The 453,656-nt window shown below is 66.2% G+C and carries 420 protein-coding genes, 3 tRNA genes, 1 other RNA gene, 6 pseudogenes and 1 riboswitch (2 of these 431 only partly in view); of the genes and pseudogenes, 228 read left to right on the top strand and 202 right to left on the bottom strand.

The annotated features are described in order from the left end of the window. Together htpX and P4826_RS09640 are read left to right on the top strand one after the other, a co-directional pair. Positions 1-576 carry the 3' portion of a protease HtpX gene (gene htpX / locus P4826_RS09645; RefSeq protein ID WP_317703626.1) on the top strand. It extends 294 nt beyond the left edge of the window, so the window shows 576 of its 870 coding nt (coding positions 295-870); the start codon falls outside the window, past its left edge; its stop codon occupies positions 574-576. 95 nt (positions 577-671) lie between these two features. Next, complete coding sequence (locus P4826_RS09640) at positions 672-1,028, top strand: hypothetical protein (RefSeq protein WP_317703625.1); 357 nt, start codon at positions 672-674, stop codon at positions 1,026-1,028. 2 nt (positions 1,029-1,030) lie between these two features. Here the strand turns inward: P4826_RS09640 and P4826_RS09635 are convergent, their stop codons facing one another. Next, complete coding sequence (locus P4826_RS09635; protein WP_317703624.1) at positions 1,031-1,948, bottom strand: LysR family transcriptional regulator; 918 nt, start codon at positions 1,946-1,948, stop codon at positions 1,031-1,033. A gap of 128 nt (positions 1,949-2,076) precedes the next feature. On the opposite strand from P4826_RS09635, the gene P4826_RS09630 reads away from it, so the two are divergent. The 13 genes from P4826_RS09630 to P4826_RS09570 all read left to right on the top strand — a co-directional run bounded on the left by P4826_RS09630 (position 2,077) and on the right by P4826_RS09570 (position 16,834). After that, positions 2,077-4,182, top strand: coding sequence for a 3-hydroxyacyl-CoA dehydrogenase NAD-binding domain-containing protein (locus P4826_RS09630; RefSeq protein WP_317703623.1), 2,106 nt, complete (start codon positions 2,077-2,079; stop codon positions 4,180-4,182). A gap of 117 nt (positions 4,183-4,299) precedes the next feature. After that, positions 4,300-5,496: an acetyl-CoA C-acyltransferase gene (locus tag P4826_RS09625; protein ID WP_317703622.1), complete on the top strand. Its 1,197-nt coding sequence runs from the start codon at positions 4,300-4,302 to the stop codon at positions 5,494-5,496. A gap of 77 nt (positions 5,497-5,573) precedes the next feature. Continuing rightward, positions 5,574-6,770, top strand: a complete 1,197-nt coding sequence (locus P4826_RS09620; protein WP_317703621.1) for an acyl-CoA dehydrogenase family protein — start codon at positions 5,574-5,576, stop codon at positions 6,768-6,770. Between the two features lie 10 nt (positions 6,771-6,780). Beyond that, the gene (locus P4826_RS09615) at positions 6,781-7,905 is read left to right on the top strand and encodes an acyl-CoA dehydrogenase family protein (RefSeq protein WP_317703620.1); all 1,125 of its coding nucleotides are present in this window, start codon (positions 6,781-6,783) and stop codon (positions 7,903-7,905) included. A gap of 189 nt (positions 7,906-8,094) precedes the next feature. After that, positions 8,095-8,901, top strand: a complete 807-nt coding sequence (locus P4826_RS09610) for an oxepin-CoA hydrolase, alternative type (RefSeq protein ID WP_317703619.1) — start codon at positions 8,095-8,097, stop codon at positions 8,899-8,901. Between the two features lie 35 nt (positions 8,902-8,936). Beyond that, positions 8,937-9,359 carry a PaaI family thioesterase gene (locus P4826_RS09605; RefSeq protein ID WP_317703618.1) on the top strand — a complete coding sequence of 141 codons (423 nt, stop codon included), beginning with the start codon at positions 8,937-8,939 and terminating at the stop codon, positions 9,357-9,359. 25 nt (positions 9,360-9,384) lie between these two features. Then, positions 9,385-10,617 carry a CaiB/BaiF CoA transferase family protein gene (locus tag P4826_RS09600; RefSeq protein ID WP_317703617.1) on the top strand — a complete coding sequence of 411 codons (1,233 nt, stop codon included), beginning with the start codon at positions 9,385-9,387 and terminating at the stop codon, positions 10,615-10,617. Between the two features lie 298 nt (positions 10,618-10,915). Then, positions 10,916-11,911, top strand: a complete 996-nt coding sequence (locus P4826_RS09595) for a Bug family tripartite tricarboxylate transporter substrate binding protein (protein ID WP_317703616.1) — start codon at positions 10,916-10,918, stop codon at positions 11,909-11,911. Positions 11,912-11,918: 7 nt separating this feature from the next. Beyond that, positions 11,919-12,893, top strand: coding sequence for an NAD(P)H-dependent flavin oxidoreductase (locus tag P4826_RS09590; protein ID WP_317703615.1), 975 nt, complete (start codon positions 11,919-11,921; stop codon positions 12,891-12,893). A gap of 23 nt (positions 12,894-12,916) precedes the next feature. Further along, the gene (locus tag P4826_RS09585; RefSeq protein WP_317703614.1) at positions 12,917-13,666 is read left to right on the top strand and encodes an electron transfer flavoprotein subunit beta/FixA family protein; all 750 of its coding nucleotides are present in this window, start codon (positions 12,917-12,919) and stop codon (positions 13,664-13,666) included. Positions 13,667-13,737: 71 nt separating this feature from the next. After that, entirely contained in the window at positions 13,738-14,670 is a 933-nt protein-coding gene (locus P4826_RS09580; RefSeq protein WP_317703613.1) for an electron transfer flavoprotein subunit alpha/FixB family protein, read from the top strand. 63 nt (positions 14,671-14,733) lie between these two features. After that, a complete protein-coding gene (locus P4826_RS09575; RefSeq protein WP_317703612.1) occupies positions 14,734-15,714 on the top strand; it encodes a tripartite tricarboxylate transporter substrate binding protein in 981 nt (326 codons plus the stop codon). Positions 15,715-15,859: 145 nt separating this feature from the next. Beyond that, entirely contained in the window at positions 15,860-16,834 is a 975-nt protein-coding gene (locus tag P4826_RS09570) for a Bug family tripartite tricarboxylate transporter substrate binding protein (protein ID WP_317703611.1), read from the top strand. Between the two features lie 87 nt (positions 16,835-16,921). Here the strand turns inward: P4826_RS09570 and P4826_RS09565 are convergent, their stop codons facing one another. The 5 genes from P4826_RS09565 to P4826_RS09545 all read right to left on the bottom strand — a co-directional run bounded on the left by P4826_RS09565 (position 16,922) and on the right by P4826_RS09545 (position 22,034). Beyond that, positions 16,922-17,878 carry a tripartite tricarboxylate transporter substrate binding protein gene (locus tag P4826_RS09565; protein WP_317703610.1) on the bottom strand — a complete coding sequence of 319 codons (957 nt, stop codon included), beginning with the start codon at positions 17,876-17,878 and terminating at the stop codon, positions 16,922-16,924. A 25-nt stretch (positions 17,879-17,903) separates the two neighbouring features. Then, the gene (locus P4826_RS09560) at positions 17,904-18,743 is read right to left on the bottom strand and encodes an amidohydrolase family protein (RefSeq protein WP_317703609.1); all 840 of its coding nucleotides are present in this window, start codon (positions 18,741-18,743) and stop codon (positions 17,904-17,906) included. Further along, positions 18,740-19,912, bottom strand: coding sequence for a CoA transferase (locus P4826_RS09555; RefSeq protein ID WP_317703608.1), 1,173 nt, complete (start codon positions 19,910-19,912; stop codon positions 18,740-18,742). The genes P4826_RS09560 and P4826_RS09555 overlap by 4 nt, the downstream gene beginning before the upstream one ends. Positions 19,913-20,135: 223 nt before the next feature. Next, a complete protein-coding gene (locus tag P4826_RS09550) occupies positions 20,136-21,125 on the bottom strand; it encodes a tripartite tricarboxylate transporter substrate binding protein (RefSeq protein WP_317703607.1) in 990 nt (329 codons plus the stop codon). 39 nt (positions 21,126-21,164) lie between these two features. After that, positions 21,165-22,034, bottom strand: a complete 870-nt coding sequence (locus tag P4826_RS09545) for an HpcH/HpaI aldolase/citrate lyase family protein (protein ID WP_317703606.1) — start codon at positions 22,032-22,034, stop codon at positions 21,165-21,167. 69 nt (positions 22,035-22,103) lie between these two features. On the opposite strand from P4826_RS09545, the gene P4826_RS09540 reads away from it, so the two are divergent. After that, entirely contained in the window at positions 22,104-23,006 is a 903-nt protein-coding gene (locus tag P4826_RS09540) for a LysR family transcriptional regulator (RefSeq protein ID WP_317703605.1), read from the top strand. A gap of 39 nt (positions 23,007-23,045) precedes the next feature. Here P4826_RS09540 and P4826_RS09535 read toward each other — a convergent pair whose 3' ends face one another. The 4 genes from P4826_RS09535 to cysK all read right to left on the bottom strand — a co-directional run bounded on the left by P4826_RS09535 (position 23,046) and on the right by cysK (position 27,603). Further along, positions 23,046-23,498, bottom strand: coding sequence for a carboxymuconolactone decarboxylase family protein (locus tag P4826_RS09535; RefSeq protein WP_317703604.1), 453 nt, complete (start codon positions 23,496-23,498; stop codon positions 23,046-23,048). Positions 23,499-23,590: 92 nt separating this feature from the next. After that, positions 23,591-25,360, bottom strand: a complete 1,770-nt coding sequence (locus tag P4826_RS09530; RefSeq protein ID WP_317703603.1) for an NAD(P)/FAD-dependent oxidoreductase — start codon at positions 25,358-25,360, stop codon at positions 23,591-23,593. Positions 25,361-25,491: 131 nt separating this feature from the next. Then, the gene (locus P4826_RS09525; RefSeq protein WP_317703602.1) at positions 25,492-26,634 is read right to left on the bottom strand and encodes a J domain-containing protein; all 1,143 of its coding nucleotides are present in this window, start codon (positions 26,632-26,634) and stop codon (positions 25,492-25,494) included. Between the two features lie 48 nt (positions 26,635-26,682). Then, positions 26,683-27,603 (bottom strand): cysteine synthase A, encoded by a 921-nt coding sequence (gene cysK, locus P4826_RS09520; RefSeq protein WP_317703601.1) that lies wholly within the window; start codon positions 27,601-27,603, stop codon positions 26,683-26,685. A 165-nt stretch (positions 27,604-27,768) separates the two neighbouring features. Between cysK and P4826_RS09515 the strand changes: the two genes are divergently transcribed. The 3 genes from P4826_RS09515 to P4826_RS09505 all read left to right on the top strand — a co-directional run bounded on the left by P4826_RS09515 (position 27,769) and on the right by P4826_RS09505 (position 29,595). Next, on the top strand, positions 27,769-27,939 hold the full coding sequence (locus P4826_RS09515; RefSeq protein WP_317703600.1) for a hypothetical protein: 171 nt from the start codon (positions 27,769-27,771) through the stop codon (positions 27,937-27,939). 15 nt (positions 27,940-27,954) lie between these two features. Continuing rightward, an RNA gene (gene rnpB, locus P4826_RS09510) (RNase P RNA component class A) lies at positions 27,955-28,389 on the top strand. A 501-nt stretch (positions 28,390-28,890) separates the two neighbouring features. Next, on the top strand, positions 28,891-29,595 hold the full coding sequence (locus tag P4826_RS09505; RefSeq protein ID WP_317703599.1) for a helix-turn-helix transcriptional regulator: 705 nt from the start codon (positions 28,891-28,893) through the stop codon (positions 29,593-29,595). 7 nt (positions 29,596-29,602) lie between these two features. On the opposite strand, the gene P4826_RS09500 is transcribed toward P4826_RS09505, so the two are convergent. Next, a complete protein-coding gene (locus P4826_RS09500; protein WP_317703598.1) occupies positions 29,603-30,364 on the bottom strand; it encodes an rRNA pseudouridine synthase in 762 nt (253 codons plus the stop codon). Then, positions 30,357-32,048 (bottom strand): MBL fold metallo-hydrolase, encoded by a 1,692-nt coding sequence (locus tag P4826_RS09495; protein ID WP_317703597.1) that lies wholly within the window; start codon positions 32,046-32,048, stop codon positions 30,357-30,359. Before P4826_RS09495 ends, P4826_RS09500 begins: the two co-directional genes overlap by 8 nt. A 59-nt stretch (positions 32,049-32,107) precedes the next feature. On the opposite strand from P4826_RS09495, the gene dapF reads away from it, so the two are divergent. The 24 genes from dapF (at position 32,108) to ftsZ (ending at position 58,761) form a co-directional block, all read left to right on the top strand. After that, positions 32,108-32,986, top strand: coding sequence for a diaminopimelate epimerase (gene dapF / locus P4826_RS09490; RefSeq protein ID WP_317703596.1), 879 nt, complete (start codon positions 32,108-32,110; stop codon positions 32,984-32,986). Beyond that, positions 32,983-33,672 carry a DUF484 family protein gene (locus P4826_RS09485; protein WP_317703595.1) on the top strand — a complete coding sequence of 230 codons (690 nt, stop codon included), beginning with the start codon at positions 32,983-32,985 and terminating at the stop codon, positions 33,670-33,672. Before dapF ends, P4826_RS09485 begins: the two co-directional genes overlap by 4 nt. 83 nt (positions 33,673-33,755) lie before the next feature. Beyond that, on the top strand, positions 33,756-34,739 hold the full coding sequence (locus P4826_RS09480; protein WP_317703594.1) for a tyrosine recombinase XerC: 984 nt from the start codon (positions 33,756-33,758) through the stop codon (positions 34,737-34,739). 67 nt (positions 34,740-34,806) lie between these two features. Next, on the top strand, positions 34,807-35,037 hold the full coding sequence (locus P4826_RS09475; RefSeq protein ID WP_317703593.1) for a hexameric tyrosine-coordinated heme protein: 231 nt from the start codon (positions 34,807-34,809) through the stop codon (positions 35,035-35,037). An 89-nt stretch (positions 35,038-35,126) separates the two neighbouring features. Continuing rightward, positions 35,127-36,191, top strand: a complete 1,065-nt coding sequence (locus tag P4826_RS09470; RefSeq protein WP_317703592.1) for a CobW family GTP-binding protein — start codon at positions 35,127-35,129, stop codon at positions 36,189-36,191. A 293-nt stretch (positions 36,192-36,484) separates the two neighbouring features. After that, on the top strand, positions 36,485-36,976 hold the full coding sequence (dksA, locus tag P4826_RS09465) for an RNA polymerase-binding protein DksA (RefSeq protein ID WP_317703591.1): 492 nt from the start codon (positions 36,485-36,487) through the stop codon (positions 36,974-36,976). Between the two features lie 200 nt (positions 36,977-37,176). Then, a complete protein-coding gene (locus P4826_RS09460; RefSeq protein ID WP_317703590.1) occupies positions 37,177-38,889 on the top strand; it encodes an STAS domain-containing protein in 1,713 nt (570 codons plus the stop codon). A 66-nt stretch (positions 38,890-38,955) separates the two neighbouring features. Beyond that, entirely contained in the window at positions 38,956-39,501 is a 546-nt protein-coding gene (gene hslV, locus P4826_RS09455; RefSeq protein ID WP_317703589.1) for an ATP-dependent protease subunit HslV, read from the top strand. 70 nt (positions 39,502-39,571) lie between these two features. Continuing rightward, a complete protein-coding gene (gene hslU / locus P4826_RS09450) occupies positions 39,572-40,888 on the top strand; it encodes an ATP-dependent protease ATPase subunit HslU (RefSeq protein WP_317703588.1) in 1,317 nt (438 codons plus the stop codon). A gap of 262 nt (positions 40,889-41,150) precedes the next feature. After that, complete coding sequence (mraZ, locus tag P4826_RS09445; protein WP_317703587.1) at positions 41,151-41,579, top strand: division/cell wall cluster transcriptional repressor MraZ; 429 nt, start codon at positions 41,151-41,153, stop codon at positions 41,577-41,579. Positions 41,580-41,588: 9 nt separating this feature from the next. Next, complete coding sequence (gene rsmH / locus P4826_RS09440) at positions 41,589-42,521, top strand: 16S rRNA (cytosine(1402)-N(4))-methyltransferase RsmH (RefSeq protein WP_317703586.1); 933 nt, start codon at positions 41,589-41,591, stop codon at positions 42,519-42,521. After that, entirely contained in the window at positions 42,518-42,835 is a 318-nt protein-coding gene (ftsL, locus tag P4826_RS09435; protein ID WP_317703585.1) for a cell division protein FtsL, read from the top strand. The genes rsmH and ftsL overlap by 4 nt, the downstream gene beginning before the upstream one ends. Further along, positions 42,832-44,580, top strand: a complete 1,749-nt coding sequence (locus P4826_RS09430) for a peptidoglycan D,D-transpeptidase FtsI family protein (RefSeq protein WP_317703584.1) — start codon at positions 42,832-42,834, stop codon at positions 44,578-44,580. Before ftsL ends, P4826_RS09430 begins: the two co-directional genes overlap by 4 nt. Continuing rightward, a complete protein-coding gene (locus P4826_RS09425; protein ID WP_317703583.1) occupies positions 44,577-46,082 on the top strand; it encodes a UDP-N-acetylmuramoyl-L-alanyl-D-glutamate--2,6-diaminopimelate ligase in 1,506 nt (501 codons plus the stop codon). Before P4826_RS09430 ends, P4826_RS09425 begins: the two co-directional genes overlap by 4 nt. Next, a complete protein-coding gene (locus P4826_RS09420) occupies positions 46,079-47,476 on the top strand; it encodes a UDP-N-acetylmuramoyl-tripeptide--D-alanyl-D-alanine ligase (protein ID WP_317703582.1) in 1,398 nt (465 codons plus the stop codon). The genes P4826_RS09425 and P4826_RS09420 overlap by 4 nt, the downstream gene beginning before the upstream one ends. After that, on the top strand, positions 47,467-48,645 hold the full coding sequence (gene mraY, locus P4826_RS09415; RefSeq protein WP_317703581.1) for a phospho-N-acetylmuramoyl-pentapeptide-transferase: 1,179 nt from the start codon (positions 47,467-47,469) through the stop codon (positions 48,643-48,645). The genes P4826_RS09420 and mraY overlap by 10 nt, the downstream gene beginning before the upstream one ends. Next, positions 48,642-50,453: a UDP-N-acetylmuramoyl-L-alanine--D-glutamate ligase gene (gene murD / locus P4826_RS09410; RefSeq protein ID WP_317703580.1), complete on the top strand. Its 1,812-nt coding sequence runs from the start codon at positions 48,642-48,644 to the stop codon at positions 50,451-50,453. The genes mraY and murD overlap by 4 nt, the downstream gene beginning before the upstream one ends. Further along, the gene (gene ftsW / locus P4826_RS09405) at positions 50,450-51,733 is read left to right on the top strand and encodes a putative lipid II flippase FtsW (RefSeq protein WP_317703579.1); all 1,284 of its coding nucleotides are present in this window, start codon (positions 50,450-50,452) and stop codon (positions 51,731-51,733) included. Before murD ends, ftsW begins: the two co-directional genes overlap by 4 nt. Further along, the gene (gene murG, locus P4826_RS09400) at positions 51,730-52,806 is read left to right on the top strand and encodes an undecaprenyldiphospho-muramoylpentapeptide beta-N-acetylglucosaminyltransferase (protein ID WP_317703578.1); all 1,077 of its coding nucleotides are present in this window, start codon (positions 51,730-51,732) and stop codon (positions 52,804-52,806) included. The genes ftsW and murG overlap by 4 nt, the downstream gene beginning before the upstream one ends. Then, a complete protein-coding gene (gene murC / locus P4826_RS09395) occupies positions 52,803-54,236 on the top strand; it encodes a UDP-N-acetylmuramate--L-alanine ligase (protein ID WP_317703577.1) in 1,434 nt (477 codons plus the stop codon). Before murG ends, murC begins: the two co-directional genes overlap by 4 nt. Then, a complete protein-coding gene (locus P4826_RS09390; RefSeq protein WP_317703576.1) occupies positions 54,233-55,231 on the top strand; it encodes a D-alanine--D-alanine ligase in 999 nt (332 codons plus the stop codon). The genes murC and P4826_RS09390 overlap by 4 nt, the downstream gene beginning before the upstream one ends. Continuing rightward, positions 55,228-56,118: a cell division protein FtsQ/DivIB gene (locus P4826_RS09385; RefSeq protein ID WP_317703575.1), complete on the top strand. Its 891-nt coding sequence runs from the start codon at positions 55,228-55,230 to the stop codon at positions 56,116-56,118. Before P4826_RS09390 ends, P4826_RS09385 begins: the two co-directional genes overlap by 4 nt. An 18-nt stretch (positions 56,119-56,136) precedes the next feature. Beyond that, on the top strand, positions 56,137-57,366 hold the full coding sequence (ftsA, locus tag P4826_RS09380; RefSeq protein ID WP_317703574.1) for a cell division protein FtsA: 1,230 nt from the start codon (positions 56,137-56,139) through the stop codon (positions 57,364-57,366). A gap of 162 nt (positions 57,367-57,528) precedes the next feature. Further along, on the top strand, positions 57,529-58,761 hold the full coding sequence (gene ftsZ, locus P4826_RS09375; RefSeq protein WP_317703573.1) for a cell division protein FtsZ: 1,233 nt from the start codon (positions 57,529-57,531) through the stop codon (positions 58,759-58,761). A 79-nt stretch (positions 58,762-58,840) separates the two neighbouring features. Here the strand turns inward: ftsZ and P4826_RS09370 are convergent, their stop codons facing one another. From P4826_RS09370 to P4826_RS09345, 6 genes are all read right to left on the bottom strand, one after another. Further along, positions 58,841-60,046: an acyl-CoA dehydrogenase family protein gene (locus P4826_RS09370; protein ID WP_317703572.1), complete on the bottom strand. Its 1,206-nt coding sequence runs from the start codon at positions 60,044-60,046 to the stop codon at positions 58,841-58,843. A 4-nt stretch (positions 60,047-60,050) separates the two neighbouring features. Beyond that, entirely contained in the window at positions 60,051-61,013 is a 963-nt protein-coding gene (locus tag P4826_RS09365) for a tripartite tricarboxylate transporter substrate binding protein (RefSeq protein ID WP_317703571.1), read from the bottom strand. 76 nt (positions 61,014-61,089) lie between these two features. After that, entirely contained in the window at positions 61,090-62,295 is a 1,206-nt protein-coding gene (locus P4826_RS09360) for an ABC transporter substrate-binding protein (RefSeq protein WP_317703570.1), read from the bottom strand. A gap of 67 nt (positions 62,296-62,362) precedes the next feature. After that, positions 62,363-63,100, bottom strand: a complete 738-nt coding sequence (locus tag P4826_RS09355) for an SDR family oxidoreductase (RefSeq protein WP_317703569.1) — start codon at positions 63,098-63,100, stop codon at positions 62,363-62,365. A gap of 102 nt (positions 63,101-63,202) precedes the next feature. Continuing rightward, complete coding sequence (locus P4826_RS09350; RefSeq protein ID WP_317703568.1) at positions 63,203-64,918, bottom strand: AMP-binding protein; 1,716 nt, start codon at positions 64,916-64,918, stop codon at positions 63,203-63,205. A gap of 11 nt (positions 64,919-64,929) precedes the next feature. After that, the gene (locus P4826_RS09345; protein ID WP_317703567.1) at positions 64,930-66,012 is read right to left on the bottom strand and encodes a cyclase family protein; all 1,083 of its coding nucleotides are present in this window, start codon (positions 66,010-66,012) and stop codon (positions 64,930-64,932) included. Positions 66,013-66,130: 118 nt separating this feature from the next. On the opposite strand from P4826_RS09345, the gene P4826_RS09340 reads away from it, so the two are divergent. The 4 genes from P4826_RS09340 (at position 66,131) to thiC (ending at position 70,209) form a co-directional block, all read left to right on the top strand. Beyond that, on the top strand, positions 66,131-66,928 hold the full coding sequence (locus P4826_RS09340) for an IclR family transcriptional regulator (RefSeq protein WP_317703566.1): 798 nt from the start codon (positions 66,131-66,133) through the stop codon (positions 66,926-66,928). A gap of 84 nt (positions 66,929-67,012) precedes the next feature. Further along, entirely contained in the window at positions 67,013-67,936 is a 924-nt protein-coding gene (gene lpxC, locus P4826_RS09335; RefSeq protein ID WP_317703565.1) for a UDP-3-O-acyl-N-acetylglucosamine deacetylase, read from the top strand. A 10-nt stretch (positions 67,937-67,946) separates the two neighbouring features. Next, positions 67,947-68,120 carry a hypothetical protein gene (locus tag P4826_RS09330; RefSeq protein WP_317703564.1) on the top strand — a complete coding sequence of 58 codons (174 nt, stop codon included), beginning with the start codon at positions 67,947-67,949 and terminating at the stop codon, positions 68,118-68,120. Positions 68,121-68,146: 26 nt separating this feature from the next. Further along, positions 68,147-68,256: riboswitch (TPP riboswitch) on the top strand. A 78-nt stretch (positions 68,257-68,334) separates the two neighbouring features. Continuing rightward, the gene (thiC, locus tag P4826_RS09325) at positions 68,335-70,209 is read left to right on the top strand and encodes a phosphomethylpyrimidine synthase ThiC (protein ID WP_317703563.1); all 1,875 of its coding nucleotides are present in this window, start codon (positions 68,335-68,337) and stop codon (positions 70,207-70,209) included. A gap of 163 nt (positions 70,210-70,372) precedes the next feature. Here thiC and P4826_RS09320 read toward each other — a convergent pair whose 3' ends face one another. From P4826_RS09320 to P4826_RS09285, 8 genes are all read right to left on the bottom strand, one after another. Next, the gene (locus tag P4826_RS09320) at positions 70,373-70,693 is read right to left on the bottom strand and encodes a monooxygenase (protein ID WP_317703562.1); all 321 of its coding nucleotides are present in this window, start codon (positions 70,691-70,693) and stop codon (positions 70,373-70,375) included. Between the two features lie 124 nt (positions 70,694-70,817). Continuing rightward, positions 70,818-71,366, bottom strand: a complete 549-nt coding sequence (ruvC, locus tag P4826_RS09315) for a crossover junction endodeoxyribonuclease RuvC (protein ID WP_317703561.1) — start codon at positions 71,364-71,366, stop codon at positions 70,818-70,820. A 41-nt stretch (positions 71,367-71,407) separates the two neighbouring features. After that, complete coding sequence (locus P4826_RS09310; RefSeq protein ID WP_317703560.1) at positions 71,408-72,268, bottom strand: hypothetical protein; 861 nt, start codon at positions 72,266-72,268, stop codon at positions 71,408-71,410. Continuing rightward, entirely contained in the window at positions 72,265-72,981 is a 717-nt protein-coding gene (mtgA, locus tag P4826_RS09305; protein ID WP_317703559.1) for a monofunctional biosynthetic peptidoglycan transglycosylase, read from the bottom strand. The genes P4826_RS09310 and mtgA overlap by 4 nt, the downstream gene beginning before the upstream one ends. A gap of 171 nt (positions 72,982-73,152) precedes the next feature. Next, positions 73,153-73,995 carry a shikimate dehydrogenase gene (gene aroE / locus P4826_RS09300; protein ID WP_317703558.1) on the bottom strand — a complete coding sequence of 281 codons (843 nt, stop codon included), beginning with the start codon at positions 73,993-73,995 and terminating at the stop codon, positions 73,153-73,155. A 255-nt stretch (positions 73,996-74,250) separates the two neighbouring features. After that, positions 74,251-75,111 carry an energy transducer TonB gene (locus tag P4826_RS09295; RefSeq protein WP_317703557.1) on the bottom strand — a complete coding sequence of 287 codons (861 nt, stop codon included), beginning with the start codon at positions 75,109-75,111 and terminating at the stop codon, positions 74,251-74,253. Between the two features lie 92 nt (positions 75,112-75,203). After that, positions 75,204-77,366: a ribonuclease catalytic domain-containing protein gene (locus tag P4826_RS09290; RefSeq protein WP_317703556.1), complete on the bottom strand. Its 2,163-nt coding sequence runs from the start codon at positions 77,364-77,366 to the stop codon at positions 75,204-75,206. Positions 77,367-77,438: 72 nt separating this feature from the next. Further along, positions 77,439-78,029 carry a YqiA/YcfP family alpha/beta fold hydrolase gene (locus tag P4826_RS09285; RefSeq protein WP_317703555.1) on the bottom strand — a complete coding sequence of 197 codons (591 nt, stop codon included), beginning with the start codon at positions 78,027-78,029 and terminating at the stop codon, positions 77,439-77,441. Between the two features lie 33 nt (positions 78,030-78,062). On the opposite strand from P4826_RS09285, the gene rodA reads away from it, so the two are divergent. From rodA to P4826_RS09265, 4 genes are all read left to right on the top strand, one after another. After that, complete coding sequence (rodA, locus tag P4826_RS09280) at positions 78,063-79,250, top strand: rod shape-determining protein RodA (protein WP_317703554.1); 1,188 nt, start codon at positions 78,063-78,065, stop codon at positions 79,248-79,250. Positions 79,251-79,302: 52 nt separating this feature from the next. Further along, the gene (tldD, locus tag P4826_RS09275; protein WP_317703553.1) at positions 79,303-80,763 is read left to right on the top strand and encodes a metalloprotease TldD; all 1,461 of its coding nucleotides are present in this window, start codon (positions 79,303-79,305) and stop codon (positions 80,761-80,763) included. Positions 80,764-81,021: 258 nt separating this feature from the next. Further along, complete coding sequence (locus tag P4826_RS09270; RefSeq protein ID WP_317703552.1) at positions 81,022-82,140, top strand: 3-deoxy-7-phosphoheptulonate synthase; 1,119 nt, start codon at positions 81,022-81,024, stop codon at positions 82,138-82,140. Between the two features lie 42 nt (positions 82,141-82,182). Then, positions 82,183-82,491: a hypothetical protein gene (locus tag P4826_RS09265; protein WP_317703551.1), complete on the top strand. Its 309-nt coding sequence runs from the start codon at positions 82,183-82,185 to the stop codon at positions 82,489-82,491. A gap of 60 nt (positions 82,492-82,551) precedes the next feature. Here the strand turns inward: P4826_RS09265 and mpl are convergent, their stop codons facing one another. Beyond that, positions 82,552-83,940, bottom strand: a complete 1,389-nt coding sequence (gene mpl / locus P4826_RS09260; protein WP_317703550.1) for a UDP-N-acetylmuramate:L-alanyl-gamma-D-glutamyl-meso-diaminopimelate ligase — start codon at positions 83,938-83,940, stop codon at positions 82,552-82,554. A 207-nt stretch (positions 83,941-84,147) separates the two neighbouring features. On the opposite strand from mpl, the gene P4826_RS09255 reads away from it, so the two are divergent. The 7 genes from P4826_RS09255 (at position 84,148) to P4826_RS09225 (ending at position 90,566) form a co-directional block, all read left to right on the top strand. Beyond that, complete coding sequence (locus tag P4826_RS09255; RefSeq protein WP_317703549.1) at positions 84,148-84,759, top strand: hypothetical protein; 612 nt, start codon at positions 84,148-84,150, stop codon at positions 84,757-84,759. Further along, entirely contained in the window at positions 84,756-85,328 is a 573-nt protein-coding gene (locus tag P4826_RS09250; protein WP_317703548.1) for a TlpA family protein disulfide reductase, read from the top strand. Before P4826_RS09255 ends, P4826_RS09250 begins: the two co-directional genes overlap by 4 nt. A gap of 108 nt (positions 85,329-85,436) precedes the next feature. Next, positions 85,437-85,901, top strand: a complete 465-nt coding sequence (accB, locus tag P4826_RS09245) for an acetyl-CoA carboxylase biotin carboxyl carrier protein (protein WP_317703547.1) — start codon at positions 85,437-85,439, stop codon at positions 85,899-85,901. Positions 85,902-85,916: 15 nt separating this feature from the next. Next, positions 85,917-87,266: an acetyl-CoA carboxylase biotin carboxylase subunit gene (gene accC, locus P4826_RS09240; RefSeq protein WP_317703546.1), complete on the top strand. Its 1,350-nt coding sequence runs from the start codon at positions 85,917-85,919 to the stop codon at positions 87,264-87,266. Between the two features lie 87 nt (positions 87,267-87,353). Further along, the gene (gene prmA / locus P4826_RS09235; RefSeq protein ID WP_317703545.1) at positions 87,354-88,250 is read left to right on the top strand and encodes a 50S ribosomal protein L11 methyltransferase; all 897 of its coding nucleotides are present in this window, start codon (positions 87,354-87,356) and stop codon (positions 88,248-88,250) included. Positions 88,251-88,307: 57 nt separating this feature from the next. Further along, positions 88,308-89,642, top strand: coding sequence for a DUF3426 domain-containing protein (locus tag P4826_RS09230; RefSeq protein WP_317703544.1), 1,335 nt, complete (start codon positions 88,308-88,310; stop codon positions 89,640-89,642). Between the two features lie 27 nt (positions 89,643-89,669). Then, on the top strand, positions 89,670-90,566 hold the full coding sequence (locus P4826_RS09225) for a carbohydrate kinase family protein (RefSeq protein WP_317703543.1): 897 nt from the start codon (positions 89,670-89,672) through the stop codon (positions 90,564-90,566). A gap of 51 nt (positions 90,567-90,617) precedes the next feature. On the opposite strand, the gene P4826_RS09220 is transcribed toward P4826_RS09225, so the two are convergent. From P4826_RS09220 to P4826_RS09185, 8 genes are all read right to left on the bottom strand, one after another. After that, positions 90,618-91,193, bottom strand: a complete 576-nt coding sequence (locus tag P4826_RS09220) for a histone (protein ID WP_425605249.1) — start codon at positions 91,191-91,193, stop codon at positions 90,618-90,620. Between the two features lie 175 nt (positions 91,194-91,368). After that, positions 91,369-92,553 carry a ribonucleotide-diphosphate reductase subunit beta gene (locus P4826_RS09215; protein WP_317703541.1) on the bottom strand — a complete coding sequence of 395 codons (1,185 nt, stop codon included), beginning with the start codon at positions 92,551-92,553 and terminating at the stop codon, positions 91,369-91,371. A gap of 127 nt (positions 92,554-92,680) precedes the next feature. Further along, positions 92,681-95,479, bottom strand: coding sequence for a ribonucleoside-diphosphate reductase subunit alpha (locus tag P4826_RS09210; protein WP_425605261.1), 2,799 nt, complete (start codon positions 95,477-95,479; stop codon positions 92,681-92,683). A gap of 367 nt (positions 95,480-95,846) precedes the next feature. Beyond that, positions 95,847-96,437: a 1,6-anhydro-N-acetylmuramyl-L-alanine amidase AmpD gene (gene ampD, locus P4826_RS09205; RefSeq protein WP_317703539.1), complete on the bottom strand. Its 591-nt coding sequence runs from the start codon at positions 96,435-96,437 to the stop codon at positions 95,847-95,849. Next, positions 96,421-97,905, bottom strand: a complete 1,485-nt coding sequence (locus tag P4826_RS09200) for a sigma-54-dependent transcriptional regulator (RefSeq protein ID WP_317703538.1) — start codon at positions 97,903-97,905, stop codon at positions 96,421-96,423. Before P4826_RS09200 ends, ampD begins: the two co-directional genes overlap by 17 nt. Before the next feature lie 13 nt (positions 97,906-97,918). Further along, positions 97,919-99,607 (bottom strand): sensor histidine kinase, encoded by a 1,689-nt coding sequence (locus P4826_RS09195; protein ID WP_317703537.1) that lies wholly within the window; start codon positions 99,605-99,607, stop codon positions 97,919-97,921. Positions 99,608-99,628: 21 nt separating this feature from the next. Next, entirely contained in the window at positions 99,629-99,856 is a 228-nt protein-coding gene (locus P4826_RS09190) for a PP0621 family protein (RefSeq protein WP_317703536.1), read from the bottom strand. After that, entirely contained in the window at positions 99,853-100,650 is a 798-nt protein-coding gene (locus tag P4826_RS09185) for a cytochrome C assembly family protein (protein WP_317703535.1), read from the bottom strand. The genes P4826_RS09190 and P4826_RS09185 overlap by 4 nt, the downstream gene beginning before the upstream one ends. A 94-nt stretch (positions 100,651-100,744) precedes the next feature. On the opposite strand from P4826_RS09185, the gene ffh reads away from it, so the two are divergent. Beyond that, the gene (gene ffh, locus P4826_RS09180) at positions 100,745-102,118 is read left to right on the top strand and encodes a signal recognition particle protein (RefSeq protein ID WP_317703534.1); all 1,374 of its coding nucleotides are present in this window, start codon (positions 100,745-100,747) and stop codon (positions 102,116-102,118) included. A gap of 118 nt (positions 102,119-102,236) precedes the next feature. Here the strand turns inward: ffh and P4826_RS09175 are convergent, their stop codons facing one another. The 3 genes from P4826_RS09175 to P4826_RS09165 form a co-directional block, all read right to left on the bottom strand. Then, the gene (locus P4826_RS09175) at positions 102,237-102,539 is read right to left on the bottom strand and encodes an addiction module antidote protein (RefSeq protein ID WP_317703533.1); all 303 of its coding nucleotides are present in this window, start codon (positions 102,537-102,539) and stop codon (positions 102,237-102,239) included. 12 nt (positions 102,540-102,551) lie between these two features. After that, positions 102,552-102,842: a type II toxin-antitoxin system RelE/ParE family toxin gene (locus P4826_RS09170; RefSeq protein ID WP_317703532.1), complete on the bottom strand. Its 291-nt coding sequence runs from the start codon at positions 102,840-102,842 to the stop codon at positions 102,552-102,554. Positions 102,843-103,065: 223 nt separating this feature from the next. Further along, positions 103,066-103,593 (bottom strand): SEL1-like repeat protein, encoded by a 528-nt coding sequence (locus tag P4826_RS09165; RefSeq protein ID WP_317703531.1) that lies wholly within the window; start codon positions 103,591-103,593, stop codon positions 103,066-103,068. Positions 103,594-103,819: 226 nt separating this feature from the next. On the opposite strand from P4826_RS09165, the gene P4826_RS09160 reads away from it, so the two are divergent. Together P4826_RS09160 and tfpZ are read left to right on the top strand one after the other, a co-directional pair. Beyond that, positions 103,820-104,332 (top strand): pilin, encoded by a 513-nt coding sequence (locus P4826_RS09160; RefSeq protein WP_317703530.1) that lies wholly within the window; start codon positions 103,820-103,822, stop codon positions 104,330-104,332. 95 nt (positions 104,333-104,427) lie between these two features. Continuing rightward, the gene (gene tfpZ / locus P4826_RS09155; RefSeq protein WP_317703529.1) at positions 104,428-105,189 is read left to right on the top strand and encodes a TfpX/TfpZ family type IV pilin accessory protein; all 762 of its coding nucleotides are present in this window, start codon (positions 104,428-104,430) and stop codon (positions 105,187-105,189) included. A gap of 42 nt (positions 105,190-105,231) precedes the next feature. On the opposite strand, the gene P4826_RS09150 is transcribed toward tfpZ, so the two are convergent. After that, positions 105,232-105,396, bottom strand: a complete 165-nt coding sequence (locus tag P4826_RS09150) for a hypothetical protein (protein WP_317703528.1) — start codon at positions 105,394-105,396, stop codon at positions 105,232-105,234. Between the two features lie 353 nt (positions 105,397-105,749). Here P4826_RS09150 and P4826_RS09145 point away from each other — a divergent pair, with 353 nt between their 5' ends. Then, positions 105,750-106,304 (top strand): Uma2 family endonuclease, encoded by a 555-nt coding sequence (locus P4826_RS09145; protein ID WP_317703527.1) that lies wholly within the window; start codon positions 105,750-105,752, stop codon positions 106,302-106,304. 172 nt (positions 106,305-106,476) lie between these two features. On the opposite strand, the gene miaB is transcribed toward P4826_RS09145, so the two are convergent. From miaB to P4826_RS09100, 9 genes are all read right to left on the bottom strand, one after another. Then, on the bottom strand, positions 106,477-107,820 hold the full coding sequence (gene miaB / locus P4826_RS09140) for a tRNA (N6-isopentenyl adenosine(37)-C2)-methylthiotransferase MiaB (RefSeq protein ID WP_317703526.1): 1,344 nt from the start codon (positions 107,818-107,820) through the stop codon (positions 106,477-106,479). A gap of 10 nt (positions 107,821-107,830) precedes the next feature. Then, the gene (locus tag P4826_RS09135) at positions 107,831-108,229 is read right to left on the bottom strand and encodes a hypothetical protein (protein ID WP_317703525.1); all 399 of its coding nucleotides are present in this window, start codon (positions 108,227-108,229) and stop codon (positions 107,831-107,833) included. A gap of 74 nt (positions 108,230-108,303) precedes the next feature. Continuing rightward, a tRNA-Met gene (locus P4826_RS09130) sits at positions 108,304-108,380 on the bottom strand. Between the two features lie 37 nt (positions 108,381-108,417). Further along, positions 108,418-109,197 (bottom strand): enoyl-CoA hydratase, encoded by a 780-nt coding sequence (locus P4826_RS09125; RefSeq protein WP_317703524.1) that lies wholly within the window; start codon positions 109,195-109,197, stop codon positions 108,418-108,420. Between the two features lie 148 nt (positions 109,198-109,345). Then, positions 109,346-109,780: a peptidase dimerization domain-containing protein gene (locus P4826_RS09120; protein WP_317703523.1), complete on the bottom strand. Its 435-nt coding sequence runs from the start codon at positions 109,778-109,780 to the stop codon at positions 109,346-109,348. Beyond that, positions 109,777-111,540 (bottom strand): zinc-binding metallopeptidase family protein, encoded by a 1,764-nt coding sequence (locus P4826_RS09115; protein ID WP_317703522.1) that lies wholly within the window; start codon positions 111,538-111,540, stop codon positions 109,777-109,779. Before P4826_RS09115 ends, P4826_RS09120 begins: the two co-directional genes overlap by 4 nt. Positions 111,541-111,712: 172 nt before the next feature. After that, complete coding sequence (locus P4826_RS09110; protein WP_317703521.1) at positions 111,713-113,506, bottom strand: M61 family metallopeptidase; 1,794 nt, start codon at positions 113,504-113,506, stop codon at positions 111,713-111,715. Between the two features lie 136 nt (positions 113,507-113,642). Continuing rightward, a complete protein-coding gene (locus tag P4826_RS09105) occupies positions 113,643-114,362 on the bottom strand; it encodes a DsbC family protein (protein WP_317703520.1) in 720 nt (239 codons plus the stop codon). Positions 114,363-114,391: 29 nt separating this feature from the next. Next, positions 114,392-115,519 carry an FAD-dependent monooxygenase gene (locus P4826_RS09100; protein ID WP_317703519.1) on the bottom strand — a complete coding sequence of 376 codons (1,128 nt, stop codon included), beginning with the start codon at positions 115,517-115,519 and terminating at the stop codon, positions 114,392-114,394. A 144-nt stretch (positions 115,520-115,663) separates the two neighbouring features. Here P4826_RS09100 and ychF point away from each other — a divergent pair, with 144 nt between their 5' ends. Together ychF and rarD are read left to right on the top strand one after the other, a co-directional pair. Then, a complete protein-coding gene (gene ychF, locus P4826_RS09095) occupies positions 115,664-116,758 on the top strand; it encodes a redox-regulated ATPase YchF (protein WP_317703518.1) in 1,095 nt (364 codons plus the stop codon). A gap of 35 nt (positions 116,759-116,793) precedes the next feature. Further along, on the top strand, positions 116,794-117,675 hold the full coding sequence (gene rarD, locus P4826_RS09090) for an EamA family transporter RarD (protein WP_317703517.1): 882 nt from the start codon (positions 116,794-116,796) through the stop codon (positions 117,673-117,675). 47 nt (positions 117,676-117,722) lie between these two features. Here the strand turns inward: rarD and P4826_RS09085 are convergent, their stop codons facing one another. After that, complete coding sequence (locus tag P4826_RS09085; protein ID WP_317703516.1) at positions 117,723-119,141, bottom strand: M20 family metallopeptidase; 1,419 nt, start codon at positions 119,139-119,141, stop codon at positions 117,723-117,725. An 11-nt stretch (positions 119,142-119,152) separates the two neighbouring features. Continuing rightward, a complete protein-coding gene (locus tag P4826_RS09080; RefSeq protein ID WP_317703515.1) occupies positions 119,153-120,181 on the bottom strand; it encodes a tripartite tricarboxylate transporter substrate-binding protein in 1,029 nt (342 codons plus the stop codon). Positions 120,182-120,366: 185 nt separating this feature from the next. Here P4826_RS09080 and P4826_RS09075 point away from each other — a divergent pair, with 185 nt between their 5' ends. Next, positions 120,367-121,338: a LysR family transcriptional regulator gene (locus P4826_RS09075; RefSeq protein ID WP_317703514.1), complete on the top strand. Its 972-nt coding sequence runs from the start codon at positions 120,367-120,369 to the stop codon at positions 121,336-121,338. A gap of 7 nt (positions 121,339-121,345) precedes the next feature. Here P4826_RS09075 and P4826_RS09070 read toward each other — a convergent pair whose 3' ends face one another. Then, positions 121,346-121,855 (bottom strand): YqaA family protein, encoded by a 510-nt coding sequence (locus tag P4826_RS09070; protein WP_317703513.1) that lies wholly within the window; start codon positions 121,853-121,855, stop codon positions 121,346-121,348. A gap of 129 nt (positions 121,856-121,984) precedes the next feature. On the opposite strand from P4826_RS09070, the gene dusB reads away from it, so the two are divergent. From dusB to purH, 3 genes are all read left to right on the top strand, one after another. Next, on the top strand, positions 121,985-123,040 hold the full coding sequence (gene dusB / locus P4826_RS09065; protein WP_317703512.1) for a tRNA dihydrouridine synthase DusB: 1,056 nt from the start codon (positions 121,985-121,987) through the stop codon (positions 123,038-123,040). Beyond that, complete coding sequence (locus tag P4826_RS09060) at positions 123,021-123,254, top strand: Fis family transcriptional regulator (protein WP_317703511.1); 234 nt, start codon at positions 123,021-123,023, stop codon at positions 123,252-123,254. Before dusB ends, P4826_RS09060 begins: the two co-directional genes overlap by 20 nt. A gap of 78 nt (positions 123,255-123,332) precedes the next feature. After that, positions 123,333-124,934 (top strand): bifunctional phosphoribosylaminoimidazolecarboxamide formyltransferase/IMP cyclohydrolase, encoded by a 1,602-nt coding sequence (gene purH, locus P4826_RS09055; RefSeq protein ID WP_425605248.1) that lies wholly within the window; start codon positions 123,333-123,335, stop codon positions 124,932-124,934. 239 nt (positions 124,935-125,173) lie between these two features. Here purH and hemL read toward each other — a convergent pair whose 3' ends face one another. After that, the gene (hemL, locus tag P4826_RS09050; protein WP_317703510.1) at positions 125,174-126,478 is read right to left on the bottom strand and encodes a glutamate-1-semialdehyde 2,1-aminomutase; all 1,305 of its coding nucleotides are present in this window, start codon (positions 126,476-126,478) and stop codon (positions 125,174-125,176) included. After that, complete coding sequence (thiD, locus tag P4826_RS09045; RefSeq protein ID WP_317703509.1) at positions 126,462-127,394, bottom strand: bifunctional hydroxymethylpyrimidine kinase/phosphomethylpyrimidine kinase; 933 nt, start codon at positions 127,392-127,394, stop codon at positions 126,462-126,464. Before thiD ends, hemL begins: the two co-directional genes overlap by 17 nt. Before the next feature lie 115 nt (positions 127,395-127,509). On the opposite strand from thiD, the gene P4826_RS09040 reads away from it, so the two are divergent. The 12 genes from P4826_RS09040 (at position 127,510) to P4826_RS08985 (ending at position 141,966) form a co-directional block, all read left to right on the top strand. Further along, positions 127,510-127,662: a rubredoxin gene (locus P4826_RS09040; RefSeq protein WP_317703746.1), complete on the top strand. Its 153-nt coding sequence runs from the start codon at positions 127,510-127,512 to the stop codon at positions 127,660-127,662. Between the two features lie 67 nt (positions 127,663-127,729). Next, positions 127,730-128,128, top strand: a complete 399-nt coding sequence (locus P4826_RS09035; RefSeq protein WP_317703508.1) for a response regulator — start codon at positions 127,730-127,732, stop codon at positions 128,126-128,128. After that, positions 128,128-128,493, top strand: a complete 366-nt coding sequence (locus tag P4826_RS09030; protein ID WP_317703507.1) for a response regulator — start codon at positions 128,128-128,130, stop codon at positions 128,491-128,493. Before P4826_RS09035 ends, P4826_RS09030 begins: the two co-directional genes overlap by 1 nt. 4 nt (positions 128,494-128,497) lie before the next feature. Beyond that, positions 128,498-129,025, top strand: a complete 528-nt coding sequence (locus tag P4826_RS09025) for a chemotaxis protein CheW (RefSeq protein WP_317703506.1) — start codon at positions 128,498-128,500, stop codon at positions 129,023-129,025. Between the two features lie 18 nt (positions 129,026-129,043). Beyond that, positions 129,044-131,287: a methyl-accepting chemotaxis protein gene (locus tag P4826_RS09020; RefSeq protein ID WP_317703505.1), complete on the top strand. Its 2,244-nt coding sequence runs from the start codon at positions 129,044-129,046 to the stop codon at positions 131,285-131,287. Between the two features lie 45 nt (positions 131,288-131,332). Beyond that, on the top strand, positions 131,333-137,266 hold the full coding sequence (locus tag P4826_RS09015) for a FimL-related protein (protein ID WP_317703504.1): 5,934 nt from the start codon (positions 131,333-131,335) through the stop codon (positions 137,264-137,266). 76 nt (positions 137,267-137,342) lie between these two features. Next, complete coding sequence (locus P4826_RS09010; protein WP_317703503.1) at positions 137,343-137,963, top strand: YqgE/AlgH family protein; 621 nt, start codon at positions 137,343-137,345, stop codon at positions 137,961-137,963. Beyond that, positions 137,960-138,379, top strand: a complete 420-nt coding sequence (gene ruvX, locus P4826_RS09005; RefSeq protein ID WP_317703502.1) for a Holliday junction resolvase RuvX — start codon at positions 137,960-137,962, stop codon at positions 138,377-138,379. The genes P4826_RS09010 and ruvX overlap by 4 nt, the downstream gene beginning before the upstream one ends. Next, entirely contained in the window at positions 138,376-138,888 is a 513-nt protein-coding gene (gene pyrR, locus P4826_RS09000) for a bifunctional pyr operon transcriptional regulator/uracil phosphoribosyltransferase PyrR (RefSeq protein ID WP_317703501.1), read from the top strand. Before ruvX ends, pyrR begins: the two co-directional genes overlap by 4 nt. Before the next feature lie 3 nt (positions 138,889-138,891). Continuing rightward, positions 138,892-139,854 carry an aspartate carbamoyltransferase catalytic subunit gene (locus P4826_RS08995; RefSeq protein ID WP_317703500.1) on the top strand — a complete coding sequence of 321 codons (963 nt, stop codon included), beginning with the start codon at positions 138,892-138,894 and terminating at the stop codon, positions 139,852-139,854. 67 nt (positions 139,855-139,921) lie between these two features. After that, positions 139,922-141,217, top strand: a complete 1,296-nt coding sequence (locus P4826_RS08990) for a dihydroorotase (protein ID WP_317703499.1) — start codon at positions 139,922-139,924, stop codon at positions 141,215-141,217. An 8-nt stretch (positions 141,218-141,225) separates the two neighbouring features. Then, complete coding sequence (locus P4826_RS08985) at positions 141,226-141,966, top strand: lysophospholipid acyltransferase family protein (RefSeq protein WP_317703498.1); 741 nt, start codon at positions 141,226-141,228, stop codon at positions 141,964-141,966. A gap of 28 nt (positions 141,967-141,994) precedes the next feature. On the opposite strand, the gene P4826_RS08980 is transcribed toward P4826_RS08985, so the two are convergent. Next, the gene (locus tag P4826_RS08980) at positions 141,995-143,059 is read right to left on the bottom strand and encodes an ABC transporter ATP-binding protein (protein WP_317703497.1); all 1,065 of its coding nucleotides are present in this window, start codon (positions 143,057-143,059) and stop codon (positions 141,995-141,997) included. A 125-nt stretch (positions 143,060-143,184) separates the two neighbouring features. On the opposite strand from P4826_RS08980, the gene P4826_RS08975 reads away from it, so the two are divergent. The 6 genes from P4826_RS08975 to P4826_RS08950 all read left to right on the top strand — a co-directional run bounded on the left by P4826_RS08975 (position 143,185) and on the right by P4826_RS08950 (position 150,209). After that, a complete protein-coding gene (locus P4826_RS08975; RefSeq protein WP_317703745.1) occupies positions 143,185-144,774 on the top strand; it encodes an ABC transporter permease in 1,590 nt (529 codons plus the stop codon). Positions 144,775-144,790: 16 nt separating this feature from the next. Then, positions 144,791-145,144 carry an arsenate reductase (glutaredoxin) gene (gene arsC, locus P4826_RS08970; protein WP_317703496.1) on the top strand — a complete coding sequence of 118 codons (354 nt, stop codon included), beginning with the start codon at positions 144,791-144,793 and terminating at the stop codon, positions 145,142-145,144. Between the two features lie 67 nt (positions 145,145-145,211). Then, positions 145,212-146,732, top strand: coding sequence for a DegQ family serine endoprotease (locus tag P4826_RS08965; protein ID WP_317703495.1), 1,521 nt, complete (start codon positions 145,212-145,214; stop codon positions 146,730-146,732). Between the two features lie 50 nt (positions 146,733-146,782). Then, positions 146,783-147,439, top strand: a complete 657-nt coding sequence (locus tag P4826_RS08960; RefSeq protein WP_317703494.1) for a response regulator transcription factor — start codon at positions 146,783-146,785, stop codon at positions 147,437-147,439. Then, entirely contained in the window at positions 147,436-148,815 is a 1,380-nt protein-coding gene (locus P4826_RS08955) for an ATP-binding protein (RefSeq protein ID WP_317703493.1), read from the top strand. The genes P4826_RS08960 and P4826_RS08955 overlap by 4 nt, the downstream gene beginning before the upstream one ends. Continuing rightward, positions 148,812-150,209, top strand: coding sequence for a phospholipase D-like domain-containing protein (locus P4826_RS08950; RefSeq protein ID WP_317703492.1), 1,398 nt, complete (start codon positions 148,812-148,814; stop codon positions 150,207-150,209). Before P4826_RS08955 ends, P4826_RS08950 begins: the two co-directional genes overlap by 4 nt. Before the next feature lie 60 nt (positions 150,210-150,269). Here the strand turns inward: P4826_RS08950 and P4826_RS08945 are convergent, their stop codons facing one another. The 3 genes from P4826_RS08945 to P4826_RS08935 all read right to left on the bottom strand — a co-directional run bounded on the left by P4826_RS08945 (position 150,270) and on the right by P4826_RS08935 (position 151,152). Continuing rightward, positions 150,270-150,668 carry a type II toxin-antitoxin system VapC family toxin gene (locus P4826_RS08945; RefSeq protein ID WP_317703491.1) on the bottom strand — a complete coding sequence of 133 codons (399 nt, stop codon included), beginning with the start codon at positions 150,666-150,668 and terminating at the stop codon, positions 150,270-150,272. Beyond that, positions 150,665-150,937: an antitoxin gene (locus tag P4826_RS08940; RefSeq protein WP_317703490.1), complete on the bottom strand. Its 273-nt coding sequence runs from the start codon at positions 150,935-150,937 to the stop codon at positions 150,665-150,667. The genes P4826_RS08945 and P4826_RS08940 overlap by 4 nt, the downstream gene beginning before the upstream one ends. Positions 150,938-150,999: 62 nt before the next feature. Beyond that, a complete protein-coding gene (locus tag P4826_RS08935) occupies positions 151,000-151,152 on the bottom strand; it encodes a hypothetical protein (RefSeq protein WP_317703489.1) in 153 nt (50 codons plus the stop codon). 343 nt (positions 151,153-151,495) lie between these two features. Between P4826_RS08935 and P4826_RS08930 the strand changes: the two genes are divergently transcribed. Further along, positions 151,496-152,461: a COX15/CtaA family protein gene (locus P4826_RS08930; protein ID WP_317703488.1), complete on the top strand. Its 966-nt coding sequence runs from the start codon at positions 151,496-151,498 to the stop codon at positions 152,459-152,461. Here the strand turns inward: P4826_RS08930 and P4826_RS08925 are convergent. From P4826_RS08925 to P4826_RS08895, 7 genes are all read right to left on the bottom strand, one after another. Next, positions 152,428-152,502, bottom strand: a tRNA-Arg gene (locus tag P4826_RS08925). The two genes, P4826_RS08930 and P4826_RS08925, sit on opposite strands and share 34 nt — an antisense overlap. 113 nt (positions 152,503-152,615) lie before the next feature. Then, entirely contained in the window at positions 152,616-156,656 is a 4,041-nt protein-coding gene (locus tag P4826_RS08920; protein ID WP_317703487.1) for a translocation/assembly module TamB domain-containing protein, read from the bottom strand. A 2-nt stretch (positions 156,657-156,658) separates the two neighbouring features. Beyond that, positions 156,659-158,524 (bottom strand): autotransporter assembly complex protein TamA, encoded by a 1,866-nt coding sequence (locus P4826_RS08915; RefSeq protein WP_317703486.1) that lies wholly within the window; start codon positions 158,522-158,524, stop codon positions 156,659-156,661. A 4-nt stretch (positions 158,525-158,528) separates the two neighbouring features. Continuing rightward, the gene (locus P4826_RS08910; RefSeq protein ID WP_317703485.1) at positions 158,529-159,716 is read right to left on the bottom strand and encodes a vWA domain-containing protein; all 1,188 of its coding nucleotides are present in this window, start codon (positions 159,714-159,716) and stop codon (positions 158,529-158,531) included. 18 nt (positions 159,717-159,734) lie between these two features. Further along, entirely contained in the window at positions 159,735-160,337 is a 603-nt protein-coding gene (locus tag P4826_RS08905; RefSeq protein WP_317703484.1) for a GNAT family N-acetyltransferase, read from the bottom strand. Further along, a complete protein-coding gene (locus tag P4826_RS08900; protein ID WP_317703483.1) occupies positions 160,334-160,573 on the bottom strand; it encodes a hypothetical protein in 240 nt (79 codons plus the stop codon). Before P4826_RS08900 ends, P4826_RS08905 begins: the two co-directional genes overlap by 4 nt. 13 nt (positions 160,574-160,586) lie before the next feature. Further along, positions 160,587-161,429 carry an AAA family ATPase gene (locus P4826_RS08895; protein ID WP_317703482.1) on the bottom strand — a complete coding sequence of 281 codons (843 nt, stop codon included), beginning with the start codon at positions 161,427-161,429 and terminating at the stop codon, positions 160,587-160,589. Positions 161,430-161,536: 107 nt separating this feature from the next. On the opposite strand from P4826_RS08895, the gene P4826_RS08890 reads away from it, so the two are divergent. Together P4826_RS08890 and P4826_RS08885 are read left to right on the top strand one after the other, a co-directional pair. Further along, the gene (locus tag P4826_RS08890) at positions 161,537-162,196 is read left to right on the top strand and encodes a c-type cytochrome (RefSeq protein WP_317703481.1); all 660 of its coding nucleotides are present in this window, start codon (positions 161,537-161,539) and stop codon (positions 162,194-162,196) included. A gap of 452 nt (positions 162,197-162,648) precedes the next feature. Then, complete coding sequence (locus tag P4826_RS08885) at positions 162,649-163,545, top strand: universal stress protein (RefSeq protein ID WP_317703480.1); 897 nt, start codon at positions 162,649-162,651, stop codon at positions 163,543-163,545. Here the strand turns inward: P4826_RS08885 and P4826_RS08880 are convergent. Both P4826_RS08880 and P4826_RS08875 read right to left on the bottom strand, forming a co-directional pair. Continuing rightward, positions 163,506-163,940, bottom strand: a complete 435-nt coding sequence (locus tag P4826_RS08880) for a DUF1841 family protein (protein ID WP_317703479.1) — start codon at positions 163,938-163,940, stop codon at positions 163,506-163,508. The genes P4826_RS08885 and P4826_RS08880 overlap by 40 nt on opposite strands. Before the next feature lie 26 nt (positions 163,941-163,966). Next, positions 163,967-164,770: an IclR family transcriptional regulator domain-containing protein gene (locus tag P4826_RS08875; protein WP_317703478.1), complete on the bottom strand. Its 804-nt coding sequence runs from the start codon at positions 164,768-164,770 to the stop codon at positions 163,967-163,969. 102 nt (positions 164,771-164,872) lie between these two features. Between P4826_RS08875 and P4826_RS08870 the strand changes: the two genes are divergently transcribed. The 4 genes from P4826_RS08870 to P4826_RS08855 all read left to right on the top strand — a co-directional run bounded on the left by P4826_RS08870 (position 164,873) and on the right by P4826_RS08855 (position 168,534). Then, positions 164,873-165,568, top strand: coding sequence for a 3-oxoacid CoA-transferase subunit A (locus P4826_RS08870; RefSeq protein WP_317703477.1), 696 nt, complete (start codon positions 164,873-164,875; stop codon positions 165,566-165,568). Between the two features lie 27 nt (positions 165,569-165,595). After that, positions 165,596-166,240 carry a 3-oxoacid CoA-transferase subunit B gene (locus P4826_RS08865; protein WP_317703476.1) on the top strand — a complete coding sequence of 215 codons (645 nt, stop codon included), beginning with the start codon at positions 165,596-165,598 and terminating at the stop codon, positions 166,238-166,240. Between the two features lie 76 nt (positions 166,241-166,316). Then, positions 166,317-167,519, top strand: coding sequence for a 3-oxoadipyl-CoA thiolase (gene pcaF, locus P4826_RS08860; protein ID WP_317703475.1), 1,203 nt, complete (start codon positions 166,317-166,319; stop codon positions 167,517-167,519). Positions 167,520-167,553: 34 nt separating this feature from the next. Further along, a complete protein-coding gene (locus tag P4826_RS08855; protein ID WP_317703474.1) occupies positions 167,554-168,534 on the top strand; it encodes a Bug family tripartite tricarboxylate transporter substrate binding protein in 981 nt (326 codons plus the stop codon). 62 nt (positions 168,535-168,596) lie between these two features. On the opposite strand, the gene kefC is transcribed toward P4826_RS08855, so the two are convergent. After that, complete coding sequence (gene kefC / locus P4826_RS08850) at positions 168,597-170,465, bottom strand: glutathione-regulated potassium-efflux system protein KefC (protein ID WP_317703473.1); 1,869 nt, start codon at positions 170,463-170,465, stop codon at positions 168,597-168,599. Positions 170,466-170,582: 117 nt separating this feature from the next. Continuing rightward, positions 170,583-171,275: a hypothetical protein gene (locus tag P4826_RS08845; RefSeq protein ID WP_317703472.1), complete on the bottom strand. Its 693-nt coding sequence runs from the start codon at positions 171,273-171,275 to the stop codon at positions 170,583-170,585. Positions 171,276-171,446: 171 nt separating this feature from the next. On the opposite strand from P4826_RS08845, the gene P4826_RS08840 reads away from it, so the two are divergent. After that, positions 171,447-172,085: a LysE family transporter gene (locus P4826_RS08840; RefSeq protein WP_317703471.1), complete on the top strand. Its 639-nt coding sequence runs from the start codon at positions 171,447-171,449 to the stop codon at positions 172,083-172,085. A gap of 80 nt (positions 172,086-172,165) precedes the next feature. Continuing rightward, positions 172,166-172,786, top strand: coding sequence for a ParA family protein (locus P4826_RS08835; RefSeq protein ID WP_317703470.1), 621 nt, complete (start codon positions 172,166-172,168; stop codon positions 172,784-172,786). Between the two features lie 4 nt (positions 172,787-172,790). On the opposite strand, the gene P4826_RS08830 is transcribed toward P4826_RS08835, so the two are convergent. Then, complete coding sequence (locus tag P4826_RS08830) at positions 172,791-173,264, bottom strand: tRNA (cytidine(34)-2'-O)-methyltransferase (RefSeq protein WP_317703469.1); 474 nt, start codon at positions 173,262-173,264, stop codon at positions 172,791-172,793. Between the two features lie 46 nt (positions 173,265-173,310). After that, positions 173,311-174,039, bottom strand: coding sequence for a ComF family protein (locus P4826_RS08825; protein ID WP_317703468.1), 729 nt, complete (start codon positions 174,037-174,039; stop codon positions 173,311-173,313). 35 nt (positions 174,040-174,074) lie between these two features. On the opposite strand from P4826_RS08825, the gene P4826_RS08820 reads away from it, so the two are divergent. From P4826_RS08820 to P4826_RS08790, 7 genes are all read left to right on the top strand, one after another. Beyond that, positions 174,075-174,983, top strand: a complete 909-nt coding sequence (locus P4826_RS08820) for a class I SAM-dependent methyltransferase (RefSeq protein WP_317703467.1) — start codon at positions 174,075-174,077, stop codon at positions 174,981-174,983. A gap of 471 nt (positions 174,984-175,454) precedes the next feature. Next, positions 175,455-176,618 (top strand): cytochrome c oxidase subunit II, encoded by a 1,164-nt coding sequence (gene coxB / locus P4826_RS08815; protein ID WP_317703466.1) that lies wholly within the window; start codon positions 175,455-175,457, stop codon positions 176,616-176,618. 37 nt (positions 176,619-176,655) lie between these two features. Continuing rightward, positions 176,656-178,281, top strand: a complete 1,626-nt coding sequence (gene ctaD, locus P4826_RS08810) for a cytochrome c oxidase subunit I (protein WP_317703465.1) — start codon at positions 176,656-176,658, stop codon at positions 178,279-178,281. 27 nt (positions 178,282-178,308) lie between these two features. Further along, positions 178,309-178,425 carry a cytochrome oxidase small assembly protein gene (locus tag P4826_RS08805; RefSeq protein WP_317703464.1) on the top strand — a complete coding sequence of 39 codons (117 nt, stop codon included), beginning with the start codon at positions 178,309-178,311 and terminating at the stop codon, positions 178,423-178,425. Positions 178,426-178,439: 14 nt separating this feature from the next. Next, positions 178,440-179,060, top strand: a complete 621-nt coding sequence (locus tag P4826_RS08800; protein WP_317703463.1) for a cytochrome c oxidase assembly protein — start codon at positions 178,440-178,442, stop codon at positions 179,058-179,060. Beyond that, positions 179,057-179,272 (top strand): DUF2970 domain-containing protein, encoded by a 216-nt coding sequence (locus tag P4826_RS08795; protein ID WP_317703462.1) that lies wholly within the window; start codon positions 179,057-179,059, stop codon positions 179,270-179,272. Before P4826_RS08800 ends, P4826_RS08795 begins: the two co-directional genes overlap by 4 nt. A 53-nt stretch (positions 179,273-179,325) precedes the next feature. Further along, positions 179,326-180,210, top strand: a complete 885-nt coding sequence (locus P4826_RS08790) for a cytochrome c oxidase subunit 3 (protein ID WP_317703461.1) — start codon at positions 179,326-179,328, stop codon at positions 180,208-180,210. Positions 180,211-180,256: 46 nt separating this feature from the next. On the opposite strand, the gene P4826_RS08785 is transcribed toward P4826_RS08790, so the two are convergent. Further along, positions 180,257-180,490 (bottom strand): twin transmembrane helix small protein, encoded by a 234-nt coding sequence (locus P4826_RS08785; RefSeq protein ID WP_317703460.1) that lies wholly within the window; start codon positions 180,488-180,490, stop codon positions 180,257-180,259. Between P4826_RS08785 and P4826_RS08780 the strand changes: the two genes are divergently transcribed. The 5 genes from P4826_RS08780 to P4826_RS08760 are packed head-to-tail and all read left to right on the top strand — an operon-like array spanning position 180,480 to position 184,627. Continuing rightward, entirely contained in the window at positions 180,480-181,256 is a 777-nt protein-coding gene (locus P4826_RS08780) for an SURF1 family protein (protein WP_317703744.1), read from the top strand. The genes P4826_RS08785 and P4826_RS08780 overlap by 11 nt on opposite strands. Further along, positions 181,198-181,896 carry an SCO family protein gene (locus P4826_RS08775; RefSeq protein ID WP_317703459.1) on the top strand — a complete coding sequence of 233 codons (699 nt, stop codon included), beginning with the start codon at positions 181,198-181,200 and terminating at the stop codon, positions 181,894-181,896. The genes P4826_RS08780 and P4826_RS08775 overlap by 59 nt, the downstream gene beginning before the upstream one ends. After that, a complete protein-coding gene (locus P4826_RS08770; RefSeq protein WP_317703458.1) occupies positions 181,893-183,065 on the top strand; it encodes a COX15/CtaA family protein in 1,173 nt (390 codons plus the stop codon). Before P4826_RS08775 ends, P4826_RS08770 begins: the two co-directional genes overlap by 4 nt. After that, the gene (gene cyoE / locus P4826_RS08765; protein ID WP_425605247.1) at positions 183,062-184,006 is read left to right on the top strand and encodes a heme o synthase; all 945 of its coding nucleotides are present in this window, start codon (positions 183,062-183,064) and stop codon (positions 184,004-184,006) included. Before P4826_RS08770 ends, cyoE (P4826_RS08765) begins: the two co-directional genes overlap by 4 nt. A gap of 9 nt (positions 184,007-184,015) precedes the next feature. After that, positions 184,016-184,627 carry an SCO family protein gene (locus P4826_RS08760; protein ID WP_317703457.1) on the top strand — a complete coding sequence of 204 codons (612 nt, stop codon included), beginning with the start codon at positions 184,016-184,018 and terminating at the stop codon, positions 184,625-184,627. A gap of 7 nt (positions 184,628-184,634) precedes the next feature. Here the strand turns inward: P4826_RS08760 and P4826_RS08755 are convergent, their stop codons facing one another. After that, on the bottom strand, positions 184,635-185,642 hold the full coding sequence (locus P4826_RS08755) for a Bug family tripartite tricarboxylate transporter substrate binding protein (RefSeq protein WP_317703456.1): 1,008 nt from the start codon (positions 185,640-185,642) through the stop codon (positions 184,635-184,637). A 79-nt stretch (positions 185,643-185,721) separates the two neighbouring features. Then, a complete protein-coding gene (gene rpoH, locus P4826_RS08750) occupies positions 185,722-186,657 on the bottom strand; it encodes an RNA polymerase sigma factor RpoH (protein WP_317703455.1) in 936 nt (311 codons plus the stop codon). 209 nt (positions 186,658-186,866) lie between these two features. Between rpoH and P4826_RS08745 the strand changes: the two genes are divergently transcribed. Genes P4826_RS08745 through cutA form a run of 3 tightly spaced genes read left to right on the top strand, consistent with a single transcriptional unit; the run spans position 186,867 to position 189,524 of the window. After that, positions 186,867-187,931 carry an alcohol dehydrogenase gene (locus P4826_RS08745; RefSeq protein WP_317703454.1) on the top strand — a complete coding sequence of 355 codons (1,065 nt, stop codon included), beginning with the start codon at positions 186,867-186,869 and terminating at the stop codon, positions 187,929-187,931. 42 nt (positions 187,932-187,973) lie between these two features. After that, entirely contained in the window at positions 187,974-189,185 is a 1,212-nt protein-coding gene (locus P4826_RS08740; RefSeq protein WP_425605246.1) for an ABC transporter substrate-binding protein, read from the top strand. Positions 189,186-189,197: 12 nt separating this feature from the next. After that, positions 189,198-189,524: a divalent-cation tolerance protein CutA gene (gene cutA, locus P4826_RS08735; RefSeq protein ID WP_317703452.1), complete on the top strand. Its 327-nt coding sequence runs from the start codon at positions 189,198-189,200 to the stop codon at positions 189,522-189,524. 1 nt (position 189,525) lies between these two features. Here the strand turns inward: cutA and ftsY are convergent, their stop codons facing one another. Beyond that, on the bottom strand, positions 189,526-190,668 hold the full coding sequence (gene ftsY / locus P4826_RS08730) for a signal recognition particle-docking protein FtsY (protein ID WP_317703451.1): 1,143 nt from the start codon (positions 190,666-190,668) through the stop codon (positions 189,526-189,528). 30 nt (positions 190,669-190,698) lie between these two features. Between ftsY and P4826_RS08725 the strand changes: the two genes are divergently transcribed. The 4 genes from P4826_RS08725 to coaD all read left to right on the top strand — a co-directional run bounded on the left by P4826_RS08725 (position 190,699) and on the right by coaD (position 194,774). Continuing rightward, positions 190,699-192,150, top strand: coding sequence for a M16 family metallopeptidase (locus P4826_RS08725; RefSeq protein ID WP_317703450.1), 1,452 nt, complete (start codon positions 190,699-190,701; stop codon positions 192,148-192,150). Between the two features lie 15 nt (positions 192,151-192,165). Further along, on the top strand, positions 192,166-193,524 hold the full coding sequence (locus P4826_RS08720) for a M16 family metallopeptidase (RefSeq protein WP_317703449.1): 1,359 nt from the start codon (positions 192,166-192,168) through the stop codon (positions 193,522-193,524). Beyond that, complete coding sequence (gene rsmD / locus P4826_RS08715) at positions 193,521-194,138, top strand: 16S rRNA (guanine(966)-N(2))-methyltransferase RsmD (RefSeq protein ID WP_317703448.1); 618 nt, start codon at positions 193,521-193,523, stop codon at positions 194,136-194,138. The genes P4826_RS08720 and rsmD overlap by 4 nt, the downstream gene beginning before the upstream one ends. A 147-nt stretch (positions 194,139-194,285) precedes the next feature. After that, positions 194,286-194,774: a pantetheine-phosphate adenylyltransferase gene (coaD, locus tag P4826_RS08710; RefSeq protein ID WP_317703447.1), complete on the top strand. Its 489-nt coding sequence runs from the start codon at positions 194,286-194,288 to the stop codon at positions 194,772-194,774. A 196-nt stretch (positions 194,775-194,970) separates the two neighbouring features. Here coaD and P4826_RS08705 read toward each other — a convergent pair whose 3' ends face one another. From P4826_RS08705 to P4826_RS08690, 4 genes are all read right to left on the bottom strand, one after another. Then, positions 194,971-195,285, bottom strand: a complete 315-nt coding sequence (locus tag P4826_RS08705; RefSeq protein WP_317703446.1) for a BON domain-containing protein — start codon at positions 195,283-195,285, stop codon at positions 194,971-194,973. Between the two features lie 138 nt (positions 195,286-195,423). Then, positions 195,424-195,816, bottom strand: coding sequence for a hypothetical protein (locus P4826_RS08700; RefSeq protein WP_317703445.1), 393 nt, complete (start codon positions 195,814-195,816; stop codon positions 195,424-195,426). A gap of 65 nt (positions 195,817-195,881) precedes the next feature. Beyond that, positions 195,882-196,046: a DUF1328 domain-containing protein gene (locus P4826_RS08695; RefSeq protein WP_013520244.1), complete on the bottom strand. Its 165-nt coding sequence runs from the start codon at positions 196,044-196,046 to the stop codon at positions 195,882-195,884. Positions 196,047-196,188: 142 nt separating this feature from the next. After that, complete coding sequence (locus P4826_RS08690; RefSeq protein ID WP_317703444.1) at positions 196,189-197,532, bottom strand: sensor histidine kinase; 1,344 nt, start codon at positions 197,530-197,532, stop codon at positions 196,189-196,191. 109 nt (positions 197,533-197,641) lie between these two features. On the opposite strand from P4826_RS08690, the gene P4826_RS08685 reads away from it, so the two are divergent. After that, on the top strand, positions 197,642-198,274 hold the full coding sequence (locus P4826_RS08685; protein WP_013520242.1) for a response regulator: 633 nt from the start codon (positions 197,642-197,644) through the stop codon (positions 198,272-198,274). Here P4826_RS08685 and P4826_RS08680 read toward each other — a convergent pair. The 4 genes from P4826_RS08680 to gpmA form a co-directional block, all read right to left on the bottom strand. Next, complete coding sequence (locus P4826_RS08680; protein ID WP_317703443.1) at positions 198,252-198,671, bottom strand: response regulator; 420 nt, start codon at positions 198,669-198,671, stop codon at positions 198,252-198,254. The two genes, P4826_RS08685 and P4826_RS08680, sit on opposite strands and share 23 nt — an antisense overlap. A gap of 106 nt (positions 198,672-198,777) precedes the next feature. After that, positions 198,778-199,536, bottom strand: coding sequence for a HesA/MoeB/ThiF family protein (locus tag P4826_RS08675; RefSeq protein ID WP_317703442.1), 759 nt, complete (start codon positions 199,534-199,536; stop codon positions 198,778-198,780). Positions 199,537-199,596: 60 nt separating this feature from the next. Then, positions 199,597-201,033, bottom strand: coding sequence for a S41 family peptidase (locus P4826_RS08670; protein ID WP_317703441.1), 1,437 nt, complete (start codon positions 201,031-201,033; stop codon positions 199,597-199,599). A 98-nt stretch (positions 201,034-201,131) separates the two neighbouring features. Beyond that, positions 201,132-201,875 (bottom strand): 2,3-diphosphoglycerate-dependent phosphoglycerate mutase, encoded by a 744-nt coding sequence (gene gpmA, locus P4826_RS08665; protein ID WP_317703440.1) that lies wholly within the window; start codon positions 201,873-201,875, stop codon positions 201,132-201,134. A 71-nt stretch (positions 201,876-201,946) separates the two neighbouring features. Here gpmA and P4826_RS08660 point away from each other — a divergent pair, with 71 nt between their 5' ends. The 4 genes from P4826_RS08660 to P4826_RS08645 all read left to right on the top strand — a co-directional run bounded on the left by P4826_RS08660 (position 201,947) and on the right by P4826_RS08645 (position 204,256). Further along, positions 201,947-202,351: a rhodanese-like domain-containing protein gene (locus tag P4826_RS08660; RefSeq protein WP_317703439.1), complete on the top strand. Its 405-nt coding sequence runs from the start codon at positions 201,947-201,949 to the stop codon at positions 202,349-202,351. A 53-nt stretch (positions 202,352-202,404) separates the two neighbouring features. Further along, on the top strand, positions 202,405-202,662 hold the full coding sequence (grxC, locus tag P4826_RS08655) for a glutaredoxin 3 (protein ID WP_317703438.1): 258 nt from the start codon (positions 202,405-202,407) through the stop codon (positions 202,660-202,662). A gap of 93 nt (positions 202,663-202,755) precedes the next feature. Beyond that, a complete protein-coding gene (gene secB / locus P4826_RS08650; protein ID WP_317703437.1) occupies positions 202,756-203,214 on the top strand; it encodes a protein-export chaperone SecB in 459 nt (152 codons plus the stop codon). Between the two features lie 49 nt (positions 203,215-203,263). Continuing rightward, positions 203,264-204,256 (top strand): NAD(P)H-dependent glycerol-3-phosphate dehydrogenase, encoded by a 993-nt coding sequence (locus P4826_RS08645; protein WP_317703436.1) that lies wholly within the window; start codon positions 203,264-203,266, stop codon positions 204,254-204,256. A gap of 60 nt (positions 204,257-204,316) precedes the next feature. Here P4826_RS08645 and P4826_RS08640 read toward each other — a convergent pair whose 3' ends face one another. The 4 genes from P4826_RS08640 to P4826_RS08625 all read right to left on the bottom strand — a co-directional run bounded on the left by P4826_RS08640 (position 204,317) and on the right by P4826_RS08625 (position 208,703). Continuing rightward, positions 204,317-205,300, bottom strand: coding sequence for a tripartite tricarboxylate transporter substrate-binding protein (locus P4826_RS08640; protein WP_317703435.1), 984 nt, complete (start codon positions 205,298-205,300; stop codon positions 204,317-204,319). Between the two features lie 106 nt (positions 205,301-205,406). Beyond that, complete coding sequence (locus tag P4826_RS08635) at positions 205,407-206,144, bottom strand: sulfite exporter TauE/SafE family protein (RefSeq protein ID WP_317703434.1); 738 nt, start codon at positions 206,142-206,144, stop codon at positions 205,407-205,409. 20 nt (positions 206,145-206,164) lie between these two features. Further along, positions 206,165-207,691 (bottom strand): M81 family metallopeptidase, encoded by a 1,527-nt coding sequence (locus P4826_RS08630; protein WP_317703433.1) that lies wholly within the window; start codon positions 207,689-207,691, stop codon positions 206,165-206,167. Positions 207,692-207,704: 13 nt separating this feature from the next. After that, the gene (locus P4826_RS08625; protein ID WP_317703432.1) at positions 207,705-208,703 is read right to left on the bottom strand and encodes a Bug family tripartite tricarboxylate transporter substrate binding protein; all 999 of its coding nucleotides are present in this window, start codon (positions 208,701-208,703) and stop codon (positions 207,705-207,707) included. Between the two features lie 110 nt (positions 208,704-208,813). Here P4826_RS08625 and P4826_RS08620 point away from each other — a divergent pair, with 110 nt between their 5' ends. Continuing rightward, positions 208,814-209,728, top strand: a complete 915-nt coding sequence (locus P4826_RS08620; protein ID WP_317703431.1) for a LysR family transcriptional regulator — start codon at positions 208,814-208,816, stop codon at positions 209,726-209,728. Between the two features lie 117 nt (positions 209,729-209,845). Here P4826_RS08620 and groL read toward each other — a convergent pair whose 3' ends face one another. Together groL and groES are read right to left on the bottom strand one after the other, a co-directional pair. Next, positions 209,846-211,489 carry a chaperonin GroEL gene (gene groL / locus P4826_RS08615; RefSeq protein WP_317703430.1) on the bottom strand — a complete coding sequence of 548 codons (1,644 nt, stop codon included), beginning with the start codon at positions 211,487-211,489 and terminating at the stop codon, positions 209,846-209,848. A gap of 165 nt (positions 211,490-211,654) precedes the next feature. Next, positions 211,655-211,945 (bottom strand): co-chaperone GroES, encoded by a 291-nt coding sequence (gene groES / locus P4826_RS08610; protein ID WP_317703429.1) that lies wholly within the window; start codon positions 211,943-211,945, stop codon positions 211,655-211,657. Positions 211,946-212,276: 331 nt separating this feature from the next. Between groES and P4826_RS08605 the strand changes: the two genes are divergently transcribed. The 8 genes from P4826_RS08605 (at position 212,277) to P4826_RS08570 (ending at position 222,710) form a co-directional block, all read left to right on the top strand. After that, positions 212,277-213,461, top strand: coding sequence for an ATP-binding protein (locus tag P4826_RS08605; protein ID WP_317703428.1), 1,185 nt, complete (start codon positions 212,277-212,279; stop codon positions 213,459-213,461). A 393-nt stretch (positions 213,462-213,854) separates the two neighbouring features. After that, on the top strand, positions 213,855-214,226 hold the full coding sequence (locus tag P4826_RS08600) for a DUF2304 domain-containing protein (protein WP_317703427.1): 372 nt from the start codon (positions 213,855-213,857) through the stop codon (positions 214,224-214,226). 160 nt (positions 214,227-214,386) lie between these two features. Next, positions 214,387-215,205: an ABC transporter permease gene (locus P4826_RS08595; RefSeq protein WP_317703742.1), complete on the top strand. Its 819-nt coding sequence runs from the start codon at positions 214,387-214,389 to the stop codon at positions 215,203-215,205. Next, complete coding sequence (locus tag P4826_RS08590; protein ID WP_317703426.1) at positions 215,195-216,502, top strand: ABC transporter ATP-binding protein; 1,308 nt, start codon at positions 215,195-215,197, stop codon at positions 216,500-216,502. Before P4826_RS08595 ends, P4826_RS08590 begins: the two co-directional genes overlap by 11 nt. Further along, a complete protein-coding gene (locus tag P4826_RS08585) occupies positions 216,499-219,165 on the top strand; it encodes a glycosyltransferase family 4 protein (protein ID WP_317703425.1) in 2,667 nt (888 codons plus the stop codon). Before P4826_RS08590 ends, P4826_RS08585 begins: the two co-directional genes overlap by 4 nt. Positions 219,166-219,319: 154 nt before the next feature. Further along, positions 219,320-220,210: a glycosyltransferase family 4 protein gene (locus P4826_RS08580; RefSeq protein WP_317703424.1), complete on the top strand. Its 891-nt coding sequence runs from the start codon at positions 219,320-219,322 to the stop codon at positions 220,208-220,210. Between the two features lie 49 nt (positions 220,211-220,259). After that, positions 220,260-221,531 (top strand): glycosyltransferase, encoded by a 1,272-nt coding sequence (locus tag P4826_RS08575; RefSeq protein WP_317703423.1) that lies wholly within the window; start codon positions 220,260-220,262, stop codon positions 221,529-221,531. A 42-nt stretch (positions 221,532-221,573) separates the two neighbouring features. Next, complete coding sequence (locus P4826_RS08570) at positions 221,574-222,710, top strand: glycosyltransferase (protein ID WP_317703422.1); 1,137 nt, start codon at positions 221,574-221,576, stop codon at positions 222,708-222,710. A 129-nt stretch (positions 222,711-222,839) separates the two neighbouring features. On the opposite strand, the gene P4826_RS08565 is transcribed toward P4826_RS08570, so the two are convergent. The 5 genes from P4826_RS08565 to metK all read right to left on the bottom strand — a co-directional run bounded on the left by P4826_RS08565 (position 222,840) and on the right by metK (position 231,211). Then, positions 222,840-224,393 carry an ATP-binding protein gene (locus P4826_RS08565; protein ID WP_317703421.1) on the bottom strand — a complete coding sequence of 518 codons (1,554 nt, stop codon included), beginning with the start codon at positions 224,391-224,393 and terminating at the stop codon, positions 222,840-222,842. A 385-nt stretch (positions 224,394-224,778) separates the two neighbouring features. Continuing rightward, positions 224,779-226,575 (bottom strand): glycosyltransferase, encoded by a 1,797-nt coding sequence (locus tag P4826_RS08560; RefSeq protein ID WP_317703741.1) that lies wholly within the window; start codon positions 226,573-226,575, stop codon positions 224,779-224,781. Between the two features lie 61 nt (positions 226,576-226,636). Beyond that, positions 226,637-228,607, bottom strand: coding sequence for a tetratricopeptide repeat protein (locus P4826_RS08555; protein ID WP_317703420.1), 1,971 nt, complete (start codon positions 228,605-228,607; stop codon positions 226,637-226,639). A 147-nt stretch (positions 228,608-228,754) separates the two neighbouring features. Further along, a complete protein-coding gene (locus tag P4826_RS08550) occupies positions 228,755-229,801 on the bottom strand; it encodes a bifunctional nicotinamide-nucleotide adenylyltransferase/Nudix hydroxylase (RefSeq protein ID WP_317703419.1) in 1,047 nt (348 codons plus the stop codon). 228 nt (positions 229,802-230,029) lie between these two features. Further along, complete coding sequence (gene metK, locus P4826_RS08545) at positions 230,030-231,211, bottom strand: methionine adenosyltransferase (protein ID WP_317703418.1); 1,182 nt, start codon at positions 231,209-231,211, stop codon at positions 230,030-230,032. Positions 231,212-231,346: 135 nt separating this feature from the next. On the opposite strand from metK, the gene P4826_RS08540 reads away from it, so the two are divergent. Next, positions 231,347-232,213, top strand: coding sequence for a lysophospholipid acyltransferase family protein (locus P4826_RS08540; RefSeq protein WP_317703417.1), 867 nt, complete (start codon positions 231,347-231,349; stop codon positions 232,211-232,213). Beyond that, complete coding sequence (locus P4826_RS08535) at positions 232,210-233,082, top strand: lysophospholipid acyltransferase family protein (protein WP_317703416.1); 873 nt, start codon at positions 232,210-232,212, stop codon at positions 233,080-233,082. Before P4826_RS08540 ends, P4826_RS08535 begins: the two co-directional genes overlap by 4 nt. A 75-nt stretch (positions 233,083-233,157) precedes the next feature. On the opposite strand, the gene yihA is transcribed toward P4826_RS08535, so the two are convergent. After that, positions 233,158-233,835: a ribosome biogenesis GTP-binding protein YihA/YsxC gene (gene yihA / locus P4826_RS08530; RefSeq protein ID WP_317703415.1), complete on the bottom strand. Its 678-nt coding sequence runs from the start codon at positions 233,833-233,835 to the stop codon at positions 233,158-233,160. An 82-nt stretch (positions 233,836-233,917) separates the two neighbouring features. On the opposite strand from yihA, the gene P4826_RS08525 reads away from it, so the two are divergent. From P4826_RS08525 to P4826_RS08505, 5 genes are all read left to right on the top strand, one after another. After that, a complete protein-coding gene (locus P4826_RS08525) occupies positions 233,918-234,550 on the top strand; it encodes a c-type cytochrome (RefSeq protein WP_317703414.1) in 633 nt (210 codons plus the stop codon). A gap of 129 nt (positions 234,551-234,679) precedes the next feature. Further along, positions 234,680-236,860 carry a cytochrome c biogenesis protein ResB gene (locus tag P4826_RS08520; RefSeq protein WP_317703413.1) on the top strand — a complete coding sequence of 727 codons (2,181 nt, stop codon included), beginning with the start codon at positions 234,680-234,682 and terminating at the stop codon, positions 236,858-236,860. Next, positions 236,857-238,194 (top strand): c-type cytochrome biogenesis protein CcsB, encoded by a 1,338-nt coding sequence (ccsB, locus tag P4826_RS08515; RefSeq protein WP_317703412.1) that lies wholly within the window; start codon positions 236,857-236,859, stop codon positions 238,192-238,194. The genes P4826_RS08520 and ccsB overlap by 4 nt, the downstream gene beginning before the upstream one ends. Before the next feature lie 116 nt (positions 238,195-238,310). After that, the gene (gene msrP / locus P4826_RS08510) at positions 238,311-239,303 is read left to right on the top strand and encodes a protein-methionine-sulfoxide reductase catalytic subunit MsrP (RefSeq protein WP_317703411.1); all 993 of its coding nucleotides are present in this window, start codon (positions 238,311-238,313) and stop codon (positions 239,301-239,303) included. Then, entirely contained in the window at positions 239,303-239,905 is a 603-nt protein-coding gene (locus P4826_RS08505; protein ID WP_317703410.1) for a protein-methionine-sulfoxide reductase heme-binding subunit MsrQ, read from the top strand. Before msrP ends, P4826_RS08505 begins: the two co-directional genes overlap by 1 nt. A 51-nt stretch (positions 239,906-239,956) precedes the next feature. Here P4826_RS08505 and lysA read toward each other — a convergent pair whose 3' ends face one another. Together lysA and lptM are read right to left on the bottom strand one after the other, a co-directional pair. After that, entirely contained in the window at positions 239,957-241,249 is a 1,293-nt protein-coding gene (gene lysA / locus P4826_RS08500; RefSeq protein ID WP_317703409.1) for a diaminopimelate decarboxylase, read from the bottom strand. Then, positions 241,246-241,446 (bottom strand): LPS translocon maturation chaperone LptM, encoded by a 201-nt coding sequence (lptM, locus tag P4826_RS08495; RefSeq protein WP_317703408.1) that lies wholly within the window; start codon positions 241,444-241,446, stop codon positions 241,246-241,248. Before lptM ends, lysA begins: the two co-directional genes overlap by 4 nt. 12 nt (positions 241,447-241,458) lie before the next feature. On the opposite strand from lptM, the gene cyaY reads away from it, so the two are divergent. Further along, positions 241,459-241,788, top strand: coding sequence for an iron donor protein CyaY (cyaY, locus tag P4826_RS08490; protein ID WP_317703407.1), 330 nt, complete (start codon positions 241,459-241,461; stop codon positions 241,786-241,788). 16 nt (positions 241,789-241,804) lie between these two features. Here cyaY and P4826_RS08485 read toward each other — a convergent pair whose 3' ends face one another. Further along, positions 241,805-244,186, bottom strand: a complete 2,382-nt coding sequence (locus tag P4826_RS08485) for a penicillin-binding protein 1A (protein ID WP_317703406.1) — start codon at positions 244,184-244,186, stop codon at positions 241,805-241,807. A 262-nt stretch (positions 244,187-244,448) separates the two neighbouring features. On the opposite strand from P4826_RS08485, the gene P4826_RS08480 reads away from it, so the two are divergent. Together P4826_RS08480 and P4826_RS08475 are read left to right on the top strand one after the other, a co-directional pair. Continuing rightward, positions 244,449-245,528, top strand: a complete 1,080-nt coding sequence (locus P4826_RS08480) for a pilus assembly protein PilM (RefSeq protein WP_317703405.1) — start codon at positions 244,449-244,451, stop codon at positions 245,526-245,528. Then, a pseudogene (locus P4826_RS08475) lies at positions 245,525-245,944 on the top strand (PilN domain-containing protein); the annotation flags it as partial. The gene P4826_RS08480 and the pseudogene P4826_RS08475, both read left to right, overlap by 4 nt. A 60-nt stretch (positions 245,945-246,004) precedes the next feature. Here P4826_RS08475 and P4826_RS08470 read toward each other — a convergent pair. Then, a pseudogene (locus P4826_RS08470) lies at positions 246,005-247,274 on the bottom strand (IS256 family transposase). Positions 247,275-247,326: 52 nt separating this feature from the next. Between P4826_RS08470 and P4826_RS08465 the strand changes: the two are divergent. From P4826_RS08465 to P4826_RS08445, 5 genes and pseudogenes are all read left to right on the top strand, one after another. Then, a pseudogene (locus P4826_RS08465) lies at positions 247,327-247,533 on the top strand (PilN domain-containing protein); the annotation flags it as partial. A gap of 2 nt (positions 247,534-247,535) precedes the next feature. Next, positions 247,536-248,213, top strand: coding sequence for a type IV pilus inner membrane component PilO (locus P4826_RS08460; RefSeq protein ID WP_317703404.1), 678 nt, complete (start codon positions 247,536-247,538; stop codon positions 248,211-248,213). Beyond that, positions 248,210-248,767, top strand: a complete 558-nt coding sequence (locus P4826_RS08455; protein WP_317703403.1) for a pilus assembly protein PilP — start codon at positions 248,210-248,212, stop codon at positions 248,765-248,767. Before P4826_RS08460 ends, P4826_RS08455 begins: the two co-directional genes overlap by 4 nt. Then, complete coding sequence (locus P4826_RS08450; RefSeq protein WP_317703402.1) at positions 248,764-250,917, top strand: type IV pilus secretin PilQ; 2,154 nt, start codon at positions 248,764-248,766, stop codon at positions 250,915-250,917. Before P4826_RS08455 ends, P4826_RS08450 begins: the two co-directional genes overlap by 4 nt. A 26-nt stretch (positions 250,918-250,943) precedes the next feature. Further along, positions 250,944-252,446 carry an Ig domain-containing protein gene (locus P4826_RS08445; protein ID WP_317703401.1) on the top strand — a complete coding sequence of 501 codons (1,503 nt, stop codon included), beginning with the start codon at positions 250,944-250,946 and terminating at the stop codon, positions 252,444-252,446. A gap of 321 nt (positions 252,447-252,767) precedes the next feature. Here the strand turns inward: P4826_RS08445 and panC are convergent, their stop codons facing one another. Both panC and panB read right to left on the bottom strand, forming a co-directional pair. Then, entirely contained in the window at positions 252,768-253,613 is an 846-nt protein-coding gene (gene panC, locus P4826_RS08440) for a pantoate--beta-alanine ligase (RefSeq protein ID WP_317703400.1), read from the bottom strand. A 16-nt stretch (positions 253,614-253,629) separates the two neighbouring features. Further along, positions 253,630-254,511, bottom strand: a complete 882-nt coding sequence (gene panB / locus P4826_RS08435) for a 3-methyl-2-oxobutanoate hydroxymethyltransferase (RefSeq protein ID WP_317703399.1) — start codon at positions 254,509-254,511, stop codon at positions 253,630-253,632. A gap of 299 nt (positions 254,512-254,810) precedes the next feature. Between panB and nadC the strand changes: the two genes are divergently transcribed. The 5 genes from nadC to P4826_RS08410 all read left to right on the top strand — a co-directional run bounded on the left by nadC (position 254,811) and on the right by P4826_RS08410 (position 259,226). Next, positions 254,811-255,659, top strand: coding sequence for a carboxylating nicotinate-nucleotide diphosphorylase (nadC, locus tag P4826_RS08430; protein ID WP_317703398.1), 849 nt, complete (start codon positions 254,811-254,813; stop codon positions 255,657-255,659). Continuing rightward, positions 255,656-256,771, top strand: coding sequence for a quinolinate synthase NadA (gene nadA, locus P4826_RS08425; RefSeq protein WP_317703397.1), 1,116 nt, complete (start codon positions 255,656-255,658; stop codon positions 256,769-256,771). Before nadC ends, nadA begins: the two co-directional genes overlap by 4 nt. A 233-nt stretch (positions 256,772-257,004) precedes the next feature. Then, positions 257,005-257,316 carry a DUF4148 domain-containing protein gene (locus tag P4826_RS08420; protein ID WP_317703396.1) on the top strand — a complete coding sequence of 104 codons (312 nt, stop codon included), beginning with the start codon at positions 257,005-257,007 and terminating at the stop codon, positions 257,314-257,316. Positions 257,317-257,451: 135 nt separating this feature from the next. Further along, positions 257,452-258,606, top strand: a complete 1,155-nt coding sequence (pabB, locus tag P4826_RS08415; RefSeq protein WP_317703395.1) for an aminodeoxychorismate synthase component I — start codon at positions 257,452-257,454, stop codon at positions 258,604-258,606. Next, positions 258,603-259,226, top strand: a complete 624-nt coding sequence (locus P4826_RS08410; RefSeq protein WP_317703394.1) for an aminotransferase class IV — start codon at positions 258,603-258,605, stop codon at positions 259,224-259,226. The genes pabB and P4826_RS08410 overlap by 4 nt, the downstream gene beginning before the upstream one ends. 62 nt (positions 259,227-259,288) lie before the next feature. Here P4826_RS08410 and P4826_RS08405 read toward each other — a convergent pair whose 3' ends face one another. From P4826_RS08405 to P4826_RS08395, 3 genes are all read right to left on the bottom strand, one after another. Next, positions 259,289-259,648 carry a 5-carboxymethyl-2-hydroxymuconate Delta-isomerase gene (locus P4826_RS08405; protein WP_317703393.1) on the bottom strand — a complete coding sequence of 120 codons (360 nt, stop codon included), beginning with the start codon at positions 259,646-259,648 and terminating at the stop codon, positions 259,289-259,291. A 124-nt stretch (positions 259,649-259,772) separates the two neighbouring features. Beyond that, positions 259,773-261,353: an L-aspartate oxidase gene (nadB, locus tag P4826_RS08400; RefSeq protein ID WP_317703392.1), complete on the bottom strand. Its 1,581-nt coding sequence runs from the start codon at positions 261,351-261,353 to the stop codon at positions 259,773-259,775. A 66-nt stretch (positions 261,354-261,419) separates the two neighbouring features. Then, on the bottom strand, positions 261,420-262,289 hold the full coding sequence (locus P4826_RS08395; RefSeq protein WP_317703391.1) for an AraC family transcriptional regulator: 870 nt from the start codon (positions 262,287-262,289) through the stop codon (positions 261,420-261,422). Between the two features lie 101 nt (positions 262,290-262,390). Between P4826_RS08395 and P4826_RS08390 the strand changes: the two genes are divergently transcribed. Beyond that, complete coding sequence (locus P4826_RS08390) at positions 262,391-262,933, top strand: carboxymuconolactone decarboxylase family protein (RefSeq protein WP_317703390.1); 543 nt, start codon at positions 262,391-262,393, stop codon at positions 262,931-262,933. Positions 262,934-262,939: 6 nt separating this feature from the next. Here P4826_RS08390 and P4826_RS08385 read toward each other — a convergent pair whose 3' ends face one another. Beyond that, the gene (locus P4826_RS08385; protein ID WP_317703389.1) at positions 262,940-263,788 is read right to left on the bottom strand and encodes a segregation and condensation protein A; all 849 of its coding nucleotides are present in this window, start codon (positions 263,786-263,788) and stop codon (positions 262,940-262,942) included. 69 nt (positions 263,789-263,857) lie between these two features. Next, complete coding sequence (locus tag P4826_RS08380) at positions 263,858-264,079, bottom strand: DUF3460 family protein (protein WP_317703388.1); 222 nt, start codon at positions 264,077-264,079, stop codon at positions 263,858-263,860. Positions 264,080-264,125: 46 nt separating this feature from the next. Between P4826_RS08380 and P4826_RS08375 the strand changes: the two genes are divergently transcribed. Next, on the top strand, positions 264,126-264,626 hold the full coding sequence (locus tag P4826_RS08375; protein ID WP_317703387.1) for an outer membrane protein assembly factor BamE: 501 nt from the start codon (positions 264,126-264,128) through the stop codon (positions 264,624-264,626). A gap of 3 nt (positions 264,627-264,629) precedes the next feature. Here P4826_RS08375 and P4826_RS08370 read toward each other — a convergent pair whose 3' ends face one another. The 9 genes from P4826_RS08370 to P4826_RS08330 form a co-directional block, all read right to left on the bottom strand. Then, complete coding sequence (locus P4826_RS08370; protein ID WP_317703386.1) at positions 264,630-264,878, bottom strand: hypothetical protein; 249 nt, start codon at positions 264,876-264,878, stop codon at positions 264,630-264,632. Continuing rightward, entirely contained in the window at positions 264,879-266,945 is a 2,067-nt protein-coding gene (gene metG, locus P4826_RS08365) for a methionine--tRNA ligase (RefSeq protein WP_317703385.1), read from the bottom strand. It lies immediately after the preceding gene. A gap of 62 nt (positions 266,946-267,007) precedes the next feature. Beyond that, positions 267,008-267,925 carry a GGDEF domain-containing response regulator gene (locus P4826_RS08360; RefSeq protein ID WP_317703384.1) on the bottom strand — a complete coding sequence of 306 codons (918 nt, stop codon included), beginning with the start codon at positions 267,923-267,925 and terminating at the stop codon, positions 267,008-267,010. Further along, complete coding sequence (locus P4826_RS08355) at positions 267,922-270,537, bottom strand: ATP-binding protein (RefSeq protein ID WP_317703383.1); 2,616 nt, start codon at positions 270,535-270,537, stop codon at positions 267,922-267,924. Before P4826_RS08355 ends, P4826_RS08360 begins: the two co-directional genes overlap by 4 nt. After that, positions 270,534-271,067, bottom strand: coding sequence for a YfiR family protein (locus P4826_RS08350; RefSeq protein ID WP_317703382.1), 534 nt, complete (start codon positions 271,065-271,067; stop codon positions 270,534-270,536). Before P4826_RS08350 ends, P4826_RS08355 begins: the two co-directional genes overlap by 4 nt. Before the next feature lie 281 nt (positions 271,068-271,348). Next, positions 271,349-273,601, bottom strand: coding sequence for a TonB-dependent receptor plug domain-containing protein (locus P4826_RS08345; RefSeq protein WP_317703381.1), 2,253 nt, complete (start codon positions 273,599-273,601; stop codon positions 271,349-271,351). Between the two features lie 240 nt (positions 273,602-273,841). After that, a complete protein-coding gene (locus P4826_RS08340) occupies positions 273,842-275,095 on the bottom strand; it encodes a patatin-like phospholipase family protein (RefSeq protein WP_317703380.1) in 1,254 nt (417 codons plus the stop codon). Between the two features lie 11 nt (positions 275,096-275,106). Continuing rightward, on the bottom strand, positions 275,107-275,682 hold the full coding sequence (locus tag P4826_RS08335) for a restriction endonuclease (protein WP_317703740.1): 576 nt from the start codon (positions 275,680-275,682) through the stop codon (positions 275,107-275,109). Between the two features lie 283 nt (positions 275,683-275,965). Further along, the gene (locus P4826_RS08330; protein ID WP_317703379.1) at positions 275,966-276,439 is read right to left on the bottom strand and encodes an SEL1-like repeat protein; all 474 of its coding nucleotides are present in this window, start codon (positions 276,437-276,439) and stop codon (positions 275,966-275,968) included. Between P4826_RS08330 and P4826_RS08325 the strand changes: the two genes are divergently transcribed. Continuing rightward, positions 276,438-277,205, top strand: coding sequence for a pilin (locus P4826_RS08325; protein ID WP_317703378.1), 768 nt, complete (start codon positions 276,438-276,440; stop codon positions 277,203-277,205). The genes P4826_RS08330 and P4826_RS08325 overlap by 2 nt on opposite strands. 575 nt (positions 277,206-277,780) lie before the next feature. On the opposite strand, the gene P4826_RS08320 is transcribed toward P4826_RS08325, so the two are convergent. The 9 genes from P4826_RS08320 to P4826_RS08280 all read right to left on the bottom strand — a co-directional run bounded on the left by P4826_RS08320 (position 277,781) and on the right by P4826_RS08280 (position 283,973). Beyond that, a complete protein-coding gene (locus P4826_RS08320) occupies positions 277,781-278,209 on the bottom strand; it encodes a PIN domain-containing protein (RefSeq protein WP_317703377.1) in 429 nt (142 codons plus the stop codon). Then, complete coding sequence (locus P4826_RS08315) at positions 278,206-278,475, bottom strand: DUF6364 family protein (protein ID WP_317703376.1); 270 nt, start codon at positions 278,473-278,475, stop codon at positions 278,206-278,208. Before P4826_RS08315 ends, P4826_RS08320 begins: the two co-directional genes overlap by 4 nt. Before the next feature lie 389 nt (positions 278,476-278,864). After that, on the bottom strand, positions 278,865-279,299 hold the full coding sequence (locus P4826_RS08310) for a TA system VapC family ribonuclease toxin (RefSeq protein ID WP_317703375.1): 435 nt from the start codon (positions 279,297-279,299) through the stop codon (positions 278,865-278,867). Positions 279,300-279,302: 3 nt separating this feature from the next. Beyond that, positions 279,303-279,548, bottom strand: coding sequence for a ribbon-helix-helix domain-containing protein (locus P4826_RS08305; RefSeq protein ID WP_317703374.1), 246 nt, complete (start codon positions 279,546-279,548; stop codon positions 279,303-279,305). 95 nt (positions 279,549-279,643) lie between these two features. Next, on the bottom strand, positions 279,644-280,693 hold the full coding sequence (gene mnmH / locus P4826_RS08300; RefSeq protein ID WP_317703373.1) for a tRNA 2-selenouridine(34) synthase MnmH: 1,050 nt from the start codon (positions 280,691-280,693) through the stop codon (positions 279,644-279,646). Between the two features lie 48 nt (positions 280,694-280,741). Next, a complete protein-coding gene (locus P4826_RS08295; protein WP_317703372.1) occupies positions 280,742-281,068 on the bottom strand; it encodes a thiosulfate oxidation carrier complex protein SoxZ in 327 nt (108 codons plus the stop codon). A gap of 21 nt (positions 281,069-281,089) precedes the next feature. Continuing rightward, complete coding sequence (locus P4826_RS08290) at positions 281,090-281,569, bottom strand: thiosulfate oxidation carrier protein SoxY (RefSeq protein ID WP_317703371.1); 480 nt, start codon at positions 281,567-281,569, stop codon at positions 281,090-281,092. A gap of 1 nt (position 281,570) precedes the next feature. Then, positions 281,571-282,908 (bottom strand): FAD-dependent oxidoreductase, encoded by a 1,338-nt coding sequence (locus tag P4826_RS08285; RefSeq protein WP_317703370.1) that lies wholly within the window; start codon positions 282,906-282,908, stop codon positions 281,571-281,573. A gap of 18 nt (positions 282,909-282,926) precedes the next feature. Further along, the gene (locus tag P4826_RS08280; RefSeq protein ID WP_317703369.1) at positions 282,927-283,973 is read right to left on the bottom strand and encodes a YeeE/YedE thiosulfate transporter family protein; all 1,047 of its coding nucleotides are present in this window, start codon (positions 283,971-283,973) and stop codon (positions 282,927-282,929) included. A gap of 339 nt (positions 283,974-284,312) precedes the next feature. Between P4826_RS08280 and selD the strand changes: the two genes are divergently transcribed. From selD to P4826_RS08245, 7 genes are all read left to right on the top strand, one after another. After that, positions 284,313-285,380, top strand: a complete 1,068-nt coding sequence (gene selD, locus P4826_RS08275; protein WP_317703368.1) for a selenide, water dikinase SelD — start codon at positions 284,313-284,315, stop codon at positions 285,378-285,380. Between the two features lie 32 nt (positions 285,381-285,412). Beyond that, positions 285,413-286,447, top strand: coding sequence for a tellurite resistance/C4-dicarboxylate transporter family protein (locus tag P4826_RS08270; RefSeq protein WP_425605260.1), 1,035 nt, complete (start codon positions 285,413-285,415; stop codon positions 286,445-286,447). A gap of 82 nt (positions 286,448-286,529) precedes the next feature. Beyond that, complete coding sequence (gene apbC, locus P4826_RS08265; protein WP_317703366.1) at positions 286,530-287,621, top strand: iron-sulfur cluster carrier protein ApbC; 1,092 nt, start codon at positions 286,530-286,532, stop codon at positions 287,619-287,621. 37 nt (positions 287,622-287,658) lie between these two features. Next, complete coding sequence (locus tag P4826_RS08260; RefSeq protein WP_317703365.1) at positions 287,659-290,307, top strand: ABC transporter permease; 2,649 nt, start codon at positions 287,659-287,661, stop codon at positions 290,305-290,307. A gap of 9 nt (positions 290,308-290,316) precedes the next feature. After that, positions 290,317-290,538, top strand: a complete 222-nt coding sequence (locus P4826_RS08255; RefSeq protein WP_317703364.1) for a hypothetical protein — start codon at positions 290,317-290,319, stop codon at positions 290,536-290,538. A 46-nt stretch (positions 290,539-290,584) separates the two neighbouring features. Next, a complete protein-coding gene (locus P4826_RS08250; RefSeq protein ID WP_317703363.1) occupies positions 290,585-292,129 on the top strand; it encodes a bifunctional aminoglycoside phosphotransferase/ATP-binding protein in 1,545 nt (514 codons plus the stop codon). A gap of 43 nt (positions 292,130-292,172) precedes the next feature. After that, positions 292,173-292,565, top strand: coding sequence for a TraR/DksA family transcriptional regulator (locus P4826_RS08245; RefSeq protein ID WP_317703362.1), 393 nt, complete (start codon positions 292,173-292,175; stop codon positions 292,563-292,565). Between the two features lie 158 nt (positions 292,566-292,723). On the opposite strand, the gene P4826_RS08240 is transcribed toward P4826_RS08245, so the two are convergent. Genes P4826_RS08240 through radC form a run of 3 tightly spaced genes read right to left on the bottom strand, consistent with a single transcriptional unit; the run spans position 292,724 to position 295,262 of the window. Beyond that, complete coding sequence (locus P4826_RS08240; RefSeq protein WP_317703361.1) at positions 292,724-293,386, bottom strand: Smr/MutS family protein; 663 nt, start codon at positions 293,384-293,386, stop codon at positions 292,724-292,726. Further along, positions 293,383-294,552: an esterase-like activity of phytase family protein gene (locus P4826_RS08235; protein ID WP_317703360.1), complete on the bottom strand. Its 1,170-nt coding sequence runs from the start codon at positions 294,550-294,552 to the stop codon at positions 293,383-293,385. The genes P4826_RS08240 and P4826_RS08235 overlap by 4 nt, the downstream gene beginning before the upstream one ends. Further along, entirely contained in the window at positions 294,549-295,262 is a 714-nt protein-coding gene (gene radC / locus P4826_RS08230; protein ID WP_317703359.1) for a RadC family protein, read from the bottom strand. Before radC ends, P4826_RS08235 begins: the two co-directional genes overlap by 4 nt. A 64-nt stretch (positions 295,263-295,326) precedes the next feature. Here radC and P4826_RS08225 point away from each other — a divergent pair, with 64 nt between their 5' ends. From P4826_RS08225 to P4826_RS08215, 3 genes are all read left to right on the top strand, one after another. After that, a complete protein-coding gene (locus P4826_RS08225) occupies positions 295,327-295,803 on the top strand; it encodes an FKBP-type peptidyl-prolyl cis-trans isomerase (RefSeq protein ID WP_317703358.1) in 477 nt (158 codons plus the stop codon). Beyond that, complete coding sequence (ispH, locus tag P4826_RS08220) at positions 295,804-296,799, top strand: 4-hydroxy-3-methylbut-2-enyl diphosphate reductase (protein WP_317703357.1); 996 nt, start codon at positions 295,804-295,806, stop codon at positions 296,797-296,799. A gap of 229 nt (positions 296,800-297,028) precedes the next feature. Beyond that, a complete protein-coding gene (locus P4826_RS08215; protein WP_317703356.1) occupies positions 297,029-298,357 on the top strand; it encodes a hemolysin family protein in 1,329 nt (442 codons plus the stop codon). Between the two features lie 6 nt (positions 298,358-298,363). On the opposite strand, the gene P4826_RS08210 is transcribed toward P4826_RS08215, so the two are convergent. Continuing rightward, positions 298,364-299,032: a CBS domain-containing protein gene (locus tag P4826_RS08210; RefSeq protein ID WP_317703355.1), complete on the bottom strand. Its 669-nt coding sequence runs from the start codon at positions 299,030-299,032 to the stop codon at positions 298,364-298,366. 98 nt (positions 299,033-299,130) lie between these two features. On the opposite strand from P4826_RS08210, the gene P4826_RS08205 reads away from it, so the two are divergent. The 9 genes from P4826_RS08205 (at position 299,131) to P4826_RS08165 (ending at position 310,147) form a co-directional block, all read left to right on the top strand. Then, positions 299,131-300,072, top strand: coding sequence for a threonine/serine dehydratase (locus P4826_RS08205; protein WP_317703354.1), 942 nt, complete (start codon positions 299,131-299,133; stop codon positions 300,070-300,072). Between the two features lie 31 nt (positions 300,073-300,103). After that, on the top strand, positions 300,104-301,420 hold the full coding sequence (gene serS / locus P4826_RS08200) for a serine--tRNA ligase (protein WP_317703353.1): 1,317 nt from the start codon (positions 300,104-300,106) through the stop codon (positions 301,418-301,420). Between the two features lie 33 nt (positions 301,421-301,453). Beyond that, positions 301,454-301,543, top strand: a tRNA-Ser gene (locus P4826_RS08195). A 128-nt stretch (positions 301,544-301,671) separates the two neighbouring features. Beyond that, the gene (locus P4826_RS08190) at positions 301,672-302,634 is read left to right on the top strand and encodes a DUF6538 domain-containing protein (RefSeq protein WP_317703352.1); all 963 of its coding nucleotides are present in this window, start codon (positions 301,672-301,674) and stop codon (positions 302,632-302,634) included. Between the two features lie 339 nt (positions 302,635-302,973). Continuing rightward, complete coding sequence (locus P4826_RS08185) at positions 302,974-304,998, top strand: DEAD/DEAH box helicase family protein (protein ID WP_317703351.1); 2,025 nt, start codon at positions 302,974-302,976, stop codon at positions 304,996-304,998. After that, on the top strand, positions 304,988-305,197 hold the full coding sequence (locus tag P4826_RS08180) for a hypothetical protein (RefSeq protein ID WP_317703350.1): 210 nt from the start codon (positions 304,988-304,990) through the stop codon (positions 305,195-305,197). The genes P4826_RS08185 and P4826_RS08180 overlap by 11 nt, the downstream gene beginning before the upstream one ends. Next, positions 305,194-307,179, top strand: coding sequence for an AAA family ATPase (locus tag P4826_RS08175; RefSeq protein ID WP_317703349.1), 1,986 nt, complete (start codon positions 305,194-305,196; stop codon positions 307,177-307,179). Before P4826_RS08180 ends, P4826_RS08175 begins: the two co-directional genes overlap by 4 nt. Then, positions 307,176-307,535, top strand: coding sequence for a hypothetical protein (locus P4826_RS08170; protein WP_317703348.1), 360 nt, complete (start codon positions 307,176-307,178; stop codon positions 307,533-307,535). The genes P4826_RS08175 and P4826_RS08170 overlap by 4 nt, the downstream gene beginning before the upstream one ends. A gap of 116 nt (positions 307,536-307,651) precedes the next feature. Continuing rightward, positions 307,652-310,147 carry a sigma factor-like helix-turn-helix DNA-binding protein gene (locus P4826_RS08165; protein WP_317703347.1) on the top strand — a complete coding sequence of 832 codons (2,496 nt, stop codon included), beginning with the start codon at positions 307,652-307,654 and terminating at the stop codon, positions 310,145-310,147. Positions 310,148-310,155: 8 nt separating this feature from the next. Here P4826_RS08165 and P4826_RS08160 read toward each other — a convergent pair whose 3' ends face one another. Then, complete coding sequence (locus P4826_RS08160) at positions 310,156-311,340, bottom strand: DNA-methyltransferase (protein WP_317703346.1); 1,185 nt, start codon at positions 311,338-311,340, stop codon at positions 310,156-310,158. A gap of 613 nt (positions 311,341-311,953) precedes the next feature. Here P4826_RS08160 and P4826_RS08155 point away from each other — a divergent pair. Together P4826_RS08155 and P4826_RS08150 are read left to right on the top strand one after the other, a co-directional pair. Then, a complete protein-coding gene (locus tag P4826_RS08155) occupies positions 311,954-312,196 on the top strand; it encodes a hypothetical protein (RefSeq protein ID WP_317703345.1) in 243 nt (80 codons plus the stop codon). 81 nt (positions 312,197-312,277) lie between these two features. Continuing rightward, a pseudogene (locus P4826_RS08150) lies at positions 312,278-312,688 on the top strand (transposase); the annotation flags it as partial. A gap of 14 nt (positions 312,689-312,702) precedes the next feature. On the opposite strand, the gene P4826_RS08145 reads toward P4826_RS08150, so the two are convergent. Next, complete coding sequence (locus P4826_RS08145; protein WP_317703112.1) at positions 312,703-314,181, bottom strand: IS5 family transposase; 1,479 nt, start codon at positions 314,179-314,181, stop codon at positions 312,703-312,705. A 107-nt stretch (positions 314,182-314,288) separates the two neighbouring features. On the opposite strand from P4826_RS08145, the pseudogene P4826_RS08140 reads away from it, so the two are divergent. After that, a pseudogene (locus P4826_RS08140) lies at positions 314,289-315,371 on the top strand (IS5 family transposase); the annotation flags it as partial. Positions 315,372-315,485: 114 nt separating this feature from the next. On the opposite strand, the pseudogene istB reads toward P4826_RS08140, so the two are convergent. Both istB and istA read right to left on the bottom strand, forming a co-directional pair. After that, positions 315,486-316,270: pseudogene (istB, locus tag P4826_RS08135) on the bottom strand (IS21-like element helper ATPase IstB). After that, positions 316,263-317,789, bottom strand: a complete 1,527-nt coding sequence (gene istA / locus P4826_RS08130; RefSeq protein WP_317703696.1) for an IS21 family transposase — start codon at positions 317,787-317,789, stop codon at positions 316,263-316,265. Before istA ends, istB begins: the two are co-directional and overlap by 8 nt. A gap of 211 nt (positions 317,790-318,000) precedes the next feature. On the opposite strand from istA, the gene P4826_RS08120 reads away from it, so the two are divergent. The 3 genes from P4826_RS08120 (at position 318,001) to P4826_RS08110 (ending at position 321,805) form a co-directional block, all read left to right on the top strand. Next, positions 318,001-318,234, top strand: coding sequence for a hypothetical protein (locus P4826_RS08120; RefSeq protein ID WP_317703343.1), 234 nt, complete (start codon positions 318,001-318,003; stop codon positions 318,232-318,234). Between the two features lie 122 nt (positions 318,235-318,356). After that, complete coding sequence (locus P4826_RS08115; protein WP_425605244.1) at positions 318,357-320,255, top strand: O-antigen ligase family protein; 1,899 nt, start codon at positions 318,357-318,359, stop codon at positions 320,253-320,255. A 155-nt stretch (positions 320,256-320,410) separates the two neighbouring features. Continuing rightward, a complete protein-coding gene (locus P4826_RS08110) occupies positions 320,411-321,805 on the top strand; it encodes a TIGR03013 family XrtA/PEP-CTERM system glycosyltransferase (RefSeq protein ID WP_317703341.1) in 1,395 nt (464 codons plus the stop codon). 12 nt (positions 321,806-321,817) lie between these two features. Here the strand turns inward: P4826_RS08110 and P4826_RS08105 are convergent, their stop codons facing one another. From P4826_RS08105 to P4826_RS08075, 7 genes are all read right to left on the bottom strand, one after another. Beyond that, complete coding sequence (locus P4826_RS08105; protein ID WP_317703340.1) at positions 321,818-324,127, bottom strand: CHASE2 domain-containing protein; 2,310 nt, start codon at positions 324,125-324,127, stop codon at positions 321,818-321,820. 40 nt (positions 324,128-324,167) lie between these two features. After that, positions 324,168-325,859: a FecR family protein gene (locus P4826_RS08100; RefSeq protein WP_317703339.1), complete on the bottom strand. Its 1,692-nt coding sequence runs from the start codon at positions 325,857-325,859 to the stop codon at positions 324,168-324,170. Between the two features lie 70 nt (positions 325,860-325,929). Continuing rightward, positions 325,930-326,658 carry a response regulator transcription factor gene (locus tag P4826_RS08095; RefSeq protein ID WP_317703338.1) on the bottom strand — a complete coding sequence of 243 codons (729 nt, stop codon included), beginning with the start codon at positions 326,656-326,658 and terminating at the stop codon, positions 325,930-325,932. A 183-nt stretch (positions 326,659-326,841) separates the two neighbouring features. Beyond that, on the bottom strand, positions 326,842-328,146 hold the full coding sequence (locus P4826_RS08090; RefSeq protein WP_317703337.1) for a tryptophan--tRNA ligase: 1,305 nt from the start codon (positions 328,144-328,146) through the stop codon (positions 326,842-326,844). Between the two features lie 4 nt (positions 328,147-328,150). Beyond that, complete coding sequence (locus P4826_RS08085) at positions 328,151-328,819, bottom strand: site-2 protease family protein (protein ID WP_317703336.1); 669 nt, start codon at positions 328,817-328,819, stop codon at positions 328,151-328,153. A gap of 169 nt (positions 328,820-328,988) precedes the next feature. Next, entirely contained in the window at positions 328,989-329,624 is a 636-nt protein-coding gene (locus tag P4826_RS08080; protein WP_317703335.1) for an L-threonylcarbamoyladenylate synthase, read from the bottom strand. A gap of 10 nt (positions 329,625-329,634) precedes the next feature. Beyond that, a complete protein-coding gene (locus P4826_RS08075; RefSeq protein WP_317703334.1) occupies positions 329,635-330,501 on the bottom strand; it encodes a 3',5'-nucleoside bisphosphate phosphatase in 867 nt (288 codons plus the stop codon). 211 nt (positions 330,502-330,712) lie between these two features. On the opposite strand from P4826_RS08075, the gene P4826_RS08070 reads away from it, so the two are divergent. Both P4826_RS08070 and P4826_RS08065 read left to right on the top strand, forming a co-directional pair. Next, complete coding sequence (locus P4826_RS08070) at positions 330,713-332,449, top strand: methyl-accepting chemotaxis protein (RefSeq protein ID WP_317703333.1); 1,737 nt, start codon at positions 330,713-330,715, stop codon at positions 332,447-332,449. A 112-nt stretch (positions 332,450-332,561) separates the two neighbouring features. Continuing rightward, a complete protein-coding gene (locus tag P4826_RS08065; protein ID WP_317703332.1) occupies positions 332,562-333,164 on the top strand; it encodes a TIGR00645 family protein in 603 nt (200 codons plus the stop codon). Between the two features lie 76 nt (positions 333,165-333,240). On the opposite strand, the gene P4826_RS08060 is transcribed toward P4826_RS08065, so the two are convergent. The 4 genes from P4826_RS08060 to P4826_RS08045 all read right to left on the bottom strand — a co-directional run bounded on the left by P4826_RS08060 (position 333,241) and on the right by P4826_RS08045 (position 336,608). Continuing rightward, a complete protein-coding gene (locus tag P4826_RS08060) occupies positions 333,241-333,675 on the bottom strand; it encodes a GNA1162 family protein (RefSeq protein WP_317703331.1) in 435 nt (144 codons plus the stop codon). Beyond that, positions 333,672-333,845, bottom strand: a complete 174-nt coding sequence (locus P4826_RS08055; RefSeq protein ID WP_317703330.1) for a hypothetical protein — start codon at positions 333,843-333,845, stop codon at positions 333,672-333,674. The genes P4826_RS08060 and P4826_RS08055 overlap by 4 nt, the downstream gene beginning before the upstream one ends. 85 nt (positions 333,846-333,930) lie before the next feature. After that, a complete protein-coding gene (gene recJ, locus P4826_RS08050) occupies positions 333,931-335,652 on the bottom strand; it encodes a single-stranded-DNA-specific exonuclease RecJ (RefSeq protein WP_317703329.1) in 1,722 nt (573 codons plus the stop codon). Beyond that, a complete protein-coding gene (locus P4826_RS08045) occupies positions 335,649-336,608 on the bottom strand; it encodes a phosphoglycerate mutase (RefSeq protein WP_317703739.1) in 960 nt (319 codons plus the stop codon). The genes recJ and P4826_RS08045 overlap by 4 nt, the downstream gene beginning before the upstream one ends. An 89-nt stretch (positions 336,609-336,697) precedes the next feature. Here P4826_RS08045 and P4826_RS08040 point away from each other — a divergent pair, with 89 nt between their 5' ends. Next, a complete protein-coding gene (locus tag P4826_RS08040; protein WP_317703328.1) occupies positions 336,698-337,951 on the top strand; it encodes a lipoprotein-releasing ABC transporter permease subunit in 1,254 nt (417 codons plus the stop codon). Next, a complete protein-coding gene (lolD, locus tag P4826_RS08035) occupies positions 337,944-338,624 on the top strand; it encodes a lipoprotein-releasing ABC transporter ATP-binding protein LolD (RefSeq protein WP_317703327.1) in 681 nt (226 codons plus the stop codon). Before P4826_RS08040 ends, lolD begins: the two co-directional genes overlap by 8 nt. 54 nt (positions 338,625-338,678) lie before the next feature. On the opposite strand, the gene P4826_RS08030 is transcribed toward lolD, so the two are convergent. The 5 genes from P4826_RS08030 to P4826_RS08010 all read right to left on the bottom strand — a co-directional run bounded on the left by P4826_RS08030 (position 338,679) and on the right by P4826_RS08010 (position 343,057). Next, positions 338,679-339,725 (bottom strand): VWA domain-containing protein, encoded by a 1,047-nt coding sequence (locus P4826_RS08030; RefSeq protein ID WP_317703326.1) that lies wholly within the window; start codon positions 339,723-339,725, stop codon positions 338,679-338,681. Between the two features lie 16 nt (positions 339,726-339,741). Further along, positions 339,742-340,677 carry a DUF58 domain-containing protein gene (locus P4826_RS08025; protein WP_317703325.1) on the bottom strand — a complete coding sequence of 312 codons (936 nt, stop codon included), beginning with the start codon at positions 340,675-340,677 and terminating at the stop codon, positions 339,742-339,744. Next, positions 340,670-341,689, bottom strand: a complete 1,020-nt coding sequence (locus P4826_RS08020) for an AAA family ATPase (RefSeq protein ID WP_317703324.1) — start codon at positions 341,687-341,689, stop codon at positions 340,670-340,672. The genes P4826_RS08025 and P4826_RS08020 overlap by 8 nt, the downstream gene beginning before the upstream one ends. A 17-nt stretch (positions 341,690-341,706) precedes the next feature. After that, the gene (locus P4826_RS08015; RefSeq protein ID WP_317703323.1) at positions 341,707-342,609 is read right to left on the bottom strand and encodes a S1C family serine protease; all 903 of its coding nucleotides are present in this window, start codon (positions 342,607-342,609) and stop codon (positions 341,707-341,709) included. A gap of 76 nt (positions 342,610-342,685) precedes the next feature. Further along, positions 342,686-343,057, bottom strand: coding sequence for a carboxymuconolactone decarboxylase family protein (locus tag P4826_RS08010; RefSeq protein WP_317703322.1), 372 nt, complete (start codon positions 343,055-343,057; stop codon positions 342,686-342,688). A gap of 150 nt (positions 343,058-343,207) precedes the next feature. Here P4826_RS08010 and P4826_RS08005 point away from each other — a divergent pair, with 150 nt between their 5' ends. From P4826_RS08005 to P4826_RS07950, 12 genes are all read left to right on the top strand, one after another. Beyond that, positions 343,208-343,489 (top strand): ArsR/SmtB family transcription factor, encoded by a 282-nt coding sequence (locus tag P4826_RS08005; RefSeq protein ID WP_317703738.1) that lies wholly within the window; start codon positions 343,208-343,210, stop codon positions 343,487-343,489. 57 nt (positions 343,490-343,546) lie between these two features. Further along, on the top strand, positions 343,547-343,741 hold the full coding sequence (locus P4826_RS08000) for a YgaP family membrane protein (protein ID WP_317703321.1): 195 nt from the start codon (positions 343,547-343,549) through the stop codon (positions 343,739-343,741). A 27-nt stretch (positions 343,742-343,768) separates the two neighbouring features. Next, complete coding sequence (locus P4826_RS07995) at positions 343,769-344,602, top strand: TatD family hydrolase (RefSeq protein WP_317703320.1); 834 nt, start codon at positions 343,769-343,771, stop codon at positions 344,600-344,602. A 71-nt stretch (positions 344,603-344,673) separates the two neighbouring features. Beyond that, positions 344,674-345,219 carry a DNA-deoxyinosine glycosylase gene (locus P4826_RS07990; protein WP_317703319.1) on the top strand — a complete coding sequence of 182 codons (546 nt, stop codon included), beginning with the start codon at positions 344,674-344,676 and terminating at the stop codon, positions 345,217-345,219. Continuing rightward, positions 345,216-345,977: a class I SAM-dependent methyltransferase gene (locus P4826_RS07985; protein WP_317703318.1), complete on the top strand. Its 762-nt coding sequence runs from the start codon at positions 345,216-345,218 to the stop codon at positions 345,975-345,977. The genes P4826_RS07990 and P4826_RS07985 overlap by 4 nt, the downstream gene beginning before the upstream one ends. 23 nt (positions 345,978-346,000) lie before the next feature. Next, a complete protein-coding gene (gene tfpB / locus P4826_RS07980; protein ID WP_317703317.1) occupies positions 346,001-347,794 on the top strand; it encodes a type IV pilus assembly ATPase TfpB in 1,794 nt (597 codons plus the stop codon). Positions 347,795-347,926: 132 nt separating this feature from the next. Beyond that, complete coding sequence (locus P4826_RS07975) at positions 347,927-348,415, top strand: tripartite tricarboxylate transporter TctB family protein (RefSeq protein WP_317703316.1); 489 nt, start codon at positions 347,927-347,929, stop codon at positions 348,413-348,415. 16 nt (positions 348,416-348,431) lie between these two features. Next, entirely contained in the window at positions 348,432-349,946 is a 1,515-nt protein-coding gene (locus P4826_RS07970) for a tripartite tricarboxylate transporter permease (RefSeq protein WP_317703315.1), read from the top strand. A gap of 90 nt (positions 349,947-350,036) precedes the next feature. Further along, the gene (locus P4826_RS07965) at positions 350,037-351,329 is read left to right on the top strand and encodes a DUF3422 family protein (RefSeq protein ID WP_317703314.1); all 1,293 of its coding nucleotides are present in this window, start codon (positions 350,037-350,039) and stop codon (positions 351,327-351,329) included. Positions 351,330-351,343: 14 nt separating this feature from the next. Beyond that, complete coding sequence (locus P4826_RS07960; RefSeq protein ID WP_317703313.1) at positions 351,344-352,174, top strand: SDR family oxidoreductase; 831 nt, start codon at positions 351,344-351,346, stop codon at positions 352,172-352,174. 145 nt (positions 352,175-352,319) lie between these two features. Then, positions 352,320-353,375 (top strand): TRAP transporter substrate-binding protein, encoded by a 1,056-nt coding sequence (locus P4826_RS07955; RefSeq protein WP_317703312.1) that lies wholly within the window; start codon positions 352,320-352,322, stop codon positions 353,373-353,375. Between the two features lie 19 nt (positions 353,376-353,394). Then, complete coding sequence (locus tag P4826_RS07950) at positions 353,395-356,025, top strand: putative bifunctional diguanylate cyclase/phosphodiesterase (RefSeq protein ID WP_317703311.1); 2,631 nt, start codon at positions 353,395-353,397, stop codon at positions 356,023-356,025. Here P4826_RS07950 and P4826_RS07945 read toward each other — a convergent pair. Continuing rightward, positions 356,014-356,913: a DMT family transporter gene (locus tag P4826_RS07945; protein ID WP_317703310.1), complete on the bottom strand. Its 900-nt coding sequence runs from the start codon at positions 356,911-356,913 to the stop codon at positions 356,014-356,016. The genes P4826_RS07950 and P4826_RS07945 overlap by 12 nt on opposite strands. 104 nt (positions 356,914-357,017) lie before the next feature. Between P4826_RS07945 and P4826_RS07940 the strand changes: the two genes are divergently transcribed. Further along, on the top strand, positions 357,018-358,004 hold the full coding sequence (locus tag P4826_RS07940; protein WP_317703309.1) for a quinone oxidoreductase family protein: 987 nt from the start codon (positions 357,018-357,020) through the stop codon (positions 358,002-358,004). After that, entirely contained in the window at positions 358,004-358,822 is an 819-nt protein-coding gene (locus tag P4826_RS07935) for an NUDIX hydrolase (RefSeq protein ID WP_317703308.1), read from the top strand. The genes P4826_RS07940 and P4826_RS07935 overlap by 1 nt, the downstream gene beginning before the upstream one ends. Positions 358,823-358,829: 7 nt before the next feature. Here the strand turns inward: P4826_RS07935 and P4826_RS07930 are convergent, their stop codons facing one another. The 4 genes from P4826_RS07930 to P4826_RS07910 form a co-directional block, all read right to left on the bottom strand. After that, positions 358,830-360,497, bottom strand: coding sequence for a Na/Pi cotransporter family protein (locus P4826_RS07930; RefSeq protein WP_317703307.1), 1,668 nt, complete (start codon positions 360,495-360,497; stop codon positions 358,830-358,832). Between the two features lie 267 nt (positions 360,498-360,764). Beyond that, entirely contained in the window at positions 360,765-361,262 is a 498-nt protein-coding gene (gene lspA, locus P4826_RS07920; RefSeq protein WP_317703306.1) for a signal peptidase II, read from the bottom strand. Then, a complete protein-coding gene (gene ileS / locus P4826_RS07915; RefSeq protein WP_317703305.1) occupies positions 361,262-364,117 on the bottom strand; it encodes an isoleucine--tRNA ligase in 2,856 nt (951 codons plus the stop codon). Before ileS ends, lspA begins: the two co-directional genes overlap by 1 nt. 94 nt (positions 364,118-364,211) lie before the next feature. Beyond that, positions 364,212-365,255 (bottom strand): bifunctional riboflavin kinase/FAD synthetase, encoded by a 1,044-nt coding sequence (locus tag P4826_RS07910; RefSeq protein ID WP_317703304.1) that lies wholly within the window; start codon positions 365,253-365,255, stop codon positions 364,212-364,214. Between the two features lie 165 nt (positions 365,256-365,420). On the opposite strand from P4826_RS07910, the gene P4826_RS07905 reads away from it, so the two are divergent. The 3 genes from P4826_RS07905 (at position 365,421) to P4826_RS07895 (ending at position 367,157) form a co-directional block, all read left to right on the top strand. Next, positions 365,421-365,978, top strand: coding sequence for an HNH endonuclease (locus tag P4826_RS07905; RefSeq protein WP_317703303.1), 558 nt, complete (start codon positions 365,421-365,423; stop codon positions 365,976-365,978). A gap of 77 nt (positions 365,979-366,055) precedes the next feature. Beyond that, a complete protein-coding gene (xrtH, locus tag P4826_RS07900; RefSeq protein ID WP_317703302.1) occupies positions 366,056-366,571 on the top strand; it encodes an exosortase H in 516 nt (171 codons plus the stop codon). Further along, positions 366,561-367,157: an exosortase H-associated membrane protein gene (locus P4826_RS07895; protein WP_317703301.1), complete on the top strand. Its 597-nt coding sequence runs from the start codon at positions 366,561-366,563 to the stop codon at positions 367,155-367,157. The genes xrtH and P4826_RS07895 overlap by 11 nt, the downstream gene beginning before the upstream one ends. 114 nt (positions 367,158-367,271) lie before the next feature. Here P4826_RS07895 and P4826_RS07890 read toward each other — a convergent pair whose 3' ends face one another. Genes P4826_RS07890 through P4826_RS07880 form a run of 3 tightly spaced genes read right to left on the bottom strand, consistent with a single transcriptional unit; the run spans position 367,272 to position 370,322 of the window. Further along, a complete protein-coding gene (locus tag P4826_RS07890) occupies positions 367,272-368,387 on the bottom strand; it encodes an acyl-CoA dehydrogenase family protein (protein WP_317703300.1) in 1,116 nt (371 codons plus the stop codon). A gap of 14 nt (positions 368,388-368,401) precedes the next feature. Beyond that, positions 368,402-369,583 (bottom strand): acyl-CoA dehydrogenase family protein, encoded by a 1,182-nt coding sequence (locus P4826_RS07885; RefSeq protein ID WP_317703299.1) that lies wholly within the window; start codon positions 369,581-369,583, stop codon positions 368,402-368,404. A 46-nt stretch (positions 369,584-369,629) separates the two neighbouring features. Further along, positions 369,630-370,322, bottom strand: coding sequence for a YceH family protein (locus P4826_RS07880; RefSeq protein ID WP_317703298.1), 693 nt, complete (start codon positions 370,320-370,322; stop codon positions 369,630-369,632). 23 nt (positions 370,323-370,345) lie between these two features. Between P4826_RS07880 and purN the strand changes: the two genes are divergently transcribed. Together purN and P4826_RS07870 are read left to right on the top strand one after the other, a co-directional pair. Beyond that, positions 370,346-370,930 (top strand): phosphoribosylglycinamide formyltransferase, encoded by a 585-nt coding sequence (gene purN, locus P4826_RS07875; RefSeq protein ID WP_317703297.1) that lies wholly within the window; start codon positions 370,346-370,348, stop codon positions 370,928-370,930. A gap of 93 nt (positions 370,931-371,023) precedes the next feature. Continuing rightward, positions 371,024-372,295: an RsmB/NOP family class I SAM-dependent RNA methyltransferase gene (locus P4826_RS07870; RefSeq protein WP_317703296.1), complete on the top strand. Its 1,272-nt coding sequence runs from the start codon at positions 371,024-371,026 to the stop codon at positions 372,293-372,295. A 58-nt stretch (positions 372,296-372,353) separates the two neighbouring features. Here P4826_RS07870 and rpmG read toward each other — a convergent pair whose 3' ends face one another. From rpmG to trxB, 3 genes are all read right to left on the bottom strand, one after another. Further along, positions 372,354-372,524 (bottom strand): 50S ribosomal protein L33, encoded by a 171-nt coding sequence (gene rpmG, locus P4826_RS07865; RefSeq protein ID WP_013518066.1) that lies wholly within the window; start codon positions 372,522-372,524, stop codon positions 372,354-372,356. A gap of 20 nt (positions 372,525-372,544) precedes the next feature. Beyond that, positions 372,545-372,778, bottom strand: coding sequence for a 50S ribosomal protein L28 (gene rpmB, locus P4826_RS07860; protein ID WP_293219891.1), 234 nt, complete (start codon positions 372,776-372,778; stop codon positions 372,545-372,547). Positions 372,779-372,928: 150 nt separating this feature from the next. Beyond that, on the bottom strand, positions 372,929-373,882 hold the full coding sequence (trxB, locus tag P4826_RS07855) for a thioredoxin-disulfide reductase (protein WP_317703295.1): 954 nt from the start codon (positions 373,880-373,882) through the stop codon (positions 372,929-372,931). Positions 373,883-374,117: 235 nt separating this feature from the next. Here trxB and P4826_RS07850 point away from each other — a divergent pair, with 235 nt between their 5' ends. Continuing rightward, on the top strand, positions 374,118-376,454 hold the full coding sequence (locus tag P4826_RS07850; RefSeq protein ID WP_317703294.1) for a DNA translocase FtsK: 2,337 nt from the start codon (positions 374,118-374,120) through the stop codon (positions 376,452-376,454). 11 nt (positions 376,455-376,465) lie between these two features. Continuing rightward, on the top strand, positions 376,466-377,098 hold the full coding sequence (gene lolA / locus P4826_RS07845) for an outer membrane lipoprotein periplasmic chaperone LolA (protein WP_317703293.1): 633 nt from the start codon (positions 376,466-376,468) through the stop codon (positions 377,096-377,098). Here lolA and P4826_RS07840 read toward each other — a convergent pair. From P4826_RS07840 to P4826_RS07795, 10 genes are all read right to left on the bottom strand, one after another. Further along, positions 377,088-379,034 (bottom strand): FAD-binding oxidoreductase, encoded by a 1,947-nt coding sequence (locus tag P4826_RS07840; protein ID WP_317703292.1) that lies wholly within the window; start codon positions 379,032-379,034, stop codon positions 377,088-377,090. The two genes, lolA and P4826_RS07840, sit on opposite strands and share 11 nt — an antisense overlap. Positions 379,035-379,046: 12 nt before the next feature. Then, positions 379,047-380,486 carry a cbb3-type cytochrome c oxidase subunit I gene (locus P4826_RS07835; RefSeq protein ID WP_317703291.1) on the bottom strand — a complete coding sequence of 480 codons (1,440 nt, stop codon included), beginning with the start codon at positions 380,484-380,486 and terminating at the stop codon, positions 379,047-379,049. After that, the gene (locus P4826_RS07830; RefSeq protein ID WP_317703290.1) at positions 380,483-380,986 is read right to left on the bottom strand and encodes a hypothetical protein; all 504 of its coding nucleotides are present in this window, start codon (positions 380,984-380,986) and stop codon (positions 380,483-380,485) included. Before P4826_RS07830 ends, P4826_RS07835 begins: the two co-directional genes overlap by 4 nt. Further along, the gene (locus P4826_RS07825) at positions 380,986-382,566 is read right to left on the bottom strand and encodes a hydrogenase iron-sulfur subunit (protein ID WP_317703289.1); all 1,581 of its coding nucleotides are present in this window, start codon (positions 382,564-382,566) and stop codon (positions 380,986-380,988) included. The genes P4826_RS07830 and P4826_RS07825 overlap by 1 nt, the downstream gene beginning before the upstream one ends. A gap of 17 nt (positions 382,567-382,583) precedes the next feature. Beyond that, complete coding sequence (locus tag P4826_RS07820; RefSeq protein ID WP_317703288.1) at positions 382,584-383,363, bottom strand: SCO family protein; 780 nt, start codon at positions 383,361-383,363, stop codon at positions 382,584-382,586. A gap of 94 nt (positions 383,364-383,457) precedes the next feature. Next, a complete protein-coding gene (gene cyoE, locus P4826_RS07815; protein WP_317703287.1) occupies positions 383,458-384,357 on the bottom strand; it encodes a heme o synthase in 900 nt (299 codons plus the stop codon). A gap of 16 nt (positions 384,358-384,373) precedes the next feature. Then, complete coding sequence (locus tag P4826_RS07810) at positions 384,374-386,068, bottom strand: cbb3-type cytochrome c oxidase subunit I (protein ID WP_317703286.1); 1,695 nt, start codon at positions 386,066-386,068, stop codon at positions 384,374-384,376. Between the two features lie 13 nt (positions 386,069-386,081). Further along, a complete protein-coding gene (locus P4826_RS07805) occupies positions 386,082-386,621 on the bottom strand; it encodes a cupredoxin domain-containing protein (RefSeq protein ID WP_317703285.1) in 540 nt (179 codons plus the stop codon). Between the two features lie 14 nt (positions 386,622-386,635). Continuing rightward, positions 386,636-386,791: a hypothetical protein gene (locus P4826_RS07800; protein ID WP_317703284.1), complete on the bottom strand. Its 156-nt coding sequence runs from the start codon at positions 386,789-386,791 to the stop codon at positions 386,636-386,638. 244 nt (positions 386,792-387,035) lie between these two features. Next, the gene (locus P4826_RS07795) at positions 387,036-387,650 is read right to left on the bottom strand and encodes a uracil-DNA glycosylase family protein (RefSeq protein WP_317703283.1); all 615 of its coding nucleotides are present in this window, start codon (positions 387,648-387,650) and stop codon (positions 387,036-387,038) included. An 80-nt stretch (positions 387,651-387,730) separates the two neighbouring features. On the opposite strand from P4826_RS07795, the gene P4826_RS07790 reads away from it, so the two are divergent. The 6 genes from P4826_RS07790 to P4826_RS07765 all read left to right on the top strand — a co-directional run bounded on the left by P4826_RS07790 (position 387,731) and on the right by P4826_RS07765 (position 393,269). Continuing rightward, on the top strand, positions 387,731-389,038 hold the full coding sequence (locus P4826_RS07790) for a replication-associated recombination protein A (RefSeq protein WP_317703282.1): 1,308 nt from the start codon (positions 387,731-387,733) through the stop codon (positions 389,036-389,038). A 196-nt stretch (positions 389,039-389,234) separates the two neighbouring features. Further along, positions 389,235-390,164 carry a branched-chain amino acid ABC transporter permease gene (locus P4826_RS07785; protein ID WP_317703281.1) on the top strand — a complete coding sequence of 310 codons (930 nt, stop codon included), beginning with the start codon at positions 389,235-389,237 and terminating at the stop codon, positions 390,162-390,164. Positions 390,165-390,178: 14 nt separating this feature from the next. Continuing rightward, a complete protein-coding gene (locus P4826_RS07780; protein ID WP_317703280.1) occupies positions 390,179-391,255 on the top strand; it encodes an ABC transporter permease subunit in 1,077 nt (358 codons plus the stop codon). Positions 391,256-391,276: 21 nt separating this feature from the next. Next, positions 391,277-392,059, top strand: coding sequence for an ABC transporter ATP-binding protein (locus tag P4826_RS07775; RefSeq protein ID WP_317703279.1), 783 nt, complete (start codon positions 391,277-391,279; stop codon positions 392,057-392,059). A 1-nt stretch (position 392,060) separates the two neighbouring features. Further along, positions 392,061-392,792, top strand: coding sequence for an ABC transporter ATP-binding protein (locus P4826_RS07770; protein ID WP_317703278.1), 732 nt, complete (start codon positions 392,061-392,063; stop codon positions 392,790-392,792). 114 nt (positions 392,793-392,906) lie between these two features. Next, on the top strand, positions 392,907-393,269 hold the full coding sequence (locus tag P4826_RS07765) for a DMT family protein (protein ID WP_317703277.1): 363 nt from the start codon (positions 392,907-392,909) through the stop codon (positions 393,267-393,269). A gap of 22 nt (positions 393,270-393,291) precedes the next feature. On the opposite strand, the gene P4826_RS07760 is transcribed toward P4826_RS07765, so the two are convergent. Further along, positions 393,292-393,873, bottom strand: a complete 582-nt coding sequence (locus P4826_RS07760; protein WP_317703276.1) for an outer membrane beta-barrel protein — start codon at positions 393,871-393,873, stop codon at positions 393,292-393,294. 230 nt (positions 393,874-394,103) lie between these two features. On the opposite strand from P4826_RS07760, the gene P4826_RS07755 reads away from it, so the two are divergent. Both P4826_RS07755 and P4826_RS07750 read left to right on the top strand, forming a co-directional pair. Continuing rightward, a complete protein-coding gene (locus tag P4826_RS07755; RefSeq protein ID WP_317703275.1) occupies positions 394,104-394,751 on the top strand; it encodes a DUF47 domain-containing protein in 648 nt (215 codons plus the stop codon). A gap of 25 nt (positions 394,752-394,776) precedes the next feature. Then, complete coding sequence (locus tag P4826_RS07750; protein WP_317703274.1) at positions 394,777-395,787, top strand: inorganic phosphate transporter; 1,011 nt, start codon at positions 394,777-394,779, stop codon at positions 395,785-395,787. A 55-nt stretch (positions 395,788-395,842) separates the two neighbouring features. Here the strand turns inward: P4826_RS07750 and P4826_RS07745 are convergent, their stop codons facing one another. Together P4826_RS07745 and P4826_RS07740 are read right to left on the bottom strand one after the other, a co-directional pair. Further along, the gene (locus P4826_RS07745; RefSeq protein ID WP_317703273.1) at positions 395,843-396,289 is read right to left on the bottom strand and encodes a TM2 domain-containing protein; all 447 of its coding nucleotides are present in this window, start codon (positions 396,287-396,289) and stop codon (positions 395,843-395,845) included. A gap of 22 nt (positions 396,290-396,311) precedes the next feature. Continuing rightward, on the bottom strand, positions 396,312-396,833 hold the full coding sequence (locus tag P4826_RS07740; protein ID WP_317703272.1) for a GNAT family N-acetyltransferase: 522 nt from the start codon (positions 396,831-396,833) through the stop codon (positions 396,312-396,314). Between the two features lie 123 nt (positions 396,834-396,956). Between P4826_RS07740 and rpsP the strand changes: the two genes are divergently transcribed. The 6 genes from rpsP to P4826_RS07710 all read left to right on the top strand — a co-directional run bounded on the left by rpsP (position 396,957) and on the right by P4826_RS07710 (position 400,994). Next, a complete protein-coding gene (gene rpsP / locus P4826_RS07735; RefSeq protein ID WP_317703271.1) occupies positions 396,957-397,208 on the top strand; it encodes a 30S ribosomal protein S16 in 252 nt (83 codons plus the stop codon). Between the two features lie 93 nt (positions 397,209-397,301). Then, positions 397,302-397,874 (top strand): ribosome maturation factor RimM, encoded by a 573-nt coding sequence (gene rimM / locus P4826_RS07730; protein WP_317703270.1) that lies wholly within the window; start codon positions 397,302-397,304, stop codon positions 397,872-397,874. A 7-nt stretch (positions 397,875-397,881) separates the two neighbouring features. Continuing rightward, a complete protein-coding gene (gene trmD, locus P4826_RS07725; protein WP_317703269.1) occupies positions 397,882-398,637 on the top strand; it encodes a tRNA (guanosine(37)-N1)-methyltransferase TrmD in 756 nt (251 codons plus the stop codon). 130 nt (positions 398,638-398,767) lie between these two features. Further along, the gene (rplS, locus tag P4826_RS07720; RefSeq protein WP_317703268.1) at positions 398,768-399,151 is read left to right on the top strand and encodes a 50S ribosomal protein L19; all 384 of its coding nucleotides are present in this window, start codon (positions 398,768-398,770) and stop codon (positions 399,149-399,151) included. A gap of 123 nt (positions 399,152-399,274) precedes the next feature. Next, a complete protein-coding gene (locus P4826_RS07715) occupies positions 399,275-399,958 on the top strand; it encodes a CoA pyrophosphatase (RefSeq protein WP_317703737.1) in 684 nt (227 codons plus the stop codon). A gap of 46 nt (positions 399,959-400,004) precedes the next feature. Further along, positions 400,005-400,994, top strand: a complete 990-nt coding sequence (locus P4826_RS07710) for a CobD/CbiB family protein (RefSeq protein ID WP_317703267.1) — start codon at positions 400,005-400,007, stop codon at positions 400,992-400,994. A gap of 67 nt (positions 400,995-401,061) precedes the next feature. Here the strand turns inward: P4826_RS07710 and rsgA are convergent, their stop codons facing one another. Genes rsgA through P4826_RS07695 form a run of 3 tightly spaced genes read right to left on the bottom strand, consistent with a single transcriptional unit; the run spans position 401,062 to position 403,669 of the window. Continuing rightward, entirely contained in the window at positions 401,062-402,018 is a 957-nt protein-coding gene (rsgA, locus tag P4826_RS07705) for a ribosome small subunit-dependent GTPase A (RefSeq protein WP_317703266.1), read from the bottom strand. Beyond that, positions 402,015-402,356 carry a 4a-hydroxytetrahydrobiopterin dehydratase gene (locus tag P4826_RS07700; protein WP_317703265.1) on the bottom strand — a complete coding sequence of 114 codons (342 nt, stop codon included), beginning with the start codon at positions 402,354-402,356 and terminating at the stop codon, positions 402,015-402,017. The genes rsgA and P4826_RS07700 overlap by 4 nt, the downstream gene beginning before the upstream one ends. Beyond that, positions 402,353-403,669 carry a M48 family metallopeptidase gene (locus tag P4826_RS07695; RefSeq protein WP_317703264.1) on the bottom strand — a complete coding sequence of 439 codons (1,317 nt, stop codon included), beginning with the start codon at positions 403,667-403,669 and terminating at the stop codon, positions 402,353-402,355. Before P4826_RS07695 ends, P4826_RS07700 begins: the two co-directional genes overlap by 4 nt. A 32-nt stretch (positions 403,670-403,701) precedes the next feature. Between P4826_RS07695 and orn the strand changes: the two genes are divergently transcribed. From orn to ccmI, 6 genes are all read left to right on the top strand, one after another. Further along, on the top strand, positions 403,702-404,280 hold the full coding sequence (gene orn, locus P4826_RS07690; RefSeq protein WP_317703263.1) for an oligoribonuclease: 579 nt from the start codon (positions 403,702-403,704) through the stop codon (positions 404,278-404,280). Between the two features lie 123 nt (positions 404,281-404,403). Continuing rightward, a complete protein-coding gene (locus P4826_RS07685) occupies positions 404,404-405,537 on the top strand; it encodes a branched-chain amino acid ABC transporter substrate-binding protein (protein ID WP_425605243.1) in 1,134 nt (377 codons plus the stop codon). A 394-nt stretch (positions 405,538-405,931) separates the two neighbouring features. Next, positions 405,932-407,689 (top strand): multiheme c-type cytochrome, encoded by a 1,758-nt coding sequence (locus P4826_RS07680; protein WP_317703261.1) that lies wholly within the window; start codon positions 405,932-405,934, stop codon positions 407,687-407,689. Positions 407,690-407,829: 140 nt separating this feature from the next. Next, the gene (gene haoB, locus P4826_RS07675) at positions 407,830-408,732 is read left to right on the top strand and encodes a hydroxylamine oxidation protein HaoB (RefSeq protein ID WP_317703260.1); all 903 of its coding nucleotides are present in this window, start codon (positions 407,830-407,832) and stop codon (positions 408,730-408,732) included. After that, positions 408,729-410,756 carry a heme lyase CcmF/NrfE family subunit gene (locus P4826_RS07670; RefSeq protein ID WP_317703259.1) on the top strand — a complete coding sequence of 676 codons (2,028 nt, stop codon included), beginning with the start codon at positions 408,729-408,731 and terminating at the stop codon, positions 410,754-410,756. Before haoB ends, P4826_RS07670 begins: the two co-directional genes overlap by 4 nt. A 16-nt stretch (positions 410,757-410,772) precedes the next feature. Continuing rightward, positions 410,773-412,074 (top strand): c-type cytochrome biogenesis protein CcmI, encoded by a 1,302-nt coding sequence (gene ccmI / locus P4826_RS07665; RefSeq protein WP_317703258.1) that lies wholly within the window; start codon positions 410,773-410,775, stop codon positions 412,072-412,074. Here the strand turns inward: ccmI and pdxR are convergent. After that, on the bottom strand, positions 412,028-413,536 hold the full coding sequence (gene pdxR / locus P4826_RS07660; protein WP_317703257.1) for a MocR-like pyridoxine biosynthesis transcription factor PdxR: 1,509 nt from the start codon (positions 413,534-413,536) through the stop codon (positions 412,028-412,030). The two genes, ccmI and pdxR, sit on opposite strands and share 47 nt — an antisense overlap. A 320-nt stretch (positions 413,537-413,856) precedes the next feature. Between pdxR and P4826_RS07655 the strand changes: the two genes are divergently transcribed. Further along, entirely contained in the window at positions 413,857-415,740 is a 1,884-nt protein-coding gene (locus P4826_RS07655; protein WP_317703256.1) for a DEAD/DEAH box helicase, read from the top strand. Positions 415,741-415,860: 120 nt separating this feature from the next. Then, positions 415,861-417,318: a sensor domain-containing diguanylate cyclase gene (locus P4826_RS07650; protein WP_317703255.1), complete on the top strand. Its 1,458-nt coding sequence runs from the start codon at positions 415,861-415,863 to the stop codon at positions 417,316-417,318. Between the two features lie 7 nt (positions 417,319-417,325). On the opposite strand, the gene P4826_RS07645 is transcribed toward P4826_RS07650, so the two are convergent. The 3 genes from P4826_RS07645 to P4826_RS07635 all read right to left on the bottom strand — a co-directional run bounded on the left by P4826_RS07645 (position 417,326) and on the right by P4826_RS07635 (position 419,688). Beyond that, entirely contained in the window at positions 417,326-418,558 is a 1,233-nt protein-coding gene (locus tag P4826_RS07645; protein ID WP_317703254.1) for a multidrug effflux MFS transporter, read from the bottom strand. Between the two features lie 163 nt (positions 418,559-418,721). Continuing rightward, positions 418,722-419,207 carry a copper chaperone PCu(A)C gene (locus P4826_RS07640; RefSeq protein ID WP_317703253.1) on the bottom strand — a complete coding sequence of 162 codons (486 nt, stop codon included), beginning with the start codon at positions 419,205-419,207 and terminating at the stop codon, positions 418,722-418,724. A 43-nt stretch (positions 419,208-419,250) separates the two neighbouring features. Beyond that, positions 419,251-419,688, bottom strand: a complete 438-nt coding sequence (locus P4826_RS07635; RefSeq protein WP_317703252.1) for a hypothetical protein — start codon at positions 419,686-419,688, stop codon at positions 419,251-419,253. 317 nt (positions 419,689-420,005) lie between these two features. On the opposite strand from P4826_RS07635, the gene P4826_RS07630 reads away from it, so the two are divergent. The 4 genes from P4826_RS07630 (at position 420,006) to P4826_RS07615 (ending at position 427,110) form a co-directional block, all read left to right on the top strand. After that, positions 420,006-421,958, top strand: coding sequence for a TonB-dependent receptor plug domain-containing protein (locus P4826_RS07630; RefSeq protein WP_317703251.1), 1,953 nt, complete (start codon positions 420,006-420,008; stop codon positions 421,956-421,958). Positions 421,959-422,017: 59 nt separating this feature from the next. Then, complete coding sequence (gene cobN, locus P4826_RS07625) at positions 422,018-426,094, top strand: cobaltochelatase subunit CobN (RefSeq protein WP_317703250.1); 4,077 nt, start codon at positions 422,018-422,020, stop codon at positions 426,092-426,094. A gap of 153 nt (positions 426,095-426,247) precedes the next feature. Continuing rightward, a complete protein-coding gene (locus tag P4826_RS07620; protein WP_317703249.1) occupies positions 426,248-426,784 on the top strand; it encodes a MotA/TolQ/ExbB proton channel family protein in 537 nt (178 codons plus the stop codon). Next, positions 426,781-427,110 (top strand): DUF2149 domain-containing protein, encoded by a 330-nt coding sequence (locus P4826_RS07615; protein WP_317703248.1) that lies wholly within the window; start codon positions 426,781-426,783, stop codon positions 427,108-427,110. Before P4826_RS07620 ends, P4826_RS07615 begins: the two co-directional genes overlap by 4 nt. A 227-nt stretch (positions 427,111-427,337) precedes the next feature. On the opposite strand, the gene P4826_RS07610 is transcribed toward P4826_RS07615, so the two are convergent. From P4826_RS07610 to P4826_RS07575, 8 genes are all read right to left on the bottom strand, one after another. After that, entirely contained in the window at positions 427,338-428,048 is a 711-nt protein-coding gene (locus P4826_RS07610) for an ABC transporter ATP-binding protein (protein ID WP_425605259.1), read from the bottom strand. After that, complete coding sequence (gene livG / locus P4826_RS07605; RefSeq protein WP_317703246.1) at positions 428,048-428,827, bottom strand: high-affinity branched-chain amino acid ABC transporter ATP-binding protein LivG; 780 nt, start codon at positions 428,825-428,827, stop codon at positions 428,048-428,050. The genes P4826_RS07610 and livG overlap by 1 nt, the downstream gene beginning before the upstream one ends. After that, positions 428,827-430,086, bottom strand: a complete 1,260-nt coding sequence (locus P4826_RS07600) for a high-affinity branched-chain amino acid ABC transporter permease LivM (protein ID WP_317703245.1) — start codon at positions 430,084-430,086, stop codon at positions 428,827-428,829. Before P4826_RS07600 ends, livG begins: the two co-directional genes overlap by 1 nt. Beyond that, complete coding sequence (gene livH / locus P4826_RS07595) at positions 430,086-431,012, bottom strand: high-affinity branched-chain amino acid ABC transporter permease LivH (RefSeq protein WP_317703244.1); 927 nt, start codon at positions 431,010-431,012, stop codon at positions 430,086-430,088. Before livH ends, P4826_RS07600 begins: the two co-directional genes overlap by 1 nt. 177 nt (positions 431,013-431,189) lie before the next feature. Then, entirely contained in the window at positions 431,190-432,308 is a 1,119-nt protein-coding gene (locus P4826_RS07590; RefSeq protein ID WP_317703243.1) for a branched-chain amino acid ABC transporter substrate-binding protein, read from the bottom strand. Between the two features lie 196 nt (positions 432,309-432,504). Further along, a complete protein-coding gene (locus tag P4826_RS07585) occupies positions 432,505-433,161 on the bottom strand; it encodes a mechanosensitive ion channel domain-containing protein (RefSeq protein ID WP_317703242.1) in 657 nt (218 codons plus the stop codon). A gap of 10 nt (positions 433,162-433,171) precedes the next feature. Then, positions 433,172-434,719 (bottom strand): lysine--tRNA ligase, encoded by a 1,548-nt coding sequence (gene lysS, locus P4826_RS07580; RefSeq protein WP_317703241.1) that lies wholly within the window; start codon positions 434,717-434,719, stop codon positions 433,172-433,174. A 142-nt stretch (positions 434,720-434,861) separates the two neighbouring features. Beyond that, the gene (locus tag P4826_RS07575) at positions 434,862-435,497 is read right to left on the bottom strand and encodes an LON peptidase substrate-binding domain-containing protein (protein ID WP_317703240.1); all 636 of its coding nucleotides are present in this window, start codon (positions 435,495-435,497) and stop codon (positions 434,862-434,864) included. Positions 435,498-435,588: 91 nt separating this feature from the next. On the opposite strand from P4826_RS07575, the gene P4826_RS07570 reads away from it, so the two are divergent. After that, positions 435,589-436,143 (top strand): YggT family protein, encoded by a 555-nt coding sequence (locus P4826_RS07570; RefSeq protein WP_317703736.1) that lies wholly within the window; start codon positions 435,589-435,591, stop codon positions 436,141-436,143. A 60-nt stretch (positions 436,144-436,203) separates the two neighbouring features. Here P4826_RS07570 and accD read toward each other — a convergent pair whose 3' ends face one another. The 16 genes from accD to P4826_RS07490 form a co-directional block, all read right to left on the bottom strand. After that, the gene (gene accD / locus P4826_RS07565) at positions 436,204-437,076 is read right to left on the bottom strand and encodes an acetyl-CoA carboxylase, carboxyltransferase subunit beta (RefSeq protein WP_317703239.1); all 873 of its coding nucleotides are present in this window, start codon (positions 437,074-437,076) and stop codon (positions 436,204-436,206) included. A gap of 198 nt (positions 437,077-437,274) precedes the next feature. Beyond that, entirely contained in the window at positions 437,275-438,093 is an 819-nt protein-coding gene (gene trpA, locus P4826_RS07560; protein WP_317703238.1) for a tryptophan synthase subunit alpha, read from the bottom strand. Next, positions 438,090-439,358, bottom strand: a complete 1,269-nt coding sequence (trpB, locus tag P4826_RS07555) for a tryptophan synthase subunit beta (protein WP_317703237.1) — start codon at positions 439,356-439,358, stop codon at positions 438,090-438,092. The genes trpA and trpB overlap by 4 nt, the downstream gene beginning before the upstream one ends. A 6-nt stretch (positions 439,359-439,364) precedes the next feature. Further along, complete coding sequence (locus P4826_RS07550) at positions 439,365-440,087, bottom strand: phosphoribosylanthranilate isomerase (RefSeq protein ID WP_317703236.1); 723 nt, start codon at positions 440,085-440,087, stop codon at positions 439,365-439,367. Next, positions 440,084-440,908, bottom strand: coding sequence for a tRNA pseudouridine(38-40) synthase TruA (truA, locus tag P4826_RS07545; RefSeq protein ID WP_317703235.1), 825 nt, complete (start codon positions 440,906-440,908; stop codon positions 440,084-440,086). Before truA ends, P4826_RS07550 begins: the two co-directional genes overlap by 4 nt. Before the next feature lie 67 nt (positions 440,909-440,975). Next, complete coding sequence (locus P4826_RS07540) at positions 440,976-443,633, bottom strand: motility hub landmark protein FimV (protein WP_317703234.1); 2,658 nt, start codon at positions 443,631-443,633, stop codon at positions 440,976-440,978. 273 nt (positions 443,634-443,906) lie between these two features. Beyond that, positions 443,907-445,019 carry an aspartate-semialdehyde dehydrogenase gene (gene asd / locus P4826_RS07535; protein WP_317703233.1) on the bottom strand — a complete coding sequence of 371 codons (1,113 nt, stop codon included), beginning with the start codon at positions 445,017-445,019 and terminating at the stop codon, positions 443,907-443,909. A gap of 266 nt (positions 445,020-445,285) precedes the next feature. Next, positions 445,286-446,356: a 3-isopropylmalate dehydrogenase gene (gene leuB / locus P4826_RS07530; RefSeq protein WP_317703232.1), complete on the bottom strand. Its 1,071-nt coding sequence runs from the start codon at positions 446,354-446,356 to the stop codon at positions 445,286-445,288. A 73-nt stretch (positions 446,357-446,429) separates the two neighbouring features. Continuing rightward, on the bottom strand, positions 446,430-447,083 hold the full coding sequence (gene leuD, locus P4826_RS07525; RefSeq protein WP_317703231.1) for a 3-isopropylmalate dehydratase small subunit: 654 nt from the start codon (positions 447,081-447,083) through the stop codon (positions 446,430-446,432). 24 nt (positions 447,084-447,107) lie between these two features. Then, positions 447,108-447,233: an entericidin A/B family lipoprotein gene (locus P4826_RS07520; protein ID WP_317703230.1), complete on the bottom strand. Its 126-nt coding sequence runs from the start codon at positions 447,231-447,233 to the stop codon at positions 447,108-447,110. A gap of 23 nt (positions 447,234-447,256) precedes the next feature. Next, positions 447,257-448,678: a 3-isopropylmalate dehydratase large subunit gene (gene leuC, locus P4826_RS07515; RefSeq protein ID WP_317703229.1), complete on the bottom strand. Its 1,422-nt coding sequence runs from the start codon at positions 448,676-448,678 to the stop codon at positions 447,257-447,259. A gap of 29 nt (positions 448,679-448,707) precedes the next feature. Beyond that, positions 448,708-449,649: a LysR family transcriptional regulator gene (locus P4826_RS07510; protein ID WP_317703228.1), complete on the bottom strand. Its 942-nt coding sequence runs from the start codon at positions 449,647-449,649 to the stop codon at positions 448,708-448,710. A gap of 182 nt (positions 449,650-449,831) precedes the next feature. Beyond that, on the bottom strand, positions 449,832-451,196 hold the full coding sequence (locus P4826_RS07505; RefSeq protein WP_317703227.1) for an MBL fold metallo-hydrolase: 1,365 nt from the start codon (positions 451,194-451,196) through the stop codon (positions 449,832-449,834). 105 nt (positions 451,197-451,301) lie between these two features. Beyond that, on the bottom strand, positions 451,302-452,159 hold the full coding sequence (locus tag P4826_RS07500; RefSeq protein ID WP_317703226.1) for an arsenite methyltransferase: 858 nt from the start codon (positions 452,157-452,159) through the stop codon (positions 451,302-451,304). After that, positions 452,156-453,253: an ACR3 family arsenite efflux transporter gene (gene arsB / locus P4826_RS07495; protein ID WP_317703225.1), complete on the bottom strand. Its 1,098-nt coding sequence runs from the start codon at positions 453,251-453,253 to the stop codon at positions 452,156-452,158. The genes P4826_RS07500 and arsB overlap by 4 nt, the downstream gene beginning before the upstream one ends. A gap of 17 nt (positions 453,254-453,270) precedes the next feature. Next, a protein-coding gene (locus P4826_RS07490; protein ID WP_317703224.1) for an arsenate reductase ArsC crosses the window boundary here: on the bottom strand, positions 453,271-453,656 show its 3' portion. It continues 100 nt past the right edge of the window; 386 of the gene's 486 nt are visible here — the last part of the coding sequence; its start codon lies beyond the right edge, outside the window — the gene reads right to left on this strand; it ends in the stop codon at positions 453,271-453,273.

The raw sequence follows: 453,656 nt of genomic DNA, 5'->3' as shown, positions 1-453,656 counted from the left end.
ATGCCCGAGGTCGGCATCTACGAGGGCGACCCGAACGCCTTTGCCACCGGCGCCTTCAAGAACTCGGCCCTGGTGGCCGTGTCCACCGGCCTCTTGCAGGGCATGACGCGCGAGGAGGTCGAGGCCGTCATCGGCCACGAGGTGGCCCACGTGGCCAATGGCGACATGGTCACCATGGCGCTTATCCAGGGGGTGATGAATACCTTCGTCGTTTTCCTGTCGCGGGTCATCGGCTACGCGGTGGACAGCTTTCTGCGCAAGAACGATGAGCAAAGCTCGGGCCCGGGCATCGGCTATATGGTCACCACCATCGTGCTGGACATCCTGCTGGGCTTTCTGGCGGCCATCATCGTGGCCTGGTTCTCGCGCCAGCGCGAGTTCCGCGCCGACGCCGGCGCCGCCCAGCTCATGGGCCGCAAGCAGCCCATGATCAACGCCCTGTACCGCCTGGGCGGCATGCACCCCGGCGAGATGCCCAAGAGCCTGCAGGCCATGGGCATCGCCGGCGGCATTGGCAAGCTGTTCTCCTCGCACCCGCCCATCGAGGAGCGCGTGGCCGCGCTGCAGCAGGGCTGATCTTTACCTCGGCTTCACAAGCCCCTGTCAACAAGCGACAGGGGCTTTTTCGTTGTGGGAGCATGTGCATGTGCATTGCATGCCAGGAGAGCAACATGATCCTCACGTCCACTTTCACCACCGGCCTGCGCCGCACGCTGCCGGCCCTGGCGCTGGCCGCATCGGGCCTGGCGCTGACCGGCTGCGTGGTGGCGCCGGCCTATCCGGGCGACGTGGTGTATGCGCCCAGCGCGCCGCCGCCGCTGCAGACCGAGGTGATTCCCGTGGCGCCGTCGCCGGTGCATGTGTGGATCAACCGCTACTGGGGCTGGGGTGGTGCCAGCTATGCCTGGCGCCCCGGCCACTGGGCCATGCCGCCGCGGCCGGGCTATATGTGGCACCAGCCCCGCTGGAACCATGGGCCGCGCGGCTGGAGCCAGCATGGCGGGGGCTGGGGGCCACGCCGCCATTGATGTCACTGTGGCGCCTCCTCCGGGACGGGCGCCATGCCATGCCCGGCCTTGGCCAGCAGAAAGTCTATGCAGGTGCGCACGGCGCGGGTCTGGTGGCGGCCGGGCAGGTACATCAGGTACATGTGGCTGCCAAAGATGCTGAGCCGGTATTCCTGCAGCGCCAGCAGCACCTCGCCGCGGGCCACCTCGGGCTGCACCACGTAGTCGGGCACCAGGCCCAGGCCCAGGCCGGCCAGGATGCCCTGGCGCAGGAACGGAAAGTGGTCCGAGATCAGCGTCGGCTCCAGCATCACCTCCTGGCGCTCCTCGCCCTGGTAGGCCGCCAGGCGCAGCTGGCGCCCCTGCACGCCCGAGGTGATGATGGCGCTGTTGCGCAGCTCGTACAGCGTGGCCGGCAGACCGTGCTGCTGCACATAGGCGCGTGAGGCGCAGGCCACGTAGTGCACCGGGCCCAGGCTGCGCGCGATCACCGACAGCGGCGGCTCGGAGATCACGCGGATGGCGATGTCCACCTCGTCGCGCAGGTGGTCGGTGCGGTTCTCGAACAGCACGTCGAGCACGATGCCGGGGTAGAGCCGCTTGAACTCGATCAGCCAGTCGCTCATCACGATCTGCCCGTAGCCGCTGGGCACGCTGATGCCCACGCGCCCCAGCAGCTCCTGGCCCAGGCTGGTGATGGTCTCGCGCGCGGCGGCCAGCTCGTTGCGTATGTTGCGGCCATGCTCGTACAGGCGCAGGCCCACCTCGGTGGGCTCGGCGCGGCGCGTGGTGCGCTTGATGAGCTGCACGCCCAGCGACTTTTCCAGCTGCGTAAGGTGGTAGCTGACGTTGGCGCGGGTCATCTTCAGCTTGCGCGCGGCCTGGCTCAGGTTGCCGGTGTCCACGATCTCGACCAGCAGGCTTAGCGCATTGGTGTCCATGGATCCTCCTTAATCCTTGGTAATTGTCTAAAATGATTTGACAGTCTGTCAATGCTTCATGGGATTGTCAAACCGCGCTCGCGTTCCCACAATGCCAATCTTCACCAGACCCTCGGAGACACAAGCGCATGAACGCACAAGCATTGGTACAGACCCAGCAACAAGGCCCGGTGCTGGTTGTCAGCATCAACAACCCTCCCGTCAACGCCCTGGGCCAGGGCGTGCGTGCCGGCCTGCTGGCGGCTGTGGAGCAGCTGGAGCAGGACGCGGCGCTCAAGGCCATGCTCATCGTCGGCCAGGGCAAGGCCTTCATCGCCGGCGCCGACATCCGCGAGTTCGGCAAGCCGCCCATGGCGCCCGCGCTGCCCGATGTGCTCAATCGCATGGAGACGGGCTCCAAGCTGGTGGTCGCCGCCATCCACGGCCCGGCCCTGGGCGGTGGGCTCGAAGTCGCCATGGCCACGCATTTCCGTGTCGCCCTGGCCGGTGCCAAACTGGGCCTGCCCGAGGTGAATCTGGGCCTGCTGCCCGGCGCCGGCGGCACGCAGCGCTCGCCGCGCCTGATGGGCGTGAAGGCCGCGACCGAGCTGATGCTCAGCGGCCAGCACCTGTCGGCCAAGGCAGCCCTGGCCGCCGGCCTGGTGGACAAGCTGGCCGAGGGCGACGACCCGCTGGTCGCCGGCCTGGCCTATGTGAACGAGCTGCTGGCGCGCGGCGTGCCGCCCCGGCGCACGCGCGACCTTGCCATTGCCGACAAGGCCGCGGCCCTGGCCGAGCTGGACGCCATCGCTCTTGAAAGCGTCAAGAAGACGCGCGGCCTGTTCTCGCCCGCCAAGATCATCGAATGCGTGCGCGCGGCCGTCGAGCTGCCTTTCGAGCAGGGCCTCAAGCGTGAGCGCGAACTGTTTCTGGAATGCCTGAACAGCCCGCAGCGCCAGGGCCTGGTGCATGCCTTCTTCGCCGAGCGCGAGACCGCCAAGATTCCCGAAGCCAAGGCCGCTGCGCCGCGTGCGCTGGCCAGCATCGCCGTGATCGGCGGCGGCACCATGGGCGCGGGCATCACCGTCTCGGCGCTGGATGCCGGCCTGTCCGTGGTGATGGTGGAGCGCGATGCCGAGTCCATCGCACGCGGCCAGAAAAACGTGGAGAAGGTCTACGACGGCCTGATCGCCAGGGGCCGCATGACGGCGGAGGCCAAGGCCGCCACCATGGCGCGCTACACGCCCAGCACCAGCTACGACGCCATCAAGCATGTGGACTTGGTGATCGAGGCTGTGTTCGAGGACATCGAGGTGAAGAAGGCGGTGTTCAAGGAACTCGACCGCGTCTGCAAGAGCGGCGCCGTGCTGGCCACCAACACCTCGTACCTGGACATAGACGCCATCGCCGCGGTGACCAGTCGCCCGCAGGACGTGATCGGCCTGCATTTCTTCAGCCCGGCCAACATCATGAAGCTGCTGGAGATCGTCGTGCCATCGAAGGTGGCGCCCGACGTGGTGGTGACCTCGTTCGAGCTGGCCAAGCGCATGAAGAAGGTGCCGGTGCGCGCCGGCGTGTGCGACGGCTTCATCGGCAACCGCATCCTGTCGGTCTACCGCGAGGCGGCCAACTACGTGCTGGAGGACGGCGCCAGCCCCTACGACATCGACGCCGCGGTGCGCGGCTTTGGCTACCCCATGGGGCCGTTCCAGGTGAGCGATCTGGCCGGCGGCGACATTGGCTGGGCCACGCGCAAGCGCAAGGCCGCCACGCGCGACCCCAAGGCGCGCTACGTCGAGGTGGCCGACCGCATCGCCGAGCGCGGCTGGTATGGCCAGAAGACCGGGCGCGGCTGGTACCTGTACCCTGAAGGAGCACGCACCGGCCAGGACGACCCCGAGGTGCTGGCCATCGTCGATGCCGAGCGGAAAAAGAAGGGCATCACGCCGCGCGCCTTCAGCCATGACGAAATCATGCGCCGCTATATGGCGGCCATGGTCAACGAGGGCGCCAAGGTGCTGGAGGAGGGCATTGCCCTGCGCCCGCTGGATATCGACGTGACCTTTTTGTTTGGCTACGGCTTCCCGCGCTGGCGCGGCGGCCCGATGAAATGGGCCGACATGCAGGGCCTGGACAAGGTTTTGGCCGACATCCAGGAATTTGCCAAGGAAGACGCGCTGTTCTGGCAACCGGCCGCACTGCTGCAAAAGCTGGTGGCCGAGGGCAAGAACTTCGACAGCCTGAACCAGCGCTGACCCTCGCCAACTCCCTCTCCCCCTTGGGGGAGAGGGAGAAAAAGCCTCAAGCGCCCGTACACACTGCGCAAGCAGCTATTGATTCCATAAAGACAAACCGTTCCAAAGGAGCACCCCATGCGTGAAGCCGTCATTGTTTCCACAGCCCGCACGCCTATGACCAAGTCGCACCGCGGCGAATTCAACGTGACCCCTGCCGCCCAGCTGGCGGCCTTCTCGGTCAGGGCCGCGGTCGAGCGCTCGGGCGTCGATCCGGCCATGATCGAGGACTTGATCCTGGGCTGCGGCAACCCCGACGGTTTCCAGGGCCGCAACCTGGGCCGCCAGGCCGTGCTGCGCGCCGAGCTGCCCCTCACCATCGCCGGCACCACCATCACCCGCTACTGCGCCTCGGGCCTGCAGGCGATTGCCGCCGCCACCGGCCGCATCGTGGCCGAGGGCGTGGACGCCATGATCGCCGGCGGGGTGGAGACCATCTCGGGCCTGCGCCCGGGCAACAACCTGCCCACCGACATGGACCCCTGGCTGGTCGAGCACAAGCCTGCGCTGTACATGGCCATGATTGACACGGCGGACATCGTGGCCAAGCGCTATGCCATCAGCCGCGAGGATCAGGATGCGTTTGCGCTGCAAAGCCAGCAGCGCACCGCCGCCGCCCAGGCCGCCGACCTGTTCAAGGACGAGATCATCCCCTGCGCCACGCGCATGGCCGAGAAGAACAAGGACACCGGCGAGGTCACCCACCGCGACGTGGTGGCCACGCACGACAACTGCAACCGCGCCTCGACCACGCTCGAAGGCCTGGCCAAGCTGGAGCCGGTCAAGGGCGCGGGCAACTTCATCACCGCGGGCAATGCCTCGCAGCTGTCCGATGGCTCCTCGTCCTGCGTGCTGGTCGAGGCCCGGCAGGCCGAGCGCCTGGGCCTGCAGGCCCTGGGCGCGTTGCGCGGCTTTGCCGTGGCCGGGTGCGAGCCGGATGAAATGGGCATAGGCCCGGTGTTCGCCGTGCCCAAGCTGCTCAAGCGCCATGGTCTGACCGTGGACGACATAGACCTGTGGGAGCTGAACGAGGCCTTTGCCTCGCAGGCCCTGTACTGCCAGCGCCAGCTGGGTATTCCGAACGAACGCCTGAATGTCAATGGCGGCGCCATCTCCATCGGCCACCCCTTCGGCATGACGGGTGCGCGCCTGGCCGGCCACATCCTGCTGGAAGGCCAGCGCCGCAAGGCCAAGGACCCGTCCGTGAAGTGGGGCGTGGTGACCATGTGCATCGGCGGCGGCCAGGGCGCGGCCGGACTGTTCGAGATTTTCTGAAAACCGAAACCTTGTGCGACAGGCCCAAAAATTGCAGCGCAATTTTTGCCCTGTCCCCAACTGACTAGAGGCAAGACATGGATTTGCAATTCACCCCTGAGGAGCAGGCCTTCCGCGAGGAAGTGCGTGCGTTTCTGAAGGACTACCTGCCCGCGGCGCTCTCCGCCAAGGTCAAGGCCGGGCAGCGCCTGACGCGCCAGGACCAAGAGGGCTGGCACGCCATCCTGAACCGCAAGGGCTGGCTGGCCTATCACTGGCCCAAGGAGCATGGCGGCACCGGCTGGAGCGCCATCCAGAAATTCATCTTCGACGACGAGTGCGCCATGGCCGGCGGCCCGCGTCTGGTGCCGTTCGGCCTGTCCATGCTCGGCCCGGTGCTGATCAAGTACGGCGACGAGGCGCAGAAAAAACACTGGCTGCCGCGCATCCTCAATGGCGACGACTGGTGGTGCCAGGGCTATTCCGAGCCGGGCGCCGGCTCTGACCTGGCCAGCCTCAAGACCACCGCCGTGCGCCAGGGTGACCACTACATCGTCAACGGCCAGAAGACCTGGACCACCCAGGGCCAGCACGCCAACATGATGTTCTGTCTGGTGCGCACCGACCGCCAGGCCAAGGCGCAGTCGGGCATCAGCTTCCTGCTCATCGACATGAACCAGCCCGGCGTCGAGGTGCGCCCGATCCGCACGCTGGACGGCGACAAGGAGGTCAACGAGGTCTTCCTCACCGACGTGAAGGTGCCGTTGGAGAACCTGGTCGGCGAGGAGAACAAGGGCTGGACCTACGCCAAGTACCTGCTGACCTACGAGCGCACCGGCATCGCCGGCGTGGGCTTCTCGATGGCCGCGCTGGAAAAGCTCAAGGTGATTGCCAGCCGCGTGCAAAGGAACGGCAAGCCTTTGAGCCAGGACCCGCAGTTCGCCACCCGCATGGCGCAGGTGGAGATCGACCTGAACAACATGGCCACGACCAACCTGCGCGTCATTGCGTCGGTGCAGGGCGGGGGCGTGCCGGGCGCCGAGAGCTCCATGCTCAAGATCCGCGGCACGGTGATCCGCCAGGAGCTGTTGTCGCTGATCCGCCGCGCCATGGGGCCGTACGCGCTGCCCTACATCGAGGAGGCGCAGTTCGCCGAATACCAGGAGGCGCCGGTGGGCCCGCCCGAGGCCGCCACGGCCGCGGCCGCCTATTTCAACTACCGCAAGCTGTCGATCTTCGGCGGCTCCAACGAGATCCAGCGCAACATCATCTCCAAGATGATCCTGGGGCTGTAAGGGAATCGCCATGAACTTTGAGCACAACGAAGACCGCCGCATGCTGGCGGACGCGCTGAACCGCTACTTGGGCGAGCAGTACCCCGCCGAATACCGCAACAAGGTGGCCTACGACCAGGCCGGCTACAGCGCCGAGACCTACGCCAAACTGGCCGAGATCGGCGCCATCGGCGCGCTGTTCAAGGAGGCCGATGGCGGCTTCGGCGGCCAGGGTCCCGACATCGCCCTGGTGTTCGAGGCCCTGGGCAATCACCTGGTGACCGAGCCCCTGCTGGGCGCGCTGCTGGTGGGCCGGGCGCTGAGCGAGGCCGGCACCGACGCGCAGAAGGCGCAGCTCGAAGGCATCATCGCCGGCACCCTGCTTGCGGCCCTGGCGCATGACGAGCCGGCCAGCCATTACGAGCTGAACCGCGTCGCCACCACCGCAACGAGAGACGGCGCAGGCTGGGTGCTGAACGGCGCCAAGGCTGTCGTGCTGTTTGGCGACCAGGCGCAGCTGCTGCTGGTGAGCGCGCGCACTTCGGGCGCGGTGGGCGACGAGGCCGGCATTTCGCTGTTCCTGGTGCCGGGCGACGCGGCCGGCGTCTCGGCGCGCGGCTATGGCCGCATCGACGGCGGCCATGCGGCCGAGCTGACCCTGTCCAACGTCAAGGTCGGTGCCGACGCGCTGCTGGGCGCCGAGGGCGCCGGCCATGCGCTGCTGGAGCGCGTGGTGGGCTTCGGCCTGCTGGCGCTGTCGGCGGAGAGCCTGGGCGCCATGGACAAGGCCAAGGACGACACGCTGGAATACCTGCGCACGCGCAAGCAGTTCGGCGTGGTGATCGGCAGCTTCCAGGCCCTGCAGCACCGCATGGCCGACATGCTGCTGGAGGTGGAGCAGGCGCGCTCGGCAGTGATCAACGCCGCTGCCGCCATTGATGATGGTGACCGCGTGGCGCGCGAGAAGGCCCTGAGCGCCGGCAAGTACAGCGTGGGCAAGATCGGTGCGCTGATCGCCGAGGAGGCGATCCAGATGCACGGCGGCATCGGCGTGACCTGGGAGCTGCCGCTGGCCCACTACGCCAAGCGCCTGGTGATGATCGACCACCAGCTCGGCGACATGGACCACCACCTTGCGCGCTGGATGGCGTTGTAACTCCCTCGCCCCCTTGGGGGAGAGGGCAGGGGTGAGGGGGTAGTTGGGGCGCTGTGCTTGCACGGCAAGCACCCTCACCCCCACCCTCTCCCGCACGCGGGAGAGGGAGTTAAAGCAAAAACAGGCCTTGGCGCTTATCCATCAAGCGCCACCAGCTATCAAAACAAAAGCACACAGCAGGAGACATAAATGACCGACACCGCCCTGATCACCCGCCGCGAAGGCGCGGTGCTCATCCTGTCCAACAACAACCCGGCCGCGCGCAACGCGCTCACGCCGGGCTTCTATAACGGCCTGACGGCGGCCCTGGGCGCCGCGGCCTGCGACCCGACCGTGGGCGCCGTGGTGCTCACCGGCGAGGGCGGGCATTTCTGCTCCGGCGGCGACCTGCGCCAGCTCATCCACAGGCGCGAGCTGCCCCTGGCCGAGCGGCGCCTGAAGCTCGAAAGCCTGCACAACCTGGTGCGCGCGCTGCGCGACTGCCCCAAGCCCGTGATCATGGCGGTGGAGGGCGCGGCCGCCGGTGCCGGCCTGTCGCTGGCGCTGGCCGGCGACCTGCTGGTGGCCGCGAAGAACGCGCAGTTCTCGGTGGCCTACGTCAAGGTGGGCCTCACGCCCGACGGCGGCGCCACGGCGCTGCTGTCCGAATTCGTCTCGCGCCAGGTCTTGACCGAGCTGTGCCTGACCGGCGAACGCGTGAGCGGCGAGCGCATGCACCAACTGGGCGTGGTGAATCGCCTCGTCGAGCCCGGCCAGGCGCTGGCCGCGGCTTTGGCGCTGGCGCAGCAGGTGGCCGCCGGCCCCGAGCTGGCCACCGCGCGCATCAAGCACCTGTGCCGCGTGGCGCCGCGCAACACGCTGGAGCAGCAGCTGGAGCTGGAGGCGCTGTACATGCCGCTGTCGCAAGAGACCGAGGAGTCGCGCGAGGGCATCAACGCCTTCCTGGAAAAGCGCGCGCCCGATTTTGCCAAGCTGCGCAGCAGCAAGCCGGGCTGAGCGCCGGTGCGCCTTGCATAAGGAGGGATGGACGTATGAGCCGATCCATTGAAGACGCGCGACGGGTTCTGGACGCGCAGCCGTTCAGTCGCCTGGTCCGGGCAGAAATGACGCAGTACACGACGCAGGTGGTGGAGCTGCGTGTGCCCATCACCGAACAGATCCAGCAGCAACACGGCTTTGTGCATGGCGGTGTGGTCTCGTACCTGGCGGATAACGCGCTCACCTTTGCAGGAGGCATGGCACTGGGGCCTGGTGTGGTGACCTCGGAATACAAGATCAACTATGTGCGTCCCGCCGTCGGCGATTGGCTTGCCGCACGCGCCACGGCGGTGCATGCAGGCCGTACACAGGCTGTCTGCCGTTGCGATGTCTATGTGCTCGCTGGCGGCACTGAAAAGCTGTGCGCTGTCGCACAGGGAACGATTGCCCTGATGGGCGCGAAGAAAACCGACTGACTTGAGCAACAAAGGAATGCGAGCCATGGCATCGACCCATCCGTCCGACCAAGACTTACCCCTGCAAGGCGTGCGCGTGCTGGATCTCTCGCGCGTGTTTGCCGGCCCCATGTGCGCCATGGTGCTGGCCGACTTCGGCGCCGAGGTCATCAAGGTGGAGCACCCCGGCCGCGGCGACGACACGCGCGACTGGGGCCTGCGCATCGGCCAGACCGAGACCACCTACTACAACAGCATGAACCGCAACAAGCGGTCCATCACCATCGACCTGCAGACGCCCGAGGGGCTGAAGATCATCCACGACCTGGTGCCCCAGTGCGACGTGGTTATCCACAACTTCAAGACCGGCGGCCCCGAGAAGCTGGGCCTGGGCTACGAGCAGCTCAAGGCCATCAAGCCAGACCTGATCTACTGCGCCGTGGCCGGCTACGACGTGACCGGCCCCGAGGCCAGCCGCCCCGGCTACGACCTGGTGATCCAGGGCGAGGCCGGGCTGATGGCGCTCAATGGCGAGGCCAACACCCCGCCGCTGAAGTTCGGCGTGGCCGTGGTCGATCTGATGACCGGCATGTATGCCGCCCAGGCGGTGTTGGCGGCGCTGTTCAGAAAGGAGCGCACCGGCCAGGGCCAGCTGATTCAGATGGCGCTGTACGACTGCGGCCTGACGGTGACGGGCTACTACGGGCTGGATGCGCTCAAGCTCGGCCACGACCCCGAGCGCTACGGCAACGCCCACCCCTCCATCGTGCCCTACGGCATGTACGAGGCCAGCGACGGCCCCTTGATCATCGCCGTGGGCAACAACGCCCAGTTCGACAAGTTCTGCCGCCAGGTGATAGAGCGCCCCGACATCGTCGAAGACCCGCGCTTTGCCACCAACGTCGAGCGCGCCAAGAATCGGCTGGAGCTGGGCCCGCTGCTCAAGGAGCTGATCCGCGGCTTCCCGCGCGATCTGCTGCTCGAACGCCTGACCAGCGCCGGCATCCCCTGCGGCCGCGTCGCCGGCCTGCACGAGGCATTGAGCAGCGAGCGCACGCGCCGTGGTCGCATGGTGCAGGACATGCCGCACCCGGTCGTCGGCACCACGCCGGTGTTTGCCCCGCCGTACCGCCTGGACGGCGAGCGCCTGCCGATCCGCATGGCCCCGCCCACGCTGGGCGAAGGCACGCGCGCCGTGCTGCAGCAGCTGCTGGCGCTGAGCGACGACGAACTGCAGGCCCTGCAGGCGCAGGGCGTGCTCACGCTGCCGCAGCAGTGAATATCAAAAACGATAGCTGCTTGCGCTTTGCAGATAAGCGGTACAGCCATATTTGACTATGTATATGTCGCAGATGCCCCTCACCCCTCCCGGGGGCGACAGCGAGACACTGTCGCTCTTCAGGCTGTCCAGTTCCGCGCAGGCGGAACTGGAGCCGCAGCCTTCAGCCCCAAAGGGGCGAGGGCGACCGGTTGCGCCGGTTTTACTCCCTCTCCCTTTGGGAGAGGGCGGGTGTGAGGGCTCGCGGCCTGGCCTGAGGCATGTCGCTCATCAGGCTTATTTGCTCCAGGAGATCCATATGAAACCCAACGCCATCCATCGCCGCGCCGCCCTGGCCCTGGCCGCCGCGCCGCTGCTCGCCGGCATTTGCGGCGGCGCCCTGGCCCAGGCTGCCTGGCCCGACAAGATGATCAAGCTCATCGTGCCCTTCCCCGCCGGCGGCCCCACCGACACGGCCTCGCGCATCGTGGGTCAGAAGCTCGCCGAGCGCCTGAAGCAGCCCGTGGTGGTGGAAAATCGCCCCGGAGCCTCGGGCTCCATCGCCGCCGTGCAGGTAGCCAAGAGCGCGCCCGACGGCTACACGCTGATGATGCTGGCCACGCCCACGCTGCTGGCGCCGCACCTGTACAAGAAGGCCGGCTACGACACGGTGAAGGACTTCGCGCCCGTGGCCACGGTGTACGACCTGCCCATCGTCATCGTGGTGAACCCCAGGCTGCTGCCCGATGTGACCGACCTCAAGGGCTTGATAGCCCACGCCAAGGCGCAAAAGACGCCGATCAACTACACCAGCTCGGGTGCCGGCAGCTTCGGCCACCTGAGCATGGAGCTGCTCAAGCAGATGGCGGGTTTTGACATGCAGCACATCCCCTACAAGGGCGGCGTGCCGGCCATCACCGACACCATAGGCGGCCAGGTGCCCATCATGTATGCCGACCTGGTGGCGGCCTTGCCGCACATCAAGGCCGGCAAGCTGCGCGCCATCGCCGTGGGCTCGCCCCAGCGCGTGGTGATGCTGCCCGAGGTGAAGACCATCGCCGAGCAGGGTGTGAAGGGCTACGACGCCGTTTCCTGGGGCGGCCTGCTGGCGCCGCAGGGCACGCCCAAGGCAGTGGTGGATCGCATCGCCACCGAGGTGCAGCAGATCCTGGCCGACAAGGAGGTGCAGGAGCGCCTGTTGGGCGCGGGCGCCATCGCCCGCTTCGAAGATCCCGCGCAAATGGGCCAGCGCATCGCGCAGGACTACCAGCGCTGGGGCCAGATCATCCGCGACAAGGGCATTTCGCCGGAGTAAACAGCATATGAAGACCCGCATCACAGAGCTCTTCGGCATAGAGCACCCCATCATCCAGGGCGGCATGCATTACGTGGGCTACGCCGAGCTGGCATCGGCCGTGTCCAACGCCGGCGGCCTGGGCCTGATCACGGCGCTGACGCAAAAGACGCCCGCGCTGCTGGCGCAGGAAATCGCGCGCTGCCGCGAGATGACCGACAAGCCCTTTGGCGTGAATCTGACCTTTCTGCCAGCGGTGAACGCGCCGGACTATCCGGGCTATGTCAAGGCCATCATCGAAGGCGGCGTGAAGATCGTCGAGACGGCCGGCAACAACCCGCAAAAGTGGCTGCCGACATTGAAGGATGCCGGCATCAAGGTGATCCACAAATGCACCTCGGTGCGCCATGCGCTCAAGGCCGAATCGATTGGTTGCGACGCCATCAGCGTGGACGGCTTTGAATGCGCCGGCCACCCGGGCGAGGACGATATCCCCAACTTCATCCTGCTGCCGCGCGCGGCCGAGGAGCTGAAGATTCCCTTCGTCGCCTCCGGCGGCATGGCCGACGGCCGCAGCCTGGTGGCCGCGCTGGCCCTGGGGGCCGAGGGCATCAACATGGGCACGCGCTTCATCGCCACGAAAGAGGCGCCGGTGCACCAGAACGTCAAGGACACCATCGTCGCCGCCAGCGAGCTGGACACGCGCCTGATCATGCGCGGCCTGCGCAACACCGAGCGCGTGCTGATCAGCCATGCCACCGAGCGTGTGATGGCCAAGGAGCGCGAGCTGGGCAGCGCCATCACCTTTGCCGACATCGCCCCCGAGCTCGCCGGCGTCTATCCGCGCATCATGCAGCAGGGCGACATGGAGGCGGGCGTGTGGTCCTGCGGCATGGTGGCCGGCCTGATCCGCGACGTGCCCAGCGTGCAGGAGCTCATCACCCGCATCATGGCCGAGGCCGAATCCATCATTGCCAGCCGCCTCGCCGGCCTGCTGCGCTGACCTTTTTTTGTTAGGAGCAACTTATGAAAATCCTCGTCCCCGTCAAACGCGTGGTGGACTACAACGTGAAGGTCCGCGTGAAATCGGACGGCACGGGTGTGGACATCGCCAACGTCAAGATGAGCATGAACCCCTTTGACGAAATCGCCGTCGAAGAGGCCGTGCGCCTGAAAGAAAAGGGCGTCGTCACCGAAGTCATCGCGGTGAGCTGCGGCGTGGCCCAATGCCAGGAAACCCTGCGCACCGCCATGGCCATCGGCGCCGACCGCGCCATCCTGGTCGAAACCAACGAAGAACTGCAGCCCCTGGCCGTGGCCAAGCTGCTCAAGGCCCTGGTGGACAAGGAACAGCCCGGCCTCGTCATCCTGGGCAAGCAGGCCATCGACGACGACGCCAACCAGACCGGCCAGATGCTCGCCGCGCTGGCCGACCTGCCCCAGGCCACGTTCGCCAGCAAGGTCGAAGTGGCCGGCGACAAGGTGAACGTCACGCGCGAGGTCGACGGCGGCCTGGAAACCCTGCAGCTGTCCACCCCGGCGGTCATCACCACCGACCTGCGCCTCAATGAGCCGCGCTACGTCACGCTGCCCAACATCATGAAGGCCAAGAAAAAGCCGCTCGATACGCTCAAGCCCGAGGACCTGGGCGTCGATGTGGCCCCGCGCCTGAAGACCCTCAAGGTGGTCGAACCCGCCAAACGCGGCGCCGGCATCAAGGTGCCAGACGTGGCGACCCTGGTCGCCAAACTCAAGAACGAAGCCAAAGTAATCTGAATGTTTTGCGGGACAGCCCAAGATTTGCGAAGCAAATTTGCTCTGTCCCCAACCGATAAGGAACTGATTTCATGACCGCACTCGTTATTGCAGAACACGACAACGCCTCCATCAAGGCCGCCACGCTCAACACCGTCACGGCCGCCGCTGCCTGCGGTGGCGACGTGCATGTGCTGGTCGCCGGCGAAGGCGCAGCCGCCGCCGCAGCCGCCGCCGCACAGATCACCGGCGTCGCCAAGGTACTCCACGCCGACGGCGCGTCCCTGAAGGACGGCCTGGCCGAGAACCTGGCCGCGCAAGTCCTGGCGATTGCATCCAGCTACAGCCACATCCTGTTCCCCGCCACCGCATCGGGCAAGAACGTCGCCCCGCGCGTGGCCGCCAAGCTCGACGTGGCGCAGATCAGCGACATCACCAAGGTGGTGGCCGCCGACAGCTTCGAGCGCCCGATCTACGCCGGCAACGCCATCGCCACCGTGCAGTCCGCCGACGCGGTGAAGGTGATCACCGTGCGCGGCACCGGCTTTGACGCCGCCGCCGCCAGCGGTGGCAGCGCCGCCGTGGACAGCGTGGCCGCCGTGCAGGATGCCGGCAAGAGCAGCTTCGTCGGCCGCGAGGTCACCAAGAGCGACCGGCCCGAGCTCACGGCCGCCAAGATCATCGTCTCGGGCGGCCGCGCGCTGGGCAGCGCCGAGAAGTTCAACGAGGTCATCACCCCGCTGGCCGACAAGCTGGGCGCGGCCATCGGAGCCAGCCGCGCCGCGGTGGACGCGGGCTACGCCCCGAACGACCTGCAGGTGGGCCAGACGGGCAAGATCGTCGCGCCCCAGCTGTACATCGCCTGCGGCATCTCCGGGGCCATCCAGCACCTGGCCGGCATGAAGGACAGCAAGGTCATCGTGGCCATCAACAAGGACCCCGAGGCGCCTATCTTCTCCGTGGCCGACTACGGGCTGGAGGCCGATCTGTTCACGGCGGTGCCGGAGCTGGTCAACGCGCTCTGACCACTCGCCACCGTACCGGGGTATCGCGTGCGATGCCCTTTTTTCAGCTTCAAGGAGGAACGCATGAGCCGTACATTCCACCGTCGCCACTGGCTGGCCCTGGCCGCTGCCACGCTGGCTGCCACCGGCATGCCCGCCTGGACCCAGGCGCAGAACTTTCCAGCCAAGCCCATCACGCTGATCGTGCCCTTCCCGGCGGGTGGCTCCACCGACCGCCACATGCGCCTGCTGGCCGAGCTGGCCGGCAAGCAGCTGGGCCAGCCCATCATCGTGGACAACAAGCCCGGCGCGGGCGGAACGCTGGCGCCCGGCGCCATGGCGCGCACGGCCAAGGCCGACGGCTACACCATCACGCAGTTCCCCATGTCCATGCTGCGCATGGCGCATATGCAGAAGACGGCCTGGAACCCGCTCACCGACTTCAGCTACATCATCGGTGTGTCGGGCTACACCTTTGGCTTCACGGTGCGCAGCGACTCGCCCTACAAGAGCTTCAACGACTACATCGCCGCCGCGCGCAAAAGCCCCGGCGCGGTGGACTATGGCTCCACGGGCGCGGGCACTTCGCCACACCTCTTGATGGAGGAACTGGCCGAGAACGCCAAGGTCCAGCTCAACCATGTGCCCTTCAAGGGCAACGCCGACCTGCAGCAGGCGCTGCTGGGCGGCCATGTGTCGGCGCAAAGCGATGCCACGGGCTGGGACAAATATGTGGACGGCGGCCAGATGCGATTGCTGCTGACCTTTGGCGAGAAGCGCACCCAGCGCTGGCCCGAGGTGCCCACCGCCAAGGAGCTGGGCTATGGCGTTGTCTCCACCTCGCCCTATGGCCTGGCCGGCCCCAAGGGCATGGACCCGGCCGTGGTGCAGAAGCTGCACGACGCCTTCAAGAAGGCCATGGACGACCCGCGCCACGCCGAGCTGATGCTGCAGCTGAACCAGGACGCCTGGTACCGCTCGGGCGCGGACTTTGCGCAATGGGCCCGCGAGGCCTTTGCCAAGGACAGGCTGCTGATCGAGCGCCTGGGCCTGGCAGCCAAGTAGCCCTGGAGGCGGGCGGGGTTGCTGAACTGCGACGCACAGACATACACAAAAGCAATCGTTGCAGTCGATTTGGGTATTGGACGTGGCCGCCGACCCCGTCCCACAATGGCAGGCACAACTATTCATTCCAAGGAGACAAAAGCACATGACCAACCTTTCCCGCCGTCAATGGATGAGCCACGGCCTGGCCGTGGCTGGCGCGCTGGCAGCGCCGCAATGGGCGCTGGCACAGGCCAAGTACCCGGCCAAGCCGGTGCGCGTCATCGTGCCCTTTGCGGCCGGCGGCACGACCGACGTGGTGGCGCGCCTGGTGCTGCAAAAGCTCGGCGAGCTGATGGGCCAGTCCTTCATCGTGGACAACAAGGGGGGTGCCAACGGCATGATCGGCACGGCCGAGGTGGCGCGCGCCGCGCCCGACGGCTACACCCTGCTGCTGAACACCGCCGGCGCCCAGACCCTGAGCCCGGTGATCTACAAGGCCGGCTACGAGGCCCTGGCCAGCTTCGAGCCCATCACGCATATCTGCGATGTGAGCTTCGTGGTGATTGCGCGCAAGGATCTGCCGGTGAACAACATGCAAGAGCTGATCAAGCTGGCGCAGGGCAAGCCTCTGTCCATGTCCTCGGGCAGCGCCATGATCAACCTGATGAGCGAGGAGTTCAAGCGCCTGATCAAGGCGCCGCAGACCATCAACGCCCAGTACAAGGGCACGGCGCCGCAGATGCAGGCCGTGGTGGCCGGCGAGGTGGATTTCTCGCTGGACTCGTTTGCCTCTGTGGAGATGATCCGCGCCGGCCGCGTGAAGGCGCTGGGCGTGCTGTCGTCGCAGCGCGCGGCCTCATTCCCCGACGTGCCCACACTCAAGGAGCAGGGCGTGGACGGCATGGAGTTCGCGTCCTGGGCCGGCCTGCTGGCGCCCAAGGGCACACCCAAGGACATCGTCGATCAGCTGGCCCAGCAGATGGACAAGGTCATGCAGATGCCCGATGTGATCGCCAAGCTCAAGTCCTACGACTACATCCCGCGCCACACCACGCGCGAGGAGTTCGCCCGGCTGATCGACGCGGACAACAAGCGCTGGAAGCGCATCGTGGCCGAGACCGGGTTCAAGATCAATTGATGTCGGGCTGGGTCGGGCCCGCCCGAGGACGGCCGCGCCAGGCCCGGCATGGCGCGGGCCTTGATGCCATTGCCAGCGTCCGAGCGCTCAGTCGACGGTGATGTGGTTGGTCTTCACCACCTGCGCCCAGCGCGCGCGCTCGGCCGCCACAAAGGCGGAGAACTGCGCCGCGCCGCTGCCCACGGGCGTGAGCCCGAGTTTTTCCAGGCCGCTCTTGGTGTCGGGCAGCGCCAGGGCCTTCTGCACCAGCTCCTGCAGCCGGGCGACGGTGGCGGCAGGCGTGCCCGCGGGCACGAAGAAGCCGTTCCATTCCTCGACCTCGAAGTCTTTGATGCCCGATTCGCGCACCGTGGGCACGCTGGGCAGCTCGGGCATTCTTGCGCGGGAGGACACGGCCAGGGCCTTGAGCTTGCCGGCCTTGACGTAGCCCAGGCTCGATGCCGCGTTGGCGAAATACACGTCCACCTGGCCGCCCATCACATCGACGATGGCCGGCGCGCCGCCCTTGTAGGGCACATGGACTGCGTCGATCTTGGCGCCGATCTTGAGCAGCTCTCCCGCCATCTGTGCCAGGCTGCCCGGCCCGTACGAGGCATAGGTGTGCCTGCCGGGCTGGGCCTGGGCGGCGCGCACGAAGTCCGACAGGTTGTTGTAGGGCGCGGCCGGCGCGGCCACCAGGATGTTGGGCACGCGTATGGCCTGGGATACCGGGATGAAGTCCTTCGCCGGGTCGTAGGGCAGCTTGCGCAGCGCCGGGTTGATGGCGAACGAGGATGCGTCGTACAGCACGGTGTAGCCGTCGGGCTTGGCGCGGGCCACGGCGGTCGCGCCTATGGAGCCGCTGGCGCCGGCCCGGTTGTCGATCACCACGCTTTGGCCCGACACCTGGCTGATGCCCTGGGCAATGATGCGGGCCGCATTGTCCGCGCCGCCGCCGGCGGCAAACGGCACCACCACGGTGATGGTCTGTTCGGGGTAGCCGGCGGCATGCGCGCCGCCATGCGCCAGGGCCAGGGCGGCCAGCAGCAAACCAGTCTTTTTCATCTTCCTCACCTTTTCCTTTGCAAGATCAATCATCGAATCCATAGAGTGCGGCCGCATTCGCGGCCAGCACGCGCGCGCGCGTGGCGGTGTCGGGTATCCAGCGGCCCAGCAGGACCAGCAGCATCGCGGTGTCGGGCGGATTGGCCGTTTCGGTCACATGCGGCCAGTCGCTGCCCCAGACCAGGCGCTCGGGCGCCTCGCTCACCCAGGCGTGGGCCAGTGCGTCGCTGTCGGCGTAGCCGGTGGCCAGACCCGTGGCGCTGTTCAGGTAGGGGCCCGAGAGCTTGACCCAGGCGCGGCCCCGCTGCACCAGGCCGCGCACCACGTCGAAGGCCGGGTGGCCCGTGCCTTCGCGCAGTGGCAGCCGCGCCATGTGGTCGAAGACCAGGGTGCAGGGCAGGCGCTGCAGCAGCTCGCGCTGGTCCGCGATCTGGTCGGCGCGCCAGTGCAGCTGCACATGCCAGCCCAGCGCGGCCACGCGCCGCGCCAGCGGCTCCAGCATGTCCAGGCGCACCATGGCGTCGCGCTCGGTGTAGAGGGAGAAGCGGATGCCGCGAATGCCGCCGTCGTGCAGCGACTGCAGCATGGCGTCGTCCACATCGGGCCGCAGCACCGCGATGCCGCGCGTCTGCCGTGGCCCGAGCACGCGGATGGCGTCCAGCGTGACGCGGTTGTCCGTGCCATGGGCGCGCGGCTGCACGATCACCGCGCGCTCAAGCCCCAGGCGCTGGCGCAGCGCCAGGTAGTCGGCCGCGGTGGCACCCGTGCGCATGGCGTGCGGCGCCGCGGCCGGAAAGCGCGGGTCGAAGACGTGCAGGTGCGCGTCGCAGGCGCCGGCCGGCAGCCGGGGCGGGGCCGGGGTCACGAGGCTGCACCCGAGGCGGTGGGTTCCTTCAATGCCGCCGTGTGCTGCCCCAGCGTGGGCGCCGCAAAGGGCGCGGGGCCGGGCGTGCGGCTGAAGTCCAGCGGGCCGGCAAAGCCGCGGTAGCTGCCAAGCGTGGGGTGCTCGAAGCGCGCTATCAGGCCCTCGGCCAGCACCTGCGGGTGCTCGAACATGTCTTCGACGGCGCGCGCCGCGGCGCAGGGCACTTCCTCGCCGAACAGGGCCTCCCATTCGAGCGCCGTGCGCGCGGCCAGCGCCTGGCGCAGCAGCGGCACCAGTTCGGCATGGTGCTGGGCGCGCTTGCGCACGCTGTCGTAGCGCTCGTTGCCGGCCAGCTCGGGCAGGCCCACCTTGTGGCACAGCGCGGACCAGAAATGCTGGGTGTTGGCCGACAGGTAGATGTGGCCCTGCCGGGTGGGGTGGATGCCGGTGATGCCGCCCGAGCGCATGTCGCGCCCGCCGACGTCGCGCGGCTCGCCCTCGGCCCAGACCAGGCGGGCCGACTGCATGGTGAGCGCGGCGCGCAGCAGCGACACGCCCACATGCTGGCCCAGGCCGCTTTTCTCGCGCTCGTACAGGGCCGAGGCCACGCCGCCGGCCACGAGGGCGGCGGCGTAGTAATCGACCACCGAGCCGTAGAGGATCTCGGGCGGGCCGCCGGCCTTGCCCTGCATGGCGCACATGCCGGTCATGGTCTGCAGCACCTGGTCGTAGCCGGCCTTGGCCTTCAGCGGGCCCTTCTGGCCGTAGCCGGTCACGCTGCAGTAGATGAGGCGCGGGTGCAGCGCGATGAGCTGCTCGAAGCCTATGCCCAGCCGCTCGGGCACGCCGGGGCGGAAGTTGTGCACCAGCACGTCGGCCTCGCGCACCAGGCGCATCAGCGCGGCGTGGTCGGCCTCCTGCTTGAGGTCCAGCACCATGCCCCATTTGCTGCGGTTCACGCCGACGAAGGCGCGGCTTTCGGCCTCCAGCGTCGAGGGGTACTTGCGCAGGTTGTCGCCCACGGGCGGCTCGATCTTGATGACCTCGGCCCCCTGGTCGGCGAGCAGCGAGCAGCCGTAGGGTCCGGCGATATAGGCGCTGAGGTCTAGCACGCGCACGCCGCTCAAGGGGCCGCGCGGGCCCTGGCGCTGGATGGTTGATGGATTCATTTTTCAGTCAAATTCCCTGGTTAGCTATATGCCTCAGACCGATCCGCAAGCCCTCACCCCTGCCCTCTCCCAGAGGGAGAGGGAGTAAAACCGGCGCAACCAGTCGCCCTCGCCCCTCTGGGGAGAGGGAGGGGTGAGGGGCGTCTGCGACATGTGCATAGTCAGGTCAGATTGGCATATAACGTAGGCGCAGAAAGCGCGGGTAGCTATGGTTTTTAAGTCATCAATCGGCGGTGATATTGCGTTCCTTGGCCAGCGCCTGCCAGCGCTTCACGTCCTGCTGGATGGTGTCGGCAAACTGCGCGGGCGTGACGGGGTTGGCGATGGCGCCTTCGCGCAGGAAGCCGGCCTTGATCTCGGGCTTGGCCAGCACCTGGTTCACGGCCTGGTTGAGCTGGTTCACGATGGCCGGCGGCGTGCCCGCGGGCGCCAGCAGCCCCCACCACAGGCCGAATTCGTAGCCCGGCACGGCCGTGGCCATGGGCGTGAGGTCCGGCGCGATGGGGCTGGGCGTGAGGCTGGTGATGCCTATGGCGCGCAGCTTGCCGCCGCGCACCATGGGCAGGATCGACGGGCCGCTGGAGATCATCATCTGCACCTGGTTGCCGATCACGTCCGTCACCGCCGGGCCCTGGCCCTTGTAGGGCACATGGGTGATGTCCAGGCCCGGCACCATGGAGCGCAGCAGCTCGGTGGCGAAATGGTTCACGCTGCCGGTGCCCGAGCTGGCGTAGTTGTACTGGCCGGGGTGGGCCTTGATCTCGCGCACCAGCTCGGCGGGCGTTTTGGCCGGAAAGTCCTTGTTCACCGCCACCACGAACGGCCCCTTGGCGAACATGGCCACGGGGGCGAAGCTCTTCACCGGGTCGAACGGCAGCCTGGTCTGCACGGCGGCGTTGGTGGTCATGCTCGACGACACGGCGACCAGGGTGTAGCCGTCCGGCGCGGCCTTGGCGACATAGCCGGTGCCGGTGTTGCCGCTGGCGCCGGGGCGGTTGTCCACCACGATGGGCTGCTTGAGCAGGTCGCCCAGCTCCTTGGCCACCTGGCGCGCGAACACGTCGTTGGAGCCGCCGGGCGGGTAGGGCACGACCATGGTGATGGGCCTGGCGGGGTAGGACACGTCGGCGGCGTGGGCCAGGCCCGAGAGCGCGGCGAGCGCGGCGGTGGCGGCGAGGGCGGCAACGGCGAATTGGCGGCGCGATGGCGTCATGGGTGTGTCTCCTGGAGTTGCTTGAGGGTCGGTCGGAAATCAGTCGGCAATCAGTCCGGCGGCGCGTGCGCTGGCCACGATGGCTTCGGCGCGCAGCACGAAGGGGCGGTCCACCATCTTGCCGTCCACCATGTAGGCGCCCACGGCGTTGGCGTCGGCCTCCCGCGCGGCCTGCAGCACGCGCTGGGCCTGGGTGATTTCGGCCTCGGTGGGCTGGTAGACGCCGTTGGCCAGCGCGATCTGGCTGGGGTGGATGCAGCTCTTGCCGATGAAGCCCAGGCGGCGCGAGAGCTCGGCCTCGGCGCGGAAGCCCTCGGCATCGCGGACGTCGGCAAAGGCGCCGTCGTAGGCGAACACGCCGGCCTCGGCGGCCGCCATGCGCACGGCGAACAGGGCCTGCTGCACGGCACTGGGCTCGCGCCGGTGCACGCCATAGGGCTCGAACAGGTCGCCCAGGCCCAGCTGCAGGCCGGCCACGGACGGGTGGGCGCAGGCCAGCGCGGCGGCGCGGCGCAGGGCCTTGGGGGTTTCGATGTTCAGCAGCAGGCGCGGTGGCTCCTGCACGCCGTTGGCCCGGGCCGCCTCGGCGATGCGGGCGGCGGCCTCGGCCACGGCCTCGGGGCCGTCGGGCTTGGGCAGGTTCAGCAGGTGCAGGCCGGGCCGGACCACTGCGGCGACGTCGGCGGCGAAGTGCGGCGTGTCCATGGCGTTCACGCGCACGATCAGCGTCTTGCGCGTGGCCAGGGCCTCGGGGCTTTGCAGGAAGGCGCCGAGCAGCGCGCGGGCCTCGGCCTTGCGCGGCTCGGCCACGGCGTCTTCCAGGTCGAACGACAGCGCGTCGGCCGCGCCGGCCAGGGCCTTGGCGAACAGCTCGGGGCGGGAGGCGGGAACGAACAATTTGCTTCTCATGCGGCCATTGTGGGGCACAAGTAAGCAAAGAAAAACACGGTTAATATTGCTTCAAACGATAGAAAAACTATGGAAACGGCATATCTGGAGAGCTTTTTGCTGGTGGTGGAGACCGGCTCCATGGCCGAGGCGGCGCGGCGCCTGAACATCACCGCGGCGGCGGTGGCGCAGCAGATCCACGGCCTGGAGCGCGAATTCCACGCTCCGCTGCTGGCGCGCGCCGGCCGTACGGTGCAGCCCACGCCGGCGGGCCACCGCCTGGCGCACAGCGCCCCGGCGCTGCTGCGCGAACTGGCCAACGCCAAGACCCAGGTGAACGCGGCCGGCGCGGCGGGCGAGCTGCTGATAGGCACCATCAACACCGCGCTGCACAGCCTGCTGCCGGACATCCTGTCGGGCTTCGTCGCCCGCTGCCCGGACGCCAAGGTATTCCTCGAATCGGGCACCACGCGCCAGCTCTACCAGGCGGTGCAGCAGGGCCGGCTCGATGCCGCCGTGTGCCTGTATCCCTCGTTCGCGCTGGCCAAGACCTTCGACTGGGCGCTGCTGCGCGAGGAGCCGCTGGTGCTGCTGGCGCCGCGCAGCCTGGCGCACCTGGAGCCACACGCGCTGCTGCGCGGCCAGCCTTTGATCCGCTATGACCGCCAGCTGGGCGGCGGCCAGATGGTGGAACGCTACCTGCGCGCGGCGCAGATCGCCCCGCGCGAGCGCTTCGAGCTCAGCTCGCTGGTGGCGATTGCGATGATGGTGGACAAGGGCCTGGGCGTGGCCCTGGTGCCCGACACCGCGCTGGCCTGGCCCGACGGCCAGGGCGTGGTGCGGCTGGCCTTGCCCATGCAGCAGGCGGAGGTACGGCGCTTTGGCGTGCTCTGGCTGCGCGCATCGGCGCGGCTGCCGCTGATCCATCACCTGGTGGACTGCGCCCGCGCCGTGGTCGCCGAGCGCGGCGGGCCGCAGGCACCTCCCAGATGAAAAGGGAGCAGGCGTGTGGCCCGCCGTTCGATGGGGATGTCACGGCTTCGCCTGCTCCATGCCGAAGGCTGCCGGCGGCGGCGTGCGGCCCAGTTCCTTGAGCACCTTCAGCGCAATGGCCATGCCGGTATTGCCCGCAGGCACACCGGCGTAAACCGCCGTTTGCAGCAGCACTTCCTTGATGGTGTCCACGTCCAGCGGCGCGGCCTCGGGATCGTCCGGGTCGGCCAGCAGGCCGGTGCGGATATGCAGTTCGAACTCCTCCCAGCGGCCCATGGCGGCGGTGATGGCCAGCACCATGATGCGGCGGGTGCGCCTGTCCAGCCCCGGACGGCTCCAGATGCCGTCCCAGGCATAGCTGGTGATCATGCGCTGGAACTCCGCGTTCAGCGCATTCGCGCGGGCGATGGATTGCTCCACCCACTCGTCGCCCAGTACGCGGCGGCGATTGTCCAGGCCACGTCGCAGGCTGTCCTCAGGGGTATCGGTCATGGGCTTGGTGCTCCTTGGTTGTCCTATCTTGCAACAGCGTCTCGCAGATGCCTCGGCGTCCGTAGCCCCGTCAAACGTTCTGCATGCGTGTCTTATGCCGCGCCGCCCGAGCCGCGCGTGCCCGAGGATGGAATCGGCAGCCCCAGCATGGCGCAGGCGACGGCCTCGCCGACCTTGATGCCGTCCACGCCGGCCGAGAGGATGCCTCCGGCGTAGCCCGCGCCCTCGCCTGCGGGGTACAGGCCCTCCGTGTTCAGGCTTTGAAAGTCGTCGCCGCGGTCGATGCGAAGCGGGGCCGAGGTGCGCGTCTCCACGCCCGTGAGCACGGCATCCGCCATGTCGTAGCCGCGGATCTTGCGCGCGAACGCCGGCAGGGCCTCGCGCATGGCGGCGGTGGCGTAGGCGGGCAGGGCGTCGTGCATGTCGATCAGGGTCACGCCGGGCTGGTACGAGGGCTGCACCTCGCCCAGCGCCGTGGACGCGCGCCGCGCGAGGAAGTCGCCCACGCGCTGGGCCGGGGCGTTGTAGTCGCCGCCGCCGAGCACGAAGGCGCGCGATTCGAGTTGGCGCTGCAGCACGATGCCGGCCAGTGGGTGCGTCTGGCCTGCTGCCAGGGCCTCCACGCCATGGGTGGCGCCCAGGGCGGCCTCGAAGGCAGCGGGGTCGCGCGGGTAGTCGGCCGGCTCCACGCCCACCACCATGCCGGCGTTGGCGTTGCGCTCGGCGCGCGAATACTGGCTCATGCCGTTGGTCACCACGCGGCCGGGCTCGCTGGTGGCGGCGACCACCGTGCCGCCGGGGCACATGCAGAAGCTGTAGACGGTGCGGCCGCTTGCCAGTCCGTTCTTCGCGTGGTGCACCAGCTTGTAGTCGGCCGCGCCCAGCAGCGGGTGGCCCGCGTGCCTGCCCCAGCGCGCGCGGTCGATCACGCCTTGCGGGTGTTCTATGCGCACGCCGATGGAGAACGGCTTGGCCTGCATGGCCACGCCGCGTTGGTGCAGCATGGCGAAGCTGTCGCGCGCGCTGTGGCCCAGGGCGATGACGGCGTGCGACGTGGCCAGCTCGTACTCCTGCCCCGTGTCCAGGTCGAGCACGCGCAGGGCGCGCAGGCGCCGGTCCTGCAACACCACGTCCCTCACGCGCTGCTGAAAGCGCACCTCGCCGCCCAGGGCGATGATCTGCGCGCGCAGCTCCTGCACCATCTTCACCAGGCGGAAGGTGCCGATATGCGGGTGGGCGGTGTACAGGATTTCGGGCGGGGCGCCGGCGGCGACGAACTCCTGCAGCACCTTGCGCCCCAGGTGGCGCGGGTCCTTGATCTGGCTGTAGAGCTTGCCGTCGGAAAACGTGCCGGCGCCGCCCTCGCCAAACTGCACGTTGGACTCGGGATTGAGCTCGCGCCTGCGCCACAGGCCCCAGGTGTCCTGGGTGCGCTCGCGCACGGCCTTGCCGCGCTCCAGGACTATGGGTTTGAAGCCCATCTGCGCCAGCACCAGCGCGGCAAAGATGCCGCAGGGGCCAAAGCCCACCACCACCGGGCGTTCTTGAAAGCCTGCCGGCGCCTGGCCCACGGGGCGCCAGGCCATGTCGGGCGTGGGCTGGATATGCGGGTGGCCGGCGTGCTGCGCCAGCAGGGCGGATTCCTGCGCGGCATCGGCCAGGGCTACATCGACGATGTACACGGCCAGCAGCTCGGCCTTGCGCGCGTCAAAGCTGCGCTTGTGCACCCGCAGCGTGGCGATGGCCTCGGGCGCCAGGCCCAGGGTCTGGGCGGCCAGGGCGTGCAGGGCGGTGTCGGGGTGCTGCTCGGGATCGAGCGGCAGGGCGGCCAGGGGCAGGCGCAGTTCGGACAGGCGGATCATGGCTTGGGTCTATCAAGCAAAAGGGGGCGCCATGGTAGCACCATGGCCCCGATAAATTTGAATCAAATATGGCTGTAGCGCTTTGTGGGTAAGCGTAAACAGCTATCAAATAAATAGTAAAACGGATGCTGTCAAAACCACGGGTCGAAATCGTCCTGCTGCTTTTGCAGCTGTCGCTCGGCCTTGATCCAGTCCTTGATGGCGGCCGGGTCGGCGCGCAGCCCGTTCAGCTCCCTGGTCAGGCGCAGGTTTTCGCGCTCCAGCACCTGCAGATCGGCGCGCAGATCGCGCATCAGGCCCGCGGGCTTGAGGCGCTGGTAGGGGTCGAGCCCGAACTCCATCATGAAATGGCCCTCCACCTCGTTCACCTCCTGCTGCAGCTCCTTGAGCTGCTCGGCCAGCACGCGGTTGTAGTGTTTCAGGCGCTCCTCGCTCAGGCCGGCGATGTGCTCGGGGTCGATCTGCTCTATCTCCAGCTGCAGTTGCAGCAGGTCGAGCAGCTTGTTGTTGGCGTAGGCCTGGTTGACGCGCTGCATTAGTGCCGTCTTGCGCTCGCGCTCGGCGGGGTCGGTTTCGCGGTCCGGGTGCAGGCTGCTGGCGAGCTTGCGGTAGATCTCGCGCACCGACTGCGTGGCCTGGGCGGCCTCTTCCTGCGCCTTGCGCTCGCGTGCGTTGGGCTTGGCACGGCGCTTGGCCTGGTGTGCCTCGCGCTGCTGCTCGGCCTGGGCGCGCTGGGCCTGCATCTGTTGTTCTATGCGGCGCAGCAGGTCCTCGGGCGACTCCGTGTCCTTGCCCTGCAGATCCAGATCCACGCCAAACAGGTCGCGCACCATGGCCTGGGCCATCTCCTTGGCCACCTCGTTGTCCTCGGCCTCTTCGGCGTCGTAGTCGCCGCCGCTGTGGCGGTTGTAGATGTCCTTGAGGCCGGCGCGCGTGGCCTCGTCGGGCACGGCGTCGATCAGATCGGCGACACGGTCGGTGATGCCCTCGCTCAGCGTGCGGCGCGCGGCCTTGCTGAGCTTTTTGTCATCGCTGGCCGCGTCCAGGTGCTGCACCAGCTCGACCAGCAGGGCGATATGCGAGCCCCGCAGCGGCACGACTTCGCGCGCATGGCGCTCGCGGTAGGCCGCGATGGCCTCCTGCCAGGCGCTGAGCAGCGCACGCTCCTCGTTGATGCGCTCGATATGGCGATTGAACTTCTTTTGCTGCGCCGAGAGTGGCGCTGCACTGGGAGTTTGCGGGATGCGGACAGGGGTGTGGCGTGGCGCGGTCATGGTGGGGCGATTGTGCCTATGCGCCATCGCCCCGGCGCCATCGCGACCTCATGCGGTGGGCAAAAAGCCCTCCACCGACAGGTAACGCTCGCCGGTGTCGTAGTTGAAGCCCAGCACGCGGCTGCCGGCGGGCAGCTCGGGCAGTTTTTGCGCAATCGCCGCCAGCGTGGCGCCGCTGGAGATGCCCACCAGCAGCCCTTCCTCGCGTGCGGCGCGGCGGGCGTATTCGCGCGCCGGCTCGGCGTCCATCTGGATCACGCCGTCCAGCAGGCTGGTGTCCAGGTTCTTGGGGATGAAGCCCGCGCCCAGGCCCTGGATGGGGTGGGGGCCGGGCTGGCCGCCGGAGATCACGGGCGACAGCGCGGGCTCCACGGCAAACACTTTGAGCTGTGGGAAGCGCTCTTTCAGCACGCGCGCGCAGCCCGTCAGGTGCCCACCCGTGCCGACGCCGGTGATGAGCACGTCCAGCCCATCGGGGAAGTCGGCCAGGATCTCCTGCGCTGTGGTACGTGCATGGATGTCGGCGTTCGCCGGGTTGTCGAACTGCTGCGGAATCCAGGCGCCGGGCGTCTGCGCCTTGAGCTCCTCGGCGCGGGCGATGGCGCCCTTCATGCCTTTCTCTTTGGGCGTCAGATCAAACTGCGCGCCGTAGGCCAGCATCAGGCGGCGGCGCTCGATGCTCATGCTGTCGGGCATCACCAGGATCAGCTGGTAGCCCTTGACGGCGGCCACCAGCGCCAGGCCGATGCCGGTGTTGCCGCTGGTGGGTTCGATGATGGTGCCGCCGGGTTGCAGGGCGCCGGACTTTTCGGCGTCCTCCACCATGGCCAGCGCGATGCGATCCTTGATCGAGCCGCCGGGGTTGGCGCGCTCGGACTTGATCCACACGTTGGCCCCGGGGCCGAACAGGCGGTTGATGCGGATATGGGGCGTGTTGCCAATGGTTTGCAGGACGTTGTCGGCGCGCATGGGGTCTCCGATGGGTGAGGGGCGGAATGCCTGGCCGCTGATTGTGAAGCAGTTGTTGCGACGCGTCGCGATAACGATATGCCCTGGCCGCCATATGCCGCCGGTGCGCCCTTGCGCGCGGCAGCGCTGGGCAATGGACGCGTCGCCCCTGGTAGGCTATGCCCCATGACCCTATTGCAGTCCACCATGCTCATGCTCACCATCAGCTGCGCGCTGATGCTCGTTGGCTTTTCGGCACGCGAGTCGCGCTGGGGCCCGGCGCTGATGATGCTGGGCATAGTCGGCGCGCTGCTGCTCATTGCCTACAACATCTATGAGGTGTTGCACGGAGGGTGAGACAATCACCCCCGTGAAGCCCACCAGACCGCCGCTGGTGCAATCTGGGAAACCAGGCACTGGAGGAACGTCCGGACTGCACAGGGCAGCGTAGCAGCTAACGGCTGTCCACCGTGAGGTGAGGATCAGAGCAACAGAGACGAGTCCGATCGGGCATGGCCACCGGAGGTGTTCTGTGAGGCGCCAGCGCAAGCTGGCGAGAGGACAGCGCAAGCTGTCCGAACCCGGCGCAAGCCGGGTCCGAACAGCCACCCCGAGCGGGCACGCCCGCTCGGGGTGAAACGGGCAATCTCTACGCGCAGCAACACCAAGTAGGCACATGTTGACGGGGCCCCCGGAGTGTGCGGGTAGGTGGCATCGAGCCGGTGGGGCGACCCCCGGCCCAGAGTAATGGCGGTCACATGCGGGCAACCGTATGCACAGAATCCGGCTTATCGGTGGGCTTCACACTTTTCATCTGGCGGCGCCGCCTGCCGGTAGAAGGCGTCGATCGCCTCCACCATTTGCGTCAGGCCCGGCTGCTCCAGCGGGTAGTGGCCGGCGCCCTCCAGCATCACGGTGCTGACCGGCACGCGGGTGATGCGCCGCAGGAATGGCTGGCTCAGGTGCAGCGGCGTCCAGCGGTCGGCCGCGGGCTGGGTCAGCAGCACCGGGCAGCAGTCGAAATCCTCGGGCGCGGTTTCGGGCCCGAAGTTCAGGTAGGAGCTCAGAAACGCCAGCGTCATGGCGTTGCCGGCCGAGCGCCTGTCGCGCAGCCAGACCCTGAGCGCCGCCGGGTCGTTGACCAGGGCGTGCATCTTGCTCGCCAGCCTCATCGGCAGGCGCAGGCGCTTGAGTGGGCTGCGTGCGCCCCGCTGCACCAGCGCGCCGCCGACGCGGCTCATCAGCACATTGAGCGCCGTCTCGTCGCGCACCTGCTGCGATTGCTGGTCCAGAAAGGTCATGCCGACGATGGCCCGCACCTGCTTGCTGCGCTGGGCGATATGCCAGGCCAGCATGCGCCAGCGCGGCGACGGCGCGCACGATGAGCTGGTGTTCGAGCCGCCCGATGATCTGGAGCCCGCTTTGCAGCGCTTTGTCGTCGAGCGCGCCATGGGCGCCTGCGCGCGCCTGTTGCGCGACGTGCTGGGCAGCGGCCTGGAGCTGGCCGGCTGCACGCTGCGCTACGGCGCGCCGCCGCCGGGCGCGGCACCCGCGCGACTGCTGGGCGCGCCGGTGCGCTACCACGCACAAGACAATATCCTGCGCCTGGCGCATGCCCATCTGCTGCAGCCCCTGCCGCAGGCGAATGCGGTGACCGCCGCCATGTGCGAGCGCCTGTGCGCGCAGCTGCTGCAGCGCCGGCGCACCCGCATCGACACCACCGCGCTGGTGCGCGAACACCTGGCGGGCCTGCCGCCCGGCCAGGCGCCCGACCTGGCGGCGCTGGCGCGGCTGCTGGGCGTGAGCGACCGCACCCTCAAACGCCGGCTGCAGCAAGAGGGCAGCTCGTTTCGTGCCCTGGCCCAGGCGGCGCGTCATGCCCGCGCGCAGGCGCTGCTGGAGGCCGGGCACCTGAGCCTGACCGAGATCGCCGCCGAGTTGGGGTTTGCCGACCTGTCCTCGTTCTCGCAGGCGTTCAAGCGCTGGAGCGGGGCGGCGCCCAGCGCGCGTTGAGACTGGACTAAAACCGCTCCCAGGGCTGCAGGTAGCGCCACTGCCCCTCGGGCAGCTTGGCCAGCGGCAGGCGGCCTATGCGTATGCGCTTGAGGGCCACGACGCGCAGGCCGACGGCCTCGCACATGGACGGCACTTGCCCCGGGCGTATGCCCTTCAGGGCAAAGCGCAGCCGGTTCTCGTTCTGCCAGCTGACCTTGATGGGCGGCAGCGGCCGGCCGTTGAAGGACAGGCCATGGCACAGCAGGGGCAGCCCGCCCTCGGCGATCTGGCCCGCCACCTCGACAATGCATTCCTGCTCCAGCGTCTCGATGTCCTCGTGCAGCTTGCGCGCGATGCGCCGGTCCTGCGTGTAGACCACCAGCCCGCTGGCCTCGGTGGGCAGGGGCGTGAAGCATTCCAGCTGTTTGAAGTGGCGCTGCAGCACGCGGATGCCCGATGCATCATCTGGCAGGTGTGATGCGGTGTTCAGCAGCGTGGCGGCCTGTGGCGCGCCCTGGCTGCGACTGCCCTGCGGGCCAGCGCCGCCGCCCAGGCCGGCCTCGAAGCCCGGCGGCTTGTGCAGCAGCAGCGTGACGGGTGTCAGTGCCAGCGGGCTGGCATCGGGCGCCACGGCGACGTCCTGATCCGGGCGCACGCGGGCGCCAGGGGCCTCCACGACCTGGCCGCCGACGCTGACAAAGCCGCCTTCGATGTACTGCTCCGCCGTGCTGCGTGAGCAATGCAGCTGCTCGGCCACGCGCTTGGCAAGACGAATGTGCTCAGTCATTGCCGGGTTCGAGCATGCGTATGCGCTCCACATGCGCCAGCAGCGAGCGCTGCGCCACCGGCCACATGCGCTCGGGCACGTCGTCGTAGGCCAGGCGCACCCAGTCTTCCATGCTGCCATCGGGCTGGGCCTGCATGGCGGCCAGCACCTTGGCCTCGCGCGCCAGGCGGTGGGCCTTCAGGCGGGCGATGGCGGCGCGCGCCTCGCCCAGCACATAGCCGTGGGCCGGGGCGATGAAGTCCACGTCATGCTCGGCGCACAGCGCATCCAGGCGGTCGAGCGAATCCAGGTAGTCGGCCATGTTGCCGTCCGGCGGGTCTATGACCGTGGTGCTGCCGTTGAGGATGTGGTCGCCCGAGAACAGCAGGCCGTCCTCGACCAGCAGCAGGCACACGTGGTTGGCCGCGTGGCCGGGCGTGTGCACCACCTGCAGGGTATGGGTAATTTTGCCATCTGGCCCTTGTCCTTCAAGCGTGAGCAGCTCATCATTTTGTAGTGAACGGTCGGGTGTGAACTGGCTGGCGGCGCGCGCCGTGGGGGCTGACGGCAGGCCCAGCACGGGCGGCTGCGGGCGCCCGGCGGCCGCCACCATGGTTTGCAGCGGCGCGGCGCCCGGGGAATGGTCGGGGTGCGAATGCGTGCAGACGATCATGCGAATGTCGCCGCCCGCGGCGCGCCACAGCCGCTCCAGATGCGCCTTGTCGGCCGGGCCGGGGTCGATGGCGATGTAGCCCGTGCCGGGGTCGCCCACCAGGTAGCTGTTGGTGCCCGGGCCGGTCATCACGCCGGGGTTGGCGGCGGTCAGGCGCTGCAGGTTTTTCAGGAGCTGCACCGGGGTTTCGCTCTGCCAGTCCAGCACATGCTCGCCGCGGCCGTTGGGTGTGACCAGGGCCAGCTCGCCATAGGGCGCCTCATGCTCCATGAAGCGCGCCTCCTTGCCCGCCAGCAGGCCCGAGCGCGGGCTGCTGGCCCACAGCGGCTGCTCGCCCGCGACGGCGGCCAGCACGGCATCCACGTCGGCAAACTGCGCCAGGCGCTGCAGCGTGCGTATGGTCGGGAAGATCATGAAGAACTGCCCGGCCTCGTGCCGCGCCAGGGCGTCTGCTGGGCGCACCCAGACGGGCTCGAACTGCTCGGACTCGTCGGCCACCGGCTCCTGCCCTTCGGGCATGCGCGCCACCAGAAAGGGCACGGCGAAGCGCTTCGGTAAATTGCGGTCGGCAGTCCAATGCGCCAGCTGGTAGACCTTGTCGGCCGCCAGGCGCAGGCCGCGCGCGGCGCATGCGGCGGCAAACGTCGTCTCCGGCGGCAGCTTGCGCGCAATGGCGGCAATGTCGGCGGCGTCGGCCCAGCTGCCATCGGCGCGGCGCGCCAGCAGCACGCCCAGCTCTTCAAAGCTCTCGCGGATGGCGGCCATGGCGTCGGTCAGGCGCGCGTCGGTCTGCGTGGGGCGGCGGTCGGCCAGCGCGTGGCTGGCGCCGTCGCCGTCCTGGGCCTCGATGCCGCCGCCGGGAAAGACATAGGCGCCGGGGACAAAGCTGGCCTTGTCCGATCGGCGCGTCATCAAGACCTCCAGCACCGTGCCGCCGGCGACGGGGGCATCGCGCAGCAGCAGCACGGTGGCGGCATTCAGGGGCGTGACGGGTTCACGGTGGGGGTGGAGTTGTTGGCTGAGGCGTGGCATCGGCGCATTATGGGCAAGCCAGGGTGATCGCGCCGATGCGGCGCGGATAATCGCGCCCCATGCACATCCGCTTTACCAAGATGCAAGGCGCGGGCAACGACTTTGTGGTGCTCGACGAGACGCAGGAAATCCTGGGTCTGACGCGCGCGCAATACCGCTTTCTGGCGGACCGCCATTTCGGCGTGGGCGCCGACCAGATCCTCAGCGTGCGCCCCTCGCCCGCCCAGGGCATCGATTTTGAATACCTGATCCACAACGCCGACGGCGGCCAGGTGGAGCAGTGCGGCAACGGTGCGCGCTGCTTTGCGCGCTTTGTGCGCGACAAGGGGCTGACCCACAAGGACGAGATCCGCGTGCAGACCATGGCCGGCGTGATCGCGCCCAGGCTGGAGGCCGACGGCCGCGTGACAGTGGACATGGGGCGCCCGGTGCTGGAGCCGGAGCGGGTGCCTTTCGATGCCACCGGTCTGCAGCCCGTGACCCAGGGTTTCACACAAAAATGGCCTCTGACGTTTGATGGTCAAGCGCATGAAGCTACTGTTTTTATAGTGCCGATATCCATGGGCAACCCGCATGCCGTGCAGCTGGTGGATGACGTGGACACCGCCCCTGTGGCCCAGACCGGCCCGCTGATCGAAAACCACCCGCGCTTTGCGCAGCGCGTGAACGCGGGTTACTTGCAGATCATCAGCCGCGCCGAGGTGCGCCTGCGCGTGTACGAGCGCGGCGCCGGCGAGACCCTGGCCTGCGGCACCGGCGCCTGCGCTGCGGTGGTGGCCGGCATTGGCCTGGGCCTGCTGGACGGACGCGTTGACGTGCACACACGCGGCGGCCTCTTGAGCATTGCCTGGGCCGGCGGCGTGCAAGACCCGGTGCTGATGACCGGCCCCGCCGTGACTGTTTTTGAAGGCCAGATAGCCATTCCAGACCTACCATGAACCATTCTTCCGTCACCCCCATCACCGAAGACGACATTGCCGATTTCCTGGTCAACACGCCGGGTTTTTTCGAGCGCCACGCCGAGCTGCTGTCGGCCGTCACCATCTCCAGCCCGCATGGCCAGCGCGCCGTGAGCCTGCACGAGCGCCAGGCCGAGATGCTGCGCGAGAAGATCAAGGGGCTGGAGCACCGCGTCATGGACATGGTGCGCCACGGCCACGAGAACACCGCCATCACGCACAAGATCCACCAATGGTCACGCGAGCTGCTGGCGGTGCAGGACGTGGCCGAGTTGCCGCAGGCCGTGGAGCAGGGTATTCACCGGCTGTTCGACGTGCCGCAGGTTGCGCTGCGCCTGTGGGGCACGGCTGGCATGCATGCCGATGCGCCTTTCACCCACGGCGCGAGCGAGGATGTGCGCTCCTTCGCCTCGTCGCTGACCATGCCGTTCTGCGGCCCCAACCTGGGCTTCGAGGCCACGGCCTGGCTGCCCCAGGCGGGCCAGGCGCAGTCGCTGGCGCTGCTGCCGCTGCGCCGCGGCGCCATCGACAGCGCCGATGAGCCGGCCTTTGGCCTGCTGGTGCTGGGCTCGCCCGACCCGCACCGCTTTGAGGCCACCATGGGCACGGACTACCTGGCGCGCATTGCCGAGCTGGCGAGTGCCGGGTTGACACGCCTGCTCTGAAAAAGAGAGTTGTCAGCGCTGATGTAGAGCGGGTTATCAGGGGTTTTGTATCTGAAATCATTGCATGAAAAGCGCAACAAGCTATGAAACCCATAGTGGTTGAACCCGGCCCGCAGCTGCCGCCCGAGGCGCTGCGCTACCTGGAGCATGCGCGCGTCGAAAAGCGCCTGGCCGCGCGCACCCTCACGCTCTACACCCTGGACCTGCAGCGCCTGGTGGCCTTTGCCGCGGGTGTGGATCTGCCGCTGTTGCGCCTGCAAAGCGCGCATATCCGCCGCTTTGTCGCGCAAATGCACGCCGGCGGGCGCAGCGGGCGCGGCATCGCGCTCATCCTCTCGGGCTGGCGTGGCTTTTTCACCTGGGCCGCGCGCCAGGGCCTGGTGCCGCACAACCCGGTGCAGGACGTGCGCGCGCCCAAGGCGCCCAAGCCGTTGCCCAAGGCCCTGGGCGTGGACGACGCCGTGCGCCTGGCCGAGCATGCGGCGACCCGCGCCGACCCCTGGCTGGAGGCGCGTGACGCGGCCATGGTGGAGCTGCTCTACGGCTGCGGCCTGCGCGTGGGCGAGCTGGTCGGCCTGGACCTCGTGCCCAGCCCGGCGGCGCACAGCCAGGGGCGCGGCTGGATCGATCTGCAGGCGCGTGAGGCCCATGTCTTCGGCAAGGGTTCCAAGCGCCGCAGCCTGCCCGTGGGCCAGGCGGCAGCCCGGGCGCTGGCGCACTGGCTGGCACTGCGCGAGCAGCCCTTTGGCCCAGCCGGCGCGGCGCGGCTGGATGGCGCGCTGTTCCTGGGCCGGCGCGGCGCACGCATCACGGCGCAGACCGTCTGGCTGCGGCTGCGCCAGCGCAGCCAGGGCGCGGGGCTGACCACGCCCGTGCACCCGCACATGCTGCGCCACTCGTTCGCCAGCCATCTGCTGCAGTCCAGCGGCGACCTGCGCGCCGTGCAGGAGCTGCTGGGCCACGCCAGCATCACCACCACCCAGGTCTATACGCGGCTCGACTTCCAGCACCTGGCCAAGGTGTATGACCAGGCGCATCCGCGGGCGCGCAAAAAGCCCGAGTCTTGACCAGGGTTTGCGCATGCCGGGCGCCGCCGTGGGATAGTGCCCGTTTTTCAACAAGGAGAACCCCACCATGGCAGACGCTTGGCTTACCACCTTGATCACCGACACGCCCCAGCAGGGTTTCGAGCTGGCCATCGCCCTGAGCCGGCGCGGCGTGAAATACACCCAGCCCGACGCCGAGGTGCTGCACAAGCTGCGCCCCGAGTACTCCACCAGTTCGCACGAGCTGACGGCCGCCTCGCAGGTGATCGCCATCAACTTCCAGACCGTGGCCGCGGCCAACAATTACTGGCGCAAGTAATGGCTTGACAGGCTGGCTACACTGAAGACCTGGTTTGTTTCGCGGCGGCCATCCGGTCGCCGTTTGCTTTTGTCGACGGAAATACCTGTATGTCTTTAATCCCCGCCACCATCCTCACCGGCTTTCTTGGCTCGGGCAAGACCACGCTGCTCAAGCGCGTGCTCACCGAGGCCCATGGCCAGAAGATCGCCGTCATCGAAAACGAGTTTGGCGAGGAAAACATCGACAACGACATCCTGGTCACCGACAGCCAGGAGCAGATCGTGCAGATGAGCAACGGCTGCATCTGCTGCACCATCCGCGAAGACCTGCGCGAGACCCTGCAGCTGCTGGCCGCCAAGCGCCGCAAGGGCCTGCTGCAGTTCGACCGCATCGTCATCGAGACCACCGGCCTGGCCGACCCCGGCCCCGTGGCCCAGACCTTCTTCATGGACGATGAGATCGCCGAAACCTATCTCATCGACTCCATCATCACCCTGGTGGACGCCAAGCATGCCCAGCAGCAACTGGACGAGCGCCAGGAGGCGCGCCGCCAGGTGGGCTTTGCCGACCAGATCTTCCTGTCCAAGACCGACCTGGTGAGCGAGGGCGAGAAGGACGCGCTGATTCACCGCATCAAGCACATGAACCCGCGCGCGCCGATACGCGCCGTGCACTTTGGCGAGGTGCCCCTGAGCGAGGTGCTGGATCTGCGTGGTTTCAACCTCAATGCCAAGCTCGACATCGACCCCGACTTCCTCAAGGAGGACGACGAGCACGGCCACGAGCATGTGCACGACGAGCATTGCGGCCATGAGCACCATGACCATGACCATGGCGAGCATTGCAGCCACCCGCACCACCACCGCCATGACGACGATGTGAAGAGCTTCGTCTACCGTGCCGAGCGCGCCTTCGATCCGGCCAAGCTGGAGGACTTCCTGGGCGCCATCGTCAACATCTACGGCCCGCGCATGCTGCGCTACAAGGGTGTGCTGCACATGAAGGGGACGGAGCGCAAGGTCATCTTCCAGGGTGTGCATCAGCTCATGGGCAGCGACCTGGGGCCGCAGTGGGCCGATGGCGAAAAGCGCCTGAGCAAGATGGTGTTCATCGGCATCGACCTGCCCCAGGACATCTTCCTGCAGGGGCTGGAGCAATGCCTGGTGCCTTGAAACGCAATTTTTGTAGGGGATCTGCAACGGTTTGGCCACGGGCGGCCCGGCTCTATACAATCGCGCCCCGGCAAAAATGCCATGCCATCCGCGCCGTGCCGCTTCAGGGGTTGGGCCCCATGAGCAGCCGGATCCGTACGAATTGCCAGGAGCGAGCCAGTGACCATCGACTCCAGCCAGACCAGGGGCGCGACTTGCTATAGTCCCCAGGTTTGGGCTTGCCCGCAATTGACCGTACCATCACCGGCCCGTACGCAGGTGCCGATACCTGCATAGCCAGCTTTATTTAGACCATGACTACGACCCTGCAAACCTCTGTGGCGGCCGCCAAGAAAGATCCCAAGCTGGCCAACAACTGGAAGACCAAGTCCGCCGAAGAGCTGTCGGACGCGGAAGTGCTGTCCATGCCCGACAGCGAGTACATGAACGACAAGCAGATGGCGTTCTTCCGCCACAAGCTGGTGCTGCTCAAGCGGGACATGCATGCCAATGCCGGCGAGACCACCGAGCATCTGCGCGAGGACACCGTGGTCGTGCCCGATCCGGCCGACCGCGCCACCATCGAGGAAGAGCATGCCCTGGAGCTGCGCACGCGCGACCGCGAACGCAAGCTGCTCAAGAAGATCGAGCAATCCATCGCCCGCATCGACGCCGGCGACTATGGCTACTGCGACGAGACCGGCGAGGCCATAGGCGTGGGCCGCCTGATCGCCCGGCCCACGGCCACGCTGTCGCTGGAGGCGCAGCAGCGCCGCGAGCTCAAGCAAAAGATGTTTGGCGATTGATGTGAATCACACCCCCCTGAGGCGCTGCGCGCCTTCCCCCCGCTCTCGCGGCGCTGCGCGCCGCGGGCAGGGGGACGCCGCCCGTGCGGCGGGGCGGCCCTTGCACGGCGGCCCTGGCCTGGGGCACGCCAGTTTCATGCCGGCCTGCACCATGGAGCAGCGCGCGCTTGAGGGCGCATAAAGGCGCACCACTTCAAACCATGAGCAAGGACGACACCCCGGCACCTGGTGGACTGCTGTCCAAGATGGTGAAGTTCGTGCGCAACCCCACGGTCAACTGGTCTGACCTGGACTCGCTCGAAACCGACCGCGACAGCCAGTACAGCAAGCAGATGCTCAAGGAGATGATCGAGCGCAAGCGGCGCAACGACTTCGTGCGCAAGCGCGAGTTCGATCAGCTGCGCAAGCTGCGCCAGCGCGAGGCCCAGGGCGGCCGGCGCCTGGACGATGCCTTGGCGCGCGCCTCGTTCTTCTCGACCAGCATGACCTCGCCCGACGAGCGTGCCGGCACGCTCAAGAAGATCGATGAGATCGAAGCCCAGATGTCGCAGCAATGGTGGAAGGGCAAGGAGCAGGGCGCTCCCGCCCCCCAGACGGCCAGCCAGCAGGGCGCGGCACCCGAGTCGCAGCGCATGGTCGTCGCGCCGCCCATCGTGCCGCCAAGGCCAGCCGTGGTGTTGGCAGCGCAAGCGGCGCTTGGAGACCAGGTGCACGCCTTTGCGCCCACCGCCCCGATGAGCATGCCCGCATCCCTGGGGCAGGGGGCTTTGCAGGTTCCGCCAGCGGCCGACGCCGCGATGGCAGCCGCGGTGCCCTCGCTCGTGGCCGATGCCGAGCCGTTCGAGCATGACCTCGACCTCGAAGAGGCCGCCATCCGTTTCGCCAGCGGCGACTTCGAGGGTGCCGAGGCCGGGCTCAGGGAGATCCTGACGCAGCCCCCGCAGGACGGAGCGCGGCCGGACGAGGTCTGGCTGGCGCTGTTCGACCTGTACCGCGCCACCGGTCAGCAGGATCCGTTCGACATGCTGGCCATTGAGTTTGCCGCGCGCTTTGGGCGCTCGGCGCCGCTGTGGTTCTCGCTGCCCGAGCAGCTGGGCATGCAGGCAGCCGTGGATCCGGCAACGCCCGCCGCGGCACAGTTCGAGCATGGCTGGAGCGCGCCGACCCTGCTGACGCAGCAGTCGGTGGCCGCGCTGCAGGCCTCGCTGGCGCGCGCCGCGCCACCCTGGACGCTGAGCTGGACGCGCCTGACCGAGATCGAGCCGCCGGCCATCGCCGCGCTGGCCCAGCAGTTCGAGGACTGGGCCGGGCGCGCGGTGCAGATCCGGTTTGCCGGCGTGCAGGCGCTGCAGGGCCTGCTGCAGGCAAATACCCCATCGGGCGACCGCAGCCGCGAGCCTGCCTGGTGGCGCCTGCGCATGGCGGCGCTGCGCCTGATGGGCCAGCATGACGAGTTCGAGCTGGTGGCCCTGGACTATTGCGTGACCTATGAGGTCTCGCCACCGTCCTGGCTGTCGCCGCATTGCGCCTTTAGCGGCGACGATGGCGCCGCGCCTGCGGCGCTGGAGGGCGCGCCGGACAGCGATCTGTTCATGTCGGGTTTTGCCCTGTCCCAGCCGGCGCGCACGGACGATGGCCCGGTGGCGGCATTGCAGGGCCAGATCGATGGCGATGCCACGCCGCTGCTGCAGCCGCTGGAGGCCATGGCGCCTGCGGGTGCGCCGCTGGTCGTGTCCTGCGAGCGGCTGATCCGCATCGACTTTGCCGCCGTGGGCTCGGTGCTCAACTGGGCGGCCGAGCAACAGGCCCAGGGCCGGGCGGTGCATTTCACGCAGCTGCACCGGCTGGTGGCCGTGCTGTTCAACGTGATCGGCATCAACGAGCACGCGCGCGTCGTGCTGCGCAAAAACTGATTTTTGTCCCCCACGGGCGTGGGTGCGGCTTGCAAACGGGCGCCTGCGCCCTCATATGGCATTCCCATGGAACAGTACCACGGCACCACCATTCTCAGCGTCCGGCGCCAGACGGCGAACGGCATCCAGGTTGCTCTTGGCGGCGACGGCCAGGTCACCCTGGGCAACATCGTCGTCAAGGGCACGGCGCGCAAGGTGCGCAAGCTCTACCAGGGGCGTGTGCTGGCCGGCTTTGCCGGCGCCACGGCGGACGCCTTCACGCTGTTTGAGCGCTTCGAGGCCAAGCTGGAGAAGCACCAGGGCCAGCTGACGCGCGCGGCCATCGAGCTCACCAAGGACTGGCGCACCGACCGCGTGCTACGTCGCCTGGAGGCCATGCTGGCCGTGGCCGATCATTCGGCCTCGCTCATCATCACCGGCAACGGCGACGTGCTCGAGCCCGAGGAGGGCATAGTCGCCATCGGTTCGGGCGGCGCCTACGCGCATTCGGCCGCCAAGGCGCTGCTGCACAACACCGATCTGCCGGCCGTGGACATCGTGAAGAAGTCGCTCGCGATCGCCGGTGAGCTGTGCATCTATACCAACATGCACCACACCATAGAGACGCTGTAGGCGTTTCGCTATTGTATTAATAGCTTCTGGCGCTTATCTGTAAAGCGCTGGAGCCAGAAATGGTCTAAAAATGTCCTCCATGACCCCCCAGGAAATCGTCTCCGAGCTCGACCGCCACATCGTCGGCCAGCAGGGGGCCAAGCGTGCCGTGGCCATCGCCCTGCGTAACCGCTGGCGCCGCCAGCAGGTCGATAGCAGCCTGCGCCAGGAGATCACGCCCAAGAACATCCTGATGATCGGCCCCACGGGCGTCGGCAAGACCGAGATTGCGCGTCGCCTGGCGCGCCTGGCCGATGCGCCCTTCATCAAGGTCGAGGCCACCAAGTTCACCGAGGTGGGCTATGTCGGCAAGGATGTGGACTCCATCGTGCGCGACCTGGTCGAGGTGGCCGTGAAGCAGACGCGCGAGCAGGACATGAAGAAGGTGCGCGTGCGCGCCGAAGACGCGGCCGAGGAGCGCATTCTCGATGTGTTGATCCCCCCGGCACGCACCGGCGAAGCGGCACCCGACAGCACGGCGCGCCAGGTGTTCCGCAAGAAGCTGCGCCAGGGCGAACTGGACGACAAGGAGATAGAGATCGACCTGGCGGACGCGCGCCCGCAGCTGGAGATCATGGGCCCGCAGGGCATGGAAGAGATGGCCGAGCAACTGCGTGGCATGTTCAGCCAGATGGGCCAGGAGCGGCGCAAGACGCGCAAGCTGAAGATCGCCGAGGCGCTCAAGCTGCTGACCGACGAGGAGGCTGCCAAGCTGGTGAACGAGGAAGAGGTCAAGGCCCATGCCCTGCATAACGCCGAGCAGAACGGCATCGTCTTCATCGACGAGATCGACAAGGTGGCCTCGCGCCAGGAGAGCGGCGGCGCCGAGGTCTCGCGCCAGGGCGTGCAGCGCGACCTGCTGCCGCTGGTGGAGGGCACGACGGTGTCCACCAAGTACGGCATGGTCAAGACCGACCATATCCTGTTCATCGCCTCGGGCGCCTTCCACTTGGCCAAGCCCAGCGACCTGATCCCCGAGCTGCAGGGGCGCTTTCCGATCCGCGTGGAGCTCACCTCGCTGTCGGTGCAGGACTTCGAGGCCATCCTGACGCAGACCCATGCCAGCCTGGTCAAGCAGTACCAGGCGTTGCTGGCCACCGAGGGCGTGGCGCTGGAATTCACCCCCGAGGGCATCACGCGCCTGGCGCATATTGCCTATGACGTGAACGAGCGCACCGAGAACATCGGCGCACGCCGGCTGTCCACGGTGATGGAGCGGCTGCTCGACGAGGTCAGCTTCGACGCCGCCCGCCTGTCGGGCCAGACGGTGGTAGTGGACGCCGACTACGTGAACGCGCGTCTGCAGGCGCTGAGCCAGGACGAAGACCTGTCGCGCTACATCCTGTGAGGGTCGGGGTGACATCGCCCCGGGCTTCATAAAGCACTTGCATACCCGCATCTAAGTGCTTAATCAATAAAGGGTTTTGCCTGATTTTTGCATGCAAATCGGGTTCTAAGCCCTTGATTTCATTACAAATTTTTGACGACTCCCCTGTTGTTGGGTGTGCTTTTCCTGCTACAGTGCAAAAAAGTGCAATTAAGTGGTGAAAAGTGCCTTTCGAGCCCAAAACGGCGCCGAAAGGTGGGTGGATCAAGCAGGGGTTCGATTCGTGTTCCAAGGGGCGTCATCGCTGAGTCTCGATGCCAAGGGGCGGCTATCTGTGCCGACCCGGCATCGTGACGCCCTGACGGAGCAGGCCGGCGGCCAGCTGACCATCACCAAGCACCCCGACGGCTGCCTGATGGTGTTTCCGCGCCCGGAGTGGGAGAAGTTCCGCGAGCGCATCGCCCAACTGCCCATGTCGGCGCAGTGGTGGAAGCGCATCTTCCTGGGCAACGCCATGGACGTGGAGATGGATGGCACGGGGCGCGTGCTCGTCTCGCCCGAGTTGCGCGAGGCCGCGGGCCTGACCAGGGAGGCCGTGCTGCTTGGCATGGGCAGCCACTTCGAGCTCTGGGACAAGGCGACGCACGACGCCAAGGAGGCCGCCGCCATGCAGGCCGGCATGCCCGATGTCCTCAAGGACTTTTCTTTCTAGGGGCCGCGTGTGAACCAGCCCCTGCAACACACCACGGTCTTGCTCGACGAGGCGGTCAATGCCCTGCTGGGCGGCGGCGGTGACGCCGCGCCGGCGGGCTGCTTCGTCGACGGCACCTTTGGCCGCGGAGGGCATTCGCGGCTCATATTGCAGCGGCTGGGCGCTGCGGGGCGGCTGCTGGCCTTCGACAAGGACCCGGCAGCCATCCAGGAAGCGGCGCGCATCGAGGATGCGCGCTTTGCCATTCGGCACCAGGGCTTTTCGCTGCTGGGCGAGCTGCCTGCGGCCAGCGTGGCCGGTGTGTTGCTGGACCTGGGCGTGAGCTCGCCGCAGATCGACGACCCCGGGCGCGGTTTCAGTTTTCGATTCGACGGCCCGCTGGACATGCGCATGGACACCACGCGCGGCCAGAGCGTGGCCGATTGGCTGGCAGATGCCGAGGTGGCACAGATTGCGGAGGTGATACGTGACTACGGCGAAGAACGGTTTGCTGGCCCCATTGCAAAGGCGATTGTTGCTTGGCGCACGCAGCGCGGCCCCATTGGCAGCACTGCCGAGCTGGCCGACATCGTGGCTGGCGCGGTCAAGACCCGCGAGCCGGGCCAGAACCCTGCGACGCGCACATTTCAGGCGCTCCGGATTTTCATCAACGCCGAGCTTGAGGAGCTGCAGCGCGCGCTAGGGGCCAGCCTGCGCGTGCTGGCACCGGGCGGCCGCCTGGTGGTGATCAGTTTTCACTCGCTGGAAGATCGCATCGTCAAGCAGTTCATCGCCCAGCATTCGAAAGAGGTGTTCGACCGCCGCGCGCCGTTCGCCGCGCCCCAGCCCATGCGCCTGAAGGCCGTCGCCCGCATCAAGCCGGGCGCCGCCGAGGTGGCCGCCAACCCGCGTGCGCGCAGCGCCGTGATGCGCGTGGCCGAGCGCACGGAGGTGCCAGGATGACCCGTATCAGCCTGGTGCTGCTGCTGGCGGTGATGGCCAGCGCCATGTATCTGGTGCACACGCAGTACCAGTCACGCCGGCTGTACACCGAGCTCGACCGCGCGGTGGCCGAATCGCGCCGCCTGGAAACCGAGCACCAGCGCCTGCAGGTGGAAAAGCGTGCCCAGGCCACGCCGCTGCGCGTGGAGCGCCTGGCGCGCGACAAGCTGCACATGCGCACGGCCACGCCGGCCATCACCCACTACGTGACGGCCGACGGCAAGCCCGTTGCCGCGCCACTGGCCGCACCCGCGGCAGCAGGGGGCAGGCGATGAGCCGGCGCAGCGTCAACTACACCTCCAGCCCCTTGCTGGCCAGCAAGACGCCGCTGTGGCGCAGCCAGTTCATCGTGGCCCTGGTGGCCCTGGGCTTTCTGGCCCTGATCGGGCGCGCGGCCTATGTGCAGGTGTTCGGCAACGCCTTCTTCCAGCGCCAGGGCGAGGTGCGCTTTGCACGCACGCTGGAGCTGCCGGCCAACCGTGGCCGCATTCTGGACCGCAACGGCCTGATCCTCGCGTCCAGCGTGCCGGCGGCCAGCATCTGGGCCATTCCCGAGGACGTGGAGACCGACAACCCGGAGGTGAAGCCCAAACTCAAGCAGCTGGCGCGCCTGATGGGCATGCCCCTGCCGGCACTCATGGCCAAGCTGGCGGATGAAGACAAGACCTTCGTCTGGATCAAGCGCCAGCTCGACTGGGATGTGGGCCAGCAGATCCAGGCCCTGGGCATCAAGGGCATCTACCAGCGCAAGGAATACAAGCGCCAGTACCCCGAGGGCGAGGCGGCCGCCCATGTGGTCGGCTTCACCAACGTGGAAGACCATGGCCAGGAGGGCATGGAGCTGGCGTTTGACAAGGAGCTGGCCGGCAAGCCCGGTTCGCGCCGCGTGATCAAGGACCGCCTGGGCCGTGTGGTCGAGGGCGTGGGCGCCGAGGTGCCGCCCGTCGATGGGCGCGACATGCAGCTGTCCATCGACAGCAAGGTGCAGTTCTTCGCATACCAGAAGCTGCGCGACACCGTGGCCGAGCACAAGGCCAAGGCCGGCAGCGTGGTCGTGCTGGACGCCCATACTGGCGAGGTGCTGGCCCTGGCCAACTACCCCAGCTACGACCCCGGCAGCCGCGGCAGGCTGACCGGCGAGCAGCTGCGCAACCGCGCCATCACCGACACCTTCGAGCCCGGCTCGACCATGAAGCCCATCACCATAGGCCTGGCGCTCAACAGCGGCCGCGTGCGGCCCGAGACCGTGATCGACACCAGCCCCGGGCGACTGACCATTACCGGCTCCACCATCAGCGACACGCACAGCTACGGTGCGTTGACCGTCGAGGGCGTGGTGCAGAAGTCGAGCAACGTGGGTACGACAAAAATCGCCATGCAGATGCCGGCGCGCGAGATGTGGGAGACCTTCTCCGCCGTCGGCTTCGGGCAGAAGCCGCAGATCGCCTTCCCCGGTGCGGTCAGCGGGCGGCTGCGCCCCTACAAGAGCTGGCGCCCCATCGAGCAGGCCACCATGTCCTACGGCTATGGCCTGTCGGCCAGCCTGTTCCAGATGGCGCGCTCCTACACCGTGTTCGCCAATGGCGGCAAGGTCATCCCGGCCACCATGCTCAAGACCGATGAGCCCGCCGTGGGCGTGCCGGTGTTCTCCGAGCGCACGGCGAACCAGGTGCGCAAGATGCTGCAGATGGCCGCCGGCCCCGGCGGCACGGGCCAGAAGGCGCAGACCGTGGGTTACTCGGTGGGTGGCAAGTCGGGCACGGCGCGTAAGCAGGTGGGCAAGAGCTATGCCACGGGCAAGTACCGCGCCTGGTTCACCGGCCTGGCGCCGGTGGACAAGCCGCGCATCATCGTCGCCGTGATGATCGACGAGCCGAGCAACGGCGTGATCTACGGCGGTGCCGTGGCCGCCCCGGTGTTCAGCGAGGTGGTGCAGCAGACGCTGCGCATGATGAGCGTGGCGCCCGACATGGCCGTGCAGCCGCTGATCGTCACCAACGCCGTGGAGGAGTCGCTGTGAGCCGGCCGCGCCCCCTGGCATCCGTAGCCGAGGCTGTTGCCTGGCTGCGCGCGCGCGTCACCGGAACCTTGCAGACCGACAGCCGCCTGATCCAGAGTGGCGACGCCTTCATCGCCTGGCCCGGCGCCGCCACCGACGGCCGCGCCCATGTGGCCGACGCCCTGGCGCGCGGCGCCGTCGCCTGCCTGGTGGAGCAGCAGGGGGTGGAGGCCTTCGCCCTGGCCGGTGTGCATGTCGCGGCGCTGCCGGGCCTCAAGGCCGCCACCGGCCTGATCGCCGCCGAATGGTTTGGCCGGCCCAGCGAGCGCCTGCAGGTGCTGGCCGTGACCGGCACCAATGGCAAGACCAGCACCGCCTGGTGGCTGGCAGATGCGCTCAATCAACTATCAGCACAAGAGCTGCCTGCGCTTGATGGGTGCGCCTTGGTAGGTACTTTGGGTATTGGTGTGCCGCCGGAGCTGAACAGCACCGGCATGACCACGCCCGACCCCGTGCGCCTGCAGCGTGCGTTTGCGCAGTTTGCCGATGCGGGGCTCTCGGCCTGCGCCATCGAAGCCTCGTCCATAGGTCTGGCCGAACACCGGCTGGATGGAACGCAGGTGCGCGTGGCGCTGTTCACCAACTTCACCCAGGACCACCTGGACTACCACCACGACATGGCCGCCTACTGGCAGGCCAAGCGCGTGCTGTTCGACTGGCCGGGGCTGCGCGCTGCCGTCATCAACATCGACGACGCCCAGGGCGCCGCCCTGCATGCCGAGCTGCAGGGCCGCGCGCTGGACCTGTGGAGCGTGTCCATCCAGGGTCCGGCGCGGCTGGCCGCACAGGACATCGTGCATCGCGGCGCGGGCCTGGCCTTCGCCGTGGTCGAGGGCGGGCAGGCGCTGCCGCTGCAGACCCAGCTGATCGGCCTGTACAACGTGTCGAACGTGCTGGGCGTGATCGCCTGCATGCGCGCGCTGGGCGTGCCTTTGGCGCAGGCCCTGGCCGCCTGCGCGCGCCTGGCACCCGTGCCGGGGCGCATGCAGCAGCTGGCCTTTGCCGGCCAACCCCTGGTTGCCGTGGACTATGCCCACACGCCGGACGCGCTGCACCAGGCGCTGACGGCGCTGCGTCCCATGGCGGCGCAGCGCGGTGGCCGGCTGTGGTGCGTGTTCGGCTGTGGCGGCAACCGCGACGCCACCAAGCGCCCGCTGATGGGCGCCGTGGCGCAGCGCGAGGCCGACCGCGTCATCGTCACCAGCGACAACCCGCGTGGCGAGGAGCCGCGCGCCATCATTCACCAGATCCTGCAGGGCATGATTGCCTCCACCCATGTGGGCGCAGAAGGTGACCGTGCCGCAGCCATAGCCCGGGCCGTGGCCGAGGCCGGCGCCAACGACGTGGTGCTGATCGCCGGCAAGGGTCACGAGGATTACCAGGAGACGGCCGGCCAGCGCCAGCCGTTCTCCGACATGGCGCAGGCGCGTGACGCGCTGGCGCGTCGAGGAGCCGTGGCATGAGCCACACCAACCACCCCCCCATGATGACGCTGCAGCAGGCCTTCGAGCTGCTGCGCGCCCGCATCCCGGCCGCGGGCCTGGTGGGCGACGGCGCCACGCCGCTGGCGCGCGTGCACACCGACACCCGCACGCTGCAGGCCGGCGACCTGTTCGTGGCCCTGAAGGGCGAGCGTTTCGACGCCAACACCTTTCTGCCCCAGGCCGGCGCGGCCGGCGCCGCCGCCGCCATTGCCCATGGCGGGTTGCAGGCGGCGGGCCTGCCCGGCATCGAGGTGCCCGACACCCTGGCGGCCCTGGGCGCGCTGGCGGCCGGCTGGCGCGCTCAGTTTGATCTGCCGCTGATAGCCGTGACCGGCAGCAACGGCAAGACCACCGTCACGCAGATGCTGGCCGCCGTGCTGCGCGCCTACAAGGGCGATGCGGCCCTGGCCACGCAGGGCAACTTCAACAACGACGTGGGCCTGCCGCTGACGCTGCTGCGCCTCGCCGCCACGCATCAGGCGGCGGTGGTCGAGCTGGGCATGAACCACCCGGGCGAGATCGCCTACCTGGCCGACATCACCCGCCCCAGCGTGGCCCTGGTGAACAACGCCCAGCGCGAGCATCTGGAATTCATGCACACGGTGGACGCGGTGGCGCGCGAGAACGGCAGCGTCATCAGCGCCCTGGCGCAGGACGGTGTGGCGGTGTTTCCGGCCGGCGACGAGTACACGCCGCTGTGGCGCGCGCTGGCGGGTGAGCGCTGCTGCCTGTGCTTTGGCGCGCAGGGCGATGTGCGCTGCGAGACCGCGCAGTGGAACGAGGGCGCCTGGACCGTGCGCATTGCCACGCCCCTGGGCGCATTCGACACGCGCCTGCATATCGCCGGCTTGCACAACGTCACCAACGCCATGGCGGCCACTGCCTGCGCCGTGGCCGCGGGCGTGCCGCTGGCCGCCATTGCCGCCGGCCTGGCGGCGTTCGAGCCGGTCAAGGGCCGCTCGCGCGCGCTGGCCCTGCATTGCCAGGGCCGGGCCATTACCGTGGTGGACGACAGCTACAACGCCAACCCCGACTCGGTGCGCGCCGCCATAGCCGTGCTGGCCGATCTGCCCGGCCCGCGCCTGCTGGTGCTGGGCGACATGGGCGAGGTGGGCAACCAGGGGCCGCAGTTCCATGCCGAGGCCGGCGCGCATGCGCACCAAAGCGGCATAGAGCAGCTGTTTGCCTTGGGCGCCTTGAGCGTCCATGCCGCCCAGGCCTGCGGGCCGGCGGCGCGGCATTTCGAGGACATGGCATCGCTGCTGGCAGCGGTGCAGGAGGCCCTGCCCGGCGTGGGCAGCGTGCTGGTGAAGGGGTCGCGCTTCATGAAGATGGAACAGGTGGTGCAGGCCATGGAGGGCGCATGCTCCTGATCCTGTCGCAATGGCTGCAAGGCCTGTCGCCGGACTTCGGCTTTCTGCGCGTGTTCCAGTACATCACCTTCCGTGCGGTGATGGCGGCGCTGACGGCGCTGCTCATCGGCCTGGCGGCCGGCCCCAAGGTGATACGCATACTCACGGCGCTGAAGATCGGCCAGCCTATCCGCGGCTACGCCATGCAGTCGCACCTGTCCAAGAGCGGCACGCCCACCATGGGCGGGGTGCTGATCCTGCTGTGCATCGCCATCTCCACGCTGCTGTGGTTCGACCTGTCCAACCGCTTTGTCTGGATCGTGCTCATCGTCACGCTGGGCTTTGGCGCAATCGGCTGGGCCGACGACTGGCGCAAGGTGGTGAACAAGGATCCCGAGGGCATGCGCTCGCGCGAGAAATACCTCTGGCAATCGGTGATCGGCCTGGCCGCAGCGCTGTACCTGGTGTTCTGCATCTCCGAGAACTCGAACGCACGCGTGTTCGAGCTGTTTGTCGCCTGGATCAAGTCGGGCTTTACGCTCGATCTGCCGCCGCAGGCCGGCCTGCTGGTGCCCTTCTTCAAGGAGGTCAGCTACCCGCTGGGCGTGCTGGGCTTCGTGATCCTGACCTACCTGGTGATCGTGGGCGCGAGCAACGCCGTGAACCTGACCGATGGCCTGGACGGCCTGGCCATCATGCCGGTGATCATGGTGGGCGCGTCGCTGGGCATCTTTGCCTATGTGACGGGCAATGCCGGCTTTGCCAAGTACCTGCTGTTTCCCTACATCGCCGGCTCGGGCGAACTGCTGATCTTCTGCGCCGCCATGGCCGGTGCCGGCCTGGCCTTTCTGTGGTTCAACGCCCATCCGGCCCAGGTGTTCATGGGCGACGTGGGCGCGCTGGCGCTGGGTGGCGCCCTGGGCACCATCGCCGTCATCGTGCGCCAGGAGATCGTGCTGGCCATCATGGGCGGCATCTTCGTCGTCGAGGCGCTGTCGGTGATGCTGCAGGTGAGCTGGTTCAAGTTCACCAAGCGCCGCTACGGCGAGGGCCGGCGCCTGCTGAAGATGGCGCCGCTGCACCACCATTTCGAAAAGAGCGGCTGGAAGGAGACGCAGGTCGTCGTGCGCTTCTGGATCATCACCATGCTGCTGTGCCTGATGGGCCTGTCCACGCTGAAACTGCGATGAACCCAGAGCACCACGATCCCCTGCTGCCGGCCGAGGCCTCCATGCCCGAAGCCGCGCCAGGCGCCGCGCCGGTTGCTGCACCGGCCCCGGCGGCCGCGCCCGCTCTCGACTGGCAGGCGCCGCCCGTTTCTGCCGCCGAGCAGGCCCGGGAGTTCGTCGCGCGCATCTTTGCCGACGTGGGCGCCGCCGACGAACCCGAGGCCGCCGCGCCCGTGGCCGAGACCGAGCCCGCCGCGGCTGCAGAACTACCCGCCGCCGCACCCACCACCCGCCCCGGCGAGGGCCTGGCGCCGCTGGCCGACCAGCGCGTGCTGGTGCTGGGCCTGGGCGCCTCCGGCCTGGCCATGGCGCGCTGGTGTGTGCGCTGCGGTGCCCAGGTCATCGTGGCCGACACGCGCGAAGCCCCGCCGCAACTCGCCCTGCTGCAGGCCGAGCTGCCCCAGGTGGAGTTCATCGCCGGGCCCTTGGCCGCTAGCCTGGTCGAGGGCCGCGCGTTGCATGCCGTGTACCGCTCGCCGGGCCTGAGTCCGGCTGATATTGCTCCCGTTACAGTAGCTGCTGGCGCTTGCCAGATAAGAGTTGCAGGCGAATTGGACCTGTATGCCATGGCGCTGCGCGAACTGCGCGCCAGCCATGGCTATGCGCCGGCCGTGCTCGCCGTCACCGGCACCAACGGCAAGACGACGGTGACATCGCTGACCACCCTGCTGGTGCAGCAGGCGGGCAAGAGCGTGGCCGTGGCCGGCAATATCGGCCCGACGCTGCTCGACACCCTGGGCCAGCGCCTGGACGCGGCCGATCTGCCTGAGGTCTGGGTGCTGGAGCTGTCGAGCTTTCAACTGGATGGCGTGCAGGGTTTCGAGCCCACGGCCGCCGCCGTGCTCAACATCAGCCAGGACCACCTGGACTGGCATGGCAGCCTGCAGGCCTACGCCGAGGCCAAGGCGCGCATCTTTGGCAACAGCGCGCTGATGGTGCTCAACCGCGAGGACGCCGCCGTCATGGCCATGCTGCCGCCGCCGGTGCGCGTCAAGCTGCAAAAGCCCCAGCCGCGCGCCCATGTGACCTTTGGCGCCGACATGCCGCAGCGCCCCGGCGACTTCGGCATCGAGGTGGTCAGCGGCATGGCCTGGCTGGTGCGCGCGCATGAGGCTGACGAGACCGCCAGGCGCGGCCGCAATGCCCAGGAGGCCGAGCTCTACGTCCAGCGCCTGATGCCCGCCGACGCCCTGCGCATACGCGGCCGCCACAACGCCTGCAACGCCCTGGCCGCGCTGGCCCTGGCCCAGGCCGCAGGCTGCCCGCTGGCGCCCATGCTCTACGCCCTGCGCGAATACCGCGGCGAGCCGCACCGCGTCGAGCCTGTCGGCATGCTGCGCGAGGTGGAGTACTTCGACGACAGCAAGGGCACCAACGTCGGCGCCACCGTGGCCGCCCTCACCGGCCTGGGCGCGGACAGGCGCCTGGTGGTCATCCTGGGCGGCGACGGCAAGGGCCAGGACTTCTCGCCGCTGGCCGCGCCGATTGCGCGCTATGCGCGTGCGGTGCTGCTGATAGGGCGTGACGCGCCGCAGATCCGCGCCGCTTTGGCTGGCAGCGGTGTGCCGCTGCTGGATGCCGCCACCCTGCCCGAGGCCGTGCAGCTGGCCAGCCAGCGCGCCCATGCGGGCGACGCCGTGCTGCTGTCGCCGGCCTGCGCCAGCCTGGACATGTTCGACAACTACGCCCACCGCGCGCGCGTGTTCGTGGATGCGGTGCACGCCCTGGCCGAAGATGCGGGCCAGAGCCTGGATGGAGGTCTGGCATGAGCGCCGCCGCACGTCCCAATGCCGGCCCCGGCCTGTGGCAGCGCCTGCGCGCGCTGGCGGGTGCGCGCCCGCCAGAGTCCGCCGACGTGCTGCCGGTGCGCGTGGGCGGCACCGAATACCGCCGCACCACGGCCACGCCGGCGCATGTGCTGGGTTTTGACCAGGCGCTGTGCTGGGTGGTGGTGCTGCTGCTGGCCTTCAGCGTGGTGATGGTGTATTCGGCCTCGATTGCCATGCCGGACAACCCACGCTTTGGCAACATCGCGCCCCACCATTTCGTGCTGCGCCATGCGATCGCCATCGGTGTGGGCTTTGTCGGCGCGCTGCTGGCCTTCCAGGTGTCCATGAACACCTGGGAGCGCATGGCGCCCTGGCTCTTCGTAGTCTCCATCCTGCTGCTGATCGCGGTGCTGATCCCGCATGTGGGCGTGGTGGTCAATGGCGCGCGGCGCTGGCTGTCCCTGGGCATCATGAACTTCCAGCCGTCGGAGCTCGCCAAGTTCGCCGTGCTGATCTACGCCGCCGACTACATGGTGCGCAAGATGGAGGTCAAGGAGCGGTTCTTTCGCGCCGTGCTGCCCATGGTCGTGGCCGTGGGCGTGGTGGGCGCGCTGCTGCTGGCCGAGCCCGACATGGGCGCCTTCATGGTGATCGCCGTGATCGCCATGGGCATTTTGTTTCTGGGCGGGGTGAACGCGCGCATGTTCTTCCTGATCGCCGCCGTGCTGGTGGCGGCGTTTGCCATGATGGTCATGACCAGCCCCTGGCGGCGCGAGCGCATCTTTGCCTACCTGGATCCATTCAGCGAGGCGCATGCGCTGGGCAAGGGCTACCAGCTGTCACATTCGCTGATCGCCATCGGGCGCGGCGAGATCTTCGGCGTGGGCCTGGGGGGCAGCGTGGAAAAGCTGCACTGGCTGCCCGAGGCGCACACCGACTTCCTGCTGGCGGTGATCGGCGAGGAGTTCGGCCTGGTGGGCGTGCTGGTGCTCATCCTGCTGTTCCTGTGGCTCACGCGCCGCATCATGCAGATCGGCCGCCAGGCCATCGCGCTGGACCGCGTGTTCTCGGGCCTGGTGGCCCAGGGCGTGGGCGTGTGGATGGGCTTTCAGGCCTTCATCAACATGGGCGTGAACCTGGGCGCGTTGCCCACCAAGGGGCTGACGCTGCCTTTGATGAGCTTTGGCGGATCGGCCATTCTGATGAACCTGGTGGCCATTGCCGTTGTTTTGCGTGTTGACTATGAGAACAAACTCTTGATGCGAGGTGGCAGGGTATGAGCAGCCCCAAGACCGCCCTCATCATGGCCGGCGGCACCGGCGGCCATATCTTCCCCGGCCTGGCCGTGGCCGAGGAGCTCACGGCACGGGGCTGGCGCGTGCACTGGCTGGGTACGCCCGGCAGCATGGAATCGCGCATCGTGCCGCAGCATGGCCTGCCGCTGGAGACCATCGACTTTTCCGGCGTGCGCGGCAAGGGCGTGATCACGCTGGCACTGCTGCCGCTGAATTTGCTGCGCGCCTTCTGGCAGGCGCTGGCCGTGGTGCGGCGCGTGCGGCCCGATGTCGTCATCGGCATGGGCGGCTATGTCACCTTCCCCGGCGGCGTGATGGCCGTGGCGGCGGGCAAACCGCTGCTGCTGCACGAGCAGAACTCGGTGGCCGGCATGGCCAACCGGGTGCTGGCCAGCATGGCGGATCGCATCTTCACGGCCTTCCCCGGCGTGTTCAAAAAAGGCCACTGGGTGGGCAACCCGCTGCGCGCGGCCTTCACGCGGCAGGCCGGCCCGGCCGAGCGCTTTGCCGGCCGCACCGGGCCACTCAAACTGCTGGTGGTGGGCGGCAGCCTGGGCGCGCGCGCGCTCAACGACATCGTGCCCCAGGCGCTGGCGCTGCTGCCCGAGGCGCAGCGCCCCCAGGTCATACACCAGAGCGGCCAAGGTGTGAATGGAGGGCAGATCGAGCAGCTGCGCGCCAATTACCAGGCCGCCGGCGTGCAGGCCGAGCTGACGCCCTTCATCGACGACACGGCCGCGGCGTTCGCCGAGGCCGACGTCATCGTCTGCCGCGCCGGCGCCAGCACCGTCACCGAGATCGCGGCCGTGGGCGCGGCCGCGGTGTTCGTGCCGTTTCCGCATGCGGTGGACGACCACCAGAGCACGAACGCCCGCTTTCTCGTCGATGCGGGCGGCGGCTGGCTGGTGCAGCAGGCCGACCTGACGCCGCGCGGCTTGGCTGATATGCTATTAAATATGGAGCGTTCCGCGCTTTTGGAGCGGGCGCTGAAGGCAAAAAACATGCAAAAAACCCAGGCCACCCGCGAGGTGGTGTCCGCCTGCGAGGAGTTGGCATGAAACACGCCATTCATCACATCCACTTCGTCGGCATCGGCGGCTCGGGCATGTGCGGCATTGCCGAGGTGCTGCACAACCTGGGCTACAAGGTGTCGGGCTCGGATCTGGCCGACAGCGCCACGCTGGCGCGCCTGCGCACGCTGGGCGTGGCCACCCATGTGGGCCACGCGGCCGCGCATATCGCGGGCGCGGACGCCGTGGTTACCTCCACGGCGGTGCAGCAGGACAACCCCGAGGTGCTGGCCGCGCGCGAGCGCAAGATCCCCATCGTGCCGCGCGCCGTGATGCTGGCCGAGCTGATGCGCCTGCGCCGCGGCATCGCCATTGCCGGCGCCCATGGCAAGACCACCACCACCAGCCTGGTGGCCAGCGTGCTGGCCGAGGGCGGGCTCGATCCCACCTTCGTCATCGGCGGGCGCCTGAACAGCGCCGGCACGAATGCCAAGCTGGGCGGGGGCGAGTACATCGTGGTCGAGGCGGATGAATCCGACGCCTCGTTCCTGAACCTGCTGCCGGTGATGGCGGTCGTCACCAACATCGATGCCGACCATATGGAGACCTATGGCCATGACTTTGGCCGGCTCAAGCAGGCCTTCGTGGACTTTCTTCACCGCATGCCGTTCTACGGCACGGCCATCCTGTGCGTGGACAACCCGGCCATACGCGACATCCTGCCGCGCGTGACCTGTCCGGTGACCAGCTACGGCCTGGCCGAGGATGCCGAGGTGCGCGCCGTCGACGTGCGCGCCGTGGGCACGCAGATGCAATTCACCGTGCTGCGGCGCAACGGCGTCACGCTGCCCGACCTGCAGGTAGAGCTGAACCTGCCCGGCGAGCACAACGTGCTCAACGCCCTGGCGACGATCGCCGTGGCCACCGAACTCAACGTGCCCGACGAGGCCGTGCTGCGCGCCCTGGCCGGCTTCACCGGCGTGGGCCGGCGCTTTCAAAGCCATGGCGAGCAGCGCACCCAGGACGGCGGGCGCTTCACCCTCATCGAGGACTATGGCCACCATCCCGTGGAGATGGCCGCCACCATGGCCGCCGCGCGCGGCGCCTACCCGGGCCGGCGCCTGGTGCTGGCCTTCCAGCCGCACCGCTACAGCCGCACGCGCGACTGCTTCGAGGACTTCGTCAAGGTGCTGGGTGGCGCCGACGCCGTGCTGCTGACCGAGGTCTATGCCGCCGGCGAGGCGCCCATCGTCGCCGCCGACGGCCGCGCCCTGGCGCGCGCGCTGCGCGTGGCCGGCAGCGTGGAGCCGGTGTTCATCGACGACATCGCCGATCTGCCCCAGCGCATCGCCAGCGCCGCCAGGGATGGCGACGTGGTGCTGTGCATGGGCGCGGGCTCGATCGGCGGCGTACCCGCGAAGATCGTTGAATTACTACAAAAAAGCGAGCTGTCAGCGCAGGAAGGACGGGCGCAATGAGCCAAAAAAACTTGGAGATCAACCCGCCCGCGCTGGGCAAGGTCGCGGTGCTCATGGGCGGCACCTCGGCCGAGCGCGAGGTCTCGCTGATGTCCGGCGGTGGCGTGCTGCAGGCGCTGCGCGCGCGCGGTGTCGATGCCCATGCCTTCGATCCGGCGCATGCCGACCTGTCCGAGCTGAAAACCCACGGCTACAACCGCTGCTTCATCGCCCTGCATGGCCGCCACGGCGAGGACGGCACGGTGCAGGGCGCGCTGGAGCTCCTGGGCATTCCCTACACCGGCCCCGGCGTCATGGCCTCGGCCATTGCCATGGACAAGATCATGACCAAGCGCATCTGGCGCTTCGAGGGTCTGCCCACGCCCGACTGGCGCCTGGTGGCCAGCAGTGCCGAGACGGCACAGGCCTTTGCCGAGCTGGGTGCGCCCATGATCGTCAAGCCCTCGCGCGAGGGCTCGACCATTGGCCTGACCAAGGTCACGTCCCTCGGCCAGTGCGAGCAGGCCTATCTGCTGGCCGCCCAGCATGACCCCGAGGTGCTGTGCGAGCAGTTCATAGACGGCGACGAAACCACCTGCCCGGTGCTGGGCCAGGGCGACGCCGCGCGCGCGCTGCCGGTGATCCGCATCGTGGCCCCCGATGGCAACTACGACTACCAGAACAAGTACTTCACCGACGTCACGCAATACCACTGCCCCAGCGGATTGAGCGAGGCCGAGGAGCGCGAGATCCAGCGCATCGTGGTGCAGGCCTACCGCACTCTGGGTTGCCGTGGCTGGGCGCGCGCCGACATCATGATCCGCAAGGGCGACCGCAAGCCCTTCCTGCTGGAGATCAACACCTCGCCCGGCATGACCGGCCATTCGCTGGTGCCCATGTCGGCCAAGGCCAGCGGCATCAGCTATCCCGACCTGTGCCTGCGCATTCTGGCCAGCGCCTCGCTGGATGCGCTGCAGGGCCGTGCTGGCGCGCCGGGAGCCCAGGAGCACGCATGAACGCCACGCTGCCCGTACCGCTGGACGTCAAGCTCATGAACATGACCGCCACGGTCATGTTCCTGGGCTGCGCCGCCGGCGTGCTGGCGGCGGGCGGGGCCTGGCTGCTGCGCCAGCCAGCGTTTTCCATAGCGCATATCGCCGTCGAGGGCGATGTGGCGCACACCAGCGCCATGAGCCTGCGCGCCAACGTGGCGCCGCAACTCAAGGGCAACTTCTTCACCGTCGATCTGGAGGCTGCGCGCCGCGCCTTCGAGCAGGTGCCCTGGGTGCAAAGCGCCCAGGTGCGGCGCGAATTCCCCAGCGGCCTGCGCGTGCATCTGCAGGAGCATGACGTGGCCGCCTACTGGGGCGCCGAGGGCAGCGCCACGCTGGTCAACAGCCAGGGCCAGGTCTTCGAGGCCGATGCCGACGAGGTGGAAGAGGACGGCCTGCCGCGCCTGCTGGCAGCGACGCCCGAGCGCGCGGCCGAAATGCTGGACATGGCGCGGCGCCTGGCGCCGCTGCTGGCGCCGCTGGGAGCCGGCCTGGAGACGCTGGAGCTCACCGGCAACAGCGGCTGGCGCGTGCTGCTGGCCAGCGGCGCCGTGCTGCAGCTGGGCGGCGGCAAGCCCGATGAGGTGCTGGAGCGCGTGCGTCGCCTGGCCGGCACGCTGGCCGGCGTGGCGCAGCAGCAGGGGCGCGGTGTGGAGGCTCTGGAATACGCCGACCTGCGCCACGACGGTGGTTACGCGCTGCGCCTGCGCGGCGTGACCACGGTGGCCAACGAGGCGCAGCGTGTTGCCGCGCAGCGCGCGGCCGAGCGTGCGGCGGCAGCGGCGGCGCGTGCCGCGCAAGCGGCGCAGCGGGCAGAGGCCAAGGCGCGTGCGGCGGCAAAGAACAACTGAGGGCAGGACGAAAGAACTATGGCAAGAGAGTACAAAGACGTGGTCGTGGGGCTGGACATCGGCACCGCCAAGGTCATGGCCGTGGTGGCCGAGGTGTTGCCCGGTGGCGAGCTCAAGCTCGCCGGTCTTGGTGTGGCGCCTTCCAATGGCTTGAAGCGCGGCGTGGTGGTGAACATCGACGCCACGGTGCAGAGCATCCAGCAGGCGCTGAAGGAGGCCGAGCTGATGGCCGACTGCAAGATCCAGCGCGTCTACACCGGCATCACCGGCAGCCATATCCGCGGGCTCAACTCCAGCGGCATGGTGGCGGTGAAGGACAAGGAGGTCACGCCGGCCGACGTGGCGCGCGTGGTCGAGACGGCCAAGGCCATCAACATCTCCAGCGACCAGCGCCTGCTGCTGGTCGAGCCGCAGGAGTTCATCATCGACGGCCAGGACGTGCGCGAGCCCATCGGCATGAGCGGCATGCGCCTGGAGGCCAAGATCCACATCGTCACCGGCGCGCAGAGCGCGGCCGAGAACATCATCAAATGCGTGCGCCGCTGCGGCCTGGAGGTCGAGCAGCTGATGCTCAACCCCCTGGCCAGCAGCCAGGCCGTGCTGACCGATGATGAACGCGAGCTGGGCGTGGCCGTGGTCGATATCGGCGCCGGCACCACCGACGTGGCCATCTTCACCGGCGGCGCCATTCGCCACACGGCCGTGCTGCCGATTGCTGGCGACCTGATCACCAGCGACATCGCCATGGCGCTGCGCACACCGACCAAGGACGCCGAGGACATCAAGGTGGAGAGCGGCTTTGCCAAGCAGCTGCTGGCCGACCCCGAGGCCCAGGTGGAGGTGCCGGGCCTGGGCGACCGCAGCCCGCGCATGCTCAGCAAGCAGGCGCTGGCCGGCGTCATCGAGCCGCGCGTGGAGGAGATTTTCTCGCTGGTGCAGCAGGTGATACGCGAGTCGGGCTACGAGGAAGTGCTGTCGTCGGGCATCGTGCTCACCGGCGGCAGCTGCGTCATGCCCGGCATGGTGGAGCTGGGCGAGGACATCTTTTTGAAGCCCGTGCGCCGCGGCCTGCCGAAGTATTCCAGCTCGCTGGCCGACATGATTGCCCAGCCGCGCGCGGCCACCGTCATGGGCCTGTTGGAAGAAGCGCGCCTGGCGCGCCTGCGCGGCTTCAAGGTGGCGGCCAAGAGCGGCTCGGTGAAGACGGCGTTTGGCCGCTTCAAGGACTTCATCGTGGGGAACTTCTGACATGACGGCCGCATTGCTTTGGCTGGCCCGCGCCGGGCCGCCGCGTCGAAAGCGGGGCCGATGGCGAAGTACGGCCCCGCCCCCTGACGGCATCACGCGTCACAACAACAAGTATCGATTTTTGGCAATTGCACATCACAACGTAGTTACAGGAGCAGCATCATGACCATCGAAATGATCGAGTCCGAAGAGTTCAACCAGGGCACGCAGATCAAGGTGATCGGTGTCGGCGGCGGCGGCGGCAACGCCGTGCAGCACATGATCTCGCGCAACGTGCAGGGCGTGGAGTTCATCAGCGCCAACACGGATGCACAGGCGCTGACGCGCAGCACCGCGCACCGCACCATCCAGCTGGGCACCAACGGCCTGGGCGCGGGCAGCAAGCCCGAGAAGGCACGCGAGGCCGCCGAGGCCGCCGAGGAAGATATCCGCCAGGCGATTGCCGGCGCGCACATGCTGTTCATCACCGCCGGCATGGGCGGCGGAACCGGCACGGGCGCGGCGCCGGTGATCGCCAAGGTGGCCAAGGAGATGGGCATTCTCACCGTCGGCGTGGTCACCAAGCCCTTCGACTGGGAGGGTGGCCGCCGCATGAAGAATGCCGACGAAGGCCTGGCCGAACTGGAGGCGAACGTCGATTCGCTGATCGTGGTGCTGAACGAAAAGCTGCTCGACGTGCTGGGCGACGACATCACCCAGGACGAGGCCTTTGCCCACGCCAACGATGTGCTGAAGAACGCCGTCGGCGGCATCGCCGAAATCATCAACGAGTACGGCCAGGTCAACGTGGACTTTGAAGACGTGCGCACCGTGATGGGTGAGCCCGGCAAGGCCATGATGGGCACGGCCACCGCCAACGGCCCGGATCGCGCCCGCATCGCCGCCGAGCAGGCCGTGGCCTGCCCGCTGCTGGAGGGCATAGACCTGTCTGGCGCCAAGGGCGTGCTGGTGCTGGTGACGGCCAGCAAGGGCAGCCTGAAGCTGTCCGAATCGCGCCTGGCGATGAACACCATCAACGCCTACGCCTCGCCCGATGCGCATGTCATCTTCGGCGCCGCGTATGACGACAGCCTGGGCGACGATATCCGCGTCACCGTGGTCGCCACCGGCCTGTCGCGCGCCAACGCGCGCCGCCAGACCATGCAGGTGGTGCAGGGCTCCTTGCGCACCGGCACCGACAACGTGGCCTACCAGATGCCCATGGCCGGCGCCGCCCTGGGCGTGCCCGGCGGCGTGCTCGGCGGCGCAGCGGTCCAGGCCGAATACGGCAACATGCAGGTGCCTAGCGTCTGGCGCACCAACCGCACGGCTGCCACGGCGCGCGTGGATGCGCTGTCCTCGGGCGGCATGGACGAGCTGGAGATCCCGGCTTTTCTGCGCAAGCAGGCGGATTGACCGCAAGACGCACCTGCGTCTGAGACTCAAAAAAACCGGTGCATGGCACCGGTTTTTTGTTGGGCAGTAGCTTCGAAGCTCAGGCCTTGGGCTGGGGTGCAAAGGCTTTCAACAACTCCCGGCTGATGATGAGCTTTTGCACTTCCGTCGCGCCTTCATAGATCCGCAGTGAGCGTATGTCTCTATACAGCCGCTCCAGCGGGTTGCCTACTGTCACGCCCTTGCCACCGAACATTTGCAGTGTGCGGTCTATCACCTGTTGAGCAGATTCAGTGGCCGCCATCTTGGCCATTGCCGTCTCTGCGGTGGCGGGACGCTTTTGCACATCCCGCACCCAGGCTGCTCGGTAGGTGAGTAAAGCGCTTTGGTCTATGGCGGTGGCCATGTCTCCGAACGCCGCCTGGGTGAGTTGGAAGTCGGCTAGCGTCTGGCCAAACATCTTGCGCTGCGTGGCGTGTTGCAAGCCCTCCTGCAAGGCCTGGCGTGCAAAACCAATGGCTGCGGCTGCGACCGAGGATCGGAAAATATCCAGCGATCGCATGGCCAGCTTGAATCCCTGGTTTGGGGCGCCCAGCATGCAACTCTGTGGAACTCTGCAGTTCTCGAATAGAAGCGTGGCCAGTGGATGGGGTGACATGACGTTGATCGTTTCCTCTACCTTAAGTCCCGGTGTGTCAGCCTCTACTATGAAGGCAGAAATGCCGCGTGAACCTGCATTGGCATCGGTGCGCGCAAACACGCAGTAAAAATCCGCAAGCCCCCCGTTGGAAACCCAGGTCTTGCGGCCATTTAGGACATAGTTGTCGCCATCGGCCTCGGCCTTGCACGACAGTGCCGCCACGTCCGATCCGGCGTCGGGTTCAGACAACGCGAAGGCGCCGATTTTCGCGCCCTTGGCAACTGCGGGTAGGTAGGCTGCCTTTTGCCCGTCATTGCCAGCCAGGGAGATGGATCCACTGCCCAGCCCTTGCATGGCGAACGCGAAGTCCGCCAGGGCATGGTGACGCGCCAGGGTTTCCCGGATGATGCACAGGCTGCGGGAGTCTAGTTCGGCAGCCTGGCCGCCAAATTGACCTTTGTCGCCCGCAATGACGCTGTACCGCAGCCAGCCACCTTGTCCGAGTGCGAAGACCAAATCACGGCATGCAGTGTGCAGATTGGCTTCGTCAATGTGCTGCAAGTGTTGCTGGCACCAGGTGTCCAGTTCCACGGCGAGTTGGCGGTGACTATCGTCGAAAAATGGCCACTCCAGCCAGGTTGAGCTGTGGGGGTGTTGAGCGCTCATCGACTCATTCCTTGTTGGCAAATTGTTTGAGCAGTGGTGTCCAACTGCTTAGGGTGTCTTTCAAGAAGACTCCAAAGGTCGAGGCGTCCTTGAAGTCGGGCTTCAGGCCGAACTGGTCGGCACAGCTTTGAAATTCAGCCGTCTGGCTCGCCTTGTGAAACGCGTCTTGCAATTTCTTGACGATGGCGGCATCCATCTTCGCCGGGCCAGCGATACCCAGGATGCTGGGAGCAACAAGGTCGTAACCCAATTCTTTGAGGGTCGGCGCATCAAAGCCCTTGATGCGTTCGTCGGTAAACACAGACAGCAGGCGCAGGCGCCCGTCGCGCACATATGGCACCCATTCAGCGGTCTGTGCCATGAAATCGACGTCGCCGCGTATGAGCGCGGTAATCGCTTCCGGGCCGCTCTTATACGGTGCATGCACCCATTGCGCAGCGATCTTTTGCGCGAGCCGCTCTGCTGTCAGATGTTGCGGTGTTCCTATACCTGCCGTGCTGTAGGTCAGTTGCTTCTTGGCACTTTGGGACGCGCCGATCAGGTCGGCCATAGTTTTATATGGTGAATCTGCGCGAACCAAGACACCCACCTGATATTGGGCGACCATGGCGATGGGGGTGAGGTCTTTCGTGACGTCGTACTTGATATTCGGCGAAAGCACCTGGTTGAGTACGGCGCCCGTGGATAGTGATGCGATGCTGTAGCCGTCTGGTCGCTGTCGAATGATGAAGCTGATCGACAGGGAGGAGCCAGCTCCTGGTTTGTTATCAACCACCACAGGCTGGCCCAACTGCTTGCCAACGTCCAGCGCTAACACACGATTGCAGACGTCTGTGCTGCCACCGGCACCGTAACCTACGACGAGTGTGATGGGGCTCTTGGGGTAGTCCTCGGCCGCGAAAGCCGGTACCGCCAAGGCAGAGATGCACGCCAGGGTGGCTGTGTGTTTGAGTTTAGAAGGCTGCATGGATGTTTGTCTCCTGTGTTCAGGGAGGAACGGGTGCATCAAGCGCTGTCGGTGCCAGCCGGCAGGTTGCGAAGGGTCAGTTTTTTTTCACCAACGGACAGGCAGATTCACTCAATGGAATGAAGGCCTTGTCGGCAGGTACCGAGCCCAGAACCTTGTAGTAATCCCATGCATACTTGGACTCCGCTGGAGACTTGACCTGGAAGAGATACATGTCATGCACCATCATTCCATCGGAGCGCAGTTTTCCGTTCTTGACGAAAACGTCATTGATCGGCATTTCTTGCATCTTGGTCATCACCGCGTTGGAGTCAGTGGAGCCGGCAGCCTCCATGGCTTTGAGGTAATGCTTGACCGAGGAATACACCCCCATCTGGCTCATGTTGGGCATGGCGTTCATCTTGGAAAAGAATTTCTTGGCAAACGCCCTGGTCTCATCGTTCATGTCCCAGTAGAACGCTTCTGACAGCAGCATGCCTTGCGCGGTCTTGAGGCCCAGCGAGTGCACATCGGTGATGTACATCAGCAGGCTGGCCAGTTTTTGTTTGCCGTCGGGTTTGATGCCGAACTCGCGCGCTGCCTTGATGGAGTTCACTAGATCATTGCCGAAATTGGCCAAACCAATGACGTCGGCTTTAGTGGACTGCGCCTGCACTACGGCTGAGGAAAAATCGGATGCGTTCAGCGGGTGTTTGGCCTCGCCTATGACCTTGCCGCCGACGGTGGCGATGGCCTGGGTCGTGGCCTTGACCACATCCTGGCCGCCAGAGTAATCGGCGGCAATAAAGAACCAGTTCTTGCCAAAACGCTCGGCCGCCGCCTTGCCAACGGTGTTCGCCAGCGCATAGGAGTTGTAGGCCCAATGCGCGACGGTGGGTGCGCACATGTCACCCGTGATGCGGTCGCTGGCTGGGCCGCTCATCACCAGCACCTTGTTCTTTTCTTTGGCTACGGTCAGCACCGCCAGTGCCGCGGCAGAGCCGCTCGCCTCGTGGATGGCATCGATGCCGTTGTCATACCACTCCCTGGCTTTCGATGCGGCGGAGTCGGCCTTGCTTTGGTGATCGAAGTTCAGTAGCTCAATGGGGCGCCCGAGCACCTTGCCACCATGTTCTTCGATCGCCATCTGGGCACCGGTGATGCTGCCCTTGCCCGTCGCGGCGGAGTAGACGCTGGACTGATCGACGATCAGGCCGATGCGCACGGGTTGATTGCCTTGGGCCTGTACGGCCGTGCACAGCAGTGTTGCAATGGCCAGTGCGCAATGGTGTTTGATAAACATGATGTCGTCTCCTTTGGTGGGTTGTAATGAATGGCTGTCGCGAGAGGATTGGGTGCGCTTTCGGGCCTTACAGCCTGGTGGTGCTGATGGTCAGGCCACCGTCGATATGCAAGGTCTGTCCGGTCATATATCCACTGAGTGGATGCAGCAAAAAACCGATGGCATGGGCGATTTCTTCCGGCTCCGATACACGTTGCAGCGGCACTGCAGCCAGCAGGGCGCGGGTTTGCTCAGCGTCTGGAGGGCTGGCTTGTTTGAACAGCTCCGTAGCTACTGGTCCGGGGGCGATCACGTTGACCGTGATGTTGTGCGGCGCCAGCTCTAGTGCCCAGGTGCGGCTCATGCCAATCAGGGCTGCCTTGGTTGCGCTATATGCCGTGCGATTTGGTTTGCCCAACGCGGCACGTGAAGAGATATTCACCACCCGGCCGATGCCCGCCTGCTGCATGCCGGGCATCAAGGCCTGCAGGCAGACCAGTGCTGCATTCACGTTCAAGGTCATGGCCTGGTTCATGTCGGCTATGCGTGTGTCGGCGATGCTCGTGGTGTGGGCAATGGCAGCGTTGTTGACCAGCCCATAGAAAGCTCCCTCCCGGGCCAGGCTTTCGACTATCCGACGTGCGGACTCCAGATCCGCCAGATCGCACTGCACAAAGCACTCGCCTGACTGGGCATCACTAGGTGCGTGGCGTGCCAAGCCTACGACCTGGTAGCCCGCATGGGCAAGATAGCGCATGGCGGCTCGGCCAATGCCACGGCTGGCGCCCGTGATGAGAATGCGCTGGTTGGCGTTGGTGGTCGTCATGCCATGCCTTTCAGCTAATCCGGGGCGCCAATAGGTCTGCACACTGAAGGCACAGAGCTGCCGGGCATGACACAGGGTGTTGGCAAAGGATCCAACTCGGCTTCACTTTGAAGCCTCCTGTGCAAGCAGTGTCTGTGCGAGATCCCGCAACTCATTGCGTTTCACCTTCATGCCGTTGGGTCCCATGGTGTAGGGAAAGCTCTCTACGGTGAGGATGCGAATCGGCACCTTGTAGCGCGCTATCTGTTGCTGCAGTTGGGTCTTGATGGCGTCTTCGTCAATGGCACTGCCCGTATCAAGAACGACAAACGCTACCGGCCGTGAACTGCCTGCCGCATTTACTGCAACCACTTGGCAGGCATTGGCACCACTGGCGCTGAGCACGGCCTCTTCAATCTCCGCAGGGTCAACCAAAAAACCCCCGATGCGCAGCACATCGCCCAGGCGCGAGACATGGGTGAATCCGCCATCGCCATTGACATAACCCAGATCGCCAGAGCGCAGAAAACCGTCGTCAGTGAATGCCTTGGCTGTGGCCTCGGCGTTGCCCAGGTAGCCCTGCATCATGTAGGGTCCGCGAAATTCCAGCTCCCCCGGCTCCATAGGGGCAGCCAGCTCACCTGTCTCAACCAGGCGGGCGCGCACCTGGGCTGTGGCTGTGACGGGAATACCGCCAGCCTGGGCACGGCGTTCCAGGGGGGCGGCCGGATCCTGGTGGGCGAACAGCGCCAGGATTTCGCTCATACCAAAGCAACCCACCATGGGTATGCCCAGGCGCTGGGCTTGTGCGGGCAGCTCATCGAGACCAGGCACGAAGTTGGCATGGCCGAAAAATCGCAGAGCTTTGGGCTGCCAGCCTGCGGTCAGAGGGGCGATCATTTTGTCCACCATGTCGTTGGTACCGAACATGTGTGTGATGGCGAGTTGCTGCAGGGTGACCGCTGCCTGCGCGGGCTGGAAGACTTCATGCAGCACCAGCGTGGCACCGGCTGCCAGCGTCATCATCGCCGCGGTGTAGCCAAAGGCGCCGCATATGGGCAACGCCAGCAAGGTGCTGCAACTGGCATCGGCCCCGAAGGCAGGCGCTGCATCCTGCGCATGCAGGGCGACATTGGACTGGCTGTGAACAATCAGCTTGGGCATGCTGGTTGTCCCGGACGATGACAGGATGATGCAGGGCCTTTGTGCAAGAGTTGCCGAATCGTCCGCTACCGTAGCAACGGGTGTTGTCTCCAAGGATGTCCAAGCGGCCCACATGGGCGTGCAGTGCGTGACACTGGGAATCTGCTCGGCCAATGCCGGCCAACCAGGAGCATTAACAGCCGCCGTGTTCACCGTCGCATCAACCAACCAGCGTAACGAGCCAGCATGTTGTTGCCACACCTGCGCCAGGCTGTTACCAGCCAAAAAGGCAGCGTTGTGCGCAGCTTGTGCATCATTGACTGGTGCGTGCGCGTTCACGATGTCGCGGTCAAACGCCAAGGCTTTGCATTGGGAGCGGTCTATGAAGCTGACAAGCTCCTTCACTCCGAGTTTGAGATTCAGGCTGAGGCTGGCCACGCCCAGTGAGGCGCAGGCCAGGTGCAGGATCAGCCAACGTGGTGTGTTGGGCAGCCAGATACCCAACACGTCGCCGGCTTGCAACCCTTGTTGGCGCAGGCCACTGGCCATGTGCGCCACCTGATCGCGCAACTCGTCGTAGGTAAGCGTTTGACCTTCAAAGGTCAGTGCAATCGCATCGCCGGGGGCCGAGGCCAGCATGCCGCTCAGGGTGGCGGGGCGCGTAGCCATGGGGGTTGTTGCTGCGCTCTTGGTCATGGATGCCATCCTCATACCGTGGCGACCGGCGTCACTGGAGATCCCACCGCGCCGGGCAAGCGCAAGGCGGGAGCGGTAAGCATGAAACGGTAGCGCCCTTTATTTTCAAGCCATCGCGCCAGCTCGTGTAGGTACCACAACTCCCCAAACGGCATGCCCAGCTTGAACAGGCACAGTTCATGCAGAGGCAGGAAGGCGCAGGAACCGTCCATGGGGCGGCCGGGAACGGCTTCGATGCCATAGTTGTCTGCCACCAGGCAAGCGATGTGGCTGTCGATGATCCATTGCTGCAGCTCCGGGTCGCGGCCGTCGAGTACCGCGCAGACAGTCTCGGCCATGTCGGCGCGGGGCTGCCCGTTGCAGGCTATGAGCAGCTCGGAAAAGCCGGTGTACAGCGCCACGATGTCACCCTTACTGATCTCAATGCCGTCACGCTCCAGTACCTGCTTGAGCATCTTGCCGGTGACCAGGGTGTGACCATCACCAAAATGCTTGCGCAGATTGACCAATACCCCGCGGCCCTGGATGGCCTGCTCGGCCAGGCGCTCCACGCCCAGCGCCTTGGCACGTGACTGGCCATCCATGCCGGGCAAGTCCTTGGGCGCCAGAATGTCGATGCCCGCCTGAAAGCCGTTGTAATAGACCAGTTCGTCGATGCCGTCGCTATTGATATCGAAATGGCTGCCGACATGCGACAGAGCATCCCATTGGGTCGAGTACTGCAGGTAAATTTGTGCGTAGTCGTCACTTACCACGTCGGTGTAGTTTGGGTTTTCTTGTGACAACGCAAAATTCATTCCGGGGCCCAGCGGGCGCATGGAGGGCTTGATGACGGGGGGGTGGCGGCGTGGATTGAGGGCATTGCCGCCGGGCAGGTTCAACGGTAGGCTCAGACAGAAACGCTGCCCGGTCTGGATTTCTTGCGCGGCTTGCTTCACCTTTTCCGCGTCCAGGTAGTTCAGGCGGCCATATTGATCTTCCGGGCCAAAGTCTCCCCAGTTCGACTGCGGGGGGCGCCGTGTCCAGCGGGGCGCTTTCCCATCGTCAACGACGGGTGGTATGTGGGGGGTGTGTACGGGCCGGTAAGTGCTCATCTCATACTCCTGCTGACGGGTGCCATGTTTTCTGAAGCTGTATTGACGCCCCGGGGACAACGGGGCTGACCAATGCACTATGGGCCGGGACAATGCACTATGGGCCGGGAGCGCTGGGATGACAAAGGTAGACGGGCAGCTTGTTCACGATATGAACTCAGGTTTTCCCGGAGCGCAAAGCCCCGCGCGCCTGGTTGCTGTCTTGCGCTTGATTGCCTGCCACCACGTCCAAGGCTTGGCCATCAATGAATTGGCGCAGCTGTCCGGTCTCAATAGAACGACAGCAAGGCGGCTGCTGATGGTGTTGACCGAGTCAGGGTTTGCCGCGAGGGATGAACACAGCGGCCGCTATCGGCTAGGTGTGGAGGCCATGTTCACCGGCATGGCGGCCATGACAAAACCACCCATCTTCGAGGCGTGCCGCCCGGCGATGAAACGTATAGCCAGTCGCACTGGAGATTCGGTATTTCTCATCGTCCGCATCGGCGATTTTGCGCATTGCCTGCATGTGGAAGTAGGCGACCACCCATTGCACGCACATAGTCTGATGACGGGCCAGATCCGCCTGTTGGGGCAGGGCACGGCCAGCCTGGCGCTTGCCGCCACCCTGCGCGACAAAGAACTCGAGCAGATATACCAACGCCGCAGTCTTGACTACGAGGCGGCAGGAATCTCAGAGGAGCGCTTGCGGCAGATGGTGGTGCATACGCGGAGACTGCGCCGCTCCGAGACCGTGAACCTGCTTACGACAGGTGCGATCGGCGTTGGTGTCGCCATCTGTGTGCAAGCCAACCATGTTGCAGCCATCAGCGTGGCGAGCCATGCCTCCAAGATGACGGCCCAGCACAAAGCGGCCGTGCTCAAGCTGCTGGAAGAAGAGCTGGTGAGTCCGCAGGTGGTTTTATTCAAGTACTGAAATTCAAGCACTCAAGTCAAGCATCGAGGGGAAAGCCCCAAGGCGGCAGCAAGACTGAGGAGCGCCGACTAAAATCGCAAGGTTATGCTCCAGCAACGCACCATCAAGACCCTGACCCGTGCCGTCGGCGTGGGTCTGCACAGCGGCCAGCGGGTCGAGCTGACGTTGCGCCCGGCTCAAGCAGACACGGGCATCGTGTTCCGCCGCGTCGATCTGCCCGAGCCGGTGGACATTGCCATCAACGCCCAGGCGGTGGTGGATACGCGCATGGCTTCCACCATCGGCGCGGGCGGGGCCAAGGTGCATACCGTGGAGCATTTGATGTCGGCCTGCGCCGGCCTGGGGCTGGACAACCTGTACATCGACATCACGGCCGAGGAGGTGCCCATCCTCGATGGCTCCTCGGCCTCGTTCGTGTTCCTGCTGCAAAGCGCCGGCGTGGAGCTGCAGAACGCGCCCAAGCGCTTCATCCGCGTCAAGCGCGCGGTGGAGGTGCGCGAGGGCCAGGGCGACCAGCTGAAATGGGCTCGCCTGGAGCCCTACCACGGCTTCAAGCTGCGCTTCGAGATCGACTTTGCCCATCCGGCGGTCGATTCCACCGGGCAGTGCGTGGAGTTTGATCTGGGTAGCGGCAACTACGCCCGCGACATCGCGCGCGCGCGCACCTTCGGCTTCACCAAGGACGTGGAGATGCTGCGCTCCAGTGGCCTGGCGCTGGGCGGTGGGCTGGACAACGCCATCGTCATGGACGACTACAAGGTGCTGAACGCCGACGGCCTGCGCTACGACGCCGAGTTCGCCCGGCACAAGATCCTGGACGCAATGGGCGACCTGTACCTGGTGGGTAAGCCGCTGCTGGCGGCCTACAGCGCGTTTCGCAGCGGCCACGGCATGAACAATCAGCTGCTGCGCGCGCTGCTGGCGCAGGAAGACGCCTGGGAGATCGTCAGCTTTGACAGCGAGCGCCAGGCACCCGCGGGCTTTGCCCAGCCGGCGCGCGCCTGGTGAGTCGCCGGCCATGCTGATCATGCGCTGGGCCGTGATGCTGCTGCTGCTCGCGGCTGGCGTCGCATTCGCTTATTTCGCCGCCACGGGCCAGCAGCGCTACAAGCGCTTCGGGCTGGTGATCATCAAGTGGATCGCCATCGCGGCGGCCATGTTCTTCCTGGTGTTGATACTGGAACGCATATAGTGCGCGGCGCGCCAGGCCGTATACTGCGCCTTGCTCCGGGGTGCACGTTTGGGCGTGCTGAGATGGTGGGCCAACCCGCCAAAACCGCGAACTTGATCTGGTTAGTACCAGCGTAAGAAGAGCTGCAGTGGGATGGGGGAGTGCGCCGTAGAGCGCGCCTTCGTCCCGCCGATTGCGGAGCATTCCATCCCCCAGCCTTTGAGGAATGCCCGCCATGAACGCCCCTGACAGCTTCGCCACCTTGCTCGCCCGCACGCGCGAGTCCTTTCCCGCCTCCACCAAGTCCTTCATCACCGGCAGCCGCGCGGATCTGCGTGTGCCGGTGCGCGACATTGCCCTCACCAACGGCGAGGTCGTCAGCGTCTATGACACCTCCGGCCCCTACACCGACCCCGCCGCCATCATCGACGTGAAGCAGGGCCTGCAAAGCGTGCGCGGCGCCTGGATTGCCGAGCGCGGCGACACCGAGCGGTATGAGGGCCGCAAACCCGTGGCGCTGGACGATGGCAGCAAGAGCGAGGACGCCGCCCGCCTGGCCCAGCTGCGCCAAGAGGCCGCGGCCCTGCAACGCCAGCCCCTGCGCGCCAAGGCCGGCGCCAACGTCACGCAGATGCACTACGCGAAGAAGGGCATCATCACTCCCGAGATGGAATACGTGGCGCTGCGCGAAAACGGCAAGCGCGAGTGGATGGCGCAGTACATGGCAGACGCCGCGCGCGAAAAGCGCCTGGCCGGCAACCCCATGGGCGCGCTGATCCCGAAGATCATCACCCCCGAATTCGTGCGCGACGAGGTGGCGCGGGGCCGCGCCATCATCCCGGCCAACATCAACCACCCCGAGGTGGAGCCGATGGCCATTGGCCGCAACTTCCTCGTCAAGATCAACGCCAACATCGGCAATTCCGCCGTCACGTCCAGCATCGAGGAAGAGGTGGAAAAACTGGTCTGGGCCATTCGCTGGGGCGCAGACAACGTGATGGATCTCTCGACCGGCAAGAACATCCACACCACGCGCGACTGGATCGTGCGCAACTCGCCCGTGCCGATCGGCACCGTGCCCATCTACCAGGCGCTGGAAAAGGTGGGCGGCATTGCCGAAGACCTGAGCTGGGAAATCTTCCGCGACACGCTGATCGAGCAGGCCGAGCAGGGCGTGGACTACTTCACCATCCACGCGGGCGTGCGCCTGGCCTATATCCACCTGACGGCGCAGCGGCGCACCGGCATCGTCTCGCGCGGCGGCTCCATCATGGCCAAGTGGTGCATGGCGCACCACCGCGAGAGCTTCCTCTACACGCACTTCGAGGACATCTGCGACATCATGAAGGCGTACGACGTGTCGTTCAGCCTGGGCGACGGCCTGCGCCCCGGCTGCGCCAGCGACGCCAATGACGAGGCGCAGTTTGCCGAGCTGCACACCCTGGGCGAGCTGACGCAAATCGCCTGGAAGCACGACGTGCAGACCATGATCGAAGGCCCCGGCCATGTGCCCATGCACATGATCCAGGCCAACATGACGGAGCAGCTGAAAACCTGCCACGAGGCGCCGTTCTACACCCTCGGCCCCTTGACCATCGACATCGCCCCCGGCTACGACCACATCGCCAGTGCCATTGGTGCCGCCATGATCGGCTGGATGGGCACGGCCATGCTGTGCTACGTGACGCCCAAGGAGCACCTGGGCCTGCCCGACCGCGACGACGTCAAGCAGGGCATCATCGCCTACAAGATCGCCGCGCATGCCGCCGACGTTGCCAAGGGCCACCCGGGGGCGCGCGCGCGTGACGATGCGCTTAGCCAGGCGCGCTTCGACTTCCGCTGGCAAGACCAGTTCAACCTGGGTCTGGACCCTGAAACCGCGCAGGAATACCACGACGAAACATTACCGAAGGACGCCGCCAAGGTGGCGCATTTCTGCAGCATGTGCGGGCCCAAGTTCTGCTCCATGAAGATCACGCAAGAGGTGCGCGAATTTGCCGCCGCCAAGGGCGTGGCCGAGGGCGACGCGCTGGCCCAGGGCATGGCGCAAAAGGCCGAGGAATTCAACCGCGCGGGCGGGGAGTTCTACATTCCTATCCAGCCGGTGTGATACCGACACTTCCCCTCTGGGTATGGGTGCCTACATATTTCAGTAGCGCAAAACGCTGATTTGACGCGGGTCTCAACTCCCTCTCCCCCTTGGGGGAGAGGGTAGGGGTGAGGGAGAAGCAGCCTCGAGGCTGCGCACATCCTCAGGGGGGAGGGAGAGCTCGTCAACCCTCGGCCACCGGCTGGCCGTTGACCCGCGTCTGCCCGGCCTTGTTGTACACCGTCAGGTTGGCCTCGTACCAGGTCAGCGTGGGGCGCGCGCCGAACAGGGTGGTGTACTCCTGCAGCTTGGCCTCGGTAAACCAGGCCTCGGCTGCGGCGCGGCTTTCCCATACGTACAGGCCGCCGGCGCCATGCTCGTTGCGCACGTAGTCCTTGCTGATCAGGCCTATTGAGCCGAGCTTGCGGAACTTGGGCGCCGACTGTTTGGCGATCTGATCTGGATGAACTGCTCTTCGGTGGGAGCGGGCAGGGCGAAGTGCCACAGGACGACGCAGGGGGCCATGGCGTGGGACTCCAAAAAGGCTAAGGGGAAATCATTGTAGGCAGCGCCAGCACTCCCCGGACAAGGGCCCAAGCCGCCAGGCGAAGGTGGCAACTGACGCGGTTTCAGTAACTGCGCCCGCCCTTGTACATGGCGTGCTGGCGCCGCGAGAGTTGCGTCACCTGCCCCACGCGCGCCATGGCCGTGCCGGCGTGGGCATGGGTAATGGCCAGCCCCAGCGCATCGGCCGCGTCGGTGCCCGGCAGGCCGGGCAGGGTGAGCAGGCGGCGCACCATCTCCTGCACCTGCGACTTCGCCGCGCGGCCGTGGCCGACCACGGCCTTCTTCATCTGCAGGGCCGTGTATTCGGCCACGGGCAGGTCGGCGTTGACCAGCGCAGTGAGCGCCGCGCCGCGCGCCTGGCCCAGCAGCAGGGTGGACTGGGGGTTGACGTTGACGAACACGATCTCCACCGCCGCCACATCGGGCCGGTAGCGCGCGGCGACCTCGGTGATGCCGTCGAACAGCAGCTTGAGCCGCCCCGGCAGGTCGCCCAGCGCGAGGCCCGTGGTGCGTATGGTGCCGCTGGCCACGTAGGCCAGGCGCTGGCCCTCGACGTCCACCACGCCGAAGCCGGTGGTCTGCAGGCCGGGGTCGATGCCGAGGATTCTCATTGCTATTAAAAATAGAGCTGTTGGGGCTTTATGTACAAACGTCAGGAGGCAAATTGAATCAAAGTAACCTGCCCTGGGCCATAGACCCGCGCAGGCCAAGGTTGGGCATCGGCGTCGAGCATGAGCAGTCGGACAGGGTGGTGGTATTCCGCCTTTGCCGCAGCCAGAGTCTGCAGCGTCTGCGCCAGACTGTCGCCCCGCAGCGTGCTGGCGATGATCAGCGTAGGCCGGCGCGGCCTGAAGCGTGCCAGCCGATCTGGTGCCGCGGGGTCTGGCGCGAGGTAGCCGCAGTCCCAGGGCTGGCGCGGGTGCCGCTTGCGCCACCACCTTAGCTCGTGCCACTTCACGGCGAGTTTGAGCTGCCAGCCCTTGAGCCTTGAAGCCGCGGACAGCGCGGCGAGTTCATCGTCTCGGTCGAGATGCCGCGCAAAGGCCGCGGCCAGGTGGGATGCGCCATCACAGTCCCGTCCCGCCATGACGGCCAGGCCGAGGCGCTCGGGTATATCGGGCAGCCGCCAGGGGTGCCAGAACGGCTTGCGCCCGTCCCCTGTGCCTGCCTGGCACCAGGATTCAAGGGCCGCCCACGCGCGCTGCTGTGCCGCATCCAGCGTTGGTGCCTGCCGCAATCCCGGTTCCGCGGCAGGGGGCGGCTGCAGCGCTTGGTCGTCATAACGGGCGATCAGGGTGGGGCCGATGCGTGCGCCCGCCCAAAGACATGGAACGAAAAGCAGGGATGCGTACACGGCCGCATTGCGCCAAGGGGCGGGCAATATGGCGGCCAGTAGCGCGCCCAGTAGCAGCGCGGGCGGCAGCGCCACGGCGAGGGCGGCCACCCAGTTGCGCAGGCGAGCGTCGCCGTGGCGGGTTTCGATGGCCAGGGGCATCTTTGGACCCGTGCTCATGGCAATTCGGCGCTTGCCATGCGCGCCATGATGGTGCGCGTGCGCCCCGCCAGATACGCCGAATTCGGCGTTTTCTCAAAGCGCTTGGGTGCCGGCAGCATCACGGCCAGGCGGGCGGCCTCGGGGGCGGTGAGCTGGCGCGCGCTCTTTCGGTAGTAATGCTGGGCGGCGGCCTCGGCGCCGAAGATGCCGGCGCCCCATTCCACGTTGTTCAGGTAGATCTCCAGGATGCGCTGCTTGGATAGAAATTGCTCCAGCGCCAGCGTGAGCACGAATTCCTGGCCCTTGCGCACCAGGTTGCGTTCGCCCGACAGCAACAAGTTCTTGGCCAGCTGCTGGGTGATGGTGGAGCCGCCACGGATTTTGGGTGCGCGGGCGTTGGGCCGGGCGGCGGCCTGGGCCTCGGCGCGGGCGTTGCGCTCCCAGGCCTTTTCTATGGCGTCCCATTCCACACCGTCGTGGTTGACGAAGTTGTCGTCCTCGGAGGCGATCACGGCGCGCTTCAGGTGGTCGGAGATCTGCGCGTAGGGCAGCCATTGCTGGCGCCAGTGCAGGCCGCCGTCCTGGCGCAGCTGCGCCCAGGCCTCGGAGCGCTGGAAGCTGGTGGATTCGGGGTCAAGCCAGGCCATGGCGGCGATGCGCGCCACGAAGAACAGCTGCAGCGCCACAAAGGCCAGCAGCACCAGGGCGATCCAGCGCAGCACGCCCCGCATTTCAGTAATCCACGGCGCTGCGCAGTACCCGCTGCCCATGCAACTGGCGCAACCCAGGCTGGGGCAGCCGAGCAAGGGCCGCCCCGCAGCGAGGGCTGCGTCCCCCTTCCCGCAGCGCGCAGCGGTGCGAGAGAAGGGGGAAGCGGCGCAGCCGCACAGGGGGTTGTTGCTTCATTTTGCGATGGCCGCGCGCAGCTCTTGCAGCACCTGGGCGGCGGGCGGGCGCTGGCCGCGCCAGAGCTGGAAGGCCTCGGCCGCCTGTTCCACCAGCATTCCCAGGCCGTCGCGCGCCTGGGCGCCGTGCTGGGTCGCCCAGTCCAGAAAGCCCTGGGCGGCGGGGCCATACATCATGTCGTAGGCCAGGCTGCCGGCGCGCAGCACGCTGGCGGGCACGGGCACGGCGCCGCCGGCCAGGCTGCTGGCCGTGGCGTTGATGATGACATCAAAATCGGCCTCCGGCGCTTGTATATCAAGCGCAAGTAGCTCTGTTTTGTGCAGCACTGCCAGCGCCGTGTGGCTGGCCACCAGGGCCTGGGCGCGCGCGCTCGTGCGGTTCACGACGGCAATGCGCCGGGGCTGGCGTTCGATCAGCGGCGCCAGCGCGCCGGCGGCGGCGCCGCCCGCGCCGACCAGCAGCAGGTCGCGCCCGGCCAGCGCCACGCCGGCATTGCGCTCTATGTCGGCCACCAGGCCCAGGCCATCGGTGTTGTCGGCGTGGATCTGGCCGTTGGCAAAGACCAGGGTGTTGGCCGCGCCGGCCAGTTGCACGCGCGCGCTGCGCGTGTCGGCAAGGTCTGCGGCCTGCAGCTTGAAGGGCACGGTGATGTTGCAGCCGCGCCCGCCGGCGGCGGCAAAGTCGCGCAGCGCCTGGGCAAAGCCGTCCAGCGCCACCAGGCGGCGTTCGTAGTGCAGCTGCTGGCCCGTCAGCTCGGCAAAGCGCGCGTGTATCCAGGGCGAGCGGCTGTGGGCGATGGGGTTGCCCATCACGCAGTACAGGTCGGGGGTGGTGCTCATCGGTATTAGTTTCTCATCGCACTTTGCGTAACCCGCTACGCATGAAACTGGCGCCACCCAAGCCAGGGCCGCCGCGCAAGGGCCACCCCGCCGCGCTGGCGGCGTCCCCCTGCCCGCATTGCGCAGCAATGCGAGAGCGGGGGCTGAGGGCCGCGGCTCCAAGCCTGCCTGCGCAGGCTTGGACGGCCCCGAAGGGCTGCCGCCTCTGGCGGCTGCACGGAGCGGCGTAGCCGCACAGGGGGGTGTTGTTTCACTTTAGCGCACGGCGGTTTCCAGGGTCTGGTCGTGCGTGAACTTGAAGCGCGAGACCACGGCGATCTGGTCGGCCTTGGCGCGCATGGCCGGGCCGAAGTGACCAAACGGCCCGGCTGCGCGGGCAATGGCCTCGGCGCGGCGATCGAGCAGGCGATTGCCCGAGCCCTGCACGACCTCGGTCTCCAGCACGCGACCGTCGTGGTTCACGGTCAGGATCATGATCAGCTCGCCGTAGAGCTTCTTGCCGCCCTGCTCGGGAAAGTTCTGCGTGCCCTTGTCCTCGACCTTGCGGCGCAGCCCGTCGTAGTACACGGCGTACACCTCCTCGCGCGTGGCGGGGCTGATGTAGCGCTTGCGCGGGCGGGCGTTTTCGTCGTTGATGCGCTTTTCTATCTCGGCCAGCAGCTTGACCAGCTGGCGGCGCCGTTCTTCCTGCTGTTCCTGGGCGCTGCTTTCGCTGGCCTTGCGCGGGTCGGGCTGGGGCAATATGGCCAGCTGCTGGCGCACCTGGGCCAGCAGCTGGGTTTGCTGCTCCAGCATCTGATCCATCTTGCGCTGGGCTTCCTCCAGGTCGTCGCCAATGGAGGTCAGGGCCGAGTAGGGCAGGGGGCTGGTGGCGCGGCCCTTGGCCGCCTCGCCCCCGCCGGCCAGCGAGGCCTGGGCGATGGCCTGGGCCTTGTCCGGGCGTTCGCTGGTCTTGGCGTTGACCAGGATGACCTCGAGCGGCGTGTCCTCGAACACGCGGTTGAAGCGCTCCGGGTCGATGAAGCGCACCGAGAGCAGCAGCGCGTGCAGGGCGATCGATACGCCCAGCGCGATCTGCAGCGTGGAGAGGCGCAGGAGGAAGGGGGGGACTTTCATCGCCGGGCCGCCCCAAGATGAAAGAGCGGCCCCCTCGGGGGGCAGCGACCCGCGAAGCGGTGGAGCGTGGGGGTGAGGTTCACGGGGGGCGATTATCCCGGCTGGCCGGTGCCAGGCTCGCTGCCCGCCCCATCGGTTTCGTTGATGTCCACGGCAATGGCGATAGGGCCGGCCACGGTGTCTTCCTCGTCCTCGTCCACGGGGCCGTCGTCGCTGGCATCCAGCGGGTCGTCCAGGCGCGCGATCAGCGTGCCGTTCACGTCCAGCGTGATCTCGTCGATCTCGCCCAGCTTCACGCGCACGCGCGCGCCGCGCGCCAGGCCCTGGGCGCCGAGCACCGGCAGCACCAGCGGCAGGCTGTCGGCGCGCACCAGAAAGCCGCCGTGCATGCCCTCCTTGATGACGGTGGCGTCCAGCTCGGTGATGGCGTTTTGCTGCAGGTATTTCAGCGTCCAGAAGCGCTCCATGCCGGCCTGGTAGCCGTTGTAGGCGCCGTAGGTGGCGTCAAAGCTGCTGATGATGGAGAACAGCTCGGCGTCCTTCGGCTTGAACGGCGCGGCCAGTGCGGCCGTCTTGCCATGGCGCGCGCAGGCAATGATCTGCCACTGGTTCACCAGATCCACATAGCGGCGCAGCGGTGATGTGGCCCAGGCGTAGCTCTTGACGCCAATGCCGGCGTGCGGCAGCGCCTTGGTCCCCATGCGTACCTTGATGCCGGGGGCCAGGCTGGCCTGGCTGCGGTAGATGCCGGGCACGCCATGCTCGGCCAGCATCTGGCCCCAATGGCTGTTGGCGACGATGGCGGCCTCGGCCACGATCAAATCGAGCGGCGCGCCGCGCTGGCGCGTGCTGATCTGCACCGTCTCGCTGCCCTGGGGCTCGGCCTTGCCGTTGCAAGGCTGGACGCCCCCCACGCTTGCCGCTGCGCTGGCTGCGCTGCCCCCCTGGGGGGCGTTCGCGCCTTCGGGCGGCCGTGCGGCGCTCAAGCGGAAGTTGTAGTCCGGCCGGTTGAAGGTCTCGGGCTTGCCGCGCACCTGTTCGCGCCCGGCCTTGAGCTGTTTTGCCAGACGATATAAAAAAGATAGCTGTTCACGCAGTTCCAGCAAGGCCTGCGGCGTATTTTCATGCTGAATGCTTGCATCGCCCAGCCATGCTTCGGTGACGATGTGGTCGAGCTGGTCGTGGCGCAGGTTCACGGTGACCGGCACGCGCTCCAGGCGCGTCTCGGTGGCGGTGATGGCCAGCGTCGCCTCGTCGATGGTCGCGTACAGCGACACGGCCGGGTTGGCGCGGCCCTCGTCCAGGGTGTAGATCTGCACCACCTCGTCGGGCAGCATGGTGATCTTGTAGCCCGGCATGTAGACCGTGGACAGGCGCTGGCGGCCCAGCTTGTCCAGGTCGCCGCCGGGCTGTATCGCCAGGCCGGGCGCGGCAATGTGTATGCCCACGGTGACCTGCCCCGTGCCCAGGCCGCGCACCGACAGGGCGTCGTCGATCTCGGTGGTTTGCGAGTCGTCGATGGAATAGGCCTGCACATCGGCCAGCGGCAGGTCCTGTGGCGGCTGCGGCGCGGCAAGTGGTGGGAAGGCCGTGCCCTTGGGGAAGTTCTCGAACAGAAAGCGCTTCCAGTGGAACTGGTAGGGCGAGTCGATGGCGCCCGCGGCCTGCAGCAGATCGAGCGGCGCCCTGTGCGCGGCGCGGCTGGCCTCGACCACGGCCTTGTACTCGGGCGTGTTCTTGTCCGGGCGGAACAGGATCTTGTAGAGCTGCTCGCGTATCGGCTGCGGGCAGCTGCCGGCCGCAAGTTCTGCGGCCCAGCCGTCGATCTGCGCCTGGAGCTGCTTCTTCTTCTCGATGCCCGCCAGCGCCTGGGCCAGGATGTCGGCCGGGGCCTTCTTGAAGCGGCCCTTGCCCGCGCGCCTGAAGTAATGCGGCGCATCAAACAGAGCCAGCAGCATGCCGGCCTGCTCGGTCACCGGGCAGTTGGCAGAGAAGTACTCGCGCGCCAGATCCGCAAAGCCGAACTCGTCCTCGGGGGCGAATTCCCAGGCCAGTGGCAGCTCGATGCCGGCGGCGATGTCGCGCGCCTGCGCCAGCAGCTCGGCGGGGGCCGGCTTGTCGAACTTCAAAAGGATGTTGGCGCCCTTGGCCTTGACGCGTTTGCCGGAGTCCAGCTCGATCTGCGCCGAGCTGTCGGTTTCGGAGAGGATGCGGCCGGCGAGGAATTTGCCGGCGTCGTCGAACAGTGCATGCATAGCCGGCGATTTTCCCATGCCGGCGTGCCGGCCCCGGGGACTGTCACCGCCGGCGGGTCGATCCTGCAGGGTCTACGGGGCCAGGTCGCAGAAGCGCAGCACCTCGGCCAGCTGCTGGGGGAAGCTGCTCAGCGCATGGTCGCCACCCTCCAGCACGCGCTGCTGCGCCTGCGGGTAGCGCGCCACCATCTCGCGCCAGTCCAGCAGTTCGTCGCCCTGGGCGGCGATCAGCAGCTCGGGCGCGGCCGGGGGCAGGTGGCTCACGTCCAGCGCCTGCAACTCGTCCACGAATTCGGGGCGGAAGAAAAAGCGTTCCTCCGGGTCATGCCAGCTGGTCTGCTCGCCAATATGGCGCGCCAGGTCGCGCGCCGGCTGCACGGCGGGGTTGAGCAGCACGCTCTTGCAGCGTGCCTGGCTTGCCACCCAGCTGGCGTAGTAGCCGCCCAGCGACGAGCCGATCACCGCCATGCCCGTGCCCTGGGGCCAATGGGCGATGCTGGCCGCCACCAGCGCCATGGCCGCGCGCGGCGAAGGCGGCAGCTGCGGGCACCAGAAGAACACGCCTGGGTGTTGGGCGGCCACGCGCTCGGCCGTCAGGCGGGCCTTGGCGGACTGGGGTGAGGAGCGAAAGCCGTGCAGGTAGAGCAGATGGGTGGTGGTCATGGGGGATTATGTGGCCGCCGATAATTGCGCCCCATGTCCACTTCCGCCTTCGACACGCCGTCCCTGCCGCAGCGCATCCTGCCCCTGTTCCGTGGCTTCGACTGGCCGCTGATCGGGCTGCTGCTGCTGCTGTCGGGCATAGGCCTGGTGGCCATGTACTCCTCGGGTTTTGACCATGGCACGCGCTTTTATGACCATGGGCGCAACATGCTGCTGGCGGCGGGCATTCTGTTCGTGGTGGCGCAGGTGCCGCCGCAGCGCCTGATGGTGCTGGCCGTGCCGCTGTATGCGCTGGGCGTGGCGCTGCTGGTGGCGGTGGCGCTGTTCGGCATCACCAAGAAGGGCGCCACGCGCTGGATCAACGTGGGCGTGGTGATACAGCCGAGTGAAATCATGAAGATCGCCATGCCGCTGATGCTGGCCTGGTGGTTCCAGAAGCGCGAGGGGCAGCTGCGCGCGGCGGAGTTCATCGTCGCCGGCGTGCTGCTGCTGATACCCGTGGGGCTGATCATGAAGCAGCCGGATCTGGGCACCTCGCTGCTGGTCATGGCCGCCGGCCTGTCGGTGATCTTCTTTGCCGGCCTGCCCTGGAAGCTGGTGGCGCCGCCGGTGCTGCTGGGCGCGCTGGGCATTGCGCTCATCGTCTGGTATGAACCCCAGCTGTGCGCCGACGGCGTGCGCTGGTCGGTGCTGCGCGACTACCAGCAGCAACGCATCTGCACCCTGCTGGACCCCACGCGCGACCCGCTGGGCAAGGGCTTTCACATCATCCAGGGCATGATCGCCATAGGCTCGGGCGGGGTCTGGGGCAAGGGCTTCATGTCGGGCACGCAGACGCATCTGGAGTTCATACCCGAGCGCACCACCGACTTCATCTTCGCCGCCTTCTCCGAAGAGTTCGGCCTGGCGGGCAACCTGGTGCTGATCTGCTGCTTCATCCTGCTGGTGTGGCGCGCCCTGGTGATCGCCGCCCACGCCGGCACGCTGTTTGGCCGCCTGATGGCCGGCGCCGTGGCGGTGATCTTCTTTGTCTACTCGTTCGTGAACATGGGCATGGTCAGCGGCATCCTGCCCGTGGTTGGTGTGCCATTGCCGTTTGTCAGCTATGGCGGCACGGCCATGGTCACGCTGGGGCTGGCGCTAGGGGTGCTGATGTCGGTGGCGCGCGCCCAGCACCAGCCCGACGAGGATCCGCCAGACACCTTCCAGGGCGGGCTGTAGCCGCCGGCCCAGACCGGGCGTAGGGTTGGCGGCGCCTGCCTACAATCGCCCCATGATCTCCCGCGAACCCACCATAGAACGCCTGGCCCTGGCCCGCGAGCTGCTGCTCACGCCCTTCGGCCTGGATGAATCCCACCTCTCCCGCGCGCTGGCGGAAATCCGCGCGCACCAGGTTGACGACGCCGACCTGTACTTTCAGTACACGCGCGCCGAGGGCTGGAGCCTGGAGGAGGGCATCGTCAAGACCGGGTCGTTTTCCATCGACCAGGGCGTGGGCGTACGCGCCGTCAGCGGCGAGAAGACGGCCTTTGCGTATTCCGACGACATCTCCCAGGCCTCGCTGCTCGATGCTGCCCGCACCGTGCGGTCAATTTCGGCTGCAGCCAAGGGTGGGAGAGCGCGAGTAGCTTCTAAAAAAATAGCTAAAAGCCGCTCCCTCTATCCGCATCTCGACCCCATCGCCAGCATGGACAGCACGGCCAAGGTGCAGTTGCTGGAGCGCGCCGAGCAGCGCGCCCGCGCCAAGGATCCGCGCGTGGTGCAGGTCATGGCGGGCCTGGCCAGCGAGTACGACGTGGTGCTGGTGGCGCGCGCCGACGGCCTGCTGGCGGCGGACGTGCGCCCGCTGGTGCGCCTGTCGATCACCGTGATCGCCGAGCAGGGCGGTCGGCGCGAGGTGGGCTCGGCCGGCGGCGGCGGGCGCTTCGGCCTGGCCTATTTCAGCGACGAGCAGATCGGCAAATATGTGGATGAGGCCGTCAACGCCGCCCTGGTGAACCTGGAATCGCGCCCCGCGCCGGCCGGCGAGATGACCGTGGTGCTGGGCCCGGGCTGGCCCGGCGTGCTGCTGCACGAGGCCGTGGGCCATGGGCTGGAGGGCGACTTCAACCGCAAGGGTTCGTCGGCGTTTTCCGGCCGCATTGGCCAGCGCGTGGCGGCCAAGGGCGTCACGGTGCTGGACGACGGCACCATTGCCGACCGGCGCGGCTCGCTCAACGTGGACGACGAAGGCCACGCCACGCAGCGCAATGTGTTGATCGAGGATGGCATCCTGAAGGGCTATATCCAGGACGCAATGAACGCGCGCCTGATGGGCGCCCAGCCCACCGGCAACGGCCGGCGCGAGAGCTATGCCCACATTCCCATGCCGCGCATGACCAACACCTACATGCTGGCCGGCGACAAGGATCCGCAGGAAATCGTCGCCAGCATCAAGAAGGGGCTGTACGCCACCAATTTTGGCGGCGGCCAGGTGGACATCACCAGCGGCAAGTTCGTGTTCTCGGCCAGCGAGGCCTATTGGGTGGAAAACGGCAAGATTCTCTACCCCGTCAAGGGCGCCACAATAGTCGGCAGCGGCCCCGAGTCGCTGAAAAAAGTGAGCATGATCGGCAACGACATGCGCCTTGACAGCGGCGTTGGCACCTGCGGCAAGGAGGGGCAGAGCGTGCCCGTGGGCGTGGGCCAGCCCACGCTGCGCATCGACGGCATCACCGTCGGGGGCACGGCCTGATGCCAAAACCTGTGGCGCCATGGCTACACCATGGTTTTGTTGCAGTGCCGCAAATCATGCTACATTGAAAGCCATGCCAGTCAACAGCGCGTTTTACTTTTACTTTTGGTTCTCTGTCCATGGCGGATGAGAGAGGTAGACGCGCACCCTGACCGAGCCCCCTTCTCACAAGAACCGCCGAAGCTGCAAAGCCCGGCGGTTTTTTTTGTTTTCAAACCTGTCCCGACCTACGCCCTATCCACCCACAAGGATCGCCCCATGACCGCATCTGCCTCGAGCCACGAAGCCTGGTATCCCAACGTCGAGAAAACCAGCCAGACCGACGACCAACGCATCGAGGACATCACCGTGCTCCCCCCTCCCGAACATCTGATCCGCTTCTTCCCCATTCGCGGCACCGAGGTCGAATCGCTGATTGGCGACACGCGCCGCAACATCCAGCGCATCATGAGCGGCGAGGACGACCGCCTGCTGGTCATCCTCGGCCCCTGCTCCATCCACAACCCCCAGGCGGCGCTGGAATACGCGCAAAAGCTCAAGGCGGTGCGCGCGCAGTACAAGGATCAGCTCGAGGTGGTGATGCGCGTCTACTTCGAGAAGCCGCGCACCACTGTGGGCTGGAAGGGCCTGATCAACGACCCCTACCTGGATGGCAGCTACCGCATCGACGAGGGCCTGCGCATCGCGCGCCAGCTGCTGATCGACATCAACCGCATGGGCGTGCCGGCAGCGAGCGAGTTTCTGGACGTGATCAGTCCGCAGTACATCGGCGACCTGATCAGCTGGGGCGCCATCGGCGCGCGCACCACCGAAAGCCAGGTGCATCGCGAGCTGGCCTCCGGCATCTCGGCGCCCATCGGCTTCAAGAATGGCACCGACGGCAACATCCGCATCGCCACCGACGCCATCCAGTCCGCCAGCCGCGGCCACCATTTCCTGTCGGTGCACAAGAACGGCCAGGTGGCCATCGTGCGCACCGCCGGCAACAAGGATTGCCATGTCATCCTGCGCGGTGGCAAGGCGCCCAACTACGACGCCGAGAGCGTGGCCATCGCCTGCAAGGATCTGGCGGCTGCCGGCCTGCCGGCTTCGCTGATGGTGGACTGCAGCCACGCCAACAGCAGCAAGCAGCATGAGCGCCAGCGCGACGTGGCGCATGACATCGCCGGCCAGATCGCCGGCGGCTCGCGTAGCGTGTTCGGCGTCATGATCGAGGGCCATCTGCAGGCCGGCGCGCAGAAGTTCACACCGGGCAAGGACGACCCTGCAAAGCTGGAGTACGGCAAGAGCATCACCGATGCCTGCCTGGGTTGGGACGATTCCGTGGCCTGCCTGGCCGAGCTGGCGTCCGCCGTGCAGGCGCGCCGTTCGGTGTAAGCTGCACTGGCACATCACCACCCATCTCAAGAAAGACGAGCTATGCAGAGCGAAGTATTGGTCACCCTCTCGCCCGGACAGGAATTCCGCCTGAGTACCGAAGGCCCAACCCTCAGCAACGAGCAAGCCCGCCGCTGGCTGGATGACGAGTTCACGCGCCTGGACTGCGAACCCCTGCGCGCCAGCGGCAAGGTGTTGCTGGCCGACAAGGTGCTCACCGTGGCCCAGGCCGCGGGCGCCACGCTGCTGGCCGACCGCCAGTGGTCCAGCCAGTTTGCCCGCGCCACCGTCGCGGCGCTGACCCGTCCCGTGGTGCGGGTGGACGTGGCGGCCATGGCCGTCACGTTCTGACACTCTGAAAATTCGGATGAAATAGGCTGTTTGCGCTTGATGGATAAGCGCCAACAGCTATTAATTTGATAGTTTATTGAGCAGCTTGGCGTGTATGCCGCCAAAGCTGCCATTGCTCATGCAGACGATGTGGTCGCCCGGTCGCGCCTGCGCCACCAGGTCGGTCGCCAGTTGGTCAACGTCTGCCGCCGTGCTGGCCCGCGCGCCCATCGGCGCCAGGGCTTCGGCGGCATCCCAGTCCAGCCCGGCGGTGTGGCAAAAGGCCAGGTCGGCCGAGGCCAAGGCCCAGGGCAGCTGCGCCTTCATGGTGCCCAGCTTCATGGTGTTGCTGCGCGGCTCGAAGGCCGCGAGGATGCGCGCCTCGGGGCCCACGCGCCGGCGCAGGCCATCGAGCGTGGTGCGCAGGGCCGTGGGGTGATGGGCAAAGTCGTCATAGACGCTGATACCGCGCACCTGGCCGCGCAGCTCCATGCGGCGCTTCACGTTCTCGAAGCGCGCCAGCGCCTGGGCCGCCTGGTCGGGGGCCACGCCCACATGCTCGGCGGCAGCAATCGCCGCCAGGGCATTGAGCTGGTTGTGTGTGCCGCTCAACCCCCACCGCACACGCGCCACCGGTTCGCCGCGCTGCAGCACCTCGAAATCATGCGGCTCGCCGCGTGCGCTGAAGTCGCTCACGGCCGCCCCAAAGCTGGCTACCGCGCTCCAGCAGCCGGCGTGCAGCACGCGCGCCAGGCTTTCCTCCAGCCCGTTGAACACCACCCGGCCCGAGGGCGGCACGGTGCGCACCAGATGGTGGAATTGCCGCTCGATCGCCGCCAGATCGTCAAAGATGTCGGCGTGATCGAACTCCAGGTTGTTCAGCACGGCGGTGCGCGGGCGGTAGTGCACGAACTTGCTGCGTTTGTCGAAGAAGGCGGTGTCGTACTCGTCGGCCTCAATCACGAACAGTGGCCGCTCCTGTCCCGCCGCCAGCGACCCCAGGCGCGCCGAGATGCCGAAGTTCATGGGCACGCCGCCGACCAGAAAGCCGGGCGCCAGGCCCGCGCATTCCAGAATCCAGGCCAGCATCGAGGTGGTGGTGGTCTTGCCATGCGTGCCGGCCACGGCCAGCACATGGCGGCCGGTCAGCACCTGCTCGGCCAGCCATTGCGGGCCGCTGGTATAGGGCGCGCCCGCGTCCAGAATGGCCTCCATCAGCGGGAATTTCGGGCTGCCATCGGCCAGCCGGGCGCGGCTGACCACGTTGCCGACGACGAACATGTCGGGCGCCAGCGCCAGCTGCTCGGCGCCATAGCCCTCGATCAGCTCTATGCCCAGCGCGCGCAGCTGGTCGCTCATCGGCGGGTAGACGCCGCTGTCGCAGCCGGTGACGCGGTGACCCGCCTCGCGCGCCAGGGCGGCCAGGCCGCCCATGAAAGTGCCGCAAATGCCTAGGATATGTATGTGCATGGGGCGTGATTCTAGGGAGCTGGCGTCTGGTTATGGATTTTGAACAAAAATGGCCATTGATGCTTGTGCAATCAGCGCAAATAGCTATCGAATTAGGAGTATTCTTTGGGGGTGTCAGCAAACCCGGTGTGTCGTGCACGGGGTATTCCCTGTCTTGGCCTGGGCTTGACGCCACAATGGAGGCCCGTGTCCGGGATTGTCGCCACCATGGAAAACGCCCTCGCTACCGAAATTGCCAACTCCGCAGCCCGCCTGGTGGTCGAGGAGGGGTTGGACTGGGGGCCGGCCAAGCGCCGCGCCGTCAAGGTGCTGGGCCTGCCCGCGCGCACGCCCTTGCCCGACAACGAGCAGGTCGAGGATGCGGTGCGCGCCTACATAGAGCTGTTCTGTGCCGACACCCAGCCGCGCGAGTTGCGCGCTCTGCGCGAGCTGGCCCTGTTGTGGATGGAGCGCATGCAGGCCTTTCGCCCCTATCTGGGCGGCGCGGTCTGGCATGGCACGGCCACGCGCCTGTCCGACATTTTCATTGCGCTGTTCTGCGACGATCCCAAGTCTGCGGAAATCGCGCTGATAGACCACCGTGTGAACTATGAGCCGGGCAGCACCAAGGGCATGCGCGGCGAGCAGGTCGAGGTGCTCAGCCTGAGCAGCCACAGCCGCGAGCTGAACGAGGAGATCGGTGTGCACTTGTTGATCTATGACCTGGACGATCTGCGCGGCGCGTTGCGTCCCGATGGGCGTGGCCGCACGCCGCGGGGCGACATCGATGCTGTTCGCCGGTTGCTGCAGCAATCCCCTACTTCCTTGGTGCATCCATGAGCCATTCATCCGTCGAGCCTGGTGTTGATTCGTCGCAGGCGCTGCAGGCCTCGCGTCGTCGCTTGTTCCTGTGGGGGGCCGGCGCGGCGGCCGGCCTGGCCGGGGCGGGCCTGGCCGCGTGGCGCTTGCGGGTCGCCGACGCGCAGGCGGATCAGCCGCAGGCCCTGTGGGACGCCAGCTTCGAGGGGGTTGGCGGCGAGACGTTGCAGATGGCCTCCATGCGTGGCCGCCCCTTGCTGTTGAACTTCTGGGCCACCTGGTGCCCGCCCTGCGTGCAGGAGCTGCCCCTGCTGAACGCCTTTTACGGCGAACACCGCGCCAAAGGCTGGCAGGTGCTTGGCCTGGCTATCGATCAGCCGGCCAATGTGCAAAAATTCCTGCAACGCATGCCGCTGGACTTTCCCGTGGTGTTGGGCGGCCTCGGCGGAGCCGAGCTGTCGCGTGGCTTGGGCAACGACAAGGGAGGGCTGCCATTTACGGTGATGTTTGCCGCAGATGGCAGCATATCGAAGCGTAAAATAGGCCAGTTGACGGAGAAAGATCTGGAAAGCTGGTTCAAGAGCGTGTAACCCCGGTCCTCTGCATGAGAAAGTGGATTTTTGGGGTTGTTTCGGTGAAATAGACCGAAATTAGGGTAAATTCGCCCCCCCATTCCGTTTCTAGCCGTTGGAGCTCCCATGGATTTGCGAAAACTCAAAACCCTCATTGATCTGGTCTCCGAGTCGAATGTTTCCGAACTCGAGATCACCGAAGCCGAGGGCAAGGTGCGTATCGTCAAGAGCGGTACGGCCGTGGTGCAGCAGTTTGTCGCCGCTCCCGTGCAACAGGCGCCGGTGGCTGCCGCCGCGGCAGCTGTCGCGGCGCCCGTGGCCGAATTGCCGGCCCCGGCTGCTGCGGCCATGCCCGCGGGCCACACGGTCAAGTCGCCCATGGTAGGCACGTTCTACCGTGCCTCCAGCCCTGGTGCCAAGCCTTTTGTCGAGGTAGGCAGCCAGGTCAAGGAAGGCGAAACCATCTGCATCATCGAGGCCATGAAGATCCTCAACGAGATCGAGGCCGACAAGTCGGGCACCGTCACGCGCATCCTGGGCGAGAACGGCCAGGCGGTCGAATACGGTCAACCGCTGTTCATCATCGAATAAAGCGGGTCTGCGCTTATGTTCAAAAAAATCCTCGTCGCCAATCGTGGTGAGATAGCGCTTCGGATTCAGCGCGCCTGCCGCGAGCTGGGCATCAAGGCGGTGATGGTCTATTCCGAGGCCGACCGGGATGCCAAGTACGTCAAGCTGGCCGATGAGGCGGTGTGCATTGGCCCGGCGCCTTCGCCGCTGTCCTACCTGAACATGCCGGCCATCATTTCGGCGGCCGAGGTCACCGATGCCGAGGCCATCCATCCCGGCTATGGTTTTCTGTCGGAGAACGCCGACTTTGCCGAGCGGGTCGAAAAAAGCGGTTTCCAGTTCATTGGCCCGACGCCCGAGAACATCCGCACCATGGGCGACAAGGTGTCGGCCAAACAGGCCATGATCAAGGCCGGCGTACCCTGCGTGCCGGGCTCGGACGGCGAGCTGCCCGAGGATCCGGTGCAGATCCGCCGCATCGCCAAGAGCATCGGCTATCCGGTGATCATCAAGGCCGCCGGCGGCGGCGGCGGGCGCGGCATGCGCGTGGTGCACACCGAGGCGGCGCTGGTGAACGCGGTGCAGATGACCAAGGCGGAAGCGGGCGCGGCCTTTGGCAACCCGGCCGTGTACATGGAAAAGTTCCTGCAGAACCCGCGCCACATCGAGATCCAGGTGCTGGCCGACAAGCACCGTAACGCCGTCTACCTGGGCGAGCGTGACTGCTCCATGCAGCGGCGCCACCAGAAGGTCATCGAAGAGGCGCCGGCCCCGGGCATTCCGCGCAAGCTCATCGAACGCATCGGCGATCGTTGCGTCGCGGCCTGCAAGAAGATCGGCTACCGCGGCGCGGGCACCTTCGAGTTCCTGTACGAAAACGGCGAGTTCTACTTCATCGAGATGAACACCCGCGTGCAGGTCGAGCACCCGGTCACCGAGTGGATCACCGGCGTGGACATCGTGCGCACCCAGATCATGGTGGCGGCCGGCGAGAAGCTGCCCTTCACCCAGCGCCAGATCCAGATCCAGGGCCACGCCATCGAATGCCGCGTGAATGCCGAGGATCCATACCGGTTCATTCCCTCGCCGGGCCGCATCACCATGTGGCATGCACCGGGTGGCCCGGGTGTGCGCGTGGACTCGCATGCCTACACCAACTACTACGTGCCGCCGAATTACGACTCCATGATCGGCAAGATCATCGTGCATGGCGACACGCGGGAGCAGGCCCTGGCGCGCATGCGCACGGCGCTGTCCGAGACGGTGATCGAGGGCATCAACACCAATGTGGATCTGCACCGCGAGCTGCTGGTGGACGCCAAGTTCGTCGCCGGCGGCACCAACATCCACTACCTTGAGGAGTGGCTGGCGCAGCGCAAGCGCTGATGGCCCGCCCCATTCACGGCAATGCCGGCTTCTGGCGACAGATGCCGGCATTTTTTTTCTTGATTGCACGACGCGAAGGTGTGCCCCATGTTTGAACTGAGCCTGCTATGCCCCGAAGACCGGGTGGAGACCCTGAGCGAGGCCTTTGATGCGCTGGAGGCGCTGAGCGTGTCGGTGGAGGACGCCGACGCCCAGACCGATGCCGAGCAGGCGCTGTTCGGCGAGCCCGGCATGCCCGCGCCGCGCGAGGGCTGGCAGCGCAGCCGCATCACGGCGTTGTTTGCCACCCGGCAGGCGGCCGATGAGGCCGTGCAGCTGCTGCAGGTGCAGGATTTCTTCGCCGGCTGCAGCGTGCTGGGTATCGCAGCCGTGCAGGAGCAGGACTGGGTGCGGCTGACGCAGTCGCAGTTCGAGCCGGTGGAGATCACGCCGGACTTCTGGATCGTCCCGACCTGGCACGAGCTGCCCGCAGCCGCACTGCGCAGCATTCGGCTGGATCCGGGCTTGGCCTTCGGCACCGGCACCCATCCCACGACACGCATGTGCCTGCGCTGGATTGCGCGCCAGGGTGGTGCTGATGGAGTTCGGGCGCTCGGGCGCGTGCTCGACTATGGCTGTGGCTCCGGCATTCTGGCCATGGGTGCTGCCAAGTTTGGCGCCTCCGACATCGATGCCGTGGACATTGATGCCGCGGCCGTGGAAGCCACGCGCCAGAACGCCCAGGCCAATGGCGTGCAGCTGAACGCCGGCCTGCCGGATCAGGCGCGGGGCGAATATCAAACGGTACTGGCCAATATTCTTGCCACGCCGCTGAAGGTGCTGGCGCCCTTGTTGTGCGCGCATGTGGCGCGTGGCGGGCATTTGGTGCTGGCTGGCATTCTGGAACGCCAGGCCGAGGAGCTGCAGCAGGCTTACGCACCATGGCTGCCGCTGCAGGTGGCAGACAGCGAGGACGGCTGGATTCTGATGACCGCGCGGCGCTGAGCGGCAGGCGCGCGCGCCTCGCGTGGGCCTCTGGTCGCCACCTACAATCCACAGCCGATGAGCCAGATCACCCGCTGCCCCCACTGCGCAACAGCCTTCAAGGTGGTTGCCGATCAGCTGCGGATATCTGACGGCTGGGTGCGCTGCGGGCAATGCAAGGAGGTGTTCGACGCGTCCGAGCATTTGCTGATGGACGAATCCGAACCCCTGTTGCCCGAGATGCCGCTGCACGGCCTGCATGCACCCCAGCAGAGCGGCGCCCTAACGCCGGACAGCGTTCATGTCTGGGGCAGTGCCCGAGGGACTGAACCATCGGCCACGCCCGAAGGGCCGCCCGCGGATCTGGCGCCACCGCAGGCAGCGGAAGGGCAGGAACTTAATCAACCGTCTGTCATGACAGGCGCCGTACCGGAGGGTGCGGACACGCCGCGGTACGCCGAGGTGCGGGCCCATGCCGGTACGCCCGCCCATGCTGACGACACACATGAACCCATTGTGCTGTCGTCCCTGCTCAGGCAGGAATCGTCGGCGCAAGCTCTGATGGCACCTGCAGCACCGCTGCAGGAGATCCAGGGTTATGAACTGCCCGGTGCGCAGCAGAGTGATTCCGGGTGGCCGGAGGACACCGTCGCTGAGGCACCCGTGGCGCCCGAGGCCGGTGCAGAGGGCGCGCCCACGCCGTTGCCGCAGGAGCCCACCGCAGCGGCTTCCGAGAACAGTGATGAGCAGCCTGCACAAGCTGAACAGCCCGATCTGCAGGTGCTGGAGCCTGTGCAGCCCGAGCCCCTGCTGGCCGAAGAGGCGGCGCTGATGCCGACCGTCGCTCTTGCCGACCCCGACCCCGCGCACGCCGAGACAGCAGCATTGCCCGAAGAACCCGGCTTTGTTGCGACGGCGCGGCGCAAGGCGTTCTGGCGCCAGCCCGTGGTGCGAGCTGCCTTGGTGATGCTGGGATTGGTATTTTTGCTGGCGCTGAGCCTGCAGATGACGCTGCAAGAGCGCGAACTGATCGCTGCACGCAACCCGGCAATGCGCACCTTGCTCGAGCAGCTGTGCCAGCCCCTGGGGTGCACCCTGGACGCGCCACAGCGCATCGAGGCCGTGGTGATCGACAGCTCGTCCTTTCTGAAGCCGCGCCACGACGATGCGAGCTACGAGTTGCAAATGGCCATCAAGAACAATGCGACGTTTGCAGTGGCCATGCCCGCACTGGAGCTGACATTGACCGATGCACAGGATCAGACCTTGCTGCGTCGTGTGTTGCTGCGTGACGAATTGGGCGCTCCAGCCCAGTTGGCGCCCGGCGCCACATGGAGCGCCTCTGTGCCCATGCAGGTCATGCAGGGTGCGGCGCAGGTGGCCGGTTATCGCTTGCTGGCCTTTTACCCCTGAGTTTTTTTACTTCCCACCCCTGACCCTATGGCTGCCCTGATCTGCGGTTCCCTGGCATTTGACAGCATCATGACCTTCGAGGGGCGCTTTGCCGAGCAAATATTGCCCGCGCAATTGCATATCCTGAACGTGTCCTTCCTTGTGCCCACACTGCGCCGTGACTTTGGTGGCTGTGCCGGCAATATTGCCTACAGCCTTAAGCTGCTGGGCGGAGATCCCCAGCCCATGGCCATGTTGGGCGCCGATGGCGGCGAGTATCTGGCGCGCCTGCAACAGCTGGGCATAGATACCCGCTACGTTGGCCAGGCAGGCGACACCTATACGGCGCAGGCCATGATCATGACCGACCGTGACAACAACCAGATCACCGCCTTCCATCCGGGCGCCATGATGCAGGCGCACGCCAACCGCATCGGGCCGGATGCCGGCGCACGAATCGGCATCATCGCCCCCGATGGACGCGATGCCATGCTCCAGCATGCGGCGCAGTTTGTCGAGGCGGGCATCCCCTTCGTGTTCGATCCGGGCCAGGGTCTGCCCATGTTCGATGGCGACGAGCTGCGCCGTTTCGTTGCGCAGGCCGGGTGGATTGCCGTCAACGACTACGAGGGCAAGATGTTGTGCGACCGCACGGGCTGGTCTCTGGCAGAACTGTCGCAGCAGGTGACCGGGCTCGTCGTCACGCTGGGCGCCGAGGGTTGCGAGGTCTGGGAGCAAGGCGCCAGAACCAAGGTCGATCCCGTGACACCCGCGCAGGTCGTGGACCCTACGGGTTGCGGGGACGCCTGGCGCGGTGGCCTGCTGTATGGCCTGGAAAAGGGCTGGCCCCTGGTGCGCTGCGCCGAGCTGGGCAATCGCCTTGGGGCGCTGAAGATTGCGCAGCGCGGCCCACAGAACTATCAGCTCGACTTCACGCCGGATTGACGTAAAAAAACCCGGTGCAGGCACCGGGTCGTGGCGTGGGCCGGCCGTGGCTTACGGCTTGCCGCCCGTGGGGAAGGGCCATGCCGCCTGAGGGCTCAGCGTGGTCTGCGCTGCGGGCGCAGGTGCTGCCGCGGGTGCCTTGGCGGCAGCCTTCTTCGCGGCGGGGGCCTTCTTCACGGCAGGAGCCTTCTTGGCGGGTGCCGCAGCCTTCTTTGCGGGCGCGGCTGCTTTCTTGGCCACTACGGCCTTCTTGGCGGGCGCTGCGGCTTTCTTGGCCGGCGCAGCGGCCTTCTTCGCCGGCGCGGCAGCCTTCTTGGCCACTACGGCCTTCTTGGCGGGTGCTGCGGCTTTCTTGGCCGGCGCAGCAACCTTCTTCGCCGGCGCGGCTGCCTTCTTGGCCGGCGCAGCAGCCTTCTTCGCCGGTGCGGCTGCCTTCTTGGCCACTACGGCCTTCTTGGCCGGTGCTGCGGCTTTCTTGGCCGGCGCAGCAGCCTTCTTCGCCGGTGCGGCTGCCTTCTTGGCCACTACGGCCTTCTTGGCGGGCGCTGCGGCTTTCTTGGCTGGTGCAGCGGCTTTCTTCGCGGGAGCTGCCTTCTTGGCGGCGGGTTTCTTCGCAGTTGCCATCATTTTCTCCTTGGGTCGATTTGCAAAGAGCACTGAGCGCCTGCATTGGGCGCGCAGCGATCCATGGCAACGACACATTGCTCGTCACCACGAATGCGGGGACGCACCGGCGCCGCAACGCTGGAGCGCGCTGGGTGCGAGGAGCGTGATTGAAAAATCATGGCCTGGACAATGGGGTTCAATCCCAGGACAGGGCCCCGCCGGTCTGGTACTCGATGACGCGCGTCTCGAAGAAGTTGCGTTCCTTCTTCAGGTCGATCATCTCGCTCATCCAGGGGAAGGGGTTTTCTTCGTTGGGGAACAGCGCCTCCAGCCCGATCTGTGTGGCGCGGCGGTTGGCGATGTAGCGCAGGTAGCCCTTGAACATGGAGGCATTCATGCCCAGCACGCCGCGCGGCATGGTGTCCTCGGCATAGCGGTATTCCAGATCCACGGCCTTGTGGAACAGGGCGGTGATTTCTTCCTTGAATGCGGCCGTCCACAGCTGCGGGTTCTCGAGCTTGAGCTGGTTGATCAGGTCGATGCCGAAGTTGCAGTGCATGGACTCGTCCCGCAGGATGTACTGGTACTGCTCGGCGGCGCCGGTCATCTTGTTCTGGCGGCCCAGGGCCAGGATCTGCGTGAAACCCACGTAGAAGAACAGGCCCTCCATCAGGCAGGCGAACACGATCAGGCTTTTCAGCAGCGTCTGGTCGTTCTCAGGAGAGCCGGTCTTGAAGCCCGGATCCATGATCGCCTCGATGAAGGGGATCAGGAACTCGTCCTTCTCACGGATGGACTGGATCTCGTTGTAGGCGTTGAAGATCTCGCCCTCGTCCAGGCCCAGCGACTCGACGATGTACTGGTAGGCGTGGGTGTGGATGGCTTCCTCAAAGGCCTGGCGCAGCAGAAACTGGCGGCACTCGGGCGCCGTGATGTGGCGGTAGGTGCCGAGCACGATGTTGTTGGCCGCCAGCGAGTCGGCGGTGACGAAGAAGCCCAGGTTGCGCTTGACGATGCGGCGCTCGTCCTCGGTCAGGCCGTTCGGGTCTTTCCAGAGCGCGATGTCGCGCGTCATGTTGATCTCCTGCGGCATCCAGTGGTTGGCGCAGGTGGCCAGGTATTTCTCCCAGGCCCATTTGTACTTGAACGGCACCAGCTGATTGACATCGGTCTGGCCGTTGATGATGCGCTTGTCCACAGCGGACACGCGGCGGTGCTGTGCCGCGGCGGCAGTGGGCACGTGTGCCATGGTGCCAGTGGCGCGTTGCAGTGTCTGGGCCGCCAAGGCGGTTGGCGACGGCTCTGCGGCGCGGCTGCTTGCGAGAGCGCCGTCGAAGAGGTTTTGCGATGAGGGCTTGACTTCGTCGTCCCAGGTGAGCATAGGATTTCCCGTGTGTGGATTATGAAAGCAGTGCTCCAAAATGAAAAGCACTGAAGCGTTGCTGCGCCGTGTTTTGTTGCTTCACTGCACTCGGAATGCGCCTGCGCGCATCCGCTGGCGGTTGATGTCACTGGCAGGCTTCGCAGCCCGGGTCGTCGATGGCGCAGAACTTCACGTCGGTGGCTGGTATTGCAGCATCCGCATCGAGAGTGCGTGATGGATGATCGGCGCCCGATGAAACCGCATTGAGCTGGCGCGTGTTCACGGTGCTCATCTCCACATGCGTGGCGCTTTGCGTGCGCAGGTAATAGGTGGTCTTCAGGCCGCGCAGCCAGGCCAACTTATAGGTCTCATCGAGTTTCTTGCCCGATGCGCCCGCCATGTAGATGTTCAGGCTCTGCGCCTGGTCTATCCATTTCTGGCGCCGCGCGGCCGCCTCCACCAGCCAGGTGGGGGCGACCTCGAAGGCTGTCGAATACAAGGCTTTCACGTCTGCAGGTACGCGGTCTATGGCATGCAGCGAGCCCTTGAAATGCTTCAGATCCATGAGCATCACGTCGTCCCACAGGCCCAGTGTTTTCAGATCCCGCACCAGGTATTGGTTGATGACGGTGAACTCGCCCGACAGGTTGGACTTGACCGAGAGGTTGCCGAACGAGGGCTCGATGGAGGCGTCCACGCCCACGATGTTGGAGATGGTGGCCGTGGGCGCTATGGCCACGCAGTTGGAATTGCGCATGCCATCGCGCGCGATCTTCTGGCGCAGGGCATCCCAGTCCAGACGCGTGCTGGTGTCCACCTCAACATGGCCGCCGCGTTCCTGCGCCAGCAGCCCGAGCGAATCCAGCGGCAGCACGCCCCGGTCCCACAGCGAGCCCTGGAAGGTGGAGTAGCTACCGCGCTCGCGCGCCAGCTCGGTCGAGGCCCAGTAGGCGTAGTAACAGATGGCCTCCATGGAAGCGTCGGCAAATTCCATGGCGGCGTCGCTGGCGTAGGGCATGCGCAGCTCATACAGCGCGTCCTGAAAGCCCATCAGCCCCAAGCCCACGGGGCGGTGGCGCAGGTTGGAGTCGCGCGCCTTGTCAACGGCGTAGTAGTTGATGTCGATGACGTTGTCCAGCATGCGCATGGCCGTGGTCACGGTTCTGCGGAGCTTGTCATGATCGATCGCGCCATCCTTGAGGTGCTGCGCCAGGTTCACCGAGCCCAGGTTGCACACGGCCGTCTCGCTATCGCTGGTGTTGAGCGTGATCTCGGTGCACAGGTTGCTGGAATGCACCACGCCCACATGCTGCTGCGGCGAGCGGATGTTGCATGGGTCCTTGAAGGTGATCCAGGGATGGCCGGTCTCGAACAGCATGGAGAGCATCTTGCGCCACAGATCCACGGCGGGCAGGCGCTTGAAGAGCTTGAGTTCACCGCTCTCGGTTTTGGCCTCGTAGGCGGCATAGGCGCTCTCGAAGGCCTGGCCGTACAGGTCGTGCAGATCGGGTACGTCCGACGGTGAGAACAGCGTCCACTGACCCTTTCCCATGACGCGTTTCATGAACAGGTCGGGAATCCAGTTGGCGGTGTTCATGTCATGCGTGCGCCTGCGGTCGTCGCCGGTGTTCTTGCGCAGTTCCAGGAACTCCTCGATGTCCAGGTGCCAGCTCTCCAGGTAGGTGCAGACCGCGCCCTTGCGCTTGCCGCCCTGGTTCACGGCCACGGCCGTGTCGTTGACTACCTTCAGGAAGGGCACCACCCCCTGCGATTCGCCATTCGTGCCCTTGATGTGCGCGCCCAGGGCGCGCACGCGTGTCCAGTCATTGCCCAGGCCGCCGGCAAACTTGGACAGCAGGGCGTTTTCCTTGATCGACTCGTAGATCCCGCCCAGCTCGTCGGGCACCGTGGTCAGGTAGCAGCTGGACAGCTGTGAGCGCAGCGTGCCGCTGTTGAACAGCGTGGGTGTGCTGCTCATGAAGTCAAAAGACGACAGCAGCTCGTAAAACTCGATGGCGCGCGCGTTGCGGTCATCTTCGCGCAGCGCCAGGCCCATGGCCACGCGCATGAAGAAGCTCTGGGGCAACTCGATGCGTGCCTTGTTCACATGTAGGAAGTAGCGGTCGTACAGCGTTTGCAGGCCCAGATAGTCGAACTGCTGGTCGCGCTCGGCCCGCAAAGCGGCGGCCAGGCGCGGCAGGTCGAAGCTCAGCAGGTCGGGGTTGAGTAGTTCGTTGTCCACCCCTTTTTGGACAAAGGCTGGGAAGTGGTCCATGTATGCGGCCTGCATCTCGCCGGGCTGCACGCCACGCCCCAGCACCTCGCGCACGATGGTGTGCAGCAGCAGGCGCGCCGTGGCGTAGCTGTAGCCAGGGTCTTTTTCGATCAGTGTGCGCGCGGCCAGGATGGAGGCCTTGTAGACCTCCTCCATGGGTACGCCGTCATACAGGTTGCGAAGAGTCTCGGCGGCAATCGGCGCGGCCTTTACATCGGTGCCCAGGTTGGCGCAGGCAGACTCGATCAGAGCCTGTAGGCGCAGCAGATCCAGCTCCACGCGCTGGCCCCGATCCTGCACGTACAGCGCGGGAATCTGAGGGTGCAGCTGCTCCTTCTTGCGCGCGCGCTCCTGGGCGCGGCGCTCGCGGTACAGCACATAGGCGCGCGCGACTTCGTGGTGGCTGCCGCGCATCAGGCCCAGCTCCACCTGATCCTGCACGTCCTCGATATGGAAGGTGCCGCCACTGGGGCGCGAGCGCATCAGGGCGCGCACCACCGTCTGTGTCAGCTCATCCACCACCTGGCGCACGCTGGCCGAGGCCGCGCCCTGCGTGCCGTGCACGGCCAGGAAGGCCTTCATCATGGCGACGGCAATCTTTTGCGGCTCGAAGTGCACTACGGCGCCGTTGCGTCGGATGATCTGGTAATGGCTCAATGTGTCGGCCATGCTGGCCGGGGTGGATGTGTCCGCGGCATCGATTTGGAGCTGCGAAAAGCTGTCGGCGTGAACGGATGCGGTTTGCATGGCTTGCCCTTGGGAGTGATGTTGGGGGAGAAGTTGGGAAGTGAGGTCGGCCCGGAAAAAGCGCTTGCGGGTCGGCATGAAAAATCAGCGGCATATCGATACCGTGCACTATATATATGGTGTGCTTTCAATTCAACACGCTACATATAGTGTATATCCGGACTTTCGGGTGTTGTCGAAAACGCTGTCAGAAAGCGCACGAGCGGTGCCACGCCAGGCGGTTGGGGTTTGCGGGCGTGGGGTGCAGCAGAGATGTGCGCAGGCAGGGCTTCTGGCCTGCAGAGGCCCGTCAGGCTGGCTGTGCCGCAGGCGGAAACAGGATGCCCGACCCCGCAAAGGCCGAGCGCAGGTGGCGCCAGTCAAAGCCCGGTCCGGGATCGTTCTTGCGCCCGGGGGCGATATGTTCGTGGCCGGCGACATAGCCGATGGGGTGGTGCCGCACCAGCGCCGCGCACAGCCGGGTCAAGGCGGCGTACTGTGCCTCTTCGAAGGTGTGGCCCTCCAGCCCCTCGAGCTCAATGCCGATCGAGTCGTCATTGCAGCCATCGCGCCCACGGTAGTGGGATCGGCCCGCATGCCAGGCGCGCCGGTCCGTGGCCACGAACTGCCAGAGCTGGCCCAGGCGGGTGATGAAGAAATGGCTCGACACCTCCAGCCCGTGGATCTGCTGAAAGTAGGGGTGGGCGTCCCAGTCAAGGCGGTTGGTGAACAGTTCCTGCACCTGGTTGCCACCATATTCGCCGGGCGGCAGGCTGATGGAGTGCACCACGATCAGATCCACCACGGCGCCAGCCGGCCGCGCCCCATGGTTGGGCGATGGCAGGCGCCGCGCCGGCAGGTACCAGCCGGCGCGCCACTGTGGCCTATTGCCCGGCGCCATGGCTGTCGCCAGGGTTGGGTATGGCGATGTTCAGCCGCTCGATGCGGTAGCGCATCTGGCGCTGGCTGACTCCCAGGCGGGCGGCCGTGGCCACCGGGTCGAAGCTCGTTTCGTGCAGGGTTTGCATGAGCAGGCCGCGCTCACGCTGATCCAGCCAGGCCTGCAGGTCGCCGGCTGGTGGGGCCGTGGTGGGTTCAGGCGTTGGCGCTTGGGCGACAAGCTTGGCGGCCGGCGGCGGCGGCGGCGGCGGGGGGGGAGGCGGCGCCGCATCGCCAGCGCTGCTGGCTTGCGTCGGGCCATCGACATGCAGCTCATGCCCGTCGCTCAGGGCCACGGCGCGGTGCAGCAGGTTTTCCAGCTCGCGCACATTGCCCGTCAGCGGGTGCTGGGCAATGCGCTGCAGCGCCGCCTCGCTCAGCTGCGGCACGGGGATGCCGGACTCTTGCTGGATACGCTCCAGCAGCGCGTGGCACAGCGCCGGCAGATCTTCGCGCCGCTCGCGCAGCGGCGGTATCAACAGCTCGATCACGTTCAGGCGGTAGTACAGATCCTGGCGGAAGCGCCCGGCCTGCACATCGGCCGCCAGGTCGCGGTGCGTGGCGCTGACGATGCGCACGTCCACCGTCTCTTCCTGTGTGGAGCCCAGCGGGCGCACGCTGCGCTCCTGTATGGCGCGCAGCAGTTTGGACTGCATGGCCAGCGGCAGATCACCGATCTCGTCGAGGAACAGCGTGCCGCCGCGCGCGGCCTGAAAGTAGCCCTCGCGGTCGCTGGCGGCGCCGGTGTAGGAGCCCTTGCGCGCGCCGAAGAACTCGGCCTCGAGCAGGTTCTCGGGAATGGCGCCGCAGTTCACCGCCACCAGCGGGCCGCCCGCGCGCTGGCTGCTGGCGTGCAGGGCGCGTGCCACCAGCTCCTTGCCCGTGCCCGACTCGCCATGGATCAGCACCGGGGCCATGCTGCGCGCCACCTTGGCAATGCGCTGCTTGACGCCGCGCATGGCTTCGGACTCGCCTATCAGGCGCGCCAGAACCGGGTTGTCATCACCTTTGCCGGGCGCGGTGCTGCGGCCGGGTTTTGCGGATGCCAGCACCCCTGCCGCCCCCTGGATGGCAGAGGCCACGACAGAGCGGAACTGTTTCAGATCCACTGGCTTGGTCAGGTAGTCGAAGGCGCCCGAGCGCAGCGCCTCTACGGCGTTCTCGGCCGAGCCGTAGGCCGTCATCACCACGCAACGCTCGCCGCGCTGCTGCGCACGCAGCTCGTGCAGCAGCTCCATGCCCAGCCCATCGGGCAGGCGCATGTCGGTGATCACGGCATCGAAGGTCTGGTTTTGCAGTTGCTCGCGTGCCTCGCCCACGCTGCCGGCGGTCTGCACGCGATAGCCCTCGCGCAGCAAGGTCAGCTCGTAGAGCGTGCGCAGGTCGGGCTCATCGTCTACGACAAGAATGGTGGCGGCGGTGGCGTTCATGGATGTCGGTCGCTTAGACCACGATGATGTCGAACAGTGAGTCGGTTTCAAAGGGGCGGGTGGCGCTGCGGAAACTGACGGTAAAGGCATTGCCCATCACCGTGCCGCGGTCGAGCATGCGTGTGCTGCGCTGGTAGCTGATGGCCGCGCCATGGCGCTGGCACAGCTGGCGGCAAATGTACAGGCCCAGGCCGCTGGAGCGGCTCTCGGACGAGAAAAACGGCTCGAACAAATGCCGCTCCACCGATTTGTCCAGTGGCGCACCATCGCTCCAGACCTGTATGCCGATTTGCCCGCTGGCTGTGGCACGTGTGCTCAGTTGCAGTGAGTCGGCGTACGGACCCTTGTAGCGCTGGGCGTTGTCCAGCAGGTTCACCAGCACGCGGCGCAGGTGCTCGGGGTCGAACTCCACCGGTACCTCGCCCGCCCCCAGCAACAGCTGCCCCTGGCGACCCGCGGGGTCATGGGCCTGCCAGTCATGCCAGGTCTGTGCCACCGTGGCATTCAGCGCCAGCGTGGAGGACGGGGTCTGGCCTATCTGGTGCTGTACCCGGGCGATGTCCAGCACATCTTCGGTGATGCGCACCAGGCGATCCGCGTTCTGCCCGATCATGTGGCTCAGGCGCTTCTGCCCGGGTTCTTGCAGATCCTCGGCCAGCAGCTCGTTGGCCTGCACGATGGCCGCCAGCGGGTTGCGTATCTCATGCGCCACCGCGGCCGACATGCGGCCCATCGAGGCCAGCTTCTCGGTGCGCAGGCGCGCCTCCATCTCGCGCAGGTCGTGCAGAAACATCACGCACAGGGGCTCCTCATCCACTGCCCCCAAGGCGCCGGGCGCGTGCGTCAGCCAGGTGCGTATGCGCAGGCCCATGGGGCTATGCCCCTCGTGCAGGATGTTCACGTCGGCATGCTGGGGCTGTGCCTGCTCGAACGATGCCTGCGCCAGTTCCATCAGCGGACTCCAGGCCTGCGTATGGGTCAGCATGAACGGGGTGCTGGTTCTGGCGTCCGGGCCCAGCAGCAGCAGGGCGGCCGGGTTGGCCAGGCGCACCTGGCCCTGGCGGTTGAGCACCAGCACGCCGTCGGCCACATGCTGCATCACCAGTGCGCTCACGGCCTTTTGCGTGCGCGCATTCATCTGGCTGCGCCGCGCCACCAGTTGCTCGCGGCTCAGGCGGACGGCCAGCTGATGCACCAGATAGGCAATGAAGAAATAGCCCGTGCCAGTCAGCGCCGTTTGCAGGTAGCGCTGCGCGGCGTCGCCCCCGCCCTGGTCGCCCAGCCACCAGGCCCAGGCCAGCAGCAGCAGGGTGGCCCCCGCCGTGGTGCCCAGGGCCAGCGTCAGCGTGCCCAGCACCGCGGCCATGAGGATGGGCAGGCCAAACAGCGGCGTGAAGTTCATGCTGCCCGACTGGTGCAGCATCTGCAGCAAGGCAATGAGGACGAGATCCACGCCAATGGAGGGCAGCCAGTGCAGGCCCGGTCGCGGATCCGGTGGCATGCGTGCGCCAAATACCAGCAGCAATGACGTGGCCAGCAAGTAGCCCAGTGCCACGCCCAGCGGCGCCAGCACACCCGTCTGGTTCAGCGCCATGGCCAGCAGCTGCAGCAACAGCAGCGCCAGCGCCACCATCAGGCGGGCCGTCAGGAACGCCTTCCACAGGCGCTGGAAGGAGGGGTGGCTGGCCTGGAGTGCGGGCATGGGGGATCGCCTCTCACCCTCTTAGGGGGGGCCCAGATCCTGGTGCGCGCGGCTGCAATAGCTGTGCCCGCCCTGGTGCAAGGCCTCACCCTTGGGCAGGTGCACGCCACAATGCGCGCAGCACACCATGTCCTGGGGCTGCGCAGGGTTCTGGCGCGGTGCGCTCCCCCGGTTGGGCGGTACCTGGCGCTGGCTGCGCCACAGGGCGTAGACCACGGCAATCACCGCCAGCACGATGAGGTACTTCATGTCGTGCGCCCCAGCACCACTTCAAGCACGAAGCGCGAGCCCACATAGGCCAGCAGCAGCAGCATGGCGCCCGCATACAGCACGCGCACGGCGTTGCGGCCGCGCCAGCCAAAGCGTGCGCGCCCCAGCAGCAGCACGGCAAAGGTGACCCAGGCCAGCACCGAGAACACCGCCTTGTGATCCCACAGCCAGGCGCGGCCGTAGAGCTGCTCGCTGAACAGCCAGCCCGCCACCAGCGTGGCCGACAGCAGCGCAAAGCCCCAGCGCACGAAGCGAAAGGTCAGGCGCTCCAGCGTGAGCAGCGGCAGGCTGCTGTGCAGTTGGGTGGCCTGGCGCATCTGCCGCTCCGCGCGGCTCATCAGCCAGGCATGGGCCACGGCGGCGGCAAACAGGCCATAGCAGGCAATGCCCAGGGTCAGGTGCAGCGGCATCCAGGGTGATGCCGTGGCCTGCAGTGGCCGGCCCGGAAACAGCGCCGCCAGCAGCACGGCCACGCCGCCCAGCGCGCCCAGCGCCCAGCGCGTGCGCATCTGCGGAAACAGCTCGCGCTCCAGCGCGTAGATGGTCAGCACCAGCCAGGCCGTCATCGACAGCGCGGCGGCAAATCCGAAGTGGGGCGCACCGCCCAGCTGGCTCCAGCCAATGGCGCCGGCATGCAACGCCCAGGCCGGCGCCATCGCCAGGTGGCTGCGGCTGGCCTGGCTGCGCGAGGCCACGGCCGCGCCAATCGCATAGGCGGCGGCCGTCACCAGGGCCAGCAGCCATGTTGACGGGGAAGCACTGGGTAAAATCATGGGATTGAAGTTTAGCCCCTTGCCCCTGGTTCCCAGGGCCGGGCCACCGGCAGCCGGCAAGCCCAGCGCCGATACCACTGGAGCACTTGGCGCAATGGCCTCCGCACTCACCGACAAACTCACCCGTCTCGTCAAGGAGATGCGCGGCCAGGCCCGCATCACCGAATCCAACGTCCAGGACATGCTGCGCGAGGTGCGCATGGCGCTGCTGGAGGCCGACGTGGCCCTGCCCGTGGTGCGCGACTTCATCGCCCGCGTCAAGGACAAGGCCCTGGGTCAGGAGGTGCTGGGCAGCCTCAAGCCCGGCCAGGCGCTGGTGGGCATAGTCAACAAGGAACTGGCCGCCACCATGGGCGACGGCGTGGCCGACATCAATCTGGCCGCCCAGCCCCCCGCCGTCATCCTGATGGCCGGCCTGCAGGGCGCGGGCAAGACCACCACCACGGCAAAACTGGCCAAGCACCTGATAGAGAAGCGCAAGAAGAAGGTGCTCACCGTCTCGGGCGACGTGTACCGCCCGGCGGCCATAGAGCAGCTCAAGACCGTCAGCAAGCAGGCCGGCGCCGAGTGGTTTGCCAGCACGCCCGACCAGAAGCCGCGCGACATCGCCCTGGCCGCGCTGGACTACGCCAAAAAGCATTACTTCGACGTGCTGCTGGTCGATACCGCCGGCCGCCTGGCCATCGATGAACTGTTGATGCAGGAGATCAAGGACCTGCATGCCGTGCTGAACCCGGTCGAGACCCTGTTCGTGGTGGATGCCATGCAGGGCCAGGACGCGGTGAATACCGCCCGCGCCTTCAAAGAGGCGCTGCCGCTCACCGGCATCGTGCTGACAAAACTGGACGGCGACTCGCGCGGCGGCGCGGCGCTGTCGGTGCGCCAGGTGACGGGCGCGCCCATCAAGTTCGCCGGCGTGTCCGAGAAGATCGACGGCCTGGAGGTCTTCGACGCCGAGCGCCACGCCGGCCGCATCCTGGGCATGGGCGACATCGTGGCCCTGGTCGAGCAGGTGACGGCCGGGGTGGACATGGAGGCGGCGCAAAAGCTCGCCGCCAAGGTCAAGAGCGGCGACGGCTTCGACCTAAACGACTTTCTGGCCCAGCTGCAGCAGATGAAGCAGATGGGCGGGCTGTCGAGCCTGATGGACAAGCTGCCCGCCCAGCTGACTGCCAAGGCCGGCCAGGTGGACATGGACAAGGCCGAGCGCGACATCCGCCGCAAGGAGGGCATCATCTGCAGCATGACCGCCCAGGAGCGCCGCAAGCCCGAACTCATCAAGGCCACGCGCAAGAAGCGCATCGCCATGGGCGCCGGCGTGCAGGTGCAGGAGGTCAACCGCCTGCTCAATGAGTTCGATCAGATGCAGGGCATGATGAAGAAGATGAAGGGCGGCGGCCTGATGAAGCTGATGAAGAAGATGGGCGGCATGAAGGGCATGAAAGGCATGCCCGGCATGCCTTTCTAGCCGGTGGCCAGCCGGCATCAATGCAAAAACAATAGCTGCTTGCGCTTGCTGGTAAAGCGCTAGAGCTATTTTTTTGTTTTTTTGACTAGAACGCGGTGCAAGCTGGCGCCACCGCGTTTCAGGCCTGGCCCATGGCCTGGGGCTGCAGCTTCAAGCCCAGTGCGTGCATCACCTTCAGGATGGTGCCAAAACTCGGGTTGCCCTCGCCCGACAGTGCCTTGTACAGGCTCTCGCGCCCCAGGCCCGTTTCCTTCGCGAGCTGGCTCATGCCCTTGGCGCGGGCAATGTCGCCCAGGGCAGCCGCGATGAAGGCGGCGTCATCGCCGGCTTCCTCCATGCAGGCTTGCAGGTACAGCACCATGTCCTCCTCAGTCTTGAGATGCTCGGCACTGTCCCATTTACGCAGTTTCAGGGTTCCCATGGTGGCTTCTCCTTACAGTTGCCGCGCCAGCCCCAGCGCGGTCTTGATGTCCTTGGTCTGGGTGGACTTGTCGCCACCGGCCAGCAGGATCACGATCTCCATGCCGCGCTGTGTGAAATACACGCGATAGCCCGGCCCGTAGTGAATCCGCATTTCCGATATGCCTTCGCCAACCGGTGCGTAATCACCGAAGTTGCCCAACTCCGCCCGGCGAATTCGTGCCTGTATGCGTTTTTCGGCGTGCTTGTCCCGCAGTCCCGCAAACCAGTCACCGAATGTCTCGGTGGTGTGGATGGTTCGCATGCGTCAATTGTATAAAACAAGATACAAATAATCCAGCATCCGGCTAAACCATCATGGAAACATGGAAGGCCTGCACCATTGCGCTGAGCGGTTGCGCCGGTTTTACCCCCTCTCCCTCTGGGAGAGGGCAGGGGTGAGGGCAGGCAACCGTATTTGATGCGTATTGCAAATCGGACAAAAACCGCCTCAACCCATGCAGATTAAGCGCAACCAGCTATCGTTTTTAAACCGCTGCCGCTGCCGGCAGCAAACCCGCCAGCTGCCGCGCCGCAATCGCATGCCCGTGCGCTGCGGCCCGGGCCACCCACATCAGCGCCAGGGCGTCGCCGTCGCCGGACTCGCCCAACCCGGCGGCGTGCAGCAGGCCCAGCCAGTGCATGGCGTCCGCCTCGCCCTGCTCGGCGGCCCGCGTGAGAAAGTGCAGCGCGGGCATGGCGCTGCCCCCTCCCAGATTGGAGGGCGCGGCTGCCTTGGCGTCGCGCAGGGCCGCCAGTGCGAATAGCGCGCCCACCTCGGCCTGGGCCCGGGCGTCGCCCTGGTCGGCGCGCACCAGCAGCTCCACCTCGGCCTCGTCCAGCCGCAGCGCCAGCGCCGGCCGCACCGCATCCCACGCCACCAGCGCCCGCCCGCGCTCGTCTCCCAGGCGCGGCACCAGCCCCTCCTCTATGCGCCGCTGCCAGGTGCGCACGCTGCGCCCGGAGAGCACGGCGGCGGTGTTCAGGCTGATGCAGGGGGCGGGAAGTACGGACATGCGCCGATTCTATGGGGCGTTCCCCATGGGTCGTGTCGCGCAAAATTTGCGACAAAAAGTGTGCAGGTGTCGCTGGATGGCGGCGACGTAACTTTACGTGTCTATGTGTTACGGCGACAGGGCGCCGCTTTTTGCCGTTTTTGCCCCGTTTTCAGGCTGGCACGCCGCTTGCGCTAGGTACTTCGCCCAGGCCTGGTGCCTGTTTTTTCTGAATGAGGGACTTGTGATGAAAGCAACTTTGCAAAAGGGTTTCACCCTGATCGAACTGATGATCGTGGTGGCGATCATTGGCATTTTGGCGGCCGTGGCGCTGCCGGCTTATCAGGATTACACGGTGCGTGCCCGTGTGTCGGAAGCATTGACCCTTGTAACACCAGCAAAGATCAACGTGGCCGACTTCTTGGGCGGTGGAAACCCCGGAGCTTTGGGCACTGGTTACAACACCGGCTACACCGCACCCACCGCGGCGACGAAAGGGGTGGCCGCTAACTCTCCCACGATTGTGCCTGCCACCGGAATCATCACCATTACTACGACCGCAGCCGCTGGTAACGGAACGCTGACCTTTACACCGAACGCACCTATTGGTACAGCTTTGCCCACTGGTACCGCTGCCTTCACGCCGCCCAGTCAGCCCGTATCTTGGCGTTGTGCAGCGGTTGGTGCAGCTGCAGGCGGATTTGTCGGTGTGGTTGCTGGTACTTTGCCCGCTCGTTACGCACCCTCCGAGTGCCGTTGATTCCGTTTGTGGAGTCGTGCTGTAGTTGAAAAGACCGCTGCAGCGGTCTTTTCCTTTGTGCTGGAAAGTCGTGATTTATGTCGATTCGAGGGCGCATGGGGCCGGCACTGGGTGCGGCGGCCAAGCATCTGGGTGCAAGTGCCGTCGTGGCGGCGGTGGTGGCATGGTTGGTGTTCGGACTCTGGTACCCCGCTCCGTATGCCGCGCTTGCAGGGGGCTTTGCCCTGTTTGGGCTAGTGGTGATGGTGGACGCGGTGTGCGGGCCGTTGATGACACTTGTGGTGTTTGATCGGCGCAAGCCGTGTTCCGAACTGGCGCGCGACATCGGCATCATCGTCACGCTGCAATTTGCAGCGCTGGCCTACGGCCTGTACAGCTTGGCCGCGGCGCGACCGATCTTCCTGTCGTATGAGGGCAACCGCTTTCGCGTTGTTAGCATGTCCGATGTGGATGTGGACAAGTGGCCCGAAACCCGGCCTGAATTCCGCTCGCCGGGTTACGGCGGACCGCGCATGGTGGGCGCCAAGCTGACAGAAGCGACCGATCCGAACTTTCCGCAAAGCGTGACAGCGTCGCTGCAGGGCCTGCACCCGTCCTTCCGCCCCGATCGCTGGGTGCCCTATGAGTCGCAGAAGACCACCTTGCAAGCAGAGCTGAAACCCATGGCCACACTCAAGGCCAAGCACCCGCAGGCTGCGGCATCGATTGATGCGACGCTCACGCTCAAGGGCTTGACCGACGACAGCGCCGGCTACCTGCCGCTGGACGCCGAAAAGGCCAGCCCGGCGGACTGGGTGGTGATCGTGGAGCGGGCATCAGGCCAGCCGCGCGCATTCTTGCCGCTGGATGGGTGGTGATGAGCGTTGCCTGCGGAAGATTGAGAGCGGAAAATCGGGGGGTCAGATTCCCATTGAATCAATTCCGTGGCTGCGCAGCTTGTCCTCGGCCAGTCGGCAAAGAGTATCGGCTTGCTGCAGGCATTCTTGCAGGGCTTGCCCCGTCACCGTCTCCCCCTCGTAGTCACTGAGGTTGCGTTGCTTGCGCAGGGCGTCGAGTACGCGCACGACGGTGGGGATACGTCCAGGGTGTGCACCAGTCATTGAATGGTGGTCTGGTGGTGGCCGGGCTTGCCGGTGGAGGAGCGCCAGCCTTTGGCGTGCAGGGCGGCATCGGTTACGGCGCGGATGGCGGGGGTAATTGGGGTCAGACTCCAATTGTTTGCTGAAAACTGGCCATAAGGCTTGCTGTTTGGGCGGTAGTAGCTCTTCTTTTTGATGTGATTGGCCGTGTTTTGCTCCAGCGGGCGAGGTGGCGTTAGACCTCGCCAAGATCAGACGCCACCCATGCGGTTGGGTTTCGGGACTGCATGGCGGCCGATCGGGCGTAGACTGCAGCGCATGCGAGGAAAGGGGTTCCCATGACGGTATCGAGCCCACCCAGGCATTTCATTGGCGAGCAGGAGTATCTGGATGGCGAGCGGCACAGCGAGCTGCGCCATGAGTACATCGACGGGCAGGTGTATGCGATGACCGGGGCCAGCGACCGGCATGGCCTGATCCTGAATGCCCTGGCCTACTCGATGACGCCGGCGGCGCGGCGCAAGGGCTGCCAGCTGTTCACGTCCGACATGAAGCTGCGGCTGGAGATTGGCGGCAAGACCTGTTTTTATTACCCGGATCTGCTGCTGTCCTGCGACCCGCAGGATCGGGATCCGTATTTCAGGCGCTCGCCCTGCCTGATCGTCGAGGTGCTGTCGGAATCTACCGCGCGCATCGATCGGCGCGAAAAGCTGCTGGCCTACCAGAGCCTGCCCAGCCTGCAGGCGTATCTGCTGGTGGAGCAGGAGGCGCGGCGCGTGGAGCTGTACCGCCGCGCCACCGACTGGCGCGTGGAGTACCACGACGCGGGCGAGATCTGGCTGGACTGCCTGGAGCTGGCGCTGCCACTGGCCGAGGTGTATGCGGATGTGTGATGTTTTTGGGGTCAGTACCTCTCAGTTAACAGGTTTGTAGGAGCGGCTTCAGCCGCGAATGACGCCGTTCGCGGCTGAAGCCGCTCCTACACACAGATGGCATCGGTTGCTGTCTGAAAAGTATTGTTTAGTGCGCAAGCACAGACAGTGCAATCGCCTAATGCTGCGTCTTTTATAGTGCCTGACCCGACTCCTGCATCACCACCTCGCCGCGCAGGGTGTAGGTGCGTGCCTCGGTGATCTTCACGTCTATCAGTTGGCCTATCAGGCGTTCGTGGCCGGGGAAGTTGACCACGCGGTTGCATTCGGTGCGGCCCATGAGCTCGTTGCCGTCGCGTTTGGAGAGGCCCTCGACCAGCAGGCGCTGCACCGTGCCCACGCGTTCCTGGCTGATTTCCAGGATGTTGCGGTTGATGACGGCCTGCAGTTCTTGCAGGCGGCGCAGTTTCACGTCGTGCGGCGTGTCGTCGGCCAGGTTGGCGGCGGGGGTGCCGGGGCGGGGGCTGAAGATGAAGCTGAAGGAGTTGTCGAAGCGCACGTCGTGAATGAGCTTCATCATTTTCTGGAAGTCTTCCTCGGTCTCGCCGGGAAAGCCGACGATGAAGTCGCTGCTCATGGCCATGTCGGGGCGTATGGCCTTGAGCTTTCTCACCGTGCTCTTGTACTCCATAGCGGTGTAGCCGCGCTTCATGGCCATCAGGATGCGGTCGCTGCCATGCTGCACGGGCAGGTGCAGGTGGCTGACCAGCTTCGGGATTTTGGCGTAGGCCTCGATCAGGCGCGGCGTGAACTCGTTGGGGTGGCTGGTGGTGTAGCGGATGCGCTCTATGCCGGGTATCTCGGCCACGTATTCCAGCAGCAGGGCAAAGTCGGCTGTGTCTTGCGTGTCGCCCATCTTGCCCAGGTAGGCGTTGACGTTCTGGCCCAGGAGTGTGACCTCCTTTACGCCCTGGTCGGCAAGACCCGCGACCTCGACCAGCAGGTCCTCGAACGGGCGGCTGACCTCCTCGCCGCGCGTGTAGGGCACCACGCAGTAGCTGCAGTATTTGGAGCAGCCCTCCATGATGGAGACGAAGGCGCTTGCGCCCTCGACGCGCGCGGGCGGCAGGTGGTCGAACTTCTCGATCTCGGGGAAGCTGATGTCCACCTGGGGTTTGTGTTGCTTCTGGCGCGCGTTCAGCAGGTCGGGCAGGCGGTGAAGGGTCTGCGGGCCGAAGACCACGTCCACGAAGGGTGCGCGCTTGATGATCTCCTCGCCCTCCTGGCTGGCGACGCAGCCGCCCACGCCGATGAGCACGCCTTTTTCCTTGAGGTGCTTGACGCGGCCCAGGTCGCTGAAGACTTTTTCTTGCGCCTTCTCGCGGACCGAGCAGGTGTTGAAGAGGATCAGGTCGGCCTCTTCGGGGTTGCTGGTTTCCACATAGTCCTGCGCTGCGCCCAGAACGTCGGCCATCTTGGCCGAGTCGTACTCGTTCATCTGGCAGCCAAAGGTTTTGATGAAGACTTTTTTGCGCATGATCCGACCTTCAGCGTGCGGTTTGCGGGGTGTGGGACTCGGTGCGGATGTTGTTCTGCACGCCGTCGCTGCCCTTGCGCGGCTGCCTGGCTTCGTCCTCGGTCAGGATCCAGGCCGTGAGCAGCATGCCGGTGCTGGCCTCGATCACGTAATTCACCTTGAGCGGCTGGTTGATCAGGCTGTGCGCAAACACCAGCGCGTTGCTGGTGTTGAAGATGCGCAGGCCTGGCGCCAGGCGCACTGACTGGTTGTTCAGGCGCGCCTCGGCGCTGCTGTGAATGGTCAGCTGACCGCGCAGCGCGGCCTCGGGAAAGTGGCGCTGGCCGGCGGGCGTGGGCTGCGCGTGGACGGCCACGGGCAGGGCCAGCATGGCGGCGATGGCCAATGCGGGGAGGGTGCAGCGTTGCATGGTGTGTATCCAGGGGCTGTTGCTATCAATGCAAAAAACCCACAGCACCTGAGGCACTGCGGGTTTTTCTTGTGTGGTGGTGGTACCGGGACTTGAACCTGGGACATCAGCATTATGAATGCTGCGCTCTAACCAACTGAGCTATACCACCGAAGCCATGAATTATAGAACGAAAATTTGGCGTGCCATCACTGGTGCGTGAAATTTGCCGCGCGCTTGTTCACGAAGGCGTCCATGCCTTCCTTCTGGTCTTGTGTGGCGAACAGCGCGTGGAACAGGCGGCGCTCAAACATCACGCCGTCGGCCAGCGTGCCTTCGAACGCGCGGTTCACTGACTCCTTGGCGGCCATGACGGCGATCTGCGAGAAGCCGCTGATGATCAGGGCGGCGCCCAGGGCCTCGTCCATCATCTTGTCCAGCGGCACGACGCGGCTGACCAGGCCGGCGCGTTCGGCCTCTTGGGCGTCCATCATGCGGGCGGTCAGGCACATGTCCATGGCCTTGGATTTGCCCACGGCGCGCGGCAGGCGCTGCGTGCCGCCCGCGCCGGGGATGACGCCCAGCTTGATCTCGGGCTGGCCGAACTTGGCGTTGTCGGCGGCGATGATGAAGTCGCACATCATGGCCAGCTCGCAACCGCCGCCCAGGGCAAAGCCGCTGACGGCGGCGATCACCGGCTTCCTGATGCTGCGGATGGCCTCCCAGTTGCGCGTGATGTAGTCGCCCTTGTAGGCGTCGGCAAAGCTGTACTTGGCCATGGCGCCGATGTCGGCGCCGGCGGCGAAGGCCTTCTCGCTGCCGGTGAGGATGATGCAGCCGATGGACTCGTCGGCATCAAAGGCCTGCAGGGCCTGGCCCAGCTCGTTCATGAGCTGGTCGTTCAGGGCGTTGAGCTGCTTGGGGCGGTTCAGCGTGATGACGCCGACCTTCTCGCCCTCGGTGCGGACGGTGATGCATTCGTAGGCCATGGGGATCTCCGGTATGGGTGGGTTGAACCGGTTGACTATAACCAAGCTACCAAGCTGCCAAGATCAATTGCTGTTGTCCCCGGCCCGTGAAAGCAAAGGCACAGACCCGGGGTCGGGTCCGTGCCTCCATGGGAGACGCGCCTTGCGCTTACTGTTGCTTGACGCTGTAGCGGATGTCCGCCGGCGCGCCCGCCGTCAGGTCACCGGGCTTGACATTGCGGAAGGCGTTCTCGGCATCGGCGCCGCTTTTCGCGGCCAAGGCGACCTTGGCCAGGAAGTCTGCCGCCGTCATGCCGGCGCTGGCGCTGAGCCTGACCGCGAAGCTGCCATCCGAGGCAATGCTGTTGACCGAATTGCCGCCGCTCAGGTAGGCCACCGAATAGGAGCCCGTGGGCATGCTTTTCTGTAGCTCGATCACGGCGCGGGCGGCGGCATGCAGGGCGCTGGTACGCCCGTAGTTGCCGCTGCTGTGCCCGCCCGGGCCCTGGAATTCGACCAGGAGGACGGAGGTGCTTTGCGCCTGGGCCAGGCCGCCCATCAGGCAGGAGGCGGCGAACAGGGTGATTGCGAAGGTCTTGGTCATGGTGTCACCTCGTACTTGAGTTCGCGGCTGCGCTTGCCGATGGGGGCCACCGAGGGGGCGACCACCGTGCTGTCGGACAGGTGGTAGCCGGAGGTGGTCAGGATGGCGGTCATGGCGCGCTTCAGGCGCTGCACCTCCAGCTTGGGGTCGCCCTTGGTGCCCCATTCCCAGAAGGCATGGCCACCGCCGCCGGCTGCATTAGAAGCCAGGGTCCAGTTGTAGGTGGGCACGCCGGTGTTGGCCGGAACGTTGTCGTTCAGGCTGCTGGAGCCCGTGGGCACCTTGGCCTGCTTGTCCACGTCGACGATCTGCGCCGTGACCCAGCCCGCCTGCAGCGCGATGTTGGCCTGGTCACCATTGACGAACGCCGGGCGCAGGCCGTACCAGACCTGCTCCAGCGTCGCGGCGTCGACGGCGTTCTCGGCCTTGCCGTAGCGTGCGTTTTCGGCATTCAGGCCGGCCTTGAACAGGGGTTCTATGCTGGCACGCACCTCGTTGAGGGTGTCGGTGCGCTCCGAGCGCATGTCCACCAGCAGGGTGCAGCTGGGCACCACATCGCTGCCCGCTGCGGGTGCTTTGCAGCTGGCCTGGCCCACGGTGTAGGTGGTCTTGACCACGCCCGGGCGCAGCTCGGACGGCGTCTTGACATCGGCAATCCTGGCAATGGTGGCGGCCATGGCCTCGACCGCGCTGGGCTGGCCCGCCGCGGGGTGGGTGGGCGCCTTGAACTTCATCTCGAAGCGGTGGCTGCCGGTCAGGTTGACGGCGCCGCCGCCCTCGGAGCCAAAGTTGGCCACGAAGTTGAGCGGGTTGGAGCCCGTCCCCAGGTTCTGGTCAAAGCCGAACAGCTGCTTCATGCCGGCCAGGTTGCCCTTGCCTTCTTCGCCGGCCGTGCCGCAGATCCACAGGTCGTACACCGGCTTGATGTTGTTCTTCTTGAACAGGCGTGCCAGCGTGAACAGGCTGGAGGTGTTGCCCATGGCGTCCGAATAGCCCGGCACGTAGATGCGCACGCCACCGCCGTCCTTGGCCGTGGCCTCGGTGGCAAACCAGCGGCTGGCCAGCGCGTAGTTGGCGTCTTCGATGATGCGGCCGGAGCCGTCAAACGCCAGCTCGGTGCCGATGGCGGCCAGCTGCTCGGGTGAGGTCACCACGGCATCCTTCAGCGACTGCAGCTTGATCGGCTGGTAGGGGGCGCTGTCGGGGGGCAGCACCTCGGGGTTGACCACGTCGATGTGCGATTCGACCAGCACCTTGGGGAACTGGCCCTTGTAGGACTGGGCGTTGGGCGAGCTGGAGTAGCTGCCCTTGATCTCCACGCAGGCGTTGTAGACCGGCAGGCCGTCGACGATTTGCACGTCCGAGCCTGACAGGTTGCCGTCGGCGCGGGTCTTGACCTCGGATGCCAGATAGCCCCATTCATTGACCATGCGCCGGTGCACCTCGGCGGCCATGCGGCTTTCGTAGCGCGAGGGCGAGGCAATGCGCACCAGTTCCATGTGCTGGTTGAAGCGCGCCTTCTCGCTGGCAGCGGTGCTCAGCTCGGCCACGATGTCTTGCAGCTTTTTGTCTGCCATGACCTTTTTGGCCGACTCGGCGATCGCGGGGTCGATCTCGGGCACGCCGTTGACGATGGCCGTGGGCTTGGGCAGCGGTGCTTCGGCGTCGCCATCACTGTTGCCGCCGCAGGCGGCCAGCAGCACGGCGGCCGACACGGTCGCCAGCAGCGGTGCGGAACTCGGGACATGGTGGGGTTTCATCGTGCACTGCCTCCTGGATCATGGTTCAAATTGAAACGGACACGGGGAGATGCTTGATGTGTGGCACCCGCGTAACAAGGCCACCGCATGAAGCGGGTGCAAACTTACAATGACTGCCGCAGTCTGTCGCGCCAGCTGGCGCCGCCACGCGGCGGTGGCTTGTGGCCTGGCGCTATGCGGTGGCCGCCTGGGCGGCGCCCAGCCAGCGCTGTGCCGCGGCGGCGTCCTGCACGTCCAGGCGCACGGTGTCTGCCGATGGGCCGGCGGCAGGCAGGGCCAGCGGCAGGCGCAGCAGGCGCCGGTCGCGGGCGACGATGGCCGTGACCTCGGTGGCGCCGTCGGCATAGAGCGCCAGTTCGTCCAGCCGGTGCAGGCGCCAGGCCTGGCCCTGGGCCTCCAGCGCCAGCCATTCGTCGCCGGCCATGAAGCCCGCCGCCTCGGCCGCTCCGCCGTGGAGCACGGTCTTGACCTGTATGCCGCCGTTTTCTGCCACGCGCAGGCCCAGGCGCTGGGCGGTCTGCGCGGGCTCGGCCTGCAGCGTGATGCCGTGGGCGCCGAGCAGCTCGGCCAGCGGCAGCTCTTCGGTGCCATGCACCCATTGCGCGATCTCGCCCGCCCAGTCACGGCCCGAGAGCTGCTGCAGCACGGCCAGCAGATCGGCCTCGGCCATGGGGCCGCCATCGCAGCGTTGCCACAGCGCGCGCATCACCTCGTCCAGCTGGGTGCGGCCGTCCCGGCGCAGCGCCAGATCCAGGCACAGGGCGACGAGCGCGCCCTTGGTGTAGTAGCTGACCGTGGCGTTGGGCGTGTTCTCGTCCTGGCGGTAGTACTTGACCCAGGCGTCAAAACTGGCCTGGGCCACGGACTGCACCCGGCGCCCGGGGGTCTGCAGCACCTGGTTGATGGTCTTGGTCAGCAGCTTCAGGTAGCCGGCGTGGTCCAGCAGGCCGGCGCGGCGCAGCAGCAGGTCGTCGTAGTAGCTGGTGAAGCCCTCGAAGAACCAGAGCAGCTCGGTGTAGTTCTCGCGCGCATAGTCGTAGCGCGCGAACTCGGCCGGGCGCAGGCGCTTGACGTTCCAGGTGTGAAAGTACTCGTGGCTGATCAGGCCCAGCAGGGTGGTGTATCCCTCGCTGGCCTGGATCTCCTTGTCGCTCTGACCCAGGCGCGGCAGGTCGCGCCGGGCGCAGATCAGCGCCGTGCTGTTGCGGTGCTCCAGGCCGCCGTAGCCGTCGTGCACGGCGTTGAGCATGAACAGGTAGCCGTCGAATGGCGGGCGCTCCTCGCCATGCCAGAAGCGGATGGCCTCTTCGCAGATGCGCTGCGCGTCGCGCACCAGCCGCGCGCCGTCGAACGAGGGCGCGGCGCCGGCGACGATGAAGCGATGTGGCACGCCGCCGGCGCTGAAGCTGGCGCTCCAGAACGCGCCCATTTCCACCGGGCAGTCGGCCAGCTCGTCGTAGTCACGCGCGCGGTAGCGGCCAAAGCCGGCGGCGTTGACCTGCTCGGGCGCCAGGCCCGTAGCCAGCGACCAGTGGGCCAGGGCGGGTGGTTGCAGCACCTCCAGCACATGCGCCTCATCCTCCTGGCCCAGCACGCGCAGGCACAGGCTGGTGGCGTTGAAGAAGCCGCGCGCTCCGTCCAGCCAGGCGGTGCGCACCGAGTTGTCGTAGGCGGCGACCTCATAGGTCAGCACCAGGGGCGTGCCGCTCTGGCATTGCGCCAGCCAGCGGTGTTTGTCGAGCTGAGCGAGCGCGACCGCCTTGTCGCCCTGGCTGGCGCGCAGCGACTGCAGGTTCTTGGAGAACTCGCGCATCAGGTAGCTGCCGGCTATCCACACGGGCAGCGACAGCTCCTGGCCGGCGGCCGGCGCGGCCACGGTCAGCGTGACCTGGTACAGGCGCGCATGGGTTTGCGCGGGGTCGATGCGGTAGTGGATGGCGGCTGTGGCGGTGGCGGCGGAGGGCATTGCGGAATCTATAAAAAAGATAGCTGTTTGCGCTTGGTATTCATCGTTTTCAGTTTAATAACTTATGAAAGCGACCTGAATACAAGCGCAAACAGCTCATGTATCAATAGCAAACCCGGCGCATTGCCGGTAGCGCTTACTTGGTGCCGTTGCCGGCCTCGGCCAGGCGCTTTTCCACCTCTTGCGCACCCACGGCGCCGGGCACGCGCGAACCGTCGGCAAAGATCAGCGTGGGCGTGCCGGTGATCTTGTGCTTGCGTCCCAGCGCCAGGTTGCGCTGCAGCGCGGCCGTGTCGCAGCTGGCGGCGGCCGGGGTCTTGTCGCGCAGCATGAAGTCCTGCCAGGCGCCGGCCCGGTCCTTGGCGCACCAGATGTTGCGCGACTTCTCGGCCGAGTCGGGGCTGAGGATGGGGTAGAGGAACAGGTAGACGGTGACGTTGTCCACGTTCTGCATGTCTTTCTCGAAGCGCTTGCAGTAGCCGCAGTTGGGGTCTTCAAACACCGCCAGCTTGCGCTCGCCCTTGCCATGCACGATGGTGAAGGCGTCCTGCAGCGGCAGGGCCTGGAAGTCCACGGCGGTGAGTTTGTTCAGGCGATCCTCGGTCAGGTTGCGCCGCGCCTTGGTGTCGATCAGCTCGCCCTGGATCAGGTAGTTGCCCTGGGCGTCGGTGTAGAACAGGTCCGTGCCTATGCGCACCTCGTACAGCCCCTTCATGGGCGTGGGGCGCACCTCGTCGATCTGCTGCAGCTGCGGAATGCGCTCGGCCAGGGTCTTGCGTATCGTGCTGTCCTGCGCCAATGCGTTCAAGCCCAGGCACAGGGCGCTGGCGCCCAGCAGGGTGGGGACAAGTTTCATTGCGTCGTTCCGTTCTTTCATCTCATTGTTCAATCGGTGCCCATGGCGCGGCGCGCCACCCAGGCTTTCAGCGGGCCGCTGTGCTCAAAGCCCTTCATGCCCCAGTTGCGCAGCGCGGCCAGCGCGCTCTCGCGCCGGGCAAACAGTTGCTGCAGGCCATCCATGGCCATGCCCATGGGCAGCAGCGCGGCCTTGCGTTCGCGTTCGTAGCGGCGCAGCAGGCGCAGATCGCCCACACCGCGCCACGGGGCGCGCTGGTGCAGCACCCGCGCCAGCGCGCCGGCATCGCCCAGCCCCAGGTTCAAGCCCTGGCCCGCCAGCGGATGCACGTTGTGCGCCGCGTCACCGGCCAGCGCCCACCCCCGGCCGGGCTGGCCGGGCAGGGCGCCGCACCAGTGGCGTGCCTGCGCCTGCTGCAGCGGCCAGCTGGCGCGCGGCCCGCTTTGTTGCAGCGCGCCCAGGGCGCCGCGGCTGGCCTCGTGCAGATGCTGCGTGAACTCTTGCTCGTCGGCCTGCAGCCAATGCGCCACGTGCTCCTGTGGAACAGACCAGACCACAGCCACGGAGTTCCCCTGCGCTCCGCCCAGCGGCAAAAACGCCAGGATGGAGCCATCGGGCGCAAACCACTGGCGTGCCACCTGGCCATGCGGGCGCTCGCACGCCAGGCGCGTGGCGATGGCGTGCTGGGCGTAGGGGGTGATGTCGAACTCCACGCCGAACTCGGCGCGCGTGCGGCTGGCGCGGCCCTCGCAGACCACGGTCAGCGCCGCGGCCACGGGTTCGGTGACCTGCTCGACCAGCGGCTGGTAGCGGATGGCCTCTTGCAGCCGCTCCTGCAGCGCCGGCACGTCCACGATCCAGGTCAGCGCGTCGCAGCCCTGCTGCGCGGCGTCAAAGCGCACCATGCCGTCCTGGTCGGCCTGCACCTGCATTTGCAGCACGGCCGTGGCATGTGCCTCGTCGGGCCACGCGCGCACCGATTCGAGCAGCGCGCGCGAGGCGGCGTTGAGCGCGTAGGCACGCACATCGGCCACCTGCGGTGCGCCCGCTGGTGGCGTGACCAGGGCCACGCGCAGGCGCTCGCGCGCCAGCAAAAGAGCCAGGGTGCGGCCCACCACGCCCGCACCACGGATACATACGTCAAAAGTCTGCGCCATGTGCGAATTGTAGGGATGCGCCCGCCGCCCCTGGCGCCGCGATGGTCGGCCCGGCCGTGGCGGCGGCGAAAACCCTTGGCGCGCGGGATTTGTCCGCGCTCTTAAAATGGCGGGTTTGTCTCGCTACCTTACGAAAGCCCTGCCATGAGCCTGCAATGCGGCATCGTGGGCCTGCCCAATGTGGGCAAGTCCACCCTCTTCAACGCCCTCACCAAGGCCGGCATCGCCGCCGAGAACTACCCCTTCTGCACCATAGAGCCGAACACCGGCGTGGTCGAGGTGCCCGATCCGCGCCTGGCCCAGCTGGCCGACATCATCACGCCCGAGCGCGTGGTGCCGGCCATCGTCGAGTTTGTGGACATCGCCGGCCTGGTGGCCGGCGCCAGCAAGGGCGAGGGCCTGGGCAACCAGTTCCTGGCCCATATCCGCGAGACCGACGCCATCGTCAACGTGGTGCGCTGCTTTGAAGACCCGAACGTGATCCACGTGGCGGGCAAGGTCGATCCCATCTCCGACATCGAGGTCATCCAGACCGAACTCTGTCTGGCCGACCTGGCCACGGTGGAGAAGGCTTTGAACCGCTACAGCAAGGCCGCCAAGAGCGGCAACGACAAGGAGGCGGCCAAGCTGGTGTCGTTGCTGACGCCCATCCAGGCCGCGCTCAACGAGGGCAAGCCGGCGCGCGCCATAGCGGTCAGCAAGGAAGACGCGCCGCTCTTGAAGCAGTTCTGCCTGATCACCGCCAAGCCGGCGATGTTTGTCGGCAACGTGGCCGAGGACGGCTTCGAGAACAACCCGCTGCTGGACAAGCTGAAGGAATACGCGGCCGCGCAGAACGCGCCCGTGGTCGCCATTTGCGCAAAAATAGAGGCCGAAATGGCCGAGATGAGCGACGAAGACCGCGACATGTTCCTCGCCGAGATGGGCCAGGACGAGCCCGGCCTGAACCGCCTGATCCGCGCCGGCTTCAAGCTCTTGGGCCTGCAGACCTATTTCACCGCCGGCGTGAAGGAGGTGCGTGCCTGGACCATCCACGTCGGCGACACCGCGCCCCAGGCGGCCGGCGTGATCCACGGCGACTTCGAGCGCGGCTTCATTCGCGCCCAGACCATCGCCTTCGACGACTTCATCCAGTTCAAGGGCGAGCAAGGCGCCAAGGACGCCGGCAAGATGCGCGCCGAGGGCAAGGAATATGTCGTCAAGGATGGCGATGTGATGAACTTCCTGTTCAACGTCTAACCTCAACGGGCGGCCCTAACCGCCCGTTTTGCCCTATGCATCGCGGCATCGTCTATGCCAGCCTGGCCTACGTGGTCTGGGGGCTGTTCCCGCTGTATTTCCAGCTGCTCACCGCCGTGTCGCCGGTGGAGATCATTGCGCACCGCACGCTGTGGTCCTTGCTGTTCCTGCTGGGTCTGCTGGTCGTGCGGCGGCAGCTGGCCTGGGTGCGGCAGGTGGTGCGCCAGCCGCGCGTGCTGAGGGTGTTCGCGCTCTCGGCGCTGCTGCTGGCCGGCAACTGGCTGGTCTATGTCTGGGCCGTGACGAATGGCCAGGTGCTCGAGTCCAGCCTGGGCTATTTCATGCTGCCCCTGGTCAGCGTGGCGCTGGGCACGGTGTTTTTGCACGAGCGGCCCCGGCCCGGCCAGTGGCTGGCCGTGGGCATTGCCGCGGCGGGCGTGGCCTGGCTCACCTGGCAGACCGGGCGCCTGCCCTGGGCGGCGCTGGCGTTGGCGCTGAGCTTTGGCTTCTACGGCCTGCTGCGCAAGACGGCCACGCTGGGCGCGCTGGAGGGTCTGTCGCTAGAGACAGCGTTGCTGGTGCCGCTGGCGCTCGCCTATCTGGCCTGGACGGGGCAGGGCGGCCAGGCGGCCTGGACGCATGCCGGCCCCGGCTTGCTGGCCAGCCTGCTGGCCGTGGGGCCGATCACGGCCGTGCCGCTGCTGCTGTTCGCCGCCGGCGCGCGGCGCATTCCGCTGGCCACGCTGGGGCTGCTGCAGTACATCTCGCCCATGCTGCAGTTTCTGCTGGGTGTGTGGCTGCTGGGCGAGACGGCCTCGCCCGCGCGGCTGGTGGGTTTTGGTCTGATCTGGGCGGCGCTGCTGTGCTACTCGGTGGAAGGCCTGTGGTGGCAGCGCATGGCCAAGGCCACATATTGATCAAAATGGCCTGTAGCGCCCGCCAATAGGGCGCAGCAGCTATCAAATCAGGTGCGCAAGAATGGCAGGGGTACATCCCCCGGTATCGGGCACTCATAGGGCTTGCCCTGGCGGCGCTCCAGCAGCTCCGCCTGGGCCTGGGCGATGAGTTCGGGCCGGTTCACCAGTTCGATGGCCGTGGCCGTGAGCACGCGCGCGGCGCGCACCATGCCGGCATGGGCCAGGGCGGATTGGCCCTGCGACACCATCTGCCAGGAGTGCATGGGCGTGCCGAAGGCGTAGCAGGCCACCCAGGCCTGGACTGTGGGCGTGATCCAGCTCACGTCGGCCACGTCGGTGGAGCCGAACAGGATCTCGTTGACCGCCGGGTCGTAGGGTGCCACGCCCTCGAACACGGCGGGCACCTGACCGCGCAGCACGCTGGCCAGCGGCCGGCTTACCGCATCCAGGTCGTTCTTGCTCAGCGTGGCCTGGAAGCGCCCGGCCTGGCCCTGCTCGCCGGCGTCCACGGTGAGCGCGCCCTCGGCCAGCAGCTTGGCGTACAGCACCTGGTTCAGCGTGCGGTTCTGCAGCAGGTTGGAGCAGGCCTTGTCGAAGACGATGTCCACCTTGCAGTCGGTCATCAGCGCCGCGCCGCGGGCCACGTTCTGCACGCGCTCGTACAGCTCGGCGGCCTCGTGGTTCTGCGCCGCGCGTATCAGGTACAGCACCTCGGCGCGCGCCTGCACCACGTTGGGCGACAGGCCGCCCGAGTCGGTCACGGCGTAGTGCACGCGCGCGTCGGACGGCATGTGCTCGCGCAGGTAGTTCACGCCCACGTTCATCAGCTCCACCGCGTCCAGCGCGCTGCGCCCCAGGTGCGGCGAATGCGCGGCGTGCGAGGCCTTGCCGTGGAAGATGAACTTGGCCTGGATGTTGGCCAGCGTGGTCTGGCTGAACACGCTGGTGAAGCTGCCCGGGTGCCAGGTCAGGGCCACATCCACGTCGTCGAACACGCCGGCGCGCGCCATGAAGGTCTTGCCCGAGCCGCCCTCCTCGGCCGGGCAGCCGTAGTAGCGCACGCGCGCCTTTTGGCCGCTGGCCAGCAGATGCGCCTGCAGCGCGACCGCCGCAAAGTGCGCCGAGGTGCCCAGCAGGTGGTGGCCGCAGCCGTGGCCCGCCAGGCCCGGGCTGTCCACGGATGGCGTGCACACCAGGGCGCCGCTTTGCTGGTTCAGCCCCGACAGGGCGTCGTACTCGCCCAGAAAGGCGATCACCGGGCCCGAGTCGCCCCACTCGGCCATGAAGGCCGTGGGAATGCCGGCCACATCCGGCGTGACGCGAAAGCCCGAGGCGGCCAGCGCGTCCATGTGCAGCCGGGCCGATGCCGTCTCGGCATAGCGCAGCTCGGCCAGCGACCAGATCTGGTCGGCCAGCGCGGCCATGCGCGGCGTCTCGCGCGTGAAGAATTCCTGCAGTTGTTCCATGCTTGCCTCGCTCACTCGGGCTTCACGCCGATCTTCTCGAGCAGCGCCTTGTTGCGCTGCGACTCGCGCGCGATCTGGGCCGGGAACTGGCCCTGATCCATGTCGCTGGCATTGGCGCCCACGGTCTTCAGGCGCTGTTGCACCTCGGGCAGATGCGTGGCCTTGACGGCCGCCTCCTGCAGGCGCTTGACGATGGGCGCGGGCGTGTTCTTGGGCACGACGATGCCAAACCAGCTGATGCCCAGCTGGTTCAGGCCCTCATAGCCCAGCTCCTTGAAGGTGGGCACGTTGGGCAGGTCGGGCGAGCGGCCGTCGGAGGCCTGGACAAAAGGAATCAGCTTGCCGCTCTTGATGTGCGGCATGGCGGACGGCAGCTGGTCGGGCATGAGCTGCACCTGGCCGGCCAGCGCGTCGTTCAGCGCCGGGCCGGCGCCGCGGTAGGGCACGATCTGGATCTCGGTCTTCAGCGTGTCGTTGAACGAGGCCAGCAGCAGATGGCCCAGCGTGCCCAGGCCGGGCACGGCGCCGCTGATCTTGCCGGGCTCGGCCCGGGCCTTGGCGACGAAGGCGTCAAAGGTCTTCACGCCCAGGCTGGGGTGCACCATGTAGACGGCCGGTATGGTGACCAGATTCGCCACCGGCGTCAGCTTGGCCGGCAGGCCCTCGGCGCGCGTGAACAGGAAGGGGTTGATGGTCATGGTGCTCACCGTGGCCATGCCCACGGTGTAGCCGTCCGGCGCGGCCTGGGCCACGGCCTCGGTGCCGATCACGCCGCCCGCGCCGGCCTTGTTGTCCACCACGATGGCCTGGCCCAGGGTGCTGCGCAGCCCCTCGGCCACGATGCGCGCCACGATGTCGGTGGAGCCGCCGGCGGCAAAGGGCACGATGAGCTTGATGGGCTTGTTCGGGTAGCCGTCACCGCCCTGGGCCCAGGCCTGGGGCAGGGCGGCGCAGGCGGCCAGCACGGCGATGGCCACCGCCTTCAGGCCCAGGCGGCTGGTATAGGTGGTCTCTTGCGGGTTGGCTTGCAGGGTGGGCATGGTTTGTCTCCTTGAATGGGTTGTCTTGGGCGACCGCCTGGCGTTGGGCGGCGCCGCCCGGGTGTGTGGCGCCACTGTAGGCAAAAGTTGTCCGGCCGGGTTGCCGATTTTTCCCTTAGGTATAAGCAATGCCGATGGCATCATGCGCGTCGCCCTGGTAAACAACTGCATAGATAGGGAGAGTAATGAACAAACCCAATACCTTGCCGGAGAGCCGGGTGCTCTTCTCACGACTGCTGCGCCATGGCCGCCTGCGCCAGCTGCAGCTGCTGGTGACGCTGCAGCACAGCGGCTCGCTGATGAAGGCCGCGCAGCACCTGGACATGAGCCAGTCCGCGGCCACGCAGGCGCTGGCCGAGCTCGAGCGCGTGCTGGATCTGCGCCTGTTCGAGCGCCATGCGCGCGGCATGCGCGCCACGCCCGCCGGTCAGGCCCTGACAGATGCGGCGCGCGGCGTGATGAGCGAGCTGGAGGATGTTGCCGAGACGCTGGCCGCCATCCGCCTGGGTGCCAGCGCCGCACTGCGCCTGGGCTCGATTCCGGCAGCGGCGCACGTCATCCTGGGGCCGCTGCTGGCGCGCTTTTATGTCCGGCACCCGCAGGTGCATGTGGACGTGCAGGAGGGCGAGGGCGCGCGCCTGTTGCCGCTGCTCATCGCCGGCGCGCTGGATGCGGTGTTCTGCCGCCGCCCCGCGCTGTTGCCTGACAGCCATAGCTTCGCGCCGCTGCTGGCCGATGAGGCGGTGTTCATCGCCGCGCCGTCCCACCCGCTGGCCCGGGTGCGGCAGCTGCGTCTGGCGCAGCTGGCACAGGCGCGCTGGGTGCTGCCAGCCTCCAGCATTGCCGTGCGCGACATTTTCGAGCGCGTGGTGCTGGCCGCGCTGCCCCAGGCCCAGTGGTTTCCGGTCGCCACCGTCTCGCTGCCGGTGCTCGAAGGCCTGCTGTCCCAGCCCGGCGCCGTGACGGTGGTGCCGCGCAGCATCTTGCCGGCGCTGCACCATGGCGGATCGTCGCCCGGCGTGTGCCTGCTGGACATCGCCCTGGCGCCAGAGACCCTGGCGCTGGCGCCCCTGGGTGTGGCGTACCGCAGCGAGGCCACGCCCGCGCTGTTGCGCGAGATGCTGGCGCTGTGGCCTGCGCCGGGTGCCGTGCGGTGAGGGGGTGTCAGGGCACCAGGTACAGCAGGCCGGCGGTCATGGTCGTATAGCGCGCCAGCTTGCCGATGGCCATGTAGATCAGGCAGGGCCAGAACGGCATGCGCAGCCAGCCGGCCACGGCGCACAGCGGGTCGCCCACCACGGGCAGCCAGGAGAGCAGGCAGGTCTTGGGCCCCCATTTGCGCAGCCAGACGCGCGCGCGGCGCTCGTGGCGCGTGAGCGCGCGCGGCGGTTTGGCGTTGGCGTCGATGGGCTGGCCGGCGCGCCGGCGCCGTCTGGCCGCGTCCCAGGCCTGGTGCGCGCCCAGGCCCATCCACCAGCTCACGGCACCGCCCAGGGTGTTACCGGCCGTGGCCACGAGGATGGCCGGCCAGAACAGTTCCGGGTTCAGCTTGACCAGGCCGAACACCGCCGGTTCCGAGCCCAGGGGCAGCAGGGTGGCCGAGACAAAGGCCACGACGAATACCGTGCTGAGGCCGAACTGCGGCAGCGCCAGCAGGTTCAGCAGATGTTGCATCCAGGCTTCCATAGCAGGGCTGGGAGTGTAGAGGCATGGGCGCGGCGGCCCTGCCGCCATTTCATTTGCTGAAATTTTGAGCAGGTAAAATACCGCCCCTCACCCGTGCTCCCATCCCCAACGCCTGACATGCATATCGGCCATATTCCCCTGGCGAATCGGTTGTTCGTCGCCCCCATGGCGGGGGTGACGGACAGGCCGTTTCGCCAGCTGTGCAAGCGGCTGGGCGCGGGCTATGCGGTGAGCGAGATGGTCACCTCGCGCAGGGACCTGTGGGCCAGCCTCAAGACCAGCCGGCGCGCCAACCTCGAGGGTGAACCCGGCCCGATCGCCGTGCAGATCGCCGGCACCGACGCGGCCATGATGGCCGAGGCTGCGGTCTACAACGTGGAGCGCGGGGCCCAGATCATCGACATCAACATGGGCTGCCCGGCCAAGAAGGTGTGCAACAAATGGGCCGGCTCGGCGCTGATGCAGAACGAGGCGCTGGCGGTGGAGATCGCCGCGGCCGTCGTCGCCGCCTGCGCCCCGCACCAGGTGCCGGTGACGCTGAAGATGCGCACCGGCTGGTGCCAGCAGCAGAAGAACGCCGTGCAGTTGGCGCGCCAGTTCGAGGCCGTAGGCGTGCAGATGCTCACCGTGCACGGCCGCACGCGCGAGCAGGGGTACAAGGGCCAGGCCGAATACGAAACGATTGCCGCCGTGAAGGCCGCGGTGCGCGTGCCGGTGGTGGCCAATGGCGACATCACCTCGCCCGAAAAGGCGCGCTCCGTGCTGGCGCAGACCGGCGCCGACGCCATCATGGTCGGCCGTGCGGCCCAGGGCCGGCCCTGGATCTTCCGCGAGATAGCGCATTACCTGGCCACCGGCGAGCAGCTGGCGCCGCCCCTGGTGGCCGAGGTGCGGCGCCTGCTGCTGGAGCACCTGCAGGATCACTACGGCCTGTACGGCGTGGCCAGCGGCGTGCGCAGCGCGCGCAAGCACATTGCCTGGTATGTGCGCGCGCTGCCGGGCGGCGAGGCCTTCAGGCAACGCATCAACACCATGGAGGACTGCGCGGAGCAGTGGCAGGCCGTGGCCGATTATTTCGACGCCCTGGGCGATTCGATGGACCGGCTGCCGCCCGCGCGCGACGACGCAGGCCCGCAGACGAGGGAATCAATGCATGAGCAAACACAATATTGAAGAATGTGTGCGCGAAAGCCTGCAAAGCTACTTTCGCGACCTGGGCGGCGAGGCGCCCGACGGCGTCTACGACATGGTCGTGCGCCTGGTGGAAAGGCCGCTGCTGGAGGTGGTGATGCACCACGCCGAGAACAATCAGTCCCGCGCCGCCGAATGGCTGGGGCTGAACCGCAACACGCTGCGCAAGAAGCTGCTGGATCACAAGCTGCTCTGATGCTAACAAAACCATAGCTTCTTGCGCTTTATAGGCGAGGGCTAGAGTCAAATTTCAATCCAAACCTTTGCAATCCCCATGAACGCACTTCTTTCCGTCTCTGACAAAACCGGCATCGTCGAATTTGCCCGTGCCCTGCATGCCCTGGGCATCAGGCTGCTGTCCACCGGCGGCACCGCCCAGCTGCTGGCCAGGGAGGGCCTGCCCGTCACCGAGGTGGCCGAGGTCACGCAGTTCCCCGAGATGCTGGACGGCCGCGTCAAGACCCTGCACCCCAAGGTACACGGCGGCCTGCTGGCGCGGCGCAGCCTGCCGGCGCACATGGCGGCTTTGCAGCAGCACGGCATTGACACCATAGACCTGCTGGTGGTCAACCTCTACCCCTTCGAGGCCACCGTGGCCAAGGCCGGCTGCACGCTGGCCGACGCCATCGAGAATATCGACATCGGCGGCCCGGCCATGGTGCGCAGCGCCGCCAAGAACTGGCAGGACGTGGGCGTGGTCACCGCCGCCGACCAGTACGCCGGCGTGCTGGCCGAGCTGCAGGCCCACGGTAAGCTCAGCGACAAGCTGCGTTTTGCCCTGTCGGTGGCGGCATTCAACCGCATCGCTCAGTACGACGGCGCCATCAGCGACTACCTGTCGTCGGTGCAGTTCGAGGAAGAAAAGCTGAACGATGCCTATGTGCCCGAGCGCAGCGCCTTCCCCGGCCAGAGCAACGGCCATTTCATCAAGGTTCAGGATCTGCGCTACGGCGAGAACAGCCACCAGAGCGCCGCCTGGTACCGCGACCTGCACCCCGCGCCCGGCTCCATCGCTACGGGCGTGCAACTGCAGGGCAAGGAACTGTCCTACAACAACATCGCCGACGCCGACGCAGCCTGGGAATGCGTGAAGAGCTTCAAGCTTCCGGCCTGCGTCATCGTCAAGCACGCCAACCCCTGCGGCGTGGCCGTGGGCACCAGCGCGCTGGAGGCCTACAGCAAGGCCTTCCAGACCGACCCCACCAGCGCCTTCGGCGGCATCATCGCGCTCAACCGCGCCGTCGATGGCGCCGCGGCGCAGAAGATTGCGCAGCAGTTCGTAGAGGTGCTGATGGCGCCCGACTTCACGCCCGAGGCGCTCGAAGTCTTCAAGGCCAAGGCCAATGTGCGCCTGATGAAGATCGCCATTCCCGCCCCCGGCGGCGCCACGGCCTGGGAGCAGGGCCGCAACGCCATGGATGCCAAGCGCATCGGCTCGGGCCTGCTGCTGCAGACGGCAGACAACCACGAGCTGCAGCTGCCCGACGTCAAGGTCGTCACCCTCAAGCAGCCGACGCAGGAGGAAATGCAGGATCTGATGTTCGCCTGGAAGGTCGCCAAGTACGTCAAGAGCAACGCCATCGTGTTCTGTAAGGGTGGCATGACCATGGGCGTGGGTGCGGGGCAGATGTCGCGCCTGGATTCGGCGCGCATTGCCAGCATCAAGGCCCAGGCGGCTGGTTTGAGCCTGCAGAACACCGTGGTGGCGAGCGACGCCTTCTTCCCCTTCCGCGACGGCCTGGACGTGGTGGTGGACGCGGGCGCGACCTGCGTGGCCCAGCCGGGCGGCTCGATGCGCGACCAGGAGGTCATAGCCGCGGCGAACGAGCGCGGCGTGGCCATGGTCTTCACCGGCGTGCGCCACTTCCGTCATTGAATTCGGTACACCCCCCTGAGCGGCTGCGCCGCTTCCCCCCGCTCTCGCATTGCGTTGCAATGCGGGCAGGGGGACGCAGCCGGCGCGGCGGGGCGGCCCTTGCGCGGCTGCCCGCGCGCTCAGCGCCCATGGCGCATGTTGCTGCCCTGCGTAGCCAATAAGCAAAAAGGCCCGCAAGGGCCTTTTTTAATGAAATAAGGCTGCAGCGCTTATCCATCAAGCGCAAGTAGCTATTATTTTTATAGTTTGGCAAACACCTCGCGCGCCAGTGCCACGGTGTCTTCTATGTCTTGCGCGCTGTGCGCGCTGCTCACAAAGCCGGCCTCGTACAGCGCCGGGGCGATGTATACACCGCCGTCCAGCAGGCCGTGGAATAGCTGGTTGAATTTGGCGCCGTCGGTCTTCAGCACCTCGGGGTAGTTCTGCGGCAGCTCGGGGAGGAGGAAGAAGCCGAACATGCCGCCCTGGCTGTCGGCGCAAAACGGCACGCCGGCGGCCTTGGCAGCACCCGCCAGCCCATCGACGAGCGAACGCGTGCGCGTGGCCAGCGCCTCGTAAAAACCGGGCTTGGCGATCTCGCGCAGCGTCGCCAGGCCGCAGGCCGTGGCCACCGGGTTGCCGCTCAAGGTGCCCGCCTGGTACACCGGGCCCAGCGGCGCCAGCTGCTCCATGATGGCGCGCGGCCCGCCAAAGGCCGCCAGCGGCATGCCGCCGCCAATCACCTTGCCCAGCACCGTGAGGTCGGGTTTGAAGCCGGGAATCTGCTGCGCATACAGGCCCTGCGCACTGCCCAGGGCCACGCGAAATCCGGTCATGACCTCGTCGATGACCAGCAGGGCGCCGTTCTGCGTGCAGAGTTCGCGTGCGCGGCGCATGAAGGCGGTGGAAGCGCGCACGAAGTTCATGTTGCCGGCAATCGGCTCCATGATCACGCAGGCGACATCCTTGCCGTGCAGCGCGAAGGCCTCTTCGAGCTGGGCCACGTCGTTGTATTCGAGCACCAGGGTGTGCTGCACCACCTCGGGCGGCACGCCGGCGCTGGTGGCGTGGCCAAAGGTGGCCAGGCCCGAGCCGGCCTTGACCAGGAGTGAATCGGCGTGGCCGTGGTAGCAGCCGTTGAACTTGATGATTTTGCTGCGCCCGGTGGCGCCGCGCGCCAGGCGGATGGCGCTCATGCCGGCTTCGGTGCCCGAGCTGACCAGGCGGATCATCTCCATCGATGGCACATGGCGGATGATTTCTTCCGCCAGTTCGACCTCGCGCTCGGTGGGGGCGCCAAAACTGAAGCCTTCCAGGGCGGCCTTCTGCACGGCCTCCAGCACGGCCGGGTGGCCGTGGCCCAGGATCATCGGGCCCCAGGAGCCGATGTAGTCGATGTACTTCTTGCCGTCGGCGTCCCACATGTAGGGCCCTTGGGCGCGGGCGATGAAGCGCGGCGTGCCGCCTACGGCGCGAAAGGCGCGCACGGGCGAGTTCACGCCGCCGGGGATCAGCGCCTTGGCGCGTTCGAATAGGGTTTGGTTGTGGTCAGTGCTGTGTGTCATGGGGTGGAAAATCAAAATCCGCCGCGGTGGGCGCGGGCTCTTCACTATTGTCGTCCTCATCGGGCTCGGCCCAGAACATCCGGTCGGGCAGCACATGGCCCATGCCGGGCCTGAAGCCATGCTCCAGGCAGCCGTCGAGGTAGGTCAGGGCCTCGCTCGTGGCCTCGCCCAGGTCGTTGCCGCTGGCCACCAGTGCGGCCAGCGTGGCCGACAGGGTGTCGCCGGCGCCGACGAAGGTGGCCTCGAAGCGCTCGAAGCGCCCGCTGCCCAGCACGGTCTGGGCCGAGGTGAGGGTGTTCTCGATATGCTGCTCGGCCGCGGGAATGCCGGTCACCAGCAGGTAGGGCACGCCGCTGTCGGCGACCGCCATGGCCAGGTCGCGCGCCGTGGGGGCGCGCTCGCTGCTCCAGTCCGGCAGCAGCCAGCGCCACAGCGTGCTGTGGTTGCCCACCAACACCGAGGTCTGGGGCAGCAGCAACTCCAGGAAGGCGTCCTGGTATTGGTCTATCAGGTCGTCGTGCCACCAGGACAGGTCGGGCATGTAGGCGACTACCGGGATTTCGGGATAGTCGGTGGCAATCTCGGCGATGGCGCTCAGGTTCTCCGGGCTGCCGACAAAACCCACCTTGATGGCCTGCACGGCCATGTCCTCGAGAACGGCGCGCGCCTGGTCGGCCACGGCATCGTCGTCAAAGGCGCAGTGGTCGTGGATCTCGGCGCTGTCGCGGATATAGGCACCGGTCACCACCGGTGCCGGGTGCCCGCCCACCGAGGCCACCGCCGCGATGTCGGCCGCCAGGCCGCCCGCGCCGCAGGGGTCGTTGGCATTGAAGGCCAGCACGCAGATGGCGGGCAGCATGGCATCGTCATCGGCGGGGGCTGGATTGTCTTGGGGGGTGAAAGTCATCGTGCTCATGGTCGGGTGCCAGCGTAACCGGTGGCGTGAAAACAGCATCCCGCAGTCATGACTAGATACAATCGTTGCATTCTATGTAAGTGCCCCTTAAGCTGTGACCGACCTGAAGACCTGGATGTGCGTGGTGTGCGGCTGGATCTATGACGAGGCAGAGGGTTGCCCCGAGGACGGCATAGCGCCAGGCACCCGTTGGGCGGACATCCCGGCGAGCTGGACATGCCCGGAATGTGGGGCCGGCAAGCAGGATTTCGAGATGGTCGAAATATGAGATGGCGGGCGCGGCGATGGCCGGCCTGGTGTTTTGACCGCCTAAGAGGAGCAATGGGAAATTGGCTATGACGACAAGCGATACCACTTTCAGAGTACTCGTGGTGGACGACAGCAACACCATTCGGCGCAGTGCCGAGATTTTTTTGAAGCAGGGCGGTCACGAGGTGTTGCTGGCCGACGATGGCTTCGACGCCTTGTCCAAGGTCAATGATTACCAGCCCCAGCTGATCTTCTGCGACATCCTGATGCCCAAGCTCGATGGCTACCAGACCTGCGCCATCATCAAGCGCAACGCGCGCTTTTCCGATACGCCGGTGGTCATGCTGTCCTCCAAGGACGGGGTGTTCGACAAGGCGCGCGGGCGCATGGTCGGCTGCCAGGAATACCTCACCAAACCCTTCACCAAAGACCAGCTGCTGCTGGCCGTGCAGCAATTTGCCAATGCGCAACAAGGAGTGATGTGATGGCTATCCGCAAAGTGCTGGTCGTGGACGACTCGAAGACCGAGTTGCTGTACCTGACCGACCTGCTGCAAAAAAAGGGTATGCAGGTGCGCACCGCCGAAAACGGCGAAGAGGCCTTGCGCCGCCTGGCCGAGGACAAGCCGGATCTGATCCTGATGGACGTGGTCATGCCCGGCCAGAACGGCTTCCAGCTCACGCGCTCCATCACGCGCGACCCGCTGTATGCCGATGTGCCGGTGATCATGTGCACCAGCAAGAACCAGGAAACAGACCGCGTCTGGGGCATGCGCCAGGGCGCGCGTGGCTACATCACCAAGCCGGTCGATCCTGCGGAGCTGCAGGCCAAGATCGACGCGCTGAACTGACACCATGGCCAATCGCGAAGCCCTGAAGGAGCTGCAGACCAGGCTGGCCGCGCGCCTGCAGGCCGCCAAGGCCGAGGGCGTGGCCGTCGCCTCCTGGCTGGCCGTGGAGTCTGGCGCGCAGCATTTCCTGTTGCCCCTGGCGCAGTCGGGCGAGATCTTTTCCTGGACCGGCGTGCAGCCCGTCCCCTATACCCAACCGTGGTTTTTGGGCGTGGCCAATTTGCGCGGCACGCTCACCGGGGTGGTGGATCTGGCGGGCCTGTTGGGCGGCTCGCCTGCGCGCCCGGAGCAGGCGCTGTTCGAATCCAGCCTGCTGGCCTTGAACGCCGCCCTGGAGGTGAATGCCGCGCTGTTGGTGGACAGGCTGGTGGGGCTGCGCGGCGCTCAGGCGTTTGTCGCCTCCGAGCCGCCGGCCGCCGAGGCCGCCGCTTATTGGGGCAACACCTATGTCGATGCACAGGGCACGCGCTGGCAGGAGCTGAGCCTGCAGGCCTTGGCGCAGCACCCGACGTTTCTCAGCATCAGCGCATGAATTTTTGTGAGGCAGAACATGTCCGTCGTCAATCCACTGGAAAAACTGTTTTTGCGCAAGCCTGTCCAAGGCGATGCTGATTTGGGCCAGCCGGACATCATCCAGGACTCGATCTCCGCCGGTGTTCTGTCACAGGCCTACCAGGCCGACGGCATGCCCAGCGTCCTCGGCGACTATGGCGACACCGTGCGCAAGCCCGAGCCCGGCGTGGCTGAACAAGAGCAGATCAGCCTGCCCCTGCTCGGCAGTGCCAGCACCGGGACGCACCAGCGGCGCCTGCTGATCCTGCTGGGCGTGGGCCTGGTGCTGCTGGCGCTGATTGCCGGCTGGGCGCTGCAGCAGTCAAGTCGGTCTGCCAAGCAGCTGGCCGCCATGGGGCAGTCGCTGATGCAGTCGCAACGCTTGGCCAAGTCGGTGTCGCAGGCACTGGCAGGGCAGCCGCAGGCCATTGCCGACATGAAGGACAGTGCCGACGTGCTGGCGCGCAATCTGCGTGCGCTCAACGCCGGCGATGCCGAACTGGGTGTGCAGGCGCTGGGCGAATCCTTCAAGCCCGAGCTCGAAGCGATGAACCCGCTGGTGGAGCGGGCCGAACGCAATGCCGGCCTGCTGTTGGGGCAAAAGGCCATCCTGACCCAGGTGGGTGAGGCCTTGCGCGCCATCAACCAGCAGTCTCCGGCCCTGCTGGAGAGCGCCGAGGGCATTGCCGCGCTGAAGCTGCAGAACGCCGCGCCGGCGGCCGACATTTCGGCCGCCGGCCAGCTGGTGATGTTGACGCAGCGCATCGGCAAGTCAGCCAACGAGTTCCAGGCCGCCGAGGGTGTGAACCCCGAGTCGGTGTTCCTGCTCGGCAAGGACTTGAATTCCTTCAAGGAGATCGCCCAGAGCCTGCTGGCCGGCACGCGCGACGCGCAGACGCGCGAGCAGCTGCAGGCATTGATCACGCTCTTTGACCAGACACGCACGCAGGCCGGCGCCATCCTGGGCAACCTGCAAGGCCTGGCGGCGGCACGCCAGGCGCAGGCGGCCATCGTGGCCGACAGCGAGCCGCTGCGCCGCCAGCTCGAAACCCTGCAGGACAAGCTGTCCGCGCAGTCCGGCGTGGGGCCGGGGCAGATTGCCGCCCTGGTCGTGGCGGGCCTGTTCGTGCTGCTGTGCGGCGTGGGCGTCTCGCGCGTGCAGCTGCTCGACAGCCGCGGCCGCCAGGTGGCCGCCGAGGCGCTGCAGATCGATGCCAAGCGCCAGGAGCAGGAGGCCAAGCGCGTCAACGACGCCAACCAGGCCGCCATCCTGCGCCTAATGAACGAGCTGCAGTCGGTGGCCGAGGGCGATTTGACGCAGGAGGCCACGGTGACCGAGGACATCACCGGCGCCATTGCAGACTCGGTGAACTACACCGTGGAGGAGCTGCGCCTGCTGGTGGGCAGCGTGCAGAACACGGCGGCGCGCGTGGCGCAGACCACGGCGCAGGTGGACAGCACTTCGACCGAGCTGCTGGCGGCTTCGACCGAGCAGCTGCGCGAGATCCGCGAGACCGGCCGCTCGGTGCTGGACATGGCTTCGCGCATCAACCAGGTGTCGTCGCAGGCGCAGGAATCGGCCGCCGTGGCGCGCCAGTCGCTGCAGGCGGCTGACCAGGGCCTGCGCGCGGTGCAGAACACCATCGGCGGCATGAACGCCATCCGTGACCAGATCCAGGACACCTCCAAGCGCATCAAGCGCCTGGGCGAATCGTCGCAGGAGATCGGCGAGATCACCGAGCTGATTTCCGACATTACCGAGCAGACCAACGTGCTGGCGCTGAATGCAGCCATCCAGGCCGCGTCGGCGGGCGAGGCCGGCCGCGGCTTCTCGGTGGTGGCCGAGGAAGTGCAGCGCCTGGCCGAGCGCTCGGCCGACGCCACGCGCCAGATCTCGGCGCTGGTGAAGGCCATTCAGACCGACACCCAGGATGCCGTGGCCGCGATGGAGCGCTCCACCCAGGGCGTGGTCGAGGGCGCGCGACTGTCCGACAGCGCCGGCACCGCACTCAGCGAAATTGATAGCGTCTCGCGCAGGCTGGCTGAGCTGATTGAGCAGATTTCATCCTCTGCTTCTAAAGAAGCGGAGCTGGCCAACGGCGTGGCCGACAACATCCAGCACATCTTTGCCGTGACCGAGCAGACGGGTGAGGGCACGCGCGCCACGGCGCAGCAGGTGCGCGAGCTCTCGCGCATGGCCGACGAGCTGCGCCAGTCCGTGGCCCGATTCAAGATCGCTTGACGCCATCTCATCAACGCATTGGCTCAAGCAGCCGGGGACGCATCCATGTCATCTCTTGACGCCGCAACCGCAACGGGCGCCGACGGGACTCAGAACGAGCAGGATCTCGGGCCGCTGGCATGGGTGCTCGACGAGCTGCGCAAATCCCTGGAGGGTGTTGCCAAGTCCATGCGCCGCTTTGTGCGCGACGCCGAGATGGCGCGCCAGTCAGACCTTGCGGCGCTCGATGCCGCTGCACTGCGCATTGCGCGCCAGCAGCTGCACCAGGCCGGTGGCGCGCTGACGATGGTGGGCATGGAGTCGCCGGCACTGCTGCTGCGCGCGATGGAGGCCGCCGTGCAGCGCTTCGTGCACCGCCCCGAGTTGTGCAGCGACGATGCCGCCCGCACCATAGAGCGCGCCAGCTTTGCGCTGATCGAATACCTGGAATGCGTGCTGGCGGGTCAGCGCATTTCACCGGTCGCCTTGTTTCCGCAGTACCGCGACGTGCAGGCCCTGGCTGGCGTCGATCGCGTGCACCCGGCCGATCTGTGGCCCATGAACGCGCCCGTGCAGGCCCCGGCCTTGCCCGTGGGCGTGGCCCCGCTGCCCTATGGCGCCGAGGCGCGCTCGCGCCTGGACAGCGCCGTGCTGCGCATCGTCAAGAACGCCGACCCGGATGCGGCCGCAGACATGCGGGCCATCTCCCAGGGTTTTGCCGCGGCCCAGGCAGAGCCCCAGGTGCGCATGTTCTGGACGGTCTGCGCCGGCTTCTTCGAGGCCCTGGCGCAGCAGGCGCTCAAGCCCGATCTGTACGCCAAGCGCGTCGCATCGCGCGTGCTCATGCAGTACGCCACGCTGGCCAAGGGCGAGCACGGCATCACTGAGCGTCTGTTGCAGGATCTGCTGTTTTTCTGTGCGCAGGCGGCGCCCGAGCCGACGGCCGCGGCCGCCACGCCGGCACTGCAGGCCGTGCGCCAGAGCTTTGGTCTGCAGCGCCACCCGCCGGTGGACTACGAACGGCCACGCTTTGGCCTGTTCGACCCGGCCCTGCTGGCACAGGCACGCAAGCGCATTGCCGCGGCCACCGAAACCTGGTCGGGCCTGGCCGGCGGAGATCGCAACAAACTCAAGCCGGCGGTGGATCAGTTCAGCCTGGTGTGCGATTCGCTGCGCAAGCTGTGCCCCGAAAGCGAGCGCCTGGCGCAGGCATTGACGCATGTGCTGGACGTCACGCTGCGCAGCGGTGAACCCCCGCCAGCGGCCCTGGCCATGGAGGTGGCCACTGCCGTGCTGTACCTGCAGGCCTCGTTCGAGGAGCTCGACGCCTCCCGTGACGCCATGGGCCAGCGCGCCGAGCGCCTGGCCGAGCGCCTGGACAGCGTTGTCGCGGGCGGCCAGTCGCAACCGCTGGAGTCCTGGATGGAGGAGCTGTACCGCCGTGTCAGCGACCAGCAGACCATGGGCAGCGTGGTCGGTGAGCTGCGCGCCACCATGGCCGAGGCCGAAAAGTCCATGGATCAGTTCTTCCGCCAGCCCGACGATCTGGCGCCCCTGGCCGGCGTGCCTGGCGGCCTGCAGCAAATGCGCGGCGTGCTGTCGCTGCTGGGCCTGGACCAGGCATCGCTGGCCGTGGTGCGCATGCGCGACATGGTGGAGCGGCTGCTGGTGGGCGAGGTGGCGCCCGAGGAGCGACAGCAGGTATTCGAGAAGCTGGGTAACAGCCTGGGCGCCCTGGGTTTTCTCATCGACATGCTGAGCTATCAGCGTGCCATGGCGCGCAAGCTGTTTGTCTATGACCAGGAGCTGGGAGAGCTGCGCATCGTCATGGGACGCGCGCCCGTGGGGCAGCCGGAGCCGAGCGCAGCCGCGCCAGCCCAGGCGCAGTCGCCCGCGCCTGAGTCAGAGCCAGAACCCGCGCCGCAAGCAGTGGTGCCGCAGCCTGCCGAGCCAGCCCCGTTGGATCTTGCCGTCCATGCTGCGCCGGTGTTGCCGCAGCCCGAGGTCGCGCCGACCCCGCTGGTCCCTGTGGCCGCGGTGACACTGCCCGATGCGGGCGCCGATGACGATGCCGACGACGATGCAGAGCTCCTGGATATCTTCCTGGAGGAGGCGCGCGAAGTCGTGGCCACCGGCCTGGCGGCCGTGCAGGCATTGCACGCCGCCCCGGGCGACTTGAGCGAGCAGACCACGCTGCGCCGCGCCTTCCACACCCTCAAGGGCAGCGCGCGCATGGTGGGCCTGGCCGAGTTCGGTGAGGCAGCCTGGGCCATGGAGCAAACGCTCAATGCCTGGCTGGCCGAGGAAAAGCCCATGTCGGCGCCGCTGCTGCAGCTGTCCGACGAGGCGCTGCAGGCCTTTGGCCGCTGGGCCGATGACATCGAGGCCGGCGTCGCCGGTCACTGGCAGGCGCTGCCCTTTGGCACCGCCGCCACGGCCATGCGCGAGCAGGGCACCCTGCTGCCGCTGACAGCCGCCAGCGAATTCCTGATGGAGGTCGAACCCAGTCCGGAGCCGGCGCTGCCGCCGGTCGTGGCCGATGAGGCCGAGTCGGCACCGTCGGCCAATGCCGAGCCCGGCCTGGAGGACCATGGCGATGGGCCGCAGCAGGATTTTGCCGACACCTGCATCGAGCTGCCAGACTTTGCGGCGTCGGTGCCGCCCGCCGTCGATGTGACCGAAACCGTACTGCTGGACGAACTGGATTTCGCTGTCTTCGAGCAGGCGCTGCAGGCCCAGGCCGACGATGTGACCGAGCCGCAGTCCGAGCCCACGGGGTTGGCTGTTGCCGACACGGCCGCCGAAGAGGTGTTGCACCAGCCCAGTCCGTTGGACGATGGCTTTGCTCTTGACATTCCGGTGGATGCGGTCGAAGGCGTGGGCCAGCCAGGCGAGGCCGAGCCGCCCGAGGCCGTGGCCGCTGGCGATGAGGCCGATGAATCCGAGGCGCTTGAAGTCTTGCCCTCCACGGACGAGGCGATCAAGGTGATTGAGCACCTGCGCATCGGCATCCCGCTGTACAACGTCTATCTGAACGAGGCCGACGAATGGTCGCGCCGCCTGGCCACCGAGCTGCAGGAATGGTCTCTGGAATTGCACCGGCCCGTGCCGGAGGCGGCCGTGGCGCTGGCGCATTCGCTGGCCGGCAGCTCGGCCACCGTGGGCTTTGCCGCCCTGTCGGATCTGGCGCGCCAGCTGGAGCATGCGCTGCAGCATGTGCAGCTGCTGCCGCATGGCCTGGCCGAGCATGCCCAGGCCTGCAATGCAGCGGCCGACGACATTCGTCGCCTGCTGCACCAGTTTGCCGCCGGTTTTCTCAAGGAGCCGAATCCTTCGGTGCGCGAGCGCCTGGCGGCCGTCTTGCGCATCGAGGTCAGCAGCGGCGCGGCGCCGCTGGAGGCCATGGCGCAGAGTCCCGATACGCTGGAGCTGGAGTTTGGCGACCTGGCCATGCAGGACGAGGTGGCCGACCTGCCGACCGAACCGTCCGGGCAGACCAGCGAGCCAGCGGATGACCAGCCAGATGCCGCAGGGCAGGACTTGGAGGCCGGCTTCGAGCATGACCGCGCCATCGATGAAGCGATTGCGCGTGCGGTCGCCGCCGTTGACGATATCGACGATGACATCGACGCACTCGACGTCATCGACCCGGACCTGTTCCCCATCTTCGAGGAAGAGGCGGCCGAGTTGCTGCCGGCCCTGGGCTCGGCGCTGCGCCAATGGGCGGCCCGCCCGGAAAACCTGAGTGCCCGCAACGAGCTGCTGCGCGCGTTGCACACCTTGAAAGGCAGTGCCCGCCTGGCCGGCGCCATGCGCCTGGGCGAGATGGCGCACCGCATGGAAACCGCCGTCGAGCAGATCGGCACCAACGGCGTCACCACGGCGGCGGTGGAGCCCCTGCTGGCCAGCCTTGATGTCCTGCAGGCGGATCTTGACGTCCTGCGCACGATTGGCGCGCAACCGCTGTCCGAACCCATGGTGGTGTCCGCGCCCGAGGCCGCCACGCCGGCGTCTGCTGCGGCTGTGCCGCAGCTGCCGGCGGCCGCCACCCCCGTCGCCTCGCCGTTGTCCTGGCGCGTGCCGGCTAGCGCCAGTGCCACCGTGCCGGCACAGCGCGCCGCCACGCAGTCGGTGCGTGTGCGTGCGCAGCTGCTCGACCGCCTGGTGAACCAGGCCGGCGAGGTGATGATCTCGCGCTCGCGCCTGGACGCGCGCCTGGGGCAGATGCGCGCGTCGCTCGCCGACCTGACGGGCAATCTGGAGCGCCTGCGCCAGCAGCTGCGCGACATCGAGGTGCAGGCCGAGACGCAGATGCAGTCGCGGCTGGCCCTGTCCAAGGATGTGGCGGCCGGGTTCGACCCGCTGGAATTCGACCGCTTTACCCGCGTGCAGGAACTCACGCGCATGATGGCCGAGTCGGTGAACGACGTGGCCACGGTGCAGCGCAACCTGCAGCGCAGCATGGAAGGGGCGGAGGACGACCTGATCGCCCAGGGCCGCCAGGCGCGCGAGCTGCAGCGCGACCTGCTACGCACGCGCATGGTGGAGTTCGAGAGCATTGCCGAGCGCCTGTACGCCGTGGTGCGCCAGGCATCCAAGGAAACCGGCAAGCAGATCAAGCTGGACATTTCCGGCGGGTCGATCGAGATGGATCGCGGCGTGCTCGATCGCATGGCGCCGGCGTTCGAGCACCTGCTGCGCAATTGCGCCGGCCATGGCATAGAGGCGCCCGAGACGCGCGTGGCCGCGGGCAAGCCGGCCGTGGGCACCATCACCATCGCCCTGCGCCACGAGGGCAACGACGTTTCGGTCGAGTTCAGTGACGATGGCGCCGGCCTCGACCTGGAGCGCATCCGCGCCCGGGCCGTGGCCCAGGGGCTGATTGCGCCGGACGAACCCATCACCGCCACGCAGGCCGCGAACCTGATCTTCAGGCCCGGCTTCACCACCGCCAGCGAAGTCACCGGCCTGTCTGGCCGCGGCATAGGCATGGATGTGGTGCGCGCCGAGCTCAATGCCCTGGGCGGGCGTATCGAGACGCAGACCGAGGCCGGCAAGGGTTCGTCGTTCCGCATGCTGCTGCCGTTGACCACGGCTGTGACCCAGGTGGTCATGCTGCGCGCCGGCGGGCTGACCCTGGGCGTGCCGGCCAACCTGGTGGAGGTGGTGCGCCGCAGCCCGGTGGCCCAGGTGGACGCCGCCTATGCCAGCCAGTGGTTTGCCGAAGGATCCGAGTCGCTGCCGTTCTACTGGGCCGGCGCCTTGATGCAATCGGCACCGCGCAGCACCGAAGTGGCGGGCAAGACCCGGCCGGTGATCATTCTGCGCAGCGCCTCGCAGCGCCTGGCCCTGCATGTGGACGAGGTGCTGGGCAATCAGGAAGTGGTGGTGAAGAACCTGGGGCCGCAGCTGTCGCGCCTGCCGGGGGTGGCGGGCATGTCGGTGCTGGCCTCGGGGGCGGTGGTGCTGATCTACAACCCCGTGGCCCTGGCCACGGTGTATGGCGAGCAGGCGCGCGCGGCCATGCTGGCGCCCGCGGCGCAGGATGCGGGCATGGTGGCGGACATCACGCGTGCCGGCATGTCGGCGCCAGCGTCCGTGGCGCAGCTCGATCAGGTGCCGCTGGTGCTGGTGGTGGACGATTCCATCACCGTGCGCCGCGTCACGCAGCGCCTGCTGCAGCGCGAGGGTTACCGCGTGGCGCTGGCGACCGACGGCCTGCAGGCGCTGGCGCGGCTGCAGCAGGAGCGCCCGGCGGTGGTGCTGTCGGACATCGAAATGCCGCGCATGGACGGCTTCGACCTGGCGCGCAACATCCGCGCGGACGCGGCGCTGGCCGATCTGCCCATCATCATGATCACCTCGCGCATCGCGCAAAAGCACCGCGACCATGCCGCGCAGCTGGGCGTCAACCATTACCTGGGCAAACCCTATTCCGACGAGGAACTGCTGAGCCTCGTGGGCCACTATGCCCAGCTGACGGTCGCGCAAGGCGGTTGACCGGAGGGGGCGGTGCCCCCAGGGTCCGGCCCGGCTTTGCGCCGGCCTGGCCCTGGCTCTGGCCTAAAATTGGCCCATGTCTGCCACTTCCGCGCCCATGAACCTGACGCACCATTTCCTGATTGCCATGCCGGGCATGGAGGATGCGTCCTTTGCGCGCAGCGTGGTCTATCTGTGCGAGCACAGCGAGCGCGGCGCCCTCGGCCTGATCATCAACAAGCCGACCGACATCAGCCTGGAGGGCCTGTTCGAGAAGGTGGATCTGACGCTGGGGCGCGCAGACCTCACGCACCAGCCGGTGTTCCTGGGCGGCCCGGTGCAGACCGAGCGCGGTTTCGTGCTGCACGACCCGATGCGCGGCACGCCCCAGGGAGCATCGACACCAGACGCGGACGAAGACGATTCGCCCTATGCCTCCACCATGAGCATTCCCGGTGGCCTGGAGATGACCACCTCCAAGGATGTGCTGGAGGCGCTGTCGCACGGTGCCGGCCCGCGGCGCGTGCTGGTCACGCTGGGCTACTCGGCCTGGGGCGAGGGGCAGCTGGAATCCGAGCTGGCCGAGAACAGCTGGCTCACCGTGGATGCCGACGCTGCCATCATCTTCGACACCCCCGTGGGCGAGCGCTACGAGCGCGCCCTGGGCCTGCTGGGCCTGCAGTCCTGGATGCTGTCGCGCGACGCGGGGCACGCATGAGCGGCGCGCCTGCCCCGGCCGCCGTTCCCGCGCATTTCCAATCCTTTCTGGCCTTTGATTTCGGACTCAAGCGCACCGGAGTGGCGGTGGGCACGCGCATGCTGCGCACGGCGACGCCGCAGGGCACGATTCGCGCCGAGGGCGATGCCCGCTTTGCACCCATAGCGCAGCGCATCGCCGAATGGCAGCCCGACGCGCTGGTGGTGGGCGTGCCGTTTCATCCGGACGGCGCGCCGCACGAGAACACGGCGCGCGCGCAGAAGTTTGCACGCCAGCTGCGCGGGCGCTTTGGCCTGCAGGTGTTTGAGGTGGACGAGCGCTACAGCACCACCGAGGCGCAGGCCGCCGGCGCGCTTGACGCGGACGCGGCCTCGGCCTGCATCATCCTGGAACAATTCTTGAGGAGTCTTGCATGAACACCACCACAGGCAGTGCGCTGCTGTTGGACGCCGAGGCCTTGTATGGCGAGCTGCTGCGCGGCGTGCGCGCCCTGCTGCAGCCGGACACGCGCCTGGCGGGCATCACTTCGGGCGGCGCCTGGCTGGTCGAGCGCCTGCAGCGCGACCTGGGCCTGGCGGGCAAGCCCGGCGTGCTGTCCTCTGCCCTGCACCGCGACGACTTCGCCCAGCGCGGCATGGCCGCCAGTGCGCAGACGCAGCTTGATTTCGATGTCAACGGCGCCGACATCCTGGTGCTTGACGACGTGCTCTACACCGGGCGCACCGTGCGCGCCGTGCTCAACGAGCTGTTCGACTATGGCCGCCCGGCGCGCGTGCGCCTGGCCGTGCTGGTCGATCGCGGCGGGCGCCAGCTGCCGATCGCCGCCGATTTTGCCGCCGCCCGCGTGGCCCTGCCCGCCAGCCAGATCCTGGCGCTGGCGCGCGGCGCGGACGGCAGTTTCCAATTCGCAGTCAAAGAGGCCTGAACCGTGCTGTACAAGCGCAACCCCCAACTCAACAAGAATGGCGAGCTGATCCATCTGCTGTCCATCGAGGGCCTGCCCAGGGACATCGTCACGCATATCCTGGACACGGCCGCCAACTTCACCAGCGTCAACGACCGCGAGGTGAAGAAGGTGCCGCTCCTGCGCGGCAAGAGCGTGTTCAACCTGTTCTTCGAGAACAGCACGCGCACGCGCACCACCTTCGACATCGCCGCCAAGCGCCTGTCGGCCGACGTGTTCAACCTGGACATCGCGCGCAGCTCCACCGCCAAGGGCGAGACCCTGCTGGACACCATAGACAACCTGACGGCCATGGCCGCCGACATCTTCGTCGTGCGCCACAGCGAGTCGGGCGCGCCCTACCTGATCGCCCAGCATGTGGGCCCGCATGTGCATGTGGTGAACGCCGGCGACGGCCGCCATTCGCACCCTACGCAGGGCCTGCTGGACATGTACACCATACGCCACTACAAGAAGGATTTTTCCAACCTGACGGTGGCCATCGTGGGCGATGTGCTGCATTCGCGCGTGGCGCGCTCGGACATCCACGCCCTGACCACGCTGGGTGCGGCCGAGGTGCGCGTGGTCGGCCCGCGCACCCTGGTTCCGTCGGACCTGTCACACATGGGCGTGCGCGTGTTCCACAGCCTGGAGGAGGGCATCAAGGGCTGCGACGTGGTGATCACGCTGCGCCTGCAGAACGAGCGCATGAGCGGTGCGTTGCTGCCCTCCAGTCAGGAGTATTTCAAGAGCTTCGGCCTCACGCCCGAAAAGCTGCGGCTGGCCAAGCCCGACGCCATCGTCATGCACCCTGGCCCCATCAACCGCGGGGTGGAGATAGCGTCCGCCGTGGTCGATGGGCCGCAGGCGGTGATCCTGCCGCAGGTCACCTTCGGCATCGCGGTGCGCATGGCGGTGATGTCCATCGTCGCTGGAAACGACGCTTGATCACTATCATATTAATAGCTGTTAGCGCTTGATGGATGGGCGCTAGAGCCTTTTTTGGCTTGAAACCATGAAAATACTCCTACAGAACGGCCGTGTGCTCGACCCCGCCAGCGGGTTGGACAAGGTCTGCCACCTGGCGCTGGCCGCGGGCCGCATCGTGGGCGTGGATCGCCAGCCGGCGGACTTCACGCCCAACCGCGTCATCGACGCCAGCGGCTGCCTGGTGCTGCCCGGCCTGGTGGATCTGGCGGCGCGCCTGCGCGAGCCGGGCCACGAGCACGAGGGCATGCTCGAATCCGAAATGGCCGCGGCCGTGGCCGGCGGCGTGACCAGCCTGGTCTGCCCGCCCGACACCGACCCGGTGCTCGACGAGCCTGGCCTGGTGGAGATGCTCAAGTTCCGCGCCGAGAAGCTGCACCAGGCGCGATTGTTCCCGCTGGGCGCGCTCACGCGCGGCCTGGCCGGCGAGGTGCTGACCGAGATGGCCGAGCTCACCGAATCGGGCTGCGTGGGCTTCAGCCAGGCCGATGTGGCCCTGACCAGCACCCAGGTGCTGCAGCGCGCGCTGCAGTACGCCGCCACCTACGGCTACACCGTCTGGCTGCGCCCGCAGGAGCTGTATCTGGGCAAGGGCGTGGCCGCCAGCGGGGCGCTGGCCACGCGCATGGGCCTGTCGGGCGTGCCGGTGGCGGCCGAGACGATTGCGCTGCACACCATCTTCGAGCTGCAAAAGACCACCGGCGCGCGCGTACACCTGTGCCGCCTGTCGAGTAGCGCCGGGGTGGAGCTGGTGCGCCAAGCCAAGGCCGCCGGCCTGCCCGTGACCTGCGACGTGAGCATCAACTCCCTCATGCTGACCGACATGGACATAGGCTACTTCGACAGCCGCGCGCGCCTCACGCCGCCGCTGCGCCAGCAACGCGATCGCGACGCGCTGGCCGCGGCCCTGGCCGACGGCACCGTGGACGCCCTGGTCTCCGACCACACCCCGGTGGACGAGGACGCCAAGGCCGTGCCCTTTGCCGAGGCCGAGCCCGGCGCCACGGGCCTGGAGCTGCTGCTGTCCGTGGCCCTGAAATGGTCGCGTGACGCCGGCGTGCCCCTGGCGCGCGCCGTGGCCGTGGTCACCAGCGAGCCCGCGCGCGTGCTGGGCAGCGCCCTGGGCACGCTGCAGGCCAGCGTCGGCCGCATCGTGGAGGGCGGCGTGGCTGATCTGTGCGTGCTCGATCCGAGCGCTGACTGGACGGTGCAGCCCAAGGCCCTGGTCAGCCAGGGCAAGCACACGCCGTTTTCGTCCTACGAGCTGCCGGGCCGCGTGCGCTGGACGCTGGTCGGGGGCCAGGTCGCCTTCGACCGCGGCTGAACCACGGCGTGCCGCGTCACCTGCGCGCCGGCTGGCGCCTGCTGCGCCTGCTGGTGCATGCGCTGTGGGGGCTGTGGCTGGTGGCCTGGCGCTTTCCACGCCTGTCGTCCGACCAGCAGCAGGCGCGCGTGCAGGCCTGGTCGCTGGGCCTGCTGACCTGCGCCGGCATCACGCTGCAGCTGCGCGGCCGGCCGCAGCGCGCGGGGCCGGTGCTGCTGGTGGCCAACCACCATTCCTGGCTGGACATTCCCGTACTACATGCGGCGCGCTACTGCCGCTTCATCTCCAAGTCCGACCTGCAGGACTGGCCCATCGTCGGCACCCTGGCCACGGCCGCGGGCACGCTCTACATCCGGCGCGAGTCCCGCCGTGACGCGCTGCGCATGGTGACCAGCATGCGCGACGCGCTGCTCGCAGGCGAGGTGCTGGCGGTGTTCCCCGAGGGCCAGACCGGCGACGGGCGCGCGTTGCTGCCCTTTCACGCCAATCTGCTGCAGGCCGCGCTGGACGCGGGCGCCCCGGTGCAGCCCGTGGGCCTGCGTTTTCTCGATGGCATTGGCGGCGCCACCAGCGATGCGCCCAGCTTTGTCGGCGACGAGAGCTTTCTGGGCTCGGTCTGGCGCACCTTGAAGGCGCCGGGTATCACCGCCGTGGTGCACTTTGGTGCGCCCGAGCGGGCCCTGGGGCGCGATCGGCGTGCCTGGAGCCAGGCGCTGCATGCAGCGGTCGATGCGCTGCGGCACGGCTGAAGCCGCTCCTACCGGCATGTCATCGCGTTCAGGCGCGGGCGAAGGTCACCACATGATCGACCTGGGCACGTATGCCAATCCATTCGCCCATGGCATGGTCATGGTGGCTGGGCACATGGGCCACCACGGTGAGGCCGCCCTCCAGCTCCAGTGTGTAGAGAAACTCCGAGCCGCGAAACGCCTTGCGCACGATGCGCGCGCGCACCGGGGCGGCGTCGTCGTGCACCACGTCGTCGGCGCGCAGCAGCACGTCGCATTCGCCGTGCGGGTAGCTCGACGGCAGCAGGCAGCCGTCGATGTCCGTCAGGTCGCCCAGCGCGGTGCGCGCCACCACCTGGCCGCCGTGCCGCACCAGGGTGGCGGGGGCGAACACGCCATGGCCAATGAAGTCGGCTACGAAGCGCGTGGCCGGGCGGTGGTAGAGCGCATAGGCATCGTCCCACTGGTGCAGGTGACCGCCGTCCATCACGCCGATGCGATCGCCGATGGCAAAGGCCTCCAGCTGGTCGTGCGTGACGAACAGGGCCGTGGCGTTGGCGGTTTTCAGAATGCCGCGCACCTCATGCGCCAGGCGCTCGCGCAGATCGACGTCGAGGTTGGAAAACGGCTCGTCCAGCAGCATCAGGCGTGGGCGCGGCGCCAGTGCCCGCGCCAGGGCCACGCGCTGCTGCTGGCCGCCCGAGAGTTCATGCGGAAAGCGCGCCTCGCTGCCTTCCAGGCCCACCAGGGCCAGGCATTCGCGCACGCGCTGCTGCCGCTCGCCGCGCGGCAGCTCGTGGATGCCGAAGGCCACGTTGCGCCCTACGGAAAGGTGCGGGAACAGGGCATAGTCCTGGAACACCATGCCGATGCGCCGCTGCTCGGGCGCCACGCTGCGCCCCGGGGCACCCACCAGCTCACCGCTTAAGCGGATGCTGCCGGCAGCGACGGCCTCCAGGCCGGCCACGGCGCGCAGCAGCGTGGTCTTGCCGCAGCCCGAGGGGCCGATCAGCACGCCGATCTCGCCCGCGGCCAGGCCCAGGGTCACGCCATGCACGGCGGGGGTCTGGCGGCTGCCATAGCGCACATCCAGCTGAGAGACTTCGAGAAACATGTGCCGATTGTAAAAGTCGCTTGCGTAGAATCGTTCCCATTTGCATCTCAACCGCCGAGCCCTCTGCGGCCGCGCGCCCTCACTTGCCACCCGTCCCACGCGCCCTGCGCGCCATCGCTCCCCTCATGCTGGCCCTGCTGCTGGCCCTGCCCGTGCTGGCGGTGCTGGGCGCCTGGCTGCCGCTGGGGCAGGGCGATGCGCAGTCCGGCGCCATCCTGCGCGAGATGGCCGCCACCGTGCTGCCGGACTACCTGTGGACCACGCTGTGGCTGAGCCTGGCCGTGGCCATTGGGGCCGCCCTGGTGGGCACGGCCAGCGCTGCGGCGGTCACGCTGTTCGACTTTGCCGGCCGGCGCCAGCTGGAATGGCTGCTGCTGCTGCCCCTGGCCATGCCGGCCTATGTCACGGCCTATGCCTATACCGACTTTCTGCAGTTCAGTGGCCCGCTGCAGGTCTGGCTGCGTGAGGCTTTCGGCCTGCAGGGGCGGTTGTTGCCCGAGGTGCGCAGCCTGGGCGGCGCGATCTGGGTGTTCATCTTCTCGCTCTATCCCTATGTCTACCTGCTGGCGCGCACGGCCCTGGGCGAGCGCGCCGCGCACCTGATGGAGGCGGCGCGCCTGCTCGGCGCCGCGCCCGCGCGGCGCCTGCGCAGCGTGGCCCTGCCGCTGGCACGCCCGGCCGTGGCCGCGGGCGTGGCCCTGGTGCTGATGGAGACGCTGGCCGACTTTGGCGTGGCCTCCTACTTCGGCATACAGACCTTCACCACCGGCATCTACAAGGCCTGGCTGTCCATGGACAACCGCCTGGCCGCGGCGCAGCTGGCCACCTTCCTGCTCGCGCTGGTGGTGCTGCTCTTGCAACTGGAGCTGCGCGCCCAGCGCCGCATGCGCTTTGCCACCGGCGGCGTGGGTCGCGCCGGCTCCAGCGAGGCCCAGCCCACGCGGCTGCACGGCGCGTATGCCGTGCTGGCCTGGCTGGTGTGCGCCCTGCCGGTGCTGATGGGTTTTGCGCTGCCGGTGCTGTTCATGCTGCGGCCGCTGCTGGCCGACTGGTCGTTGCTGCCCTGGGATCGCTTCGTGCAATGGGCCGGCAACAGCGTGCGTCTGGGCGCCATCACCGCCGTGCTGGCGGTGGGCATCGCGCTGGCTCTGGCCTTTGCCGTGCGCCGCCGGCGCGGGCCGCTGATGCGTGCCGTGGTGCAGCTGGTCAGCCTGGGCTACGCCGTGCCGGGCGCGGTCATCGTCGTCGGCCTGCTGCTGCCCGTGGGCTGGCTGCAGGCCGCGGCCCCCACCTGGGGCCTGAGCGCGCTGGTGACCACCACCGCCGTGGGCATCGTCTGGGCGTACCTGGTGCGCTTTTGCGCAGTGGCCCTGCAGTCGGTGCAAAGCGGCTATGCGCGCGTGCCGGCCAGCCTGGACGATTCGGCGCGCATGCTGGGCGTGGGCGGCATGGGACTGCTCATGCGCGTGCACTGGCCGCTGCTCAAGCGATCGACGGCCGCCGCCACGTTGCTGGTGTTCGTGGACGTGATGAAGGAGCTGCCCGCAACCATCGTGCTGCGGCCCTTTGACAGCGATACCCTGGCCGTGGTGGCCTACCAGCTGGCGCGCGACGAACGCCTGGGCGAGGCCGCGCTGCCCTCGCTGGCGCTCGTCGCCGTGGGCCTGGTGCCGGTGATCTTGCTCAGCCGCACGCTGCGCGGGTCTTCGCGCTGATGCCTACACTGCGGCCATGAACGACATCACCATCTACCACAATGCCCGCTGCAGCAACTCGCGCGGCGCACTGGAAATCCTGCGCGAACGCGGCATCGAGCCCGTCATCGTGGACTACATCAAGGAACCGCTGGACGCGGCCCGGCTCACCGCCCTGGTGGCACGCCTGGGGGTGCCCGTACGCGAGCTGATGCGCAGCAAGGAGGCCCTCTACCAGGAGCTGGGCCTGGCCGCGCCAGAGCGCAGCGACGCCGAGCTGATCGCCGCCATTGCAGAGCACCCGGTGCTGCTCAATCGCCCCATCGTCGTTACGCCCAAGGGCGCGCGCCTGTGCCGGCCGCCGGAGCTGGTGCTCGATTTGATCGCTTAAGAATCACCTAAGCCAGCGCCACCACACTGCCTTCCATCAGCACTACAAGCTTTTGGAAAGGCAGACCATGAACACCCTTCTCACCTCTCCCCGCCGTTTGGTACTGGCCCTGGTGGCCGCGGGCGCCCTGGGCGCCACGGGTGCCGGCCTGATCACGGCGCATGAGGCGCGCGCGCAGCTGGCCATGCCCGTGGCGGCCGCAGTGGCGCCGGCCACGCCTGCCGCAGCCGTGGCGCTGCCCGATTTTTCCAGCATCACCGCGCGCTATGGCCCGGCGGTGGTCAACATCAGCGTCAGCGGCATGCGCAAGACCGGGGGCGACGATGGCGACAACAGCCCCGCGGCGCGCCAACGCGGATCGCAGGGCATGGATCCGAACGATCCGTTCAACGAGTTCTTCCGCCGTTTCGGCATTCCCATGCCCGAGCGCGGTGGCCAGGGCCAGCGGGGCATGCCCATGCGTGGCGAGGGTTCGGGCTTCATCATCGATGCCAATGGCATCGTCCTGACCAACGCCCATGTGGTCAAGGGCGCGAGCGACGTGACGGTGAAGCTGACCGACCGGCGCGAGTTTCGTGCCAAGGTGCTGGGTGCCGACCCCAAGACCGACATCGCCGTGCTGAAGATCGACGCCAAGAACCTGCCCACGGTGAAGCTGGGCAATTCGCGTGACCTGAAGGTGGGCGACTGGGTGCTGGCCATAGGTTCGCCCTTCGGCTTCGAGAACACGGTCACCGCCGGGGTGGTCAGCGCCAAGGGCCGCTCGCTGCCCGAGGACAGCTATGTGCCCTTCATCCAGACCGATGCCGCCGTGAACCCCGGCAACTCCGGCGGCCCGCTGTTCAATGCCGCCGGCGAGGTGGTGGGCATCAACTCGCAGATCTACAGCCGCTCCGGCGGCTTCCAGGGCCTGTCGTTTGCCATCCCCATCGAGGTGGCGACGCGCGTGGAGCAGCAGATCGTGGCCACCGGCCATGTCGAGCATGCGCGCCTGGGCGTGGCCGTGCAGGAGGTGAACCAGACCTTTGCCGACTCGTTCAAGCTGCCCCGGCCCGAGGGCGCCCTGGTGGCCAGCGTCGATGCCAGCGGCCCGGCTGCCAAGGCGGGCCTGAAGGTGGGCGACGTGATCCTCAAGGTCAATGGCCAGCCCATCGTGGCCTCCGGTGATCTGCCGGCCTATATCGGCCAGCGTGATCCGGGCGACAAGGTGCAGATGGAGGTCTGGCGCCAGGGTCATGCCGAAACCCTGGCCGCCACCCTGGGCAATGCCAACGACAAGGCCGCCAAGCTGGCCAGCAACGACCAGGCCGTGGGCAAGGGCCAGCTGGGTCTGACGCTGCGCCCGCTGCAGCCCGATGAAGCCAAGGCCGCCGGCGTGCCCAAGGGCCAGGGCCTGCTGATCGAGGATGTGCGCGGCCCCGCCGCCATGGCCGGCGTGCAGGGCGGCGACGTGCTGCTGGCCGTCAACGGCACCCCCGTCAAGGACGTGGAGCAGGTGCGTGCCGCGATGGCTCACGCGGGCAAGTCGGTGGCCCTGTTGATCGAGCGCGACGGCGACAAGATCTTCGTGCCGGTACGCCTCGGCTAGGTGCTTCACGACTTGTAGCAGGCGCAGGGGTTTGGCTTATGCTGCCACCCATGCGCCTGTTGCTTGTTGAGGACGACACCATGATCGGCGAGGCCGTGCGTGACCTGCTGCGTGCCGAGCATTACGCGGTGGACTGGGCCACGGACGGCGACATGGCCGACGCTGCCCTGGCGGCCCAGTCCTACGACCTGGTGCTGCTGGACCTGGGCCTGCCGCGCCGTGATGGCCTGGCCGTGCTGCGCTCCCTGCGCGCGCGCAAGGACCGCACGCCGGTGCTGATCGCCACGGCGCGCGACGGCGTGGCCCAGCGCGTCGAGGGACTGGACGCCGGCGCCGACGACTATGTGCTCAAGCCCTATGACCTGGACGAACTGCTGGCGCGCATACGCGCGCTCTTGCGCCGCGCCAGCGGGCGCGCCGAGCCGGTGTACGAGCACCAGGGCGTGGCGCTGAACCCCGGCACGCGCGAGGCCACGATCCAGGGCCAGCCGGTGGTGCTGTCGGCGCGCGAATGGGCGGTGCTCGAACCCCTGCTGGCGCGCCCCGGCATGGTGCTGTCGCGCCAGCAGCTCGAGGACAAGCTCTACGGCTGGGGCGACGAGGTCAGCAGCAACGCGGTCGAGGTCTACATCCACGGCCTGCGCAAGAAGCTCGGCGCCGCCCTGATTCTGAACGTGCGCGGCCTCGGCTACATGGTGCCCAAATGAACCGGCTGCGCCACCCCGCCTCGCTGCGCGTGCGGCTGCTGGTGTTCCTGCTGGCGGCCATTGCGCTGACCGCCGCCGTGCAGGGCCTGCTGGCCTACCGCAGCGCGTTGGTGGAGGCAGATGCCCTGTTTGATTACCAGATGCAGCAGACCGCCTACGCGCTGCGTGCTGGCCTGCCCCCGGATGCACGCGCCAGCGGCAACGCCTTGCCGGAGTACCAGAACGACGAGCTCATCGTCCAGGTCTGGACCAACGAGGGGCTGCGCATCTTTGAATCCGCCGTCGGCGCGGCCCTGCCGCAGAAGGCGGTGCTGGGCTTTACCGAGCTGCAGGCACGCGGCATCAGCTACCGCGTGTTTTCGCTGCAGACACGCTCGCAGGTGATACAGGTGGCACAGGACATGTCCGCGCGCCGCGCCATGGCGCGTGCTCTGGCGCTGCGCTCCTTGCTGCCGCTGGCGGTGATGGCGCCACTGCTGGCGCTGGCCGTGTGGTGGGCCGTGAGCCGCCTGCTGGCCCCCGTACAGCGCGTGCGTGGCCAGCTGGCGCAGCGCCGGCCGGACGACCTGACGCCCGTCAGCGGCGCCGGCCTGCCCAGTGAGCTGCAACCCCTGGTGCATGAATTCAACGCGCTGCTGGCGCGCGTGCAGCAGGCCTTCGACGCGCAGCAGCATTTCGTGGCCGACGCCGCCCACGAACTGCGCTCGCCCCTGGCGGCGCTGAAACTGCAGCTGCAGGGTCTGCAGCGCGCGCCCGACACGGCCACGCGCGAGCGCGCCGTGGAACGCCTGGGCAGCGGCATAGACCGTGCCACGCGCCTGGTCGAGCAGCTGCTGGCCCTGGCGCGCCAGGAGGCGCAGATAGCGGCCGGCGCGCCACCCCAGCCGGTGCCGCTGGCCGAACTGGCGCGCCAGGCCGTGCTCGATGCCACACCCGCCGCCCAGCAGCGCGGCATAGACCTGGGCCTGGCGCCGGTGCCGCCCGAGGCCGAGGGCGCCAGCGTGCCCGGCCATGCGCAGGCCCTGGCCATCCTGCTGCGCAACCTGCTGGACAACGCCATCAAGTACACGCCCCGTGGCGGCCGGGTGGACGTGGCGCTGCAGGCCGACGACGGCCATATCACGCTGCTGGTGGACGACAGCGGCCCCGGCATCGCGCCCGCTGAGCGCGCGCAGGTGCTGCAGCGCTTTCACCGCGGTGCGCAGCCCGAGGGCGCGCCGGCGTCTGGCAGCGGCCTGGGCCTGGCGATTGCCGACAGCATCGCCCGCCTGCATGGCGCGCGGCTGCAGCTGGCGGATGCGCCGCAGCTGGGCGGCCTGCGCGTCAGCCTGCGCCTGGCGCGCCACACGCCGCCACGGGAGAGTCCGCACACATGATCAGCGTGACCATGCTCTCCGGCCTGGGCCACGCCGTCTTCGTGGCTGCGGGCCTGCTGATCTACATGATGGGCACGCGCATCGGCCACCAGCACCGCCATCCCTCGGCCGCCATGGCCTGGGTGCTGGGCCTGATCACCTTCCCCTACCTGACGCTGCCGCTGTTCCTGTTCTTTGGCACGCGCAAGTTTGCCCGGCCGGCGCGCCGCGAGCGCCACCAGGTGCTGGCCATTCCCCAGGGTGGCCCGAGCTGGGCCACGCGGCTGCTGGCCGGCATGGAGTTGGCGCCCGCCGTGCACAACGAACGGGTGCAGCTGCACGCCAATGGCGACGAGGCGTTGCGCAGCCTGCTGGCCATCATGGCATCGGCGCGCCAGCGCCTCGATGTCTGCACCTACCTGTTCGCCAACGACGACACCGGCCGCCAGATTGCGCAGCAGCTCGCGGCCAGCGCGGGCCGTGGCGTCAGCGTGCGCCTGCTGGTGGACGCCATGGGCAGCATGGGCAAGGCCCCCGCCATGCTGCGCGCGCTGCAGCGGCAGGGCGTGCAGGTGCGCCGCTTCATGCCGCTGCTGCACAACCCGCTGCACGGCCGCATCAACCTGCGCAATCACCGCAAGCTGGTGCTGGCCGACGGACAGCGCCTGTGGAGTGGTGGGCGCAACCTGGCCAGCGAGTACTTTGTCGATCGCCCCGGCCAGCCCGCCTGGATAGACCTGAGCTACGAGGTGCAGGGCCTGCTGGCCGCCCAGGCCCAGGCCCAGTTCAACACCGACTGGCGCGTGGCACACGGCCTGGCGCTGCGCAAGGCGCGCCGGCCGCACGGCACGCCCGGCGTGCACCAGCAGCCCGTGGGCGGCCCGCTGGCCCAATGGCTGCCCAGCGGGCCCGACCATGCCGACGACACCGTGCATGCGCTGCTGCTGGCCGCGGCCTACCACGCCCAGCGGCGCATCGTCGCCGTCACGCCGTACTTCGTGCCCGACGACGCCCTACTGGACGCCTGGTGCCTGGCCTGCCGGCGCGGCGTGCGCGTGAGCCTGCTGGTGCCGGCGCGCTCCAACCACCGCCTGGCCGACATCGCGCGCGAGCGCGCCCTGCGCCAGCTCGCTGCCGCCGGCGCCCAGGTCTGGCTGGCACCGGCCATGGTGCATGCCAAGGCCGTGCTCATCGACGACGACCTGGCCCTGGCGGGCTCGCTGAACCTGGACGCGCGCAGCCTGTTTTTGAACTACGAGGCCATGGCCGCCTTCTATGGCGAGCAGGAGCTGCGCTGGCTCTCGCAGTGGTGCGCCCGGCTCATCGCCACGGCTCGCCCCTACCACGCGCGCCAGCCGTCCTGGGCGCGCGACATTGTCGAAGGGGTGGTGCGGTCGGTGGGTTTTCAGCTGTAGGCCGGGCCTGTCGGGCCGCCAGGGGCAGTGGGTCGGTCATGCGCTGCGCGTCTCCATCGCTCAAAGCCAGTTTTCCACTTTGAGGCCGCGAATGCGGGCGAACTCCCGGGTGTTGTTGGTGACCAGCGTCAGCCTTAGGGTGCAGGCGTGCGCGGCAATCAGCAGGTCGTTGCCGCCGATGGGCTGCCCCGCCGCTTCCAACTCGGCGCGGATGCGGCCGTAGTCGCCATCGGCAGGCAAATCCAGCGCCAGTACGGGAATCGTTTCCAGCAGCGCCTGCACCTTGGCCAGCAGACGGGGCGATCCCTTCTTGGCGCAACCATAGCGCAGCTCCGCGGCCACCACGATGCTGGTGCAAATGCCCTTGGCGCCCAGTTGCGCGATGCGCTGCGCAGCCGCCCCCGACGGGTTGCGTATCAGGTCGCTGATGATGTTGGTGTCCAGCAGGTAGCCGCTCACGGCAGGTCCTCGGGCTGAACCGGGGCATCGTCGATGGCCGGGAACTGATCCTCGGGCGCCAGCGGCGGCTCCTGGCGCCACTCGGCCAGTAGCTCCAGGATATTGGTGGGGCGCAACACCGGCTCGATGATCAGCTTGCTGCCTTCGCGGTGAATCAGCACGCGATCGCCCGGCAATTCGAACTCGACCGGAATGCGCACCGCCTGGCTGCGGTTGTTGCGAAACAGCTTGGCCTCTTTGGGCCGGGAAGACAGGATTGGAGCAGTCATGACACCTCCGTTAGCATATGCAAAATTGTATATGCCAACGGGGCTCGATCAACCGCCTTGGGTCAACCCGCTGGCAGCTTGACCACCTTCAGCCACTCTATCCCCCGGTCGTCCACGATCTTCACCGCCGCCTGCTGGTTCGCTCCGCCGGCAAAGGGCAGCGACAGCCTGCCGGTGAATTGCTGCAAAAACCCCTCATCCAGCTTGGCGCGCATGTCTTTTTTGACTTCACCCAGCCCTCGTCCTTGCCCGCCATCAGGAAGAACACCTGGCGCGGGAACAGGCCGCGCCCGTCGTAATCGGTGTCGAGCTGCCAGGCCGCAATCTTGCCCTTGCCGCGAGAGGCCGGTTCGCCCCTGGCGGTGTCGAAGCAGTCAAAGCCGTTCACCTGCCACAGCCCACCCGCAGCCCTGATGCCACAATCGCCTGGCCCGGCATGTCAGGTTCTTGATATGGAATGGGGCAAACCCTTGATTTGAATAATCCACGGTCTTGACGGCGTTGGCGCTGGACTTGCGTCAACCTGCGCGCCTTTGGGGCTTTCCTTCTGTCTGTTTCATGCTCTCTTTTGCTTCCCCAACCCGTCGGCGCCTGTTATTGCAACGCCTGGCCTGGCTGTGCGCGGCCCTGATGCTGGTGGTCGCCAGCCTGAGTGCCTTCATCCGTCAGTCCCGCTCGGAACAGGGCTGTGAACCCTGGCCACAGTGCCAGGGCATCGCCGCCGTGCAGGTCGGCGCGACGCTGCCAGAGGCTGGCGCGGGGGTGGCCATGGCGCGCATGGGTCACAGGGTGGTGGCCTCGGCGACCCTGCTGCTGGTGCTGGCGATGGTGGGGCTGGCCCTGTCTGCGGGCGTGGCAACGCGCGCCGAGGCGCGTCTGGCGCTGGGCTTGCTGGGGCTGGTGCTGTTTCTGGCACTGCTGGGCGTCCTGGCCGGGCCGTCGCGCCTGCCCGCGGTCACGCTGGGCAACCTGCTGGCGGGCTTTGCCATGTGCGCGCTCAGCGTGCGCCTGGCCTTGATGGCGGGGCATGCCGACGCAGCCCGATCAAGGCCCCTGCCATCCGCATGGCTTGCCGTGGCCACGGCCCTGGCCTGGGCGCAGGTGGCGCTTGGCGGCATGGTCAGTGCCGGCGAGGCGGGCCTGAGCTGCCCCGCCCTCGGGGCCTGCGATTGGCGTGCCGGCTCCTGGCAGGCACTCGATCCCTGGGCGCTGCCCGCCGGCGACCTGCTGCCTGGCCATGCCGCAGGCGCACTGGTACACATGCTGCACCGCTGGAGCGGCATGGCCCTGACCCTGGTGCTGCTGGTGCTGGCCTGGCAGGCATGGCGCCTGGGGCGCCGCGCAGTGGCTGCCTGGCTGGTTGCGTTGCCGTTGCTGCTGGTGGTGTTGGGGCTGGTGCAGGTCTGGCTGCGCCTGCCGCTGCCCCTGGTACTGGTGCACAACACGGCGGCCGCGCTGCTGCTGGCGCTGTTGTCTGGCGTGGGGCTGGATGGTCCCCCCGACAGGAATCGAACCTGTATCTAGCGCTTAGGAGGCGCTCGTTCTATCCATTGAACTACGGGGAGGACGGGCCGCATTGTAAGGGCGCGGCGCGGGTGTTCCGGTGGGATGTGACTGCTGCGTTTTTTATAGCTGCTTGCGCTTGTCTGTTGTGCGCTGCGGGCCGATTTCATCAAAATCAGTCATAGCGCACGGTGTAGATCAGATCCACCGCGCTTTGCATGCCCGTCTGCCCGCGCAGCTGCAGGCGCCGGGACAGGTCGTAGAAGATGTACAGCGTGCCCAGAACGCCCGAGAGGCTGCGCTCGTAGGTCACGTACAAGTCCTTGGTGAGGCGCTTGCCCAGGGTCAGGGCGGCTTCGCTGGCGTCGGCGCCGGCGCCGGCCTGCGGGCCTTTCACGCCGATCTCGTCCAGGCCCAGCTGGCGCGCGATGTCGCCGGTCAGGTCGCCGCCGCCGCGGCCCAGCAGGGCCAGGGCGGCCTGCTGCAGCACGGCGGCCTCGGCGCCGCCGGCGCTGGCGCTGCGGCCCAGCACCACCCAGGAGAGCTTTTCGGCGTCGGGCAGCGCGGGGTCGGAGTACAGCCGCACGCGCGGCGCCTGGGCCGTGCCGCTGACCTGCACGCCGGCGCGCACGCTGATGTGGGGGCGCAGCGCCAGCACGTCCAGCGCCGGGTTGTCGTAGGGGCCATTGAAGCGCAGCAGGCCGCTTTCCACGTCCAGCATCTGGCCCCAGGCGCGGTAGCGACCGGCCACGGTGCGCACCTCGCCGGTCACGCGCGGCTGGCCGCCGGTGGCGGCGCTGCTGCGAATGTCCAGCTCGCCCGCCAGGCGCGTGGTGATGCCATGGCCTTGCAGCGCAAAGTCGTCGCCCAGGTTGAGGGTGATGGCGATGTCGGGCGGCCGGGCGGCCTCCACCTTGGTGCCGGCCTGGCCTGCCTGTTTCGCCTGTTCCGCCTGCGCGGCGCGCTGCCTGTCCAGCGCCGCGGAATGCACGACCACGTCGCTGCCCAGCCGGGGCGCGCTGGAATCGGGCAGGAGGATGGTGGCACGGTCGGTCGTCAGCTTGCCGCGCAGCCTGAATTGCCCGCCCTGCAGCGTGGCCTGCACATCGCCCGAGAGGCTGAGCTGCCGGTCGGCGCGCACCAGCAGCTGCAGGGCCTGGGCCTTGGCGCGCAGGTCCATGGCCAGGCCGGCCGCACCCCAGCTGATGCTGCCGCTGGCGCTGAGCTGGCCGCCGTCCTGCGGCGCGGCCGTGCGGTTGCCGCTGTAGCCGGCGATGCGCGCGCGGCTGCCGCGCCCGCCATGCAGCAGCAGTTCAGTGATCGTGAGCCGCTCGCCCTGCAGCGTGGCGCGCAGGCGGCCATCACGCAGATCCACGCCGTCGAGCAGCGAGCGCACGCCAAACTGGTCGGCCGCGAGCTGCCCGCTCCAACGCGGCGCGGCGCGCGTGCCGGACAGGCGCGCGTCGGCGCTCAAGCTGCCGCGCACGCGCCAGCCGGGCGGCGCCAGCGTGGACCACAGGCCCAGGTCGGGCAGCTCGGCGCGCACGCTGGCGGCCAGCGGGGCGTCCTCGGGCCAGGCCCAGCCGCCCGCGCCGTGGCTCAGGCGGGTCTGGCCTTCGGCCTGCACGCGGCCGGCGCGTTCGCTGTCCCAGGCCAGCTGGGCGCGCAGCGCGTCGCCGTCGGCGCTCAGCGTGAGCTCGGCCTGGCGCAGGCCGGCGGGTGTGCCGCCCGGCGCCTGTACCGTGCTGGTTCCCTGGCCGCTGCTGTGCACCAGGGTGGGCGCGTCCAGGTCGCCGGCGAGGATGCTCAGGTCGCCGCTGGCGCGCTGCAGGCGGGCGCTGGCGCGCAGCTGGTCGCCGGCGTCCACGTCCCAGGCGGCGTTCAGCACCAGGTTGCCGGCCAGGCCCAGGCGCGTGAGGGCCGGCTGGCCATCGACGCGCCAGGCATTGACCCAGGCCAGGGGCAGGCCGGTCAGCTCGCCCTGGCTGCGCAGCCGGGACGGGCCCTGGGCGCCCTGTGCGTAGCTCAGCGGTTGCCAGTGCAGCTGTACCGCGCCAGCGGCCGGGCCTTGGATGCTGGCCTGGCCGGCGCTGGCCTGCAGCGCCAGCTGGGGCGACTGGCGCAGCTCCAGGCTCAGGGCGTTGGCCAGGCGCAGCGTCCAGGGCCCGGGCTGGCCGCTGGCGCCCGCCTGCAGCTGCAGGCTGGTGATCTGCGCCTGCCAGCGGCCGGCGCCGCTGCTGCCGGCCTGGGCCTGCAGCTGCAGCTGGGCGCGCAGCTCGGGCTGGGCGGCGTCGCTGCGCTGGCGCAGCTCGCCGTCCCACTGCAGCCGGGCCTGGGCGAGCTGGCCGCCCAGGCTGGCGCTGGTGCGCAGCAGTTCCAGCGTGAGGGGCGCGGCGCCTGCCTGCGCGGCGCGCGTGGCCTGCAGGCGTGGCGCGCTCAAGCGGGCCTGCAGCTCAAAGCCGTCTGCGGTGTTTGCGCCCTTGGCTGGCGCGCCGGCCAGCAGGCCGGCCGCCTGTAGCTGCTGCTGCAGCGTTTGCCAGCCGCCGCGCCAGTCGGCCTGCAGCTCGGCGTTGCCATGAAGGCTCCAGCCCTCGGTCACGGCGCCCAGGCCAGGCAGGGCCTGCAGCCAGCGTTGGGTACGCTGCGCGTCGGCCAGGCGCAGGCTGATCCGGCCCTGGCCGCCGTGCGGCGCAAGCTGGCCGTCGAACTGCGCCGTGGCGCCGGGCAGCTGGGCCTGCAGCCGGCCCTGCAGCGCGGGGGCGGCCGTGTGGATGCGCAGCTGCTGGCCCGTGACCTGGGCCTGCAGGGCGTTCAGCTGCAGGCGCGTCAGCTCGATCTGCTCGCCCTGCCAGCGGCCTTGCAGCGTCAGTTGCTCCAGGCGCAGCGTGGCGGTGCTCTTGGCCTGCGCGCGTTTGGCTGTGGCGCCGCGCAGGTCCGCGGCAAAGCGCACCGCGCCGTCCGGGTTGCCGTCGGCGCTGGCCTGGCCGCTCAACGGGGCGGCGTCCAGCAGGGTGTGCAGGGCGGCTGGGTTCAGCGCGCGCAGCTCGGCGCGGCCCTGCAGGGCGTGCGTGGCCGGTTGGTAGCTGCCTTGCAGGCTGACGCTGCCCTGGCCGATGTGCAGCTGGGCCTCGGGAAGCGTCCATTGTTCGCCGTCATAGCCGGCGCGCGCCTGCAGCCGGTCAAAGGGCAGGCGCTGGCGATCCCAGGGGCCGGGCTCGGCGTTCTGCAGCGCGGCGTGCAGCCGCCAGCCGTTGTCTGCGGGCTCCAGGCCGGCGCTGCCGGTGAGCCGCGTGCGCGGCGCCTGGGGCCACAGCGCGGCCAGGTCCAGCGCCTGCAGTTCGGCGGTGGCCTGCAGCAGCGGCTGGCCGGCCCAGGGCGCCAGGCTGGCCTGCAGGTCGGCGTGCAGTGGCGGGCGGCCTTCGGTGCCTGTGCCGCGCAGCTGCGCCGTGACGTTCAGGCGCCCGGCGGCGCTTGCCAGGCTGCCCTGCAGCTGTGCCCTGGCCTGCGCCTGCAGCTGCGTTGTGCTGCCGGGCAAGGCGGTGTGCACGCTGCCGTCCAGCTGGGCCGTCAGGGCCATGGGGGCGCGTGCCTGCAGCTGGGCCTGCAGCGCATAGCGGCCCTGGGCCAGGTTGAGTTGCTGCACCTCCAGCCGGTGCTGCGTGCCGTCGTAGCGGTAGTTGCCGGCCAGGCCTTCGATGGTGACGGGGCTGGCGCCGGCCCAGGTGATGCGCTCAAAGGCAAAGGGCAGCTCCACCTGCAGCGGCAGCAGCAGTTGCTGCAGCGGCTCGGGCGGTTCGCTGCTGGCCTCGCCCTGGGGTGTGAGGGTGAGCTGTGTGGCCTGAAGCTCTGAAAATTGTAGCTGCCTACGCAGCAACGGAGACAGGCGCCAGGCGATTCGTGCATCCTGCACCTCGACGGTCAGCGTGGGGCTGCTCCAGCGCAGCCAGCCGATGCGCCCGCCCGCGCGCAGTGAGCCCGTCACCTCGCGGGTTTCGAGGCTCTGCCCCTCGGGCAGGTAGTGCGTGGCGCGCGACAGCGTGCTGGCCAGCGAGCCGCTGCTGCCGGCCCACCACCACAGCGCCAGCAGCAAGGCCAGGGCCGTGGCCAGCAGCAGCTCCAGCGCCAGCAGCACCCGGTGGCTGCGGCGCGGCGGTGTGGGCTGCGGGCGTGGCGCAGCAGCTGCGGCGAAGGGGTTGGGGTGGTGGCCGGGGCTCATTGTCAAAAGGTATAGCCCAGGCGCAGGTGCAGGCGCAGCTCGTGCGACTGCAGGCCGTAGCCCAGGTCGGCCTGCAGCGGGCCCACGGGGCTGCGCCAGCGCAGGCCGGCGCCCAGGCCGACGCGGGCGCTCAGCTCTCCGGGCTTGTCGGCCACGGCGCCGGCGTCGATGAACACGGCGCTTTCAAAGTCGGTGCGGTTGCCGCGCAGCACGATGGGGCGCTGCCATTCGGCGCTGGCCACCGTCATGTAGCGGCCGCCATAGGTCTGGCCGTTGTTGATGCCGGCGCCTATGCTGCGGTAGCCATAGCCGCGCACGGTGGTGTCGCCGCCGGTCAGGAACAGCTGGGTCACGGGAATGTCGGCATCGGCGCGCGCCAGCACGGCGCCGCCCTCCACGCGCAGCGACAGGCGGCTGGCGCGGCGCACCTTGTTGCCCAGATCCACGCGCCCCAGGTCAATGAAGGACTGCCAGCGCAGCTGCGTGCGCACAAACGGGTCGCGCGCCGGCCGCAGCGTGCTGCCCAGTCCGATCTCGCCGGCCAGGCCCCAGCCGCGCGTGGGGGCGTTATTGTTGTTGAAGTAGCGCCCCGTCCAGCCGAAGTTGGCGCTGATGGCGCTGCTGGAGGCCGGCGCCCCTATGCCCTGGCTGTCGGCGGTGTCGTGCTGCAGGTAATAGCTGCGGTCGATGTGGTCGGTGTTTTGCGTGCGCCCGGCGCGCAGGCGTGTGCTGTTCACCTCGAAGCTGCCGGTGCTCTCGCGCTGCAGCTGTGCGCCGCTGAACCAGCGCCAGCCGCTGGCCGAGGGCAGGGCCGTCCAGTCGCTGGCGACGAGCCGGCGCTTGTTGTCCAGTGCCAGCTTGCTGACGGCGCGCCAGCTTAAGGCCGGCAACCGGTTGTGGCTATGGTCCATGGACAGGCGCGGGCCGCTGTCGGTGGAGATGCCGACGCCGAACACCAGTTTTTGCAGCGGCGCATCGCGCACCTGGGCGATGACGGGTGCGGCCTGTGGGTCGCCGGCGTCGCTGTCCAGCGTCAGGAACACGGCGTCGTAGTAGCCACTGGCGGCCAGGCGCTGCTGGGCGTCGAGCAGCTGGCTTTCGCGGTAGTCCTGGCCCGTGGGCAGCAGGGCGACGCGGGCCAGGCCCACGCTGTCGTAACGCTCGCCGCCGCGGATCTGCAGCGGCCCGAAGCGGTAGGCGGGGCCGCTGTCGTACTGCACCGACAGGCGCGCCTGGGCGCTGTCGGCGGCTATGTCGGCGCGGCTCTCGGCAAGGCGCGCCTGGGGGTAGCGGCGCGCCTGCAGGCTGCGCAGGCCCTGGGCCTTGGCCTCGTCCCAGGCCTGCTGGGTGAAGGGCTCGCCCTCGGGCAGGCCCCAGTTGCGCTGCAGCTGGGCCTGGCGGCGCTTGAGGTCGGGGGTGTCGGCATGGGCGATGGCGATGTCCACGCTCTCGACTTGCGTGCGTGGGCCGGGTTGTACCGCCAGGCGCACGGTTTGCGCGGGTTCATCTTTGGCCGGCGTGGGCTTGTCCTGCAGCTGCAGCGTGATCTCAGGGCTGAAGTAGCCCAGCGTGGCCAGCAGCTCGCGCGCGTTGGCGTCGGCCACCTGCAGCAGGCGCGCCAGTTCCTGGGCCTGCAGGTCGGGCAGCTGGCGAAAGCGCTGCAGCTCCAGGTGCCGGCCAAGATAGTCGCGGATGGCGTCATCCTCGGCCTGGATGTCGAGCGTGAAGGCGTCGCGCTCGGCCTGGGGTTCGGAGGGGTCGGCGCCAGGCGCGCCCTGCAGCGTGCCGCAGGCCGGCAGTACGGCCAGGGCCAGGGTCAGAAAAAGCAACGCCGGCCACCGGGCCGGCGTTGTGCGCATGTGGAACATGGGGCTATTTTGACAAAAGCCGCATGGTGTCTTCCAGGCCCTTGAGCGACAGCGGATACATCCTGCTCCCCATCAGCTGCTGGATGATGGAAATGCTTTGCCGGTACTGCCATACGCCCTGGGGCTCGGGGTTGATCCAGGCGAACTTGGGGAAGGCATGCGTCAGGCGCTGCAGCCATTCGGCGCCCGGCTCCTCGTTGTTGTATTCCACGCTGCCGCCGGGCTGCAGGATCTCGTAGGGGCTCATGGTGGCATCCCCCACGAAGATCAGTTTGTAGTCCTTGTTGTACTTGCGGATGATGTCCCAGGTCGGAAACTTCTCGGCAAAGCGGCGGCGGTTGTTCTTCCACATGAAGTCGTAGACGCAGTTGTGGAAGTAATAGAACTCCAGGTGCTTGAACTCGCTTTTCACCGCTGAAAAGAGCTCTTCCACGCGCTGGATATGCTCGTCCATGGTGCCGCCCACGTCCATCAAGAGCAGCACCTTCACGTTGTTGTGGCGCTCGGGCACCATCTTGATGTCCAGGTAGCCGGCGTTGGCGGCCGTGGCGCGAATGGTGTCGGGCAGGTCGAGCTCCAGCTCATGGCCCTCGCGCGCGAACTTGCGCAGGCGGCGCAGCGCCACCTTGATGTTGCGCGTGCCCAGCTCCTGCTGGTCGTCGTAGTCGCGGTAGGCGCGCTGCTCCCAGACCTTGACGGCGCTCTTGTTCTTGCCGGCGCCGCCTATGCGTATGCCCTGCGGGTTGTAGCCGCCATGGCCGAAGGGGCTGGTGCCGCCCGTTCCTATCCACTTGTTGCCGCCCTCGTGCCGGCCCTTTTGTTCCTCCAGGCGTTTCTTCAGCGTCTCCATCAGCTCGTCCCAGCCCATCTTCTCGATGGCGGCCTTTTGCTCGGGCGTCAGCTCGCGCTCGAGCATTTTGCGCAGCCAGTCGGCGGGGATTTCCTTGGTGAAATCGGCCAGCATCTCCACGCCCTTGAAGTAGGCCGCAAAGGCGCGGTCGAACTTGTCGAAATGCTTCTCGTCCTTGACCAGCGCGGTGCGCGCCAGGTAGTAGAAGTCGTCCAGGCTCCAGGCATCGTCGGAGTGGGGGCCGACCACGCCGGCCTGAAGCGCCTCGAGCAGGCCCATGAACTCCTTGACGGACACGGGCAGCTTGGCCGCGCGCAGGGTGTAGAAGAAGTCGATCAGCATTAAATTGGCCTCTATCGCTTACGTGGTGCGCGCATGCTGCTTCAAAAAATAGAGCAACTGCGCGCGTGCCTCGGGCCATTCACCCGCACGCATGCTGTACATCACCGTGTCGCGAATGGTGCCGTCGCGGCGCAGCGCATGGCCGCGGATCACGCCGTCTTTCCTGGCGCCCAGGCGTTCTATGGCGCGTTGCGAGGCGAAGTTGAAATTGTCCGTGCGCCACCCCACGACATGGCATTGCAGCTGCTCGAAGGCATGGCCCATCATCAAGAGCTTGGCCGTGGTGTTGACATGGCTGCGCTGCACGCTCTTGGCGTACCAGGTGTAGCCAATCTCCACGCGGCGCACGGCGGGCAATATGTCGTGGTAGCTGGTGCTGCCCAGCACGCGGCCGCTGGCCTCGTCGATCACGGCGAAGGCGAAGCGCTGGCCCTCGGCGCGGCCCTGCAGCGCGGCCTCGATATAGGTGCGCGTGTCCTGCGGCTCGGGCACGCTGGTCACGCGTATGCGCCACAGCTCGCCGTCGGCAGCGGCCTGGCGCAGACCTTCCTCGTGCGACAGCGCCAGCGGCTCCAGCAACAGGCCGCCCCGGCGCAGGGTGACGGGCTCGACAAAGCTCATGGCTGCGCCCCCTGCCTTGCCGTCATGCGCGCCGCGCGCCAGCGCCGCGCCAGGCGCAGGCCCAGCCCGCCGCCCAGACCCACCAGGGCAATGCCCAGGATGCTGGCCGAGCCATAGCCCTGGTCAAAGATGTCCATGCCCAGCAGCAGGCCCAGGCCATAGCCGGCGAGCGCGCCGCCGACGAAGCCCACGGCGTCGGACAGACCTTCCAGCAGCAAGCGTTGTGTGGCACTCATGTCGCGGCCCCGGTCAGCGGTTGCGCTGGTTCATGAAGACCAGCTTTTCGAACAGGCTCACGTCCTGTTCGTTCTTCAGCAGCGCGCCCACCAGCGGCGGCACGCTGACCTTGTTGTCCGCGCTTTGCAGGGCTTCGAGCGGGATCTCCTCGGCCACCAGCAGTTTGAGCCAGTCGATGAGCTCGCTGGTCGAGGGCTTTTTCTTCAGCCCCGGCAGGCCGCGCACGTCGTAGAAGGTCTTCATGGCCGCCGTGAGCAGCTCGCTCTTGAGCGTGGGAAAGTGCACATCGACGATCTTCTTCATCGTCTCGGCCTCGGGGAACTTGATGTAGTGGAAGAAGCAGCGGCGCAAGAAGGCGTCGGGCAGCTCTTTTTCGTTGTTCGAGGTGATGAACACCAGCGGCCGGTGCTTGGCACGCACCATCTCGCGCGTCTCGTAGCAGTAGAACTCCATGCGGTCGAGCTCGCGCAGCAGGTCGTTGGGAAACTCGATGTCGGCCTTGTCGATCTCGTCGATGAGCAGCGCCACCGGCTGCTCGGCCGTGAAGGCCTGCCACAGCACGCCCTTGACGATGTAGTTGTGGATGTCCTTGACGCGCTCGTCGCCCAGCTGCGAATCGCGCAGGCGGCTCACCGCGTCATACTCGTACAGGCCCTGTTGCGCCTTGGTGGTGCTCTTGATGTGCCACTGCAGCAGGGGCATGTTCAGCGCCTGCGCCACCTCCTCGGCCAGCATGGTCTTGCCCGTGCCGGGCTCGCCCTTGACGAGCAGCGGGCGCTGCAGTTTGATGGCGGCGTTGACGGCCAGCATCAGGTCTTGCGTGGCGACGTAGTTTTCAGAGCCTTGGAATTTCATGGGCCGGTAATAGGGAAATCGTTGATGAAAAGGCTTGACAGCCGCTGCCTATAATCGTTTGCGATAGAGATCGCGGAGACAACCAATCGTTTGATTGTGCGCGCAAAATGAAAAAACTACTGACCACCGTATTCGGCCTGTCCGTCGCTTGTGCGACCGGTTTGCTCCATGCCGAGGAGCCCAAGGGTGACGCCAAGGCCGGTGCCGGCAAGGTGGCCATGTGCATAGGCTGCCATGGCATATCGGGCTACCAGGCGAATTTTCCAGAGGTCTACAAGGTGCCCAAGATCGGCGGGCAGGACGCGAAGTACATCACCGCGGCGCTGGAGGCCTATAAAAAGGGCGAGCGCAAGTTCCCCTCCATGCGCGCCATCGCCGACAGCCTGACCGAGCAGGACATGGCAGATGTTGCCGCCTACTATTCCGGCCATGGCAGGGCGACAGAGCTGCAAGCCCAGCCCGCGCGTGAGCCCAATGCCCAGGTGGCGCAGCTGCTGCAAAAGGGCGCCTGCGTGTCCTGCCATGGCGAGAACTTCGCCAAGCCCATCGACCCCTCCTACCCCCAAATAGCCGGGCAGTACGCCGACTATCTGTACGTGGCCCTCAGGCAGTACAAGGACGGTTCGGGTGCCTACTTTGGTCGTTCCAACGCCATCATGGCGGGCATTGCCAAGCAATTCACGAATGCCGAGTTGAAGGCGCTGGCGGGCTATGTTGGCTCGCTCGACACCAACTTGCAATTCGTCCCGGAGGCGCGTTTTCGTTGACGCCGGCCGGCGCCGCAAACCAGCCCGCCACTGGCGGGCTTTTTTGTATCTGCAAGCCAGCGATGGCGACATTTACGGGTTTGTCAAATGCCGGCTTTAATCTGGCAGGGATAGTAGTGAAATCCTTGTCGATAAAGTGGTTATTTTCTATAATGACGCCCATGCGTTTTCTGGTTTCCTCTTCCTGTGTGCGAATCGCGCGGCATGCCTCGGCAGTCGCCGCGATGGCGCGCGCCATGCACAGGCAAGTCATGTTGAAACCCGCCGCGCCGGCCCCGCATCTGCAGGCCCGGCGGCTCCCCTCCTGATCAGCGTCTCGCAGACCGCCGGGCTCACCACATGGGTGTGCCGTGCAGCCTTGTGCTGGCGCCACATCCCTATCAGTCGATGACGCCCCGCCGGCGGCCCTGGCTTGGCCGCTGCCCTCCATGACCAGACAGGAGACATGCACCATGCGCCTTCAGACCCTTGTAGCCCTCACCGATTTTTCCCCCAGCGCCGAGCAGGCCGTCGCGCGCGCGGCCCTGCTGGCTGCCGAGCACAAGGCCGAGCTGCACCTGCTGCATGGCAGCGCCGGGCCTGATGTGAAGCATGTGGATCCGCAGGCGCGGCTGGAGCAGTTGGCACGCCAGCTGGCGCGCCGCCATGGCATCGTGGTCAAGGCCCTGGCCCATGGCGGTGCTGGCCTGGTGCAGCGCATCCTGCACGCGGCAGCTGGTGCCGACCTGCTGGTGCTTGGCCACTCCTTGGCGGCGGGCGTGGCGGCCATGTGGCGCGGCGACATGCTGTCGCAGGTGCTGCGCGCCAGCCCTTGTCCGGTGCTGGTGGTGCAACGGGCCACGCGCGGTGCCTATCGCCATGTGCTGGTGAAGATGGATGCCTGGCCTCAGTCCCAGGCCCTGGTGCACTTTGCGGGCGCGCTGGACGAGGCCGCAGCCGTGGAGCTGTTTCACCGCGCCCGCCTGGGCGATCGAAGCGGGCCCTGCGTGGCCGAGCTGGCGCATGGCCTGCGCGACGAGCTGCGCCGGCGCATGCACGGGCGACGCGTGCGCCTGTCCGATGTGTTCGATGCGCGGCGCAACCGCGTCGGACTGAAGCTGGGCCAGGGTGTGGACGACAAGGCGCGGCAACTGGCGGTGCAGCAGCACCGCTCGGGGGCGGATCTGGTGGCGCTGACGCAGCAGCGCCGCCGCTGGCTGGGCGACTGGCTGCAGGGCGGCATGCTGCGGCATTTGCTCGGTCACGCGGACTGCGACCTGCTGGTCTACCCGCATGACCGGCCCCAGGCCACGCCGGGCGGGCGGGCGCTTCAGTCGCGCGTGGCTCGGCGCTGGACGCAGGCGATATAGGCCTGGCCATCAGGTGAGCGGCCGGCGCGCTGGGCATCCGACAGCATTTGTCCCAGGCATTCCATGGCCGCATGGTGGGCGTCGTGCAGCGAACCCAGGCGGCGGCTGAGCAACTCAACGGCCTGGCGTATGCCGCGCGGCTGGTCGATGCTGCATTGCTCGCTGATCGACAGGTGCATGGACAGGTGCAAAAACGGATTCGTGCGCGTGGGCGTCTCGTCGTAGTTGCGCGCCACGGCGGCGTCGGCATCGGCCAGATCGGCGTGGTACTCGGGGTGCTCGGCGATCCACAGGCCGGCCAGGGTCTCTATGGCCTCCATGGGCCCGCCGGCCTGCTGCTTGGCGTGGGCGGCGCAGAAAAAGCGCCGCACATCGGCTTGGGTGGGGTTGAACATGGGCGTCAGCCTAGCACGCTGGCCCGCTATGCGCGGCGCAGGCCCACGGTGCGCGAGATGGCCTGCGCCGTGGCCAGCAGCTCGGGCAGCAGCTGCTCGCGCAGCATCTCGGTGCTGGTGCGGTTTGCCTGGCCGCTGATGTTGAGGGCCGCCACCACCTGGCCGGCGCGGTTCTTGAGCGGCGCGGCGACGGAGATCAGGCCTTCCTCCAGCTCCTGGTCGACCAGGCACCAGCCCTGCTGGCGCGCCTGGGTGATGCGCGCCAGCAGCACCTGGTCGTCCAGCGCCGTGTGGCGCGTGAAGGCCTGGCGCGGCAGGGCGGCCAGGCGTGCGTGCAGGTCTTCCTCGGGCAGGGCCGCCAGCAGCACCCGGCCCATCGACGTCCAGAAGGCCGGCAGGCGCGAGCCCACGGCCAGGTTGGTGCTCATGATCTTGTGCGTGTGTATGCGCAGCACATAGACGATGTCCAGCCCGTCGAGCACGGCGGCCGAGCAGGACTCGTGCACGCGCTCGGTCAGCGCTTCCATCATGGGTTCGGCCAGATCCCAGATGGGGGTGGAGCTGAGGTAGGCAAACCCGAGATCCAGGATGCGCGGCGTGAGGCGGAACAGGCGCCCGTCGCTCTCCAGATAGCCCAGGGTTTGCAGAGTCAGCAGGATGCGCCGGGCGCCGGCGCGTGTCAGGCCGGTGCGCGCCGCCACCTCGCTGAGCGTCTGCTGCGGCGCGCTGGCGTTGAAGGAGCGGATCACCTCCAGGCCGCGCGCAAACGACTGCACATAGCTGTCGCCAGGTTTGTGGGTAGTACTTACGGAAAGGGGGGTGTCAAGCATGGCCATTTGTCCTAGAATTCATTATACGAACAAAAGTTCGATATTCGAACATATTGTGTCGGACTCGGGCCGGCCTTTCTTTTTTCTTCACCACGGCAAGACATGATCAACAAGATTGCGGACTCGGTTGCCCAGGCGCTCTCTGGCGTCAAGGACGGCGCTACGGTACTCATAGGCGGCTTTGGCACCTCGGGCAACCCGATCGAGCTGATAGACGGCCTGATCGCCCACGGCGCGCGCGAGCTCACGGTGGTCAACAACAACGCCGGCAATGGCGATGCGGGACTGGCGGCGCTTTTGAAGAGTGGCCAGGTGCGCAAGATCATCTGCAGCTTTCCGCGCCAGGCCGACAGCTGGGTGTTTGACGAGCTCTACCGCGCCGGCAAGATCGAGCTGGAACTCGTGCCCCAGGGCAACCTGGCCGAGCGCATGCGCGCCGCTGGCGCCGGCATAGGCGCCTTCTTCTGCCCCACGGCCTATGGCACCGAGCTGGCCAAGGGCAAGGAGACGCGCGAGATCAACGGCAAGCACTATGTGCTGGAGTACCCGATCTACGGCGACGTGGCCCTGGTCAAGGCGGAGAAGGGCGACCGCTGGGGCAACCTGACCTACCGCATGTCGGCGCGCAACTTCGGCCCGGTGTGCGCCATGGCCGCCCAATTCACCGTGGCCACGGTGCATGAGATCGTGGAGCTGGGTGAGCTGGACCCCGAGGCCGTGGTCACGCCCGGCATCTTCGTCAGCCAGGTGGTCAAGGTGCCTCGCGTCGCCACCAAGGCCGGTGGTATCAAGGAATAAGACCAGTAGAGCGCAGGAGATACAAGCGTGAGCAACTATCAAAAACGAAGCAAAACCGAGCTGGCCCAGCGCGTGGCCCAGGACATTTTCGACGGCGCCTATGTGAACCTGGGCATAGGCCAGCCCACCCTGGTGGCCAACCACCTGCCGGCCGGGCGCGAGGTGGTGCTGCATTCCGAGAACGGCATCCTGGGCATGGGCCCGGCCCCGGCAGCGGGCCAGGAGGACTACGACCTGACCAACGCCGGCAAGCAGCCCGTCACGCTGCTGCCCGGTGGCAGCTTTTTTCACCATGCCGACAGCTTCGCCATGATGCGCGGCGGCCATCTGGACATCTGCGTGCTCGGCGCGTTTCAGGTGAGCAGCACGGGCGACCTGGCCAACTGGAGCACGGGCGAGCCGGGCGCCATCCCCGCCGTAGGCGGCGCCATGGACCTGGCCGTGGGCGCCAAGGCTACCTGGGTGATGATGGATTTGCTCACCAAGACCGGCGAGTGCAAGGTGGTTGAGGAGTGCAGCTACCCCCTCACCGGCCTGGCCTGCGTGAAGCGCATCTACACCGATTTATGCACGCTGGAATGCACACCCGATGGTCTGCGGCTGATCGACACCGTGCCGGGCCTGACGCATGCCGAGCTGGAAAGCATCGTCGGCCTGCCGATACGGCAATAAGCATTAAATATGGCTGTAACGCTTGCTGGATAAGCGCAAGCAGCTCTCTTTTTTAAATCACCTCACAGGAGACAACATGACCCAAGCCTTTATCTGCGACGCCATCCGCACCCCCTTCGGCCGCTACGGCGGCGCCCTTGCCGGCGTGCGCACCGACGACCTGGGGGCCATACCCATCAAGGCGCTGATGGAGCGCAACCCCGGCGTGGACTGGAAGGCGGTGAACGACGTGCTCTACGGCTGCGCCAACCAGGCCGGCGAGGACAACCGCAACGTGGCGCGCATGGCGGCCCTGCTGGCGGGCCTGCCGATCGCGGTGCCTGGCGGCACCATCAACCGCCTGTGCGGCTCGGGCCTGGACGCCGTGGGCACGGCGGCGCGCGCCATCAAGGCGGGCGAGGCACGGCTGATGATCGCCGGCGGCGTGGAGAGCATGAGCCGCGCGCCCTTCGTCATGCCCAAGGCCGAGAGCGCCTTCAGCCGCAGCAACGCCGTGTACGACACGACGATTGGCTGGCGCTTCATCAACAAGCTGATGAAGCAGCACTACGGCGTCGATTCCATGCCCGAGACGGCCGAGAACGTGGCCGACGACTTCCAGATTGAGCGCGAGGCCCAGGACCGCATGGCCCTGGCCAGCCAGCAAAAGGCCGCCGCGGCGATTGCTGCCGGCCACCTGGCGCAGGAGATCGTGCCCGTGCATATCCCGCAGAAAAAGGGCGACCCCATCATCGTCAGCCAGGACGAGCACCCGCGTGCCACCACCATGGAGGCGCTGGCCAAGCTCAAGGGCGTGGTGCGGCCTGACGGCACGGTGACGGCCGGCAACGCATCTGGCGTGAACGACGGCGCCTGCGCCCTGCTGCTGGCCAACGAAGAGGCCGCCAAGGCCTACGGCCTGACGCCGCGCGCCCGCGTGGTCGGCATGGCCGTGGCCGGCGTGGCGCCACGCATCATGGGCTTTGGCCCGGCGCCGGCCGTGCGCAAGGTGCTCGAGCTCACCGGATTGAGCCTGGCGCAGATGGACGTGATCGAGCTCAACGAGGCTTTTGCAGCCCAGGGCCTGGCCGTGCTGCGCGACCTGGATCTTGCCGACGACGACCGGCGCGTCAACCAGTGGGGCGGCGCCATCGCCCTGGGCCACCCGCTGGGTGCATCGGGCGCGCGCCTGGCGACCACCGCCGTGAGCCAGCTGCACACGCTGGGCGGCAAATACGCGCTGTGCACCATGTGCATAGGCGTGGGCCAGGGCATCGCCGTGATCCTTGAACGCGTTTGACGCCCGACCATTGCCGACAGAAAAAGGACACAGGATGACCCCGATACGCATCACCCGCCGCAGCCTGCTGGCCGGCCTGGCCGCCGCCGCCTTGCCCCTGGGCGCGCTGGCGCAGAACTACCCGGCCAAGCCGGTGACCATCGTCGTGCCGTTCGCCCCCGGCGGCACCACCGACATCCTGGCGCGGATCGTCGGCCAGGGCCTTGGCACCGAGCTGGGCCAGCCCTTCGTGGTGGACAACCGCGCCGGCGCCGGTGGCAACATCGGCGCCTCGCTGGCGGCCAAGGCGCCGGCGGACGGCTACACGCTGTTCATGGGCACGGTGGGCACGCACGCCATCAACCAGGCGCTGTACAAGAAGATGCCCTTTGACCCGGTGAAGGACTTCGCGCCCATCTCGCGCGTGGCCACGGTGCCGAATCTGCTGGTGGCCCACCCCAGCCAGCCCTACAAGACCGTCAAGGAGCTGATCGCCTACGCCAAGGCCAACCCGGGCAAGGTGACCTACGGCTCGCCGGGCAGCGGAGCCTCGCCCCATGTGTCGGGCGAGCTGTTCAAGAGCATGACCGGCACCGACCTGCTGCATGTGCCCTACAAGGGCAGCGCCCCGGCCATGACCGACCTGCTGGGTGGGCAGATCGCCATCATGTTCGACAACATGCCGTCAGCCATCCAGCATGTGCGCTCGGGCAAGCTGCGCCCCATCGCCGTGACCACGGCCAAGCGCTCGCCCGAGCTGCCTGACATACCCACCATCGCCGAGGCCGGCGTGCCCGGCTACGAGGCCATGTCCTGGTTCGGCCTGTTCGCCCCCGCGGCAACTCCGAAGCCCGTGCTGGACAGGCTCAATGCCGCCCTGGTCAAGGTGCTGAACCAGCCCGACGTGAAGAAGAAGATCGCCGAGCAGGGCGGCGACGTGGTGGCCGAGACGCCCGAGCAGTTTGCCGCCTTCATCAAGGCCGAGACGGCCAAATGGGGCAAGGTGGTGAAGGATTCGGGTGCCACGGTCGATTGATCATGTCACTATAAATATAAGAGCTTATAGCGCACGTTTAATGGGCGCTACAGCCGTTTTTCTTATGAAGATTTGCCGGGCTGCGGCTTGTCCGGCGTCAGCCCGCTGCCGGCCTCGGCCGCGGCCATGCGCTCCTGGCGCTCCTTGGCCAGCTGCTCCACCAGCTGCTGGCGCCCCTGCCTGGCGACGGCGATCATGGCCTCGCGGTCGTTGTGGTGCTCGTACATGCGCTCGGACAGGGCGATGTTGTGGGCGCGAAAGCGCTCGGCCAGGGCGTCGGCGTCGGCCTGCGACAGGCCGGTGAGCTCCAGCACCGTGCGCGCCGTGCGCAGGCTGGACTCGAACAGCTCGCGCTCCACATGCTGCACGCCCAGGTCGCGCAGCGCGTGCCAATGCGTCACGTCGCGCGCGCGGGCCACGATGTGCAGGTGCGGGAAATGCTTTTTCGCCAGCTGCACGATCTTGAGGGACTGCTCCGGCGCATCCACCGCCACCACCAGGATGCGGGCCTGCTGCGCACCCGCCATGCGCAGCAGGTTCACGCGCGTCGCGTCGCCGTAGAACACGCGGTAGCCAAAGGTGTGGGCCACCTCCAGCATCTCCACGCTGTGGTCCAGCACCGTGGCCGGCACGCCCTGGGCCAGCATCATGCGCGCCACGATCTGGCCGTAGCGCCCGAAGCCCGCAATGATCACCGGCGCGCTCTGCGGCTCGGAAATCTCCTGGGCCTGCGGCGCGCTTTGGAGCGTGGCGTGGCGCTGCAGCAGCACGCGGTCAAGCCACACCAGCAGCAACGGGCCCATCAGCATGGACAGCGCCACCGCGCCTATCAGCAGCGAGGCGTGGTCCGGCGCAATGGCGCCGAACGTGGCGCCGGACTGGAACACCACGAAGGCGAACTCGCCGCCCTGGGCCAGCAGCAGCGTGAACAGCGGGCGCTCCTGGTAGGCCATGGCGGTCACGCGTGCCAGCAGCCAGATCACCGCCGCCTTGATGGCCAGAAAGCCCAGCAGCAGGCCCAGCATGGCGAAGGGGTGGTGCGCGATCACGCCAAAGTCGATGCTCATGCCCACGGCAATGAAGAACAGGCCCAGCAGCAGGCCCTTGAAGGGCTCGATGTCGGTCTCCAGCTCGCGCCGGTACTCGCTGTCGGCCAGCAGCACGCCGGCCAGAAAGGCGCCCAGCGCCATCGACAGGCCCACGGTCAGCATCAGCATGGCAATGCCCACCACCAGGAACAGCGAGGCGGCGGTGAAGATCTCGGGCGTCTTGCTTTTTGCAATCCAGCGCAAGAGCGGCCGCAGCACCCAGCGCCCGCCAAACACGATGGCGGCCACCACGGCGATGATCTTCAGCGCCTCGGGCAGCAGGTCCAGCGGCGCATGCGGCTGCAGCGCCTCGGCCCGCGCCGCCACGCCCAATAGCGGCAGCAGGGCCAGGATGGGGATCGCCGCCACGTCCTGGAACAGCAGGATGGAGAACGCCTTCTGCCCGCTGTCGGTGCGCAGCAGGTTGCGCTCGTTCAGCACCTGCAGCGCGATCGCCGTAGATGACAGCGCCAGCCCCAGCGCCCCCACCAGTGCCACGCGCCAGGGCAGGCCCAGGGCCCAGGCGCAGCCCCACAGCAGTAGCGCGCAGCCGGCCATCTGCGCCATGCCCAGGCCGAGGATGGGCCGGCGCAGGCTCCACAGCCGGCTGGGCTGCAGCTCCAGGCCGACCAGAAACAACATCAGCACCACACCAAACTCGGCAAAGTGCAGTATGTCCTGCACATTGCTCACCAGGGCCAGGCCCCAGGGCCCTATGGCAATGCCCGCCGCCAGGTAGCCGATGATGGCGCCCAGGCCGAGCGCGCGGGCGATGGGCACGGCAATCACGGCCGCGGCCAGGTAGGTGAATCCGTAGGTGAGCCAGACGGGGGCTTGGGCCATGGTGGGGGAAGCGAAAACTGAAAGCCAAGGGCGGAATTCTGACAGTCCGGGGTGCCCTTGATTGCGCAGGCTGGCGCTCGGCCAGAGTGGCAAGTGGCGGCTGTTGGCCTCTATGCTTCAGATGTGGTTTGGCAGGGGCCGAGGGGGCTCGGTTGCGGAAGGTTGGAAATCATAGCGGGGGATGCCACGCGTTTGTGCCGTGTGGGTGAGGCTCATACGGTCGATGTCGTCGATGGACATGATCGGTGAGTACATGAGGTCGGCGGGATCCGTCGTCCGCTGCCAGCCAAACTTCATTTCGCCAACGATGCGCATCAGCATTTTCTGTATGCGCAGCCTGATGACATCCCCCGAGGCCGGATTGCCGTCCCTGGTGAAGAGCAGCCTGGCGACGGACAGCACCGAGGTGCGCGCCATGGGACTGTGCATCGAGTACTGGAACCGGAAGTTGCGGGAGCGTGAGTTGATGTCCTTGTCCGTGAGCACGATGAAATACGTTCTTGGCCCCGCGTCTGGCAGCCGCTTCGCGAAGGTGGCGCCAAGTGGCAGGTAGTCTTCGGCGGGGTACTGGTTCGTGCCAGCGAATGGCTCGGTCACACCCGAAGGCACCTGGAGCGCGGACTTGACCCACATGCCGGTGTCCTCCGTCAATGCCCGGGCGACGGTGGCCGCAACCTGCTCCGGAATTCCATCGGTGGGAATGACGTACAGCACTACGCTATCCACCGGGCTTGAGGGAACCAGGCGTTCCGGCTGGGCATGAGCCAGGGGTGACAGCAGCAGCGAGAGCACAATGATTCGGCGGTTCATGGGATACCTCGCGAATGAGAGGGGGGCAACGGCGTCTCGGGCGCGCCGCGTATCGGTGGTCAACGGCGACCGGGCACCATCATGCAGCATCAAGGCCAAGCCCGCGGCCAGCAGCTGCGCGGCCGATAAAATGCGTTCTCCCTTGCAACACTTTTCCCAGCACGACGTGATATGGACTGGCACACCTGGATGGCTTTTTTTGCGGCGTCGTGGGTGATCGCCATTTCGCCGGGCTCGGGTGCCGTGCTGTCCATGAGCCATGGTCTGTCTTACGGCGTGCGCAAGACGGGCGCCACCATCCTGGGGCTGGAGCTGGGCCTGCTGTTCATCCTCATCGTCGCGGGCGCCGGGGTGGGTTCGCTGTTGATTGCCTCCGAGCTGGCCTTCACCGTGGTCAAGGTGCTGGGCGCCTGCTACCTCATCTACCTGGGTTTCAGCCAGTGGCGCGCGGGCTCGGCCGGTACGCTGGGCGGCGACCTGCTGGCCGCGCCGGCCAGCTGGCGCCGGCGTGTGCTGACCGGTGCGCTGACCAATGCCACCAACCCCAAGGGCATTTTGTTCATGGTGGCGGTGCTGCCGCAGTTCATGAGTGAAGCGCGCCCGCTCTGGAGCCAGCTGCTAGTGATGGCCCTGACCCTGGTGTCGGTGGATCTGATCGTGATGAACGGCTATGCCGCCAGCGCCAGCGTGCTGCGCCGCTGGATGCAGAACGCCAGCGCCATGCGTGCGCAAAACCGCGTGTTTGGCGGCCTGTTGATGCTGGTGGGCGCCGGGCTGTTCTTCGTCAAGCGTGGTACGCAGCACCAGTAATGCTTCTAAATTAATAGCTATATGCGTTTTATGGATGGGCGCTAGAGGCTTGTTTTATTCAAACCAGAGAGGGATTTCAGATGCCAGTCATTGCTGTAGCCAGTCCCAAGGGAGGCGTGGGCAAGTCCACGCTGTCCACCAACATCGCGGGTTACTTTGCCAGCCGCGGCCATACGGTGGTGCTGGGCGATGCCGATCGCCAGCAGTCCGCGCGCCTGTGGCTGCAGCAGCGCCCGGCCACGGCTCGGCCCATTGGGGCCTGGGAGGTGGATGCCGACTGGATCAGCGCTCCGCCGAAGCAGGCCACCCATGCCGTGTTGGACACGCCGGCCGGCCTGGGCGGCTGGCGCCTGAAGGACGCGCTGAAGCTGGCCGACCGCATTATCGTGCCGCTGCAGCCCAGCCTGTTCGACATCTACGCCACCGGCCAGTACCTGGACGAGCTGGCGGCCCAGCGCCCCGGCGGGCTGGAGCGCGTGGCCATCGTCGGCATGCGCGTCGATCCGCGCACCATCGTCGCCGAAAAGCTGCGCAACTTTGTGGACAGCCTGGGCCTGCCGGTGCTGGGCTATCTGCGTAACACGCAAAACTATGTGCAGCTGGCGGCCCAGGGGCAGTCGGTGTTCGACGTGGCCGGCACGCGCGTGGCGCGCGATGTCGAGCAGTGGCAGGGCATTTGCGACTGGCTGGACGCTGTTTGATTTCTTAAGCCTGCGGCGCTAGAAAGCTGTTCTGCCGCCAGGCCTCGAACACCGTCACCGCCACTGCGTTGGACAGATTCAGGCTGCGCTGCCCGGCCAGCATGGGCAGGCGCAGGCGTTGCGCGGGCGCAAAGCTCTCGCGCAACTCGGGCGGCAGGCCGCGCGATTCGGCGCCAAACAAGAACCAGTCGCCGGGCAGAAAGCCCGTGTCGTGCACCAGGCGCGTGCCATGGGTGGTCAGGGCGAACATGCGCGCCGGGTCGGGCTGCATCTCGCGCAGCAGCGCCGTCCAGCCCTTGTGCAGGCGCAGCTTGGCGTATTCGTGATAGTCCAGGCCGGCGCGGCGCATGAGCCGATCTTCCATCGAAAACCCCAGCGGCTCCACCAGGTGCAGCGTGCAGCCGGTATTGGCCGCCAGGCGGATCACGTTGCCCGTGTTGGGCGGGATTTCGGGCTCGACGAGGACGATGTGAAACATGGCGCTATTGTCACCGCCAGCCGCTGTCGCGCGGGCGCTGCGGTGGTCACGGCGTGCGCGCCAGCACCAGGGCGCCGACATGCGCCACGCCAGCCTCGCGCAGGGGCGCGGCGGCGGCGTGCAGCGTGGCTCCGGTGGTCATCACGTCGTCCACCAGCAGCACGCGGCGACCGGCCAGCTGCTGCGCGCGCAGCGGCTCGAGCACAAAGGCACCGCGCAGGTTGCGCAGGCGCTGCGCGCGCGTGAGCTGCGCTTGTGCCTCGGCCTCGCGCGTGCGCAGCAGCAGGTCGGGCCGCACATGCGCGCCGGCCAGCCGGCGTGCCAGCAGCAGCGCCTGGTTGTAGCCGCGATGACGCAGCCGCCCGGGCGCCAGCGGCACGGGCAGCACCCAATCGGCCTGCTCCAGCAGCTCTTGCGCACCCGGCGTCTGGCGAATCAGCGCGGCGAGTGCCGTGGCCCAGCCCGGATCGTCCTGGAATTTGAATTGCGCCAGCAACTGTGACCACGGGTAGCCGTAGTCCACGGCGGCCAGGCAGGCGTCCAGCGGCGGCGGGTGCAGCAGGCACTGCCCGCATTGCGCCACGCCGCCATGCACCACGCAGGCGCAGGTGGCGCAGCGCGCCAGCCGCGGCGCAAAGCGCGCGCAGCAGGCCGCGCACAGGCGTTGCGCCGGCCAGGCATGGCAGACGGCGCATTGGCTGGGCAGCCGGGCGCCGAGGGCCGCCAGGGTCGCCAGGCCCCGGCGCCATATCCCTGCGGGGCGCGTGTCAAGCATAGGCTCAATATACTCGCCGCCATTTGCGTCCCGCCATGTCAGAACAACGTCCGCCCACCATAGACCCGGTTGCCGCCGCGCGCTGGCATGCCATGGTCTCTGACGAATCGCCATGGCTGCACGAGGAGGTGGCGCGGCGCATGCAGGACAGGCTGCAGTGGATGGTGAATGCGCCCACCGCCTGGTGCGACTGGGATCCGTTGCGCGGTGGCATGCAGGGCCATGCGCTGGTGAGCGAGCGCTTTGCACAGGCCGCGTGCCAGATCCACGAAACCTCTTCGCCCCAGGGTGAGGCGCTGGCGCGCGAACGCCTTGCCAGGCGCTGGTGGAGCCCGGCGCGCTGGATCGCCAACGCGCCGCGCTTTGGCCAGCCCGAAGCCGCCAGCGTGCAGATGTTGTGGTCCAACATGGCGCTGCACATGACCGCGGATCCGCAGGCCCTGGTGACGCAATGGCACCGGGCGCTGGCGGTGGACGGCTACCTGATGTTCTCCTGCCTGGGGCCGGACACGCTGCGCGAGCTGCGCGCCCTGTATGCCGAGCTGGACTGGCCCGCGCCCGGCCATGCGCTGACCGACATGCACGACTGGGGCGACATGCTGGTGCATGCCGGCTTTGCCGAGCCCATCATGGACATGGAGCGCATCACCTTGACCTTTGCCACGCCCCAGCGCCTGCTGCAGGAGCTGCGCGGCCTGGGGCGCAACCTGCACCCGCAGCGCTTTGCGGCGTTGCGTGGGCGCAACTGGCGTGCGCGGCTGGAGCAGGCCCTGGCGCAGCGCCTGGCCGACGCAGGCGCGGACGGGCAGCTGGCCCTGACCTTTGAGATCATCTACGGCCACGCCTTCAAACCCGCGCCCCGTGTGCGCTTGGAGGGCAGCAGCGCCGTGTCGTTGCAGGACATGCGCGCCATGCTGCACGCGGGCCGTTCAGCCACGCGCTGAGTGCTCTGCGGCGCTGTTTGCGCCGTCAATGACCTCCATCAATGCGCGCTAGAATGAATTGTGATTGCAGAGTCGGAACTCTCCTGACGTGGTGAAGCCTGGGTGTTGCCAGGCGCATCTTGTCGCATCTTTTGAAGTTCTGAGGGCGCCATGCGTTGTCAGAACCTTTCTTGTGCGTCACTTCTTCACGCTGCTTCCCTGGGGCTAACGCGTATTGCGGGTGCTTTGCTGGCTGGGCATGCTGAAAGCGAACGAGAGAGTCCGTGCACTGGATCGTGGAGACAACAGGCTGCCTGGAAAGTGGTCTGGACTGATTGAAAAAATGCGGCAGTCGTGCACTGCCCCGTCGCTGGCGAATGCAGGTTCCATGCGGCAGGGGTGGCAGGTGGTCGCAAGGCTTTGCGCAGCGTCTGGCAACAGTGCACGCCGCAGGGGATTGGTCAACCGGAGCTAGAAAGACAAGAGAGAACCATGACAAGCATTTCCAACAAGCTGGCCTCCCCGTTGCTGGTAGCGCTCGCCTCCTGGGGCACGCTGGCCCATGCCGTGCAAGACCTGCCCGGCGGCCCGGCGGTAAACCAGCTGAACCTGCACCCACCCGTGACAAAGATCGCCGAGGCGCAGCATGAGCTGCACTGGATGCTGATGATCATCTGCACGGTCATCTTCATCGGCGTCTTCGGCGTCATGTTCTATTCGATCTGGCACCACCGCAAATCACGTGGTGCCAAGGCGGCGAATTTCCATGAATCCACCGCTGTCGAAATCACCTGGACGGTGATTCCCTTCCTGATCGTGATCGCCATGGCCGCGCCCGCCACCAAGGTCATCGTGGCGCAGAAGGACACGACCAACGCCGAGCTGACGATCAAGGTCACCGGCTACCAATGGAAATGGGGTTACGACTACCTGACTGGCGAGGGCGAGGGCATAGGCTTTCTCTCCACCCTGGATTCATCGCAGCGCGCCCTGTCCAGCGCCGGCACACCCCAGGGCGACAACTATCTGCTCAAGGTGGACAACCCGCTGGTGGTCCCGGTGAACAAGAAGGTGCGCATCATCACCACCGCCAACGACGTGATCCATTCGTGGATGGTGCCCTCCTTTGGGGTCAAGCAGGATGCCATCCCCGGTTTTGTGCGCGACACCTGGTTTCGCGCCGAGCAGGTGGGCGACTATTACGGCCAGTGCGTGGAGCTGTGCGGCAAGGAGCACGCCTACATGCCGATCCACGTGAAGGTGCTGCCGCAGGTGGAGTACACGGCCTGGGTGGCGGATCAGCAAAACAAGGCCGCCGCCAGGCGCGATGATCCGAACAAGGTCTGGGCGCTGGCAGATCTGCAGGCGCGGGGCGCCAAGGTCTATGCCGCCAACTGCGCGGCCTGCCACCAGGCCAACGGCAAGGGGGCCGGGCCCATCAAGGCGCTCGATGGCTCGGCCATCGTCAAGAACGCCAACCATGCGCCGCAGATTCAGGTTGTGCTCAAGGGCGCCGGCAATGGTGCCATGCCCTCCTGGGCCGCCTTGAGCGATACCGACCTGGCGGCCGTGGTCACCTATACCAAGAACGCCTGGTCGAACAAGACCGGCCAGCTGGTGCAGCCCGCCGAGATCGTGGCCCTGCGCGCCAAGTGAAACCCAAGGCCCAACGCAACGTATTGAGGATTCGACCATGAGCGCAGTTTTGGACAACCATGGGCATGCCGCCGGCCATGACGACCACCATCACCACCAGCCCACGGGCTGGCGGCGCTGGGTGTACGCCACCAACCACAAGGACATAGGCACGCTGTATCTGCTGTTCTCGTTCACCATGCTGATGATCGGCGGCGTGCTGGCGATGCTGATCCGCGCCGAGCTGTTCCAGCCCGGCCTGCAGATCGTGAACCCGGAGATGTTCAACCAGTTCACCACCATGCACGGTCTGATCATGGTGTTCGGCGCCATCATGCCGGCCTTCGTGGGCTTTGCGAACTGGATGATCCCGCTGCAGATCGGCGCCTCGGACATGGCGTTTGCGCGCATGAACAACCTCAGCTTCTGGCTGCTGGTACCAGCGGGCATCATGCTGGCGGCATCGTTCTTCATGGCCGGTGGCGCACCCGCCGGCGGCTGGACGCTGTATGCGCCACTGTCGGCGCAAATGCCCATGTCGCTGGACGCGGCCATTTTTGCGCTGCACATCATGGGCGCCTCGTCCATCATGGGTGCCATCAACATCATCGTCACCATCCTGAACATGCGCGCGCCGGGCATGACGCTGATGAAGATGCCCATCTTCTGCTGGGCCTGGCTGATCACCGCCTACCTGCTGATCGCCGTGATGCCGGTGTTTGCCGGCGCCATCACCATGACGCTAACCGACCGCCACTTCGGCACCAGTTTCTTCAACCCGGCCGGCGGCGGCGACCCGGTGATGTACCAGCATATCTTCTGGTTCTTTGGCCACCCCGAGGTCTACATCATGATCCTGCCGGCCTTCGGCATGATCAGCCAGATCGTGCCCACCTTCGCGCGCAAGAAGTTGTTTGGCTACACCTCCATGGTGTACGCCATTGCCGCCATCGCCACGCTGTCGATGATCGTCTGGGCGCACCACATGTTCACCACCGGCATGCCGGTCACCGGACAGCTGTTTTTCATGTACGGCACCATGCTGATCGCCATCCCCACGGGCGTGAAGGTGTTCAACTGGACGGCGACCATGTGGCGTGGCTCGATGACGTTTGAAACGCCCATGCTGTGGGCCGTGGGCTTCATCTTCGTGTTCACCATCGGGGGCTTCACCGGCGTGATTCCGGCCGTGGTGCCGGTGGACACGCAGATCCAGGACACCTACTACATCATTGCCCATTTCCACTATGTGCTGGTGGCCGGTTCGCTGTTCGCCATCTATGGCGCGTACTACTACTGGTCGCCCAAATGGTGCGGCGTGATGTACAACGAGACGCGCGGCAAGATCCATTTCTGGTGGTCGATGATCTCTTTCAACGTCACCTTCTTTCCCATGCACTTTCTGGGGCTGGCAGGCATGCCGCGACGCTATGCCGACTACCCGATGCAGTTTGCCGACTTCAACATGATTGCCTCCATCGGCGGCTTCTTCTTCGGTGCCGCACAGGTGTATTTTTTCTTCGCCGTGGTGCTGCCCATGCTGCGCGGCAAGGGCGACAAGGCGCCGCAGCGGCCCTGGGAGGGCGCCGAGGGCCTGGAGTGGGAAGTGCCTTCGCCGGCGCCGTTCCATACCTTTGAGGAGCCGCCCAAGCTGGACGCCACGGCGACCCGGGTGATTGGCTGAGCGCGGGCCGACAGGAGCAGTAGCGAGATGACGTCACAAGAGCAACGCAAGCGCAATGCCCGGCTCGGGCTGATGCTGGCTGCGGTGGCGCTGGCATTGTTTGTCGGCTTCATTGTCCAGCGGTATTTCGTGCTGGGCCATTGACGGCGGAGGCAGGCATGGCACGGCGCAGCGACAACCTCAGGATGCTCGGCAAGCTGCTGGTCGTGACCCTGGGCATGTTCGCCTTTGGCTATCTGCTGATTCCCGCCTACAAGGCGATCTGCGAGGCCACGGGCGTGAACATCCTCTCGCTCACCGAGCGCCAGGTCCCCGGCAATGGTGTCGCCGCGGACGAGGCACGTGCGCTGGTGAAGAACACTCAGGTGGACACCACCCGCACCATCACCGTCGAGTTCGATGCCAATGCCCGCGGCCCCTGGCAGTTCAAGCCGGCCAAGCGCAGCATGCAGGTGCACCCCGGCGAGATGGCGACCGTGCTCTACGAGTTCGAGAACGTGCAGGACAGGCGCATGTCGGCTCAGGCCATTCCCAGCTACGCGCCACGCCAGGCCGCGCCGCATTTCAATAAGCTCGAATGCTTTTGCTTCAGCCAGTACACGCTCGACCCCGGCGAGAAGAAGGAATGGCCGGTGGTGTTTGTGATCGACCCGCGCCTGCCCAAGGATGTGACGACGATCACGCTGTCCTACACCTTCTTTGAAGTGGGCGGCAAGATTCCGTCGGCGCCGCAATCGACGGCCGGGGCAGTGCAGACACCAGGGGCTGGGGCGTCATGACGGAAGCAGGAGATCGTCCGCCGGCGCGCCCCAGCGCATCTCTGTGGCGCACCATGCGCACCATTGCCTGGGCCTTGTTCGGGGTGCGCAATGCCGATCGGCATCGCCAGGATCAGGAATCGCTGCGGCCACTGCAGGTATTGGGCATGGGGCTGCTGGCCCTGGTTCTGCTGGTGCTGCTGCTCATGGCATTGGTCAATTGGCTGGTTTGACCGCGCCATCCGCAACGACAGAAGTTGGATAAACCGGAGACAGAGGAGCTGACATGAGTGCATCGATCCAGGGCGCCAAGCCGCCGTACTATTTTGTTCCCGCGCAGTCCAGCCATCCGGTGCTGGTCGCGGTGGGGCTGTTCTTCGTCATCCTGGGCGCCGCCATGTGGATCAACGGCCACGACTGGGGCAAGTATTCGTTCGCGGCGGGGCTGCTCTGGTGGCTGGTCGTGTTGTTCCGGTGGTTTCGCGAGGCGGCGCACGAAAGCGAGTCCGGCCTGTACGGGCGCAAGGTCGATGTGTCCTTTCGCTGGAGCATGAGCTGGTTCATCTTCTCCGAGGTGATGTTCTTCGGCGCCTTCTTCACGGCGCTTTGGTGGGCGCGTGCGCACTCGGTCCCGGCACTGGGCAGCCTGGAGAATGCCCTGCTGTGGCCGGACTTCAAGGCCGCCTGGCCCAGCGTGGTGGCCGGCGCCACGGCCTCGCCGGCCAACGTGGTGGATCCTTTCCAGACCGTGGGGCCGTTCTGGCTGCCGACCATCAATACGGCCCTGCTGCTGAGCTCTGGCGTGACACTGACCATCGCCCACCACGCCTTGCGCGAGGATCAGCGCAGCAAGGCCATAGGCTTCATGTGGATCACCGTGCTGCTGGGATTTACCTTCCTGTGTGTGCAGGCGTATGAGTACTTCCACCTCTATACCGACCTCAACCTCAAGCTCAGCTCGGGCATTTACGGCTCCACCTTTTTCATGCTCACCGGCTTTCATGGCTTTCACGTGTTCGTGGGCATGTTGATGCTGTTCTTCATCACGCTGCGCCTGCAAAACGGACATTTCACGGCCGAGCGGCATTTCGGTTTCGAGGGTGCCGCCTGGTACTGGCATTTCGTGGACGTGGTCTGGCTCGGGCTGTACATATTGGTGTACTGGATGTGAGCCATGCAAGCGCCGCAAAAAAAGCGCCTCAGGGCGCTTTTTTGCTTCAACGCATGACCGCTGGCAAACCCGTGGGCTGGATGTAGCCCAGCTTCCACGCCAGCAGCAGGCATAAAAACAGCACAATCGACAGGCCCACGCGCAGCGCCAGCGCGCGCGCCATGTGTTTGCTGCGCTGGCGGTCGTTGCCATCTCCGCGCATCATGAAAAACAGCGCCGATCCCAGGCTTGCGATGATGGCGAGAAACGCCAAGGCCACCAAAATTTTCATGGATCCCATTATCAGTCCCGCACAGGCTCGTTTCGGTTGGCGCTTCTGGCTGCTCACGCTGGCTGCGCTGGTGGCGATGGCGGTGACGGCCACGCTCGGGGCCTGGCAGTTATCGCGTGCCGCGCAGAAGCAGGCCTTGCAGGCCATGCTGGTCGCGCGCGAGCAAATGCCGGTATTGGTGGGCCGCGACCTGGAGCGGGCCCGGGTCGGTGGCGTGGCTGCCTTGCTGCAGCGCAACGTGCAACTGCAAGGGCAGTGGGTGCCTCAGGCCACGGTGTTTCTGGACAACCGCCAGATGCAGGGGCGGCCGGGTTTCTGGGTGCTGACGCCGCTGCGCCTGCCGGGCGAACAAGGCGTGGTACTGGTGCAGCGCGGCTGGGCGCCGCGCGATTTTCAGGAGCGTACCCGTCTGCCCGACGTTGTCACACCTGCCGGCAATGTGCAGATTCATGGTCATGTGGCCGCCGCAGTTGCGCGGCTGTATGAGTTTGCTCCGGCCGGCGAGGGCGAGGGGGCTTCGCGCATCCGGCAAAATCTGACCTTGGCTGCCTATGGCGCGGAGACCGGCCTGCCGCTGCTGCCCCTGGTGGTGGTGCAGACTGGCGGCGCCAGTGATGGGCTGCAGCGCGACTGGGCGCCTGCCGACAGCGGTGTCGACAAGCATTACGGCTACGCGTTTCAATGGTTCGGGCTTTCCGGCCTGGTGTTCATTCTTTATGTCTGGTTCCAATTTGTCCGACGTTTACCCTCCCTTGGCGGCAAGTCAGACGCCTGAGCCCACGGGGCAGCGGCCGCAGCGCGCGCGCCGCATAGGGCGCTGGCAGTTGCTGGGTGTGTTGCTGGTGTGCGCCGCGCCGGTGATTGCCTCGTATTTCACCTACTACGTGATCCGCCCGGAAGGACGGCGCAACTTTGGCGAGCTGGTCGAACCCCAGCGCCCCATGCCGGCCGAGGCCCTGGTGGTGGCGCTCGATGGCCAGCCGCGCAAACTGGGCGAACTGCGCGACCAGTGGTTGCTGGTCAGCGTGGGCGCTGCCGCTTGCGACGCAGACTGCCGCAACAACCTGTACCTGCAGCGTCAGATGCGCGAGGCCATGGGCCGCGAGAAGGAGCGCCTGGACTGGGTCTGGCTGGTCAGCGACGATGCCGCGCTGCCCGCGGACATCGCCCCGGCGCTGGAGCAGGCGACGGTACTGCGCGCCGATGACGCCATGCTGGCGCAGTGGCTGGCGCCGCAGGCGGGCCATGGGCTGTCCGAGCACCTGTATGTGGTCGATCCGCAGGGTCAGTGGATGATGCGCTTTCCGGCGCGCATGGACGGCGCCGGCGCGACCCAGGCCAGGCGTGACCTGGAGCGCCTGCTGCGCGCCTCCGCGTCGTGGGATCAGCCGGGCCGTGCCAAGGAGCAACCATGAACGACACACAAGCGCTCTACGATCTGGCGCCCATGCTTGAGGTCATGGCCCTGGGCCTGGTGATCGCCCTCGGCCCCCTGGCCTGGGTGTGGTGGAGGAGCCGCGGCAGCACGCCGGTGCGGCGCCTGCAGGCGCTCACGGTTCTCACTCTGTTCCTGACCTTTGACCTGGTCATGTTCGGCGCCTTCACGCGCCTGACGGACTCGGGCCTGGGCTGCCCCGACTGGCCGGGCTGCTACGGCAGCGCCAGCCCGGTGGGTGCGCATACCGAGATCTCCGCCGCACAGCAGGCCATGCCCACCGGCCCGGTCACGCATGGCAAGGCCTGGGTGGAGATGATCCACCGCTACCTGGCCACCGGCGTGGGCGTGCTCATTATTGCGCTCACCGTGGGCGCCTGGCGCCAGCGCGGCGCCAACCGCGTGCTCAGTCCCTGGTGGCCCACGGCGACGCTGGTCTGGGTCTGTCTGCAGGGGGCGTTTGGCGCGCTCACCGTGACCATGAAGCTGTTTCCGGCCATCGTCACGCTGCACCTGATTGGCGGCCTGGTGCTGCTGGCCCTGCTGTGCCTGCAGGCCGTGCGCCAGACGCAGCACACCAAGGGCGTGGCCCCCGTGGCGCTGCCAGGCGGCCTGCGCTGGTTGCTGGCTGGCGCGATGGCGCTGGTGGCGCTGCAAAGCGTGCTTGGCGGCTGGGTCAGTACCAACTATGCGGTGCTGGCCTGCACCACCTTTCCGCAGTGCCAGGGCAGCTGGTGGCCCGAGATGGCCTTCAGCGAGGGCTTCCAGATCTGGCGCGAACTGGGCCATCTGCAGGACGGCAGCCTGATCGGCTTTGCCGCCCTGACCGCCATCCACTACGTGCACCGCCTGGCGGCCTATGGCGTGCTGCTGGTGCTGGCGCTCCTGGTGTGGCGTCTGCTGCGCGCGCAATTGCTGCGCGACCAGGCGCGCTGGCTGGCGGGCCTGGGAGCGCTGCAGTTGCTCACCGGCCTGTCCAACGTGATCCTGGACTGGCCGCTGGTGGCGGCGGTGCTGCATACGGGCGGGGCGGCGGCGCTGGTGGTGGTGCTGACCTGGGCGCTGGTTGCCAGCCGCAGCGCCACGGCCGAGGCCAGGGCAGCCCATGTGCAGGCAAGGCAGCCGGCCGCAAAGAGGGTTTCTGCATGAGCCTGGCGCCCACCCCATCCCCCGCGCCGGCGCCCGCCGGCCCATTCGGCATGGCCGGTGCCGGGGCGCTGCCGTCGCGCCTGGCGCAGTTCTATGCGCTGACCAAGCCGCGCGTGGTGCAGCTCATCGTGTTCTGCGCCTTCATCGGCATGGTGCTGGCCGTGCCCGGCCTGCCCAGCCGCGCGCAGTGGGGGCTGATGGCCATCGCCAGTGCGGGCATCTGGCTCGTGGCCGGCGCGGCCGCGGCCTTCAACTGCCTGGTGGAGCGGCATATCGACGCCCGGATGAAACGCACCGCCTGGCGCCCCACGGCCAGGGGCGAGCTGTCCAACCGGCAGGCGCTGGCGTTCTCGGCCCTGTTGTGCACGGCCGGCTCGGCGCTGCTGTACTGGTGGGTGAATGCGCTGACCATGTGGCTCACCTTTGCCACCTTTGTCGGCTACGCGGTGGTCTACACCGTGATCCTGAAGCCGCGCACGCCGCAGAACATCGTCATCGGCGGCGCCTCGGGCGCCATGCCGCCGGTGCTGGGCTGGGCCGCCATGACGGGGGATGTGGGCGCCGAGGCGCTGATCCTGTTCCTGATCATCTTTCTATGGACGCCGCCGCATTTCTGGGCCCTGGCCCTGTACCGCGTGGAGGACTACCGCAAGTCCGGCCTGCCCATGCTGCCGGTCACGCATGGCAGCGAATACACGCGGCTGCAGGTGTTCTTGTACACGCTGATCCTGTTTGCCGGCTGCCTCATGCCCTTTGTCTATGGCATGAGCTCCTGGATCTACCTGGCCGCCGCCGTGCTGCTGGGCACGGGCTTTTGCCTGTACGGCTACTGGCTGTGGCGCGACTATTCGGATGCGCTGGCGCGCAAGACCTTCCGCTTCTCCCTGGTCCACCTGAGCCTGCTGTTTGCAGCGCTGCTGGTGGATCACTATGTGTTTTGATTTCCAACCATGTTGAAACGTAATACTCTTAAAAAGATAGCTATCGGCGCTTTATGGGTGGGCGCCGCAGGCATTTTTTCTGCTTGTTCTCCAAAGGGCCCCAAGTTCCAGGGCGTGGATCTGACGGGCGCCGAGTACGGGCGCGACCTGCCGCTGACCGATCAGTTCGGCAAGGAGCGCAGCATCAAGGACTTTGCCGGCAAGGTGGTGGTGGTGTTCTTTGGCTACACCCAATGTCCGGATGTGTGCCCGACCTCGATGTCGGAGCTCGCCGAGGTCAAGCGCTCGCTGGGCGCCGACGGCGACAAGCTGCAGGGCATCTTCGTCACCGTCGATCCCGAGCGCGACACGCCCGAGATGCTCAAGGGTTACATGGCCAGTTTCGACCCCAGCTTCATCGCCCTGCGTGGCACGCCCGAGCAGCTGGTGGCCGTGGCCAAGGACTTCAAGATCTACTTCAAGCGCGTGGATGGCCAGACACCGACGAGCTACACCATGGACCATTCGGCTGGCAGCTATGTCTACGACACCAAGGGCCGCTTGCGTGTCTACCACCGCTACGGCGCAGGTGCGCAAAGCCTGGCCGCGGACGTGCGCGCGCTGCTCGATGAAGGGCGCTGACCCGCGCCTATTCCGCCCGGATGGCCTGCTCGCGGATCACGCGGCCCATGGCGGCCGTGTCGGCACGCATGCGGTTGGCCAGCCCTTCGCTGGATGAACCCACGGCCTGCCAGCCCTGCTGGAACAGCTTGGCCCGCACCTCGGGGCTGCGCGCGATCTCGCTGATCAAGGCGGACAGCCGTGCGCGCACCGGCGCCGGCATGGCGGCCGGAGCGGCAAAGGCGTTCCAGATTTCCAGCTGAAAGTCGCGCACCCCGGCCTCGGCCAGGCTGGGCACATGGGGCACCAGCGCGCTGCGCCCGGCCGAGGTCACGCCCAGCAGGCGCAGCTTGCCGGCGCGCTCCTGGGCCTGCGCCAGGGCCGGTGGCAGCAGTGCCATCTGCAACTGACCGCCCAGCATGGCGGTCGCCACCTGCGGGTAGCCGGGGTAGGGGATATGCACCGGCGCCATGCCGGTGCGCGCCTTGAGCAGCTCGGTGCCCAGATGGCCCACCGTGCCCACGCCCGGCGTGCCATAGCTCCAGCGGTTGCCGGCCTGGCGCGCGGCCTGCAGGAACGCGCGCGCGTCGCTGGTCGCATCCCCCAGGCCCACGGGCGCCGCCAGCACCAGCGGCGACACGCCAACCAGCGACAGCGGCGCCAGATCCTTGTCGGGGTCGTAGGGCAGGCGCGGGTTGAGCAGCCTGGCAATCGTTAGGTTGCCGTTGATGAACAGGCCTATGGTGTGGCCATCGCGCGCCCTGGCCACGGCGTCTGCCCCAATGTTGCCGCCCGCGCCCACCTTGTTCTCCACGATCACCGGCTGGCCCAGGGCCTGGGCCAGCGGCTCGGCGAAGGTGCGCGCCGTCAGGTCGGGCGAGGAGCCCGGCGGAAAGCCCACGACGATGCGCAGGGGCTTGGTAGGCCAGGAGGGCATTTCCGGCGCAGCGCCCTTGTCGGCGGCCCCGGCGGAGCCGCAGACCGTCGCCAGAGCCAGTGCCAGCAGGTTGCGGCGGGTGGAGTAGTAGCGAAACATGGGAATACTCCTGGAACAACAAAAGCGCGCGGCCCGTGTGGGCCGCGCGCCTGGATTATCTGCCGTGGCGGCAAGTTGCTCAGGCGTATTCGACCAGCGCCTGCTTCATCTTCTTCATCGCCGCCACCTCGATCTGGCGGATGCGCTCGGCGCTCACGCCGTATTCGGCGGCCAGTTCGTGCAGCGTCATGCCGCCAGAGCCATCGTCGTTCACCTGCAGCCAGCGCTGCTCGACGATGCGGCGGCTGCGCGCGTCCAGGCTTGCAAGCGCAGTGGCAATGCCGTCGGTGGCCAGCTGGTCGCGCTGGCGCGACTCGATCATGGCCGTGGGTTCATGGGCCGCGTCGGCCAGGTAGGCAATGGGGCCAAAGGCCTGCTCGCCGTCGTCACTGGGTGCGGGATCGAGCAGCACATCGCCGCCGGCCATGCGCGTTTCCATCTCGATCACCTCTTCGCGCTTGACGTTGAGCTGCTCGGCCACCAGATCAATCTCGTGCTCGGACAGGGTCTCGCGGTGCGTGTCGGCGTCAATGGCGTCGGCCTTGAAGCCATGCTTCATGGAGCGCAGGTTGAAGAACAGCTTGCGCTGGGCCTTGGTGGTCGCCACCTTGACCATGCGCCAGTTCTTCAGGATGTACTCGTGGATCTCGGCCTTGATCCAGTGCATGGCGTAGCTCACCAGGCGCACGCCCTGGTCGGGGTCGAAGCGCTTGACGGCCTTCATCAGGCCCACGTTGCCCTCCTGGATCAGGTCGCCATGCGGCAGGCCATAGCCCAGGTACTGGCGCGAGATAGATACCACCAGCCGCAGGTGCGACATCACCAGGCGCCCGGCAGCCTCGACATCGTTGTCGTCCTTGAGCTGGCGTGTAAAGCGCTGCTCTTCTTCGAGCGTCAACAGCGGCAGGCGGTTGACGGCGGAGATATACGCATCCAGATTGCCCAGCGGTGGCACCAGCGCCCACGGGTTCGCGGGTGCCAGGGTCGTCACGGCGGATGCAGACTGGAGAGCCATATCAGAAGTCCTTTCTTGCATGGGGTTCATGTTAGCACTCTCTGTGATCGAGTGCTAAAGCCAAAGTTCCACGGCCTGTATGGGAAAGATCTCGCGTCGCTTGTCATGGGGGAATGTCCCGTGTCGCGGACGTGACTGGTGGCGGTGCAACCTGCTTTCACGGCCATAAACTGTGCCGTTAGCCCCTTATGACAACCAAAGGAGACAAGATGATCAGCTATGACGTGATCGAGTGCGGCCAGCCCCTGGTCAAGAGCGAGCGTGCCACGCCCCGGCCGGTGGGCGACCAGGTGCTGGTGCGCATCGAGGCCGCGGGTGTGTGCCATTCCGACCTGCACATCTGGCATGGCTCCTACGACCTGGGCCATGGCAAGAAGCTGTCCATGGCCGACCGTGGCCTGAAGCTGCCGCTGACCATGGGCCACGAGATCGCTGGCGAGGTCATCGCCGTGGGCGACGCCGTGCAGGGGGTCACCGTCGGCAAGCGCTACGTGGTCTTCCCCTGGCATGGCTGCGGCGAGTGCAGCGTATGCAAGCGTGGCGACGAAAACCTGTGCCTGGCCGGCAAGTCCATGGGAGTGTTCCAGCCCGGCGGCTATGCCGACCATGTGCTGGTGTCGCACGCGCGCTACCTGGTGGACATTGGCGACATGCCGCCGGTGCAGGCCGCGCCCTATGCGTGCTCGGGCCTGACCACCTACAGCGCGTTGAAGAAAATCCCGCCCCAGGTGCTGCGCGATGAAAAGCTCGTCCTCATTGGCGCTGGCGGCCTGGGCTTGATGGCCATCGGCCTTGCCAAGGCCATGGGCAGTACCGGCGTGATCGTTATCGAGCCCGACGAGACCAAGCATGCCGCAGCCATGCAGGCCGGCGCCCTGGCCGTGTTCAACCCCCGGCAGGACGGCTATCTGGCCCAGGTGCGCCAGGCCGCCGGTGGCGCCGTCTGGGCCGTCATCGACTGTGTGGGCTCCAGCCAGACGGTGCAGGCCGGCATCGACATGCTGACCAAGGGGGGGCAGCTGGTACAGATCGGCCTGTTTGGCGGTCATATCGACCTGCCCACGCCGTCGATGGCCCTGCGCGCCATCACCTACCAGGGCACCTACGTGGGCAACCTGCGCGAGCTGCAGGAGCTGATGCAGCTGGTCAAGGACAAGCAATTGCAGAGCGTGCCCACCACCTGCATGCACTTCAGCAAGGCCTTCACGGCCCTGGTGGCGCTGGAAGAGGGCAAGGCCGTGGGGCGGCAGATTCTGACGCCAGAGGGCGCCTGAAACCTTGCCTGGCCATTGCAAACGACAACAAAGGAGACCTGGATGATTTCAAAAAATATAGCTGTAGCCGCAACAACTACCTGGATTTTGATGGTATTTGGCGCAAATGCCGCTGGTATTTCCGACGACAGGGTCAGGATTGGCGTGCTGAGCGACATGTCGGGCCAGTACTCCGACTCGGGCGGCCGCGGTTCGGTGGAGGCCGCGCGGATGGCCGTGGAGGACTTTGGCGCCAAGGTGCTCGGCAAGCCGGTGGAGGTGGTGTTTGCCGACCACCAGAACAAGGCCGACATCGGCGGCGCCAAGGCGCGCCAATGGTGGGACGCCGAGGGCGTGGACATGATCATCGACCTGAACAACTCGGCCATCGCCTCGGCCGTGAACGTTCTGGCCAAGGAGCGCAACAAGATCGCCATTGCCACGGGAGCCCTGTCGAACGCGCTGACGAACGAGTTTTGCGCCCCCACGGCGATCCACTACACGGTGGATTCGTACTCGATTGCCAGCGCCGCCGTGGACGCGGTGCTCAAGCAGGGCAAGAAGGACTGGTTCATCATCGCGGTGGACTACTCCTACGGCAAGGTGACCTCGGAGATCATCACCAACTTCGTCAAGGAGGGCGGGGGCCGTGTGCTGGGCACGGTCTACCACCCGTTCAACGCCGGTGATTTCTCGTCCTTTCTGATGCAGGCCCAGGCATCGAAGGCCCAGGTGGTGGCCCTGGCCAATGCCACGAACGATTCCATCAACACCATCAAGGGCGCGCGCGAGTTCGGCATGAACAAGACGACCACCATCGTGCCGCAACTGATGTACATCAACGACGTCCATGGCCTGGGGCTGGAGCAGGGCCAGGGCCTGGTGTTTGCCACGGCGTATTACTGGGATCGCAATGATGAGTCACGCGCCTGGGCGCAAAAATACCAGGCGCGCATGAAGAAAATGCCCTCCATGAACCAGGCCAGCATCTACTCGGCCGTGACCACCTACCTGAAGGCCGTGGAGCAGGCCCAGACCGACGACGGCCTGGCGGTGGCCGGCCAGATGAAGAAGATGAAGATCAACGACGTCTTCTCGCAAAACGGCTATGTGCGCGAAGACGGCCGCATGGTGCACGACATGTTCCTGGTGCAGGTCAAGTCGCCCAAGGAGTCCAAGGGCCCATGGGACTACTACAAGGTGCTGGACACCATTGCCGGCGAAAAGGCCTTCCAGCCGCTGGCCAAGAGCAGCTGCTACCTGGTCAAGAAATAAGCCGGTGAACCCATGCCAGGCGCCGCACACCCGCTTGCCGTCGTGACCACCACCGTGGCCAGCGCGGCCGACGCGCAGCGCCTGGCGGCCGGCGCGGTGCGCTCGCGCCTGGCGGCCTGCGTGCAGGTCGAGGCCATCGCCTCGCACTATGTCTGGCAGGGCGCCCAGCAGGAGGACGCCGAATGGCGCCTGGTGTGCAAGACCCTGCCCGCCGCGGCAGGCGCGCTGTGCGACTGGCTGCGCGCGCAGCACCCGTATCAGGTGCCGCAGCTGCTGACCCACACCGTAGAGGCCGAGGCCGACTACGCAGGCTGGGTGGCGCAGCAGGTGGACGGGTGAGTCAGGCCAGCAGCGCCTGCGCAAACTCGCGTGCGTTGAAGGTTTCCAGGTCTTCCACCTTCTCGCCCACGCCGATGAAATAGACCGGCACCGGCCGCTCCTGGGCGATGGCCGCGAGCACGCCGCCCTTGGCCGTGCCATCCAGTTTGGTGACGATCAGGCCGGTGAGTTGCAGTGCGTCGTCAAAGGTGCGCACCTGGGTCAGGGCGTTCTGGCCGGTGTTCCCGTCGATTACCAACAGCACCTCGTGCGGGGCGCTGGCCTCGGCCTTGGTGACCACGCGGCGGATTTTTTTAAGCTCCTCCATCAGGTGCAGCTGTGTGGGCAGGCGCCCGGCGGTGTCCACCAGCACCACGTCCTTGCCGCGTGCGCGGCCGGCTGTGACGGCGTCAAAACTCACGGCGGCGGGGTCGCCGCCCTCCTGGCTGATGATTTCCACGGTGTTGCGCGTGGCCCATACGCCCAGCTGCTCGCGCGCTGCCGCGCGGAAGGTGTCGGCCGCGGCCAGCAGCACCGTCTCGCCATGGTCGGCCAGATGCTTGGTGAGCTTGCCTATCGACGTAGTCTTGCCCGCGCCGTTCACGCCCGCCACCATGATCACCGTGGGCTGGTGTTCGCCTATGACCAGCGGCTTTTCCAGCGGCTTGAGCAGGTCTGCCAGGGCATCGGCCAGCAGCGCCTTGACGGCGGCGGGCTCTGTCGTCTTGCTGTCCTTCACGCGGCGCTTCAGGTCATCGAGCAGGTGCTGCGTGGCCTTGACGCCGGTGTCGGCCATCAGCAGCGCATCCTCCAGCTCCTCGTACAGCGCGTCGTTGATCTGCGTGCCGGTGAAGACCGTGGCAATCGAGCTGCCGGTCTTGCGCAGGCCGGATTTGAGGCGCTCCATCCAGCCCTGGCGCTCGCCCTCGGGCTTGGGGGTGGGCAGGGCGACGGTGGGCGGCGTGCTGTCGGTGGTGGCCGGCAGGGCCGGTGCTTCCTGGTCGGCGGGCGCCTCACGGTCAGCGGGCGCTGCGCCAAAGGACTTGCGCAGCCAGCCCATGGCGCCGCCGCTGGCGCTGGTCTCGGTGTCTGGCGGCGGCGCGGCGGGCGTCTCGATGGGCGCCTCGGCGGGCGCAGTGGATTTTTTCTTGAAAAAACTGAACATTGGCTGGGTTCTTAGAATCGCAGCCATTCTATGAAACGCGCTATCCCCCTTTTGGGCCTGCTGGCCTGCCTGTATGCCGGGGCGCAAAGCCCCGCGCAAGATGTTCCATCCGCGGCCGTCGCAGCGGCCGCGCGCGCCCAGGCCGCCACGGCCAGCGGCGCGCAGCTGTTCACGCTGAAAAACGGCATGCAGCTCATCGTGCAGCCGGACCGGCGCGCGCCCACGGCGATGCACATGGTGTGGCTGCGCGTGGGCTCCATGGACGAGGTCGATGGCCGCTCGGGCGTGGCCCATGTGCTCGAGCACATGATGTTCAAGGGCACGAAGAAGCTGGCGCCCGGCGAGTTCTCGCGCCGTGTCGCGGCTCTGGGCGGCCAGGAGAACGCCTTCACCAGCCGCGACTACACCGGCTACTACCAGCAGATTCCGGCCAATCGGCTGGCCGACGTGATGCGGCTGGAGTCCGACCGCTTTGCCCACAACCAGTGGCCGGACGCCGAGTTCACCAAGGAGCTGGCGGTGGTCAAGGAGGAGCGCCGCATGCGCACCGAGGATCAGCCGCGCGCCGCGCTGATCGAGCAGCTGTACGCCGCCACCTTCATCGCTTCGCCCTACCGCCGCCCGGTGGTGGGCTGGATGAGCGACCTGGACTCTCTGACCGCCAACGACGCGCGCCAGTTCTACCGCCAGTGGTACGCGCCGGGCAATGCCGCCGTGGTGGTCGCGGGCGACGTGGACCCGCAGCAGGTGCTGGCGCTGGCGCAAAAGACCTATGGCGCCATTCCCGCGCGCGCGCTGCCGGCGCGCAAGCCCCGCACCGAGCCCGAGCAAAAGGGCCTGCGCCGCATCGACTTCAAGGCGCCGGCCGAGCAGGCCTATGTGGCCCTGGCCTTCCATGTGCCGGGCGTGGAGCGCATCGAGGACATGCAGGACGGCGACCGCGACGGCCTGGCCCTGATGGTGCTGTCGGCCGTGCTCAGCGGCTACGACGGCGCGCGCCTGGAGCGGGCGCTGACGCAAGGCGCCGAGCGCGTGGCCGACAGCGCTGACAGCCATGCCTCGGTGTTCGGCCGCGGGCCGGCGCTGTTCATGCTGACCGGCGTGCCGGCAGCCGGCAAGACGGCAGCCCAAGTCGAGGCCGCGCTGCGTGCGCAGCTCGAGCGCGTGGCACGCGAAGGCGTGAGCGAGGCCGAACTCTCGCGCGTGAAGACGCAGTGGGCGGCCTCCACCATCTACGCGCGCGACTCGCTCTACAGCCAGGCCAGCGATCTGGGCAGCAACTGGGTGCAGGGCCTGCCGCTGGACGCCGACGAACGCCTTTTGAGGCTGCTGCGTGCCGTCACGCCCGAGCAGGTGCAGGCCGTCGCCGCGCGCTACTTTGGCGACGACCAGCTCACCGTGGCCACGCTCTTGCCCCAGCCGCTGGCGGCAGGCGCCAAGCGCGCCGCACCCAAGCCCGCCGATGGCACACGCATGCACTGACCGGGGCGGCGAATCATGAATATTTCTATGAAAAAGATAGCTGCTCGCGCTTTACTGGTAAGCGCTGGAGCCTTGTTTGGCTTGCAAAACGCCTGGGCGCTGCTGCCGATACAGCACTGGACGGACGCCAGCGGCGCGCGCGTCTGGCTGGTGCACAGCCCGGCCATTCCCATGGTCGATGTGCAGATCGACTTTGATGCCGGCTCGCGCCGCGACCCCGCGCCCCAGGCCGGCCTGGCCGCCGCCGCCGCGCTGATGAGCGCCAAGGGCGTGGCGGCCGGCGCGGCCAACGAGGCCGCCATGGACGAAAACGACCTGGGCGAGGCCTGGGCCGATCTGGGCGCGAGCTTTGGCGCCCAGGCCGGGCGCGACAGCTTCCAGTACGCGCTGCGCTCGCTCACCGAGCCCGACCTGCTGGAGCGCGCCGCCCAGCTGGCCGCGCGCCAGATCGCCCAGCCCAGCTTTCCGCCCGCCGTGTGGGCCAGCGAGCGCGCGCGCTGGAGCGCGGCCATCAAGGAGTCCTACACCCGCCCCGGCCCGGTGGCGGCCAAGGCCTTTGGCAGCGCCATTTATGGCGACCACCCCTATGGCCAGAAGCCCAGCGAAGAGACATTGGCGCGCATTGAAGTGCCAGACCTGCAGGCCTTCCATGAGCGCAACGTGGCCGCCTGCCGCGCGCGCGTGAGCATCGTCGGCGCGCTCGACCGCGTCCAGGCCCAGGCCCTGGTGCAGCGGCTGCTGGCGCGCCTACCCGCGCGCGGCGCTGCCGACTGCGCGCCGCTGCCCGCCGTGCCCGATGCCCAGCCGCTGCAAAAGGCCGTGCGCGAGGACATCCCCTTCGCCGCCGCCCAGGCCCAGGTGCTGATCGGCCAGCTGGGCATTGCGCGGCGCGACCCGGACTTTCTGGCCCTGCTGGTGGGCAACCATATCCTGGGCGGCGGGGGTTTTACCTCGCGCCTGACGCAGGAGGTGCGCGAAAAGCGCGGCCTGTCCTACAGCGTATACAGCGACTTCTCGCCGGGGCTGAACCGGGGCGGCTTCGTCATCGGCCTGCAGACGCGCCCGGACCAGGCGGCCGAAGCCGTGCAGGTGGCGCATGACACGCTGGCGCGCTACGTGGCCGACGGCCCCACCGAGGCCGAGCTGCGCGCCGCCAAGGACAACCTGATAGGCGGCTTTGCGCTGCGCATAGACAGCAACCGCAAGCTGCTGGCCAACGTGGCCAATATCGCCTGGAACGACCTGCCGCTGGACTATCTGGAGCATTGGACGGCGCGCGTCAACGCCCTCAGCCTGGCCGAGGTGCGCGCCGCCATGCAGCGCCACCTGCAGCCCGCGCGCATGGCCACGGTGATCGTCGGGGGCCAGCCTTGAGCGGCCCGGCCAGGCGCGCCAAGCCCGCCCCCAAGGCCGCCGCCAAGCCCGGGGCCGCGCGCGGCGCGGGCGAGGTGCGCATCATCGGCGGCCAATGGAAGCGCACGCGCCTGCCCGTGGCCGAGCGCCCCGGCCTGCGTCCCACGCCGGACCGCGTGCGCGAGACCCTGTTCAACTGGCTGGGCCAGGACCTGACCGGCTGGCGCTGCCTGGACGCCTTTGCCGGCACCGGCGCGCTGGGCTTTGAATGCGCCTCGCGCGGCGCGGCCAGTGTGTTGCTGGTGGAGGGTGACGCGGGACTTGTTCGGCAACTGGAGCTGCTGCGCCAACGCCTGCAGGCCACGGCCGTGCGCGTGCAGCGCGACGACGGCGTGGCCGCGCTGCGCCAGTGCGCGCCGGCCAGCATGCAGCTGCTGCTGATCGACCCGCCGTTCGACGGCGCGCTGTTTGCCCCGGCGCTGCAGGCCGCAGCCCAGGCCGTGGCGCCCGACGGCTTCATTTACCTGGAGGCGCCCAGCGCCTGGACGGATGCCGAGCTGAACCCCCTGGGCCTGGTGCTGCACCGCCACCTGAAGGCCGGCGCCGTGCATGCGCACCTGCTGCGGCGGCAGTGAATGCTATTAATAAATGAGCTGTTGGCGCTTGCGTATAAAGCGCCAGAGACCGATTTGGCTTGTTAATTCTGCCCGCCTCGCGGCGCTGCATAATCCGCCCCATCGGGGCCCGCACCGGGCGCCAGTCACTGCAAGGAAGCCCACGCCATGGCGCAGATCACCGCCGTCTATCCCGGAACCTTCGACCCCATCACCCTGGGCCATGAAGACCTGCTGCGGCGCGCGGCGCGGATGTTCGACCGCGTCATCGTGGCCGTGGCCATTGCCCACCATAAAAAAACCATGTTCAGCCTGGACGAGCGCATGGACATGGCGCGCGAGGCGCTGGCCGACTGCCCGCAGGTGCAGGTCGAGCCCTTCGAGGGCCTGGTGACCGAATTCACCGCCGCGCGCGGCGGCACGGCCATGGTGCGCGGCCTGCGCTCGGGCACCGACTTCGACTACGAGTTCCAGCTCGCCGGCATGAACCGCGCCCTGGTGCCGCAGATCGAGACGGTGTTCCTCAGCCCCGCCAGCCAGTACCAGTTCATCAGCAGCACCCTGGTGCGCGAGATCGCCCAGCTGGGCGGCGACGTGGCGCAGTTTGTCTCGCCCGCCGTGCTGCGGCGCCTGCAGGCCCGGGTGGCCAAGGCATAAAAAAGCGCCACCTGTAATCGGTGTATAGGGTTCTCACCGCGTGTCGTGTGATACGCACCCTATGAAACCGGCGCAACCCAAGCCAGAGCCACCGCGCAAGGGCCGCCCCGCCGCGCTGGTGGCGTCCCCCTTCCCGCAGCGCGCAGCGATGCGAGAGAAGGGGGAAGCGGCGCAGCCGCTCAGGGGGTTGTTTACATCAAGGCCGCACGACGATGCTGTTGCGCACGTCGCGCACATGCTTGGTGTTGCGCGCGATGGACTCGGCGCGGTCCTTCTCGGCTTGCGACTTGGCGAAGCCCGACAGCTGGACGGTGCCGTTGAGCGTCTCGACGCTGATGGCGGCGGCTGAAACGCCCTTGTCCTCGGCCATCTTGGCCTTCACGGCCGTGGTGATGGCGGCGTCGTCCACATAGGAGCCCACCGTCTGCTGGTCCCGGGCCACTGAGCAGCCGGTGGAGACGATGGTGGCACCCGTCAGCAGGGCGAAGGCGATGGCGCTGGCGTATTTCATGTTGTGTCCTTTCGGGTTATGGAGTGATGACTCGGGTGCTTGGAGGAATCCCTCGCGGCCTGTTGCACCCTCCTGGCCGCGTGGGGTTGTGATCTGCCCGATCGGCTGGCGCCTGTTGCGCCGTGATGGCGGGCCCGTTCAGTGCCGCTCGCCGCTGCGGCGCGCCAGCATGACGGCGGTGGCGAAGGCTGCGCCAGCGGCAGCGGCGATCAGCAGCGAGGTGCCGGGCTTCTCGGACACGTAGCGGGTGGTGGTGTCGGCCGCCTGCCGGAGCTGGCGGCGGGCCCGGTCGCTCGTGTTGGCGCAGTAGGCGATGCCGCGGCTGGCGAGGTCCTGGGCCTTGGCCGCGATGTCGTCTATCCGCGGGTCCATGTCCTGGCGCAGGTGGTGTATGCGGCTGTCGGCCTTGTCCAGCGAGTGGTTGGCCATGTCGCGTGCGGACTGCACGGTATCGCTGGCGCCGTCGAGGATGTCGTCTGCGGCCTGGTGCGCCGTCTCCAATGCTTTCTTGGTCGTGGTCTGAACTGTCACGAATGCGTCCTTTCAGGGAAGATGCGAGGCACAGGCGTCTGCCTGCGAGTGATGCGGGTTCGGTCCTAGTTCTTCTTCAGCAGGCCGATGATGAAGCTCACCACGGCCATGATCACGAAGACGAAGAACAGGACCTTGGCGATGCCCACGGCGCCTGCGGCGATGCCGCCGAAGCCGAAGACTGCGGCCACCAGGGCGATGACCAGGAATACCACTGCGTAGTGCAACATGAGCAACTCCTTTTGTGCACGGGCGCATGGCGCCCCGCGGTTTGTGCATGCGCCGGAGCGCATACCTGAACTCTAAGTGTGGGAGTCGCCGCGCGGGGGCAGGTGGCGGGCGTGCACTGGTGTAGGACGCCGCCGAACCGGCTCAGGCGATCCGGTGGGGCAGCACGGCGCTGACCAGGGTGCCCTCGCCGGGGGTGGAGCTCACGGTGAGACTCCCGCCCGCGGCCTCGACCCGGTGGCGCATGCCCAGCAGGCCATGGGCGTCGGCGCGGATGCGCGTGGTGTCGAAGCCCGCGCCGTCGTCGCGTACCTGCACCGAGACGTGGTTGGTGTGGTTGTGCACGCACACCAGCACCTTGCGGGCGTTGGCGTACTTGCCGATGTTGGTGAGCGACTCCTGCACCAGGCGGTAGACGGTGAGCTGCGCCGTGTCGGACAGGTGAGCCTCCTCCAGGCTGATCTCCACCTGCACGTTGCTGCTCTGGGCGAAGTCGCGCGTCAGGATTTCCAGCGAGGCCGTCAGGCCCAGGTTGGACAGCGAGGACGGGCGCAGGTTCTCGATGATGCGGCGCTTGAGGGCGATGCCGTTGTTGAGCGTTTCCGTGAGGTGCTGGATGCGCTCGGCATGCTCGGGCACCTGCATGTCGATCCTGGACTTGAGCCGGGCCACGTCCAGCTTGGCGGCCGTGAGCAGCGCGCCGAGCTCGTCGTGCAGTTCGCGCGCGAGGTGCGCGCGTTCGTCCTCGCGCACCTGCTGCAGGTGGTTGGCCAGTGCCGACAGCGAGGCCGTGCGCTCGCGCACCAGCTGCTCCAGGCGGTCGCGCTCGTGCGCCAGCACCTCTTGTTCGCGCTCGTTGGCCTCCTGCAGCGCATTGGTCTGGCGCAGGTACATGTAGAAGGCCAGCAGGCCAATCACGGCCACGGTGGCGATGCCGATGCGCGAGAGCATCAGGGAGTGCAGGATTTCCTGCGTGCTGCCCTGCGCCTGTTGCGCGCTGCGCTCGACCAGGCGGGCGGCAATGGCGCGTATGGCGTCCATGTTGTCCTTGCCCACGTCGGTGGACAGAACGAACTTCCAGGCGTCGTCGTTGTTCTGGCGCCGCAGGTTCAGGGTCAGGTCCAGCTCGGACAGCTTGCGCGCGATCTGCTGCGACAGCTGCGCGAAGTCGGCCTGGTCCTGCGGCAGCCGCTGGTAGGTCTGGCGCAGCTCGTCGAGGTTGGAGTTGATCGTGGCCACGGCCTCGTTGTAGGGCTGCAGGTAGCGGTCGTCTCCGGTCAGGAGGTAGCCGCGCAGGCCGGTCTCGGCGTTCAGCATGTTCTGCAGCAGCCGGTCCAGCGCGGTGCGTGTGGCGTGCGAGCGGGCCAAGTCCCCGACGGCATCGTGCGAGCGCATGTACCCGGTCTCGTTGATGCCGACCAGCAGGACCACCGCCAGCAGGGCTGCCGGCAGGCTGATGGCCATCTTGCGCAAGCGGGACCAGATCATGTTCGAGCTTCTCCAGGGTGGTGGTGGGCCGAATTGCATATCATCACCCTGTAACGTTACTGAGGTGTCATGGTTGGCACCGCGTCCGGCAATCCTGAAAGAGGGTTAGATGATCAAGATCGGCATTGTGGATGACCACGCGATAGTGCGTTCCGGTCTGCGGCAGTTTTTCTCCGAGCACGTGGACCTGCGCGTGGTGGGCGAGGCCGCGAATGGCCGCGAGGCCATCGACCTGGTGCGCGCGCAGGAGATCGACGTGCTGGTGATGGACCTGTCCATGCCCGGGCAAAGCGGCCTGGATGCGCTGGCCATGCTGCGCGCCAAGGCGCCGGACATGGGCATCCTGATCCTGAGCGGCTACCCGGAGGAGCATTACGCCATCAACTTGATCCGCCAGGGCGCGAGCGGCTACCTCAACAAGGAATGCGACCCCAAGGAGATCGTCGAGGCCATCCGTGCCATTGCCCTGGGGCGCCGTTATTTGACGCCGGCCGTGGCCGAGCTGCTGGCGCAGCAGCTCAACCGCAAGGGCGACGCGCCGCCGCACGAGCAGCTGTCAGAGCGCGAGTTCCAGGTGTTCCTCAAGCTCGCCCGGGGCGAGACGGCCGGGGACATCGCCAAGTCCCTGTCGCTCAGCGTCAAGACCGTGAGCACCTACCGCACGCGGCTCATGGAGAAGATGGGGCTGTCGTCCAACAGCGACCTCACCTATTACGCGCTCAAGAACAGGCTGATCGATTGACCGGCGCCCCGGCGGCGGCCGCGCGCTGCGTGCCATGCACGATGCAGTAGTCCACCAGCGCATCGATCTCGTTGGACTTGTCGAACACCGCGTCCACGCCGAGCTGCGCGCAGCGCATGCGCACGTCGGGCGTGGCGTAGTTGCTGAGCACCACCATCTTCTGCTCGCTTGCGCGGTCGCGGCATGCGGCCAGCACGCCCAGGCCGCTGCCCTGGCGCAGAAACAGGTCGACGATGGCCAGGTCCCACTGCGCGGCGTGCGCGGTGAGCCACGCCTTGCCCTCATCCTCGGTCTCGGCGCAGCCTATGGCCTGCACCTCGGCCAGCTCCTCCAGCGTGCCAATCAGGTTCTCGCGGATGGTGGCGTTGTCTTCGACGATGTAGGTGCGCAGTTTCACGGGGTTTTCCTGCCTGGCGCAGGAGCGAATAGGCCAGGGCGCTACTGTAGAAGCACTCGGGCTGCGTGCTTGCCGGCAGTTGCGGGCGGTGGCCGTAGGTGCGTTCCTACCTGTGCGCTGGTGTCGCGCAGACGGGGCAATCCGGGTCGCGCTGGGTGCGCATCTCGGTCCATTGCATGTCGCGCCCGTCCAGCATCAGCAGACGCCCGGCCAGCGAGCGGCCGACGCCAGTGATGAGTTTCAGGGCCTCGGCCGCCTGCATGCTGCCAATGATGCCGACCATGGGGGCGAACACGCCCATGGTGGAGCAGGCCACCTCTTCGAATTGGGCGTCGGGCGGGAACAGGCAGGCGTAGCAGGGCTGGTCCGCGCCGCGCGGATCGTAGACCGAGATCTGGCCGTCAAAGCGGATGGCAGCGCCCGCCACCAGCGGCCGGCGCTGGCGCACGCAGGCCGCATTGATGGCCTGGCGCGTGCGGTAGTTGTCGCTGCAATCGAGCACCACGTCGGCATGCGCCACCAGCGCATCCAGCGCTGCGGCGTCCACGCGCTGGCATACCGTGTCTATCGCCACCAGCGGGTTGATGGCGTGCACCGCCTGGGCGATGGAGTCCACCTTGGGGCTGCCCACGCGTTCCGTGGTGTGGGCGATCTGGCGCTGCAGGTTGGTCAGATCGACCACGTCGTCGTCGACCAGCGTGAGGCGCCCCACGCCGGCCGAGCCCAGGAACAGCGCCGCCGGTGAGCCCAGACCGCCGGCGCCCACGATCAGCACATGCGCGGCCAGGATGCGTTCCTGCCCCTCGATGCCGATCTCGTCGAGCAGTATGTGGCGCGAGTAGCGCAGGAGTTGGTCGTCGTTCATGGCGTGGCGGGCGTGAAAAAGGCCGGGCTGGCCCGGCCTTTGGGGTAGGGCAGAGGGCCCTTATTCGTCCTTCTTTTCTTCCTTGCGCTCGGTCAGCGTCTTGCTGGCCACCACGGTGTGGCCCTTCAGGCGGTTCAGCGCCTGGGTGAGCTGGAAGTCCTTGTCTGAGCCGAACTCGGGCAGTCGGCGCTCGGCGACCGGCTTCTTGGCCTCTTCCTCCAGGCGCTTGCGGGCCTCCTCGCGGGCCTTTTCGCGTGCGGCGTCCTTGACCTCCTCGCCCTGGCCGCTGGTCAGGTGCTTTTCCAGGTCAGACTCGCGCATGCGCAGCGATGCGTAGATATCACCCTCGGCCGTCTCGTCCAACATCACGTCGGGCACGATGCCCTTGGCCTGGATGGACTTGCCGCTGGGCGTGTAGTAGCGCGCCGTGGTCAGCTTGATGCCGGTGTCCGGGCCCAGTGGGCGCACGGTCTGCACCGAGCCCTTGCCAAAGGTCTGGCTGCCCATGATGGTGGCGCGCTTGTGGTCCTGCAGCGCGCCGGCGACGATCTCGCTGGCCGAGGCCGAGCCCTCGTTGACCAGCACCACCAGGGGCACGTTTTTGAGGGCCGCGGGCAGGCGCTTGAGCGGGTCGCCGCTGCCGCGGCGCTGGTAGAACTCGGGCGAGGCCTTGAAGGTGGCCTTGCTCTCGGCCAGCTGGCCGTTGGTGGAGACCACGGTGACGTTCTCGGGCAGGAAGGCGGCGGATACGGCCACGGCGGCGTCCAGCAGGCCGCCCGGGTCGTTGCGCAGATCCAGCACCAGGCCCTTCAGGCGCGGCTCCTGCTTGTAGATCTCTTCGAGCTTGCGCACAAAGTCGTCCACCGTGCGCTCCTGGAACTGCGACAGGCGGATCCACGCATAGCCGGGCTCTATCACCTTGGCCTTGACCGACTGGGTCTTGATCTCCTCGCGCGTGATGGTCACGGGGAAGCTGCGGCTTTCGTCCTTGCGCAGAATGGTCAGCGTGACCTTGGTGTTGGGCTCGCCGCGCATGCGCTTGACGGCCTCGTTGAGGGTCAGGCCCTTGACGGCCGTGTCGTCAATCTTCGTGATCAGGTCGTTGGTCTTGAGCCCGGCGCGGTCGGCGGGCGAACCCTCGATGGGTGAGACGATCTTGATCAGCCCGTCTTCCTGTGTGATTTCTATGCCCACGCCGACGAAGCGGCCGGTCGTGCCCTCGCGAAATTCCTTGAAGGACTTCTTGTCAAAGTATTGCGAGTGCGGATCCAGGCTGGAGACCATGCCGCCAATGGCGTCGGTGATGAGCTTTTTGTCATCGACCGGCTCCACATAGTCGGTCTTGATCAGGCCGAACACCGCCGACAGCTGCTGTATCTCTTCCAGTGGCAGCGGCGTCATGGCGCCGCGCGCCACGGTCTGCAGCGACACCGTGGTCAGTGCGCCAGCCACGATGCCGACCGATACCCATCCCGCAATTTTCAGTTTGTGGCCCATATGCACCTCTACCGCGTCTTTAGCGATTCAATATACACCTTGGAAGGGTGCAAGCCCGGGCAGTTCCCTGGCCAGGCATGTTTTTTGCCCTGTCGGATTCAGGCCTTGCCTTGCGCGGCCACCGCGGCTGCGGCCTTGGCCGCGGCCTCGGCGTCGCCCAGGTAGTAATGGCGCAGGGGCTTCAGGTCGGCGTCCAGCTCATACACCAGAGGGATGCCGTTGGGGATGTTCAGGCCGACGATGTCCGCGTCGGAGATGTTGTCCAGGTACTTCACCAGCGCGCGTATCGAGTTGCCATGGGCGGCGATCACCACGCGCTTGCCCGAGCGGATGGTCGGGGCGACGGTGTCGTTCCAGAATGGCAGCACGCGTTCCACCGTGTCCTTCAGGCATTCGGTCAGCGGCACCTGCTCGGGGGCCAGGCCGGCGTAGCGCAGGTCGCCGCGCTCGCAGCGCGGGTCGCTGGCTTCCAGGGCCGGCGGCGGGGTGTCGTAGCTGCGGCGCCAGACCAGCACCTGCTCGTCGCCGTACTGTTTGGCCGTCTCCGCCTTGTTCAGGCCCTGCAGCGCGCCATAGTGGCGCTCGTTCAGGCGCCAGCTGTGCTGCACCGGCAGCCAGGTGCGGTCCATCTCGTCCAGGCAATGCCACAGCGTGCGCGTGGCGCGTTTCAGGACGCTGGTGTAGGCCAGGTCAAACTCGTAGCCCTCGGCCTTGAGCAGGCGGCCGGAGTTCTTGGCCTGCTCGATGCCGGTGGTGGTCAGATCCACGTCGGTCCAGCCGGTGAAGCGGTTTTCGAGATTCCACGTGGATTCGCCGTGGCGAATCAGAACGAGTTTGTGCATGGTGTCCCTGGGTCGTGCAAGTCAAAACCCGGTATTTTAGAATGAGCGGTTTTTTCGCCCTAAGGACCCTCGTGAACTTCATCCTCGACAACTGGTATTTGATCGTCCTCGCGCTGGCTTCGGGCGCCATGCTGCTGCTGCCTGCTGTCAAGGGCGCGGCCGGGGGCCTGAGCGCGGCGCAGGCCGTGCAGCTCATCAACCGCGAGAAGGCGGTGGTCATCGACGTGTGCGAACCCGCCGAGTTCGCCGCCGGCCATGTGGGCGGCGCCAAGAACATTCCGTTGGCGCAACTGCAGGAGCGTCTGCCGCAGGTGGCCAAGAACAAGGCCGTGCCGGTGATCATGGTCTGCGCCAAGGGCGGCCGGGCGGCGCGCGCCGTGGGCATTGCCAAGGGTCTGGGCTACGACAAGGCGCAGACCCTGGCCGGTGGCCTGGCCGCCTGGCGCGAAGCCAGCATGCCGGTCGAGAAGGCCTGATCTGGTCTTATCTGCATTCATATTTCTGCATTTTTCTGAAAGATTGCCCTGTCATGCAAGCCGTGAAGATGTACACCACCGCCGTCTGCCCCTACTGCACCCGTGCCAAGCAGCTGCTCAAGGCGCGCGGCGTGGAGCAGATCGAGGAGGTGCGCATAGACACCGACCCGGCGGCGCGCCAGCAGATGATGGACATCACCGGCCGGCGCACCGTGCCGCAGATCTTCATTGGTGACACCCATGTGGGCGGCTTTGACGACCTGGCCGCGCTCGACCAGCGCGGCGGCCTGATGCCCCTGCTGGGCGCATGACCCCCTGATCGAGGTTGCATAATGCGGCCCCAAGTGCCCGCTGCGGGAGCGTCTCCCGGGCGGGCTTTGTTTTGACCAACGGAACCCAAAACCATGTCCACCGAAGAAGCCACCCCCGTATTCCAGATCCAGCGCGTCTACCTGAAGGATTTGTCGCTGGAGCAGCCCAATTCCCCCGCCATCCTGCTGGAGCAGGCGCAGCCCAGCGTCGATATCCAGCTGGGCGTGCAGGCCACGCCCGTGGCCGAAGGCATTTTTGAGGTTGCCGTGACGGCCACCGTGCAGACCAAGATCGAGGACAAGACCGTGTTCCTGGTCGAGGCCAAGCAGGCCGGCATCTTCGAGATCCGCAACGTGCCCGAGGAGCAAATGGGCGCCATCGTCGGCATCGCCTGCCCGCAGATCATCTACCCCTACCTGCGCGGCAATGTGGCCGACACCATTACGCGCGCCGGCTTCCCGCCCGTGCACCTGGCCGAGATCAACTTCCAGGCCATGTACGAGCAGCAGCAGGCCGCCGCCGCCGAGGCCGGCAACGGCACGGTTCAGTAATTTTTCATCTTTTAGGGTTGTAACGTCCGTCCAGTAAGCGCTGCAAGCTATGAAAATAGTAGTACTTGGGGCGGGCGCCTGGGGCACGGCCCTGGCTGTGAGCGCGGCCGCCCATGCCGGCGGCAACGCGGTCACGCTGTGGGCGCGCGACGAGCAACAGGCGGCTGCCATGCAGGCCGCGCGCTGCAATCAGCGCTACCTGCCCGGCCTGGCATTTGCGCCGGCGCTGCAGGTGGTGGCCGGCGATGCCCGCGCGCTGGCGGCCAGCGCCGAGCTGATCGTCATCGGCACGCCGATGGCGGCCTTGCGCGGCATGCTGCAACTGCTCAAGGACAGCCAGGCCCCCATCGCCTGGCTGTGCAAGGGTTTTGAGGCCGGCACCGGCCTGATGGCCCATGAGGTCTGCGCCGAGGTGGCGCCGCAACTGGCCAGCGGTGTGCTCAGTGGCCCCAGCTTTGCCCAGGAGGTGGCGCGCGCCCAGCCCACGGCCCTGGTGGCGGCCAGCCGCCATGCCCCCGTGCGCGAAGCGCTGGTGCAGGCGTTCCATGGCCCGTCGCTGCGCGTCTATGCCAGCGAGGACATCGTCGGCGTGGAGGTGGGCGGCGCGGTGAAAAACGTGCTGGCCATCGCCACCGGCCTGTGCGACGGTCTGCAGCTGGGCCTGAACGCGCGCGCCGCGCTGATCACGCGCGGCCTGGCCGAGATGACGCGCCTGGGCCTGGCCCTGGGCGCGCGCACCGACACCTTCATGGGCCTGTCCGGCCTGGGCGACCTGGTCCTCACCGCCACCGGTGACCTGTCGCGCAACCGCCGCGTGGGCCTGCTGCTGGCGGATGGCAAGAGCCTGCAACAGGCGGTGGACTCGCTGGGCCATGTGGCCGAGGGCGTGTACAGCGCACGCACGGTGGTGCAGCGCGCGCGCGCTGCCGGCGTGGAGATGCCGATCGCCGAATGCGTGGTGGCGCTGCTCGACGGCCGGCTGCACGCTGCCGACGCCGTGGCGCGCCTGATGGAGCGCGAGCCGACGGTGGAGCGGCGCTGAAGCTGCCCCTGTGCATCGGGCATTTGTCGCTATGTAGCCGACATCTGCGCTCAAACGTGGTTATTGCGTCGCGCGATAGCCCGATTTTTCGACGATCGGGCGCGATGCCTCGCGCTGTGACTTGATCAGGCTGGTGACCTCCGCGCCCGGCCGGCCCGTGGTCACCATGCCGCCCTGGGCCATCTTGGCGGCAAAGGCCGATTCTTGCACGATGTGGATCATGGCCTTTTCAAGCTGGCTCACGACCGCCGCGGGCGTGCCCGTGGGCACATAGGCGGCGTACCAGCTCGATGCCTGTTCAAACCCCGGCACGCCCTGCTCCTTGAAGGTGGGCACGTTGGGCAGCAGCTTGGTGCGCTCCATGCCCGGAACGCCCAGGTACTTGATCTTTCCGGCCTTCTCCAGTTCGCTGGCCGAGGCCACCGTGTCCATGCCCACGGGCAGCACGCCGCCGATCTCATCGGTCAGCATGGGCGGGGCGCCCTTGTAGGCCACGGGCATCAGGCTCAGGCCGCGCTCCTGGTTCAGCTGCAGCACGCCGAAATGCAGCACACCGCCCATGGACACCATGCCGATGCCGGTGTCCTTGGGGTTTTTCTTCACCCACTCCAGGTATTCGCGCATCGACGAATACGGGCTGGCGGCCGAGGTGGTGGCCACCAGCGGCGTATCCGCCAGATGCGCCACCGGGATCAGATCCTTGTCCGGGTCGAACTGCAGCTTGTCGTAGGTCAGCGGGTGGGTGACGAAGGGCGGCGCCGGGCTGATGAGAATGGTGGCGCCGTCGGCCGGCGCGCGCTTGACGGTCATCAGCGCGATATGGGTGCTGGCGCCGGGCTTGTTGTCCACGATGACGGTGCGGCCCAGTTCGGTACGCAGCTTCTCGGCCATGGCGCGTGCCAGGTTGTCCAGGGCGCCGCCGGCAGGAAAGCCGATGATGATCTTGACGGGTGTATGGGCCTGGTTCTGTGCGCTGGCGCCCTGGGCGAGCAGCGCGGCACCGAAGGCGACGGCGGCAAACTTGGTGATGGATGAATGGAACATGTCTCCTGACTCCTTCGGGAACGGGTTTTTACGTGATTTTGTTGAAGGTTATGGGGTGAAACGCGGGTATTGGGGTGGCAAAGGCATCTCCTTCGAAATAACAGGTTCAGCGCAGCTGCACGGCGTGCGCCACCAGGCTCAGCCCGCTGATGACCAAGAGGCCGCAGATCAGCTTGCGCAGGCTGGCCGCGGACACGCGGCGCGCCCAGTGGTGGCCCAGCAGCACACCCAGGGCGGCCAGCACGATCAGCATCAGCCAGCGCCACCACAGCTCGGCGTGCGACAGCCGCCCGGCCGCGCCCATGGTCAGCAGCACGGCGCAGGCGCTCATGGTGATGACGATGGGCGTGTTGGCCCGCAGCGCCAGCACGTCGGGCAGGCGCCGACTCAGCCAGGCCACCACCAGCGGGCCGGCGGTGCCGAACAGCATTTCCACCAGGCCAATCGCGCCACCGGCCGCATGGCCCCAGGGCGCCGCCAGCGGCCGCGGTTGCGGCGGCGCGCTGCGCAGCGCGCGCGCCCCCACGGCCGCCACATACAGGCCCAGGGCCAGCAGTGGCCAGCGGCTGGGCAGCTGGCCCGACAGCCACAAGCCCGCCAGTGCGCCGGCCACCATGCCCGGCAGCAGGCGGCGCAGCTCGGCCAGGTTCACATGGCGCAGGTTCAGCCCACCCAGCAGCAGCGATGCCGGCACATCCAGCAGCAGCACCAGGGGCACGACCTCGGTCAGGGGCCAGCGCCAGGCCAGCAGCGGCACGATGACCAGGGCCGAGCCAAAGCCCGTGATGCCGAGCACCACATAGCCCAGCAGTACCACGGCGGCGGGGTAGAGCATTTCCTGCATGGTGGCGCACGCGGCGTGGGTCAGGCAGCGGCGGGTATCCAGCTCTCGCCATCCGCCATGGTGGCGTCGGCATCCAGCGGGTACATGGGGCGGTTCAGCTGCTTGAACGGGAACAGGCCGTAGTCCGAGCTGCATACGCCCGGCCCGCTGACCAGCACCACATGCCTGGCAAAAGGCCCGAAGCCGGCGCGGAAATGCTGGCGCGACTTGAGCAGCACATAGTGGGCCTTGGCCGGATCGACACCCGCATGGGTGAACACGCCCACGTCATACGGCTCCTGCGGGCGCTCGCAGATGAAGATGCGCACGCTGCCGACGCGCAGCACGGCGGTGCGGCCCAGGCTCTGGCGCACGCCCGTGAACATGGGGCCGGTGACGGTGTATTCGCCGTCCGTCAGGCGCTCCACCACGCCCGACAGGCGCAGCGGCCGGCCCTTCAGTTCCAGCGCCGGCATGTCGGTCTTGCCGCCCACGTCCACGGTCACCTCGGCGCCCACGCCGCGCTCGAACAGCGTGGCCACCGTGGCCGGATCCCAGAACGGGCCGGCGACCACGTCCTGCAGGCCCTGCTTCAAGACCTCTTCGAGCACGTCCATGACGTCGGTCACGCCGCCCGCGCCGCAGTTGTCGCCATGGTCGATGAGCAGCACCGGGCCGTCCTTGAGGGTCTTGGCATGGGCAATGGACTCCGGCACCGAGCCCGACTCGAAGACGAAGTCGGCGCGGCGCGACCAGGCCAGGTCGCACAGGTCGCCCAGCAGCTTCTGGCCCTGCTGCAGTCGATCACGTTCGGCGACGATGACGACAGAAAGACCAGCGCAGGGGATGTCCGACAGCGGAAAACCGCCGAAGATGGAGGCGTTGCATACCTCATCACTCTGCTCGGCCTGCATGGCGCGGTCCATGATGTCCTTCATGGGCTGGCTGGCGGGCGTCTGGCGCAGCATGTGCGTCAGCATGGGCAGGCGGCGCCACAGCAGCACCGGGTCGCTGCGGCCCTCCAGCTTGGCGCGGATGCTGCGCGCCACGCGCTCGCCGGTTTCGTAGATATCCACATGCGGATAGGTGCAGTAGCCGGCAATTACCGTCGCGTTGCGTATCAATTCGCTGCTGAAGTTGGCATGAAAGTCCAGCGACACACCTATTGGCAGGCCGGCCGGGGTGCACTCGCGCAGGCGGCGCAGCAGCTCGCCCTCGGCGTCCGGGTAGCCATCGACCACCATGGCGCCATGCAGATCCAGCAGCACCGCATCACAGCCCTGCGAGGCGCTGCGCACCACCGCGTCGCACAGGTGCTCGAAGGCCTCGCGCGTGACCACGCCGCTGGGCACGGCGCTGGCGTAGACGGCAAAGTCGACCTCGGCGCCCATCTCGCGCGCCATGTCCAGGTAGGCCGTGGCTGCGTTCTTTGTGCCCTCGCAGGCCAGGCGCGCGGCCTCGCCATAGGCCGGCCCCTCGCCCGTGCCACGGCGAAAGTCGCTGAGCACGGTGGGGATGGGCGAGAAGGTATTGGTCTCGTGGCGGATCAGGGCGATGACGAATTTCATGGCAATGCCTTTTTTACTGTTTTTCCAGGCCGGACTTCTCGACCAAGGCCCCGTAGCGCTGGGTCTCCTGCTGCAAAAAGGTCTTGGCCTGGGCGGGTTCCAGCAGCACCGGGTCGAGGTTCAGCGTGTCCAGGGTCTTGGCGAAATCGCTGTCCTTCACACCCGCCTGCAAGATGGCGTAGATCCGGCTCACCACGTCCTGCGGCGTGCCGCTGCGCATGACCACCGAGAGGTTGGACTGCACGACCAGGGTCTTTGGATCCTTTGGATCCTGCGTCGGCACCTTGGGGAATTCGTGAATGGGCGTGCCCTGCAGCACGGCCACCGGCAGCACTCGCGCACTGCGGGCGAAGGCTGCCGAGGATCCCACCACGTCCATATGCGCGTCGGTGTGGCCGCCGATCAAGTCGGTAACGGCCGGTGGCGAGCCGCGGTAGGGCACGATCGCGAAATCCAGGCCGTTTTCGCGGCGCCAGTTGTCCAGTGCCAGATGGGCGCTGCCGCCTATGGTGTTGATGCTGATGGAGACCTTGCCGGGCTTGGCGCGTATGGCCTTGACCAGGTCGTCCAGGCTCTTGTAGGGCCCCTGGGGATTGACGATCAGCCAGTGCGGGTAGCTGTTGAGCACGGTCACGGGCGTGAAGTCGCGGTCGGCGTCGTAGCGCACATCCTTGAGCAGCCAGCGGTTGATGTTCAGCGTGCCATCGCTGGCCATGAACAGCGTGTGGCCGTCCGCCGCGTCGCGCAGCACGGCCAGCGCACCGGGCACGGTGGCGCCGCCGGGAATGTTCTCCACCACCACGCTGACCTTGGGGAAGGCCTTGGCCAGCTTGTTGGCCACCATGCGCCCCATCGCATCGGCGGAGCCGCCGGCCGGGTAGGGCACGACGACCTTCATGTTGCGCTTGGGCCAGTCGGTCTGCGCCTGGGCGGCTGTCATGCCCAGCATGGGTGCGATGCAGGTCAGCAGGGCCAGGGCGGCGATGTGGCGGCGAATGCGTTGCATATTCATGTCTCCTATCGGTCTGTGGTTCGCGGTTCATTACCGTGATGCAAGCCAGTGTAGGAAGACAAGAAGCCACTGTCTAATATATATAACGTCTGTTTTTATTCGATAAGTATATGGATGAGCACCGCCTGAAATGCTTTGTCGCCGTCTACGAGCAGGGCAGCGTGTCTGCTGCCGCGACGCGATTGCACATGACCCAGCCGCCGCTGAGCATGCTGCTGCGCAAGCTGGAGGACGAACTGGGCGTGGGCCTGTTCGACCGCAGCGGGCACCGCCTGGCTCCCACGGCCACCGGCGAGCTGTTCTACCTGCGCGCCAAGGCGCTGCTGGCGCAGCTGCAGACCATGCGCCGCGAACTGCGCGAGGCCGAGCAGGGTGCGCGCGGCACGGTGCACATCGGCTGTGCCACGGCGGCCAGCCTGTTCGTCATGCCGGCGGTGATGGAGGACCTGGCTGCCTGTGGGCTGGACATCACGGTGGACGTGCAGGAGGGCGAGGCCGGCCACATGCTGCAGCGCCTGCGCGAGCGCGGCCTGGATCTGATCATCTCGCGCAGCGAGTACCGGGCGCCCGAGCTGGAGACGCACGCCATCATGGACGAGCCCCTGCATGTGGCCCTGCCCCCTGCCCACCCCCTGGCGGGCGGCGCGCGGGTGCGCCTGGCCGACCTGCGCCACGAGCGCTTTCTGCTGCACCGCTCGCCCCTGGGCACGGGCATTTCCGACATGGTGCTGCGTGCCTGCCAGCAGGCGGGCTTTGTGCCCAACGTGGTGTATTGGGGCGGCGAGACCCTGCCCATGCTCTTGATGGCGCAACGCGGCCTGGGCGTGGCGTTTGCGCCGCAGAGCTTCGGGCAACTGGCGGGCCAGGGGCTGCCGCGCCTGCTGCCGCTCGATGGCACCGAGCTGCGCACCCACTTGAACGTCGCCTGGCCACGCCAGCTTGGGCTGACGCCGGTGGCGGGCCGGGTGCGGGATCTGATCCTGGCGCGCTTTGCTGCCCGAGATCCCGATCCTGGAGCGGATTGACGCCGCAACAACCGGATCGGCCAAGGCCAAAAAAAAGCCCGCAGGCAAAACCTGCGGGCCTTGGTCGTGGTGCATGGCACCCCGCCGGTGAAGGGGGGCGCCAGCGGCCGGGGCTGCTTACATGCCCATGCCGCCCATGCCACCCATGCCGCCCATGTCGGGCATGCCGGCGGGGGCATCGTCCTTCGGAGCCTCGGCCACCATGGCCTCGGTCGTCAGCAGCAGCGAGGCCACGGAGGCGGCGTTCTGCAGCGCCGTGCGCGTCACCTTGGTGGGGTCCAGAATGCCCATCTCCAGCATGTCGCCGTAGCTGTCGTTGGCGGCGTTGAAGCCGTAGTTGCCCTTGCCGGCCAGCACGGCGTTGACCACCACCGAGGCTTCGCCGCCGGCGTTGTTGACGATCTCGCGCAGGGGGGCCTCGATGGCCTTCATGATCAGCTTCACGCCGGCGTCCTGGTCGGCGTTCTCACCCTTGACCTCGCCCACCGCTTGGCGGGCGCGCAGCAGGGCCACGCCGCCACCGGCCACGATGCCTTCTTCCACCGCAGCGCGCGTGGCGTGCAGGGCGTCTTCGACGCGGGCCTTCTTTTCCTTCATCTCGACCTCGGTGGCAGCGCCAACCTTGATCACGGCCACGCCGCCGGCCAGCTTGGCCACGCGCTCTTGCAGCTTCTCGCGGTCGTAGTCGCTGGTGGCTTCTTCGATCTGGATGCGGATCTGCTTGACGCGGGCCTGGATGTCGTCGGCATTGCCGGCGCCGTCGATGATGGTGGTGTTTTCCTTGCCCACTTCGATGGTCTTGGCCTGGCCCAGGTCGGCCAGCGTCACCTTCTCCAGGCTCAGGCCCACTTCTTCAGCGATGACCTTGCCGCCCGTCAGGATGGCGATGTCTTCGAGCATGGCCTTGCGGCGGTCGCCAAAGCCAGGCGCCTTGACGGCCACAACCTTCAGAATGCCGCGGATGGTGTTCACCACCAGCGTTGCCAGGGCTTCGCCCTCGACTTCTTCGGCAATGATGAGCAGCGGACGGCCGGCCTTGGCCACCGCTTCCAGCGTGGGCAGCAGGTCGCGGATGTTGCTGATCTTCTTGTCGAACAGCAGCACGAAGGGGTTGTCCAGCAGGGCAACTTGCTTCTCGGGGTTGTTGATGAAGTAGGGCGACAGGTAGCCGCGGTCAAACTGCATACCTTCAACCACGTCCAGCTCGTTGTTCAGGCTCTTGCCGTCTTCGACGGTGATCACGCCTTCCTTGCCGACCTTGTCCATGGCGTTGGCGATGATTTCACCGATGCTGGAGTCAGAGTTGGCCGAGATGGAGCCGACCTGGGCGATTTCCTTGCTGGTCGTGGTGGCCTTGGAGGCCTTCTTCAGCTCTTCCACCAGGGCGGCCACGGCCTTGTCGATGCCGCGCTTCAGATCCATGGGGTTCAGGCCGGCGGCCACGTACTTGCTGCCTTCGCGCACGATGGCCTGGGCCAGCACGGTGGCGGTGGTGGTGCCGTCACCGGCGTTGTCGCTGGTCTTGGAAGCCACTTCCTTGACGAGCTGGGCGCCCATGTTCTGGATCTTGTCCTTGAGCTCGATCTCCTTGGCCACGGACACGCCGTCCTTGGTCACGGTGGGGGCGCCGAAGGAGCGCTCCAGCACCACGTTGCGGCCCTTGGGGCCCAGGGTGACCTTGACCGCGTTGGCCAGGATGTTCACGCCTTCAACCATGCGGGCGCGGGCTTCGCCGCCGAAAACTACGTCTTTTGCTGCCATGTTTGGCTCCTACAAATATGAGTGAAAAATGCTGCTAGCGCTTACCCATCAAGCGCTGACAGCTATCAAAAGTAATCCAACTGTTTCTGTCTACGGCCGGGCCTTTGGCCCTTGACTTGGCTGCGCCAAGTCAGCCTGCGACGAAAGTGCTTGCCCGTTGGGCAATCACTTTTCGATGACCGCAAACAGGTCGTCTTCCTTCATGACCAGCAGCTCGTCGCCATCGACCTTCACGGTCTGGCCGCTGTACTTGCCGAACAGCACGCGGTCGCCCACCTTCACGCTCATGGCAATGCGGTCGCCGTCCTCGTCATGCTTGCCCGGGCCCACGGCTAGCACCTCGCCCTGGTCGGGCTTCTCGGCGGCGTTGTCGGGAATGACGATGCCCGAGGCAGTCTTGGTTTCGTTTTCAAGGCGCTTGACGATCACGCGATCGTTCAGAGGACGAAGGTTCATAGCATCTCCTGGAGATTCACAGACAGGTTGAAAGGCAAAGGCAGCCTGAAACCGGCTGCCCTGGGGAACAGGTGGGGTGTTGTTAGCACTCAACCCCAACGAGTGCTAATAATAAGGGCGATTGGCCCGGTTTCAAGAGGCCGGGCCCAGAAAGTGCAGGGGTTTTTGCTGCTGTGGCGCCAGGTACTTGGTTCGATGGGTTACATCGGCATGCCGATGTCAGGCTGGCGCGCCAAACAAACTCTTCAGGGCTGCACCAAGGCAGGAAATTATCGTAATTTATCCAAAATTAGATAAACTATCTTTTGAAAGATAATTTTGGATAGTCCCCATGATCGCCTTCAAACGCACCGCCCTGGCGCAAGAACTGGTGGCCGCTCTTCAAGGCAAGGCCTTGCTGGGCGATGCCCACAACGGGCTGTTTCTGGCCGCGCCGCGTCGCACCGGCAAATCCACCTTCCTTCAAGGAGACCTGAGCCCGGCTTTGCAGGCCGCTGGCGTGGTGGTGGTCTATGTGGATCTTTGGGCCGATGTGCGGCGCGACCCGGGCGGTCTGATAGCCGGTGCCATTGCCCGCGCGCTGGAACCTCACTTGGGCCTTGTGGCCCGCGCCGCAAAAAATGCAGGGCTGGACAAGGTGAAGTTGGGCGGACTGGAGGTGGACGCCAGCAAAATCGGCAAGGTGGACGGCCTGACCCTGAACGAAGCGCTGCGCCTGCTGCACGAAAGTGCCGGAAAACCCGTGGCGCTGATCATCGACGAAGCACAGCATGCGCTGATCAGCGAAGCCGGTGAGACCGCCATGACGGCGCTGAAATCGGCGCGCGACCAACTCAATCGGCCGGGGGAGGTGAACCTCATGCTCGTCATGTCGGGCTCTGACCGCGACAAGTTGCTGCGCCTGGTCAACACGGCGGCGGCGCCGTTTTATGGTTCCCAAATCCAGCGCATGCCGCCGCTAGGCCCTGACTTCATCGGCCATGTCGCCGGCTTGATCGAAGCGCAGCGCCCGTCATTGCAGCCAGTCGATCTAGCCCTGCTGCTGCAGGCCTTTGAAATCTTTGGCTACCGCCCGCAGTTTTTCATGGCAGCGCTGGGGCAGGTGCTGAGCCCCTTGGCCGACGTGGCCGGACGCTTTGAACCCGCCCTTCTGGAAGCAGCATGGCGGCAACAAGCGCAAGACGAGGCGCAGATGGCATCTGACTACCTGGGTCTTAAGCCCACCGAACAGGCGGTTCTGTGGCGCATGCTGGAACAGGGCCCGCGCTACCGCCCCTACGACGCCGAGGCACTGCACTTCTACCGAGACAAAACCGGTCGCCCGGTGAGCGTGACGCAGGCGCAAAAGGCGCTGGAGGCACTTCGCCAGCGCATGCCAGCCCTGGTGTGGAAGTCGGCGCGTGGTGAGTACGCGTTGGAAGATGCAGCCATGCATCGCTGGTTCGATCACCTGGCAGCCGCCGGCAAATGGCCTCCAAGTGCGCCACAGGGGCAACTTCCATTTGATGACGATTGAGCCAGAGGCTGAAGTGAAACTGTCTTTCGTCACCCCCACCTTTGCATCGTGATCCCGCGCAGGCGGGAATCCAGTGCTCCTCGCTGCCATTCTGGATTTCGGCCTGCGCGGGAATGACAGCGGTCGTGCAGTCGTAGCGCCCAGGTTTCGTGCGATGCAGGTAGTGCACAGCGCTATGGAAAATTGAGAGGGACGGGTCGTGCTCCAAAGCCCCACCAAACCGCCACCCATCGCAACGCAACCTGCGCAATAGCCCCACCCTAGGGCATTCCCTTACAATCCCCGCACCATGCGCGACCGCCCCAGGCGCCAGCGCAAGGCAATGACCACAGGCCAGGCACGCGCCCGTCTTCCATTGCCCCTCACCCTCCAAACCCCAAAGGAACCACCTCCATGGCTCCCATGCAGGTCACAACTGCATTCATGGGGATCAGCCTGGCAGTGCTGATCCTGTACCTGATACGCCGCGATCACCTGTACCTGATGCACGGCCTGTTCTGGGTGCTGGTAGCCGCCGCCGCCGCCGCGCTGGGCGCCTGGCCCGGCCTGATTGACCGGCTGGCACGTTGGGCAGGCATCAGTTATCCGCCAGCACTTCTGTTGTTGCTGGCCTGCATGGTGCTGCTGATCAAGGCGCTGCATGCAGACATGGTCAACACCCGTATAGAGCGAGACGTGCGCCGTCTGAACCAGCGGCTGGCCTTGTTTGAAGCTGATCTGGAGACTCTGCGCCAGACCAGCGAAACGGACTCTGCGACGTCGTGACTGCCCCCCTGGCTCCCCATCATGCTACTCCCCTGCATGGGTGCGTGGTCACAGTCGAGATACTGCGTCAATGCAATGCAGCTTCCTTTTTCACCTCCATCTCGCGCTGCAGCTTGAAAATGAGGTGTTTCACACGAAACGACGAAGAGCCGGTTGTTTGATGCACATATTTTCAATTTCACCACGTGAGGTGATGGTCAGTCTTTGGCGTAATCGAAATCTTATTGCAGTATCAGTAAGACGCGAAGTACTGGGGCGTTATCGTGGTTCAGTTTTTGGTATTTTTTGGTCATTCTTCAATCCGTTGTTGATGCTTGCGATTTATACCGTTGTTTTTAGCGTGGTGTTCCAGGCTCGGTGGGGTGCTGGGAGTAGTTCGAAAACCGAGTTTGCGATGGTGCTCTTTGCCGGATTGATAATTTTTAATCTGTTCACAGAATGCATCAATCGATCTCCAGGATTGATTATTTCAAACGTCAATCTTGTTAAAAAAGTAGTATTTCCGTTGGAGATATTACCGGCTGTAGGTGTGCTGACGGCCATGTTTCATGCTTTGATTAGTTTTGGTGTATGGTTTTTGGCTTACGGGCTGTTTTTTGGTATTCCGCATGTGACAGTATTGCTTCTGCCAATTGTTGTTTGGCCATTATTGATGTTTATCATGGGGTTGAGTTGGTGTCTGGCCTCGTTGGGTGTGTATCTTCGTGATGTGTCGCAGATCATTAGTGTGGTGACTTCGGTATTGATGTTTATGAGTCCCATTTTTTATCCGGTCAGCGCATTGCCAGAAAGTTATCGTCAATTCCTCTATCTAAATCCACTGACTCCAGTAATTGAGATGACACGTGATGTCCTCTACTGGGGAAGGGTGCCAAGTTTTGAGTTGCTGGTAATTTACTGGGTTGCAACTGCTTTTGTCGCATGGGTTGGATTTGTTTGGTTTCAGAAGACAAGGAAGGGTTTTGCCGATGTCCTCTGATGTGGCGATTTCCATTGCAAGTATTTCGAAACGCTATGAGATGTATGCGCAGCCCAAGGATCGACTGCTGCAGTTCTTTTCATTCGGTCGGCGTCAGTTTTTTCAGGAGTTCTGGGCATTGCGGGACGTGTCGTTTTCGGTAGGCAAGGGCGAAACTATCGGCATTCTGGGGCGCAATGGTAGCGGCAAGAGTACTTTGCTGCAGATCATTGCCGGCACACTGACGCCGACGGTAGGAGAGGTGCGCACGACGGGCGTGCTGGCGGCTTTGCTCGAGTTGGGATCTGGCTTTAATCCGGAATTCACCGGGCGTGAGAATGTCTACCTGAATGGCTCCATCCTGGGCTTGTCGAAAGAGGCGATGGATCGCAGTTTCGACGACATTGCTGCCTTTGCTGACATCGGGCAGCACCTGGATCAGCCGGTGAGAACATATTCGAGTGGGATGGCAGTGCGGCTCGCGTTTGCGGTGCAGGCCTGTGTTAAACCCGATATTTTGATCGTGGATGAGGCGCTGTCGGTGGGCGACGAAAAGTTCCAACGCAAATGTTTCGACTACATCGAGGGGTTGCGGGAAAACGGCTGTTCCGTCTTGCTGGTGACCCATTCAACGGCCACGGTGGAGAAGTTCTGCCAACGCGGCGTGCTGCTGCACCAGGGGCGGATGCATGGTGTAGGGCCGGCCAAGGAGATCGTCGACCAGTACCATGCGCTCCTGTACTCGGACGAGCGTTCCTATCTGCGCTATCTTAACCAGACGGCTCGCCAGAGCGGGGAAACCACGGTGCCCGTGCCCGGTGTGGCGGATGCTGGCCAAGCCGGTGGGCATGACGAGCCGTCGGGGCAGGGACAGCTTCGTGCTGTCATCAAGGGATGGGAAGTCTGCAATGCAGACGGTGAAACGAGCGAGGTCTTCCACAGCGGTGGCAAGGCCACGATCCGGTTCGATGTAGATGTTCTGCAGCCGGTTAAGGAGATGCAGGCCGGCATCCTGATCCGCACGATTGAAGGCGTGAGCGTCTTCGGCACCAGCACGCTCTACCATGGTTTGAACCACCAGGATGCGCAGCCGCGCACCACAGTGCGTTTCGAGTTCGCGCTGGAATTGCGTCTGTGCCAGGGAGCGTATTTCGTGACGCTGTCCATCGCAGAGGCGATCTCACATGGAGACATGAGCTATCTGGATCGCAAGACCGATGTCATCCTCTTGAAGATCAACCAGATGCGCCTGACCGGCAGCGGGATTGCAATGCTGGATGTCTGCGTCTCGGCGCAACTGGTGGAGCAGGCGCAATGAAGCGTGTGCTGGTGGTGGTGGAGCAGTTCACGGTGGGTGGTCTGGAGACGCATATTCGCGGCGAGTTGGTGCAGTTGCACGGCCACGGCTGCGAAGTGCACTTACTGGCGGGCACTCCATTCCAGCGCACGCTGCTCCCGGATTGCGTGTCGTCGGTGACGGGCGGGGTTGCCATGGGTGTGGACTGCTCTGCCGCAGCGATGGTTGAGATGGTCGACCGCATACGTGAGGTTATCCGGTCGCGGCGGATCGATTTGATCCATGCTCACCCCTTTGTGTCTCTGGTGCCTGCCATGGTGGCGGCGCAGGCTGAAAGGATTTCATTGGTGGTCTCGCTGCACGGTCCGGCTTCGCTGGGTGGATATGCGGGGCCAGTTTATGACTTCATGATCAAGGCTATCGTGCTGCCCCAGGCCTCGCTGGTCGCCGCGGTATCCGGCGAGGTGGCTGAAATAGCGCGACCCTATGTGGCCGATGCGTCGCTGATAGTCGTTCCCAATGGCGTCGAGTTTCCAACGCAGGTATCGGGTTCAGTAGAGGATGAGGCGCGCGAGCCGCGCTGGCTGGTGGTGGGGCGCCTTGATGCGGCCAAGATCGGTGGAATGCTGGATTTTGTGAGAAAGGCTCGGAGTGCCGGGATGGCCGGGGTGCGGATCGCGGGCGATGGCGATGCCAGAGCGGCCCTGCAGCAGATGCTCTCCGACGAGGGGTTGATTAATGGTGTCGAGTTTCTCGGCGCACGTTCCGACATCCCGCAGCTGATGCGTGGCAGCGCTGGCGTAGCGGGCATGGGGCGGGTGGTGCTGGAGGGGCTAGCCGCACAAAGGCCGGTGGTACTGGTGGGCTACGATGGCGTCAAGGGTGTCATGGACGCCGGGCTGCTGCAGTTGGCACGGCATACCAATTTTTCCGGCAGGAACCTGGACACTGTAGATGCGGATCGCCTAGGCGCTCAACTCGCTGCATTGGGCGAAATGGGTCTGGCTGCTGTGGTTGAAGCTGCGGCTGAGGGTTTCGGTGAGGCAAGTATCTGGGGGCAATTTCTCGACCAGACCGGGGTGCTGCAGCCGCCGCAGCCAGGGATCTTGCTGGAGCTCTACCAATCTTTGCAGCGGGATCCGCTGCCGGAAAGCTCCTTATTTTTCCATTCCGAGGCCATCGTGACCCGGATGGAGGCGTTGGCATGCAGCAGCCGGTATTTTTCGGCCAGGATGCATGCGGCTCTGCAGGTTTGCCGCCAGACGCTGGCGGCCCAGGGCGAGATTACGATGTTGCGCCGAAGCCTAGACGCAGCTCATCAAACCATTGATGCGCGTGATGTGATGATTGCGGAGTTCCTTAAGTCCGCCTCGTGGCGGGTAACCCACCCGCTGCGGGCTGCGGCGCGAGCATTGCGAGCGCTTGCAGATCCTGCGGCGCGCTATGGCTACGCGCTGCTGAGGTCTGTGTACTGGCGTCTACCAGAGTCCTGGCGGTATTGGTTGCATGTACAGCGCACACGATATGTGGCTCTCCATTGGGGTGTAGGCAGGGAGGTTGTGGAGCCGCTGGCCTTGCCCGCGTGGGTGGCAAAGGTTCGATCCGTCGACAAGGTGGTTGTGATCACCTGCGGCTTCGAATTCGACGAACTGGTCAACCAGCGGCCTATCAATGCAGCAAAGTATTTTGCAAACCAGGGGTATTTTGTCCTGTTCGTCGCCTGGCAGTGGGGGCGCAAGGACGAACTAAACAAAGGTTGCAGCCCTGTGTGGCCCGGGGTGCACCAAGTGCCTTTGTTCGAGTTTGTTGACATGCATGGCCTGCTGCCGCCGAAGCAGGCGAATGCTCTGTATCTACTGACTATGCCTGCCAGGGTGCTGGTGGATTGCGTTTCCGGCCTACGCGGCAAGGGCTATACGATCACATATGACGTGATGGATGAGTGGCAGGAGTTCTTCAAGTCCGGCCAAGCACCCTGGTACGACCGGCAGGTGGAGGAGCAGTTAGTTTTGCAAAGCGATGTGGTGTGTTGTGTGGCGCCAGCATTGATCGAGAAGTTTTCCGGTATTCGCAATGACATCCTGCTGATCGGCAATGGCTATTCGGAGGACGTGATTGGGCGAAACCATCGTGGAATTGTCCAGACCTCTGGGACGGCGCAGTCTGTGGTGGGTTATTTCGGGCACCTGACCGATGCGTGGTTCGACTGGAAACTGGTTTTCGACCTCGCGGTGCGGCATGGCGACGTGCGGTTCGAGATCATTGGCTACGGTGAGCCACAGTGGGTGCGGGATAGGGCTCGCAGTTTGGATAATCTGGTGCTCGTCGGGAAAGTGCATCCGTCCGAGTTGAATACGTATGTTCGACATTGGAGCGCGAGCATCATCCCCTTTGTAGAGGGGCAACTGTCGCGGGCGGTGGATCCGATCAAGATCTACGAGTACATATATTTTGGATTGCCTGTGTTCGTGACGGGTATCCAGCACCTGCAGTCCTATCCAGGCGTCGTGTGGGCTGCACGGGCGAATGCACAAACCTTGTTTGCATCTTTCCTCGCCCAGAAGCCGGTTGATCCCGGGAAGGTCGAGTCATTTCTGGCTGCGACCACGTGGGACGCGCGCTTTAATGGTTTGGTGCACCATCTACGACAGCACAAGAATATAGGTGATCTGTATGGTCTCTAGAGTGTGCTTCGTCTATCCGTGGGCGACACTTGGCGGTGTGGAGCGCGTGTTTTTAAATCGTCTGCTTGCATTCCACCAAGCTGCGCCGCACTTGCACGCGGATCTACTGTTTTTGCGCGACTCCGGCGGAGCCGAACCTCTGCGCTCAGCACTAATGCGTCAGGGCATTGACGCGCGGGTGTTAGTGTCGCCGGATTTCTCCGAGGATGCAGTATACGACTTAGTGTTCTGCGTAGATTGCCCGCAGGTGTTTGCCATGTGCGAGCTGCGTGGGTTCCGGTATGTGGCGGAATGCCATACATCGTATCTAGAAAATCGAAAATACTTGCGCCAGTTGCCTGCTGCTTGCGAGCGGATCGTCGTTCCCTCGACGCTGTTTGGAGAGCGTTTGCGTGCGGAACTGTCAGAACGTGCTGCGCGAAACATTGTGACGCTTCGGAATTTCATCCCCTGGGATATGGAGCGGGTGCGCGAGGATTTCCGGAGGCCGGGATGGGTGCGCACGCCTCTGCTCTTTTTTGGACGTATGGACAGGCACAAAAATCCATTGATGTTGCTTGATGCGCTGGCGTTGCTGGAGCGGCGAGGTGATCACCGATTCTTTGCACTTCTATGTGGTCCGCAGTCGCCAGAAATCGATATGCAAAAGGCCATAGACAGGCGGGATCTGCAGGCGCAGGTAATAGTGGTGCCGCCGGTGCCATTTTCTGCTACGGACGAGTGGTTGAGGCTGGTGCGGGACAGCGGTGGTATCTATGTTTCCCCGTCCCGGGGGGAGTCGTTCGGGTTGGCCGCTGCAGAAGCGATCTGTGTGGGAATGCCAGTGCTCTTGTCGGATATCGCGGAGCATCGCTTTCTTGTGGATGGTTTTGGTGACGACTTTGTGTTCACGCTTGATAGTGTCTCTGCGCTGGCGGAAAAAATTGTGCGAATCAAGGACGGTTACCAAGAATTTTCTGCGCATATGGAGCGAGCACGTGATCGTTTTTCGTCCAGCGCGTTTATGGAAGATTGGCGAACTATGTTGGATGGCTTGAAAAAATGAGCGATCGAAGGTTTCTTGTATTCATTTTTCGGGATAAAGGCAGTAGCTAGTGCGTGTTTTGTTGTTGGCCTACGAGTGGCCTCCTCTAACCGCCGCACAGGCATTACGTTGGTATTACCTAGCCAACGGCTTGGCTCAGCGTGGGATGTCAGTGCATGTGCTGTGCCTTGATATCACCTCGTTGCCACCATATGCTGCCCCTAGCCATCCTGGCATCACTGAGCATAGAGTATGGCCGGGGCCTTTTATTGGGCTGGCGCAAAAGCTGGCAGGGGCGCCGCGTCCGGCCGACAGCGCTGCGCAGATGATTACCCCGAGGGTGTCGCCATCGTGGTTGACGCGTGCGTATAAAGGAGCTCGACATTTTTTGGATCGAATGCTTTACCCTGATGTGCGCACCGAGTGGTATCCGTTTGCCCGGCGCAGGCTTGCACAGTTGCTGCGCCAGCATTCCTTTGATGTGGTGATTAGTTCCCACGAGCCTGGGGTAGATTTGTTGCTGGGTTTGTGGGTGCAAAAACATACGAATTTACCCTGGGTGGTGGATTTGGCTGACCCGCTGTGCGCGCCTTATGCACCACGCTGGCGGCGGTGGCTGGATGCGTGGTTTGAGGGGCTGATACTGCGTCGCGCCGATAAGGTGATTTTGACTACGGGTGTGCTGCGTGATGTTTTGATGCAGCGGCATGCGAGGTTATCGGTTGAAAAATTTGCCACTATTGCGCAGGGCGCGCCTGATGAAGTTGCTACGGTGACTGGGCAGAATTGGGCGTGGCCTGGAAAGCTGCATATTGTTTTTACTGGTAATTTTTACGAGGCATTCCGTAATCCGGCAGAATTTGCGAAGGCGCTTCTATTGTTGGATAGTCAATATATTGTATTGACAATTGCAGGGGATAATCTACGATTCGCTGGTTTGTTTGAAGGTATCAAGAATGTTAGATTCCTTGGGCGTGTTGATCATTTTGAATGTTTGGCGCTGCAAGGAATGGCGGATGTGTTGCTGAATATTGGCAACAGCCAGAGTTATCAATTGCCGGGTAAGATTTATGAATATTTGGTAACGGGTAAAGCTATTTTACACTTGCGTGGCTCAGCACTAGATCCTACCGAGGATATTTTGAAAGATGTAGAGTCATCATATGTCGTGGACAATGAGCGTAAACCAATTTCTGCAGCTTTGAGAAATATCATTGAATGCTGGCAGCAGGGGCGGTTGGGCATGAGTGATGGCAGTATTGAAGATTTGAAGGCTTTGCATGGCTGGTCTGCCCGTGCAGAGGCGTTGCAGCGTCTGTTAGCAGGCCTGGTAAAGCATTGATAAGTCTGATCGCAGTTGGCGATATGCTGAAGGTACCAACGCATGGGTAATTCGCCATCAGAGCAATATGGCAGCGACAAAGCAGAAGCCAAACATTTTTTGTTGTATGACTTCATGCAGGTCGCGGGCGGGGCGGAGCGTGTCACGCTGACTCTGGCTCAAGCACTGCCTAACTTTCAGACCGTGGTAAGCCGCTGCTATGCGCAGGCCCAGCCTCTTCTTGATGGTTCGCCGGTCAGCGTGCGTGAGTTGCGCGGCGGCTGGTCTACGTACCTGCCGCGCATTCTTGAGAGCATGTGGTGCTTTCGATTCCGGTCGCAGTGCCTGCATGATGCACAGCAGGTGGTGTACAGCGGTTTCTATGCACCTTTGGCCGTTTACCAGCAGCGTGGAGGGCAGCGGATTTACTACTGCCACACCATTCCCCGCTATGCCTACGATCTTTACGAGAGCACGCTGGCCCAGTTTCCGCTGCCGCTGCGGCCGCTGTATGCGTTGTTTGTGCATTGGTTTCGCAAGCGTTACGAGTCGGCTATCGGGCGGATGGATCGCATCTTGGTGAACTCGGAAAATGTGCGCCAGCGCCTTAAGCGCTACACCGGGCTGGATGCTGAAGTGGTGTATCCGCCTGTGGCAACGCAGCATTTTGAACAACTGGGCGATGGCGGCTACTACCTGTCAACAGCCCGCCTGGTTGCCAACAAACGGGTCGATGTGATTATTCAAGCCTTTGCGCACATGCCTCGGCACAGGTTGGTGGTGTTGTCTGGTGGCCCTGAATTGGAGCGACTGCAGGCATTGGCTGCAGGGGCGAGCCATATTGAATTCACCGGATGGCAAACAGATGAGCAATTACGGCGCTGGGTTGGCCGCGCGCGTGCTGTGATTTATGTGCCGGTGGATGAGGATTTCGGCATGTCCCCGGTGGAGGCCATGGCGGCTGGCAAGCCGGTGATTGGTGTGGCGCAGGGTGGGTTGCTGGAAACCGTTGTCGATGGGGTGACTGGCTTTCTGGTGCAGGATCCGCCCACTGCTGAGGCTGTAATGAATGCAGTCGCGAAAACAGAGGCGACAAGGGGCGATGCGATGTCTGCCGCCTGCATAGCCCAAGCCTTGCAGTTCACACAGGAGCGGTTTGTGGAGCGCATGCGCTCAATCCTGTTCGAGGCCGGAGAGTGATGTGTTTTCCTCCTGTTTTGATAGCTAATGATGCCTTCTAGTTATGAGGTTTAGCCATTTTTTGCTGATTATTTTGGGGCGAGAAAACCCCGGTGACTGGCTTTGAGGTTGCACTGCTGCAACCCGGCCCTACACAACGGCAAGCGTTTGCGTTTCAAACCCCACGATATTCCGCGTGTCTTTGCTGAACTCCACGCCGATCAGGTGTACCGGCCCGCTGGTGCGGTATTTGTCGGCGTAGCCTTTGTCCAGTAGCTGCTGCAGTGCGCGGCCCTCTGGGGTCAGTTCGACCACCTTGAACTCGAACAGCCAGGTCTGCCCCAGCCAGCGCACGGCCATGTCGATGCGGCCGTGGTTGGTGGCGTCTTCCAGCATGGTGTCCAGCCCCAAGGCGGCAAAGTGGCTGTAGAAGACGCTGGCCCAGTAGCCTTCGTATTGGGCGATGGGGTTATTTCTGTACCAGTCGTGCGGAATGCTGGCAAAGAAGGCGTGCATGACGTCTTTCAGGCCTGCCAGGTCGTTGGCCTGAAGCAGGTCATACAGCCGGCTGATATTGCGCGCGGGCACCATGGGGTCGCCGCCGCACAGCGCGCCCAGCAGGCTGTTGTTCAGGCTGGCCTTGACTTCCTGGTTGGGGTAGCGCAGGCGCAATTCCAGGTGCCCGGGAAAGTAGCGCGTGTCGGCAATGGTGAGGTAGCCGGCCTGGAACATCAGCGCTTCGGTGGGGATGGTGTCCACGTCGAAGGTGGACAGCAGCGTCTCGGGCGCGATGATGGTTTCCAGCGCGGGCGTGAACTGGCGGCGCTCGGTCAGCAGCTTGACGAGGAAGGTGGGGGTGCCGGTCTCGAACCACCAGGGGCGGAACATGCGGTTGCGAAACAGCAGCAGCAGGTCAAACGGGTTGTAGACGGAGGTGCCCAGCCAGTTGTAGCCGTTGTACCAGCGGCGGATTTCTTCCCGGTCCAGTCCGGGCAGCTCGGGGGCGAAGACGGTATCGACGTCCGCATCGGTGTAGCCGCAGATGCTGCTGTAGGCGGGCACGAGGGTGATGTCTTCGAGGTTGTTCAGGCCCGAGAACAGGCTGACCTTGCTGAACTTGGACACCCCGGTCAAGAAGGCAAAGCGCACATGGGCGTCGCTGTCCTTGATGATGGAATAGAAGTCCTTCAGCACCTCGCGGATTTGCAGCGCCGTGTCGCGCTCTTCGATGCGGTCGAGGATGGGTTTGTCGTATTCGTCGATGAGCACGACCACGCGCTGGCCGGTGGCTTCGGCCAGGCGCAGGATCAGGCGCTTGAAGCGGCTGCGCGCATCGGGGTATTCGGCGGGTAGTTGGTGGCGCGCCTCCAGCGTGCCCAGCTGCTCGTCCAGGCTGGCGCGCAGGTCTTGTACGTTGCCCAGCACGCCACCGCCAAAGCTGAAGCGCAGCACGGGGTATTGCACGGACCAGTCCCAGTGCTGCTCGGCGTGCAAGCCTTTGAACAGGGCGGCGTTGCCCTCGAACAGCTCTTTGAGGGTGTCGAGGAACAGGCTTTTGCCGAAGCGGCGCGGGCGTGACAGGAAGAAGTATTTGCCCTGGTCGATGAGTTGCAGCGCCAGCGGGGTCTTGTCCACGTAGTAGTGGCCTTCTTCGCGGATCTCGCGCAAGGTCTGGATGCCGATGGGGAGCTTCTTGCGGGTCATGGCGGGCATTGTAGGAGCGGGGTATTGGCCGATGCAGTGGCGCGCATTTCGGGCTCCCACCCCTTTCGGGCTTGTGTAATGACACACGGTCCAAGGCTGGGTGCGGTTTTGCTCCCTCCCCCAATGGGGCTACCGTATGCACAGATCTTTTGAGAGCGGGATACGCAGTATGGGCAGGGCTTGGGGCTGTTTTTCCCTCCCCTCCCGGGGGAGGGCTGGGGTGGGGGCCAGCGACGCTCGCGCCCCGGTGCTGGCGAGATGCCGACGCTGCTGGCCCCCATTCCCACCTTCCCCCGGTGGGGGAAGGAGTAACCGCCACGCCTACTCTGATCGCATGGCTGCCGAAAAAGATACTCGCGTGGGCCAGCCAGAAGGTGCGCTGCGGCTACTGCTGTCGCCCCAGCTTGCGGGCCTGCCGCCCGTGCGCAATGCTAAGCAACGAGGACACGACGACGTACCGTGCTGCATTGGCCCACGACCGGAAGATCCTGGATCTGTCCACCTTCGGGGTGTGCATCGCCAATGCCACTTCGGTAATGCGCAGGCCCTGGCGGCGCATCAGCAGCAGGGTGCCAATGTCCTGGTAGTCCAGCAGTGTGGCCTCGGCCGATGTGGCGACCGCCATGGCGGCCCGGCTGTACAGGCGAAAGCCCGAGACAAAGTCGCGCAGACCCAGTCCGGTCACCCAGCGGAACCACTGCCATGCAGCGCGCCGCGGCAGGCTGTTGCGGGCGGCGAAGTAGGCCACCGTCATGTCGGCCTGGCCGTGCGTGGCCAGCAGCGCGGGCAGTTCTTCCACTTCGTAGCGGCCTTCGGCGTCGATGGTGATGGCGGATTCGTAGCCTTGGGCCAGGGCGTAGCGCAGGCCGGTTTGCAGGCTGCCCCAGGTGGTCATGGCCAGCAGGGGGCGCAGTACGCGGGCGCCCTGCTGTTCGGCCAGGTGGCAGGTGGCGTCGGTGCTGCGGTTGTCCACCACCAGCACCGGGGCGTTGACCAGGGCGCGCACGCGTTGCAGCAACGTGGCAATGTCGGCGGCGTTGTTGTGGGTGCAGACGATCACCATCAGGCCCCGCGTGGGCGCTGCGGGCTGCATGCCGGGGGCCAGGCCGCGGTAATGGCGGGCGGTGGCGCGTTCACAGGGGCCGATGCTGAAGTGCTGGTGCAAGGCCTTGTGCCCGGCCTGGCCCAGGCGGGCGCGCAGGGCCGGGTCGTGTTGCAGCCGGGCGATGGTGCTGCGCCAGGCGTCCACGTCTTCAAACGGCACATGCAGGCCGCAGTGTGCGTGCGACACCACCCAGGGCATGCCGGAGCCGGGCAGGTCGGTCACCAGGCAGGGGCGGGCGTGCTGCATGGCCTCCAGCAGCACGATGCCGAAGGCCTCGGTGCGCTCGCGCGATGCCAGGCAGAACAGGTCGCACTGTGTCAGCAGGGCATGCTTTTGGGCGTCGTCCACGGCACCCAGCAGGCGCGTCGCGGGCGGCATGCCTGCCGGGGTGGTACTGGCTATCAAGGCCTGCAGCGTGTCGCGCAGCTCGCCGTCGCCGGCGATCAGCAATTCCACTCCGGGCAAGGTGGATACGGCGCGGATCAGTGTCTCAAAGCCCTTGTAGTAGGTCAGCCGCCCGATGGACAGCAGCCGCAACCGCGTGCCGGGGCGCCATTGCAGGGGTGCCGCCAGGGCTGCGGCTGGGGGTGCGCTGCGTAGGTCCAGGCCCAGCGGGACTACCTCGCATTTGCCGCGCCAGCGGCGCAGTGCGGTGCTGGCCTGCAGGTAGGGAGGCGATGTGGCAAACACTTGCTGCGCGCGCTCCAGCAATGCTTGCTCGAATGGGCGGTACACCATGTATGCCAGCGCCACGGACCATTTGATGTTGGAGACCACCACGTCCGAATGCCAGTGCACCACCCATGGCACCTTGCGCGCGCCGGGCAGCGTCAACGCCCACAGTGCGGAGTTGTTGGGCATGTGCAGGTGCAGCACGTCGGGCTGGATGCGGTCGATAGCGTTGCGCAAGGCGCGCCTGAAGCTCAGCGCAATGGGGGCATAGACCAGGTTGAACTGCACGGGCACGCGCTGCACCCACGGTGGGTCGTCAGGCAGTGGCTCGCCATGCACCAGCGCGTGGGCGTCCATGCCCTGGCGGCGCTGTTCGTTGATCAGGTCGGCCAGAAAGACTTCCATGCCCCCACGGTAGGGGGGGTAGAACTTGCCGACGTGCAGGATGCGCAATGCCACGGCGGGGCTACTTGCTGGATCCAGCGATGCTCGCGCGCATGCTTGCGTAGAGCGGGTTCCTGGGTTCGAGCCGGATGGCCTGGTCTATGTCGCGCAGGCTGGCGTCGCGCTGTCCCAGCAGTTGATAAGCCATGGCTCGACCATAGAAGGCGGGGCCGTTGGGGTTGCGGGCAACCAGCGGATTGAAGAGCTCCAGGGCGGTCTGTGCCTGGCCTTTGCCGATATAAGCCATGCCCAGACCAGACAAGAAGCGCGGGTCGTTGGGCCGGTCTTGCAACAGCGTTTGGAGATCATTGATGGCAAGGTCGAATTGCTGGGCGGCAATGGCCACTTCGACGCGGCGCACGCGCATCAATGTCAGCGTGTCTTTGTTCTGCAGCGGGTCGTTGGCGGCTTTTTCCAGTGCGATGCCGAAGCTTTCCAGTGCGGGCCCCATCTGGCCCAACGCCGACTGGGATTCCCCGCGGTGGTAATACAGGGCAAAGCTGCTGAAACCCATGGTTTGGGCGGTCGCAAATGCGTCAAGTGCTTGTGAATCCTTGCCGGTGCGTTGCAGCACCACGCCCGTGTTGAACACGGCGCTGCCGCCTAGTTCACCCTTGTCTCCCAGCGATCGGGCTGTGACCAAGTAACGTGCGGCCAGATCCCAGTTGCGTTGGCGTACGTAGTAGGCGCCCAGGTTCAGGAATGGGCGGCTACGCCCCACGGCGTTGGCTGGGGCCTTGAGGTCGATTTTTTCGGCCGCGTCTGTCCAGACCGTCAATTCGTCACGCAGGCTCACCTGGCGCTCGAATGCCAGCGCGCCCAATAACAGGCCTGCTACCACCCCGAGGGCGTAAATGGTGCGCGGCTGAAAGCCCGTCAGCACAATGGCCATCAGGCCGGGCAGGGCAGCAGCCCAGAGATAGCTGCGGTAGAGAACGAAAGGGTCTTGTATCCACACGGTGGCAAATTCCGTGGTGAACCACAGCAGCGGAAATAGCAGCAGCAGGCCCGCCAGGCTGAGTACGCCGCGGCGCCGTAGCAACAGCCACGCGGCCGATGCGAACAACGCGATGTAAGCGATGGTGCCCGCGATATGCCACGAACTGGCAAAGCCGAGGGGGAAGGCAGGACGCAGGTCGATCGACATCCAGCCCATGTAGGGCAGCACCCACAGCAGGCCGTAGGCAAAAAACAATGCCGCCTGGTTAAGAATGCTCAAGGGGAAAACGTGCTGCGTAACGCCGGGGCGCAGGGTTTCCAACTGTTGGGCAAAGGCGATGGACTGGGGGTCGAAGAGTTTGCCAAGCAAGCCGCCATAGAAATGCAGCAGTGCGGCAACGGCCAGGGCCAGCACCAACGCCATGGCGCCCACCACCGGTGCCGCGGCCTTCCAGCTGGGGCGCCGCACGTACACGTAAAGGGGCACGGCAATGGCAGCGGTCATGATGGCGTGCTCTTTGGACAGCACCGCCAGCACGTAGCACAGCAGCGCGCATCCAGACCATGCCGGGCGCCGGGTTTGCAAGGCGCGCACCCAGGCCCAGCATGCCAGCAAGGCAAAAAGCGTGGCCATGAGAATTGAGCGCTGTATGAGGTAGCCCACGGCATATACGGCCACCGGATTGAGGGCGAACAACCCCACAGCTACGCGCAGCGCTGCGAGGCGCGAGGCGGCGAAGTGCGCTTGGTCTTCGATGTCTTCTGGGAAACGTGTCGGTACAAAAAGTGCTTTAAGCAACGCGTACAGCGCCGCAACGACGCCCAAATGCACGGTGACGTTGACCAGGCGCTGCTTCCACCACCCGTCACCCAGCAGATCGTGCACCCAAACGAAGCTGCCGTACGACAGCATGCGTTGTTTGAAGCGCAGCAGGCTACCGTACTCGCCAAAGATGGTGCCGTCGCCCAGGCGCAGGTCGTCAAAAACCAATCCGTTGTTCAAGCCGGGGAGGTAAACGCCCAGTACTGCCAGGGCGAGTACGGCGGCAAACACATAGGGGGTTTTGGGTGATTCGGTCATTGAACGATGGCTGTCTGGCCTGCGTTGCACAGGCGCTTCGCGGCGCGCTAGAAATGTGGCCGGGCAAGTCTAAGCGATAACCCTTGGACGGCCCTGCATTCAGGCGCAGCGCAGTGGGGTTTACGGGGGGAGGGGCCGTGCGAGCAGCCCCAGAAACTGATCCAGGATATGCCAGTGGTCGTCATGGAACTGGTCTTCCATGCCCGTCAGCCGGTCCTGCGGCACCCATTCGGCATGGGCCGCGTCGTCGCCGCCGCGCACCGGCGGCAGGGTGTCGTCGCTCAGGTCGATGAAATACGCCTGGGTGATGACGCGCCCGCGCTGGCTGCGCTGGGGGTGGTCGAAGACCTGCTGGCCGCGCAGCGCGGCGCGCAGGCGTGCCTCGGGCAGGGGGCAGTGGGTTTCCTCGGCCAATTCACGCAGGCAGGATTGCCACAGCGTGTCGTTGGGCTCGACGAAGCCGCCGGGCAGGGCCCACAGGCCCTTGCCGGGGGCGTGGCCGCGGCGGATCAGCAGTACCTGGCCCTGGCAGCGCAGCAGTGCGTCCACCGTGACGAACACGGGGGGATACGGCGCGCCGGCCCAGCTGGCGCGGTATTGGCGCAGTACGCGCCATTCTTCCTGCAGGGCCGGGTAGTGCGCTGTGTGCGCAAATTGCTGCAGCCAGCTGCGTGTGGCGGCGGGCAGGTATTGGGCCAGGGGGGCGAGCGCGGTGTCCAGCGTGGTGGGCGTGGCGCCAAAGTAGGCGTCGCGTATCGGGGTGGCGTCGATGGCGCCCTGGCGTGGCATGCGGATCAAGTCCCAGCCGGGAAAGGCGCGCAGGTAGCCGCTGGTGTCGTCCTTGAAATGGCCGACCAGGGCGATGTGTGCCTGTGCTGGTGTGTTTTGTGCAACGGCCTGGCGTATTGCCTGCGCCCAGCGCGGCTCGTCGTAAAAGTCGCGCATGGGCAGCACGATGAGGCGCGCGCGCTCTGCTTGTGGCAGCGCATCACGCAGCATTTGTGCGCGCTCTTGCCAGGTGAAGGGGTTCTTGGGTGTGCGTGCCTGGTGCGCCGAGCCCAGCACGACGATGGCCCGATCGGCGCGTGCCAGTGCCTCGTGCAGCAGGGCCAGGTGGCCCTGGTGTAGCGGCTGGAGGCGGCCTATGAGAACGGCGGCGTCGTACATGGCTTTGATCGCTCCTGAAATAATAGCTTTTAGCGCTTATCTATCGGGCGATAGAGCCGAATTTCTTCAAAAACCGTCAGCGGCCTGCATGGGCTTGCAGACCCGCTGCAGCACGCAATGCGGCAGCCTTGTCGGTACGTTGGCTTCGGCCGGGCCTGCGGCCCTTCACATCGCTGACGCGATGCGAGCCTGCGCCGAAGATCCGCCAAGTTCGCTGTGCTCAAGGTCTTACAGGCCTGCCGCCGCACGCAATGCGGCAGCCTTGTCGGTTCTTTCCCAGGTGAACTCGGGCTCCTCGCGGCCGAAGTGGCCGTAGGCGGCGGTCTTGGCGTAGATGGGGCGCAGCAGGTCCAGCATCTGGATGATGCCTTTGGGGCGCAGGTCGAATTCCCGGGCGACGATGGCGGCGATCTTCTCGTCGGGGATCACGCCCGTGCCCTCGGTATAGACGGTGATGTTCATCGGCTGGGCCACGCCGATGGCGTAGGCCACCTGCACCTGGCACTGGCGCGCCAGGCCGGCGGCGACGATGTTCTTGGCCACGTATCGCGCGGCGTAGGCGGCGCTGCGGTCCACCTTGGTGGGGTCCTTGCCGCTGAAGGCTCCGCCGCCATGCGGGCAGGCGCCGCCGTAGGTGTCCACGATGATCTTGCGCCCGGTCAGGCCGCAGTCGCCCTGCGGCCCGCCGACGACGAAGCGGCCGGTGGGGTTGATCAAATACTTGGTGTCCTTGAGCCACTCGGCCGGCAGCACGGGCTTGATGATCTCTTCGATGATGGCCTCGATGAAGCTGCCCTTCATCTTGTGCGCGTTCTCGCTCTGGTCTGGACTGTGCTGGGTGGACAGCACCACGGTGTCGATGCTGTGCGGCTTGCCGTCCACATAGCGCATGGTCACCTGGCTCTTGGCGTCGGGGCGCAGGAAGGGCAGGCGGCCGTCCTTGCGCAGCTGCGCCTGGCGCTCGACCAGGCGGTGCGCGTAGTGGATGGGCGCGGGCATCAGCTCGGGCGTCTCGTCGCAGGCGTAGCCAAACATCAGGCCCTGGTCACCGGCGCCGGTGTTCAGGTGGTCGTCCGACGCGTGATCCACGCCCTGGGCGATGTCGTTGCTCTGCTTGTCGTAGGCCACCAGCACGGCGCAGCCCTTGTAGTCGATGCCGTACTCGGTGTTGTCGTAGCCGATGCGCTGGATGGTGTCGCGCGCCACCTGGATGTAGTCCACATGGGCGTTGGTGGTGATCTCGCCGGCCAGCACGACCAGGCCGGTGTTGGTCAGCGTCTCGGCGGCCACGCGCGAGAGCGGGTCTTGCGCCAGGGCGGCGTCGAGGATGGCATCCGAGATCTGATCCGCCACCTTGTCGGGGTGGCCTTCAGAGACCGATTCGGACGTGAAGAGGAAATCGTTCGCCATTTGAATAAACTCCAGTATTTGCAGCATTTGGGCGTTGCCCACAGCTTTCAGGAGCCTTGTGGCGAACGCTTTAGCAGTTGTGTTTAACGTCGCCCTGCAAGTTGCTCATTTAACTCGGCGACACCCGCCATTCTAATGCCTAGCGTTTTTCGCCTTTTTTCTGTGTTGCCGTTGTGGTTGCTCCACGCCATTGGCGCGGCCCTGGGTTGGCTGGCGTTTCTGGCATCGCCCACCTATCGGCGCCGTTTTCTGGACAACGCCGCGTGCGCCGGCTACGCGCTGGCCGATGTGCGCGCCGCCGTGGCCCATGCCGGGCGCATGGTGGCCGAGGCGCCGCGCCTGTGGCTGGCGCCCGAGTCTCCCGCCTGCGAGATCCGCAACCCCGAATGCGTCGAACGCGCCTGGAGCCGGGGCCGCGGCATCGTGTTCCTGACGCCGCATATTGGCTGCTTCGAGTTGTCGGTGCAGGCCGTCTCGCAGCGCTGGTCGCCGGTGCATGGGCCGATCACCATCCTGTACCGCCCGGCGCGCCAGCGCTGGCTGGCCGAGGTGATGCAAACCGCGCGCAACCGCCCAGGCATAGCGGCGGTGCCGACCACGCTGCAGGGCGTGCGCCAGATGCTCAAGGCGCTGCGCCGCGGCGAGGCCGTGGGCCTGCTGCCCGACCAGGTGCCGCCCCAGGGCCTGGGCCTGTGGTCGCCGTTCTTTGGCCGCGAGGCCTACACCATGACCCTGGCCGCGCGCCTGGTGCAGCAGACCGGCGCCAGCGTGATCCTGGCGCGCTGCGAGCGTCTGACGTTCGGGCGTGGCTATGTGCTGCACCTGCAGGATCTGGCCGCGCCGCTGGCGCCAGAGCTCGAAGCGGCCGTGCTGCAGATCAACCAGGCCATGGAACAGCTCATTCGCCAGAGCCCCGAGCAATACCTGTGGGGCTATGCGCGCTACAAGCAGCCGCGTGCAGAGATGCATGGCAGCCGTGACGCTGCCGAGGGCGGCGCATGAAGACGCGCCTGGCCGTGGCCCTGATGGGCCTGCTGGCGCACCTGCCCCTGCCGCTGCTGCGCGGCCTGGGCTGGCTGCTGGGCCGGCTGCTGTTCGTGCTGGCCGCGCCACGGCGCAAGGTGGCGCTGCGCAATCTTGCGCTGTGCTTTCCCGAGGTGCCCGAGGCCCAGCGCCGCGCCTGGGCGCGCGCGACCTTCGTGGTGTTCTGCCAGACCTTTCTGGATCGCAGCTGGCTCTGGGCCGGCTCCGAGGCCCTGGTGCGCCGCCGTGTGAAGCTGGTGGGCGCCGTGCATGAGCTCGATGGCGACACGCCCACCATCGTTTTCGCCCCGCATTTCTACAGCATGGACGCGGGTGGCCTGGCGCTGCCGCTGAACACGGCGCGCGAGTTCACCTCCATCTTTGCCACCAACCCCGACCCGGCGCTGGACGCCTGGTTCATGGGTGGACGCCAGCGCTTTGGCAATGTGCGCATGCTCAACCGCGCGGACGGCGTCAAGCCCATCATCTCCTGCCTGCGCAAGGGCGGGCTTTTGTACCTGCTGCCGGACATGGACTATGGGCCGGGCGACTCGGTCTTCGTGCCCTTCTTCGCCATGCCGGACGCGGCCACCATTCCCTCGCTGTCACGCTTTGCGCGCCTGGGCCGGGCCAAGGTGGTGGCCTTGTACAGCCGCATGACGCCCGATGGCTACGTGGCCGAGCTGACGCCCGCCTGGGAGAACTTCCCCACCGAGGACCATGTGCAGGACACCGCGCGCATGAACCGCGAGCTGGAGGCGGCCATCCGCACCATGCCCGCGCAGTACTACTGGGTGCACAAGCGGTTCAAGACCAGGCCCGAGGGCCAGGCTTCGGTCTATGGGTGAATGGTTCTGTGGTGAGTAGTAAACGGTAAATGGTGAGTGGTGAATGGTTACGACTTTCCATTCACCACTTACCACTTACGACTCACCATCAACCGCCGGATGCGCCCACTGCCACAGCAGCTGCGCCACCTCGTCCACGCCCTGTTTTTTCAGCGCCGAGAACATGCGCACCTCGCCGCCGCCGGCGTTCAGGCGGGTGATGGACAGGGCCTTGGCCTGCTCCGAGCGTGTGAGCTTGTCGGCCTTGGTCAGCAGCACCAGGAACTTGAGCCCCTGCTCGACACGCGGGCGCACCACCTCCAGCAGCGCCTCGTCGAGTTCGGTCAACCCCAGGCGCGGGTCGCACAGCAGGACGATGCCCGACAGGCTCTTGCGGCTGACCAGGTAGTTGGCCATCACCTGTTGCCAGCGCTGCTTGTCGCTGCGCGAGACGGCGGCGTAGCCGTAGCCGGGCAGGTCGGCCAGCACCGCGTCCATCACGCCCTGCTTGCCCAGCGCGAACAGGTTGATGTGCTGCGTGCGCCCCGGCTTCTTCGAGGCAAAGGCCAGCTGGCGCTGCTGCGCCAGGGTGTTGATGCAGGTGGACTTGCCGGCGTTGGAGCGGCCGACAAAGGCGATCTCGGGTACCTCGATGGCGGGCAGCTGGTGCAGCTGCGCGGCGGTGGTCAGAAAGCGTGCGGTGTGCATCCATCCCATGGCCACCTTGGCGTCGGGCAGGGCGCCGGGCGCGGGTGCTTGTGGCGTGGTTGACATAGATTGGCCTCAAGGGCTGGAACAAATCAGGGTGCATTGTAGAATCGCCGGGTTTTGCGCTCATAAGACAAGAACCCTCGATATGAAGTTGCTCGCCTCTTTGCTCATGGCCGCCGCCCTGGCTGCCCCCGCCATTCCAGCTTTTGCGCAGGGCTCAGCCCCGGCGCAGCCCGCCAAGCCTGACCTGGCCAAGGGCGAGGCCAGCTACGCCGCGGTGTGCGCCGCCTGCCACGCGGCCGATGGCAACTCCACCATCGCCGTCAACCCCATGCTGGCGCAGCAGCACCCCGAATACCTGGTCAAGCAGCTCAAGGAATTCAAGTCCGGCAAGCGCGCCGACCCGGTGATGCAGGGCATGGCCGCCATGCTGAGCGACGACGACATGCGCAACGTGGCCGCCTGGCTGGCCTCGCAAAAGGCCAAGGAAGGCTTTGCCAAGGACAAGGATCTGGTCTCCCTGGGCGAGCGCATCTACCGCGGCGGTATCCAGGATCGCCACATCGCCGCCTGCGCCGGCTGCCACAGCCCCAACGGCGCCGGCATTCCGGCCCAGTACCCGCGCCTGTCGGGCCAGCATGGCGACTACACCGTCAAGCAGCTGACCGACTTCCGCGACGGCAAGCGCGGCAACAACAACCAGATGCGCGACGTGGCCGCCAAGCTCAACGACCGCGAGATCAAGGCCGTGGCCGACTACATCGCCGGTCTGCGTTGATTCACATCAATTCTCTGGGGGTGATTCGCGGCATTCAGGGAACCTTGCGCCGATAATCGCACCCAAGGGCGGGCGGGCACATCTGAACGGATGGCCCGCCTTTTTCACATTCGGGCTCCCGCGTTTCTCATGTCTGACCACTCTTTGGGCCACGGCCGCGCGCCGCGCTCACCGGCCACGCGCTCCATCACCGAGCTGCTGTCGTCGATGCGCTTTGCGATTGCGCTGCTGACGGTGATCTGCATCGCCTCGGTGATCGGCACCGTGATGAAGCAGCATGAGCCGGTGAATAACTACGTGAACCAGTTCGGGCCGTTCTGGGCCGACCTGTTTCTGGCGCTCAAGCTCAATGCCGTCTACAGCGCCTGGTGGTTTTTGCTGATCCTGGCCTTTCTGGTGATCAGTACCTCGCTGTGCATTGCGCGCCACACACCCAAGTACCTGGCCGACCTGCGCAACTACAAGGAAAACATCCGCGCGCAAAGCCTGCAGGCCTTTCACCACAAGGCCGGCGCCACGCTGGCGGGCGAGGACACCGGGGCCGCCGCCCAGCGCATCGGCAAGCTGCTGGTCAGCGGCGGCTGGAAGGTGCGCCTGCAGCAGCGCCAGACGCCCGAGGGCGATGGCTGGATGGTCGCCGCCAAGGCCGGCGCGGCGAACAAGCTGGGCTATATCGCGGCGCACAGCGCCATCGTGCTGGTGTGCCTGGGTGGGCTGCTGGATGGCGACCTGATCGTGCGCGCGCAGATGTGGTTTGGTGGCAAGACGCCTTACCCGGGCGGCGGCTTTATCGCCGACGTGAAGCCCGAGCACCGCCTGCCCGCCACCAACCCGACCTTTCGCGGCAACCTGCTGGTCACCGAGGGCCGGCATTCCAGCACCGCCATCCTGAGCCAGTCCGACGGCATGCTGCTGCAGGAGCTGCCGTTTTCCATCGAGCTGAAGAAGTTCGTCGTCGAGCATTACTCCACCGGCATGCCCAAGCTGTTCGCCAGCGACATCGTGATCCACGACCTGGCGACGGGCGAGGCCAAGGCGGCGCGCGTGGAGGTGAACCACCCGGTGCGCCATCGCGGCGTGGAGATCTACCAGTCGAGCTTTGACGATGGCGGCTCCGAGCTCAAGCTGCGCGCCCGTCCGCTGGTGCCGGGGGCCGAGCCGTTTGACGTGGCGGGCGTGGTCGGCGGCTCCACCCAGCTCATCAACACCGGCACGGGCGAGGCGCTGACGCTGGAGTTCACCGGCCTGCGCGTGCTCAACGTAGAAAACTTTGGCGACAACGGCGCCAGCGCCTCGGGGGCCGATGTGCGCAAGGTGGACTTGCGCGAGTCCATAGAGTCGCGCCTGGGCGCGGGCAACAAGACGGTAGCCAAGCGCGAGTTGCGCAACGTGGGCCCGAGCGTGAGCTACAAGCTGCGCGACGCCGCCGGCCAGGCGCGCGAGTTCAACAATTTCATGCTGCCCGTGGACACCGGCGACGGCCAGGCCGTGTTTCTGCTGGGCGTGCGCGAAACCCAGGCCGACCCCATGCGCTATTTGCGCGTGCCGGTGGACGCCGAGGGCCGCATGGATGGCTTTGTGCGCCTGCGCCTGGCGCTGGCCGACCCGGCGCTGCGCGAGAAGGCGGTGCGCCGCTACGCGGCCGCGGCCGTGGATGCCAAGCGCCCCGAGCTGGCCGAGCAGCTGGCACAGTCCGCCGCCCGTGCGCTGGCGCTGTTTGCCGGCGACACCCTGGGCGACGGAACCATGGAGAAGTTGGCCGCAGTCAACGGCAGGCCGCTTGCCGGCCTGCCGGCGATCTCGGAATTCATGGAGGCCAACGTGCCCGAGGGCGAGCGCGAGCGCGCCGCCGAGGTGCTGATGCGCATCATGAACGGCGCGCTGTTCGAGCTGGCGCAGATCACGCGCGAGCAGGCCGGGCTGGGGCCGCTGGAGCCGGGTGAGAAGACCCAGTCCTTCATGACCCAGGCGGTGCTTAGCTTGAGCGACTCCCAGGCCTACCCGGCGCCGCTGGTGTTCGAGCTCACCGATTTCAAGCAGATCCAGGCCAGCGTCTTCGAGGTGGCCCGAGCCCCTGGCAAGAACGTGGTGTATCTGGGCTGCGCACTGCTGATCATCGGCATCTTTGCCATGCTCTATGTGCGCGACCGCCGCCTGTGGGTCTGGCTGGCGCCGGGCAGCGGCGGCGCGCAGGCGACGATGGCGCTGTCGGCCAACCGCAAGACGCTGGACACGGATCGCGAATTCGCGCAGTTGCGCACCCAGTTGCTGGGCACCGACGAAACCCTTCCCCACGGAGGCAAGACATGAACACCGCCACGACGACGCTGACCCTGAACGAAGGCTACTTCGCGCGCCGCAACTGGCTGGACTGGCTGTTTGCCGCGTTGGTGCTGGCAGGCGGCCTGTTTGCGCTGCAGCGCTACGGCGCCCACATGGATGTGTATGAAAAGGGCATCCTGCTCGGCTCCATCCCCGGCGCCATCTGGCTGGGCTGGTTCTGGCGCCCGTTGCGCCTGCTGATGCTGGCCGTGGCCGGCTGCTCGCTGCTGGCCATAGGGCTGTACCAGAACAATGGCGCGGGCGACCTGGCGCGCGCCGAGACGGTGTTCGGCCTCAAATATTTCCTCTCCAGCCAGTCCGCCATCCTGTGGATGAGCATGCTGTTCTTCATGAGCACGGCCTTCTACTGGATAGGCATGTTCTCGCGCGGCCAGGGCCCGGCCATGATGCGCATAGGCTCGCGCATCGCCTGGGTGGCGGTGGCGCTGGCGCTGATAGGCACCATGGTGCGCTGGTACGAGAGCTACCAGATCGGCCCCGACATCGGCCATATCCCGGTGAGCAACCTCTACGAGGTGTTCGTCATGTTCTGTTGGATGACGGCCGTGTTCTACCTGTACTACGAGGAGCAGTACGCCACGCGTGCGCTCGGCGGCTTCGTGATGCTGGTGGTCAGCGCCGCCGTGGGCTTTCTGCTCTGGTACACGGTGGTGCGCGAGGCGCACGAGATCCAGCCCCTGGTGCCGGCGCTCAACAGCTGGTGGATGAAGCTGCATGTGCCGGCCAACTTCATCGGCTATGGCACCTTCGCGCTGTCGGCCATGGTGGCCTTTGCCTACCTGATCAAGCAGCAGGCGCAGGAGACGCGCTGGTACAAGCTGGCGCCGCTGTGGCTGCTGGGCGTGGTGCTGTGCTTCGAGCCCATCGTCTTCCGCCAGGGCGCGACGGCCGAGGCCGGCAGCAGCTACTGGATGGTGTACTTTGGCGTCTCGGCGCTGATCGTCGCCGGCATATTGCTGGGCCGCCGGCGTATCGCCGAGGGGCTGCCGGCGCTGCAGGTGCTGGACGACGTGATGTACAAGTCCATCGCCGTGGGCTTTGCCTTCTTCACCATCGCCACCGTGCTCGGCGCGCTGTGGGCGGCCGAGGCCTGGGGCGGCTACTGGAGCTGGGACCCCAAGGAGACCTGGGCGCTGATCGTCTGGCTCAACTACGCCGCTTGGCTGCACATGCGCCTGATGAAGGGCCTGCGCGGCACCATGTCCGCCTGGTGGGCCCTGGTGGGCCTGGCGGTCACCACCTTCGCCTTCCTGGGCGTGAACATGTTCCTGAGCGGACTGCACAGCTACGGGACGCTGTAAAAACAGGAGCTCTCAGCGCTTATTGGTGAAGGTTTTAAGTGAATTTATTGACTGAAAACCATGAATAGAGTGCGCCACCAGCTATTCTTTTGATGACAGCCGATGGAGGACACACCATGCGCATCCATAGCAAGCATAGTGGTTTCGACCACCCGCGCGCCAGCGAGATCACGCCGCGCGCCAAATACGAACAGCGCCGCGCCCTGTTGCGCCTGCTGGCGGCGGGCGCCGGCGGGGCGGCGCTGGCCTCATGGGCTGGGCGCGAGGCGCTGGCCGCCACGCGGCCGGGCAAGCTGGCGGCCCTGGAGGGCCAGCGCTCGGCGGTGGCCGGCGCGGTGACCATGGAGAAACCCACCGAGTACCAGGACGCCACGGGCTACAACAACTTCTACGAGTTCGGCACCGACAAGGCCGACCCCGCGCGCCACGCCCACACCCTGAAGACCCGGCCCTGGACGGTGGAGGTGGAGGGTCTGGTGGCCAGGCCAAGGCGTTTTGACATCGACGAGCTGCTGAAACTCAGCCCGCAGGAGGAGCGCATCTACCGCCTGCGCTGCGTGGAGGGATGGTCCATGGTCATTCCCTGGGTGGGCTATTCGCTGGCCGAACTCATCAAGCGGGTGCAGCCGCTGGGCAGCGCCAAATACGTGGAGTTCGTCACCCTGGCCGACAAGGCCGTCATGCCCGGGGTGAACGGCCGCATCCTCGACTGGCCCTACACCGAGGGCCTGCGCCTGGATGAGGCCATGCACCCGCTCACCCTTCTGGCCTTCGGCATGTATGGCGAGCTGCTGCCCAACCAGAATGGCGCGCCGGTGCGCATCGTCGTGCCCTGGAAGTACGGCTTCAAGAGCGCCAAGAGCATCGTCAAAATCCGCTTCACCGAGAAAGAACCCGCCACTGCCTGGAACAAGGCCGCGCGCAACGAGTACGGCTTTTATTCCAACGTCAATCCCGACGTGGACCACCCGCGCTGGAGCCAGGCGACCGAGCGGCGCATCGGCGAGGGCGGCCTGTTCGCCAAGAAGCGCAAGACGGAGCTGTTCAACGGCTACGCGGCCCAGGTGGGCCAGCTCTACGCGGGAATGGATTTGCGCAAGAACTATTGATGGCGCGCGTCCTGCTGCACCCGGCGGCCAAGCCGCTGCTGCATGGGCTGTGCCTGCTGCCGCTGGCCTGGCTGGTGTATGCGGCGGCTTTCGACCACCTGGGCGCCAACCCGGCCGAGGCGCTGATCCGCTCCCTGGGCGGCTGGACGCTGCGCCTGCTGTGCCTGACCCTGGCCGTGACCCCCCTGCGCCAGATGCTGGGGCTGCCCGCGCTGGCGCGCTTTCGGCGCATGCTGGGCGTCTACACCTTCTGCTATGCCCTGCTGCACCTGCTGTGCTACAGCGTATTCGACATGGGGCTGGACTGGGGCGAAATAGCGCGCGACGTGGCCAAGCGGCCCTTCATCCTGGTGGGCATGTGCGCGTTTGCCCTGCTGCTGCTGCTGGCCGCCACCTCGTTCAACCGCGCCATACGCTGGCTGGGCGCGCGCCGCTGGCAGCAGCTGCACCGCAGCGTGTATCTGATTGCGCTGCTGGCGCTGCTGCATTTCTTCTGGATGCGCGCCGGCAAGAACGACTTTGCCGAGGTGGCTGTGTATGCAGCCATCGTCGCCGTGCTGCTGCTGGCGCGGATAGGGCGTAAACTACTATTAAAAAAATAGCTGTCAGCGCTTATTGTATAAGCGCTGACAGCCGTTTTGTGTCAATGTCGTTCAGGCCTTGGTGGGCACCAGCCTCTCGCTGCGGTAGATGTCGCTGACACTCTCGCGCGCGCGGATCAGGTGCGCCGCCGCGCCATCGACCAGCAGCTCGGCCGGGCGCGGCCGGGTGTTGTAGGTGCTGCCCATGGAGCTGCAATAGGCCCCGGTGGAGAGCACGGCCAGCAGGTCGCCTGCGGCCACGGCCAGGCTGCGCTCGCGCCCAAGCCAGTCGCCGCTCTCGCAGATCGGTCCGACCACGTCGTAGACCTGCGGCTCTTGCTGGGCGCCGGCGGCCTCCAGCGGCACGATGGCGTGGTAGGCCTGGTACATCGCCGGGCGCGGCAGGTCGTTCATGGCGGCGTCGACGATGCAGAAATTCTTCTGCTCGCCGGGCTTGAGGTACAGCACCTCGGTCAGGCACACGCCGGCATTGCCCACCAGGGAACGGCCCGGCTCGATCATCAGCTGGCGCTGGCCATAGCCGCGCGCATCCAGCTTGGCCAGCAGCTTGGCCCACAGGACATCGGCCGCGGGCGGCTGGTCGCCGTTGTAGTTGATGCCCAGGCCGCCGCCGAAGTCGATGTGCTGGATGGCGATGCCCGCCGCCTCCACCGCCTGCACCAGGTCCAGCATGCGATCCATGGCGTCCAGGTAGGGCGTCTCTTCGGTGATCTGCGAGCCGATGTGGCAGTCGATGCCGACCACGCGCAGGCCGGGCAACTGCGCGGCGCGCTGGTAGGTGGCCACGGTGCGCTCGTGGGCGATGCCGAACTTGTTGCCCTTCAGGCCCGTGGAGATGTAGGGGTGGGTCTTGGCGTCCACGTTCGGGTTGACGCGGATGCTGACCGGTGCGCGCAGGCCCATGGCCTGGGCCACTTCGCTCAGCACCCCCAGCTCGGCCTCGCTCTCCACGTTGAAGCAGCCAATGCCGGCCTCAAGCGCCTGGCGCATCTCGGCGCGGGTCTTGCCCACGCCCGAGAAGATGACCTTGGCCGGGTCGCCGCCGGCGGCCATCACGCGTTCAAGCTCGCCACCCGAGACGATGTCGAAGCCGCAGCCATGGCGCGCAAACAGCTGCAGCACGGCCAGTGATGAATTGGCCTTCATGGCGTAGCAGATCTGCACCTTGCGCCCGGCAAAGCCGCGCTGGTAGGCGGCCAGGGCCTGCAGCATGGCGGCCTGCGAATAGACGTACAGCGGCGTGCCATGCTCGCGCGCCAGATCCGACAGGCGCCGGTCTTCGAGGTACAGGGATGCGTCGCGGTAATGCAGCTGGGGCTGGCCGGGCAGGGGGCTGGGGATCATGGTTTGGAGGTTGGTGCGGGTGCGGACGATGGCGTGGCCGGCGTGGCCGCCGGGTTGAGTGTCTGTGGCAGGGTGGCACGCTCGGCTGCCGCCGGTTCGGTCGGCAGGTACAGCGGGCCGCGCTGGCCGCAGCCCAGGGCCGCCGCGCCAAGCGCAAGGGCAATCGTCCTGACTAGAATTTGGCGAGCTCTCAACATTCGCAAATTGTAATGACCGACCTTGAATTCCTGGATCGTGCCGAACAACTTCTGTTGGCGGTCGAGCAGGGCTGCGACCGCATCAACGACGCCACCGATGCCGACCTGGACAGCCAGCGCTCGGGCGGCATGGTCAGCATCAGCTTTGCCAACGGCAGCCAGATCATCATCAACCTGCAAAAACCGTTGCACGAGGTCTGGCTGGCCGCGCAGTCGGGCGGCTACCACTACCGCTTCGATGGCCAGCATTGGATGGACACCAAGGGCGATGGCGAGTTCTTTGCGGCCTTGAGCCGCGATGCCAGCGCCCAGTCGGGCCAGGCGCTGCGCTTCACGGCCTGATGGCCGGGCCGCAGCATCAATTGCGGAACAGATCCAGGATGCGGTTGCGCTCCTCGGGCGCGGGGCTGGGGCCGGGGGCGGTGGCGCCCGGGGCCTGGCCATCCAGGCCCAGGTTGGCAACGCCGCTGTTGTGGGCATATTCCTCGTAGAGCCATTCGCCACTGACGTTGACCACGCCCGGGGGTACGGTGGGCTCGGCTACCGGCACGCCCTTGAGCGCCTTGTCCATGAAGGCTATCCAAATCGGCAGCGCCAGGCCGCCGCCCGTCTCGCGGCTGCCCAGGTTGCGTGGCTGGTCATAGCCAATCCAGGTGACGGCGGTCATCGTGGGCTGGAAGCCCGCGAACCAGGCGTCCACCGAATCGTTGGTGGTGCCGGTCTTGCCGTACAGGTCAGGGCGCTTGAGCGTGGCCTGCGCGCGTGCCGCCGTGCCGCTGCGTGTCACCGTTTGCAGCAGGCTGTCCATGACGAAGGCGTTGCGTGCGTCGATGGCACGCGGATTGTTGCTGGTGGCGGGCGGCTCGAACTGCGACAGGATGCGCCCCTTCTGATCGACCACGCGCGTGATCAGATACGGGTTGACGCGATAGCCGCCGTTGGCAAACACCGCATAGGCCGTGGCCATCTGCATTGGTGTAACCGAGCCCGCGCCCAGGGCCATGGTCAGGTAGGCGGGGTGCTTGTCGGCCTCAAAGCCAAACCGGCTGACCCATTCCTGCGCCGTCTTCGGGCCCACGGCCTGCAGCACGCGGATCGAGATCATGTTCTTCGAGCGCGCCAGGCCGGTGCGCATGGTCATCGGGCCGTCGTACTTGCCGTCGTAGTTCTTGGGCTCCCAGGGCTGGGCGCCGGTGGCGCCGGCGCTGAAGAACAGCGGCGCGTCGTTGATCACCGTGGCCGGCGTGAAGCCCTTTTCGAGGGCGGCGGAATAGATGAAGGGCTTGAAGGCCGAGCCCGGCTGGCGCCAGGCCTGGGTGACATGGTTGAACTTGTTCTTGTCGAAGTCGAAGCCGCCGACCAGCGCGCGGATCGCGCCGGTTCGCGGGTCAATGGCCACGAAGGCGCCTTCGACCTCGGGCAGCTGGGTGATCTCCCAGGTTTTCTTCGGCGTCTGCACCACGCGGATGATGGCGCCGCGGCGCAGCTTGATGTTGGGCGGCGCCTTGTCCGAGAGGCCGGACTGCGCGGGCTTCAGACCCTCGCCGGTGATCTCGATGGGCTCGCCGTCGGCACGAGCCGCCAGAATCCGCTTCGGGATGGCCTCCAGCACCACGGCCGCCAGCACATCGCCGTTGTCGGGGTGGTTGGCCAGGGCGTCGTCGATGGCGTCCTCGACCTCGGCGGCCGAAGTCGGCAGGGTCACGAAGCGCTCCGGGCCGCGGTAATGCTGGCGCCGCTCGTAGTCCATGATGCCCTTGCGCAGGGCGGAGTAGGCCGCATCCTGCTCACCCGCATTCAGCGTGGTGTAGACGTTCAGGCCGCGTGTATAGGCCTCGGCGCCGTACTGGGCAAAGATCAGCTGACGCGCCATCTCGGCCACATATTCGGCATGTACGCGCGTGTTGTTGGTGGACGAGCGCAGTTTCAGGTCTTCCTGCTTGGCCGCGGCGGCCTGCTCGGCGGTGATGAAACCGTTGTCCTGCATGCGCTCGATGATGTAGAGCTGGCGTATGCGCGCGCGCTTGGGGTTGCTGATCGGGTTGTAGGCCGACGGCGCCTTGGGCAGGCCGGCCAGCATGGCCGCCTCGGCAATGGAGATGGATTTCAGCGGCTTGCCAAAATAGGCCTCGGAGGCGGCGGCGAAGCCGTAGGCGCGATTACCCAGATAAATCTGGTTCATGTAGATCTCGAGAATCTGGTTTTTGCTCAGCAGATGCTCGAGTTTGAACGTTAACAATATTTCATAGATTTTTCGGGTCAACGTCTTTTCCGACGACAGATAGACGTTGCGCGCCACCTGCATGGTGATAGTGGACGCGCCCTGGCTCTTGGCGCGCCCCAGGTTGGCCAGGGCGGCGCGCAGCACGCCCTTGTAGTCCACGCCGCCATGCTCGAAGAAGCGCGCGTCCTCGATGGCCAGCACGGCATTGGTCATCACCGGCGGAATGTCTTCTATCGGCGTGAGGTTGCGCCGCTCCTCGCCAAACTCGCCCAGCAGCGCGCCCTCGGTGGAATACACGCGTAGCGGCAGCTTGGGGCGGTAGTCCGCCAGATCGGATACGTCGGGCAGGTTGGGGTAGGCCATGGCCAGCCCGACCCCAACCACCAGCACGGCGGCCAGGGCCGCAGCTGCCCCCAGGCCTATGAGCCAGGCCAGCACGCGCAGCGGCCAGCGCAGCCAACCCGGTGAATGGGTGGCGGGCTTGGGGGCGGGGGACTTGTCTCGTGAAGGCGGCATAGGGCTCAATCGGCAGGTAACCCGCCATTATAAAAATTCAGCAACCGCTCCCTGTTACGGAACAGTGTTGGCTGGCACTCACTTGAGCAGACTGGCAAGCCGTCAGGAAATTCCCTCTGTTGCTAGAGGCATCGTCGGCTTTTGACAACGGGTCAGATGTATCAATCGGGTGAAACTCTTTCCTGGTGTAGGAACATGCTGATAGGATTCATGTGAAGTGTTAAGTTTTGTTGCGTCATAACGGTCAGTTTCGGGGGGAGCCGTGGTCTCAATGGGGTCGTTGTTCAGTCGCCAGCAGGCCCCATTGCTTGGGGTCGACATCAGCTCATCCAGCGTCAAGCTGGTGGAGTTGGGGCGTGATAAGAGTGGTGCTCTGGTGCTTGAATGCTGCGCCATCGAGCAACTGGAGCGTGGCTGGATCACCGACGGCAACATCGAAAAATTCGATGAAGTCGCCGAGGCCTTGCGTCGTGTGGTGAAAAAAAGCGGTACCCGCACGCGCAACGTGGCGCTGGCGCTGCCGCCGTCCGCGGTGATCACCAAGCGCATCAGCCTGCCCGGCGGTATGACCGAGCAGGAGCTGGAGGTGCAGGTCGAGTCCGAGGCCAACCAGTACATCCCGTTCTCGCTCGATGAAGTGAGCCTGGACTTCTGCGTCGTCGGCCCGAGCAAGAACGCCTCCGGCGACGTGGATGTGCTGATCGCCGCTTCGCGCAAGGAAAAGGTGCAGGATCGCCAGGGCCTGGCCGAGGCTGCCGGCCTCAAGCCCGTCATCGTGGACATCGAATCCCATGCCGCCCGCCTGGCCGCCGGCCGCCTGATTGAGGCCTTGCCCAACCGCGGCGTGGATTCTGTGGTGGCCTTGTTCGAGGTCGGGGCGCTGACCACCAGTATGCAGGTCATTCGCAACGACGATGTGCTCTACGAGCGCGACCAGGCCTTCGGCGGCGCGCAGCTGACGCAGCTGATCGTGCGCCAGTACGGCTTTTCGCAGGAAGAGGCCGAGGGCAAAAAGCGCAACGGCGATCTGCCCGAGGACTATGAATCGGCCGTGCTGCGCCCCTTCGTGGACAGCCTGGCGCAGGAAATCGGCCGCGCCCTGCAGTTCTTCTTCACCAGCACGCCCTACCACCGTGTCGATCACATCATGCTGGCGGGTGGCTCGGCACCGCTGCACGGGCTGACCCAGGCCGTGACCGAGAACACCGGCTTTGCCTGCAGCATCATCAATCCGTTTGAGGGCATGGACGTGGGCGGCGCGGTGCGCCTGAGAAAAATGGCGCGCGAGGCGCCGTCGTATCTGACGTCCTGCGGCCTGGCGATGCGGAGGTTCCTGCAGTGATTTTGATCAACCTGCTCCCGCACCGGGAGGCTGCGCGCAAACGCCGGCGCGAGACGTTCCAGGCCATCATGGTGGCCTCTGCCCTGGCGGGCCTGGCCATTGCCGGGCTGATCTACTGGTGGTTCCAGATGCAGATCACCGATCAGCAGGACAAGAACAACTTCCTGCGCGGTGAGATCCAGGTTCTGGAGAAGCAGATCAAGGAAATCGCCACCATTGAAGAGGAGATCGCGGCCCTGCAGGCGCGCCAGAAGGCCGTGGAAGACCTGCAGTCCGACCGCAACCTGCCGGTTCACCTGCTCAACGAGCTGGTCAAGCAGCTGCCCGATGGCGTCTATGTGACCAGCCTCAAGCAGGCCGATCAGGTGGTCACCATGCAGGGCATGGCGCAGTCCAACGAGCGGGTCGGGAGTGTCAGGATTTCTGTGTGTGAGGCTGTTGAATCCGTCACTCAATCGTGAGGCGGTTTGGTGATCTTACTGGCCCGATCTGGTAAATCGGTCCTCGTAGAGGATCGCAAATTGGTTCATCGCTGATTTCCAGTGGTTGGCCGCCCGCCCCCAGTCCGCGGTGATGTTGCGCAGCGCCAGCCAGATCAGCTTGGTGGCCGCCTCGTCGCTGGGGAAGTGGCCGCGCGTTTTGATGATCTTGCGCAGCCGTGCGTTCACGCTCTCGATGGCGTTGGTGGTGTAGATCACGCGCCGCACCTCGGGCGGGAAGGCGAAGAACGGGATGACCTTGTCCCAGGCCCGGCGCCAGGCGCTGACCACGGTCGGGAACCGCTGCCCCCAGGGGCCGGCCGCAAACGCATCCAACTCGGCCTCGGCCGCCTCGGCGCTCACCGCGGTGTAGATGGGTTTGATGGCTGCGGCCAGCGCCTTGCGGTCTTTCCATGACGCAAAGTCCAGGCCACCCCGGATCAGGTGCACGATGCAGGTCTGCAGCGTCGTCGCCGGGAACACTGCGCCCAGCGCCTCTGGCATGCCCTTGAGGCCGTCGGTGACGGCAATCAGGATGTCCTGCACCCCGCGCGTCTTCAGATCGTTGAAGACCTTCATCCAGAACTTCGCCCCCTCGGTGTTCTCGATCCAGATTCCCAGGATGTCGCGCGAGCCGTCAGGCAGTACGCCCAGCGCCAGGTAGACGGCCTTGGAGCGCACCACCGCATCCTCGCGAATCTTGACCCGCAGCGCATCGAAGAACACCACCGGGTACATCGCCTCCAGCGGCCGTGTCTGCCAGGCCGTGACCTCGCCCATCACCTCATCGGTGACACGGCTGATGAGCTCGGGCGAGACGTCCACCGAGTACATCTCAGCCAGGAAACCCTGGATCGCGCACCGTCATGCCGCGTGCGTACATGGCGATGATCTTGTCGTCGAAACCCGTAAAGCGCCGCTCGTGCTTGCCAATGAGCTGCGGCTCGAAGCTGCCTTCGCGATCGCGTGGGACATCGATGCGCAGCGCCCCCACATCGGTCAGTACGGTCTTGGTGCTCTTGCCGTTGCGGTGGTTGGCTGATCCGCCTGTGGGCTTGGCTTGGCCGGGCGCATAGCCTAGGTGATGACTCATCTCGGCGCCCAGCGCCCGCTCAAGAATTGACTTCTTGAACTGATCGAACAGCCCTTGGACTTGGCCCGGCGTCATGGGCCCGGTCACCAGCTGGTCAAGCAGCTCGGCCGGGATGTGAAATTGCGGCTGTGCCGCCTGGTCCGCCAAAGCGGTGGGTTTGGTCTTGCGTGGCATTCATGCTCCTTGTCGACATGCTATGCCTCACACACAAAATTTCTGACAAGCTCAGCGGGTCTCGGAGATGCTGCGCAACCTGACCAACAACACCCCCTGGTTCTCCAAGCCCGAGCTGGTGGAAATCATTGCCGCCAATGTGTCCTTGTCGCCCAAGGATCAGCGTCGCGTCGCGTCCTTCAATCTGCGCTTCCGCCTGGTGCGCAGTTCCGAGGCGCAAAAGGCGGACGCTGCGAATGAAGTCGTCGCAGGGAAATAGCCATGGCCAAGAAAAAAGCGCCGAAGTACGACTTCGCCAAGCTGCAAGGCGACTTGCAGCGCCAGTTCCAGAACCTCGATCCCAAAGATCCATCGCTGTGGCCAGCCTTGCCGCGCACGCTGCTGTGCCTGCTGATCGCCGGGGGTGTGGCAACGTTTCTGTGGTTCTTCAAGCTCTCTGAATATGAGGCCGAGCTGACCACCGAGCGCGGCACCGAGCAAACCTTGCGTGCCGACTATCAAAAGAAGCTCATCAAGGCCGTGAGCCTGGATGCCCTGAAGAAGCAGCGCGAACAGGTTCAGCAATACGTCATCCAGCTCGAGAAGCAGCTGCCCAGCAAGGCCGAGATGTCGGCGCTGCTGTCCGACATCAACCAGGCCGGCCTGGGCCGCAGCCTGCAGTTCGAGCTGTTCCGCCCGGGGCAGGTGGTGGTCAAGGATTACTACGCCGAGCTTCCCATCGCCATCCGCGTGGTCGGCAAGTACCACGACGTGGGCGCATTCGCGTCTGACGTGGCCAACCTCTCGCGCATCGTCACCTTGAACAATGTCTCGCTGGCACCGGCCAGCAAGGACGCGCAGGGCACCCTGACCATGGAGGCCACGGCCAGAACCTTCCGCTATCTCGACCCCGAAGAGATCCAGGCCCAGAAGGCCGCGGCCAAAGGAGCGAAGAAATGAAGCGCCTTGGCTGCAAACCCCTGATCGCGCTGCTGGGCGCCTTGCTGCTGGCGGGCTGTGGCGGCAATGACGAGGACGAGCTGCGCCAGTGGATGAGCGACCTGCGCGCGACGACCAAGCCGCGCGTCACGCCGCTCACCGAGCCCAAGCAGTTCCATCCGCAGGACTACACCGGCGACGGCAACATGGAGCCGTTCAACCCGCAGAAACTGACGCAGGCCCTGCGCCGCGAGTCGTCCGAGACCGTCGCCAACGCGTCGCTGATCGCCCCCGAGATGGCCAGACGCAAGGAGCCGCTGGAGGCCCACCCGCTCGATACCGTGAAGATGGTCGGCAGCCTGAACAAGACTGGCGTTCCGACCGCGCTGGTGAGCGTGGACAAGCTGTTGTACCAGGTGCGCATGGGCAATTACCTGGGCCAGAACTACGGAAAAATCATCGGCATTTCGGAAACGAATATCCGTTTACGCGAAATAGTCCAGGACTCCACGGGCGATTGGGTGGAGCGCATGACAACACTGGACCTGCAAGAGGGAAATGAGGTGAGGAAATGATTCAACAGCAATCGCGCTTGCGCCGCCATCTGTGGCTGGCCGGCATCGCCATAGCGGCGGCCCTGAGCGCCACGGTATCGCATGCCCGGGGCTCCATCGAGTCGGTAACCGGCTTCCTGCAGGGCGGCGCCGAGGTGCTGCGCATCGAGTTTTCCGAGCCCCAGACCGAGCTGCCCACCGGCTTTGCCGTCCAGACCCCCGCGCGCATCGCCCTGGACTTCCCCGGCGTCACCAATGCATCGGGCCGTTCGCTGGTGGAGATCAACCAGGGCAATGTCAAGTCGGCCCATATCGTCGAGGCCGGCGAGCGCTCGCGCATCGTCCTGAACCTGAAGCAGGCCACGACCTACCGCGCAGAACTGCACGGCAAGGCGGTGCTGGTGCTGCTCGACAGCGTCACCAGTGCCGCCCGCGTCCCCGCCGGGCCGTCGGCCGTGTTTGCCGAAGGCCACAACGCCGACGTGCTGCCGCTGAAGGATCTGGACTTCCGCCGCGGCTCGGATGGCGCCGGCCGCATCGTGGTCGGCCTGGCGAACAACCAGGTGGGCGTCGATTTGAAGACCCAGGGCAAGGGCCTGGTGGTTGAATTCCAGCGCTCATCCCTGCCCGAAGGGCTGCGCAGGCGCCTGGACGTGTCGGACTTTGGCACGCCCGTGCAGACCATCACCGCCTCCCAGCAGGGCGAGCGCGTGCGCCTGAGCATTGACCCTGTGGGTGACTGGGAGCACAGCGCCTACCAGAGCGACAACCAGTTCGTCGTCGAAGTGCGCCCGAAGAAGGTGGACCTGTCCAAGCTGACCCAGGGCCCCAACTACAGCGGCGAAAAGCTGTCGCTGAACTTCCAGAACATCGAGGTGCGCTCGCTGCTGCAGGTGATCGCCGACTTCACCAACTTCAACATCGTCACCTCCGACACCGTCACCGGCGCGCTGACCCTGCGCCTGAAGGACGTGCCGTGGGATCAAGCCTTGCAGATCATCATGGACGCCAAGGGCCTGGGCATGCGCAAATCCGGCACCGTGCTGTGGATCGCCCCCAAGGACGAAATCGATGAACGCACGCGCAAGGATTTCGAGGCCGCCCAGGCCATCGCCAAGCTCGAACCCCTGCGCACCCAGGCCTACCAGCTGAACTACGCCAAGGCCGCCGACATGGTGGTGCAGCTGACCACCAACAGCTCCTCGGGTGGCGGCAGCGGCAGCGGCAGCAGTCAGAACACGCGATTCCTGTCCGAACGCGGCAGCGCCATTGCCGAGCCGCGTACCAACCAGCTGTTCGTTACCGACACCCCCGCCAAGCTGGAGGACGTGCGCCAGCTGCTGCTGACGCTGGATGTGCCGGTCCGCCAGGTGATGATAGAGGCGCGCATCGTCGAGGCACGCGACACCTTTGGCCGATCGCTGGGCGTGCGCCTGGGCGGTGGCGACCTGCGCGCCAACCGCGGGGGCGATGGCGGCTTCAACATCGGTGGCGGCAACCGCGCCACCTGGGGTACCAACTATTCCAACGCCACCAACTCCAGCGGCTTTGGCGGCCCGGTGAATGTCGGCGGCAATTTCGTGAACCTGCCGGCATCGCTGTCCAGCGGCCAGGCCGTGGGCTCGTTCGCGTTGTCCATCTTCAACTCCGCCGCCAACCGCTTCCTGACGCTGGAGCTGTCGGCCATGGAGGCGGATGGCCAGGGCAAGGTGGTCTCCAGCCCGCGCCTGATCACGGCCGACCAGACCAAGGCGCTGATCGAGCAGGGTACCGAGTACCCCTACACCGTCACCGCCCCCAACGGCGCCACCACCATCGCCTTCAAGAAGGCCGTGCTGAAGCTGGAAGTGGTGCCGCAGATCACGCCCGAGGGCAACATCATCCTGGACCTGGACGTCAACAAGGACAGCCGCGGCGAGAGCACCACCCAGGGCGTGGCCATAGACACCAAGCACATCAAGACCCAGGTGCTGGTGGAAAACGGCGGCACCGTGGTGATCGGCGGCATCTTCGAGATGGAAGAAACCAATCAGGAAAACAAGATCCCCGTGCTGGGTGACGTGCCCGTGGTGGGCAATCTGTTCAAAAACCGCACCAAGGAGTCCATGAAGCGGGAAATGCTGGTGTTTATTACGCCCAAGGTCATTACGGATCGTGGGCCTGTACGTTGACTTGAATATTTCCAAGAGAATTGAACATGAGAAATTTGAATGCGAGTGTCCTGACAGTAGTTTGTGCCGCGGCCTTGAGTGCCTGCGGTGGCGGTGGTGGCAGCGGTGGTGAATCTCACGCACCCTATCAAATCAGCCTGCGTGCCGATAAAACCTTGCTGCCTTTGAATGTGTCTGGTCAGCTCCCAGGGATAGGCGCCTATGCGCCATTCACCACCACCTTGTACGTGAATGCTTTAGAAGCCGGACGCCCAATACCGGGCGCTGAAAAAGATGTCTTCTCTTGCAACGTCAATGGTGGGTTGGACTCTGGTTCTTTGTATTACCTTGACGGTGACGATGAGCACGAAGACGATGACGGCAGGCCCAATTCGTACCGCAGTATTACCCTGGGCTCCAACTCTGGCGGAAATTCCTTCCATTTCCATGCTGGCACGAAGGCTGGAACTTCCACAATTACCTGCTCAGTGCAGGATCCGCGCGACAAAAAAATCCATACTGCCTCTGTTAACATCACCGTGGGTCAGGCCACGGCCAACCCGGCGCGGGTGGATGCGTTTGCACAGGCCTTGGGTTATCTGGGGACACGTAATAATTTGGAGCGCCTGCCGACCAGTGTTGCCATCCAAACCCGCATTTGGGACGACGCCAATCAACCCGTGCCCAACCCCGGCGCTGCCAACCTGCAAGTGCGTATTCGTCCCATGGGCGACGCGGCACAAGGCGCGCTCTTGCAAGAAGGCGGCCGTCCTGGCAATGGTGTGCTGCAAATGCGTACTGTTGGCGGTGTAGGCCAGTTCTCGTTGGCCAGCGGTGCTGCCAGTGGCCCAATTGTTTTGGAGTTCACCACCGATCGCGCTGACAACAATGTCAGCAACGGTATTCAGGATCCGGTCAGCTCGCTGATGCAAGTGTATGCAGTTGACGAGGTGGCTAGCGTACCCCTGTCGCTGTCTGCCGCAGCTTTTGGAACGGTGACCAACGGAGTGGAGTTCACCTATGCCCTGGAGGCGATGGGTGGCGTGCCGCCATACAAATGGCAGGTTTCCGGCCTGCCTGCAGGGTTGACGGCTGACGGTTCGGGCATCATCAGTGGAACACCCAAGGCGCCGGCGGGTACCTACCGCATCAAGGTAAAGGTGACGGATAAAAACGGATCCCCTGCCGATGCGGACATGACGCTGACATTGGTGGGTGACCATCGCGAGGTCAAGCCGGAGGACTTCGTCATCAACGGCTGCCCCGCAAACCAAAATATCAATACGCCCTGCGCAATCTCCCCGGCTACCTCCGGCGTGCAGTACGCGTACGCCTTTACGGCCTCGGTTCCCGGCGTAACCTGGGAGTTCTCGGGCCTGCCAGGATGGTTGAAGGCGGGTTCGACCGGTGCCAGTGGCTTCGTGAGCGGGACGCCGGCACTTGCGACTCCGCCCGATCCCAGCCCGGATGCGGGTACGCATCAGTTCTTGGTGACTGCCAAGCGCGGCGTGACTTCTGTAACGCGGAAGGTTTCGGTGACTGTTAATTGATCGCGTCACGACGCATGGCGCATTGAAGCCTTGCGCCTTGCCCCAGTTTTTGCAAATCATGGCTCTCCCCGGCTTGTCTGGGGAGAGCATATGTGCCTCAGGTGGTTAACCTCAGACCACTCGGGTTCGATACTTGCCGCGCTAAGTCATTGAGTTCTCTAAGACCGGCTTCCAAATTTCCGCTGTGACCTGATACATGAAACCCACTGCCCTCCTTGCTGCAGTAGTTTCTTGGTTTCAGCGCTGCAATGATGGTGCGTCGCTCGTCATTGATGCTCGAAACGCCCTGACGACGTACCCGTTCTTCAGCGGGCCAGCCCACTAAAACTCCAGGTTGTCAATCAGCCGCGTGCCCCCCAGCCGCGCCGCGCCCAGGGTCACCAGGGTGCCGGTTGCGGTGCCGGACTGCGGCGGCTGCAGGTCGTGCCGCTGGCGCACGGTCAGGTAGTCGGGGGCCCAGCCCTGGGCCTGCAGGGCCTGCATGGCCCGCTCTTCCAACTGGGGCAGCGGTGCGCTGCCCGCCAGCGCGGCCTGGGCCAGAGCCTGCAGGGCTTGGGACAGCTGCACGGCCTGGGTGCGCTGCCCGGCGTCCAGGTAGCCGTTGCGCGAGCTCAGCGCCAGGCCGTCGCTGGCGCGGCTGGTGTCGCCGGCGACTATGTCGACCGGCAGCGCAAACTGCTCCACCATGCGGCGTATCACCATCAGTTGCTGGTAGTCCTTCTTGCCGAACACGGCCGTGCCGCCGCCGCAGGGCAGCAGCACGGCGGCAAACAGCTTCATGACCACGGTGCAGACGCCGGTGAAGAAGCCGGGGCGGAACTGGCCTTCCAGGATGTCCGCCAGGGCTGGGTCGGGCTGGATCTTGAAGGTCTGTGGCTCGGGGTACAGGTCGCGTTCGCGCGGTGCAAAGACGATGTCGCAGTCGGCGGCCTCCAGCCGGGCGCAATCGGCGTCCCATGTGCGCGGGTAGCTATCAAAATCTTCGTGTGGCAGGAACTGCAGGCGGTTCACGAAGATGCTGGCAACGAGCGTGTCGGCCAGTGGCCTGGCCTGGCGCACCAGGGCAATGTGGCCGTCGTGCAGGTTGCCCATGGTGGGGACGAAGGCGGGGCGCTCGCGCCCGGCGAGGGCGGCGCGCAGTTCGGGGAGGGTGCGGGCGATTTGCATGGGGGAGTGGTGATGTTTACCAGGCGTGCAGGCTGTCGTCCGGGAAGCTGCCGTTCTTGACGGCCTGCACATAGGCCTCGATGGCGCCGCGCACGCTGGCGGCGCCCTGCATGAAGTCGCGCACGAATTTCGGGTTCTTGCCCAGGTTCACGCCCAGCATGTCGTGCATTACCAGCACCTGGCCGGCCGTGCCCTTGCCCGCGCCTATGCCTATGGTGTGGCAGTGCGGCAGCTCGGCCGTCAGGCTGGTCGATAGCTGCGCGGGCACCATTTCCAGCACCAGCATGGCGGCGCCGGCGTCCTGCAGCTCCAGTGCGTGGCGGCGCAGCTCGGCGGCGGCCGCGTCGCCCTTGCCCTGCACGCGGTAGCCGCCCAGGGCGTGCACGGTCTGCGGTGTCAGGCCCAGGTGAGCGCAGACGGGGATGCCGCGCTCGACCAGAAACCGTACCGTGGGCGCGGTCCAGCCGCCGCCCTCCAGCTTGACCATGTGCGCGCCGGCCTGCATCAGGCGGCTGGCGCTGCGCAAGGCCTGCTCGCGGCTTTCGTGGTAGCTGCCAAAGGGCAGGTCGGCCACCACCCAGGCCGTGCCCTGCACGCGGTGCAGGCCGCGCGTCACGCTCTCGGTGTGGTAGGCCATGGTGTCGAGCTGCACGCCCACGGTGCTGGGCAGGCCCTGGCAGACCATGCCCAGCGAGTCGCCGACCAGGATGCATTCCACACCCGCGGCGTCGGCCACGGCGGCAAAGGTGGCGTCATAGGCCGTCAGCATGGCGATCTTCTCGCCGGCCTCGCGCATCTGCGCCAGGCGGGGCAGGCTGATGGGGCGGCGCTGGGGCAGGGGCGAGGCCGGGGGCAGGGTGCCGTAGGGCGTGCCGGTGGCGGTGGTGGTCTGGCTCATGGTGCGGTGGCGGATGGGCTGAGAATCCGGCGAGTCTAGGCGCATTGGCGGGGGTGGGTGGTGCGATGTGGATTCCGGCAGGTCGGGATTGGGTCTTGCTTGCTTCTATATTAATAGCTTTATGCGCATTGTGGATGGGCGTTATACCCAATTTTCATTCAATGATTGTCACCATTCCAGGGCTGTTGCATCAACCCCGGCCGCCCTGGCCCGCGCCAGGCGACAGCCTCCTTGGCCTTGCCAGCTTTGCGCTGCGGCTATCCTTATGCCCCCCATGACCCTAGCCCTGTGATTTTGTGATGACTCCTGAATCTATTGCCGCCCTCGCCCGCGCCGATGTGGCCCGCGCCCTGCAGGAAGACCTGGGCAGTGGCGACCTGACCGCTGCCCTGGTGCCCGAGGGCCGGCGCTGCCGGGCGCGCATCCTGGCGCGCGAGGCCGCCGTGATCTGCGGTGCCCCTTGGGCCGAGGCCGCGCTGCGTGCGCTCGACCCCACCGTCAGCCTGACCTGGCTGGTGGCCGAGGGTCAGCGCTGCGCCACCGACCAGGTGGTGCTGGAGATAGCGGGCGATGCGCGCGCGCTGCTCTCGGCCGAGCGCACGGCGCTCAACTTTCTGCAGCTGCTGTCCGCCGTGGCGACCAAGACCGCCATCTATGTCGAGGCCGTCAAGGGCACGCGCGCGGCCATCGTGGACACGCGCAAGACCATTCCCGGCCTGCGCCTGGCGCAAAAGTACGCCGTGCGCGTGGGCGGTGGGGTGAACCACCGCATCGGCCTGCACGACGCGGTGCTGATCAAGGAAAACCACATTGCCGCCGCCGGTGGCGTGACGGCGGTACTGCGCGCGGCCGAGGCCGTGGCGGCGCGCGCCGCCTTCATCGAGATCGAGGTGGAGACCCTGGCGCAGCTGGCCGAGGCGCTGGACGCCGGCGCGAAGATGGTGCTGCTGGACAACATGGATCTGCCCACGCTGCGCCAGGCGGTTGAAATCAACGCCGGGCGCGCCATCTTGGAGATATCCGGCGGCGTCACGCAAGATGGCCTGCGCGCGCTGGCGGAGACCGGCGTGGATCGCATCTCCATAGGCGCGCTGACCAAGGATGTGAAGGCCACGGATTTCTCGATGCGCCTGCAGGAGCTGGCATGAACACCACGACCTTGAAAGAAGTCGAGTACGAGCAGCCCGAGGGCGGCGCAGTCTGTTCCACCAAGTACGCCTGGGCGCGCGTGCCGCCCGAGCCCGCGCCCGATGAGCGTGAGCGGCTCAAGGCCAGGATCCGCCGCCTGCTGAAGGAGAAGAACGCCGTCATGGTGTCGCACTACTACGTGCACCCAGACCTGCAGGATCTGGCCGAGGAGACCGGCGGCATCGTCAGCGACTCGCTGGAGATGGCGCGCTTCGGCCGCGACCATGCGGCGCAGACCCTGGTGGTCAGCGGTGTGCGCTTCATGGGCGAGACGGCGAAGATCCTGAGCCCCGAGAAGACCGTGCTCATGCCCGACCTGGACGCCACCTGCTCGCTGGATCTGGGCTGCCCCATCGACGAATTCAGCGCCTTTTGCGACCAGCACCCGGATCGCACGGTGGTGGTCTACGCCAACACCAGCGCGGCGGTGAAGGCGCGCTCGGACTGGCTGGTCACGTCCAGCTGCGCGCTGGACATCGTGCGCGCGCTGAAGGACAAGGGCCACAAGATCCTGTGGGCGCCGGATCGGCACCTGGGCGACTACATCCGCCGCGAGACGGGCGCCGACATGCTGTTCTGGAACGGCGCCTGCATCGTGCATGACGAGTTCAAGGCGCTGGAGCTGGAGCTTTTGATCAAGGAGCACCCGCAAGCCAAGGTGCTGGTGCACCCCGAGAGCCCGGCCGAGGTCATCGCCCTGGCCGACGCCGTGGGCTCGACCAGCGCCATCCTGAAGGCCGCCAGCGAGATGGATGCGACCGAGTTCATCGTCGCCACCGATAAGGGCATGATGCACAAGCTGCGCCAGCTCAACCCGGGCAAGCAGTTTTATGAGGCACCGACGGCCGGCAACAGCGCCACCTGCAAGAGCTGCGCCCATTGCCCCTGGATGGCGATGAATGGCCTGGCCGACGTGGCCCGGGTGCTGGAGACCGGCGCCAACGCCGTGCATGTGGATCCGGCCATCATCCCGCGTGCGCGCATGCCTATCGACCGCATGCTGGCCTTTACCGCCGCCCTCAAGAACGGCCAGCCCGCTGGCGCGCTGGTGCCGCACTTTGGTGCTGCATGATGCTATTGATAGTATAGCTGTTGGCGCTTGATGGATATGTGCTAGCAGGCATTTCCCCTGTATTTTTCACGGACTCAGTCTTGACTTGAGTCATGATTGCTTACGTCCGTTGCAGTGGTGTGCGCATTCCGCACGACGACGCCCGGCAGCCAGGCGCATAGTCGCCTGTTGAAATGCTGGGGCAGAAATGTCAATCGGCATTTCCTGTGTCGTGTGAAAAGAAAGGATGTGATATGCGCAATCGATCTGCACTTTTGACGGCTGCGCTGCTTGGACTGGCTGGCTCCGCGTTGGCCCAGAGTGGCGACTCCACGGTAAACCGCTCGGCGCAGGTCGCCAGCCCTGGCCTGAGCCGTGCCGAGGTGCTGGCCGACCTCGAACTCTGGCAACGCGCCGGCATGACCTATTGGCCGCACCCGCCGGCCGAGATGGACATGCAGTTCACGGCCGAATACCAGGCCGGCCTGGCGCGCTACCGGCAACTGCGCGGCGGCCAGGCCATGCAGCAGACCGCGGCCAGGTACCCGGACATGCCCGGCAAGTGATCGGGCAACAGCTTGGCTTCAACCATAGGCGCCCGCGGTTGCGGGCGCTTTTTTGACGGTGATGCCCGCCGTTGATTTACTATTGAATTAGAAGCGTCTTGCGCAATACCGGTAAGCGATCAACGCTATTTTCAATTGAACTCCATCATCGACTTCCCCGACCCACACGACACGGCAGCCGCGCGGCTGTGCCATGCGTTCGGCCAGCCGCTGCGCACGCTGGCGGCCTGGGGTCCCGGCGAGGTGCGCGGCCTGCTGGACGCGGTGCAGCAGGCGGCCCAGGCAGGGCTGTGGTGCCTGGGCTGGCTGCGCTACGAGGCCGCTGCGGCCTTTGACACGGCCTATGCCGATGCGCTGCATGCCACGCCCGAGGGGCGGCCGCTGGCCTGGTTTGCCGTACATGAGCCACCCGCAGGCGCCGCGCAGAGCAGCTTCGCCGCACAGGCCGGGGAGGCGCCGCGGGTGTTCTGGCAGCCGGGCCTGGAGCGCGCGGCCTTCGATGCCGCCATCGCGCGCATCCATGCGGCGATCGCGGCCGGCGACTGTTACCAGATCAACTACACGGCGCAGCTTGCCGGGCGGCTGCTGGGGGACGCCCAGGCGCTGTTTGCCGCGCTGCGGCGCGCCCAGCCCGGCGGCTATGTGGCCTGCCTGGACGATGGCGTGGAGCAGGTGCTGTCGGTCTCGCCCGAGCTGTTCTTCGACTGGGACGGCGAGCGCATCCTGACGCGCCCGATGAAGGGCACGGCCGCGCGCGGCGCCACGCCGGCGCAGGACGCGGCGCTGGCACAGGCCATGCGTGCCTCGCCCAAGGAGCGGGCCGAGAACGTGATGATCGTGGATCTGCTGCGCAACGACCTGTCGCGCATCGCCGTGGCGCACAGCGTGCGCGTGCCGCGGCTGTTCCATGCCGAGCAGCTTCCCACGGTGTGGCAGATGACCTCGGACGTTGAGGCCCGCACCAGGCCGGGCATAGGCCTGGCGGATGTGTTCGCGGCGCTGTTTCCCTGCGGCTCCATCACCGGCGCGCCCAAGCGCCAGGCCATGCGGCTGATCCGCGAACTGGAGCCCGGGCCGCGCGGCATCTACTGCGGCGCCGTCGGCGTGGTGCGCCCGGGCAGCGCGCCGGGGCGGGTGCACGCCACCTTCAACGTGCCGATACGCACCGTGGTCGTGCGCGGTGACGAACTGCGCTGCGGCATAGGCAGCGGCATTACGGCGGATGCCCGGGCCGAGCCCGAGTGGCAGGAATGGGCCGCGAAACGCGCTTTTTTGCGGGGGCTTGGATGACGGACTTTCAGATCCTGGAAACCCTGGCGCTGGAGCAGGGCGTGGCGCGCCACCTTGATCGGCACCTGGCGCGCATGGCGGCGAGCAGCGCGCATTTCGGCTACCCCTGGGACGAGGCGCGCGTGCGTGCCTGCCTGGCTGATCTGGCCGCGGGCCACGCCAGCGGCCTGTGGCGCGTGCGCTTGCTGCTGGATGGCGCCGGCAACCCGCAGGCCCAGGCCTTCGCCCTGCAGCCCACGGCCCAGCCGGTGCGGCTGCAGCTGGCAGACCGGCCGCTGCAAGAGGCGCATGACGAGTGGGTGCGCCACAAGACGACGCGGCGCGCTCACTATGCGGCGTTTGCGCCGGCGCCGGGCCTGTTCGACACCGTGCTCTACAACGCGGCCGGCGAGGTCACCGAATCCACCTTTGGCAACATCGCCGTGCTGCTGGACGGCCGCTGGCTCACGCCGGCGCTCTCCTGCGGCCTGCTGCCCGGCGTGGGCCGGGCGGTGGCGCTGGAGCAGGGCCGCGTCGAGGAGGCGGTGCTGCGCCTGGCCGATCTGCCGCGCGTGCAGGCCTGGGCCTTCATCAACAGCCTGCGCGGCTGGCTGGAAGCGCGTTTGGTGGCGCCTGGGTAACTATGCTATTTATAGCTGTTGACGCTTTGTGGACGGGCGCCGGGGCCTGATCTGGCTTGAAATCAAAGCCGCTCTTTCACATAGGACGGCCTGTCCATGTCCACGATCTCCACCGACAGCTGCACCATCACCCCCGCCGGGCGTGGCGTGAGGCGGCGCAGCACCTCGGCCACGCGGGCGGCCAGGTCCTGCTTGGCCTCGGGGCTGCGGCCCGACAGCAGGCGCAGTTGGGCATGCACGAAGCCGCGGCCCGAGGCCGCGGTGCCGACATGGAAGCTGGCGTTGCGCACGAAGCGGCTCTTCAGGTCGGCCTCGTCCAGCACCTCGGGGCTGGCGCAGACGGCGGCGTTGAGCTCGGCCAGCGCCTGGGCCTCGGGGTAGGCGCTCAGGTTGCTGGAATATTCGACGATCAGGTGGGGCATGGGTTTTCTCGGTTGGGGGGACTCATTCCATTTCCAAATCATTCGTGTCTAGGCGCGAAGCCGCAGGCAGTGCTGTAGCACGACAAGGCGAAGCAACAACGACACGGGTGATTTAGAAATGGAATCAGCGCAGCGGCGGCACCAGGATGGTGGGCGCCGCGGGCGCGGCCATGTCGGGCCAGTCGCGACTGTAGTGCAGGCCGCGGCTCTCATGGCGCATTTGGGCGCTTTGCACGATCAGGTCGGCCACCTGCACCAGGTTGCGCAGCTCCAGCAGGTCACGCGTGACATGGAAATGGGCGTAGAACTCATGGATCTCGCCCTTGAGCAGCGCGATGCGGTGCGCCGCGCGCTCCAGCCGCTTGTTGGTGCGCACTATGCCCACGTAGTCCCACATGAAGCGGCGCAGCTCGTCCCAGTTGTGCGAGATGACGACCGATTCGTCGGCGTCGCCCACGCGGCTGTCGTCCCAGGGGGGCAGGGCGGGCGACTTGGCGGGCTGCGCCTGGGTGATGTAGCTGCACGCGGCGCGCGCGAACACCAGGCATTCCAGCAGCGAGTTGCTGGCCAGGCGGTTGGCGCCGTGCAGGCCGGTGTAGGCCACCTCGCCCACGGCCAGCAGGCCCGCCAGGTCGGTGCGGCCCGATAGGTCGGTGAGCACGCCGCCGCAGGTGAAATGCGCAGTGGGCACGACGGGGATCGGCTCCCGGGTGATGTCTATGCCGAGGGCTGCGCAATGGGCCAGGATGTTGGGGAAATGCTCGCGCAGAAACTCCGGGCTCTGGTGCGAGATGTCCAGGTGCACGCAATCGAGGCCGTGCTTCTTCATCTCGAAGTCGATGGCGCGCGCCACCACGTCGCGCGGGGCCAGCTCGGCGCGCGCGTCGTGCGCGGGCATGAAGCGCGTGCCGTCGGGCAGCTTGAGTTGCCCGCCCTCGCCGCGCACGGCCTCACTGATCAAAAAGGACTTTTCATGCGGGTGGTACAGGCCCGTGGGGTGGAACTGCACGAACTCCATGTTGCCCACGCGGCAGCCCGCGCGCCAGGCCGCGGCAATGCCATCGCCCGTGGCGGTGTCGGGGTTGGTGGTGTAGAGGTAGACCTTGCCCGCGCCGCCGGTGGCCAGGATGGTGTGCGGCGCGCGGAAGGTGACCACGCTGTCGCTGGCCTGGTCCAGCGCATACAGGCCCACGCAGCGCGGCTGGCCGGCCAGCCCCAGCTTGGCGGTGGTGATCAGGTCCACCAGCGTGTGGTGCTCGAACACGGTGATGCCGGGCGTGGCGCGCACCACCTCGGTAAGCGTCTTTTGCACGGCGGCGCCGGTGGCGTCGGTGGCGTGCACGATGCGGCGGGCGCTGTGACCACCCTCGCGCGTCAGGTGCAGGCCGCTGCCCTCCAGCGTGAAGGGCACGCCCAGGGCGCGCAGCCAGCCTATGGCGGCGGGTGCGTTCTCGACCACGAAGCGGGTGGTGGCCATGTCGCACAGGCCGGCGCCGGCCACCAGCGTGTCCTGGATATGCGCGGCAAAACTATCGTCGTCGGCCAGCACGGCGGCAATGCCGCCCTGGGCCCAGTTGCTGGCGCCGTCCTTCAACTCGCGCTTGGTGATCACGGCCACGCGGTGCGTGGGCGCCAGTTGCAGGGCCGCAGACAGGCCGGCCAGGCCGCTGCCTACGATGAGTACGTCGAAATCATGCGATGCCATGGTGGTCTGCCGCAAGCGGGCGCGCGAAGGGAGGCTGCATTGTAGGGAGCCGCCGGCCCGCTCCGGTCACAAGCCCTTGAGCCACTCGCGCGGCGCCGTCCCTACCGCCTGAGCAAACGCCCGGGTGAATGCCGCCGGGCTGGCGTAGCCCAGCTGGTCGCTGATCTGCCGCACCTGCAGCCCGCGCCGCAGCAGGCCCTGGGCCAGCGACACGCGCCAGGCCAGCAGGTAGGCGCCGGGCGTGGTGCCCAGCGCGGCGCGGAACTTGGCGGCAAAGGCGCTGCGCGACATGCCGGCGGCCTGCGCCATGGTGGCCAGGCTCCAGTTGGCGCCGGGCTGCTCGTGCAGCCGGGTGAGGGCGCGCGCTAATTTTGGGTGGGCCAGGCCCGCCAGCAGGCCGGGCTGCATGCCGCCATCGGCGGGATGGTCGAGCAGCCAGCGCAGCAGCTGCAGCAGCAACACCTCGAACAGGCGATCGGCCAACAGGCGCTGGCCGCAGCGCACGCGCTCGGTCTCGGCAAACAGCAGGGTCAGGGTCTGCTCTATGCCGTCGACCTCGGCAATCGGCAGGGCCAGAAAGGCGGGCAGGGCCTGCACCAGCGGGTGGTGTGGCCCGCCGTCAAAGTCCAGCGTGGCGCAGACGAAGTCGCTGCCCTCTTGCGGCGCGTTGTAAAAGTCGTGCTCCAGCGGGCGCGGGTACAGCAGCAGCGTGGGCTGGCTCAGGCGCAGCCGGCGCGGCGCGCCGCTGCGCGGGCGGTGGGTGACCTCCAGCTCGCCGCGGCGCAGCACATGCAGAAAAGCGCGCCCGGGCTCGGCCGCGAACGGCGTCACGCCGCACAGCGGCCCGGCGTGGAAGAGGTGGGCGCGCACGCGAAAACGCTCCAGCAGGGCGGAGAGGCGATCCACGCCGGCGGCGGCCGTATCGGTCTGAATCATGGACGATTGGCAAAGTATCGCGGACTGAATGCGTCCAATCATATGAATTGCCGGCGCAAACTGCCAGCATGTTTCACTGCCCAGCCGCAAGGAGGTTTGCCATGAACCGCGTTCCCCTCATAGACCGTGCCGACACCAGCGCCGAGCGCAAGGCCCTGCTCGACGCCATCCACGGCGCCTTTGGCGCCACGCCCAACATGTTCCGCGCCGTGGCCAATTCGCCAGCCGCGCTCAAGAGCATGTGGGGCTCGTTCGGCGCCCTGGGCGGCGGCACGCTGGGCGCCAGGCTGGGCGAGCAGATCGCCGTGGCCGTGGCCGACCGCAATGCCTGCTCTTACTGCCTGGCGGCGCATACCGTGCTGGGCCAGAAGGCCGGCGCCAGCGCCGAGGAAATGGCCGCCGCCCAGCTGGGCGAGTCCAGCGACCCCAAGACCCGGGCCGCGCTGCTTTTTGCCCTCAAGGTGGTGGGCCAGCGCGGCCAGGTGAGCGGCGCCGACGTGCAGGCCCTGCGTGATGCCGGTTTCAGCGACGAGCAGGTGGTCGAGATCCTGGCCCATGTGGCGCTGAACCTGTTCACCAACTACGTGAACCTGGCCTTTGCCGTGCCGGTGGACTTTCCAGCGGTCAAGCTGAGCAGCGGCTGATGGGCTTCAGACGGGTGTATAGGCCAGGCGCACGTAGATCGGGGCAAAGGCCTCGGCCTGGGTGATCTCGATCAGGGTCTCCTTGGCCAGCTCCAGCAGGGCGATGAAGGTGACCACCAGCACGGTGCCGCCCTTCTCGGGCTGGAACAGGTCTTCAAACGGCACGAAGCGCCGGCCCTGCAGGGTCTTGAGCACCTGGCTCATGTACTCGCGCACCGATAGCTCCTCGCGCGTGATGCGGTGGTGCTGCACCAGTTTGGCGCGGCGCATGATGTCGCGCCAGGCCTGCTGCAGCTCGGCCAAGTCCACGTCGGGAAAGCGCGGCTGCAGGCTTTGCTCTATGTAGACCTGGGCGCGGATGAAATCACGCCCGTACTGCGGCACCTGGTTCAGGCGCATGGCGGCCTGCTTCATCTGCTCGTATTCCAGCAGGCGGCGTACCAGCTCGGCGCGCGGGTCCTCGGGCTCGGCCGCGCCCTCCTGCCGCTTCGGGGGCAGCAGCATGCGCGACTTGATCTCTATGAGCATGGCCGCCATGAGCAGGTATTCGGCCGCCAGCTCCAGGTTGCGGCTGCGCACCTCGTCCACATAGCCCAGGTACTGGCGCGTGACATCCACCATGGGGATGTCCAGGATGTTGAAGTTCTGCTTGCGTATCAGGTACAGCAGCAGATCCAGCGGCCCCTCGAAGGCCTCCAGGAACACCTCCAGCGCGTCGGGCGGGATGTACAAGTCCTGGGGCAGGGCGAACAGCGGCTCGCCATACAGGCGCGCCAGGGCCACCTGATCGACCACCTCGGGCATGGAGGGGTCGGGCGCCGGCATGGCCGCTTGCCCGGAGGCGGTAGAGCGCATTACGCTATTTAATTAATAGCTATTGACGCATGCTGTGCAAGCGGTATGGCCGGTTTTGCCTGATGCTGGTTAAAAGGAACCCGGTTTGCGGAAGTTCTCGAAATACACGTAGGGCTTTTGCGCCACGCGCCCGGCCCGGTACTCGGCCCAAACCTCGCGATCGACCTCCTTGTCCCACAGCAGGGCGCGGCCGGCCTGTTGCTGCGCGTCCAGCGCGGGCTTTTGATCCTTGAGCTGGCCGATGAACTGGGTGACTTCGGACTGGTAGTCGGGGCGGCGGAATATATTCATGGATGGTTTACCTCTCAGAACCCGCGATTTTAACGATACCCACCCCATGAACCCTTTGACCCGCATCACCGGCGCGCTGGCCGCTGGCGCCCTGGCCCTCATGTCGCTGGCAGGCTGCGACGACCAGCGCATCCGCGAGCTGGAAGAAGACGTCTCCACCGAGCAGGACGTGCGCGCCCGTTTTGGCGAGCCTGAACGCATCTGGCCCGAGCCGGACGGCAGCCAGACGCTGGAGTACAACCGCCAGCCCGCCGGCCACCGCAACTACATGATCACCATAGGCCCGGGCGGCAAGATGACGGCGCTGCGCCAGGTGCTGGCGCCGCACAACTTCGAGAAAGTGCAGCCGGGCATGGACGAGCTGGCCGTGCGCCGCCTGCTGGGCAAGCCGGCCAAGCGCATGACCTTCGATCTGAAGCAGGAGACGGACTGGGACTGGAACTGGATCGACCCGCCCAACCGCGAAATGATCTTCACCGCGACCTTTGGCCCCGATGGGCGCGTCAAGCGCTCGGGCAGCGTGGAGAAGCTGCCCGAAGGGCGTTGAAGGTCAGCGTATCTCCACGCCGCTGGCGTCGTCCCGTGGCGCCTCGTCCCGGAGTGCGTCCACGGTCATGCCAACACCCTTGCCGGCGAGTTTTGCCGTACCTACGGCGGCATCGGCCGCCAGGCCCACCGCCGAGGCTGTGATGCTGACGGCCGTTGCCGTCACGGCCACCACCGCGCAGCCCGGCAGCAGGGCAGCCAGGCACAAAAAAGCCCCCAGGGCCCGGGGGCGTGAGAGGCAAGGCTTGGTCATTCAGCGGATGCGCATGCCCGGTTGGGCGCCGGGGAAGGGCTCCAGCACGTAGATGCCGGGATGCTGCTTTTCATCCGCGTGGCTGGCGGCCAGCACCATGCCCTCAGAGACGCCGAACTTCATCTTGCGCGGCGCCAGGTTGGCCACCAGCACCGTCAGCTTGCCCTGCAAGTCTTCCGGTTGGTACATGCTGGCGATGCCGCTGAACACATTGCGTGTCTTGCCTTCACCGGCGTCCAGCGTCAGCTGCAGCAGCTTGGTCGAGCCCTCCACCGCCTTGCATTCGACGATTTTCGCGATGCGTAAGTCCACCTTGGCGAAGTCGTCGATGCCGATGGTGGGCGCAATCTCCTCCCCGCCGGGTGTGACTTTTTCGACCACCGGCTCGGGCATTTCAAACAGCGCTTCCAGCTGCTTTTCGTCCACGCGCTGCATCAGGTGCTGGTAGGCACCGATCTGGTGGCCGGCGCCCAGCGGCTTGTTGACATCGGCAAACTGCTCGGGCGGCACGATCAGGAAGCTGGCCACGTCGGCGGCCAGCCGGGGCAGCATGGGTTTCAAGTAAATCGTCAGGATGCGGAAGGCCTCGATGCAGGTGCTGCACACGTCGTGCAGGCGCTCGCCCATGCCGTCCTTTTTGGCCAGCTCCCAGGGCTTGTTGGCATCGACATATTCGTTCACGCGGTCGCACAGCTGCATGGCCTCGCGCGCGGCGCGTGCCGTGTCGCGCGCCTCGTAGGCGGCGATGATGGTGTCTTTCTGCGCGCGCAAGGTGGCCAGCAGCGCCTGGCCGTCCTCGCTCACCTGGCCCAGGCGGCCGTCAAAGCGCTTGGCGATGAAGCCGGCGGCGCGTGACGCAATGTTGACGTACTTGCCGATCAGGTCGGAGTTCACGCGCAGCATGAAGTCACTGGCGTTGAAGTCGATGTCTTCATTGCGGCCATTGAGCTTGGCGCCCAGGTAGTAGCGCAGCCATTCGGGGTTCATGCCCAGCGCCAGGTATTTGAGCGGGTCCAGGCCCGTGCCGCGGCTCTTGCTCATCTTCTCGCCGTTGTTCACGGTCATGAAGCCGTGCACGCAGATCTTGGTGGGCGTCTTGCGGCCGCTGAACTTCAGCATGGCGGGCCAGAACAGCGTGTGGAAGGTGATGATGTCCTTGCCGATGAAGTGGACCTGCTCCAGGTCGGGGTCGGCCATGTAGGCGTCGTAGCTCTCTCCTCGCTTTTCCAGCAGGTTTTTCAGCGACGCCAGATAGCCCACCGGTGCGTCCAGCCACACATAGAAATACTTGCCCGGCGCGTCCGGTATCTCTATGCCGAAGTAGGGCGCGTCGCGCGAGATGTCCCAGTCGTCCAGGCCGCTGCTGGTTGAGCCGTCGGGGTTGGTGCGGGTGCCGAACCACTCCTTGATCTTGGCCGCGACCTCGGCTTGCACATGGACGCCGTTTTGCGTCCATTCCTGCAAGAACGCCACGCAGCGCGGGTCGGACAGCTTGAAGAAGAAATGCTCCGAGGTTTTCAACTCGGGCTGGGCGCCGGACAGCGCGGAATACGGCTTGATCAGTTCGGTGGGCGCATACACGGCGCCGCAGCTCTCGCAGTTGTCGCCGTACTGATCCTTGGCGTGGCAGCGCGGGCATTCGCCCTTGATGAAGCGGTCCGGCAGGAACATGTTCTTCTCGGGGTCGAAGAACTGCTCAATGGTGCGCGTTTCGATCAGGCCAGCGGCCTTCAGGTCCAGATAGATTTGCTGCGCCAGCTGGTGGTTCTCGGGCGCGTCGGTGCTGTGCCAGTTGTCAAAGGCGATGTGAAAGCCGTCCAGGTACTGCTTGCGGCCGGCGGCGATGTCGGCCACGAACTGCTGCGGCGTTTTGCCGGCCTTTTCGGCGGCGATCATGATGGGCGCGCCATGAGCGTCGTCGGCGCCCACGAAGTTCACCTCGGCGCCCTGCATGCGCTGCGCCCGCACCCAGGTGTCGGCCTGTATGTATTCCATGATGTGGCCGATGTGGAAGTTGCCGTTGGCATACGGCAGGGCGGTGGTGACGAAGAGCTTGCGTGGGGACATGGACTGAAACTCGGGCTGGCTGAAGCATGGGGCGTGCGTCGGCACGGACGGAACCCGCGATTTTAGGTCGCCGGTGCCCAGCACCAGCGGTTGCGGCCCTGCGCCTTGGCCTGGTAGAGCGCCGCATCGGCACGTTCAAAGAAATCGGGGGCTACCTCGTTGCTGGCCGGAATGGTGGTGATGCCGCCCAGGCTCAGGGTCACGCAGGGTGCGCCGCTGGCTGCCGGGTGCGGCAGCTTGCGCGTCGCCATGCGTTGCAGCAGCTCATCGGCCAGCAGCTGGGCCTGCGGGGCATCGGTTTCGGGCAGCAGCAGCACGAACTCCTCGCCGCCATAGCGCGCCGCCAGGTCGCCGGGGCGGCGCGCGGCCTGGCGCAGCGCGGCGGCCACGTCCTGCAGCACGCGGTCGCCCGCGGCGTGGCCCAGGGTGTCGTTGTACTGCTTGAACTGATCGACGTCGGCAACGATCAGCGACAGCGGCAGGCCCGAGCGCTGGCAGCGGCTCCACTCCTGCGCCAGGGCTTCGTCGAAGCGGCGCCGGTTGGGGATGCCGGTCAGGCCGTCGAGCGCGGCGATCTGCTCCAGCAGGCGCCGCTGGTGCACGATCTGCAGGTGGTTGCGCACGCGCACGCGGGCGATCGGTGGGTGAAACGGCTTGGCGATGTAGTCCACCGCGCCCAGATCCAGGCCCAGTTCCTCGTCGGCCGCGGAGTCGAGCGCGGTGATGAAGATCACCGGGATATGGCGCGTGGCGTCGTCGCGCTTGAGCGCGCGGATCACGGCCATGCCGTCCATCTCGGGCATGAGCACGTCCAGCAGGATCAGGTCCGGGGCGTGGGCGCGGGCGCGCTCCAGCGCCTGCAGGCCGTTCTTGGCCTGGATGATCTTGTACTCGCCCTCGAACAGCTCGGTCAGCAGCAGGCGGTTGTGCTTGTCGTCATCGACGATGAGCAGGGTGAAATGGCCGTTCTGCGGGTTCATGCGGGGTTTTGCTCCAGCTCGGCGCACAGCGAGCGCAGCTGCGCCAGTGCGTCTTGGTATTCGATGTCCTCCACCAGCGCGCGCAGCGCCGGCAGAGTCCGGGCCAGCGGGGGGTGGGCGGCGGCCTGGCTCTGCAGTTGCTGCAGCAGGCGCAGCGCGGCGGCGTCGTCGTTTTCCAGCAGGTTGCGCAGCTCGGCCAACAGCGGCTGCAGCGGCGTTGTGGGCGCTTGCGCAATGGGTTGGCCCGTTGGCTGCGCCTGGGCGACAAGCGGTGCCAGCAGGCTGCAGATGCGCGCCAGCTCCGTGCCCACGCCGGCCAGCAGCATCGCTTCGGCCGGGCGCTCCTGGGCAAAGCCGTCTTCCAGCTGCCTGGCCTGTTGTGCCAAGGCTGTGGCGCCTATGGTGGCGCTGCCCGATTTGAGCGAATGCGCCAGGCGCCGCGCCAGGGGCCAGTCATGCGCGGCCTGCGCGTCCTGCATGGCCTGGGCGCTGGCGCCGAAGTCCTGCACGAACTGCGCCAGCACGCGCAGGTACAGCCCGGGCCGCCCCAGGGCCTGGGCCAGGCCGCGCGCTGTGTCCACGCCCTCCAGGGCGGGGATTTGCGCGGCGGATTCGGCGGCCGGTGCCGGCTCGGCCCCGGTGTGGCCCGCGCCCTGGCTACTGCGGGGCGCCATCCAGCGCCGCAGCGCCGCGTACAGCGCATCGGGGTGGATGGGCTTGGTCAGGTGATCCTGCATGCCGGCCTGCAGGCTGCGCTCGCGGTCGCCCGCCATGGCGTGGGCGGTCATGGCGATGATGGGCAGGCCCTGCAGGTGCGCCTGCTGGCGGATCGCGCGCGTGGCAGTGAGGCCGTCCATCTCCGGCATCTGGATATCCATCAGCACCAGGTCGTAGGGCTGGGCCAGCACCTTGTCCACGGCCTCGCGGCCATGAACGGCCACATCCACCAGCACGCCGGCCTCGGCCAGGAAGGCCAGGGCCACGGTGCGGTTGAGCTCCACGTCGTCCACCAGCAGCACGCGACGGCCGCGCAGCAGGCTGTGGTCGCCCTGTGCCACGGCGTCGCCATGGCTGGCAGAGCGCGCGGGCTCTGGCGCCGCCGGTGCCAGGGGCAGGGTGAAGGAGAACTGGCTGCCGGCGCCCTCCTGGCTCTGCACGGCAATCGTGCCGCCCATCAGCTCCACCAGCTGGTGGCAAATGGCCAGGCCCAGGCCGCTGCCGCCAAAGCGGCGGGTGATGGAGCCGTCCACCTGGGTGAAGGGCGTGAACAGCTGCGCCAGGCGATCCGCGGGGATGCCCATGCCGGTGTCGCGCACGCAGAACTCCAGCACCGCCCGGTCGCCCTGCTGCTCGCGCAGTTCGGTCTGCACCACGACCTCGCCAGATTCGGTGAACTTCACGGCGTTGTTGCACAGGTTGACCAGCACCTGGGACAGGCGCAGCGGGTCGCCGCGCAGCCGCCGTGGTACGCCGGCGCCGGTGACAAACCGCAGCGCCAGCCCCTTTTGCTGGGCGCGCAGCGCCAGCTGGTCAGAGACGCCTTGCAGCACCTGCTCCAGGTCGAAGTCAATGGCCTCGATCTGCAGCCGGCCGGCCTCGATGCGCGAGTAGTCCAGGATGTCGTTGATCAGGGCCAGCAGCATGTCGGAGGCGGCCAGCACTTTCTGCTGGTAGTCGCGCTGGTGCGCGTTCAGGCCGGTCTTCAGCAGCAGCTGGCCCAGGCCGACGATGGCGTTCATCGGGGTGCGGATCTCGTGGCTCATGCGCGCCAGGAAGTCCGACTTGGCGCGGCTGGCCTGCTGGGCCTGTTCGGTGGCGGCGATCAGGGCGTGGGTGCGCTGATCCACCAGCTGCTCCAGGTTCTGGCGGTAGCGCGCCAGCTCCTGGTCGCGTGCCTGCAGCTTGTCGATCATCTGGTTCAGGCTGCGGCCCAGCTGCGCCAACTCGTCCTCGCCATGGCTGGCCACGCGCTCACCCAGGCCGGGGTTGTCGGCCGCACGCGCCATGAGCTGGTTCAGGTTCTGCAGCGGCACCGCCAGGCGCCTGGCGGCGCGGCCCGAGAGCCACAGCAGGAGCAGCAGCAGGGCCAGCAGCGCGCCGCCGGTCTCCAGTGCCGTGCGCCACAGCACCTGCTGCATGTCCTGCGTGCTGGCCACCAGTTCGACATGCGCCTTGCCGGCGCTGCCCGGGACGGCCGCCCAGGCAACGACCTGGTTGTTGCCGAAATGCATGTCCTGGCCGTCCTGCGTGTCCAGCGGCGGGCTGGGCGTGGCGGCCACGGCGCTGCCCTGGCGCGCAAACTCGGCAAAGGGCTCCCTGCGGCCGGCCAGCAGCAGGCGCGCGCGCAGCACCGAGGGGCTGGACTGCACGGCCTGCAGCAGGCGCGCGGCCTCCTGGCGGTCCTGGAAATCCACCGCCGCCTGGCTGTTGGTGGCAATCAAGAGCGCCTGGGCGCGCAGGCCGGCGCTCCATTCGCTGCGGATCAGGCGCTGCTGCTGCAGCAGCGCCAGCAGGTAGACCAGGCACAGGGCCAGCACGATGGCGCCGGTGAACCACCACAGCAGCCGGCTTCTGATGCTGCGCGGGCGCAGGCGTTGCAGCAGGGCGTTCATGGTTCGACGACCCGGGCCAGGCGCAGCAGCTGCGCATTGAACTGGATGTTCTGCGCCTGCGCCGCCTTGCGGTTGATGAGGATGTTCAACAGGTTGCCGCCCTCGGGGTTCACGGCCAGCTCCACCATGCCGCCGGCGCGTGCAAAGCCGTCGATGTCCGACACCGTCACCACCTGGGCCCGGCCGAGCTGCCGCAAGGTGCTGCGCAGGTGATCGGCCTCGCTGCGCGCCACGAAGACGAAGTCGCAGTCCAGCACCTGGCTGGCGTCGTCGGCCTGGCTGACCTGCACGCTGCGCCCGTCCATGGGCGTTTGCGCCAGCCTGGTCAGTGCCCCGCCAAAGGGGTCGCGCCCCAGCACGCACAGGCTGATGCGGGTGCCGCCCTCCAGGCGTGGCAGGTAGACGAAGCGCGGCAGTTTGACCAGCAGCGCCGCCTTGACCGCGTATTCCGAGATCGGCTCCTGCTGCGCCCGCGCGCCACCGGCGAGCAAGGCCAGCGGCATCAGCGCCACCAGCAGCTGGACAATCACTTTTTGATAGCTGCTAACGCTTGATGTATAAGCGCTGGAGGCCATTTTTACCTGACTATGTACATGCCGCTGATGCCCCTCACCCCTCCCTCTCCCCAAAGGGGCGAGGGCGACCGGTTGCGCCGGCTTTACTCCCTCTCCCTCTGGGAGAGGGTGGGGGTGAGGGCTCGCGGCCCAGTCTGAGACATGCGCCTTGTCAGGCCCTTTTAACCAAAAACCGATCTTGCGCGCCGTGGCTGCCATGGCCGGCGCTTGCGGCCGAAAACGGTATGTAGGCACGCTCAGTACCGCCAGTCCAGCGTCAGCATCCAGGTGCGCGGCTGCTGCGGCATGTCCCAGAAGGTGCGCGAGCCCGAGCCCGCCGCGGCGTAGTGGCGCCTGTCCAGCAGGTTGTACACATCCAGCCACAGCGTGGCGCGGCCGTCCAGCAGCTGGTGCCAGCCCAGGTGCAGATCCACCAGCGCATAGCCAGGCGTGCTGCAGCGGCTGGGGGCGGTCATGGCCCCCTGGCAGGCGCCCTGGGGCAGCAGCGGGTCGGTCGGGCCCTGCTTGCGGCCATTGGTCACGTTGCCCGTCCAGTAGAGCTGGGGCGTGATGCTGACCTGGTTGCGCCAGCGCAGCGTGGTGCCCAGCTTGAGCTTGTGGCTGGCCACATAGGGGATGGCCCAGTCCACGCCATTGCCCTCATCGATGCGGCCATGGATCCAGCTGGCGCTGCCCCACAGGTCGCCGGTCCAGTCGCCACCCAGGCGAAAGCGCCACTGCGCCGACAGGTCCAGTCCCGACTGCTGCTGGCGCCCGGCATTGCCCTTGGTCTCGGGATTGATCAGCACCGCGCCCGGGATGGCCCCCACGTTGCCCGAGGGCTGCGTGACCACCAGGCGGCTGATGCGGCTGTGGTAGAGGTGCGTGACCAGGTTCAGGCTGGGCGTGGGGCGCCAGTCCCAGGCGGCGCTCAGCGTGCGCGCTTTCTCCGGCTGCAGGTTGAAGTTGGGAATGCGGAAGTTGCTGCCGATGTAGTTGCCCTGCGCGTCCTGTGCGCCGCTGAAGGTGCCGTAGGCGCTCAGCGTTTCCTCGGGCGACGGGGCGCGGAATGCCTCGCCGTACTGGAGCTTGAAGACATGCTGCTCGCGCGGCTTGTAGACGGCGCCCAGGCGCGGGTTGAGGCTGCTGCCGTAATGGCTGTGGCGATCCAGGCGCAGGCCGGCGCTGGTGCTGAAGGCCCCGCTCCACTGCGACTGCAGCTGCGCATAGGCCGAGAGGTTGCGGAAGTTGTCGTCGTGTATCTGCCTGGGCAGTGGGGTGTTGGGGTAGAGCTGGCCCTGGCCTTGGGCGGCCAGGCCGGGCCTGTAGGGCGCGGCCAGGGACGAGGCCGCCTCTGCATGGTATTGGTGCCAGCCCAGGCCGGCCTGCAGCTGCTGGCGCTCGCTGATGCGCCAGTTCAGGCTTTGCTCCAGGCCCGTGCGTTTGCCCAGCTCGTAGGAAAAGCTATCCTGGTAATTGCTGAAGGTGTTGTTGTAGCGCGCCTTGGGGTCGAGCTCCATGCGCGAATGCTCCACCAGCAGCTGCGCCTGCACATCGGGCGCCGGCTGAAAGCGCCAGCGGCCATGGAAGGTGTCCGAGGTGGGCTGCCACTCGGAGCTTTGCTGGTAGCGCGCCATCGCCGGCGGGTCGCCGGTGCTGGTCAGGTGGGTGAAGCTGTGGCGAAAGAAGCCCACGGTGAAGCGCTCGTCCCAGTCGGCGCGCACATACAGGCTGTGGCTGGCGGTTGGGCCCACATAGGGCTCGCGCTGGTCGACGGGGATGATGGTCTGGCCGTTGCCAACGGCCGGCACCTTGGCAAACTCGCGCGGGTAGTAGCGTGCCAGGGGCGCGCGCTCGGCACGCTGCCAGTGCCCGCCCAGTGACAGCTGCAGGCCCTGCGCGGTATCCAGGCCGGTCATGAAGGCGCCCTCCTCGCCGCCGAAACGCCCCGCCCCCACCGATGCCCAGGAGCCCCTGGGGCCCTGGCCGGCCTCGGTGATGATGTTGATCACCCCGGCCACGGCGTCGGCGCCATACAGCGCGGCGGCGGGGCCGTAGAGCACCTCGACCTGCCTGGCCATGTACAGCGCCAGGTTGTCCGCCACGGGAAAATTGCCGCCCGCGGGCGCGCCTATGCGCACCCCGTCCATCAGGATCAGGAGCTTGTTCGGCCCCACATAGCCCTGCACGGCAAACTGGTTGAACTGCGAGGACTTGGTGCCGCCTTGCCAGTCCACGCCGGGCAGATCGCGCATCAGGTCGGCCAGGCTGCGGTAGCGCCGCTCGCGGATCTGCTCGCGCGTGATGACCAGGATCTGCGCCGGCGTCTGATCGCGCGTCTCGATCTGGCGCGAGGCCGTGACGACCGGGGTTGCTATCAAATCCTGTAGCGACAGGCCCATCAGGCGCTGGGCGTCCGATTCCAGCTGGCCCTGCGCCCACAGCGGCGGGCAGGCCAGGCCGCAGAGCGCCAGCGCGGCCGCGAGACAGTGCTTCTTATCCGTGTCCATCGAAGAGGTTGGCTACATTTTTGACAACTTGTCATGCTATCAGCCGGGTCACTCCAGCCCTGTCGCGCGCGGCCAACAGGGCGCCGGGCGGCTTCAGGCGAAGCAGGCGAGTGCAGTGTTGGACGCTTGATGGAACAAATAAAACCGATGGATTTTTGGTCTGGGCTAGGCGCAAACCGGAGCGATAGCCGTAGCTATCGCGAGGATTTGCAACGCCGCCCGGGCCGAAAAGGCGCGGTTTTATGTTCCAGATAGCGTCGAATACTGCACTAGACGCAGCGGGTCGCCGCGGTCATGCCAGCCGAAGAAGGCGCAGATCTCATCGCGCCGGGCCAGCGCGTCGCTGCGCCCCAGGGCCATCAGCCGGCGCGTGTAGGCGCGCTCGAACAGCAGGTAGCTGGCCAGCGCGCCATCGCTGTCGCCCGGCCGGTTCACCGGCACGCCCAGCGCCGACAGCAGCACGCGCATGCTGCGCGGCAGGTCGCAGACATGGCGCGCGGCCTCCTCGTCCAGGCTCCGTGAGGGCACGAACACCAGCAGCTCCAGCGGGTGCATGGGGCTGCGGCTGCGCTGCTCGGGCGTCAGCAGCGCCAGTGCCTGGTTGATGTGCTGCACCTGGTTGACGTCCACCGCCAGCGCGTCCAGAAAGATGTTGGACAGCGCATGGCCGGCCACCTTCGCCAGCGAGGGGTAGGGCTGCTGCGTGCCGACGGGCACCGCCGGTGGCGGCTCATAGGCCCGGCTGGTGCCCACTACCAGCAGGCGGCGCGCGCCCAGGTGGATGGCGGGCGCCAGTGGCGAGGTCTCGCGCATGGAGCCGTCGCCAAAATACTCGGTATGGCCGTCGATCGGCAGCGCCGTCGCCGGAAACACCAGCGGGATGGCCGACGAGGCCAGCAGATGCGCATGCGTGATGGGCCCGCGCGCCGACTTGCGCAGCGAATGCACCCAGGGCTCCTGCGCATCGCCGGCGTCGAAGAAGGCCACATGCAGGCCCGAGTTGTAGCTGGACGCCGTCACGGCCAGCGCGCGCAGGTGGCCGGCGCGTATCAGGTGCGGCACCCGCTGCAATGGCACCAGCTTTTCAAGCAGTTGCGCCAGCGGCGCGTTGTTCAGCAGCGAATGCGGGTGCACGCGGCGCCAGCGCGCCAGCGCCCAGCCCAGCGACAGCAAGGTGAGCCAATGCGCGCCGCGCTGTATGACATGCAGCGAGTCGGCGTGATAGACCTGCTGGGCATGGACATGGGCCCAGGCGCGCGCAATGCGGCGCACGGCATGGTCGAAATGGTCGGCCCCGCTGGCCAGGGCCGCGGCGTTGATGGCGCCGGCCGAGGTGCCGCTGAAGATGTCGAACGGCGCCCCGCCATGCCCATGGCCACAGGCCGCGCGCAGGCCCGCAATGGCCTGCAGCACCCCCACCTGGTAGGCCGCGCGTGCGCCGCCGCCGGAGAGCACCAGGGCGGTGCTGCCATCGGGCGGGCTGGCGTGGGGCATGGCGGCGCCTGCTATGTCTTGGGCGGCGTGGCCTTGAGCAGCAGCGTGGCGAGCGCGTCGCCCTCCAGCAGCGCCAGGGCGTTGTCACGCGCGAAGCCGCGCGCCTGCTCGCTCACCGCGCCCTGCAGCGCCACATACACGCCGGCACGCGCGCCTTGGCGCTGCACCTCGGCCTGCAGCTCGCGCAGCGGCTCCACGCCATGCGTGGCGGCCTTGTAGCGGCGCGCGGCCACCAGCAGGGTCTGCTCGCCCCGGGTGATGCGCAGGTCGCAGTGCGGGCCATTCATGCGCTGCACCTCATGGCCCTCGGCGCGCCAGGCATCCTCCAGCCGCTGGGCAAACTGGCGCCAGGGCATGGCGGCGGCCTGCTGCAAAACCGCCTGCACGCGCGCGGCGCTGGGCGCGCGCCACTGGCGCCAGCCGGCAATGCAGCCAATCACGGCCACCGGCAGTGCGCCCACCGCGGCAAACGGCGCCAGATGCGCCGGCAGCAGCGCACCGCACAGCAGCACGATGACGGCGGCAATGGCAAAGCTGACCCACCAGGGCGAGCGCAGCAGGATCGCAAAGCCCGAGTTCGGGGCCATCTTGAATTTCACGGGTTATTCCTTGGGTGTCTTGTGCACACCCACATTTTCCTGGTGGCGTGTACCGCGTGTGGGGTGTTGCGTTTTACTCCCTCGCCTCCTTGGGGGAGAGGGTAGGGGTGAGGGGGTGACTGGCTGCGGCGCTTGCCTTCGCCACCCTCACCCCCACTCTCTCCCGCCAGCAGGAGAGGGGGAAATGGCCGTAAGGCCGCGCGGAAACTGCGCAGCATGCTATAGAAAAATGAACAAACCTTGGGGCTGGCGTCCGGCCGGTCGCCCGGCCCTACCGGCACCCCGCGCGCAGCTGCTCCAGCTGATAGGCCGCAATGCGGTGCCCCAGCGCAGCCGCCCTGGCCAGCCACATGATGGCCAGGTTGTCATCCTGGGGTATCACGCCCCCCCCCCCCGAACCTGCGGCGTAGGCCGTCCCCAGCCACTGCATGGCATCGGCGTTGTCCTGCGCGGCGGCCTCCTGCAGCCAGTACAGCGCCGCCTTGTGCGCGCCTGCCACATAGAACAGCGCGCCCATGTCGGCCTGCGCCTCGGCGTCGCCCGCGTCGGCGCGCAGCAGCATGGCCCTGTCCTCGGCGCTCAATTTCACCTCCACCAGCGGCAGCACATCGCCCAGCGCCAGCATGGCGCGGCTGCGCCCGTCCTTATCGCCCCGGCCAATCGAGCCGTCGGTCACGCGCCGCCACAGCGTGCTGCGGCTGATGCCGGTGATGGCGATCGATGCGTCCAGGCTCAGGGTGTCCATGTCTTTGCGCTCCTTGTGGCCGGCGATTCTATTGCGCGGCCGCCAGGCCGGCCCTGGCACGCGCGGCGGCATGCCGTGGCACGGCAAACGCTGTGTCAAGCGATGGCTGGGATGGGGTGTGACGTTTCAAAACTGTAAGAAACACGATGAAACCAATGGAAACGGCTTGGCATGGTCGTTGCTGAATGTAAGGCAACCGGTAACCGCCGGCCCATTGTTCAACTGGAGGAATCTTATGAAATCCAACATGATGCGCCGCGCCCAGGCCGGTTTTACCTTGATCGAACTGATGATCGTTGTGGCGATTATTGGTATTTTGGCTGCGGTGGCGTTGCCGGCTTATCAGGACTACACGAAGAAAGCCAAGATGTCGGAAGTCGTGCTCGCTGCATCGCAATGCCGCACGACCATTACTGAGCAGGTGCAAAGCATGTCGAGCACGCAAACTGCCGCTGCAAATGGTTGGGGCTGCGAATCTGCCACTGCAACCTCCAAGTACGTGAAGTCGATCGCTACGACCGCCGAAGGGGTTGTTTCCGTTGAAGCCCAGGGGTTCAATGACACCGCAATTGATGGCAAGTTTGTGATTCTTTCGCCTTTTGTTGGCCAAGGTGCTGCAGCTGCGGCATTGGTGGTTGGCACGGCCAGCAACGATCAAGGCAAGCAAATCAGCGAATGGCGTTGCGGTGGTGGTGATGCCGCTGGAACGCGCCTGGCCACTTCCACCATCAATAAGTTCCTGCCAGGATCTTGCAAGCAGTTCTAATCGTTGCTTTGCGTGTAGTTGGGGTCAGACACCCATTACTCTGTAAATAAACGGGGCGCCAATGGCGCCCCGTTTATTTTTTGTAGTAATTAGTAATTGGGGTCAGACTCCAATTAATTCTGGAATCTGGCCTTGGCACTTTCTGGTATTGCGTGAGTAGCTCCTCTTTTTGATGTCACTGGCCGGGACTCGCCCCGGCGGGCGACCTCCTTTCTTGCTCGTGCAAGAAAGGAGGCAAAGAACACGCCCCCAAGTCTGCGACCCCTTCGCTTGCGCTACGGGGCAAACCTGTGGCGGGGCGCTTGCGGGGTGTGCCGCAGAACTCACTGCGCGCTGGCGCGCTCCGTTCAAACAACTGCGGCAAGTCAGACAACGATGCATGCGCGCTGCGACGCGCATGCTCACCCCGCAAGCGCCCCGCCCCAGGCGCAGCCACAGGGGGTGAACAGCCTGGCACGGGCCATCGCTGCGCTCGGCTTCGTGCGGGCGCCGCACCGGATCGGGGCGAGCGCAGCGAGGTAATTGGGGTCGGATTCCAATTAAATCCCATTGATACATGCGCCGCGCCTTCTCGATCAGGGCGCCATGCCGCCGCGCCAGCCCCGCAGAAACTCCGAAGGCTCCCAGACCACCAGCCGTGCCGCGGCAAAGTCCTGCACGTTGCGCGTGACGATGCAGTGCAGGCCCGCGTGCCGGGCGGCTTCGTGCAGCACGGCGTCTTCGTAGTCGGCAAAGCCGGCGTCCAGCGCGTCGGCCAGCGTTAAGTGGGTGACTGGCGCCACGCCGAACAGGCGCAGCAGCACCGCGATCTGCTCGCGTGCACGCTGTGTGCCCAGGGTGCGCCTGGCCAGATAGAACAGCGTGGTGACGGTGGTCGCGCACAAGAAGCCCTGCACTTCTCCGCGCTCCACCAGTGCAAGAGCCTGGGCGGATGCCTGTGCATGCGGTTCGCGGTTCAGCAGTACGTCCAGCACCACATTGGTGTCAAACAGCGCCCGCGTCATTGGTGTTTGACATCCAGGTGGTCGTAATAGGCTTGCCGCCCGTCGTCCGTCAACGGCCCGGCCGCATCCTTGAGCACGCCTTGCAGCGATGTCACGAGAGGAGGCAGTGGCCGCTCGTACTGTGTGGCGTTGGGGGTGGTGGTGGAAGTGAACTGCGCAAAATAGTCGGCTACTACTTGAGAAAGCGATTTGCCCTGTCGCTGCGCCCGCGCCTTGGCCTGTGCGATCAGGTGTGCGTCCAGCCGCAGGGTCAGCTTGGTCTGCATGGGGTGACCTCCGTGTGACGTATACAAGTCATAGTATTGTACGTCGCTGTGGTTTGTCGGTGATGTAATTGGGGTCAGATTCCAATGTAATTGGTGTAATTGGGGTCAGATTCCAATTAAATCTCGGTGTAATTGGGGTCAGATTCGAATTAAATTTTGACTCCAGCGCTTGCTGGTATTGCGTGAGCAGCTCTTTTTTTGATGTCACTGGCCGGGATGGGTGCCCGGCGGCACACTCACTTCCTTTTGCTTCGAAGCAAAGAACAGTGCCTCGTCTGCCGGGGCGAAACCCGGCCAGCCACATCAAAAAGAGGAGCTGCTCGCGCGCCACCAACAAGCGTAAAGGCCCAATTTGCCTATGCATGAGTAACCGAAGCCAGACACCTATTTCATGATTGCAGAGTCACCAGATGCTCCGGCCTGGCGCCGGGGACGACGTTGAGGCTCAGTCGCGCGTCAAAGCTGACAAAGCGGCATTGGTGGCGCACGGCCAGGCCGAGCAGGTAGCTGTCGGTAATTTGCCGGTGACCCAGCAGGTGCTGCCAGTGCAGCTGGCCCGCGTCCAGCAGGCTGTAGTCGTCGGCCAGAAAGGCGTGCGCGGGGTGTGCGGCGGCCTGTGCCAGGCGGCTGGCGACGGCGGCCAGCGGCAGGGCCTGGGGGTAGGCGGGCTGGGCCATGATGCGCAGGCAACCGTTTTGCGTGAGCGGGCAGGAGGCCCAGCCATGGGCAATTTCCTGTTGCAGCCATTGCGTGGCGCGGGCGTGGTGCATGTGCGCCGCGTCCAGCAAGGCGATCAGGACGTTGATGTCCAGCAGGGCGCGCATGGCCTACACCCCGTCGTTGTCGCGCAGGCGATCGATCAACTCGTTGCTGACCACGACGCCGCGGGCCTCAAAGGGAACAAAGCCCGTGGCCGAGGTGGCCGGGCTGCTGGCGGCTTGCGCTGTCGCGTTGCCCGTCAGTGCCTGGCGCACCAGGCGTGAGATGACCTTGCCCAGGCTGGTGTTTTCCATGCGGGCAATTTCCTTGGCGGCTATCAAGGTGTCGTAGTCCAGATCAACCGTGGTGCGCATGGCGTGCCTCCTTCTTCCACAATCGCATTGTCTTTTGATTCTAGTGCATCATGATGCGACCGCATCAATGATGATTAATTGGAATCTGACCCCAATTAGGCGGAGGCCGAGACCGTCTGTGCCAGGCGCTCTATCCCGGCGTCCGAAAGATCAGTTGCCGCCACGACGCGGCGGGCCTGCCACTGCGCAAAGTTGTGCGCCTGCGAGCGGCCGTAGTGCGGGTCATAGTGCAGCCGCATCAGTTCGTCGAACAGCGGCGCCAGTTGTCGCGCGCGGGCCCAGGTCTGCCAGCGCTGAACCACCTCCTTGCCGTGCAGCTCGGTCAGCGCCTCCAGGCGCTGGGCCAGGGCCTCGGGGTCGTCGCCCAGGTAGGCGTAGTCGCGCAGCAGGTAGGCCAGGCGCTCCTCGGGCGTGGCCTGGATTTCCAGGCAGGCGCCGGCGCGCAGGCGTTGCACCAGGGGCACGGGCAGGGACAGGCGGCCGATGCGCGCGCTCTCGCCCTCCACATAGACCGGGCGCGACAGGTCAAAGCCTTCCAGCGCCGTGGCGATCTGCGTTTCGAAGTTTTTTTGCGAGGGTTGCTCAACGCCGGGCATTGCGCCCAGCAGCGAGCCCTTGTGGCGCGCGCAGTGCTCCAGGTCCAGCACCTGTGCGCCCTGGCTGGCCAGGGCCTGCAGCACGCGTGTCTTGGCGCTGCCGGTGGCGCCGACCAGCACGCGCAGATCCAGCCGTGGCACCAGGGCGGCGATCTGCTCGATCACATGGCGGCGGAAGGCCTTGTAGCCGCCGGCGAGTTGCTGTGCGTCCCAGCCCACCAGGCGCAACCATTGCACCATGGAGCCGCTCCTCATGCCGCCGCGCCAGCAGTAGATCAGCGGGCGCCAGCCCTGGGGCTTGTCGGCAAACTGTTGGCGCAGGTGGCGCGCCAGGTTGGCGGCAACCATGGCACCGCCCACGCGCCGGGCCTCGAAGGCGCCCTGCTGCGCGTAGAGGGTGCCGACGGTGGCGCGCTCGGCGTCGTCGAGCACCGGGCAGTTGATGGCGCCGGGGATATGGTCTTCGGCAAACTCGGCGGGCGAGCGCGCGTCGATGATGGCGTCGAAGCCGTGGCGGTCGGCGGGGCGGGTGGGGCGGTGGTGGGACACGGGCTGGGCTGCGATGGGCAGGGGGCGCCCACTATAGACCAGCCAGGATCAGCCCAGCGTGATGGTCTTTTGCGCGCTCAGCGTCTGGCCGGCATCGTCCTTCCAGAGCAGGTGCAGCTCGCCGCTTTCGCGCGCCAGAAAGGTGAACTCGATGTACGGGTTGGGCGCGACCGAGATGCCCGGCTCCCAGGCCAGCAGCAGGGTTGGCCCCAGGCGCGCCTCGAAGCGTGTGACGATGTTGCGCGGCCGGATCTGGCCTGCGGCGTCGGTGCGCAGGCCGCTTTCCATGGTGTGTTCGATCTGCGCACGCACGCGCACAAGCTCGCCTTGCTTGGGCGTGGCGTTGCTGATCCAGGTGCGGGGTGGTTTCTGCATTGCGTCGTCCTTGGTGCGTCTTTACATACCGCAGCCGCTGGCGGCCACGGTGACGGCCTGTTTGGTGGCCAGCACCTTGCCGCTTTTCATGCGCGCCAGAGCGTGGACGGTTTGCGACTGCGCCAGGCGCAGCCGCACCGATGCCTCGGCCGTGCCTGCCGCAGCCGTGAACTGCAGGCGGCAGGCCAGGGGCGAGGGGTTGAGCTCGGCCAGCACGATGATCTCTTCGCACCAGTCCTGCTCGGTGATGGGCAGGGTGATCTTGACCTTGACCGGCACGCCGCTGGGGTTGTCGGCCAGTACCGGCACGTCCAGCAGCAGCCCATCGGCCTGGGGCCGGGCCTTGCCGATGAACTGCTCCATGGCCTGCCTGAACGCCTGCGGGTTGGGCGCCAGCGGCCCGACCAGCGGCGCCTTGGCCTGCGCCAGCACGGTGCCGGGCAGGGCCAGGGCGGCGCCGGCGGCGACCAGGCTTCTTCGGGTGGGGTGGGGCTGGCGCATGTCAGATGGCCAGGAAGTCGCTGAACATGCCGCGCGCCCAGGCGAAGTCTTCCTTCACCAGGTCGGGGCTGCGCACGTCCATGTCGATCTGGGTCTGCAGCACCTTGCCGCTGGGATCGACCTCGTACTCGAACTTGACCGAGATTTCTTCCTGCGGCTCGGTGTTGACCATCATGTAGCACAGGTTGTCGGGCAGCAGCGGCTTGACCTCCTGGCCTGCCACGCGCTGGGCAATGTATTTGGCGACGATGCGGCCGATGTAGTTGGCCACATGGCCGCTCTTGGGGTAGTGGCCGAACTGTGGCGAGATGGCACCCATGAGGTCGCCGACAAAGTAGACGCTGTCGTCGCCGTGCGCGTGGAACAGGCGCGGGTGCATGTCGGCCCAGCCGGTGGGTTTGCCGGTCGCCGCGTCCTTGCCGATCAGGCCGGCGTGCCAGACCATGTCGGCCGCCTGGTGCGGTGGCATGAAGATGGCTTCGTCGAACTTCAGCTCGCCGGCGGTGGTCTTGATCTTCTTGTTGAACGGGTCCACCTCTTGCACGCGGGCGTTGGGCACATGGGTGATGACGTCGGCGTACAGCTCCTCGAAGGCCTGCTTGTAGCCCATGCCGATGGGGGCGATCTTGGGCTTGGGATCGAGGATCACGATCTTGCCGGGGATCTTGTTCTTCTTGATGTGCGAGGCGATCAGGCAGGCGCGCTCGTAGGGCGAGGGTGGGCAGCGGTGCGGCGGTGGCGGCAGCGTCATGACCAGCGTGCCGCCCTTGAAGTCCTTCACGCGCTGCTTGAGGCCAAACATCTGCTGATTCGGGATATAGGCGCTGGCGTAATGCCGGCGCGTGTGCTCGATGGCGCGTTGGTCGTCGCCAAACCAGGCGTCCCAGGCGTCGCGGATGCCGCCCGAGAGGATCAGATAGTCGTATTCCACCAGGCCGTGCGTGGTGCGCACCAGCTTCTGGGCGCGCTCAAAGCCGGTCACCTCGGTTTGCAGCAGCTGGTAGCCGTAGCGGTTGGCCGGGCGCAGCATGTCGTGCTGCACGAAGTCGGTGCCCACGATGTCCACCAGCCACTTGTTGCTCATCGGGCCGGACCAGAAGCTGGGGTTGCGCTCCAGCACCACCACGTCGGCATTCGGAATCAGCTCGCGCAGGTAGCGCGCCGCCGTCAGGCCACCCCAGCCACCGCCGCAGATGACGATGCGCGGGCCCTTGCCCTGGCGCGGCAGGATGCGCGCCTGCGGGCTGATGATGGCCGGCGCCGCCAGCGCCAGCGCGGGCACGGCGGCCGCGCCCAGGGCCAGGGCGGGGGGGCTGATGAGAAAGTTGCGGCGTTTCATGGCGGTTCTCCTTGGGGGTCAACGGGTATGGGCGGCTTGCAGCCGCAGGGTGATGGATGCGCCGCCCGCGATGCCGATGGCGGCGGGCAGGCTGGCAAAGGCCAGGGTGGACAGCCCGGACAGCCCCTGGCCGATGGAGCAGCCCACGGCCAGCACGCCGCCCAGGCCCATCAGCAGGCCGCCCAGGGCCGATGCGGCCAGGCGCGCGGGCTGCTCGAAGCCCTCCCAGCGCAGGCTGCGCGTGAGCAGCGCGGCGGCAAAGGCGCCCGCCAGCGTGCCGGCGACGATGGCCGGGCCTACGCTGGCGCCCCGACCCACGGCTAGTTGCAGGTACAGCAGGCCTTCGGCGACGGGGCCGATGAAGCTCAGTGATGTGAGTGGTGCCGGCTCGAACGGATCCACGCCCACCTGGGCCGTGATCCACCATCCGGCGGCCACCAGGGCGCCAATGGCCATGGCGGCCCACAGTTGCACCGCGCTCTGGCGCAGCGCCGGTTGCCACAGGGCGTAGGCCAGCAGCGCCAGCGCTGGCAGGCCGGTGGCCAGGGCCAGCGTGGCCGTGGGCGGCAGGCCGCCGGCCTGCAGCTGCTGCGCCAGCGTGGCATGCGCCAGCGTGATCTGGCCCCAGCCCTGCAGCCATTGGCGCAGCGGCGCCAGCACCCCGGTCAGCGTGGCCTGCGCCGCCAGGCCCAGACACAGCAGCGTCACCAGGGCGCGCAGGTTGCCGCCGGCCAGCAGCACCAGCGCACGCGCGCCGCACGCGCGCGCCAACGCCATGCCGCAGCCAAACAGCAGCCCGCCCAGCAGCACGCCGGGCACGGAAAAACGGGCGCGCACCACCTGGGCCTGCGCCAGATCGGCCAGGCCCGCCCATGCCAGCGCCTGCGAGGCCAGCAGCGCCACGGCCAGCGCCAGCGCGAAGGCCTGCAGCGCCGGCGCGCCGCCGTTTTCGCGGGCGGCCGCAAGGCCATGCTGGCGCAGCCCGCGCAGCAGGCAAAAACGCCCCAGGCGCGCGGCAATGCCAAAGGCGCAGCCCAGCAGGAATCCGGCCCACAGCAGCGTCATGGGCGCCCCCGGATGCCGGCCAGACCGGGAGCCGCCAGCAGCGCGGCCAGCCAGGCGCGGGGGCGCTGGCGCTGGTGGTGCATGGCGGACGAGGGCGGTGGCATGCGGGTTCCTGTTCTGGGGCACGCGCACGCGCGCCATCCGGCGGGATGAATATGGGGGAGCTGGCTGGGGCGGTGATGGCGCGGGTCATTGCCTGGGCAGACCCGCGGGGTGGCGCATGGGACGGCCGTCACGCGGCACAGCGCTGAAGCCGTCGATCATACCGAACGCCCCCTCCCGCGGCCGCATGAATCTGGGATGATCCAGACCCTTGCCCACTCCCAGCTCCGCATCGCCATGACCGCTGCCCCCACTGCCTCCACCCTCACGCCGCGCCTGACCTCGCTATCGCATGGCGGCGGCTGCGGCTGCAAGATCGCGCCGGGGGTGCTGGCGCAGATCCTGCAGTCCAGCGGCGCGGCCGGCGTCATGCCGCCGGAGCTGCTGGTGGGCATAGAGACGGCGGACGATGCGGCGGTCTACCAGCTCAATGACAGCCAGGCGCTGGTGGCCACCACCGACTTTTTCATGCCCATCGTGGACGACCCGTATGAGTTTGGCCGCATCGCCGCCACCAACGCCCTGAGCGATGTGTACGCCATGGGTGGCCGGCCCATCATGGCGCTGGCGCTGGTGGCCATGCCGGTGAACCAGCTGCCCGTCGATGTCATCGCCGCCATCATTCGCGGCGGGCAGGATGTATGCCGCGCCGCCGGCATTCCCATCGCGGGCGGGCACACCATCGACTCGGTCGAGCCCATCTACGGCCTGGTCGCCATGGGCCTGGTGCACCCGGATCGCGTGCGCCGCAACGCCGGCGCGCGGGCGGGCGACCTGCTGGTTTTGGCGAAGCCGTTGGGCGTGGGGGTGTATTCGGCGGCCTTGAAGAAGGAGCAGCTGGCCGACGCGCATTACCGCGAGATGATCGCCAGCACCACGCAGCTCAACACCCCCGGCCCGCTGCTGGCGGATCTGCCCGGCGTGCATGCCATCACCGACGTGACCGGCTTCGGCCTGGCCGGCCATGGCCTGGAGATGGCGCGCGGCGCCGGCCTCTCGGTGCGCATTGACTGGGCGCGCGTGCCGCTGCTGCCCGGCGTGGCGGAGCTGGCGGCGCAGGGCTTTGTGACCGGCGCCAGCGGCCGCAACTGGGCCGGCTATGGCGCCGATGTGGCGCTGGGCGCGGGCCTGCCGGCCACGGCCCAGGCCCTGGCGAGCGACCCACAGACATCGGGCGGCCTGCTGGTGGCCTGCGCGCCGGACAGCGTGGACGAGGTGCTGGCGCTGTTTGCGCGCGAGGGCTTTGCGCGCGCCGCGGTGATAGGCGGCGTAGAGGCCGGGCCGGCGCGGCTGGAGCTGCGTTGAGCGACCTGCCCGCGCCCGCGCCGCAGCCCGGCATGACGGCCGGGCAGGGCCGGCTGCGGGAGCTGTCGCCGGCCTATTTCGGCCTGGTCATGGCCACGGGCATCGTGTCGCTGACGGCCGACATGCTGGGTTGGCCGCTGCTGGCGCATGCGCTGCTGGCGTTGAACGCCGTGCAGTATCTGGTGCTGTGGGGGCTGTACCTGCTGCGCGCCTGGCGCTACCCGCGGCGCTTCTTTGGCGAGATGGTGGAGCATGCGCGCGGCGCCGGCTACTTCACCATGGTGGCAGCCACGGGCATCATGGCCAGCCAGTGCATCGTGATGCTGGACAACCTGGGCCTGGGCTTTGCGCTGTGGGCATTGGCGGCGCTGTTGTGGCTGCTGCTGACCTACACCATCTTCACCGCCTTCACCATCCGCCGCGACAAGCCCACGCTGGACAAGGGCATCAGCGGCGCCTGGCTGCTGGCCGTGGTGTCCACGCAGGCGCTGGCCGTGTGCAGCGCGCTGCTGGCCGCGCGCATAGGCCAGCCGCTGCGGCTGGAGCTGAACCTGCTGGCGTTGTCGATGTGGCTGTGGGGCGGCATGCTCTACATCTGGATGATGGCGCTGATCTTCTACCGCTACCTGTTCTTTCCGTTCTCGCCCGGCGACCTGTCGCCGCCGTACTGGATCAACATGGGGGCGATGGCCATTTCCACGCTGGCCGGCTCGCTGTTGATGCTGAACGCGCCGCAGGCGCCGTTCCTGGTGTCGCTGCTGCCCTTCCTCAAGGGCTTCACGGTGTTCTACTGGGCCGCCGGCACCTGGTGGATTCCCATGCTGCTGTTGCTGGGCATCTGGCGCCATGGCGTGCGCCGCTTTCCGCTGCGCTACGACCCTCTGTACTGGGGCGCGGTGTTTCCGCTGGGCATGTATGCGGCCTGCACCTGGCAGATGGACAAGGCCATGCAGTTCGGCTTTCTGAACCTGCTGCCCCGGCTGTTCTTTGCCGTGGCGCTGCTGGCCTGGCTGCTGGCCTTCGTCGGCATGCTGCGCAGCGTGGCGCGCCAGCTGCGCGCCCCATAGCTGCTGGCGATAGGCACAGGCGGGGAGGTGCCAAGGCCGCTTCGCTAGACTCGGCCGTCTTCCCTTTGCAAACCACACAGCCATGGCATTGACAGAACAAGAGCTGCTGGCGGCAATCGCCGGCGTCACAGACCCCCACACGGGCAAGGACTTCGTCAGCACGCGCGCGCTGCGCAATGTGCAGATCAGCGCTGGCGATGTCGCCTTTGACGTGGAGCTGGGCTACCCCGCCAGGAGCCTGATCCCGGCGCTGCGCAGCCAGTTCATCGCCGCGGCCAAGGCAGCGCCCGGCGTGCAGAACGTCTCGGTCAACATCACCTCCAAGGTCACGGCGCACGCCGTGCAGCGCGGCGTGCAGCTGCTGCCGGGCGTGAAGAACATCGTCGCCGTGGCCTCGGGCAAGGGCGGCGTGGGCAAGAGCACCACCGCCGCCAACCTGGCGCTGGCGCTGGCGGCCGAGGGAGCCAGGGTGGGCGTGCTGGACGCCGACATCTACGGCCCCAGCCAGCCCATGATGCTGGGCATCAGCGGCCGCCCCGAGAGCTTTGACGGCAAGAACATGGAGCCGCTGGTGAACCATGGCGTGCAGGTCATGTCGATTGGCTTCCTGGTGGAGCAGGACCAGGCCATGATCTGGCGCGGCCCCATGGCCACGCAGGCGCTGGAGCAGCTCTTGCGCCAGACCAACTGGAAGGATCTGGACTATCTGATCGTGGACATGCCGCCGGGCACCGGCGACATCCAGCTGACGCTGTCGCAGCGCGTGCCCATCACCGGCGCCGTCATCGTCACCACGCCGCAGGACATTGCGCTCATCGATGCCAGAAAGGGCATCACGATGTTCGAGAAGGTGAACGTGCCCATCCTCGGGCTGGTCGAGAACATGGCCCAGCATGTGTGCAGCAACTGCGGCCATGTGGAGCATATCTTTGGCGCCGATGGCGGCAAGAAGATGGCGGCCGAGTACGGCATCGACTACCTGGGCGCGCTGCCGCTGGCGCGGCAGATCCGCGAGCAGGCCGACAGCGGCCGGCCCACCGTGGTGGCCGACCCCGACGGCGAGGTGGCACAGATCTACAAGCATGTGGCGCGCGAGGTGGCGGTGAAGATCGCCCTCAAGTCCAAGGATTTTTCGTCCAAGTTCCCCACCATCTCGGTGAGCAAGAGCACCTGACGGCACCCCGGTGCAAGCCGGTGGCATGATGCCGGCCATGTCTCAATCTTCAGGCTCGGCAGGCGCGCGGCAGCGCGCTGCCGGTACATCCTCTTTTCTTTCCCTGGGCTGGCGCACGCTGTGGCGCGACCTGCGCGCGGGCGAGCTGCGGCTGTTGATGGTCGCCGTCACGCTGGCCGTGGCGGCGCTGACCTCGGTGGGCTTTTTTGCCGATCGCCTGCAGGGCGGGCTGGCGCGCGACGCCGTGCAGCTGCTGGGCGGCGACGCCGTCGTGGCCAGCGACAACCCCACGCCGGCGGCGTTTGTGCAGCAGGCGCGCACGCTGGGCCTGGCGAGCGTCACCACGCTGAGCTTTCCCACCATGGGCCGCGCCAGCGACGCCCAGGGCGGCGCCAGCCGCCTGGTGGCGCTCAAGAGCGTGGAGGCCGGCTACCCGCTGCGCGGCCATGTGCAGGTCACCGACGACCCGCAGCGCCCCGGCAGCCCTGCGCAGGACATACCGGCGCCGGGCGAGGTCTGGGTGGACGCGCCCTTGCTCGACTCGCTGGGGCTGCAGCTGGGCGACTACCTGCTGCTGGGTGATACGCGGCTGCGCGCCACGCGCATCATCACGCTGGAGCCTGACCGCGGCGCCGGCTTCATGAGCTTTGCCCCGCGCGTCATGGTGAACGCGGCCGACCTGAGCGCCACCGGCCTGGTGCAGCCGGCCAGCCGCATCACCTACCGCTTTGCCGTGGCCGGCAACCCCGCGGCCGTGCAGCGCTTTTCTGACTGGGCCGCGCGGGCGGCGGAGCAGCCCGGCATGCATGGCGTGCGCGTGGAGACGCTGGACAGCGGCCGCCCCGAGATGCGCCAGACGCTGGACCGGGCGCAAAAATTCTTGAGCCTGGTGGCGCTGCTGGCGGCGCTGCTGTCGGCCGTGGCCGTGGCCCTGGCCGCGCGCGGTTTTGCCAACGAGCATCTGGATGCCGCGGCGCTGTTGCGCGTGCTCGGCCAAAGCCAGCGCAGCATTGCCGGCGCCTATGCGTTCGAATTCGCGCTGGTGGGCCTGTTTGCCAGCGCCCTGGGCGTGCTGCTGGGCTTTGCCGTGCACCATGTGTTCGTCTGGTTGCTGGCCGGGCTGGTGCAGTCTGGCCTGCCGGCGGCCAGCCTCTGGCCGGTGGTGTTGGGTGTGGGCGTGGGCCTGACGCTGATGTGCGCCTTCGGCCTGCCGCCGGTGCTGCAGCTGGCCCAGGTGCCGCCGCTGCGCGTGCTGCGCCGTGATCTGGGCGCCGTGCGTCCCGCGTCCCTCGCCGTGCTGGGGCTGGGCGTGGCCGGCTTTGCCGCGCTGCTGCTGGTGGTCAGCCGCGACTGGAAGCTGGGCGCGATTGCCGTGGGCGGCTTTGCCGCGGCCGTGCTGCTGTTTGCGCTGCTGGCCTGGGTGGCCGTGTGGCTGCTGAAGAAAAGCGTGCATGAATCCACCGCGCCGCGCGCCCTGGTGCTGGCCACGCGCCAGATCGCCGCGCGCCCGGCCTATGCCGTGGTGCAGGTCAGCAGCCTGGCCGTGGGCCTGCTGGCCCTGGTGCTGCTGGTGTTGCTGCGCACCGACCTGATCGCCAGCTGGCAGCAGGCCACGCCGGCCCATGCCCCGAACCGCTTCGTGATTAACATCATGCCGGACCAGGCCGAGGACTTTCGCGCGCGGCTGGCGCAGGCGGGCGTGGCGCAGTACGACTGGTACCCCATGTTCCGCGGCCGCCTGGTGGCCATCAACGGCCGTGCCGTGAGCCTGGACGACTACCCCGACGAGCGCGCCAAGGGCCTGGTCGATCGCGAGTTCAACCTTTCCAACGCCAGCCAGCCGCCGACGCACAACAGCATCTCCGCCGGCCGCTGGACGCCCGAGGAGGCCGGCGCCGTGAGCGTCGAGGAGGGCATTGCCAAGACACTCGGCCTGAAGCTGGGTGACCAGCTGCGCTTTGACATCGGCGGCGTGCCCAGCGAGGTGCGCATCACCAGCCTGCGCCATGTGGACTGGAGCAGCATGCGTGCCAACTTCTTCGTCATGTACCCGCTGGCGCAGATGCAGGACGTGCCCATGACCTACCTGGCTGCCTACCGCGCGCCTGAAGTGTGGCCCCCACGCTCTTCTGCCGCGCAAGCTTCGCTGCCCCCCGAGGGGTCTGCTGCCAGCCCCGGGCGGCCCGGCGTTGGCAGCGCCGGCTTTGACAACGCCCTGGTGCGCGCCTTCCCCAACGTCACCAACGTGGACATGAGCGCCACCCTGGCCCAGGTGCAGGGCGTGCTGGGGCAGGTGATACGGGCGGTGGAATTTCTCTTCGCCTTCACGCTGGCCGCCGGCCTGGTGGTGCTGTTTGCCGCCGTCACCGCCACGCGCGAGGAGCGCGCGCGCGAGTTCGCCATCATGCGCGCCGTGGGCGCGCGCGCCAGCCTGCTGCGCCAGGTGCAGCGCGCCGAACTGCTGGGCGTGGGCCTGCTCGCCGGCTTTCTGGCGAGCTGCGTGGCCGTGGCCGTGGGCTGGCTTCTTGCGCGCCATGTGTTCGACTTCAGCTGGACGGTGCGCCCCTGGGTGCCGCTGGCCGGCAGCCTGGTGGGCGCTCTGCTGGCGCTGGCCGCGGGCTGGTGGGGGCTGCGCGAGGTGCTGCAGCGCCCGGTGGTGCAGACGCTGCGCCGGGCGCAGGATTGAGGATCAACCATGCAGACGGACGAAGACTGGACGCCCGACTGGTCGCAAGCCCCCGAGGGCTGGGACTGGCTGGCGCAGGACGAGGACGGGCGCTGGTTCTGGTACCGCGCCGAGCCCACGCCCGGCTTTGGCGGTGGCGTCTGGCGCGCCAACTCGCGCAACCAGCAATATGCCGGCCAGGGGCGGCCGAATGCGCTGTGGATGGAGTCCCTGCGCCACCGAGATTATTGAAATTTGATAGCTGTTCACGCTTATGGATAGTGCGCTGGAGCCTGATTTGAATCATGAAGATGGCGATGCCCTGGCGCAGGCGCTGGGCGTGGCCCTGGAGGCGGCGGGCGGCGCGCCCGTGCAGCACCTGCAGACGCATCTGTCGCACCTGCTGCTCACGCCTGCGCATGCCTACAAGCTCAAGAAGCCGCTGCGTCTGCCGTTCGCCGACTTCTCCACGCGGGCCGCGCGTCGGCATTTCTGCAACGAGGAGCTGCGCCTGAACCAGCGCCTGGCGCCACGGCTGTACCTGGATGTGCTGCCCGTGCTGGGCAGCGTGCGGCAGCCGCGCATCGGCACCGCGCAGGAGGCCGGCGCCGCCATCGACTGGGTGCTGCGCATGCGCCGCTTCGCCCCGGGCAGCGAGCTCGACGCCCTGGTGCGCGCCGGCCAGCTGCAGGGCGCCGAGATGGACGCCTTTGCCGCCCAACTGGCGCACTTTCATGCCCAGGCGCCCATGGCCGTGCCGGGCAGCGACTGGGGCCGGCCAGCCCAGGTGGGCCAGGCGATCGCCGATGTGCTGGACCAGCTGGCGGCGCTACCCGGTGGCGCCGACGGCGCGCGCCTGGCTGCGCTGCGCGCCTGGTTTGGCGCGCGCCAGCCGGCCCTGGCTGGGCATTGGGCCGCGCGCCGCGCCGCCGGCCAGGTGCGCGAATGCCACGGCGACCTACACCTGGGCAATGTGGTGCGGATCGACGGCGAGATCACCGCCTTCGACTGCCTGGAGTTCAGCCCCGCGCTGCGCTGGATTGACACGCTGGCCGACACCGGCTTTCTGACCATGGACCTGCACGCCCATGGCCGGCCCGACCTGGCCTGGCGTTTTCTGGACGCCTACCTGGCCGCCAGCGGCGACTACGCCGGCCTGGCCGTGCTGCGCCCCTACGAGGTCTACCGCGCCCTGGTGCGCACCCTGGTCGCGCGGCTGCGCGCCAGTCAGGGGGGCGCGGCGCAGGGGCCGGACTACCTGGCCTGCGCCGACCGGCTGGCCGCCCCCCTGGGCGCGCGCCTGCTCATCACCTACGGACTGTCGGGCTCGGGCAAGTCCACGGCGGCCGCGCAGCTCTTGCAACAGGGGGCGGTGCGGCTGCGCTCGGACGTGGAGCGCAAGCGCCTGCACGGCCTGGCGCCGCTGGACGATTCGGCCGCCCTGGGCCTGGACATCTACACCAGCGAGGCCTCACGCCGCACCTTCGCGCAGCTGGCCGCGCAGGCGCGCGCCCTGCTTGCGGCCGGTTACCCGGTGATCGTGGACGCGGCCTTTCTGCGCCGGCGCGAGCGCGACGCCTTTCACGCGCTGGCGCGCGAGCTGGGCCTGCCGTTCGCCATCCTGCACTGCCATGCCGACCCGGACCGGCTGCGCGAGCGCGTGCGCCAGCGCCGCGCGGCAGGCGGCGACCCCTCCGAGGCCGACCTGGCCGTGCTCGCGCGCCAGCAGCAGCAGGCCGAACCCCTGGCGCCCGAAGAGCAGCAGCGCACGCTGGATCTGGCCACCGATCAGGCCTGGGACGCGCCCGCCCTGTACCGCCGCTGGCTGTCCGTTCAGGCTTGATGTTTGTCAATACAAACGGCGGCACCGGTGGCATGCTGGAGCCATGAACACTATCGCCCTCACCGATTCCCAACGCGAGCAACTGCGCAGCGCCCTGGAGTTGCGCAAGGAGCAGCTGCTGCAGGAGCTGGACGCCGTCCAGCGCGACACCCTGGCCGTCGCCTCGGCCGCCAGCCGTGGCCAGGCCGATCCCGCCGGCAGCCCGCGTGACCAGGCCAACAGCATGGCCGCCGACATGGTGCGCGACGCCGAGGCCGCGCGCGACCATGCCGAGCTGACCGCCGTGCGCGCCGCGCTGGAGCGCCTGGCCGATGGCAGCTATGGCGAATGCACCGACTGCGGCCAGAGCGTCGGCGTACCGCGCCTGCTGGCCCAGCCGTCGGCCGCGCGCTGCATCGCCTGCCAGTCCAAGGCCGAGACCCAGGTCAGGCGCTGAGCCGCGTGTGGTGGGGTGGCCAGCACCGCACCAGAAGCTCCCAGGCCGGGGGCTTCAGCCACCTTGATCACCGGGTCACGGCTTGGTGGGGCAGTCTATGTGCTATTAATTAACTAGCTATCAGCGCTTTATGCAAGCGCGCTAAGGGCCTGTTTTATCTATATTCTGCGCGGGCTTGGCGCCAGCAGCACCACCAGCGCTCCCGCGCCGCCGTCGGCGGGCCTGGCCTGCACGAAGGCCAGCACCTCCTTCTTCTGCACCAGCCAGCCCTGCACGCGGCCCTTGAGCACGGGCGTCTTGCCCGGCGAGCCCAGGCCCTTGCCATGCACCACGCGCACGCAGCGCAGGCCGGTGCGGTGCGCCAGGCGTATGAACTGGCCCAGGGCCTCGCGCGCCTCATCCACGCGCAGGCCGTGCAGATCGAGCTGGCGCTGGATGCTCCACTGGCCCGCGCGCAGCCGGCGCGTCACGTCAGGGCCCATGCCCGTGCGGCGAAAGCTCAGCTGGTCGTCCACGTCCAGCAGGGTGCTGACGTCGAACTCGTCGCTCAACGATTCATGCAGCACGCGCGCCTCATCCAGCTGGCGCTGCACCGGCAGGGGCTCGGGCGGCACGGGGGCGGGCCAGTGGCGCTCGTGCTGGCCCTTGAGCGGCTGCACGGCGCCCACGGCGTCCTGGAACAGGTGGCGCTCGGCGCGCGCGCGTTGCTCGGCCTCGCGGCGCAGCCGTTCGCGCTCGGCCTGCAGCGCGGCCTGCTCCTGCAGCGTGCGGCGCAGGGGCTTGAGGTCGGCAAACGATTGGGCTTTGAGCGGGGCGGTCATGGGTAAGTGCTCAGGACACTAGCGCCGGTTGTACCGCATTGCCCACCGTCGCCATCCGGGCCCAGGTATTGCGCGGCGATGAACTGCGTGACCTGGGCGGGGTTGAAGTTGTCGTCGCTCACGAACACCAGCACGCAGCGGCCCTGCACGGGTGGGCCCCAGGTCATGCCCTCGATGTTGTCCGGGGTGAGGCCCAGGGCCGCCAGGTCGGCCACCAGGGTCTTGGGCACCGGGCGGTGGTTGGTGGGCGTGAGGGCATCCAGCGCCAGGGTGTCGCTGCCGGCGCGCGTGTCGATGCGGTACAGGCGCGCGCCAAAGCCGGCGCCGGCGCTGTAGCTGCGCTCCAGCACCAGCAGGTGGTGCGGGCCGTGCGCCAGGATTTCGCTGACGCCGTTGATCTGCGGGCCGGGCAGGCGGCGCCGCTGCGGCACGGCATCGCCCTGGTAGGCAATCTGGCGCAGCGGCTGGCCGCTGGCGATGTCCATGGCGGTGATGCGCACGGGTGCGCCGCCACTGTCGGGCGTGGCCTGCGGCCCGTCCTGGTGCCAGGGCAGCTCCATGGCCAGCCAGGCGGTGCGCCCGTCGGGCGTGAGCGCCAGCCCCTCCAGCGTGCCGTTGCCGCGCGGGCCGCGCCTGGGTTGTGTGCCGGGGGAGAAGCTGGCGGGCAGGGCGATGTCGCGCACCGGCCGGCCGTCCAGGCGGCTTTCGCGCAGCTGCGGGCCGAAGCCGCGGCTGAAGTCGCCCTCGCTGCTCCACAGAAAACTGGTCTTGCCCGGCAGCCAGCGCAGGCCCTCGGCGTCGGGGCGGTCCATGCCCGCCTGGCGGCGCCACCAGGGGGCGAAGGGCTGGCCGCTGGCGTGCAGCAGATCCTGGGTGGCGGTGAACTGCGGCATGTCCAGCCGCTGCGCGTCGTAGTGCAGGCGCGCGCGGTAGATGCGTGCTTGCGCGTCGCTGATGAGCAGGTATTCGCCGCTGTGCGCGTCGTAGTCGATGCCCGACAGGCCGCCGATGCGGGCGCCGGCGTACTCGCTGCCGTGGGCCAGCTCGGCCACGCCGATCAGGCGCAGATGCGGCGCCAGCAGCGGCGCGGGCGCCGGCGGCGCCAGCGGCAGAGCGCAGCCGGCCAGCGCCAGCAGGGCGATGCAGGCCCAGCGCGCCAGGCTCACACCAGGCCCTGCTCGGCCATGGACAGGGCCGCGCCCGGCGCCACGATGACATGGTCGAGCACGCGCACGTCCACCAGCGCCAGGGCGGCCTTCAGCGTCTGGGTCAGGGCCTCGTCAGCGCGGCTCGGTTGCACGCTGCCGCTGGGGTGGTTGTGCGCCAGCACCACGGCGGCGGCCTGGTGCTGCAGGGCGCGCAGCACCACCTCGCGTGGGTAGACGCTGGTCTGCGTGAGCGTGCCCCGGAAGAGTTCTTCCATCGCCAGCAGGCGGTTCTGGCTGTCCAGGAACAGCACGGCGAACACCTCATGCGCGCGCGCCGCCAGGTGTAGCTGCAGGTAGTGCTTGACGGCGCCCGGCGTGCCGAACACCTCGCGCTCGCGCAGCTGCTGGGCCAGGGCGCGGCGCGCCAGCTCCAGCACGGCCACCAGCTCGGCGCGCTTGGCCGGCCCCAGGCCCTTGATGCGCGCCAGGTCTGCCGCGCCCGCGTGCAGCAGGCCGGCCATGCCGCCAAAGCCGCCGCCGGTGATGCGCCCGCCGGCGTCGCGCTGGGGCTCATCGAGCAGCTCCTGGGCCAGCTGCAGCACGCCCTTGCCGGCCATGCCGGTGCGCAACAAGATGGCCAGCAGCTCGGCGTCCGACAGGGCGGCGGGGCCGCGCGCGAGCAGCTTCTCGCGCGGCTGGGCATCAAAGGGCAGGTCTTTCAGCGGCATGGCGTGGGGCAGTGGGGGTATACCCGGTTTTCTACAATGGCGGCAGTTTATAGAGAGCTTCTCAATGACCGCTGACGCCCTTGCCTCCGACACCAGCCAGCCCATCGTGCAGATGGGTTCCTTTCTTACGCTGCATTACCGCCTGGCCGGCCCGGCGGGCGATGTGGTCAACACCTTCGAGGGCAAGCCGGCCACGCTGTCGGTGGGCACGGGCGAGCTCTCGCCGGCGCTGGAGCAGCGCCTGATCGGCCTGGCCGAGGGCGCGCGCGCCCGCTTCGAGCTGGCCGCCGGCGAGGCCTTTGGCGAGCGCAACCCCGACATGCGGCAATGGGTGGGCCGCAAGCTGCTCAATGACCTGGGTGACCCCGATGAGCAGTACCACGTGGGCGATGTGGTCGAGTTCCCCACGCCCGATGGCGCGGGCAAATATGCCGGCGCGGTGCTGGAGGTGCGCGGCGATGGGGCGGTGCGCTTTGACTTCAATCACCCACTGGCCGGCCTGCCCGTCACCTTCGAGGTGCAGTTGATTGGTGTGCTGTAAATGAACAAGCCCCAGGAAATTGTTCTGGCCGAGCCGCGCGGCTTTTGCGCCGGCGTGGACCGCGCCATCGAGATCGTCGAACGGGCGCTGCAAAAATTTGGCCGCCCCATCTACGTGCGCCACGAGATCGTGCACAACACCTATGTGGTGAACGACCTCAAGTCCAAGGGCGCGATCTTCATCGAGGATCTGGCCGAGGTGCCGCCCGGCGCCACGCTGATCTTCAGCGCCCATGGCGTGAGCCGCGCCGTGCAGGACGAGGCGCGCGCGCGCGGTTTCAGCATCTTTGACGCCACCTGCCCGCTGGTGACCAAGGTGCATGTCGAGGTCGCCAAGCTGGCCAGGGAGGGCTACGAGTTCATCATGATCGGCCACAAGGGCCACCCCGAGGTCGAGGGCACCATGGGCCAGCTTGACAGCGGCATCCACCTGGTGGAGGACCTGGCCGACGTGGCCCGCGTGCAGCCCGCGCAGACCGAGAAACTCGCCGTGGTCACGCAGACCACCTTGAGCGTGGACGACGCCGCCGAGATCACCGCCGCTGTGCGCGCGCGCTTTCCCTCCATCCGCGAGCCCAAGCAGCAGGACATCTGCTACGCCACGCAGAACCGCCAGGACGCGGTCAAGCTGCTGTCGCCCCAGGTCGATCTGGTGATCGTCGTCGGCAGTCCGACGAGCTCCAACAGCAACCGCCTGCGCGAGCTGGCCGCGCGCCTGGGCACCGCCGCCCACATGGTCGACAGTGCCGACGAACTGCGCGCCGAATGGTTCGACGGCATCGCGCGCGTGGGCCTGACGGCCGGCGCCTCGGCGCCCGAGGTGCTGGTACAGGCCGTGATCACGCGCATCAAGGAGCTGGGGGCGGTGTCGGTGCGCAAGATGAGCGGCATCGAGGAATCGGTGAAATTCCCCCTGCCCAAGGGCCTGAAGCTGGACGCCGCCACGGGCCTGGAGCTGGCCGAGCGCAGCCCGGAGACCGGCGCGAGCAGCGGCTGAACTTCGGGCGGCGCCGTGCCAGGTGCGCGGCGCAGGAGGTGGTTGCGCTTCTGTATTTATAGCTGTTGACGCGCTATGAGTGGGCGCTGCAGCCAAATTTGGCTAATATAACGAAATGCCGCTGATCGGGCAGGGCATGTGGGCCGCAGCGGCCGAAGTCCCGCACAATGCGGGACTTCTTACAATTGCCGCATCTTCACACCTTGGGAGCACGTCGGGCTCCCTGCATATGGAAATAGCAATACTGTTCGCCCTCATCCTGCTCAACGGCGTGTTTGCCATGTCCGAGCTGGCTTTGGTCTCCGCGCGCAAGACGCGCCTGCAAAAGCTGATCGATGAGGGCGATAGCGGTGCCATCGCCGCCGTCAAGCTGGGCGAAGACCCGACGCGCTTTCTGTCCACCATCCAGATCGGCATCACCTCGATCGGCGTGCTCAACGGCATCGTGGGCGAGTCGGCCCTGGCCAAGCCATTTGGTGAATGGCTGATCGGCCTGGGGCTGCAGGCGCAATACGCCAGCTACATCGCCACCGGCCTGGTGGTGGTGTTGATCACCTACTTCTCCATCGTCGTCGGCGAACTCGTGCCCAAGCGCCTGGGCCAGAGCCACCCCGAGGCCCTGGCACGCATCGTGGCCCGCCCCATCAACTGGCTGGCCCTGGCTACCAAGCCCTTTGTGCGCCTGCTGTCCATCTCCACCGAGACCCTGCTGCGCGCCCTGGGCGTGAAGCAGGGCCAGGGCAACGCTGTGACCGAGGACGAGATCCATGCCGTGCTGGCCGAGGGCACGAGCGCCGGCGTGATCGAGTCGCACGAACACCAGATGGTGCGCAACGTGTTTCGCCTGGACGACCGCCAGATCGGCTCGCTGATGGTGCCGCGCGCCGACGTGGTGTGCCTGGACGTGCTGGAGTCGTTCGAGGAAAACCTGCGCCGCATCGACGAGTCCGAACATGCGCGCTTTCCGGTGGTGCGCGGCGGCATGGAGAACATCCTGGGCGTGCTCAGCGCGCGCCAATGGCTGTCGCGCGCGGTGCGCGACCCGGCCGCGCGCGAGCTGGGCGCGCTGGCGCTGCACACGGCGCTGTACGTGCCCGAGACCATCAACGCCAAGGAGCTGCTGGACAACTTCCGCCAGTCCGGCATGCACATGGCCTTCGTCATCGACGAGTACGGCGAGGTGCAGGGCATAGTCACCGTGCAGGACTTGATCGAGGCCATCACCGGCGAATTCCAGTCGCTGGACCCGGACGACTCCTGGGCCGTGCAGCGCGACGATGGCAGCTGGCTGCTGGACGGCCATATTCCCGTGCCTGAGCTCAAGGATCGCCTGCAGCTGGCCACCGTGCCGCAGGAGGATCGCGGGCGCTACCAGACGCTCAGCGGCATGATGATGCTGCTCACCGGGAAGCTGCCTGGGGTCACCGACACCGTGCAGTGGGAGGGCTGGCGCTTCGAGGTGGTGGACATGGACGGCAAGACCATAGACAAGGTGCTGGCCAGCCGCCTGCCCGAGGTGCAGTTGCACATGGGCGACCAGGCCGTGAGCGGGGACTGATCGCCCTCAGCTCCACAGATCGAGTGGCGGATCGGCCACCACGGCGCGCAGTATGTCGGTGCGCGTGATGAAGCCCTGCAGCACGCCGGCATCGTCCGTCACGGGCAGGCCCGGCAGGCCCGTGTCCAGCAGTACCGGCGCCACGCGGCGCAGTTCGGTGTGGGCGGCCACGGTGGGCACCGGGCTGACCATGGCCTCGGACACGCTGCGGCGTGCGCGTGCAATGGCCTGCGGCACGGCGGCCGGCTGGGGCAGCAGATCCACGGGAGCGATGTCGGCGCGCAGCAGCAGGCCGACCACCCGCCCCTGGGCGTTGACCACCGGCGCCTGGGCCACGCGCTGCCGTGCCAGCGCCAGCCAGGCGTCATGGGCCGGCATCTCGGGCGGCAGGGTCACCGCACCCACGGTCATCATGTCGGCCACGCGCAGCACCGGCAGGCGCGGCTGATCGGGGCCCTGCTCGGTCTGCACATAGGCGGCAGCGGCCTCCTGCAGGCGTTGCTGCTGCGCCGTCTGGGCCTTGACGGCGCCGGTGTGCCGGGGCGCTGCATCGGACTCCAGGGCGCGTGCGCGCAGGCCCTGCGGGCGCTGCACGCGCTGCACCGGCGCCAGCTGGGCCAGCTTGCCCGAGCCGCCGCGGTAGATCTGCCCCGAAGGACCAAACACAAAAAACATGACCACCTCCTGCATGGCCCCCGGTGGACCTGCCATCGCCATGTTATCGACAGCCGTGCCGGCCACTACACTGCACCCTTTTTTCGCCAGGTTCCCGCATGATCCATCGCGCCGCCATCACCGCTGCCCGCCGCCAGCTGGCCAGCCAGCCGGGCTTTCTGCGTACCACGCCGCTGCTGCGCTTGTCTGGCCGCTCGGTGGGGGTGGATTGCGACGAGGTCTGGCTCAAGCTGGAGCAACTGCAGGTGGGTGGCAGCTTCAAGGCGCGCGGCATGCTCTATCGCCTGCTGGCCAATCCCGTGCCCGACAGCGGCGTCATCATCGCCTCGGGCGGCAACGCCGGCATTGCCGTGGCGGCCGCCGCCAAGGCCCTGGGCGTGCGCTGCGAGGTGTTCGTGCCCGAGGTCTCGCCCGAGGCCAAGCGCGCCCGGCTGCGCGCCCTGGGGGCCGAGGTGGTGGTGACCGGCGCCGCGTATGCCGAGGCCTTTCAGGCCTGCGTGGCCCGCCAGCAGGCCACGGGCGCGCTGCAGGCCCATGCCTATGACCAGCCCGAGGTGGTGGCCGGCGCCGGCACGCTGGCCCTGGAGATCGAGGAGCAGGGCGGCCGGCTGCCCGACAGCCTGCTCGTCAGCGTGGGCGGCGGCGGCCTCATCGGCGGCGTGGCCGCCTGGGTGGACAGCCGAGCCCATGTGGTGGCACTGGAGCCCGAGCGTGCGCCCACCCTGCATGCCGCCCGGGCCGCAGGCATGCCGGTGGACGTGGAGGTCGGCGGCCTGGCCGCCGATTCGCTGGGTGCGCGCCGCATCGGCGCCATCGGCTGGGAGGTGAGCCAGCGCCATGTGCACGCATCGCTGCTGTTGCCCGACGACGCCATTCGTGCCGCGCAACTGTGGCTGTGGAAGGAGTTCAAGCTGGCCGTGGAACCTGCCGCAGCCCTCGGTCTGGCTGCCCTGCAGACCGGCGCCTACCGCCCGCAGCCACGTGAAACCGTGGCGCTGATCCTGTGCGGCGCCAACTGCGACCCGGCAAGTTTGGCCTGACCCCGGCACGCCTGCCCTCTAAAATTGCGCCATGCTAGACATCCTGCTCCTTCGCAAAGACCTCGCCTCGGCCGTCGCCCGGCTCGAATCCCGCAAAAAACCCCAGGCCTTCCTGAACGTGGAGGCGTTCCAGGCGCTGGAGGCTGAGCGCAAGACGATACAGACGCGCACCGAGGAGTTGCAGTCGCAGCGCAACCAGCTGTCCAAGCAGATCGGCGCGCTGATGGGCAAGGGTGAGAAAGACGCCGCCGAGGCCGCCAAGGCCCAGGTGGCAGCGCTCAAGAACGAGTTGGACGGCTCCGTCGTGCGCCTGGAGCAGATCCAGGCCGAACTGCAGGCCATGCTGGCGGCCGTGCCCAACCTGCCGCACGAGAGCGTGCCCGTGGGCGCTGACGAGGCCGGCAACGTCGAGCTGCGCCGCTGGGGCGCGCCCAAGGCCTACGACTTCGCGGTGAAAGACCATGTGGATCTGGGCGCGTCGCTGGGCCTGGACTTCGATCTGGGCGCCAAGCTGTCGGGCTCGCGTTTCACCGTCATGCAGGGCCAGATGGCGCGCCTGCACCGGGCGTTGGCGCAGTTCATGCTGGACGTGCAGACCGGCGAGCATGGCTACACCGAATGCTATGTGCCCTACATCGTCAACGCCGACTCGCTCAAGGGCACGGGCCAGCTGCCCAAGTTCGAGGGCGACCTGTTCGCCGCCAAGAAGGGCGGCCAGGACGGCGAGCCCGTGCCCGACAATGCCGCGCTGTACCTGATCCCGACCAGCGAGGTGCCGCTCACCAACATCGTGCGCGACGAGGTGCTGCAAGAGGCCGAGCTGCCCATCAGGCTCACCGCGCATTCGCCGTGCTTTCGCTCCGAGGCAGGCAGCTACGGCCGCGACACGCGCGGCATGATCCGCCAGCACCAGTTCGACAAGGTCGAGATGGTGCAAATCGTCCACCCCGAGAAAAGCTACCAGGCGTTGGAAGAGATGACCGGCCACGCCGAGGCCATTTTGCAAAAGCTGGGCCTGCCCTACCGTGTGGTGGCTCTGTGCACCGGCGACATGGGCTTTGGCGCCGCCAAGACCTACGACCTGGAAGTCTGGCTGCCGGCGCAGAACACCTTCCGCGAGATCAGCTCGGTGAGCAACTGCGAAGCCTTCCAGGCGCGCCGCATGCAGGCGCGTTTCAAGAACGCACAGGGCAAGAACGAGTTGGTGCACACCTTGAACGGCTCGGGACTTGCCGTGGGCCGTACGCTCGTCGCGGTGCTGGAGAACTACCAGAACCAAGACGGCTCCATCACCGTGCCCGAGGCGCTGCGCCCCTACATGGGCGGCATGGAAATCTTGAAGCCCTGATTTAACTGCTAGAATCGCAGGCTTCGACACACAGGAGAGGTGGCAGAGTGGTCGAATGTACCTGACTCGAAATCAGGCGTAGTGGCAACACTACCGTGGGTTCGAATCCCACCCTCTCCGCCAATCAAAAGAAGGGTTAGCAGGCACTCGCTTGCTAGCCCTTTCTTCTTGTGGCTCCTATGAAAACGAGGCCCACAGCAGAGGTAGCACCCCGGCAAACCGTGTACTCTTGCCGTGTGAACCAAGCTACCGTGACCCGATTCCCCGGCGTACTGCGCCGCCCCGATTCCATTAGCTACCAATTCGGCCTGCGCGCCCCCAAAGACCTACAAGCTCACTTCCCGAGTGGGTGGGCTATTCGCGCCTCGCTGAACACCGCCGACCTAAGGGAAGCCAACGCCAAGGCCAAAGCACTCCAAGCCGAATGGAGTGCCCGATTTGAGGCCCTGCGCACAGGCAAGCCGCGCCCGATAGACATGCCTGTTTTGCGGCGTCGCCTGTTTGAGCAGTGGGAGCGCGCAATCGCTCGCCTTGATGAAACCTACAGCCGCGTTCCCGGCAAAGACCGCGAGACGCGGGCGCATGGCTTGCAATGCCAGATTGACGAACTGCGGCAATGCCTGTCCAAAGGTGTCCTGCCCGAGTGGCTGGAAGATGGCGCGCAGAAGTACGGGGATGCCACCGCGCCGGAAATCGTGACCGAGTACGGAGGCCATCAACTCATGCTTTTGGAGGTCATGCACGAGGCTTTGACCGACGAGCGGCGAACCTTCCCGCTGCGCGTGCAGTACACCCGGCAGCGCCGCGACGTGATGGGCCTGAATGCAGCACCAGCACTGCACGCGCCCCCCGATTCGCAGGCGCCACAGCAGCCCGCTACGGCCGCCAACGGGAAAAAGATTGGTGATCACGGCATTGCGGGCATGTACGAGCCCAGGCGGACTAAGGGGTTTCAAATGCTCAAAATAGCTGCGGTTATTTTTGCGCCCTGCCGCCCACCCCTATCCGCAGCACGCACATTCGCCGTCAAGACTGCTGGCCACTGGTACCAGTGCGCGGGGCCGGCGTGGACTGCGGTGACCATGGCAGCAACTGCCAGCGCTGGGTCCGCGACGAAGGTCCAGGACGGAGACGGCGGCCTGCAGCGTGCCGCTGCATTTTTGGAGGGAGCCCAACAGGCGCAGACCCTAGATAAAAGGTCGGCATCGTGGTAGGAACTGACATTCACCACTGAGGCGGCTTAGGGGCACCGAGGCTAGCTCGGCCGACCCAACGGATTCGCATAGTTCGTACGAGGTGTCGTCTCTTTCTGGGCTTAACTTCAGACCTGTAAGTAGTTGCGTCAGGAACGGCGATAAGATGAGTGCAGCGAGGGAGGCATGTCGTAGCACTCGGAACTAGGCGGATGTAGTACCAGCAGCCTCATCATTGAAATAATGCCTGTTTTGACATTGGGAGTAGGTTTCACTTTGACCTTACTAGAGCAACCGCGCAACACGCAACTTTCCACACTTGGCCTGGATACTCACTATCGTACGGGGGACCGTGACCCCGTGGGCGGTTTCTACCAACCATGCCTTAGCGCCGCAACTAGATACGCCCGCGCAGTGGGTTACTTTCGTTCAAGCATTTTTACCATCCTTGGTAGCGCATTCCTTGACTTTGCACGTCGCGGTGGAACCGCTCGGCTGGTTTGTTCGCCATCAATCACAGAAGACGATGCGCAAGCTATTGCATCTGGTTATATAAGTCGAGACGAGGCGATTGCGCAGGCGATCAATCGAGATATATTAGAACTTCTGTCTGATCCGGGTCTTGAGTCATGCACGAAGCTTTTAGCTACTCTTATTAACTGCGGGGCACTTGATATTAGATTGGCTATCCGGAAAAATAGTAACGGCATATACCATGAAAAAATCGGTATTTTTACCGACGTGGTTGGTGATCGGGTGAGCTTTCTAGGCTCTGCCAATGAAACGTGGAGCGCTTGGCATGCTCAAGGTAACCACGAATCGATTGAAGTATTTCGAGAGTGGGTCAGCTCGGCTGAATCCGAAAGGGTGCAAACGCATGCGGCTCACTTCGAGCGACTTTGGAACGGGGTAGTCCCTGGAGTCGATACACTCATATTCCCAGAGGCTCAACGAAGAAAATTGCTCACTATGGCGGCAAGCTCGCTGGATGATATTGATGGCGGCTTCACGCATGAGCCTGCCCCGATATTGCGTCAGCATCGCCAGCCCATGGAACATCAGTTGAAGGCCATTGCTGCTTGGGAGAATGCTGGACGCCATGGTATTCTTGAACACGCAACAGGAAGTGGGAAAACATTTACCGCCATTACCGCTATAAAAAAACATTTGGCGATGGACCAACCTGTCATCGTTTTCGTCCCGAGTCAACTTTTGCTTGAGCAGTGGCGACGCGAGATAGAAGAGGAAATTCCCGATGCAACTGTTCTGATGTGTGGAGGGGGGCACTCCAAATGGAAGAAACATGGAAAACTCCGTGCTCATACCAGTCCAGACCTTGGTATGAATCGGGTGATTTTATCTACCATGCAAACGGGTGCAACCGAGAGTTTTCTAAGTGCGGTGTATGAAGGCCCCCATCTCTTGATCATAGCCGATGAAATCCACCAGATCGGCAGTAAATTTAATTCTCGGGCGATGGCGATTAAATCTGGGGCGGCTCTCGGACTTTCAGCTACGCCGATTCGATACGGCGATCCGGAAGGTACGGAAAAAATCTTCAGACGGTTTGGCCCCATAATTTCCCCCCCTATAACACTTCAAGATGCCATTAAATCTGGCAGATTGGTCAATTACGAATATTATCCCCATCCTATAAATTTGAGTGAAGACGAGGCTGAAAATTGGAAGCGATTGACGAAGCAAGTCAGCCTTGAGTTGGCGAGGAGCAAAAACACCGAGGGCGGCAGTGGAGGCTTAACGGAAAAAGCTAAGATGCTTTTGATACAGCGATCGAGGATCGCTAAAAAAGCTCAAATTAAGCCGAGCTTAGCAGCAGGCATAATATGTAAATCTTTTGAAGAAGGGCAACGTTGGCTCGTCTATTGCGAGGACTCGGATCAACTTAAGCAAACTATGAATCTGTTGACCGATGGAGGTTTGCAACCTATCGAATATCACTCCAGTATGGAGGGAGACCGGTCAAGCGCACTTCAATGGTTCACTCGCTTTGGAGGCATTTTGGTTTCCATTAAATGTTTGGATGAAGGCATAGATATTCCTGCAGTTAGCCACGCCTTCATTCTAGCCTCGTCTCAGAACCCGAGGCAGTTTATTCAACGGCGTGGCCGTGTTTTACGTAAGTCAGGTGAGAAAATGTTGGCCGTTATCCATGATGCAATAGTAGTACCGGTGGACTCAGCGAGTGAGCCGGAGCAAATCTCCCTTTTGAAGGCTGAGATGATCCGCGCACTGCAATTTGCAGATGCCGCAATTAATATGGGGGCGGGCTCACGACTTCGAATGTTAGCGTTATCGATGGGTATTTCCGTCGATGAAGCCTCTGCAATTGGGATTGAAGAAGAGGAGGAAGTTAATGACCAATGAAAGTGACCAAGATATGGCGTTAGCTGCACTGTTGGCTGCCGCAAGAGATGTCGATACGCTCTTGCCTGATAGTTTTATAAAGGCTTCGTACGCTATACAGCGACGCCATCAATTTAATCAAGACCATACAGTCTCATTTCATGACTTGGTAAGGCTTGTTGAGGATCATGTTGACCAAAAGCAGGGGGAGGGTTCATGAAGCTTCTTAAACTAAGTTGCACTAACTTCATGCCCTATAAGGGAAAGATTATTCTTTCTTTTCCCGCACAAGCGAGTCGCAATGTGATGATCATTTATGGCGACAACATGCGTGGGAAAACTAGTCTGCTAAACGCTTTGCGTTGGAGTTTTTATGGGAAGGCTTTGGGTCGGCATTCCCGAGAATTACCGCTTCATGATCTCATAAATAAAGAGGCTACCCTGGAAGGCGACTGGAGCATGGAGACATGCATTGCTTTTGAGGACGGAGGACATACATATGAATATAGACGCCGAGCTACCAAGCATGCATTGGTTTCCAGGCCGAGTCGGTCGGAGGACTTTGAAGTCACTCGAGGCTTGCTCAAAGATGGCCTCGTAATTCCGGAGTATTTGATTGATGCCGAAATAAGTCGGATCGCGCCAGAACAAACCTCTAGATTTTTCCTTTTCGACGGGGAATTGCTACAAGAATACGAATCGCTTCTCATCGACGGTAGTGAACAGGGCAGGAAAATTAAGGAGTCAATTGAGCAGGCTCTGGGCGTACCCACTCTTATCAAAGGCCGTGAAGACGCGCAAACTCTTTTAAAAGATGTTCAGAAGCAGCAAAACCGGGAACTAGAAAAGGTATCTGGCATGGAGCGCCAAATGGAACGGCAAAAAGGATTGCTTTCCGAAATTGATTCTTTTGACCGAGATGTAGTAGATCTTGAAAATCAACTTAGAGAAACGCGAGCTGAAAAAGCAAAGCTAGACGATTTCATCGAAGCTACCGAGCAAATCCACGCGGCTAAGGAGCGTCTGACAGCAAACCAGGATAGTCTTGCTGCGAATGCGCTGGCGCAAAAAGATTTAGAGATTCAGCGCCTCGGCCTTATGCGAGATGTTTGGAAAGATTTGATTAGGCCACAAATTGCGCTTAAAAGAGAGCACCTTACCGAAGAGAATGCTCAAATCTCTGAAGCAATGTTTCGTAAAGCTAGCGTTGCTGGCCAAATAGAACAACTCAAAAAATCGTTGGGTAGCGCTACTTGCCACGCATGTGGACAGCTTCTGCATCAAGCTCAACGAGAGCAAGCCGGTGCTGAGCTTGGTCGTCTTGAAGCGGAATACGCCGGTATATCGGTCGATGAAGCCAGGCGTAACCGCCTCAGTGCGGAAATTCGTGATCTTGATCGCTTACTAAAACCCGGTCCTTCTGGACAAATAAAATTCTGCGAAAAAGAACTTAATCGGTTGAAAGTAGAGCAGACAAAGTTCGACAATGAAATTGAACGTCTTCATGATCTTATCAAAGGACAGGATACTGCCGATATCGCCCGGAAGAGAGCCTTGCGTGATGGTTTAATAAAGAATGAAGGCAGCATTGAACAAAATATTAGGGACCGTAAAGCTCAGCTAGATAAGGCGCGCAGAGAGTTGGCCATGCTTGCGAAGGCTTTGGAAAGCAATGCGGCAGTTCGTTCCTCAAAAAGTTCACAAAAAGTAAAAATCGCAGGTGATTTGGAGAGAATGTACGCTCGAAGTATTGATCGTCTTCGTGATGACCTTAAATCTCGAGTTGAACATTTTGCAAGTAGTGCATTTAAATCGCTAACTACGCAATCGAAGTATTCCGGGCTCAAGATTAATAGCAACTACGGGCTGGCTATACTAGACGAGCGAGGTCATGAAGTTACTATTCGTAGTGCTGGTGCAGAGCAAATTGTTGCCCTTTCATTAATCGATGGGTTGATTCGCGCAGGGCGCTCAGCCGGACCTATTGTAATGGATACGCCGTTTGGGCGGCTTGATCCGGGACATCGGGCAAATATCCTCAAATATCTTCCTTCAACCACTGCCCAACTCGTTCTTTTCGTGCATGAGGGGGAAGTTGCTCGAACTCATGATCTTGATGAGATTGCTTCTAGAATAGATAGTGTGTATGAAATCAAGGAAGTCAGCACACGGCACTCCAAGATTGAAAAGGTTACATCATGAGCGTCACGGAACCCACTATGATTGGCTTGAGTGAAAAGGCTCATGCATTACTCTCTCAAATGAAGGATGATAATTTTTTGGCCGAAATGGCGGATGGATATAGGCTTGGTATCGGCCTCGCACTGTCGCAAGGAATTGAGCCAGAAGACGTGCCACAAAAAAGAACTGTCTTTAGCGTAGCTACTATTGACCCTGATCAAGAAATTGCCACGGCTATTCGTGCGTTGATCGATCTCAAAGGTGGGTCTGTCTATCGTATGGCTGAACGTCTCGCTGACTGGGGCGTGATCGAGCTCTCGAAGCGGTTCGACGGCACACCAATCAACATTGGGACGCTCGTACCCAAGAGCGACTGAAAAATATCAGAATGAAACCGTTAAGGGCTTTTCTTTTTTCACGTACTCCCTCTGGAGAATGGCGGTCTGAAGCTTTCAGAGAGTTGGAGCCTCTTCTCGAAGCCACGCGGAAAGCCTTGACTGAACAATCAGCGTCTGCGGCGATTCACGTTGGATTTTGGAGGCCCGAGACAATTAAGATTGCGGACCTAGCCCAGCGTTGGGAGGGAACCCTTTTATTGTCAGAAACGGCTATTGGTTCTGTGCCTCCTCCAGTGGCGGTGAGCAAAAATAAGGTGGGTGAAGTTGACGGGCTTGCATTTCATGTCGCACTAGATGGATTTGGGTATCAAATTGAGGATCCCAGTGATAGTAGCCCGGACAATCACACTATTCGTCTCACTGATCGCGAAAGCGTAGATTTTGTTTTTCGAGGATGGGTAGGGGAACTAATACGGTACAAACCCGAATGCGAACCGATGTTGCACAAAGCAGGCATCTGGGATGACGCGTCATATCATGAGTGTGAGCGCATTCTTGAAATTGAGGAGCGTATTACCTTAGCCCTTGATCGCTATCGTATAGTGACAGGAGCACAGGCCAGTCAGGAAAATATCCTGGACAACCTGCATGCCTGTCCTAATTGGTTTCTTAGCGATCAGTTGACGTTTCTCGATTTAACTGTTCGAATGCGAAACGTGTGTATCGCAAATAAATTTACGATTATTGGTGATTTGGCAACCAAAGGATACCGAGGTTTACTGAAGTTGCCCAATATGGGGAATGGATCCGTTCATGGGCTTGGAAAGTTAATTTGGGAGGCCTTTTTCCTAGGCACAGCACTACGTAGAAAAAAATGGGACGGCGACGATACATCGAATGATGTGGCGCATAGTTTTTATATTCCTGATGAGAATATAGTTGCGCCCTCTGTTAACTCATCATTTAAAACAATCTTGGATGGCTTTTTAGACGCTGCCCAGGTCCTCTCCGATCAGGAGCGTGGTATTTGGGCGGCGCGTCTTGGTTTTCGTTGTGATCCTCAAACACTACAGATGATTGGTAATCAACTGGGCATCACGCGTGAGCGGGTTCGTCAAATAGAGGTGAAAATATATAAAAAAGTACGGAATCATCTTATTTGGCCAGAAGTTTCTAGGAAGCTTAAAAATCTTCTCAAAGATCGAACGTCACCACTTCTTTTAAACGGGGTTTCGGCTTTCGATCAGTGGTTTAACGGAATAGAAGAACTTCAAAATCCGTTGGGCGAAATTTTTAATCACATATTGGACAATGAGTTTTCAATTCTAATCATCAACGATACCCCCGTCATTAGTCACTTAACTTCCGACGGATGGGCGTTTGCCGTCGGTTCTGCAAAAAATTTACTTCGCGGTATGGCTGGCGAGAAGGTTCAAGAGGATGACGCTCGCGTTCGCATCGGAACTTTGATTGGTGAACGAGGCGCTGAACTTCGTGACGAGCTGTGGGAGACAGTGAAATCTTTTGCCCTCTGGGCCGAAAAGCCCGATGGAACACGATGGCTTTCTGGTTATGGTCACACCGCTGAAGCGGTGGTAAACGCTATCTTGGAAAGTGCTGGCCACCCCCTACACTACGAAGAAATATTTCGACGCTCAAAGCAGATATCAGAACGACCGTACGAAGAGCGTGCTTTGCACAATGCTGCTCGCAATGTGGCTGTACTTTATAAGCGTGGTACTTACGGGTTATTAACCCATTGCCCGCTTACTACAGAAGACCTTGCACTAATTGAAGCTGAGATTGAAGACATTGCAGCAGGCGCTGAACGATCTAGACAATGGCATACCTCTGAACTTCTTGACGCATTGTTAGAGCGGGGGTTAGATTTTAATGGACAAATTGATAAGTACCTCATCAATATCGCTTTGCGCGACTCTAAGTCTTTTTCTTACATGAGGCGCATGATATGGGGTTATAAAAATAGTTGGCAGGCTAGTGCATCTTCGCGGCTAGATACTCGTCAGGCAGTGATGGCCTTGCTCGAAGGGGCTGGGCGACCTTTAAGCACATTAGAAATACGTAAAAAACTGGAAAATGATAGGGGTTTAAATAGTCACTTCCAGATTCATCCACAAGGCAACTTAATTCGTCTGGGGCCAGGCCTTTGGGGGCTTGCCGATCGAGATATTAGAGTTAGAGATCCTGATGCATTGGTAGGTCAATTGGATTGCCATTTAAGAACAACGCAAGAGGGTGTTCACTCGAGTGAGGTTGCCAGTATTCTTGATATTAAGGAGGAGGATGCTCTTGCACTACTCGGTTTGGCCAAACAAAAAGGCATGCGAGTGGATAGAGCACAATACGTTTATTTATCCTCATGGGAGGACTCGCGCCGTATATGGCCAGCTGAAGCTGTCAGGCAGACACTCATTACACACCCTCACGGCCTGAGCATCGAAAAGATTCGATCAGAGGTAAATCGCATAACTAAGCGAGTTATGAACGGCATCTACGTTAGTCATCTTCTTATTCACACCGACGGTGCTTCCTATGATCCGGAATCCGAGATTTGGATTCTGGATCAAGTGAGGTCGCAGGAAGCCGAAGTCGATGAGGATGAAGAGCACGACGAGCCAAATTTGCCCTAGTCCTAGTACTAACGCGCCGCACCGCCATCTGCAACAAGGGGCACAACCTCTTCATTTACTGGCAATGAGCATGGTGTGTTGATCGAGTAGACCGCCTGACGACCTCTCACGGCTTCTTCCACGTTTCCTTGGAAGCGGCCAATACCACCGCGGATGTATTCACTCGAAAGTTCGACGCAGGCCCATTTTCTTGCTAGTGCCTCTGCTACCATGCCAGTTATGCATGACCCTCCGAATGGGTCCAGTACCATGTCACCAGGGTTGGTCAGAAACCGAATAAAATACTCTGGTAATAATGCAGGAAAGCGAGCGGGATGGATTTCAATATTGTTTTCTCGACAATAGTCTTGATAGGCGCCGTTGCTCTCAGTGTTTGCAATTGCTAAAAGATTCGGTGGTACTGATCCGCCATTGTCAACAGAAAAATTACTGGATATATCGTGCCCAGACGGGCGCATTTTTGCTTTGTATCCATTTTTTAGCAGAGTTCGCATAGAGTCCGAGTACGGTGAAAGAATCCGCTTGTTATTTGCTCTTGGAAAAGGGGTTTTTGAAAGCCACCATACGCAATTAATTGCATCTTTTACTCTAACACGACGGACATTCACCCACTCAGCAGGTGATGGCAGCTTAGATGGGTTCCACCAATAGTGTTCTTGGGCAAGATGAAATCCATACTCTTCGCAGAGCATAATTAACAGCTTGAAATGATATAGCGAACGAGTTGGTGTTCCGGATTTCCACGCGCCACCGACATCTATTACCAAACTTCCGTCGTCTTTTAGTACTCGCTTAAAACCCTCAGCAAATGGGCGGAACCAATCACAATATGCGTCCGCATCTTCGTTTCCGTATGATTTTTTACGGACAAGACCAAATGGAGGGGAAGTCAATATTAGATCAACAGAGTTTTGCCCGGCATGGCTATGCATATATGCCAGTGAGTTGCCCTGATATATTTTTCCAAGTGCAGTAGAGTGCGATTCAATCAAAGTTCCGTATTTCTCCAGTTCTATATTTGTTTCTTTGTTTTTTTCAGTTGCGACCGCCGCTTTGTGCAAATGTCGGAGATAGTCACTCAACGACTTAAACCCAAGTGCCTCAGCCCTTGCATCCATCTCGTTACGCTCACAGCTAGTCAATCTTAAGCTAGTGATTTTCTCGCGCGGCTCAAGTACAAGTGGTCGTCCCATTTTTTTCCTTCTTGGTATGCATCTACCTGGGTGGTAATTGTAATACAAAAACTGTGGGTTGACATCACCGTGCTACAGATGGTTCGCGCTTTCTGTTGGGAGGGTGTTGAAATTCCGTGGTCTAGAGCGAGCGCCGAATACTGTCATCGCGATGTATTGGTGACGATCTGCAGTTCATTTGTAGAGATGTCGTAATCTACGTCGCAATATTAACAGTTGATAGAAGTGTCAACTTACTAAGAGATTGTTTTGATTTATTTGCAAATGTTTTAAAATTTAGTATATTATTGCATTAAAAATCTCAATATTGGCTTGGTAAACAATTCGATTTCGACGAAACGTCTTATAACAATTTTTCTGATTGTGCTGGATCTTAATGTTTTTATGCGCTAATGGTGTAAAATGCTTCGCATATATTAAATTTTAGTTGTTTGCTTTAAAATTTAGTTCAGTTGAGTGTCCGGAAGGCTATTTAGTGCACTCTAGCTTAGAAGTAACTCGTGATCTGGACGCTGATACCTTGCACGAGGCAATGCATGGCGCGAGTCTGGACCTGTGTGTTCGGTCAAGCGCAGCCTGTGTTTCAGGAGAACTGGCCTTCACCCGCCATTACATGCGCCGCCTGCTGTATCGCATTGCGGTTTCTCTGCCGAGGTTGTTTGAAGGTCAACACCTGATTAGGGAAAGTGGTGCGATCAAGCAGAGATGCTGGCGCGAACTCGGATATGAAAAGCAACCCGTTTTCGATGGTGATCTGCCTGCATTTTTGATGGTGGACGGTGATGGTTATCCTGTTGCCTTGTCGTCCCCAGCGGACCCAGTAGTCGGCCCTGCAAAACCCAGCCAGCCCCCATAAACACTGGGTTTGCGCTGTTTCCCCGACAGCTCCATCCCCCGAGAATCAATTCACCAGCCATTGATTTCTGAGAGTTTTGTGATGCCCCAGCCCGATCAAACCGCCGACTTCTTCCGCCAACCACTGGCCGAGATGATCGACCTGCACCACCCGCTGGCGGTGCTCGCCAGCCGCCTGCCCTGGGCACAGATCGAGGCAGCGCTGGCACCGCACTTTGCTCGCCAGGCACGCGAGGGCCGTGCAGTGGCACAAGACGACCTGTTTGGCCCTTCTGTGCAAGTGGCTGGCGGCGCAGTCGCCGCCGCAGGCCGTCCGCGCCTGCCCATCCGCCTGATGGCCAGCCTGCTGTACCTCAAGCACGCCAACAAGCTCAGCGACGAGGAGCTGGTGCAGCGCTGGGCGGAGAACGTGGTCTGGCAGCACTTCAGCGGCATGCGCTTCTACGAACCACGCCTGCCGTGTGACGCCACGCAGATCGGACGCTTTCGTAGTCGGCCCTGCAAAATTCACCGCAACATCCAACCCAGCGATCCACAGCGGGTTCTGCGCGCCTGCGTGGCCATAGCCAGCGCCGCAGCCCAGATCCACAGTCGTGCGAGCAGGGGCGCAAAAAGCCCCTTGAGGCCCAAACGCACGATCGCCCGCAGCAGCCAGCGGATGTTGTAGCCGGCTGCGCACAGCACCGCGTGCAACGCATCGCCCATGGATCCCTTGAGCCAGCACCGATCCATGCCGTTGTCGTGTTTCAAGTGCCCTATCGCAGGCTCTACCGCTTGCCTTCTCTTGAGCCAGCGCCGATGCGCTGAGGTGAGGCTTTTGAACTTGCCCCGGTGGATGATTTCAACGCCCGGGTTGTGTGCATCCACCCCTCTGAAGCCCAGATCGACGACCACCTGCTTGGGGCTGCGGCCCGTGTCTTCGGTCAGGATCGTTACCTGCTCGAGTTGCTCAGCCAAGGTGTGGCCGTCATAGGGGTTGCCGGTAAAGCTGCGTGCGCCCACCATCAGCCCTTGCCTGTGCGTTACCGCCACGCTGACCTTCACGCCGAACTCGTAAGGTTTCCTGGCCTTGCCCTTGCCAATGCACTCGACCTCCGGTGCGTGCATGGCATACAGCTTGTTCTTGTCTTTGGGTTGCTGGGTGCGGATGCGCTCGGCGCGCTGCATCAGATCGTGCAGGGCGGTCAGCGCCTCGGCCGGCACTTGAGGCATCTGCTTGATCTTGCGCCCCACCTCGCGCAACACGATGCCGAGGATGGTGCGCTGGCGCTTGACGGTCTTCTTGAGTCGCTTGAACTGCTTGGCATGGGCGTAGCCGCCGGCCTTGCGCCGCAAGGCCTTGCCTTCGCGCACAAAGGTCTGCTTCAGGGCAATGCCCGCCCGCTTGGCGGCGGTCACCACCTTGTGGCGGGCGATCTCCAGCAGGCGTGAGTCCACCGGGTGGGCAATGGCCTTCTCCTGCACCGTGGTGTCCACGATCAACCGCTCGAACTCGGCGGGCCCGATGGCCCTGGAGGTGACGGCCGTGTCGATGGTGGCCTTGAGCAGTTCTTCCACGCCGGCCTCGCCAATCGCTGTACGAAAGCGTCCGATCTGCGTGGCGTCACACGGCAGGCGTGGTTCGTAGAAGCGCATGCCGCTGAAGTGCTGCCAGACCACGTTCTCCGCCCAGCGCTGCACCAGCTCCTCGTCGCTGAGCTTGTTGGCGTGCTTGAGGTACAGCAGGCTGGCCATCAGGCGGATGGGCAGGCGCGGACGGCCTGCGGCGGCGACTGCGCCGCCAGCCACTTGCACAGAAGGGCCAAACAGGTCGTCTTGTGCCACTGCACGGCCCTCGCGTGCCTGGCGAGCAAAGTGCGGTGCCAGCGCTGCCTCGATCTGTGCCCAGGGCAGGCGGCTGGCGAGCACCGCCAGCGGGTGGTGCAGGTCGATCATCTCGGCCAGTGGTTGGCGGAAGAAGTCGGCGGTTTGACCGGGCTGGGGCATCACAAAACTCTCAGAAATCAATGGCTGGTGAATTGATTCTCGGGGGATGGAGCTGTCGGGGAAACAGCGCAAACCCAGTGTTTATGGGGGCTGGCTGGGTTTTGCAGGGCCGACTTCGTACAGCGATTGGCGAGGCCGGCGTGGAAGAATTGCTCAAGGCCACCATCGACACGGCCGTCACCTCCAGGGCCATCGGGCCCGCCGAGTTCGAGCGGTTGATCGTGGACACCACGGTGCAGGAGAAGGCCATTGCCCACCCGGTGGACTCACGCCTGCTGGAGATCGCCCGCCACAAGGTGGTGATCGCCGCCAAGCGGGCGGGCATTGCCCTGAAGCAGACCTTTGTGCGCGAAGGCAAGGCCTTGCGGCGCAAGGCCGGCGGCTACGCCCATGCCAAGCAGTTCAAGCGACTCAAGAAGACCGTCAAGCGCCAGCGCACCATCCTCGGCATCGTGTTGCGCGAGGTGGGGCGCAAGATCAAGCAGATGCCTCAAGTGCCGGCCGAGGCGCTGACCGCCCTGCACGATCTGATGCAGCGCGCCGAGCGCATCCGCACCCAGCAACCCAAAGACAAGAACAAGCTGTATGCCATGCACGCACCGGAGGTCGAGTGCATTGGCAAGGGCAAGGCCAGGAAACCTTACGAGTTCGGCGTGAAGGTCAGCGTGGCGGTAACGCACAGGCAAGGGCTGATGGTGGGCGCACGCAGCTTTACCGGCAACCCCTATGACGGCCACACCTTGGCTGAGCAACTCGAGCAGGTAACGATCCTGACCGAAGACACGGGCCGCAGCCCCAAGCAGGTGGTCGTCGATCTGGGCTTCAGAGGGGTGGATGCACACAACCCGGGCGTTGAAATCATCCACCGGGGCAAGTTCAAAAGCCTCACCTCAGCGCATCGGCGCTGGCTCAAGAGAAGGCAAGCGGTAGAGCCTGCGATAGGGCACTTGAAACACGACAACGGCATGGATCGGTGCTGGCTCAAGGGATCCATGGGCGATGCGTTGCACGCGGTGCTGTGCGCAGCCGGCTACAACATCCGCTGGCTGCTGCGGGCGATCGTGCGTTTGGGCCTCAAGGGGCTTTTTGCGCCCCTGCTCGCACGACTGTGGATCTGGGCTGCGGCGCTGGCTATGGCCACGCAGGCGCGCAGAACCCGCTGTGGATCGCTGGGTTGGATGTTGCGGTGAATTTTGCAGGGCCGACTAAGTGTAGTGCCTGATCCCGGTTAGTAATCTCCTTGAAGGACTGTTGTCATCGGTATTGAAGAAGGCAAGCCGCGCCAGCGGCTTGCCTTCTGGCCTTCAAAACGGCTGCCCCTTGTGTGCCTGTTCACGTGCCTTGATGCGTTTCTTGGCCACGGCCGTGCTGTGCAGGAAGCGGTGCGACTCGTTGCCCGTCTCCACGATGTGGCAATGGTGCGTGAGCCGATCCAGCAGCGCCGTGGTCATCTTGGCGTCGCCAAACACGCTGGACCACTCCTTGAAGTCCAGGTTGGTCGTGATCATCACGCTGGTGTGCTCGTAGAGCTTGGAGAGCAGATGGAACAACAAGGCACCTCCAGCCTGGCTGAAGGGCAGATAACCCAGTTCATCGAGGATGACCAGATCCATGCGCTGCAAGCTCGCTGCGATGCGCCCCGCCTTGCCCTGGGCCTTCTCCTGCTCCAGCGCGTTGACCAGATCCACTGTGGAGTAAAACCGCACCCGTGAGCCATGGCGCGTGATGCCCGCCACGCCGATGGCCGTGGCCAGGTGCGTCTTGCCCGTGCCGGGGCCACCTACCAGCACCACGTTGTGCGCCTGCTCGGTGAACGCCATGCCTGCGAGCTGTTCGATCAGCTTTCTGCCCACCGGCGAGCACTCGAAGTCAAAGCCCGCCAGGTCGCGGTGCACAGGGAACTTGGCCGTGTGCATCTGGTAGCTGATCGAGCGCATGGCACGGTCGCCGCCTCGGCCTGCAGCAGGTGCTCCAGCAACCAGCGCGAGCTCTCCAATGTCGCATGACCGCCTTGCTTGACCAGATCCTCCCAGGCCCCCGCCATGCCATACAGGCGCAGCTCTTTGAGCTCTTTGTCCAACTCACGCATGATCGGCCTCCTGCACGACAATGTCTGTGCGCAGGCTGTCGTAGCGTGCCGTGTCGGCCAGGGGGGCCTGGCTCACCTGCAGGATGGTCGCAACTGTCTCGGGCAGGGGCTGTGCCTGCAAGCGTGCCAGCACGTTGATGACGTGTTCGCAGCTCACCCGCCCTGAGGGTGGGGCGCTCTGCAGCGCCAGCTCCACCGCCACCAGTACCGCGTCCAGCCCTTGCTTGGGCACTTCGGCCAGCACCTGCGCCATGACCTTGTCGCCGCCGTCCTGATGCAGCAGGGCGCGCCGCATGCGTTGCAAGGGGTCGGGCAGATCGGCAAACGGAGCGCCGTTGCGCAGCGCCCCTGGCTTGCGCTCGATCAGTGGCACGTAGTGCTGCCAGTCGTAGCGTGTCTGGTTGCGCTCGCTCAGGCGCTCGTGCGTGGCCACCACGGTATCGCCGGCCACCACCACGATCTGCGCCGGGTACAGGTGCGTGCTGACCATCTGCCCTGCCCATTCACAGGGCACCGAGTAGCGGTTGCGCGCCACTGTCACCAGGCAGGTGCTGCTGACCCGCACCGGGTGCTCGACGTAGCCGTCAAACGCCGCAGGCATGGGCATGAGGTGCTCTTGCTCGAGTTCGAGCATCTCAGCGATGCTGAATTCTTTGTGCTGCGGGTGGCGCAACTCCTGCCACAGGGCCCGGCAGCGCTCGCCCAGCCAGGCGTTGAGTTCGGCAAAGCTGCCAAAGCGCCGCTGCCCGGCCTCCAGCCAGATGCGCCTGCGACTGTCCTGCACGTCCTTCTCCACGCGCCCCTTCTCCCAGCCGCTGGCGCGGTTGCAAAAGTCCGCATCGAACAGGTAGTGCGCGCACATGGCGGCAAAGCGGGCGTTGACCACGCGGCCCTTGCCCTTCTTGACCTTGTCAACGGCCGTCTTCATATTGTCGTAAATGCCCCGGCGCGCCACGCCGCCCAGGGCCTCAAAGCTGCGTGTGTGGGCATCGAACAGCATCTCGTGGCCCTGGCTGGGGTAGGCCACCAGCCAGAACGCGCCGCTGGCGCACAGCAACATGTGCGAGACCTGCAGCCGGTAGTACACCCCACCGATCACCAGCCCGTCTTCGCTCCAGTCGAACTGGAAGGCCTCGCCCAGCTCGAACGTCAGGGGCACGAAAGCCTTGGCTGCATCGCCCTGGCCTTTGCCTTGGCGCCACTTGCGGATGAAGTCCGTCACCCGTGTGTACCCACCCTCGTATCCGGCCGCCTTGATCTGCGCAAACAGCGCCTTGGCCGTGCGCCGCTCCTTCTTGGGCCGCCTGGCATCGGCCTTCAACGCTTGTGTGAGTTCGGCCTCATAGGCCGACAGCTTCGTGGTCTTGACCGCCTCCCGGCGGTACTTGGGCTCGAGCGACTCAACCTCATCGAGCCACTTGGCCACCGTGTTCCTCGATAGCCCCGTCTCCCTCGATATCTGCCTCTTCGTCTTCTTGTCCCGGCGGTGCATCCGCCTGATCTTGCCAATCATGTCCATGGTGATCACCTTCTTCATTCCCCTGCTCAAAAATGCAGCAGGGTAGGTAAAACACCTGGCTCAAATTTGCGTCGGCATCACCGCAAAAAGTGGCTCAGTTTTCGGTCGGCGTCAACAATCAAGCTCTCAATGCCGTAGATGGTGCCGTTGTGGATCACGCGATCCTGCGCCGTGACGCCTGGCATGTAGCGCATCTTGATCCAGGCATGCTGTGCTGCCCGACGGCCGCATCCTGCTGGTGGGCCAGGGCAGTGTTGCGGCCACAAGCAGCGATGGTGGCCACCATTTCAGCTTCAGCAGGGTGGCGGGGCGCGCCACCTTGACCGACATTGCGCTTGACTCCGAGGGCGCAGGCTGGATCACCTCGGACGCCGGTCTGCAACCCTACCAGGTCGCCGCCAAGGGCGAGAGCAGCAACCTGAGTTCTGCCGTCGCCAAGCCCTGATGCCCAAAAAGGCTTGAGAATCAAGCCCATACCCGTCCGTGGGATGGGGGCAAGGGCAGGCGGAGGGCGTGGCGTTGTTCCCAGCGTGGGAAAGTGGCTGTCGTGTTGCAGGCAGGGCTGGTGTGGCCTTGTTCGCTTTGCCATGCGCCGGCCTGTGCCTGTATGCGGCGGCGCAGCACCCGGTCGCGCCCATGCTGGCCTTGTCCCTGCTGGCGGCGGCCCTGGTCTGGGCCATGTGGCGTCCCGTCGATCTTTGGTTTGTGCTGCCAGCCTTGTTGCCGGTAGCCAGTTTCGCGCCATGGACCGGTTGGTGGGTGGTCGATGAGTCCGACCTGTTGGTGCTGGCCCTGTTGGGCGGCGCCTATGGGCGCTGGGCGCTTGATGCCTGGCGTGTGCCCGCGGCGGTGCATGGCACCACGCCCGCGGGCATCAGGTGGGCGTATTGGGTGTTGCCACCACTGCTGGTCGTTGGCGTCTGGCGGGGGCTGGACGACGCGCGCGGCGCGGCAAGCTGGGTGGCGCTGCTGGCGGATCTGTGGGCTCAGGGGCCCCATGGCGACTATGACCAGCCGGGAAACACCCTGCGTGTGGCCAAGAGCCTGGCATGGGGATTGTTGCTCATGCCCGCCTTGTATCGATCCTCGCGGGGAGCCGCGTTGCGCCTGGCGCGTGGCATGCTGGTGGGGCTGTTTTTTGTCTGCATCGCGGTGCTGTGGGAGCGGGGGCTGTATGTCGGGTGGCTGGACTTCAGCGCCAACTATCGTACGGTGGCCTGGTTCTGGGAGATGCATGTGGGCGGCGGCGCCATCGATGCCTACCTGGCCATGGCGCTGCCGTTTGCCTGGTGGGCCGCATGGTCTGCCCCGCATGGCTGGCGCTGGTATGCGGCGGCGGGGTTGGTGTTGTTGGCAACCTATGCGGTGCTGACCGCCTATGCCCGCGGCCTGTATCTGACGGTGGTCATCACGGCGGTTGGCATGGCCTGGTTGGCGCACCGCCATCGGTTGAAGGCGCCCGACGCAACCCTGTGGCACCGCAGGGCCATGGCGTGGCTGTTGGTGGCTCTGGTGGTGGAAATCCTGGCGGTTTGGGTGGGCGGAGCCTTCATGTCCGATCGTCTGAGTCGCTCCAATGCCGATCTGCACCAGCGCCTGGCCCATTGGAAGCGCGGCGTGCACATGTTGCATACGCCCGGCCAGTGGGTGCTGGGCTTGGGCTTGGGGCGTTTGCCGGCGCAGTACAGCGCGCAGAACCCCGAGGGTGCGCTACCCGGCCGGGTGCGCTGGGTGCGCCATGGCGATGCCGGCAATGAGGTCTGGCTATATGGCCCGCAGCGTGCCGACGCCAAGGGCGGCCTGGCGCTGACGCAGCATGTGCCACTGGAATCCGGCGGACATTACACGGTGCGCTTGCGCGCGCACATGGATGCACCCATGTGGCTGAAGGTTCAGTTGTGCGAGCAGTATCTGCTCTACCAGGCACGATGTCAGCTGCGCACGCGGCAGGTGTCAGAAGCCAGCAAGACGACCGATGGCTGGATCGTGCTGCCTTTGCTGGGCCCGGCCTTGGCATCGGGCGGTCATGGTACGGTTTCGCGGGATGGGGTTCTTTCCATCCAGCTGCTGCAGGCCAATGCCAGTATTCGCATCACCGCCGTGGAACTCCTGGACAAGAGCGGGAGGCAGGTTCTCAAGAATCCGGATCTGGCCCTGGGGCCTCGCTATTGGAGCAGTATTGCCTATGGCAACTTTCTGCCATGGCATATGGATAACCTGTTGCTGGAGCTGCTGATAGAGCGCGGTCTATTGGCTGTGCTGATTCTTGCGCTGGCCGTGGCATGGGCGCTGCTGCAACTGGCCAGAGGAGTTCGGCGTGGATCACCGCTGGCCCTGGTTGTCGGCGGCTCCATCATCGCCGGCTTGATGGCGGGTGGGCTGGTAAGCTTTGCGGAAGTTCCGCGTGTATCTCTTGTGTTGTGGTTGTTACCTATCGTATCATTCTGCATCACGGAGGATCGGTAGGCTCGGGTGCTGGGATTTGGTCTGAGACGGTGAATTGTTAAATTTATTTGCCAAACCATTAGAAATTGTTTCGCCGCTTTGAATTTTTTTGCCTATTGATTTCTAATGTGCGGTTGTTTTTTTAATGGTGGCGGCGTCTTGCGAAGAGGGTGACGATGGTCAGGATTTTTAATCATTATTTCCGCCAGCGAAGTATTTTACAGGCCATGGTATATATGGTCTTGATTGTGAGTACTTTGGTTATTTCCATGGCCTGGCAGGTTGGCGCCGAGGCGCTCAATGGTGCAATAATATCTTCAGGCGTCATTCGCGGTGGGTTGATCGCTGTCGGTATATTGGGTATGAATGCTGCATTGGGTATTCACGAATCGCCCAGTGGTCTGACGGTGGGCCAGGTGCGATCCCGTGCTGTATTGTCCTTTATTTTGTCGATGGTAATTGCTGCCGGTGTTTTGCTGCTGCTGCCGTTGTCGCCCCCTTATCATAATGAGCAAACTTTATTGGCGTTGCTGATCATGGTAAGTGCCATGTTGATTTTGCGGTTGCTTGGCAATAGTTTATTACCCGCTTCTTACAAGCGCCAGCGAGTCCTGGTTTATGGCACTGGTTCGCGCGCTTGTGTGGTGACTGAATCCCTGATGAAAAGCGACCCCAGCATTGAGCTGGTCGGGCATTTTCGCGGCCCGCAGGAGAAGGAGCAGGTTGCATCGGGTTTACATGTGGTGTCTGCCGGCAAGACGCTCACCGAGGTTGTTGAGGAATACCGGGTCAATGAGATCGTGGTGGCGGTCAATGAGCGCCGCGGCGGCAGCATGCCGCTGCGCGAGTTGCTGGACTGCAAGCTGCAAGGTGTACAAGTCATTGATTTGGCAACGCATTTTGAAAAACTTCTGGGGCAGGTGCATCTGGAGGCGGTATCCGCAGGGTGGCTGATCTTTGGTGATGGCTTCAAACAGGGGGTGGTTCGCTCGCTGGTCAAACGCCTGCTGGATGTGGTTGGATCAGCCGTGCTGTTGTTGCTCGCAGCACCCGTGATGCTGGTGACGGCGGTTCTGGTCTTTCTCGAAAGTGGCCTACCGATTTTTTACCGCCAGGAGCGCGTCGGCCTGAATGGCCAGACCTTCAATGTCATCAAGTTTCGCAGCATGCGCCAGGATGCGGAAAAAGATGGAACCCCCCGATGGGCAGGTGCCGGGGACGCCCGGGTGACGCGGGTTGGCAAATTCATACGCAAGACGCGGATCGATGAGTTGCCGCAGTTGCTTTGCGTGCTCAAGGGCGATATGAGTCTGGTAGGCCCCAGGCCCGAACGCCCGTACTTTGTCGAACGCCTGACGCAGGACATTCCCTATTACGCCCTGCGCCACGGCGTAAAACCGGGCCTCACTGGCTGGGCCCAGGTGCGCTACCACTACGGCGCCTCTGTGAAAGATGCCGAGCAAAAATTGCAATATGACCTGTACTACGTCAAGAACCACTCGTGGTTTCTGGACTTGATCGTCTTGTTTGAAACCGTGGGTGTGGTATTGACGGGCAAGGGCGCGCAATAGGCAAGCGCTGGCTTATTGTTCAGCCGTTTCCTGCGGCAACAGCAACCGAAATTCGGCACCGGCGCCGCTGCTGCTGCGCACCTGCACCAGCCCGCCATGGCGTTGCAGCACGGTCTGTACCAGTGCCAGGCCCAGGCCCACGCCGGCGATGCCTGGATGGCTGCCTTCGTGCAGGCGCTTGAAGGGCTGGAACAGATGGCTTTGTTGCTCCGGCGCGATGCCCGGGCCTTGGTCGCGTACGCTGATCACCCAATACGGCGACTCCAGGGTCAGGGCGCATTGCACGGTGCTGCCCGGCGGGCTGAATTTGATGGCGTTGCCCACGATGTTGGTGATGGCGCGGCAAATCAAGGCGCGGTCGCCATGGACAGGGGCGGCTTGGGGCAGGTGGGTGATACGCATCTGCACCTGCTGATCCTGCGCGCTGGCCCAGGCGTCGTCCACGGTTTCCTCGAGCGCGGCGGCCAGGTCGAAGGGGGTGCTGTGGTATTCGTAGGCCTGGGCGCTGGCCAGTTGCACGAAGCCCTGGGCCATGGCCAGCGACGAGCGCGCATGGCGCTCGATGCGCGCCAGCAGATCCTGCTGCGACAACTGCTCGGGGAATTCACGCCGCATCTCCAGCAGCGTGAGTATGGACGCGCCGGGCGCGCGGATGTCGTGCGAGATGAAGTGCAGCGCCTGGTCGCGTTGCTGCTGGGCGCGGCGCATGTCGGTCAGATCCACCAGGGTGATGAGCCAGATGGTGCTGCCCTCCAGCGCAAAAGGTTTGCACAGCATGAGCATGTGGCGCCCCTGCGCGTCTCGGCCTTCCTGTTGTGCTGGCAACTCGACCATTCGGCTGGCGTCCTGCGGCAGCAGGGGCCTGCCTGAATGGGGATGGACCAGCTCGACCAGCAGCTGGGCGATGGCCTGCCCCTGTGCTGCCTGGCCGGATGGCAGGTAGAGCAGTGCGGCTTCGTTGGCCAGGGTCACGCGGCCCCTTGCGTCGCAGACAAAGGTGGGCGATGGCAGGTGCTGCAGGCTGTCGCTGATGAAGTGATGCAGCTTGCGCAACCGCCTTGTGGCGTCTTCCACGGCGTGTATGCGCTGCTCCAGCAGGTCGCCGCGCAGCACCAGGGGCATTGCCTCGTCGGGTAGGGGGGAAAGCCCCGCGCCGCGCAGCGCCTGGATCTCCAGCTGCAGGAAATGGGCGGCGGCGCTGAGCCGGCGCCAGCTCCACAGCGGGTACACGGCGGCAATGCCGGCCAGGGCCGGTGCGGCGGCAAATTGCCAGCCCGATAGGGTCGGCGCGCCAGCCGCTGCCACCAGGGTGGCGAGAAACAGGGTGGCACTGGCGATCAGGCCGGCCAGTGGCCCCAGCAGCACGATGGCCAGTAGCGTCAGGGCAACAGGCGTGAGGTTGAAGGCCAGGTTCCAGGCCTCGGGCGCGCGTTGGACATGCCAGCGCATGAGGTCTGCATTCAGCGCGTGGGCGATCACTTCCACCCCGGGAATGCGTTCGGCCTGGCTCACCATGGGGGCGGCGAACATGTCGCCCAGGCCGGTGGCGGTGGCACCCACGATGACGTATTTGTCCCGCAGGGCGCCGGCTGGCAGCTGCCCGGTCAATACATCAATGTAGGAATAGGTGGTGAATGCCGGTTGTCCTTGCGCAAAGCGCAGGATCTGAAGATCCTGGCTTGTCCAGGGAGCATTCACCGGCGCGGCGTTGCCCCGGCATGACGCCAATGCCAGCCCTTCGGCGCACAGCATCGCGGTGCTGAAATGCGGCCAGGGCGCGGACGCTGGCCCTTCGTGTTCAAACAGGCTGCGCGCCACGCCGTCTTCGTCCAGCTGCACCTGCACATGGCCGAGCTGGGCGGCCGCCTGGCGCAGCAGCGGCATGGGTGCGTCGGCGCTGCTGCGCGGCCCGTCACCGCGGCGCGCCACGGGCAGCACGGCGTGGGCGTTGCGCTCCAGGGCCCGGGCCAGCAGCAGGTCGTCACCGGGGTAGTCGGCGTCTTCTTCGCCAAACAGAATGTCCAGCCCCAGTGCGCGTGGTGACTGTGCCGTGATCTGGTCCACGAGCTGGGCATGCAGCGCGCGGCGCCAGGGCCAGCGGCCTATCGAGGCTATGCTGCGGTCATCGACGGCCACGATGACGATGTCCGGGTGTGCCGCATGCGCATACAGGCGCGTGCCTGCGTCCTGTACCAGGTAGTCCATGCGCCGCAGGCCGCCGGCAAGGCATAGCCATGCCACCAGGCCCAGCATCAGCAGCGACAGCACCAGCCATTCGCGGCGCAGGTTGCGGTGGTAACCCGCCTGTGCAGATAGCGTCATATCACGCGGCGGCCCCAGGCCTGGTGCGCTGGGGCGGGTTTCAGGGCCGTGCCAATGGGCGGCCGTCGGACGATGTCACCGGCAGACCGCCGCTCGATTGCACCGCCGCCCGGACATGGATCAGGCGCGGCGTGGAGAACTCGCTCTCCAGCCCGGAAGGGTCGCGTGTCTGTATGCGCACAAAGTACTCGCCGGGTGCCAGACCGGCGGCTGTCCAGGCAGCTGTGCCGAGGCGTTCGTCCATCAGCAGCGCGGCAAAGTCCTGGCTGCTGGCCAGCTGCAGGCGGTAGCTCTGGCCGCTGCCTCCGGGCCAGCGTAGCTGCAGGGCCGGGCCTTCATTGCCAACCTGCAGGGCGGCGGCGTCCGGGGCGTTCGGGTTGTTCGCCACGCTGAATGGCTGGGCGGGTGCGTAGGGGCCCTGGTCGCCGCCGCCGCCGGGCAGCTCGCGCACGCTGGCCGCACGCCAGAAGTAGTTGCCGGGGGCCAGCGCCTGCACTTGCGCTCCGCACTGCTGGTCGCGGGTTTCGTCCAGCGCCGGGGCGGTAAAGGCGGCATCGGTAGCCACCTGGATGCGGTAGCGCACAGCGCCCAGTACCGGCGTACACAGCAGCTCACCCTGGGTACGCGAGATGGTCGCTCCCTGGGGTGGCGCCTGGTACAGCGGCGGAACGGGGTGGGCCTTGACGGTGATGGTGCGCTGTGCCACCAGGCCGGGCAGGCCGGTGCTGTCCACGGCGCGCACGGCCAGGTGGTAGCTACCGTCGTCCACGGCGCGCATGCGCGCCTGGGGGCCGGAGAAGGCACCATCGCGCACCACGGTGGTGAAGTCGGCGTCGCGCGCCACCCGCACCTGGTAGGCCACGGCAGCGGCCACTGGTGGCAGGGCCAGGCTGAGGAAGTCTGCGTCATGCACTGCCGCGGGCAGCGCGCTCAGGTCGGGCGCGGGCAGCAGGGGCTGCGGTGCCCCCAGCTCGCCGTCGGCCGCCACGACCACGCCCTGGCCGGCCGGTATCGATGCGCCCTGGCGCGTGGCATGGGGCTGCACGGCCACCGTGCCTTCGGTGACAGCCGTCAGGGCGCGCTCATCGCCCGTCAGGGCCACCGAAAAGCGCGTGCCGCGCACGCTGGTGGATGCCTTGGGTGTGCGGATTTCAAAGCGGCGTGCGCCGCCGCTGTTGGCGGGCACGGAGGTTTCCACGCTGCCGCGGCGCAGCTCCAGCACCGACTGCGCATCGCCCGCGCGGCCGCGCCGGCGCAGCTGCTGCAGCCGCAGGTCGGAGTCGGCATGCACGCGGATCAGCGTGCCGTCGGCCAGGCGCACGGTGACGAAGGAGTTGGGCGCGACCTGCACCCGCGCGCCCTCCGGCAGTGGCTGGCCGGCTTGCAGGGTGGTGGCGCTGGCGTTGGTGGGCGCAGTGACCGTGGCCTCGCCCTGCACGAAGGTCACCTCGGCCGAGCCCAGTGGCAGCAGCTGCATGGGGATGTGCAGCACCGAACCCGGCTGCAGGTGGCGCGGGTTGGCGACCTGGTTGTGCCTTTGCAGCTGCGGCCACAGGCGCGGCGTGCCGAGGTAGTGCGTCGAAAGTGCCTCCAGCGTGTCGCCGCGTTGCACCTGGTGCTCTATGTCCAGTGGCTGGGCCAGCGCGCCGCCATGCGCCAGTGCGGCGCAGAGGGCCAGGGCCAGAGGTAGTGTCTGGCGTGCGTAGCGGTGTGGCATGGGTGTGGCTTGCATCGGCTTCTCCCTCGTGATCCAGGCGTGCCGGCTCCGTCCAGGGCCAGGCCGCATGGCTTGTTGGCCGTGCCTATTGTGCCTGGCTGGCGCTGCCGTTAGCCGTTTGTTCGGCCGTCGGCTTGACGGCCTCGAAGCGGTAGCCCACGCCATACACGGCGGTGATCATGTAGCCGTTGGCCGGGCGCAGATCCAGCAGGCTGCGCAGGCGCGAGACATGCGTGTCCAGCGAACGCGAGATGACCTCGGCGCTATGGCCCCAGATGACTTCGCGCAGATGGTCGCGCGACAGCAGCCGCCCCATGTTCTGGAACAAAAACAGCGCCAGCTCGTATTCGCGCGCCTTCAGCTCCACGGGCTTGCCATCCATTTCCAGGCCGCGCGCCTCCGGGAGAAAGCGGAAGCGGCCGAACTCCAGCACGTCCTGGGCGTCGTTCGGGTAGGCGCGGCGCAGCAGCGCACCCACGCGGGCCTTGAATTCGGCCAGACGCACGGGTTTCACCATGAAGTCGTCGGCGCCACAGCCCAGGCCCTGCACGATGTCGCTTTCGGACTGGCGGTGGGTAACGAAGAGTATCGGCAACTCGGTGTCCAGCTGCTGGCGCACCCAGGTGATGATCTCGGGGCCCTCGATGTCGGGCAGCTGCCAGTCAACGATCAGCAGATCGAAGGTTTCGCGCCGCAAATCCTTGAGCAGCGCCGCGCCCGTGGTGTAGGTGCGGCAGGCGTGGCCCATGGCCGTCAGGGCGTGGGTGAAAAACTCGAGCTGGAGCGGATCGTCGTCCAGTGCCGCGATGCGCATGGGACTCCTTGGAAATGGGGGCGGAGTGGGCAAGTATAGGAAAAGGCCAGAAGAACCCCGCCTGCATGACGCTGCCCTGTTGGATGGGGCATACAGCCCGTCCAGGTTTTTTAGGTGTTATTGGCTCATAGCGCTTTACTGACAAGCGCTATAAGCTACAAAAAACGTAGTAACCGATCCATCTCAGGCATCGGCCGCCGCGGCCAGCGCCTGCAGGGCGGCTGTCACCTCGGTGGCATCCACGCCGGCCACCGGTGCCAGTTGCGCGGCCAGCGCCTGCAGGGCGCCGGCCTCTTTCTGCAGGCGGGCGATGGCCTGGCCGGCATCGCGTGGCGCGTCGAACGCCGTGCTTTGCAGCAGCAGCCGGCCGTCGCTGGCGACGAGCTTGAAGTAGAACTTGCCGTCCGCCTCGCGGTATTGCTTGAAGGCCGGCAGCTGCGCCTTGCCAGCCTTGTGCGCGCTCTGCGCCTGGGGCCGCGTGGCGCTCAAGGGGCGCAGGCCGACGGCGGCGCGCAGGCGCTGCAACAATGGCTGGGCCAGGGCGCGCGCGCGCTGGGCGCCGATCTGCAGGGCGGCCTCGACCTTCTCGGGGTGGAGCATCAGGTCGTCATAGCGTGCGCGCATCGGGGCGATCTCGCGGTCGATACGCGCAAACAGCAGCTGCTTGGCCTCGCCCCAGGCGATGCCCTCGGCAAAGGCGCGGCGCATGGCGGCGGTCTCCTCGGGCGTGGCAAAGGCCTGGTAGAGCTGGAACAGGGCCGAGCCCTCGGTCTCCTTGGGCTCGCCCGGCGCGCGCGAGTCGGTGACGATGGAGCCGATCAGCTTCTTGAGCTGCTCGGGCGGGCAGAACAGCGCAATGGTGTTGTCGTAGCTCTTGCTCATCTTGCGCCCGTCCAGGCCGAGCAGGGTGGCCACGTTGTCCTCGATGGCGGCCTCGGGCAGCGTGAAATGCTCGCCATACAGGTGGTTGAAGCTGGACGCCATGTCGCGCGCCATCTCGATGTGCTGGATCTGGTCGCGCCCTACCGGCACTTTGTGGGCGTTGAACGCCAGGATGTCTGCCGCCATCAGCACCGGGTACATGAACAGGCCGGCGCTCACGCCGTCATCGGCCTCGCGCCCGGCCTCGGCATTCTTGTCCTGCACGGCCTTGTAGGCATGGGCGCGGTTGAGCAGGCCCTTGCCGGTAACGCAGGTCAGCAGCCAGTGCAGCTCGGGAATCTCGGGCACGTCGGACTGGCGGTAGAAGGTCACCTGTTCGGGATCCAGGCCGCAGGCCAGCCAGCTGGCGGCGATCTCCAGCGTCGAGCGGTGTATGCGCTCGGGCTCCTGGCATTTGATGAGGGCGTGGTAGTCGGCCAGGAAGTAGAAGTTCTCGACGCCGGGCGTGCGCGTGGCGGCGATGGCCGGGCGCATCATGCCCGCGTAGTTACCCAGGTGCGGGGTGCCCGAGGGCGTGATGCCGGTGAGAAAACGCGTGGTGGTCATGAGATTAACGGAGCAAGGCGGTGATCGGCAGCAGCAGCAGGTTGATGGCGGCGTAGCCCAGCGACATCAGCGGGCGCAGCCACAGGGTGCCCACGATGCCGCCGACGACCAGGGCCATCACGATGAAGAAGCCATAGGGCTCGATGCGCGCAACCAGCTGCGCCTGGCGCCAGGGCAGCAGGCCGACGAGGATGCGGCCGCCGTCAAGCGGCGGCAGCGGAAACAGGTTGAAGGCCCACATCACCAGGTTCACGGCAATGCCGGCGCGGGCCATCTCGATAAAGAAGCGCTCCTGCCCGCCCAGGGTCGCCAGCAGCACCAGCAGCAGTGCCCAGCCAATGGCCTGGGCAAAGTTGGACGCCGGCCCCGCCAGCGCCACCCAGACCATGTCGCGCTTGGGGTTGCGCAGGTGGTGGAAGTTGACCGGCACCGGCTTGGCATAGCCAAACAGAAAGGCGCCCGAGGTGGCGAAATACAGCACCAGCGGCATCAGCACCGTGCCCACCGGGTCGATGTGCTTGATGGGGTTGAGCGTGACGCGTCCCATCATGGTGGCGGTGTTGTCGCCAAAATGCCGGGCGGTGTAGCCATGCGCCGCCTCATGCACTGTGATGGCGAACAGCACGGGCAGGGCGTAGATGAGTACGGTCTGGATGAGGTTGGTAAGGTCCACGGGCGGCGATTGTGTCAGATGCCTGCTGAGGGCTGGCGCGCGACGCGATCCGGTGCAGGAGCGCCTCGGTGTTCAGCCTGAGGTTTGGTTTGTTATGAAAAAAATAGCAACTCGCGCTCGCTGCATAAGCGCCAGGTGCTGTTTTGGCTTCAAATGCCCTGTGACGGGCTCACAGCCCCAGCGCCTGCAGGCTGCCGCGCCCCTCGCGCACCACGACGGGGTCGCCGCCGGTGTTCATCGGCGTCAGATCCAGCACCGTGGTCGGCTCCAGGGGGCAGGCGCCGGCGTCGATGATGGCGTCCAGCTGCTTTTCGAAGCGCTCGCGTATTTCCTGCGGGTCGTTCAGCGGCTCGGTCTCGTCAGGTGGTATCAGCGTGGTGGCCAGGAGCGGCGCTCCGTGCAGCTCCAGCAGCATCTGCAGGCCCTTGCGGTCGGGCACGCGCAGGCCAATGGTCTTGCGCTGTGGGTGGCTGACGCGCCGCGGCACCTCCTTGGTGGCGTCCAGGATGAAGGTATAGGCGCCAGGCGTGGCCAGCTTCAGCAGTCGGTACTGCCGGTTGTCCACATGGGCGTAGCTGGCCAGCTCCGACAGGTCGCGGCACAAGAGCGTCAGATGGTGCTTGTCGTTGATCTGGCGCAGGCGGCGTATGCGGTCCACGGCGTCCTTGTCGTCCAGGCGGCAGACCAGGGCGTAGCTGGAATCGGTGGGCACGGCCAGAATGGCGCCGCCGGACAGCAGCGCGGCGGCCTGCTTGAGCAGGCGCGGCTGCGGGTTGTCGGCATGGATTTCGAAATATTGGGCCATGGTGAGATGTTTATCGGGCGGCGCGCAGTATGCGTTCATGCAGCAGCTGCCACACGGGCGTCAGCTGGCCGGGCAGGCCGGGCAGGGCGCCCAGGTCGGTGTGCGATTCGCCGGGGCTGTGAAAGTCGCTGCCGCGCGATGCGGCCAGGCCGAACTCTTGCGCCATCGCGGCGTAGGTGGCGTATTCGGCCGCCGTGTGGCTGCCGGTGACCACCTCCACGCCCTGGCCGCCATGCTGCTGGAACTCGGAGAACAGCGCATATTCCTCGTTCGCCGTCAGTCGGTAGCGCGCCGGGTGGGCGATCACCGCCATGCCGCCGGCCTCGCGTATCCAGCGCACGGCATCGCCCAGCCGCGCCCAGCGGTGCGGCACGAAGCCGGGCTTGCCCTCGGTCAGGTATTTGCGGAACACCTCGCCCGCATCGCGGCAGTGACCGGTATCCACCAGGTAGCGGGCAAAGTGGGTGCGCGAGATCAGCTCCGGGTTGTCCACATAGCACAGCGCACCCTCGTAGGCGCCCCGTATGCCCACGCGGGCCAGCTGCGCGCCGATTTCCTGCGCGCGCTCGCCGCGCCCATCGCGCGTGGCGGCCAGGCCGCGCGCCAGTTGCGCGTCATCGGCGTCGAACCCCAGGCCCACGATATGTACCGTGGTATCGACAAAGGTGACCGAGATCTCCACGCCCGTGAGGTAGTCCATGCCCAGTGCCTGGGCCGCCGCCGCGGCACGGTGCTGGCCGCGGATCTCGTCGTGATCGGTCAGCGCCCACAGCTGCACGCCGTTGCCATGGGCGCGCGCGGCCAGTGCCTCGGGCGTGAGCGTGCCGTCGGAGACGACGGAATGGCAATGCAGGTCGGCGTTGAGCAAATGAGACACCAGGGCATTGTAGGTTGCGCCCCCGGGCCGCGCAGGCGTAGTGATTTGCGCGACAAAGCCGGAAAAAACATGTGTTTGTTACCTTAAATTATGTAAACAATCGTGTAAGTGGTGCCACACTACCCCTGGAGCTGAACCCTTGGGTTCGGCCGTGGAATTCTCTCCCTCCTTGTTTTTGTGGATGTGGCGCGATGGTGCGCCCCTGAGTGTCATGAATCTCAATCATTTGCCCGTTGCACGCAAACTCTGGGCCCTGGTACTGGGCCTGATGATCTCCATGCTGGCGCTGCTGGCCGGTCTGTTGAGCTATTCGATGCATATCGACGACGATGCGGCGCGCGTCGTGCACTTCAACGAGGAGCGCATCGGTCTCGCACTGCGCTGGAAGAGCCTGAGCTCCCTGGCGGTGGATCGCGTGGTCAATGCCCTGTCATCGAACGACGAGGAACTGACCGAGCGGCTGGTCAAGCAGTCCAAGGAGGGCATACAGGCCATCGACGCGGTGCAGAAGCAGATCGAGGCGGCGCTGTTCTCGCCCGCCGACAAGGAGCAGTTCCAGCGCGTGCTGGCGGCGCGCAAGCAGGTGCTGGAGCACAACGCCGAGGCCGGCAAGCTGCGCGCCAACCTCGATCACACCGGCGCCAGGGCCGTGCTGGACGGCAAGATGCTGCCCGCCGTGGAGCGCTATGTCGCCGAGCAGGACGCCTTCGTGCAACTGCAGGAGCGCCAGCGCGACGCCGCCAAGCAGCGCGCCGCGGATCAGCGCCAGCGTGCCATATGGCTGGGCGTTGGCATCGCCCTGGTGGTGGTGCTGCTGGGCATGGTGCTGGCCGCGCTGCTGGTGCGCTCCATCACCCAGCCCCTGGCCAGGGCCGTGGGCCTGGCCGACACCATCGCCGCCGGCGACCTGACGCAGGACGTGCACGACGAACGCCGCGACGAGCTGGGCCAGCTCTTGCGCGCCCTCTCGGCCATGGGCGCACGCCTGCGCAGCGTGGTGGGCGAGGTGCGCTCGGGCGTGGAATCGGTCTCGGCCGCCTCCAGCCAGATAGCCACCGGCAACCACGACCTGTCGGCGCGCACCGAACAGACGGCGGCCAACCTGGAAGAAACCGCGGCCAGCATGGAAGAGCTCACCGCCACCGTCACGCAAAGCGCCGACACCGCGCGCCAGGCCAACCAGCTGGCGGCCAACGCCGCCCAGGCGGCCGAGCAGGGCGGCCAGGTGATGGACCAGGTGGTCACCAGCATGCAGCAGATCACCGACAGCAGCCGCAAGATCGCCGACATCATCGGCGTCATCGACGGCATCGCCTTCCAGACCAACATTCTGGCGCTGAACGCAGCGGTGGAGGCGGCACGCGCCGGCGAGCAGGGCCGCGGCTTTGCCGTGGTGGCCGGCGAGGTGCGCAGCCTGGCGCAGCGCAGCGCCGAGGCGGCCAAGGAAATCAAGCAGCTGATCGGCACCAGCGTGGACAACGTGGAATCGGGCTCGGCCCAGGTGGCCCAGGCCGGCCAGAGCATGCAGGAGATCGTGCAGGGCGTGCGCCGCGTGAGCGACCTGATAGGCGAGATCACGGCCAGCAGCACCGAGCAGCGCGACGGCATCAGCCAGGTGAACCAGGCGGTGGCCAACCTGGACCAGATGACGCAGCAAAACGCCGCGCTGGTGGAAGAGTCCAGCGCCGCCGCAGCCGCCATGCACGAACAGGCGCAGCGCCTGGCGCAGGTGGTGGCGGTGTTCAACGTCGGCAGCGGCGCGGCCGTGGCGGCACGCCCGGCGGCAAAGGCCGCCATGCCCGCGCCGCAGGCCAAGGCCGGCGCAGCCAGCGCCCGCCCGCAGATCGCCAAGCCCGCGCCCAAGCCGGTGGCCGCAGCCCCGGCACGCATCGCCAGCGCCAAGGCGCCGGTGGCCGCGGGTGGTGATGATGACTGGGAGAGTTTTTAAAAAACCATAGCTTGCTGCGCATACGGGGCAAGCGCCAAAGGCCTTTTTGGCCTTGAATCATGACAAGGGGGCGGCGGTTTTTATAATCGCCGCCCCATTTTTTGCATTTTTTATGCTGTCAACTACCCGCTCCAGCGCCGCTTCGCGCCCCCTGCCGTCCATGATTTTTGCCAGCCGCTGGCTGCAATTGCCCCTGTATCTGGGCCTGATTGCGGCGCAGGCGGTGTATGTGTTTCATTTCTGGGTGGAGCTGATCCACCTGCTCGAAGCCGCTCTGGGCGACGAACAGGCGCTGCAGGCCCTGGTGACCAGCATTGGCTACAAGACCGATGCACCGCTGACCAGCCTGAACGAGACCGTCATCATGCTGGTGGTGCTGGCCCTGATCGACGTGGTGATGATCTCCAACCTGCTGATCATGGTCATCGTCGGCGGCTACGAGACCTTTGTCAGCCGCCTGCACCTGGAGGGCCACCCGGATCAGCCCGAGTGGCTCAGCCATGTGAACGCCTCGGTGCTCAAGGTCAAGCTCTCCACGGCCATCATCGGCATCAGCTCCATCCACCTGCTGAAAACCTTCATCAACGCCGCCAACTATGACGAGAAGGTGCTGATGTGGCAGTCCATCATCCACATCGCCTTCCTGCTCAGCGCGCTGGCGATTGCGCTGACCGACCGCCTGCTGAGCCACAACCACGGCGGCAACGCGCATTGATCCCCGGCAAGCATGCATGGCTGACGTAAAAAAAGGCGCAGACCATGCCGCGCCTTCTTCTACCTGCCATGCGAGCCTACGGCTGACCGTCGGCCCCGTACCTGGGCGAGCGCGGGCCGTGCAGCAGGCCGCCGGGGCGGCCGGCATAGAGCAGGCGGCCATTGGCGATTTCGGCGATCTGCACGCTGCGATCCGACAGCGAATCCACGATCTGGTCGATCAGCGCCGACACCAGCATGCCGACCAGGCTGCTGTTGCTGCTCTTGGTCTCCGCGCTGGAGGCAGTGGCTTCGCCGCTCCACAGCTGGTCACCCGTGCGCAGATCCACCAGCCGGGCGGTGAGTGTCACCTTGGTCTCGCTTTTGAGTACGGCATAGACCGAGCCGTATTGGCGCACGTCCAGGTACAGCGCGGCATCGGCGCCAAAGATCTCGCGCAGCTTGGCCACCGGCAGCTCCTGCGCATCCTGGGCGGAGATGATGCCGTTGTGCCGGAAGGTCTCCTCGGTCACGGCCACCGGCAGCACGTAGTAGCCGGACTCGGCCAGCGGCCGCTTTGCTGCAGGTGGGTCACCAAAATGGTCTGTGCCTGCCCGCCCAGGCGATCGACGCCGTCGGAGAAGATGCCGCCCTGGAAGTTGGAGCGATTGGCGACCTCGCCTATCGAAATGGGGCTGCGCATGCCCTGGTAGGCGCGCGTGGATGCCGTGGGCTTTGGGGTGTCGAGGGCGCGCGATTTGATGCATTTTTGTGGGTATTTGACCTGATCAGGCGGGCAGCTCCACCCCCTCGACCAGAAACTGCACCCGTCGCTCGCCGCGCCACTCGTTCACGTCCAGGCGGAAGGCCAGCAGCGCGCGTTCGGGCAACTGCTCGGTGTGGCCGAACCAGATGGCGTCCATGGGCTGGCCCTGGTGCAGCAGCTTGAGCTGCAGGTGGTTCTTCGCCTCGCCCACCAGGCGCTGGCTGAGCACCTGCACCTGCTCGCTGAAGGTGGGCGGGGCGAAGCCCTGGCCCCAGACCTGCAGCTGCAGCTGGTCCACCAGTTCGGCGCGGCAGTATTCGGGCGCCAGGGGGCCGTCGGTCTCCAGCCGGCGCGTGAGGGTGGCGGCGTCCAGCCATTCCTGGGCCACCTGGGCGAAGGCCTGCTCGAAGGTCTCGAAATGCTCCTCGGCCACGGTGCAGCCGGCGGCCATGGCGTGGCCGCCGAACTTCAGGATCACGCCCGGATGGCGCTTGGCCACCAGATCCAGCGCGTCGCGCAGGTGAAAGCCGGCGATGGAGCGGCCCGAACCCTTGAGCTCATGCTCCTTGCCCGGTGCGCTGCTGGCGGCAAAGACGAAGGTCGGGCGGTGCAGCCGGTCCTTGAGGCGCGAGGCGACGATGCCCACCACGCCCTCGTGAAAATCCGGGTCGAAGACGCTGATGGCCGGCGGCGGCTCCTCACCCTCGTCAAATAGCCCCTCGGCCAGCTGCATGGCCTGCTCGCGCATGCCGCCCTCGATTTCGCGGCGCTCGCGGTTGATGGCGTCCAGCTGGCGGGCCAGCTCCGCGGCGCGCGCGGCGTCGTCGGTCAGCAGGCATTCGATGCCCAGCGTCATGTCGGCCAGGCGGCCGGCGGCGTTGATGCGCGGGCCCAGTGCAAAGCCAAAGTCGAAGGTGGTGGCGGCCGGCGCCTTGCGGCCCGCGGCGTCGAACAGCGCCTGTATGCCCGGCTGCATCTGCCCGGCCCGTATGCGTTTGAGGCCCTGGGCCACCAGGCGGCGGTTGTTGTTATCCAGGCGCACCACATCGGCCACCGTGCCCAGGGCCACCAGGGGCAAGAGCGGCTCCAGCCGCGGCTGGCTGGCCTGGTCGAAGCGGCCGCGCGCGCGCAGCTCGGCGCGCAGTTGCAGCAGCAGGTAGAACATCACGCCCACGCCGGCCATGGATTTGCTCTCGAAGGTGCAGCCGGGCTGGTTCGGGTTGACGATGGCGTCGGCCGCAGGCAGCGCGGGGCCGGGCAGGTGGTGGTCGGTGACGACGACCGAGAGGCCCAGCGCCTTGGCCTCACCCACGCCCTCGACGCTGGCGATGCCGTTGTCCACGGTGATCAGCATGTCGGCGCCGCGCTCGGCCACGCGCCTGGCGATCGAGGCGGTGAGGCCGTAGCCGTCCACCACGCGGTCGGGTACCAGATACTGGACATGCCTGGCGCCCAGCAGCGCCAAGCCGCGCACGCCCACGGCGCAGGCGGTGGCACCGTCGCAGTCGTAGTCGGCGACGATGACCAGGCGCTTGTCCTGGGCGATGGCGTCGGCCAGCAGCGTGGCGGCCGCGCCTATGCCCTTGAGGCCGCCGGGCGGCAGCAGGCGCGCCAGGGCATCGTCCAGCTCGTCCTGGGCGCGAATGCCGCGCGCCGCGTACAGGCGCGCCAGCAGCGGGTGCACGCCGGCCTGCTCCAGCGCCCAGACAGCGCGGGGAGGGATGTCTCTGCTAATTATTTTCATAGCTGCTCGCGCACGTCAGCAAAGCGCCGAGGCCGGAAAAGGCTTTGAATTCTCTGCCCCAGGCCACGCGGCGCGGTGTGCCAGGTCATGGCGCTGCTCTCGCCGCACAGCGTCAGGCGGGCGCTGCCCCCACGCCCCACATGCGCGGCCAGCTGGGCCACCGGGCCGGCATCCAGCTCGGCCCAGGCCCGGCTCCAGGCGGCCCAGTCCTCGTGCAGGGCGGCCTGCAGCAGGCCGTCGGGCAGCTGGGGCGCGTGCCTGGCCACCGGGGGCTGGGGCAGGGCGCCCGCGCCATGCACCCAGAAGGCGTTGACGGGGGGCAACCGTCGGGCGGCGCGTGCGTCGTTGAACGGGTGGGTGTAGAGCAGCATCTGCATCTCGCTGTGCAGGCGGTGCAGGTTACGGGCCTGTAGCTTGTCGGGTAGCCAGCTGCTTACGTCGCGCTGCAGTACGCGGTCGAGCGAGGCCGTGGCCAGGCCGTCGAACGCTGCGCCATGGGCCAGCCAGCGCGTGGGCTGGTCGTAGACCAGGGTGATGCCGTCCTCGGCAAACCAGGGGGCGAGGATGGCCAGCAGGCTGCGCGAGTCGTCCTCGGTCAGCTGCAGTTGCGCCGGGTCGGCCAGCAGCACATGGTTGGCGTCGGCCTGCCATTGGCAGGGGGTGATGAAGGCCCAGGCCAGGCCATGGTCAGTGGGCATATGCGCCGGCGTCTGCAGCCGGTGCCAGGCCGCCCAGGGCGTGGTGCCGGCGGGGCCGGCGGCAAGGCCCAGGTGGCGCGCCAGGGCGCGTTCGTGCGGGGGGCTGAAGTCGGTCTCGTTGCCGGCGTCCAGGCCGGCCGGGCTCAGGCGCGCCAGCAGCCGGTCGAGCTGGGGCAGGGCCAGGTTTTTCATTGCCTGCTGGCAGCCCTGGGTGGGGCTGGTGGCGAGGGCGACGATCAGATGGGGCATGGGAGGCAGGGCAGACATCGGTAGGCTATTGTCCGGGATGCCACAATCGCGGGCTCTGTGCGGCCAGTGTTTTTCTGTGGCCTTGCACTCTTTACACCATGCAAATTCCCTACGAACTGGCCCTGGGCTGGCGCTACACCCGGGCCGGCCGCGCCACGCGGCGCAACGGCTTCATCTCCTTCATCTCGGGCGTGTCCATGCTGGGCATTGCCCTGGGCGTGGCGGCGTTGATCATCGTGCTGTCGGTGATGAACGGCTTTCAGAAGGAGGTGCGCGACCGCATGCTCGGCGTGGTCTCGCATATCGAGATCTTCGCGCCCGGCGGCGCGGCCCTGCCCGACATGCAGCGCACGCTGGAGGAGGCGCGCGCCAACCCGAACGTGATTGGCGCCGCGCCCTTCGTCGCCGCCCAGGGGCTGCTGGCGCGCGGCGAGGACATGAAGGGCGTGCTGGTGCGCGGCATAGACCCGGCGCGCGAGCCCGAGGTGACGGATCTGGCGGCCGAGAACGTGGCTGGCCTCAAGGCCCTGGTGCCGGGCGAGTTCCGCGTGTTCCTGGGCGGAGAGCTGGCACGCCAGCTGGGCGTGCAGGTGGGCGACACGGTGACGCTGATCGCGCCCTCCGGCCAGGTCACGCCGGCGGGCGTGCTGCCGCGCCTCAAGCAGATGACGGTGGCGGGACTGTTCAACTCGGGCCACTACGAGTACGACTCTGCCCTGGTGCTGATGGCGCACCAGGACGCCGAGCGCATCTTCCGCCTGGAGGGGCCGACCGGCGTGCGCCTCAAATTGAAGGATCTGCACCAGGCGCCCGAGGTGGCGCGCCAGCTGGCGCGAAGCCTGTCGGGCGACCTGCTGATCCGCGACTGGACGCAGCAGAACAAGACCTGGTTTGCCGCCGTGCAGCTGGAGAAACGCATGATGTTCATCATCCTCACGCTGATCGTGGCCGTGGCCGCCTTCAACCTGGTGTCCACCCTGGTCATGACCGTCACCGACAAGCGCGCCGACATCGCCATATTGCGCACGCTGGGCGCCAGCCCGCGCAGCATCATGGGCATCTTCGTGGTGCAGGGCGCCATGGTGGGCGTGGTGGGCACGCTGGCCGGGCTGCTGCTGGGCCTCGCCATTGCCTTCAACATCGACGTCATCGTGCCGGCCATAGAGCGTGCCTTGCACACCCGCTTTTTGCCGCAGGACATCTACCTGATCAGCCGCATGCCCAGCGATCCGCAGAGCAGCGACATCGTGCCGATCGCCGTCATCTCGCTGATCCTGGCCTTCGTCGCCACCCTGTACCCGAGCTGGCGCGCCAGCCGCGTGAACCCGGCGGAGGCGCTGCGCTATGAGTGACCACCAGATCGTGCTGCAGGCTGAAGGCCTGACCAAGCGCTTCACCGAGGGGCGGCTCGACGTCAGCGTGCTGCAGGGCGTTGACCTGCAGGTGCGCGCCGGCGAGACCCTGGCCATCGTCGGCGCATCCGGCTCGGGCAAGAGCACGCTCTTGCACCTGCTGGGCGGGTTGGACGCGCCGACCGCGGGCAGCGTCACCCTCAAGGGCCAGGCGCTGGGCGCGCTCAAACCCGGCGAACAGGGGCGGCTGCGCAACGCGCACCTGGGTTTCATCTACCAGTTTCATCACCTGCTGCCCGAGTTCAGCGCCCAGGACAACGTGGCCATGCCGCTGCGCATACGCCGCGCGCCCTATGCGCACTGCCTGGAGCAGGCGCGGCAGATGCTGGCCGCCGTGGGCCTTGCTGAGCGCGTGCACCACCGCCCGGCGGAACTGTCGGGGGGCGAGCGCCAGCGCGTGGCCATTGCCCGGGCTCTCGTCACGCGCCCGGCCTGCGTGCTGGCCGACGAGCCCACCGGCAACCTGGACCGCGCCACGGCCGACGGCGTGTTCCAGCTGATGCTGCAACTGGCGCGCGAGCAGGGCACGGCCTTTGTGCTGGTCACGCATGACGAGCAGCTGGCCGCGCGTTGCGACCGCGTGCTGCGGCTGGTGTTCGGGGTGCTGGGTTGATATGAAAAGAATAGCTGTTCACGCCCATGTAACGGGCGCTACAGCGATAAAACACTATAAGACCCGGCCAAACCACCACACCGACAGCGCGCCGGCCAGCAGCATCAGCGCGGCGCCGGCCAGTGCCATCAGGGCCGTCACCTCGGTTTCCTTGGTTTCCACGCTGATGCGCGAGCTGAGCGTTTCGTAGACCTTGCGCAGATCCTGCGCCGTGGCGGCGTGAAAGTACTCGGCGTTGGTGCGCAGGGCCACGGCCTTGAGCGTGTCCTCGTCCAGGCGCACACGCATGGACCAGCCCTCAAAGCCGATCACCTCGCCCTGCACCGTGCCCACGCCCACGGTGTAGACGCGCACGCCGCGGTCGGCGGCCCATTGGGCGGCCTCCATCGGGTCTACGCCGGTGGTGCGCTGGCCATCGGTGAGCATGATGATGGCGGCCGAGCGGTAGGAGCCCGGCGCCACCGGGGTGAAGGTTTTCTGTTCGGGCTCGGGGCGCGTGACCTGGTCCATCGGCAGCACGCGCATGGCCTGGCGCCCGCCCAGGGCGGCGATATCGATGCCGGCATCGGGAAACAGCGTGGCCAGCGCCACCATGATGCCGTTGCCCGTGGCCGTGCCGCGCTGCAGCTGAAAGCTGTCTATGGCCTTGAGCAGCTCGTCGTGGCTTTGCGTGGGCAGCTGCGCCAGCTGGGCCGTGCCGGCAAAGGCCACAACGCCCACGCGCACATGGCGTGGCAGCTCCTTGATGAAGGCCTTGGCGGCGTTCTGTGCGGCCGTCAGCCGGTCGGGCTCGACATCGGTGGCGCGCATGCTGCCCGAGACATCCATGGCCAGGATGATGGTCTGCTGCTCGGACGGCAGCTTCAGCACCGCCAGCGGCCGCGCCGCCGCCAGCAGCAGTGCCGCCAGGCCCAGCAGGAACAACAGCGGCGGCAGATGGCGGCGCCATTGCGCGCGGCTGCCCAGCGCCTGGCGCACCAGGGCCAGGCCGGGGTAGGCAAGCGCCTGTACCTTGCGCCGGCGCAGCAGCCACAGGTACAGCAGCACCAGCAGCGGCAGGATGAGCAGCAGCCACAGCAGGGAGGGCCAGAGAAACACCATCGTCCGCTCCTTGGGTTCAGGCTCTCGCGGCCAGGTGCTGGCGGTGTCCGCGCAGCTGCATGAAGCGCAGCAGCGCGCTCAGCAAATCCTCGTCGGTGGACAGCTCCAGCGTGTCCACCCCGGCGCGCGCGAGGCTGGCGCGCAGCTCGGCTTCGCGCTGCGCGGCGAGGCGCGCGAAGCGGTGGCGAAAGCCGCGTTCGTGCGTGTCCACCTGCAGCTGCTCGCCGGTCTCGGGGTCGCGCAGCAGCAGCAGGCCGATGTCGGGCAGTTCCAGCTCCAGCGGGTCGAGCAGGCGCACGGCGACCACGTCATGGCGCCGGGCCAGGCGCGCCAGCGGCTTGTCCCAGCCCGGATGGCTCAGGAAGTCGGATATCACGAACACCGCGCTGCGCCGGCGCAGCAGGCCCTGGGCCTGGTTCAGCAGCAATGCCAGATCGGTGGTGCCGGGCGGCGTTGCCGGGTCGGCCGCACCCTGGCCGCCCACCAGCAGGTGCAGCAGCTGCAGCACCTGGCGCCGCCCGCCGCCCGCGGGTAGCACCCGGCCCATGGCGGCATGGCCGTCGTGCAGCACGGCGCCCACGCGGTTGCCGTGGCGCTGGATCAGGCGCGCCAGCACGCCGACGAAGCCTGCCAGCATGTCCCGTTTGGCCTGGCCCGGCGGGCCGAAGTCCACCGAGGGACTCAAGTCCAGCAGAAACCAGGCCGTGATGTCGCGGTCTTCGGTGTACACGCGCACATGGGGCGTCGCCAGGCGGGCGGTGACGTTCCAGTCGATATGGCGCACGTCGTCGTGCGGCTGGTACTCGCGCAGGTCGGCCAGGTCGATGCCGGCGCCGCGCAGGAGCGTGCGCGCACCGCCTTGCAGCAGGCCGTCCAGGCGGCGCAGCACCTTCCATTCCAGGCGCTGCAGCAGGCTCTCGGCGGGCGGTGCGGCGTGGCGGGCTTCAGGCACGGCGGGCCTCGGCGCCGGCCGCCTCTTCGGCCGAATGCTGCAGCACGCGCGCGGGCGGCGGCAGGTGGTTCAGGATGCGCTGGATCAACGCGTCGGCATCCAGGCCTTCGGCCAGCGCCTCGTAGCTGAGCGAGATGCGGTGACGCAGCACGTCAGGCACCAGGTCCAGCAGGTCCTCGGGCAAGGCGTAGGCGCGTGCGCGCAGCATGGCCAGGGCCTGCGCGCCCTCGGCCAGGGCAATCGTGGCGCGCGGGCTGGCGCCGTAGGCAATGTGGCCGGCCAGATCCGGCAGGCCATGCTGGCGCGGCGCGCGCGTGGCGGCCACCAGGCGCACGGCGTACTGGATGAGCGCGGGGTCTACATACACCTTGCGGCATTCCTTCTGCAGGGCGGCAAGCTGCTCGGTGCTGGCCACGGCGGCCACCTGCTCGGGCGGCGCCAGGGCGCGCTGGGCAATGACGAATTCTTCCTCTTCGCTGGGGTAGTCGATCAGCACCTTGAGCATGAAGCGGTCCACCTGGGCCTCTGGCAGCTGGTACGTGCCCTCGGTCTCTATCGGGTTTTGCGTGGCCATGACCACGAAGGGCTCGGGCACGGGGTGGGTCTGGCCGGCAATGGTCACCTGGCGCTCCTGCATCACCTCCAGCAGCGCGCTCTGCACCTTGGCCGGCGCGCGGTTGATCTCGTCGGCCAGCAGCAGGTGGGTGAACACCGGGCCCAGCGAGGTACTGAACTCGCCCGTGCGCTGGTTGTACATGCGCGTGCCTATCAGGTCGGCGGGCACCAGGTCGGGCGTGAACTGGATGCGCTTGAACTGCCCCTGGATGCAGTTGGCGAGCGTCTTCACGGTGAGCGTCTTGGCCAGGCCGGGCACGCCCTCCACCAGCAGATGGCCCTGGGCCAGCATGGCCACCATCACGCGCTCCAAAAAGCGATCCTGGCCGACGACGACGCGCTTGACCTGGTAGAGGATTTGCTCCATCAGCGTGGCCGTGGTGTGCGTGGTCTGCATGCTGTGCCTCCTGGGTTTCAGAACGGTGTCATGCCGGCGGCCCGGGCGGCGTTCTCAATCGGCACGGCAAAGCCTATGCCTATGAAGGTGCGCGCCGGCGTGGGGTTGAGGATGGCGGTGACTATGCCCACCACCTCGCCGTCCAGCGTGACCAGCGGCCCGCCCGAGTTGCCGGGGTTGGCCGCGGCGTCGAACTGGATCAGGTTCTGCAGCTCCTGCCCGCCCTCGGGGGACTCGAATTCGCGCTGCAGGCCCGAGACCACGCCGGCCGACGCCGACGGGCCTATGCCGAAGGGAAAGCCCATCACCACCACGCCCTCGCCCACGCGCAGGTTGTGCGCGGCGCGCAGCGGCGCGGCCTGTAGGTCGTCGGGCAGCTTGTGCGCCTGCAGCACGGCCAGGTCGTTCTCGGGCTGGGCGCCGGTGATGCTGGCGTCAGACTCGGTGCCGTCGGCAAAGGTCACGCCGATGCGATCGACGCCGCGCACCACATGCAGATTCGTCAGGATGATGCCCTTGTCCACGATCACCACGCCCGTGCCCACGCTGCGCTCCACCTCCTTGCCCTTCTTGCTGGTGGCATAGCCGATCACGCGCACCACCGAGGGCGCCACGGCCTCGGCCGCGCGCGCCGTGGCCGAGGGCAGGCTGTTGTGCTCCAGCGTGTGCAGCACGGCGGCATCGATCATTTTTTGCGTGATGCGCGGCTGCGGCGCCGGCTGCAGCCACCACAGGGCCGCGGCCAGCACCAGGGCCAGCAGCGCCATGGCGGCCCATTGCAGTTGTTGGGGCGAGGGCAGGCGCCGGTGCCGCCTGACGGGCTCAGGGGTGGGTGTGGTGGCACGCTGGGGTGCAGTCGGCCCGGCGTCCGGCAGGGCCCGGGCGCCGCGGGAAGGGCTGTAGCGTACGGGCCGTGGCATGCGGGCACCTCCGTGACAGGCTGTGGACGCTCACGGTAGCACGGAAAGCGCCCGCGCGCATGCCCGGGCGGGCCGCTCAGGCGGCGGGGGGCGGCACCTGCTCGGGCGCCACCTGGTCGAAGGCGGCCACCGCATTGGCGGCATACATCAGCGACGGCCCGCCGCCCATGTAGACGGCGATGGCCAGGGTCTCGTGCACCTCGGCGCGCGTCGCGCCCAGGCGCGCCAGGGCCTGGGTGTGAAAGCCTATGCAGCCGTCGCAGCGCGCGGCCACGCCAATGCCCAGGGCGATCAACTCCTTGGTCTTGGCGTCGATGGCGCCGGGGGCCAGGGCGGCCTTGCCCATGGCGTTGAAGCTTTGCATCACCTCGGGCTGGCTGGTGCGCAACTGGCTCACGTTGCCGGAGATTTCGCGCGTGAGGGCCTTGAAGTCGGTGGAAGAGGGCATGAGAAAAACTCCCGTGGTTGAGGTGGATGGGGGAAGCAAATGCCAAGCCGATATTGACATATTTATTAGAAGTATCTAAATTAGTCGGCGGTAAAGTCGCACCTTTGCCCAAAGGAGTGCCAAGTGACCACCGCCATCGACCGCGAGTTTATGCAGCAAGGAGCAGCCAAGGCGGCAGCGCTGCTGCGCACCGTGGGCAACGAGCAACGGCTGCTGGTGCTGTGCCTGCTCATCGACCAGGGCGAGGCCGCGGTGGGCACCCTGCTCGAGCAGGTGCAGCTGAGCCAATCGGCGCTGTCGCAGCACCTGGCGCGCATGCGCGAGGAGGGGCTGGTGACCTACCGGCGCGACGCGCAGACGCTGTACTACCGCATCGCCGATCCGGCCGTGGAAAAGCTCGTGTCGGCGCTGAAGGATATTTTTTGTGGCTGAACGCTGCGGCTGGCGCGGCGCGCAGCACGGGTTTTTTCATCAACCAGGAGAAAAGTCATGAAAAACGTCGGAGGTCTGGATCGCGGGCTGCGCATCATCGTCGGGCTGGTGCTGATCGCGCTGGCCGCCACGGGCACGGTGGGCTGGTGGGGCTGGCTGGGCGTGGTGCCGCTGCTCACCGGGCTGATTGGCGGCTGCCCGGCGTATTCGCTGCTGGGCGTGAATACCTGCCCTGTCAGCAAAAAGAATTGACCCTTGCGGGTGGCATGATCCAGCCGTATGCAGCGCTGGATAGATACCCATTGCCACCTCGATGAATTCGCGGCCCATGGCGGCATGGCCTATGCCGACGCCGAGCGCATACGCGCAGCGCAGGCCGGCGTGGCGCATTGCGTGCTGCCGGCCGTGGAACTGGCCAATCTGCAGGCCGTGCGCGCCATGGCCCAGCGCCATGGCGACAGCTATGCGCTGGGCATACACCCGCTCTACACCCCACAGGCCGGCGAGGACGACATCCAGGCCCTGGCTGCCGCGCTGCAGCAATGCCGGCCAGACCCGCGGCTGGTGGCCGTGGGCGAGATCGGGCTGGATTTCTTCGTGCCCGGCCTCGACCCGGAGCGCCAGCAGCGCTTCTACCGCGCCCAGCTGCAGCTGGCCAGGCGCTTTGATCTTCCCGTGATCCTGCATGTGCGGCGCTCGGCCGATCAGTTGCTCAAAAGCCTGCGCGAGCTGCCCGTGCGCGGCGGCATCGCCCATGCCTTCAACGGCAGCCTGCAGCAGGCCCAGGCCTTCATCGACCTGGGCTTCAAGCTCGGCTTTGGTGGCGCCGTGACCTACGAACGCGCGCTGCAGCTGCGCCGCCTGGCGACCGAGCTGCCGCTCTATGCCCTGGTGCTGGAGACCGACGCGCCCGACATTCCCCCGCACTGGCTCTACGTGACGGCCGCCGAGCGCGCCGCCGGCCGGGCGCCGGCGCGCAACAGCCCGGCCGAGCTGCCGCGCATCGCCGCCGTGGTGGCCGCGCTGCGCGGTATTTCAGGGGCCGAGCTGGCCCGCGCCACGCGGGACAATGCCTGCGCCGCCCTGCCGCGGCTGGCGTCCCTGCTGGGGTAATATTCAAGCATTTTTGGCCTCTAGCGCTTATATATCAAGCGCAAACAGCTATTAAAAATATAGTAAATTCAATGGAAGCCGCCACGTCCTCTGGCCGCCTTGTCGGCCTGCCCCCGGTGGTGGGCGCGGGCACGCGCGTGCTGGTGCTGGGCAGCTTCCCTGGCGCGGCCTCGCTCGCGGCGCGGCAGTACTACGGCCATGCGCGCAACCAGTTCTGGCCCATTCTGGCGGCCCTGTGGCCGCAGCACACGCTGCCCGATCGCGGCCATTACGCCGCGCGCTGCGACTGGCTGCTGGCGCGCGGCCTGGGCCTGTGGGACGTGTACGCCGCCTGCGAACGCCAGGGCAGCCTGGATGCCAGCATCCGCAACGCCCGGGTGAACGACTTTGCCGGCCTGCGGGCGCAGGCGCCCCGGTTGGCCGCCATCGCCCACAATGGCGGGGAGAGCTTCCGCCATGCCGCCGCCGTGCGCGCCAGTCTGGGGCAGGGGGACGGCGCGGCCATCGCCTCGCTGCGCCTGCCGTCCACCAGCCCGGCGAATGCATCGTGGAGCCTTGACAGAAAACTGCAGGCCTGGGGCGAGACCCTGGCCGCCTTTGGATTGATCACGAATTGACTCGCAAGAAAACCGCCACCGCCGAACTGCCCGAGGTCAGCGTCTCCGACGATGGCGAGGTGCGCCATCTGCACCTGGGCACGCCCTGGATCCAGGGCTCCATGCGCATAGATGCGCCCTTTGACCTCGAACTGGAATACGTGCAGCGCATGATGGCCTGGCTGCTGTTTGTCGAGCCCACCAGCGTGGCCCGGCGCCACGCCATGCAGCTGGGCCTGGGGGCGGGCGCCATCACCAAGTTCTGCCGCAAGAAGCTGCGCATGTGCTGCACCGTGGTCGAGCTGAACCCGCGCGTCGAGGCCGTCTGCCGTGCCTGGTTCAAGCTGCCGCACGATGGCCCCATGCAGCGCGTGGTGCTGGCCGATGCGGCCCTGGAGATCCAGAAGCCGGAATGGCACGGCACGGTGGATGCGCTAGCGGTCGATCTGTACGACCATGACGCGGCTGCCCCCGTGCTGGATAGCGCAGACTTTTACGCCGACTGCCGCGCCCTGCTGACAGAGGACGGCTGCCTGACGGTGAACCTGTTCGGCCGCTCCTCCAGCTACGAGCGCAGCCTGGACAAGCTCGCAGAGGCCTTTGGCGACGATGCCCTGTGGGCCTTCAAGGCCACGCGCGAGGGCAACACCGTGGTGCTGGCCCAGCGCACGCCCACGCGGCCCAAGCGCGCCGAGCTGCTGGCGCGCGCCGAGGTGATCCAGGAGCGCTGGGGCCTGCCGGCCACGAAGTGGCTGCGGGTGTTCAAGCCCGTGGCCTGACCTGACCCTTATGCTGTGATGCCATGACCACCGCCACACGCCCAGACCACGCCCGCAAGCCTGTCAGCAACGCGGGCCCGCTGCAGTGGCGCAGCATCGTCGACTGGCTGCGCGCCGACGGCGTGATCAGCGCCGAGCAGGCCGAGCGCACCATTGCCCGCTGCGCCCAGGCCGAGAGCAGCCAGCACCCGCTGGTGCGCCTGGGCAACCTGAGCATGCTGCGCGCCGCGGACGACAAACCGCTGGACGTGGACATGCTCACCGAGTATGTCGCCCAGCGCTGCGGCCTGGCCTTTCTGCGCATTGATCCGCTCAAGGTGGACGTGGGCCGCGTCGCCGACGCCATGAGCGCCAGCTATGCCGAGCGCCACAAGGTGCTGCCGGTGCAGGTGAGCGGCAGCGAGGTGGTCGTGGCCACGGCCGAACCCTTCGTCAATGACTGGGTGGCCGAGGTGGAGCGCCAGACCAAGCGTCAGGTGCGCCGCGTGCTGGCCAATCCACAGCACATCACGCGCTACACGGCCGAGTTCTTCGCGCTGGCCAAGTCGGTGCGCGATGCCAACAAGTCCGGCGGCAGCGCCGGCGGCAGCAGCTTCGAGCAGCTGGTCGAGCTGGGCAAGAGCAACAAGCAACTCGACGCCAACGACCAGGGCGTGATCCGTGTGGTGGACTGGCTCTGGCAATACGCCTTCGACCAGCGCGCCAGCGACATCCACCTGGAGCCGCGGCGCGAGCAGGGCGTGATCCGTTTTCGCATCGACGGCGTGCTGCACACCGTCTACCAGATGCCCATGGGCGTCTTGAGCGCCATGGTGGCGCGCGTCAAGCTGCTCGGGCGCATGGACGTGGTGGAAAAGCGCCGCCCGCAGGACGGCCGCATCAAGACGCGCAACCCGCGCGGCGACGAGGTGGAGATGCGCCTGTCCACGCTGCCCACGGCCTTCGGCGAGAAGATGGTGATGCGCATCTTCGACCCGGACAACGCGGTGAAAGACCTGGACGCGCTCGGCTTCACGCCACACGACGCGCAGCGCTGGGAGCAGCTGGTCAAGCGTCCGCACGGCATCATCCTGGTCACCGGGCCCACGGGATCGGGCAAGACCACCACGCTGTACTCGACGCTCAAGCGCGTGGCCACCGAGGAAGTCAACGTGAGCACAGTGGAGGACCCGATCGAGATGATCGAGCCCAGCTTCAACCAGACCCAGGTGCAGCCGCAGCTCGATTTCACCTTTGCCGAGGGCCTGCGCGCCCTGATGCGCCAGGACCCGGACGTGATCATGGTGGGCGAAATCCGCGACCTGCAGACCGCCGACATGGCGGTGCAGGCCGCCCTCACCGGCCACCTGGTGTTTTCCACGCTGCACACCAACGACGCGCCCAGTGCCGTCACGCGCCTGATGGAGCTGGGCGTGCCGCCCTACCTCATCAACGCCACGCTGTTGGGTGTGCTGGCGCAGCGTCTGGTCCGCACGCTGTGCCGCCAGTGCCGCCAGCTCGACGAGGCCGCCAGCCCCGAGGCGCTGGCCGAGTTGATCCGCCCCTGGAAGCTCAATGGTGGCTACCGCGCCTACAGGCCCGTGGGCTGCGTGGACTGCCGCATGACCGGCTTTCGCGGCCGCATGGGGCTGTACGAGCTGCTCACGGTGAGCGAGGCGCTGAAGAACCAGATCCACCAGTCGCCGTCCATCGACGCGCTGCGCCGCCAGGCGGTGCAGGACGGCATGCGCCCGCTGCGCCTTGCCGGCGCGCTGCGCGCCGCCGAGGGCCTGACCACGCTGGACGAGGTCATCGCCGCCACGCCGCCGCTGGAGTGAGCCGGGCGCGGCTGGCCGCAGGCGCCGCCCCATGTCAGGGAAAGCTTGTATTTCTCGGTAGGTGGAATCCACATCAAGGAATGCGGGCCACGCTCTCACAATCGCTAGTGGTATTCCTATCTGGAGACATTCGTGAAAATCAAAAGCCAACAAGATTTCTTTGCCGGCCTGATGTTCCTGGTGGTGGGTGGTGGTTTTGCCTGGGGCGCCACCACCTACAACGTGGGCACGGGCGCCCGCATGGGGCCGGGCTACTTTCCTTTGATGCTGGGCATTTTGCTGGCCATCCTCGGCGCCATCATCATGCTCAAGGCCCTGGTCGTGGAAACGGTCGATGGCGCCCCAATCGGCAAATGGGCCTGGAAGCAGATCTTCTTCATCATTGCCGCCAACCTGCTGTTCGGCGTGCTGCTGGCAGGCCTGCCCAGCCTGGGCGTGCCGGCCATGGGCCTGATCGTCGCCATCTATGGCCTGGCCTTTGTGGCCAGCCTGGCGGGTACCCATTTCCACTTCAAGGGGGTCTTCATCCTGGCCACCATTCTTGCCGCGGGCAGCTACGCGGCGTTCATCTGGGGGCTGAACCTGCAGTTCCCCGTCTGGCCCAGCTTCATCGCAGGTTGAGAGGGAGATCTAGATCATGGAATTGTTTGACCACCTCTCGATGGGTTTTGGCGTCGCGTTCACGTTCCAGAACCTGATTTACTGCTTTGTCGGCTGTCTGCTGGGCACCCTGATCGGCGTGCTGCCCGGCGTGGGCCCCGTGGCCACCATCGCCATGCTGCTGCCCGCCACCTATGCGCTGCCGCCCGTGGCGGCGCTGATCATGCTGGCCGGCATTTACTACGGTGCGCAGTATGGCGGCTCCACCACCGCCATTTTGGTGAACCTGCCGGGCGAGTCGTCCTCGGTCGTCACGGTGATCGACGGCTACCAGATGGCGCGCAATGGCCGTGCGGGCCCGGCTCTGGCGGCGGCGGGCATAGGCTCGTTCTTCGCCGGCTGCGTGGGCACGCTGATCCTCGCGGCCTTTGCCCCGCCACTGACCGAGGTGGCCTTCAAGTTCGGCCCGGCGGAATACTTCTCGCTGATGGTGCTGGGCCTGATCGGCGCCGTGGTGCTGGCCTCGGGCTCGTTGCTCAAGGCCATCGGCATGATCGTGCTCGGCCTGCTGATGGGCCTGGTCGGCACCGACGTGAACTCGGGCGTGGCGCGCTACAGCTTCGACATCCCCGAGCTGACCGACGGCATCAGCTTCACGGTGATCGCCATGGGCGTGTTCGGCTACGGCGAAATCATCGCCAACCTGTCCAAGCCCGAGCACGAGCGTGAGGTGTTCGCCGCCAAGGTGACGGGCCTGTTCCCCACGGCGCAGGACTTCAAGCGCATGTTCCCCGCCATGGTTCGTGGCACGGCCCTGGGATCGGCCCTGGGCATTCTGCCGGGCGGTGGCGCGCTGCTGTCGGCCTTTGCCGCCTACACCATAGAGAAGAAGACCAAGCTCAAGCCCGGCGAGGTGCCCTTCGGCAAGGGCAACATCCGCGGCGTGACGGCGCCCGAGTCGGCCAATAACGCCGGTTCGCAGACCTCCTTCATCCCGCTGCTCACGCTGGGCATTCCGCCCAACGCGGTGATGGCGCTGATGGTGGGCGCCATGACCATCCACAACATCCAGCCCGGCCCGCAGGTGATGACCAGCAACCCCGAGCTGTTCTGGGGCCTGATTGCCTCGATGTGGATCGGCAACTTGATGCTGATCGTGCTCAACCTGCCGCTGATCGGCATGTGGATCAAGCTGCTCACCGTGCCCTACCACTGGCTGTTCCCCTCCATCGTGCTGTTCTGCGCGGTGGGTGTGTACTCCACCAACAACAACACCTTCGACGTGTGGCTGGTCGGCGCCTTTGGCTTTGTGGGCTACATGTTCTACAAGCTGGGGGTGGAGCCTGCGCCGCTGCTGCTGGGCTTCATTCTCGGGCCGATGATGGAAGAGAACCTGCGCCGTGCGCTGCTGCTCTCGCGCGGCGACTGGAGCGTGTTCGTGACGCGCCCCATCTCCGCCGGCCTGCTGGCCGCCGCAGCGCTGCTGCTGGTCATCGTGCTGCTGCCGGCGGTGAGCAAGCGGCGTGACGAGGCCTTCGTCGAGGAGGATTGACGGCGTCCGTACCACCCCTCCAGGCATGCACGGCACCCGCGGGTGCCGTGCTGCGTTCTGGCGCCTGCATTGCGCACACAATAGCCCCCCATGCCCCTGGACTACCTCCCCGCACAACACCCGCAACGCGCGCAGCTGCACAACGAAATCCATGCCCGCCCGCCCGAGGCACTGGCGGCGCCGGTGGCGATTGCGCATATCGTCATGTGGGCCGACGCCGCGCAGCGCGAGGCCAGCCGCGCGCACCTGGCGGCCCTGCTGCGCGACCAGCACCAGGCCATGCCCGATGCACACAGCACGCATCTGCGTGCCAACCTGGGCGGGTTTCGCCTGCGCTGGGAGCTGCACACCGAGTTCGTCACCTGGACTTTCAGCGTGCCGCTACCGGCCGATGCCTGGAACCAACGCGCCCCAGCCGCCGCCACTGAGGCCGTGCCGCGCGAGTGGCTGTCGCAGCTGCCCGGCCTGTGCCTGTGCCAGCTGCAGCTGTGGGTGCTGCCGACGCGCGAATATGACGAGCTGCCGCAGCTCGGCGAGCTGCTGCGCGAGGACTCGCTCGTTGCCTCCAGCGTGGCCCAGGGCCATGGCGAGGTGTTCACCGACTTTTGCGTGCATGCCGACGGCAGCTCGCGCATGGTGCTGCTGGCCGGCAGCATGGCGCCGCGGCGCCTGGGGCGGCTGGTGCAGCGCCTGCTGGAGATAGAAACCTACCGCATGGCGGCCCTGCTGGGCCTGCCCGTGGCGCGCGAGGCCGCGGCCGTGCTGGGCCGCGCCGAGCAGGAGCTGGCGGCGCTGGCCGACGCCATACGCTCGGCCGACCGCGACATGGAGCCCGAGCTGCTGGACCGCCTGACGCGCCTGGCGGGCCAGGTGGAGAGCCAGTACGCCGCCACCCAGGCGCGCTTTTCAGCGAGCAGTGCCTACTTCGAGCTGGTGGATCTGCGCATACGCGACATCGCCGAGTCGCGCCTGGGCGGCATGCAGACCATTGGCGATTTCATGGACCGGCGCCTGAGCCCGGCGCGCAGCACCTGCGAATGGGTGGCACGCCGGCAAAATGCGCTGAGCCAGCGCGTCTCGCGCATCAGCAACCTGCTGCGCACGCGCGTCGAGATCGAGCAGCAGCAAAGCAGCCAGGCGCTGCTGGCCACCATGAACCAGCGCCAGGACCTGCAGCTCAAGCTGCAATCGACCGTGGAAGGCCTGTCGGTGGCCGCCATTACCTACTACATCGTCGGCCTGGTGAGCTACCTGGCCAAGGGCGCGCAAAAGCTGGGCTGGCCCTGGTCGCCCGAGAGCACGGCGGCCGTCGCCATACCGCTGGTGGCCGCCAGCGTGTGGTGGTCGCTGCGCCGGCTGCACCAGCGCATGTTCAAACACTGACCAAGGAGCGAAGCATGGATTTCGGTATCGAAGGCAAATGGGCCCTGGTCTGCGGCGCCAGCAAGGGCCTGGGCCTGGGTTGCGCGCAGGCCCTGGTGGGCGAGGGCGTGAACCTGGTGATCAACGCGCGTGCGCCCGATGCATTGCACCAGGCTGCTTCACAATTAATAGCTATTGGCGCTGATAGGGTAAGCGCTAGAGGCCAAAATGGCTTGAAACCCCAGGTGCTGGCCGTGGCCGCCGACATCACCACGCCCGAGGGACGCGCGGCGGTGTTCGGCGCGGCCGGCGGCCCGGGCACGGGCTTTGACATCGTCATCACCAACGCCGGCGGCCCGCCCACCGGTGACTTTCGCGACTGGGAGCGCGAGGCCTGGATACGCGCCCTGGACGCCAACATGCTCACCCCCATAGAGCTGATGCGCGCCACGGTGGATGGCATGGCGGCGCGCGGCTTTGGCCGCATCGTCAACATCACCTCCAGCGCGGTGAAGGCGCCCATCGACATCCTGGGCCTGTCCAACGGCGCGCGCAGCGGTCTCACCGGCTTTGTGGCCGGCGCGGCGCGCGGCGGCATTGCCGCGCATGGCGTGACCATCAACAACCTGCTGCCGGGCAAGTTCGACACCGACCGCCTGGCCGCCACCCTGCGGGCCGCGGCCGACAAAAGCGGCAAGAGTCTGGACGAGGTGCGCCAGGCCCAGCGGGCCGCGATACCCGCGCGGCGCTTTGGCTCGCCGCAGGAGTTTGGCGCCATCTGCGCCTTTCTGTGCAGCGCGCAGGCGGGCTATATCACCGGCCAGAACATCCTGGCCGACGGCGGCGCCTATCCCGGCATGCTGTGAGTCCGGATCGGTCATAGCGGACCTGTTTCCAATTGTTTGCGTGACAAATTTGATCCCCATGAATCAGGCAGTTCTTGACTGATTAGCGTCACGATTGATACATTTCTCAACAATCCTCCAAAGGGGGACATCAGGAGTGGACGCAATGGGCTGGCATGTGGGAACAAGGACAACCGGAGCTATCGCCCTGGCCGCGGGCCTGTGCGCGGCTGCGGCGCATGCCGTGGCGCCAGCACATCAGTTTCGTGTGGTGGGTGGGCTGGCCGGAGTGAACCAATACACCCAATGGGAGGAGCCCTTCTGGACGCGCGAACTGCCGCGCATCAGCGGCGGCCGTTTCAAGGCCGAGATCGTGCCCTTTGACCGTGCGGGCGTGCCCGGCGAGGACATGCTGCGCCTGCTGCAACTGGGCGTGGTGCCGATGGCCACCGTCCTCATGAGCGGTCTGACCGCCCAATATCCCGAGTACACCGCCCCCGACCTGGCGGGCCTCAACCCCGACATGGCCAGCGCCCGTGCGGCGGTGGCGGCCTTTCGGCCCTTCCTCGAGAAAAACCTGCGCGAACAGCATGGTGTGCGCTTGCTGGCCGTTTACGCCTATCCGGCCCAGGTGGTGTTTTGCAAGAAGGCGTTTAGCGCACTGGCCGAGCTTGCGGGGCGGCGTGTGCGCGTGTCGTCGGCGGGGCAGGCCGACTTCATGGAGGCCCTGGGGGCCAGGCCGGTGCAGTTGCCGTTTGCGCGGATCGTGGCGCAAATCGAATCGGACAGTATTGACTGCGCCATCACCGGCACGCTGTCGGGCCATGGCCTGGGGCTGCACCAGGTCACCAGCCATTTGCACGCCATGCCGCTCAACTGGGGCCTGGCGCTGTTTGGCGCCAACCAGGGCGCCTGGGAGGCCTTGCCCGCCGAGCTGCGCCAGCTGCTGGCCAGCGAGCTGCCCAAGCTGGAGGAGGCGATCTGGACACAGTCGGAGAGCGACACCCGGCGAGGCATGGCCTGCAATACCGGTCAGGCTGCCTGCGCCCAGGGGCGCAAGGGCGCCATGGCGCTGGTGCCGGTGACGCCACAGGATGAGCGCCGCAGGCAGGAGATTTTCACCAACACCGTGCTGCCGCGCTGGTTGCAGCGCTGCGGCCAGCGCTGTGCCGATGTCTGGCGCCAGACTCTTGGGCCGACCCTGAGGGCAAACCCGCCATGACGGGCGAGGTGATGGTTTCATGCGCCTGAATCCTGCCCGCGTACCGGTGCTTTTTGGGCTGCTGGCAGCGCTGCTTGTCGTCGTGCTGGCGGGCAGCGCCGTGGGTCTGGTCTGGTCCATGCGAACCACCGCCATGCGCAACGCGGAGGGCCTGGTCGAGAACATGGCCATGGGGGTGGAGGCGACGCTGAACCGCCACCTGCTGTCGCTGGACTTGCTGCTCTCAGGGGTGCAGGATCAGCTGCAGGTGACCCATGCCAATGATCGATCGGACGATGGCCGTCTGCTGACCATGATCTCGCGGGACAACCTGCTCGTCGGTCGGCTGCTTCTGCTGGATGCCAAGGGGGGCGTGCATGCAGTGTCCGGTAGTTCAGGGGCGCTGCAGGAATTTTCACTCCCCCCTGCGTTTTGGGCCGAGATCACGCAGTCCAAGGCGGCGCGCATGCACATCAGTGGACCGGTGCAAAGTTTTGCCTCCGCCCAGCAGGTGCTCTTTTTTGCCCGGCGCCTGAGTCTGGACGGCATGCCGTATTGGGCGGTGGCCGAGGTGCCGCTCGCCAAGTTCACCGAGGTGGCGCAGGGTAGTGAACGGTCGGGTTTTGAAGTGTTGCTGGAGAAAACCAATGGGCAGCGTCTCTTCGCCGTACCTGACCTGCCGGTATCGGCAGGTCAGGACTTGATGGCGCATACCCCATTGCCGGAGCGTGCCTGGAATGTCCCGGCACGCATGAGCGGCGCGCCGGCGCTGGTGCTGGGGCGTTCGCTGCTGTACCCGGAGCTGCGCTTTTCGGTCAGTCTGCCCATGGCGCTGGCCCTGGCACGCTGGCAGGCCGAGCGCAATGCCGTGCTGCTGGCGGTGGCGCTGTTTGCCACGGTCTTGTTGCTGGCGGCTGTGGTGGCGGGGCGGGTGTTCCGGCAGTTGAGCGCTGCGCGGCAGAACACGGCCGCATCCAAGGCCATGCTGGACGAGGCGCTGGAGTCCATGGTGGGCGGGTTTGTTTTGCTTGACAGCCAGCGGCGCGTGGTGCACTGGAACCGGCGGTTCGTGGTCATATACCCCTGGCTGGCCCCCTATGTCGCCCCGCAACTGCCGTTTCGCGTCCTGCTGGAGCAGTCGGCCAGAAATCTGTTGCCTGCCGCCTCGCAGGCCGAACGCGAACAGTGGATTCAAGAACGGCAGGCGCAGCAGCGTGAAGGCATGGGCTCGGCGGAGCAGCTGTTGCCCGATGGGCGCTGCATCCAGCTGCAGGAGCGGCACACCCCCGACGGTGGTTTGGTGATCACCTACCACGACGTGACCGACCTGCGCCGCGCCAAGGAGGAGATAGAGAACCTGGCCTTCTACGATGCCCTCACCGGCCTGGCCAACCGCCGCCTGCTGCTCGACCGCCTGGGCCGGGCCATCGTGCAGGCCCAGCGCACGGGGAAGGGCGGTGCACTGCTGTTTCTGGATCTGGATCACTTCAAGGCCCTCAACGACAGCAAGGGCCATGAAATGGGCGATGAACTGCTCCAGCAGGTGGCCCGGCGCCTGCTGGCCCATGTGCGCGAGATGGATACCGTGGCGCGCCTGGGGGGCGATGAATTCGTCGTCATGCTGCGCGACCTGTCCGCCAGCAGGGAGGGCGCGGCGGCCGTGGCACAGCGCATTGCCGAGAAGCTGCTGCAGGCCCTGGAAGAACCGTTTCAACTGGGCGGCCACCTGTACCAGGGGGCCGCCAGCATTGGCGCCACGCTGTTCTGTGCGGATGTGGACAGCGCCACAGACCTGCTGCGCCGCGCCGACATTGCCATGTACCAGGCCAAGGCCCGGCGCGGCAACGCCCTGTGTTTCTTCGACCCCCAGATGCAGGCGGCCATCAACGAGCGCGCGCAGCTCGAGTCCGACCTGCGCCAGGCGCTGGCCAGCGACCAGCTGGTGCTGCACTACCAGCCACAGTGCACGGCAAGCGGCGATGTGCTCGGGGCCGAATGCCTGGTGCGCTGGCAGCACCCCGAGCGCGGCCTGGTGCCGCCGGGGCAGTTCATCCCGGTGGCGGAGGGCAGCGATCTCATCCTGGGCATAGGCCAATGGGTGCTGCGGGCGGCATGCCGGCAGCTGGCCGCCTGGGCCCATCAGGCCGACTGTGCGCGGCTGCGGCTGTCGGTCAACGTGAGCGCGCGCCAGTTCCGCCAGGACGATTTCGTGTGCCAGGTCGACCGCGTGCTGCAGACCACGGGGGCGTCGGCCCATTTGCTGACGCTGGAGCTGACCGAATCCATGGTGCTCGACAACGTACAGGACGCCATCGAGAAGATGGATCAGCTGCGCGCCAAGGGCGTGCAGTTTGCCCTGGATGACTTTGGCACCGGCTACTCGTCGCTGTCCTACCTGACGCGCCTGCCGCTGCACACGCTGAAGATCGACCAGTCCTTCGTGCGCCACCTGGGCGAGCGGCCCGCGGACAACGCCATCGTGCAGACCATCATCGGCATGGGCCGCAATCTGGATCTGGCGGTCATCGCCGAGGGGGTGGAAACCCAGGCGCAAAAAGACCTCCTGGCCGGGTACGGCTGCGACCTGTACCAGGGCTACCTGCTCGGGCGGCCGGCACCGATCGAGGTGCTGCAGGCGTTGCTGGCACGGGAGGTGGCCTCAGCGGCGTGAGGACACCACGATGCCGCCGACGATAAGCACAAAGGCGGCGCCGTGGTACAGGTGCGGCGCCTCGCCCAGAAAGGCCGCCGACAGCAGGGCCGCGAACAGGGGCGTCAGGTTGATGAAAAAACCCGCCGCCACCGGCCCCGCGCGCTGCACGCCCGCGCCCCAGAAACGGTAGGCCAGGATGGCCGGGCCGATGACGATGTAAGCCAGGCCCGCGGCCAACGGCCAGCCCCAGGCTATGTGTCCCTGGCCCAGCGACCATTCCGCGCCCGCAAAGGCGCCCGACCAGCCCAGGCCGAAGAACATCTGCGCTGTCAGAAAGGCCGCCCAGTCGCCGCGCAGGCCCTGGGGCTCGCTGGTGCGCACCAGCAGCCAGCTGTAGAACGCCCAGGAGATGGTGGCCAGCACCATGTACAGATCGCCCGGCACCAGGCGCAGCGCCAACAGCTCGCCAACACTGCCACGGCTCAGTACCAGCACCACGCCGGTCACTGACAGCAGAGCGCCCACCGCCTGCCGGCGCGTGACCGGCACGCCGAAGAACAGCGCGCCCACCACCAGCATCCACACCGGCATGCCAGAGCCCACCAGCGTCACGTTCAGCGCCGTTGATGTCTGCAGCGCCAGGTACTGCAGCGCGTTGTAGCTGCCAATGCCGAACAGGCCCAGCGCCGCATAGCGGCGCCAGTGCGGCCACAGGCCGCTTGCCGGGCGCAGCACCTGCCAGGCCAGCGGCAACAGCAGCGCAAAGGCCAGCAGCCAGCGCAGGAAATTCAGGGTGCTCGGGGCAATCAGGGTGTGCAGCGCGCGGCCCACCACGGCATTGCCGGCCCACAACAGGGGCGCGGCGGCAAGCATGGCGGCCGTGCCTGGCGAGAGTCTTTGGGTCATAGGGGCTGCGACTGTAAGCCAGGTTCTGTATCCCGCGCCGGGCAGGGGCCAGGCAAACATGGCACGATCCTGGCCATCGCAATGCACGCAGGAGAACTGGATCCATGACCCTCGCCGTACAAATCCGCCAGCATGGCGGCCCTGAAGAACTGCAGATCGTTGACGTGCAGGTGGGCGAGCCCGGCCCGGGCCAGGTGCGCATACGCCACCACGCCGTGGGCCTGAACTTCATCGACGTCTATCACCGCACCGGCCTGTATCCCCTGAACATGCCCGCCGGCATAGGCATGGAGGCCGCGGGCGTGATCGAGGCCGTGGGGGAGGGCGTCACGCACCTGCAGGTGGGCGACCGCGCGGCCTATGCCAGCAACCCGCCGGGCAGCTACTCTGAGCGCCGTGTCATGCCCGCCATGTGTGTGTGCAAGCTGCCCGATGCCATCAGCTTCGAGACCGGCGCGGCGATGATGCTCAAGGGCCTGACGGCGCAGTATTTGCTGAAAAAGACACGCCCCGTCGAGGGGCTTGAGCCAGGCGACTTCGTGCTGTTCCACGCCGCCGCCGGCGGTGTGGGCCTGATCGCCTGCCAGTGGGCCAGGGCATTGGGCCTGCGGCTCATCGCCACGGCGGGCTCGGACGCCAAATGCCAGCTGGCGCTGGACAACGGCGCGGCCCATGCCATCAACTATCGGCAGGAAGACTTTGCCGCCCGCGTGAAGGAGATCACCGCGGGCCAGGGCGTGAAGGTGGTCTACGACTCGGTGGGCAAGGACACCTGGGACAAGTCGCTCGATTGCCTGCGCCCCTTCGGTTTGATGGCCAGCTTCGGCAACGCCTCGGGGCCGGTGGCGCCGTTTGCGCCCGGCATGCTGGGGGCCAAGGGCTCGCTCTACGTCACGCGCCAGACGCTGTTCACGCATATCCGCACGCGGGGCGCCACGCAGGCCATGGCCGATGAGCTGTTTGCCGTGGTCGCCAGCGGGCAGGTGAAGATCCACATTGCCCAGCGCTACGCCCTGACCGACGTGCAGCAGGCGCACCGGGATCTGGAGGCGCGCAAGACCACGGGCTCCACCCTGCTCACGCTGCCCTGATGGCCGCCACCACGGCGCCCGCCTGGGTGGCCGCCGCACGCGCGCGTGCCACTTGCGCGCCGGCAGCGCCACGCATGGCGCTGCTGCTGGGCGGTGAGCGCGTGGGCTCGGTGGATGGACAGATTTTTAATAAAATTGGCCTCCAGCGCTTGCTGGATAAGCGCTGTCAGCTATCAATAGTAGAGTATGAAGGCGCCCCTGCCTGGGCCTTGGCCGCCGACGATGCCACGGCCGCGCTGAATGCCCTGGCGCTGACCCTGCGCGCCGCCGGCCGCTGCGGCCCCTGGCGCGACGAGCAACTGGCCGTGTGCGCGGTCGATGGCCGGCGTCTGGCCACGGTGGAGCGTGGCGCCGCGCGCGTGCTGGGCCTGGCCACCCAGGCCGTGCACCTGGTGGGCTGCACGGCCGACGGCGCCGCCATGTGGGTGCAGCAGCGCGCGCACAGCAAGGCCAGCAACCCGGGTATGTGGGACACGCTGATGGGCGGCATGGTGTCGGCCGCCGACAGCCTGCAGACCGCCGTGGCGCGCGAGACCTGGGAGGAGGCCGGCCTGCGCATGGCCCAGCTGTCTGGGCTGAGGCCGGGTGGCCAGGTGCGGTTTGCCCTGCCCAGCGACGAGGGCGGGGGCGCCGGCTACATGGTGGAATGCATCCACTGGTACCAGGCCACCGTGCGGGCTGGGGCCACGCCCGACAACCAGGACGGCGAGGTCGAGCGCTTTGATTGCCTGGCGCACGGCGAGGTGCAGGCGCGCCTGGCACAGGGCGCCTTCACGCCCGAGGCAGCTTTGGTGCTGGCCGCCTTCTACGGCTGGTAGCGCAGGCTCACAGCCGGTCGTTCTGCGTGCTTGGCACCTCGGCCTCCGGGCGCAGCGGGGCCACGGCGTTGCTGGCCTCCAGCACCGGGTAGGCCACCGAGCACAGCAGCGAATTGATGCGCTTCAGGTCGCTGATGATGTCGATGTGCAGCGAGCTGGTCTCTATGCTCTGGATGGTGTTTTCCGCCAGGCGGTTGAGGTGGGTGGCGGCGTAGGCCAGCTCCAGCTCGCGGAAGCGGTTCTTCTCCTCCAGCAGCTTTTGCGCATCGCGCACATTGCTGGTCAGAAACACGCTCATGGCCAGGCGCAGGTTGGCCACCAGGTGGTCGTGCATCTCGTTGATCTCCTGCAGCCCGGCATGTGAGAACTGCCGCCCCTTCTTGATCTTCTTGTCCTCCACGTCCTGCAGCACGCGCTCCACCAGGTCGCCGACCTGCTCCATGTTGATGGTGAAGCCGATGATTTCCGTCCAGCGCCGGCCCTCGGCCTCATCCAGCTCGGAGCGTGAGATCTTGGTCATGTAGTACTTGATGGCCGAGTACAGGCTGTCCACCTGGTCGTCCAGGCCGCGCAGCTCGGCGCCCAGCTTGTCGTCGTCGGTCTGCCACACGGTCTTCAGGCCATTGAGCATGGTTTCCACCAGATCGGCCAGGTGCAGGGCCTCGCGTGCCGCGCAGGAAATGGCCAGCGAGGGCGTGGACAGGGCCGAGGCGTCCAGGTGGTGCGGGCGCGACAGCGAGGCCGGTTGCTCCTCCTGGCGCAGGATCTTGCCCACGGCGGTGGCCACCAGGCCGGTGATGGGCAGGCACAGCAGCGTGCCCATGATGTTGAAGGCCAGGTGGAACAGCACCACCTGGCTGACCTTGTCCGGGATCAGGGTCTGGATATGCGTGTGCCACAGGCCTATGACCGGAATCATCACCGTGGCCGCCACCATGCGGAACAGCAGGTTGCCCAGCGGCACCTGGCGCGTCTGAATGCTCGAGCGCATGGTGGTCAGCACCGCCAGCAGGCCGCTGCCCAGGTTGGCACCCACCACCAGGCCCAGCGCCACTTCGGTGGGGATGCCGCCCGAGCCCGCCAGCGTGGCCACCAGCAGCACCGTGGCCAGGCTGGAGTAGGAGATGATGGCCAGGATGGCGCCTGTCATGACCTCCAGCGTGATGTCGCTGGTCAGCGCCATGAGCAGGGTGCGCACCACCTCGGACTGGGTCAGCACCAGGGTGGACTCGGTGATCAGGCGCAGCGCCAGCAGCATCAGGCCCAGGCCGATGAGCACGCGCCCCACGCGCCCGGCCTTGCCGTCCTGGCGCGCCACATACAGCACCACGCCGACAAAAATGCACAGCGGCGAGAGCCAGGACAGGTCCAGCGAGAACACCACCGCCATCAGCGCCGAGCCCACATCGGCGCCGAGCATCACCGTCAGCGCCGCGGTCAGGCTGATCATGCCCTGGCCGACGAAGGCCGAGACGATCAGCGCCGTGGCCGTGCTGGACTGCACCACCGCCGTCACCCCCACCCCGGAGAACACGGCCAGCAGTTGCGTGCGCACGCCGCGCGCGATCAATTGGCGCAAATTGGCGCCAAACACGCGCAGGATGCCGGTGCGCACCATTTGGATGCCCCACACCAGCAGGGCAATGGCGGCGAGCAGGTTCAACAAATGCTTCATGTCTTGGTATGGCGGGGCTTGAGCGCTATCAGTCTATGAGCACTCCATTGTCGTGGAAAGGATAAGGCCCTTCGAAAACCCCCGATGCCGCCAGGTGCGAAACCAGACGCTGGCCGTCCCAGGCGCCAACACGAGGCGGTCGCCGGCTGCAAATCCGGCAAACCCGCCCAGCTGGGGCTGCTTTGGCTACGTAGCCCTCGGATAGCGCTTTCGGCAATGCTCCAGGTTCGACAGGTCCCGGGGCGGGGTTGGTTCCGGGATCGCCGATCAGCGCTCGCGCCGCACGCGCAGCAGTTCGTCGAGGATCAGACAGGCCGCGCCCACGCTGATGGCGCAGTCGGCCACGTTGAAGGCCGGGAAATGCCAGCCGCGCAGGTGAAAGTCGAGAAAATCCACCACATAGCCATGCTGCAGGCGATCGACCACATTGCCTATGGCGCCGCCCAGGATGCTGGACAGCGCGAAGGCAAACAGCCTTTGCCCCGGGTGCGCGCGCAGCTGCCAGACGATGAACACCGCCACCACCACGGCAATGCCGGTGAACAGCCAGCGCTGCCAGCCGCCGGCGTCCGCCAGGAAGGAGAAGGCCGCGCCGGTGTTGTGCGCGCGCACGACGTTGAAGAAGCTGGTGACGTAGGTGGCGTCGCCCAGGCGGTAGTAGCCCAGGATCAGCGTCTTGGTGAACTGGTCGGCAATCACCAGCAGCACGGCCCAGCCCAGCCAGGGCCACAGGCTGGCGCCGCCGACTTTCTTGGCGCGCGCCATCAGGCGTGCACCCGGGTCTCGCCCGCGCCGTGCAGGTTGCTGTCGCAGCGCGCGCACAGCGTGGGGTGAGCCGGGTTGCTGCCCACGTCGGCGCGGTAGTGCCAGCAGCGCTCACACTTTTGGTCAGAACTGGCTGTAACGCTTATCTGTAGAGAGTCTCCAGCTACTAAATTAGTAGTGGAAACGATGAGCACGAACTTCATATCCTCGCCCAGGCCGGCCAGCAGCGCATGGTCTTCCGGTGCGGCGGTTAGCGTCACCACGGCCTGCAGCGAGCTGCCCACGGCGCCCGACGTGCGTACGTTCTCTATTTCCTTGTTCGCCGCGTCCCGGATGGCGCGCAGGCGCTGCCACTTGGCCAGCAGCGCGGAGTCGCCCGCCGGCAGGGTCTGGAAGGTCTCCAGGAAGATGGAGTCGGAGCCGCCAAACTGCTTCCAGGCCTCTTCCGCCGTGAACGACAGAAAGGGTGCCATCCAGCGCAGCATGGCGTGGGTGATCTGGTAGAGCGCGGTCTGCGCGCTGCGCCGCGCCAGGCTTTTGGCGCCCGTGGTGTACAGGCGGTCTTTCAGCACGTCGAGGTAAAAGCCCCCCAGGTCTTCCGAGCAGAACAGCTGCAGCTTGGCGACCACGGGGTGGAATTCGTAGACCTTGTAATGCGCCAGCACCTCGGCCTGGAACTCGGCCGCGCGCGCCAGCGCCCAGCGGTCGATCTCCAGCAGCTCGGCCTCGGCCACGGCGTCCCGGGCCGGATCGAAGTCGCTGACGTTGGCCAGCAGAAAGCGCAGCGTGTTGCGGATGCGGCGGTAGGCATCGACCACGCGCGCCAGGATCTTGTCGTCGATCGCCAGGTCGCCCGAATAGTCGGTCGATGCGCACCACAGGCGGATGATTTCGGCGCCGAGCTTGCCGCTCACCTCCTGCGGCGAGACAGTGTTGCCCAGCGACTTGCTCATCTTCTTGCCCTGGCCGTCCACGGTGAAGCCGTGCGTGAGCAGCCCGCGGTAGGGCGCGCGGCCAAAGATGGCGCTGGACAGCAGCAGCGAGGAATGGAACCAGCCGCGGTGCTGGTCATGGCCTTCCAGGTACAGGTCGGCCTCGGGGCCTTCGTCGTGGTGCATGCCGGCGTGCGTGCCGCGCAGCACATGCCAGAAGGTGGAGCCCGAGTCGAACCAGACTTCGAGGATGTCGGTGCTCTTGGTATAGAGCTTGGCGTCCTCGGCACCCAGAATTTCTTCTGCAGTGGCGCGGCTCCAGGCTTCGATGCCGCCCTTTTCAACGATCTCGGCGGCCTGGTCCATGATCTCCATGGTGCGCGGGTGCAGTTCGCCCGAGTCCACATGCAGGAAGAAGGGCAGGGGCACGCCCCAGCTGCGCTGGCGCGAGATGCACCAGTCGGGCCGGCCGGCGATCATGTCGCGCAGCCGGGCCTTGCCGTTCTCGGGGTAGAAGCTGGTTTTTTCGATAGCTGCCAGCGCAATCTGGCGCAGGGTTTGTGCCGGTTTTTGTGCTGGGTCGGTGAACACGCCCTCGCCCTCGTCCATGCGCACGAACCACTGCGCGGCGGCGCGGTAGATCACCGGGCTCTTGTGGCGCCAGCAATGCGGGTAGCTGTGCGTGATGGTGATGCTGTCGAGCAGGCGCCCAGCCACCTTGAGCGCGTCGATGATCACCGGCACGGCCTTCCAGATATGCTGGCCGCCGAACATCCCCAGCTCTGGCGCGTACACGCCGTTGCCCTGCACGGGGTTCAGGATGTCCTCGTATTTCAGGCCATGGGCCACGCAGGAGTTGAAGTCGTCCACGCCATAGGCCGGCGCGCTGTGCACGATGCCGGTGCCGTCCTCGGCCGTGGCGTAGTCGGCCAGGTACACCGGGGAGATGCGGTCAAAGGCCTTGTCCACATGGGCCAGAGGGTGCTTGAAGGGCATCAAATCCAGCTTTTGCCCCAGGGCCGTGGCGACCACCTGGCCTTGCAGCTTCCAGCGCTCCAGGCATTTCTCGACCAGCGCACTGGCGACGAGGAGCAGGCCGCGCTCGGTATCGACCAGGCTGTATTCGAGCTCGGGGTTGACGTTCAGCGCCTGGTTGGCGGGGATCGTCCAGGCGGTGGTGGTCCAGATGACGATGAAGGCTTCTTTGGTCAGCGCGGGCAGGCCGAAGGCTGCAGCCAGGCGCGCCGGGTCGGCCGCCGGGAACATCACGTCCAGCGTCTGGCTTTGCTTGTCCTGGTACTCGATCTCGAATTCGGCGAGCGAACTGGCGCAGTCAAAGCACCAGTACACGGGCTTGAGGCCGCGGTAGACGAAGCCGCGCTCCATCACTTTTTTCAGCGCGCGCAGCTCGCCCGCCTCGCTGGCGTAGGCCATGGTCTGGTAGGGGTTGTCCCATTCGCCCAGCACGCCCAGGCGCTGGAAGTCGGCCATCTGCTGCGCGATCTGCTCGGTGGCAAAGGCGCGGCCGCGCGCCTGCATCTCGTCGCGCGGCAGGTTGCGGCCGTGTTTTTTCTCGATGGCGTTCTCGATCGGCAGGCCGTGGCAGTCCCAGCCGGGGGTGTAGAGCGCGTCAAAACCCTCCAGCTGGCGGCTCTTGACGATCATGTCCTTCAAGATCTTGTTCATCGCGTGGCCGATGTGGATCTGGCCGTTGGCGTACGGCGGGCCGTCGTGCAGGATGAACTTGGGCGCATCGCGTCGCGCGTCGCGCAGCTTTTTGTACACGCCTTGCTCGCTCCAGTCCTTGGCCCATTGCGGCTCGCGTTTGGGCAGGTCGCCGCGCATCGGGAAGGGCGTGTCGGGCATGTTCAGCGTGGCGCGGTAGGCGGACGCTTCGGGCTTGGGCGTTTTGTTCTCGGACATGGGAGGGAAACCTTCAAATCAAGGGCGTTCCAGGCGCTGGGCCCGGAAGGGCGGTGCAACAGCTAAGGCGAGGGGCGGGGCGAAGGCGGCCCCGTCAAATTCGGTCGCGCGTGGTCTGGCGACGGGTCTCGGCGTGGGCCGTGGCAAAGAAGGCGCGCGCGTCCTCGCAGTCCCGGGCGATGCCGGCGGTGAGGGTGTCAAGACTGTCGTATTTCAGCTCGTCGTGCAGTTTGTGCAGTAGTTCCACGCGCACGATTTTACCGTAGCCCCCCTCGGCGCCCAGGTGCGTGGGCCAGTCCAGGCAATGGGTCTCCAGCAGCACGCGCCCGCCGTTCGCGTCGCGCGGGTCGAGCGAGGGGCGCACGCCCAGATTCGCCACGCCGGGCAGGGGCGCATCGTGCAGGCCATGCACCAGCACCGCGAAGATGCCGCTGGCGGCCGGCTTCCAGTGCGCAAAGCGCAGGTTGAGGGTGCGAAAACCGTCCTGATCCGCCCCGCTGGCGGCCGAGCGGCCCAGCTGGCGCCCGAGCTTGCGCCCATGCACCACATGGCCGCTGATGGCGTAGGGCCGGCCCAACAGGCGCGCCGCCTCGGCCATGTCGCCCGCGGCCAGCGCCGCGCGCACGGCGGTGCTGGAGACGCGCAGGCCATGCACCTCGTAGCTCATCATGCGCGCCACCTCGAAGCCGCCGGCCGGGCCGGCGGCGTCCAGCATCGCATAGTCGCCTGCGCGCTGGCTGCCAAAGCGAAAGTCGTCGCCCACCAGCAGGTAGCGCGCGCCCAGGCCGCGCACCACCACCTCGTCGATGAAGGCCTGGGCCGGCAGACTGGCCAGCTTGTCGTTGAAGGGCAGCACCACGGCCTGCTGCACGCCGCAGCGCGCCAGCTCGGCGAGCTTGTCGCGCAGCGTGCCTATGCGTGCCGGGGCGATGTCCGGCTTGTGGTGCACGCGGGCAAAGTAGTCGCGCGGGTGGGGCTCAAAGGTCAGCACGCAGCTGGCCACGCCGCGGTGCTGCGCCTCGTTGTTCAGCAGCGCCAGCATGGCCTGGTGGCCGCGGTGCACGCCGTCGAAGTTGCCTATGGTGAGCGCGCAGGCGCTGGCCACTTGCGGATGATGGAAGCCGCGGAAGATCTTCATCGCAGTGCTTTACTTTTAATAGCGTTTGGCGCAAGTCCATCAAGCGCTTGACGCCTGTTTGTTGCGAAAGGGGTATATTGTGCGCTACCGGCGCACCGCATGGGGCGGCCGGCGAAGCATCAACGTTGTCATTCCATTCTTGTGTTGCATGACAGGAGGCGGGTGGTGAAGGTCTTGAAGCTCTCGGGCCAGGGGTTGCCGCAATCGTGGATATCACTGGAGCAGGCAGTGACGCATTACGCCGCGGGCGAGGTGCGCTGGGAGATCGGCGCCCAGGTGGCGCTGTTTCGCGGCGGGCACAACGCCGTCACCGGCGAGCAGTCGCAGATCGCGGTCAGCAGCATCATAGGCACGCGCGGCGTGCCGCATATCAACCCCTTCGATCTGCGCCCCAGCCTGACCAACGCCAAGCTGTTCACGCGCGACCGCAACATCTGCGCCTATTGCGGCGGACGCTTTCACGAGGAAGACCTGACGCGCGAGCACATCGTGCCCTTCGCCAGCCGCGGCCTGAACCACTGGATGAACGTGGTCACCGCCTGCCGCGCCTGCAACCACCGCAAGGGCCCGCGCACGCCCGAGCAGGCGCATATGCCCTTGCTGTATACGCCCTACGTGCCCAGCCTGTGGGAAGACTTCATCCTGAGAAACCGCCGCATCCTGGCCGACCAGATGGAGTTTTTGATGGCGCATGTGCCCAAATCGTCGCGGCTGCTGAGCTGAGGCGATCAACGATTGCTGACCATTGGGGGCTATGAGTCTGTGGATAATCCCCGGGCTCCTTTTTGTGTTCTTGGTTCATGACTCGGTTCTTCGTTATTTTCGTGGTCTGCTTGGTGGTGCTGTTTCGCATCGACATGCTTGATTCGGTGCAGCAGCGGGTCGCTGATCCATGGACTCAATGGCTAGCGACGGCCAGCGCGAATCTCATATCCGTGTTCGATACAGATGTACTCCATCAGGGGCGCATCTTGATGAGCAAAGCCACAGGTTTTGCGGTGTCTATTGAGGCGGGGTGTAACGGCATCGAGGCGGCCATTGTGCTGATCGCCGGAATGGTCGCCTTCCCGGCTAGCTGGACGCAGAAGCTGCTGGGCATGACTCTGGGCTTTGCTGCCGTGCAGGCGGTGAACTTGTTGCGCATCATCAGCCTGTATTACCTGGGGCAGTGGAATTTACCGGTGTTTGAGTTTGCACACCTGTATCTCTGGCAGGCCTTGATCATGCTTGATGTGCTGGTGGTGTGGCTGCTGTGGATTCGTTGGACTGCAAGAAGGACGGCGGAGCAAGAAGAGGTATCTGGACATGCAAACTAAGCCGTTAAGCCGGTTTTTTGCGCTCGCCATTGTTGGGTTGCTGTGCCTCATGCCGCCCTGGTATTACCTGGCTCCGATACTGTCTGTGCCGGTGTTTTATATGGCTGGAGAGGCTTGCTCAAGCATCTTTCAATGGGCCCTGGGTTACGAGCGCGTGGGCGCGTCAGGAGTGCTGCAGACCAGCATCAAGGTGTTTAGCCAGCATCAGGGCCAGATCCGCATGGGCGCACTGGCGCCGGTCGCGGACTACCGGTTGCAGGGCTACGGCATGGTGATGCTATGGTCTTTGCTGCTTGCCTCGCGCCCACCAGCGTTGCTGCGCAAACTACTGCTGGGCTCGGCGGGCATGCTGGTGCTGCAGGCGGTCGCTGTCAGCCTGCAGTGGCTCAATGATGTGCTCAATCGTGCAGGTCATGAAGCCCTGGCTCAAACCCGACTGCCTGGTTGGGTGGCTGAAGTGGTGGCGTTTGGCTTTCACTTCAATCTGTTCATCTTTACCGCCTTGCTACCAATCTTGATCTGGATGGCGCTGAGCAAAAATTTTGTGAGCAGTTTTTGGGCAGATATGTCGCAGCGCAAAAGCTGAACGAGGCAGGACAAGACTTGCACCATTGTGCGTGACACATCAACGCAGCGAGCCACTGATCCGTCCAGAGGTTCGTAGTGAAGACCAAGCCCATTGTGGTTGGTCCCGGCAGGCTCAGGCAAACACCCCCGCCTGATCCTGCATGCGCGCCGACACCTCGCCCAGGTGGTGCAGCGTGTCGCCCCAGCTCATCTCCAGCTGCGTCAAGGTCTTGAAGTAGTGGCTGACGATGTACTCGTCCGTCACGCCTATGCCGCCCGACAGCTGCACCGCCTGCTGGCTGACGAAGCGCATGGACTGGCCCAGTTGCACCTTGGCGCGCGACAGTGCGCGGCGGCGCTCCTCGGCAGGGGCGCCGAGTTTCAGGCTGGCGTAGTAGCTCATGGAGCGTGCCAGCTCCAGCTGCATCTTCATGTCGGCCGCCCGGTGGCGCAGGGCCTGGAAGCTGGCGATTGCCACGCCAAACTGCCGGCGCTGGTTCAGGTAGTCGAAGGTGACGGCGCAGGTCTGATCCATCACTCCCACGGCGTAGGCGCAGGCGGCGGCGATGGCGGTGTCCACCGCCAACTCCAGCGCGGCCAGGCCGTCGGTGGTGATGAGGGTGGCCGGGGTGCTGGCCAGCTGCAGGTCGGCGGCGCGGCTGCCGTCCTGGGTGCCGTAGCCGCGCGTGCTGACGTCGGCGGCAGCGCGCTCCACCAGGAACAGGGCGATCTGCCCGTCGAGTTGCGCGGGGACGATGAAGGCGTCGGCCTGGTCACCGGCTGAAACTATGTTTTTTATAGCTGTAAGCGCATATCCATTGGCCGCTACGACCGCTTTTGCCTCGCAAACATCAAGGCGGTAGCGCGCCTTGCGCTCCTGCTGTGCCAGCACCACCAGGACCTCGCCACTGGCGATGCGCGGCAGCCAGGCGGCCTGCAGCTCTTGCGGTGCGTACTGCGCCAGCACGCCGGCGGTGACGAAGGCCTGCGCCAGGGGTTCCAGCACGATGCCGCGGCCCAGCTCTTCCATCACCACCATGGCGTCGATCGCGCCCTGGCCCAGGCCGCCATGTGCCTCGGGTACGGTCAGGGCCGTGAGGCCCAGCTCGGCCAGCTCGCCATAGGCCGCGCGCTCAAAGCCCCCGGCTGCCACGATGGCGCGGCGGCGCTCGAAGGTATAGCCCTTGTCCACCCAGCGGCGCACGGCGTCACGCAGTTGTTGCTGGTCGTCGGAAAAATCGAAGTCCATGTGCTTGTCTCCTGTCAGCCCAGGATGGTTTGGGCAACGATATTGCGTTGCACTTCATTGCTGCCGCCGTAGATGGTGGTCTTGCGCATGTTGAAGTAGGTCGATGCCAGCGGCGCGTTGGCCAGGGTGCCGCCGGGGAACAGTCCCTGCCAGCCCGCGTCCATGGCCTCCTGGATCAGGGGCAGGGCGTAGGGGCCGGCGGCCAGCATCATCAGCTCGGCGTAGCGCTGCTGGATCTCGCTGCCCTTGATCTTCAAGAGGCCGGCGATGTCCAGCGGGTTCTTGCCGCTCTTTTCCATCGACAGCACGCGCAGCACCAGCATCTCCAGTGCCACGATGTCCACCTCCAACAGGGCGATCTGGTCGCGAAAACGCTGGTCGTCCCATAGGCCTTCGGCGCGGGCGATGCGCTTCAAGCGCTCCAGCTCGCGCTTGGCGCGGTTTACGTCGGCGATGTTGGTGCGCTCGTGGGACAGCAGATGCTTGGCGTAGGTCCAGCCCTTGTTCTCCTGGCCTATGAGCTGGTCGGCGGGCACCTCGACGTTGTCGAAGAAGACTTCGTTGACCTCGCATTCGCCATCGAGCAGCTTGATGGGCCGCACCGTCACGCCGGGGCTCTTCATGTCCAGCAGCAAAAAGCTGATGCCGGTCTGGGGCTTGCCCTCGTTGCTGGTGCGCACCAGGTTGAACATCCAGTCGCCATGCTGGCCCAGCGTGGTCCAGGTCTTCTGGCCGTTGACGATGTATTTATCCCCGACGCGCTCGGCGCGGGTCTTGACGCTGGCCAGATCCGAGCCCGAGCCCGGCTCGGAGTAGCCCTGGCTCCACCACACGGAGCCATCGGCAATGCCGGGCAGGAAGCGTTTTTGTTGCTCGGGCGTGCCGTAGGCCATGATGACCGGCGCCACCATCACCGGCCCGAAGGGGATGATGCGCGGCGCGCCGGCCATGGCGCATTCCTCCTCGAACAAATGCTTTTGCACGGCTGTCCAGCCGGGGCCGCCAAACTCCTTGGGCCAGCCAAAGGCCAGCCAGCCCTTCTTGCCCAGTATCCTGGCCCAGCCCTGCAGGTCGTCCCTCGTCAGGCGCAGGGCGTTGTGCACCTTGTGCGCCATCGCTGGCGGCAGATTGGCGCGCACCCAGGCGCGCACGTCCTGGCGAAAGGCCTGTTCCTCGGGGGTGAATGCGAGATCCATGCGAACGTCTCCTTTGCAGGAGGCGGTTGTAGCACGGCAGCCCGCCTCACTCCTGTCCGGGCGGCGACAGCGGTGCGTCCAGGCCCAGCTCTGCGCACAGGCGGCGCACCTGGGCCTGCAGCTGGGCCACCTCGGCCTCCAGCGCCTCCACGCGCGCCTGCAGAGCCGGCTGGGCTGGCGCGGCGCTTGCTGCCTGGCTGGCGGCCAGCGCCGCCACGTCCACCGGCCCGCACAAGAGCTGCGCCCAGCGCGGCTCGCGCGCGCCCGGCGCCTTGGGCAGCAGCATGACCAGCGGGCCGCCCTTTTCGTCACTGCGCTCCTGCAGTTCGTCGAGGAAAGCCTCGACTGACGAGGTGTCGGCAAAGCGGTGCCAGCGCTCGGCGTTCAGGCGCAGCTCGGCGGCGGTCTGCGGGCCGCGCAGCATGAGCAGACCCAGCAGCACGGCGGACTGATCGGGCACGCCTATGCCGCGCGCAAAATTGTGCTCCCAGCGCGCCACGCGGGCGCCGCCTATCTCGACCACCAGGCTCTGCTGGCGCAGGCTGGTCAGTGCCTGCAGCAGGTCGTCGTCGGCCAGCTGCATGACAGGCTCGCGGCTGGTCTTCTGGTTGCAGCCGGCGGCCAGGCTGTTGAGCGTCAGCGGATAGCTGTCGGGCACGGTGCGCGACTTTTCCAAGAGCGTGGCGAGCACGCGGGCTTCGGGGGCGGAGAGGGGGCGCTGGCGCGGATCGAAGGGCATGGGCAGGGGATAATTTGCGGCAAATGAAGAACATCGTAATCTTGATCTCTGGCGGCGGTTCCAACATGGCGGCGATCGTGCGCGCCGCACAGCAACAGGACTGGGCCGGTCGCCACGGCATCCGTATTGCGGCGGTACTGAGCAACAAGCAGGACGCCAAGGGCCTGGCCATAGCGCAGGAGCAGGGCATCGCCACCCAGGTGCTGGACCACAAGGCCTACGCCTCGCGCGAGGCCTTCGACGCCGCCCTGGCCCAGGCCATAGACGCCTGCGAGCCGGCCCTGGTGGTGCTGGCGGGCTTCATGCGCATCCTCACCCCCGGCTTCGTTGATCACTTTGCCGGCCGGCTGGTGAACATCCACCCCTCGCTGCTGCCGGCCTTCACCGGCCTGCACACGCACCAGCGCGCCATAGATGCGGGCTGCAGGTTTGCCGGCTGCACCGTGCACCTGGTGACGGCCGAGCTCGACGTGGGCCCGATCCTGGACCAGGCCGTGGTGCCGCTGCTCCCTGATGACACGGCCGAGAGTCTGGCGGCGCGCGTGCTGACACAGGAGCACCTGATTTACCCCAGGGCGGTGTTGGCGCATCTGCTTTCAAAAATATAGCTGTTGGTGCTTGATGGATAAAGGCTAAGGCCAGTTTTTTTGATAAGTGATGCGGCCGGCGAGACAGCGCCGCAAGATGGGACAATCACACCCATGCATCCCAAAGCCCTTCTGGACGCCTGCGCCGAACTCGTCAGGCTGACGCTTACTTTTGAACACCCGGCCGACGCTGTCGTCTCGCGCTATTTCCGCGAACACCGCAGTCTCGGGCCGCGCGAGCGCGCCACGCTGGCCGAAACCGCCTACGCCGTGCTGCGCAAGAAGCCGCTGTTCGAGCAGCTGGCGCGCTCAGGTCAAGGCCCGCGTGAGCGGCGCCTGGCCATTCTGGGCTTTTACGGCCCGCGCGACTTTCTGAAAAGCGCGCTCTCCGCGCAGGAAAAGGACTGGGTCGATGCCTGCGACGCGGTGCGCCCCGAGGAGCTGCTGGAGCCGCAGCGCCACAACCTGCCGCAGTGGCTGGCCGAGCCGCTGAAGGCTCAGCTGGGTGAGGGTTTCTGGCCGCTGGTTGACAGCCTGGCGCAGTCGGCGCCGCTGGATCTGCGCGTCAATGCCTTGAAGGACAAGCGCGAATCGCTCCAGAAGGAGCTGGCGCAGGCGGGCATCAAGGCGAAGGCCACACCGTATTCCCCTTGGGGGCTGCGTATCGAGGGCAAGCCGGCGCTGACCCGGCTGGACGCCTTCACGCGCGGCGCCATCGAGGTGCAGGACGAGGGCTCGCAGCTGCTGGCCCTGCTGCTGGATGCCAAGCGCGGCGAGATGGTGGTCGATTTTTGTGCCGGTGCCGGCGGCAAGACCCTGGCGATTGGCGCGGCCATGCGCAGCACCGGGCGGCTGTATGCGTTCGACGTGTCGGCGCACCGGCTCGATGCGCTGAAGCCGCGCCTGGCGCGCAGCGGCCTGTCGAATGTGCACCCGGCGGCCATCGCCCATGAACGCGATGAGCGCGTCAAGCGCCTGGCCGGCAAGATCGACCGCGTGCTGGTTGATGCGCCCTGCTCGGGTCTGGGCACTCTGCGCCGCAATCCGGATCTGAAATGGCGCCAGTCGCCCCAGGCCGTGCAGGAGCTGACGGCCAAGCAGACCGCTATCCTGGAGAGTGCCGCGCGCCTGGTGAAGCCTGGCGGCCGCCTGGTTTATGCCACCTGCAGCGTGCTGCCCGAGGAGAACGAGGCCATCGCCTTGGCCTTTGGCGCCGCCCATGCGGACTTTGAGCCGCTGCAGGCGGGCGAGCTGCTGGCGCGCCTCAAGGTGGAGCAGCCGGCCAGCCTGTGCAGCGGCGGTGCGGACGGCCAGGCCTACCTGCGCCTTTGGCCGCATCTGCACCAGACAGACGGCTTCTTCGCTGCCGTGTGGCAGCGCAAATAGGCCAAAAAAAACCGCCAGGGCTGGTGCCGTGGCGGTTCTTGTCAGGAGCCGGGCCGAATTACTTCAGCTTGGCTTCCTTGTACTCGACATGCTTGCGAGCCTTGGGGTCGAACTTGATGATGCTCATCTTCTCGGGCATCGTCTTCTTGTTCTTGGTGGTGGTGTAGAAGTGCCCGGTCTCAGCCGTGGACACCAGCTTGATCTTTTCGCGTCCGCCTTTAGCAGCCATGGTGTTTCTCCTTCAGGAAATTAAGCTTGGCCACGGGCACGCATGTCTGCGAGCACGGATTCGATGCCGTTCTTGTCGATCAGACGCAGGGCGGCGCTGGAGACACGCAGGCGCACCCAGCGGTTTTCGCTCTCCACCCAGAAACGGCGGTACTGCAGGTTGGGCAGGAAACGACGCTTGGTCTTGTTGTTGGCGTGGGAGACGTTGTTTCCCACCATGGGCTTCTTGCCCGTTACTTCACATACGCGTGCCATCAGGACACTCCGGTAGTTGCACGGCTGCAGGCCCTGGCGGCCCGTAACCTCACCTCGCCAGTTGAATCGGGTGGCGGTAACCCGGCTGTCTCAAGGCGCCGGGGCGCCACAATACAGCAAAGCCGCGCATTATAGCGCGAGCCTGAAAGATCACTCCTGCTGTTCCAGATAGCGCTGGGCATCCAGCGCCGCCATGCAGCCCGTGCCGGCGCTGGTGATGGCCTGGCGGTACACATGGTCCTGCACGTCGCCGGCGGCAAACACGCCGGGCACGCTGGTCTGCGTGGCAAAGCCCTTGAGGCCGCCCTGGGTCGCGATGTAGCCATTTTCCATGGTGATCTGACCCTGGAAGATCTCGGTGTTGGGCGCATGGCCAATAGCGATGAAGCAGCCCTGGAGCTTGATGTCCTCGGTATGCCCGTCTTCGGTGCTCTTGATGCGGATCCCGGTCACGCCGCTGGCGTCGCCCAGCACCTCGTCGAGCGTGAAGAAGGTCTTGAGGACGATCTTGCCGGCGGCCACGCGCTCCATCAGCTTGTCCACCAGGATGGGCTCGGCGCGGAACCTGTCGCGCCGGTGCACTAGCGTGACCTTGGATGCGATATTGGCCAGGTACAGGGCTTCTTCCACCGCGGTGTTGCCACCGCCGACCACGCAGACCTCCTGCTCGCGGTAGAAGAAGCCGTCGCAGGTGGCGCAGGCGGACACGCCCTTGCCCATGAAGGCCTCCTCGGACGGCAGGCCCAGGTACTTGGCCGAGGCGCCGGTGGCGATGATCAGCGAGTCGCAGGTGTACTGGCCGCTGTCGCCGGTCAGGGTGAATGGGCGCCTGGACAGATCGACGGCGTTGATGTGATCGAACACGATCTGCGTCTTGAAACGCTCGGCATGCTCCAGAAAGCGCTGCATCAGCTCCGGGCCCTGCACGCCGTTCACGTCGGCCGGCCAGTTGTCCACCTCGGTGGTGGTGGTCAGCTGGCCGCCCTGGGCCATGCCGGTGATCAGCACCGGATTCAGGTTGGCGCGCGCGGCGTAGATGGCGGCGGTGTAGCCGGCCGGGCCGGAGCCGAGGATCAGGACTTTGGCGTGTTGGGTAGTGGACATGGCGGAACCGAAGGGGTGTTGGCGGCCCGTGCAGCGGGCACGAAAGGGCAGAAAAAGGGCGGAAAAAGGGCAAAAGCGCAGCCATTGTATGAAGCCGTGGATCACGTCAGCCCGGTGGGTGCATGCCGGCTCTCATGCTGGCTCTTGCGTAGGCTTGGCGTGGGGTGCACGGCGGCTTGCAGCCTTGCGCCATGGGGTAAGCTTGCACGCTGTTGTTGAACGTGTTCGCGATCTTTTGACCTACTCCCTCAATACCTTGAACGGCGCCGGAAAGTCTGCGCCACGCTCGGCCGCGGCGCGCTTTGGGCATGAACTTGGCCTTGTCCTGGGCCTGTTGGCCCTGGTGTTCTGGCTGCTGGCCCTGGTCAGCTATTCCGCGCAGGACGCGGCCTGGTCCACGTCCGGCGCGGGCGGCGGCCGCCCCCTGGCCAACTGGGTGGGGCGCTTTGGTGCCTGGCTGGCCGATGGCAGCTATTTTCTGTTCGGTTTCTCCGTCTGGTGGTGCGTGGCCGCGGGTGTGCGCGCCTGGCTGTCGTCGCTGGCGCGCTGGATGCGTGGTGGTGAGCCTGTGCCGGGCGCCGCAGCCCATGGCCCCTGGCTGTGGCGCGCCATGTTCTGGGGCGGGTTGTTGCTGCTGATGTGCACCAGCACGGCGTTGGAGTGGTCGCGCCTGTATCGTTTCGAGGCGTTGCTGCCCGGGCATGCCGGGGGCATGCTGGGCTATGTGATGGGGCCGCTGGCCGTGAAGTGGCTGGGCTTTGCGGGCTCGGGCCTGGCCGGCGTGGTGCTGGTGGTGCTGGGCGCGGCGCTGGTGTTCCGCTTTTCCTGGGGGCATCTGGCCGAGCGCCTGGGTGCGCGCATCGATGCGCTGGTGCAAACCGGCCGTGCCCAGCGCGAGAGGGCCAAGGATGTGGCCGTGGGCAGACGCGCCGCGCGCGAGCGCGAGGAGGTGGTGCAGGAAGAGCGGCACGAGAGCGAGGTGCAGCATCCGCAGCCCGTGCGCATCATCGAGCCCGTGCTGCAGGATGCGCCGCAGAGCACGCGCGTGGTCAAGGAGCGGCAAAAGCCCCTGTTCAGCGACATGCCCGACAGCCGATTGCCGCAGGTGGACTTGCTGGATGCGGCCCAGGCGCGCCAGGAGACGGTGTCGCCCGAGACGCTGGAGATGACCAGCCGCCTGATCGAGAAGAAGCTCAAGGACTTCGGCGTGGACGTGACGGTGGTGGCGGCCCAACCCGGCCCGGTGATCACCCGCTACGAGATCGAGCCGGCCACGGGCGTCAAGGGCTCGCAGATCGTGAACCTGGCCAAGGATCTGGCGCGCTCGCTGTCGCTGGTGTCGATCCGCGTGATCGAGACCATTCCAGGCAAAAATTTCATGGCGCTGGAGCTGCCCAACGCCAAGCGTCAGACGATACGCCTGACGGAGATCCTGGGCTCGCAGGTGTATCACGACGCCAAGAGCCTCTTGACCATGGGCTTAGGGAAAGACATCGTCGGCGCGCCCGTGGTGGCCGACCTGGCGAAGATGCCGCATGTGCTGGTGGCCGGCACCACGGGCTCGGGCAAGTCGGTGGGCATCAACGCCATGATTCTCAGCCTGCTCTACAAGGCCGAGGCGCGCGACGTGCGCCTCTTGATGATCGACCCGAAGATGCTGGAAATGTCGGTCTACGAGGGCATTCCGCACCTGCTGTGCCCGGTGGTCACCGACATGAAGCAGGCCGCGCATGGCCTGAACTGGTGCGTCGCCGAGATGGAGCGGCGCTACAAGCTGATGAGCAAACTCGGCGTGCGCAACCTGGCGGGCTACAACACAAAAATAGACGAGGCCAAGGCACGCGAGGAGTCCATTCCCAACCCCTTCAGTCTCAACCCCGAGGCGCCCGAGCCGTTGGAGCGCCTGCCGCACATCGTCGTCGTCATCGACGAGCTGGCCGACCTAATGATGGTGGTCGGCAAGAAGATCGAGGAGCTGATCGCGCGCCTGGCGCAAAAGGCGCGCGCCGCCGGCATCCATTTGATCCTGGCCACGCAGCGCCCTAGCGTGGACGTGATCACCGGCCTGATCAAGGCCAACATCCCCACGCGCATCGCCTTCTCGGTGGGCAGCAAGATCGACAGCCGCACCATCCTGGACCAGATGGGCGCCGAGGCACTGCTGGGCATGGGTGACATGCTCTACATGGCCAGCGGCACGGGGCTGCCGGTGCGCGTGCACGGCGCCTTCGTCAGTGACGAGGAGGTGCACCGCGTCGTCAGCTACCTCAAGGAACAAGGCGAGCCCGATTACATCGAAGGGGTGTTGGAAGGCGGCAGCGCCGATGGCGAGGACAGCGGCTTTGGCCTGGACGATGGCGAGGGCGGCGGCGAGAAGGATCCGATGTACGACCAGGCCGTGGAGGTGGTGCTGAAAGACCGCAAGGCCAGCATCTCCTACGTGCAGCGCAAGCTGCGCATTGGCTACAACCGATCGGCGCGGCTGCTGGAAGACATGGAGAAGGCCGGACTGGTCAGCGGCCTGACCAGCAACGGCCAGCGCGAGGTGCTGGTGCCCGCGCGCAGCGAGTAGGAGGTGGGGTTGTGAAGAAAGCGGTTGCTGCAATTTTGATAGCTGCTAGCGCACAATGGGCAAGCGCTGACGGCCTAAAAAGTCTTGAAAACTTCATGAAAACCGCGCACAGCGGCCGGGCCGACTTCACTCAGATCGTGACGGCGCCCCCGAAGGATGGCCAGGCACAGCGGCCCAAGCAATCGAGCGGCAGCTTTGCGTTCCAGCGCCCGGGGCGCTTCAAGTTCGTCTACCAGAAGCCCTTCGAGCAGACCATAGTCGCCGATGGCCAGACGCTGTGGCTCTACGACGTGGACCTGAACCAGGTCACGCAGCGCGCCCAGGCACAGGCCCTGGGCAGCACGCCCGCGGCGCTGCTGGCGTCGGCTCCGGACATGGCGGCGCTGCGTGCCGACTATGCGCTCGAGGCCGCGCCCGAGCAGGATGGCCTGCAGTGGGTGCAGGCCACGCCAAAGGCCAGGGACGGCCAGCTCAAGAGCGTGCGCGTGGGCTTCGAGGGCGACAAGCTGGCCGCACTGGACATTCTGGACAGCTTTGGCCAGCGTTCGCAGATCCGCTTCACGGGCATGCAGCTCAACCCGGCGCTGCCCGCGGGCAGCTTCCAGTTCAAGCCGCCCGCGGGGGCGGATCTGCTCAAGCCGTAGCGGCGGCTGCCCCGGGTGGCTGCTGCTCCGGTGCGGGCGCGGCCATCACGAAGGCGTCGGAGAAGCAGAAGCTCTCATCGAGGCCATGGGCGATGAAGGCCGGCACCGCCGTCTCCACCATGCGCACCGAGCCGCACAGATAGACCTCGTTGCCGCTCAGGCTGGGGAAGTCCGCCAGCATGGCCTCGTGCACCAGGCCAGTGCGCCCGCTCCAGCCGTCCTCGGGCGTGGGCTCCGACACCACCGGCACCACCGTGAAGTTGTCGTGCTCGCGTTGCCACTGCTCGGCCTGCTGCAGCATGTACAAGTCCTGCGGCTGGCGCACGCCCCAGTACAGGCGCATCGGGCGCTGCACGCCACGCGCAAAGGCGTCCTCGACGATGCTCTTGATGGGCGCAAAGCCCGTGGCACCGGCGATGAACAGAATGGGGTGCTGGCTCTCGCGCAGGGTGAACTGGCCCAGCGGGCCTTCAAAGCGCACGTTGTCGCCCGGCTTCATGCCATCGAACACATGCGTGGTCCAGCGTCCGCCGGGCACCAGGCGCACATGCAGCTCGATCTGGTCGCTGGCCCCTGGCCGGTTGGCAAACGAGAACGCGCGGCGCTGGCCATCGTCCAGCAGGATGTTGATGTACTGGCCGGCGGCGAACAGCAGGCGCTGGCCCGCCGGCAGTTGCAGCATGACGCGCATCACGTCGGGCGACAGGCGCTCCATCTGTGCCACGCTGGCATGAAAGGTTTCCATCGCCTCGGCGGTGGCGCCGGTGAAGCCGGCCACGTCGATGGCCATGTCTTCGTGCGGCACGGCGCAGCACATCAGCGCCTTGCCGCGTTCCTTGTCGGCGTCGGGCAGGGCCGTCTTCTGGTAGGGGCGGTGCTCGTACTGGCCCTGCTCGATGGAGCAAACACACAGGCCGCAGCCACCGTTGCGGCATTCATAGGGCAGGGCCAGGCCCTGGCGCAGGCCGGCGTCCAGAATGGTCTCATCGGTGCGTACGGTGATGGTGCTCAACGCGCCTTGTTCGCCGTGGATCTGTACCCGATGCAGGCGCTTGTCGCCACGCTTGAACTGCGGCGGCCACCAGGGCAGCAGCGACACCACGACCGAGACGCCGATCACCAGGGCCCAGACGCGACCCAGCGGCCATTCGGTTAGCAGCGGGAACACCGCCATGTAGAACCAGTCAAGCTGCAGGCCCGTGGCGGCCTGCGCCAGATCCGTCTGCCCGCCCTGGCTGTGCACGGGTGCGATCAGCGAGAGCACCAGCAAGGTGGCCAGCAGCCCGTAGACGATGGGGCCCGGGGGCGTGGTGCGCGCCTTGGGCACGCGCTGTACGTGGATCCACATCACCATCAGCAACACCAGCGGAATGCCCAGGTGCATGAAGGACAGCAGCGTGAAGAAGCGCGCACCCACATGGTCTGAATACAGGAAGTTGCGCATCAGGCTGCCGTTGAAGATGGGCAGCCAGTCCAGCCATTCGAAGCTGGTGACGGTGATGTACTGCGCCAGCTGATCCCAGGGCAGCATGTAGCCGTTGATGCCCGAGGCGTAGACCATCCAGATCAGCATCACCCCGGTGACCCACGAGAACCAGCGAAAGCCGTGGTAGAGGTTGAAGGCGAAGTAGCGCAGCATGTGCAGCATCATGGTCAGCACCATGGCGTCGGATGCGTAACGGTGCACGCTGCGCATGATGCCGCCCAGCCACCACTGCTTGGTGGTGAGCGCTATCACCGAGGAATAGGCCTCGTCCACCCCGGTTTCAAAGAAGATATAGAGGTACAGGCCGCTGGCACCGACAATCCAGAAAAGGTAGAAGGTGATGGCGCCCAGGTGGTAGAAGGGGTTGATGCGGTCGCCAAAGGCGGCATTGAACAGACCCTCCATGCGCAGAAACAGCCACTGCAGCAGGTCTTGGAATTTTTTGATCATGGCTTGCTTTCTTCAATGGGACACGGCTTGCGGCTGGCGCATGGCGCGCAGCACGACGACGACAAACAGCAGCCCGCCAATGATGGCGATCAGCCCGCCCAGGCCCATCAGGCCCATGCCGGCAACTTCGGCCGTGCTGCGCAGCACCTGATCGGTGCCGGCCACCTTGCGCTGCACGCCATAGCCGCCAGACCAGACCAGACCGATGATGTGCATGAGCTGGCCCATGCCATACAGCCAGGGCTGCAAGGTCGCCATGCGCCCCTGCGGGGCCTGGTAGCCCAGGGCCGGAAGGATGCGGTAGACCGCGCCCATCAGGGCCAGCGTCACGCCGACGATGCTGCCGTGGTAGTGCGCCGGAATGCGCACATTGCTGCCGTGGATGAAGACGCCGATCACGCCGCCGGCGGCAAACAGCAGCACCGAGGACAGCAGGGCCGCGCGCAGCGGGCGCAGCGCGGCATCGTTTGACAGGCGCACAGTCAGCACGCCCAGCACGGCCGCCAGGGCCACCGGCACGATGGCCGGGCCGCCGCCCAGGCGCATGGCCCAGGTCAGCAGGTTGCGGTGCTCCACCGAGGTCACGTCATGTGCCAGATAGGCCACGGGGGTGACGAAAACACCCGCCAGGGCCAGCAGCAGCAATAGCACGGTGATGCGTGGACTGAGCACGATGCGCGCGCCGCAGGCGTTCGCCAGCCACAGCCAGGCGACGAGCATCAGCAATGTCCAGGTGAACTGCAGCGCATGGCCGCCGCCCCAGAACAGGATTTCGTAATACGCCTTGCCGTGCAGGCTGGTGGGCAACACGATCCACGACCAGGCAAAGCACAGCAGGGCCACGGCGGTGGCCACGCCGGCCGCGTTCAGGCCAAAGCCCAGCGCACCTTGCCCGTCAAGTTGCTGCCCGATGCGCGGGGTGGTCAGCAGGCTGCGCAGCACCAGCAGCGTGGCGCCCAGGCCAAACACCACCAGCCCGGAGAGAAACAGCGGGGATTCGAGCACCGGGATGTAGTTGGCCATGATGGGCTCGCCCGGGTTCAGGAACGGCGCCAGCGCCATGGCCAGGGTGCCGCCCCCCGTCACCCACAGCGCCAGCCAGCCCAGCCCAGCCGCACGTGGCCGGCCGTACAGGCTCCATAGCAGACCGGCCATTGCGACAAACCAAACCAGCACCGACAGATCCACATGCAGCACCAGGGCAATATGGAAGAAGTTGCCCGAAGGCAGCCACTGGTTCACATAGGGCGTGCGTGAGGCGACCAGGAGGATGGAAAACAGGCCCGAGCCGATCAGCGCCGCCAGCCCCAGCCACAACCACCCGCGTGCCAGCGGCAGGCGGGCATCGTTGGGCAGGCTGAGCTCATAGTTGGCGCGCGCTTGCGCGGCTGCCGGCTCGGCAACAGGGGATGTTGCAGGCCGGTCGGGATAGGGCGAGGCGTGGGAGCTCATTGCAAGACAATGCCTCCCTTGTCGGTGCTGTAGTCAATCACCAGCACCTGTGCCGGCTTGAGGGTGACGGTCTCGTCAATCTGCGAGGTGAACTGCTCCGACTTCTGGTTGTCCTTGAAACGCACGGCGATCTGGTGTTGGCCAGCGCTCACGTTCAGGCGCTGGTACAGCGTGGAGGCGCCATCGCGCGACAGGCCCGAGGGTGGCGAGGTGTGCGCCAGCACGGTCTTGCCGTCGATGTCCACTTCAATCGACACGGGCGAGCGCTCCCGTTCGCACTTCTCCGCCTTGCGCATGTTCGGCGGCATCTTGGCCTGCTCCTCGGCCGTGTAGGGGCGGCACTCGGCCACGCGCGCTCCGTGGTGGATGAAGCTGACCTTGATCTGCGCCATGTCCTCGGGCAGTGGGTGGTATACCGGCCAGCGTGAAAACACGCCCAGCGCGACGGCAAAGCCGCCGTACAAGAGCGCCTGGCCAGTCCAGTTGAGTGCGCGTTTCATCAATGACTCTCCTCAGAAACAGATTGCGTTGCCGTGCGGCTGCGCTGGCGCATGTCGTCCAGCGCGGCCGCCAGCCTGTGTTCATCGCCGCTATCGGTCCAGGCGACCTGCCAGCGATCCTGGGGTACCGAACGGCGCAGATGGGGTTCTCTCTCGCCTGTCAGGCGCTGCGCCGTCCAGCGTTGCCCCAGGCGGTATTCGCAGCCGCCTTCACGACAGCCGTTGATCAGCACGCCATCGGCGCCGTGGCGCAGGGCGTATTCGACAAATGAGGGTGGCAGGGCGCCCGCGCATACCAGCTTGAAATGCAGCACATCGGGCGCTTGCAGTTGCGAGTGTATGCCCTGGGCGCAGCCAAAGACCACGAAGCGCTCGGGGCCAGGCATGGCATGCAGGCTCTGGATCAGCTGCGTGCGCAGATCGTTGACCGGCCATTGCGGCATGTCTATGCCCGTCACCAATTGCTCGGCGCTGCGAAACGGTGTGGATGATGGGCAGGAGCCGGCGCAGATGCCGCAGCTGGCGCACAGGTCGCTGTTCACCTGTGCCAGGCGCATGCCCGGCTTGGCGTTCGGATGCGGCACCATGGTGATGGCGGAGTAGGGGCAGTCGTCAAAGCAACGCGAGCAGCCGCTGCAATGTTCGGGATAGACCACGGCCACGGCCTCGCGCGCACGGCCAGGCCACAGCGGCGGCAGCGCCAGCAGTGCAAAGGCCAGGCCCAGCAACACCCAGACGGTGGTCGGCGAGGTGGCATCAACCAGCGGGTGTATGAACAGCAGCCACCAATCCAGCGCCAGGGCCGTGGGCTGGCTGCGCAGGTCTGCCGGGCCCTGGCTGTGAACGGGTAGCAGCAGGGCGAGCAGCAGCAGTGTCAGGAAGGTGCCCCAGGCCAGCGGGCGTGGTGGAAATACCTTGGCCAGCGCGATGCGCTGTATGTGAAACCACAGGCCGAACACCATCAGCAGCGGCATGCCGATGTGGATGAAGATGAACAGGGTGAATAGCCGGTCGCTGAGGCTCACGTCACCCAGGAAGTTGCGCGCCAGGGAGGCGCCCAGAATCGGCAGGGCATCGAGCCAATCGGCGGTGGCCACCACCGAGTACTGGCCCAGGCGATCCCAGTTGAGCCAAAAGCCACCCACGGCGCTGACAAAGGCCAGGCCCACCAGGGGCACGCCCGTCCACCAGATTGCCCTGCGCCAATGCCGGTAGCGCCCCAGCAGCCACTCGCGCAGGATATGCATGCCCATGACGACGACGAAGGCGTCTGCTGCGTAGCGGTGCACGCCGCGCAGGGCCGTGCCCAGCATCCATGGAACATCGGCGAGCGCGGCGATGGACTGATAGGCGCCGGCGGCAGAAGTGTCCAGCACGATGTAGAGAATGCTGCCGCTGGCCACCAACAGCCATAGCAGCATGAAACCCAGCGCGCCCAGGTGTTTCAGCGGGTTGGCTGCGGCGCCAAACGCCATGTCAAGGCCGTGTTCCAGCGTGCGGTAGGCGCTGGCAAGGCGGGGCAGTGGGGGCGGGGTTGTGGCGGGGCCCTGGACGGGCAGGGCGGAGCCTGGCAATGACATGGGACTGGCGTTGCGCATCAGGCGTTGCGCATCCCCTTGCTACGAGCCATCTTGCGGCTGCTGCGCCATTCGTTGATGAAAAAGATCAGCATCAGGACGAAAAACGTCACGCCGCCGGCAATTTGTATGGGAAGCGTGTAATCGACCTTATAGGTGCCGGTCTTGGGATCGAACACCGTGCACAGGATGCGCACCCTGTCCACCAGATGCTCGATCAGTTCGTTGGACTCGACAGGCTGGCCCGCCAGCAGCATTTTCAGCGGCTCGCCCAGCTCGGATGGGACGACGCCCTCGCCATATACCTGGCGCACGATGCGCCCCTCGCCATCCAGGATGGAAACCTGCAGCACATGGTCAAAGCCTGCCGGAGAGGCCTGAAAGACAAAGCCGAAATCCCGCGCCAGATCGGGCACGAGGGCTGCCGGCGGGCTTAAAAATTCCCAGTTCGGCTGGCGGATGCCGTATTGCGTGGCAAAGGACTTCAGGGCTTGTGGCGAGTCGGCCGGCTGGTTGAAGCCTATGCTCACCACGTTGAACTGGTTGGGCCCCACGCTTTTGAGCAGGCCCTCCACGGCTTCTTGCAGCGAGCGCGTGGTGGTCGGGCAAACCTGGAAGCAACCGGTATAGATGAAACTCACCAGCAGCGGCTTGCCGCGGTAGGACGCGAGGGAGGTAGGAACGCCCTCGCGGTTGAGCAGAATATGGTCACCGACCTTGCGGCCAATGGCGGCCTGGCTGGTGCGCAGCGCAGCTTCGCGATCCAGCCCCAGGTCGGTGGTGTTGGAGGAAGAGGCCATGGCCGGCAGCGCCAGCATCAGCCCCGCAGCGCACGTGGCAAGCGCGTGGCGTATGCGAAGCAAACTCAGGCAGGCCATGGCGTGGCTTTCCGTTTCAGCGCATCAGCGCGTCTATGCTGGCGGCAACCAGCAGCAGGCTCAGTTGAACCAGAGAGGCAAAAAACGAGCCCATGGCCGTGGCGCGCTCAGGCTTGCGTGCCAGCTGCCAGGACTTGCGCACGAAGTGCAGGCCGCCCACGAGGGCCCCTGCGCCGTACACCCATCCCGCGCCAAAGGCCAGGGGTGCCAGCGAGGCAAGGAACAGGGCGATGGTACTCAGGAGCACGGTGCGCGCGGCGCGCTCGGGCCCTACGACCACCGGCAGCATGGGAACGCCCGCCTGGGCATAGTCAGCGCTGTTGGCGATGGCCAGGCTCCAGAAATGCGGCGGCGTCCACAGGAACAGCACCAGTGCCAGCAGCCAGGGCAGCGGGCCCAGGCCGGGATCGACCGCGGCGGCGCCGGCCAGCACGGCAAAGCTGCCGGCCAGACCGCCGATGACGATGTTCATGGCGGTGCGGCGCTTGAGCCACAGGGTGTAGACCACCCCGTAGAAAAACGCGCCCAGAAAAACATGCAGGGCCGCCACGGCGTTGAGCACCAGCCAGGCCGATGCCACCGCCACCGCCAGCAGCACGGCCATCAAGACCAGCCAGGCGGGGTGGTGGGGCAGGGCCCCGGTGGCGAACGCGCGCCGACTGGTGCGCCGCATCAGCCGGTCGCTCTCAAACTCCACATACTGGTTGAACGCTCCTGCACTGGCCGACGCCATCAGCACGGAGATGGCCAGCACCAGCGCCTGCACGAAGCTGGGCGCGGGCCCTGGCGTCACCGCCATGCCTACGAGCGCGGTAATCATGATCAGCACGCCTATGCGCAGCTTGAACAGCGAGATGACGTCGCGCGCCATCTGCGCCGTGCTGCGCCCTGCGGGCTTGAGCGTTGTGGTATGCATGACGCAGGGCTCCGGATCAGCTCAGACCCCACAGCTGGCCGAGGTACTTCCAGTTCACGAAGTAGTACAGCACAAAGGTCACGAGGAAGAACATGGCCAGCACAAAGGTGCCAGGGGCCACGAAGCCAGCCGAGCCGTAGGTCTGCGCGGCGGCAGTCGGGGCAGCACGTGCAACCGGGGTGAACTTCGGGCTGGTCACGCCAGCGTCGAGCTTCTTGCCCCACAGCAGCGAACCCACGGTCACGTACACGTAGATAACACCACCGGCAATGGCTGCGACGCCACTGATACCGACCAGGCCCATCATCAGGTAGGCCGCTCCTGGCCATTCATAGGCCAGGGCGTTGCCGCTGAAGGCCATGTCCCAGTGACGGCGTGACACACCCAGCGTACCCGCGCCCATCATGACCAGGCAGAAGAAGTACATCGAGAAGCCGAACAAATAGGGCTGCAGACGTGCCAGACCCGGGGCGATCATCTCGCGGCGGAACAGCGAGGGGATCAGGAAGTAGGTCAGCGCCATGAAGGTCAGCGTGGTACCCACCACCACGGTGGCGTGGAAGTGACCGGGCACGTAGATGGTGTTGTGGATCAGCAGGTTCAGCTGTTCGGTACCCATCATCACGCCGGTAGTGCCGCCCAGGAAGCCGAAGCCCACGAGTGCGATGAAAACGCCGGAGAACGTGGGGTTGCTCCAGGGTGCCTTGCGCAGCCACTCGAACAAACCCTTGTTGTAGCCGCGTGCGCGTTGCGCCACTTCCATGGCGCCCGGGATCGACAGGGCGTGGATCATGGAACCCAGCACGGCAAAGTACATGAAGTAGCTGGTGTTGACCACCTTCCACTCGGTGCTGACGCCGGGATCGGCGAGGATGTGGTGGGCACTGGCCAGTTGCAGGAACAGGATGTACAGCAGGAAGGCGCCACGGCTGACGCGCTCGGACATGGGTTTGGCACCGAAGGCGATGGCCGCCACGGCGTACCAGATGGAGATATGGGCCGCCACGTTGATCTGCTGCGACGAGTGGCCGAAGGCCCACCAGACAACGCGGTACATCAGCGGGTCAACACTCTCCAGCAGTCCGATGGACACGAAGAAGGTCGGCACCAGGACGCCAGCGCCCGACAGAATGGTGAATACCGCGATGATGGCTGCGGTCGTGGCGCCGAAGGTAACCAGTGGGACTGAGCCTTCGTAGGTCTTGTCGCGCTTGGCAACGACCAGCGTACCGAAGAACACAAAGCAGGCAACCAGGGCGCCCACGGCGAACAGGATCAGGCTCAGGTAGAACGACCAGTGCGCCATCATGGGCACATAGGAGGTCATCATCACGCTGGACTCGCCCTGGAACACCACGATGTTGTTCCACACGGCGCCGATGAGCATCAGCGCAAAGCCCAGCCAAGCTATTTTTGGCGTGGCAATGCGACAGCGCAACAGCGTCGATGAGGCGAAGTACAGGACTGCGACTTCAAAGAAGATGATCCAGAAGATCAGCATGTCGATGCCGTGGGCCGTGAGCACCATGTAGAAGGTGTCGGCCGGCAGCCAGTGCACGGCGGGCCAGCGGGTCAGCACCACGCCAATGGCCAGCAGGCCGCCCACGAGCAGGGCGACCACGGCCATAAAGGCGTTGGCAATCATGAGTTTCTCGGCCTGGGCCTCGAATTGCAGGCCCGTGCGCGGGCAGGTACGGTAAGTGGTAGTCATGGGGTGTCTCCGCTTACTTCACGTAGATGCGACCCACCATCTCGTGGTGGCCAATGCCGCAAAACTCGTTGCAGACAACGGAAAAAGTGCCGGACTCGTTGGGCGTGACCTTGATCACGTGCTCATAGCCGGGCACGACCTGGATGTTGATGTTGGTGGGTTGCAGAGAAAAGCCGTGGTTGTAGTCCATCGAGCTCAGATGCAGCTTGTAGGTCTTGCCCTTCTCCAGCTCGAGGATCGGCCAGAAATTCCACAGGCGCGCGATCATGTACACGTCTGCACCCTCGGGTGGAGCCACCACGGGGATTTTTTGCTCCAGCTCAGTGCGCACCGTCCATTTGTCCACGGCTGCTTGCGCTTGCGCGGCAAATTTCTCAGGCGTGGTTTTGTAGGTTTCGGTGGACAGGTTCTGTTTTCCGTAGATGTGCCAGCCCACCATCATGAAGAACATGACCATGCACCAGACAAAGGAAATGAGGATCCAGAGGCCCTCGACACGGTCGAGAGGGTGTTTCCACCACAACCGCTCTGAGGGAGGGAGTATTGCGCTCATGGGGTCGGCTCCTCTTATTTGGCCAATGGAATGGTCAGGATGTCTAAAACTCCCCATAGGTTGTATACAACCATTGGGATCATCACGCCCAGAAACAGCAGTAGAAATGGGCTGTCTAGCAGCTGCTGTATGAGCGGAACGCTCTCGTTCTCATCGTCATGGTGGCTCATGGTCTTCTCCTTAAAAGGCTTTTCAGCACCCTGGATTCTTGACTGTTATGCTGGGTTGACCCATGAACTATGTCAAGGTTTGGTAAACGGACGAATTCAGGGAAAACACTTGGTTTTGGTGTTGGCGGCGGTCAATCCATGGCCGCTGAAAGCCCATGCCCAAGGTCTTTGCATGTGCACGCCGCAGTCCGATGGTGCAGCATGCCGACTTGCCTGAGATCAATTGCAGGTTGACCTATATCAATCAAGTGGTGCGATCGTGCCTGCCTTTGGTCGCAAGCACGGCAATCACGCGTGCCCGCACCTCGGGCAGCAACTGCGTCTCGAACCATGGGTTGCGCTTGAGCCAGCCGTTGTTGCGCGGGCTGGGATGGGGCAGGACGACGGCCGCGGGCCAGTGGCGCTGCCAGTTTTGTACCGCCTGGGTCACGCCCGAGCGCTCTTCGGGCATATGCCAGGCGAGCGCGTACTGACCCAGCACCACGGTGAAGGCCAGACGCGGTAAATGCGCCAGCAACTGTGCGCGCCACGCCGGAGCACATTCCGGGCGGGGAGGCGCATCGCCCGAGATCCCCTTGCCGGGATAACAAAAACCCATGGGCAGGATGGCCACCTGCGATGGATCGTAGAACTGTTCGGGCGTCAGGCCCAGCCAGTCGCGCAGCCGCTGGCCGCTGGCGTCGTCAAACGGGATGCCCGAGGCATGCACCTTGCGCCCCGGCGCCTGGCCTGCAATCAGTATGCGCGCACCGCTGCCGGCCTGAAGCACTGGCCGGGGGCCAAGGGGCAGGTAGTCCGCACAGATCGTGCAGGCGCGCACGCGGTGCAACAGGGCGTGGAGTGATTCGTGGCGGGGCATGGCAGCTTGCGTGACCGGCCATTGTCGATCTCCGGTGGCTTTGCCCGCTACCATCGCCGGATTGCCTGCCCCTGCCTGTCATGAACGCTGCTGCTGCCCATCAACCCCTGGCCGAACGCCTGCGCCCGCGCACCCTCGGTGAGGTCGTTGGCCAGCAGCATGTGCTGGGCCCGGGCATGCCGCTGCGCCTGGCGTTCGAGTCGGGGCGGCCGCACAGCTGCATCCTGTGGGGGCCACCGGGTGTGGGCAAGACCACCATTGCGCGCCTGATGGCGCAGGCGTTCGACGCCCAGTTCATCAGCATCAGCGCCGTGCTGGGCGGGGTCAAGGACATACGCGATGCGGTGCAGCTGGCCGAAAGCGCACGCGACGGCTTGATGGGGCAGCGCACCATCGTCTTTGTGGACGAGGTGCACCGTTTCAACAAGAGCCAGCAGGATGCTTTCTTGCCGCATGTGGAAAGTGGGCTGTTCACCTTCGTGGGGGCGACGACGGAGAACCCCTCGTTCGAGGTCAACTCGGCGCTGTTGTCGCGCGCCGTGGTCTATGTGCTGCAGCCTTTGGGCAGCGAAGACTTGAAGCAAATTATCATCAAAGCCCAGGAGCTGCAAGCGCTACCAGCTATTGAAAATGAAGCAACCGAGCGGCTCATCGCCTATGCCGACGGCGATGCGCGGCGCCTGCTCAATACGCTGGAAACGCTGGCCATCACGGCCAGCCAAGCGGGCCTGGCGCTGATCGAGGATGACTGGGTCGTGCGCGTGCTTGGTGAGCGCATGCGCCGCTATGACAAGGGTGGCGAGCAGTTCTACGACACCATCAGTGCGCTGCACAAGTCAGTGCGCGGCTCCGATCCTGACGCCGCCCTGTACTGGCTGGTGCGCATGCTCGATGGCGGCGCCGACCCGCGCTACATGGCCCGGCGCATCGTGCGGATGGCCTGGGAGGATGTCGGCCTGGCCGACCCGCGTGCCATGCAGATCGCCAACGAGGCCGCGCAGACCTATGAGCGCCTGGGCTCGCCGGAGGGTGAGCTGGCCCTGGCCCAGGCCGTGCTCTATCTGGCGGTGGCGCCCAAGAGCAACGCCGGCTACATGGCCTACAACAAGGCGCGCGCCTTTGTGAAGCAGGACGGCACCCGCCCCGTGCCCATGCACCTGCGCAATGCGCCCACGCAGCTGATGAAGCAGCTGGACTATGGCAAGGGCTATCGCTACGCACATGACGAGGAGGGCGGCTTTGCCGCCGGCGAAAGCTATCTGCCAGATGGCATGGAGCCGACGGGCTTTTACGCCCCCGTGCCGCGCGGTTTGGAGATCAAGATAGCCCAGAAGCTTGACGAGTTGCGCGCACGCAACAGCGCTGCAAAATTGCCGGCGCAGAAGTAAACGCCTGCACCGAAAGCCAGGGAAAACACCGCCCCAGGCTGCCCGCCGGCGGCGCCAAAGCCGTGACAAAATTCCGCTTCCAACCCGCGCAGACCTTTGGCTCGCGGGTTTTTTGGTAAATGGCAGACGGGCCCACAAGGCTGCACCGTGCATGGGTGCCTGCTGCTGGGAACGTCAATACAAAGGACTTTTTCTTATGGACATCTTGCTGCAACAGATCATCAATGGTCTGGTTCTCGGCAGCATGTACGCCTTGATAGCCTTGGGCTATACCATGGTGTACGGCATCATCCAGCTCATCAATTTCGCCCATGGGGAGGTGCTCATGATCGGGGCGCTGACCAGCTGGAGCTGCATCGGCTTGATGCAGGACGCCATGCCTGGCGCGCCGGGCTGGCTCGTGCTGCTGCTGGCGACGGTGATCGCCTGCGTAGTGGCGGCGGCGTTGAACTACACGATCGAGAAGGTCGCCTACAAGCGCTTGCGCAACAGCCCGCGCCTGGCACCGCTGATCACAGCCATCGGCATGTCCATCCTGCTGCAGACGCTGGCCATGATCATCTGGAAGCCCAATTACAAGCCCTATCCCACCTTGTTGCCGGCCGCGCCGTTCGAGGTGGGCGGCGCCGTGATCACCACCACCCAGGTGCTGATCCTGGCGGTCACGGTGATCGCCCTGGCGGCCATGGTGTATCTGGTGAGCTACACCCGCCTGGGCCGCGCCATGCGCGCCACTGCCGAGAACCCGCGTGTGGCGGCACTCATGGGCGTCAAGCCCGACATGGTGATCTCGGCCACCTTCATCATCGGCGCGGTGCTGGCGGCGATCGCCGGCATCATGTGGGCGGCCAACTACGGCACGGCCCAGCACACCATGGGTTTCCTGCCGGGGCTCAAGGCCTTCACGGCGGCGGTGTTTGGCGGCATTGGCAACCTGACCGGTGCCGTGGTGGGCGGTGTGTTGCTGGGCCTGATCGAGGCCATTGGCTCGGGCTACATCGGCACCCTGACCGGTGGCGTGCTGGGCAGCCACTACACCGACATCTTTGCCTTCATCGTCCTCATCGTCATCCTGACACTGCGCCCCTCGGGCCTGCTGGGTGAGCGTGTGGCCGACCGCGCCTAACGAGGAGCCACAACATGAAAAACAACAAGCTCCAATGGATTCTGGGTGGTATCGCGCTGCTGGTGCTGCCGCTGGTGTTGCAGTACTTTGGCAACGCCTGGGTGCGCATTGCCGATCTGGCACTGCTGTATGTGATGCTGGCCCTGGGCCTGAACATCGTGGTCGGCTATGCCGGCCTGCTGGATCTGGGCTACGTGGCCTTCTACGCCGTGGGCGCCTACATGTTCGGCCTGCTGGCCTCGCCGCACCTGACGGAGAACTTTGCCTGGTTTGCCGCGCATTTCCCAGATGGCATGCACCTGTCTCTGTGGGTGGTGATTCCGCTGGCCCTGGTGCTGGCGGCCTGCACGGGGGTGCTGCTGGGCATACCGGTGCTCAAGCTGCGCGGCGACTACCTGGCCATCGTGACGCTGGGCTTCGGTGAAATCATCCGCATCTTCCTGAACAACCTGGATCACCCGGTCAACCTCACCAATGGTCCCAAGGGCCTGGGGCAGATCGACTCGGTGAAGATCTTCGGCCTGGATCTGGCAAAGCGGCAGGAGCTGTTCGGCTTCGACATCAACTCGGTGACGATGTACTACTACCTGTTCCTGGCCCTGGTGTTGATCACCATCGTCATCTGCTATCGCCTGCAGGACTCGCGCATAGGCCGCGCCTGGATGGCCATCCGCGAAGATGAGATCGCCGCCAAGGCCATGGGCATCAACACGCGCAACATGAAGCTGCTGGCCTTCGGCATGGGGGCCTCATTCGGCGGCGTCTCGGGCGCCATGTTCGCGGCCTTTCAGGGCTTTGTCTCGCCCGAGTCATTCAGCCTGATGGAGTCGGTGATGATCGTCGCCATGGTGGTGCTGGGCGGCCTGGGCCATATCCCGGGGGTGATCCTGGGCGCCGTGCTGCTGTCCGCCCTGCCCGAGGTACTGCGCTATGTGGCCGGCCCCCTGCAGGCCATGACCGACGGGCGCCTGGACGCGTCCATCCTGCGCCAGCTGCTGATTGCCCTGGCGATGATCATCATCATGCTGCTGCGCCCGCGTGGCCTGTGGCCTTCGCCCGAGCATGGCAAGAGCCTGGCGAGCAAGTCCTGACACCACGCATAGAGCAAGAAAATGACAGATACATCGAAAGACGTGGTTCTCAAGGTCGCGGGCATTTCCAAACGCTTTGGCGGCCTGCAGGCGCTGTCGGGCGTGGGCATCACCATACAGCGCGGTCAGGTCTATGGCCTGATCGGCCCCAATGGCGCCGGCAAGACGACGTTCTTCAACGTCATCACCGGCCTGTACACGCCCGACGCGGGTACCTTCGAGCTCGCGGGCCGGCCCTATGAACCCACGGCGGTGCACAAGGTGGCCCAGGCCGGCATTGCGCGCACCTTCCAGAACATCCGCCTGTTTGCCGAAATGACGGCGCTGGAGAACGTGATGGTGGGGCGGCATATCCGCACCCACTCGGGCCTGTTTGGTGCCGTGTTCCGCACCCAGGGCTTCAAGCAGGAAGAGGCCGCGATTGCCAAGCGTGCGCAGGAGCTGCTGGACTATGTGGGCGTGGGCAAGTACGCCGACTTCAAGGCACGCACGCTGTCCTACGGCGACCAGCGCCGTCTGGAGATCGCGCGCGCCCTGGCCACCGATCCGCAGCTGATCGCGCTGGACGAGCCCGCGGCCGGCATGAACGCGACCGAGAAGGTGCAGTTGCGCGAACTCATCGAGCGCATCCGCCAGGACAACCGCACCATTCTCATCATCGAACACGACGTCAAGCTCATCATGGGCCTGTGCGACCGCGTCACGGTGCTCGACTATGGCAAGCAGATCGCCGAAGGCACGCCTGCCGAGGTGCAGAAGAACGAGAAAGTGATTGAGGCCTACCTGGGAACGGGGGGGCATTGATATGGCCGATACCAACAACAAGCAAGTACTGCTCAAGGTCACGGGCCTGAAGGTGGCCTATGGCGGCATCCAGGCCGTCAAGGGCGTGGACATGGAGGTGCGCGAGGGCGAGCTGGTCACGCTGATCGGCTCCAACGGCGCCGGTAAGACCACCAGCATGAAGGCCATCACCGGCGGCCTGGGCATGAACGATGGCGACATCGAATACCTGGGCCGAAGCATCAAGGGCCGTGGCGCCTGGGATCTGGTGCGTGATGGCCTGGTGATGGTGCCCGAGGGCCGCGGCGTGTTCGCGCGTATGACCATCACCGAAAACCTGCTCATGGGCGCCTATACACGCAATGACAAGGCCGGCATCGACGCCGATGTGGAGAAGATGTTCAACATCTTCCCGCGCCTGCGCGAACGCAAGGACCAGCTGGCCGGCACCATGAGCGGTGGCGAGCAGCAGATGCTGGCCATGGGCCGCGCGCTGATGAGCCAGCCCAAGGTGCTGCTGCTGGACGAGCCCTCCATGGGGCTGTCACCCATCATGGTGGACAAGATCTTCGAGGTGGTGCGCGACGTGTACGCCCTGGGCGTGACCATCGTGCTGGTCGAGCAGAACGCCAGCCGGGCGCTGGCCATTGCCGATCGCGGCTACGTGATGGAGTCCGGCCTGATCACCATGACCGGCGCGGGGCAGGATCTGCTGTCGGATCCGCGTGTGCGCGCGGCTTATCTGGGCGAGTGAGGCAGCGCCCGCGAAGTCCAAGGCACCGCCCTGGTGGTGCTTTTGTTTTAATAGCTATTGGCGCTTGTTGCATATGCGCTAGGGCGCTATTTTTCTAGTGATTTTGACTGCGCCATGCATGTCCTGCAATCCCTGCCCATCCCGCTGCAGACCATCTTGCTGCTGGTGGCAAGCAATGTCTTCATGACCCTTGCCTGGTATGGGCACCTGAAGAATCTGGCCACGGCGCCGTGGTACGTGGCGGCCCTGGTGAGTTGGGGCATCGCGCTGTTCGAATACCTGCTGCAGGTGCCGGCCAACCGCATCGGCCATGCACAGTTCAGCGTGGGCCAGCTCAAGATCATGCAGGAGGTCATCACGCTGACCGTGTTCGTCCCTTTCGCGGTGTTCTATCTGAACGAGCCGCTCAAATGGGACTATCTCTGGGCTGGTTTGTGCCTGGTCGGCGCGGTGTATTTCATCTTTCGCAGCGCCTGAACGGCCCGTCCTTTGGGGCGTGTCAGTAGTTGTACTGCAGGCCCAGCGTGGCCGCATCCACGTCCGACAGGCGGTCGGCAAAGTGCAGGCGCTGGCGCTCCCACTGCAGCACGGCAGACCATTGCGGCGTGAAGGCCCAGCGCAGCCCTGCGCCGTAAGACAGGCCAAAGCCGCTTCCCTTGCCCAGTTGCACGCCATAGCCGCCCACCCCCCGGGTGTCGGTGCGGCCGTAGAAGGTGCCCAGCTTGCCCTGCAGATCCAGCTGCGTGCCCAAGGGCAGGCGCCCCACCAGGCTGAAGTTCAGGCCGCGGGCGCTGCTGTTGCCGCCGATGCGGCGCGCCTTGCCCAGATCCAGGTAGCCCAGCTCCAGCCCCAGGTTGGGGTGGAAAAACGCGCCGGCATACAGCTTGATGGCGCTGCCGCCATCGTCGAAGTCGAAACCGCCGCTGCCGCTGCGCAGGTCATACCTGGAGGCACCCGCGCCCAGTCCCACATAGCCACCATACATTCCCGCAGCCCGGGGCATGGGCGCTTGCGCCAGGCCGGCAGCGGCAAGGCCCGTGAGCAGGGTGGCGCAGAGCAGTTGACGAAGCGTGGATGGCATGACCCCTCCTGGGGGGCGATTGGTTTTTACTTCAATCTACGGCCGGCAATGGGTGCGCCTTGTGGGCCTGGGCGATGCCACGGGGTGAGAAAAATCCTACAGCAATCAGGGTTTGCCCTGGCATTCCGGGAGCCTGCGAGCCGGCGGTTAAACTCGCACCTTTCGCAGTTTTGTCACACGATGGTCAACTCTGCGTCGTACTACGCACGAAGGTTCGATCAGGAGTCGACATGTTGTTTGGAAAGCTGTTGCCCCGCGAGGGCAATTTTTTCGAGATGTTCAACCAGCATGCCGACCGTATTGTCGAAGCGGCGCGCGCTTTTTCGCAGCTGGTGGCCAATTACAGTGACACCCATCTGCGTGACCAGTACAACCAGGACGTGGACAACGCCGAACGCGCTGCCGACCGCGTGACCCACGAGGTCAATCGCACGCTGCACCAGACGTTCATCACGCCCATCGATCGCGAACAGATCCACTCGCTGATCAACACCATGGACGATGTGGCCGACCTGATCCAGGACTCGGCCGAGACCATGGCGCTGTATGACATCCGCCACATGACCGAAGAAATTTCACGCCTGACGGACTTGAGCGTCAAGTGCTGCGAGCGCGTGCGCGATGCCGTGAAGATGCTGTCGCGCATTGCCGATCCGGCCGTGGCCGAGGCCGCGCTCAAGACCTGCGAGGAGATCGATCGCCTGGAGGGTGACGCCGACCGCGTGCTGCGCAGCGCCATGAGCAAGCTGTTCCGCGAGGAAACCGATGTGCGCGAGCTGATCAAGCTCAAGGCCATCTACGAGCTGCTCGAAACCATCACCGACAAGTGCGAGGACGTGGCCAACCTCATCGAGGGCGTGATCCTCGAAAACTCCTGAGCCCAGGCATAAGCTTTTCTACACCATGGATACGGTACAAACCGCCCTATGGGTCGTGGTCGTGCTGGTGGCGCTGGCCATTCTGTTCGACTTCATGAACGGGTTTCATGACGCGGCCAACTCGATTGCCACCGTGGTTTCCACGGGTGTGCTCAAACCCACGCAGGCCGTTGTCTTTGCGGCCTTTTTCAACTTTGTGGCGATCTTCGTGTTCCACCTCAGCGTGGCCGCTACCATCGGCAAGGGCATTGCCGATCCGGGCGTGGTGGACACCCATGTGATCTTTGGCGCCCTGGTGGGCGCCATCACCTGGAACGTCATCACCTGGTATTACGGCATCCCCAGCAGCTCCTCGCATGCGCTGATTGGCGGCATCGTCGGCGCGGTGGTGGCCAAGTCGGGCTCGGGTGCGCTGATGGCCAGCGGCATCATCAAGACCGTGGCCTTCATCTTCATCTCCCCGCTGCTGGGCATGGTGCTGGGCTCGGCCATGATGGTGCTGGTGGCCTGGGTATTCAGGCGCACGCGACCGATCAAGGTGGACAAATGGTTCCGCCGCCTGCAGCTGGTGTCCGCCGGCGCCTACAGCCTGGGCCATGGCGGCAACGACGCGCAAAAAACCATTGGCATCATCTGGCTGCTGCTCATCGCCACCGGCTATGCCTCGGCTGCTGACAGCGCGCCGCCCACCTGGGTCATCGTCTCGTGTTATGCGGCCATAGGCCTGGGCACCATGTTTGGCGGCTGGCGCATCGTCAAAACCATGGGGCAGAAGATCACCAAGCTCAAGCCCGTGGGCGGCTTTTGTGCCGAGTCGGGCGGGGCGCTGACGCTGTTCTTTGCCACCGCCCTGGGCGTGCCCGTGTCCACCACCCACACCATCACCGGCGCCATCGTCGGCGTGGGCTCCACCCAGCGCGCCAGCGCCGTGCGCTGGGGTGTGGCGGGCAACATCGTCTGGGCCTGGATTCTGACCATTCCGGCCAGCGCCTTTGTCGCCGCAATTGCCTACTGGATCAGCCTGCAGCTGTACTGATTGCTATTAAAATAATAGCTATTGATGCTTGACAGATGGGCGCTATCGGCCATTTTCACTGAGAAATCTTGCGCGCTTCCTCGATCTGGTATTCGTAGTAGCGCTGCAGGCTGAAGGCAATGCTGGCCATCAGCACGGCAGTGCCCACCAGCAGCGATAGCGCCACGGCAAACACCGTGAACCAGTTGGTGCGCCCAGGCGCGGCGTCGGCCGCGGCGGTCTGGTTGAAGCGGGCATTCCATTTTTCCGGGGCCATCAACCCGTAGACGATGGCGCACAGCGCGCAGCCGGCGATCGTGAAACCCAGCAGCGGGATCAACAGCCAGCTCAGCTGATCGTCCTGACCCCATTGCTGCACGCGCTGTAGGCCGTACACCCCCAGCGCCGTCGGCACCGGCAGCAGCCAGCCGAGCATGTCGCCAAAGCCAAACAGGTAGAAGCGGTGCAGCCCCAGCGGCCCCCCGAGGAATGCGAGCCAGGTGGCGAGGGTCTTGTTCTTCATGGGTGGGGTGATGGTTGTGGCGTTATTCGGGAGCGCTGCTGTCGCCTGCGCCCAGGGGCTTTTCCATGAGCACGATGTCGCGCCAGGCGCCAAACTTCCAGCCCACGGAGCGCATCACGCCGACCTCGGTGAATCCGGCAGCGCGGTGCAGGGCGATGGAGCCGGCGTTGGCCGAATCGCCGATCACGGCCAGCAGCTTGCGCATCCCTGCGGCCTGCGCCTGCTCGGCCAGGGCGTCGAGGAGCAACCGGCCCACGCCGAGCCCCCGGGCTGCATCGGCCACGTAGACCGAGTCCTCGGCCGAATAGCGATAGGCGGGGCGCGGCTTGAACCAGTTGCAGTAGGCAAAGCCCAGTACCTGACCTCCTTCCTCGGCCACCAGATGGGGCAGGCCCCTGGCCAGCACCTCGGCGCGGCGCGCCGCCATGTCCTGGCTGCTGGGCGGGTCGACCTCGAAGGTGCCCGTGCCGTGCAGCACATGGTGGGCGTAGATGGCGGTGATGGCGGCGATGTCGCCGCCAATGCTGGCGCGTATGGTGGGCATTTGCGTGGATGGGGCTATAATTGCCGGCTTTGCTGCGTGTCGCTGGCCGGGTGGCCAAGTCGCGTGTCTCAAACGCCGCAAAAACTCATGCAGCAACCGCTGCGTCCACCCGAAGGATTCATTATGGTCGTGATTCGACTCTCCCGCGGCGGCTCCAAGGGCCGTCCGTTCTTCAACATCGTCGTTGCCGACAAGCGCGTGCGCCGTGACGGCCGCTTCATCGAGCGTCTGGGCTTCTACAACCCTTCCGCCAAGGGCGGCGAAGAGACCCTGCGCATCGCCCAGGATCGCCTGACGTACTGGACGGGCGTGGGCGCGCAAGCCTCCCCCACCGTGGATCGCCTGATCAAACAAGCCGCCAAGCAGGCCGCCTGATCGGTTCACAGTCCCGAAAAGGGCGGGCCCCGTTGGTACAGCTGACGGGCCCCGCCTTTTTTCATGCACGATTCTTTTCGTCCTGCCGCCGCCATGCCTCAGCCCCCCATTCTCGAAGCCAGTGAACTGCCCCCTGACGCGGTGGAGGTTGGTCGCATCACCGATGCCTGGGGCGTCAAGGGCTGGTTCAAGGTCTTGCCCTACAGCAGCGACCCCGAGGCCTTGCTGGCCTCCAGGGCCTGGTTTTTGCAGCCTGCCGAGCGGGGCGCGAAGAGCTTCTTTGCCGGCACCGTGTTGCTCCCGATACGCCAGGCGCGCACGCATTCCGACACCATCGTGGCCTGGGCGCAGGGCGTGGACGATCGCGACGGCGCCGAGGCGCTGCGCGGCGCGCGCATCTTTGTGCCACGCGGGAGTTTTCCTGCGGTCGGCGATGACGAGTACTACTGGGTCGACCTGATCGGCCTGGCCGTGGTGAACCGCGAGGGCGTGCCGCTGGGCACCGTGCGTGATCTGCTGCCCACCGGACCGCAGACCACGCTGGTGCTGGGCTACGAGCATGAGGGCAAGGCGCAGGAGCGCATGATCCCCTTCGTTTCGGCCTTTGTGGACAAGGTGGATCTGGCCGGGTGCTGCATCACGGTGGACTGGCAACCTGACTACTGAAGCCCCCATGCGCTTTGACGTCATCACCCTGTTCCCCGAGCTGTTCGAGCCTTTTCTGGCCAGCGGCGTGACGCGGCGTGCCTACGCCGCGGGCCAGGTGCAGGTGCGGCTGTGGAGCCTGCGCGACCATGCCGAGGGTAACTACCGCCGCGTCGATGACCGCCCGTTTGGCGGCGGCCCCGGCATGGTGATGATGGCCGAACCGCTGGCGCGCTGTCTGGCCGCCATCCGCGCCGATCGTGCAGAAGCGCAGGCGGCGCCGCTGGTGCTGTTCTCGCCCATAGGCCGCAGGCTGGATCACGCGGCGGTGCAGGACTGGTCGGCGGGGGCGGGTGCGGTGCTGCTCTGCGGCCGCTATGAGGGTGTGGACCAGCGCTTCATCGACGCCCATGTGGACATGCAGATCAGCCTGGGCGACTTTGTGCTCTCGGGCGGCGAGATCGCGGCCATGGCCCTGCTGGATGCCGTGGCGCGCCTGCAGCCGGGTGTGCTGCACGACGAGGGCAGTCACCAGCTCGATAGCTTCAACCCGGCCCTGGATGGCCTGCTGGACTGCCCTCACTACACCCGGCCCGAGCAATGGCAGGGCCGCGGCGTGCCGGCTCCGCTGCTGTCGGGCCACCATGCGCAGATCGAGCGCTGGCGTCGCGATCAGCGCCTCGTGACCACGGCGCGCCATCGACCCGACCTGCTCCAGGCGGCGCGCGAGCGTGGGTTGCTCACGCGCGCAGATGAGGCAGTGCTAGCGCAAAACCCACTATAATCGCAGGTTCTCGATCCTCTGGCCGGCCGCTATGGGCACATGCGCAGCATGATCAGCCGAATAGCCACAAGGCGCCAATAGGGGCGCCGCAGCCAATCCTGGCGCGTCCATGATCGTTGGAAACCAAACCATGAATCTGATCCAGATCCTCGAGCAGGAAGAAATCGCCCGCTTGAACAAGACCATTCCCGCATTCGCTCCTGGCGACACCGTCATCGTCAGCGTGAACGTGGTCGAAGGCAGCCGCAAGCGCGTGCAGGCCTACGAAGGCGTGGTGATCGCCAAGCGCAACCGTGGCCTGAACAGCGGCTTCACCGTGCGCAAGATCTCCAGCGGCGAAGGCGTGGAACGCACGTTCCAGACCTACAGCCCGCTGATCGCCGGCATCGAAGTCAAGCGCCGTGGCGATGTGCGCCGTGCCAAGCTGTACTACCTGCGCCAGCGCAGCGGCAAGTCGGCACGCATCAAGGAAAAGCTGCCGTCCCGCGTCAAGGTGGCCGCAACCGCCGCGTAATTCACGCGGCGCAAGCCTCAAGCTGCAAAACCGCTACAGTGCGCAGGCCTGTAGCGGTTTTTTCATTCCTGGTGCTGTTTTGTGAGCTCATTTCGCCCCATTGGCTCTGATGCGGCGACGGTGATTTCCTCGCTGTCGTCGCTGCCCGACTTTGACCCACGTACCGTGCCGCTGGTGGGTGTGGACGGCCATTTGCCGGCGGTCCCAGCGGCGGCGCAGACCCCCGATGCATTGCGCCGGCGCTTTGCCACGCCGCCACTGTGGACGCCGGAGATCGTGCGCGAGAAGAAGTTCGTGCAGCGCCCACCGGCCGAGGCGGCGGTGTTGGTGCCCATAGTGCAGCGTGAGCGGCCCACGGTGCTGCTCACCGAACGCACGGCCCACCTGTCCACGCACAAGGGGCAGGTGGCCTTTCCTGGCGGGCGCAGCGACCCCGAGGATCTGGATGCCGCCGCCACAGCCCTGCGCGAGACGCATGAGGAAGTGGGGCTGGAGGCGGGCAGCGTGGAGGTGTTGGGCCAGCTGCCGATCTATGTGACTGGCAGCTCCTTCATCGTCACGCCCGTCGTGGCCCTGGTACGGCCGGATTTTGTGCTGGCGCCCAACCCGGACGAGGTGGCCGACGTATTCGAGGTGCCGCTCGACTTCCTGCTCAATCCGGCGCACCACGAACGCCATGCGCTGGAGTGGCAGGGCCTGCGCCGTGAGTGGTTTGCCATGCCCTACCAGGACGGTGCGCGCCAGCGCTACATCTGGGGCGCCACGGCGGCCATGCTGCGCAACTTCTACCGCTTCATGCTGGCGTGACTGCAGGCGCGGCGGCCTGCCGGGCGGCGCCGCTATCATTGCCGCCATGAGTTTCTTTGCCATCCTGTTCGCCTTGCTGATCGAGCAGGCGCGGCCGCTGGCCCGCAGCAACCCCATCCACGCCGGCCTGCGCGCCTGGGCCCTGTCGGTATGCCGCAGTTTTGATGCCGGACAGTCCCGGCATGGCTGGGTGGCCTGGAGCCTGGCCGTACTCGTGCCGCCGGCGTTTGTGCTGGCCGTGCATTGGGCGCTGCTGCATTGGCTGGGCTGGCCCCTGGCGCTGCTGTGGAGCGTGGCCGTGCTCTACCTCACGCTGGGTTTTCGCCAGTTCAGTCATCACTTCACGGCCATACGTGATGCGCTGGAGGATGGCGACGCCGCCGAGGCACGCGCGCTGCTCGCACGCTGGAAGCAGGTGGATGCCAGCGAGCTGCCGCGCAGCGAGATCGTGCGCCATGTGATCGAGTATTCGGTGATTGCGGCGCACCGCCATGTGTTTGGCGTGCTGGCGTGGTACTCGGTGTTCGCGGCGCTGGGCCTGGGGCCGACCGGTGCGGTGTTGTACCGGCTGGCCGAATTTGTGGCGCGCTACTGGGGGCGAGGGTCGCGCGTGGTCACGGCCCATCCGCCCAGTGAGTCACTGCAACGCGCGGCGGAGCAGGCCTGGATGGTCATCGACTGGCTGCCGGCGCGCCTGACGGCGATGAGCTTTGCCGTGGTGGGCAGTTTCGAGGAGGCCATCGACGGCTGGCGATTTCATGCCCAGCGCTTTCCCAACGACAACGATGGCGTGGTGCTGGCCGCCACGGCCGGCGCCATCAACGTGCGCTTAGGGGGAGAGGCGCTGCGCAGCCGCGCCGGCGCCGAGCTTGCCGCCGATTTTGAGGCCGGGGCCGACATGGCGGACAGCAGCAGCACGCCGGGCCGCGAGCCGGAGGTGGGCCACCTGCGCAGCGTGGTGGGCCTGGTGTGGCGCTCGGTCGTGGTGTGGATGCTGCTGCTGGCGCTGCTGACCCTGGCGCGCCTGCTCGGTTGATGCTATCAAATTAAAAGCTATTTACGCTTTATTGGCAGGCCCTACAACCGTATTTGTCCAATATCCATCAATAGGCGCTCTGGCTCAGTTCGGCGAACAATTCGCCATAGATGCGGTAGCGCTGCAGGCTGATGGCCTGCGCGTCCTGGCTCTCGCTCACCTGGGCCATCACGGCGCAGCCGGGCTCGTGCAGGTGGCTGCAGTTGTAGAAACGGCACCCGCCGGCATGCGCGGCAATGTCGGGCATGCAGCGCGCCAGATCGGTGGGCGCCAGGTGACGCAGACCGAACTCCTGAAAGCCCGGCGAGTCGATGAGCGCCGTGGTGCGCGCGCCGTCTATCCAGTACAGGCTGGTGGTGGTGGTGGTGTGCCGGCCGGAGTTCAGCGCCTGCGATATCTCGCCCGTCTGCGCCGCAGCCCCTGGTACCAGCAGGTTCACCAGGGTGCTCTTGCCTGACCCCGAAGGACCCAGGATCAGGGTGGTCTTGCCCGCCAGCAGCGGCAGCAGTGCATCGCGATCGACCGCGCCCGATTGCGTCAGCGACAGCGGCAGCACGCGGTAGTGGTGGCGCGTGTCTTGTTCGCCGCCCATATGGCGGTAGGGCCACAGGCGCTGCCAGGCCTGTGCAAAAGGCTCCACCAGGTCGCTTTTGTTGAGTGCTATCAGCGGTGTGATGCCGGCAGCCTCGGCCGCGATCAGGGCGCGCACGAGCTGGCTTTCGGAAAACACGGGCTCGGCGGCGATCAGGATCAGCACCTGATCGAGGTTGGCGGCAAAGGATTTGGTGCGCACCTCGTCCTGGCGGTAGAACAGGTTGCGCCGCTCCAGCACCTTTTCTATCGTGCCCTCGTCGCCATGGCCCTGCGCCTGGCCGGGGGCCGCGGCCTGCCACAGCACGCGGTCGCCCACGACGGCCTGGCTCTTCTTGCCGCGCGGGTGGCAGATGCGGCGCACGCCGTCGGCGCTCTCCACCACGCAGTGGCGGCCATGGCTGGCGACCACCAGGCCTTCGCTGCGCGTCATGGCGCGGCCAGCAGGGCGTCTATGCGCGTGGCGCAGTCGATGTCGGTGGCCGAGATGCCGCCCACGTCATGCGTATTCAGGCGCACCACGCAGCGGGCGTAATGCACCGACAGATCCGGATGGTGGTCCTGCGCATGGGCGATGAAGGCCACTGCGTTCACGAAGGCCATGGTCTCGTGGTAGTTGGCGAAGCGGTAGGTCTTCTCTATGGCCACATCGGCGCCGTCGCCGGAAAGCTGCCAGCCTGGCAGTTCGGTCAGTTTTACTACGATTTCAGTAGCTGACAGCGCGCGCCTGGTCTGCGTAGACCAGTCTTTTTTTGGAAACATCGAGGTCATGACTGGACGGCCACGGGCAGGCGCGCCAGGCGCTCCGTGGCGGGGGGGTGGGAGTAGTAGAACTTCACGTACACCGGGTCTGGCGTGAGCGTGGAGGCATTGTCCTGGTAGAGCTTGAGCAGGGCCGACGCCAGCTCGGTGCCGCTGGCCTGGCTGACTGCATAGGCATCGGCCTGAAACTCCTGGTGGCGCGAGATCTGCGCCATCAGCGGCTGGGCGAACAGCGTCAGCACCGGCACGGCCAGCAGGAACAGCAGCAGCGCCAGCGCGTCGTTGGGCGCCGAGCCGGGCAGGCCCTCGATCATCAGGTTGGGTTGCACGCCCAGGCCGGTGTAGAACCAGCCGCGCGTGGACAGCCAGCCGAGCAGTGCAAAGCCGGCCAGGCTGACGGCAAACATGCCCAGCATGCGGCGCGTGACATGTTTGTGCTTGAAGTGGCCCAGCTCATGCGCCAGCACGGCCTCGACCTCGGCGGGCGAGAGCTGCCTGAGCAGCGTGTCGAAGAACACCACGCGCTTGGCCGCGCCGAAACCCGTGAAGTAGGCGTTGGCGTGTGCACTGCGCCGGCTGCCGTCCATCACGAACAGGCCCTTGGCGGCAAAGCCGCAGCGCTGCATCAGCGCCGTCACACGCGCCTTCAGGGCCTCGTCGGCAAGCGGCTGGAATTTGTTGAACAGCGGCGCGATGAACACCGGGAACACCACCATCAGCAGCAGGTTGAAGCCCATCCACACGCCCCAGGCCCAGAGCCACCACAGCGGGCCGGCGGCGCCCATGAGCCACAGGATCAGCGCGGCGATCGGCAGGCCGATCACGGCCCCGATCAGCGTGGACTTGACCAGATCGGTCAGCCACAGCCGCGGCGTCATCTGGTTGAAACCAAAGCGCTGCTCGATGCGAAAGGTCTGGTACAGGCTGGCCGGCAGATCCAGGGCGCCACCGATGAGGGCAAAGCCGGCCAGCAGCGCCAGCTGCTGCGGCATGCCGCCGCCCAGCCAGGCCAGCAGCTGCTGGTTCAGGGCGTCCAGCCCGCCCAGCAGCGTCCAGCCCAGCACCACGGCGGTGGACAGGGCCATAGAGAGCAGGCCAAAGCGCGCCTTGGCGATGGTGTAGTCGGCCGCCTTCTGGTGCGCGGCCAGGGTGATGCGCTCGGCAAAGGCCGCCGGCACGGCGCCGCGGTGCTGCGCCACATGGCGGATCTGGCGCGTGGCCAGCCACAGGCGCAACGCCAGCCCGGCCAGCAGCAGGGCGGCAAACACCAGGGTCGTCAAGGTCGAGGGCGAGAGGAAGGGGGCGGTAGAGGAGGGCGGCATGGCCGCGCAAGTTTACGGCGACAATTTGCGCCATGTCTGAAACTGTCAATCCCACTGCCCCCACCCTTGCCAAATCCGACCAGAACCTTGTCTGGCTCGACTGTGAAATGAGCGGGCTCGACCCCGAAAAGGAATACCTGCTGGAGATCGCCGTGGTCGTCACCGGCCCCAGCCTGGAGCCGCGCGTCGAAGGCCCGGTGTTCGCCATCCACCAGAGCGACGCTGTGCTCGACGCCATGGATGCCTGGAACAAGGGCACCCATGGCAAGAGCGGCTTGATCGACAAGGTGCGCGCCTCCACCGTCAGCGAGGCCGATGCCGAGCAGCAGCTCATCGACTTCCTGTCGCTCTATGTGCCCAAGGGCTGCGTGCCCATGTGCGGCAACAGCATCGGCCAGGACAGGCGTTTCCTGGTCAAGTACATGCCCAGGCTGGAGGCCTTCTTTCACTACCGCAATGTGGATGTGAGCACGCTCAAGGAGCTGGCCAAGCGCTGGAAGCCCGAGGCCTACGCCAGCTTCAAGAAGGCGCAGCGCCACACCGCCCTGGCCGATGTGCATGAGTCCATCGACGAACTGCAGCACTACCGCCAGCAGTTGCTGGCCTTGTAAAGTTGAGCGGGTTCGTCAGATAATCGCCGGTTGTCTGCACACAGACCTTGCGTCGTCCAGGCCAGTGCGAAGTGCCTGGCATTGACGGGCATGTTTCGCACAATCTCAACCGGAATGTTCGCCATGCAATCCCCCATCATGAAATCCACCCTCGTGGCCGCTGCCGCCCTGGTTTGCGCCTCTGGCGCCCTGGCCCAGGAGCAGGTCGTCAAGATCGGCCACAGCGGCCCCCTGTCGGGCCCTAACACCTTCGCCGGCCGCGACAACGACAACGGCGTGCGCCTGGCCATCGAGGACCTGAACGCGCGCAAGATCAACGTGGGTGGCAAGACGCTGAAGTTCGAGCTGGTGTCCGAGGACGACCAGTGCGACGCCAAGGCGGGCGTGGCCGTGGCGCAGAAGTTCGTGGATTCGGGCGTGCGCTATGTCATGGGGCCGTACTGCTCGGGCGTGACCATTCCGGCATCGCGCGTCTATGACAACGGCGGCACCATGGTCTCCACCGTGGGCACCAACCCCAAGATCACCCAGGGCGGCTACAAGAACCTGTTCCGCATCGTGGCCAGCGACGAGAAGGCCGGCTCCAACATGGCGGGCTATGCCGCCAACGTGCTCAAGGTCAAGAAGGTCGGCGTGATCGACGACCGTACGGCCTTTGGCCAGGGGCTGGCCGATGAGTTCGCCAAGGAGGCGCAGAAGCTCGGCCTGACCGTGGTCGGCCGCGAGTTCACGACCGACAAGGCCACCGACTTCATGGCCATTCTGACCAACATGAAGGCCAAGCAGCCCGAGGTCATCTTCTACGGCGGCTACGCACCCCAGGCCGCGCCCATGGCGCGCCAGATGAAGCAGCTGGGCATCAACGCCAAGCTGCTGGGCGGCGACACGCTGTGCAGCCCCGAGATGCCCAAGCTGGGCGCCGACGCCGTGAACAACGTGGTCTATTGCGCCTATGCCGGCATGCTGACGGACAGCGACGCCGGTGCCAAGGCCTTCCAGGAGAAGTTCAAGAAGCGCTTCGGCCAGAACCCCGATGTCTATGGCCCGTTCTACTACGACCAGGTCATGAACATTGGCGAGGCCATGCAAAAGAGCGGCTCCATCGATCCCGCCAAGGTCGGCGCTTACATGCACCAGCAGACCTACAAGGGCGTGATGGGCGAGTATGCGTACGACGACAAGGGCAACCGCATCAAGGCGCCCATCGTCGTCATGACCTTCGAGGGCGGCAAGGCCAAGCCGCTGGCCAACTACTGAACCTGAGAGCCTGGCGATAACGGCCTGCGGCCAATACCACAGCAAGGGGGGCTTCAAAGCCCCCTTTTCTTTGGCCCCCTGCGGCGGCGTGCCGCTGCGGTGCCCGCTCGAAACTGCCGTGGTTCCATCCACCGCCCGGGCTGTGGTTCTTTCAAAACCACCCGCAGGCCGCCCATAGTCACGCGTACGGTGGCGTAAATCACAAGTCGCGGGCGGTTCTGCCATGTGGCAAAGGCGCAAAGCTGCGCTCATCCACATGGAATGGCGGGTTGAGACGGCGGTAACCCTTGCGGTGCCGCATGCGTCCAATCTTCAGGATCCAGCGCAGCTTGGCTGTATGGCGGACTGGAGGTTGCAGATGCTGACACGATGGCTGTCTCTTCTCATTGCAGCAGTGGCCCTGCTCGCTGCGCACCTGCCGGCGCAGGCGCGTATCTGGGACTCGGTGCCCGACGAGCAGCTGCAGGCCCTGCAGCTGAGCCGCGAGGCCTCGCCCAAGGAATTGTTCGAGGCCCTGTCCAAGCGCTACAAGGCCGAGCTGAACAAGGGCAAGCTGGCCAGGTACTGGGAGCCTATTCCCATGGACATGTACCTTGCGCCCAGCCTGTTCTACAAGCCACCAGACGTGAACATCGACGTCACGCGCGAGCAGTGCGTGAGCTGCCACACCAGTGTCACCCATGGCTGGGTCAAGTCCTGGGAAAAGAGCGTGCACGCCAACCTCGACGCCATCCGCCAGCTGCCGGCATCCGACGTGCGTGCCTACAAGAAGGACATCATTGCCGAGGTTGAGGACAACCTGCGCGGCCAGGGGCTGCTGGCCAAGACCGAGCCGCTGAAGGAGGTGCAGTGCACCGACTGCCACATGGGCATAGGCGCCAAGGGCGGCAACCACGTGAAGGACTTGCGCATGCCCGACCGGGCCGTGTGCGGCTCTTGCCATGTGCGCCAGTTTGCCGAGGCCGAGTCCGAGCGTGACACCCTGGTGTGGCCGCAGAAGCAATGGGATCAGGGCCACCCGTCACATACCGTGGATTACCGCGCCAACGTGGAGACCGCCACCTGGGCCGTGCTGATGAACGAGGGCAAGGGCCCGGTGGCCGCCAGCTGCACCATGTGCCATACCAACCAGACCAAGTGCGACAACTGCCACACGCGCCACGAGTTTTCCACCGTCGAGTCACGCAAGCCCGAGGCCTGCGCCACCTGCCACAACGGCGTGGATCACAACGAGTTCGAGCAGTACATGTACTCCAAGCATGGCACGGCCTATCAGACGCTGGGTAACCAATGGGACTGGAACATCCGCCTGGCCGACCAGCTGGGCCACAAGAACGGCGCCACGGCGCCCACCTGCCAGACCTGCCACTTTGAGTACAAGGGCCAGTACTCGCACAACGTGGTGCGCAAGGTGCGCTGGGGCTTTCTGCCGTTCAAGAGCATTGCCGACAACCTGGAGCACCCCTGGTTCAAGGAGCGCAAGGACGCCTGGGCGGCGACCTGTTCCCAATGCCATGCGCCGCGCTTTGCCCAGACCTATCTGACCATGATGGACGATGGCATCAAGCTTGGCACCGGCCTGGTCGAGCAGTCGCGCAAGGTGATGCAGAAGCTCTACGACGACAAACTGCTGGTCGGGCAGAAGACCAACCGCACGCCTTTGCGGGCCCCGGAGAAGGACGAACCCGGAGGCTTCTCGTCACTGTTTTTTGCCACCAATAACCAGACCACCGTGGCCGATCGCACCTTTGCTGAGATGTGGGAGCAGCATGTGGCGCGCTACATGAAAGGCCTGGAGCATGTGAACCCCGGTGGCTGGACCTACTCGCACGGCTGGAGCGACCTGATCAAGGACCAGACCATCATCAACGAGCAAGACACCGTGCTGCGCGAGAACGCCAGGATGGAGCAGCGCCTGCGCAAGCTGGAGAGCGGCCGCGCCAAGACCTCGTTCCTGAACCGCTCCCCGGACGATGGCCCCCAGTCCGTCCTGGCCGCCGTGACTGACGACCCGCTCACCTCCAGCCTGGCCTTGTCGCTGCTCGGCGGCACCCTGGTCGTCGGCGGTGCCTCCACCGTGCGCCGCCGCCGTCGGCTCCCAGGGCGGCAGGCAAGCGATGCGACCACCCTGCCCGAACGGGAGACACGGTGATGCTGGCCGCACATGCCCATGACCAGGCCACGTTCCCGGCGCATCATCGACAAGCCGATTGGAAGCGCAGATTTGCTTTGTTTTCGATAGCTGTTGGCGCTTTACTGATAAGCGTTGCAGGGTTTTTTGCTTGGAAGCATGTGAGCAGTCCGGCAAGCTACCACTACGAGCTCGGGGCCGTCGTTCCCGCGGGCGAGCTGGACGCTTGGGCCAGCCTGGCCGAGCGGCAGGTGGTGGTGCGTCGTGCCAGCATCATTGCGGCAGACCAGCAGCCTCTGGCTGAGCTGGAGTTGGCCGAAGTATCTTCCGGCCCCGTGCTGCTGAAGTGGAAGTCCCGGGTTGATGATCCTTTTCTCACCGTGGGTACGTCGGCACAGGATGTGAGTGCGCTGGCACAGGTGCTGCAGCGCCACATGCCCAAGGACGGCCTGGTGCTTGGCTGGTGGGACACCTCGCGCCAGCTGCAGTTGCTCGGCGGCACGCCGGTGCGTTTTGGCAAACATCTGGGCCTGCCCCTCTTTGTGCCGCAGCGCTGGAGGTCGCAGAGCGCGGACATAGAGTCGATAGAGCGTGCGTTCTGGAAGGCCGGCAACGCAGGAGAAGAGCGTGTGCAGTTCCAGCGCTTTGCCAATGCGCTGCTCTCGGACGAGGCCAGTGGCATGGCCGAGTTGCAGGCCATCGCCGGCGGCAAGCCGGCCGTGCTGGTGCTGCATGTGCGCGATGCCATCCTGCTCGGCCAGATGGATTCGCGCCGCCTGGGCGTGGCCTTTACCGACCTCGGCGCCTTGAGCGACGTGCATGGCATGGTGCGGCGCGTCCACGACTGGCTGGATCACAACCGCTACCCGGCCTACGCCATGCTGCAGGACAAGGACAGCCCGGTGCGCGCCGTGGCGCTGACCGACGCGGCCTCGGGCAAGACCCTGGCCGCCCGGCTGCTGCCCTTCATGGGCAACGACCAGCAGGATGTGGCCGGTGCCACGCTGGTGTACCGCGTGGGCGGCTTCGTGGTCTACGAGCTGGCGCCGCAGGCCCGCCCATGAGCGCCGAGCTGGGCCAGTTTGCCCTGGTGCTGGCCTTGGTGCTGGCGCTGGCCCAGGGCGTGTTGCCGCTCGTCGGCGCGGCGCGTGGCAATGGCGACTGGATGGCCTTTGCCCGCCCTGCGGCGCGCGGGCAATGCCTGTTCGTGGCGATGGCCTTCGCCTGCCTGACCCATGCCTTCGTGAGCAATGATTTTTCCGTGCTGTATGTGGTGCAGCATTCCAACTCGGCCCTGCCCCTGCCTTACCGTATTGCCGGCGTATGGGGCGGGCATGAGGGCTCCATCCTGCTGTGGGCCCTGATTCTGGGCGGCTGGAGCGTGGCGGTGTCGTTCTTCTCGCGCCACCTGGACGAGCCTGCGCGTGCCCGCATCCTGGGCGTGATGGGGCTGATCAGCGTGGGCTTTCTGGCCTTCATCCTGTTCACCTCCAACCCCTTCAGCCGCCTGCTGCCGGCCGCGCCCGACGGCCAGGACCTGAATCCGCAGCTGCAGGATCCCGGCCTGATCTTTCACCCGCCGCTGCTCTACATGGGTTACGTGGGCACGGTGGTGGCGTTTGCCTTTGCCATCTCTGCCCTGCTGGCGGGACGGCTGGACGCCGCCTGGGCGCGCTGGTCGCGGCCCTGGGCCACGGTGTCGTGGTGCTTTCTCACGCTGGGCATAGCGCTGGGCAGCGCCTGGGCCTACTACGAGCTGGGCTGGGGTGGCTGGTGGTTCTGGGATCCGGTGGAAAACGCCTCGCTCATGCCCTGGCTGGTCAGCACGGCCCTGCTGCACTCGCTGGCGGTGACCGAAAAGCGCGGCGGCTTTCGCATGTGGACGGCGCTGCTGGCCATCATCGCCTTTGCCTTGTCGCTGCTGGGCACCTTCCTGGTGCGCTCGGGCGTGCTGACCTCGGTGCATGCCTTTGCCACCGATCCATCGCGAGGCATCTACATCCTGGGCTTTCTGATCATCGTCATCGGCGGCTCACTGATCCTGTTTGCCTGGCGTGCGCCGCTGGTCGGCGGCGGCAGCCGCTTCGACCTGCTGTCGCGCGAAGCCATGCTGCTGGCGAACAACCTGCTGCTGCTCGTGGCCTGCGCGGCCGTGCTGCTGGGCACGCTGTACCCCTTGCTGCTCGGTGCGCTGGGTCTGGGCAAGCTGTCGGTGGGGCCGCCGTATTTCGACAGCGTCCTCGTGCCGCTGATGGCACCGGCGCTGTTCCTCATGGGCGTGGGGCCACTCGCGCGCTGGGGCGGCGACCAGGTGCCGGATTTGGCACGCCTGCTGCGCTGGGCGCTGGCGGTGAGCCTTGCCTCGGCCCTGCTGGCGCCCTGGCTCATGGGCGGTTGGTCGGCACTGGTGGGACTTGGCCTGTTCTTTGCATTCTGGATTTTTGCCACCACCGTACTGAGCCTGATACGGCAGTTGCGCCCGGTGGGCCGTGACTCGCTCTGGCAGCGCCTGCGCAAACAGCCGCGCAGCTACTACGGCATGCTGCTGGCGCACTGCGGCCTGGCGGTGTTCATCGTCGGCGTCACCCTGGTCAAGGGCTATGAGCAGGAAAGGGACGTGACCATGGAGCCTGGCCTGTCTACCACCCTGGCGGGCTACGAATTCCGCTTTGATGGTGTGCGGCGCCAGCAGGGCCCCAACTACCTCGCCGACGTGGCCACACTGCAGGTGCTGCGGGGCGACAGGGTCGTGGCCACGCTGCAACCCGAGCGGCGCCTGTATACCGCCGGCCGCAATCCATCGCCCATGACCGAGGCCGCCATCCACAGCGGGCTGGCGCGCGACCTGTATGCGGCGCTGGGAGAGTCCCTGGGCGGCAATCGCTGGGTGGTGCGCGTGTACTACAAGCCCTTCATCGCCTGGATCTGGTGGGGCTGTGGGTTCATGGCCCTGGGGGGCTTTTGGGCCGTGCTCGATCGCCGCTACCGGCCACGCGCGCTGGCTGCCGCGCAACCGGCGCCACCTGGCGCCGTGGTGCGCGCAGAGCGCGGCCGGGGCAGCGTGGCATTGAAAGAGGCGCGGCGATGAGATGGAGGTGGCACACATGACCGGGTTTGTTCTGCTGGCGGCAGCCATGCTGGCACTGGCCCTGGCCTTTGTGGTCTTGCCCCTGCTGCGCACGCGTGCTGCGGGCACCGGCGCGGGCGCGAACCTGACCGTGTTGGCCGATGCCATGCGCGAGCTCGATGAGGATCTGGCGGCCGGCCGCATCGACGCGCTGGAGCATGGTCGCAGCGGCGATGCCCTGCGCCGCCAGGCACTGGCGGCCGATGCCATGCGCCAGCAGCAGCAAGAGCGCAGCCGCGGCGCCAACCGGGGTGCCGCGCTGGGCTTGGGCATCGCCTTGCCTTTGATGGCGGTTGCACTGTACCTAGTGGTGGGCCAGCCCGGCGCACTCATGCTGGCGGGGCAGAGTCCTCCAGTCCATGAACGGCAAATGGACGCAGCGGTACAGGCGCTGGCCCAGCGCCTGGAAAGCACTGGTGGCGATGCCGATGGCTGGATGCTGCTGGCGCGTTCCCAGCTGTCCGCAGGGCGTGCCGCCGAGGCCGTGCGGGCCTACGCCAAGGCCAGCGAGCTGCGGCCTGACGACGCCAACCTGCTGGTTGAATACGCCAATGCCGTGGCCATGACCCAGCAGCGCGATTTGAGCGGCCAGCCCCAGAATCTGCTGGCGCGTGCCCTGCGCATCGAGGCCGAGAACCTGAATGCCCTGGCGCTGGCCGGGGCTGCGGCCCTGCAGGCCGGCGACCGGGACGGCGCCCTCCAGCACTGGAGCCGGCTGGAGCAGCTGGTGGCGGCCGACCCCCAAGACCTTGAGCGCGTGCGCGTGCTGCTGGCGCGCGCCAGGGGCGAGGCTCCACCGCCCCCGGCAGCCCTGCCGGCCGGCCATCCCGACACTGCACCTGTCATGGCGCGCGTGGCGGACCAGGCGCCCGCCAGCAAGGCGGGCACCAGCGGCACGGTGACGGTGGCCAGCGAGCTTGCGGCCAGGGTGGCCCCCACCGACACCCTGTTCATCTTTGCCCGCGCGCCCGGCGGTCCGCCCATGCCGGTCGCCGCCATGCGCACCCGCGCCGGGGGCTGGCCCGTGGCCTTCCAGCTCGATGACAGCAGTGCCATGGGGCAGGGCAGGGCGCTGTCCAGCTTTTCCCAGGTGGATATCGTGGCCCGCATCTCGCGCCTGGGCAGCCCGGTGGCCCAGGCGGGCGACATAGAGGGCCGTTTGGAGCGCGTGGCGCTGGGCAGCAGCAACCTCAGGCTGGTGCTCGACAAGGTGGTGGGCCGCTCGGCTGAGCTCAAGAATGGGGGAAAACCTGCCTCAGCCTCAACAGCGCATCGCTGATTTGTGGCTCGTCGAGCGAGGCATAGCCCAGCAGCACGATGCGTCGCCAGGGGTGATCCGCTGCCACGTTCAGCAATTGACCATTGCCGCGCTCGACACCATAGATGCCCACCCCCTGGGCGTGGGCCGCGCGTTCCAGCTCATGAATCGGTGCGGCATTTGGCGGCACCCTGGCAACCAGGTGCATGCCGCTGCCCGCGCCCTGCACCTGCCAGTCTGGCAGCCATTGCCCCAGGGCCGTGCGCAGGTGGTCGCGCCGATCCGCGTACAGGCGCCGCAGGCGGCGCACATGATGTTCATAGCCACCCTCGGCCATGAAGGCTGCCAGCGCCGCCTGCTCCAGCCAGGACTGGCTGTTGTTCAGCATGGCCTTGGCGTTCACTGCTGCCTGGCACAGACTGTGCGGCAGCACCATGTAGCCAATGCGCAGGCCCGCGCCAAGGGTCTTGGAGAAAGTGCCCAGGTACACCACCTGGTCATGGTGATCCAGGCTTTTCAGAGCCAGCAGCGGCGCACGGTCGTAGAAAAAGTCGCTGTCGTAGTCGTCTTCCAGCACATAGGCACCGCAGTTGCGCGCCCAGGCCAGCAGGGCCTCGCGTCGCTCCAGCGGCAGCGTGCCGCCAAGCGGATACTGGTGCGAGGGCGTGACATAGGCCAGCGCCGCCTTGCGCGGCAGTGCATCCGTGCGCATGCCCTGGTCGTCCACCGGCACGCCCGCCAGCACCCCGCCATGCGCCGCAAACACGCGGCTGGCTCCCATGTAGCAGGGGTTTTCCACGGCCACCTCCACGCCTGGGGCGATCAGCAGTTGAGCCAGCAGGCTCAGGCCCTCCTGGATGCCGTTGGTGATGAGCACGCGGCCGGCGTCGGTGGCAATGCCGCGCGTGGCGCCAATATGGCTGGCGATGGCCTCGCGCAGCGCCAGCATGCCCTGCGGGTCGCCGTATTCGCACAGCTGGTGTGGCTGGCTGTGCAGCGCCCGTGCAAGCAGCATGCCCCAGCTGCGCAGCGGAAACAGCCTGGCGTCCGGTCTGCCAACCCAGAAGTCCAGCCCCACCTGGCCCGCATGCGGGCGCGCGACATGGTGTGGCTGCCAGTGTTGCGGCGGGCGCAGGCGCGGTTGCGGCCGGTGCATGCCGGTGTCTTGCCGCGCCGCTGACGTGAAAGGAGGGGTGGCCTGGCCCGTCACTACGGGCGGCGCTACCCGATCGACGATGATGCGCTGTGCGACAAAGGTGCCCACGGGCTCGCGCGATTCCAGGCAGCCCTCGGCAATCAGGCGCTGGAAGGCGCCAATCACGGTATTGCGCGACACGCCCAGGTCGCTCGCCAGCTCGCGCGTGGCAGGCATGCGCGTACCGGGCGCCAGGCGGCCGTCATGAATCAGGCAGCGGATCTGCTGCGTGATCTGCTGTTGCAGGCTTTCGCTGCCGTGGGCGACGATGTTCAGCGGTAGCTGCATGGCGTCCTCCTGCAAGGTGCACAAGTGCATCGACTTGATGCATGTTAGCTTTGACCTGCAAAACCATCGCTTGCGGGAAAACCCGGGTCATGCCATAATTCACCGCTTGCACCGCTACTAGCGCGGTGCAATTTTTTTGTGCATCTCCCTTCACACACCGGGCACTGCACGCCAGCGTGACAGCCACGCGGCGCCTTGCAACCAATGCCCACCCGGGTCGTCCGCTGCGGCCCTTGGTTTCGTTTGATGGTTGATGTTTTGTAACCATCGAGCGAAGCCTGCCCAGGTAGCGCCTGCGGCCGTCTTCGTGTGAGCAAATCATGACTGAGCAAGTTCTGTTGCAGGGCGAGTGCGCGCCTGCCGAATCCGTTATTTCCGCGACCAATGCAGCGCCCGAGGCAGCCCTGCCCAATGGCTTTGTCCAGCTGGGCCTGGCGCCCGAGCTGGTGCAGGCCGTGGCCGACCTGGGCTACACCCAGCCCACGGCCGTGCAGGACAAGGCCATTCCCCTGGCCATGGGCGCCGGCGCCGAGGACGGCCGCTTCATCGACCTGATGGTCTCCAGCCAGACCGGCAGCGGCAAGACCGCGGCCTTCCTGCTGCCCGTGCTGCACACGCTGCTGCGCCAGCAGGCCGAGGCCGAGGCCGCGCAGCGTGCCGAGTATGAGCGCGCCGCTCTTGAGGCCGCGGCACGTGGCGAGGCGGCCCCCAAGCGCCCCAAGCGCAAGAACCCCATGCAGGCGCGCAACTTCAAGGCCGCCGTGCCCGGCGCCCTGGTGCTGTGCCCCACGCGCGAGCTGGCGCAGCAGGTGGCGCATGACGCCATCGACCTGGTCAAGCATTGCAAGGGCCTGCGCATCGCCAACGTGGTGGGCGGCATGCCCTACCAGATGCAGATCGCCAAGCTGCAGAACGCCAACCTGGTGGTGGCCACGCCCGGCCGCCTGCTGGATCTGCAGCGCTCGCAGCAGATCAAGCTGGACCAAGTGCAGTTCCTGGTTGTGGACGAGGCCGATCGCATGCTGGATCTGGGTTTCTCCGACGACCTGGCCGAGATCAATGAGCTGACGGCCCAACGCAAGCAGACCATGATGTTCAGCGCCACCTTTGCGCCGCGCATCCAGCAGCTGGCCATGCGCGTGATGCACGATGGCGGCGCCAGCGTGAAGAAGATCCAGATCGACTCGCCGCAGGAGAAGCATTCCAACATCCAGCAGAAGCTGTTCTGGGCCGACAACGCCCAGCACAAGAGGAAGCTCCTGGACCACTGGCTGCGCGACGCTTCCATCGACCAGGCCATCGTGTTTGCCAGCACCCAGGTGGAGTGCGACGGCCTGGCGAATGACCTGCAGCAGGATGGCTTCAGCGCCGTGGCGCTGCATGGCGCTCTGAGCCAGGGCCTGCGCAACCGCCGCCTGATGGCGCTGCGCAATGGCCAGGTGCAGATCCTGGTGGCCACCGACGTGGCCGCACGCGGCATCGACGTGCCCACCATCACCCATGTCTTCAATTTCGGTTTGCCGATGAAGGCCGAGGACTACACGCACCGCATCGGCCGCACCGGCCGCGCCGGCCGCGACGGCCTGGCCGTGACCTTTGCCGAGTTCCGCGACCGCCGCAAGATCTTTGACATCGAGGGCTACAGCCGCCAGCAGTTCAAGGCCGAGGTGGTGGAAGGCCTGGAGCCCACACAGCGCTTCCCCCAGGGTGGCCGCCCCGACTTTGCCGGCCGTGGTGGCCGCGAGGGCGGCGGCCGTGGGCGCGACCAGCGCTTTGGCGGCGCCGGCCGTGGCCATGGCGACCGTGGCGGTTTTGGTGATCGCGGCGGCTTTGGCGAGCGCGGCCCGCGCGGCGGCTTTGGCGGCGATCGTGGCGGCTTTGGTGCTCGCCGTGACGGCGACGGCTATGGCCGCAAGGGCGGGTTTGGTGAAACGTCCCGTTTTGGTGAAACGTCCCGTTTTGGTGAAACGTCTCGTTTTGGCGACGCCCCCCGTTTCAATGACGGCCCGCGCCATGCCCATGCCCCCCATGGCCACCACCATGGCCGTGGCGACGGCGGTGCGCCGCGCGGTGACTTTGGCCGCAAGAGCGACTTTGCCAAGCCGGGCTTTGGCAAGGGCGGCTTTGCCAAGCCCCATGGCGGCACCGGCAAGTCCTTCACGCCGCACGAGGCGCGCAAGCGCCCGGCCCGCAACGATCGTTGATCAGGCGGACGGCCCGCCCGCCCGCAGCGTGAGACAAGCCAGCCCCGGCAACGCGGCTGGCTTTTTTGCATCAAGACCGGCCGGCCGCTGCCGATAATTCCTGGATATCTGGAGTTGTGCATGCTGCCTGTCCCGTCAACCGATTTCGAGCATATGTTCGAGCTCGCCCCTGTCTCGCTCTGGCTGGAGGACTACAGCGCCGTGCGCCGGCTGTTCGAGCAGTGGCGCGCCGCAGGCGTGGTGGACGTGGTGCCGCATCTGCGTCGGCACCCCGAGTGCGTGCGCGCCTATGGCGCCAGCATCCGGCTGCTGCGCGTGAACCGGCGCACGCTGGAGCTGTTTGCCGCGCCCGACCAGGCGACGCTGGAGGCTTCGCTGGATCAGGTGTTTCGCGGCGACATGTTCGAGAGCGCCATTGCCGAGATCGCGCAGCTGTGGGACGGGGTGCCCGAGTATGCCAACCAGACGGTGAACTATGCGCTCGACGGGCGGCGCCTGGACGTGCGCATCCGCGGGCGCATCCTGCCCGGCTACGAGGGCTGCTGGAGCCGGGTGCTGGTGTCGCTGGAGGACGTGACCGAGCGCGTGCAGGCACGGCTGCGCCTGGAGCGCAGCGAGAAATACGCGCGCGGCCTGTTCGAGCATTCGCCCGTGTCGCTATGGGTGGAGGATTTCAGCGCCGTCAAGCCCCTGCTCGATGAGGTGCGTGCCCAGGGCATCAGCGACCTGAAGACCTTTCTGAAGGTGCATCCAGAGTTCGTCTCGCGCTGCATGCGCGAGATCCGTGTGCTGGATGTGAACCAGCTCACGCTGAGCATGTTTGGCGCCCCCGACAAGCAGACCCTGCTGGCCGGCCTGGACAAGGTGTTCCGTGGCGAGATGCATGATTCGTTCAGCGAGCAGCTGCTTGATCTGTGGGAGGGCAAGCTGTTCCAGCAGCGCGAGGCGGTCAACTACAGCCTGATCGGCGAGCCGGTGCATCTGCACATGCAGTTTGCCGTGCTGCAGGAGCACCGCCACGACTGGGGCATGGTGCTGCTGTCCATGGTGGACATCTCGGCGCGCAAGAAGGCCGAGGCCTATCTGGAATACCTGGGCAAGCATGATGTGCTCACCGGCCTGCGCAACCGCGCCTACTACGTGGAGGAGCTCAACCGGCTCACGCGCAAGGGGCCCTGGCCGGTGGCGGTGATCGCCATCGATCTCAATGGCCTGAAGGCCATCAACGACGAGCATGGCCATGCCGCTGGCGACGCCATGCTGCGTCGCGCAGGCGAGGTGCTGGCCAAGGCCGTCGATGCCTCGGCATGCACGGCGCGCATAGGCGGGGACGAGTTCTGCGTACTGCTGCCCATGACCGACGAGCGCGGCGCGCAGGCACTGATGGAGCGCATCATCAGCCTGCAGGAGCTGAACAACCAGTTCTACCCGGGCCAGGCCCTGAGCCTGTCCATGGGCGTGGCCGTGGCCATGTCAGGCGATCAGATCGAGGCCGCCGCGCACCAGGCCGACCAGGCCATGTACGCCGAGAAGGCTCGCTACTACGCGGCCATGGGGCTCGACCGTCGCCACGCCTGAAGCTGTTTCAGGAATGCGTGGCGGTGCGCCCGATCTCGGGCCAGCGATGGTGCAGGTAGATCCAGGACACCAGGCCCACGCACATCATCAGCAGCGAGGCCGTGGCCAGTAGCGCCGTGGAGTGCATCACCAGCGGCGCTACCACACCTGCGACCAGCCCGTTGGCCGTGGAGCCGACAAAGGCCTGCAGCGAGGACGCCATGCCGCGGCGTGCCGGAAACAGATCCAGCACCAGCAGCGTGACCACCGGCACCATCAGCGCCCAGCCAAACGAGAAGATGCCGATGGGCCACATCGCCCACGCAGCATGGGCCGTGAACAGCAGGTTGGCGCCCAGGTTCAAGAGCCCCATGGCCAGCATGATCACGAAGCCGTGGCGGATCTGGCGCTTGGGCGGTATGCGGCCCGCCAGCCGCCCGCTCATCCAGGCGCCGCCCATGATGCCGGAGATGGTGCACAGAAAGAACCAGAAGAACTGCTGTGGCGCCAGCCCCAGCAGGTCGCCCAGAAAGGCCGGAGCCGACAGCACGTACAAAAACATGCCATTGAAGGGAACGCCGCTGGCCAGTGCCAACAGCATGAAGCGCGGGCTGGAAATCAGCTCCCAATAGCCGCGCAACAGGTGCCCCAGATGGATGGACTGGCGACCCTCGGGCGGCAGCGACTCGGGTAGCAGCCGCCAGTTGGCCAGCCACAGAAACACGCCCACCCCGGTCAGAAACCAGAACACGCTGTGCCAGCCCAGGTGCACCGACAGCCAGCCGCCGACGATGGGGGCGATCGCCGGCGCCACACCGAAGAAGATGGTCACCTGGCTCATCACCTGCTGCGCCTGGGCCGGCGGGAACAGGTCGCGAATCACCGCGCGCGAAACTACGATGCCGGCACCCGCCGACAGCCCCTGCAGCGCGCGGAACGCCACCAGCTGCCCCGTGGTCTGCGCCAGCGCGCAGCCGGCCGAGGCCAGCGTGAACAGCGCCAGCCCCCACAGCACCACGGGCCGGCGGCCAAGGCTGTCAGACAGCGCGCCATGGAATAGCGCCATGAAGGCAAAGGCAAACAGATAGGCCGACAGCGTTTGCTGCATCTGCACCGGCGTGGCGCCAAGCGCCTGGCTGATGGCCGGAAAGGCCGGCAGATAGGTGTCTATGGAGAACGGCCCCACCATGCCCAGCAATGCCAGCAGGATGGCCAGGGCCCAGCGCGGGCCGCGCCAGAGATGTTGGGCGTCAGGGGGCATGGTGGTGGCAGAGGAGGGCGTGCGCAGCGGGCCGCACGCAAAAGCGCTTGATTATGGGTCAAGCCTCTGCCGGCAGGCGTCCGGCCTGTGTCTTTGATGCTATATATTTTATAGCTTTAGGCGCTTATTGGTAAAACGCTACAGCCATAAAAGTATCAATATATCAGTGCCCGCTGTGCTTGCCATGCCCCATGGCGGGTGCCGCCGTGGCGCCCAGGGCGCGCACGGGGGCCTGCAGCTCCTGGGTCTGGCGCTGGCCGTCCTTGCCCTCGAAGACCAGGGTCAGAGGCACGCTGGCGCCCTGGGCCACGGGCTGCTTCAGGTCCAGCAGCATGATGTGGTAGCCGCCGGGCTTGAGCTCCACGGCCTGGCCGGCCGGCAGATCCAGAGCCGGCACGGCGCGCATCTTCATCACGTTGTCCACCATCTTCATCTCGTGCACCTCGGTAATGCCGGCCACGGGGCTGCTGGCGGCGACTAGGCGCATGTCCTGGGCAGCGGTCAGGCGCATGAAGGCGCCGGTGGCCTTTTGCTGCGGCACGGTGGCGCGCACCCAGGCGTCCTGCACGCTGACCTGGGCATGGGCGAAGCCGGTCAGCAGCAGGGCGGCGGCGAGGGTGATACGGGTGGCAATGGGTTGGAAGTTCATAAAAAGTCTCTTGATTGGATCGGTGGAGGGCGAGCGCGACGGGTCATCCCGGCCCATGCGCGCATCGGGGCGGGGCGCAGATGGCCCCGCCGCACTCAGAAAGATTGCAAGGCGATGGCGCGGGCGCCGGCGGGGCGCGTGGCGGAAAGGCGGCGCGGCTGAGTGCCGGCACATGGCCGATGCGCACGCGTAGTGCCTGGGCCATGAAGGGCTGGCCCTGGGGCTGGGGAAGGGTGGCCGCTTGCGCGCCGGGCAGCATGGGCGGCAGGCACAGCGCGCAGCTGAACTGGTGGCCCTCATAGGGCAGGGTGCCGACCTGGTTGCCGCCGGCCGCCACCCAGCGTTCATCGCCCGATGCAGTGCACACGCGTTCCATGGGCCGGGCCTGCACCAGCGGCGCGGCCATGGCCACCGCGAGCGACAGCGCAAAGCAGGCCAGCAGCAGGCGGGCCAGGCGGGGAGCGTTGCGCAAGAGAGGCATGGTGATGCGCATTATCTGCGCCCAGGCGGGCTGCAGCGCGCCTGGGCGTTATTGACAAAGATCATTCGGTCGCATTTTCTTTAAATATTGATGCGAATGCGAACGACTTGCGTTTACACTTCCGCCCAGTTTCGCGCTGCCACCGCCTGTGGGTGCCGTGTTCGCCACTCCAGGAGGCAAGTCCCGGGGGCAAAACACTCTGCTGACCGGTCTGGTGCTTGGCGTCGATATCGGGTTTTTTCAACTTTCCGCCCAGCCCCACGCGCACCCTTGCGGCGCCAGCGTCCAGCCACTGCGGTTCTTACTTCTGGACGTTCATGCGTATCCCATTTGCCGTACCCTGCCGCCGCCATCCGCTGGCCCTGGCCGCCCTGCTGCTGGCGACCGGCGCCGCCCAGGCGCAGACCGAGACCCTGGCCCTGGCGCCCGCCCAGGGCCTGCCCGCCGTCACCGTCACCGCCACCATGACCGAGCAGGACGCGCGCACCGCGCCGGCCAGCGTCACCGTCATCAGCGCCGAAGAGCTGGCCGAGAAGAACGCCACCGACCTGCTGGACGCCGTGCGCGGCGCGCCCGGCATCACCCTGCAGGCGCGCCAGGTGGGCGGGCGCAAGACGCTGGCGCTGCGCGGCCTGGAGGGCAAGCACACGCTGACGCTGATCGACGGCCGGCGCATCAGCGCCAGCGACGACGTGATCGGCCACTCCGACTACCAGTACGGCTGGCTGCCAATCTCGGCCATCGAGCGCATCGAGATCATCCGCGGCCCGATGTCGGCGCTGTATGGCTCCGAGGCGCTGGGCGGGGTGATCAACGTCATCAGCAAGAAGCCCAAGGATCACTGGAGCGGCTCCATCGGTGTCTCCGGCGGCACCGGCCTCAAGAGCGACGCGGCCAGCCAGTTCGGCAGTTCGGTCTACGCCGCGGGCCCGCTGGGCCAGCGTGCGCGCCTGTCGGTCAACGCCGAGTACGCGCGCAGTAACCCCACGCCAGACATTGATGACCTGCGCTACAGCGAGGTCGAAGGCCGCAGGCCGCGCAACCTGGGCGTGAACGCCGAGTTCGACCTGACGGCCAGCCAGCGCCTGCAGGCCGGCATCAGCGACGGCCAGGAACGGCGCCTGTACGACGACGTGAACACCGCCGGCCGCGCCTATGTCAACCGCTACGACCTGGATCGGCGCCAGACCCATGTCGGCTGGACGGGCGACTTTGGTGACCTGAAGGCCCAGCTGCGCGCCTACCGCAGCGAGATGAGCGTCATCAACAGCCGCAGCAACGGCGTGGCGCCGACGCGCCCGCAGGACATGCAGGACGATGTCGTTGACGGCCATGTCACGCTGCGCCGCGGCAGCCACAACATCGCCCTGGGCGGCGAATGGCGCAATGAGGAGCTGGTCAACGCCGGCCTGAAGGGCGGCCGTGACGACGTGACGCACAAGGCGCTGTTCGTGCAGGACGAGTTCTCGCTGGGCGCGAATCTGATGGCCACCCTGGGCCTGCGCGCCGACCACCATGGCCTGTTTGGCTCCGAGCTGAGCCCGCGCGCCTACCTGGTCTGGGAGGCCAGCCCGCAGCTCGTCGTCAAGGGTGGCTGGGGCCACGCCTTCAAGGCGCCGACGCTCAAGCAGATCTCGCCCAACTACGTCGGGGCCGAGGGGCCGCACAGCTTCCTGGGCAACGCCAACGTCAAGCCCGAGACGTCCAACTCGCTGGAGATCGGTGCCGACTGGCAGGCCAGCAGCGCGCTGTCGCTGCGCGCCACGGCCTTCCACACCGAGGTCAAGGACCTGATCACCTACAAGCTGCTGCAGCAGATCGGCATACGCCGCGTCTACCAGTACGACAACATCGACGCCGCGCGCATCCAGGGGCTGGAGGCGGGCTTCACCCTGCAGCTCTCCAGGCAGCTGTCCTGGGGCAGCGATGCCACCTTGCTGCACACGCGCGACAAGGCCACGGGCAAGCGCCTGAACGACCGGCCCACGACCAGCGTGGCCTCGCACCTGACCTGGAAGCGCGGCGGCTGGGACGCCCGCATGGGCCTGCAATACACCGGCAGCCAGGAGAACTACGGCAACAAGCTGCCGGCCTACACCCTGTTCAACGTCAGCGCGGGCTACGCCATGAAGCTCAATGCCACGCAAAACCTTCATCTTCGCGCCGGCCTGGAGAACCTGGGCAATGTGCGCCTGGCCGAGAAGTCGCCCAACTTCGGCTACGCCGAGCTGGGCCGCCGGGTCTTTGTTTCGGCACGTCTGGATTTCTGATTTGTTAGCTATAAAAATAGTAGCTGCTGGCGCTCATAAATAGGGCGCAGGAGGCCAATTTGTTTCAAAACCAAAAGCTGCGCTGGCTGCTGTGCACCGCGTTGCTGCTGCTGGGCGGCGCGGCGCGCGCCGCGTCGGTGCTGTTCGTCGCCACCGGCAACGTGCCGCAGGGCAAGTTCCACCAGCTGCAGGAGATTGCACGGCCGCACGGCATCGACGTCGAGGTGCGCTACATCAACAGCCTGCCGGCCGATGTGGACGCCGGCCTGTGGGCCGGACGCGACGCGGTGTTCTTCGACAGCTATCTGCAAGACGAGGTGCGTGCGCGCCTGACGCGCGCGCTGCCGGCCCTGAAGGCACCCAACGCCTGGCTGTACGACCAGCAGCCGGCCTGGGGCGGGGGCCTGCCCGAGGCAGTGGCGCGGCGCCTGATTGCCTACTACGGCAGCGGCGGGCGGCAGAATTACGAGGGTTTCTTCGCCACACTGGCTGCGCAGCTCAAGGGCGGCAACGCCCTGACGGCGGCGCCCGACCCGGTGGTCTTCCCCAAGACCGGCATCTACCACCCGCGCCTGCCCGGCACCGTCATGGCCGACCCCGTGGCCTTTCTGCGTGGCCAGGGTGTGGAAATGAAGGCCGCGCAGCGCAAGCCGGTGGTGGCCATTTCGCTGCACCAGCAATACATAGGCTCGATGCAGACCGCCTACATCGACGACATGGTGGCGCGCATCGAGGCCGGCGGCGCCGTGGCGCTGCCGTTCTACACGCCCATGATGGGCGATGGCGGGTTTGCCAAGGTGCTGCAGCCCGGCGGCCCCGGCACGCCCGTGCTGGCCGACGTGCTGATCAACACGCAGATCATGCTGAACGCCGACGAGCGCCGCGAAGAATTCGAGCGCTTAGGGTTCCCGGTCATCCAGGCCATGACGCACCGCCGTGGCGACGAAGCGGATTGGGCCGCCAGCCGGCAGGGCGTGGCGGCGATGGACGTGCCGTTCTACCTGGCGCAGGCCGAATACGCCGGCGTGACCGACATCCAGGTCGCGTCCGCCGTGCGCAAGGGCGACGAGCAGATCATGCCGATAGCCGCGCAGGCCGCCGCCGTGGCCGCCAAGGCACTCAACCTGGTCAAGCTGCAGCGCACGCCCAATGCCGACAAGAACGTCGCCGTGATGTTCTGGAACTACCCCGCCGGCGAGAAGAACCTGAGCGCGTCGTTTTTGAACGTGCCGCGCAGCCTGCAAAACACCCTGAGCGCCATGGCACGCGCCGGCTACCAGACCGAGTCGCCCGACGAGGCCATGCTCATCACGCTGCTGCAGCGCCTGCTGGCGCCCAGCTACCGCCCGGGGCTGCTGGAGCCGCTGTTGCGCGACGGCCTGGCTGAGTTGCTGCCGGTGAAGGACTACCGCGCCTGGCTGGCCAGCCTGCCCCAGGCCACGCAGGACGAGCTGCGCCGCGCTTGGGGTGATCCCGAAAAATCCCCCTGGGTGCTGCGCCAGAACGGCCAGGCCTACTTCATCATCCCGCGCCTGCAGCTGGGCAAGGTGACACTGCTGCCCCAGCCTGGCCGCAGCGGAGCGGCCCCCGGCAGCACTGACGCGCGCGCCAAAGAGAAGGAGATCTACCACTCCACCGTTGACCTGCCGCCGCACCACTACCTGGCCACCTATCTGTGGACGCGTCAGAAGAACGACGCGCTGGTGCACTTTGGCACGCACGGCACGCAGGAATGGCTGCCGGGCAAGGAGCGCGGCCTGTCGGTGCATGACGCGCCGCTGCTGGCGCTGGGCGACATCCCCGTGGCCTACCCCTACATTGCAGACAACATCGGCGAGGCCACGCAGGCCAAGCGCCGTGGGCGCGCCACCATCGTCAGCCACCAGACGCCGCCCTTTGCCCCCGGGGGGCTGCACGACGCGCTGACGCAAATGCACGACCTGCTGCACCAGTGGCAGGCGCAGGACGAAGGCGCGGTGCGAGATCGCATGGCCGCCGACCTGCTGGCCGCCGCGCGCAAGGAGCGCGTGATTGCCGACATGGGCTGGACCGAGGCGCGGGTGAAAACTGACTTTGCCGGCTTTGTTCATGAACTGCACAACCACCTGCACGAGCTGGCGCAGACCGCCCAGCCCCAGGGCCTGCACCGCCTGGGCCAGGCGCCAGAGGAGCTGCACCGCCTGGGCACGGTGCTGCTCACGCTGGGCAAAAATTTCTGGGAAGCCGCCGCGCTGCATGCCGGCGTGAGCGCGGCCGACCTGGATGAGGCCCTGGTTGGCCCCTGGGACAAGCTGGCGCAGACCGTGCCGTACCAGCTCTTGCAAAAGCATGTGGTGGCCGGTGAACCCATGACCGGCCTGCCCGCCGACCTGCAGCAAGCCCTGGCGCAGGCCCAAACGGCCTACGACAACCTGGGTGCGCAGGGCGAGTTGAAGGGCCTGCTCGATGTGCTGGCCGGCCGCTACCTGCCCACCTCCTACGGCGGCGACCCGATCAAGAACCCCGATGCCTACCCCACCGGCCGCAACCTCTACGGCTTCGACCCCTCGCGCGTGCCCACGAAGCAGGCCTGGGAGGCCGGCAAGCTGGCGGCCGACAACCTGCTGGCCGAGCACCGGAAGCTGCACGGCAAGCAGCCGTCCAAGCTGACCTTCACGCTCTGGTCGGTCGAGACCATGCGCCACTTCGGCATGCTCGAGGCCCAGGCGCTGTGGCTCTTGGGTGTGGAGCCGGTGTGGGACAAGGGCGGGCGCGTCACCGGCGTGAAACTGGTGCCGCGCGAGCAGCTCGGCCGCCCGCGCGTGGACGTGGTGCTGTCGGCCACCGGCCTGTACCGCGACCATTTCCCCAATGTGATGAAACAGCTTGCACAGGCCGTGTTGCTTGCGTCTCGTGCTACAGAGATAGATAACCCGGTGGCGCAGAACGCCCAGCGCATCGCGCAAAAGCTCATCGCCCAGGGGGCCGACGCCAAGGCGGCCGAGATGGCCGGCGCCACGCGCATTTTTGCCTCTGAGAGCGGGCGCTACGGCACCGGCCTGGACGAGGCCACGCAGGCCACTGACACCTGGAAGGGCAAGAAAGAGGGCGACCGCAAGATGGCCGAGCTGTATCTGTCGAAGATGCAGTTCGCCTACGGCCCGGACGAGAAGGAATGGGGCCAGGCCGGTGTGGCGGGCGTAGGTGACGGCAAAGGTGGCAAGGGCGGCAAGGGCGTGAACCTGTACGCCGAGCACCTGAGCGGCACCGAGGGCGCGGTGCTCTCGCGCAGCTCCAACCTCTACGGCATGCTGACCACCGACGACCCCTTCCAGTACCTGGGCGGCATCGCCATGGCCGTGCGTCACCTGGACGGCAAGGCGCCCGAACTGTACATCAGCAACCTGCGCGGCAGCGGCTCGGGCAAGGTCGAGGGCGCGGCGCAGTTCCTGGCCAAGGAGCTGGCCACGCGCCAGTTCCACCCCGGCTACATCCAGGGCCTGATGAAGGAGGGCTACGCCGGCGCGCTGCAGGTGCTGGACGCGACCAACAATTTTTGGGGCTGGACGGCCACCGCACGCGAGATCGTGCGCGACGACCAGTGGCAGGAGATGGTCGACGTCTATGTGCGCGACAAGCACAAGCTGGGCCTGAAGAAATGGTTCGAGTCCAAGAACCCGCACGCGCTGGCGCAGACCATGGAGCGCATGCTCGAAGCCGCGCGCCAGGGCTACTGGAAGGCCGACGCCGCCACGGTGAAGGAGCTGAGGGAGCGCTGGCGCGACCTGTCCGAGCGCTACGACGTGCAGAGCGACAACGCGCGCTTCTCCGAGTTTGTCGCCGAGGGCGCGGCCCAGGCCGGCTTTGGCCTGCAGGCCACGGCCGCAGCCGCTGCGCCGGCCCGGGCTGCAGCGCAGCCCCAGGAGCAGGCCGAGGCCCAGCCCGAAGCCGCGCCGCCAGAGCCACCGCCGCCGCCCATGGTCACCGGCATGCGCATGCAAAAGGTCCAGCCCAAGGAGCTGCCGCCCTTCAACCCCGCCACGCTGCTGTTCGCCGTTGCGCTGGCTGGCGTGAGTTGTGCCGGTGCCTGGCAACAGCGCCGCCGCTCTGGCCCCTTCCCCCTCTGGGGGAAGGTGGGGATGGGGGCTGCCGGCTAGCGCATCTCCCTTTCACTTATCAGCGCCGCTGGCCCCCACCCCAACCCTCCCCCAGAGGGGGAGGGAGTAAGGCTACGCACCACGCACTATCTACGACTCACCACTTTCCATTTACCACTTACCACTTACCACTTACCACTTACCCCCCCCACCATGACCGCAAATCCCATCGAATTGGCGATGTACTCCGCCAGCCAGCTGTTTCTGACGCCGGTGCTCATCCTCATCGGCCTGTTGTTCGTGCACGCCTTCTACGCCCTGGGCGCCTTCATCTGGCAGGCCTGGCAGCGCCACAACGGCCAGGCCGGCGGCTTTGAGCTAGCGGCAGCGCTCTCGCGCAACCCCCAAATGACGCTGACCGAGCTCGAAGCCCTGGCCACCAAGCGCATGGAGTTCGCGCGCATTGCCACGCGCATCGCCCCCATGCTGGGCCTGGTGGCCACCATGATCCCCATGGGCCCGGCGCTGATGGCGCTGTCCGACGGCCAGATGGCCGACGTGTCGCGCAACCTCACGGTGGCGTTTTCGGCGGTGATCCTGGCGCTCATGGCGGCATCGATCAGCTACACCGTGGTCAACGTGCGCCGGCGCTGGTACGCCGTGGATCTGGCGGCGATAGAGCATGACGCGCCCCAGCCCCAACGCGACCATGATCCGGTGGCCGTCATGGCCCTGGAGGGTGCGCGATGAGCCGCCTGCGCCTGATGGAAGACCTGGAGGCCGACGACCCCATCCTCTCGGTCGTCAACCTGATCGACGTGTTCCTGGTCGTCATCGCCGCGCTGCTGCTGGCCGTGGCCAACAGCTCGGTCAACCCGTTCAGCACCGAGTCGGTGACCATCATCAAGAACCCGGGCAAGGACAACATGGAAATCATCGTCAAGGACGGCCAGAAGGTCGCCCACTACAAGGCCAGCGGCGAGATCGGCGAAGGCCAGGGCGCCAAGGCCGGCGTGGCCTATCGGCTCAAGGACGGGTCGATGGTTTATGTGCCGGAGGCGGGGGAGGCACACTGACGGACGGTGACCTCGCCCCGGTGGCGGATGCGAGCCTCTGTTCAGCAGTCTGTCCCACGAGACAGGTTCTGAGCACTTGGAGAGATTTTCCGGGGCGGCGTTGAGGATGCTCCAAGTGCCGAAGTTACTGTTATTTTTATAGCATCAAGCGCTTATCTGGTAAGCGCTTTGGCCTAGAAATAAATAAAGCGGCCAAAGGCCGCTTTGGGGGCGCTTGTGGTGAGTCCTCAGTGCCCCAGATACGCCTTGCGCACTTCCGGGTTGATCAGAAGATTGGCGCCCGTGTCTTCCAGCACCAGGCGGCCCGTCTCCAGCACATAGCCGCGGTCGGCAATCGACAGCGCCCGGTTGGCGTTCTGCTCCACCAGGAATACCGTCACGCCCTGGGCGCGGATGGCCTGGATGATCTCGAAGATCTGCGCAATGATCAGCGGCGCCAGGCCCAGCGTGGGCTCGTCGAGCAACAGCAGGCGTGGCTTGCTCATCAACGCGCGGCCAATGGCCAGCATCTGCTGCTCGCCGCCGCTCATGGTGCCGGCGCGCTGGTTGGCGCGGTCCTTCAGGCGCGGAAACAGCTTGAAGGCGTATTCCATGCCCTCGGCGATCGCGTCCTTGGACTGGAAGAAGCCGCCCATCTGCAGGTTTTCGACCACGGTGAGCGCCGGGAAGATGCGTCGCCCCTCGGGCGAGATGGCGATGCCCTTGCGCATGATCAGATGCGAGGGGGCGTTGGTGATGTCCTCTCCCTCGTACAGCACCTGGCCGCTGCTGGCGCGCGGGTTGCCGCACAGCGTCATCAGCAGCGAGGTCTTGCCCGCGCCGTTGGAGCCGATGAGGGAGACGATCTCGCCCTGGTTGACGTGCAGGCTCACGTTGTTCACGGCGCAGATGGCGCCGTAGTGGGTGCTGATGCCCTTCAGTTCCAGCATGGCTTGCATCATTCTTCTCCCAGGTAGGCCTTGATCACGCGTTCATCCTTCTGGATGGCCTCTGGCGTGCCCAACGCAATCGGGCGGCCATATTCCATCACCAGGATGCGCTCGGACACGCCCATCACCAGGCTCATGTCGTGCTCGATGAGCAGCACGGCCACGCCGTATTCCTGGCGCAGCTTTTCGATCAGGCTCTGCAAGTCCTTCTTTTCCTGCGGGTTCAGGCCGGCGGCCGGCTCGTCGAGCATCAGTACACGCGGCTGGGTCACCATGCAGCGGGCGATTTCCAGACGCCGCTGGTGGCCGTAGGCCAGGTTGCCGGCTTCGCGGTTGGCAAATTCGCGCAGGCCCATGTAGTCCAGCCAGAACAGTGCGTTCTGCAAGGCCCTTTCTTCGCTTTCGCGATAGCCGCGGGTCTTGAACAGGCCGGTGAGCAGGTTGGTGGACAGATGGCGGTGCTGGGCCACCAGCAGGTTTTCCAGCGCCGTCATGTGCTTGAACAGGCGCACGTTCTGAAAGGTGCGCACCAGGCCGTGCAGCGCCACGCTGTGGCTGCCCTGGCCGGCGATGTCCCGTCCCTGCAGGCGGATGGCGCCCGTGGTCGGGCGGTAAAAGCCGCTGATGCAGTTGAACACCGTGGTCTTGCCCGCGCCGTTGGGGCCGATGATGGCGAAGATCTCGCGTTCCTTGACGTCGAAGGCGATGCCATCGACGGCCAGCAGACCGCCAAAGCGCATGCTCAGGCCTTCGATCTGCAAGAAACTATTTTTGTCGCTACCGGCCATCACTTCACCTCCACGTGGTGGCGTTGCATGGGCAGCAGGCCTTGCGGGCGCCACACCATCATCAGAATCATCACCAGGCCGAAGATCAGCATGCGGTACTCGGCAAACTCGCGCGCCAGCTCGGGCAGTGCGGTCAGCAAGATGGCAGCCAGGATCACGCCCAGCTGCGAGCCCATGCCGCCCAGCACGACGATGGCCAGAATCAGCGCCGATTCGATGAAGGTGAACGACTCGGGGTTCACGATGCCCTGGCGCGCGGCAAAGAAGGCGCCGCCAAAGCCCGCGAACATGGCGCCCAGCGTGAACGCCGAGAGCTTGATCTTCATCGGGTTCAGGCCCAGGGATCGGCAGGCGATCTCGTCCTCGCGCAGCGCCTCCCAGGCGCGGCCAATGGGCATGCGGATCAGGCGGTTGGAGATCCACAGCGTGACTACGGCCAGCGTGAGTGCCATCAGGTACAGGAAGATCACCATGTGCATGGAGTTGAATTCCAGCCCGAAAAACTGGTGGAAGGTGGTGGCGCCCTCTACCGAGGGGCTGCGCGCCAGTTCCAGACCGAACACCGTGGGCTTGGGAATGCTGGAGATGCCGTCCGGCCCGCCGGTGAAGTCCGTCAGGTTGACCAGCAGCAGGCGGATGATTTCGCCAAAGCCCAGGGTCACGATGGCCAGGTAGTCACCGCGCAGGCGCAGTACCGGAAAGCCGAGCACAAAGCCGAACAGCGCCGACGCGGCACCGGCCAGCGGCAGCGCCTCCCAGAAGCTCCAGCCGGCCCAGTGGAACAGCAGGGCGTAGGTGTAGGCGCCCACGGCGTAAAAGCCGACAAAGCCCAAATCCAGCAGGCCGGCAAAGCCCACCACCACGTTCAGGCCCAGGCCCAGCATCACGTAGATCATGACCAGGGTGGCAATGTCCACGGCATTGCGGCCGCCAAAGAAGGGCCAGATGACCGCCAGCAGCAGTGCCGCCGCGATCCACACGCCACGCTGGCGCGCCGGAATGGCTGGAAGTTTGGGCCAGGGCAGGCGCACCCCGCTGCCGGCCAGCATGGGGCGCAGCATCTGGACGATGAACACCAGCAAACAGGCCCAGGCCACGTTGCTCCAGTGCTGCGTGATGATGGTGCGCACACCCGCGCGTTCCAGGTGCAGGCCGAAAATCGGCGTAACCACTACGGCGGTGAGCACCGTCGCGGTAAGGGCGTGGCCCAGGTTCTGGCGCCAGCTCGGGCGGGCGGAGGAGGTGATAGCGGCGCTCATCAGACTTTCTCCACTTCAGGTTTGCCGAGCAGGCCCGTGGGGCGGAACAGCAGGATCAGCACCAGCAGGCCAAAGGCCACGATGTCCTTGTATTCCGAAGAAATATAGGCGGCGGCAAAAGTCTCGGCGATGCCCAGCAGCACTCCGCCCAGCATGGCGCCGGGAATTGAGCCGATGCCGCCCAGCACGGCCGCGGTGAAGGCCTTCACGCCGACGATGAAGCCGATGAACGGGTTGAGCTTGCCCACTGCCAACGCGATCAGCACGCCGCCGACGGCGGCCAGCACCGCGCCCAGGATGAAGGTGAAGGAGATCACGCGGTTCACGTCAATGCCCAGCAGGCCCGCCATGTGCATGTCCTGCGAACAGGCGCGTGATGCCCGGCCCATGCGCGAATGCCTGATGTAGAGCGTGAGGGCGATCATCAGCACCACGGTGACGGCGATGATCAGCACGCGGGCATAGGGCACGAAGATCTCGAAGCCGCCTTCGTCGCCAAAGCGCAGCGCACCGGGCAGCAGGGCGGGCACGGCCATGTCGCGCGCGCCCTGGCCCAGGGCCACCCAGTTTTGCAGGAAGATGGACATGCCAATGGCCGAGATCAGGGCCACCAGGCGCGGGCCATTGCGCAGTGGCTTGTACGCGATCTGCTCTACGACGAAGCCGTAGGTGCCCGTGACCAGCACGGCCACCAACAACATCAGGGCAATCAGCACGGCCACCGGCAGGCCACTTTGTGTGCCCACGGCGGCCAGGGTGACCAGGCCGGCGTAGGCGCCGATCATATAAATCTCGCCGTGCGCGAAGTTGATCATGCCGATGATGCCGTACACCATGGTGTAGCCAATGGCAATCAAGGCGTAGATCGCTCCGAGCGACAGGCCGTTGAAGAGCTGCTGTATCAGCTGCGGCAGGAATTCAGACATCCTGGGCCTCTCGATAAAGAGATGGGAACAAAAAAGACTGCCGCGCAGGGGCTGTGAAAAGCCCCCGCGCTCAGAACGAGCACGGGAGATTTTTTCACAGACTCAGGAGAAAACGGCAAAAACCCCGATCGCCTGGCTCCTGGAGGGAAGGGCGTCGGGGTGTCAGCGACTAAGGACTTACTTGGCGACGGACTTGCTGCCGTCCTTGTGCCATTCGAAGATCTGGAAGTCGAAGGACTTCAGGTCGCCGCTCTTGTTCCAGCTGATGGGGCCCAGGGGCGTCTCAAAGGTGGCCTTGTGCATGTGATCGGCCACCTTGGCGGGGTTGTCGCCCACGGCCTTGATGCTGTCGATGATGACTTGCGCAGCGGCGTACGCCGTCATCTGGAAGGCGCCACCGGCGTCGCGCTTCTTGTCCTTGAAGGCCTTGACGATGGCGGCGTTCTTCGGGTTGGTGGAGAAGTCGGCGGGCAGCGTCAGCAACATGCCTTCGACGGCCGGACCGGCGATGGCGTTGACCTCGGGGTTGCCCACGCCCTCGGGGCCCATCAGCTTGACCTTCAGGCCCTGCTCGCCTGCCTGGCGCAGCAGCAGACCCATTTCGGGGTGGTAGCCGCCGTAGTAGACGAAGTCCACGCCAGCGCTCTTGAGCTTGGTGATGACGGCGGAGTAGTCGCTGTCGCCGGCGTTGATGCCCTCGAACAGCGCTACGTTCACGCCGGCCTTCTTCAGGTCGTCGCGCACCGAGGCGGCAATGCCCTGGCCGTAGGACTGCTTGTCGTGCAGGATGGCGACCTTCTTGGGCTTGATCTTCTCGGCGATGAACTTGGCGGCGGCGGGGCCTTGCTGGTCGTCACGGCCGATGGTACGGAAGATGAAGTGGAAGTTCTTGCCCTCGGTCAGAGCGGGCGAGGTGGCGGACGGAGTCACGACGACCACGCCTTCGTTGTTGTAGATGGGCGCTGCGGCAATGGCTGCGCCCGAGCACACGGGGCCGACCACGTAGTGGATCTTGTCGTTGATCACGCGGTTGGCGGCAACGGGGCCCTGCTTGGGTTCGCAGGCATCGTCCACGGTGACGAGTTCGATCTTCTTGCCGTTGATGCCGCCGGCGGCGTTGGCCTGCTCCACGGCGGTGTTCACGCCTTCCTTGATCATGTCACCGTACTGGGTGACCGGGCCGGTGGCCGGGATCACCATGGCGATCTTGACCTGCGCATGCGCGGTGGACAACAAAGCGGCGCTGGCCAGGCCCAGTGCGGCGACGACGGAATGCATGCGAAACGGAATGCTCATAAAACGATCTCCAACTTTGGGTAAAGCGGTCTGAAAAATCATCAGGCCCCGGGTAGGGGCCTGCGATCAAGACCGACATGATTCACCATGCGCATTTTGTTGACAACAGGGAAACCAAGGCTGGCGCTGCTGCCATTTTTTTGCTACGGCGGCGCCGATTGTGACAGGCTGTTTGCGCCTGCGGAAGCTGGAAGCCTCAGGGAAAACTAGCACCCTTGGGTGCCGCGGCAGATTCCGTGGTTGCCGCACCCCCACTGGGCGGCACAGGGTGCAGCTTGCCCTGCGGCACTGGAACGCCCGCTGGCCAGCGGCGCAGCACGCGCTGGAATATCAGTGCATTGGGGATCTGCAGCAGTGAGCCGGGCTCTGGTGCCGTGGCGTCTTCCAGCGTGGTGTACAGCAGGTTGATGTCCACCACGCGGCCCAGGGCGCCGGGCTTCTCCGCCGTGTCCAGCAGCTCGATATGGTCGCCCACGCGAAACGGCCCCACGGTGAAGATCAGGAAGGCACAGAACAGGTTCGACAGCACGCTCCACGCCGCGAAGAAGGCCACGGCGCCGACGGCGGCGAAGCTGGTGAAGGCCGTCCACAGCACCGCTGCCGAAACCCCCAGGCGCTCCAGCGCCAGCAGGCCGGCGCCGCCCAGGATGAGCCAGCGCACCACGCCGTTGATGGGGGTGAGGAGCTCGTGCGGAAACTGGTAGTGGTCGCTTGCGCGCCGGATGATGCGGCGCACCAGATGCTGCAGCAGCAGCGCTGCCAGCACGATGAGCGCGATCTGCACGCCGGGCACGATGATGTCCAGCCAGTCGTGCATCCATGGCGGCAGCAGGGTCTTCAGGCGCTCCAGCATGGGTCCTGGCTTATTGCTCGCGGCGCAGTGCCGGGAACAGGATCACGTCGCGGATGCTGGGGCTGTCGGTGAGCAGCATCATCAGCCGGTCTATGCCGATGCCGCAGCCGCCCGTGGGGGGCATGCCGTATTCGAGCGCGCGCACGAAGTCGTGGTCGAAGAACATGGCCTCGTCGTCGCCGCTGTCCTTGGCAGCCACCTGGGCGTTGAAGCGTGCGGCCTGGTCCTCGGCGTCATTCAGCTCACTGAAGCCGTTGCCGAACTCGCGGCCGGTGATGTAGAGCTCGAAGCGCTCGGTGACCTCAGGGCGGGCATCATTGGCGCGCGCCAGCGGGCTGATCTCGGTCGGGTGTTCCATGATGAAGGTCGGCTGCCAGAGCTTGTCCTCCACCGTTTCCTCGAAGTACAGCACCTGCAGGCTGGCCAGGCTGCGGGTGGACAGGCGATCCTTTTCCTCGCTCATGCCGAGCTTTTTCAGCGCGCCGATGAGCCAGGCGGCATCGTCCACATGGGCGCCTGCCTCGGTGTACTGGTAGATGGCCTCGCGAATCGTCAGGCGCTGGAAGGGTTGGGACAGATCGACGGCGCGCCCGCCATAGGTGAGTTGCAGCGTACCCGTGGCCTTGAGCGCCGCGTCGCGTACCAGCTGTTCCGTGAAGTCCATCAGGTCGCGGTAGTTCCAGTAGGCCGCGTAGAACTCCATCATCGTGAACTCGGGGTTGTGGCGTACCGAGATACCTTCGTTGCGGAAGTTGCGGTTAATCTCGAACACGCGCTCGAAGCCGCCGACCACCAGGCGCTTCAAGTACAGCTCGGGGGCGATGCGCAGGAACATCTCCTGCTCCAGCGCGTTGTGGTGTGTAACGAAGGGGCGGGCGTTGGCGCCGCCCGGGATGGGGTGCAGCATGGGCGTCTCCACCTCCAGGAAGCCATGCTCGACCATGAAGTTGCGGATCGAGCCGACCGCCTTGCTGCGCGCCACGAAGCGCCGGCGCGCGGCGTCGTCGGTCATCAGATCGACATAGCGCTGGCGGTACTTGACCTCCTGGTCGGCCACGCCATGGAATTTGTCGGGCATGGGGCGCAGGCTCTTGGTGAGCAGGCGCAAGGTGGTCACCTTGACCGACAGCTCGCCGGTCTTGGTCTTCATGAGCTGGCCCTCCGCGCCCACGATGTCGCCCAGATCCCAGCGTTTGAAGTCGGCGTAGACCTCTTCGCCGACGGCATCGCGTGTCACATACAGCTGTATGCGACCGCCCGTGTCACCCAGCGAACCGTCCTGCAGCGTGGCAAAGCTGGCCTTGCCCATGACGCGCTTGAGCATCATGCGGCCGCCCAGGCTGACCGATATGTTCTCCGTCTCCAGCGCCTCGGCAGCGAGGCTGCCGTAGCGCTGCTGCAGGCTGGCGGCGTGGTCCCGCGGCTTGAAGTCATTGGGAAACGCCACACCCCGGCCCTGGGCCTGGCCCGCGCGCAGTGCCTTGAGCTTCTCGCGGCGTTCGGCGATGAGCTGGTTTTCGTCCTGGGGCTGGATGGGGGCTTGGTTTTGTTCAGACATGGTGCCGTCGGGCAAGAAGGGGCAAACCGGCGATTTTAGGGTTTTCGCGCATGCCAGGTGTCCGGGGCTGGGTTGACCGGCCGGCCGGGTATGGCAGGAACCACCCAGCCGCCGTGTGTGTGGGTGCTCGATCGCGCCATGTTCACGGTGCAATTCCCAGGCGCTCCAGCACATCGCCCACCAGCTCCAGGCGCAACAGCGGGCTGTCCAGCGTCATCAGGTGGTGTTTCAGTTCCAGCGGCACGGGCAGCAGCTCGCACCAGCGGTTGGCGACCCAGCCGCAGTCCTGCAGTTGCGCAGGCGTGGGGGGAATGGGGTGGCCAGGCGTGCTGCCGCGCTGATGCTGCGCTGCCAGCAGCAGCCCCAGCTTGGCCGCAAGGCTTTGCAAGTCGGCGGGCAGCGGTACCTGCGGGTCGTCGGGCAATTGCTGTACGTCTGCCAGCCACAGGCCGTAGGGCAGCTGGTGTTGCTGCGTGATGTGAAAGCGCTCGGTACCGCGGCAGCGCAGGGTGATCAGGCCGGGTTGCGGCGTCTGCAGCTGTTCGATGACGGCCAGTGTGCCCTGGGGCTGGAACCGCTCCTCGGGGGCTGCGGCGCTGCGCACCTCCTGCCCTGCTGTGAGCGTGACCACGCCAAAGGGAGAGCCGGTCTGTCGGCATTTGCGCACCATGTCCAAGTAACGTACCTCGAACACGCGCAGCGCCAGCAAGCCGCCCGGAAACAACACGGTGTTCAGCGGGAACAGCGGGAGCGATGTCAATGTCAGGGGATCCGGCATGGCGTTGGGCCCAGGCAGCCTCGCTATCATCCCACGCTGCGCCACCGTCGGCGCCGTGGCGCTTGTTGGGCGCATGCATTTGTCGATCCCCATGCTGTTTCAGATCATTTCCTATCTTCTTGAAGTCGTGAGCGGGCTGCTGACCGGCGCCTGTCTGCTGCGTCTGTACATGCAGTTGCAGCGCGTGCCTTTTGGCAACCCGGTGGGGCGGCTGGTCTTTGCTCTCACCGACTGGCTGGTGCTGCCGCTGCGCAAGCTGATACCGGCTGCGGGGCGCTGGGATTTGTCTTGCCTGGTTGCGGCCTTTTTGCTGCAGCTGGTGCAGTACCTGCTTCTGTGGTTGCTGGTGGGGGCAGGCCTGGGCCTGGCCTGGCTGCCGTGGATGGCGCTGTTCAGTCTGGCGCGCGTCACCGTGTCGGGCCTGATGGGCCTGCTGATTGCCTATGCCATCTTGTCGTGGATGCAGACGCGCACACCCATCAGCGACGTCATTGCCCGCCTGAGCGAGCCGCTGCTGCAACCGGTGCGGCGCGTCGTGCCGCTGCTGGGCGGCATTGATCTATCACCGCTGGTGCTGCTGGTGCTGCTGCAGGTGCTGTCCATCGTGCTGGGCCATTTGCAGGCCAGCGTCATGATGGGCCAATAAATTTGAACAAAATAGCTTCTAGCGCTTGCTGGGCAAGCGCTGACAGCTATTATTTTCATATCATGCTACGGCGTCCGCAGGCAGGCGCTGCAGCATGGACAGGCATTGCGCCACGGTCTCGCGCAGTTCGCGGCGGTCGCAGATGAAGTCCACCGCGCCCTTGGTCTGCAGGAATTCGGCGCGTTGAAAGCCCTCGGGCAGGGTCACGCGCACGGTGGACTCGATCACGCGCGGGCCGGCAAAGCCGATCAGCGCTTTGGGCTCGGCAATCACGATGTCGCCAACAAAGGCAAAGCCGGCCGAGACGCCGCCCATCGTCGGGTCGGTTAGCACGCTGATATAGGGCAGGCCCTTCTTGGCCAGGCGCGTGAGGGCGGCGTTGGTCTTGGCCATCTGCATCAGCGACAGCAGGCCCTCCTGCATGCGCGCGCCGCCGGTGGCGGTAAAGCAGATGAAGGGCACCTTCTGCTCGATGGCGGTCTCGACGCCGCGCACGAAGCGCTCGCCGACCACGCTGCCCATGGAGCCGCCCATGAAGTCGAACTCGAAGCAGGCGGCGACCAGGTTGATGCTCTTGACCGCGCCGCCCATGACGATGAGCGCGTCGGTCTCGCCGGTGTTCTCCAGCGCCTCCTTCAGGCGCTCGGGGTACTTGCGGCTGTCCTTGAACTTGAGCGCATCGACGGGCAGCACCTCCTGGCCGATCTCGTAGCGGCCCTCGCCGTCGAGAAAGGCATTGAGCCGCGCGCGCGCGCCGATGCGGTGGTGGTGGCTGCACTTGGGGCAGACGTTCTGGTTCTGCTCCAGGTCGCTCTTGTAGAGCACGGTCTCGCAACTGGGGCACTTGGTCCACAGGCCCTCGGGCATCTGGCGACGCTCGGTGGCGTTGGTCTGCTGGATTTTGGAAGGCAGGAGTTTTTCGAGCCAGGACATGGGTGTTCCTTTGTATGAATTTGCCAAGCTGCGTCGCATTACGCCGCAGCCTATGAAACTGGCGCGACCCGGGCGAGGGCCGCCGTGCAAGGGCCGCCGTGCAAGGGCCGCCCCGCCGCACTGGCGGCGTCCCCCTTCCCGCGCATCGCGCGAGAGAAGGGGGAAGCGGCGCAGCCGCTCAGGGGGTTGCGTCCCGAATTATGCGTCCAGCGCCTTGCGCACCTGGCGCAGGAAGTCCACGGTGACCCCAACCACCCGCTCGTGCGGCTGGTCTTCGATCAGGCCGATGATGCGGCTGCCTATGACCACTGCGTCGGCCACGCGGCTAATCGCCTGGGCCGTGGCCGCGTCGCGGATGCCGAAGCCCACGCCGACAGGGATCTTCACATGCTCGCGGATGCGCGGCAGCATGGCCTCCACCGCTGCGGTGTCGAGTGCGCCCGAGCCCGTCACGCCCTTGAGCGAGACATAGTACACATAGCCGCTGGCGACCTTGGCCACCTGCTGCATGCGCTCGGGTGTGGAGGTCGGGGCCAGCAAAAAGATCAGGTCGATGCCGTGGGCGCGCAGGTCGGCGGCGAACTGCTCGCATTCCTCGGGTGGGTAGTCCACGACCAGCACGCCATCGACGCCAGCCGCGCCGGCATCGCGGGCAAAAGAGCCCTGGCCATGGCGCTGCTCGTAGCGCTCCACCGGGTTGGCGTAGCCCATCAGCACCACGGGCGTGCTGTCGTTGCGTTGGCGAAAGGTGCGCACCATGTCCAGCACCTGGGCCAGGCCTATGCCCAGGGCCAGGGCTTTTTCGCCCGCCTTCTGGATCACCGGGCCGTCGGCCATGGGGTCGGAAAAGGGCACGCCCAGCTCGATCACGTCGGCGCCGGCCTCGACCATGCCGTGCATCAGGGCGGGCGTGATGTCGGCGAACGGGAAGCCGGCCGTCACATAGGGGATGAGGGCCTTGCGGCCCTTGGCCTGGAGTTCGGCAAAGGTGCTTGCAATGCGTTGTGGGTGGCTCATGCAGCGGGCCCTCCCTTGACGGTCAAACCCCGCATCGAGGGGCGGTCATAGAAATCGACGCCCGACAGGTCGGCCACCGTGCCAATGTCCTTGTCGCCGCGGCCGGACAGGTTCACGAGGATGGACTGATCGGGGCCCATGGTCTTGGCAAGCTTCATGGCGTAGGCCATGGCGTGGCTGGATTCGAGGGCCGGGATGATGCCCTCGGTGCGGCACAGGTGGTGGAAGGCGGCCAGCGCCTCGGCGTCGGTGATGCCCACGTACTCGGCGCGCCCGATCTCTTGCAGCCAGGCATGCTCGGGGCCGACGCCGGGGTAGTCCAGGCCGGCGCTGATGCTGTGCGTCTCGGTGATCTGGCCGTTTTCGTCCTGCAATATGAAGGTGCGGTTGCCGTGCAGCACGCCGCTGCTGCCCCGCTGCAGGCTGGCCGAATGCTTGCCGCTATCGAGCCCCTCGCCGGCGGCCTCGACGCCGATCAGGCGCGTGTTCTCGAACGGGATATAGGGGTGGAAGATGCCCATGGCATTGCTGCCCCCGCCCACGCAGGCGACCACGGCGTCGGGCTGCTCGGCGGCAATTTTTTGCTCGGCCAGCATGGCCGGCATCTGCGTCAGGCATTCCTGGCCGATCACGCTCTGGAAGTCGCGCACCATCATCGGGTAGGGGTGGGGGCCGGCCACGGTGCCGATGATGTAGAAGGTGTTGTCCACGTTCGCCACCCAGTCGCGCATGGCCTCGTTGAGGGCGTCCTTGAGCGTCTTGCTGCCGGATTCAACCGGCACGACGGTGGCGCCCAGCAGCTTCATGCGATAGACGTTGGGGCTTTGGCGCTTCACGTCCTCGGAGCCCATGTAGACCACGCATTCCAGGCCGTAGCGCGCGCAGATGGTGGCCGTGGCCACGCCGTGCTGGCCGGCGCCGGTCTCGGCAATGATGCGCGGCTTGCCCATGCGCCGGGCCAGCATGGCCTGGCCGATGACGTTGTTGATCTTGTGCGCGCCGGTGTGGTTCAGATCCTCGCGCTTCAAGTAGATCTGCGCGCCGCCGATCTCGCGGCTGGTGCGCGCGGCGTGGTAGACGGGCGAGGGGCGACCGACGAAATGTGCCAGCTCGTAATGAAATTCGGCCAGGAACTCAGGGTCGTGCTGGTAGCGCGCATAGGCCTGGCGCAATTCATCGATGGCATGCGTCAGCGTCTCGCTGACGAAGCTGCCGCCATAGGGGCCAAAGTGGCCCGAGGCATCGGGTTGGTGGTATTCAGACATTCGGATTCATATGGCTGGTGCTGCGTCGGCCGCACGCACGGCGGCGACGAAGCGCTGGATCTTGCCGGCGTCCTTGATGCCCTTGAGGGGCCGGCCATCGGGGCCGTCAAGTTCCACGCCGGAGCTGACATCAACCGCCAGCGTCTTGCAACGCGGGCGTACTTGGCTGATGCCATCGGTCACGTTTGCAGGCGTGAGTCCACCAGACAAAACGAGGTGAGAGTTGACGCTTGGTGGCAGGAGTGACCAATTGAATGCCTTGCCGCCGCCGCCATAGCCTTCGACATGGGCGTCGAGCAGGATGGCACGGGCGTGAGAGTAGTCCTGCGCGTATTTTACGAGGTCAAACCTTGCCGCACCGTCGCCCAGGGGTATGCGCGCCGCACACAGAAAGGGGATGCGCCCCTGGTCGCTGGCGGCCCAGCAGTCTGCGGGCAATTCATCACCATGAAATTGCACTGTAGCGCCCGATACATAGGCGCTTGCAGCTATCACTTCAGTAGCTTTTGCGTTGACGAACAGCAGTACCGGCGTGACGAAGGGCGGCAGGCGCCGGGCCAGCTCGGCAGCGCGCGCAGGGCTGACTGCGCGCGGGCTCTTGGGGTAGAGCACGAAACCGATGGCGTCTGCTCCCGCGGCCACGGCGGCGTCCACGTCCTGCTCGCGCGTCAGGCCGCAGATCTTGATGCGGGTACGTACGGGTATGGAAGAGGGAGGGGCGCTGCTCATGGCAGCCAATCATACGCAGCCGTGCGCGTGGGCAGGCCCCACTCGGCGGCGTATACCGGCCCCTGAAAGTACAGGCCATCGGGCGAGAAGGTGGGCGCCGCCGCGTCGCGCGAACGTGCCTCCAGCACCTGGCGCATCCAGTCGGGCGGGTACAGCCCCTGGCCTATGGCGACGATGCAGCCCATGATGTTGCGGATCATGTGGTGCAAAAAAGCATTGCCCTCGAACTCGAAGCGCCAGTAGCAGGGCGCGCAGCCATGGTCGCCGGCGGATTCTCCGGCGGGCGGGCTGCGCCGCGTGATGCTGATGCGCTGCAGCGTCTTGATGGGCGACTTGGCCTGGCAGGCGCTGGCGCGAAACGACGTGAAGTCATGCTCGCCCAGCAGGTGTTGCACGGCCGCCTGCATGGCCTCTTCGTCCAGCGCATGGAACACCCAGCCGACGCGGCCCGCATCCACGCTGGGGCGCACGGGTGACTGCAGCAGTACATAGGCATAACGGCGCGCCACGGCGCAGGCGCGCGAGTGAAAGCTGTCGGGTACGGGCTGCGCCCATTGCACGGCGATGTCGGCAGGCAAAAAGGTGTTGGTGCCGCGCACCCAGGAAAACGGCGCGCGCTCGAGCGCCGTGTCGAAGTGCACCACCTGCATCAGCCCATGCACGCCGGCATCGGTACGGCCGGCGCAAATGGTTGCCACCTTGTGCGTGGCAAAGCGGCCCAGGGCCGCTTCGAGATGGTCTTGAACGGTATTCCCGCCGGGCTGGCTTTGCCAGCCGCTATAGGCCTGGCCGTTGTAGCTGACGCCCAGGGCCACCCTCATGCCAGGCCCCCTGGCGCGAACGGTGCGGCGCGGCGGCAGGCGCCGTCCCTGCGCATGGCATGCGGCATCAGCCCAGCTCGGCCAGCAGGCGCTGGGCGCGGGCCTTGAGTTCGCCGGTCGATTCGGCGATGACTTCCTCGACCAGGGTGCGGGCACCCTCGCTGTCGCCAATGGTGTTGAATTCTTCGGCCAGTGCCAGCTTGGTGGTCAGCGGATCGTCGGGCAGGGGCTCCGCAGCGCCGGCATCCGCTTGCGCAGCAGCAGTGGGGGCAGCGGGCAGGCTCAGGTCAAGGTTCAGATCCCCCAGGTCGAATTCCAGTGCCGCAGGGGCCGAGTCCTTGGCATCGCTGGCCGCCAGCGGGGTGGCTGCCGAGTCGGCCAGCAGCAGGTTGTCGGTGTCAAAGTCCAGGGGCGCGGGTTCGGTCGTCAGCGATGCGGCCCCGGTGGCACCCGGAGCCTTCTCGGTCTCGGGCTCTGCCTGTGGCAATTCCAGGTCGATGGCGTCCAGCGGAGAGGGAAGGACTTCGCTGGCGGAAGGCGTGGCCGCTGCGCCTTGCGTTGCGGCCAGCTCGCTCGCGGCAGCGGCCATGGCGAAGGCGCTGGGTGCAGGTGCCGGAGCTGGCGGTGCATCGTGCAGGTCGAGATCCAGATCCAGATCCAGATCCAGATCCAGGTCGGGCAGGACGGAGTCGGGGCCGGCGCTGGTTGGCGCGCCCACGCCCACGGTGCTGGGGAAATTGGTCAGGGGGGTGATGTCGTGCTCGTTGTCAGGGTTTGCGGCGGGACGGCCGCCGGGCTGGTACAGGGTGTTGTCCGCGTCCAGTGTGCGGCCCAGATCCGCAACGCGCGACCAGTCGGGGCCTTGCCCGTTGGTCAGCCGGAAGACATCGCTGGCGGCCGACTCCAGCGCCTTGCGATCCTGGCGCTTGGCATAGATCTCGGCCAGCTTGACGGGTATGGCGACGCGCTCGGGATTGTGGCGCATGGCCTCCTTGAGGATTTCTTCGGCCTGCAGATCACGGCCATAGGCCAGGTACACGTCGGCTTCGGCCACGGGATCCACGTCGCCGCCCACGTCGAGTTGGCTGGGCGAATAGGACATCGACGACGCGCCGGTGGTCAGGCTGCTGTTGGCCGTGTCCACATGCTGGCCACCACTGGCCCCGAAGAAGGAGTCGGGGTTGCCGCTGTCCTGGAAGGATCTGTCCAGCTGCGCCTGTTGCCGACGGCTTTGCGCCACGCGGTAGCCACCGTAGCCGAGCAGCGCCAGCACCAGCGCGAGTGCGCCACCGGCCAGCAGCGGGTCTTCGGTGAGCGAGCCCAGGAAGCTGGGCTCCTCATAGGTCTCTGGCGGAGGTGCGGGCTTGGGCGCCGGGGCTGCTGCGGCTGCCGGAGTGGGTGCCGCTTCCTGTGGCGTGGCTTGCGGGGCCGTGGGCGCCTGTTCGGCTGTTGCCGGGGCATCGGGAATGGCGTTGGTCTGCGCCGGCGCAACCGCCCCGGGCAGCCCGGTAGGAGCAGGGACGGCAACCGTGGACTGACTGCCAGCCGCGTTTGGCGCTGCGGCGCTGGTATCTGCTGCAGGTGCGGCGGGCTGTGTGGATGCGCCACTCAACTGGTTGAGCTCGGCGATGTTCTTGGACAGCTCGGCCATGCGGGCCGTGTTCTGATCGGACTGCTTGTCGCGGGCCATCTGCTCGTCGGCCTTGCGGGCTTGCACGCCGCCCTTGGACAGAGTCAGCTTGTCGGGGCTGGCAGCCGCGGGCTTGGCCTCTTCCACCTGCGCCTGCACCGATCCGCTGGCGGAACGCTCGGCCGCAGCCACCTGTGCGGTGGGGGCCGCGCCGGCCAGCCGGCGGCGGAACTCGTTGAAGTCGCGGCTTTGCGCAGCGACGATCTGGCGTGCCTCGCTGGCCGGGGTGGCCTGGGCATCGGACTCGCTGGGCATCTGCAGCACCGCACCCGAGCGCAGCCGGTTCACGTTGCCATTGATGAAGGCCTTGGGGTTGGCCTGCGCCATGGCGACCAGCATCTGATCGAGCGACACGCTGGCCGGTCTATGGGTATTGGCAATGCGTCCGGCCGTATCGCCCGGGCGTACCGTCACGGTGTCGTTGCCGCCTGCGGCAGCCTCTGTTGCGGCAGGGGCCCGGCTGGGCGCTGGGGCCACCCGTGGAGATGGCCGGGTGGCAGCTGCCGCCGGTGCCGCCGCCGGGGGCGCCGCGGGCCGCGCCGAGGATGCGCGGGGCGCTGCCGGCACGCTCTCGGCGCGTGGCGCAGCGACTTGCGGCGCAACCGTCACATCGGCGGGCTTGCCGGCCTGTGCCGGCGGGTCGAACAGCATGGTGTAGCTGCGCACGATATGGCCCGAGCTCCAGGTGGCGTCCAGCACCAGATCCACAAACGGTTCGTTGATCGGGCGGCTGCTGCTCAGGCGCAGCACCATGGAGCCATCGGCACGGCGATGCACCTGCACCTGCACGTTGCCGACCGTGGGCGAGTATTCCAGTCCCTGGCTGCGGAACACGGCCGCATTGGCGGTGCTCACGCGCAGCGACTCGGCCTCGGCGGCCGTGATCTGGGGCAATTCGATCTCGGCACGCAGCGGTTCACCCAAGGCCGATTGCACATTCACGCGCCCCAGGGTCAGGGCGTTGGCATCGGTGCCGAGCAGTCCGGCCGACAGAATGGCCGCTGTGGCCAGTGCAGAAAATTTCCAGCGATGCATGTGTGCGACAAGTGAATGTTGTGGTGCGGTCGTGCGGAGCGTTGTTGTTCGAGTCATGCCTAGAGCCGCTCCGAGACGTGAAAATATGTAAAAAGCACCATAGCATCAATGCCTTGCACTGACAAGCCGAGGCCATGCGCCGGCATTCCCTACCCTGTTGGCAGGAGCCAAAAGTTGTCTTTCATGTTGGTAACAGGCAACGATGGGGCCGAACAGGGTAGGGTTGGAGGCGGATGATAAACAGCGCCCGGCCAGGGGCGCCGTTGCCCTGCGTCAGGCGCTCAGCAGGATGCGCAGCATGCGGCGCAGCGGCTCGGCCGCGCCCCACAGCAGCTGGTCGCCGATGACGAAGGCGGACACGTATTCAGGCCCCATGTTGAGCTTGCGCACGCGGCCCACGCCGACCTCCAGGCCGCCGGTGATGGCCGCCGGGGTGAGCTCCTTGACGGTGATGGCGCGCTCGTTGGGCACGAACTTCACCCAGGGGTTGCCGTCCTTGATCAGGGCCTCGATCTGGGCCAGCGGCATGTCCTTCTTGAGCTTGAGCGTGAGCGCCAGCGAGTGGCAGCGCATGGCGCCAATGCGTACGCACAGGCCGTCGACGGGGATGGTGGCGGCCGTGCCCAGGATCTTGTTCACCTCGGCCTGGCCCTTCCACTCTTCCTTGGACTGGCCGTTGTCCAGCTGCGCGTCGATCCACGGGATCAGGCCGCCGGCCAGCGGCGCGCCAAAGTGCTCGGTGGGCACGTCCTCGCGGATGGTGCTGGCCACCTTGCGGTCGATCTCCAGGATGGCGGAGGCGGGCGTGGCCAGCTCATCGGCGACGGCGCCATGCACGACGCCCATGCCCTTCAAGAGCTCGCGCATGTGGTTGGCGCCGCCGCCCGAGGCCGCCTGGTAGGTCATGGAAGACACCCAGTCCACCAGGCCGGCCTTGAACAGCCCGGCCAGGCCCATCAGCAGGATGGAGTTGGTGCAGTTGCCGCCAATCCAGTTCTTGCCGCCGGCGGCAAGCTTTTGCCGGATCAGGCCGTCGTTCACCGGGTCGAGCACGATGACGGCGTCGCCCTCCATGCGCAGGGCGCTGGCGGCGTCGATCCAGTGGCCCTGCCAGCCGGCGGCGCGCAGCTTGGGGAAGACTTCCTTGGTGTAGTCGCCACCCTGGCAGGTGATGATGATGTCGCACTTTGCGAGCTCGGCGACGTCGTTCGCGTCTTTCAGCTCGGTATGTGTCCTGGCCATGGCGGGCGCCTTGCCGCCGGCGTTGGAGGTGGAGAAGAACACCGGCTCGATGAGGTCGAAGTCGCCCTCGGCCTGCATGCGATCCATCAACACCGAGCCGACCATGCCGCGCCAGCCGACCAGACCTACCAATTGCTTGCTCATTTCAAACGCCCTTTCAAGTTAAAAACAGATCACACGCGACCGGTGGCTGCTTTTCTGGCCCCGGCTCGTCTGGCCAGGGAGGGCGCACGACGATACCGGAGCTGGATCAGCCCTTAATGGTCGTGGTTTTGGTGGTGCTTGCTCGCGCACTATGGCCGGCCAGGGCGGCGGGCTTGTTCTTCAGGGGGAAGGGTTGCGCGGCAAACATGACAAAACATTGTAGGGGATGCGATGGCGGGCACCGCCCCCTGATTGTTAACGATGCGTCAACGCAACGCGTTGACCACGGCGTCGCCCATCTGCACCGTGCCGACTTTGGTCGTGCCGTCGCTGTAGATGTCGGGCGTGCGCAGGCCTTGCGCCAGCACCTTTTTCACGGCGGTCTCGATGCGGTCGGCGGCCTCGGGCTGGTTCAGGGAGAAGCGCAGCATCATGGCCGCGGACAGGATGGTGGCCAGCGGGTTGGCCACGCCCTTGCCGGCGATGTCCGGGGCGCTGCCGTGGCTGGGCTCGTACAGGCCCTGCTTTTTGTCATTGAGCGATGCCGAGGGCAGCATGCCGATGGAGCCCGTCAGCATCGAGGCTTCGTCCGAGAGGATGTCGCCAAACATGTTGCCGGTGACGATCACGTCGAAGGCCTTGGGCGCCTTGACCAGCTGCATGGCAGCGTTGTCCACGTACATGTGGTCCAGCGCCACGTCCGGATAGTCTTTATGGGCTTCGGTGACCACGTCCTTCCACAGCTGGAAGGTCTCCAGCACGTTGGCCTTGTCCACGCTGGTGACGCGCTTGCTCCTCTTGCGTGCGGCCTCGAAGGCCACGCGGGCGATGCGCTCGATCTCCGGGCGGCTGTAGCGCATGGTGTCGAAGGCTTCTTCTGCGCCGGGGAAGTGGCCGTCTACCGCCGTGCGGCGGCCGCGCGGCTGGCCGAAGTAGATGTCGCCCGTCAGCTCGCGAATGATGAGGATGTCCAGGCCCGCGACCAGCTCGGGCTTCAGGCTGCTGGCGTGCGTCAGTTGTTCGTAGCAGATGGCAGGGCGGAAGTTGGCGAACAGGCCGAGCGCCTTGCGCAGGCCCAGGATGGCTTGCTCGGGGCGCAGCGGGCGATCGAGCTTGTCGTACTTCCAGTCGCCCACGGCGCCGAACAGAATGGCGTCGGCGCTTTTGGCCAGGGCCAGGGTGGACTCGGGCAGGGGGTGACCTGCGGCCTCGTAGGCGGCGCCGCCAACGGGGGCGGTTTCCATCTCGAACTTCAAGTCCAGGGCCTTGAGCACCTTGACGGCCTCGGCGACGATTTCGGTGCCTATGCCGTCACCAGGGAGAACTGCGATTTTCATGTCGATGAACTATTAAATTGATAGCTATTGGCGCTTGTTGGATAAGCGCCAGAGGCTTGTTTTGCTTAAAATTTCAACCCGCCATGGTGTGCGCCAGCCAGGGCTTGGTGGCCAGGCGCTCGGCCTCGAATGCGGCGATCTTGTCCTTGTGGCGCAGGGTCAGGCCGATGTCGTCGAAGCCGTTGAGCAGGCAGTACTTGCGAAACGGCAGCACGTCGAAGGCTATTTCTTCACCCTGCGGGCGGATGACGACCTGGCGCTCCAGGTCGATCTTCAGCTCATAGCCGGGGAAGGCCGCCACCTCATCGAACAGCTGGGCCACCACCGACTCGGGCAGGACGATGGGCAGCAGGCCGTTCTTGAAGCAGTTGTTGAAGAAGATGTCGGCAAAGCTGGGTGCGATGACGGCGCGAAAGCCGTACTGGTCCAGCGCCCAGGGGGCGTGCTCGCGGCTGGAGCCGCAGCCGAAGTTCTTGCGCGCGATCAGGATGCTGGCACCCTTGTACCGTGGCTGGTTCAGCACGAAGTCGGGATTGGGCTTGCGCGCTGATTCGGGCACGCCGGGTTCGCCCGGCTGGTCCAGGTAGCGCCATTCGTCGAACAGATTCGGGCCGAAGCCGGTCTTCTTGATGGATTTCAGGAACTGCTTGGGGATGATGGCGTCGGTGTCGACGTTCTCGCGGTCCATGGGGGCGACGAGGCCCTGGTGCACGGTGAATTTCTGCATGGCGGTTGGGTAGTGAGAGGGTTGTCAGCGCGCGGCGCGCTCTATGGCGCCGCCGGCACTTTGCACGTCCTGGCCAATGCCCTTGATGGTGTTGCAGGCCGCCAGGGTCAGGGCCAGGCCGATCAGGATGATGGAGAAAGAGGGCTTCATGGGGGCGCTCGCTTCTGTCGGGTTCAGGCAAATTTGCGGATATCGACGAAATGACCGTGGATGGCCGCGGCAGCCGCCATGGCCGGGCTGACCAGGTGGGTGCGCCCGCCGGCGCCCTGGCGGCCCTCGAAGTTGCGGTTGCTGGTGGACGCGCAGCGCTCGCCCGGTTCCAGCCGGTCGGCGTTCATGGCCAGGCACATGCTGCAGCCGGGCTCGCGCCACTCGAAGCCGGCGGCGGTGAAGATCTTGTCCAGCCCCTCGGCCTCGGCCTGCGCCTTCACCAGGCCCGAGCCCGGCACCACCATGGCCAGCTTGATGTTCTTGGCCACCTTCTGGCCCAGCTTTTTCACCAAGGCGGCGGCCTCGCGCATGTCCTCGATGCGGCTGTTGGTGCAAGAGCCGATGAAGACCTTGTCCACGAAGATGTCCTGCAGCGGCTTGCCGGGTGTGAGCGCCATATAGGCCAGGGCGCGCTCCATGGCGCCGCGTTTGTTGGCGTCCTTTTCCTTGTCCGGGTCGGGCACGCGGGCATCCACGCCCAGCACCATTTCGGGGCTGGTGCCCCAGGTGACCTGGGGCACGATCTCGGCGCCGTTCAGTTCCACCACGGCGTCAAATTGCGCGTCGGCATCGGAGTGCAGCGTCTGCCAATACTGCACGGCCTGGTCCCATTCCACGCCCGTGGGGGCCAGCGGCCGGCCCTTGACGTAGGCGATGGTCTTCTCGTCCACGGCCACCAGGCCCGCGCGCGCGCCGCCCTCGATGGCCATGTTGCACACCGTCATGCGGCCTTCCATGGACAGGTCGCGTATCGCCTGGCCGGCAAATTCAATCGTGTAGCCCGTGCCGCCGGCCGTGCCTATCTTGCCGATGATGGCCAGCACGATGTCCTTGGCGGTGATGCCCGGGGCCACATGGCCGTTCACGCGCACCAGCATGTTCTTCGCCTTCTTGGCCAGCAGGGTCTGCGTGGCCATGACATGCTCGACTTCCGACGTGCCAATGCCATGCGCCAGCGCGCCAAAGGCGCCGTGGGTGCTGGTGTGGCTGTCGCCGCAGACTACCGTCATGCCGGGCAGGGTGGCGCCGTTTTCCGGGCCGATCACATGCACGATGCCCTGGCGCTTGTGCAGGAAGGGGAAGAAGGCGGCCGCGCCCGATGCCGCAATGTTTTTATCGAGCGTGGTGATCTGCTCCTTGCTGATCGGGTCGGCAATGCCGTCGTAGCCGCGCTCCCAGCCGGTGGTGGGCGTGTTGTGGTCGGCGGTGGCGACGATGGAGCTGGTGCGCCAGACCTTGCGGCCCGCCTCGCGCAGGCCCTCGAAGGCCTGCGGGCTGGTGACCTCGTGCACCAGGTGGCGGTCGATGTAGAGCACGGCCGTGCCGTCCTCTTCGGTGTGGACGACGTGCTCGTCGAAGATCTTGTCGTACAGGGTGCGTCCCATGGCGGTCTCGTTTCGTGGGGGTCTTGGGTTCAGGGGGATGGTGAAATTTTAGGCGCCAGGTGCTCCACCAGCAGGCGCGCGGTGACCGGCAGGGCGTCGAAGTCGCGCGCCACCAGGCGCAGCTCACGCTCGGCCCAGGGTTCATCCAGGCGCACGGCGGCCAGGCGCCCCAGGCCCTGCATCAGGGCAAAGGCGCGGTCGGGCAGCAGGCCCACGCCCAGGCCGTTGTCGATCATGCGGCACATGGTGTCCAGGCTGGTCACCTGTATGCGCTGGCGCAGCGGCCGCCCGGCCTGGGCGGCGGCGGCGCGCATCGCCAGGCTGATGGAACTGCCGGCATGCAGGCCGACGATGTCCCAGTCCAGCACCTCATCAAATTTGATAGCTTCTCGCGCAGACAGGGCATGCGTTTGCGGCATGACCAGCACCAATCTGTCACTGCGGTAGGGGCGGCTTTGCAGTTCGGCGGCGCCGTTGCCCTGGCTGGCGTTGCCCAGGCTGCAGATGCCCAGGTCGGCCGCGCCCTCCTGCACGGCCTGCAGCACCTCGGGCGAGAGATGCTCCTGCAGGTCGATCTTGATCTGGCTGTGGGCGCGCGCGAAATGCCCCAGGTCCTCGGGCAGAAACTGCACGATGGCCGAGATGTTGGCGTGCATGCGCACATGGCCGCGCACGCCCTCGGCGTACTCCGACAGCTCGCCCTGCATGCGTTCCAGCCCGAAGAGCACGGTGCGCGCGTGGTGCAGCAGGCTCTCGCCGGCGGGGGTGAGCGTCACGCCGCGGCTGTGGCGGTAGAGCAAGGCCGTGTCCACGGCCGCCTCCAGATCCGACAGGCGTTTGCTCACGGCCGAGGCGGCGATGAACTCGCGCTCGGCCGCGCGGCCAATGCTGCCCAGCTCGCACACGGCGACGAACAGTTGCAGCGAGGTCAGGTCGATACGGCGCGCAAAACTGCGCTCGGAGCTTTTCATGGGGGATGGGTTGGCTTCTCGTTTGGAGAAGAATTTGTGTATTTTCCCTCAATATTCACGTCTTGCCATCGTCAAATGCGATGACTTGTGCATCGCTGTGCGCATGGGCTCCGAAATTACTCCTGAATCAATAGCTGTTTGCGCTTTATTGAAGGGCGTTAGATCCGTACTTGATCAATATTTCAAAAGGCCACGGTATCCCCATGCTCGGGTACTTCGGCCGGCCAGAGCAGCTCATGCTCCACGCGCTGGCGCAGCTGGTCGGCCGCAGGCAGCTCGCCATGCACCACATAGATGCGGCGCGGCGCGGCGGGCAGGGCGCGCAGCCAGTCCAGCAGCTGGTTGCCGTCGGCATGGGCCGAGGCCGTGGCCAGCTGCACCACCTCGGCACGGATCTGCACCTCGCGGCCCAGGATGCGGATGGTCTTTTCGCCCGCCGCGATGCGCGCGCCGCGCGTGCCGCCGGCCTGGTGGCCAGTGAGGATGATCATGTTGCGGTGGTCGCCCGCATGCAAGGCCAGGTGGTGCAGCACGCGCCCGCCGGTGGCCATGCCGCTGGCCGAGAGGATGACGCGCGGCCCGTGCAGGCGCGCCAGGGCCTTGGACTGGTCCACGCTGTGCACCAGCGTGGTGCCGCGCGCCATGGCCTGCAGGTCGGCGCGGTTCAGGCAATGCTCGCCTACATGGTTTTGGAACAGCTCGGTGGCGCTTACCGCCATGGGGCTGTCCAGGTACACGGGCAGGCCGGTGGGCAGCTCGCCACGGGCCTTCAACCGGGCGATGGCGTGCAGCACCGTCTGCGCCCGCCCCACGGCAAACACCGGCACCACGGCCACGCCGCCGCGCGCGGCCAGGCGCGCCAGCGGTGGCCCCAGTTCATCGAGCACCGATCCGGCGGGGTGACTGCGGTCACCGTAGGTGGATTCGACCAGCACCGTGTCGGCCGCGGGCGGCGCGTCGGGCGCGCACATCAGCAGGTCGTCCGGCCGGCCCAGGTCGCCCGAGAACAGGATGCGGCGCCCGCCCACCTCCAGCAGCACGCTGGCCGCGCCCAGGATATGGCCGGCGCGCGTGAAGGTGGCACGCCAGCCGGGCAGGGGCTCGAACTGCTGGTGCACGGGCTGCACCTGCAGCAGAGCCAGGCTGTGCTGCGCGTCCAGCCGCGTGTACAGCGGCAGCGCGGGCTCGTGCTTGCTCAGTCGGTGGCGGTTGAGGTAGGCGGCCTCTTCCTCCTGCAGGTGGCCGCTGTCGGGCAGCAGGATGGCGCACAGCGCACGCGTGCCGCTGGTACAGAACACCGGCCCGCCAAAGCCGTCCCGCGCCAGCAGCGGCAGGTAGCCCGAATGGTCCAGATGGGCGTGGGTCAGGATGACGGCATCGATCTCCTGCGGCGCCACCGGCAATGGCCGCCAGTTGCGCTGGCGCAAGAGCTTGTAGCCCTGGAACAGCCCGCAATCGACCATCAGCACCTGGCCGCCGTGACGCACCAGGTATTTGGAGCCGGTGACGGTGCCGGCACCGCCGAGGAAGGTGAGGCTGACTGGCATGGCGCCCTCCGTGCTGCTATGCCTGCCAGGGTAGCAGGCTTGGGCGGTCATGGGGCAGTCTCCCGCTGCCGCCCGCACTCAAGCGCGGCGGTGCGACCTGCTGGCTCAATGCGCGGGCTTGACGGCGCGAATGAAGGCGCTGAGGAATTTGCCGTCCATCTCGTCGGAAACCACCGAGGTGTCGAGCCCGTTGGCGCTCAGAAATTCGCGCGCGTCCTGCGCCGTGTAGATGCGCGTGGGCTCCACGCCGATGTCGGAAAAGCCGGCGGCGGCCAGCTTGTGGCGGTAGTCGTCTTCATGAAGCGCGCCGGCCACGCAGCCCACCCAGGCCATGGCGCTGGCGCGAATCTCGGCTCGGATGGCGCCGCGCGTGACCACGTCGGACACGGCAAAGCGCCCGCCGGGCTTGAGCACGCGAAACGCCTCGGCCAGCACGCGGTCCTTGTCGGCCGAGAGGTTGATGACGCAGTTGGAGATGATCACGTCCACCGAGGCGTCGGGCAGCGGGATATGCTCGATCTCGCCCTTCAAGAATTCCACGTTGGTCGCGCCCGCCTGGCGCTGGTTGTCGCGCGCCAGCGCCAGCATCTCGTCGGTCATGTCCAGGCCGTAGGCGCGGCCCGTGGGGCCGACGCGCTTGGCCGACAGCAGCACGTCGATGCCGCCCCCCGAGCCCAGGTCCAGCACCACCTCGCCGGCGCGCAGCTCGGCCAGCGCCGTCGGGTTGCCGCAGCCCAGCGAGGCCAGCACGGCGGCCTCGGGCAGGCCGCCGGTCTGCACGGCGTCGTACAGGTCGCGCGTGATCGGGTCGGTTCCGGCCAGCGACCCGGTGGCGCAGCATGAGCTGCTGGGCGCCGCCACGGCGCCGCGGCAGGAGGAGGCAGCGCCGCCCTGCGTGACGCGGCGCGCCGCCTCACCGTACTTTTCCTTGACGATTTGCTGGATGTCCTGGGTTTGTGTCATCGCGGTTCTCCTATGGGGGTACATGCCTGGGCCACGGACGGGCCCGCCTTCTCGCCGGCAAACCAGCGCTGCTGCCAACGCAGTGCCAGGGCCACCAGCGCGATCATCACCGGCACCTCGACCAGCGGGCCGATGACGGCGGCAAACGCCGCGCCGGAATGAATGCCGTAGACGGCCACCGCCACGGCAATGGCCAGCTCGAAGTTGTTCGACGCGGCGGTGAACGACAGCGTCACGCAGCGCGGGTAGTCGGCGCCGGCGCGCCGGCCCATGGCGAAGGACAGCACGAACATCAGCACGAAGTAGATGAGCAGCGGCAGCGCGATGCGCAGCACATCGAGCGGCAGGGCCAGCACCGTGCGCGCCTTGAGGCTGAACAGCACGACGATGGTCAGCAGCAACGCCACCAGCGTCAGCGGCGCGATGCGCGGCACGAAACGGGTGTGGTACCAGTCTTTGCTGACAAAGCGCAGCAGCACCCAGCGCGTGAGCAGGCCGGCGATGCAGGGAATGCCCAGGTAGATGAACACGCTTTCGGCGATCTGGCCCATGGAGATGGCGACGACCGAGCCGCCCAGCCCAAACAGCGGCGGCAGCACGGTCAAAAACAGCCAGGCATAGACGCTGTAGAACAGCACCTGGAAGAAGGCGTTGAACGCGACCAGCGCAGCGGCGTATTCGGTCGAGCCGCGCGCCAGGTCGTTCCAGACGATGACCATGGCGATGCAGCGCGCCAGCCCGATGAGGATCAGCCCGGCCATGTATTCGGGCTGGTCGGGAAGAAAGACGACGGCCAGCACGAACATCAGCACCGGGCCTATGACCCAGTTTTGCAGCAGCGACAGCCACAGCACGCGCGTGTCGCGCCACACGGCGGGCAGGTCTTCGTAGCGCACCTTGGCAAACGGCGGGTACATCATCAGCACCAGACCGATGGCGATGGGGATGTTGGTACTGCCGACCTGGTAGCGGCCGATGATGGCCTCGATGTCCGGCACCAGCCAGCCCAGGGCCAGGCCCAGCGCCATGGCGGCGAAGATCCACAGCGTGAGATAGCGGTCGAGGAAAGAGAGTTTGCGGGTGAGCTGGCTCATGGCGGGTTGGCGGCGGGTCAAAGGCGGGAGAGTTCGGTGTGCAGGGCGGCTGCGCCCCGGGACGCCAGCGGCAGCGCCAGCAGGCGTTGCAGGCGCTCGGCCAGGGTCTGGCGCGTGTGCTCGAAGGCGGCGCGTTGGCCGGCCGCGCCGCCCGGCGCGCTGGACGGGTCGGCGTAGCCCCAGTGCAGCCGCACCGGGTTGCCGGGCCACAGCGGGCAGGCCTCCTCGGCCGCGCTGTCGCAGACGGTGATGACGATGTCCATGGGCGGCGCATCGGCGGCGCTGAATTCGTCCCAGCTCTTGCTGCGCAGGCCCTGTGTGGCCACGCCGGCGGCGGCCAGCACCTCCAGCGCCTGCGGGTTGACGCGCCCGCTGGGCGCGCTGCCGGCGCTGTGCGCGCGCA

It is taken from the genome of Diaphorobacter limosus (genome assembly GCF_033100095.1).
GTDB classification, from domain to species: Bacteria; Pseudomonadota; Gammaproteobacteria; order Burkholderiales; family Burkholderiaceae_C; genus Alicycliphilus; species Alicycliphilus limosus.
Note: the sequence above shows the minus strand (reverse complement) of the source record. Positions and strands in the feature narration are given on the sequence as shown.

Coding starts and splice junctions, on each gene's coding strand:
- P4826_RS09255 (WP_317703549.1), top strand. CDS start 84,148: ATGGAAAACGCCCTCGCTACCGAAATTGCCAACTCCGCAGCCCGCCTG.
- P4826_RS08345 (WP_317703381.1), bottom strand. CDS start 273,601: ATGGACACGGATAAGAAGCACTGTCTCGCGGCCGCGCTGGCGCTCTGC.
- hslU (WP_317703588.1), top strand. CDS start 39,572: ATGTCCTCCATGACCCCCCAGGAAATCGTCTCCGAGCTCGACCGCCAC.
- mpl (WP_317703550.1), bottom strand. CDS start 83,940: ATGCACATACATATCCTAGGCATTTGCGGCACTTTCATGGGCGGCCTG.
- P4826_RS09570 (WP_317703611.1), top strand. CDS start 15,860: ATGACCAACCTTTCCCGCCGTCAATGGATGAGCCACGGCCTGGCCGTG.
- P4826_RS08600 (WP_317703427.1), top strand. CDS start 213,855: ATGGCTCCCATGCAGGTCACAACTGCATTCATGGGGATCAGCCTGGCA.
- P4826_RS08645 (WP_317703436.1), top strand. CDS start 203,264: ATGAAAATAGTAGTACTTGGGGCGGGCGCCTGGGGCACGGCCCTGGCT.
- P4826_RS08170 (WP_317703348.1), top strand. CDS start 307,176: ATGAGCGTCACGGAACCCACTATGATTGGCTTGAGTGAAAAGGCTCAT.
- P4826_RS09475 (WP_317703593.1), top strand. CDS start 34,807: ATGGCAGACGCTTGGCTTACCACCTTGATCACCGACACGCCCCAGCAG.
- murC (WP_317703577.1), top strand. CDS start 52,803: ATGAAACACGCCATTCATCACATCCACTTCGTCGGCATCGGCGGCTCG.
- P4826_RS08955 (WP_317703493.1), top strand. CDS start 147,436: ATGAACCGGCTGCGCCACCCCGCCTCGCTGCGCGTGCGGCTGCTGGTG.
- P4826_RS07710 (WP_317703267.1), top strand. CDS start 400,005: ATGAGTTTCTTTGCCATCCTGTTCGCCTTGCTGATCGAGCAGGCGCGG.
- P4826_RS08625 (WP_317703432.1), bottom strand. CDS start 208,703: ATGAATATGCAACGCATTCGCCGCCACATCGCCGCCCTGGCCCTGCTG.
- P4826_RS08755 (WP_317703456.1), bottom strand. CDS start 185,642: ATGTTTCGCTACTACTCCACCCGCCGCAACCTGCTGGCACTGGCTCTG.
- P4826_RS07600 (WP_317703245.1), bottom strand. CDS start 430,086: ATGAGCGCCGCTATCACCTCCTCCGCCCGCCCGAGCTGGCGCCAGAAC.
- P4826_RS09210 (WP_425605261.1), bottom strand. CDS start 95,479: ATGGCCGACACATTGAGCCATTACCAGATCATCCGACGCAACGGCGCC.
- dusB (WP_317703512.1), top strand. CDS start 121,985: ATGCATATCGGCCATATTCCCCTGGCGAATCGGTTGTTCGTCGCCCCC.
- P4826_RS08795 (WP_317703462.1), top strand. CDS start 179,057: ATGACGGAAGCAGGAGATCGTCCGCCGGCGCGCCCCAGCGCATCTCTG.
- ftsL (WP_317703585.1), top strand. CDS start 42,518: ATGACCCGTATCAGCCTGGTGCTGCTGCTGGCGGTGATGGCCAGCGCC.
- dksA (WP_317703591.1), top strand. CDS start 36,485: ATGACTACGACCCTGCAAACCTCTGTGGCGGCCGCCAAGAAAGATCCC.
- ftsW (WP_317703579.1), top strand. CDS start 50,450: ATGAGCGCCGCCGCACGTCCCAATGCCGGCCCCGGCCTGTGGCAGCGC.
- P4826_RS08040 (WP_317703328.1), top strand. CDS start 336,698: ATGCAAATTCCCTACGAACTGGCCCTGGGCTGGCGCTACACCCGGGCC.
- P4826_RS08485 (WP_317703406.1), bottom strand. CDS start 244,186: ATGCCGCCTTCACGAGACAAGTCCCCCGCCCCCAAGCCCGCCACCCAT.
- kefC (WP_317703473.1), bottom strand. CDS start 170,465: ATGGCCCAAGCCCCCGTCTGGCTCACCTACGGATTCACCTACCTGGCC.
- P4826_RS09390 (WP_317703576.1), top strand. CDS start 54,233: ATGAGCCAAAAAAACTTGGAGATCAACCCGCCCGCGCTGGGCAAGGTC.
- P4826_RS09075 (WP_317703514.1), top strand. CDS start 120,367: ATGAACAAACCCAATACCTTGCCGGAGAGCCGGGTGCTCTTCTCACGA.
- P4826_RS08320 (WP_317703377.1), bottom strand. CDS start 278,209: ATGACGCGGGCGCTGTTTGACACCAATGTGGTGCTGGACGTACTGCTG.
- P4826_RS07775 (WP_317703279.1), top strand. CDS start 391,277: ATGACAGATACATCGAAAGACGTGGTTCTCAAGGTCGCGGGCATTTCC.
- P4826_RS08930 (WP_317703488.1), top strand. CDS start 151,496: ATGCTCTCTTTTGCTTCCCCAACCCGTCGGCGCCTGTTATTGCAACGC.
- P4826_RS08740 (WP_425605246.1), top strand. CDS start 187,974: ATGATTTCAAAAAATATAGCTGTAGCCGCAACAACTACCTGGATTTTG.
- P4826_RS07670 (WP_317703259.1), top strand. CDS start 408,729: ATGAGCGCCGAGCTGGGCCAGTTTGCCCTGGTGCTGGCCTTGGTGCTG.
- murD (WP_317703580.1), top strand. CDS start 48,642: ATGAACCCAGAGCACCACGATCCCCTGCTGCCGGCCGAGGCCTCCATG.
- P4826_RS08110 (WP_317703341.1), top strand. CDS start 320,411: ATGGTCAGGATTTTTAATCATTATTTCCGCCAGCGAAGTATTTTACAG.
- P4826_RS08105 (WP_317703340.1), bottom strand. CDS start 324,127: ATGACGCTATCTGCACAGGCGGGTTACCACCGCAACCTGCGCCGCGAA.
- P4826_RS08875 (WP_317703478.1), bottom strand. CDS start 164,770: ATGCTTGACACCCCCCTTTCCGTAAGTACTACCCACAAACCTGGCGAC.
- P4826_RS07840 (WP_317703292.1), bottom strand. CDS start 379,034: ATGATCAAAAAATTCCAAGACCTGCTGCAGTGGCTGTTTCTGCGCATG.
- P4826_RS08535 (WP_317703416.1), top strand. CDS start 232,210: ATGAAGACGCGCCTGGCCGTGGCCCTGATGGGCCTGCTGGCGCACCTG.
- P4826_RS08450 (WP_317703402.1), top strand. CDS start 248,764: ATGATTCAACAGCAATCGCGCTTGCGCCGCCATCTGTGGCTGGCCGGC.
- serS (WP_317703353.1), top strand. CDS start 300,104: ATGCTAGACATCCTGCTCCTTCGCAAAGACCTCGCCTCGGCCGTCGCC.
- P4826_RS09385 (WP_317703575.1), top strand. CDS start 55,228: ATGAACGCCACGCTGCCCGTACCGCTGGACGTCAAGCTCATGAACATG.
- P4826_RS08260 (WP_317703365.1), top strand. CDS start 287,659: ATGTCTCAATCTTCAGGCTCGGCAGGCGCGCGGCAGCGCGCTGCCGGT.
- P4826_RS09120 (WP_317703523.1), bottom strand. CDS start 109,780: ATGACCAAGACCTTCGCAATCACCCTGTTCGCCGCCTCCTGCCTGATG.
- P4826_RS07755 (WP_317703275.1), top strand. CDS start 394,104: ATGTTGTTTGGAAAGCTGTTGCCCCGCGAGGGCAATTTTTTCGAGATG.
- P4826_RS08145 (WP_317703112.1), bottom strand. CDS start 314,181: ATGCCCCAGCCCGGTCAAACCGCCGACTTCTTCCGCCAACCACTGGCC.
- P4826_RS08455 (WP_317703403.1), top strand. CDS start 248,210: ATGAAGCGCCTTGGCTGCAAACCCCTGATCGCGCTGCTGGGCGCCTTG.
- P4826_RS07695 (WP_317703264.1), bottom strand. CDS start 403,669: ATGCCGCCCTCCTCTACCGCCCCCTTCCTCTCGCCCTCGACCTTGACG.
- P4826_RS08540 (WP_317703417.1), top strand. CDS start 231,347: ATGCCTAGCGTTTTTCGCCTTTTTTCTGTGTTGCCGTTGTGGTTGCTC.
- P4826_RS08395 (WP_317703391.1), bottom strand. CDS start 262,289: ATGATTCAGACCGATACGGCCGCCGCCGGCGTGGATCGCCTCTCCGCC.
- P4826_RS08330 (WP_317703379.1), bottom strand. CDS start 276,439: ATGGACACCCTGAGCCTGGACGCATCGATCGCCATCACCGGCATCAGC.
- P4826_RS09535 (WP_317703604.1), bottom strand. CDS start 23,498: ATGACCGATACCCCTGAGGACAGCCTGCGACGTGGCCTGGACAATCGC.
- P4826_RS09165 (WP_317703531.1), bottom strand. CDS start 103,593: ATGTCCGTACTTCCCGCCCCCTGCATCAGCCTGAACACCGCCGCCGTG.
- P4826_RS07635 (WP_317703252.1), bottom strand. CDS start 419,688: ATGCCTCTCTTGCGCAACGCTCCCCGCCTGGCCCGCCTGCTGCTGGCC.
- P4826_RS09540 (WP_317703605.1), top strand. CDS start 22,104: ATGGAAACGGCATATCTGGAGAGCTTTTTGCTGGTGGTGGAGACCGGC.
- P4826_RS08950 (WP_317703492.1), top strand. CDS start 148,812: ATGATCAGCGTGACCATGCTCTCCGGCCTGGGCCACGCCGTCTTCGTG.
- P4826_RS09530 (WP_317703603.1), bottom strand. CDS start 25,360: ATGATCCGCCTGTCCGAACTGCGCCTGCCCCTGGCCGCCCTGCCGCTC.
- lpxC (WP_317703565.1), top strand. CDS start 67,013: ATGCTCCAGCAACGCACCATCAAGACCCTGACCCGTGCCGTCGGCGTG.
- P4826_RS09020 (WP_317703505.1), top strand. CDS start 129,044: ATGTCCGTCGTCAATCCACTGGAAAAACTGTTTTTGCGCAAGCCTGTC.
- P4826_RS07770 (WP_317703278.1), top strand. CDS start 392,061: ATGGCCGATACCAACAACAAGCAAGTACTGCTCAAGGTCACGGGCCTG.
- P4826_RS08620 (WP_317703431.1), top strand. CDS start 208,814: ATGGATGAGCACCGCCTGAAATGCTTTGTCGCCGTCTACGAGCAGGGC.
- P4826_RS07995 (WP_317703320.1), top strand. CDS start 343,769: ATGCAGCGCTGGATAGATACCCATTGCCACCTCGATGAATTCGCGGCC.
- P4826_RS07650 (WP_317703255.1), top strand. CDS start 415,861: ATGCTGCCTGTCCCGTCAACCGATTTCGAGCATATGTTCGAGCTCGCC.
- P4826_RS07630 (WP_317703251.1), top strand. CDS start 420,006: ATGCGTATCCCATTTGCCGTACCCTGCCGCCGCCATCCGCTGGCCCTG.
- P4826_RS08960 (WP_317703494.1), top strand. CDS start 146,783: ATGCGCCTGTTGCTTGTTGAGGACGACACCATGATCGGCGAGGCCGTG.
- P4826_RS09040 (WP_317703746.1), top strand. CDS start 127,510: ATGTGCGTGGTGTGCGGCTGGATCTATGACGAGGCAGAGGGTTGCCCC.
- P4826_RS07740 (WP_317703272.1), bottom strand. CDS start 396,833: ATGCCCACCATACGCGCCAGCATTGGCGGCGACATCGCCGCCATCACC.
- P4826_RS08385 (WP_317703389.1), bottom strand. CDS start 263,788: ATGCGCTCTACCGCCTCCGGGCAAGCGGCCATGCCGGCGCCCGACCCC.
- P4826_RS07970 (WP_317703315.1), top strand. CDS start 348,432: ATGGAATTGTTTGACCACCTCTCGATGGGTTTTGGCGTCGCGTTCACG.
- panB (WP_317703399.1), bottom strand. CDS start 254,511: ATGAGCCAGACCACCACCGCCACCGGCACGCCCTACGGCACCCTGCCC.
- P4826_RS08155 (WP_317703345.1), top strand. CDS start 311,954: ATGCGCCGCCTGCTGTATCGCATTGCGGTTTCTCTGCCGAGGTTGTTT.
- P4826_RS07800 (WP_317703284.1), bottom strand. CDS start 386,791: ATGAGCCACCATGACGATGAGAACGAGAGCGTTCCGCTCATACAGCAG.
- P4826_RS08640 (WP_317703435.1), bottom strand. CDS start 205,300: ATGTTCCATTCATCCATCACCAAGTTTGCCGCCGTCGCCTTCGGTGCC.
- P4826_RS09460 (WP_317703590.1), top strand. CDS start 37,177: ATGAGCAAGGACGACACCCCGGCACCTGGTGGACTGCTGTCCAAGATG.
- ffh (WP_317703534.1), top strand. CDS start 100,745: ATGGCCTCCGCACTCACCGACAAACTCACCCGTCTCGTCAAGGAGATG.
- P4826_RS07950 (WP_317703311.1), top strand. CDS start 353,395: ATGCGCCTGAATCCTGCCCGCGTACCGGTGCTTTTTGGGCTGCTGGCA.
- P4826_RS09350 (WP_317703568.1), bottom strand. CDS start 64,918: ATGACCAAGAGCGCAGCAACAACCCCCATGGCTACGCGCCCCGCCACC.
- nadA (WP_317703397.1), top strand. CDS start 255,656: ATGAACACCACGACCTTGAAAGAAGTCGAGTACGAGCAGCCCGAGGGC.
- P4826_RS08595 (WP_317703742.1), top strand. CDS start 214,387: ATGCACATATTTTCAATTTCACCACGTGAGGTGATGGTCAGTCTTTGG.
- P4826_RS07760 (WP_317703276.1), bottom strand. CDS start 393,873: ATGCCATCCACGCTTCGTCAACTGCTCTGCGCCACCCTGCTCACGGGC.
- P4826_RS08630 (WP_317703433.1), bottom strand. CDS start 207,691: ATGAAATTCGTCATCGCCCTGATCCGCCACGAGACCAATACCTTCTCG.
- miaB (WP_317703526.1), bottom strand. CDS start 107,820: ATGCGCAAAAAAGTCTTCATCAAAACCTTTGGCTGCCAGATGAACGAG.
- murG (WP_317703578.1), top strand. CDS start 51,730: ATGAGCAGCCCCAAGACCGCCCTCATCATGGCCGGCGGCACCGGCGGC.
- P4826_RS08940 (WP_317703490.1), bottom strand. CDS start 150,937: ATGACTGCTCCAATCCTGTCTTCCCGGCCCAAAGAGGCCAAGCTGTTT.
- P4826_RS09190 (WP_317703536.1), bottom strand. CDS start 99,856: ATGAAGTACCTCATCGTGCTGGCGGTGATTGCCGTGGTCTACGCCCTG.
- P4826_RS08205 (WP_317703354.1), top strand. CDS start 299,131: ATGATCCATCGCGCCGCCATCACCGCTGCCCGCCGCCAGCTGGCCAGC.
- panC (WP_317703400.1), bottom strand. CDS start 253,613: ATGCAAATCGCCCGCACCCTCCCCGAACTGCGCGCCGCCCTCGCCGGG.
- P4826_RS09285 (WP_317703555.1), bottom strand. CDS start 78,029: ATGACCACCACCCATCTGCTCTACCTGCACGGCTTTCGCTCCTCACCC.
- P4826_RS07885 (WP_317703299.1), bottom strand. CDS start 369,583: ATGGATCTCGCATTCACCCCCGAGGAACAGGCCTTTCGCCAGGACGTG.
- P4826_RS09105 (WP_317703520.1), bottom strand. CDS start 114,362: ATGAAACTTGTCCCCACCCTGCTGGGCGCCAGCGCCCTGTGCCTGGGC.
- istA (WP_317703696.1), bottom strand. CDS start 317,789: ATGGACATGATTGGCAAGATCAGGCGGATGCACCGCCGGGACAAGAAG.
- purH (WP_425605248.1), top strand. CDS start 123,333: ATGAACGCACTTCTTTCCGTCTCTGACAAAACCGGCATCGTCGAATTT.
- rpmG (WP_013518066.1), bottom strand. CDS start 372,524: ATGGCTGCTAAAGGCGGACGCGAAAAGATCAAGCTGGTGTCCACGGCT.
- P4826_RS09175 (WP_317703533.1), bottom strand. CDS start 102,539: ATGGGAACCCTGAAACTGCGTAAATGGGACAGTGCCGAGCATCTCAAG.
- P4826_RS09635 (WP_317703624.1), bottom strand. CDS start 1,948: ATGGACACCAATGCGCTAAGCCTGCTGGTCGAGATCGTGGACACCGGC.
- P4826_RS08100 (WP_317703339.1), bottom strand. CDS start 325,859: ATGCAAGCCACACCCATGCCACACCGCTACGCACGCCAGACACTACCT.
- P4826_RS08560 (WP_317703741.1), bottom strand. CDS start 226,575: ATGGAAGTCTTTCTGGCCGACCTGATCAACGAACAGCGCCGCCAGGGC.
- P4826_RS08505 (WP_317703410.1), top strand. CDS start 239,303: ATGGCGCGCGTCCTGCTGCACCCGGCGGCCAAGCCGCTGCTGCATGGG.
- P4826_RS08635 (WP_317703434.1), bottom strand. CDS start 206,144: ATGCAGGAAATGCTCTACCCCGCCGCCGTGGTACTGCTGGGCTATGTG.
- thiD (WP_317703509.1), bottom strand. CDS start 127,394: ATGAGCACGATGACTTTCACCCCCCAAGACAATCCAGCCCCCGCCGAT.
- P4826_RS09360 (WP_317703570.1), bottom strand. CDS start 62,295: ATGTTTATCAAACACCATTGCGCACTGGCCATTGCAACACTGCTGTGC.
- P4826_RS08080 (WP_317703335.1), bottom strand. CDS start 329,624: ATGGCCCAATATTTCGAAATCCATGCCGACAACCCGCAGCCGCGCCTG.
- P4826_RS08175 (WP_317703349.1), top strand. CDS start 305,194: ATGAAGCTTCTTAAACTAAGTTGCACTAACTTCATGCCCTATAAGGGA.
- P4826_RS07610 (WP_425605259.1), bottom strand. CDS start 428,048: ATGCAAGCCATGCTGGAACTGAAGGGCATCAGCACCCACTACGGCGCC.
- P4826_RS08780 (WP_317703744.1), top strand. CDS start 180,480: ATGGATCCCATTATCAGTCCCGCACAGGCTCGTTTCGGTTGGCGCTTC.
- P4826_RS08020 (WP_317703324.1), bottom strand. CDS start 341,689: ATGCAGACCACGCACACCACGGCCACGCTGATGGAGCAAATCCTCTAC.
- arsC (WP_317703496.1), top strand. CDS start 144,791: ATGAACGACATCACCATCTACCACAATGCCCGCTGCAGCAACTCGCGC.
- P4826_RS08975 (WP_317703745.1), top strand. CDS start 143,185: ATGCTGGCCCTGCTGCTGGCCCTGCCCGTGCTGGCGGTGCTGGGCGCC.
- prmA (WP_317703545.1), top strand. CDS start 87,354: ATGTTTGAACTGAGCCTGCTATGCCCCGAAGACCGGGTGGAGACCCTG.
- P4826_RS07750 (WP_317703274.1), top strand. CDS start 394,777: ATGGATACGGTACAAACCGCCCTATGGGTCGTGGTCGTGCTGGTGGCG.
- xrtH (WP_317703302.1), top strand. CDS start 366,056: ATGACTCGGTTCTTCGTTATTTTCGTGGTCTGCTTGGTGGTGCTGTTT.
- selD (WP_317703368.1), top strand. CDS start 284,313: ATGACCGCTGCCCCCACTGCCTCCACCCTCACGCCGCGCCTGACCTCG.
- P4826_RS07835 (WP_317703291.1), bottom strand. CDS start 380,486: ATGAGCTCCCACGCCTCGCCCTATCCCGACCGGCCTGCAACATCCCCT.
- P4826_RS09270 (WP_317703552.1), top strand. CDS start 81,022: ATGACCGCATCTGCCTCGAGCCACGAAGCCTGGTATCCCAACGTCGAG.
- P4826_RS07935 (WP_317703308.1), top strand. CDS start 358,004: ATGGCCGCCACCACGGCGCCCGCCTGGGTGGCCGCCGCACGCGCGCGT.
- P4826_RS07795 (WP_317703283.1), bottom strand. CDS start 387,650: ATGCCCCGCCACGAATCACTCCACGCCCTGTTGCACCGCGTGCGCGCC.
- rimM (WP_317703270.1), top strand. CDS start 397,302: ATGCCTCAGCCCCCCATTCTCGAAGCCAGTGAACTGCCCCCTGACGCG.
- P4826_RS07500 (WP_317703226.1), bottom strand. CDS start 452,159: ATGACACAAACCCAGGACATCCAGCAAATCGTCAAGGAAAAGTACGGT.
- P4826_RS09195 (WP_317703537.1), bottom strand. CDS start 99,607: ATGCCCGCACTCCAGGCCAGCCACCCCTCCTTCCAGCGCCTGTGGAAG.
- P4826_RS08980 (WP_317703497.1), bottom strand. CDS start 143,059: ATGTTTCTCGAAGTCTCTCAGCTGGATGTGCGCTATGGCAGCCGCCAG.
- leuB (WP_317703232.1), bottom strand. CDS start 446,356: ATGAAAATCGCAGTTCTCCCTGGTGACGGCATAGGCACCGAAATCGTC.
- P4826_RS09010 (WP_317703503.1), top strand. CDS start 137,343: ATGTCTGCCACTTCCGCGCCCATGAACCTGACGCACCATTTCCTGATT.
- P4826_RS08310 (WP_317703375.1), bottom strand. CDS start 279,299: ATGCGCGCCCTGCTGGACATCAACGTCCTGATCGCCTTGCTGGACGCG.
- P4826_RS09080 (WP_317703515.1), bottom strand. CDS start 120,181: ATGCCCACCCTGCAAGCCAACCCGCAAGAGACCACCTATACCAGCCGC.
- coxB (WP_317703466.1), top strand. CDS start 175,455: ATGACAAGCATTTCCAACAAGCTGGCCTCCCCGTTGCTGGTAGCGCTC.
- P4826_RS09495 (WP_317703597.1), bottom strand. CDS start 32,048: ATGCCACGCCTCAGCCAACAACTCCACCCCCACCGTGAACCCGTCACG.
- mtgA (WP_317703559.1), bottom strand. CDS start 72,981: ATGCGGGGCGTGCTGCGCTGGATCGCCCTGGTGCTGCTGGCCTTTGTG.
- P4826_RS09030 (WP_317703507.1), top strand. CDS start 128,128: ATGGCTATCCGCAAAGTGCTGGTCGTGGACGACTCGAAGACCGAGTTG.
- P4826_RS08000 (WP_317703321.1), top strand. CDS start 343,547: ATGAAAAACGTCGGAGGTCTGGATCGCGGGCTGCGCATCATCGTCGGG.
- ruvX (WP_317703502.1), top strand. CDS start 137,960: ATGAGCGGCGCGCCTGCCCCGGCCGCCGTTCCCGCGCATTTCCAATCC.
- groES (WP_317703429.1), bottom strand. CDS start 211,945: ATGAACCTTCGTCCTCTGAACGATCGCGTGATCGTCAAGCGCCTTGAA.
- P4826_RS07965 (WP_317703314.1), top strand. CDS start 350,037: ATGCCCCTGGACTACCTCCCCGCACAACACCCGCAACGCGCGCAGCTG.
- P4826_RS09115 (WP_317703522.1), bottom strand. CDS start 111,540: ATGAAACCCCACCATGTCCCGAGTTCCGCACCGCTGCTGGCGACCGTG.
- P4826_RS09250 (WP_317703548.1), top strand. CDS start 84,756: ATGAGCCATTCATCCGTCGAGCCTGGTGTTGATTCGTCGCAGGCGCTG.
- P4826_RS08325 (WP_317703378.1), top strand. CDS start 276,438: ATGTCTTTGCGCTCCTTGTGGCCGGCGATTCTATTGCGCGGCCGCCAG.
- P4826_RS08445 (WP_317703401.1), top strand. CDS start 250,944: ATGAGAAATTTGAATGCGAGTGTCCTGACAGTAGTTTGTGCCGCGGCC.
- P4826_RS09640 (WP_317703625.1), top strand. CDS start 672: ATGATCCTCACGTCCACTTTCACCACCGGCCTGCGCCGCACGCTGCCG.
- P4826_RS09525 (WP_317703602.1), bottom strand. CDS start 26,634: ATGACCGCGCCACGCCACACCCCTGTCCGCATCCCGCAAACTCCCAGT.
- thiC (WP_317703563.1), top strand. CDS start 68,335: ATGAACGCCCCTGACAGCTTCGCCACCTTGCTCGCCCGCACGCGCGAG.
- P4826_RS09430 (WP_317703584.1), top strand. CDS start 42,832: ATGAGCCGGCGCAGCGTCAACTACACCTCCAGCCCCTTGCTGGCCAGC.
- rodA (WP_317703554.1), top strand. CDS start 78,063: ATGTCCACTTCCGCCTTCGACACGCCGTCCCTGCCGCAGCGCATCCTG.
- ftsZ (WP_317703573.1), top strand. CDS start 57,529: ATGACCATCGAAATGATCGAGTCCGAAGAGTTCAACCAGGGCACGCAG.
- P4826_RS07890 (WP_317703300.1), bottom strand. CDS start 368,387: ATGGACTTCGATTTTTCCGACGACCAGCAACAACTGCGTGACGCCGTG.
- P4826_RS08585 (WP_317703425.1), top strand. CDS start 216,499: ATGAAGCGTGTGCTGGTGGTGGTGGAGCAGTTCACGGTGGGTGGTCTG.
- P4826_RS08820 (WP_317703467.1), top strand. CDS start 174,075: ATGTCAGAACAACGTCCGCCCACCATAGACCCGGTTGCCGCCGCGCGC.
- P4826_RS08525 (WP_317703414.1), top strand. CDS start 233,918: ATGAAGTTGCTCGCCTCTTTGCTCATGGCCGCCGCCCTGGCTGCCCCC.
- P4826_RS08580 (WP_317703424.1), top strand. CDS start 219,320: ATGCGTCAGGGCATTGACGCGCGGGTGTTAGTGTCGCCGGATTTCTCC.
- P4826_RS08225 (WP_317703358.1), top strand. CDS start 295,327: ATGACCGCTGACGCCCTTGCCTCCGACACCAGCCAGCCCATCGTGCAG.
- ruvC (WP_317703561.1), bottom strand. CDS start 71,366: ATGAGAATCCTCGGCATCGACCCCGGCCTGCAGACCACCGGCTTCGGC.
- mraY (WP_317703581.1), top strand. CDS start 47,467: ATGCTCCTGATCCTGTCGCAATGGCTGCAAGGCCTGTCGCCGGACTTC.
- P4826_RS07540 (WP_317703234.1), bottom strand. CDS start 443,633: ATGCATCGCTGGAAATTTTCTGCACTGGCCACAGCGGCCATTCTGTCG.
- P4826_RS09505 (WP_317703599.1), top strand. CDS start 28,891: ATGGCCCGCACCTGCTTGCTGCGCTGGGCGATATGCCAGGCCAGCATG.
- P4826_RS08460 (WP_317703404.1), top strand. CDS start 247,536: ATGGCCAAGAAAAAAGCGCCGAAGTACGACTTCGCCAAGCTGCAAGGC.
- P4826_RS08675 (WP_317703442.1), bottom strand. CDS start 199,536: ATGAACGACGACCAACTCCTGCGCTACTCGCGCCACATACTGCTCGAC.
- P4826_RS07870 (WP_317703296.1), top strand. CDS start 371,024: ATGCATCCCAAAGCCCTTCTGGACGCCTGCGCCGAACTCGTCAGGCTG.
- P4826_RS09310 (WP_317703560.1), bottom strand. CDS start 72,268: ATGAGCACGGGTCCAAAGATGCCCCTGGCCATCGAAACCCGCCACGGC.
- P4826_RS09630 (WP_317703623.1), top strand. CDS start 2,077: ATGAACGCACAAGCATTGGTACAGACCCAGCAACAAGGCCCGGTGCTG.
- P4826_RS08215 (WP_317703356.1), top strand. CDS start 297,029: ATGGAAATAGCAATACTGTTCGCCCTCATCCTGCTCAACGGCGTGTTT.
- P4826_RS07880 (WP_317703298.1), bottom strand. CDS start 370,322: ATGCCCTTCGATCCGCGCCAGCGCCCCCTCTCCGCCCCCGAAGCCCGC.
- P4826_RS09595 (WP_317703616.1), top strand. CDS start 10,916: ATGAAACCCAACGCCATCCATCGCCGCGCCGCCCTGGCCCTGGCCGCC.
- tldD (WP_317703553.1), top strand. CDS start 79,303: ATGATCTCCCGCGAACCCACCATAGAACGCCTGGCCCTGGCCCGCGAG.
- P4826_RS07575 (WP_317703240.1), bottom strand. CDS start 435,497: ATGCCGGATCCCCTGACATTGACATCGCTCCCGCTGTTCCCGCTGAAC.
- P4826_RS09110 (WP_317703521.1), bottom strand. CDS start 113,506: ATGCCCTCCGCCGCCACCGCCACAGCCGCCATCCACTACCGCATCGAC.
- rpsP (WP_317703271.1), top strand. CDS start 396,957: ATGGTCGTGATTCGACTCTCCCGCGGCGGCTCCAAGGGCCGTCCGTTC.
- livG (WP_317703246.1), bottom strand. CDS start 428,827: ATGGCCGGTAGCGACAAAAATAGTTTCTTGCAGATCGAAGGCCTGAGC.
- P4826_RS08290 (WP_317703371.1), bottom strand. CDS start 281,569: ATGCGCCAGCCCCACCCCACCCGAAGAAGCCTGGTCGCCGCCGGCGCC.
- P4826_RS08210 (WP_317703355.1), bottom strand. CDS start 299,032: ATGTTTTTTGTGTTTGGTCCTTCGGGGCAGATCTACCGCGGCGGCTCG.
- P4826_RS09330 (WP_317703564.1), top strand. CDS start 67,947: ATGCTGATCATGCGCTGGGCCGTGATGCTGCTGCTGCTCGCGGCTGGC.
- P4826_RS08180 (WP_317703350.1), top strand. CDS start 304,988: ATGACCAATGAAAGTGACCAAGATATGGCGTTAGCTGCACTGTTGGCT.
- P4826_RS09290 (WP_317703556.1), bottom strand. CDS start 77,366: ATGCATGCACTGTTCGACGACGCCGGCAAATTCCTCGCCGGCCGCATC.
- P4826_RS09200 (WP_317703538.1), bottom strand. CDS start 97,905: ATGAACGCCACCGCCGCCACCATTCTTGTCGTAGACGATGAGCCCGAC.
- rsgA (WP_317703266.1), bottom strand. CDS start 402,018: ATGACGCGCAGCGAAGGCCTGGTGGTCGCCAGCCATGGCCGCCACTGC.
- P4826_RS09230 (WP_317703544.1), top strand. CDS start 88,308: ATGAGCCAGATCACCCGCTGCCCCCACTGCGCAACAGCCTTCAAGGTG.
- P4826_RS09610 (WP_317703619.1), top strand. CDS start 8,095: ATGACCGACACCGCCCTGATCACCCGCCGCGAAGGCGCGGTGCTCATC.
- P4826_RS08245 (WP_317703362.1), top strand. CDS start 292,173: ATGAACACTATCGCCCTCACCGATTCCCAACGCGAGCAACTGCGCAGC.
- P4826_RS08065 (WP_317703332.1), top strand. CDS start 332,562: ATGCTGTCAACTACCCGCTCCAGCGCCGCTTCGCGCCCCCTGCCGTCC.
- P4826_RS09170 (WP_317703532.1), bottom strand. CDS start 102,842: ATGCGAACCATCCACACCACCGAGACATTCGGTGACTGGTTTGCGGGA.
- P4826_RS07510 (WP_317703228.1), bottom strand. CDS start 449,649: ATGAAAAGCTCCGAGCGCAGTTTTGCGCGCCGTATCGACCTGACCTCG.
- ftsA (WP_317703574.1), top strand. CDS start 56,137: ATGGCAAGAGAGTACAAAGACGTGGTCGTGGGGCTGGACATCGGCACC.
- P4826_RS09625 (WP_317703622.1), top strand. CDS start 4,300: ATGCGTGAAGCCGTCATTGTTTCCACAGCCCGCACGCCTATGACCAAG.
- secB (WP_317703437.1), top strand. CDS start 202,756: ATGTCCACCGAAGAAGCCACCCCCGTATTCCAGATCCAGCGCGTCTAC.
- P4826_RS08550 (WP_317703419.1), bottom strand. CDS start 229,801: ATGTACGACGCCGCCGTTCTCATAGGCCGCCTCCAGCCGCTACACCAG.
- gpmA (WP_317703440.1), bottom strand. CDS start 201,875: ATGCACAAACTCGTTCTGATTCGCCACGGCGAATCCACGTGGAATCTC.
- P4826_RS09585 (WP_317703614.1), top strand. CDS start 12,917: ATGAAAATCCTCGTCCCCGTCAAACGCGTGGTGGACTACAACGTGAAG.
- P4826_RS09575 (WP_317703612.1), top strand. CDS start 14,734: ATGAGCCGTACATTCCACCGTCGCCACTGGCTGGCCCTGGCCGCTGCC.
- ileS (WP_317703305.1), bottom strand. CDS start 364,117: ATGTCCGAGAACAAAACGCCCAAGCCCGAAGCGTCCGCCTACCGCGCC.
- P4826_RS08010 (WP_317703322.1), bottom strand. CDS start 343,057: ATGCCCTCTTCCACCGACTTCAAGGCCCTCACGCGCGAAATCTCCGGC.
- lolD (WP_317703327.1), top strand. CDS start 337,944: ATGAGTGACCACCAGATCGTGCTGCAGGCTGAAGGCCTGACCAAGCGC.
- P4826_RS07590 (WP_317703243.1), bottom strand. CDS start 432,308: ATGAGCATTCCGTTTCGCATGCATTCCGTCGTCGCCGCACTGGGCCTG.
- P4826_RS08295 (WP_317703372.1), bottom strand. CDS start 281,068: ATGCAGAAACCACCCCGCACCTGGATCAGCAACGCCACGCCCAAGCAA.
- rpoH (WP_317703455.1), bottom strand. CDS start 186,657: ATGGCTCTCCAGTCTGCATCCGCCGTGACGACCCTGGCACCCGCGAAC.
- P4826_RS08720 (WP_317703449.1), top strand. CDS start 192,166: ATGAATATTTCTATGAAAAAGATAGCTGCTCGCGCTTTACTGGTAAGC.
- P4826_RS09565 (WP_317703610.1), bottom strand. CDS start 17,878: ATGAAAAAGACTGGTTTGCTGCTGGCCGCCCTGGCCCTGGCGCATGGC.
- P4826_RS09485 (WP_317703595.1), top strand. CDS start 32,983: ATGAACCATTCTTCCGTCACCCCCATCACCGAAGACGACATTGCCGAT.
- yihA (WP_317703415.1), bottom strand. CDS start 233,835: ATGTCAACCACGCCACAAGCACCCGCGCCCGGCGCCCTGCCCGACGCC.
- pyrR (WP_317703501.1), top strand. CDS start 138,376: ATGAACACCACCACAGGCAGTGCGCTGCTGTTGGACGCCGAGGCCTTG.
- P4826_RS07655 (WP_317703256.1), top strand. CDS start 413,857: ATGACTGAGCAAGTTCTGTTGCAGGGCGAGTGCGCGCCTGCCGAATCC.
- P4826_RS09345 (WP_317703567.1), bottom strand. CDS start 66,012: ATGAGCACTTACCGGCCCGTACACACCCCCCACATACCACCCGTCGTT.
- P4826_RS07745 (WP_317703273.1), bottom strand. CDS start 396,289: ATGAAGAACAAGACCCTCGCCACCTGGCTCGCATTCCTCGGGGGGCCG.
- P4826_RS09160 (WP_317703530.1), top strand. CDS start 103,820: ATGAAAGCAACTTTGCAAAAGGGTTTCACCCTGATCGAACTGATGATC.
- ychF (WP_317703518.1), top strand. CDS start 115,664: ATGAGCCTGCAATGCGGCATCGTGGGCCTGCCCAATGTGGGCAAGTCC.
- P4826_RS08775 (WP_317703459.1), top strand. CDS start 181,198: ATGTCTGGTTCCAATTTGTCCGACGTTTACCCTCCCTTGGCGGCAAGT.
- P4826_RS07570 (WP_317703736.1), top strand. CDS start 435,589: ATGCTGTTTCAGATCATTTCCTATCTTCTTGAAGTCGTGAGCGGGCTG.
- P4826_RS09025 (WP_317703506.1), top strand. CDS start 128,498: ATGGCCAATCGCGAAGCCCTGAAGGAGCTGCAGACCAGGCTGGCCGCG.
- P4826_RS08920 (WP_317703487.1), bottom strand. CDS start 156,656: ATGAGCCCCGGCCACCACCCCAACCCCTTCGCCGCAGCTGCTGCGCCA.
- P4826_RS07585 (WP_317703242.1), bottom strand. CDS start 433,161: ATGCTGGAGCGCCTGAAGACCCTGCTGCCGCCATGGATGCACGACTGG.
- P4826_RS07830 (WP_317703290.1), bottom strand. CDS start 380,986: ATGAAACGCGCACTCAACTGGACTGGCCAGGCGCTCTTGTACGGCGGC.
- P4826_RS07895 (WP_317703301.1), top strand. CDS start 366,561: ATGCAAACTAAGCCGTTAAGCCGGTTTTTTGCGCTCGCCATTGTTGGG.
- accC (WP_317703546.1), top strand. CDS start 85,917: ATGTTCAAAAAAATCCTCGTCGCCAATCGTGGTGAGATAGCGCTTCGG.
- P4826_RS08095 (WP_317703338.1), bottom strand. CDS start 326,658: ATGCGCATCGCGGCACTGGACGACGATCCGCTCCAGCTCGAGTTTTTC.
- P4826_RS08280 (WP_317703369.1), bottom strand. CDS start 283,973: ATGACGCTGCTGTGGGCCGGATTCCTGCTGGGCTGCGCCTTTGGCATT.
- P4826_RS07960 (WP_317703313.1), top strand. CDS start 351,344: ATGGATTTCGGTATCGAAGGCAAATGGGCCCTGGTCTGCGGCGCCAGC.
- P4826_RS08375 (WP_317703387.1), top strand. CDS start 264,126: ATGAACCCTTTGACCCGCATCACCGGCGCGCTGGCCGCTGGCGCCCTG.
- P4826_RS09545 (WP_317703606.1), bottom strand. CDS start 22,034: ATGAGAAGCAAATTGTTCGTTCCCGCCTCCCGCCCCGAGCTGTTCGCC.
- P4826_RS07700 (WP_317703265.1), bottom strand. CDS start 402,356: ATGACCTCGATGTTTCCAAAAAAAGACTGGTCTACGCAGACCAGGCGC.
- livH (WP_317703244.1), bottom strand. CDS start 431,012: ATGTCTGAATTCCTGCCGCAGCTGATACAGCAGCTCTTCAACGGCCTG.
- P4826_RS08965 (WP_317703495.1), top strand. CDS start 145,212: ATGAACACCCTTCTCACCTCTCCCCGCCGTTTGGTACTGGCCCTGGTG.
- P4826_RS08770 (WP_317703458.1), top strand. CDS start 181,893: ATGAACGACACACAAGCGCTCTACGATCTGGCGCCCATGCTTGAGGTC.
- P4826_RS08840 (WP_317703471.1), top strand. CDS start 171,447: ATGGACTGGCACACCTGGATGGCTTTTTTTGCGGCGTCGTGGGTGATC.
- radC (WP_317703359.1), bottom strand. CDS start 295,262: ATGCCGCTGAAAGACCTGCCCTTTGATGCCCAGCCGCGCGAGAAGCTG.
- trpA (WP_317703238.1), bottom strand. CDS start 438,093: ATGAGCCACCCACAACGCATTGCAAGCACCTTTGCCGAACTCCAGGCC.
- P4826_RS08760 (WP_317703457.1), top strand. CDS start 184,016: ATGTTGAAACGTAATACTCTTAAAAAGATAGCTATCGGCGCTTTATGG.
- P4826_RS07550 (WP_317703236.1), bottom strand. CDS start 440,087: ATGAGCAGCGCCCCTCCCTCTTCCATACCCGTACGTACCCGCATCAAG.
- P4826_RS08360 (WP_317703384.1), bottom strand. CDS start 267,925: ATGAACCCGCAGAACGGCCATTTCACCCTGCTCATCGTCGATGACGAC.
- accB (WP_317703547.1), top strand. CDS start 85,437: ATGGATTTGCGAAAACTCAAAACCCTCATTGATCTGGTCTCCGAGTCG.
- P4826_RS08605 (WP_317703428.1), top strand. CDS start 212,277: ATGATCGCCTTCAAACGCACCGCCCTGGCGCAAGAACTGGTGGCCGCT.
- P4826_RS08725 (WP_317703450.1), top strand. CDS start 190,699: ATGAAACGCGCTATCCCCCTTTTGGGCCTGCTGGCCTGCCTGTATGCC.
- P4826_RS07930 (WP_317703307.1), bottom strand. CDS start 360,497: ATGAAGCATTTGTTGAACCTGCTCGCCGCCATTGCCCTGCTGGTGTGG.
- P4826_RS08240 (WP_317703361.1), bottom strand. CDS start 293,386: ATGACCGCCCCGCTCAAAGCCCAATCGTTTGCCGACCTCAAGCCCCTG.
- P4826_RS08030 (WP_317703326.1), bottom strand. CDS start 339,725: ATGGTGTTTCTCTGGCCCTCCCTGCTGTGGCTGCTGCTCATCCTGCCG.
- P4826_RS08855 (WP_317703474.1), top strand. CDS start 167,554: ATGACCCCGATACGCATCACCCGCCGCAGCCTGCTGGCCGGCCTGGCC.
- P4826_RS07805 (WP_317703285.1), bottom strand. CDS start 386,621: ATGAGCGCAATACTCCCTCCCTCAGAGCGGTTGTGGTGGAAACACCCT.
- P4826_RS08830 (WP_317703469.1), bottom strand. CDS start 173,264: ATGTTTCACATCGTCCTCGTCGAGCCCGAAATCCCGCCCAACACGGGC.
- P4826_RS08825 (WP_317703468.1), bottom strand. CDS start 174,039: ATGCTTGACACGCGCCCCGCAGGGATATGGCGCCGGGGCCTGGCGACC.
- P4826_RS09470 (WP_317703592.1), top strand. CDS start 35,127: ATGTCTTTAATCCCCGCCACCATCCTCACCGGCTTTCTTGGCTCGGGC.
- P4826_RS08670 (WP_317703441.1), bottom strand. CDS start 201,033: ATGGGCCACAAACTGAAAATTGCGGGATGGGTATCGGTCGGCATCGTG.
- P4826_RS07955 (WP_317703312.1), top strand. CDS start 352,320: ATGGGCTGGCATGTGGGAACAAGGACAACCGGAGCTATCGCCCTGGCC.
- P4826_RS07785 (WP_317703281.1), top strand. CDS start 389,235: ATGGACATCTTGCTGCAACAGATCATCAATGGTCTGGTTCTCGGCAGC.
- P4826_RS09085 (WP_317703516.1), bottom strand. CDS start 119,141: ATGGAACAACTGCAGGAATTCTTCACGCGCGAGACGCCGCGCATGGCC.
- P4826_RS08335 (WP_317703740.1), bottom strand. CDS start 275,682: ATGGCCCCGAACTCGGGCTTTGCGATCCTGCTGCGCTCGCCCTGGTGG.
- P4826_RS09070 (WP_317703513.1), bottom strand. CDS start 121,855: ATGCAACATCTGCTGAACCTGCTGGCGCTGCCGCAGTTCGGCCTCAGC.
- P4826_RS08910 (WP_317703485.1), bottom strand. CDS start 159,716: ATGCTGATCGACTTCTTCTACACCCTGCGCGCGGCCAAGCTGCCCGTG.
- P4826_RS08900 (WP_317703483.1), bottom strand. CDS start 160,573: ATGAGTGCCACACAACGCTTGCTGCTGGAAGGTCTGTCCGACGCCGTG.
- P4826_RS08410 (WP_317703394.1), top strand. CDS start 258,603: ATGACGGACTTTCAGATCCTGGAAACCCTGGCGCTGGAGCAGGGCGTG.
- P4826_RS08835 (WP_317703470.1), top strand. CDS start 172,166: ATGCCAGTCATTGCTGTAGCCAGTCCCAAGGGAGGCGTGGGCAAGTCC.
- P4826_RS09370 (WP_317703572.1), bottom strand. CDS start 60,046: ATGAGCGCTCAACACCCCCACAGCTCAACCTGGCTGGAGTGGCCATTT.
- P4826_RS08340 (WP_317703380.1), bottom strand. CDS start 275,095: ATGCCCCACGCCAGCCCGCCCGATGGCAGCACCGCCCTGGTGCTCTCC.
- P4826_RS08695 (WP_013520244.1), bottom strand. CDS start 196,046: ATGTTGCACTACGCAGTGGTATTCCTGGTCATCGCCCTGGTGGCCGCA.
- P4826_RS08015 (WP_317703323.1), bottom strand. CDS start 342,609: ATGCCACGGCCCGTACGCTACAGCCCTTCCCGCGGCGCCCGGGCCCTG.
- P4826_RS07615 (WP_317703248.1), top strand. CDS start 426,781: ATGAGCCGCCTGCGCCTGATGGAAGACCTGGAGGCCGACGACCCCATC.
- P4826_RS08380 (WP_317703388.1), bottom strand. CDS start 264,079: ATGAATATATTCCGCCGCCCCGACTACCAGTCCGAAGTCACCCAGTTC.
- P4826_RS07520 (WP_317703230.1), bottom strand. CDS start 447,233: ATGAAGCCCTCTTTCTCCATCATCCTGATCGGCCTGGCCCTGACCCTG.
- P4826_RS09100 (WP_317703519.1), bottom strand. CDS start 115,519: ATGGCGCAGACTTTTGACGTATGTATCCGTGGTGCGGGCGTGGTGGGC.
- P4826_RS07640 (WP_317703253.1), bottom strand. CDS start 419,207: ATGAACTTCCAACCCATTGCCACCCGTATCACCCTCGCCGCCGCCCTG.
- P4826_RS08905 (WP_317703484.1), bottom strand. CDS start 160,337: ATGAGCTTTGTCGAGCCCGTCACCCTGCGCCGGGGCGGCCTGTTGCTG.
- P4826_RS08990 (WP_317703499.1), top strand. CDS start 139,922: ATGAAAATACTCCTACAGAACGGCCGTGTGCTCGACCCCGCCAGCGGG.
- P4826_RS08255 (WP_317703364.1), top strand. CDS start 290,317: ATGCAGACGGACGAAGACTGGACGCCCGACTGGTCGCAAGCCCCCGAG.
- leuD (WP_317703231.1), bottom strand. CDS start 447,083: ATGCAGAAATTCACCGTGCACCAGGGCCTCGTCGCCCCCATGGACCGC.
- metK (WP_317703418.1), bottom strand. CDS start 231,211: ATGGCGAACGATTTCCTCTTCACGTCCGAATCGGTCTCTGAAGGCCAC.
- P4826_RS07765 (WP_317703277.1), top strand. CDS start 392,907: ATGCATGTCCTGCAATCCCTGCCCATCCCGCTGCAGACCATCTTGCTG.
- P4826_RS07685 (WP_425605243.1), top strand. CDS start 404,404: ATGCAATCCCCCATCATGAAATCCACCCTCGTGGCCGCTGCCGCCCTG.
- P4826_RS08355 (WP_317703383.1), bottom strand. CDS start 270,537: ATGAACGCCCTGCTGCAACGCCTGCGCCCGCGCAGCATCAGAAGCCGG.
- P4826_RS08370 (WP_317703386.1), bottom strand. CDS start 264,878: ATGACCAAGCCTTGCCTCTCACGCCCCCGGGCCCTGGGGGCTTTTTTG.
- P4826_RS08890 (WP_317703481.1), top strand. CDS start 161,537: ATGAAAAAACTACTGACCACCGTATTCGGCCTGTCCGTCGCTTGTGCG.
- P4826_RS08565 (WP_317703421.1), bottom strand. CDS start 224,393: ATGACCCGCAAGAAGCTCCCCATCGGCATCCAGACCTTGCGCGAGATC.
- ispH (WP_317703357.1), top strand. CDS start 295,804: ATGAACAAGCCCCAGGAAATTGTTCTGGCCGAGCCGCGCGGCTTTTGC.
- ccsB (WP_317703412.1), top strand. CDS start 236,857: ATGAACACCGCCACGACGACGCTGACCCTGAACGAAGGCTACTTCGCG.
- P4826_RS08790 (WP_317703461.1), top strand. CDS start 179,326: ATGAGTGCATCGATCCAGGGCGCCAAGCCGCCGTACTATTTTGTTCCC.
- P4826_RS08315 (WP_317703376.1), bottom strand. CDS start 278,475: ATGCAGACCAAGCTGACCCTGCGGCTGGACGCACACCTGATCGCACAG.
- cyoE (WP_425605247.1), top strand. CDS start 183,062: ATGAGCCTGGCGCCCACCCCATCCCCCGCGCCGGCGCCCGCCGGCCCA.
- P4826_RS07645 (WP_317703254.1), bottom strand. CDS start 418,558: ATGCCCCCTGACGCCCAACATCTCTGGCGCGGCCCGCGCTGGGCCCTG.
- P4826_RS07620 (WP_317703249.1), top strand. CDS start 426,248: ATGACCGCAAATCCCATCGAATTGGCGATGTACTCCGCCAGCCAGCTG.
- P4826_RS09225 (WP_317703543.1), top strand. CDS start 89,670: ATGGCTGCCCTGATCTGCGGTTCCCTGGCATTTGACAGCATCATGACC.
- P4826_RS07990 (WP_317703319.1), top strand. CDS start 344,674: ATGGAAGCCGCCACGTCCTCTGGCCGCCTTGTCGGCCTGCCCCCGGTG.
- P4826_RS08090 (WP_317703337.1), bottom strand. CDS start 328,146: ATGACCACCACGCGTTTTCTCACCGGCATCACGCCCTCGGGCACCCCG.
- P4826_RS07790 (WP_317703282.1), top strand. CDS start 387,731: ATGAACGCTGCTGCTGCCCATCAACCCCTGGCCGAACGCCTGCGCCCG.
- trmD (WP_317703269.1), top strand. CDS start 397,882: ATGCGCTTTGACGTCATCACCCTGTTCCCCGAGCTGTTCGAGCCTTTT.
- hemL (WP_317703510.1), bottom strand. CDS start 126,478: ATGACACACAGCACTGACCACAACCAAACCCTATTCGAACGCGCCAAG.
- P4826_RS08285 (WP_317703370.1), bottom strand. CDS start 282,908: ATGAAACGCCGCAACTTTCTCATCAGCCCCCCCGCCCTGGCCCTGGGC.
- truA (WP_317703235.1), bottom strand. CDS start 440,908: ATGAGGGTGGCCCTGGGCGTCAGCTACAACGGCCAGGCCTATAGCGGC.
- P4826_RS09620 (WP_317703621.1), top strand. CDS start 5,574: ATGGATTTGCAATTCACCCCTGAGGAGCAGGCCTTCCGCGAGGAAGTG.
- tfpZ (WP_317703529.1), top strand. CDS start 104,428: ATGGGGCCGGCACTGGGTGCGGCGGCCAAGCATCTGGGTGCAAGTGCC.
- nadB (WP_317703392.1), bottom strand. CDS start 261,353: ATGGCATCGCATGATTTCGACGTACTCATCGTAGGCAGCGGCCTGGCC.
- P4826_RS07505 (WP_317703227.1), bottom strand. CDS start 451,196: ATGCCAGTCAGCCTCACCTTCCTCGGCGGTGCCGGCACCGTCACCGGC.
- orn (WP_317703263.1), top strand. CDS start 403,702: ATGTCTGAAACTGTCAATCCCACTGCCCCCACCCTTGCCAAATCCGAC.
- lspA (WP_317703306.1), bottom strand. CDS start 361,262: ATGGCGCGCGCCAAGAAAGTCGGCGGCGCCAGCCTGTGGCCCTGGCTG.
- P4826_RS08405 (WP_317703393.1), bottom strand. CDS start 259,648: ATGCCCCACCTGATCGTCGAATATTCCAGCAACCTGAGCGCCTACCCC.
- P4826_RS08880 (WP_317703479.1), bottom strand. CDS start 163,940: ATGTTCAACCCCACCCAAGCCGATGTGCGGCGCTTTTTCTGCGCCGCC.
- ftsY (WP_317703451.1), bottom strand. CDS start 190,668: ATGTTCAGTTTTTTCAAGAAAAAATCCACTGCGCCCGCCGAGGCGCCC.
- arsB (WP_317703225.1), bottom strand. CDS start 453,253: ATGAGCCAGCTCACCCGCAAACTCTCTTTCCTCGACCGCTATCTCACG.
- P4826_RS08805 (WP_317703464.1), top strand. CDS start 178,309: ATGACGTCACAAGAGCAACGCAAGCGCAATGCCCGGCTCGGGCTGATG.
- P4826_RS08745 (WP_317703454.1), top strand. CDS start 186,867: ATGATCAGCTATGACGTGATCGAGTGCGGCCAGCCCCTGGTCAAGAGC.
- P4826_RS08935 (WP_317703489.1), bottom strand. CDS start 151,152: ATGCGCGCCAAGCTGGATGAGGGGTTTTTGCAGCAATTCACCGGCAGG.
- P4826_RS07940 (WP_317703309.1), top strand. CDS start 357,018: ATGACCCTCGCCGTACAAATCCGCCAGCATGGCGGCCCTGAAGAACTG.
- P4826_RS08570 (WP_317703422.1), top strand. CDS start 221,574: ATGGGTAATTCGCCATCAGAGCAATATGGCAGCGACAAAGCAGAAGCC.
- P4826_RS08390 (WP_317703390.1), top strand. CDS start 262,391: ATGAACCGCGTTCCCCTCATAGACCGTGCCGACACCAGCGCCGAGCGC.
- P4826_RS08845 (WP_317703472.1), bottom strand. CDS start 171,275: ATGAACCGCCGAATCATTGTGCTCTCGCTGCTGCTGTCACCCCTGGCT.
- P4826_RS09060 (WP_317703511.1), top strand. CDS start 123,021: ATGAGCAAACACAATATTGAAGAATGTGTGCGCGAAAGCCTGCAAAGC.
- P4826_RS08685 (WP_013520242.1), top strand. CDS start 197,642: ATGATCAAGATCGGCATTGTGGATGACCACGCGATAGTGCGTTCCGGT.
- P4826_RS08690 (WP_317703444.1), bottom strand. CDS start 197,532: ATGATCTGGTCCCGCTTGCGCAAGATGGCCATCAGCCTGCCGGCAGCC.
- pcaF (WP_317703475.1), top strand. CDS start 166,317: ATGACCCAAGCCTTTATCTGCGACGCCATCCGCACCCCCTTCGGCCGC.
- P4826_RS08590 (WP_317703426.1), top strand. CDS start 215,195: ATGTCCTCTGATGTGGCGATTTCCATTGCAAGTATTTCGAAACGCTAT.
- P4826_RS08305 (WP_317703374.1), bottom strand. CDS start 279,548: ATGCGCACCACGGTTGATCTGGACTACGACACCTTGATAGCCGCCAAG.
- lysA (WP_317703409.1), bottom strand. CDS start 241,249: ATGATCCCCAGCCCCCTGCCCGGCCAGCCCCAGCTGCATTACCGCGAC.
- P4826_RS07820 (WP_317703288.1), bottom strand. CDS start 383,363: ATGGCCTCTTCCTCCAACACCACCGACCTGGGGCTGGATCGCGAAGCT.
- P4826_RS09015 (WP_317703504.1), top strand. CDS start 131,333: ATGTCATCTCTTGACGCCGCAACCGCAACGGGCGCCGACGGGACTCAG.
- P4826_RS07780 (WP_317703280.1), top strand. CDS start 390,179: ATGAAAAACAACAAGCTCCAATGGATTCTGGGTGGTATCGCGCTGCTG.
- P4826_RS08070 (WP_317703333.1), top strand. CDS start 330,713: ATGAATCTCAATCATTTGCCCGTTGCACGCAAACTCTGGGCCCTGGTA.
- trpB (WP_317703237.1), bottom strand. CDS start 439,358: ATGTCTGAATACCACCAACCCGATGCCTCGGGCCACTTTGGCCCCTAT.
- asd (WP_317703233.1), bottom strand. CDS start 445,019: ATGAGCAAGCAATTGGTAGGTCTGGTCGGCTGGCGCGGCATGGTCGGC.
- dapF (WP_317703596.1), top strand. CDS start 32,108: ATGCACATCCGCTTTACCAAGATGCAAGGCGCGGGCAACGACTTTGTG.
- trxB (WP_317703295.1), bottom strand. CDS start 373,882: ATGTCCACTACCCAACACGCCAAAGTCCTGATCCTCGGCTCCGGCCCG.
- P4826_RS07810 (WP_317703286.1), bottom strand. CDS start 386,068: ATGACTACCACTTACCGTACCTGCCCGCGCACGGGCCTGCAATTCGAG.
- P4826_RS08885 (WP_317703480.1), top strand. CDS start 162,649: ATGCGCCTTCAGACCCTTGTAGCCCTCACCGATTTTTCCCCCAGCGCC.
- P4826_RS08915 (WP_317703486.1), bottom strand. CDS start 158,524: ATGTTCCACATGCGCACAACGCCGGCCCGGTGGCCGGCGTTGCTTTTT.
- P4826_RS09185 (WP_317703535.1), bottom strand. CDS start 100,650: ATGATTTTACCCAGTGCTTCCCCGTCAACATGGCTGCTGGCCCTGGTG.
- P4826_RS09220 (WP_425605249.1), bottom strand. CDS start 91,193: ATGATGGCAACTGCGAAGAAACCCGCCGCCAAGAAGGCAGCTCCCGCG.
- coaD (WP_317703447.1), top strand. CDS start 194,286: ATGGCGCAGATCACCGCCGTCTATCCCGGAACCTTCGACCCCATCACC.
- P4826_RS09480 (WP_317703594.1), top strand. CDS start 33,756: ATGAAACCCATAGTGGTTGAACCCGGCCCGCAGCTGCCGCCCGAGGCG.
- P4826_RS09580 (WP_317703613.1), top strand. CDS start 13,738: ATGACCGCACTCGTTATTGCAGAACACGACAACGCCTCCATCAAGGCC.
- P4826_RS08520 (WP_317703413.1), top strand. CDS start 234,680: ATGTCTGACCACTCTTTGGGCCACGGCCGCGCGCCGCGCTCACCGGCC.
- leuC (WP_317703229.1), bottom strand. CDS start 448,678: ATGGGACGCACCCTGTACGACAAGATCTTCGACGAGCACGTCGTCCAC.
- pdxR (WP_317703257.1), bottom strand. CDS start 413,536: ATGCAGCTACCGCTGAACATCGTCGCCCACGGCAGCGAAAGCCTGCAA.
- P4826_RS09265 (WP_317703551.1), top strand. CDS start 82,183: ATGCAGAGCGAAGTATTGGTCACCCTCTCGCCCGGACAGGAATTCCGC.
- P4826_RS09615 (WP_317703620.1), top strand. CDS start 6,781: ATGAACTTTGAGCACAACGAAGACCGCCGCATGCTGGCGGACGCGCTG.
- rarD (WP_317703517.1), top strand. CDS start 116,794: ATGCATCGCGGCATCGTCTATGCCAGCCTGGCCTACGTGGTCTGGGGG.
- cutA (WP_317703452.1), top strand. CDS start 189,198: ATGCCAGGCGCCGCACACCCGCTTGCCGTCGTGACCACCACCGTGGCC.
- P4826_RS08420 (WP_317703396.1), top strand. CDS start 257,005: ATGCGCAATCGATCTGCACTTTTGACGGCTGCGCTGCTTGGACTGGCT.
- metG (WP_317703385.1), bottom strand. CDS start 266,945: ATGTCCCCACGCAAGCTCTTCGTCACCACCGCCCTGCCGTATGCCAAC.
- apbC (WP_317703366.1), top strand. CDS start 286,530: ATGGCATTGACAGAACAAGAGCTGCTGGCGGCAATCGCCGGCGTCACA.
- P4826_RS09550 (WP_317703607.1), bottom strand. CDS start 21,125: ATGACGCCATCGCGCCGCCAATTCGCCGTTGCCGCCCTCGCCGCCACC.
- P4826_RS09600 (WP_317703617.1), top strand. CDS start 9,385: ATGGCATCGACCCATCCGTCCGACCAAGACTTACCCCTGCAAGGCGTG.
- P4826_RS09340 (WP_317703566.1), top strand. CDS start 66,131: ATGACAAAGGTAGACGGGCAGCTTGTTCACGATATGAACTCAGGTTTT.
- P4826_RS09125 (WP_317703524.1), bottom strand. CDS start 109,197: ATGGCCTACGAATGCATCACCGTCCGCACCGAGGGCGAGAAGGTCGGC.
- P4826_RS09500 (WP_317703598.1), bottom strand. CDS start 30,364: ATGACTGAGCACATTCGTCTTGCCAAGCGCGTGGCCGAGCAGCTGCAT.
- P4826_RS08270 (WP_425605260.1), top strand. CDS start 285,413: ATGACGGCCGGGCAGGGCCGGCTGCGGGAGCTGTCGCCGGCCTATTTC.
- P4826_RS08160 (WP_317703346.1), bottom strand. CDS start 311,340: ATGGGACGACCACTTGTACTTGAGCCGCGCGAGAAAATCACTAGCTTA.
- msrP (WP_317703411.1), top strand. CDS start 238,311: ATGCGCATCCATAGCAAGCATAGTGGTTTCGACCACCCGCGCGCCAGC.
- P4826_RS08705 (WP_317703446.1), bottom strand. CDS start 195,285: ATGAAATACGCCAGCGCCATCGCCTTCGCCCTGCTGACGGGTGCCACC.
- P4826_RS08895 (WP_317703482.1), bottom strand. CDS start 161,429: ATGAAATTCCAAGGCTCTGAAAACTACGTCGCCACGCAAGACCTGATG.
- P4826_RS08055 (WP_317703330.1), bottom strand. CDS start 333,845: ATGCGCAGCCCCATTTCGATAGGCGAGGTCGCCAATCGCTCCAACTTC.
- lysS (WP_317703241.1), bottom strand. CDS start 434,719: ATGTCTGAACAAAACCAAGCCCCCATCCAGCCCCAGGACGAAAACCAG.
- hslV (WP_317703589.1), top strand. CDS start 38,956: ATGGAACAGTACCACGGCACCACCATTCTCAGCGTCCGGCGCCAGACG.
- lptM (WP_317703408.1), bottom strand. CDS start 241,446: ATGTTGAGAGCTCGCCAAATTCTAGTCAGGACGATTGCCCTTGCGCTT.
- P4826_RS09355 (WP_317703569.1), bottom strand. CDS start 63,100: ATGACGACCACCAACGCCAACCAGCGCATTCTCATCACGGGCGCCAGC.
- P4826_RS07910 (WP_317703304.1), bottom strand. CDS start 365,255: ATGAAGATCTTCCGCGGCTTCCATCATCCGCAAGTGGCCAGCGCCTGC.
- P4826_RS09035 (WP_317703508.1), top strand. CDS start 127,730: ATGACGACAAGCGATACCACTTTCAGAGTACTCGTGGTGGACGACAGC.
- purN (WP_317703297.1), top strand. CDS start 370,346: ATGAAGAACATCGTAATCTTGATCTCTGGCGGCGGTTCCAACATGGCG.
- ctaD (WP_317703465.1), top strand. CDS start 176,656: ATGAGCGCAGTTTTGGACAACCATGGGCATGCCGCCGGCCATGACGAC.
- cyaY (WP_317703407.1), top strand. CDS start 241,459: ATGACCGACCTTGAATTCCTGGATCGTGCCGAACAACTTCTGTTGGCG.
- aroE (WP_317703558.1), bottom strand. CDS start 73,995: ATGAGCACCACCCCCGACCTGTACTGCGTGATGGGCAACCCCATCGCC.
- tfpB (WP_317703317.1), top strand. CDS start 346,001: ATGACCACCGCCACACGCCCAGACCACGCCCGCAAGCCTGTCAGCAAC.
- P4826_RS09420 (WP_317703582.1), top strand. CDS start 46,079: ATGAGCCACACCAACCACCCCCCCATGATGACGCTGCAGCAGGCCTTC.
- cysK (WP_317703601.1), bottom strand. CDS start 27,603: ATGCGCGCCGACAACGTCCTGCAAACCATTGGCAACACGCCCCATATC.
- P4826_RS09515 (WP_317703600.1), top strand. CDS start 27,769: ATGACCCTATTGCAGTCCACCATGCTCATGCTCACCATCAGCTGCGCG.
- P4826_RS08870 (WP_317703477.1), top strand. CDS start 164,873: ATGATCAACAAGATTGCGGACTCGGTTGCCCAGGCGCTCTCTGGCGTC.
- recJ (WP_317703329.1), bottom strand. CDS start 335,652: ATGAAAATAATTAGCAGAGACATCCCTCCCCGCGCTGTCTGGGCGCTG.
- P4826_RS09215 (WP_317703541.1), bottom strand. CDS start 92,553: ATGCTCACCTGGGACGACGAAGTCAAGCCCTCATCGCAAAACCTCTTC.
- P4826_RS09605 (WP_317703618.1), top strand. CDS start 8,937: ATGAGCCGATCCATTGAAGACGCGCGACGGGTTCTGGACGCGCAGCCG.
- P4826_RS08785 (WP_317703460.1), bottom strand. CDS start 180,490: ATGGGATCCATGAAAATTTTGGTGGCCTTGGCGTTTCTCGCCATCATC.
- P4826_RS09365 (WP_317703571.1), bottom strand. CDS start 61,013: ATGCAGCCTTCTAAACTCAAACACACAGCCACCCTGGCGTGCATCTCT.
- P4826_RS09145 (WP_317703527.1), top strand. CDS start 105,750: ATGACGGTATCGAGCCCACCCAGGCATTTCATTGGCGAGCAGGAGTAT.
- grxC (WP_317703438.1), top strand. CDS start 202,405: ATGCAAGCCGTGAAGATGTACACCACCGCCGTCTGCCCCTACTGCACC.
- P4826_RS08005 (WP_317703738.1), top strand. CDS start 343,208: ATGCAGCAAGGAGCAGCCAAGGCGGCAGCGCTGCTGCGCACCGTGGGC.
- nadC (WP_317703398.1), top strand. CDS start 254,811: ATGACTCCTGAATCTATTGCCGCCCTCGCCCGCGCCGATGTGGCCCGC.
- P4826_RS09135 (WP_317703525.1), bottom strand. CDS start 108,229: ATGCAACGCTGCACCCTCCCCGCATTGGCCATCGCCGCCATGCTGGCC.
- P4826_RS07945 (WP_317703310.1), bottom strand. CDS start 356,913: ATGACCCAAAGACTCTCGCCAGGCACGGCCGCCATGCTTGCCGCCGCG.
- ampD (WP_317703539.1), bottom strand. CDS start 96,437: ATGGCGCCGGGCAATAGGCCACAGTGGCGCGCCGGCTGGTACCTGCCG.
- ccmI (WP_317703258.1), top strand. CDS start 410,773: ATGACCGGGTTTGTTCTGCTGGCGGCAGCCATGCTGGCACTGGCCCTG.
- P4826_RS07825 (WP_317703289.1), bottom strand. CDS start 382,566: ATGTCATTGCCAGGCTCCGCCCTGCCCGTCCAGGGCCCCGCCACAACC.
- cyoE (WP_317703287.1), bottom strand. CDS start 384,357: ATGCATACCACAACGCTCAAGCCCGCAGGGCGCAGCACGGCGCAGATG.
- rplS (WP_317703268.1), top strand. CDS start 398,768: ATGAATCTGATCCAGATCCTCGAGCAGGAAGAAATCGCCCGCTTGAAC.
- P4826_RS09590 (WP_317703615.1), top strand. CDS start 11,919: ATGAAGACCCGCATCACAGAGCTCTTCGGCATAGAGCACCCCATCATC.
- rpmB (WP_293219891.1), bottom strand. CDS start 372,778: ATGGCACGCGTATGTGAAGTAACGGGCAAGAAGCCCATGGTGGGAAAC.
- P4826_RS08800 (WP_317703463.1), top strand. CDS start 178,440: ATGGCACGGCGCAGCGACAACCTCAGGATGCTCGGCAAGCTGCTGGTC.
- P4826_RS09295 (WP_317703557.1), bottom strand. CDS start 75,111: ATGAAAGTCCCCCCCTTCCTCCTGCGCCTCTCCACGCTGCAGATCGCG.
- P4826_RS09555 (WP_317703608.1), bottom strand. CDS start 19,912: ATGAATCCATCAACCATCCAGCGCCAGGGCCCGCGCGGCCCCTTGAGC.
- groL (WP_317703430.1), bottom strand. CDS start 211,489: ATGGCAGCAAAAGACGTAGTTTTCGGCGGCGAAGCCCGCGCCCGCATG.
- accD (WP_317703239.1), bottom strand. CDS start 437,076: ATGTCCTGGCTCGAAAAACTCCTGCCTTCCAAAATCCAGCAGACCAAC.